The sequence below is a fragment of the Pseudomonas sp. A125 genome (assembly GCF_055409485.1).
This window is the reverse complement of sequence record NZ_JBUZVP010000004.1, coordinates 1-341,833: the sequence shown is the minus strand read 5'-3', so window position 1 is coordinate 341,833 and position 341,833 is coordinate 1. Positions and strand designations below refer to the sequence as shown.

General features: G+C 60.5%; 286 protein-coding genes, 2 tRNA genes, 13 pseudogenes and 1 riboswitch. Of the genes and pseudogenes, 138 read left to right on the top strand and 163 right to left on the bottom strand.

Going from position 1 to position 341,833, the window contains the following annotated elements:
• Positions 1-198 precede the first annotated feature (198 nt).
• The 12 genes from ACZRN6_RS08295 to ACZRN6_RS08240 form a co-directional block, all read right to left on the bottom strand.
• On the bottom strand, positions 199-825 hold the full coding sequence (locus ACZRN6_RS08295; protein WP_464007671.1) for a class I SAM-dependent methyltransferase: 627 nt from the start codon (positions 823-825) through the stop codon (positions 199-201).
• Positions 826-864: 39 nt separating this feature from the next.
• Complete coding sequence (locus tag ACZRN6_RS08290) at positions 865-1,509, bottom strand: methionine ABC transporter permease (protein WP_003211840.1); 645 nt, start codon at positions 1,507-1,509, stop codon at positions 865-867.
• Positions 1,499-2,617 carry a methionine ABC transporter ATP-binding protein gene (locus ACZRN6_RS08285; RefSeq protein ID WP_464007670.1) on the bottom strand — a complete coding sequence of 373 codons (1,119 nt, stop codon included), beginning with the start codon at positions 2,615-2,617 and terminating at the stop codon, positions 1,499-1,501. The genes ACZRN6_RS08290 and ACZRN6_RS08285 overlap by 11 nt, the downstream gene beginning before the upstream one ends.
• Before the next feature lie 2 nt (positions 2,618-2,619).
• Entirely contained in the window at positions 2,620-3,429 is an 810-nt protein-coding gene (locus tag ACZRN6_RS08280) for a MetQ/NlpA family ABC transporter substrate-binding protein (protein WP_322142755.1), read from the bottom strand.
• Positions 3,430-3,572: 143 nt separating this feature from the next.
• Positions 3,573-4,925: an LLM class flavin-dependent oxidoreductase gene (locus ACZRN6_RS08275; protein WP_464007669.1), complete on the bottom strand. Its 1,353-nt coding sequence runs from the start codon at positions 4,923-4,925 to the stop codon at positions 3,573-3,575.
• A complete protein-coding gene (locus tag ACZRN6_RS08270) occupies positions 4,925-6,118 on the bottom strand; it encodes an SfnB family sulfur acquisition oxidoreductase (RefSeq protein WP_322142757.1) in 1,194 nt (397 codons plus the stop codon). The genes ACZRN6_RS08275 and ACZRN6_RS08270 overlap by 1 nt, the downstream gene beginning before the upstream one ends.
• A 41-nt stretch (positions 6,119-6,159) precedes the next feature.
• Positions 6,160-7,401 (bottom strand): SfnB family sulfur acquisition oxidoreductase, encoded by a 1,242-nt coding sequence (locus tag ACZRN6_RS08265; protein ID WP_464007668.1) that lies wholly within the window; start codon positions 7,399-7,401, stop codon positions 6,160-6,162.
• Positions 7,402-7,585: 184 nt separating this feature from the next.
• Positions 7,586-8,371 (bottom strand): hypothetical protein, encoded by a 786-nt coding sequence (locus tag ACZRN6_RS08260; protein ID WP_464007667.1) that lies wholly within the window; start codon positions 8,369-8,371, stop codon positions 7,586-7,588.
• Positions 8,372-8,708: 337 nt separating this feature from the next.
• Complete coding sequence (gene tcyN / locus ACZRN6_RS08255; protein WP_322142760.1) at positions 8,709-9,455, bottom strand: L-cystine ABC transporter ATP-binding protein TcyN; 747 nt, start codon at positions 9,453-9,455, stop codon at positions 8,709-8,711.
• Positions 9,456-9,458: 3 nt separating this feature from the next.
• Positions 9,459-10,124, bottom strand: a complete 666-nt coding sequence (tcyL, locus tag ACZRN6_RS08250) for a cystine ABC transporter permease (protein WP_003211857.1) — start codon at positions 10,122-10,124, stop codon at positions 9,459-9,461.
• Positions 10,124-10,918, bottom strand: a complete 795-nt coding sequence (gene tcyJ / locus ACZRN6_RS08245; RefSeq protein WP_322142761.1) for a cystine ABC transporter substrate-binding protein — start codon at positions 10,916-10,918, stop codon at positions 10,124-10,126. Before tcyJ ends, tcyL begins: the two co-directional genes overlap by 1 nt.
• 344 nt (positions 10,919-11,262) lie before the next feature.
• Positions 11,263-12,255 carry a D-cysteine desulfhydrase gene (locus ACZRN6_RS08240; protein WP_322142762.1) on the bottom strand — a complete coding sequence of 331 codons (993 nt, stop codon included), beginning with the start codon at positions 12,253-12,255 and terminating at the stop codon, positions 11,263-11,265.
• A gap of 166 nt (positions 12,256-12,421) precedes the next feature.
• Between ACZRN6_RS08240 and epsC the strand changes: the two genes are divergently transcribed.
• Both epsC and betT read left to right on the top strand, forming a co-directional pair.
• Positions 12,422-13,348, top strand: a complete 927-nt coding sequence (gene epsC, locus ACZRN6_RS08235) for a serine O-acetyltransferase EpsC (RefSeq protein WP_322142763.1) — start codon at positions 12,422-12,424, stop codon at positions 13,346-13,348.
• A gap of 426 nt (positions 13,349-13,774) precedes the next feature.
• The gene (gene betT, locus ACZRN6_RS08230; protein ID WP_322148594.1) at positions 13,775-15,736 is read left to right on the top strand and encodes a choline transporter BetT; all 1,962 of its coding nucleotides are present in this window, start codon (positions 13,775-13,777) and stop codon (positions 15,734-15,736) included.
• Between the two features lie 3 nt (positions 15,737-15,739).
• Here betT and ACZRN6_RS08225 read toward each other — a convergent pair whose 3' ends face one another.
• Entirely contained in the window at positions 15,740-15,988 is a 249-nt protein-coding gene (locus ACZRN6_RS08225) for a hypothetical protein (protein WP_322142764.1), read from the bottom strand.
• 177 nt (positions 15,989-16,165) lie between these two features.
• On the bottom strand, positions 16,166-16,897 hold the full coding sequence (locus ACZRN6_RS08220; protein WP_322142765.1) for an SDR family oxidoreductase: 732 nt from the start codon (positions 16,895-16,897) through the stop codon (positions 16,166-16,168).
• 119 nt (positions 16,898-17,016) lie between these two features.
• On the opposite strand from ACZRN6_RS08220, the gene ACZRN6_RS08215 reads away from it, so the two are divergent.
• The 3 genes from ACZRN6_RS08215 (at position 17,017) to mgrA (ending at position 20,544) form a co-directional block, all read left to right on the top strand.
• Positions 17,017-17,907: a LysR family transcriptional regulator gene (locus ACZRN6_RS08215; RefSeq protein WP_464007666.1), complete on the top strand. Its 891-nt coding sequence runs from the start codon at positions 17,017-17,019 to the stop codon at positions 17,905-17,907.
• 161 nt (positions 17,908-18,068) lie between these two features.
• Positions 18,069-19,397 carry an OprD family outer membrane porin gene (locus tag ACZRN6_RS08210; protein ID WP_464007678.1) on the top strand — a complete coding sequence of 443 codons (1,329 nt, stop codon included), beginning with the start codon at positions 18,069-18,071 and terminating at the stop codon, positions 19,395-19,397.
• Positions 19,398-19,506: 109 nt separating this feature from the next.
• Entirely contained in the window at positions 19,507-20,544 is a 1,038-nt protein-coding gene (gene mgrA, locus ACZRN6_RS08205) for an L-glyceraldehyde 3-phosphate reductase (protein WP_322142767.1), read from the top strand.
• Between the two features lie 147 nt (positions 20,545-20,691).
• Here the strand turns inward: mgrA and tauD are convergent, their stop codons facing one another.
• The 7 genes from tauD to ACZRN6_RS08170 form a co-directional block, all read right to left on the bottom strand.
• On the bottom strand, positions 20,692-21,528 hold the full coding sequence (gene tauD / locus ACZRN6_RS08200; protein WP_464007677.1) for a taurine dioxygenase: 837 nt from the start codon (positions 21,526-21,528) through the stop codon (positions 20,692-20,694).
• Positions 21,529-21,550: 22 nt separating this feature from the next.
• Complete coding sequence (tauC, locus tag ACZRN6_RS08195) at positions 21,551-22,381, bottom strand: taurine ABC transporter permease TauC (protein WP_464007665.1); 831 nt, start codon at positions 22,379-22,381, stop codon at positions 21,551-21,553.
• The gene (tauB, locus tag ACZRN6_RS08190; RefSeq protein WP_088424395.1) at positions 22,378-23,157 is read right to left on the bottom strand and encodes a taurine ABC transporter ATP-binding subunit; all 780 of its coding nucleotides are present in this window, start codon (positions 23,155-23,157) and stop codon (positions 22,378-22,380) included. The genes tauC and tauB overlap by 4 nt, the downstream gene beginning before the upstream one ends.
• A gap of 18 nt (positions 23,158-23,175) precedes the next feature.
• Complete coding sequence (tauA, locus tag ACZRN6_RS08185) at positions 23,176-24,153, bottom strand: taurine ABC transporter substrate-binding protein (RefSeq protein ID WP_003213167.1); 978 nt, start codon at positions 24,151-24,153, stop codon at positions 23,176-23,178.
• Between the two features lie 261 nt (positions 24,154-24,414).
• On the bottom strand, positions 24,415-25,998 hold the full coding sequence (gshA, locus tag ACZRN6_RS08180; RefSeq protein ID WP_464007664.1) for a glutamate--cysteine ligase: 1,584 nt from the start codon (positions 25,996-25,998) through the stop codon (positions 24,415-24,417).
• Positions 25,999-26,213: 215 nt separating this feature from the next.
• Positions 26,214-26,597, bottom strand: coding sequence for a PaaI family thioesterase (locus ACZRN6_RS08175; protein WP_322142770.1), 384 nt, complete (start codon positions 26,595-26,597; stop codon positions 26,214-26,216).
• Positions 26,597-28,921, bottom strand: coding sequence for a Tex family protein (locus ACZRN6_RS08170; protein WP_322142771.1), 2,325 nt, complete (start codon positions 28,919-28,921; stop codon positions 26,597-26,599). Before ACZRN6_RS08170 ends, ACZRN6_RS08175 begins: the two co-directional genes overlap by 1 nt.
• Before the next feature lie 357 nt (positions 28,922-29,278).
• Between ACZRN6_RS08170 and ompR the strand changes: the two genes are divergently transcribed.
• Together ompR and ACZRN6_RS08160 are read left to right on the top strand one after the other, a co-directional pair.
• Entirely contained in the window at positions 29,279-30,019 is a 741-nt protein-coding gene (gene ompR / locus ACZRN6_RS08165) for an osmolarity response regulator transcription factor OmpR (protein ID WP_003213175.1), read from the top strand.
• A 116-nt stretch (positions 30,020-30,135) separates the two neighbouring features.
• The gene (locus tag ACZRN6_RS08160; RefSeq protein ID WP_003213176.1) at positions 30,136-31,449 is read left to right on the top strand and encodes an ATP-binding protein; all 1,314 of its coding nucleotides are present in this window, start codon (positions 30,136-30,138) and stop codon (positions 31,447-31,449) included.
• Between the two features lie 129 nt (positions 31,450-31,578).
• Here the strand turns inward: ACZRN6_RS08160 and rimK are convergent, their stop codons facing one another.
• Both rimK and rimB read right to left on the bottom strand, forming a co-directional pair.
• Complete coding sequence (rimK, locus tag ACZRN6_RS08155) at positions 31,579-32,484, bottom strand: 30S ribosomal protein S6--L-glutamate ligase (RefSeq protein WP_003213178.1); 906 nt, start codon at positions 32,482-32,484, stop codon at positions 31,579-31,581.
• Positions 32,481-32,963 (bottom strand): retropepsin-like aspartic endopeptidase RimB, encoded by a 483-nt coding sequence (rimB, locus tag ACZRN6_RS08150; protein ID WP_177089737.1) that lies wholly within the window; start codon positions 32,961-32,963, stop codon positions 32,481-32,483. The genes rimK and rimB overlap by 4 nt, the downstream gene beginning before the upstream one ends.
• Positions 32,964-33,259: 296 nt before the next feature.
• Between rimB and ACZRN6_RS08145 the strand changes: the two genes are divergently transcribed.
• Positions 33,260-33,667 (top strand): RNA-binding S4 domain-containing protein, encoded by a 408-nt coding sequence (locus ACZRN6_RS08145; RefSeq protein ID WP_017478112.1) that lies wholly within the window; start codon positions 33,260-33,262, stop codon positions 33,665-33,667.
• A 41-nt stretch (positions 33,668-33,708) separates the two neighbouring features.
• Here ACZRN6_RS08145 and ACZRN6_RS08140 read toward each other — a convergent pair whose 3' ends face one another.
• Positions 33,709-34,509 carry a phosphatase PAP2 family protein gene (locus ACZRN6_RS08140; RefSeq protein WP_464007663.1) on the bottom strand — a complete coding sequence of 267 codons (801 nt, stop codon included), beginning with the start codon at positions 34,507-34,509 and terminating at the stop codon, positions 33,709-33,711.
• Between the two features lie 126 nt (positions 34,510-34,635).
• Here ACZRN6_RS08140 and hslO point away from each other — a divergent pair, with 126 nt between their 5' ends.
• Together hslO and ACZRN6_RS08130 are read left to right on the top strand one after the other, a co-directional pair.
• Positions 34,636-35,538 carry an Hsp33 family molecular chaperone HslO gene (gene hslO / locus ACZRN6_RS08135; RefSeq protein ID WP_464007662.1) on the top strand — a complete coding sequence of 301 codons (903 nt, stop codon included), beginning with the start codon at positions 34,636-34,638 and terminating at the stop codon, positions 35,536-35,538.
• A gap of 179 nt (positions 35,539-35,717) precedes the next feature.
• The gene (locus ACZRN6_RS08130) at positions 35,718-37,259 is read left to right on the top strand and encodes a phosphoenolpyruvate carboxykinase (protein ID WP_322142775.1); all 1,542 of its coding nucleotides are present in this window, start codon (positions 35,718-35,720) and stop codon (positions 37,257-37,259) included.
• Between the two features lie 57 nt (positions 37,260-37,316).
• On the opposite strand, the gene ACZRN6_RS08125 is transcribed toward ACZRN6_RS08130, so the two are convergent.
• The 4 genes from ACZRN6_RS08125 to ACZRN6_RS08110 all read right to left on the bottom strand — a co-directional run bounded on the left by ACZRN6_RS08125 (position 37,317) and on the right by ACZRN6_RS08110 (position 39,753).
• Complete coding sequence (locus tag ACZRN6_RS08125) at positions 37,317-38,168, bottom strand: EamA family transporter (protein ID WP_322148598.1); 852 nt, start codon at positions 38,166-38,168, stop codon at positions 37,317-37,319.
• 114 nt (positions 38,169-38,282) lie between these two features.
• Positions 38,283-38,660 carry a DUF1493 family protein gene (locus ACZRN6_RS08120; RefSeq protein ID WP_464007661.1) on the bottom strand — a complete coding sequence of 126 codons (378 nt, stop codon included), beginning with the start codon at positions 38,658-38,660 and terminating at the stop codon, positions 38,283-38,285.
• Positions 38,661-38,983: 323 nt separating this feature from the next.
• The gene (locus ACZRN6_RS08115; RefSeq protein WP_322142777.1) at positions 38,984-39,583 is read right to left on the bottom strand and encodes a putative adenosine monophosphate-protein transferase Fic; all 600 of its coding nucleotides are present in this window, start codon (positions 39,581-39,583) and stop codon (positions 38,984-38,986) included.
• Positions 39,583-39,753, bottom strand: a complete 171-nt coding sequence (locus ACZRN6_RS08110; RefSeq protein ID WP_322142778.1) for a YhfG family protein — start codon at positions 39,751-39,753, stop codon at positions 39,583-39,585. The genes ACZRN6_RS08115 and ACZRN6_RS08110 overlap by 1 nt, the downstream gene beginning before the upstream one ends.
• 209 nt (positions 39,754-39,962) lie before the next feature.
• Here ACZRN6_RS08110 and ACZRN6_RS08105 point away from each other — a divergent pair, with 209 nt between their 5' ends.
• From ACZRN6_RS08105 to ACZRN6_RS08095, 3 genes are all read left to right on the top strand, one after another.
• Positions 39,963-41,900, top strand: a complete 1,938-nt coding sequence (locus ACZRN6_RS08105) for a RecQ family ATP-dependent DNA helicase (RefSeq protein WP_464007660.1) — start codon at positions 39,963-39,965, stop codon at positions 41,898-41,900.
• A gap of 114 nt (positions 41,901-42,014) precedes the next feature.
• Positions 42,015-42,872, top strand: a complete 858-nt coding sequence (locus ACZRN6_RS08100) for a M15 family metallopeptidase (protein WP_464007659.1) — start codon at positions 42,015-42,017, stop codon at positions 42,870-42,872.
• Between the two features lie 59 nt (positions 42,873-42,931).
• Positions 42,932-43,363 (top strand): acyl-CoA thioesterase, encoded by a 432-nt coding sequence (locus ACZRN6_RS08095; protein WP_464007658.1) that lies wholly within the window; start codon positions 42,932-42,934, stop codon positions 43,361-43,363.
• 137 nt (positions 43,364-43,500) lie between these two features.
• Here the strand turns inward: ACZRN6_RS08095 and ACZRN6_RS08090 are convergent, their stop codons facing one another.
• From ACZRN6_RS08090 to ACZRN6_RS08075, 4 genes are all read right to left on the bottom strand, one after another.
• Positions 43,501-43,980 carry a glycine zipper domain-containing protein gene (locus tag ACZRN6_RS08090; RefSeq protein WP_464007657.1) on the bottom strand — a complete coding sequence of 160 codons (480 nt, stop codon included), beginning with the start codon at positions 43,978-43,980 and terminating at the stop codon, positions 43,501-43,503.
• A gap of 234 nt (positions 43,981-44,214) precedes the next feature.
• Positions 44,215-46,563, bottom strand: coding sequence for an FdhF/YdeP family oxidoreductase (locus ACZRN6_RS08085; protein WP_464007656.1), 2,349 nt, complete (start codon positions 46,561-46,563; stop codon positions 44,215-44,217).
• Positions 46,560-47,399 carry a formate dehydrogenase accessory sulfurtransferase FdhD gene (fdhD, locus tag ACZRN6_RS08080; RefSeq protein ID WP_464007655.1) on the bottom strand — a complete coding sequence of 280 codons (840 nt, stop codon included), beginning with the start codon at positions 47,397-47,399 and terminating at the stop codon, positions 46,560-46,562. Before fdhD ends, ACZRN6_RS08085 begins: the two co-directional genes overlap by 4 nt.
• A gap of 95 nt (positions 47,400-47,494) precedes the next feature.
• Positions 47,495-48,382 carry a LysR family transcriptional regulator gene (locus ACZRN6_RS08075; RefSeq protein ID WP_017478126.1) on the bottom strand — a complete coding sequence of 296 codons (888 nt, stop codon included), beginning with the start codon at positions 48,380-48,382 and terminating at the stop codon, positions 47,495-47,497.
• A 130-nt stretch (positions 48,383-48,512) separates the two neighbouring features.
• Between ACZRN6_RS08075 and lysM the strand changes: the two genes are divergently transcribed.
• The gene (gene lysM / locus ACZRN6_RS08070; protein WP_464007654.1) at positions 48,513-48,959 is read left to right on the top strand and encodes a peptidoglycan-binding protein LysM; all 447 of its coding nucleotides are present in this window, start codon (positions 48,513-48,515) and stop codon (positions 48,957-48,959) included.
• Positions 48,960-49,051: 92 nt separating this feature from the next.
• Here the strand turns inward: lysM and yrfG are convergent, their stop codons facing one another.
• Positions 49,052-49,714 (bottom strand): GMP/IMP nucleotidase, encoded by a 663-nt coding sequence (gene yrfG / locus ACZRN6_RS08065; protein ID WP_010168969.1) that lies wholly within the window; start codon positions 49,712-49,714, stop codon positions 49,052-49,054.
• Positions 49,715-49,801: 87 nt separating this feature from the next.
• Between yrfG and nudE the strand changes: the two genes are divergently transcribed.
• Together nudE and cysQ are read left to right on the top strand one after the other, a co-directional pair.
• Entirely contained in the window at positions 49,802-50,368 is a 567-nt protein-coding gene (gene nudE / locus ACZRN6_RS08060; protein WP_177088789.1) for an ADP compounds hydrolase NudE, read from the top strand.
• On the top strand, positions 50,365-51,201 hold the full coding sequence (gene cysQ, locus ACZRN6_RS08055) for a 3'(2'),5'-bisphosphate nucleotidase CysQ (protein WP_464007653.1): 837 nt from the start codon (positions 50,365-50,367) through the stop codon (positions 51,199-51,201). Before nudE ends, cysQ begins: the two co-directional genes overlap by 4 nt.
• 159 nt (positions 51,202-51,360) lie before the next feature.
• On the opposite strand, the gene ACZRN6_RS08050 is transcribed toward cysQ, so the two are convergent.
• Genes ACZRN6_RS08050 through rfbB form a run of 7 tightly spaced genes read right to left on the bottom strand, consistent with a single transcriptional unit; the run spans position 51,361 to position 58,445 of the window.
• Complete coding sequence (locus ACZRN6_RS08050) at positions 51,361-51,816, bottom strand: thioesterase domain-containing protein (RefSeq protein ID WP_464007652.1); 456 nt, start codon at positions 51,814-51,816, stop codon at positions 51,361-51,363.
• A gap of 27 nt (positions 51,817-51,843) precedes the next feature.
• Positions 51,844-53,229: a sigma-54-dependent transcriptional regulator gene (locus ACZRN6_RS08045; RefSeq protein ID WP_322142788.1), complete on the bottom strand. Its 1,386-nt coding sequence runs from the start codon at positions 53,227-53,229 to the stop codon at positions 51,844-51,846.
• Positions 53,226-55,034 (bottom strand): sensor histidine kinase, encoded by a 1,809-nt coding sequence (locus ACZRN6_RS08040; protein WP_322142789.1) that lies wholly within the window; start codon positions 55,032-55,034, stop codon positions 53,226-53,228. Before ACZRN6_RS08040 ends, ACZRN6_RS08045 begins: the two co-directional genes overlap by 4 nt.
• A 36-nt stretch (positions 55,035-55,070) precedes the next feature.
• Positions 55,071-55,952 (bottom strand): dTDP-4-dehydrorhamnose reductase, encoded by an 882-nt coding sequence (rfbD, locus tag ACZRN6_RS08035; protein WP_464007651.1) that lies wholly within the window; start codon positions 55,950-55,952, stop codon positions 55,071-55,073.
• On the bottom strand, positions 55,949-56,494 hold the full coding sequence (gene rfbC, locus ACZRN6_RS08030) for a dTDP-4-dehydrorhamnose 3,5-epimerase (RefSeq protein ID WP_322142791.1): 546 nt from the start codon (positions 56,492-56,494) through the stop codon (positions 55,949-55,951). Before rfbC ends, rfbD begins: the two co-directional genes overlap by 4 nt.
• A complete protein-coding gene (rfbA, locus tag ACZRN6_RS08025; protein ID WP_322142792.1) occupies positions 56,491-57,366 on the bottom strand; it encodes a glucose-1-phosphate thymidylyltransferase RfbA in 876 nt (291 codons plus the stop codon). Before rfbA ends, rfbC begins: the two co-directional genes overlap by 4 nt.
• Entirely contained in the window at positions 57,363-58,445 is a 1,083-nt protein-coding gene (rfbB, locus tag ACZRN6_RS08020) for a dTDP-glucose 4,6-dehydratase (protein ID WP_464007650.1), read from the bottom strand. The genes rfbA and rfbB overlap by 4 nt, the downstream gene beginning before the upstream one ends.
• 177 nt (positions 58,446-58,622) lie before the next feature.
• Here rfbB and ACZRN6_RS08015 point away from each other — a divergent pair, with 177 nt between their 5' ends.
• The 4 genes from ACZRN6_RS08015 to ACZRN6_RS08000 all read left to right on the top strand — a co-directional run bounded on the left by ACZRN6_RS08015 (position 58,623) and on the right by ACZRN6_RS08000 (position 64,105).
• Positions 58,623-61,532, top strand: coding sequence for an aminotransferase (locus ACZRN6_RS08015; RefSeq protein ID WP_464007649.1), 2,910 nt, complete (start codon positions 58,623-58,625; stop codon positions 61,530-61,532).
• Between the two features lie 125 nt (positions 61,533-61,657).
• On the top strand, positions 61,658-62,536 hold the full coding sequence (aguB, locus tag ACZRN6_RS08010; protein ID WP_464007648.1) for an N-carbamoylputrescine amidase: 879 nt from the start codon (positions 61,658-61,660) through the stop codon (positions 62,534-62,536).
• A gap of 6 nt (positions 62,537-62,542) precedes the next feature.
• Positions 62,543-63,649, top strand: coding sequence for an agmatine deiminase (gene aguA, locus ACZRN6_RS08005; protein ID WP_464007647.1), 1,107 nt, complete (start codon positions 62,543-62,545; stop codon positions 63,647-63,649).
• 243 nt (positions 63,650-63,892) lie between these two features.
• Complete coding sequence (locus ACZRN6_RS08000) at positions 63,893-64,105, top strand: hypothetical protein (RefSeq protein ID WP_464007646.1); 213 nt, start codon at positions 63,893-63,895, stop codon at positions 64,103-64,105.
• 66 nt (positions 64,106-64,171) lie between these two features.
• On the opposite strand, the gene ACZRN6_RS07995 is transcribed toward ACZRN6_RS08000, so the two are convergent.
• Positions 64,172-64,585 (bottom strand): TonB-dependent receptor domain-containing protein, encoded by a 414-nt coding sequence (locus ACZRN6_RS07995; RefSeq protein ID WP_464007645.1) that lies wholly within the window; start codon positions 64,583-64,585, stop codon positions 64,172-64,174.
• Positions 64,586-64,770: 185 nt separating this feature from the next.
• Here ACZRN6_RS07995 and ACZRN6_RS07990 point away from each other — a divergent pair, with 185 nt between their 5' ends.
• The 5 genes from ACZRN6_RS07990 (at position 64,771) to ACZRN6_RS07970 (ending at position 68,854) form a co-directional block, all read left to right on the top strand.
• A complete protein-coding gene (locus ACZRN6_RS07990) occupies positions 64,771-65,481 on the top strand; it encodes a DsbA family protein (RefSeq protein WP_322142798.1) in 711 nt (236 codons plus the stop codon).
• 270 nt (positions 65,482-65,751) lie between these two features.
• On the top strand, positions 65,752-67,047 hold the full coding sequence (locus ACZRN6_RS07985) for an OprD family porin (protein ID WP_322142799.1): 1,296 nt from the start codon (positions 65,752-65,754) through the stop codon (positions 67,045-67,047).
• A 202-nt stretch (positions 67,048-67,249) separates the two neighbouring features.
• Entirely contained in the window at positions 67,250-67,465 is a 216-nt protein-coding gene (locus ACZRN6_RS07980) for a tautomerase family protein (RefSeq protein WP_088424356.1), read from the top strand.
• The gene (locus ACZRN6_RS07975; RefSeq protein ID WP_464007644.1) at positions 67,462-68,112 is read left to right on the top strand and encodes a DsbA family oxidoreductase; all 651 of its coding nucleotides are present in this window, start codon (positions 67,462-67,464) and stop codon (positions 68,110-68,112) included. The genes ACZRN6_RS07980 and ACZRN6_RS07975 overlap by 4 nt, the downstream gene beginning before the upstream one ends.
• A gap of 31 nt (positions 68,113-68,143) precedes the next feature.
• Positions 68,144-68,854 (top strand): SDR family NAD(P)-dependent oxidoreductase, encoded by a 711-nt coding sequence (locus tag ACZRN6_RS07970; protein ID WP_464007643.1) that lies wholly within the window; start codon positions 68,144-68,146, stop codon positions 68,852-68,854.
• Positions 68,855-69,020: 166 nt separating this feature from the next.
• Here the strand turns inward: ACZRN6_RS07970 and ACZRN6_RS07965 are convergent, their stop codons facing one another.
• Entirely contained in the window at positions 69,021-69,302 is a 282-nt protein-coding gene (locus ACZRN6_RS07965) for a DUF3077 domain-containing protein (RefSeq protein WP_464007642.1), read from the bottom strand.
• A gap of 466 nt (positions 69,303-69,768) precedes the next feature.
• Here ACZRN6_RS07965 and ACZRN6_RS07960 point away from each other — a divergent pair, with 466 nt between their 5' ends.
• Positions 69,769-70,011 carry a CopG family ribbon-helix-helix protein gene (locus tag ACZRN6_RS07960; RefSeq protein ID WP_464007641.1) on the top strand — a complete coding sequence of 81 codons (243 nt, stop codon included), beginning with the start codon at positions 69,769-69,771 and terminating at the stop codon, positions 70,009-70,011.
• The gene (locus ACZRN6_RS07955; RefSeq protein ID WP_464007640.1) at positions 70,008-70,394 is read left to right on the top strand and encodes a hypothetical protein; all 387 of its coding nucleotides are present in this window, start codon (positions 70,008-70,010) and stop codon (positions 70,392-70,394) included. Before ACZRN6_RS07960 ends, ACZRN6_RS07955 begins: the two co-directional genes overlap by 4 nt.
• Before the next feature lie 226 nt (positions 70,395-70,620).
• Here ACZRN6_RS07955 and ACZRN6_RS07950 read toward each other — a convergent pair whose 3' ends face one another.
• The 4 genes and pseudogenes from ACZRN6_RS07950 to ACZRN6_RS07935 form a co-directional block, all read right to left on the bottom strand.
• Positions 70,621-70,962: a DUF6124 family protein gene (locus tag ACZRN6_RS07950; protein ID WP_464007639.1), complete on the bottom strand. Its 342-nt coding sequence runs from the start codon at positions 70,960-70,962 to the stop codon at positions 70,621-70,623.
• Positions 70,963-71,709: 747 nt separating this feature from the next.
• Positions 71,710-74,082 (bottom strand): annotated as a pseudogene (locus tag ACZRN6_RS07945) (TOTE conflict system archaeo-eukaryotic primase domain-containing protein).
• Between the two features lie 196 nt (positions 74,083-74,278).
• Entirely contained in the window at positions 74,279-74,554 is a 276-nt protein-coding gene (locus ACZRN6_RS07940; RefSeq protein ID WP_080932528.1) for a hypothetical protein, read from the bottom strand.
• On the bottom strand, positions 74,551-75,531 hold the full coding sequence (locus ACZRN6_RS07935) for an integrase domain-containing protein (RefSeq protein WP_320401901.1): 981 nt from the start codon (positions 75,529-75,531) through the stop codon (positions 74,551-74,553). Before ACZRN6_RS07935 ends, ACZRN6_RS07940 begins: the two co-directional genes overlap by 4 nt.
• Positions 75,532-76,676: 1,145 nt before the next feature.
• Between ACZRN6_RS07935 and ACZRN6_RS07930 the strand changes: the two genes are divergently transcribed.
• The gene (locus ACZRN6_RS07930) at positions 76,677-78,665 is read left to right on the top strand and encodes an RNA-binding domain-containing protein (protein ID WP_122252000.1); all 1,989 of its coding nucleotides are present in this window, start codon (positions 76,677-76,679) and stop codon (positions 78,663-78,665) included.
• Between the two features lie 9 nt (positions 78,666-78,674).
• Here ACZRN6_RS07930 and ACZRN6_RS07925 read toward each other — a convergent pair whose 3' ends face one another.
• Entirely contained in the window at positions 78,675-79,997 is a 1,323-nt protein-coding gene (locus ACZRN6_RS07925) for a tyrosine-type recombinase/integrase (protein ID WP_122251999.1), read from the bottom strand.
• A gap of 171 nt (positions 79,998-80,168) precedes the next feature.
• Positions 80,169-80,244, bottom strand: a tRNA-Thr gene (locus ACZRN6_RS07920).
• A gap of 226 nt (positions 80,245-80,470) precedes the next feature.
• On the opposite strand from ACZRN6_RS07920, the gene ACZRN6_RS07915 reads away from it, so the two are divergent.
• On the top strand, positions 80,471-80,881 hold the full coding sequence (locus ACZRN6_RS07915; protein ID WP_464007638.1) for a hypothetical protein: 411 nt from the start codon (positions 80,471-80,473) through the stop codon (positions 80,879-80,881).
• A gap of 137 nt (positions 80,882-81,018) precedes the next feature.
• Here ACZRN6_RS07915 and ACZRN6_RS07910 read toward each other — a convergent pair whose 3' ends face one another.
• Positions 81,019-81,255, bottom strand: a complete 237-nt coding sequence (locus ACZRN6_RS07910) for a DUF2790 domain-containing protein (protein WP_464007637.1) — start codon at positions 81,253-81,255, stop codon at positions 81,019-81,021.
• A gap of 690 nt (positions 81,256-81,945) precedes the next feature.
• Between ACZRN6_RS07910 and bcsQ (ACZRN6_RS07905) the strand changes: the two genes are divergently transcribed.
• The 10 genes from bcsQ (ACZRN6_RS07905) (at position 81,946) to bcsQ (ACZRN6_RS07860) (ending at position 97,467) form a co-directional block, all read left to right on the top strand.
• Positions 81,946-82,929 carry a cellulose biosynthesis protein BcsQ gene (gene bcsQ, locus ACZRN6_RS07905; protein ID WP_464007676.1) on the top strand — a complete coding sequence of 328 codons (984 nt, stop codon included), beginning with the start codon at positions 81,946-81,948 and terminating at the stop codon, positions 82,927-82,929.
• Positions 82,926-85,145 carry a UDP-forming cellulose synthase catalytic subunit gene (gene bcsA / locus ACZRN6_RS07900; RefSeq protein ID WP_464007636.1) on the top strand — a complete coding sequence of 740 codons (2,220 nt, stop codon included), beginning with the start codon at positions 82,926-82,928 and terminating at the stop codon, positions 85,143-85,145. Before bcsQ (ACZRN6_RS07905) ends, bcsA begins: the two co-directional genes overlap by 4 nt.
• On the top strand, positions 85,142-87,400 hold the full coding sequence (bcsB, locus tag ACZRN6_RS07895; RefSeq protein ID WP_464007635.1) for a cellulose biosynthesis cyclic di-GMP-binding regulatory protein BcsB: 2,259 nt from the start codon (positions 85,142-85,144) through the stop codon (positions 87,398-87,400). The genes bcsA and bcsB overlap by 4 nt, the downstream gene beginning before the upstream one ends.
• A complete protein-coding gene (bcsZ, locus tag ACZRN6_RS07890; protein WP_464007634.1) occupies positions 87,397-88,593 on the top strand; it encodes a cellulose synthase complex periplasmic endoglucanase BcsZ in 1,197 nt (398 codons plus the stop codon). Before bcsB ends, bcsZ begins: the two co-directional genes overlap by 4 nt.
• Complete coding sequence (locus ACZRN6_RS07885; RefSeq protein WP_464007633.1) at positions 88,575-92,426, top strand: cellulose biosynthesis protein BcsC; 3,852 nt, start codon at positions 88,575-88,577, stop codon at positions 92,424-92,426. Before bcsZ ends, ACZRN6_RS07885 begins: the two co-directional genes overlap by 19 nt.
• A gap of 16 nt (positions 92,427-92,442) precedes the next feature.
• Positions 92,443-93,114 carry an SGNH/GDSL hydrolase family protein gene (locus ACZRN6_RS07880; protein ID WP_464007632.1) on the top strand — a complete coding sequence of 224 codons (672 nt, stop codon included), beginning with the start codon at positions 92,443-92,445 and terminating at the stop codon, positions 93,112-93,114.
• Entirely contained in the window at positions 93,114-93,779 is a 666-nt protein-coding gene (locus ACZRN6_RS07875) for an alginate O-acetyltransferase AlgF (RefSeq protein WP_464007631.1), read from the top strand. The genes ACZRN6_RS07880 and ACZRN6_RS07875 overlap by 1 nt, the downstream gene beginning before the upstream one ends.
• Before the next feature lie 17 nt (positions 93,780-93,796).
• A complete protein-coding gene (locus ACZRN6_RS07870; protein ID WP_322142823.1) occupies positions 93,797-95,212 on the top strand; it encodes an MBOAT family O-acyltransferase in 1,416 nt (471 codons plus the stop codon).
• Positions 95,213-95,224: 12 nt separating this feature from the next.
• Positions 95,225-96,352, top strand: a complete 1,128-nt coding sequence (locus tag ACZRN6_RS07865; protein ID WP_464007630.1) for an alginate O-acetyltransferase AlgX-related protein — start codon at positions 95,225-95,227, stop codon at positions 96,350-96,352.
• Positions 96,353-96,525: 173 nt separating this feature from the next.
• Positions 96,526-97,467: a cellulose biosynthesis protein BcsQ gene (bcsQ, locus tag ACZRN6_RS07860; RefSeq protein ID WP_464007629.1), complete on the top strand. Its 942-nt coding sequence runs from the start codon at positions 96,526-96,528 to the stop codon at positions 97,465-97,467.
• A gap of 242 nt (positions 97,468-97,709) precedes the next feature.
• On the opposite strand, the gene ACZRN6_RS07855 is transcribed toward bcsQ (ACZRN6_RS07860), so the two are convergent.
• From ACZRN6_RS07855 to ACZRN6_RS07835, 5 genes are all read right to left on the bottom strand, one after another.
• Positions 97,710-98,924, bottom strand: a complete 1,215-nt coding sequence (locus ACZRN6_RS07855) for a methyltransferase (RefSeq protein ID WP_464007628.1) — start codon at positions 98,922-98,924, stop codon at positions 97,710-97,712.
• Positions 98,905-99,594 (bottom strand): ABC transporter permease, encoded by a 690-nt coding sequence (locus ACZRN6_RS07850; RefSeq protein ID WP_026078053.1) that lies wholly within the window; start codon positions 99,592-99,594, stop codon positions 98,905-98,907. Before ACZRN6_RS07850 ends, ACZRN6_RS07855 begins: the two co-directional genes overlap by 20 nt.
• Before the next feature lie 38 nt (positions 99,595-99,632).
• Positions 99,633-100,328: an ABC transporter permease gene (locus ACZRN6_RS07845; RefSeq protein ID WP_322142827.1), complete on the bottom strand. Its 696-nt coding sequence runs from the start codon at positions 100,326-100,328 to the stop codon at positions 99,633-99,635.
• A gap of 73 nt (positions 100,329-100,401) precedes the next feature.
• A complete protein-coding gene (locus ACZRN6_RS07840; RefSeq protein WP_063033521.1) occupies positions 100,402-101,154 on the bottom strand; it encodes an ABC transporter substrate-binding protein in 753 nt (250 codons plus the stop codon).
• A 13-nt stretch (positions 101,155-101,167) separates the two neighbouring features.
• The gene (locus ACZRN6_RS07835) at positions 101,168-101,941 is read right to left on the bottom strand and encodes an ABC transporter ATP-binding protein (protein WP_177088750.1); all 774 of its coding nucleotides are present in this window, start codon (positions 101,939-101,941) and stop codon (positions 101,168-101,170) included.
• A gap of 553 nt (positions 101,942-102,494) precedes the next feature.
• Here ACZRN6_RS07835 and gabP point away from each other — a divergent pair.
• Positions 102,495-103,886, top strand: a complete 1,392-nt coding sequence (gabP, locus tag ACZRN6_RS07830; RefSeq protein ID WP_322142828.1) for a GABA permease — start codon at positions 102,495-102,497, stop codon at positions 103,884-103,886.
• A 79-nt stretch (positions 103,887-103,965) separates the two neighbouring features.
• On the opposite strand, the gene ACZRN6_RS07825 is transcribed toward gabP, so the two are convergent.
• Positions 103,966-104,379 (bottom strand): hypothetical protein, encoded by a 414-nt coding sequence (locus ACZRN6_RS07825; protein ID WP_322142829.1) that lies wholly within the window; start codon positions 104,377-104,379, stop codon positions 103,966-103,968.
• A gap of 79 nt (positions 104,380-104,458) precedes the next feature.
• A pseudogene (locus ACZRN6_RS07820) lies at positions 104,459-105,373 on the bottom strand (alpha/beta hydrolase family protein); the annotation flags it as partial.
• 173 nt (positions 105,374-105,546) lie between these two features.
• Here ACZRN6_RS07820 and ACZRN6_RS07815 point away from each other — a divergent pair.
• The 3 genes from ACZRN6_RS07815 to ACZRN6_RS07805 all read left to right on the top strand — a co-directional run bounded on the left by ACZRN6_RS07815 (position 105,547) and on the right by ACZRN6_RS07805 (position 108,805).
• On the top strand, positions 105,547-106,512 hold the full coding sequence (locus ACZRN6_RS07815) for an arsenic resistance protein (protein WP_464007627.1): 966 nt from the start codon (positions 105,547-105,549) through the stop codon (positions 106,510-106,512).
• 87 nt (positions 106,513-106,599) lie between these two features.
• Positions 106,600-108,240, top strand: coding sequence for an ArnT family glycosyltransferase (locus ACZRN6_RS07810; protein ID WP_464007626.1), 1,641 nt, complete (start codon positions 106,600-106,602; stop codon positions 108,238-108,240).
• Positions 108,241-108,529: 289 nt separating this feature from the next.
• Positions 108,530-108,805 carry a hypothetical protein gene (locus ACZRN6_RS07805; RefSeq protein WP_322142833.1) on the top strand — a complete coding sequence of 92 codons (276 nt, stop codon included), beginning with the start codon at positions 108,530-108,532 and terminating at the stop codon, positions 108,803-108,805.
• A 316-nt stretch (positions 108,806-109,121) separates the two neighbouring features.
• Here ACZRN6_RS07805 and ACZRN6_RS07800 read toward each other — a convergent pair whose 3' ends face one another.
• The 5 genes from ACZRN6_RS07800 to ACZRN6_RS07780 all read right to left on the bottom strand — a co-directional run bounded on the left by ACZRN6_RS07800 (position 109,122) and on the right by ACZRN6_RS07780 (position 112,645).
• Entirely contained in the window at positions 109,122-109,385 is a 264-nt protein-coding gene (locus ACZRN6_RS07800; RefSeq protein WP_464007625.1) for a helix-turn-helix transcriptional regulator, read from the bottom strand.
• A 50-nt stretch (positions 109,386-109,435) separates the two neighbouring features.
• Positions 109,436-109,660, bottom strand: coding sequence for a hypothetical protein (locus ACZRN6_RS07795; protein ID WP_464007624.1), 225 nt, complete (start codon positions 109,658-109,660; stop codon positions 109,436-109,438).
• 240 nt (positions 109,661-109,900) lie between these two features.
• Positions 109,901-110,590, bottom strand: coding sequence for a hypothetical protein (locus tag ACZRN6_RS07790; protein ID WP_464007623.1), 690 nt, complete (start codon positions 110,588-110,590; stop codon positions 109,901-109,903).
• Between the two features lie 296 nt (positions 110,591-110,886).
• Positions 110,887-112,056, bottom strand: a complete 1,170-nt coding sequence (locus tag ACZRN6_RS07785; RefSeq protein WP_464007622.1) for a PIN domain-containing protein — start codon at positions 112,054-112,056, stop codon at positions 110,887-110,889.
• Between the two features lie 73 nt (positions 112,057-112,129).
• The gene (locus ACZRN6_RS07780) at positions 112,130-112,645 is read right to left on the bottom strand and encodes a hypothetical protein (RefSeq protein ID WP_464007621.1); all 516 of its coding nucleotides are present in this window, start codon (positions 112,643-112,645) and stop codon (positions 112,130-112,132) included.
• Positions 112,646-113,386: 741 nt separating this feature from the next.
• Between ACZRN6_RS07780 and ACZRN6_RS07775 the strand changes: the two genes are divergently transcribed.
• On the top strand, positions 113,387-113,599 hold the full coding sequence (locus tag ACZRN6_RS07775) for a helix-turn-helix transcriptional regulator (RefSeq protein WP_464007620.1): 213 nt from the start codon (positions 113,387-113,389) through the stop codon (positions 113,597-113,599).
• A 714-nt stretch (positions 113,600-114,313) separates the two neighbouring features.
• Entirely contained in the window at positions 114,314-116,323 is a 2,010-nt protein-coding gene (locus tag ACZRN6_RS07770) for an ATP-binding protein (RefSeq protein ID WP_464007619.1), read from the top strand.
• On the opposite strand, the gene mobV is transcribed toward ACZRN6_RS07770, so the two are convergent.
• From mobV to ACZRN6_RS07665, 21 genes are all read right to left on the bottom strand, one after another.
• Positions 116,313-117,308, bottom strand: coding sequence for a MobV family relaxase (gene mobV / locus ACZRN6_RS07765; RefSeq protein WP_464007675.1), 996 nt, complete (start codon positions 117,306-117,308; stop codon positions 116,313-116,315). The two genes, ACZRN6_RS07770 and mobV, sit on opposite strands and share 11 nt — an antisense overlap.
• A 513-nt stretch (positions 117,309-117,821) precedes the next feature.
• Positions 117,822-118,073, bottom strand: a complete 252-nt coding sequence (locus ACZRN6_RS07760; protein WP_025859453.1) for a hypothetical protein — start codon at positions 118,071-118,073, stop codon at positions 117,822-117,824.
• 2 nt (positions 118,074-118,075) lie between these two features.
• Positions 118,076-124,189 (bottom strand): hypothetical protein, encoded by a 6,114-nt coding sequence (locus ACZRN6_RS07755; RefSeq protein ID WP_464007618.1) that lies wholly within the window; start codon positions 124,187-124,189, stop codon positions 118,076-118,078.
• A complete protein-coding gene (locus ACZRN6_RS07750; RefSeq protein WP_464007617.1) occupies positions 124,186-126,318 on the bottom strand; it encodes a transglycosylase SLT domain-containing protein in 2,133 nt (710 codons plus the stop codon). The genes ACZRN6_RS07755 and ACZRN6_RS07750 overlap by 4 nt, the downstream gene beginning before the upstream one ends.
• On the bottom strand, positions 126,318-126,857 hold the full coding sequence (locus tag ACZRN6_RS07745) for a hypothetical protein (RefSeq protein ID WP_464007616.1): 540 nt from the start codon (positions 126,855-126,857) through the stop codon (positions 126,318-126,320). Before ACZRN6_RS07745 ends, ACZRN6_RS07750 begins: the two co-directional genes overlap by 1 nt.
• 2 nt (positions 126,858-126,859) lie before the next feature.
• On the bottom strand, positions 126,860-127,318 hold the full coding sequence (locus ACZRN6_RS07740; protein ID WP_464007615.1) for a hypothetical protein: 459 nt from the start codon (positions 127,316-127,318) through the stop codon (positions 126,860-126,862).
• A complete protein-coding gene (locus ACZRN6_RS07735) occupies positions 127,315-127,776 on the bottom strand; it encodes a GNAT family N-acetyltransferase (RefSeq protein WP_464007614.1) in 462 nt (153 codons plus the stop codon). The genes ACZRN6_RS07740 and ACZRN6_RS07735 overlap by 4 nt, the downstream gene beginning before the upstream one ends.
• A 662-nt stretch (positions 127,777-128,438) precedes the next feature.
• A complete protein-coding gene (locus tag ACZRN6_RS07730) occupies positions 128,439-130,235 on the bottom strand; it encodes a DUF927 domain-containing protein (RefSeq protein ID WP_177074525.1) in 1,797 nt (598 codons plus the stop codon).
• On the bottom strand, positions 130,222-131,103 hold the full coding sequence (locus ACZRN6_RS07725) for a toprim domain-containing protein (protein WP_464007613.1): 882 nt from the start codon (positions 131,101-131,103) through the stop codon (positions 130,222-130,224). The genes ACZRN6_RS07730 and ACZRN6_RS07725 overlap by 14 nt, the downstream gene beginning before the upstream one ends.
• Complete coding sequence (locus ACZRN6_RS07720; RefSeq protein WP_464007612.1) at positions 131,100-131,318, bottom strand: hypothetical protein; 219 nt, start codon at positions 131,316-131,318, stop codon at positions 131,100-131,102. The genes ACZRN6_RS07725 and ACZRN6_RS07720 overlap by 4 nt, the downstream gene beginning before the upstream one ends.
• A gap of 299 nt (positions 131,319-131,617) precedes the next feature.
• Positions 131,618-131,920 (bottom strand): hypothetical protein, encoded by a 303-nt coding sequence (locus ACZRN6_RS07715; RefSeq protein ID WP_010563116.1) that lies wholly within the window; start codon positions 131,918-131,920, stop codon positions 131,618-131,620.
• A complete protein-coding gene (locus ACZRN6_RS07710; RefSeq protein WP_464007611.1) occupies positions 131,917-132,222 on the bottom strand; it encodes a hypothetical protein in 306 nt (101 codons plus the stop codon). Before ACZRN6_RS07710 ends, ACZRN6_RS07715 begins: the two co-directional genes overlap by 4 nt.
• The gene (locus ACZRN6_RS07705) at positions 132,200-132,532 is read right to left on the bottom strand and encodes a hypothetical protein (protein WP_464007610.1); all 333 of its coding nucleotides are present in this window, start codon (positions 132,530-132,532) and stop codon (positions 132,200-132,202) included. Before ACZRN6_RS07705 ends, ACZRN6_RS07710 begins: the two co-directional genes overlap by 23 nt.
• 451 nt (positions 132,533-132,983) lie before the next feature.
• Entirely contained in the window at positions 132,984-133,205 is a 222-nt protein-coding gene (locus ACZRN6_RS07700; protein WP_177074532.1) for a helix-turn-helix transcriptional regulator, read from the bottom strand.
• Positions 133,206-133,320: 115 nt separating this feature from the next.
• The gene (locus ACZRN6_RS07695) at positions 133,321-134,196 is read right to left on the bottom strand and encodes a hypothetical protein (RefSeq protein WP_464007609.1); all 876 of its coding nucleotides are present in this window, start codon (positions 134,194-134,196) and stop codon (positions 133,321-133,323) included.
• Positions 134,193-134,759 (bottom strand): hypothetical protein, encoded by a 567-nt coding sequence (locus ACZRN6_RS07690; RefSeq protein WP_464007608.1) that lies wholly within the window; start codon positions 134,757-134,759, stop codon positions 134,193-134,195. Before ACZRN6_RS07690 ends, ACZRN6_RS07695 begins: the two co-directional genes overlap by 4 nt.
• Positions 134,756-135,967, bottom strand: coding sequence for a tyrosine-type recombinase/integrase (locus ACZRN6_RS07685; RefSeq protein ID WP_464007607.1), 1,212 nt, complete (start codon positions 135,965-135,967; stop codon positions 134,756-134,758). The genes ACZRN6_RS07690 and ACZRN6_RS07685 overlap by 4 nt, the downstream gene beginning before the upstream one ends.
• A 209-nt stretch (positions 135,968-136,176) precedes the next feature.
• A tRNA-Phe gene (locus ACZRN6_RS07680) sits at positions 136,177-136,252 on the bottom strand.
• A 103-nt stretch (positions 136,253-136,355) separates the two neighbouring features.
• Complete coding sequence (locus ACZRN6_RS07675; protein ID WP_088425910.1) at positions 136,356-136,628, bottom strand: oxidative damage protection protein; 273 nt, start codon at positions 136,626-136,628, stop codon at positions 136,356-136,358.
• Positions 136,625-137,692: an A/G-specific adenine glycosylase gene (gene mutY / locus ACZRN6_RS07670; protein WP_464007606.1), complete on the bottom strand. Its 1,068-nt coding sequence runs from the start codon at positions 137,690-137,692 to the stop codon at positions 136,625-136,627. Before mutY ends, ACZRN6_RS07675 begins: the two co-directional genes overlap by 4 nt.
• Entirely contained in the window at positions 137,689-139,905 is a 2,217-nt protein-coding gene (locus tag ACZRN6_RS07665) for an AsmA family protein (protein ID WP_464007605.1), read from the bottom strand. Before ACZRN6_RS07665 ends, mutY begins: the two co-directional genes overlap by 4 nt.
• Positions 139,906-140,230: 325 nt before the next feature.
• Here ACZRN6_RS07665 and ACZRN6_RS07660 point away from each other — a divergent pair, with 325 nt between their 5' ends.
• From ACZRN6_RS07660 to ACZRN6_RS07630, 7 genes are all read left to right on the top strand, one after another.
• Complete coding sequence (locus tag ACZRN6_RS07660) at positions 140,231-141,892, top strand: OFA family MFS transporter (RefSeq protein ID WP_464007604.1); 1,662 nt, start codon at positions 140,231-140,233, stop codon at positions 141,890-141,892.
• 221 nt (positions 141,893-142,113) lie between these two features.
• Positions 142,114-142,707: an imidazoleglycerol-phosphate dehydratase HisB gene (gene hisB / locus ACZRN6_RS07655; RefSeq protein WP_003218037.1), complete on the top strand. Its 594-nt coding sequence runs from the start codon at positions 142,114-142,116 to the stop codon at positions 142,705-142,707.
• Positions 142,707-143,345 (top strand): imidazole glycerol phosphate synthase subunit HisH, encoded by a 639-nt coding sequence (gene hisH, locus ACZRN6_RS07650; RefSeq protein WP_322142837.1) that lies wholly within the window; start codon positions 142,707-142,709, stop codon positions 143,343-143,345. Before hisB ends, hisH begins: the two co-directional genes overlap by 1 nt.
• Positions 143,345-143,602: a DUF2164 domain-containing protein gene (locus tag ACZRN6_RS07645; RefSeq protein WP_003218033.1), complete on the top strand. Its 258-nt coding sequence runs from the start codon at positions 143,345-143,347 to the stop codon at positions 143,600-143,602. Before hisH ends, ACZRN6_RS07645 begins: the two co-directional genes overlap by 1 nt.
• Positions 143,603-143,641: 39 nt before the next feature.
• On the top strand, positions 143,642-144,379 hold the full coding sequence (gene hisA, locus ACZRN6_RS07640; protein WP_003187784.1) for a 1-(5-phosphoribosyl)-5-[(5-phosphoribosylamino)methylideneamino]imidazole-4-carboxamide isomerase: 738 nt from the start codon (positions 143,642-143,644) through the stop codon (positions 144,377-144,379).
• A 9-nt stretch (positions 144,380-144,388) separates the two neighbouring features.
• Positions 144,389-145,159, top strand: a complete 771-nt coding sequence (gene hisF / locus ACZRN6_RS07635) for an imidazole glycerol phosphate synthase subunit HisF (protein WP_034117283.1) — start codon at positions 144,389-144,391, stop codon at positions 145,157-145,159.
• A gap of 66 nt (positions 145,160-145,225) precedes the next feature.
• Positions 145,226-145,984, top strand: coding sequence for a substrate-binding periplasmic protein (locus ACZRN6_RS07630; protein WP_464007603.1), 759 nt, complete (start codon positions 145,226-145,228; stop codon positions 145,982-145,984).
• On the opposite strand, the gene ACZRN6_RS07625 is transcribed toward ACZRN6_RS07630, so the two are convergent.
• From ACZRN6_RS07625 to gpmI, 5 genes are all read right to left on the bottom strand, one after another.
• On the bottom strand, positions 145,937-147,223 hold the full coding sequence (locus ACZRN6_RS07625; protein WP_464007602.1) for a Vps62-related protein: 1,287 nt from the start codon (positions 147,221-147,223) through the stop codon (positions 145,937-145,939). The genes ACZRN6_RS07630 and ACZRN6_RS07625 overlap by 48 nt on opposite strands.
• Before the next feature lie 74 nt (positions 147,224-147,297).
• A complete protein-coding gene (locus ACZRN6_RS07620) occupies positions 147,298-148,080 on the bottom strand; it encodes a divergent polysaccharide deacetylase family protein (RefSeq protein ID WP_464007601.1) in 783 nt (260 codons plus the stop codon).
• 1 nt (position 148,081) lies between these two features.
• Entirely contained in the window at positions 148,082-149,389 is a 1,308-nt protein-coding gene (locus tag ACZRN6_RS07615) for a S41 family peptidase (RefSeq protein ID WP_322142842.1), read from the bottom strand.
• A 31-nt stretch (positions 149,390-149,420) separates the two neighbouring features.
• Entirely contained in the window at positions 149,421-150,722 is a 1,302-nt protein-coding gene (locus tag ACZRN6_RS07610; RefSeq protein WP_322142843.1) for a murein hydrolase activator EnvC family protein, read from the bottom strand.
• Between the two features lie 254 nt (positions 150,723-150,976).
• The gene (gene gpmI / locus ACZRN6_RS07605; protein ID WP_322142844.1) at positions 150,977-152,503 is read right to left on the bottom strand and encodes a 2,3-bisphosphoglycerate-independent phosphoglycerate mutase; all 1,527 of its coding nucleotides are present in this window, start codon (positions 152,501-152,503) and stop codon (positions 150,977-150,979) included.
• A gap of 151 nt (positions 152,504-152,654) precedes the next feature.
• Between gpmI and ACZRN6_RS07600 the strand changes: the two genes are divergently transcribed.
• The 3 genes from ACZRN6_RS07600 to secB are packed head-to-tail and all read left to right on the top strand — an operon-like array spanning position 152,655 to position 153,852.
• The gene (locus ACZRN6_RS07600) at positions 152,655-153,068 is read left to right on the top strand and encodes a rhodanese-like domain-containing protein (protein WP_322142845.1); all 414 of its coding nucleotides are present in this window, start codon (positions 152,655-152,657) and stop codon (positions 153,066-153,068) included.
• A 1-nt stretch (position 153,069) separates the two neighbouring features.
• Positions 153,070-153,324: a glutaredoxin 3 gene (gene grxC / locus ACZRN6_RS07595; protein ID WP_464007600.1), complete on the top strand. Its 255-nt coding sequence runs from the start codon at positions 153,070-153,072 to the stop codon at positions 153,322-153,324.
• Positions 153,325-153,366: 42 nt separating this feature from the next.
• Positions 153,367-153,852, top strand: coding sequence for a protein-export chaperone SecB (gene secB / locus ACZRN6_RS07590; RefSeq protein WP_322142846.1), 486 nt, complete (start codon positions 153,367-153,369; stop codon positions 153,850-153,852).
• Between the two features lie 155 nt (positions 153,853-154,007).
• On the opposite strand, the gene ACZRN6_RS07585 is transcribed toward secB, so the two are convergent.
• Positions 154,008-154,463: a tRNA (cytidine(34)-2'-O)-methyltransferase gene (locus ACZRN6_RS07585; protein WP_169386586.1), complete on the bottom strand. Its 456-nt coding sequence runs from the start codon at positions 154,461-154,463 to the stop codon at positions 154,008-154,010.
• On the opposite strand from ACZRN6_RS07585, the gene ACZRN6_RS07580 reads away from it, so the two are divergent.
• The gene (locus ACZRN6_RS07580) at positions 154,462-154,902 is read left to right on the top strand and encodes a hypothetical protein (RefSeq protein WP_322142847.1); all 441 of its coding nucleotides are present in this window, start codon (positions 154,462-154,464) and stop codon (positions 154,900-154,902) included. The two genes, ACZRN6_RS07585 and ACZRN6_RS07580, sit on opposite strands and share 2 nt — an antisense overlap.
• Positions 154,903-155,458: 556 nt before the next feature.
• Here the strand turns inward: ACZRN6_RS07580 and ntrC are convergent.
• From ntrC to glnA, 4 genes are all read right to left on the bottom strand, one after another.
• On the bottom strand, positions 155,459-156,895 hold the full coding sequence (gene ntrC, locus ACZRN6_RS07575) for a nitrogen regulation protein NR(I) (RefSeq protein WP_008435682.1): 1,437 nt from the start codon (positions 156,893-156,895) through the stop codon (positions 155,459-155,461).
• Complete coding sequence (gene glnL / locus ACZRN6_RS07570; protein ID WP_464007599.1) at positions 156,892-157,977, bottom strand: nitrogen regulation protein NR(II); 1,086 nt, start codon at positions 157,975-157,977, stop codon at positions 156,892-156,894. Before glnL ends, ntrC begins: the two co-directional genes overlap by 4 nt.
• A gap of 366 nt (positions 157,978-158,343) precedes the next feature.
• A complete protein-coding gene (locus ACZRN6_RS07565; protein WP_322142849.1) occupies positions 158,344-158,880 on the bottom strand; it encodes a chorismate mutase in 537 nt (178 codons plus the stop codon).
• A 190-nt stretch (positions 158,881-159,070) separates the two neighbouring features.
• The gene (gene glnA / locus ACZRN6_RS07560; RefSeq protein WP_322142850.1) at positions 159,071-160,477 is read right to left on the bottom strand and encodes a glutamate--ammonia ligase; all 1,407 of its coding nucleotides are present in this window, start codon (positions 160,475-160,477) and stop codon (positions 159,071-159,073) included.
• 333 nt (positions 160,478-160,810) lie between these two features.
• Here glnA and thiI point away from each other — a divergent pair, with 333 nt between their 5' ends.
• On the top strand, positions 160,811-162,265 hold the full coding sequence (gene thiI / locus ACZRN6_RS07555; RefSeq protein ID WP_322142851.1) for a tRNA uracil 4-sulfurtransferase ThiI: 1,455 nt from the start codon (positions 160,811-160,813) through the stop codon (positions 162,263-162,265).
• Positions 162,266-162,404: 139 nt separating this feature from the next.
• Positions 162,405-164,225 (top strand): translational GTPase TypA, encoded by a 1,821-nt coding sequence (gene typA, locus ACZRN6_RS07550; protein WP_464007598.1) that lies wholly within the window; start codon positions 162,405-162,407, stop codon positions 164,223-164,225.
• A 183-nt stretch (positions 164,226-164,408) separates the two neighbouring features.
• On the opposite strand, the gene ACZRN6_RS07545 is transcribed toward typA, so the two are convergent.
• Positions 164,409-164,843 (bottom strand): YkgJ family cysteine cluster protein, encoded by a 435-nt coding sequence (locus ACZRN6_RS07545; RefSeq protein WP_063033501.1) that lies wholly within the window; start codon positions 164,841-164,843, stop codon positions 164,409-164,411.
• 235 nt (positions 164,844-165,078) lie between these two features.
• Between ACZRN6_RS07545 and ACZRN6_RS07540 the strand changes: the two genes are divergently transcribed.
• The 6 genes from ACZRN6_RS07540 (at position 165,079) to ACZRN6_RS07515 (ending at position 174,813) form a co-directional block, all read left to right on the top strand.
• Positions 165,079-167,529 carry a glycogen/starch/alpha-glucan phosphorylase gene (locus tag ACZRN6_RS07540; RefSeq protein ID WP_322142852.1) on the top strand — a complete coding sequence of 817 codons (2,451 nt, stop codon included), beginning with the start codon at positions 165,079-165,081 and terminating at the stop codon, positions 167,527-167,529.
• 169 nt (positions 167,530-167,698) lie between these two features.
• Positions 167,699-171,223, top strand: a complete 3,525-nt coding sequence (locus tag ACZRN6_RS07535) for a DUF2339 domain-containing protein (RefSeq protein ID WP_464007597.1) — start codon at positions 167,699-167,701, stop codon at positions 171,221-171,223.
• Positions 171,223-172,578 carry a DUF3999 domain-containing protein gene (locus ACZRN6_RS07530; protein ID WP_464007596.1) on the top strand — a complete coding sequence of 452 codons (1,356 nt, stop codon included), beginning with the start codon at positions 171,223-171,225 and terminating at the stop codon, positions 172,576-172,578. The genes ACZRN6_RS07535 and ACZRN6_RS07530 overlap by 1 nt, the downstream gene beginning before the upstream one ends.
• A gap of 107 nt (positions 172,579-172,685) precedes the next feature.
• The gene (locus ACZRN6_RS07525) at positions 172,686-173,696 is read left to right on the top strand and encodes a class 1 fructose-bisphosphatase (RefSeq protein ID WP_322142855.1); all 1,011 of its coding nucleotides are present in this window, start codon (positions 172,686-172,688) and stop codon (positions 173,694-173,696) included.
• Between the two features lie 260 nt (positions 173,697-173,956).
• Positions 173,957-174,211 (top strand): hypothetical protein, encoded by a 255-nt coding sequence (locus ACZRN6_RS07520; protein ID WP_010169120.1) that lies wholly within the window; start codon positions 173,957-173,959, stop codon positions 174,209-174,211.
• A 32-nt stretch (positions 174,212-174,243) separates the two neighbouring features.
• Entirely contained in the window at positions 174,244-174,813 is a 570-nt protein-coding gene (locus tag ACZRN6_RS07515; RefSeq protein WP_322142856.1) for a lipocalin family protein, read from the top strand.
• A 112-nt stretch (positions 174,814-174,925) separates the two neighbouring features.
• Here the strand turns inward: ACZRN6_RS07515 and ACZRN6_RS07510 are convergent, their stop codons facing one another.
• Positions 174,926-176,290 (bottom strand): formimidoylglutamate deiminase, encoded by a 1,365-nt coding sequence (locus ACZRN6_RS07510; protein WP_464007595.1) that lies wholly within the window; start codon positions 176,288-176,290, stop codon positions 174,926-174,928.
• 147 nt (positions 176,291-176,437) lie between these two features.
• On the opposite strand from ACZRN6_RS07510, the gene hutC reads away from it, so the two are divergent.
• The 22 genes and pseudogenes from hutC (at position 176,438) to ACZRN6_RS07400 (ending at position 203,015) form a co-directional block, all read left to right on the top strand.
• Positions 176,438-177,148: a histidine utilization repressor gene (gene hutC / locus ACZRN6_RS07505; protein WP_003217980.1), complete on the top strand. Its 711-nt coding sequence runs from the start codon at positions 176,438-176,440 to the stop codon at positions 177,146-177,148.
• A complete protein-coding gene (locus tag ACZRN6_RS07500; protein ID WP_464007594.1) occupies positions 177,145-177,705 on the top strand; it encodes a HutD/Ves family protein in 561 nt (186 codons plus the stop codon). The genes hutC and ACZRN6_RS07500 overlap by 4 nt, the downstream gene beginning before the upstream one ends.
• Positions 177,706-178,119: 414 nt before the next feature.
• A complete protein-coding gene (gene hutU, locus ACZRN6_RS07495) occupies positions 178,120-179,790 on the top strand; it encodes a urocanate hydratase (protein WP_464007593.1) in 1,671 nt (556 codons plus the stop codon).
• 148 nt (positions 179,791-179,938) lie between these two features.
• Positions 179,939-181,396, top strand: coding sequence for a purine-cytosine permease family protein (locus ACZRN6_RS07490; protein ID WP_322142860.1), 1,458 nt, complete (start codon positions 179,939-179,941; stop codon positions 181,394-181,396).
• 69 nt (positions 181,397-181,465) lie between these two features.
• On the top strand, positions 181,466-182,431 hold the full coding sequence (locus ACZRN6_RS07485) for an ABC transporter substrate-binding protein (protein ID WP_322142861.1): 966 nt from the start codon (positions 181,466-181,468) through the stop codon (positions 182,429-182,431).
• A 72-nt stretch (positions 182,432-182,503) separates the two neighbouring features.
• A complete protein-coding gene (locus tag ACZRN6_RS07480; protein WP_017478193.1) occupies positions 182,504-183,355 on the top strand; it encodes an ABC transporter permease in 852 nt (283 codons plus the stop codon).
• Complete coding sequence (locus tag ACZRN6_RS07475; RefSeq protein WP_322142862.1) at positions 183,352-184,176, top strand: quaternary amine ABC transporter ATP-binding protein; 825 nt, start codon at positions 183,352-183,354, stop codon at positions 184,174-184,176. The genes ACZRN6_RS07480 and ACZRN6_RS07475 overlap by 4 nt, the downstream gene beginning before the upstream one ends.
• Positions 184,177-184,330: 154 nt before the next feature.
• Positions 184,331-185,854, top strand: coding sequence for an HAL/PAL/TAL family ammonia-lyase (locus ACZRN6_RS07470; protein ID WP_322142863.1), 1,524 nt, complete (start codon positions 184,331-184,333; stop codon positions 185,852-185,854).
• A gap of 19 nt (positions 185,855-185,873) precedes the next feature.
• Positions 185,874-187,412: a histidine ammonia-lyase gene (gene hutH / locus ACZRN6_RS07465; protein WP_322142864.1), complete on the top strand. Its 1,539-nt coding sequence runs from the start codon at positions 185,874-185,876 to the stop codon at positions 187,410-187,412.
• 81 nt (positions 187,413-187,493) lie between these two features.
• A complete protein-coding gene (gene hutI, locus ACZRN6_RS07460; RefSeq protein ID WP_464007592.1) occupies positions 187,494-188,699 on the top strand; it encodes an imidazolonepropionase in 1,206 nt (401 codons plus the stop codon).
• A gap of 11 nt (positions 188,700-188,710) precedes the next feature.
• On the top strand, positions 188,711-189,511 hold the full coding sequence (gene hutG / locus ACZRN6_RS07455; protein WP_464007591.1) for an N-formylglutamate deformylase: 801 nt from the start codon (positions 188,711-188,713) through the stop codon (positions 189,509-189,511).
• Positions 189,512-189,763: 252 nt separating this feature from the next.
• The gene (locus ACZRN6_RS07450) at positions 189,764-190,930 is read left to right on the top strand and encodes an IS110 family transposase (RefSeq protein WP_464007590.1); all 1,167 of its coding nucleotides are present in this window, start codon (positions 189,764-189,766) and stop codon (positions 190,928-190,930) included.
• Between the two features lie 64 nt (positions 190,931-190,994).
• On the top strand, positions 190,995-191,942 hold the full coding sequence (locus tag ACZRN6_RS07445) for a choline ABC transporter substrate-binding protein (protein WP_177088705.1): 948 nt from the start codon (positions 190,995-190,997) through the stop codon (positions 191,940-191,942).
• A gap of 173 nt (positions 191,943-192,115) precedes the next feature.
• Entirely contained in the window at positions 192,116-193,051 is a 936-nt protein-coding gene (locus ACZRN6_RS07440; protein ID WP_464007589.1) for an alpha/beta hydrolase, read from the top strand.
• 103 nt (positions 193,052-193,154) lie between these two features.
• Positions 193,155-194,126, top strand: coding sequence for a prolyl aminopeptidase (pip, locus tag ACZRN6_RS07435; RefSeq protein WP_464007588.1), 972 nt, complete (start codon positions 193,155-193,157; stop codon positions 194,124-194,126).
• Positions 194,123-194,560: a D-aminoacyl-tRNA deacylase gene (gene dtd, locus ACZRN6_RS07430; protein ID WP_464007587.1), complete on the top strand. Its 438-nt coding sequence runs from the start codon at positions 194,123-194,125 to the stop codon at positions 194,558-194,560. Before pip ends, dtd begins: the two co-directional genes overlap by 4 nt.
• A 267-nt stretch (positions 194,561-194,827) precedes the next feature.
• Positions 194,828-196,567 (top strand): glucan biosynthesis protein G, encoded by a 1,740-nt coding sequence (locus ACZRN6_RS07425; protein ID WP_322142870.1) that lies wholly within the window; start codon positions 194,828-194,830, stop codon positions 196,565-196,567.
• A pseudogene (gene mdoH, locus ACZRN6_RS07420) lies at positions 196,560-199,135 on the top strand (glucans biosynthesis glucosyltransferase MdoH); the annotation flags it as partial. The gene ACZRN6_RS07425 and the pseudogene mdoH, both read left to right, overlap by 8 nt.
• Before the next feature lie 234 nt (positions 199,136-199,369).
• A complete protein-coding gene (locus ACZRN6_RS07415) occupies positions 199,370-200,173 on the top strand; it encodes a transporter substrate-binding domain-containing protein (protein ID WP_464007586.1) in 804 nt (267 codons plus the stop codon).
• Positions 200,174-200,391: 218 nt separating this feature from the next.
• A complete protein-coding gene (locus ACZRN6_RS07410) occupies positions 200,392-201,189 on the top strand; it encodes a transporter substrate-binding domain-containing protein (RefSeq protein WP_167662980.1) in 798 nt (265 codons plus the stop codon).
• Between the two features lie 139 nt (positions 201,190-201,328).
• Positions 201,329-202,288 (top strand): amino acid ABC transporter permease, encoded by a 960-nt coding sequence (locus tag ACZRN6_RS07405; RefSeq protein WP_464007585.1) that lies wholly within the window; start codon positions 201,329-201,331, stop codon positions 202,286-202,288.
• On the top strand, positions 202,281-203,015 hold the full coding sequence (locus tag ACZRN6_RS07400) for an amino acid ABC transporter ATP-binding protein (RefSeq protein ID WP_088423043.1): 735 nt from the start codon (positions 202,281-202,283) through the stop codon (positions 203,013-203,015). Before ACZRN6_RS07405 ends, ACZRN6_RS07400 begins: the two co-directional genes overlap by 8 nt.
• Positions 203,016-203,018: 3 nt before the next feature.
• On the opposite strand, the gene ACZRN6_RS07395 is transcribed toward ACZRN6_RS07400, so the two are convergent.
• The 12 genes and pseudogenes from ACZRN6_RS07395 to ubiE form a co-directional block, all read right to left on the bottom strand.
• Complete coding sequence (locus ACZRN6_RS07395; protein ID WP_464007584.1) at positions 203,019-204,926, bottom strand: methyl-accepting chemotaxis protein; 1,908 nt, start codon at positions 204,924-204,926, stop codon at positions 203,019-203,021.
• Between the two features lie 172 nt (positions 204,927-205,098).
• Positions 205,099-205,812 carry a methyl-accepting chemotaxis protein gene (locus tag ACZRN6_RS07390; protein ID WP_464007674.1) on the bottom strand — a complete coding sequence of 238 codons (714 nt, stop codon included), beginning with the start codon at positions 205,810-205,812 and terminating at the stop codon, positions 205,099-205,101.
• 144 nt (positions 205,813-205,956) lie between these two features.
• Positions 205,957-207,015 (bottom strand): annotated as a pseudogene (locus ACZRN6_RS07385) (methyl-accepting chemotaxis protein); the annotation flags it as partial.
• 108 nt (positions 207,016-207,123) lie between these two features.
• Positions 207,124-207,831 (bottom strand): 16S rRNA (uracil(1498)-N(3))-methyltransferase, encoded by a 708-nt coding sequence (locus tag ACZRN6_RS07380; protein ID WP_464007583.1) that lies wholly within the window; start codon positions 207,829-207,831, stop codon positions 207,124-207,126.
• Positions 207,828-208,619, bottom strand: coding sequence for a twin-arginine translocase subunit TatC (gene tatC, locus ACZRN6_RS07375; RefSeq protein WP_322142876.1), 792 nt, complete (start codon positions 208,617-208,619; stop codon positions 207,828-207,830). Before tatC ends, ACZRN6_RS07380 begins: the two co-directional genes overlap by 4 nt.
• Positions 208,616-209,056 carry a Sec-independent protein translocase protein TatB gene (tatB, locus tag ACZRN6_RS07370; protein WP_464007582.1) on the bottom strand — a complete coding sequence of 147 codons (441 nt, stop codon included), beginning with the start codon at positions 209,054-209,056 and terminating at the stop codon, positions 208,616-208,618. The genes tatC and tatB overlap by 4 nt, the downstream gene beginning before the upstream one ends.
• 10 nt (positions 209,057-209,066) lie before the next feature.
• The gene (locus tag ACZRN6_RS07365; protein WP_017478213.1) at positions 209,067-209,345 is read right to left on the bottom strand and encodes a twin-arginine translocase TatA/TatE family subunit; all 279 of its coding nucleotides are present in this window, start codon (positions 209,343-209,345) and stop codon (positions 209,067-209,069) included.
• 25 nt (positions 209,346-209,370) lie between these two features.
• On the bottom strand, positions 209,371-209,703 hold the full coding sequence (locus ACZRN6_RS07360; protein WP_322142878.1) for a phosphoribosyl-ATP diphosphatase: 333 nt from the start codon (positions 209,701-209,703) through the stop codon (positions 209,371-209,373).
• 2 nt (positions 209,704-209,705) lie between these two features.
• On the bottom strand, positions 209,706-210,098 hold the full coding sequence (gene hisI, locus ACZRN6_RS07355) for a phosphoribosyl-AMP cyclohydrolase (protein WP_010169173.1): 393 nt from the start codon (positions 210,096-210,098) through the stop codon (positions 209,706-209,708).
• A 41-nt stretch (positions 210,099-210,139) separates the two neighbouring features.
• Positions 210,140-211,744 (bottom strand): ubiquinone biosynthesis regulatory protein kinase UbiB, encoded by a 1,605-nt coding sequence (gene ubiB, locus ACZRN6_RS07350; RefSeq protein ID WP_322142879.1) that lies wholly within the window; start codon positions 211,742-211,744, stop codon positions 210,140-210,142.
• Positions 211,741-212,364: a ubiquinone biosynthesis accessory factor UbiJ gene (locus ACZRN6_RS07345; protein WP_322142880.1), complete on the bottom strand. Its 624-nt coding sequence runs from the start codon at positions 212,362-212,364 to the stop codon at positions 211,741-211,743. Before ACZRN6_RS07345 ends, ubiB begins: the two co-directional genes overlap by 4 nt.
• A complete protein-coding gene (ubiE, locus tag ACZRN6_RS07340) occupies positions 212,364-213,134 on the bottom strand; it encodes a bifunctional demethylmenaquinone methyltransferase/2-methoxy-6-polyprenyl-1,4-benzoquinol methylase UbiE (protein ID WP_003209306.1) in 771 nt (256 codons plus the stop codon). Before ubiE ends, ACZRN6_RS07345 begins: the two co-directional genes overlap by 1 nt.
• A gap of 143 nt (positions 213,135-213,277) precedes the next feature.
• Between ubiE and ACZRN6_RS07335 the strand changes: the two genes are divergently transcribed.
• The 3 genes from ACZRN6_RS07335 to ACZRN6_RS07325 all read left to right on the top strand — a co-directional run bounded on the left by ACZRN6_RS07335 (position 213,278) and on the right by ACZRN6_RS07325 (position 215,073).
• The gene (locus tag ACZRN6_RS07335; RefSeq protein ID WP_017478217.1) at positions 213,278-213,553 is read left to right on the top strand and encodes a polyhydroxyalkanoic acid system family protein; all 276 of its coding nucleotides are present in this window, start codon (positions 213,278-213,280) and stop codon (positions 213,551-213,553) included.
• Positions 213,554-213,657: 104 nt separating this feature from the next.
• On the top strand, positions 213,658-214,080 hold the full coding sequence (locus ACZRN6_RS07330) for a phasin family protein (protein WP_322142881.1): 423 nt from the start codon (positions 213,658-213,660) through the stop codon (positions 214,078-214,080).
• A gap of 12 nt (positions 214,081-214,092) precedes the next feature.
• Entirely contained in the window at positions 214,093-215,073 is a 981-nt protein-coding gene (locus ACZRN6_RS07325; RefSeq protein ID WP_322142882.1) for a phasin family protein, read from the top strand.
• A gap of 145 nt (positions 215,074-215,218) precedes the next feature.
• Here ACZRN6_RS07325 and ACZRN6_RS07320 read toward each other — a convergent pair whose 3' ends face one another.
• From ACZRN6_RS07320 to ACZRN6_RS07275, 10 genes are all read right to left on the bottom strand, one after another.
• Positions 215,219-215,842 carry a TetR/AcrR family transcriptional regulator gene (locus ACZRN6_RS07320; protein ID WP_322142883.1) on the bottom strand — a complete coding sequence of 208 codons (624 nt, stop codon included), beginning with the start codon at positions 215,840-215,842 and terminating at the stop codon, positions 215,219-215,221.
• A gap of 27 nt (positions 215,843-215,869) precedes the next feature.
• Positions 215,870-217,552: a class II poly(R)-hydroxyalkanoic acid synthase gene (gene phaC, locus ACZRN6_RS07315; RefSeq protein WP_464007581.1), complete on the bottom strand. Its 1,683-nt coding sequence runs from the start codon at positions 217,550-217,552 to the stop codon at positions 215,870-215,872.
• A 247-nt stretch (positions 217,553-217,799) separates the two neighbouring features.
• The gene (gene phaZ / locus ACZRN6_RS07310) at positions 217,800-218,645 is read right to left on the bottom strand and encodes a poly(3-hydroxyalkanoate) depolymerase (RefSeq protein ID WP_003209316.1); all 846 of its coding nucleotides are present in this window, start codon (positions 218,643-218,645) and stop codon (positions 217,800-217,802) included.
• A gap of 153 nt (positions 218,646-218,798) precedes the next feature.
• Positions 218,799-220,478 carry a class II poly(R)-hydroxyalkanoic acid synthase gene (gene phaC, locus ACZRN6_RS07305; protein WP_322142885.1) on the bottom strand — a complete coding sequence of 560 codons (1,680 nt, stop codon included), beginning with the start codon at positions 220,476-220,478 and terminating at the stop codon, positions 218,799-218,801.
• 249 nt (positions 220,479-220,727) lie between these two features.
• A complete protein-coding gene (locus tag ACZRN6_RS07300; RefSeq protein ID WP_322142886.1) occupies positions 220,728-221,105 on the bottom strand; it encodes a gamma-butyrobetaine hydroxylase family protein in 378 nt (125 codons plus the stop codon).
• A gap of 103 nt (positions 221,106-221,208) precedes the next feature.
• The gene (gene hslU, locus ACZRN6_RS07295; RefSeq protein WP_322142887.1) at positions 221,209-222,546 is read right to left on the bottom strand and encodes an ATP-dependent protease ATPase subunit HslU; all 1,338 of its coding nucleotides are present in this window, start codon (positions 222,544-222,546) and stop codon (positions 221,209-221,211) included.
• Between the two features lie 38 nt (positions 222,547-222,584).
• Positions 222,585-223,115 carry an ATP-dependent protease subunit HslV gene (gene hslV, locus ACZRN6_RS07290; protein ID WP_088423058.1) on the bottom strand — a complete coding sequence of 177 codons (531 nt, stop codon included), beginning with the start codon at positions 223,113-223,115 and terminating at the stop codon, positions 222,585-222,587.
• 273 nt (positions 223,116-223,388) lie between these two features.
• Positions 223,389-224,093 carry an SPOR domain-containing protein gene (locus ACZRN6_RS07285; RefSeq protein WP_177088684.1) on the bottom strand — a complete coding sequence of 235 codons (705 nt, stop codon included), beginning with the start codon at positions 224,091-224,093 and terminating at the stop codon, positions 223,389-223,391.
• A 1-nt stretch (position 224,094) separates the two neighbouring features.
• A complete protein-coding gene (gene argS / locus ACZRN6_RS07280; RefSeq protein ID WP_464007580.1) occupies positions 224,095-225,831 on the bottom strand; it encodes an arginine--tRNA ligase in 1,737 nt (578 codons plus the stop codon).
• A gap of 252 nt (positions 225,832-226,083) precedes the next feature.
• Complete coding sequence (locus ACZRN6_RS07275) at positions 226,084-228,303, bottom strand: primosomal protein N' (RefSeq protein WP_464007579.1); 2,220 nt, start codon at positions 228,301-228,303, stop codon at positions 226,084-226,086.
• 295 nt (positions 228,304-228,598) lie between these two features.
• Here ACZRN6_RS07275 and rpmE point away from each other — a divergent pair, with 295 nt between their 5' ends.
• The 3 genes from rpmE (at position 228,599) to ACZRN6_RS07260 (ending at position 231,121) form a co-directional block, all read left to right on the top strand.
• Complete coding sequence (rpmE, locus tag ACZRN6_RS07270) at positions 228,599-228,841, top strand: 50S ribosomal protein L31 (RefSeq protein ID WP_076018081.1); 243 nt, start codon at positions 228,599-228,601, stop codon at positions 228,839-228,841.
• Positions 228,842-228,851: 10 nt separating this feature from the next.
• Positions 228,852-229,670, top strand: a complete 819-nt coding sequence (locus tag ACZRN6_RS07265) for a thermonuclease family protein (RefSeq protein ID WP_464007578.1) — start codon at positions 228,852-228,854, stop codon at positions 229,668-229,670.
• A gap of 182 nt (positions 229,671-229,852) precedes the next feature.
• The gene (locus ACZRN6_RS07260) at positions 229,853-231,121 is read left to right on the top strand and encodes a malic enzyme-like NAD(P)-binding protein (RefSeq protein ID WP_322142891.1); all 1,269 of its coding nucleotides are present in this window, start codon (positions 229,853-229,855) and stop codon (positions 231,119-231,121) included.
• Positions 231,122-231,297: 176 nt separating this feature from the next.
• Here the strand turns inward: ACZRN6_RS07260 and ACZRN6_RS07255 are convergent, their stop codons facing one another.
• Positions 231,298-233,754 (bottom strand): penicillin-binding protein 1A, encoded by a 2,457-nt coding sequence (locus ACZRN6_RS07255; protein ID WP_464007673.1) that lies wholly within the window; start codon positions 233,752-233,754, stop codon positions 231,298-231,300.
• Between the two features lie 220 nt (positions 233,755-233,974).
• On the opposite strand from ACZRN6_RS07255, the pseudogene pilM reads away from it, so the two are divergent.
• From pilM to hemE, 10 genes and pseudogenes are all read left to right on the top strand, one after another.
• Positions 233,975-234,627, top strand: a pseudogene (gene pilM, locus ACZRN6_RS07250) (type IV pilus biogenesis protein PilM).
• On the top strand, positions 234,627-235,178 hold the full coding sequence (locus tag ACZRN6_RS07245) for a PilN domain-containing protein (RefSeq protein WP_322142894.1): 552 nt from the start codon (positions 234,627-234,629) through the stop codon (positions 235,176-235,178). Before pilM ends, ACZRN6_RS07245 begins: the two are co-directional and overlap by 1 nt.
• Positions 235,175-236,188 (top strand): pilus assembly protein PilP, encoded by a 1,014-nt coding sequence (locus ACZRN6_RS07240; protein WP_464007577.1) that lies wholly within the window; start codon positions 235,175-235,177, stop codon positions 236,186-236,188. The genes ACZRN6_RS07245 and ACZRN6_RS07240 overlap by 4 nt, the downstream gene beginning before the upstream one ends.
• A 141-nt stretch (positions 236,189-236,329) precedes the next feature.
• Positions 236,330-237,595 (top strand): annotated as a pseudogene (locus tag ACZRN6_RS07235) (type IV pilus secretin PilQ); the annotation flags it as partial.
• A 4-nt stretch (positions 237,596-237,599) separates the two neighbouring features.
• The gene (gene aroK, locus ACZRN6_RS07230) at positions 237,600-238,118 is read left to right on the top strand and encodes a shikimate kinase AroK (protein ID WP_322142896.1); all 519 of its coding nucleotides are present in this window, start codon (positions 237,600-237,602) and stop codon (positions 238,116-238,118) included.
• A gap of 147 nt (positions 238,119-238,265) precedes the next feature.
• The gene (gene aroB / locus ACZRN6_RS07225) at positions 238,266-239,366 is read left to right on the top strand and encodes a 3-dehydroquinate synthase (protein ID WP_464007576.1); all 1,101 of its coding nucleotides are present in this window, start codon (positions 238,266-238,268) and stop codon (positions 239,364-239,366) included.
• A 10-nt stretch (positions 239,367-239,376) separates the two neighbouring features.
• Positions 239,377-240,930, top strand: coding sequence for an AAA family ATPase (locus ACZRN6_RS07220; protein ID WP_464007575.1), 1,554 nt, complete (start codon positions 239,377-239,379; stop codon positions 240,928-240,930).
• Positions 240,931-241,281: 351 nt separating this feature from the next.
• A complete protein-coding gene (gene gltB / locus ACZRN6_RS07215; RefSeq protein WP_464007574.1) occupies positions 241,282-245,727 on the top strand; it encodes a glutamate synthase large subunit in 4,446 nt (1,481 codons plus the stop codon).
• Positions 245,728-245,759: 32 nt separating this feature from the next.
• Positions 245,760-247,178, top strand: a complete 1,419-nt coding sequence (locus ACZRN6_RS07210) for an FAD-dependent oxidoreductase (protein ID WP_322142900.1) — start codon at positions 245,760-245,762, stop codon at positions 247,176-247,178.
• Between the two features lie 237 nt (positions 247,179-247,415).
• Positions 247,416-248,483, top strand: coding sequence for a uroporphyrinogen decarboxylase (gene hemE, locus ACZRN6_RS07205; RefSeq protein WP_322142901.1), 1,068 nt, complete (start codon positions 247,416-247,418; stop codon positions 248,481-248,483).
• 53 nt (positions 248,484-248,536) lie between these two features.
• Here the strand turns inward: hemE and ACZRN6_RS07200 are convergent, their stop codons facing one another.
• Positions 248,537-249,754: an MFS transporter gene (locus ACZRN6_RS07200; RefSeq protein ID WP_464007672.1), complete on the bottom strand. Its 1,218-nt coding sequence runs from the start codon at positions 249,752-249,754 to the stop codon at positions 248,537-248,539.
• A gap of 180 nt (positions 249,755-249,934) precedes the next feature.
• On the opposite strand from ACZRN6_RS07200, the gene ACZRN6_RS07195 reads away from it, so the two are divergent.
• Together ACZRN6_RS07195 and ACZRN6_RS07190 are read left to right on the top strand one after the other, a co-directional pair.
• Positions 249,935-250,849, top strand: a complete 915-nt coding sequence (locus ACZRN6_RS07195) for a LysR family transcriptional regulator (protein ID WP_464007573.1) — start codon at positions 249,935-249,937, stop codon at positions 250,847-250,849.
• Positions 250,850-250,916: 67 nt separating this feature from the next.
• Positions 250,917-251,300 carry a type II toxin-antitoxin system PemK/MazF family toxin gene (locus ACZRN6_RS07190; protein WP_322142906.1) on the top strand — a complete coding sequence of 128 codons (384 nt, stop codon included), beginning with the start codon at positions 250,917-250,919 and terminating at the stop codon, positions 251,298-251,300.
• A 209-nt stretch (positions 251,301-251,509) separates the two neighbouring features.
• Here ACZRN6_RS07190 and ACZRN6_RS07185 read toward each other — a convergent pair whose 3' ends face one another.
• The 19 genes from ACZRN6_RS07185 to ACZRN6_RS07095 form a co-directional block, all read right to left on the bottom strand.
• Entirely contained in the window at positions 251,510-251,959 is a 450-nt protein-coding gene (locus ACZRN6_RS07185) for a hypothetical protein (RefSeq protein ID WP_322142907.1), read from the bottom strand.
• Between the two features lie 25 nt (positions 251,960-251,984).
• Positions 251,985-253,211 carry a beta-ketoacyl-ACP synthase gene (locus ACZRN6_RS07180; RefSeq protein ID WP_464007572.1) on the bottom strand — a complete coding sequence of 409 codons (1,227 nt, stop codon included), beginning with the start codon at positions 253,209-253,211 and terminating at the stop codon, positions 251,985-251,987.
• The gene (gene fabG / locus ACZRN6_RS07175) at positions 253,211-253,939 is read right to left on the bottom strand and encodes a 3-oxoacyl-ACP reductase FabG (RefSeq protein WP_464007571.1); all 729 of its coding nucleotides are present in this window, start codon (positions 253,937-253,939) and stop codon (positions 253,211-253,213) included. The genes ACZRN6_RS07180 and fabG overlap by 1 nt, the downstream gene beginning before the upstream one ends.
• On the bottom strand, positions 253,936-254,397 hold the full coding sequence (locus ACZRN6_RS07170; RefSeq protein WP_322142910.1) for a hotdog family protein: 462 nt from the start codon (positions 254,395-254,397) through the stop codon (positions 253,936-253,938). Before ACZRN6_RS07170 ends, fabG begins: the two co-directional genes overlap by 4 nt.
• Positions 254,394-255,560 carry a beta-ketoacyl-[acyl-carrier-protein] synthase family protein gene (locus tag ACZRN6_RS07165; RefSeq protein WP_464007570.1) on the bottom strand — a complete coding sequence of 389 codons (1,167 nt, stop codon included), beginning with the start codon at positions 255,558-255,560 and terminating at the stop codon, positions 254,394-254,396. Before ACZRN6_RS07165 ends, ACZRN6_RS07170 begins: the two co-directional genes overlap by 4 nt.
• The gene (locus ACZRN6_RS07160; RefSeq protein ID WP_464007569.1) at positions 255,557-256,039 is read right to left on the bottom strand and encodes a hypothetical protein; all 483 of its coding nucleotides are present in this window, start codon (positions 256,037-256,039) and stop codon (positions 255,557-255,559) included. The genes ACZRN6_RS07165 and ACZRN6_RS07160 overlap by 4 nt, the downstream gene beginning before the upstream one ends.
• Positions 256,036-256,770 (bottom strand): class I SAM-dependent methyltransferase, encoded by a 735-nt coding sequence (locus ACZRN6_RS07155; protein WP_464007568.1) that lies wholly within the window; start codon positions 256,768-256,770, stop codon positions 256,036-256,038. The genes ACZRN6_RS07160 and ACZRN6_RS07155 overlap by 4 nt, the downstream gene beginning before the upstream one ends.
• A complete protein-coding gene (locus ACZRN6_RS07150; RefSeq protein ID WP_464007567.1) occupies positions 256,767-259,085 on the bottom strand; it encodes an MMPL family transporter in 2,319 nt (772 codons plus the stop codon). Before ACZRN6_RS07150 ends, ACZRN6_RS07155 begins: the two co-directional genes overlap by 4 nt.
• The gene (locus ACZRN6_RS07145; protein WP_464007566.1) at positions 259,075-259,773 is read right to left on the bottom strand and encodes an outer membrane lipoprotein carrier protein LolA; all 699 of its coding nucleotides are present in this window, start codon (positions 259,771-259,773) and stop codon (positions 259,075-259,077) included. Before ACZRN6_RS07145 ends, ACZRN6_RS07150 begins: the two co-directional genes overlap by 11 nt.
• The gene (locus tag ACZRN6_RS07140; protein ID WP_322142916.1) at positions 259,770-260,195 is read right to left on the bottom strand and encodes an acyl-CoA thioesterase; all 426 of its coding nucleotides are present in this window, start codon (positions 260,193-260,195) and stop codon (positions 259,770-259,772) included. The genes ACZRN6_RS07145 and ACZRN6_RS07140 overlap by 4 nt, the downstream gene beginning before the upstream one ends.
• Positions 260,188-261,729, bottom strand: a complete 1,542-nt coding sequence (locus tag ACZRN6_RS07135) for an HAL/PAL/TAL family ammonia-lyase (RefSeq protein WP_322142917.1) — start codon at positions 261,727-261,729, stop codon at positions 260,188-260,190. Before ACZRN6_RS07135 ends, ACZRN6_RS07140 begins: the two co-directional genes overlap by 8 nt.
• Positions 261,713-262,648, bottom strand: coding sequence for an LpxL/LpxP family acyltransferase (locus ACZRN6_RS07130; protein WP_464007565.1), 936 nt, complete (start codon positions 262,646-262,648; stop codon positions 261,713-261,715). Before ACZRN6_RS07130 ends, ACZRN6_RS07135 begins: the two co-directional genes overlap by 17 nt.
• The gene (locus ACZRN6_RS07125) at positions 262,645-263,379 is read right to left on the bottom strand and encodes a glycosyltransferase family 2 protein (protein WP_464007564.1); all 735 of its coding nucleotides are present in this window, start codon (positions 263,377-263,379) and stop codon (positions 262,645-262,647) included. Before ACZRN6_RS07125 ends, ACZRN6_RS07130 begins: the two co-directional genes overlap by 4 nt.
• 167 nt (positions 263,380-263,546) lie before the next feature.
• On the bottom strand, positions 263,547-265,217 hold the full coding sequence (locus ACZRN6_RS07120; RefSeq protein WP_322142920.1) for an ApeI family dehydratase: 1,671 nt from the start codon (positions 265,215-265,217) through the stop codon (positions 263,547-263,549).
• Positions 265,214-265,759, bottom strand: coding sequence for a COG4648 family protein (locus tag ACZRN6_RS07115; RefSeq protein WP_322142921.1), 546 nt, complete (start codon positions 265,757-265,759; stop codon positions 265,214-265,216). Before ACZRN6_RS07115 ends, ACZRN6_RS07120 begins: the two co-directional genes overlap by 4 nt.
• Positions 265,756-266,010, bottom strand: coding sequence for an acyl carrier protein (locus ACZRN6_RS07110; RefSeq protein ID WP_322142922.1), 255 nt, complete (start codon positions 266,008-266,010; stop codon positions 265,756-265,758). The genes ACZRN6_RS07115 and ACZRN6_RS07110 overlap by 4 nt, the downstream gene beginning before the upstream one ends.
• Before the next feature lie 9 nt (positions 266,011-266,019).
• Positions 266,020-266,289: a phosphopantetheine-binding protein gene (locus tag ACZRN6_RS07105; protein ID WP_008439197.1), complete on the bottom strand. Its 270-nt coding sequence runs from the start codon at positions 266,287-266,289 to the stop codon at positions 266,020-266,022.
• The gene (locus ACZRN6_RS07100; RefSeq protein ID WP_322142923.1) at positions 266,267-267,079 is read right to left on the bottom strand and encodes a lysophospholipid acyltransferase family protein; all 813 of its coding nucleotides are present in this window, start codon (positions 267,077-267,079) and stop codon (positions 266,267-266,269) included. The genes ACZRN6_RS07105 and ACZRN6_RS07100 overlap by 23 nt, the downstream gene beginning before the upstream one ends.
• The gene (locus ACZRN6_RS07095; protein WP_322142924.1) at positions 267,055-267,777 is read right to left on the bottom strand and encodes a beta-ketoacyl synthase chain length factor; all 723 of its coding nucleotides are present in this window, start codon (positions 267,775-267,777) and stop codon (positions 267,055-267,057) included. Before ACZRN6_RS07095 ends, ACZRN6_RS07100 begins: the two co-directional genes overlap by 25 nt.
• A 347-nt stretch (positions 267,778-268,124) precedes the next feature.
• Between ACZRN6_RS07095 and ACZRN6_RS07090 the strand changes: the two genes are divergently transcribed.
• Positions 268,125-268,895 carry a ParA family protein gene (locus ACZRN6_RS07090; protein WP_003209397.1) on the top strand — a complete coding sequence of 257 codons (771 nt, stop codon included), beginning with the start codon at positions 268,125-268,127 and terminating at the stop codon, positions 268,893-268,895.
• A 160-nt stretch (positions 268,896-269,055) separates the two neighbouring features.
• On the opposite strand, the pseudogene ACZRN6_RS07085 reads toward ACZRN6_RS07090, so the two are convergent.
• Positions 269,056-269,145: pseudogene (locus tag ACZRN6_RS07085) on the bottom strand (thioredoxin TrxC); the annotation flags it as partial.
• On the opposite strand from ACZRN6_RS07085, the pseudogene ACZRN6_RS07080 reads away from it, so the two are divergent.
• Positions 269,139-269,291, top strand: a pseudogene (locus ACZRN6_RS07080) (ParA family protein); the annotation flags it as partial. The pseudogenes ACZRN6_RS07085 and ACZRN6_RS07080 sit on opposite strands and share 7 nt — an antisense overlap.
• A 160-nt stretch (positions 269,292-269,451) precedes the next feature.
• Here ACZRN6_RS07080 and ACZRN6_RS07075 read toward each other — a convergent pair.
• Positions 269,452-269,541, bottom strand: a pseudogene (locus tag ACZRN6_RS07075) (thioredoxin TrxC); the annotation flags it as partial.
• Here ACZRN6_RS07075 and ACZRN6_RS07070 point away from each other — a divergent pair.
• Positions 269,535-269,687 (top strand): annotated as a pseudogene (locus ACZRN6_RS07070) (ParA family protein); the annotation flags it as partial. The pseudogenes ACZRN6_RS07075 and ACZRN6_RS07070 sit on opposite strands and share 7 nt — an antisense overlap.
• Before the next feature lie 160 nt (positions 269,688-269,847).
• Here ACZRN6_RS07070 and trxC read toward each other — a convergent pair.
• From trxC to ACZRN6_RS07030, 8 genes and pseudogenes are all read right to left on the bottom strand, one after another.
• The gene (gene trxC, locus ACZRN6_RS07065) at positions 269,848-270,282 is read right to left on the bottom strand and encodes a thioredoxin TrxC (protein WP_177071102.1); all 435 of its coding nucleotides are present in this window, start codon (positions 270,280-270,282) and stop codon (positions 269,848-269,850) included.
• A 76-nt stretch (positions 270,283-270,358) separates the two neighbouring features.
• Complete coding sequence (locus ACZRN6_RS07060) at positions 270,359-271,510, bottom strand: MFS transporter (protein WP_464007563.1); 1,152 nt, start codon at positions 271,508-271,510, stop codon at positions 270,359-270,361.
• 32 nt (positions 271,511-271,542) lie between these two features.
• Positions 271,543-271,818 (bottom strand): hypothetical protein, encoded by a 276-nt coding sequence (locus ACZRN6_RS07055; protein WP_464007562.1) that lies wholly within the window; start codon positions 271,816-271,818, stop codon positions 271,543-271,545.
• A 131-nt stretch (positions 271,819-271,949) separates the two neighbouring features.
• Entirely contained in the window at positions 271,950-273,413 is a 1,464-nt protein-coding gene (selO, locus tag ACZRN6_RS07050) for a protein adenylyltransferase SelO (protein WP_464007561.1), read from the bottom strand.
• A gap of 49 nt (positions 273,414-273,462) precedes the next feature.
• Positions 273,463-276,813, bottom strand: coding sequence for a mechanosensitive channel MscK (gene mscK, locus ACZRN6_RS07045; RefSeq protein WP_322142928.1), 3,351 nt, complete (start codon positions 276,811-276,813; stop codon positions 273,463-273,465).
• A 47-nt stretch (positions 276,814-276,860) separates the two neighbouring features.
• Positions 276,861-278,603 (bottom strand): potassium/proton antiporter, encoded by a 1,743-nt coding sequence (locus ACZRN6_RS07040; RefSeq protein WP_464007560.1) that lies wholly within the window; start codon positions 278,601-278,603, stop codon positions 276,861-276,863.
• 219 nt (positions 278,604-278,822) lie between these two features.
• Positions 278,823-279,422 (bottom strand): annotated as a pseudogene (locus ACZRN6_RS07035) (methyl-accepting chemotaxis protein); the annotation flags it as partial.
• Positions 279,423-279,728: 306 nt separating this feature from the next.
• Positions 279,729-280,382: pseudogene (locus ACZRN6_RS07030) on the bottom strand (MCP four helix bundle domain-containing protein); the annotation flags it as partial.
• 343 nt (positions 280,383-280,725) lie between these two features.
• Here ACZRN6_RS07030 and ACZRN6_RS07025 point away from each other — a divergent pair.
• The gene (locus ACZRN6_RS07025; protein WP_322142931.1) at positions 280,726-280,956 is read left to right on the top strand and encodes a hypothetical protein; all 231 of its coding nucleotides are present in this window, start codon (positions 280,726-280,728) and stop codon (positions 280,954-280,956) included.
• The gene (locus ACZRN6_RS07020; protein WP_322142932.1) at positions 280,953-281,246 is read left to right on the top strand and encodes a cell division protein ZapA; all 294 of its coding nucleotides are present in this window, start codon (positions 280,953-280,955) and stop codon (positions 281,244-281,246) included. Before ACZRN6_RS07025 ends, ACZRN6_RS07020 begins: the two co-directional genes overlap by 4 nt.
• Here ACZRN6_RS07020 and ACZRN6_RS07015 read toward each other — a convergent pair.
• Positions 281,243-283,045: an acyl-CoA dehydrogenase gene (locus tag ACZRN6_RS07015; protein ID WP_464007559.1), complete on the bottom strand. Its 1,803-nt coding sequence runs from the start codon at positions 283,043-283,045 to the stop codon at positions 281,243-281,245. The genes ACZRN6_RS07020 and ACZRN6_RS07015 overlap by 4 nt on opposite strands.
• A gap of 252 nt (positions 283,046-283,297) precedes the next feature.
• A complete protein-coding gene (putA, locus tag ACZRN6_RS07010) occupies positions 283,298-287,251 on the bottom strand; it encodes a trifunctional transcriptional regulator/proline dehydrogenase/L-glutamate gamma-semialdehyde dehydrogenase (protein WP_464007558.1) in 3,954 nt (1,317 codons plus the stop codon).
• Positions 287,252-287,332: 81 nt separating this feature from the next.
• Here putA and ACZRN6_RS07005 point away from each other — a divergent pair, with 81 nt between their 5' ends.
• Together ACZRN6_RS07005 and putP are read left to right on the top strand one after the other, a co-directional pair.
• Entirely contained in the window at positions 287,333-287,536 is a 204-nt protein-coding gene (locus ACZRN6_RS07005) for a hypothetical protein (RefSeq protein ID WP_322142935.1), read from the top strand.
• 171 nt (positions 287,537-287,707) lie between these two features.
• Complete coding sequence (gene putP, locus ACZRN6_RS07000; RefSeq protein WP_088423108.1) at positions 287,708-289,192, top strand: sodium/proline symporter PutP; 1,485 nt, start codon at positions 287,708-287,710, stop codon at positions 289,190-289,192.
• 69 nt (positions 289,193-289,261) lie between these two features.
• Here the strand turns inward: putP and ACZRN6_RS06995 are convergent, their stop codons facing one another.
• Complete coding sequence (locus ACZRN6_RS06995; protein ID WP_464007557.1) at positions 289,262-289,756, bottom strand: DUF2165 family protein; 495 nt, start codon at positions 289,754-289,756, stop codon at positions 289,262-289,264.
• Between the two features lie 191 nt (positions 289,757-289,947).
• On the opposite strand from ACZRN6_RS06995, the gene ACZRN6_RS06990 reads away from it, so the two are divergent.
• Both ACZRN6_RS06990 and ACZRN6_RS06985 read left to right on the top strand, forming a co-directional pair.
• Positions 289,948-291,969, top strand: a complete 2,022-nt coding sequence (locus ACZRN6_RS06990; RefSeq protein WP_464007556.1) for a type VI secretion system Vgr family protein — start codon at positions 289,948-289,950, stop codon at positions 291,967-291,969.
• Complete coding sequence (locus ACZRN6_RS06985; RefSeq protein ID WP_464007555.1) at positions 291,966-292,748, top strand: DUF4123 domain-containing protein; 783 nt, start codon at positions 291,966-291,968, stop codon at positions 292,746-292,748. Before ACZRN6_RS06990 ends, ACZRN6_RS06985 begins: the two co-directional genes overlap by 4 nt.
• Here the strand turns inward: ACZRN6_RS06985 and ACZRN6_RS06980 are convergent.
• Positions 292,735-292,794, bottom strand: a pseudogene (locus ACZRN6_RS06980) (hypothetical protein); the annotation flags it as partial. The gene ACZRN6_RS06985 and the pseudogene ACZRN6_RS06980 sit on opposite strands and share 14 nt — an antisense overlap.
• 251 nt (positions 292,795-293,045) lie before the next feature.
• On the opposite strand from ACZRN6_RS06980, the gene ACZRN6_RS06975 reads away from it, so the two are divergent.
• A complete protein-coding gene (locus tag ACZRN6_RS06975) occupies positions 293,046-293,882 on the top strand; it encodes a 23S rRNA (adenine(2030)-N(6))-methyltransferase RlmJ (protein ID WP_322142939.1) in 837 nt (278 codons plus the stop codon).
• 81 nt (positions 293,883-293,963) lie between these two features.
• Here the strand turns inward: ACZRN6_RS06975 and msrA are convergent, their stop codons facing one another.
• From msrA to aceE, 4 genes are all read right to left on the bottom strand, one after another.
• The gene (gene msrA / locus ACZRN6_RS06970) at positions 293,964-294,611 is read right to left on the bottom strand and encodes a peptide-methionine (S)-S-oxide reductase MsrA (RefSeq protein WP_464007554.1); all 648 of its coding nucleotides are present in this window, start codon (positions 294,609-294,611) and stop codon (positions 293,964-293,966) included.
• 74 nt (positions 294,612-294,685) lie between these two features.
• Complete coding sequence (locus ACZRN6_RS06965) at positions 294,686-297,376, bottom strand: putative bifunctional diguanylate cyclase/phosphodiesterase (RefSeq protein WP_322142941.1); 2,691 nt, start codon at positions 297,374-297,376, stop codon at positions 294,686-294,688.
• A gap of 417 nt (positions 297,377-297,793) precedes the next feature.
• Positions 297,794-299,434 carry a dihydrolipoyllysine-residue acetyltransferase gene (gene aceF / locus ACZRN6_RS06960; protein ID WP_464007553.1) on the bottom strand — a complete coding sequence of 547 codons (1,641 nt, stop codon included), beginning with the start codon at positions 299,432-299,434 and terminating at the stop codon, positions 297,794-297,796.
• An 11-nt stretch (positions 299,435-299,445) separates the two neighbouring features.
• A complete protein-coding gene (gene aceE, locus ACZRN6_RS06955; RefSeq protein WP_322142943.1) occupies positions 299,446-302,091 on the bottom strand; it encodes a pyruvate dehydrogenase (acetyl-transferring), homodimeric type in 2,646 nt (881 codons plus the stop codon).
• A gap of 383 nt (positions 302,092-302,474) precedes the next feature.
• Between aceE and glnE the strand changes: the two genes are divergently transcribed.
• From glnE to ACZRN6_RS06915, 8 genes are read left to right on the top strand one after another with little or no spacing between them, the layout of a single operon-like run.
• Positions 302,475-305,414 (top strand): bifunctional [glutamate--ammonia ligase]-adenylyl-L-tyrosine phosphorylase/[glutamate--ammonia-ligase] adenylyltransferase, encoded by a 2,940-nt coding sequence (glnE, locus tag ACZRN6_RS06950; RefSeq protein ID WP_464007552.1) that lies wholly within the window; start codon positions 302,475-302,477, stop codon positions 305,412-305,414.
• A gap of 55 nt (positions 305,415-305,469) precedes the next feature.
• Complete coding sequence (gene waaF / locus ACZRN6_RS06945) at positions 305,470-306,504, top strand: lipopolysaccharide heptosyltransferase II (protein ID WP_464007551.1); 1,035 nt, start codon at positions 305,470-305,472, stop codon at positions 306,502-306,504.
• Position 306,505: 1 nt separating this feature from the next.
• Positions 306,506-307,564 (top strand): lipopolysaccharide heptosyltransferase I, encoded by a 1,059-nt coding sequence (gene waaC, locus ACZRN6_RS06940; protein WP_322142946.1) that lies wholly within the window; start codon positions 306,506-306,508, stop codon positions 307,562-307,564.
• A complete protein-coding gene (locus ACZRN6_RS06935; protein WP_464007550.1) occupies positions 307,564-308,688 on the top strand; it encodes a glycosyltransferase family 4 protein in 1,125 nt (374 codons plus the stop codon). Before waaC ends, ACZRN6_RS06935 begins: the two co-directional genes overlap by 1 nt.
• Positions 308,685-309,491 (top strand): lipopolysaccharide core heptose(I) kinase RfaP, encoded by an 807-nt coding sequence (rfaP, locus tag ACZRN6_RS06930; RefSeq protein WP_322142948.1) that lies wholly within the window; start codon positions 308,685-308,687, stop codon positions 309,489-309,491. The genes ACZRN6_RS06935 and rfaP overlap by 4 nt, the downstream gene beginning before the upstream one ends.
• A complete protein-coding gene (locus tag ACZRN6_RS06925) occupies positions 309,491-310,225 on the top strand; it encodes a lipopolysaccharide kinase InaA family protein (RefSeq protein ID WP_464007549.1) in 735 nt (244 codons plus the stop codon). The genes rfaP and ACZRN6_RS06925 overlap by 1 nt, the downstream gene beginning before the upstream one ends.
• Positions 310,222-310,974 carry a lipopolysaccharide kinase InaA family protein gene (locus tag ACZRN6_RS06920; protein ID WP_464007548.1) on the top strand — a complete coding sequence of 251 codons (753 nt, stop codon included), beginning with the start codon at positions 310,222-310,224 and terminating at the stop codon, positions 310,972-310,974. The genes ACZRN6_RS06925 and ACZRN6_RS06920 overlap by 4 nt, the downstream gene beginning before the upstream one ends.
• Complete coding sequence (locus ACZRN6_RS06915; protein ID WP_464007547.1) at positions 310,974-312,428, top strand: lipopolysaccharide kinase InaA family protein; 1,455 nt, start codon at positions 310,974-310,976, stop codon at positions 312,426-312,428. The genes ACZRN6_RS06920 and ACZRN6_RS06915 overlap by 1 nt, the downstream gene beginning before the upstream one ends.
• Positions 312,429-312,693: 265 nt before the next feature.
• On the opposite strand, the gene ACZRN6_RS06910 is transcribed toward ACZRN6_RS06915, so the two are convergent.
• Entirely contained in the window at positions 312,694-314,781 is a 2,088-nt protein-coding gene (locus tag ACZRN6_RS06910) for a TonB-dependent receptor family protein (RefSeq protein WP_464007546.1), read from the bottom strand.
• A 157-nt stretch (positions 314,782-314,938) separates the two neighbouring features.
• Between ACZRN6_RS06910 and ACZRN6_RS06905 the strand changes: the two genes are divergently transcribed.
• The 7 genes from ACZRN6_RS06905 to ACZRN6_RS06875 all read left to right on the top strand — a co-directional run bounded on the left by ACZRN6_RS06905 (position 314,939) and on the right by ACZRN6_RS06875 (position 321,983).
• The gene (locus ACZRN6_RS06905) at positions 314,939-315,271 is read left to right on the top strand and encodes a YceK/YidQ family lipoprotein (RefSeq protein WP_322142953.1); all 333 of its coding nucleotides are present in this window, start codon (positions 314,939-314,941) and stop codon (positions 315,269-315,271) included.
• A 42-nt stretch (positions 315,272-315,313) separates the two neighbouring features.
• Positions 315,314-315,655: a YceK/YidQ family lipoprotein gene (locus ACZRN6_RS06900; RefSeq protein ID WP_416152055.1), complete on the top strand. Its 342-nt coding sequence runs from the start codon at positions 315,314-315,316 to the stop codon at positions 315,653-315,655.
• Positions 315,656-315,809: 154 nt separating this feature from the next.
• A complete protein-coding gene (locus tag ACZRN6_RS06895) occupies positions 315,810-317,567 on the top strand; it encodes a carbamoyltransferase family protein (protein ID WP_322142955.1) in 1,758 nt (585 codons plus the stop codon).
• Positions 317,568-318,464 (top strand): GNAT family N-acetyltransferase, encoded by an 897-nt coding sequence (locus tag ACZRN6_RS06890; RefSeq protein WP_464007545.1) that lies wholly within the window; start codon positions 317,568-317,570, stop codon positions 318,462-318,464.
• Positions 318,461-319,867 (top strand): PIG-L deacetylase family protein, encoded by a 1,407-nt coding sequence (locus ACZRN6_RS06885; RefSeq protein WP_464007544.1) that lies wholly within the window; start codon positions 318,461-318,463, stop codon positions 319,865-319,867. Before ACZRN6_RS06890 ends, ACZRN6_RS06885 begins: the two co-directional genes overlap by 4 nt.
• Before the next feature lie 86 nt (positions 319,868-319,953).
• Complete coding sequence (locus ACZRN6_RS06880) at positions 319,954-321,102, top strand: glycosyltransferase family 4 protein (RefSeq protein WP_322142958.1); 1,149 nt, start codon at positions 319,954-319,956, stop codon at positions 321,100-321,102.
• On the top strand, positions 321,099-321,983 hold the full coding sequence (locus ACZRN6_RS06875; RefSeq protein WP_464007543.1) for a glycosyltransferase: 885 nt from the start codon (positions 321,099-321,101) through the stop codon (positions 321,981-321,983). Before ACZRN6_RS06880 ends, ACZRN6_RS06875 begins: the two co-directional genes overlap by 4 nt.
• 62 nt (positions 321,984-322,045) lie before the next feature.
• Here ACZRN6_RS06875 and ACZRN6_RS06870 read toward each other — a convergent pair whose 3' ends face one another.
• The gene (locus tag ACZRN6_RS06870) at positions 322,046-323,935 is read right to left on the bottom strand and encodes an O-antigen ligase family protein (protein ID WP_464007542.1); all 1,890 of its coding nucleotides are present in this window, start codon (positions 323,933-323,935) and stop codon (positions 322,046-322,048) included.
• Between the two features lie 158 nt (positions 323,936-324,093).
• Here ACZRN6_RS06870 and msbA point away from each other — a divergent pair, with 158 nt between their 5' ends.
• Positions 324,094-325,899 (top strand): lipid A export permease/ATP-binding protein MsbA, encoded by a 1,806-nt coding sequence (gene msbA / locus ACZRN6_RS06865; RefSeq protein ID WP_322142961.1) that lies wholly within the window; start codon positions 324,094-324,096, stop codon positions 325,897-325,899.
• 156 nt (positions 325,900-326,055) lie between these two features.
• Positions 326,056-327,477, top strand: coding sequence for a bifunctional D-glycero-beta-D-manno-heptose-7-phosphate kinase/D-glycero-beta-D-manno-heptose 1-phosphate adenylyltransferase HldE (gene hldE, locus ACZRN6_RS06860; protein ID WP_322142962.1), 1,422 nt, complete (start codon positions 326,056-326,058; stop codon positions 327,475-327,477).
• Positions 327,478-327,610: 133 nt separating this feature from the next.
• Here hldE and ACZRN6_RS06855 read toward each other — a convergent pair whose 3' ends face one another.
• The 4 genes from ACZRN6_RS06855 to ACZRN6_RS06840 all read right to left on the bottom strand — a co-directional run bounded on the left by ACZRN6_RS06855 (position 327,611) and on the right by ACZRN6_RS06840 (position 331,094).
• Positions 327,611-328,579 (bottom strand): metal ABC transporter ATPase, encoded by a 969-nt coding sequence (locus tag ACZRN6_RS06855; RefSeq protein ID WP_464007541.1) that lies wholly within the window; start codon positions 328,577-328,579, stop codon positions 327,611-327,613.
• A gap of 41 nt (positions 328,580-328,620) precedes the next feature.
• Positions 328,621-329,433: an aldo/keto reductase gene (locus ACZRN6_RS06850; protein WP_464007540.1), complete on the bottom strand. Its 813-nt coding sequence runs from the start codon at positions 329,431-329,433 to the stop codon at positions 328,621-328,623.
• Positions 329,430-330,605 carry an NAD(P)/FAD-dependent oxidoreductase gene (locus ACZRN6_RS06845; RefSeq protein ID WP_322142964.1) on the bottom strand — a complete coding sequence of 392 codons (1,176 nt, stop codon included), beginning with the start codon at positions 330,603-330,605 and terminating at the stop codon, positions 329,430-329,432. Before ACZRN6_RS06845 ends, ACZRN6_RS06850 begins: the two co-directional genes overlap by 4 nt.
• Before the next feature lie 153 nt (positions 330,606-330,758).
• Positions 330,759-331,094, bottom strand: a complete 336-nt coding sequence (locus ACZRN6_RS06840; protein WP_003209492.1) for a DMT family transporter — start codon at positions 331,092-331,094, stop codon at positions 330,759-330,761.
• 103 nt (positions 331,095-331,197) lie between these two features.
• Between ACZRN6_RS06840 and ACZRN6_RS06835 the strand changes: the two genes are divergently transcribed.
• Complete coding sequence (locus tag ACZRN6_RS06835; RefSeq protein WP_322142965.1) at positions 331,198-332,088, top strand: LysR family transcriptional regulator; 891 nt, start codon at positions 331,198-331,200, stop codon at positions 332,086-332,088.
• Positions 332,089-332,111: 23 nt separating this feature from the next.
• Complete coding sequence (gene waaA, locus ACZRN6_RS06830) at positions 332,112-333,389, top strand: lipid IV(A) 3-deoxy-D-manno-octulosonic acid transferase (protein WP_464007539.1); 1,278 nt, start codon at positions 332,112-332,114, stop codon at positions 333,387-333,389.
• Positions 333,390-333,507: 118 nt separating this feature from the next.
• Here waaA and ACZRN6_RS06825 read toward each other — a convergent pair whose 3' ends face one another.
• The gene (locus ACZRN6_RS06825) at positions 333,508-334,947 is read right to left on the bottom strand and encodes a TolC family outer membrane protein (protein ID WP_322142967.1); all 1,440 of its coding nucleotides are present in this window, start codon (positions 334,945-334,947) and stop codon (positions 333,508-333,510) included.
• 195 nt (positions 334,948-335,142) lie between these two features.
• Positions 335,143-335,248: riboswitch (TPP riboswitch) on the top strand.
• A 145-nt stretch (positions 335,249-335,393) separates the two neighbouring features.
• Here ACZRN6_RS06825 and thiC point away from each other — a divergent pair.
• Positions 335,394-337,298 (top strand): phosphomethylpyrimidine synthase ThiC, encoded by a 1,905-nt coding sequence (gene thiC / locus ACZRN6_RS06820; protein WP_464007538.1) that lies wholly within the window; start codon positions 335,394-335,396, stop codon positions 337,296-337,298.
• Positions 337,299-337,487: 189 nt separating this feature from the next.
• Positions 337,488-338,777: a putative hydroxymethylpyrimidine transporter CytX gene (gene cytX / locus ACZRN6_RS06815; protein ID WP_322142968.1), complete on the top strand. Its 1,290-nt coding sequence runs from the start codon at positions 337,488-337,490 to the stop codon at positions 338,775-338,777.
• Here cytX and ACZRN6_RS06810 read toward each other — a convergent pair.
• Positions 338,746-339,492 (bottom strand): RsiV family protein, encoded by a 747-nt coding sequence (locus ACZRN6_RS06810; RefSeq protein WP_464007537.1) that lies wholly within the window; start codon positions 339,490-339,492, stop codon positions 338,746-338,748. The genes cytX and ACZRN6_RS06810 overlap by 32 nt on opposite strands.
• A 212-nt stretch (positions 339,493-339,704) precedes the next feature.
• Between ACZRN6_RS06810 and ACZRN6_RS06805 the strand changes: the two genes are divergently transcribed.
• From ACZRN6_RS06805 to cpdA, 3 genes are all read left to right on the top strand, one after another.
• Complete coding sequence (locus ACZRN6_RS06805) at positions 339,705-340,322, top strand: NUDIX domain-containing protein (protein WP_464007536.1); 618 nt, start codon at positions 339,705-339,707, stop codon at positions 340,320-340,322.
• Positions 340,313-340,762 (top strand): DUF1249 domain-containing protein, encoded by a 450-nt coding sequence (locus ACZRN6_RS06800; protein WP_322142971.1) that lies wholly within the window; start codon positions 340,313-340,315, stop codon positions 340,760-340,762. Before ACZRN6_RS06805 ends, ACZRN6_RS06800 begins: the two co-directional genes overlap by 10 nt.
• Positions 340,763-340,861: 99 nt before the next feature.
• Entirely contained in the window at positions 340,862-341,677 is an 816-nt protein-coding gene (cpdA, locus tag ACZRN6_RS06795; RefSeq protein WP_322148602.1) for a 3',5'-cyclic-AMP phosphodiesterase, read from the top strand.
• Positions 341,678-341,833 lie beyond the last annotated feature (156 nt).

Sequence of the window (341,833 nt, the reverse complement as noted above, 5' to 3'; positions counted from 1 at the left end):
CCTGGTTTTTACCCCGAGGGACCGACCTTCAACCAGCTCGACGGTATTAGTTTCCGATGAATCACCGACGATTTATTCCGTAGCAGCTGTCGAGCCCTGGCGAGGCTGCGTTGGCCGCGCTGCCGAGTTTGAGCCAGGCACGGTGACCGAGGTGCGCTTGACGCAGCCTCGCCAGGGCTCGACAGCTGCTACGGGGGGTTAGGTTTTTCGCCACGCACTCGCCAGCCACGGCTGCTGTTCCCGAGGCAATCCCGCCGGCCGGTAGTAATGCTCCAACTCCACAAACCCCGCCGCCGTCAGCAGTTCCTGCCACGCCTGCAAGTCGTGATACGAGCCATACCGCGGCCCGTTCCAACCCTCCTGGTTTTCACCCCGAGGGTTTGAGCTGAACAACACCCCACCGACCTTCAACGCCCCATGCAATTGCCCAAGAATGCGTGGCAATTCCTGCTTGGGAATATGAAACAGTACTGCATTGGCGAAGATCCCGTCGAAACGTGCGGCGGGCAAATCGAGCTTCAGGAAGTCCTGTTGCAGCACTTCACAGCCGCTGTCTTCCCGGGCCATCTGCGCGAACCGCTGGGAACCATCGAGCCCCACCGCGATATGCCCCATGCGGGTAAACGTCTGCAAATCCCGGCCCGGCCCGCAGCCGAAATCCAGCACGGTAAACGGCGCATCACCCTGGATATGCCGTAACAGCGCATCAATGTTCTGGCTCACATCGTGGTCACGGGTACCTTCACGAAAGTCTTCGGCCACTTTGTTGTAATGGCCGAGGGTGGTGGAGGTGATCTGGTCGAGGTCGTCGGGGGCGAGTTTCATGGCGGGTAATACCGGGCGCTGAGATGGCTCGACTATACCTCACCTCTTGTTCAGGACCCTGGCCAACCGATCGCCGCCCAACTGAATCACCGCCACCAGGATCACCAGCAGCACAATCACCGTGAGCATGATCTGCGTATCAAAGCGCTGGTAGCCATAGCGATAGGCAATGTCTCCCAGCCCACCGGCGCCAATCGCCCCGGCCATGGCCGAGGAGTTGATCATGGTCACGAGGGTGATCGTGAAGCCCCCGACAATCCCCGGCAGCGCCTCCGGCAACAGCACATGCCAGACGATATGCCAGCGCCGGCAACCCATGGCCTGCGCCGCTTCGATCAAGCCGTGGTCGACCTCACGCAAGCTCACCTCGGCGATCCGCGCGAAGAACGGCGTAGCCGCAATGGTCAACGGCACCACCGCTGCCCACACGCCATAGGTGGTGCCGACGATCAGCCGGGTGAACGGAATCAGCGCGACCATCAAAATCAAAAACGGAATCGAGCGAAACAGGTTAACGAATGCCCCCAGCACCCGATTCAAGGCGGGCGCCTGATAGATGCCGCCCTTGTCGCTGGTCACCAGGAACACCGCCAGCGGAATCCCCACCAGCAACGCGATCAGCGACGACACCCCGACCATCAACAGCGTGTCGATGGCTCCCTGCAATAAACGATCAAACCACATAGCCCAGCACCTCTACCTGTTGTGCCCAGCGCCCGGCGCGGGTACGCAGTTCTTCGGCGGTCAGGGCCGAGCCGCTCACCGCCAGCAGCAATTGCCCCAGCGCGTGGCCCTGGATGCGTTCCACGCCGCCTTGCAACAAGCGCACGCGCCCGCCGAGGGCGCTGAACAAGGCGGCCAAATCCGGCTCGTCTTCGGCACTGCCGGTCAATTGCAAACGCAGCACCACGGCGGCGTCCCTGGATGCCGGGTTGGCGTGCAAGCGGCTTTGCAATTCTTCGGGCAGGCCATGTTGCAATGGGGCCAACAGGGTTTTGCTGACCTCGTGCTGCGGGTTGCCAAACACTTCCCACACCGGGCCTTGCTCGACCACGTGGCCGTGTTCCAGCACCACCACGCGGTCGCAGATTTCGCGAATCACCGCCATTTCATGGGTGATCAATACGATGGTCAGGCCCAGGCGCTTGTTGATCTCGCGCAGCAGGCCGAGGATCGATTGGGTGGTTTCGGGATCAAGCGCCGAGGTGGCTTCATCGCACAATAGAATTTGCGGGTCATGCACCAGGGACCGGGCAATGCCCACCCGCTGTTTCTGCCCGCCCGACAACTGCGCCGGGTAAGCCTTGTGCTTGTCCTGCAAACCCACCAACTCCAACAGCTCGCGCACCTTTTTCTCGCGCTTCTCCCTGGGCACACCCGCGACTCTCAGCGGCAGTTCGACGTTCTGCCACACGGTCTTGGCGGACATCAGGTTGAAGTGCTGAAAGATCATGCCGATGCGCCGGCGCAGCGCGACCAGGCGGTCTTCGTCGAAGTCGCCGATGTCGACCTGGTCGATCAAGACCCGGCCGCTGCTTGGTTGTTCCAGGCGGTTGATGGTGCGGATCAGCGACGACTTGCCGGCGCCGCTGCGGCCGATGATGCCGAATACTTCGCCGCGCTGGATCGTCAGGTCAATGCCTTGCAGCGCGGGCACGGCCTGGCCTTCATAGGTCTTGCCCAGGTTGATAAAACGCACATGGGCATGGTTCAGCGCCGGATGCAGCTCGGTCTGCTGCGCGTCCAGGTGCGGTGGTTGCGACTCGCGTCGTTGTGCTGTGGCGGCGCTCATGATCAGCCTTCCCAGCCGACTTGGTAGAGCTTGCCAAGGGATTTATCCAGAGCCGCGCGTACGACCGGCGAGTGCTGGTAGATGTCGATGAACTTGATCAGGCGCGGGTCGGTTTTGCTTTTCGGCTGGATCACGAACTGGATCACGTATTCCTTGTGGTCGATGCCGTCGAACAGCAACGCCGACTCGGGATCGAAGGTCTTGGACAGGCGGATATACGCCGGGTAGCCCTGCACCAGGTCGGCGTCGTCATAGGCGCGTACCAGTTGCACGGCTTCCACTTGCAGGATCTTGATCTTTTTCGGGTTGGTCACGATGTCTTCTTCGGTGGCCTTGTAGCCCACGCCTGGCTTGAGAGTGATCAAGCCCGCCTTGGCCAGCAGTTGCAGGCCGCGACCGCTATTGATCGGGTCGTTGGCAATGGCGACCGTGGCGCCTTGAGGCAGGTCGTTGAAGTTTTTGTACTTCTTCGAATACAGGCCGACGTTGTTGATGATGCCCGGGGCGAACGGCACCAGGTCAAACCCGGCGGCAGCCTTGGCATTTTCCAGGAACGGGATGTGCTGGAAGTAGTTCACGTCGATATCGCCAGCCGCCAGGCTGACATTGGGTGCGATCCAGTCGGTGAACTCGATCAGTTCGACTTTCAAGCCCTGTTTACCGGCTTCTTCGACGGCGGCTTCCAGGGGAATCGCGAACGCGGCGGTGGTGCCGACTTTCAAGGGGGCATCGGCGGCGAACACCGCCGAGCTGAACAGTCCGAGGGCGAGCGCCAGTGCTTTGACTGGGTGGCTGAGTAATGTTTTTTTCATAAAGGATTTCCAGTCATAAGAAATTTGTGTGAGCAACTCGGCCAACCGTAGGAGCCGGCTTGCCGGCGATTGCGGTGTGTCAGTTGAAGAAGATTTCGCTGACCCACCGCGATCGCCGGCAAGCCAGCTCCTACAGTTCGGGGTCAGTGGCGGTAGGTGGAACCGGTGTGTTGTTCAGGTAGGTGCGCTGTACCGTGGAACACTTTTTCCCGCAGCGTCCCGGCCTCATACGCGGTCTTGTACGAGCCACGGCGCTGCAGCTCGGGTATTACCAGCTCGATAAAGTCGACGTAGCTTTCCGGGGTGACGATGCGCGTCAGGTTGAAGCCGTCCAGGCCGGTTTCGCTGATCCAAGACTCAAGTTCATCCGCCACCTGTGCCGGCGAACCCACCAGGGTGATGTAGCGCCCGCCCAGGGCGTGTTGCTCAAGCAATTTGCGCCGGGTCCAGTCGTTGTTTTGCAGGTTCTTGGTCGCAGACTGGATGGCGTTGCTCTTGACGTACTGGATCGGTTCATCGATTTCGTACTGTGAAAAATCAATCGCCGTGGACGCCGAGAAATGCGCCACGCCGGCTTCCGCACTGGCGTAGCTCAGGTACTCGGCGTGCTTGGCCCACGCAGCCTCTTCAGTGGTGCCGACAATCACGTTCAGCCCCATGAACACCTTGATGTCATCCGGGTTGCGCCCGGCTTCCACGGCGCTGGCACGTACCTTGTCCACCTGGATTTTGGTCGAGGCCTTGCTCTGCCCGCTGATGAACACGCACTCGGCATGGCGCCCGGCAAACAGCAAGCCACGGTCCGAGCTGCCCGCCTGGAACAGCACCGGTGTGCGTTGTGGCGACGGCTCGCACAGGTGATAACCCTCCACCTGATAGAACTCGCCCTTGTGCTCGACCTTGTGCACTTTCTCCGGCTGGGCATACACCCGCGCCTGCGGATCGTTGACCACCGCGTCGTTTTCCCAGCTGCCTTCCCAGAGTTTGTAGAGCACTTGCAGGTATTCGTCGGCCTGGTCGTAGCGCCGGTCATGCTCGACTTGCTCAGTCAGGCCCATGGCCTTGGCGGCGCTGTCGAGGTAGCCGGTGACGATGTTCCAGCCCACCCGGCCACGGCTCAGGTGATCCAGCGTGGACATGCGCCGGGCGAACAGATACGGCGGCTCGTAGGTAAGGTTGGCGGTGAGCCCGAAGCCGAGGTTTCTGGTCACGGCGGCCATGGCCGAAACCAGCAGCAACGGGTCGTTGACCGGCAGCTGGATCGCCTCTTTTAGCGGCACGTCGACCGAGTTCTGGTAGACGTCGTACACCCCGACGATGTCGGCGATGAACAGCCCATCGAACAGCCCGCGTTCCAGCAACTGCGCAAGCTCGGTCCAGTATTCGATGGTTTTGTATTGGGTCGAATTGTCCCGTGGATGGGTCCACAGGCCGTGGTTGATATGCCCGATGCAGTTCATGTTGAAGGCGTTGAGCAGGATCTTTTTCTTAGCCATCAGATCGTCCCCCGCAGTGGCGGGTTTTCATCGTTGAGGTAGTAGTTGCCCACAGCAAAGTACTTCCAGCGCACCGGGTCGTGCAGGGTATGCACCCGGGCGTTGCGCCAGTGGCGGTCCAGGCCGTGTTCGGCGAGAGTCGCCTGGCTGCCGGCAAGCTCGAACAGGGTGCTGCCGGCGGCCAGGGAAATCTCGGTGCTCAAGGCGCGCACTTCGGCGACTGCGATGGACGCGGCCGCGACGGTGTCGGCGTTGCTGTCGGCCTGGGCGCGGTCGAGGAATTCACCGGAGCGTTCCAGCAACGCCTCAGTGGCGTGCAGGCGGATGCTCAGGTGGCCGAAGCTTTTCAGGGTCAGCGGGTCTTCGGTGGCCTTATCGCTGGTAGCGTCGATCCATGGCCGGGTTTTGGTACGCACAAAATGCAGGGCATCCTCGTAGGCCGCACGGGCGATGCCGGTGTCGATGGCGGCGTGAAGGATCTGCGCCAGCGGGCCAACTGTAGTCGGGCGTTCGAAGGCGCTCTGGAACGGGATCACATCCTGCGCCGCGACCCACACGTTATCGAATACCACTGAGCCGCTGCCGGTGGTGCGCTGGCCAAAGCCGCTCCAGTCGTCGATCACCGTCAGGCCCTGGCTGTCACGGGTGACAAAGGCCAGCTGTTGCACGCCGTGTTCATCGACCACGGAGGTGGGAATACGTTGGGCGTAGATCGCGCCGGTCGAATAGAACTTGCGGCCGGTGATACGGAAACCGTCGCCGTCGCGGGTAATTTTCGTGATGCGGTCGTGGGCCGTCTTGGTGCCCAGCTCTGCCAGCGCATTGCCGAAGCGCTGGCCGGCGAGCACTTCGGCGTACAGGCGTTTTTGCTGCGCCGGGCTGCCGTTCACCCGCAGCACTTCGAGGGCATAAAAATGGTTCTGCGGGATCTGCCCCAGGGACGCATCCGCCTGGGCAATCAGGGCCGTGACCTTGGCCAGGGTGACGTTGGAGACGCCGGCGCCGCCGAACTCCCTGGGTACGCTGATGCCCCACAGGCCGGAGCGGGAAAACACCTCCAGCTCGGGCAAAGGCAGGCGGCGTTCGCGGTCGCGCAGGGCGCTGTCGCGGCGCAAGTCTTCGGCCAGGTCGCTGGCGACAATAAGGGCTTGTTCATCGCTGGTGATAACCGCGACGTGGTGAGAATGGGTCATGTGTATTCTCCAGAAGCTTGTGGAAAAAGTGTTCTGGTCGGTTAAATCCAGGAATGCCGGGCAGGCAAAGTGCCGTTCAGGTGATAGGCGCCCACCGCGTGATACTTCCAGCGCACCGGGTCGTGCAGGGTGTGCACCCGGGCGTTGCGCCAGTGGCGGTCGAGGTTGAATTCGGCGAGGGTGGCGCGGCTGCCGGCCAGTTCGAACAGCTTTTCGCTGGCGAGCAGGGAAATTTCGGTGGTCAGCACCTTGGCTTCGGCCACGGCAATCGAGGCGCGTGCGGCGGACTGCGCGGTGATCGGCGCGGCGCTGACCTGGTCCAGCACCTGGCCGGCCTTGCGCAGCAGGGCTTCGGCAGCGTGCAGTTCGATTTTCAGCTTGCCGATATCGGCGATCACATACAGGTCATCACTGGCCCGCTCGACCTTGGCGTCGATCCATGGCCGCGAGCGTTCGCGCACAAAACTGATGGTGTCGTCGATTGCGCCACGGGCGATGCCGGCATCGATGGCGGCCTGGATCAGTTGCGAAACCGCGCCCTGAATGCCTGGCGATTCGCCCAGCCTCCAGGTCTCCACCACCAGTTCGGCGTCTACCGCCACCTGATCGAGGAGCACCGTGCCGCTGGCCGTGGTGCGTTGGCCAAAACCGGACCAGTCATCGACGATGCGCAGCCCTTCGGTGCCACGGCGCACGAACGCCATGACGACTTTGCCGTCATCGTTCAGCGCCTTGACCGCCACCCAGTGGGCGAACAGCGCGCCAGTGGAGTAGAACTTCTGGCCACTGATGACGTAGCCGTCACCTTCGGCGGTGATGCGTGCCTTGAGGTCCAGGGTGTTTTTGGTGCCGCGCTCCGGGCCACCGTTACCGATACGCCAGCCGTCCAGCACGCTCTGGAATAGCTGCTTTTTCTGGCGCTCGCTGGCCGCACCTTGCAGCACATGCAGGATGCCGAAATGGTTCTGCGGGATTTGCCCCAGCGCCGGGTCGGCGGCGCTGATGATCGCGAACACTTCGGCCAGGGTCACGAAAGACACTTGCGGGCCGCCGTACTCGCGGGGAATGGAAATACTGCCCAGGCCGCTGCGCGTGAAGTGCTCGATTTCAGCCCAGGGCAGCTTGCGTTGCTGATCGCGCCTGGCCGCTTGCAGGCGCGCAGCCTGGGCAAGCGTATGAGCCGCGCTCAGGGCCTCGGCGTCGTTGCGCAGCACCTTGGCGGGCAACAACAGCGGGGCGACGTCCAGATCACTCTGGGGGGGTGTTTGTGCCAAGTTAGACATCAGCGCCGCTCCTTGGCTGCACGCAATGCCCTGGCGTTACGCACCGGGGTAATTTTGACCATACCTACCTCACATCCGTTGAAAAGATAAAAAAATCAGGAATGTCCGGTGGTCCGGTGCATATACCCTAAGCGTGTTAAATTTTTAAATAAACTAACTTTTAGGAATATGCATAGAAGGTCTGTCACCCGGGCTCACACGGCGAACCGGCCCGACGGGGCTGGTAGGCCAGCCGGGCCTTGGTGGGGCTGCTCGGGGCCAGTGGCGCCAGCGCGGCGATGCGCAGGATGCGGGCTGGCGCCCAGCGTGAATTGTTGCCGACCCGGTCGAGAATGCAGTAGGTCACTTCGAGGCGATGGTCATCCCCGGCCTCGACAATGATTGCCGACGGCACCCACACCTGCACCGCCTTGCCGACATCGCCGGCCTGGATTTTCGGCAGGTCCAGGCGCACGTCGCCCCAGCGCAAGGTGATCTCGTCGTCAATCGTCATGTTCAGGTAGGGCTCGATGCTCAGGGGCACGCCACGGCGAATCTGGCTGCTGTTGACGCCGTGGCGGCGGATGGTCTCGGGCAGGCTTACGGGCGCCAGATTCTGGTTTTCATCAAGGCTCAGTGTCGGGGGCATGCCACCGGGGTGGTCGGTCTTGACTTGCACCCGGGTGATGGCCGAACGCGCCGGGCCGTGGCCGACCTGCATGACCCGGTAATGCAGCCGCGCGGGGCCGTTTTGCACAAAACTTTCCGGCACCCGCAGGCGGGTGAACGTGCCGATTTTGCCGGCGGTGATGCGTCGGGAGGCGGCAAAGCAGTTGTTCCAGAACAGCTCGATCAGGTCGCCCTCGTCCATGCCGCAGTAAGGTGCGATATCGACCTGCAGGTTAGTCGCGGCGAGGGCATTGATGCCTTCTCGGTGGCCCTGGGGCAGGGCCGGGGCAGTGAGCAGCGCCTGGGTGGAAATACGCTTCATAAATAATCTCCTTGGTGCAGCCAGCAGCAATCGTTCCGGACATCAGGCGCGGGCAGGCGGCGTAGTCCGAAAGCAACGATTTAATGAAAAACCAGAATGGATCCAATCCTCTTGGCGTTAGATAAGAGGCTGGATTAGTTGGCGTCAAGAGGCTGGGCGGCGCAAACCGGGAGTTATGGAATATTCAGAAGGGTCTTACTGGGGAGGCGCTGCAAGTGGGTGTTTAAAGATGACTTTTACCCAACGAATAAAGGGCTTTTCGCCAAAAGTGCCGAAGAGGTGAGTTGCCTTTCGGCAACTCTATAAAGCGAAGTTTCTTACAATCAATGAGCGCGCGTTAGTTGTTGATGAACTTGCTGAGAAACTGCCGGGTGCGCTCTTCTTTCGGGTGGGCAAACAGCGCCTTGGCTTCGCCCTGTTCAACAATCACGCCCTTATCGAAGAAGATCACCCGGTTGGCAACATCCCGGGCAAAACTCATTTCGTGGGTCACGATGACCATGGTGCGGTTTTCTTCAGCGAGGCTGCGGATGGTCGCCAGCACTTCGCCTACCAGCTCAGGGTCCAGGGCAGAGGTGGGTTCATCGAACAGGATCACCTCCGGCTCCATCGCCAAGGCCCGGGCAATCGCTACCCGTTGCTGCTGCCCACCGGACAGGCGCCGTGGGTAGGCGTCTTCCTTGCCCGCCAGGCCAACCCTGGCCAGTAGCTTGCGACCGAGGGCATCGGCGGCGGCCCGGGGCATCTTCTTGACCACGATCGGGCCTTCGATGACGTTCTCCAGGGCGGTGCGGTGCGGGAACAGGTTGAAGTTCTGGAACACAAAACCCACGTGCTGGCGCAGGCGCCGCACCAGGCCTTGCTGTTGGTTGAGCGGGCGGCTGCTGTCGATCTCGATGTCACCCACCTTGATCCGGCCACTGGTGGGTTCTTCGAGGAAATTCAGGCAGCGCAGGAAGGTGGTCTTGCCGGAACCGCTGGGGCCGATGATGGCGACGACTTCGCCTTCCTTGACCTCAAGGTCGATCCCGTTAAGCACCACCTGACCCTTGAATTGTTTGGTCAGTTTTTCAACCACGATCATGCTTCAAGACTCCAGGTCATGCCGGTTGACTCGTGCTTCCAGGCGGTTTTGCACGTGCGCCAGAACGCTGGCAAGAATCCAGTAGATCAAGGCGGCGGACAGGTACATGGTGAAAATTTCGAAGGTACGGGCCGAGACCAGTTGCGCCTGGCGGAACAGCTCCGGCACCTGGATGGTGGCGGCCAGGGCAGTGTCCTTGACCAGGGAAATAAAGCTGTTGCCCAACGGCGGCAAGGCCGTGCGCATGGCCTGCGGCAGGATGGCCCGGCGCAGGGTCTGCGCACGGGTCATGCCGATACTGGCCGCAGCTTCCCACTGGCCGCGCTCGATAGAACCGATGGCGGCACGCAGGATTTCACAGGCATAAGCGGCCATGTTCAGCGAGAAGCCGATCATGGCCGCCGGGATCGGATCCAGCTCGATGCCCACTTGCGGCAAGCCGTAGTAGATCAAGAACAGCTGTACCAGCAAGGGCGTGCCGCGAAAGAACGACACATAGACTCGGGCGGTCCAGCTCAACAGCTTGAAGCGCGACAGGCGCATCAGGGCCAGGCCGAAGCCCAGCAGCAAGCCGAAAAACATCCCGCCCAGGCTAAGGATTACTGTGAAATACGCGCCCTTGAGCAGAAAGGGCGCGGAGTCCAGCGCGAGTTGGAAACCTGCTTCCATTATTGAGTAACGTCAGCGTTGAAGTACTTCTCGGACAGCTTCTTCAAGGTGCCGTCGGCGCGCAGTTCGTCGAGGGCCTTGTTCACCGCGGCCAGCAGCTCAGGCTCGCCTTTGCGCAGGGCAATACCGGCTTCCTGGCGGGAGAAGGCAGCACCGGCAGCGGCGGTGTCCTTGGCTTTCTTGGCGTATTCCAGCGCGGCCAGGCGGTCGATCAGGATGGCGTCGACACGGCCGATGCGCAGGTCCTGGAACTTGGTTGGGTCATCGTTGTAGGTTTTGACGATGGCTTTCGGTTGGTTTTCCTTGAGCCATTGTTCGTAGTTGGTGCCCAGGCCCACACCGATTTTCTTGCCGGCCAGGTCGTCGGCGGTCTTGATGGTGTCGACGTTCTTCGCCAGGGTCAGCGCCTGGATACCGGAAACGGTGTACGGCGTGGAGAAGTCATACTTTTCCTTGCGCGCGTCGGAGATGGTCACTTGGTTGACGACCGCGTCCAGGCGCTTGGATTCCAGGGCGGCGAGGATGCCATCCCACGGAGTGGCCTGCAGCTTGACCTTGACGCCCAACTTGTTGGCCAGTGCTTCAGACAACTCGACCTCGAAACCACTGAGCTTGCCGCTTTCATCGACGAAGCTGAACGGCGGGTAGGTGCCTTCCAGGCCAATCTTGATTTCGCCGGCTTTCTTGATGTTGGCCAACTGCTCGCCGGCAACTGCCTGACCGAGCCACCCGGCGCCAAGCGCCAGCCCCAACGTACCAACCAGTAACGTGCGACGGAATACGGAAATAGTCATGAAGAGCCCCTGTGTTTTTTATGTTGAGCGATGCAGGTGACGCGGTAGTCGTATCCTGCCTTAAAAGCGCCGTGTGTGGGAGCCGGGCTTGCCCGCGATTGCATCAACTCGGTGTTTTGGATCTGCCCAGTCATGCGTATCGCCCTCAAGCTCGCCTACGGCGCGACTATAAAGCCGAGTTTTAAGACTTGAAAATAATATAAATTAACTTTGTTATTTCTATTTGGAATATCAGGCAATTCAATGAAGGAGCTGGCTTGCCGGCGAGGGGGCCTCTTGCCTTGCCGCAACCTCAAGGCCGAATCGCCAGCAAGCCGGCTCCTACAGGAATTGCATCCAGTCAGTCAGAACGCCGAGTTGTAAGCAAACAACGCCGGTGCGCCACCGGTATGCAGGAAAATGATCGGCCCCTCTTCGAAGCGCTGGCGACCGATGCCATCCAGCAAGCCGGCCATGGCCTTGCCGGTGTAGACCGGGTCCAGCAGCAGGCCTTCCTGGCTGGCCATCAGCTTGATCGCCGCCAGCGTGCCGGCGCTGGGCTCGCCATAACGGGGGGCGAAGTACTCGTCCCACAGGATCACCTTGAACGCGTCCGGCAGCGGTACGCCGAGCAATTGGGCAGTGCGTTCGGCCAGGCCCTGCACCTTGGGGCGCTGGGCTTCGTCGGTGCGAGAGACCGTTACGCCAATCACTTGCAGGTCGGGCAGCACTTCGCTCAATGCCAATGCCAGGCCGCTGTGGGTGCCGGCGCTGCCGGAAGCCAGCACCACGGTGGAAAACTTGATGCCGCTGTCTTCAATCTGCCCGGCCAACTCCAGCCCGGCGCGCACATAACCCAGTGCACCGAGGGCGTTGGAGCCGCCGATGGGCACCAGGTAGGGCTTTTTGCCGTTGCTGCGCAGGCGGTCGGCAAGGGCGTCGAGTTGGGCGTCGACGTTGTCCAGGTTCTCTACCAGCTCGACCTTGGCGTCGAACAACTCCAGCAACAGGCGGTTGCCGTTGGCCAGGTAGTTTGGGTCTTCGGTGCCCGTGGGGTTTTCCAGCAACGCGACGCAGCCCAGGCCCAACTTGGCTGCCAGCGCGGCGGTTTGGCGCACATGGTTGGACTGGATCGCGCCGGCGGTTACCAGCGTATCGGCGCCTTGGGCCAGGGCGTCGGCGGCGAGGTATTCGAGTTTGCGCAGCTTGTTGCCGCCCATCGCCAGTGGCGTGGTGTCATCGCGTTTGACGTAGACGTCACGCCCCAGCCAGGCCGACAGCCGCTCGAGTTTTTCCAGGGCGGTGGCGCCGCCCAGCAGTTCCAGACGGTTAAAGCGGTCGAGCTGTTGTTTGATCATGGCTACGCACGGGTGGTCAGAGATGCACCGACTATAGGCAGGCACTTTTCAGTGGGCAACCGGCAATCGCTTATGTCGGTGGGTTATTAGCATTGCACTATTGGTTCTTAAGGTCGCTCAGGTTCCTTGCCGTAAAGTGATGGGCATTTCGTCAGGAGTGAAGACCGTGAGTGAGCGTTCCAGTCATTGGCAATTACAGACCATCGTCAGCCAGCTGCGCAGCGCCCGGGACCAGTGGCGCACCCGCAACGGCCGGGTCAGCGGCGAGCAGGGCGGGCGCGAGCTGCCTTCGCGGGAAGCCGTGGCGCAGATTCTGGAAGCGTTGTGCGGTGCGCTGTTCCCCATGCGTTTGGGGCCGGTGGACCTGCGTGAAGAAAGTGAAGACTTCTACGTTGGCCACACCCTGGATGTGGCGCTCAATGCATTGCTCGCCCAGGCGCGGCTGGAGCTGCGATATGCCGCGCGGCAAGGCGGCCAGGATGACAGTGAGGTGCACGCCCATGCCATCCACCTGATCCAGGATTTCGCCCTGGCATTGCCGGCCTTGCGCAGCCTGTTGGACACCGACGTACTCGCCGCCTACCACGGCGACCCGGCGGCGCGCAGTGTGGATGAAGTGCTGTTGTGCTACCCGGGGATTCTGGCGGTGATTCACCATCGCCTGGCTCACCATTTGTATCGGGCGGGCTTGCCGTTGCTGGCGCGCATCAGCGCGGAAATCGCGCACTCGGCGACCGGGATTGATATTCACCCGGGGGCGCAGATCGGCCCGAGCTTCTTTATCGACCACGGGACGGGTGTGGTGATTGGCGAGACCGCGATCATCGGCGAGCGGGTGCGTATCTACCAGGCCGTGACCCTGGGCGCCAAGCGGTTCCCGGCGGATGAGGATGGGCAATTGCAAAAGGGCCATCCGCGGCATCCGATTGTTGAGGATGATGTTGTGATCTACGCCGGGGCGACGATTCTGGGGCGGATTACGATTGGCAAGGGCTCGACCATTGGCGGCAACGTGTGGCTGACGCGCAGTGTGCCGGCGGGGGCGAACCTGACCCAGGCGAATTTGCAGCATGACGACGGCACGCAGAAGTAAAACACTGCTCTCTCTAACGATCACACAGATCAAATGTGGGAGCTGGCTTGCCTGCGATAGCGGTGTATCAGCGACAGAGGTATGGCTGACCCACCGCCATCGCAGGCAAGCCAGCTCCCACAGGAGACCGTATTCCAGTTCTGGCCGCTTTTTCGTTAAGCAATCGCTGAACGTTTCGTCATCCCCATACGTCATACCTGTCCTTGAGCTAGTGTAGGAAACACCTACCACTCGGCCCTGCGATTAGTCCTCAAACCCCTATCCATGTTTAACTTGACTGTTCGTTCAAGTTAAATCGGTGGTTCGCTGCCCGCTCACAACAGGAGGCTTACCTTTGCTGAGTCCGTTTTTTACAGCCACATCCCTTACCCTTGAGGTGCGCCCTTCATGAGTGCATCGTCCACACCGTCAAGCGGCCAGGTTCGGATGAACCCGCCGGTGTTTTACTTCGCCGCGAGTGTCATCCTGCTGTTCGGCCTGACCGTCATCGCTATCCCGGAACAAGCCGGCGCCTGGTTGCTGGCGGCACAAAACTGGGCGGCCAACACGGTCGGCTGGTACTACATGCTGGCGATGACCCTGTATCTGGTCTTCGTGGTGGTCACCGCGTTATCGGGCTACGGCAAGATCAAACTCGGTGCCGACCACGACGAGCCCGAATTCAGTTACCTGTCCTGGGCCGGCATGCTGTTCGCCGCAGGGATCAGCATCACGCTGTTTTTCTTTTGCGTTTCCGAGCCTTTGACCCACCTGGTGCAACCGCCTCAGGGTGAGGCTTTGAACGGTGACGCGGCGCGCCAGGCCATGCAGATCCTGTTTCTGCACTGGGGTCTGCATGGCTGGGGCGTGTTCGCCTTCGTCGGCATGGCCCTGGCGTACTTCGCCTACCGGCATAACCTGCCGCTGGCGCTGCGCTCGGCGCTGTACCCGCTGATCGGTAAGCGCATCAACGGCCCCATCGGCTACGCGGTGGATGGTTTCGGCATCATCGCCACGGTGTTCGGCCTGGGTGCCGACATGGGCTTTGGCGTGTTGCACCTCAACTCCGGGCTGGACTATTTGTTCGGCGTGGCCCACACCCAGTGGATCCAGGTCGGCCTCATCACCTTGATGATGGGCGCGGCGATCCTGGTGGCCGTCTCCGGCGTCGACAAGGGCGTGCGGGTGATGTCCGACATCAACATGTTGTTGGCCTGTGCGCTGCTGCTGTTCGTGTTGTTCGCCGGGCCTACCCAGCACTTGCTCAACACCCTGATCCAGAACATCGGCGATTATCTCGGCGCCTTGCCGACCAAGAGTTTCGACCTCTACGCCTACGACAAACCCAGCGACTGGTTGGGCGGCTGGACCGTGTTTTACTGGGCCTGGTGGATCGCATGGTCGCCGTTCGTGGGGCTGTTTATCGCGCGTATTTCCCGTGGCCGCACCATCCGTGAGTTCGTCTTTGGCGTGCTGTTGATTCCGCTTGGTTTCACCCTGGCGTGGATGTCGATCTTCGGCAACAGCGCCATCGACCAGGTGCTCAACCACGGCCTCACCGCGCTCGGCCAGTCGGCCATTGATGATCCGTCGATGAGCCTCTACCTGCTGCTGGAAACCTACCCGTGGAGCAAGACGGTTATCGCGGTAACGGTGTTTATCAGCTTCGTGTTCTTCGTCACCTCGGCCGACTCCGGCACCGTGGTGCTTTCCACGTTGTCGGCCAAAGGCGGGAATCCCGATGAAGACGGGCCGAAGTGGCTGCGGGTGTTCTGGGGCGCAATGACGGCATTGGTGACCAGCGCGCTGCTGTTTGCCGGCAGTATCGACTCGCTCAAATCTGCCGTGGTGCTGACCTCGCTGCCGTTCTCGATGATTTTGCTGCTGATGATGTGGGGGCTGCACAAGGCGTTCTACCTTGAGTCGCAAAAGCAGATCGCGCAGATGCATTCCCTGGCGCCGGTATCGGGCTCACGCAAGGGCACGGGCGGTTGGCGCCAGCGCTTGAGCCAGGCGGTGCATTTCCCGTCACGGGATGAGGTGTACCGTTTCCTCGAGACCACGGTGCGCCCGGCGATCGAAGAAGTGACGGCGGTGTTTGTCGAAAAAGGCCTCAACGTGGTCACCCAGCCTGACCCGTCCAACGACAGCGTCAGCCTGGAAATCGGCCACGGTGAGCAGCATCCGTTTGTGTACCAGGTGCAGATGCGCGGCTATTTCACGCCGTCATTTGCGCGCGGCGGCATGGGTTCCAAGCAGCTCAACAACCGCCGCTATTACCGTGCGGAAGTGCACTTGAGTGAGGGCAGCCAGGACTACGACCTGGTGGGCTACACCAAAGAGCAGATCATCAACGACATCCTCGACCAGTACGAACGGCACATGCAGTTCCTGCACCTGGTTCGCTAAGGCTCAGGCCCTGATAAACAGGGCCAGTGCCACCAACGGCGCGCCGAACACCGCACTGCCGATCACCAGCTCCGAGACCAGGGGCTGGCCGGCAGTGACTACGCCCAGCGCGCCGTTCACCACCGCCACCACCAGCCAGATCCCGACAAAGCTGTAAGCCAGAATGTGCCGGCTGACGCCCAGCTTTTGGCCGATAAACAGCATCAGCGCGAGCAGGATCAGGCCGGCGGTGATGACGAGGGCGGTGTGCATATCTGAAGTCTCCTGATACCCGCTGGTTTTCCGTGAACACCAAACCTGTGGCGAGGGAGCTTGCTCCCGCTGGGCTGCACAGCGGCCCCAAAAAAGATGGGAGCGCTGCGCACTCCAGCGGGAGCAAGCTCCCTCGCCACAATATTAGTGCGTCGTAGAGTGAGTGCTGCGTGGTCTTCAGACCAAACCGCCATTGGCGCGCAGGATTTGCCCATTCACCCAGCCACCGGCCGGGCTCACCAGAAACGACACCACGCGGGCGATATCTTCCGGTTGGCCAAGGCGTTCCAGCGGCGCCATCTTGGCCAGGCCCTGGATCTGCTCTTCGCTTTTGCCATGCAGGAACAGTTCGGTCGCCACCGGGCCCGGGGCCACGGCGTTGACGGTGATGCGCCGGCCGCGCATTTCCTTGGCGAACACTTGGGTCAAGGATTCCACCGCTGCCTTGCTGGCGATGTACACCGCATAACCCGGGAAGTTGAGGCCTACGGTGCTGCTGGAAAAGTTGACGATGCGCCCGCCGTCATTCATGCGCGTGGCGGCTTCACGCAGGGCGTTGAAGGTGCCGCGGGTGTGGATGTCGAAGTTCTGGTTGTACAGCTCGTCGCTGTGTTGGGCCAGTGGCAGTGCCTTGAGAATACCGGCGTTGTTGATCAGCACGTCGACCTTGCCGAGTTGGGCTTCGGTCTGGTCGAACAGGCGCTTTACGTCGGCCGCGCTTGAAACGTCGCCCTGTATCGCTATGGCTTGGTGGCCGGCCTGGCGCAGTTCCACCACCAGTTTTGAAGCTTCGGTGGCACTGTTGGCGTAGTTGATGGCGACGGCGTAACCGTCGGCGGCCAGTTGTTTGGCAACCACGGCGCCGATGCCGCGGGAAGCGCCGGTAACGATAGCAACTTGAGGGGTCATGATCAGGTTTCCTGGGGGCGTTGGCTGGGTGTGGAAGCAGGTTCACATGTTTACCCAAGCGGATAAATGCGCCAAAGTTGCCTTGACTGTTCAATAATCGCCAACAATGGAGACGCGCTGTGGACCAAGTCAAAGCGATGAAGGTGTTCGTGCGAATTTACGAACGCTGCAGCTTCACTCTAGCGGCCGATGACCTGAACCTGCCACGCGCCACCCTGACCCACACCCTGAACCAGTTCGAAGCCTGGCTCGGCACGCGCCTGCTGGAGCGCAGCACTCGCCGCGTACGCCCGACCCTCGATGGCGAGGCGTACTACCTGCGTTGCGTGCAACTGCTGGCCGAGTTGGAAGAAGCGGAGCTGGCCTTCCGTTCGGTGGCACCCAAGGGCCGCCTGCGGGTGGATTTGCACGGCACCCTGGCCAAGTACTTCGTGATCCCGGCGCTGCCGCAGTTCATGGCGCGCTACCCGGAAATCGAACTGTCCATCAGCGAGGCAGACCGCTTTGTCGACCTGATCGCCGAAGGCGTGGATTGCGTGCTGCGGGCGGGCACCCTGGAGGACTCGGCGTTGATCGGCCGGCGTGTTGCAACGTTGCGCCAGGTGACCTGTGCGAGCCCGGCGTACCTGCGCAAATACGGCGAGCCGAAAAGCCTCGCCGACCTCAGTGAACACCGTGCAGTGAATTACGTTTCGCGCACCACCGCGAAGCTGTTCCCGTTCGAATTCCTGGTCGACGGCCAACTCCAGGAAGTGACGATTGAGGGTGCACTGTCAGTGTTCGGCGCAGAGATTTATTCCGCCAGCGCGGTTGCTGGACTCGGCATTATCCAGTGCCCGCACTACCGCATGGCCGAGCTGATCAACCAGGGCGCGATGCAGGAAATCCTCACCCATACACCGCCGCCGCCGATGCCGGTTTCGGTGCTTTACCCACAAAACCGACACATGTCGCCGAGGGTGCGGGTGTTCGTCGATTGGCTCGCCGAAATCTTCTCCACCGCCCGCTAACCCGCATAGTTGCTGGGTTTCTTAAATTTAATTTCATCCGGGTAAAGGGTGTTTTGACTCCGAACTGTCACATGGCCATCGCCTAATTGTGTGAAGCGTTTGACGCTTTCATTTCAGAACAGTGACGGAGACCGGTACCAATGAAGACGTTATTAAGCCCCATGGTGGGTGCCGCCATGGCGAGCTTTATGCTGTCCGCCCACGCCGATTTTATCGATGACAGCCACGCCGATGTGACCCTGCTCAACCGCTACCTCAATCAGCAGGGGCGCGATGTGGTGAACAGCAATAACAAGGCTCACAGCATCCGTGATTGGGGCCAGGGTTTTGAGTTCAACTTCAAGTCCGGCTACACCGATGGCCCGGTTGGCTTTGGTCTGGACTTGCAGGCGTTCTACGGTTTGAAACTGGATTCTGGTGGCGACCTGGGTGACAAGGATCACCAGGGCCGCTACCCCGGCAGCATGTTCCCGCTGGATAACGGCAAGTCCGCCGACCAGTTCGGCGTGCTCAGCCCGACTTTCAAGATGCGCTTCGCCCAGGATGAACTGCGCGTGGGCACGCTGTACGGCAACAACCCGGTACTGGCCAACACTGACGGGCGCCTGTACCAGCAGACCAACACCGGCGTGCAGCTGGTTTCCAAGGACTTGACCGATTTTACCTTTACCGCCGGTGACATCCTCAAGACCAAGATCCGCAACGAAACCGGCGACCAGGGCATGATCACCGCCGGCGGCACCAAACAGAGCGATCGCTTCCTCTACGGCGGCGCGGACTACAAAGGCTTGCCGAACACTACGGTTAGCCTGTGGTATTCCAACCTTGAGGATTACTACCAGCAGTTCTTCCTCGGCGCCAAGCGCCACGATGCCTTGCCTGTGGGCGCTATCGACACCGACGTGCGCCTGTACCGCAGCCTCGGTGTGGGTGAAAACGCTGCGGGTGATAAAGACTTCTCCGCCGCCGGGCTCTACGGCGACGGCACCTCCAAGGGTCGCATCAACCAGTCCACCGTCAGCCTGCTGGAAAGCTACAGCCTGGATGGCCATACCGTTGGCCTGGGCATCCAGAAAAACAGCGGCGACAGCGACTTCCCGTACCTGGATTCCGGCCTGAACAGCGGTGCCAGCAACCAGGGCCCGGGCTCGGGCGCCGACACCCCGGCACTCACCAACATGCAACTGAACAAGTTCCAGCACGCCGGCGAGCGCACCTGGCTGGCGCAGTACAAATATGACTTCGGCAAATTGGGCCTTGATGGCCTGACGTTCGCCACTTCCTACGCACACGGCGATGACATCCGCACGACCCAGGGCACTACCAGCGAATGGGAACGTAATATCACCCTGGCCTACCAGGTGCCAACCGGCACCCTCAAAGGCCTGGGTGTGACCTGGCGAAATGCCCACGCCAGCCCGGACATTACCGGTGCCACCGTGCAAGATGAAAACCGTCTCTATCTGAGCTACGTCGTTCCACTCTGGTAGGAAATTGCTGTACAAAGAGCAAGCACACTTAAGCGATTCAGCTGCTTAAAAGGCTTGGGAATAGCGTTATTCCCAGGCCTTATTTGCTCATAAGACCAGAGAGGATTCGATGACTTACATTGCTGCCGAAAACCGCTATGAATCTATTCCTTATCGCCGCGTTGGTCGCAGTGGACTAGTGCTGCCCGCCCTGTCCCTGGGGCTGTGGCACAACTTTGGCGACAGCACCCCGATCGACACCCAGCGCGCACTGCTGCGCACCGCGTTTGACCTTGGGATCAACCACTTCGACCTGGCCAACAACTACGGCCCACCGTACGGCAGCGCCGAGATCAATTTCGGCCGGTTGCTGCGCGAAGACTTCAAGCAATACCGCGACGAACTGATCATCTCCAGCAAGGCGGGTTGGGACATGTGGCCGGGCCCATATGGCCAGGGCGGTGGTTCGCGCAAGTACGTACTGGCGAGCCTCGACCAGAGCCTGCAACGCCTGGGCGTCGACTACGTGGATATCTTCTATTCCCACCGCTTTGATGCCGACACCCCACTGGAAGAAACCGCCAGCGCACTGGCCACCGCCGTGCAACAGGGCAAGGCGCTGTACATCGGGATTTCGTCCTACTCCGGTGTGAAAACCCGCGAGGTTGCCGCACTGCTTCAAGAGTGGAAAGTCCCACTGCTGATCCACCAACCGGCCTACAACCTGCTCAACCGTTGGGTGGAAAAAGACCTGCTGGACGTCACCGAAGAACTCGGTGCCGGGGTGATTGCGTTCACGCCGCTTGCCCAGGGTTTGCTGACCGACAAATACCTCAACGGCGTACCGGCGGATGCGCGAGTGAACCGTCCGGGCGGTGGTTCGTTGCAAGCCAAGCACTTGTCCGAGGCCAACATCGCCCACGTGCGTGCGCTGAATGAAATTGCCAAGCGCCGTGGCCAGAGCCTGGCGCAAATGGCGTTAGCGTGGACATTGCGCGATCCACGCGTCACCAGTGCCCTGATCGGTGCAAGCCGGCCGGAGCAGATCATCGAAAACGTCGGCGCGTTGCAGAACCTGAACTTCAGTGCGCAGGAGCTGGCAGAGATCGACCGGTTTGCCCAGGAAGGCGGGATTAACTTGTGGGAAAAGCCGTCGACGGCTGAATAAGCGGTAGCGTCCGATTCCCGAATCAACCCCGATTAACTGTGGGAGCCGGGCTTGCCCGCGATGGCGGAGTGTCAGTCGATGGATATGTCGCTGACCCACCGCTATCGCAGGCAAGCCAGCTCCCACATTTGATCTGTGGCGTTCTTTCTAGAACGGCACATCTCCAAGAATCGTTGCCCGGTGCATCACTCGCCGTTGCGGCCGGTAATCATCCACCGCGTAGTGCTGGGTCACGCGGTTATCCCAAAACGCCACGTCATTTTCCTGCCAGCGCCAGCGAATGGTGAACTCCGGCCGGGTGGCATGGGCAAACAACAGCTTCAGCACCGCTTCGCTTTCCGCCGGCTCCAGTTCGTTGATCTTGCTGGTGAACCCTTCATTGACGAACAGCGACTTGCGCCCGCTCACCGGATGCGTACGAATCACCGGATGCGACAGCGGCGGGTTTTTGCGCCGGGCTTCTTCCCAGCGCGCCAGGTCTTGCGGCGTATTGCCGTAACGCTCCAGAGGGAAGGAGCGGGTGAAGTCATGGGTTGCCGTCAAACCATCCAACAGCTTCTTGAACGGCTCCGACAGCGCCTCATACGCCGCGATCCCGCTGGCCCACAACGTATCGCCACCAAACTCCGGCAGCAGCTTGGCGCTGAGTACCGCACCGAGGGCCGGGGTGGGCAGGAAGGTCACGTCGGTGTGCCAGATGGCGTTGTCGCGCACGTCGGTCACGGCGGTGTCGAGGATCAGCACTTCAGGCTGTTCCGGCACGTTGGGGTAGATCGGGTGAATGTGCAGGTCGCCAAAATTTGCCGCGAACCGCGCCTGTTGCTGTGGGGTGATCGGCTGGTTGCGCAAGAACAGCACCGAGTGCTTGAGCAGCGCCTGTTCGATGGCGTCGCGGTGTTCGGTGTTCAGTGGTTGGGTGATGTCGACGCCACTGATCTGGGCGCCAAGGGCGGTGCTGAGAGGCGTTACGGTCAGGCTGCTCATGGGGTTCTCGTCGAAGATGTGCTTAGTGTGCCTGGCCATGCCAAGGCACCAATTTACGCTGCAGGGCACGCAAGCCCATTTCCATGGCGAAGGCGATCAGCGCGATCACCAGAATCCCCAGTACCACCACGTCGGTGACCAGGAATTGCGCGGCAGACTGCACCATGAAGCCCAGGCCGCTGGTGGCGGCGATCAATTCTGCCGCTACCAGGGTCGACCACCCCACACCCAGGCCAATCCGCACGCCGGTGAGGATGTCGGGCAGGGCGCTCGGCAGGATCACATGGCGAATCAGTTGTGCCCGGGTTGCACCCAACGACTGCGCCGCGCGCAATTTGGCCGGGTCGACGGTACGCACGCCGGTGGCAGTGGCGATGGCAATCGGCGCAAAAATCGCCAGGTAGATCAGCAGCACCTTGGACAGCTCGCCGATGCCGCACCAGATCACGATCAGCGGCAGGTAGGCCAACGGTGGAATCGGCCGGTAGAACTCGATCAGCGGGTCGAGAATGCCCCGGGCGATGCGATTGGAGCCGATGGCAATCCCCACTGGCACGGCGGTGAGCACGGCAAAACCGAGGCCCAGGCCGATGCGCTTGAGGCTCGCGCCCAAGTGCTGCCACAGGGTGGAGTCCATATAGCCGGTGGTCGCCAGCAGCCAGCCTTTTTGCAACACGGCCGAAGGCGGTGGCAGGAACAGCGGCTCGATCAGCCCGCTGGCGGTCACGGCCCACCAGATAGCGACCAGGGTGAGCAGGGTCAGCGCGCTGATCCAGCGGGTGCTCAGGCTGCGACGCGCCGGAACCGCCGGGGTTTGCGCGGTGCGGGTTGCCGGTAATTCGTAACTGCTCATGCAGACACCTGCCGTTGGGAGAACACCTTGCCCAGCACGTGTTCGCGTGTTTCGATAAAGCGCGGGTCGGATTTGATCGCCCGTGCCGATTCACCGGCGGCGTAGCGCTGGCCGAAGTCCAGGCTCAGGCGCTCGACGATCTGGCCGGGGTTGGGCGCCAACAGAATCAGGTCCGTGGCGAGGAACACCGCTTCTTCGATGTCGTGGGTAATCAGGAACACCGGCTTGGCCGTACGCCGCCAGACTTGCAGCAACAGCTCCTGCATCTGTTCGCGCGTAAAGGCATCGAGGGCGCCGAAGGGTTCGTCCATCAGCAATACGCGCGGGTCCGCGGCCAACGCACGGGCCAGGCCCACACGTTGCTTCTGGCCGCCGGAGAGTTGCCAGATGCGACGACTGTCGAAACCGGCGAGGTCCACCAAGGCGAGCATTTCCCGGGCACGGATCTCGCGCTTGGCCTTGGGCACGCCCGCCAACTCCAGGCCGAAGCCGACGTTGGCCAGCACGTCCTGCCAGGGCAGCAGGGCGTCGTCCTGGAACACCACGCCGCGTTCGGCGCTCGGGCCTTTCACCGGCACACCGTCAAGGGTGATGCGCCCGGCGCTGGGCTCGACAAAGCCGGCAATCAGGTTCAACAGCGAGGTCTTGCCACTGCCGGAAGGGCCGAGGGCCACCAGCAATTGCTGGGGCCCAAGGCTCAGGGAAATATCTGCCAGTACGGGCTCCGGGCTGCCTGGGTACTGTGCGCTGATGCGCTCCAGTTGTAGCAAGGCCATCGCGGTTAACTCCTGGTATCAGTTAGTGATGAACTTCGGGCTGACGTACGGGGCGTAGTCCGGCAGTACGGCGTCGACCTTGCCTTGCTCCTTGAGGAACGCGGCGGTATCGGTGACAGCCTTGGTGGTCGGTGCGCCCAGCAGGGTGACCTGGTCAGCCGCCAGCGGGTAGACGTTGCCTTGCAGCAGCAGCGGGATGTCGCTGGCCTTGGCCCCGGAGAGCTTCACCAGTTTGTCGACGTTACCTTTGTCCGCTAGCCAGGCTTGTGGGTCTTTGCGGTAAGCGGCGTAGGCATCCAGGGTGACTTTGGCAAAAGCCGTGACGATTTCCGGGTGCTTCTCGGCGAAATCCTTACGCACGATCCAGGCGTCGAACGTCGGCGCGCCGAACTTGGCCAGTTCGCCGGAGGTGATCAGTACCTTGCCGTTTTCCTTGGCTACGCCCAACGCTGGGTCCCACACGTAGGTGGCGTCGATATCACCACGCTTCCAGGCGGCGATGATGGCCGGCGGGGCGAGGTTGAGGATGGTCACTTTCGAAGGGTCGATGTTCCAGTGCTTCAACGCGGCCAACAGGCTGTAGTGGCCGGTAGAAACGAATGGCACGGCGACTTTCTTGCCGATCAAATCCTGCGGGCTGTTGATCCCGGAACCGTTGCGCGCCACCAAGGCTTCGGCGCCGCCGATCTGGGTCGCGATCAGGAAGGTTTCTACCGGGACCTTGCGGGTAACCGCAGCGGTCAGCGGGCTGGAACCGAGGTAGCCGATCTGCACGTCGCCGGAAGCGATGGCGGCGATGATGTCGGCACCGTTGTCGAATTTGCGCCAGTCGATCTTGGCATTGGTGGCTTTTTCGTAGGCGCCGTCGGCCTGGGCGACTTTCGCCGGGTCAACGGTGGTCTGGTAAGCGATGGTCACGTCGGCAGCCTGGGCAAACAGGCTGGCACCGGCCAAGGACAACGCCGCCAAGAGGCGAAGGGGGAAGTGCAGTTTCAAGGGGGAAGTCCTCATCAGGCGGCCGGAGGTCGGCTTGTGAGAAGACTAAATGATCTAAGAATCCTAAAATAAATAACATTTTCGAATTAGCTTATGAGAAGAAACGCGAGCACTAGGCTAGAAGGCGCATAGGTCAAATGTGGGAGCTGGCTTGCCTGCGATAGCATCGACTCGGTACTAATTAAATACTTCGGCGCCTGCATCGCGGGCAAGCCCGGCTCCCACAAAAGCCCGGCCCCCACAGGGTTTTGCGTAAGGCTTTTAGTTGCTGATCGCCAGAATACTTGCCTGGTACGAGCCGACAAACACGTCGAAGTCGCCCACTTCGTTCTGCTCAAGCTCCGCCTGCTGCGCCAGCGAGTTGCGCGCCAGCGTCTCAAAGCGTGCCTGTTCTTCAGCGCTCAACGGCTCGCTGCGGAAGTATTCGGCATGCACCTGGCTCTGATGCAGCGAAAACTGCGCAAAGCTCTCTTTACGCTCGCTCATCGCCGCCAGCACCTGGGCCGACGGGGTCAGGGACGAGTCCTTGACCTTCGCCAGCTGGGCGTCCAGTGCCTGGCTGTGTTCATTAATGCCCTGGCTCTGGTCCAGCAAGGCGGCCAGCGGCGCAATCTGCTCCAGCAACTCGGCGGCCCATTCCTTCATGTCTACCGGCTCGCCACGGCGCTGCAATTGCAGGCCCGGACGGCGGCCTTCCTTGACCACGCTGAGGAAGTTGGCGCTGGCATTGCCGCATTCGTTGTCGGCGAACAGTGGGCTGTCATTCAGCGCGCAGTACAGCAAAAACGCGTCGAGGAAGCGCGACTCTTGCAAGTCGATGCCCATCGGCAGGAACGGGTTGATATCCAGGCAGCGCACTTCGATGTACTGGATGCCACGGGCCACCAGCGCCTGGATCGGCCGTTCGCCGGTGTAGGTCACGCGCTTGGGGCGGATATTGGAGTAGTACTCGTTTTCGATCTGCAGGATGTTGGTGTTGAGCTGTACCCACTCACCGTCCTTGTGGGTGCCGACTTCGACATACGGCGCGTAGGGCGTTGCTACCGCTTCGCGCAGGCTGTCGGTGTAGCTCGCCAGGTCGTTGTAGCACGGCGTCAGGCCGGCCTGGGCGTTGCTCTGGTAACCCAGGTCGCTCATGCGCAGGCTGGTGGCGTACGGCAGGTACAGGGTGTCGGCATCCAGCACTTCAAGCTGGTGCGAGCGACCGCGCAGGAAACCCGCGTCCAGGGCCGGCGAGGCGCCGAACAGGTACATCAGCAGCCAGCTGTAGCGGCGGAAGTTACGGATAAGCGCGATATAGGCCGTGGACTGGTAATCCCGGTCGGTACCCACAAAGCCTTCGGCTTCCTTGAGCAACGGCCAGAGGTCTTCCGGCAGGGAAAAATTGTAGTGGATCCCGGCGATGCACTGCATGGTCTTGCCGTAACGCAAGGCCAGGCCCTTGCGGTACACGTACTTGAGCTGTCCGATGTTGGAGGTGCCGTAGTAGGCAATCGGAATATCTTCCTCGGCCGGCAACGGGCACGGCATCGACGGACTCCACAGGTACTCGTTGCCGAGCTTGCTGTAGGCAAAACGGTGGATCTTGTCGAGGCTGCTCAGGGTGTCGGCCGGGTTAGGCAGCGCCGGCGTGATGAACTCAAGCAGCGACTCGGAATAGTCGGTGGTGATTTGTTCGTGGGTCAGTGCCGCGCCCAGGGCCTCGGGATGCGGCGTTTGTGCCAGCCGACCCTCGCCGGTGACGCGCAGGCATTCGCGCTCGATGCCGTGCAGGCATTGCTCGAGCAAAGAGAGGTGTTCGTGCTTGCCGAGCAGGGCCAGGCGGCGGTTGAGAAGTTCGCTCAAGTTGGATTCCTTCACGCGTCAGTCGCCCCAATATGGGGGTGGTCAGGACGGTCTACAAGGGTGAAGTGGAAACTGGCGTTATCGCCTGGTTTTTGAGCCGGATTGACCCACTCTGAAAAGAGCCGCCCTCGTCCCTGAATCTGGCTATCGCGCACGAAGAAAAGTTCGGCGCAACTTTCGCAGCGCCGAAATTAACTCAAATCGATGACAGGGAGCTATAGGACAGCGAAGGTGCCTTGTGCTTTTGCGACCAGTTTTTCGTCCTGGTACACGTCAGCCTCGACCACCAGCGTACGCCGGCCGGGGTGGATCACCCGCGCGGTGCACAGCACATCGCCGTCGGAAACGGCGCGGATGTAGTTGATTTTGCATTCGATGGTCGCGCTCTGCTGGTCGAAACCATGGGAGCTGGAACAGGCCAGCCCCATGGCAATGTCCACCAGGCTGAAGATCGCCCCGCCATGGAGCTTGCCAGCGCGGTTGCGCAGTTGCGGTTCCAGGGTCATGGCCACCTCGGCAACCCCTGTTTCCAGGCGTTGCAGGCGGCAGCCAATGAGGTCGCTGAAAGCGCTGTGGGTCAAGCCGGCTGGCAGTTCCATTAACGTTTCTTCAGTTGTTTGGCGTTGGCGAACAGCGAAGCCATGGCGTTATTGGCCGGGGCTGGCGCAGCGGTTTCCTTGCGGGGTGCAGCACCTTGCGACTGGCGTGGCGCCGAGCCGGGGCGGGCGCCACGGGCACCGTCGATTTTCTCGCCCGGGGTGTCGCTCATGCGCATCGACAGGCCGACGCGTTTGCGCGGGATATCAATTTCCATGACTTTCACCTTGACCACGTCACCGGCTTTCACCGCTTCACGCGGGTCCTTGATGAACTTCTCCGAAAGCGCAGAGATGTGCACCAAACCGTCCTGATGCACGCCGATATCCACAAACGCGCCGAAGTTGGTCACGTTGGTGACCACGCCTTCGAGGATCATCCCCAGTTGCAGGTCCTTGAGGTCTTCGACGCCTTCCTGAAACTCGGCGGTCTTGAACTCGGGGCGCGGGTCGCGGCCGGGTTTTTCCAGCTCTTGCAGGATGTCGGTGATGGTCGGCACGCCGAAGGTTTCGTCGGTGTACTTCTTCGGGTCCAGGCGCTTGAGGAACGCGGCGTCGCCGATCAGCGAGCGGATGTCGCGGTCGGTTTCAGCGGCAATGCGTTGCACCAAAGGGTAGGCTTCCGGGTGGACGGCCGAGGAATCCAGCGGGTTGTCACCGTTCATGACGCGCAGGAAGCCGGCGGCTTGTTCGAAGGTTTTTTCGCCAAGACGTGCGACTTTTTTCAGCGCTGCACGGGTTTTGAACGCGCCGTTTTCGTCGCGGTGAGCCACGATGTTCTGCGCCAGGGTAGCGTTGAGGCCGGAGATTCGGGCCAGCAGCGCGACCGAGGCGGTGTTCACGTCGACACCGACCTTGTTCACACAGTCTTCCACCACCGCATCCAGGCCGCGCGCCAGTTTCAGCTGCGACACGTCGTGCTGGTACTGGCCGACACCGATGGATTTCGGATCGATCTTCACCAGTTCGGCCAGTGGGTCCTGCAAGCGGCGAGCGATCGAAACGGCGCCACGGATCGACACGTCGAGGTCCGGGAATTCCTTGGAAGCCAGTTCCGAGGCGGAGTACACCGAAGCGCCAGCCTCGGAGACCATCACCTTGGTCATCTGCATGCCTGGGTATTTTTTGATCAGCTCGGCGGCCAGCTTGTCGGTTTCACGGCTGGCGGTGCCGTTGCCGATGGCGATCAGGTCTACCGAGTGCTTGGCGCACAGGGCGGCCAGGATCGCGATGGTCTGGTCCCACTTGTTGTGCGGCACGTGCGGGTAAACCGTGGCGTGGTCGAGCATCTTGCCGGTGGCGTCGACCACGGCAACCTTGCAGCCGGTACGCAGGCCCGGGTCGAGGCCCAAAGTGGCACGCGGGCCGGCAGGTGCAGCCAGCAGCAGGTCGTGCAGGTTGTGGGCGAACACGCTGATGGCTTCGGTTTCGGCGCCGTCGCGCAACTCGCCCAGCAGGTCGGTTTCCAGGTGGGTGTAGAGCTTGACCTTCCAGGTCCAGCGCACGACTTCACCGAGCCACTTGTCCGCAGGACGATTCTGATTCTGGATGCCGAATTGTTGACCGATCATGCCTTCGCACGGGTGCATGGTGCCCGGCAGCTCGTCGCCGACTTTCAGCGCGGAGCTCAGGATTCCTTCGTTGCGACCGCGGAAAATCGCGAGGGCGCGGTGGGACGGCATGCTTTTCAGCGGCTCGTCGTGTTCGAAGTAATCGCGGAACTTGGCGCCTTCCTCTTCCTTGCCGGCGATCACGCGGGCACTCAGGGTGGCTTCCTGTTTCAGGTAGCTGCGCAGTTTTTCCAGCAGGTTGGCGTCTTCGGCGAAGCGCTCCATGAGGATGTACTTGGCGCCTTCCAGGGCAGCCTTGACGTCGGCGACGCCTTTTTCGGCATCGACAAAGCGTGCAGCTTCGCTTTCCGGGGCCAGGGCCGGGTCGTTGAACAGGCCGTCGGCCAGCTCGCCGAGGCCGGCTTCCAGGGCGATCTGGCCCTTGGTGCGGCGCTTCTGTTTGTACGGCAGGTACAAGTCTTCAAGGCGGGTCTTGGTGTCGGCGAGCTTGATGTCGCGTTCCAGTTGAGGGGTCAGCTTGCCTTGTTCTTGGATGCTGGCGAGGATGCTGATACGCCGTTCGTCGAGTTCTCGCAGGTAGCGCAGGCGCTCTTCCAGATGCCGCAACTGGATATCATCGAGGCTGCCGGTGACTTCTTTACGGTAACGGGCGATGAAGGGCACTGTGGAGCCTTCATCCAGTAGAGCGACGGCCGCTTCGACCTGTTGTGGGCGTACACCGAGTTCCTCGGCGATGCGGCTGTTGATGCTGTCCATAAAACCACCTGAAATTCTGAAAGCAGGCTTGCAGGCCCGTAAAACAAGGCTTGCAAGGCTGGTTGAGCGGCCCGACTGGCGCCGCTGCCTGGGTCAAGAGGCAGCCTATTGACCCTCGAAATCGAAAAAATCACTACAAGCGGGTGAAAAAAATCCCGTGGCCGTAGACGGTAACGAACTAACGTTGCCCTGCACAAAGGCGCCGCATTATAACCAGCGTTCCGGGCTTGGGGGGATTGCGCCAATGGTTGTAGGGCGCGGGTTCGCTGGCGGTAGAGGAAAAATCTGCTAACAATGCACACGGTGCGTATAACGGCAGCTACGCCATAATGCGCGCCGAGATAAGAGGAGCATCTAATGAGCAGCACTGCACAAACTGCTGAAGGCGAAAAAATTCTCATCGTTGATGATGATCCGGGGCTGAGTAGCCTGCTGGAGCGTTTCTTCAACTCCAAGGGCTACCGTGCCCGCGCGGTGCCAAACACCGAACAGATGGACCGCCTGTTGGGACGTGAAGTCTTCAACCTGGTGGTGCTGGACCTGATGCTGCCTGGCGAAGACGGCCTGACCGCCTGCAAACGCCTGCGCGGCGCCAACAATCAGATCCCGATCATCATGCTGACCGCCAAGGGCGACGAACTGAGCCGCATCAAGGGCCTGGAACTGGGCGCCGACGATTACCTGGCCAAGCCGTTCAACCCGGACGAGCTGATGGCGCGGGTCAAGGCCGTATTGCGTCGCCAGGCTGCCCCGGTACCGGGCGCACCAGGCAGCGAAGACGAAAGCGTGACCTTCGGTGACTACGAGCTGTCGCTGGCCACCCGTGAGCTCAAGCGTGGCGATGAAGTGCACATGCTCACCACCGGCGAATTCGCCGTGCTCAAGGCACTGGTGATGAACGCTCGCCAGCCGCTGACCCGCGACAAGCTGATGAACCTGGCCCGTGGTCGCGAGTGGGACGCCCTGGAGCGTTCCATCGACGTACAAATCTCCCGTCTGCGCCGGATGATCGAGCCTGATCCATCCAAGCCGCGTTATATCCAGACGGTGTGGGGTGTGGGTTACGTGTTTGTGCCGGATGGCACTGCTACCAAGTGACCAATGATTTGCAAAAGCGGGCCTGCCGGCGTTGACTCGATAAGCGTCAGCCGGTTGCCCGGCGTTTGCAATTCTGCGAGCCTCGCTCGCTCCTGCAAGGTGTCTAGCTGTCTTTTATGAAAACCCCGTTGTGGTTCCCGCAGAGTTTCTTCTCACGCACCCTTTGGCTGGTGCTCATCGTCGTACTGTTTTCCAAGGCGCTGACACTGGTTTATCTGTTGATGAACGAAGACGTGCTGGTGGACCGGCAGTACAGCCACGGTGTGGCCCTGACCTTGCGCGCCTATTGGGCCGCAGACCCCGAGAACCGCGAGAAGATCGCCAAGGCCGCCACTCTGGTGCGGGTGGCGGGTGCAGGTGTGCCCGAGGGCGAGCAACATTGGCCCTACAGCGAAATCTACCAGCGACAGATGCAGGCCGAACTGGGTGAAGACACCGAGGTGCGGCTGCGTATGCATGTGTCGCCAGCGCTCTGGGTGAGGGCGCCGAGCCTGGGCGAGGACTGGCTGAAAGTGCCACTGTATCCGCATCCATTGCGCGGGCAGAAGATCTGGAACGTGCTGGGCTGGTTCCTGGCGATCGGATTGCTGTCCACCGCGTCTGCCTGGATTTTTGTGCGCCAACTCAACCAGCCACTCAAACGCCTGGTGTTTGCAGCAAGGCAACTGGGCCAGGGCCGCAGTGTGCGCCTGCCCATCAGCGACACGCCGAGCGAAATGACCGAGGTGTACAGCGCGTTCAACCAGATGGCCGAGGATGTCGAACAGGCGGGGCGCGAGCGCGAGCTGATGCTGGCGGGGGTTTCCCATGACCTGCGCACGCCGCTGACGCGCTTGCGGCTTTCACTGGAGCTGATGGGTAACCACACCGACCTGACCGATGACATGGTCCGCGACATCGAAGACATGGACGCGATTCTCGACCAGTTCCTGGCGTTTATCCGCGATGGTCGGGATGAGGTGGTTGAAGAGGTCGACCTGACGGACCTGGTGCGTGAGGTGGTGGCGCCCTACAACCAGAACGGTGAGCAGGTGCGTATGCGCCTGGAGCCGATCCAGCCATTCGCGTTGCGTCGGGTATCGATGAAGCGCTTGCTGAACAACCTGATTGGCAACGCCCTGCATCACGCCGGTTCCGATGTGGAAGTGGCGGCGTATGTCTCCGGGGATACCAGCGCGCCTTACGTGGTGCTGAGTGTCATGGACCGGGGCGCCGGTATCGATCCGGCGGAGCTGGAAGGCATCTTCAACCCGTTCACCCGTGGTGATCGTGCCCGGGGTGGCAAAGGTACAGGCCTGGGGCTGGCGATTGTGCGGCGGATTGCTTCGATGCATGGCGGCAATGTTGAGTTGCGCAACCGGCCGGATGGCGGCCTGGAAGCACGGGTTCGCTTGCCGTTGGGGCTGATGTTGCCCAGGGACGCGGTCTAACACCCAACACAGATTAAATGTGGGAGAGGGCTTGTGTGGGAGCCGGGCTTGCCCGCGATGGCATCGCCGCGGTTCGCCAGAAAAGCCGAGGTGCCTGTATCGCAGGCAAGCCAGCTCCTACAGGGGTGTTTAGCCCTTGCCTTTGGTGCGCGTCATATTCGGCCCACCACTTTTTTCCAGATGCTGAATGATGATCCCCGCCACATCCTTGCCGGTGGTGGTTTCGATGCCTTCCAGGCCCGGTGAAGAGTTCACCTCCATCACCAGCGGCCCGTGGTTGGAACGCAAGATATCCACACCCGCCACGCTCAACCCCATCACCTTGGCAGCCCGCAGCGCAGTCATGCGCTCTTCCGGGGTGATCTTGATCAGGCTGGCGCTGCCACCACGGTGCAGGTTGGAGCGAAATTCCCCCGGCTTGGCCTGGCGCTTCATCGCGGCAATCACCTTGTCGCCCACCACGAAGCAGCGAATATCGGCACCGCCGGCTTCCTTGATGTACTCCTGCACCATGATGTTCTGCTTGAGGCCCATGAACGCCTCGATCACCGACTCGGCCGCCGTGGCCGTTTCACACAACACCACGCCGATGCCTTGGGTGCCTTCCAGCACCTTGATCACCAGCGGGGCGCCGTTGACCATTTCGATCAGGTCGGGGATGTCATCCGGGGAGTGCGCAAAACCGGTAACCGGCAAGCCAATGCCACGGCGCGACAGCAATTGCAGCGAACGCAGCTTGTCCCGGGAACGGGCGATGGCCACTGACTCGTTCAGGGGAGACACCCCCATCATTTCAAACTGGCGCAACACCGCGCAGCCATAAAATGTGACTGAGGCACCGATACGCGGGATCACCGCATCGAAACCTTCCAGCGGTTTGCCCCGGTAGTGGATCTGCGGCTTATGACTGGCAATGTTCATATAGGCACGCAACGTATCGATCACCACCATCTCATGGCCACGTTCGGTGCCGGCCTCGACCAGGCGACGGGTGGAATACAGACGCGGGTTACGCGACAGCACAGCGATCTTCATGCAACACCTGTGGCAGAGGTAGTAGAGACCGGGAACACCGGCTTGTCTTGAACGTATTTGACGCCGGGGCTGACCACCAGTTGGCCGTCAATCAGCGCCTTGGAACCCAGCAACAGGCGGTAACGCATGGCTTTGCGGCAGGCGAGGGTGAACTCCACCCGCCATACCCGATCACCCAGCGCCAGGGTAGTACTGATCACGTACCGCACCTGGGCCTGGCCGTTGGAGCTTTTAATGGTTTTCATCGCCACCAGCGGCGCTTCGCAGCGCCGGTGACGCAGTTGCACCACGCTGCCCAGGTGCGCGGTGAAGCGCACCCACTTTGCACCGTCGCGCTCAAACGGCTCGATCTCGGTGGCATGCAGGCTTGAGGTACTGGCGCCGGTGTCGATCTTTGCGCGCAGGCCAGCCACTCCCAAGTCGGGAAGTGCCACCCACTCACGCAGACCCACAACGGTCAAATGGTCAAATGTCTTCAATATGGGTAACCGGCAATCAGAAATGTTTCGTAGTCGGCAATGACAGTAGTGCCCCACTGCTCACGGATTGTGACAGTCCCCGAAAGGATGCCGGGGCTCGGTGCCGAATTCGCGGTATTCACGCAGAATATTCACCAAATGGCGACAGATATCTCTCGGACTTCAGAAATCAGTCGGTTAAAGGGAAACTCATAAAAACTGCCTGGCACCTGGCGTATCTTAGGTGAGCCTCAGGGTTTATGCGTCGACGAGGTTTGGCTGTTAGTTTGCGACATTTTTCAGAGCGAGGAATTCAAGTGGCTCAAAAGCAGGAAGAGGAAGAAAAAGTCCGTTTGGACAAGTGGTTGTGGGCGGCGCGCTTCTTTAAGACCCGCGCCTTGGCCAAGGCGGCCATCGAGAGCGGCAAGGTGCATTGGCGTGGCGAGCGCTGCAAGCCCGGCAAGGAACCGCGCATTGGCGATGAGTTCCAGATTCGTGCCGGTTTTGATGAGCGAACCGTCGTGGTCCAGGCGCTTTCAATTGTGCGAAAAGGCGCTCCCGAGGCGCAGGCGTTATACACCGAAACCGAAGCCAGCATCGCCAAGCGCGAAAACGCGGCGGCCATGCGCAAGGCTGGCTCCCTGGGCATGACCACCGACGGCAAGCCGAGCAAGAAACAACGGCGCGATCTGTTCAAGTTTCGCGGCAGCGGCAATGATGATTAATCGGAAAACCGCAGGAGCCAGGCCGGCTCCTGCACTTCAACTCAAGCGCTGCGGATAACGCTCAAGCGATTGACCAATGGTACCCGCTGAAACCCATCAAACACCGGCGCGGTAATCCGTACCAACCCTCGCGAAACCTTCGCCGCAAACGGCGTGTAGTAACCCCAGCCCAACGCCAACAGCGCCAGCAAAACCCCGCCGATATAGTCGTCCTGCCCCCAATGCGCGCCGGCCACCAGCCGCGGCATCATGAACAGCAGCGCCAAGCCCCAGATCACTGACACCTGCCCGATCCGCTTGGCAAACACCGTCATGAACATGCCCCAGATCAACAACACCGATGCGTGATCCCCCGGGAAACTCTGGCTGGAGCGGTCTTTCAACTCCCATGTCTTCTCAAGGCCCGGGAAATAGTCACTCATCTGAATCGCCCCGCTGATCACCATCGACGGGCTATGGTGTTGCCAGCCCATCTGCGCCGCCAGCTTGGAAAACAGCACGCGGATAAACAACAACAGCAGCAGAATGCCCAGGAACCCGAAAAACGCCTGGCGCACCTCCATCGCCTTGAACACCCAGTCGCCGCGGATCAACAGCGCCAGCAGAATTACCCCGACCACCGCATCAAACGGTCGCAAACTGGCCACCGCCCACACATGCAACCACGTCGAGCTGCTCGCCAAGGGGTCGTTGAGCAGATGAAACAGCCACTCGTCGAAAACCACGCAGAGCGCCTGGCCCGCCGGCCAGAGCCAAAAACACAGCAGTCCCACAGCGAGTAAATTACACAGGGCCAATCGCCCGAGGTTCCACTTGGCTTGGAACAAACCCGGATTGTTCATAAACTGTTTCCTCTTGGCTTTAAAGCGCTTCGTTTTTTCCGTAGAAGGCCGCACCAAATTGGTGCTAAAGCGTGTAATTCTATAAACCTTGTCATCTTTTTGTCATCAATTCAGATACCCAGACCTATGACTGATCTACCGGATACCGACTTCACCCAACGCTTCATCTTCGACGACAGCGACGCCCGCGGCGAACTGGTCGCCCTGGAGCGCAGCTATGCCGAAGTCCTCGCCAAGCACCCCTATCCGGAGCCGGTTGCGCAATTGCTCGGCGAGCTGATGGCGGCTGCCTCGCTGCTGGTGGGCACCCTGAAATTCGATGGCTTGCTGATCCTGCAGGCTCGTTCCGAAGGCCCGATCCCGCTGCTGATGATCGAATGCTCCAGCGCCCGCGAAATCCGTGGCCTGGCCCGCTACGACGCGGACCGCATCGCCCCCGACGCAACCCTGGCCGACCTGATGCCTGACGGCGTGTTGGCACTGACCGTCGACCCAACTGTCGGCCAGCGTTACCAGGGCATTGTCGACCTCGACGGCGAAACCCTGTCCGACTGCTTCACCAACTATTTCGTGATGTCCCAGCAAGTGGGCACCCGCTTCTGGCTCAATGCCGATGGCAAGCGCGCCCGTGGCCTGCTGCTGCAACAACTGCCGGCCGACCGCATCAAGGATGAAGATGACCGCGCCGAAAGCTGGGCACACATCACCGCTCTGGCTGGCACCTTGAAAGCCGAAGAACTGCTGGGCCTGGACAACGAAACCTTCCTGCACCGCCTTTACCACGAAGACGCTGTGCGCCTGTTCGACGTGCAATCCCTGCGCTTCCACTGCAGTTGCTCGCGCGAGCGCTCGGCCACGGCCCTGGTCAGCCTGGGCCTGGAAGATGCCCAGGACCTGGTGGTGGAACACGGTGGCAACATCGAGATCGACTGCCAGTTCTGCAACCAGCGCTACCTGTTCGACGCCGCCGATATTGCTCAGTTATTCGCTGGCGCAGGCGTAGACACCCCATCAGGCACCCGCCACTAAAACGTTTAAGCACAGGTAATTCACCTGACAAACGCCGGATTTCCGCCGTTCTGACCGGAGGGCTCTACTCTTTTTGGGCTTTTCTGGCATAATCCGGCCCACTTTTTTCGCGGTAGTAGTGCGCAACTTTCTACTACAAAACGTTTGGAGCACTCGGCCATAGGCCGACGGGGAACCTCATGACGCAAGCCAACAACGCCGTATACACTGACCTGAGTGTTGACGATCTGGTCAAAGAAGCCCTGCAGCGCGGTGAAGGCGTGCTTGCCGATACTGGCGCGCTGGTCGTAGAAACCGGTCACCGTACCGGCCGTTCGCCAGTCGACCGTTTCATCGTTGAAGAGCCTTCCACCCAGGCTGCCATTGCCTGGGGCCCGATCAACCGCAAGTTCCCGGCCGACAAGTTCGATGCCCTGTGGGCTCGCGTCGAGGCATTCAACAACGCGCAAGAGCATTTCGTTTCCCACGTTCACGTAGGGGCTGCAGAAGACCACTACCTGGCCGTGAAAATGACCACCCAGACTGCCTGGCAGAACCTGTTCGGTCGTTGCCTGTTCATCAACCCGGCCCAGTACAACCCGGCCGGTCGTGAAGAGTGGCAAGTGCTTAACGTGGCCAACTTCGAATGCGTGCCAGAGCGTGACGGCACCAACTCCGACGGTTGCGTGATCCTCAACTTCGCCCAGAAGAAAGTCCTGATTGCTGGCATGCGTTACGCCGGCGAAATGAAAAAAGCCATGTTCTCGGTACAGAACTTCCTGCTGCCGGCTGCCGACGTGCTGCCGATGCACTGCGCCGCCAACATCGGCGAAGCAGGCGACGTGACCCTGTTCTTCGGCCTGTCGGGCACGGGTAAAACCACCCTGTCTGCCGACGAAAGCCGCTACCTGATCGGCGACGACGAACACGGCTGGGGCGAAGGTGTTGTGTTCAACATCGAAGGTGGTTGCTATGCCAAGTGCATCGACCTGTCCGAGAAGAACGAGCCGGTTATCTGGAAAGCCATCAAGCACGGCACCGTGCTCGAAAACGTGGTGATCGACGACGCCAAGCACGCCGACTACACCAACGTCAGCCTGACCCAGAACAGCCGCGCCGCCTACCCGCTGGAGCACGTGGCCAAGCGCTCCGAGCAAAACCTCGGTGGCGAGCCCAACGCTGTGATCTTCCTGACCTGCGACCTGACTGGCGTACTGCCGCCCGTGTCGATCCTCAGCGAAGAACAAGCGGCCTACCACTTCCTGTCCGGCTACACCGCTCTGGTGGGCTCGACCGAAATGGGTTCGGGCGGCGGCATCAAGTCAACCTTCTCCACCTGCTTCGGCGCGCCATTCTTCCCACGCCCGGCTGGTGAATACGCAGAACTGCTGATCAAGCGCGTGCGCGGCTTCGGCTCCAAGGTTTACCTGGTCAACACCGGCTGGACCGGCGGCGGCTACGGCGTTGGCAAGCGCTTCAACATCCCGACCACCCGTGGCGTGATTGCAGCGATCCAGAGCGGTGCGTTGATTGGTGCCGAAACCGAGCACCTGGGCACCATCAACCTGGACGTGCCATTGGCTGTACCGGGCGTCGAGACTGGCCTGTTGAACCCACGTAACACCTGGGCTGACAAGGCTGCCTACGATGAAGCGGCGAAAGCGCTGGCAGGTCTGTTCATCGAAAACTTCAAGAAGTTTGAAGTGAGCGACGCGATCAAGGCTGCGGGCCCGAAGTTGTAAGATTCGGCCGTTGTGAAAAAGCCGCCCCTTGAGGGCGGCTTTTTTGTGGGCGAAGGATCAGTCGACGAGGTGCAGAACCACGGCGCCGACCAACACCAGCACGACGCCGATTACTTGCACTGCTGACAGTCGTTCCTTGAAAAACACAAACCCGAGGATCGCCGCAATCCCGCCGGATAAAGTACTGATCACGGTCACCACCGAAACCGAGCCCGCCATTGCTCCCCACGAGAAAGCCGAGAACCCGCCGAGGTTCATCAGGCTCGCCCCGGTCAGCGTTGCGCAGTTTTTCAGTGGCGGAATCTTCAGGCCCTCTTTGACTTTAAGCACCATCACCACCAGCACACACAGGCCGACTAGATAGCCGAGCCAAAGCATCGTGACCGGTCCAAGCGTCGGCAGCGTGTAACGGCCCTGCACCCAAAAGCTGGTGCCGTAGAGCAACGCGGCGAGCATCGCGTAGGCGATTGAGCGGCTGGAGCTGTTGTGAGGGACGCCATTGTCCTTGTGGATGCTGGAAAGGATCACACCCACCACGCACAAGGCGATACAGCCGAGCTGGATCAGGCTGATGTGTTCGCCGCTGGCCCATGACAGCAAAGTAGTCACGACGCCGTAGGACGTCACCAGAGGCGCGACGATGGCCGCCTTGCCCAAGGCGAAGGCCTTGGACAGTGCGAGGGCGCCGGAGACGGTCAGCAGGGCTGCGGCGGCGCCCAGGAGCCAGACACTCAAAGGTGCTGCGAGGGATTTGACGAGGAAGGCTGGGAAGATGATCAGCAGCAAGGTCATGATCAGGAAGCCCAGTGCCTGGCCGAAGTACACCGCGCGTTTCACGCCGACAGCTCGGGCGTTGAGGCCGACGAGGAAGTCCGTGCCGCCCCAGAGCAGGGCGGCCAGCAGGCCCATTAGTACGTCCATGTAAGGTCCTTGTTGTTTTTTGAGGGCAGCGGTGTATCGGCTTATAGGTGTGTCGGCTGTTCGGGCCTCATCGCGAGCAAGCTCGGCTCCCACATTCGATCTTTAGCGTGTTTGAGGGCTGTGTTCGCTCGGGGTTTCCTGGGCTTGCGTGTCCCAGCGTTGGGCCTTGATAGCCAGGTAAAGCATGCCGATGGTCAGCGGGATTTTGTCGCCGCGGCCTTTGGCTCGGTGTTTCAGGAAGACGTCGAAGACGGGAGGTTGGAAGTAACGATAAGCGTCGTAGTCGTTCAGGTCGACGGCGAAGTCTTGTTCCAGCGCTTCCATGAACTGATTGGCTTCGGCGCCGTCGCACCCCAGGTCCAGGTTGATGGCCGTTTCAAGGTGCAGCGTCTTATGTTCAGGCAAGCCAATTTCTTCATGCAGCAGTTGCAGGAGCTGTTGCATGGCAAGGTCTTCAGGAAAGTTGGGGGCCAGGTTCATGGTGGGCACGCGTGAGTGGGCGGGGCGACTGACTTTATCGATCGAACCGTGATCCTTCAAACGAAACAGGTCAAATGTGGGAGCCGGGCTTGCCCGCGATGGCGGCGTGTCAGTGGCAGCAGTGTTGTCTGACACACCGCTATCGCAGGCAAGCCAGCTCCCACATTTTGAGCTGTGTGGCTGCTCAGAGGGTCGGGGGTGTTCGCTCTACGGCGTCGGCGGTGGTGAGTTGCATCATTGCGTATTGGATGTCTTCGGCAGCGGCAGCGGCGTCGATGAGAAGCGGATATGTCTCGGTAAAGTTGGTTGTAAGAGGTTAATACTCAGATACTGGTAGGTGTACTGATACACCGCTCAAAAATTGCCTCCAGCCCCCGATAATCACACGCCACCGCATCAATATTCGCCGGTATCCACGCCGCATTCTTCACCAGCCACCAATTCACCGAAAACCCGGCGTTGACGATGATCTGCTCGAACAGAATCCGCTGCGCACGGCCGTTCCCTTCGCGAAACGGGTGGATCACGTTGAGGTCGCCGTAGGCCTCGGCAATGTGCGTCACCAACTCTGCCTGCGTCACCCCGACAAACCAGTTGGCCTGCGCCATGTGCTGGATGATCTTGGCCGCTTCAGGCGGAATACGTTCCGGGGTGCAAAACAGTGTGTCGCCTTTCTGGATGTTGACCGTACGCAGTTCCCCGGCCCATTCGTAGATGTCCCCGAACAGGGTGCGGTGGATGTGTTGCAGGCGTTCAAGGTCGTAGGGCGGGGGATACAGCGGAAGGCTGCCGACGGCAATTTCAGACAGTTCCCGCTCGGCCTGGTGCAGGCGTTCTTCGTCGAACAAATCGAGGCGGTTACGCAGGACGCTGCTACCGGGGTAGCAGTACGGGTCCTGGCCCACGCCGTATTTGTCGAGCATCAGCGTTCAGTGTTGCGGTACTTGGCAAGGACGGCTTCGCGGGTCGGCAGGGGTTTGTCGACGTCGGCGGGCCGGGTGTCAAACCCTTCCAGGCGCAGGCTGGCCAGGTAGTTGGAACGGCGGATCTTGTCGTAATGATCCTGCTTTTGCTCAAACGTCAGTTCGGCCATGACAGCGTCCTCTCGGTGCGAAGTTTGATTGTAGCGCAATGGGTTTGCAGATGCGTCCTGCGCGAGGTTGGAACGTTTCCTACTGGTGCCTACTCCATTGCCCAGGCTGTGTATCATCCTGTCTCTTTTTTCCTTGCGACCTTTCTCGATTCGCTGAATGCGCTGGTCTATGTTTTGGGCTCGTTCAGCGGTCAATGGAGTGACAGCTTATGCACAACACCCTCCAACAGGTCTTTGGTTATCCACAGTTTCGTTTGGGCCAGGAGGCGGCGGTCAGTGCCGTGCTGGCCGGTCGTTCGGCGGCGGCGATTTTCCCCACCGGCTCCGGCAAGTCCCTTTGTTATCAACTGTCCGCCGTGTTGCTGCCGCACCTGACGCTGGTCGTGTCGCCGTTGCTGGCATTGATGCAGGACCAGTTGGGCTTCTTGCAGCGCCACGGTATCTCGGCGGGCAGCATCGACTCGGCCCAGAGCCGTGACGACGCCAATGACGTAATGGCCCGCGCACGTTCGGGCGAGCTGAAGATCCTGATGGTCTCCGTGGAGCGCTTGAAGAATGAGCGCTTTCGCAATTTCCTGCAAAGCATGCCGATCTCGCTGCTGGTGGTGGACGAGGCTCACTGTATTTCCGAATGGGGCCATAACTTTCGCCCGGATTACCTGAAGCTGCCCGACTACCAGCGCCAGTTCCGTATCCCCCAGGCGCTGCTGCTGACTGCCACGGCGACGCCCAAGGTGATCGCCGACATGCAGGCCAAGTTCGCCATTGCGCCAAACGATGTGATCACCACGGGTTTCTACCGCGCCAACCTCAACCTGCTGGTGGAGCCTGTCGCCGGCCAGGACAAGCGTCGACGCCTGGTGGCGTGGATGAACGAACGGGCCAATCAGCCGAGCATCGTCTACGTCACTCTGCAGAAAACCGCCGAACACATTGCCGAGCATTTGAATCGCAACGGCATCCAGGCCGAGGCTTATCACGCGGGGTTGGCCCACGATAAGCGCGAGGGCATCCAGAAACGGTTTATGAGCGGCCAGTCCAATTGCATCGTTGCCACCATTGCCTTTGGCATGGGCATCGACAAGAGCGATATCCGCAATGTGGTGCATTTTGACCTGCCCAAATCCATCGAGAACTACAGCCAGGAAATCGGCCGTGCCGGGCGCGATGGGCAGCCGTCTGACTGCCTGGTTTTGGCTAACCGCGACAGCCTGAATGTGCTCGAAAACTTTGTGTACGGCGACACACCGGAGCAAGAAGGTATTCGCCGCGTCCTGGCGGAAATACAGGCGGTGCGTAGTGATGGGCAATGGGAGTTTTTGCTTCGCTCACTTTCGGACCACAGCAACATCCGTGAGCTGCCGCTGAAGACCCTGTTGGTGCAACTTGAGCTCAAGGGCGTGATTGCGCCGCGCTATGCGTATTACGCCGAGTACCGCTTCAAGTACCTGATTGAACCAGAGGCATTGCTGGCGCGGTTTTCCGGCGAGCGACAGCAGTTTGTCGCGGCGATTATCCAGGTCTGCAAACGCTCAAGAACCTGGGCGACGGTGGATTTCGACGGGCTGTATCAACAACATCAAGCCGAGCGCAGCCGGGTGGTGAAGGCCCTGGATTACTTCCAGGAGCAGGGCCTGATCGAGATGGAAAGCAAGCAGATGACCGAGGTTTACGGCCTGCTGGATACCGACTTTGACCCACAGGTGTTGAGCACCGAGTTATACACAGGCTTCAAGCAACACGAGGTGACGGAAGTGGCGCGGATTCACGCCATGCTGGATTTGTTCGCCACCGAGGAGTGCCTGGGTTACCGCCTGGCGCACTATTTCGGTGATGAAAACGCACCCCGGCAATGCGGGCATTGTTCGGTGTGCCACGGTAACGTGGCCCACTTGCCGGCGCCGCCAGGCTTGCCGCCGCTTGTGGATAAAAACTTCCAGGCGCTGTGCGGCGAATTTATCCACAGGCACCATGACTACAGCGGCAGTCTGCCCAGTGCTGAACAGTTGACGCGGTTTTTATGTGGCATCAGCGTACCGTTGTTTACGAAGCTCAAGGCACGAGGTATTCCAGGTTTTGCTGTGTTGGAGGAATATGCCTACGCCGAGGTGCGTGATTGGGCGGGGGCGGGTTTGGCGGCACTCTAGTTTCCGGGCTGGGAGGTCGTGCTTTCCCTTCCAATGGCAGACGCCGCCGACAGCTATACCCTGCCTGCAGGTGAGAAGGTTTGATGCACCACTTCTTCTGCAAAGGAATTGCCCATGGCTTTTAGTTTTTCTCGTGCCGTTGTCTGCGGAGTCTGGCTGTGCGTCGGTTTGCTGATGGCTCAAAGTGCGGTGGCGTCTGTCACGCTGTTGAGCGTCAATGACTGTCGGCGGATGCAGCTTCGCAACACCATCACCGCATCCAATCCGCTGCCCTGCGCACGCCTGGCGCGCGTCACGTTCAGCTACGTGGACTTTGACGGGGTGCTGCATAACAACGGGCAGCTCGTGGTGCTGGATGCGATCGCGCCCCACGTGGAAGAGATCTTCAAGCAGTTGCTGCAACGCCGGTTCCCTATGCAACAGGCGGTCCCGCTGGAAACCTACCGGGGCAATGACAAGGTCTCGATGGCGCGCAACAATACCAGTGGTTTTAACGGGCGGCAGGTCAGTGGTGCCTCGGGGTGGTCGCTACATGCCTACGGCGCCGCGATTGATCTCAACCCGCTGCAAAACCCGTTCGTGCTGTTCGGGCGTAACCTGCGGGGTGAGTTCACCGGCCAGGCCACCGTTGAGCCCAAGGCGAGTACGGGGGCTGCCGTTAACCGCATGGATGCTCGCCCCGGCAAGCCGATGCGTCCTGGCCGGGCAGAAGAGGTGATTGATCTGTTTGCCGAACACGGGTTTCTGACCTGGGGTGGTTATTGGGATTTCCCACTGGATTACCAACATTTCCAGATCGGCCGGCGTTCGTTCGTGGAGTATCTGGCGCGTTTGACTACGCAGCAGGCCAGCGCTGCAATCGAGGTGTATATCACTGCCTATCGCCAGTGCCTGGAGCAATCCGTCGAGACAGACCACGCCCTCAAGCGTATGGCCTGCGTCCAGGAAACGGTTGAGCAAAGTCCAACCTGAGCTTGCGGGTGAGGCCTGAACCCCGTATCAAGGAGCCTCCTCTTGCCCGGGCCATACCAATGACCAACGCTATGCCACAGCGCGCCGATTACCTTCACTTCCAGCCGATCATCACGCGCTGGCACGACAATGATGTGTATGGGCATGTGAACAACGTCACCTACTACAGCTTCTTCGACACAGCGGTGAACACCTACCTGATCGAGCAGGGCGGGCTGGATATTCATGACGGTGAGGTGGTTGGGTTTGTGGTGAGTTCGGCGTGCGACTACTTCGCCTCGATCGCCTTTCCGGACCGTATCGAGATCGGCCTGCGCGTGGGCAAGTTGGGCAACAGTTCGGTGCAGTACGAGTTGGCGGTGTTCAAGGCGGGCGAAGAGGAGGCCTGTGCTGCGGGGAGGTTCGTGCATGTGTTCGTGGATCGGGCATCGAACCAGCCGGTAGCGATACCGCAGGCGCTGCGCGAGGCGTTGCAGCGCTTGGTGATCTGATTTCTATCTGAGAAACAATGAACATCAAATGTGGGAGCTGGCTTGCCTGCGATAGCGGTGGTGACTGATACACCGCTATCGCAGGCAAGCCAGCTCCTACAGTATTTTGCTGCGTTTTCTCGACGGTATTTCAAGTCTTACCGATGGTGGCGGTAGTGATGCTTGTTGCGATGCCCATAAGCATGGCCGCGACCGCGATGGTCATCGCGGTCATACCGGCGGTTATCACGCCCACGGTAACGACGATCATCGTCATCGCTCTTGTTGCCCATGTAGTTGCCCAGCGCGCCACCGGCGCCACCGCCGGCTGCAGCGCCGATCAGGCTGCCGGTGCTGCCGCCAACGCTGCGGCCCACCACGTTGCCACCGGCTGCGTCCAATGCGCCACCAATGGCTGCTTCGCCACGGCTGCGCTTGTCTGCGCCGACCGCACTGCCGCCCGCGCCGCCAAGTGCTGCACCAATGGCCGAACCGGTGTTACCGCCCAACTGCTGACCTACGACTGAACCCAGAACCCCGCCCAATGCGCCGCCCACACCGGCTTCGGTGGTGCCACCGGCCATGGCTGCGCCACTGACCAGGCCAAGGGACAACAAGAGAATCGAGGAGAACTTCATAGAGGAACCTCAAGAGGATGACGGCGCGATCCTGAGGTTGTATCGATACGGAAACAATCGAAAACCGACCAGTGGTACAGGTTGTATACAATTCTCTAAGTTGCTGTTTTGTATGGGGAACTTAAGTGATTTTTGCGAGTCTTTAGTTACTTCGGAACGGCCGCTTTTATGCAAAAGCGGCCTTTTTTTGTGCCTGTAGAAAAGCTCGGGATGCTTCCTGTGGCGAGGTGTCGCTTAGGCCGACTTCGCCATGATCAACCCGGTCGCACTCGCCGCTTCCAAGCGAATCGCCACGAACTTCGAGGTTGGCGTATGGCTGCCATCGCCGGTGCTCTCCAGCGGCACCAACGGGTTCACTTCCGGGTAATACGCTGCAGCCTGCCCCGCCGGAATATCAAACGCCAGCAAGGTGAAGCCCTTCACTCGTCGCTCACGCCCGTCATCCCAGATCGACACGATGTCGGCCTTCTGCCCCGGCTTGAAGCCCAGGCGGATGATGTCGGCTTCGTTGACGAACAACACATCGCGCTGGCCCTTGACCCCGCGATAGCGGTCATCCAGGCCATAAATCGTGGTGTTGTACTGATCGTGGGAGCGCATTGACTGCATGATCAGGTCCGGCAATTGCCCGGTGTTGCGGGTGCGTTCGTGCACCAGGTCCTTGGGCAGGATGTTCGCGCGGAAGTTGGCGCGGCCCGATGGGGTGTTCCAGCGGCGTGCGCCGGCCGAGTTGCCCAGGTAGAAACCACCCGGGTTTTTCAGGCGTTCGTTGAAGTCCTTGAAGCCCGGAATGGTGTCGGCGATCAGGTCGCGAATGCGGTCGTAATCGGCCACCAGCCAGTTCCAGTCCACCGGCTTGCTGCCCAATGTCGCAGCAGCAATACCTGCCAGGATCGCCGGCTCCGATTTCATCTGTTTCGACAGCGGCTGCAACTGGCCATTGGAGGCGTGGACCATGCTGAAGGAGTCTTCCACGGTCACTGCTTGCGGGCCTTCGGCCTGGATGTCGATGTCGGTGCGGCCCAGGCATGGCAGGATCAGTGCGTCCTTGCCGTGCATCAGGTGGCTGCGGTTGAGCTTGGTGCTGATCTGCACGGTCAGGTCGCAATTGCGCAGCGCTTCAAAGGTGCGCGGGCTGTCCGGCGTGGCTTGGGCGAAGTTGCCGCCCAGGCCGATAAATACCTTGGAGCGGCCTTCGAGCATGGCGTGAATCGCTTCCACCACGTTGTGGCCGTTGTCACGCGGTACCTGAAACTGGAAACGACGCTCCAGGGAATCAAGGAACGCCACTGGTGGCCGTTCGTTGATGCCCATGGTGCGGTCGCCCTGCACGTTACTGTGGCCACGCACCGGGCACAGGCCCGCACCCGGGCGGCCAATGTTGCCGCGCAGCAGCATCAGGTTGGCGATTTCCTGGATGGTCGGCACCGAGTGGCGGTGTTGGGTGATACCCATCGCCCAGCACATGATCACGTTCTTGCCTTTGGCGTACATGCGCGCCGCTTGCTCGATCTCTACCAGGGTCAGGCCGGACTGCTCGACGATTTCATCCCATGAGGTGTCGTCGATCTTGCCCAGGTAATCCAGCACGTTGGCGGTGTGTTCGTTGAGGAAGTCGTGGTCGAACACGGCCTCTTTGCCTTCGGCCTGGGCCTGGCGTTCCCACAGCAGCAGGAACTTGGCCATGCCGCGCAGGATGGCCATGTCGCCACCCAGCGCCGGGCGGAAGTAGGCGGTGTTGGTCGGCTTGTCGCCGTTGGTGAGCATTTCCAGCGGGTGTTGCGGGTGCTGGAAGCGTTCCAGGCCGCGCTCTTTGAGCGGGTTGATGCACACCACCTGAGCGCCGCGTTTTACCGCTTCGCGCAGTGGCTCCAGCATCCGTGGGTGGTTAGTGCCGGGGTTCTGGCCCCAGACGAAAATGGCGTCTGCATGTTCGAAGTCATCGAAGGTCACGGTGCCTTTGCCCACGCCCACGCTTTGCGCCAGGGCCACGCCGCTGGCTTCGTGGCACATGTTCGAGCAGTCCGGGAAGTTGTTGGTGCCGTAGGAACGCACGAACAGTTGATACAGGTAAGCCGCTTCGTTGCTGGCCCGGCCCGAGGTATAGAACTCGGCCATGTCCGGGTTTGGCAGCGCATTGAGGTGCTTGCCGATCAGGTCGAAAGCCGACTCCCAGCTGATGGGCTTGTAGCGGTCGGTTTCTGCGTCGTAGCTCATTGGCTCGGTCAGGCGGCCTTGATATTCCAGCCAGTAGTCACTCTGCTCAATCAATGCGCTGACGCTGTGCTTGGCGAAGAACGCCGCGTCAACGCGGCGCTTGGTGGCTTCCCAGTTGACCGCCTTGGCGCCGTTCTCGCAGAACTTGACCATGCCGCTTTCCGGCGAGTCGCCCCAAGCGCAGCCCGGGCAGTCGAAGCCGCCGTTCTGGTTGGTCTTGAGCATCATGCGGATGTTTTTCAGCGCGTTGTCGCTGGTCAGCCAGGCCTGCGCCACGCTGATCAGTGCACCCCAACCACCGGCCGGGCCTTTGTAGGGCTTGTAGCGCGGGGTGGGTTTGTCGTCGGCTTGATGATGAGTGCTCACGCTTGATTCTCCATCGCAGGGCTATAGACCCGCGGCGCACTTTTCTGCGGCAGGTGGATGAGATTGAGGTTGTGCCGGCGGGCCCATTGCAGGGCCAGGCCGGTGGGCGACGACAGGCTGACCAGAGTCTGGATGCCTGCGCGCAATACTTTCTGGATCAGTTCGAGGCTGCAGCGGCTGGTGACAATTGCCAGGCCGCCGTCGGTCGGAATCTTTTGGCGGATCAGCGCGCCGATCAGCTTGTCGAGGGCGTTATGCCGGCCGATGTCTTCACGGCCCAGCAGCAATTCGCCCTGGTTGTTCATGAACACCGCCGCATGCACCGCGCCGCTGTATTGGCCCAGCGGTTGGAACGCGCTGATGCGCTGGCGCAGGCCGTCCAGCCATTGCGCGGGCGGCAAAGGCGCCCCGGGCAACACGTTGAGGTTTGGCAACGCTTGTTCCACGGCTTCTACACCGCACAGCCCACAGCCGCTGGTGCCGGCGAGTTGCCGGCGCTGCTGCTTCATATTCCAGAACGCGCGGCTGGAAATCTGTACCTGGGCGTATTGCGTCGAGCCCGAACCGCTGATTTTCAGGTCATAAATGTCGCTAACGTCTTCGATAATGCCACTACCGATACTGAAGCCGACAATAAAGTCTTCAAGGTCGGTGGGCGTCACCAGCATCACCGCCTGGCTGATGTCGTTATAGGCAATCGCCAACGCGACTTCCTCGGCGAGCGCGGTGCTGGCCGATTCCGTGTGTTCAAGATTACAAAACTGGTAGCTCTGGCTGGCGGCGGGCGCGGGCGTTTCGAGGGCGGGCGCCGCGCAGACTGGGCGCTGGGCGTTCATTGGGCATTACCACCGGGAGTATTCAGCTGTAAGACTAGGCGCGACAAAGGGTCGCGTCTAATCGTCAGTACTGATCTACCGATAGATGACGTCGATCAAGGCTCCAGCAGCGATTTCTGATACAGCGCAAAACAGGCTTCTGCCAGCGCTGAACGCGGTGCGCTGCGACGCATGATCAGCCCCAGGCGGGCCAGAGTGTGTGCGTCTTCAATGGGTTGCAGGCGCAGATGCTCGGTGAGGGCATCGAGACCGCCGTCCAGTGGCATTACCGCGCAACACAGGCCGCCGTGCACGGCTTGTAACAATTGATGGACGGCGTCGGTCTGCAACAGCGGCTGTGGGTTCAGGCCGCGGCTGTGGAAGTTGTGGTCGATGGACTGGCGAAAGTGCATGCCGCTGGTGAGCATGCCCAGAGGCAGTTCGATCAGCGCTTCCCAGCTCAGGGGTTTGTCGCCGAAGCTGAAGAACCGTTGGTCGTACAGCAGGCCCATGCGGGTTTCGCCCAGGGCCAGGGAGTCGAAGCGCTCGGCGTCCAGGCGCTCGAGGTACGACACGCCGAGGTCCAGGCGGTTGCTGGCGAGCTGCTCGAGGATTTGCTCGGAGCTTAACGCGGACAGCTCAAAGCGCAGGCTCGGGTGTTCTTTATGCAGCTTTTGCATCAACGCCAGCGGATCGAAACTCGACAACGGCACCACGCCCAGGCGCAACGTACCCACCAGGTTGCCGCGACAGGCAGCCGCCTCTGCCTGCAAACCGTCATACGCCGCCAGCACCGTGCGCGCCCAGGCCAATACGCGCTCGCCCGGAGCGGTAAAACCTTCGAAACGCTGGCCACGATTGACCAGCGGCAATTGCAGCTCTTCTTCCAGGCTGCGCAGGCGCATCGACAGGGTCGGCTGGGTGATGTGGCAGCGCGCGGCCGCCTGGCCGAAGTGACGGGTTTCGTCGAGGGCGATGAGGAATTTCAGCTGTTTGATGTCCATCTTCGCTCCGGGCTTATTCCAATGCGGGGTGATTCTAGCGCGTTTGGGTCTTTGGGCAGCCTGGAACCCAATTCTGTAGGACTGGTCTAGTCTTTGGCATCTGGAATTCATATCCCAAGGAGAGCGCACCATGAGTATTTTTAGCTTTGTTAAGGAAGCAGGCGAGAAGTTGATTGATCTGCTGACGCCGGGTAATGCCAACGCCAGTGATGAGCTGAAGAGGCACATACAGGACGTCGGGTTGGGCAATCCCAATATTACCGCGACGGTTGATGGCGATAAGGTCACCGTCAAAGGTGAAGTGGGCAGCCAGGAAGAGAAAGAAAAAATCATTCTGGCCGCTGGCAATATTGCCGGTGTTGGCAGCGTTGATGACCAAATCACTGTGGCTGCCGGCGCACCTGTTGTCGCTGCCGCCCGCTTTGTTGTAGTGAAAAAAGGCGACACCTTGAGCGCGATTTCACTGGCGGTGTATGGCAACGCCAACCAGTACAACAAGATCTTCGAGGCCAACAAGCCGCTGCTTAAAGATGTGAACAAAATCTACCCAGGGCAGACACTGCGTATTCCTGAGTAAGGCTTCATATTGAGTGATGGCAATCGCGGGCAAGCCCGCTCCCACATTTGGAATGCATTCTCGTGTGGGAGCGGGCTTGCCCGCGATGCGATCTAAAGCCCGACAATCAACTCCCGATAATCCCCAACCGCCGCAAACTCCGCCGTGTCCTTTGGCCCCTTGCGGCTGTCTGGTTCCTTCACCGCCAGCAAATGCCCCACGCCAAAATCCCGGGCACTGCGCAGGATCGGCAAGGTGTCATCGATAAACAGGCTGCGGGCCGGGTCGAAGGCAATGTCGGCGTGCAGGGCGTCCCAGAACTGCGGGTTTTCCTTGGCGAACCCATAGTCATGGGAACTGATCAGTCGCTCGAAATAAGGCGCCAGTTCGATGCGTTCCAGCTTCAACGACAGCGAATCCCGATGGGCGTTGGTGATCAGGATCACCCGCTTGCCCGCCTGTTTGATCGCCGCCAGGAAGGTGTCGGCATCCGGGCGCAAGGCGATCAGGTGCGCGGTTTCCAGCTTGAGTTCACGCACCGGGATCTTCAGTTCGGCACTCCAGAAATCCAGGCAATACCATTGCAACTGGCCAGCGTTGCGCTCGAACAGCGGCTGCAGTTCCATCTCGGCCATGGCCCGGCTCACGCCATGCAGCTCGGCATAGCGCTGGGGCAGGTGCTCCATCCAGAAGTGGTTGTCGAAGTGCAGGTCGAGCAAGGTGCCGTCCATGTCCAGCAGGACGGTGTCGATGGCGTGCCAGGGCAATGGAGGCATAAAGAACACTCATGTAAGAAAAGATATCCGACACAGACAATCGGAAAAGCCACGGTATAGTAACCCGATCACGCCAAGGAGCCGCTCATGCGCCAGAAACCCACCGTCCTCGCCCGCGAAATAGTCGCCAGTAGCCGTTTGTTCCGCGTGGAGGAAGTGCAATTGCGCTTTTCCAATGGCGTGGAGCGGACCTACGAGCGCCTGGTGGGCCGAGGCGCCGGTTATGGCGCGGTGATGATCGTGGCGATGATCGACGCGGACCATGCGCTGCTGATAGAAGAATATTGCGGCGGCACCGATGAGTACGAACTGTCATTGCCCAAGGGCTTGATCGAGCCGGGCGAAGACGTGTTGGCGGCGGCAGACCGGGAGCTCAAGGAAGAAGCCGGCTACGGCGCCCGACAGTTGGAACATATCACCGAGCTTTCACTGTCCCCCGGCTACATGAGCCAGAAAATCCAGGTCGTGCTGGCCACCGAATTGTATGAAGAACGCCTGGAAGGCGATGAGCCGGAGCCGATGCGCGTCGACCGGGTCAACCTGCGGGAGCTCTCGCAATTGGCGCAAAACGAGCAGTTCAGCGAGGGCCGCGCCTTGGCGGCGCTGTACCTGGTACGTGACTTATTGACTCAACGTGGAGCGTTCCAGCCATGAGTGAACTGTTCCTGGGTCACCCGTTTATTGCCCCTGTGATCGAATTGGCCCGCCAGGCCGGTGAGGTTATCCTGCCGTATTGGCGCGCCGATGTGGCCGTCACTACCAAGACCGATGATTCGCCGGTCACGGCTGCCGACCTCGCCGCACACCACCTGATCCTCGCCGGGCTTACCGCGCTGGACCCAAGTATCCCGGTGCTGTCTGAAGAAGACGCCGATATCGACCAAAGCGTGCGCGCCGGTTGGCAGCGCTGGTGGCTGGTGGACCCGCTGGATGGCACCAAGGAGTTCATCTCTGGCAGCGAGGAGTTCACCGTCAATATTGCCTTGATCGAAAAAGGCCGCGTGGTGTTCGGTGTGGTGTCGATGCCTACCAGCGGTCGGTGCTACTTCGGCGGTGCCGGGCTGGGTGCCTGGCGTTCCGATGTAGGTGCTGCGCCCAAGCAAATCCAAGTGCGCCAGACCCCGGCGAGCGGTGAAGCGTTTACCGTGGTTGCCAGTCGTCGCCATACCAGCCCTGGGCAAGACCGCTTGCTCGCGGGCTTGAGTGCCGGATTGGGCGAGTTGAAGCTGGCCAATATCGGCAGCTCGCTGAAGTTCTGCCTGTTGGCTGAGGGCAGCGCCGATTGCTACCCGCGCCTGGCGCCCACCTCGCAGTGGGACACCGCTGCGGCACAAGGTGTGCTGGAAGGGGCGGGTGGTGAAGTGCTGGAGCTGGATGGGCAGCCGTTCAGTTACCCGGCGCGGGAATCGTTGTTGAACCCGTTTTTCCTGGCATTGCCGGCTAAAGCGGAGTGGCGCGAGCGGTTGCTGACCCTGGCTCGTTCCTGATGCCAGGCGCCCCGTAGCAGCTGTCGAGCGCAGCGAGGCTGCGGTGGCAGCCCCGCTGTAATCACGGCTGGCGCAGGACCGAGTTGCGCCCGACGCAGCCTCGCTGGCGCTCGACAGCTGCTACGGGGCGGGGGTTATACGGGGCGGGGGTTATGATTGTTAGCGGTGCAGGACGTACTGGCCAGTAAAGGCTACCGCCCGCTCTTCACTGCCTTCATTGACAATCCACGTCTCCAGCGCCAACCGCGCCCGGCCATACCGTTTATAGGTCGCCAGGAATCGCTTCCACACCTTGTCATCCGGTGCCTGGCAAATCGCAGTCGCATCGGTGGTTACCGGTAGCGGATAACTGATCTGCCCTTCCTGAATCACGATGTGCCCGTCTTCAATCCCTTCTTCCCGTAACTGCAAATGCAGCCAGCCCCAACCCGCCAGCACCGCGCCGCAGTACAGGCTGCCGCCAAACATGGTGCTCTTGTGGTTGATGTTGGCGTCGAGCGGCAAACGCAGTTGCAGTTGCCGGCCCTGCCAGTCGAGCACCTTGAGGCCCATTTCCCGGGTCAGGGGAATGTCGTGGTGAAGGATCGATTCCAGGTAACGGCTATCGCGACTCATGGTGGCCTCGTGGCAGATGGGAGAGGGTCATTCGTCGTCAGCGTGGCTGTTGGCGCTGTCGGCGAAGTTCAGACCGTGCTTGCGCAGTTTGTCGTGCAGGGTTTTACGCGGCACGCCCAGAGCCTCGGCGAGGCTGCGCATGGAGTTGTGGGTGCGCGCCAGTTCGGCAGCAATCAGGCTTTTTTCAAATTGCTCGACCTGCTCGCTCAAACCGCCGGGCGTGCTGGTTAACACGCCGGCCGTCGGGCTGTCCGGGGTGCTGTCCAGCGCCAGTTCCAGGCCCAGGGCGAAACGTTCGGCGGCGTTTTGCAGTTCGCGCACATTGCCCGGCCAGCTATGACGCAACAGCAGCGCACGTTGGCCCGGTTGCAGCTCTTTCATCGGTAGCCCGTGGCGGGTGCTGGCTTCGTCGGCAAAGTGCTGGAACAGCATAAGCGCATCTTCGCCCCGTTCGCGCAGCGGCGGAATGCGCAGCGGCGCGACATTGAGGCGGTAATACAAGTCGGCCCGGAAGCGCCCCTGGTCGGCAGACTGGCGCAGGTCTTCCTTGGTGGCGGCGATGATGCGGATATCCAGCGGGATCAGTTGATTGCCCCCGAGGCGCTCCACCACGCGCTCCTGCAACAGCCGCAGCAGCTTGACCTGCACGTCCAGGCTCATGCTTTCGATTTCGTCGAGAAACAGCGTGCCGCCGTTGGCAAATTCGAACTTGCCGATGCGCCGCTTCTGGGCGCCGGTAAAGGCTCCCGGCTCATGCCCGAACAACTCGCTTTCTACCACCGACTCGGCCAGGGCGCCCGCGTTGATCGCCACAAACGGGCCGGTGCGGCGGTTTGACAGGTCGTGCAGCGCCCGTGCCACCACTTCCTTGCCGGCGCCGGTTTCGCCGAGGATCAGCACGTCTGCCTTGGTCGCCGCCAGTGCACCAATCTGCTCGCGCAGGCGCAACATCTGCGGTGAGTGCCCCACCAGCCGGGTGCTCAGTTGTTGGCGGTCGCTCAAGGCCAGGCGCAGGCTGCGGTTGTCCAGCACCAGGCGGCGCAGGGCCAGGGCGCGGCGTACGCTGTCGAGCAGGGCGTCGCTGGCGAAGGGTTTTTCGAGGAAGTCATAAGCACCGGCACGCATCGCCTGCACCGCCAGCGGCACATCGCCGTGGCCGGTGATCAGCAGCACCGGCAACTCCGGGTCCTGGGCATGGAGTTCCTTCAACAGTTCCAGGCCGTCCATGCCGGGCATGCGGATGTCGCTCACCACCACGCCCGGCCAATCCCGGGACAAGCGTGAGGTCAGGCCCTGGGCTTCGCCGAGGGTGAGGACTTTCAGCCCGGCCAGGTCCAGGGTCTGGCACAGGGCCTGACGCAGGTGTGGATCATCGTCGATCAACACCACCTGAATCTGGTTATCGATACTCATACACTGCGGTCCTCGGACGGTTGCAGACTGACGCCCGGTGCTCCGGCGCGCAGTTTCAAGGTTAACAGCGCGCCACCTTCCTTGTGGTTGGCAAACAACAGTTCACCGCCAAAGGCGCGCATCAGGGTGTCGCAGATCGCCAGGCCCAACCCCAGGCCCTGGGTGCGGGTCTTGGTGGTGTAGAAAGGCTCGCTGGCGCGGCCCAAGGCTTCCATGCAGAAACCCGGGCCGTTGTCGCGAATGTACAGGTTGACGCCCTGTTCGGTGGTTTGGGCACTCAACCACAGTTTGCGTGGCGGGCCTTTTTCGGTCAGGGCGTCCAGGGCGTTGGCCAGCAGGTTGCCCAGCACCTGGCGCAGGCGCGTTTCGCCGGCGGCGACCCACAAGGTGGCCTCGGGCAAATCGCGGATCAGCTCCACTTCCATCGCCCGCCTGCGCTTGGCCAGCAGCGCCAGCGCATCGTCCAGCGCCGGTTGCAGCGCCACGCTTTCCGGCGCGTGGCGGTCGCGCCGCGCGAAGGCGCGCAAGTGGGCGATGATCGAGGCCATGCGCCCGGTCAATTCACTGATCAGCTTGAGGTTGCCACGGGCGTCGTCGGTGCGCTCATGGTCGAGCAAAATCTCGGCGTTTTCCGCATAGCTGCGAATCGCCGCCAGTGGCTGGTTGAGTTCATGGCTGATACTCGCCGACATGGTGCCCAGCGCCGACAATTTGCCCGCCTGCACCAGGTCATCCTGTGCGCGCACCAATTCCTGTTGGGCCTGTTCACGCTCCAGCACTTCCTGTTTCAGGCGCCGGTTGAGGCCTTCCAGGTCGCTGGTCCGTTCGATCACACGCATTTCCAGCTCGCGGCGGGCCTTGGCTTCGAAGGCGATGCGCTCCAGGTAGTGGCGGCGGCGCTGCATCATCAGGCCGAGCAACAGCATCAGCACCAGTAAGGTGGCGCCCCCCACGGCAACCACGGTGCGTACCGGGCGATTGATTAACGTGCGCGGGGCGAGGATCTCGACCTTCCAGCCGGTCTCTGCGATGTCGCTGGCCTGACGCACCCAGGCCGTGGAGCTGAGGTTCAGCGGCTGCGGGTCGCGGGTCGGATAAGGCTGGATGGCGATGATGGCCTGGCGTTCTTCGTCCGTCAGCGGCCGGGTGGCACGAAAGCGCCATTGTGGCCGCGAGGTGAGGATTACCACGCCGTTGTGGTCGGTCACCAGCAGTTGTTCGGGCGTGTTGCCCCACAGGCTTTCGGTGTGGTCCAGGTCGACCTTCACCACCAGCACGCCGATGATCTTGTCGCCATCGCGCACCGCGGCGGCGAAGAAGTAGCCGCGCTTGGCCGAGGTGGTGCCCAGGCCGAAGAAGCGCCCGAGGCGCCCGGCCATGGCTTCGCTGAAATACGGGCGAAAGGAAAAATTACGCCCGACAAAGCTGTCCTGCTTGTCCCAGTTGGACGCGGCCAGCGTTTTGCCGGTGGTGTCCATCAGGTACATCACTTCTACCCCGGCCTGGGCGGCGACGTCCTTGAGCAGGTGGTTGGCGTTGACCAGGTTGGTGCTGATGTGGGGCGCGTCGATGGCAGTGCGCAGTGCTGGCAGGTCGCCGAGTATTTGCGGCAGGATTTCGTAGCGGTGCAGGGTGCCCAGCAGGTTGGCGACGTATAGGTCCAGCGTCTGGCGGTTCTGCCCGGCCAGTTCGCTGCGGTAATAGCGTTCGGCCAAGTGCTCCAGCGGCCACAACAGCGGTGCCAGGCACAGTGCCAGCAACGCCAGGCTGCGCCAGCGGGGTCTTCGCGGAAGGGGTGGAGTCATGGGAGTCGTGCGCCTGTGGGTACAGGCGCATTATGCCTAGTGCTGCTCGGCAAGACACTCGCGTAATGCGTCGTGCCACTGCGGCTGCGAGACGTGCCATTGTTGTTGCAGGCGGCTGCAATCGAGGCGCGAGTTCAGCGGGCGCCTGGCCGGCGTTGGATAGGCGCTGGAGGGGATCGCTTCCAGCTCGGCGCAGGCACGGCCGCTGGCGCGCAGTTGCTCGCCGATGGCCTGGGCAAAGCCGAACCAAGAGGTCTCGCCCTGAGCGGTCAGGTGATAGACACCCCAATCTCCGGCCTGGCCAGCCTGCCAGCGCTCGATGAGGGCGCGGGTGCTGTTGGCGATGGTTCCGGCCCACGTGGGTGCACCGATCTGGTCGGCGACGATGCGCATCTGCGGCTTTTCCTGCAGCAGGCGTTGCATGGTCAGCAGGAAGTTCTTGCCGTGGGCCGAGTAGACCCAACTGGTGCGCAGAATCAGGTGCTCACCGCCGACGGCGGCGATCGCCTGTTCACCGGCCAGCTTGCTTGCGCCATAGACGCCCAACGGGTTGGTTGCGTCGCCTTCGTTGTAGGGCGCGGCCTTGCTGCCGTCGAACACATAGTCGGTGGAGTAGTGGATCAACGGAATGCCCAGTGCCTTGGCTTCTTCGGCGAAGATCCCGGGTGCGCTCGCGTTGATGGCAAAGGCCACGTCCGGTTCGCTCTCGGCTTGATCGACGGCCGTATGGGCGGCTGCGTTGATGATCAGTCCCGGGCGATGGGCGCGCACTTGCTCGCGAATCTGCTCGGGACTGCCCAGGTCAAGCTGGTCGCGGCCCAGCACAATCAACTCGCCCAGGCCCTGGAGGCGCTGTTGCAGCTCCCGCGAGACCTGGCCGTGTTGGCCGCTGATGAGGATCTTCAGGGGGGCACTCATGGGAACAGGTCGGCCTCTTGCAGGCTACTCCCGGCCTGGTCCTTGGCGGACAAGGTCGGCATGCCAGTCAGTTGCCAGTCAATCTTGAGCTCTGAATCGTCCCACCGAATGCACCGTTCGGCTGAGGGCGTGTAGTAGTCCGTGGTTTTGTAGAGGAATTCGGCGTGGTCGCTAAGTACTACAAAACCATGGGCAAATCCCGGTGGGATCCACAATTGGCGATTATTCTGCGCGGACAAGCGCACGCTCGCCCACTTGCCGAAGTGCGTTGAGCTGCGACGGATATCCACCGCAACGTCCAGCACTTCTCCCGCGATTACACGCACCAGTTTGCCCTGGGCGTGCTCTACCTGATAGTGCAGGCCACGCAGCACACCCTGTTGCGAGCGCGAGTGGTTGTCCTGCACAAACTCCTGTTGCAAACCGGTCGCCTGGGCAAAAGCCCGGGCGTTGAAACTTTCATAAAAAAAACCGCGCTCGTCGCCAAAAACCTTCGGCTCGATGATCAATACACCGGGCAGTTCAGTGGCGGTCACATTCATTTAGTTTCCCCAGCAAGAGTGAACAAGTATTGACCATAGCCGGTTTTGCCAAAATATTTGGCCCGCTCCAATAAATGATCTCGGTCGATCCAGCCGTTCTCGTAAGCGATTTCCTCCAGGCACGCCACTTTTAACCCTTGGCGGTGCTCGATGGTTTGTACATACGTCGAGGCTTCCAGCAGGCTGTCGTGGGTGCCGGTGTCGAGCCAGGCGAAGCCACGGCCGAAGCGTTCCACGTGCAAGTCGCCACGCTGCAGGTAGGCGTTGTTGACGTCGGTGATCTCCAGTTCGCCGCGTGGCGAGGGTTTGACTGCCTTGGCAATCTTGATCACGTCGTTGTCGTAAAAATACAGGCCGGTCACCGCGTAGCTCGACTTTGGCTTGGCGGGTTTTTCCTCGATGGAAAGTGCGCGGCCCTGGCTGTCGAAATCGATCACGCCGAAACGCTCCGGGTCCTTGACCCAGTAACCGAACACCGTGGCCCCGGACGGGCGTTCGGCAGCAGTGCGCAATTGGTCGCCGAAGTGCTGGCCGTGGAAGATGTTGTCGCCCAGGATCAGGCACACCGGGTCATCACCGATAAACTCTTCGCCAATCAAAAATGCCTGGGCCAGGCCATCCGGAGACGGTTGTTCGGCGTAGGTGAAACGCACGCCAAACTGGCTGCCATCGCCCAGCAGGTTACGGTATTGCGGCAGGTCCAGCGGAGTGGAGATCAGCAGGATGTCCTTGATCCCGGCCAGCATCAGCACGGAGATCGGGTAGTAGATCATCGGCTTGTCATACACCGGCAACAGCTGTTTGGAGACGCCCAGGGTAATAGGGTGCAAACGGGTGCCGGAGCCGCCGGCCAATACGATGCCCTTCATCATGCGATCAGATCCTTAAAGTCGGTGTTGCCTAGTCGTTCGCCCTGATAACTGCCGTCCTGGACCCTGCGGCACCATTCGAGGTTATCGAGGTACCACTGCACGGTTTTGCGCAGGCCGGTCTCGAAGGTTTCTTCGGGAACCCAGCCCAGTTCACGTTCAATCTTGCCGGCGTCGATCGCGTAGCGCTGATCGTGGCCCGGGCGATCCTTGACGAAGGTGATCAGGTCAGTGAATTTCTCGACGCCCGCCGGGCGCTGCGGCGCCAGCTCTTCCAGCAGGGTGCAGATGCTGCGCACCACGTCGATGTTCTTCTGTTCGTTGTGACCGCCGATGTTGTAGGTCTCGCCCACTACGCCTTCAGTCACCACTTTGAACAGCGCGCGGGCGTGGTCTTCGACGAACAGCCAGTCACGCACTTGCAGGCCATCGCCATACACCGGCAACGGTTTGCCGGCCAGGGCGTTGAGGATCACCAGCGGGATCAGCTTCTCGGGGAAGTGGAACGGCCCGTAGTTATTCGAGCAGTTGGTCAGCAGCACCGGCAGGCCATAGGTACGCTGCCAGGCGCGGACCAGGTGGTCGGAAGCAGCCTTGCTGGCGGAATACGGCGAGCTTGGCGCGTAAGGCGTGGTCTCGGTGAACAGGTCATCGACGCCATGCAGGTCGCCATACACTTCATCGGTGGAGATGTGGTGGAACCGGAAGGCGCTTTTGGCCGGTTCTTCCAGCTTCTGCCAATAGGCGCGTGCGGCCTCCAGCAGGCTGTAGGTGCCGACGATGTTGGTCTGGATAAAATCCGACGGGCCGTCGATGGAACGGTCCACGTGGGATTCGGCCGCCAGGTGCATGATCGCGTGCGGCTCAAAGCGCGCCAGCACGGCGCTGACGGTGGCCTGGTCGATGATGTCTGCCTGGACGAACTCATAGCGGCTGTCGGTCGCGATGCTGGTCAGCGACTCGAGGTTGCCTGCGTAGGTCAGTTTGTCCAGGTTGAGCACTTGGTGCTCGGTGTGTTGAATCAGGTGCCGGATCAGAGCGGAACCGATAAATCCGGCGCCGCCGGTGATGAGAATGCGCATGTCTGAAGCCCTTTTCCTTAGACGGACAATAAGCGAATGGAGCATAGCTTGAGTTGTGACGCCGGGCGGTGCAAGGGGGGAGAGCATTTTGCGTGCCAAAACACCTGATTCGAAGGGGTTGCGTAACGTCCGGCACAATGGCGATATAAGCGCCTGATAAAAAGCCGAGGTCGTCACATGTTGCTCGCCACGTTGATTCATCGCGCCAGTCTGCCATGTCCGCAGGTGGGGCCTGTGCCTGCGGCGCAGCTACTTGAGCAGCATTACGGCCTCGGTGGGGCGTTGCATTCCCTGGGCAGCCAGCAAGACCTCAATTACCGCGTCGACAGTGACCGTGGACGGTGTGTGCTGAAGATCTGCCGGGGCGACTACGCCGCCGTCGAGCTGCAGGCCCAGCACGCCGCCCTCAAGCACTTGCAGGCACATTCGGATGTGCGGGTGCCCAGGGTGATCGCGGCGCTTAACGGCCAAGCGATACTGACCGAAAGGGTTGCTGGGCAAACGGTGCATCTGCGGCTACTGGAGTATATCGACGGCCAGCCGCTGACCCATCTGCCGCATCTGGGACGCGAAGTCATTGCAGGGTTCGGCGAGCTTTGCGGGCGCATGAGCCTGGCGTTGGCCGGCTTCGAGCATCCGGGCCTGGAACGTACCCTGCAATGGGACCCGCGTCATGCCCTTGAGCTGATCACGCATTTGCTGTCGACCCTCGAAAACCTTCCGCAGCGGGCCGCGCTTGAGCGCGTGGTGGAACAGGTCGGAAGTCGTGTGCGGCCCTTGGCGGACCAATTGCCGTGGCAAGCCGTGCACATGGACATCACCGATGACAATGTCGTCTGGCAGCGTGACGCCCGGCGGCATTGGCAGGTCCAGGGTGTGATCGACTTTGGCGACCTGGTACGCACTTGGCGCATTGCCGACCTGTCGGTGACTTGCGCGGCGCTGTTGCACCATGCCCAGGGCGATCCGTTCGCCATTTTGCCGGCGATCCAGGCTTGCCACGCGGTCACCCCGATGCAGCCGGCAGAGTTGCAGGTGTTGTGGCCTTTGATCGTGGCACGGGCTGCGGTGTTGGTCCTGAGCAGCGAACAGCAACAGGGCCTGGATCCGGATAACGCCTACCTGTTGAAGAACGCCGCGCATGAGTGGGAAATTTTCCAGGTGGCCACCTCGGTGCCTTTTGAACTGATGGAGGCGGCGATTCTGAGGTGTGTGGGTGCCGAGTTACCGCCGATTGCCGGGGCGGGCTTTGCACCGTTGTTGCCGGGGTTGGTGGGACGGGAGTTCGCGCTGATCGACCTGGGCGTACTCAGCCCGCATTTCGAAGCGGGAAATTGGCAGCAGGAAGGGATTGATCGGCAGATATTAGAGGAGGCAGCTCTGGTACATGGGCTGGCGGCCAGCCGTTATGGCCAATATCGACTGTCCCGCACCCAGCCCGACAGCTCAAGCGAGCCGGACACCTTCGCGCTTCACTTAGAACTGCACATGCCACTGGGCGCTGCGGTGGAAGCACCGTTTGGCGGCACCGTGCACTACGCCGCCGATGGCCTGCTATGCCTGCACAGCGCGCAGTTGAGCGTTCGGTTGTGGGGCGTGAAAGCCTTGTTGGCGCACGGTGCCGCGGTGGTAAAAGGCCAAGTGCTTGGCGAGGTTGCTGCGCCGCTGACGCTACAACTGTGCCGCGCCGAGCTTGAGCCGCCCCTGTTCTGCACACCTTCCCGGGCAGCGGCATGGCAAGCTGTGTGCCCATCCCCGGCTACTTTGCTGGGACTGGCCTGCGACGCCGAGCCGGAGTTGGACCCCAAAGCCCTGCTGGCCCGCCGCGACGCCAGCTTCGCCCGTTCGCAGAAGCACTATTACCTCGACCCGCCACGCATCGAGCGCGGCTGGCGCAACCACCTGATCGACATGCAGGGCCGCTCCTACCTCGACATGCTCAACAACGTCGCGGTGCTCGGCCACGGCCACCCGCGCATGGCGCAGGTGGCGGCGCGGCAATGGTCGCTGCTCAACACCAACTCGCGCTTTCACTATGCGGCGATTGCCGAATTCTCCGAGCGCTTGCTGGCCTTGGCGCCGGGCTCCATGGACCGGGTGTTCCTGGTCAACAGCGGCACCGAAGCCAACGACCTGGCGATTCGCCTGGCGTGGGCCTACAGCGGCGGGCGCGACATGCTCAGCGTGCTGGAGGCGTACCACGGCTGGTCGGTGGCGGCAGATGCGGTGTCCACCTCGATCGCCGATAACCCCCAGGCCTTGAGCAGCCGCCCGGACTGGGTGCACCCGGTCACCGCACCCAATACCTATCGCGGTGAGTTTCGCGGGCCAGACAGTGCGCCCGACTACGTGCGCAGCGTGGAACACAACCTGGCGAAAATCGCCGCGCAGCAACGTCAGTTGGCAGGCTTTATTTGTGAGCCGGTGTACGGCAATGCCGGCGGGATTTCCCTGCCACCCGGCTATTTGCAGCAGGTGTACGCCTTGGTGCGGGAACAGGGCGGCGTGTGCATCGTCGATGAAGTGCAGGTGGGCTACGGCCGCATGGGCGATTTTTTCTGGGGGTTTGAAGAGCAGGGCGTGGTGCCGGACATCATCACCATGGCCAAAGGCATGGGCAACGGGCAGCCGTTGGGCGCGGTAATTACCCGCCGGGAAATCGCCGAGGCGCTGGAGGCCGAGGGTTACTTCTTCTCGTCGTCGGGAGGCAGCCCGGTGAGTTGCCAAATCGGCATGGCGGTGCTGGACGTGATGGAGGAAGAAAAACTCTGGGAAAACGCCCAAGTGGTGGGCGGTTATTTCAAGGCGCGGCTGGAGGCGCTGGTCGAGCACCATCCATTAGTGGGGGCGGTGCACGGTTCCGGGTTTTACCTGGGGCTGGAACTTGTCCGCGATCGGCAAACCCTGGAACCGGCCACCAAAGAGACCGCGCTGTTGTGTGATCGGCTGCGGGAACTGGGGATCTTCATGCAGCCCACCGGCGATTATCTGAACATCCTCAAGATCAAGCCGCCGATGGTCACTTCGCGGCGCAGTGTGGATTTCTTCGTGGACATGCTGGAGAAGGTGTTGAAAGAAGATCTATAGCAGTAAGTTCGATTGTTATCGGTAAAATATGATGATTTTTCGATGGCTGGATAATTATTTGCTTTAAAGGCCGATTTTTATCCGCTATAAAGACGTGCACTTGCCCGCCGCCGAGGAGATGATTCATGAGCCGTATCGTTACCGTTGCCGCGACCCAGATGGCCTGTTCCTGGGACCTTGAAGCAAATCTTGCAACCGCTGAAAAGCGCGTGCGCGAGGCCGCGGCCAAGGGCGCGCAGATCATCCTGATCCAGGAGCTGTTCGAGGCCCCGTACTTCTGCCAGAAGCCGAACCCCGACTACCTGCAACTGGCGACTACGGTGGAAGATAACGTCGCGATCAAACACTTCCAGAAAGTCGCCCGGGAACTGCAAGTGGTGCTGCCCATCAGCTTTTACGAACTGGCCGGCCGTGCACGTTTCAACAGCATCGCGATCATCGACGCCGACGGCGCCAACCTCGGGATTTATCGGAAAAGCCATATTCCGGACGGCCCGGGCTACCATGAAAAGTATTACTTCAACCCGGGCGACACCGGCTTCAAGGTGTGGAACACCCGCTACGCGAAGATTGGCGTAGGCATCTGCTGGGACCAGTGGTTTCCGGAAGCCGCCCGCAGCATGGCGCTGCAAGGCGCAGAGATCCTGTTCTACCCGACCGCCATCGGCAGCGAGCCCCATGACAAGCGCATCTTGTCCCGTGACCATTGGCAACGCGTGCAACAAGGCCACGCCGGTGCCAACCTGATGCCGCTGGTCGCCAGCAACCGCATCGGCAACGAACAGCAGGACGGCTACGACATTACCTTCTACGGCTCCTCGTTCATCGCCAACCAGTTCGGCGAGAAAGTAGAAGAACTTAACGAAACCGAAGCAGGCATCCTGGTGCACAGCTTCGACCTCGACGAACTTGAACACATTCGCAGCGCCTGGGGTTCGTTCCGCGACCGCCGTCCGAACCTGTATGGTGCGCTTAAAACCCTCGACGGTTCCCTGGAGTCCTGAATCGCCATGACCACTTTGCACAGCACCCCCCGCGCCGACGGCTTCCATATGCCTGCCGAATGGGCGCCACAAACCCAAACCTGGATGATCTGGCCCGAGCGCCCGGACAACTGGCGCCTGGGCGGCAAGCCGGCGCAGGCCGCCCACGTGGCGGTGGCCAAGGCCATCGCACGTTTTGAGCCGGTAACCGTGGCGGTCTCGGCCGGCCAGTACGAAAACGCCCGTGCGCGCCTGGACGTGCCGAATATTCGCCTGGTGGAAATGTCCAGCGATGATGCCTGGGTGCGCGACACCGGGCCGACCTTCGTGATCAACAACAGCGGTGAAGTGCGTGGCGTGAACTGGGACTTCAACGCCTGGGGCGGCTTCGACGGCGGGCTGTACTCGCCATGGAACCGCGATGCCCAGGTGGGCGGCAAGATCCTCGAGATCGAGCGCAGCCCGCGTTATCGCACCGAAGGTTTTGTGCTGGAAGGCGGCTCGATTCACGTCGACGGTGAAGGCACCCTGATCACCACCGAAGAATGCCTGCTCAACCGCAATCGCAACCCGCACCTCGGCCGCGAGGAAATCGAAGCGGTGCTCAGTGCCAACCTGGCTGTGGATAAGATCATCTGGCTGCCAGATGGCCTGTTCAACGATGAAACCGACGGGCATGTGGATAACTTCTGCTGCTACGTGCGCCCGGGCGAAGTGCTGCTGGCCTGGACCGACGACCCGCAAGACCCGAACTACTCACGCTGCCACGCTGCCATGGACGTACTGCAAAGCAGCACCGACGCCCAGGGCCGCTCGTTCACAGTGCATAAAATGCCGATCCCGGGGCCGCTGTATGCCACCGAGGAAGAGTGCGCAGGCGTGGACCCGGTCGACGGCACCCAGGAGCGCAATCCCACCGTGCGGTTGGCGGGCTCCTACGTCAACTTCCTGATCGTAAACGGCGGCATCATCGCGCCGAGCTTCGACGACCCGCTGGACAGCCGTGCCAAGGAGATTCTGCAGAGTCTGTTCCCGCAGCACGAAGTGGTGATGGTGCCTGGCCGCGAACTGTTACTGGGGGGCGGCAACATTCACTGCTTGACCCAGCAGCAACCGGCCCCGCACAAAAACTGAGTGCACTTGTAACAGCCTGATGCCGATTCGCACGGTAATTGGGTAGGTTGCGATTAGCGTGCGCACAGCAAGCCCACGTCCCCTCTGGGGCGTGGGCTTTTTTTGTGTCCGACTGCTGACAAACCGGGCACTTGGCATAGCTCTTGTATCGTTGTTGCCACATAGAGCACGGTATATGACTAAGTGGTTCTGTCATAAACCTTGAGTAAGTTAGCCGCTCATGCAGTCGGAGAGAGCGCTGAAATGAATGCCGATATCAACCTGATGTACACGCGCACGTTCCACCCCTTGCGGGTGAACAGTGACGCAATCCAAGCGTTGGCGCTCTGGTTGAAGGCAAACGGTTCCCGGCAGATCAGGACGGCCGACCCGCGCCGGGTCATGAGCGAACGGTACCCGGTGGGGCTGTTCAGCGAGGATGAGGTGCAGGCGTTGTGTGAATTGATGCAAGGCTGACGGTTGTTTTCAATGTTGCACTGGACCATGTGGTGAGGGAGCAAGCTCCCTCACCACACAAGCCTTTTAGAAACTGTAGGTTCCGGTCACCACCAGACTACGCGGGTCGCCGAACTGAATCTGCGCCGCACTCGTCGCTGACGCGTAGTACGTCTTGTCGCTGATATTGTTCAGCGCCGCCCGCATATCCCATTCCTTCTGCCGGAACCCGCCCAGTGCGTTCCAACGCCCATAACCCGGCAACGCCACCGTGTTGGCGTTATCGGCATAACGCTCACCCACCAGCGTCAAGCCGGTCTCCGCGTACCACCCCATCTGCTGCTGCCAGCGCTGGCGCCCGACCTTGTTGGTTTTTGGGTCGTAGCTGACGGCGCATGTGTTATCGAAGTCGCTGTCGAGGGTGAACACGCCCAACGTATGGCGCACCTGCCAACTGTCGTTCAACTCGTAGGCAAGCCGGGAACGCAGGGACTGGGGCACATAACGCACGGGGGGCCGTGCGGGTGGCGGTGCTGGTTTCCTTGACGCGCGGGTAAAATCTGTAACGGCGTATGTTTTTCAGGGGTATTCGTCCGATTTTCGAAACAGTCTGAACGCCAATCCGGGGTTTTTCCCAGCTGTTCGTAAGACTAATCTGCAAATATCAACGCCTATTGGAGCCCGTCATGTCGGCAGCCACGCTTCACTATATTTACGACCCGCTGTGCGGCTGGTGTTATGGCGCGGAGCCGCTGCTGCATGCCGCCCGGAGCGTGTTACCGATCCAGTTGCACGGTGGCGGCATGATGACCGGTGCCAATCGTCAATCTGTCTCACCGCAGTTGCGCGACTACGTGATGCCCCATGACCGGCGCATTGCCGAATACACCGGGCAACCGTTCGGGCAGGCCTATTTCGACGGCCTGCTGCGCGACCACACAGCGGTGTTCGACTCCGCTGCGCCCATCACCGCCGTGCTGGCCGCCGAAAAAATCGCCGGTCGAGGCCAGGAACTGCTGGCGCGTTTGCAAACGGCTCACTACGTCGAAGGTCGCCGAATCGCCGATAACGATGTGCTGCTGAATCTGGCCGAATCCATCGGTCTGGACCCTCAGGTCTTTAACGCCGCCTTCGATAAAATCCTGGGTGATGAGACTCAAGCGCACATCAAGGACAGCCGCCAATGGCTGGCAAAAATCGGCGGCCAGGGCTTTCCCACGCTAGCGCTGGAGCAGGATGGCCAACTTCAATTGCTCGACATCAGCCCTTGGCTGGGCAAGCCCGAAGCCTTCGCCGAGTGGCTGAGACAATCAGTCGCAATTTCGATTCAATCCACGCCATCGAGTGCACCAATGTGTGGCCAGCAGGGTTGCGAGGATCCGAGAAGTGCAGGATAGAGCCTTGTGTACTGATGGCTATTTAATGCTGCTTAGACTTTTTTTGCCTAAATACAGAAGATTCACGAAATTGACACACAGTAAAGGGCGCGGATAGGATTCGCCCCAACGCCTGTGGCTAACCGCCATGACTTCCCCAATAAAAAAAGGCCCGCGGCATATTCAGTCGTCTGCGGGCCTTTTTTTATCCGGGTAAGCCGACACCAGAAAAAGCAACACGGAGCCTGGTGTCACAGCGCGTACTCAACCAGTAATAAGGAATATAAGAAAATGTTGAAGCAACGGATGGGGCTGATCGCTCTGGGGATTTTGAGCGCTACGCAAGCAATGGCTGACGACCAGGCCCAATCAAAGGGTTTTGTTGAAGACAGCCACCTGAACATCGCGGCACGCAACGCGTACATCAGCCGCGACTACAAAAACGGCAGGCAAGACAAAGCCGAATGGGGCCAGGGCTTCATCGGCAAGTTCGAATCCGGCTTCACCCAAGGCACCGTCGGTGTGGGTGTGGACGTGATCGGCCAATACGCCATTCGCCTGGACGGTGGTAAAGGTCGCAGCGGCGCCGGCGGCATCAACTTCTTCAAGCAAGGCGACAGCGGCGAAGCGGCAAGCGACCTGGCCAAGGGCGGCGCAGCCGTCAAGGCGCGCATCTCCAACACCGTGCTGAAGTACGGTGACCAGATGCCAGCCGTGCCGGTACTGGAATACGACAACTCCCGCCTGTTGTCCGAAACCTACACCGGTACCTCGATCGTTTCCAAAGAGATCGAAGGCCTGCAACTCGACGCGGGTCACTTCACCAAGGAAGCCCAAAAAGGCGCCGAAGGCACCGACAGCGGCAACCTGAAAAGCATCAGCTACCTGGGCGGTAGCTACAAATTCACCGAAAGCCTGTCGGCCGCGCTGTACGCCTCCGACATGCAAGACGTGCTGAAGAAGCAATACGTCAACGTCAACTACGTGCTGGCCCTGCCAGAGAAACAATCGTTGACCTTCGACTTCAACGGCTACAAAACCAAGCTGGACAAGAGCTTCGCCCAGCTGACCCAAGGTGATGCCGACGCCCGCGACAACAAAATCTGGAGCCTGGGCGCCACGTGGGCTGTTGGCCCGCACAGCTTCACCCTGGCCCACCAGCGCAGCACCGGTGACACTGGTTACCTGTACGGCGGCTACCGCAACAACACCAAGGATAGTGGCATCGGCGACGGTGGCAACACCATCCTGCTGGCCAACTCCTACTGGTCTGACTTCAACGGCAAGGACGAGCGCTCCTGGCAAGCAGGCTACGGCCTGGACTTCAGCGCGTTCGGCGTGCCTGGCCTGACCTACAACATCGCCTACGTGCGCGGCACCAACATTGACGACGGTTCCAACCGCGGCAGTGGCACCGAGCGTGAGATCTTCAACCAGTTCAAATACGTGGTACAGAGCGGCCCGGCCAAAGACCTTAGCCTGCGTGCTCGTGCGTCGTGGTTGCGCGTTTCCAACAACGCCAGCAACTACAACGTTGGCGGTAACGAGATCCGTCTGTTCGCCGACTACCCGATCAACGTTTTCTGATTGGTCGCTCGTCGCGCCTGAATCAAGGCGATAAAAAACCCCGACTGGTTCGGGGTTTTTTTATGCCTGCCATCAGGCCTGATTGATTACATCGCATCACTAATGAAGTACGCCGCCCCACCTTTATCCACCTCAAGCAACCTCTTAAATTGGCCCCACTGCCTGCCCACCCTACCGATGGGCAAGTCACTGGAGCCTTGCCATGCCATTTGTCAGTGTACGCATCACCCGCGACGGCGTTACCTCGGAGCAGAAAGCCCAGGTCATTGCCGAGATCACCGAAACCCTCGAGCGCGTCCTCAACAAACGCCCCGAGCTGACCCACATCGTCATCGAAGAAGTCGACACCGATAACTGGGGCTACGCGGGTATCACCACCACCCAATACCGCAAACAGCTCGCGGAAAACCCCTCATGAGCACGCCCGTCACCATCGACTTCATCTCTGACGTGGTGTGCCCGTGGTGCGCCCTTGGCGCCACCGCGCTGGAACAAGCCATCGCCAACCTGGCGGGCGAAGTGAAGGTTGAACTCACCTTCAAACCCTTCGAACTCAACCCCGACATGCCCGCCGAAGGCGAAAACGCCGTGGCCCACATGATGCGCAAATACGGACGCAGCGCTGAAGAAGTCGCCAGCGGCAAAAGGATGCTGATGGAGCGAGGTGAGGCCATCGGCTTCACCTTCGACCTGGAAAAGCGCAGCCACTTCTACAACACCTTCGACGCACATCGGTTGTTGCTGTGGGCGTTGCAACAAGGGCGGCAAGTGGAGCTGAAAAGGGCGCTGTTGCACGGGTTTTTCACCGCTGGCCAGAACGTCAGCGACCACGAAACCCTGGCGCGTTTAGCCGCCGAAGCCGGGCTGCAAATTGAAGGCGCACGACAGGTGCTGGGCTCTACCGCCTACGCCAACGAAGTGCGCGAACTACAAGCGTTCTACCGCGAGCACGGCATCAACTCCGTACCGGCCATGGTCCTGAATGGCCGCCAGTTGGTCTCCGGGTCGCAATCCGTCAGTTACTACGAACAGATGCTGCGGGAAATGTCCGCCGCGGCTGCTTGAACCATCCCATTTTCCCTATAGAGGTTTCATCATGAGCAATTCGAAAAAAGTGGTTGTGATTACCGGCGCATCCCAAGGCCTCGGCGCTGCTGCGGTACAGGCTTACCGCGAGCTGGATTACCGCGTGGTTGCCACCTCCCGGTCGATCAAACCATCGACCGACCCAGACATCCTTACCGTGGCGGGCGACATCGCCGACCCGGCCACCGCCGAGCGCGTCATCCGCGAAGGCGTGGCGCGTTTTGGCCGCATCGACAGCCTGATCAACAACGCCGGGGTGTTCGTCGCCAAACCCTTCACCAGCTACACCCACGAAGACTACGTAAACGTGTTGGCGGTGAACCTCAACGGGTTCTTCTACATTACCCAACTGGCGATCACCGAGATGCTGAAACAGGGCGCCGGGCACATCGTCAACATCACCACCAGCCTGGTGGACCACGCGATTGATGGCGTGCCATCGGTGCTGGCCTCGCTGACCAAAGGCGGGCTGAACTCGGCCACCAAATCGCTGGCGATTGAATACGCCAAGCGCGGCATTCGGGTGAATGCGGTGAGCCCTGGGATTATCAAGACCCCGATGCATGGTGAAGAGACGCATGCGGCGTTGGGCAGCCTGCATCCGGTTGGGCATATGGGGGAGGCGCGGGATATTGCGCAGGCGATTGTGTACCTGGAATCGGCTGGGTTTGTGACGGGTGAAATTCTGCATGTGGACGGTGGGCAGAGTGCTGGGCACTAAGCCGCGCGGTTGAACAAAAACGCCCCGGGCCCTTATGGTTCGGGGCGTTTTTGTGGGTGACGGCTTCAAGCCAGGCACTCTAAAACAAACAACAACGATCAAATGTGGGAGCCGGGCTTGCCCGCGATGGCGACGGCCCAGCCAACACATCCACAACCTGCCACACCTACAGATTATTGCCCGGCGACTCCAACACCTTCACCACATCATCAATCACCGCCTTGCTCATCTCTTGCAGATAGTGAGAAGCCCAGGCGTACCGGTCTGTTTCCCGAATCATGGCCGCGTCCTCTGCCAACAGCTTGGCCACATGCAGCAAATCGGAAACGTGAGACAGCGCTTCACGCAGGGAAACCCCGCTGTTAACGCGAAACAAAGGCTGATCGGAATGAAACGAGAAAGGGGTAACGCCGAGGGTAGTGAAGCCAGACGGATTTGGAGCGCTCATCGGTAAAACTCCCATATCAAGTGAGAGCTACCACGTTCGTTATCAGGCGAATGGGTGGCAGCTGTGCGCAGGCTGATAAACCGGAGATACAGGAACCCGGCAGACCCGAAGGTCTCCCACGCACAGCCGCCATTGCACGAAATGGTGGGCGTAAAAAAACGCCTGCACATCGTGGTTGTGGGGCGCTGTTGCGCCTGCATCTTGCCGGGTTATCAGGCCCGGTCGCTGAATTGGCAGCGACGGGGGGGAGGGTAGCGTGGTGGTGGATTGGGTGCAACTGGGCAGAGTGATGGGAGTTAAGGGGAGCAACTGACTTGTAATCAGTAGGTCGTCCGCTTGAGCACAAAACGCGCGTTGAGATCACCAATCTTCCTGCCCCCGCGAAATATCGTCGCGACGACCTGCTAATTCAAGTGAGTACTTGCCGGTGTAACATGCTCAACGATCACTCACCATCGAGGCTGCCATGACCGGGATATCTCTGAACCTGCCGGAAGACCTTTCGAACTCTCTCTCCGACCTGGCCAAGACAAATGGCCAAACCGTGAGCTACCTCGCGGTGGATGTTCTTCGTGACTACATCGAACACGAGAAAACATTGACCGCGCAGATTGAGCTGGCGGTAGAAGAGGCTGATCAAGGTAAATTTGCCGCCGACGATCAGGTGGCGGCTATGCGCGCTCGACGTTGGAGCAGGAATGCGAGTTGAGTGGCTTGAAAAAGCCCTCAAGAACCTGGAAGACCAAGCGGGTTGCGGAAACCCCTCAAGACCAACTGGATTCTCAAGACAAAAATGAGAGCAAATTTGCCCTTCCCAATGGCGAGAATTACAACCGAGTTTATCGGGCCAATTTGTCTCGGCTTGGATCACTGTCTGCGTCTGAAGCCGCACAGATCGTCCGCTTTTATCAGTTGTCGGATAGCGTTCGTGCGGATGTTTCACATGGCGGGGTTCTGGCCGTCGGGTCGACCAATCATCAGGCCTGGGGGGAGACCGCAGGTATTCTGGAGTCTGCAATTGAGATTGGCGTCCAACTCACAACTCCGCCCCTGTCTCGGTGGCAGCGCCTGAAGAAACGAATGAAAAAATGATGGGAGAAAACGGGGTCAGACCACGATTTTCGTTATTGAATTGAAAGCGTGGTCTGACCCCTATTTCCTTGATGAAGCGCGATTGTTTACCTGGAATCGGCTGGGTTTGTGACTGAGGAAATTCTGCATGTGGATGGTGGGTAGAGTGCTGGGCACTAAGGGACGCGGTTGAACGAAAAACGCCCCGCACTGTGATGGTTCGGGGCGTTTTTTTGGTCTATCGAAATTAACTGGCTGCAGGGGCTATTTGTTCCAAAGCTCGATCTACCAGCATTGAACTCAACTCGATCAGTTGCTGAATCCCCAATGCCACAGCCCTTTGTGACCCTTCCAACTCAAATGCCAGGGTCGAGACCATTTCGTTGGCCGAGGAAAGTGTTTCTGCGGCATTCACCAGCAGCGTTTCGGTATCCACTTGGGGCGAAACGGAGAACAGATTACTGCTCGGACGCGCCGCAGGTGCTGCGTTGTCTGATAGGTGCAAGTAATGATCAATCGCCCGTTGCGCGGCTGCATGAAGCTTTGCGTCGATTGGGGCTTGAGGTGGGTTAGGTGTGACCTTGAACATGGCGAAGCTCCTTTAGCGATTCAGGAACTGCCAATCTCACTTCCACATGAGGGTGGCAGCTGTGCGCAGGTGTGGAAGACCGGGGCTAAAGGAACCCGGCGCACCGAAGTGCCCCGCACACAGCCGCCATGACACAAGAATACAGGCGTAAAAAAACGCCGGTAGGTGTTCATGGGCGTTTGAGCGCCTTTAGCCATAGTACGGACTTCCACATCCGGCCGCTGATTTTGCAGCGACCGAGGGAGGTTAGCGGGGAGGAGGGTGGGGCGGCAACCTGATATGGGTGTACGAAAATTCGGGGCCGCGGAGGCATGTGCTCATGAATTAGCTCTTTTTACGGATACGCCATAATTATTGGCTGCCCATAATTCTGCATAAAACTCTGAAGGCGGGACTTCGTTACAGGAATTGGTCTTTCTGGTGGTTCAGCGGCTTATTACTTCACAGCGCTTGGCGCGGATTGAATGTAGGCACCACAGAAACAACAAAGCCCCCGCATTTCTGCGAGGGCTTCGTTTTGTATGGTGCGGCACCAGGAGTCGAACGATTTCATAAGTTATTGAATTAGCTAATTAATACTTAAAGGCCTGTGCGATTCTACCTCTAAAACTACCTCAAGGTCCTCGTACGCCTGAGGATCTTGCTTGAAGTGACTAACCGCGAAGGGCCGGAGTTGCCCCCACAGCGGTCGGTTATTCGTCTATGAGAGTTGGGCCGTTGATGTGTCAACTGTCAACCACGTTAGAATTAGAGTAGGTCCATGGTGGTCATGGAATCAGCCATGCGGTAGCCCATCGCCTTGTAACCCGCCTGGCGCTTATCCCACATCCTCATCAGCGCGACATTACCCTCGTCAACAAAGTCGATCACTCGCACGTCGGCCTTATCGGCATGTGATCGATGCAACCGCCCCGCATATTGCTGAAGGATTCCCTTCCATGAGATGGGCATTGCCAGCACCAGCGTGTCCAACGGTGGATGATCGAAGCCTTCACCTACTAGTTTTCCTGTTGCCAACAGCACTCGTGGAGCATCGGGGGGAAGGGACTCAAGCTCATGCATACGGGAAATCCGCTGCTTCTTAGGCACTCGCCCATGAAGCGTGAAAAGGTTATGCACGCGCTGCTTCAATTCTAATTCGAGGGCATCCACATGTTCCGTCCGCTCTGTTAGCACTAGGATTTTCCTACCCTCGTTGTACGCCAGCTCAATCTCCGAGACGATTTTGGCTGTCCGCTCAGAGTCGTCGACTAGACGCCGAAAAACGTCCTGAATCCCAAAGCCGTCGGGGACCACTATTGGTTTGGGCAGCAATCGAGGCACGACAGATAGGTCATGGGGCGCACTCGCTGGTCGAGCAGCAGAATGTCGGATCGGTCCGCACTGCATGAAAATAATAGGCTGCTGCCCATCTCGGCGTACTGGGGTTGCTGTGAGTCCCAATACGTACCGCGCGGTCGCGCTCCTCAGTAGTGCCTCGAATGACACTGCTGATAGGTGATGACACTCATCAACGATGATCTGGCCGTAGTTTTTCACCTGATCGCTGATCTCGCCTTTTCGCGATAACGACTGCATTACGGCAATGTCGATGATGCCTGTAAGCTTCGCTTTTCCGCCCCCAAGAGTTCCAACGACACCATTCCCGACTCCCAAGAACACCTGCAAGCGCTCTTGCCACTGCCTTAACAGTTCCGTCCGATGCACAAGCACCAACGTGTTAATGCCACGTGCGGCAATCAACGCAGCAGCACTCACCGTTTTACCGAAAGCTGTCGGTGCGCAGAGGATACCGGTGTCATGACTTAGCATTGCGCTGACAGCAGCCTCTTGGTCAGAACGCAGGGTCCCGAGAAAGCTCACGTCGATGGGGTCGCCCGCGAAGCGTTCGTCTTTAAGAATAGGGGTAACCCCGTTTTCCTCTAAAAGCTCCAGCGCAGCATCCAAACAGCCACGTGGTAACGCAATATGTTTGGGGAAGTTCTGGGCACAGCCGATAATCCTTGGCTTGTTCCACACTGACATGCGCATGGCCTGAGCTTTGTAGAACTCAGGATTTTGAAAGGCAGCGAGCCGGACAAGCTGGTTTGCCAATGGCTGTGGCAATTCCGACTTTTCAAAGTAAATTAAGTTAGCCAGCGTGATGTTGACAGCAGCAGGCAACGGGCATGTCAATTTACGTGATCTCGATTCACGATCTTTCCAAGGTTCTGCATCACCTTCGTCATCGACATAGGCGACCCCTAGAGGGTCCCGATTACCCATCGCCTGCATAATAACGGGCTGGATATCTTATGGACTCATGCGCTGAATCGATGCCAGGAAGGCCCATTGATCAGGATGAGGCTCAAGCGAGTCGTCTACAAAAACGCTATTGTTTTGGGCCCTGGCCCGCTTTTGTAAAGGGAGCGCGATGAGATTTCCAAAGCCGCCTTTGGGCATATAGTCCTGGTTTGGAAACAGTCGATCATAGGAGCTGAGCGCCAACTGGCGGGTGCGCTCACAGGCATGACTGATGATTGCAGCACCGAGGCGGCGCGCATCGCAGGCAGGAACATTACGCTTAAAGAAAATCCAGCCATGAGCCCCTTGGCCTGAGCGCGATATTTCCAGCGCCACCGGGACGTTCAGCTCATGGCATGACTGCACAAAAGCTTTGGAATCATCACGCCATTCGGCCTCATCGAAGTCGACTGCCAAAAAATAACAAGTGTCATCAGAGAGTAGGGGGTAGATACCAACGACCACTTCGCCCGCCAGATGGCGATAGACCACCTCATCGGTCAGCGGAAGCAGCTGGCGGTTACCGCAGTCGCCACATTTAATTCGTGGCTTCTCACAAACGCCAGGCCTCCATTCGTTTGCGCAAGCGGGTGCGTATCCTGATTTGCCTGCCTTGCTTTCCCAGCGGATGGGATAAACGTCCGTCCTACCACGAAACAAGCTTCGGAATAGGGCAAGCTTTCCATCAGTATCGAGTTGCTGTGATTGTTCTGCTTGGACAATCACTATCTTGACTGGCTCAGCAGGCGGGCGCCATTCGATGCCATGAGCATCCAGCAAGGCAACCAATCTTGCATTCTCAGCCCTTAGCTTCGCCACCAGACTAGTGTCTATCACCGCCTTCAGCCTCTACGTCTCAGGTGAAGCCTGTAGCCTCGAGCTACAACCCTCAGTCCATCAGTAAAACATAGAGGTTATCAAACAACAGAGGTTAGGTTCAGGGGCTCAAGAGGCCCGCCCTAATCCCAATCAAATCGTTGGCTGGCTCAATCTGCCAGTTAGGGATACAGAGCGCGCGGTTGCTGGCATTTGGCTAACGTTGAAAATTCCAGGATTTTCCTAGGCGCAGAGTGATCAGGCTTGTGGTCAGCAGGTAGTAGTAGCGCGTCGATTTCGAGTTTGAGTTCATGTGGTGGTTCAAAAACCAAACGAGATGCTTTCTTTGCCATGTCCATGGATTATCTCGGTTCCAGCGTTCAGAAATGGCTGCTTGAATAGTCTTGGCCTGGCGGATGTGACGTTCGCGTGTGGCATGTGCTCCAGTCAGTGCCCCAGCCAAGAAGATCTCCATATCGAATGGTTTATTCATACCCGACCACCGATGTACGCCGATACCACGTCGATTCGACCGTGTCCCAGCTCATAGCTGATTTGTAAGCGTGCCTCTCGATCAAGGCGTGGATCGAGGCGCCTGCACCTGCCACCGTTGATGGGCGCTAGGTGATGGGTGATCTGCTCATAGCGTTCGCATGCATAAGCCGCGCGCAATTCGTGGAAGCCTTTGAGGTTGTGCTGATGGAGGATGCTCCGTGCGGGGCGGACGATTCCCTGTTGGAAATCAAGGTAGCTTTCGTTCGGAGCAAGCAGGTTGCGGCTACCGTCGGGCGAGGCCTGTTCGGCAAACCTCAGTGCGTCACGAACATGATCATCTACCGTAATCCAACGAGGTCCCGATGCACCTGAGCGGCCACCTTTGGTGCCATCCTGGATGTTAACTCTGCCAAGTTGCTCTGTTTCACGTTGCAATCGAGGCAGGTCGGCCAAAATGGCCTCGCGCATACGCATGCCGGTGGCTCGCGCCAACTGCGCGATGGCCGCGGCGCGCGGCATTTGGTGTTCGCAGAGCACGTCGACGATCCGCTTCACGTGTTCGGGGTCTTGGCCTTGTGGCTGCGAGCGACGAACACTGGTGCGCCGCATTCCCAGCGCCTTGCTCGGGCTAGGCACTTTCACATACTGATCACCGCGAAGCGCCGCCATTGTTCGGTTCACGCTGGACAATCGGTTTTGCGCGGTGGCGATGCAAATAGCGCCTTGTTCAACCTGGTGACGCAGATGTCCGGCATAGTTCAGCAACGTCTGCCGATCAATCTGCCGCGCATCGTTAAGCCCTGGCCCATCTTCCGACCGACACCACCGTACAAACGCCTGCCATCGATCACTGTGCGCTTTGACCGTACCGTAATGTCCGCCGCCAAACAGGTCCCGCAATGCCTGCGGCCCGGCATAGCTCAGTTGCCGACCATAGCCAAAATTGCGTCCATCTCGCCTGCCCACCAGTGCCATGATCAAACTCCTCCCGAAGCCAAACCTTTGAAACTTCCCCACGTCATCCCGCCACGAATGTTGAGTGCTATCAGGGATCAAGGCCCCTGCGACTTGTGAGGTTTGTCCACTAACGCGGGATTGGCGGCTCCTTACGACCGGGAGCTTGGGCATCTCATGATCTGGCCTCCTGAGCACTTCCGAAGAAGTGGGCGGGTGGAGGCTGCACTGGCTGACGAGACCAATGCCGCGAGATCCTGAGTCGGGTGAAGGCAGCGATGCGATGACCGGGGCGTGCCTGACTGTCAGTCAGGTGCAGTCCATTCCCTGGGTTGCGGCACCATCATCTGCATCGCTGTTGCTGGTGATCATTCGGTGTTTGTCACGCCGATTGTCACGAGGGGAAATGCCGCAATGCCTTGTACGAGTTGGGCTGCAGCAGCGATAGGAGCGCCCGTCTCTTTCCGGGAGAAAGAGACGGGCGCAGGTTGGCGCAATGAAATGGCCAAGCGGATAGGTTGCTGCAGGACAGCTACGAAGGGGTGTGAGTTGCCGCATTGGGCACACTGGTAAAAGTAGGCATCCATCACATCGCTGTGACCGTGCGAGCCGCCGGACGCTAATCGCACTTTGGGGGAACCACCATGGTGTGGCGTAGCCTTAAAGGTTCTGGCTACCTGGGTTGCTGTCAACGACAGCGCTTGCCCGATCTTTTCTACGCCTGTGGATAATTTGGGTCAAGGCTCGAATTATCGGGAGTTCTGCGGCTGTGGATGAAATTATCCACCAGAGGAAATCAGTAGTTTTCCACAGACAGTTTGCGTGGGCTTTAGATTTTTTAAATGAGGTCCATCCAAACAGGGCGGCTTTGCCGCCCTGTTTGGATGGACCCGCGTGGACAAGCGGATCATCGAGATTTCGAGAACGTACGCTTACTTTGCTGCGCCGCGATTGGCTTTTGTCGGTGTGACGTTCTGTGCAAAGTCGTGAGGAGTGACATCCTCCTGCTGATTGGTGACTGGAAATCGGCTCCACCAGTTCATGATCAGTCTCCGCTCGTCGAGTTGCGTGCGACTATGGAAGACTGAGTACAATCCTCGCACGTATGTCTTTTCTTCGACCTTTTGCAGCTACTTGAAGCAGGCTGATCATTTAGGAAGTCTTTGATGTCACTCAATCCCCACACCCTTGAAGACCTGCCCTCGCTGGTTGAATCTGTCGAGCTCGAATGCAAGCTTGCTCAGGGGCAGGATGGGAAGGGAGAGTTGCCTAAGGATTTCTGGTTAACCTACTCCGCTTTTGCTAACACTCAGGGTGGGGTAGTACTGCTTGGCGTGCGCGAGAAGGATGGGCAGTTCAGCGTTGCAGGCCTATCAAATATCGAGAAAGTACGTACTGACCTGTTCAATACCCTCAACAATCCGGCCAAGGTCAGTGTCAATCTGCTGACTGACCGGGAGGTGGTCGTCAGAGAGCTGGAGGGCAAGCAGGTACTTGAAGTGAAAATCCCGGCGGCTTCGCGTAAGCAGAAGCCGGTATTTCTCAATGGTCAGCCGCTAGGTAACACTTATCGTCGATTACATGAGGGTGATCGGCGTTGCTCTGAGGAAGATGTTCGCCGCATGTTCGCAGAGCAAGTGGAGGACTGTCGGGACGAGCGGATTTTGCCGAATTACGACTTCGCGGACATTGATCCGGACAGTCTGCGTATCTACCGCCAGATGCTTAGCGACATAAAGCCAGGCCATCCAGCGCTGGAGCACCAAGGGATTGAGTTTCTCCGACAGATAGGAGGTTGGCGTAAGGACCGCGCGAACGGAGTCGAAGGGCTGACTCTGGCAGGTTTACTAATGTTCGGACGCTGGCTTTCGATCCAAGAGAGTGTGCCGCATTACTTTGTGGACTATCAGGAGCGGCCGCACGCCAAAACAGAACTACGTTGGGTGGATAGACTCGTCCCTGATGGAACCTGGTCAGGAAATCTGTTTGATTTCTACCGGCGGGTTTATCGCAAGTTGGTTGAGGACCTAAAGGTACCGTTCGCTCTCAAAGGTGATCAGCGCCAGGATGACACACCGGTACATGAAGCTCTGCGCGAGGCTTTGGTTAATACCTTGGTCCATGCCGACTATACCGGGCGGGTTTCTGTGTTAGTCGTGAAGCGTCCTGACTTGTTTGGCTTTCGCAATCCTGGCGGCTTACGTTTACCCCTTGAGCAAGTGTTGCAAGGTGGTACCAGCGATTGCCGGAACAGGCTAATGCACCAAATGTTTCTTCTTATCGGTCTTGGCGAGCGTGGTGGTTCTGGGGTTCCAAAAATCTACAGCGGGTGGCGCAGCCAGCATTGGCGACCTCCAGCCCTTTATGAAAAGCCCGAGCCCGAGCAAACCCTTCTTGAGCTTCGCATGTTGGACTTGCTTCCTGAAGGGGTGGTGGAGCAGTTACGAGAGCGATTTGGGGTTCGTTTCGAGAGCTTGGAACATACTGCCAGGTTGATTTTGGCCACGGCCGCGATTGAGCGGGTGGTCAGCCATAATCGTCTCCTTGAGATTTGTGATACTCATGCTCATGACTTGAGCCAACTGCTTGCGCGGTTGGTACGCGAGGGATTCCTTGTGCCCGACGGGCGCTCACGGGGCATGATTTATCACCTGCCAGGTGAGCAACTGCCTACGCCGGAGCAAGTGTTCGCAGGTCCGCTACAGAGCTCCGAACATTACGCCGGCAGCTCCGAACATAACAGGGCTAGCTCCGAACATAACGCAGGTAGCTCCGAACATAAGGTCGAGCTGGATATGCAGCGAAACGATGATGGCTGCTTGTTGAGCGATCATATTGACGCGCCGCTGATCGATGCTTTGGACAGGCTTGATGCAGGGTTTCGAGAAAAGCTCGAAATACTGGCTGAGGAGCCGCGCAATCGAGAGCGCATGCAAAAGGATCGTATGCAACAGGTGATTATCACCCTATGCAAGGAGCACTATCTGACGCTCAACGTGTTGGCTAATTTGGTAAAGCGCAGTCCAGATGCCCTCCGTCAGCAGTACCTGAATGGAATGGTGAAAAGTAGGCAGATTCAGTTGGCATTTCCGTCCAAGCCGACTCATGAAAGGCAGGCGTACAAAGCGTACGTTGGTGGGCAGGACGAGGAGTAGGCTAACGGCCTACTCCCTCAAGCGGCTTTTCGCCTTGAGCCGCGTGACGTTCGTCCCGGTCTGGTTTGCAAACTCGTGTGGAGTGACATGCTCCTGCCGGTTGGCCTCTAGGTACCGGCTCCACCAGTTCATGATCAGCCTACGCTCCTCGATGAACTCAGCCTTGTGAATGTAGGCGGCGCGGACGTTGTTGCGTTCCTTGTGGCTCATCTGCCTTTCAATGGCGGTCTCGGACCACAGTCCTGACTCGATCAGTGCGCTGCAGGCCATCGAACGAAACCCATGCCCGCAGATTTCGGTTTTGGTGTCATAGCCCATTTTTCTGAGTGCGCTGTTCACCGTGTTTTCGGACATGGGCTTCCAGGGCTTGGCATCGCCTGCAAACACCAGGTCGAATTCGCCGGTGAGGGCGTGGATCTGTTCAAGCAGGGCCACGGCTTGCGGCGATAAGGGTACAAGGTGGATGTCCCCGGCCATCTTCGTACCCCTTGTTGAAAAAGGTACTCCGTCCAACGCGGGTCGAGTGTCCGGTATCTCCCAGGTGCCGCGCTTGAGGTCGAACTCGCTCCAGCGGGCGAAGCGCAGTTCGCTGGAGCGGACGAACACATGCAGCGAGAGCATGACCGTCAGCCGAGTAAGTGCGCGGCCTTTGTAGGTGTCGATATGTTCCTGCAATTCAGGCAGACGCGATAACGGTAGAGCGGGGCGGTGAACCACTCTCGGGGCTTTGATCAAGCCTTCAAGGTCGTAGGCAGGGTTTGCGGTGATCTGCCGAGAACGCTTTGCCTCGCGCATGATGCTTTGCAGGTAGTTTTGTACCCTTAAAGCGACGTCAATCGTGCCGCGCTTCTGGATCGCTTCTAGAGGCTGCATCAGGTCATGGGTGTCCAGATCGACAATAGAGCGAGCGCCGATCAGCGGGAAGACATGGGTTTTGAGGCGGCTCAGAACCGTCTTTGCATGACCCGGTGCCCATTTGGCAGACATCGCTTTATGCCAGTCCAGTGCGGCGCTTTCAAATGTTCGGCCTTTGATTGCGGCCTGCGTCTTGGTTTGGTGTTTGTTCTCTATGGGGTCGATGCCTTCCGCCAACATCTGCTTGACCGCCAGACGCTTGTTGCGCGCATCGGCGAGGCCGACCACGGGATAGCTGCCGAACGAGGTCAGTCCTTCGCGTCCATCAGGTTTGACATACCTGAGACGCCAGCCTTTACGGCCATTGGGTTGGACTAGAAGGTAGAGGCCGTCGCCGTCGAAAAGCTTGTAGGCGCGGTCGGTGGGCTTGGCTGAGCGGCAAGCCGAATCGGAGAGTGGAGCAGTGGTGCGCGACATAAGGGTACTCCCCCTTTATCGAATTACCTTACCCCTAACATTACCCCTAAAACAGTTGGAATCCACCAGTTTCTGACGGAAACCGATGGAACCCCAAAACGAAAAAACCCGCCAGAAGGCGGGTTTTTCGGGGGTTCCAGAGATTTTGAAAGCCTTCTCTGGAACCTTGTATGGTGCCGGCACCAGGAGTCGAACCCGGGACCTACTGATTACAAGTCAGTTGCTCTACCAACTGAGCTATACCGGCGTGTTAGGGCGACGATTATAGCGATTGGAAAGCATCTGTAAACCCCTGAATTCTGACTATTTTTGCAATCGCCCGGGTTTTCTTTGCTTGGCCTCGTTTCAACCACCCCAACCCCGCAAATCCCGTGCGCTGGATCACTGGAAATACCCTTCGCCTAGTGGCAACATGCCATCCATTGCGGGCCCTTGTTAGGGCGTCCCAAGGATGAAATAGAAGGAAGCACCACGTGAAACGGATTATCTCCCTGGCCCTTTTGGTCCTGGCCGCCACCCTCAGTGGCTGCGCCGCCAACAAGCCAGTCAATGACCCCGCCTTGGTCGGCCAATGGAAAGGCCTGCGTGCAGAAAGCGCCAAATGTCAGTTCCTGTCCTGGAACAATAACCTCAAGCCCGATGGCCGCTTCACCATCACGTTTTTCCGTGATGCGCAGCAAACCCAGCCGATTCAAACCGAAAACGGCACCTGGTCCGCGACCAATGGCAAGAATGAGTTGAGAACCGATGGCGTGCGTACGCCGGATATCTACACCTACAAGATGGTCGACACTGACACCGTTCATTACGTGAGTGTGGCGGCGGACCCGGCTGGCGATTGCCAGGCAGAGTATGAGTTCACCGAGCACCGTATTCGCGGTTAAAGCCATTTAGCTGCAGATGAGATTTTGTGGTCAGGGAGCTTGCTCCCGCTGGAGTGCGCAGCGCTCCCTCTGTTTTGGGGCTGCTTCGCAGCCCAGCGGGAGCAAGCTCCCTCGCCACAGGTTTGTCGTTCGCCTTATTAGCTGCCTTCGTTGCATGAATCTGCAAACTTCATGTAGTCAAACACTCGCTTATTCCCTTGGGAATCGAGGTAGGTCAGCCGCGCATTTACCACGCCGCAGGCCGCGCCACCATCGTCCACGGTCGACAGCACTCGCTGCACATCCGGCTTTTGGCGGGCCTCGGCCTGAGCCGAAAAAGCGGCAACGTTGAGCAAGGCAAGCAGGCAACTGGCGATGAAGGGTTTGCGGTTCATGGTGGTGTCCTCGGGGGTCAATAGGCGGTGTGTTTCGTTGGAGCCTATTGAGCGACCAGAAGGTATCCGGCCTGTGTCATGCACCCCGGCTTTTTGCCTCGGAATGTGTTGAAAGGGGAATTGCATACAACTTGATACGCAAATAGGACCATTAGAGGTTTTAGTGAGCGAGATCGACTTACTTAGATTTTATCGACATAACGGTCATCGTTTTTACCTTGAATAAGGCGATTCTTGCCGTATTCTGTTTCGAAATATTAAGCGTCATATTAATAGCGGAATCGTTTAAGCCCTTTGTCAGGGAGCAATAAGGATTAATTAGTTAGTTGATATTGGGTTCGTCAGTCGAGCCCATTTTCTGTCTGGTAGGCCAGGAAAATAGCGACAGAAATAGCTTAACCTTTTGATCTGTAAGTGAATGTCAAAAACGCCAAAAAACAGTCAAAAAAACGACGCCATGCCACTCGTCGGAAAGAATTAGTCTAAAAGCATCAAAATACTGACACCATCACTTTGATATCACAGAATGCCGCCTGCCAACACATAACTAGAAAAACCAAGGTCAGCCAACGCGCTGACCTTTTTATCGCCTTTAAAGCGTATTAAGTGGGAGGGCCGTGGGTGAGTCGCGCAGACGATATTTCAAAACTATTCAATAAGCTGGGCGCCAATCCAAATGGCTACCGGGAGATGCAGGCCGTCCACGATTATCTTGAAGATGACGTGGTCGTTGAGCGTTTCGACGCCTTGCCCACCCCAACCCAGGCCGCATCTGCGGTCGTACTCGATGAGCCGCCGTCGGCGCCTTTGCTGCGCTTGCTCGAAGAGCTGACCCATGCCGAAGCCGATCATGTGCAACCGCCCGAAGTGGTGGAGGGGCCGACCGGTGAGGTGTACTCGGATCAATCGTCGCCCAAGGTGATCGTGGTGGTCTCGCTCAAGGGTGGTGTCGGTCGCAGTACGCTGACTGCCGCCATCGCCAGCGGCTTGCAGCGTCAAGGTCGCCCTGCACTGGCGCTGGACCTGGACCCGCAAAACGCCCTGCGTCATCACTTGTGTCTGGGCCTGAATTTACCCGGCCTCGGCGCGACGAGCTTGAGCAATGAGCCCTGGGATGGCCTGGTAGAACGCGGCTTCGCGGGTTGCCGCTTGGTAGCGTTCGGTGACACCGACAACGACCAGCAGCAGAACCTCAACCGCTGGCTGGGGCAGGACGTCGAGTGGCTGCCCAAGCACCTGGCCGGCCTGCGCCTGAACGGGCAGGACACCGTGGTGATCGACGTGCCGGCTGGCAATACGGTGTACCTGCGTCAGGCCATAGCCCTGGCCGATGTGGTGTTGGTGGCCGTGCAGGCGGATGTCGCCTCGTTCAGCACCCTGGCCCAGATGGACAGTGTGCTGGCGCCGTACCTTGAGCGCGAAAAACCGCCACAGCGTTACTACGTGATCAACCAACTCGACGGCGCCCACCGCTTCAGCCTGGACATGGCCGAAGTGTTCAAGGCCCGCCTCGGCAATGCTCTGCTCGGCACGGTGCACCGTGACCCGGCGTTCAGCGAAGCCCAGGCCTGTGGCCGCGATCCTCTCGACCCTACCGTCAACAGTCTCGGCTGCCAGGACATTCATGCCCTGTGCCGCACGCTGCTCGAACGCATCGATTCGGACCTTCCATGACCGACACTACGTCCTCCACGCCTCACACTCCGGGGCGCGCTGAACAGCGCCTAGACGCCGCCATTTCGCGCTTCAACCGCTGGCCCGACGCGCTGCGCAAAGTGCTGGTGGTGGTCAGTTGCGTGATCGGGACCATGCTGTTGGTGAGCATTGTCAGCGCCCCGCTGGACCTCTACAGCCAATGCCTGTTTGCCGCCGTGTGCTTCCTTGCGGTGCTGGTGCTGCGCAAGATTCCCGGGCGCATGGCGATCCTCGCGCTGGTGGTGTTGTCGCTGGTGGCGTCGCTGCGCTACATGTACTGGCGGTTGACCTCTACCCTGGGCTTTGAAACCTGGCTGGACATGCTCTTCGGCTACGGCCTGGTGCTCGCCGAGCTGTACGCGCTGGTGGTGCTGATCTTCGGCTACGTGCAAACCGCCTGGCCGCTGCGCCGCGAGCCGGTGTGGCTCAAGACAGAACCGTCCGAGTGGCCCACCGTCGACGTGTTCATCCCGACCTATAACGAGGCATTGAGCATCGTTAAATTGACCATCTTCGCCGCCCAGGCGATGGATTGGCCCAAGGGCAAGCTGCGCGTGCACGTCCTCGACGATGGCCGTCGCGATGATTTTCGCGATTTCTGCCGCAAGATCGGCGTGAACTACATCCGTCGCGACAACAACTTCCACGCCAAGGCCGGCAACCTCAATGAGGCGTTGAAGGTCACCGATGGCGAATACATCGCGCTGTTCGACGCCGACCACGTGCCTACCCGTTCCTTTTTGCAGGTCAGCCTCGGCTGGTTCCTCAAGGACCCCAAGCTTGCGATGTTGCAAACGCCGCACTTCTTCTTTTCGCCCGACCCGTTTGAAAAGAACCTCGACACCTTCCGCGCCGTGCCCAACGAGGGCGAGTTGTTCTACGGCCTGGTGCAGGACGGCAACGACCTGTGGAACGCGACTTTCTTCTGTGGCTCGTGTGCGGTGATCCGCCGTAAGCCGTTGCTGGAAATCGGCGGCGTGGCCGTCGAGACCGTGACCGAAGACGCCCACACCGCCCTCAAGCTTAACCGCCTGGGCTACAACACCGCCTACCTGGCGATCCCGCAGGCGGCGGGCCTGGCCACCGAGAGCCTGTCGCGCCACATCAACCAGCGCATCCGCTGGGCGCGGGGCATGGCGCAGATTTTCCGCACCGACAACCCGCTGCTGGGCAAAGGCCTGAAGTGGGGCCAGCGCATCTGCTACGCCAACGCCATGCTGCACTTCTTCTATGGTTTGCCGCGCCTTGTGTTTCTGACCGCACCGCTGGCCTACCTGATTTTTGGCGCGCAGATCTTCCACGCCTCGGCGCTGATGATCGTCGCCTATGTGTTGCCGCACTTGGTGCATTCAAGCCTCACCAACTCACGAATCCAGGGGCGTTTTCGCCACTCGTTCTGGAACGAGGTCTACGAGACCGTGCTGGCCTGGTACATCCTGCCGCCGGTATTGGTCGCGCTGGTCAACCCGAAGGCCGGTGGCTTCAACGTCACCGACAAGGGCGGGATCATCGACAAGCAGTTCTTCGACTGGAAACTTGCAAGGCCGTACCTGGTACTGCTCGCGGTGAATCTGGTCGGCCTGGGCTTCGGTCTCTATCAGTTGATCTGGGGCGATGAGTCCACCGCGGTTACCGTGGCGATCAACCTGACCTGGACCCTCTACAACCTGATCATCACCAGTGCTGCGGTGGCGGTGGCTTCCGAGGCGCGGCAAGTGCGTTCCGAGCCGCGGGTCAGCGCTAAATTGCCGGTCAGCGTGATCTGCGCCGATGGCCGTGTGCTCCAGGGCATGACCCAGGATTTCTCACAAAACGGCTTCGGCCTGATCCTCGCCGACGGGCACGAAATTGCCCAGGGCGAAGCGGTGCAGCTGGTGCTGTCGCGCAACGGGCAAGACAGCCTGTTCCAGGCGCGGGTGGTGTTCAGCAAGGGCGCGCAGATTGGCGCGCAATTCGATGCACTGTCCCTGCGCCAACAAAGCGAACTGGTACGCCTGACGTTTTCCCGCGCCGACACCTGGGCCGCCAGTTGGGGCGCCGGCCAACCCGATACACCGTTGTCTGCCCTGCGTGAAGTCGGTGCCATCGGCATCGGCGGCCTGTTTACCCTGGGCCGCGCCACGCTGCATGAATTGCGTCTGGCCCTGCGCCGCACTCCCTCACAACCGCTCGATACGCTGATGGACAAGCCATGACTTCCACACTATTTGCCCGCCCGCAGTCGCGCGGTGTGCTCGCGCTGATGATCGCTTCGCTGCTGGGCCTGGGCTCGCAGGCGCAGGCCGCTGCACCCGCCGTTGCGGTGCAGAGCACTGATGACGGTTACAGCCTGACCCTCAAGCAATTGGGCCGTCGCGACACCATGAACCTGCAAGGCGTGGAAGCGTCCGACAGCGTCAACTTCGACATCCGTGCCGATGAGGTGGTGAAGGGCGCGCAACTGTTGCTCAAGTACAGCTACTCGCCGGCGCTGCTGGCGGACCTGTCGCAGATCAACGTGCTGGTCAACGACGAAGTCGCCGCCAGCCTGCCGCTGCCCAAAGACGGCGCGGGCATCCAGCAGGAAAAGCTGGTGCAAATTCCGGCGCACCTGATCACCGAATTCAACCGCTTGAGCCTGCAGTTCATCGGCCACTACACCATGTCCTGTGAAGACCCGCTGCACAGCAGCCTGTGGGCCAAAATCAGCAACAACAGTGAGCTGAAAGTGCAGGTGCAACCGATCGTCTTGAAAGACGACCTGTCGGTGCTGCCGCTGCCGTTCTTCGACAAGCGTGACGCGCGCCAGGTCAGCCTGCCGTTCGTGTTTGCCACCGCGCCCGACAACGCCGCGCTGGAAGCCGCCGGTGCACTGTCGTCCTGGGTAGGCGGCATGGCCAGCTACCGCGGCGCGACATTCCCCACTACCCTCGGCGAGATCCCGGCCAAGGGCAATGCCATTGTGCTGGTGCAAAGCACCCAGGCCGTGGACGTGCACGGTGTGGCCGTGCCTGAGCCTAAAGGGCCGACCCTGACCCTGATCGCCAACCCCAACGACCCGAATGGCAAGCTGCTGATCGTCTCCGGCCGTGACGGCGCTGAACTCAAGCGTGCCGCCACCGCCGTGGTGTTGGGAAACCCGGTGCTGACTGGCAACAGTGTGGTCATCACCAAGCTCGACACCCTGGCCCCACGCACGCCGTACGACGCGCCGAACTGGTTGCCCAGCAACCGCCCGGTGCGCCTTGGCGAGCTGGTGGAGCTGAAAAAACTCAACGTCTCGGGCTACAACCCGGGCCCGATCAGCGTCGACCTGCGCCTGCCGCCCGACCTGTTCAACTGGCGTGAAGAGGGCGTGCCGCTCACCGTCAAATACCGCTACACGCCGCAGCAGGTGTCCACCAACTCCTCCTTGCTGATTGGCCTGAACGACCAGTTCATGAAGTCCGTCGCGCTGCCTTCGGTGACCAACCTGGGCGGCGGGCAAAGCCTGCTCGACCAGCTCAAGAAAGACGAAACCCTGCCCCGTGAAGTGATGACCCTGTTGCCGATCAGCTCGGCTTCGCCCAAGTCCAAGCTGCAACTGCGCTTCATGTATGACTACATCAAGGAAGGCGAATGCCGGGACATCATCGTCGACAACATGCGCGGCGCGATTGACCCGGATTCGAGCCTGGACCTGAGCAGCTACCAGCACTTTATTGCCATGCCGAACCTGGGCGTGTTCAACGACTCCGGCTTCCCGTTCACCCGCCTGGCTGACCTTTCGGAATCTGCCGTGGTGATGCCGGATAACGTTGGCACCGATGAACTGAGCGCTTACCTGACCGTGATGGGTCGCTTCGGCGAGTCCACCGGCTACCCGGCCACCGCCGTCAAAGTGGTGCAGGCCAAGGACGTGCAAAGCGTTGCCGATAAAGACTTGCTGGTGCTCGCCACCGGCGGCAACCAGCCGCTGTTGCAGCAATGGCAGCAGTACCTGCCGGCCACCAGTGACGGCCCGCAGCACCACTTCCTGCTGTCTGACCTGCCACGTTATGTACGCAGCTGGATCAGCCCCGACGCCGCAGCCAACCAGCACCCGGCCAACGCCGGCATCACCTTCAGCGGCTTGAGCAGCAGCACCTGGTTCGCCGGTTTCCAATCGCCGCTCAAGGCCGGGCGCAGTGTGGTGCTGATCGCCAGCAACCAGCCTCAGGGCCTGCTTGAAGCGACCTCGGCGCTGATTGGCGGTGACGACTACAAAGATTCGATCCAGGGCAGCCTGGCGGTGGTGCAGGGCACGCAGATCAGCTCGCTGGTTGCAGACCAGCAGTACTACGTCGGCAACCTGAACTACTTCAAATTCATGCAATGGCAGCTGTCCCAGAACCTGGGCTGGATGCTGGCGATTACCTTCCTCGGCTTGTTGGTGCTGACCTGCCTGATCTACCTGGCACTGCGTGCCCGTGCAAAACGGCGGTTGGCATGAGCCCTTTGCGTAGCGCGATTCTGGCTGTGATGGGTACGGCAATGTTTGCCGGTGCAGCCCAGGCGCAGACCTGTGATTGGCCGCTGTGGCAGAACTACGCCAAGCGCTTTATCCAGGACGATGGCCGGGTGCTGAACTCGTCCATGAAACCGACGGAAAGCAGCTCGGAAGGGCAGTCGTACGCGATGTTCTTTGCCTTGGTCGGCAACGACCGGGCGACCTTCGACAAGCTCTGGACCTGGACCAAGGCCAACATGGCGGGCGCCGATATCGGCCAGAACCTGCCGGCCTGGTTGTGGGGCAAGCGCGACGACGGCAAGTGGGGCGCAATCGACCCCAACTCCGCCAGCGACGCCGATTTGTGGATGGCTTACGCCTTGCTCGAAGCGGCGCGTGTGTGGAATGCACCGCAGTACCGCAGCGACGCGCAACTGGTGTTGGCCAATGTTGAACGCAACCTGATCGTGCGTGTGCCGGGCCTGGGCAAGATGCTGTTGCCGGGGCCGGTGGGCTATGTGCATTCAGGTGGCCTGTGGCGCTTTAACCCAAGCTATCAAGTGTTGCCACAACTGCGCCGCTTTGCCAAAGAGCGCCCGAACGCCGGGTGGAACGAAGTGGCCGAGAGCAACGCAAAGATGCTCGCCGACCTGCCGAGCAATCCCCACGGCCTGGCGGCTAACTGGGTGGCTTATCGCGCGACCAGCGCGACCACCGGGCTGTTTATCGTTGACCCGTTTTCCGATGACCTGGGCAGCTACGATGCGATCCGCACTTACCTCTGGGCCGGCATGACCGCCAAGAGCGACCCGCTGGCCGCGCCGATGCTCAAGGCGTTGGGCGGTATTTCCCGCGCCACCGCTTCGTCGGTCAGCGGTTTGCCGCCAGAGAAAGTCCACGTGCTGACCGGCGAAGTGGAGAAAAACAACGGCTACACGCCGATGGGTTTCTCGGCTTCCACCGTGGCGTTCTTCCAGGCCCGGGGTGAAACCGCCCTGGCGCAACTGCAAAAGCAGAAGGTCGACGACGCCCTCGCCAAAGCCCTCGCGCCTTCGGCACCGGACAGCGCCCAACCGATTTACTACGACTACATGCTCAGCCTGTTCGGCCAGGGCTTTGCTGATCAAAAGTACCGTTTCGAACAAGACGGCACGGTGAAATTATCCTGGGAGTCAGCATGCGCCGTCACACGCTAGCCATTGCGATTCTGGCCGCCCTGGCTTCCAGCGCCAGTTTTGCCGAAACCACTGACCCGCAAAGCCTGCTGATCGAGCAGGGCTATTACTGGCAGTCGAAAAAGAACCCGGAACGCGCCCTCGAGACCTGGCAGAAACTGCTGCGCCTGAGCCCCGACCAACCGGATGCGCTGTACGGCATCGGGCTGATTTCGGTGCAGCAACAGCGCCCGGCCGAAGCGCAAAAGTACCTGGCCCGCCTGCAGGCGTTGAGCCCGGTGCCGCGCCAGGCCTTGCTGCTGGAGCAGGACATCACCGTTAACATTCCGGCCAACGCCAAGCTGCTGGAACAGGCCCGCGAGTTGGGCGAGCCCGAAGAAGAGCGCGAACAAGCGGTGGCGTTGTATCGCCAGATCTTCCAGGGGCGCGAGCCTCAGGGCCTGATTGCCCGCGAGTATTACAACGCCCTCGGCTTTACATCCAAGGGCACGAACGAGGCCATCGCCGGTTTGCAGCGCTTGTCCCGCGAGCGGCCGAATGACCCGATTGTGGCGCTGTTTCTGGCCAAGCATTTGGCGCGTAACCCGGCCACCCGTGCCGACGGCATTCGTGCCCTGGCCAAGCTGGCACCGAACAACGACGTGGGCGGCAACGCCGATGAAACCTGGCGCTTTGCGCTGATCTGGCTCGGCCCGCCGAAGAGTGACCAGGTGCCGCTGTTCCAGCAGTTTCTTGCGGCGCACCCGGACGACACCGAGATCCGCGCGCTGATGAACAAGGGCATTGCCCAAGGCAAGGGCGGCGCCGCTTGGCAGCGTGATCCGCAGATGACCAAGGCATTCAAGGCGCTGGATGACGGCGACCTGAAAACCGCCGAACCGCTCTTGGCAGCGCGCCTCAACCAAAAATCCAACGACGTCGATGCCCTTGGCGGCATGGGCGTTCTGCGTCAACAGCAGCAGCGCTTCACCGAGGCCGAAAGCTACCTGGTGCAGGCCACCCGTTTGCCGGGTGGCGCGGCGTGGCAGTCGGCGCTCAATGATGTGCGCTACTGGAACCTGCTCAACCAGGCCCGTGACGCCCAGCGTGGCGGCCGCACCAGCCAGGCTCGCGAGCTGGTGGCCCAGGCCGAACGCCTGAACCCTGGCCAGCCCGGCGCTGCTGTGGCGCTGTCGGGTTTCCAGGCTCAGGACAATCAGTTCGACGCGGCCGAAGCCGGCTACCGCAAAGTGCTGGCGCGCCATCCTGGCGACCCGGATACCCTGAGTGGTTTGATCAACGTGCTGTCCCAATCGGGGCAGCCGGAAGAAGCCTTGAAGCTGATCGATTCGGTATCGCCCGCCGAGCGCGCCAAGTTCGCGCCGAGTGTGAAAATTACCGCATTGCGTGCTACCCAAGTCGGCAAACTGGCCGAGCAACGGGGCGATTTGAAAGCCGCGCAAGCCGCCTACAAACAAGCCCTTGATGCCGACCCGGAAAACCCGTGGACGCGCTTCGCCCTGGCGCGCATTTACCTGCGCGACGGCCAGATTCGCAACGCCCGGGCCTTGATCGACGGCTTGCTGGCCAAGCAACCCAACCAGCCGGACGCGCTGTACACCAGCACGCTGTTGTCGGCCGAGTTGGGCGAGTGGAAGAAAGCCGAAGAGACCCTGGCGCGTATCCCGGCCGGGCAACGTACCGCGGACATGAACGAGCTGGGCATCGATATCGCGCTGCACAAGCAGACCGACATCGCCATCGAAACCGCCCGCCGTGGCCAGCGCCCGGAAGCCCTCGCGCTGCTGGGCCGCAGTGAAGCCATGACCCGGCAGAAGCCTGAGCGCCTGGCGATTCTGGCGGCCGCTTATGTGGAAGTCGGGGCGACGCAGCAAGGCCTGGATATCATGCAAAAGGTTCTGGATAACAATCCGAACCCGACCATCGACCAGAAACTGCTGTACGCCAACGTGCTGCTCAAGGCCAACCACTACACCGAGGCGGGCGACATCCTGCGCGAAGTGCAGGGCCAGCCGTTGAGTGAAACCGGTCGCCAGCGCTACGACGATTTGATCTACCTGTACCGGGTCAAACAGGCTGACGCCTTGCGTGAGAAAAACGACCTGGTGGCGGCCTACGACATGCTGTCGCCGGCCCTTGCCCAGCGCCCCAACGATGCAATGGCGGTAGGTGCCCTGGCGCGGATGTACGCGGCCAGCGGCAACAGCAAAAAAGCCATGGAGCTTTACGCACCGCTGATCCAGCAGAACCCGAACAACGCCCGTCTGCAACTGGGCCTGGCGGATATCGCACTGCAAGGCCGTGACCGTGGCCTGGCAGAAAGCGCCAGTGACAAGGCGCTGGCGCTGGAGCCGGGTAACCCCGAGATCCTCACGTCGGCGGCACGTATCTATCAAGGGCTGGGCAAAAACAACGAAGCGTCTGCGTTGCTGCGCAAGGCGCTGGCGATTGAGAACAGCCAGAAGAGCCAAACCCAATTGGCCCAGGCCGGTTCCCAAGGCGTGGCTTACAACCCCTTCGTAGGCTTGCCGGGCCAGCGTCGCCAGGTCACCGACCTGACCGTCGCCGGTGCGGTTCCGCCGCCGATTGATGCACCGGCCAATGTCGTGCCGGAAAATGCCTTGGCGACCTCCGGACGTTCGGTGCCGAACAACTTGAATGAGCCGTTTAAGGCGCCGTCGAGCATTGCTTCGCTCGACACTGCCAACCTGAGCCCGGCACGTCGTGCGCTGGATACGATCCTGCGGGATCGTACCGGTTACGTGGTGCAGGGCTTGAGCGTTCGTAGCAACAACGGTGAAAGCGGCCTGAGCAAAATCACGGATGTTGAGGCGCCGTTCGAGGTTCGGATTCCGGTGGGTGATCTCAACGTTGCCGCGCGCGTGACGCCGGTGCACTTGAGTTCAGGCAGCGTGAAAACCAACTCCGCCACACGGTTTGGTGGTGGCACCAATGACCCGGCTGGCTCGCAAAGCGACACCGGCGTCGGCTTGGCCATTGCCGTGGAGAACCCGGATGAAGGCCTCAAGGCCGATATCGGCGTCAGCCCGCTGGGCTTTCTGTACGACACCATCGTCGGTGGCGCCAGCGTCTCGCGGCCGTTCTCTCAAGGTTCGAACTTCCGCTACGGCGTCAACGTTTCCCGGCGCCCGGTCACCGACAGCGTGACCTCCTTTGCCGGTTCTGAAGACAAGCGTACCGGCGAGAAATGGGGCGGCGTGACCGCCAACGGCGGGCGTGGCGACCTGAGCTACGACAACCAGAAGCTGGGTGTGTATGGCTACGCCTCGTTGCACGAGATGCTGGGCAACAACGTCGAAGACAACACCCGCCTGGAACTGGGCAGCGGCATCTACTGGTACCTGCGCAATACCCCGACCGACACCCTGACCCTCGGTATCAGCGGTTCGGTCATGGGCTTCAAGGAGAACCAGGGTTACTACACCTACGGCCAGGGCGGTTACTTCAGCCCGCAGCGCTTCTTCTCCCTGGGTGTGCCGGTGCGCTGGGCGCAGAGTTTTGATCGGTTCAGCTACCAGATAAAAAGTTCGGTGGGCATCCAGCATATCGAGCAAGATGCGGTCGATTATTTCCCGGGGCATGACCAGCTCCAGAGTGACCGGGGCGATCCGAAATACGCCAAGGACAGCAAGACCGGCATCGGCTACAGCTTCAACGCCGCCGCCGAATACCGCCTCAGCTCGCGCTTTTACCTGGGTGGCGAAGTCGGTCTCGACAACGCCCAGGACTATCGCCAGTACGTCGGCAACGCCTACCTGCGCTACCTGTTTGAAGACCTGAGCGGGCCTATGCCCTTGCCGGTCAGTCCGTACCGTTCCCCTTATTCGAATTGATTGATAGGAGTCATCCATGCCTGTTTCCGCTTCTGCTATTGCCGGCCTGACCCTGCTGGTATTGGGCGAAAGTCACATGAGCTTTCCTGATTCACTGCTCAACCCGCTGCAGGACAACCTCACCGCCCAGGGCGCCAAGGTTCACTCCATCGGCGCGTGCGGCGCCGGTGCGGCCGACTGGATCGTGCCGAAAAAAGTCGAGTGCGGTGCCGAGCGCCTGCCCGGCGGCAAGGCCGAGATTTTCGGCAAGAACGGCATGAGCACCACCCCGATCAAAGACCTGATCGCCAAGGACAAGCCCGACCTGGTGGTGATCATCATCGCCGACACCATGGCCTCGTACCCCGAGCCACAGTTCCCGAAAGTCTGGGCCTGGAAAAGCGTGACCTCCCTGACCAAAGCCATCACCGAAACCGGCACCAAGTGCGTGTGGGTCGGGCCGGCGTGGGGCAAGGTCGGTTCGCAGTACAAGAAGGATGACGCGCGCACCAAGGTGATGTCGCAGTTCCTCGCCACCAACGTGGCGCCGTGCACCTACGTCGACTCGCTGACCTTCTCCAAGCCGGGCCAGTGGGTCACCACGGACGGCCAGCACTTCACCATCGACGGCTACCAGAAGTGGGCCAAGGCAATCGGCGAGTCGCTGGCCACGTTGCCACCAGCCGCTGTGGCCAAAGGAGCGCAATAATGAAACGCATCACTCTGGGCCTGGCGACCTTGCTCGCCAGCATCAGCGCCTACAGCGCCGACATTCCGCTTTACCCCACCGGCCCGGAGAAAGATTCGGCGTTCCTGCGCCTGGCCAACGGCACCGACGGCGAGCTGAAATTGCTGCCGCAAGGTTCCAAGGCCAGCCTGGTACTGGGTGGCCAAAAGCAGGTTTCCGACTACCTGCCGGTATCGGGCGGCACGACGCCGATCAAGGGTGTGTTGAGCCAGGGCGGCAAGGATTCCGAGCTGGCCGTGACCGTGGCACCCGGCGAGTTCGCCACGGTGGTGGCCGTGCCTGACGCCAAGGGCGGCACTCGCCAGTTGGTGATCCACGAGCAGCCGGACGACTTCAACGCGCTGAAGGCCTCGCTGGCCTTTATCAACGCCGACGCCGCCTGTGCCGACGCGAGCCTGGAAGCCGTGGCGCAAAAAGCCGAGCTGTTCAAGAAGGTTGCCGAAGGTACGATTTCGCGCCGCATGATCAACCCGGTGGAACTGTCGGTGCAGCTCAAGTGCGCCAATGCGCCGGTCGGCCAACCGCTGACCTTCACCCTCAAGGCCGGCGAACGCTACAGCGTGCTCGCACTGCCATCGGCCGCCGGTTCGAGGTTGCTGTTTACCTCCGACACGCTCGCTAACTGATCGGGCCCGACACCACCATGGTCTTTGCCTCACTGGAATTCCTCACGCTGTTCCTGCCGGCCTTCCTGTTGATTTATGCGCTGGCCCGCCCGGGCTGGCGCAACGTCATCCTGTTGATCGGCAGCTGGCTGTTCTACGGCTGGTTGAGCCCGCTGTTTTTGTTCCTGCACATGGTGTTGACCGTGGTGGCGTGGGTCGGCGGCTTGCTGGTGGACCGTTCCCGTGAAGACGGCAAGGGCCGGGTGCGTTTGTTGATCGCGTTGATCGTGTTCAACACCGCCGTGCTGTGTTGGTACAAGTACGCCAACATCGTCGCGGGCACCGTGAGTGAGGTGATCACCTGGTATGGCGCCATGCCGCTGGACTGGCAGCGCGTGGCGTTGCCGGCGGGGCTGTCGTTTATCGTGTTGCAGGCGATCTCGTACCTGGTGGATGTGCATCGGCACACGGTGCCGGTGGAGCGCAGCTTCATCAACTACGCAACTTACATTTCGATGTTCGGCCACTCGATTGCGGGCCCGATCATCCGGTACGACTGGGTGCGGCGCGAGCTGAACCAGCGCTATTTCAACTGGCCGAATTTCACCCTCGGCGCCCGGCGCTTCATGATCGGCATGGGCATGAAAGTGCTGGTGGCCGACACCTTGTCGCCGCTGGTAGACATTGCCTTCCACCTGGAAAACCCAAGCCTGGTGGATGCCTGGATCGGTTGCCTGGCGTACTCGCTGCAACTGTTTTTCGACTTCGCCGGCTACAGTGCCATGGCCATCGGCCTGGGCTTGATGCTGGGCTTTCACTTTCCGGAAAACTTCAACCGGCCGTACCTGGCCAGCAGCATCCAGGACTTCTGGCGGCGTTGGCATTTGTCGTTGTCCAGCTGGCTGCGGGACTACCTGTACATCGCCCTCGGCGGTAACCGCGACGGCGTGTGGCGCACCTACCGCAACCTGTTCCTGACCATGGCGATTGCCGGGTTGTGGCACGGCGGCGACAGCTGGAACTACCTGTTGTGGGGCTCGGCCCACGGTATTGCGTTGTGCATCGACCGGGCGTGGTCGCGCTCGACATTGCCGCGCATTCCTTTGGCGCTGTCGCACATTTTGACCCTGCTGTTTGTGTGCCTGGCCTGGACGCTGTTCCGCGCACCGGACTTCCATTCGGCACTGACCATGTACGCCGGCCAGTTCGGTATGCATGGCATGGCGCTGGGTGATGCGTTGGCCGTGGCGATGCGCCCGGCCCATGGCATGGCTGCGTTGCTTGGGTTGGTGTGCATCATCGCGCCGATCTGGCAGGCCCGCTGCGAGCAGCGCTTTGGTGCGCAGCCCTGGTTTGTGGTGGCGGCATCGCTGTGGCCGGTGGCCGGGTTTGTGTTGTCGTTCGCGCTGATTGCCAGCCGCGATGCCGTACCGTTTCTGTACTTTCAGTTTTAAGGAAGCCTGACGATGCCCGCCCCTACCGCGCCGACCCCACCGAGTGAATTGGCGATACGCACCAGCCCCCTGGCGGGCTGGGTGCTGGTGCCTTTCCTGGCGGCAGGGCTGTTGTCTTGCGCCTGGCTGATGGTCAAGGGGCCGGTGAGTTTCCTGCCGCCCAAGGTCGACAGCGACATGCTGCTGCATGGCGAGGTGACCCACCGGTTTGCCAAGGAACTGTCCAAGGCGCCGATGGCCATCGAAGCGGCCAACCTGGAGCGCGGCGCCAGTTGGCTGGTGTTCAGCGACACCGGGCCGCGGGTGCGCCAGGGTTGCCCGGGCTGGCTGTTTATCAGCGATGAACTGAAGCTCAACCGGCACGCCGAAGACAATGCGCGCACCAAGGCCGACGCGGTGATCGACCTGCAAAAACAGCTCGGCCAACGCGGGATTGATCTGCAAGTGGTGGTGGTGCCGGACAAGACCCGCATCGCCGCCGCCCAACGTTGCGGCCTGTATCGCCCGGCCGTGCTGGATGGCCGGGTTCAGCAATGGACCACGCTGTTACAAGCGGCGGGCGTGCAAGTAGTGGATTTGACCGACACCCTCAAACCTCTTGGCCCGGATGCTTACCTGCGCACCGATACCCACTGGAGTGAAATTGGCGCGAATGCCGGCGCCCGTGCGGTGGCCCAGCGTATTCAGCAACGGGGTATCAAGGCTACACCGGAACAAGCCTTCGATATTACCCAGGCGCCGCTTGCACCGCGCCCGGGTGACCTGGTGCGCCTGGCCGGTCTCGACTGGTTGCCGCCGAAATTGCAGCCGGTGGGCGAGCAGGTCGCTGCCAGCACGGCACACGAGAATGGCCCGGCGGCGTCCAGCGACCCCGACGATTTGTTCGGCGACGCGGGCCTGCCGAACGTGGCACTGATTGGCACCTCGTTCTCGCGCAATTCGAACTTCGTGGGTTTCCTGCAAAAAGCGTTGAATGCGCCCGTGGGCAACTTCAGTAAGGACGGGGGCGAATTTTCTGGCGCGGCGAAGGCTTATTTCGATAGCCCGGCGTTCAAGCAGACGCCGCCCAAGCTGCTGATCTGGGAAATTCCGGAGCGGGATCTGCAAACGCCTTATGACTTGATAAAAATAAGTCAGTAAATTGACCATTTACCACTCGTCTTAAAGATTTCTTCAGAAACACCAAAATAATGACACTTTCATTCCTTTGTCACAGAATGCGTACACAAAGGCGCCCACAAAAAGACCTGCGGTAAGCATCAGTACAGCTGACCTTTCACGTCTTTACGATGCGTCGTGACGGAGTGTTGGTGATGAGCCGTACTGATGATCTTTTTGAGTTGTTTACTAAGACAACTGCCAGTGATGTACAAGGAATGGATTCGATGCTGCAGTTTTTCGAAGACATTCCCGTCGACGACAGCGCCAGCCTCAACATGGGCAGCGGCGCGTCGTTCTCCCTGCATTCCCCTTGTGCCAATGAGCCGCCACGCGAAGCCGCGACCATTCGTGCGAACGTGGTGGCGCTGGTGTCGGTCAACGGCGGCGTAGGCCGCAGCACCCTCGCAACGGCGTTGAGCAGCGGTTTGCAGCGCCTGGCGCAGCCGGTGGTGGCGCTGGACCTGGACCCGCAAAACGCCCTTTATCACCACTTTGGCCTGAGCCACACCTTGCCCGGCATCGGGCGCACCAGCCTGCATAACGAGCGCTGGAGCCAGATCCTTCACGCGGGTTTTGCCGGTTGCCAGGTGATCACCTTTGGCGAAACCGATATCCGCCAGCAAGAAGACCTGCAGCGCTGGCTGAAGCAGGAACCGGATTGGCTGGCGCAGCACCTGTCGGCCCTGGGCTTGAGCGAGCAGGACACGGTGATCATCGACACCCCGGCGGGCAATAACGTCTACCTGCATCAGGCGCTGAACGTGGCCGATGTGGTGCTGGTGATCGCCCAGGCGGATGCCGCCTCCCTTGGTACCCTGGAACAGATGGAGCAGTTGCTGGCACCCCATCTCGATCGCCTGCCTGCGCCTTGCTGCCATTTTGTAATCAACCAGCTCGACGAAACTTCTGGCTTCAGCCTCGACATGCTCGAGGTGTTTCGCAAGCGGCTGGGGGATGGTTTGCTGGAGGTGGTACACCGGGACGCGGCGATCAGCGAAGCACTGGCCTTTGGTAGTGACCCGCTGGATAACGAAGCGGCGAGCATGGCCTGTGACGATATCAGCGAGCTTTGTCGCCTGTTGATTGCCCGCTGAAACGCCCGGGTTATGCCGCTGACGCCAGATGCTTATGCACAATCGGTTGGTTGGCACTGTCATGAAACGGCAATTTTGCGGAGCGGTTCTCATCACGCCGCAACTGCCTGTTTTACGTGCGTTTTATTTTGTGAACAAAAAATGATCAGTCAGCATTTTTCCCTGTAAAGCTTGCCGCCAGCGCCTGCGCCAGGATTCCATCAACAGAGTTATCCACAGGGCAGGCTGCGACAAAATGCCCTTTAATTGCGCTCGGCAAGCAACATCAGGTTGCGCGGGGTCAACGACGTTTCACAGAAGCTGCCTATTTGAACGGTGTAGCCGTTCTCCATGAGAAAAAGTGCCCGATCCAGCACCAGCCACAGTTCCAGCGGGCGCCGAAACAGGCTACGCAGTAATTCCAGGTTTCGTACTTCGGCCAAGCGCCGCCAGCCCTGGGCTTCCAGGGCCGGCCAGTCCTGTTCACCTGTGGATAATTGCTTGAGCGCAGCCAGTTCGCGGCAGTAGTCGGCGAACGGCTTGGCCAGCCAGCTTGTGGGCAGCGATGGGGTGGGCAGGTACTCATCGCTGCCGCGCAGTTGCCGCTGCAGCCCATCAAAACCCAAGCGCCTGGCCATCGACGTATCCCGCTGCTGGCGTACCCGCGCGCCTGCGGTGACGGTTTCGCTCAACGGCAGGCCCAGATCCTCCACCGACAACTGCAGTGATGAAGCCTGGGCGGCAATCGACAGCGGCTGGTACTGCTCGGCGCGGATGCGGTTGTAGCAGCAGGGCGCTACGGCCAGTTGTTGGCAGCCGGCAGCGCTGGCCATCTGGATCAGCCGCACATGCAAGTCGCCACAGGCGTGCAGGGCGACCGGGGTTTGATCACGGCTGATCTGCACGTCGCCCATCACGTCTTGCAGGCGATGGGTGACGGGCAATCGATGGTGTTCACTGAGCGTTTGCCCCGAGGCGATCAGGGCGGGGTCGTATTCCAGGCACGTCAGTTGCTGCCCGGGTTGCATCAGACGCCGGCCGAGGTGGCCTTTACCGGCGCACCAGTCGAGCCAGTGCTGGGGAGTTTTAGAGAAGTTCAGGGCGGCGCCAAAGGCTTCGATCTGCTGCCATTTGCGGCCGGGTACATCGACGTTTAAACGGTGACGGGCAGCCGGCAGCGCGCTGGACGGCAAGTTATCCACAGCACCGAGACGCAACGACTCGGCGGCCAGCTCGGGAAACGGCGCGGGCGCCGGCAGAGTGTAAGGCAGGTTATGGCTGCTTTCCGCCTCGGCCAGCGAGCGTTGGCGCAGCCAATGGGCCAGCTCGGGAAGCCGGGCTTCCCACGCCAATTGCAGATGGGTAAAGGGCCGTGGTCGCCACAGCCCTTGATGCTCGGTAAGGAACGCATCCAGCGCCCGGAAGCGGGCGAGCAACGGCTCACCCGTCAACACGGCGTCAGCGCCCCTGGCAGGCATCAACCCGCAACCAGCGTTCCAGCAGCTTGAAGAAGCGCACCAGCACGTAGGACATCAGCAGGTAGAACAAGCCGGCGGCAAAGAAGATTTCCACCGGCAGGTAGGTGCGGGCAATGATCGTGCGGGCCATGCCGGTCAGTTCCAGCAAGGTCACGGTACTGGCCAGGGCGCTGGCCTTGAGCATCAGGATCACTTCGTTGCTGTAGGCCGGCAGGCCGATGCGCGCCGCGCGCGGCAGGATGATGTAGAACAGCGCCTTGGGCTTGGACATGCCGAGCGCTCGCGCCGCTTCGATTTCACCCGGCGGAATGGCCTGGATCGCGCCGCGCAAAATCTCGGCGATGTAGGCGGCGGTGTGCAGGGTCATGGTGGCGGTGGCGCACCAGAAAGGGTCTCGCAGGTACGGCCACATGAAGCTTTCACGCACCGCGTCGAACTGCGCCAGCCCGTAATACACCAGGAACAGCTGCACCAGCAGCGGCGTGCCCCGGAAGAAGAAAATGTAGCAGTAGGGCAGGGTGCGCACGTACCACAGGCGCGAAGAGCGGGCGATGCCCAGCGGGATCGCCAGCAGCAGGCCGGCGATCACGGCGATGGCCACCAGTTCCAGGGTCAGGGTCGCGCCCTGGGCCAACCGAGGCAGCCATTTGATGATCACGGCCCAGTTCAGGCCCAGGTCGAAATGCGACAGCCAACTGTAGTCGCCACTCATTGCGTGCTCCTCGCAAAGCCGCGCGCGGCACGTTTTTCCAGGAAGTACATGCCGGTCATCGCCAGGACCGTGAGGCCCAGGTACATGAAGGCCGCGACCATAAAGAAGGTGAAGGGCTGCTTGGTGACGGTCACGCCGATTTGCGCGTGGCGCATGATTTCTTCCAGGCCGATCACCGAGACCAGCGCGGTGTCCTTCATCAGGATCATGAACAGGTTGCCCAGGCCGGGCAGGGCGATGCGCCACATCTGCGGCATGATCAACCGGGTGAAGATCCGCACCTTCGACAAGCCCAGTGCTACACCGGCTTCACGGTGGCCCTTGGGGATTGCCAGGATCGCGCCGCGAAACACTTCCGTGGCGTAGGCGCCAAAGCACAGGCCCAAGGCGATAACCCCGGCGGCGAAGGCGCTGAGGGACAGGTCGGGGTCGCCGAAAAACTCCCCAAGGGAGCGCATCAGGTTGACCGTGCCGAAGTAGATCAGCAGCACCCACAGCAGTTCCGGAATGCCGCGCACCAGGGTGGAGTAGGCGCCGCCAAGCCATTGCAGCGGCTTGTACGGGGATGTCTTGGCCAGGGCGCCGGCCAGGCCGAGCACCAGCCCGAGGCACAGGGCGGTGAGCGCCAGCTTGACGGTCATCAGCGCGCCAGCGGCGAGCGCCGGGCCGAATCCGTAGAGGTCGAAATTCATGGTTTAGTCGTTTCGCAAGGCAAAGCTCAGGACCGGCGCACTCAAGCGAGCGCGCCGGGCAGGCCGTTCAGGATCACTCGATACTGAAAGGGAAGTACTTGTCGTTGATCTTCTTGTAGGTGCCGTCGGCCTTGATTTCAGCCAGGGCTTTGTTCAGGCGCTCGCGCAGTGGGTCGCCTTTGCGTACGGCGATACCGATCTTGTCGCTCTCAACCACCGGGTCGCCTTTGAATTCGTAGGCAGAACCGTCTTTGCTTTTCAGCCACTCGTACTGCACGTACTTATCGGCGAGCATCCCGTCCAGGCGGCCGGATGTCAGGTCGAGGTAGGCGTTTTCCTGGGTGTCGTAGAGCTTGGCGGTGGTGTCCGGCAGCTTGTCTTCCAGGTAGGTACCGGCCAGCGTTGCGCGCTGTGCACCGATGATCTTGCCCTTCAGGTAGTCCGCGTCGGTCTTGAAATCCTTGGTGGCTTTAGGCGCGATGAACTGCAGCTTGTTGGAGTAGTACGGGTCAGTGAAGTCGACGGCCTGCTTGCGTTCATCGGTGATGGACAGCGAGGAGACCAGGAAGTCGAACTTCTTGGCGTTCAGGGCCGGAATGATGCCGTCCCAGTCCGAGACATACACTTCACACTTCTCGACTTTCATCTTGGCGCACAGGGCGTCGCCGATGTCTTTGTCGAAGCCCACGACGTTGCCGCTGGCATCTTTATTGTTGAACGGCGGGTAAGCCGCCTCGATCCCCATTTTCAAGGTCTCGGCCATCGCCGTGGCGCTGAACGCCATCGAAACGGCGGCAGCCAGGAGGAATTTTTTGTAGTTCTGCATGCATGTTGCTCCGTTAGCGGTTGCTCGACATGAATTGTTTGCAGCGCGCCGAAAGCGGGTTTTCAAACACCTGCTGTGGCGATCCTTGCTCTTCGACCAGGCCCTGGTGCAGGAACACCACTTCACTGGACACCTGGCGGGCGAAGCCCATTTCATGGGTGACCAGCAGCATGGTGCGGCCCTCTTCGGCCAGTGCGCGGATCACATTAAGTACTTCTTGAACCATTTCCGGGTCAAGGGCCGATGTGGGCTCGTCGAACAGGATGACTTTGGGTTGCATGGCCAGGGTGCGGGCGATCGCGGCACGTTGTTGCTGGCCGCCGGACAATTGCGCGGGGTAGGCGTGGCGCTTGTCACTGATGCCGACCTTGGCCAGCAAGGCTTCGGCGACTTCGATGGCTTCGGCTTTGCTCTGGCCGAGCACGCGGCGCGGGGCCTCGATGATGTTGTCGAGGACGCTCATGTGCGGCCACAGGTTAAAGTTTTGAAACACAAAACCGATCTCGCTGCGCAGGCGGTTGATCTGTTTGCCGTCGGCGGCCACCAGTTCACCGTTTTTCGCAGCCTTGAGCTTGAGCTCTTCGCCGGCCACCAGAATTTGCCCCTGATGCGGGTTTTCCAGCAGGTTGATGCAGCGCAGGAACGTGGACTTGCCGGAACCGGAGGAACCCAGGATCGAGATCACATCGCCGTCGCGGGCGGTCAGCGAGATGCCTTTAAGCACCTCCAGCTCACCATAGCGTTTATGCAAGTTGCGGATTTCAAGCGCGGGCGTGGCCTCAGCCATGTGCGGTCCTCATTGTGTTCATTGCGCTCCTGCTGTTGGCCCGCCTTCCTGGCGAGGCGCCAAGCTAGCATAGGGTCCGGAGACAGCCAACAGCCCTGCGCAGGGTTAACAGACGGTGTGCGGCAGGGTGTCGCATCGGCACAGCAGTGTGTCGCGCCATCAACAACCGAACAGCCGTTTGATCCCTGATTCCTACAGGCTTCGCGTAAAAAAGGGCGCGATGGTGCCAGCTTTGGCCGGGTGTTGGAAGGGTTAAACCGGCGAACGGTCCTTATCAGCCCTTTAATGGAGCGTCACGCACAATTTGTGTGTGTTTTTGGTGCGCTCATCCGTCTGTTAAGTGAGTCGCACGGTAACGCTATAGCGGAATGCCATTAATCTCAATGACTTGCGATTGCTTTTCAGCAGCGCTGCAGCCCGCGACAATCGCGGCCCTGTAACATTTTGGCGCAAATCTTGCGTAAAAAATAAAGAACGCCCTGTTGGTTTCTTTTCACGAGAGAGACCTCAGACCGGGTGGACCGTATTCGCAATTCCTCGCAAAGGTGTGTCAATGAGTAGTACGCAAAGCTCCAATGACCTCGAACAGGGGCTCAAACCGCGTCACGTCACCATGCTGTCGATTGCCGGCGTTATCGGTGCCGGATTGTTTGTCGGCTCCGGCCACGCGATTGCTGCCGCAGGCCCGGCCGTGCTGCTGGCGTATGCCGCCGCCGGTACCCTGGTGGTGTTGGTGATGCGCATGCTGGCCGAAATGGCCGTGGCATCGCCGGATACCGGTTCGTTCTCGACCTATGCCGACCGGGCGATTGGTCACTGGGCCGGGTTCACGATTGGCTGGCTGTACTGGTGGTTCTGGGTGTTGGTGATTCCGTTGGAAGCCAACGCTGCCGCGACCATTCTCCACGCCTGGTTCCCCGGCGTGGCGATCTGGGCCTTTACCCTGATCATCACCTTGCTGCTGACCGCGACCAACCTGTTCAGCGTGAAGAACTACGGCGAGTTCGAGTTCTGGTTTGCGTTGGTCAAGGTGGTGGCGATCATTGGTTTTGTGATCCTCGGCATCCTGGCGATTTTCGGCTTCCTGCCGGGCAGCCAGGTCAGTGGTGTTTCGCACCTGTTCGACACCCAAGGCTTCCTGCCCAACGGCATGGGCGCGGTGTTGGCGGCGATCCTGACCACCATGTTCTCGTTCATGGGTACCGAGATCGTGACCATCGCGGCCGCTGAATCGAAGAACCCTGGCCAGCAGATCTCCAAGGCCACCAACTCGGTGATCTGGCGGATCGGCTTGTTCTACCTCGTGTCGATCTTCATCGTCGTGGCCCTGGTGCCTTGGAATGACCCTGCGCTGGCCGCGGTGGGTTCCTACCAGACCGTGCTGGAGCGCATGGGCATCCCGAATGCCAAGCTGATCGTTGACCTGGTGGTGTTGGTGGCCGTGACCAGTTGCCTTAACTCGGCGCTCTACACCGCTTCACGCATGATGTTCTCGCTGGGTCGTCGCGGTGATGCGCCGGCAGTATCGAAGATCACCAATAAAAGCGGCACGCCTTACTGGGCAGTGTTGCTGTCTACCGGCGCGGCGTTCCTGGCGGTGTTTGCCAACTACGTGGCCCCGGCGGCGGTGTTTGAATTCCTGCTGGCCAGCTCCGGCGCCATCGCGTTGCTGGTGTACCTGGTGATCGCGGTATCGCAACTGCGCATGCGCCAGAAGCGCACCGAAGCGGGCGAGAAGATCGCCTTCAAAATGTGGCTGTTCCCGGGTCTGACGTATGCGGTGATCGTGTTCATCGTGGGCGTGCTGACGATCATGCTGTTCCAGGAAGCGCACCGGGTGGAGATCATTGCTACCGGGATTCTGAGCTTGCTGGTGGTGGTGGCGGGGCTGATGGTGTCGCGCCGGCGCAAGGGCCGCAAGGTTGGGGCTGCGGTGTTGAATTGATGGATTGAAATACGATTCATCAAACACTGCAAAAAACTGTGGGAGCCGGGCAAGCCCGGCTCCCACATTTTGTTTTGTATCAGTCTTCGGAATTGACCAGCGCCTGTGAGGCTGCGACGTAATCGGCCTGGAATTCCGGCGACTCAATCCACGCCAGGGCGGCGGCCTCGTCCTCGGTATCCGTGGCCCACTGGCGATACTCGATCAGCGCCGCGAGGATAAAGTCGGTCGCGTCTTCTTCGCCTTCCTGCTCGAGCACCACGGCCAGCAGCGGATGCGCCAGGAACACCGTGCACAGCGCCAGTTGGCTGGTTTCGCCAGCGGTGCGCATCTCCAGGAACAACTCGGTCAAATCCACCGACTCAAGATCAATGCGGCTGTCATCGCCGGCAAAGGCGTCCGGCTTGACGGCGACGGCGCGTTGGGTGCGGTTCTGCTTGGCCTTGGCTTTTGCCCGGTGGGCGCGTTTTTGCTGCTTGTTCGGCGAAGCCATGGGCTCACGTCCTTGGTGTCAGGATCTGGGAATCGGGTATTGAAGCGCAGGTTTGGGAAAATCCCAAGGGTTTCTAGGCGCGATCCGTCACTTGCCGGCCCGGGGTGCCTTCGGCCAACTGGCCTCGCTGTAGCCAGGCCAAAGCGATCGGCCACAACCGGTCCTGATACTGGCTGCGAAAGAATGCGAAATGTCCGACTTCTTCTTCGCCGATATCTTTAGGGGCGATCCGCAGGTGCGTGCGCTCGCTGCCGTCGAAGTAACGTAGCAGGCGCTCAATGGCCGCGACGGTGCCAAACGGATCATCGGTAATGCTGATCGCCAATACCTGGGCCTTCACCCGAGAAAACGGCAGCTCACCCAGCGCCTTCCCGCTGGGGCGTTTTCCGTAACCCGGCGTCGGCGTACTCCAATCGCGCACCACACCTGCTGGCGTATCCTCCAGCCAGCCCATGCGCTTGCCCGGGAAGTAGCCAAAAACCGCCGTCACCAACGGCATTACCACATGCCACTTGGCAAACATCCGCCATCGCCCGCTGGCCTCGTAGTCGCGCCAATAGGCGAACTGCGCGCCCACCGTGACCAGTCGCCGAATCACCGCGCCGGAGGCCCCAAGCCCTGCTGCGCAGCCACCAAAGCTGTGCCCGACCACATCAATCGGCTGCCCCGCAAACTCCCGCTGCGCCCGCTGCAGGATCGCCTCGAAGTCCAGCACGCCCCAATCCGACCACGACGCCTTGAACCCCTTCAGCGAGCCGCTGCGGGACTCGCCGATGCCCCGGTAGTCGTAGGTGATGACATCGAAGCCATTGGCAAACAGATAATCGGCAAAGCGTGAGTAATGACGGCAACGCACGGAGGTGGCGGCGTTGATGATGACGACCGGGCGTTCGATGTCGGTCCTGACGTGGCGCCAGGTGAAGCCGCAGATGGAATACCCGTCGGCTGCGGGCTCGCGGAATGCTTCGGCTTGAGGTCGGGCTGGCAGGTTCATGGGCGGGCTCAATCATCGCGCTTTCGATGGGGCATCAAAGGCCCGTGCGCAGTTTTATAGGAGGTCGAAGCTAACAAATTTCCGCTATTGAAATCCCGATGATTTTTCTGATGCTCGACCTGAGCGGCTCGGATGCCTAGGCTTGGGCCCTTGCGCACCCTTAGAGCCAGCCCATGACCCGCGACACCCTCGAACAAAACCAGATCCCCATCTATTTTGCCGCCGTGCTGCTGGCTGCCGTTGTCGGCCTGCTGGCGCCAGCCATGGCCCATGGCCTGGCCGTGCTGGTCACGCCCGCCATTGCCGTGCTGATGTACGCGATGTTCCTGCAGATCCCATTCCTGGACTTGCGCCGGGGTTTGGGCAGCAAACGCTTTATGTCTGCGTTGCTGTTGGCCAACTTCGTTTTGGTCCCCCTGTTGGTGTGGGCGCTGACCCGTGGCCTGGTGGGTCACCCGGCGATTCTGATCGGCGCGTTACTGGTGCTGCTGACGCCGTGCATCGACTATGTGGTGGTGTTCACCCATATCGGCAAGGGCGACTCGCGGTTGATGCTGGCGGCGACGCCAATCCTGTTGCTGCTGCAACTGTTGCTGTTGCCGCTGTACCTGGGGTTGATGCTCGGGGCGCAGTCGCAGGGGGTGGTGTCGGTGGGGCCGTTTGTCGAGGCCTTCCTGCTGCTGATCGTTGCACCCATGGTTCTGGCGGTGTTGACGACGTCTTTGTCGCGGCGATCAAGCGTTATCAGTGTCTGGAACGATGCCTGGGCCTGGCTGCCTGTACCGGCCATGGCGCTGGTGCTGGTGGTGGTGATCGGCTCACAAATTACTGCCGTGGTCCGCGATATCGGCCTGCTGGTGCCGGTGATCCCGGTGTATATCGGCTTCCTGTTGCTGGCGCCGGTGATAGGCGCGCTGGCTTCGCGGCTGTTCGCGTTGCCGTCGACCACGGCGCGGGCGGTCACCTTCAGTGCGTCCACGCGTAATTCCCTGGTGGTGTTGCCGCTGGCACTGGCATTGCCCGAAGACCTCCGTGGGCTTGCCGCCGCCGCTGTTATCACGCAAACCCTGGTGGAGCTGGTGGGGGAGCTACTCTATATCCGGCTGATACCGCTGTTGGTCTGGCCCGCTCGTCGCTAGGCGGATGAATGTTTGATTCCGTTCAGGGGTTATTCAGGGTGGCGGTCGGCAACATGGTCCGGTTTACCCCAACTGACAGGCTGAATAATGGATCAACACAACCGCTTTCGAATGGAATCGCTGGGTATCTTCTTTGTCGCCTTGCTGCTGTTTACCCTGGGCATCTGGGACCAGCAGCCACAAGGCTTCGATGGCCGCTGGGCGGTGTTCATGCAAGAGATGTTTCGCCACGGCGCGAGCCTCTTTCCTACCACCTATGGTGAGCCTTACCCGGACTACCCGGGCACTGCGACTTATCTAAGCTACCTCTTTGCCCGCTTGTTCGGCGCGCCCAACGACTTGGCTAACGTAATGCCTACCGTCCTGGCTTCGGCTGGGGTCATGGCGCTGATCTACCGCTTGCTGGTGCCGTCTGGCCGGGCGTGGGCGCTGCTGACAGTGCTGCTCACCGCCTTGACCGCCCAGTTGCTGGAGAAGTCACGTTCGGTGTGCCTGGACCAGATGATCTCGTTGCTGTGCCTGGGGTGTTTCTACCTGCTGCATACCGGCGAACGCACGGGCTCACGATTGCGCCAATACGCGATCTTCCCGTTGTTCGTGGTGGCATTTGCCATTCGCGGGCCGCTGGGGCTGATCGAGGTGTGCGGAGTGGCCTGTGTTTACTGGGCGCTTGGCCCGGCTCGCACGCGTGAAGAGCGGATTGCACTGCTGAAAAAAGTGATTGCCCACGGTGTAGTCGGTTTGGTCCTGCTGGCCGGCTGTTGGTGGGTGCTGTTGAAGCTGGCGCGGATCAGCGGCGGCGATGCCTTCGTTGATGACGTGCTCCGGATGCAGTTTGCCGGGCGCCTCGACGAAACCGGCGAGCCGTTCTACTTCTACTTCAAGTTGAGCCTGTACCGCTATTTCCCGGTTGTGCCGCTGGCGCTGGCGACGATGATTGCGCTGCGCCACAAATGGTCGGCGCGCAACGAGGATGCCGACGTGCAGTTGATGCTGCGCCTGGCCGCGTGCGGGCTGATGATTTTGCTGGGCTTGTCGGTCCCGCATTTCAAGCGCGCGTACTACATCGTACCGATGGTGCCGATGTTTGCCGCGGTGGCCGCCTATGGACTGCTCCAGGCGCAGGGCTGGCTGCTGGGTGTGCGACGTGGCTATGAGTGGCTGGTGGCTGCCCTGCCGGTGCTGGGCATCGTAGTGGTGTTTGTGTGCCGGCACCTGTGGCACAAGCACGGCTACTGGCCGGACGTTTCAGTGCCGGCGCTGGTCGGTGTGCTGATTGTGCTGCAAGTGGCGGCGGTGATTGCCTGGCGGCGGTTGCAGGGCGATCTCGGGCGGCGCCTGGTGGTGCTCAGTCTCATTGCGCTGGCCACGCAGTGGCTGGTGTTGGTGAAGGTGGTGGAGCCGGCCAAGGACCTGCAATTTGACACCAGAAACTTCGTTGGCGCGGTGCAGAAGTTGCGTAGCGAGAACCCGGGCACGCTGGTGTTCGTCGGCCTTGGCAAAGATACCTGGGCCATTCGCTACATCATGAACCTGGATCATGACGAGAAACCATTGTTCATCGGGCGCAACGAGCCTTTGCAGTTAGACACGCTGCCGCGTCCGGCCTGGGTCCTGGTGGAGCGCAAGCAAACCGAGTTGCTGCGTGGCACGCCGCTGGAGCATCTGGCGCCGGTGTTCAACGGGCGGCTGAATGACAACCCGCTACTGGTGTTCCTGGTGAAGTAACTCAGTCGCCCTATTCATCATGGCGAGGCAACCGCTGGAGGGTCGGTCTGTGGCCAGCCCTGCGGTGAGTCGTCCCAGATTTCCTGGCGTGCACGGGGCATTCACGATAGATCAAGGAGTCGGAATGCGGTGTTGATAACCGGCGCTTTGGGCCGTCTTGCTGTATGGTCGCCGCCTGAGTGACCGGTGGGTCTGATAAAGCGCTTTGCAGCCTGCCTGAAGGCAGGCGTCTGCTAGGCTTGGGTAGTTTCGTGGTGATGATTTTGGCTGCGACGTGGAGGCAGTAAAAATGGATTTTGAGCATGCGGGTGCGCAGAGCGGCGGTAGCGTTCACGTGATTGGCCGTTCCTGGTTTGGCGGCCTCAACATTTGTTTTGACGGCGGTTGCAGCTACCCGTCGATGATCAGCGTGCTGGAGGCCGTGTTTAAGCGCTATGGGCGCCTGGTGCGTTTTGGCGAGTCGCTTTCGGCCCAAGGCTGGATTGCTCGGGTAGAGGAGAGTGGTTTTCACATCTCCGAGCAGGAACGGGTAGCGGTGTTGACGTTGATGCGGGGTGGAGGTTGAAGGCCCATAAATTCCAGGCAACAAAAAACCCGCACAAGGCGGGTTTTTTGTGTGTTTCAGATGACGTTTGCACCACCTGAAACTAATTAGTGGTGCCAGAGACGGAATCGAATAGTTGTCTATTGGCCACGTTTTTAAGGGTTTTTGTGGGGGCGATATATAAATCTACTCACAAATCTACTCCCTTTTTTAAATACGGCTCCATTTTGAACATGCCGGCGACGCCCGAAACGGTGTTGATTTCTTCTGCCGATGCCCGACGAGTGGTAAGCCCTTTTTTTGAAACCGCTAAAGGTACTGAGGCATATCCAATTCGTTAGCCTCGAAGCAGATCCTTCAATGTCGGTGGCGTCTGCCGCTTCCTTCCAACGATCTTGGGCTTTTCCTCAGTCTTCCCGTCCCTATGATCCTGCAGGAACTCAACCACATCTGATTTAAGCCAGCAGATCCTACTTCCCATTTTGAAGCTCTTAGGGATCCACGCAGCTCTCACCTGCAGTCCAGACCTGATCGAAGACTCACTTCTGCCAAGAATTCTCGCCAGATCCGGTATGTAGACGACTTCGCATTCATCTTCCATGAACTCTCCAATTTTGACACGGCGTGCGCTGGCTTTGCGTCTCCCCGCGTTTACGAAGAGCCGATACTGCCGGCGACGATTAGCTCAGCAGTGCCCTGGCGAATGAACACAAGGTTTTCATCGAGCGTTTCCAGTGCGCCTCGCACGTTGTTGGCAATGTCCGCCGCCCCGCGTTGTTCGACCCAGTTAGAAAGCTCCTCCACCGCAGCGCCCAGGGCGAGCTGGTTTTGATTCAGTCGGTCGAACAGATTGGCGATCAGTTTAGTGTCCGTCATGGTAGCTCTCCGTGTTTCGAGAAAGCGTAGCACTGACGACTGAATAGCTATCTGTCAGGCCTATGAAGCAGCAAAGCCGGGTGTTTTGACGGCCGGCGCATGGAACAAGTCTCAGGCGCCCGCCCGGCTTGAGTTCCGTATCATGCCTGTCTCACACTCGGTCAAAGTAGCGCTGAGCAGACGGTAAAGCATGGCGCATGCTTTGCACCTGAGAGTCAGCGATAGCACCATTGCAGAACATTATTTCCAACATCTGGGATCTATTAGTGGCCACCCAATAGCGGGTTCTGCACCGGATAGAAGCGACCCTATTAAGCCTGCTCGCGAAGTTCGCTGGAGGCTCAATCGCCCACCTGCTCCGTATTTAGTAATCGCCCATATTTGCTCCGTGCCAAAGTCGAGTACCACAGTACGGTGGGCGCTTAACCAGACCTCCCGCGCTTTCTTCCAAGCCCAGCAGTGATGCCCTTCGTAGTTCCCAGTCATGAGATCACCGAGTTCGCGAGCTGGATAGCAGCGATGCAAAGCTCCAGGATTGGCCGCGAGATCACTACGCCGAAAGTACATGAGACCGCTACCATCGAAGTTCGGTGGCGAACGCCATTTGATCCATTGGGAGTAGATCGGCAAAGCCAGTTCAAACTCTTGTATAGCTGGATGATCTGGCGGTGGCAAAGCATCTCCTATCTGTATGTGCTCCTTGAACTTTTCTCCGTTCACAATCCAAACCATTTTTTTGCCATAGAACTGCTCACGGCTGGACATTTCTTCGATGCTCATCGGTGAGTTCTGAAGCTCAATAACCGTGCCATCAGGCCGTTTCACGTCCGCGACATGCTTCTCGCCTACGTCGTCGAAGGCAATGACCTCCTGCCACGCGAACGGAAATAGTGCTTTCCAAGCGCGATGCCATGGGCCTTCATTTTCCATCCAAGGGTCGCAATGCCGACGGCCAGCATGAGCCCAGTGCCAACGAACAATAGGGCCGCATTTAGCCTGCGCAGGCGCTCCGCACAAGGGACACAAGCCTTTCAGGCGTGGTGCCGGCGCGGCTCGATTCCCGTCTACAAGAGCTACTTCCATGGATGGCATGGGCATCTTCCTCAATAACATTGACCGAATGTAGCGGCATCAATTCTGGTTCTTCTGATATCGCCTGAGGTATCCGTGTTGGATCAGCCCACTTCGGGCCTGGATCGACTTATTGTGTTGGTGTTCTCAAGGTATTAGTTTTGAGCGTGTTTAAGAATTGCTCCGGACTCAATATCTAAAGTGGTTTTTATTTTGGATTTATCTGTATTTAAGTATGCGGAGTGTGTGTCCAGTTCTTGAGCAGACCATCCCCCATCAATATAAATTTCTATAGTGCCTTGCAGGCTTACAAAGAAATTTTCGGCCAGATCACATATCCCGTCACCGTTCATGCTGGAGTTATCGATGTGTTTCATTCGCTGGTTGGAAAGTTGTATATAGTCCATGTAGGAAGCGCAATAATGAATTGATGCAATCGTTATTATCTCTATATCCAGCGAGTAGTGGCCTTCTTCAATATAGGTTGGGTTGCTATATTTGATATCTTTGACGTTATTCGATTGGGCATAATTTATAGATGCGCCGAATGAATCAATGTCTAGATTGTTTATGCCGTCAATCTGCTGCTCTTCGACATAGACATCCTTAAGAGGCTCCTCTTCAGAGGTTAGATATTCTGTAAGTCTGTCGGTAAATATTTCGCCTGCCAAATAACCTTTAAGTTCTTCTACGTTTTTAAGTAGTCCATCAATTTTTGTATTTATTGCCTGAAGTTCGTCTCGTTGAAAGAAGTCCTTCAAGGAATCTGATAGTGTGATGTTTGGTATCGTTTCAAGATGCTTTTTGAATGCTGTGTCTTTAATGGCTATGTAAATCGTATCGTGCTGTTTTGCGAGAGTTTCGATGCATTGGTTTACAAAAGCATCTGGAAAGTCCTCTCGGTTTTTCGCTTTTCTGAATGCACCTGTGCCGCTGAAATAACTATCGATGATGCTATCCAGTGCTGCGGGATCTGATTTCAGCTCAACTGTCTTAGCTTCCTTTGCCCAGTTATCGAATTGAGCCCGAAGTGCGGCCGATACACTGTCGGTCATAGAAGTAAGGTTTTTATCTAGCTCGGAGAGATTCTCGCGCAGCGGGTCGTTCTTTAGTAGTTTTTTTGAGATTTCTAAAATAGCATTTTTTGCCTCCGTGAACTTGTCTTGACTTTCCATTGTTCTTTTCGAAATGAATTCGCGTTTAACGATTTCCGGGACGTAAATTGTTAGTTCGTCAGAGTTTGAAAGTTTTGAGAGAAGCTGCATGTTTCTAGATTCTAATCCCTCTTGGTGCAAGATGTTTGTGTCTAATACTATATGGATCATTAGTCTTACCTGGAGGTTTGTGCTGTTGGTTCTTAGTGTTTGGGTGTTGGCCTTTAAGTTTGGCTGCGCGTTTTCAACTGGTTTGATGTGGGCAATGGGACAACTCTTTCCCATCATCGGCTATTGAATAGCCGCATTCATATTCGGTGATCACAATCTCTGCTTCTTGTTCGCCGTGTACACCACCATAAATAGTGTGTGCGTGGCGACCTGCCAGCGGGTCTCCGCATTTTGGACATACTAAGTCGCTTTCATGAAGAAGTTCGGACAGGGTGCTAAGTTTGTCCTGAATCCCTCGAAGCTCTTCTTCCTTCAGATCAATCTCTTTACGGTGTATGTCCCCGTCGGTTTTGAGTCGGACAATTTCATCCTGGGTGACTTTGATCCGTTCATTAAGGGCCGATGCTAATGCATCGGGTGTCTGGGTTTTTAGCGCTGCAATCTGTTCGTCTTTATCAATCAAGCGCTCTTTGAGTAATTGAATTACCGCATCTTTCTGTTGCACCAAAACCCGGTACAGCACAAACAGCGTGATGATGAAGCCGATAATTGAAACGATCTGCGTGTAGAAAATCACTTCTGTGGTCATGATCATATTCCTTGGCGTCAGTGCCTGCGGACGCAGCTTACCTCCGTCAAACTGCTTTGGCATGGCCTTGCCGGATCAGGGCCGCTTTTTCCTTCTCACGAGGTCGAGGGCTCTCTGGAATTCCGCTTTCGATTTCGCATGAGGGTCTCGTGCTCCTTCGGGGTTTGATTTACGGGAGGTGACCTGTGGATTCTTCACTGCCGCCCACGAATCAGACGACAGAGCATTCTCAGATGGTGCGCACTTATCAATCGAGTGAGCCGCAATGTAAGCGTCTGCCCATGCGTCCAACTCTAGTCGGTCAAACCCGACTCCCTGTTTGCCGATGGGGAATTCGCTGACGTGTGGGCGAACCGTCTTGTCGAACTCCGCCCGGCACATTCCCAGATAGGACGGTGCGTGCTTGGCTCTAAGGATTCGAGGTTGCCCATATGGGTCAGTCATTGGGGCGCGCCAGATGAAAGGCATGGTGTGTTGGCTCTGATCGCGATGCTAGAGACTTGGTAGGATGGCGTGGCCTCGATCTTACTCTGCAGTGAGCGCCGGTTAGGGGCGTGGGGTCGAGGCCGCACCAAGATCTCAGTGTAGCGCTGGCTCCTAGAGTCGCTTCGCGGAGTGCCGAACGGCTCTTGCAGTGGATGATTGCTAAGGGCCGGAAAAATATCCGACCAGGGTCGGAAAGCATGCGGTGGGACAAATGTGGCGTTTAATGTCGAGGCCAATTAAAGCGAGGAAATACCCGTGGAGCGAAAACGCACCGCCCTGGTGGGCAACGCCGAAGTAATCAAGATGCTCGGCATGCAAAGCGTATCCGGACTGAACAAGCTGCGCGTGCGCGACAAGACGTTCCCTGAACCGATCAAGACCAGTGACGCACGCAGCGCTCGATGCCGCTTCGATCCGGTCGAGATTGAGCAGTGGATTGCCGACAAGAAGACTGCTCGCAACCAGTGAGGAAATGTGAGCAGCCATTGCTCTGTGACTATGTGTGACGCTGCGTGACATTGGCGTTATCCGCCTTTGTCGCCGGGGGTGAGTGTCTATTTTGCGTGATACGCCCACCAGTCGCTTATCGACACCATGGGGACTGCAGCTCTGTCGTGGCCAGTCACGTTAGTCCAGAACGTTAGGAGGCGGTCACCTTCGGAGTGCCTAGGTTCAGCCCCCTGTTTCCAGCCGATCAGTGTGGTTCGGGCCACCCCGATTGACTCTGCAATCGCCTGCATCGGAAGGCCTGCGCGTGATATTTCGTTGATCACTTGAAACCAATCAATTGAGCGCGCCGGCGGCGCCCGACGGCTCATGAAACACCCACAAACGCGCGCGCGCGCGAGACATCACACTTGAATGGTGTCAATAGCGGCATTTCCTTGATTGTCGCGCATGCGCCCTTCGCAATGGCAACGACTTGAGCATGGAGGTGCTGGCTAGGTGAAATCCACGGAATTGTCTTGCAATCAGATTGCCCCCCTTTGTTATATTTCAACGCCACTGCGCGCATCGACCTGGTTCGATCCCGATTGGAGGAGGTGTCTACGCCTTTGTAAACGTGAAAGGACATGCTGGTTTGGATTGCTCGGAAGCTTGATGATGATGCCGTCGAGGTCAAGACAGCTTTGAAAATGAATTCAACTACCTTGCCATAATGCATCACAAGAGGAACTACCTTTGGAAAAGGAATTCGCCGCTTTTGACTTCTCGGGTTCGAACGCAATTACCCATAGCGGAATACAAAAACACTTCAAATCTGTTGATCCCTGGCAAGCTATTTCTGAGCTTGTCTGGAACGGCTTCGATGCTGCGGCTACTGCCGTAAAAATTGATATTACGGAAAATGAAGCTCATGGCACCGAGTCGATAACGGTCTTGGACGACGGTGCGGGAATTAACTTCAGAAAGCCGCATGAAAACTTTAGACGCTTTAACGATTCGTTGAAGAAAGACTCCTATGATACTCATGGCTCGCAAGGTCGAGGGCGATTGGCTTTCAGTAAAATAGGAAATACTGCAACCTGGTATACCAGGCACGAAGGCGAAGACGCGAAAATTAGCGTAGAAAGTTCAAATCTCAGCGACATTTTTGGTGTGACTATTCCGCCAGAAGCTACGCATGCGTTGTTGAGTTCACATCCTCACGGTACTTGTGTAGAGATTCGAGGGTTTCAAAAAGCACTCCCGATAGAGGCGGAGCTGATTCATGACTTTAGTAGAGAGTTTGGTGGTCATTTAATACTGCTTCCTCATAAGTCGTTGACCCTTAATGGCAAGAGTATTACGCCTCCGCCGCACAGTATATACAAACACACTGTCCCGGTGGATGGCGAGAATTTCAGCATAGAGTTAATCCGATGGCATGAACGGCCGGGCAGTGAAAAATCTTTCATTAATTTTGTGTCATCGACATTGAAAGTTTTAAATAAACAGCTTAGCAGCCTTAATAAAAAGCCCGGGTATTTCACCAGTATCTATGTAAAGTCTGACTTGTTCGAACGTTACTCCTTAAACGACCAAGGGCTATCTGAGCCGTTTTCTAATTTTTTCCAGACTAAATCTTATCGTGGATTGACTAAGGCACTGAATGAGTTTCTCCGCGAAAACTATAGCGAGTTCTTAGTCCAGCAAGCAGAGGAAGAGGTTAATCGATACGAACAGGATGGAGATTTTCCAACCTATGAGGACTTAGACTCTGCTGAAAGTGCTTGGAGGCTGAGTCATGTTAAGGGCATCGTTAAAAGTGTAATAATTCGCGACCCTACTGTCTTGATGCGAAGCAGTAAGCGGCAGCGGAGGCTAATAATCAGGCTGCTAGACAAGCTGTCTGTGTCCAATGAAAACGATGGAATGTTAGAGGTTTTGGAGAGTGTTCTAAGCTTGGACGCAGGCTCAATGAGACAATTCGCCACCCAGCTCAATAAGACTAAACTCAACAATATAATCGAGACCATAGAGGTGCTCCAAAATCGAGAGCACGCTATTGCGCAGTTAAAGCAAATTATAAACGTGCACTTCCGTGAGGTTTTGGAGACTCCCGACCTTCAAAAAGTGATCGAGAACAATACTTGGCTTTTCGGGCCGTCTTACGACATTCTCGGTGCAGAAGAAGATACTTTCACTAAAATTTCGGAGAGATTACGCGCCGAGGTCACTGGGGCTGGCATCGTTGAAGAGATGGATTTGGAAATAGGTGTCGACCTTATAGGGGCTAATCGACAGGTCGATCTTTTTCTCGCTAGGAAGAAACCGGATTTCGACTCACGAGGACGAAAATATTTTCGTTGCGTCATCATCGAAATAAAACGACCTGGTATTTCTCTCAACAATAAACACTTACAGCAGCTTGACGAGTATGCATCTGTGTTGAGTAATGACCCTGTGTTTAATAGCGAACATGTTAAGTTTGAGCTTATTTTGGTGGGTAGAAACATCTCCAGCAAGGGGAGCCAGATCCATAGTCGATGCCGCGGTATGCAAATCCATGGCGAGCCAGGGCTAGTCACCAGTGACGACAAGGTGAAAGCTTACGTAAAAACGTGGGCAACTATTTTTGATGAGTTTGAGCTAACAAATGATTACCTGCTAGAAAAGTTGAAGACACAGCGGGCAGATCTCGATGGCGTTAGCAAAAAAGAGTTGATCGCAGACTTGCAGGGTCAGGAAAAGCCTGTGCCTACTGCTTAAATCTGTACCAGACGTACCCACTGGTGCGGTCTTGAGTAAGTCTTACGGGGTCTATATTGAGGCTGGGTGATTTCTTGGTTGCCTTATTGAGTTTCAGCTCCAGTTCGTCAGCGCGCGCCCGCTCGAAATCTGCTTTTAGCAGAGCAAGTTCAAGCGCCCGGTCAACCTCATTCAACCGATCCGCTTGTCTTTCCAGTGCAATCTCTCGATCCTCAAGCGTCCGCTGAGATTGCTTGAGTAACACCCACTGCTGCTCCAGGGCAGTCTGCCGATGGCATAAAGCCGACACGGCCTTGGCCTGGAGTGCGACCTGTGTAGCTGAAGCTTTGGCACTGTCCCTTAACGCCATGTAGCTCCGCGTGTATATGCCTATGGCTGCAGCTGCTAAGTCTGTTCGGGTAATGACGGGCTCGGCAGCAGCGAGCGCCTGGTAATGCCGTGCAACTTTCTGATGCGGGGCCTTGGTGCCCTCGATCCCACGAGACAGTCCGAAAGGCTTCCCACACCAATGGTGGAAGTCGGTTTGCATCTTGCGCAGCTTGACGGGGCTTCCTAGGAAGTCACGGGCCGATAGGCGCCCGTCACGTGTTAGGGGTGTCACGTAAGCAACGAGGTGCGGGGTTCTCTCGTCCAGATGCACCTCGGCGCACACTATGTTTGCTGACCCATGACGCGCCTTGAGCCAAGCTAGGGCTCGATCAAAGTAACTGCCGGTGTCAGGCATCGCCCCGCCATGCCTGGCGAACGCCTCCGGGCTTGCTGTGATCAGGTATTCGATGCAGATCACTGCGTCCTTCCGTCGCTTTTGCGGAAGCCTGGCCAAGACTGCGCGACCCAGTTCGACGGAGCTTGTTGCACCAGCCATATGCATGCTGGGGGTGCCATCGGAGTTCGGCGTTGGCATCTCTCGGAATGTGTGCCGCCCCGATCCCAGTACCCCTGTGATCGTTTTGAGCTTTTTTGTTCTTAGTATTGCGTATGGCATACCGGCCCCCGTGCTGACGGTGTTCATCTTCAGCCTGCGGGTGGAGCAAAGATCAGCGCAAGTCACCCCAAGCCTTCAGCTTGTGTACTCACTACACAAAGCAAGCTTTGTTGTTCGCCACGTGCCGTGGAAGATCATTGGAGCAGGCGCACGCATCTGTGGCCGGCTATCAGGCTTCACGCTCTTATGATGCCAATGCGGAGCATCCTAGTCGGCGGCTCGGTGTTGGTAGCGACGGCCGTCATTCAGACGTTTGATATTTGGAGAGAACGATGATCAGCAACCGATGAGCAACCAAGGCTAGTTAGCGGTGGAGTGCGCGACCTTTGGGCTTCTGCGGTTGGAATTGCTGCGGAAATTGTGGGATTAGCAACCAACGGTCGTTGAACGCTCGTTGACACTGTGTTGCAACGAGCTTGCATCGCCGTTACATGAAACGTTACGGCTTCGTTACAACTGGCTGCAGGAAGCAAAAGACCCGCATCAGCGGGTCTTCTTTTCTGCGTCATCAGGTTACTTTTTCAACTCGGCGATCTTCTGGCGCTCTTCCAAAGCCTTTCGCTCGAGGTAAAGGGACAACAGCCCCTGACCGTTTGATTGACCAGCGTGGCTTCGCAAAAGCACCAGGTTGAACAATGGGGCGAGCACTAGCAGCACAACCAAAGCAATCTGCCACCCTCCACTCGGCATCCCTTCTTCGCTGATTAGGAATACCACCACTCCGATCAGGGCCAGATTCAAAACGATACCGAGCAGTCGCATCATGGCTATTTTTTCCCTGTGAGAAGTCCTTTCATGAACGCAGCAGCGTCCTCCGGCTCTTCATCCCCAACCGTTATATCCCACAGGTAAGTGCCTTGCCTGGTGAGCGGTTTGACCGGGATGCCTAGCAGGTAGCCAGTTGCCGTTACAGCAGATTTGACCACTTGCCCTGGGTCTTTGTCACCACTTGCTACGCCGGCGACGGCAGAGGTTAGCTGGCGGCCTGCATTGATCGCCTGCCATGCAGGTGACAACGACCCTGCGTGACCGCTCAGTGCGGAGCCGATAGTGTCCCGAATGACCGGAAAGCCAGAGACACCGAAACCAAGTGTGCTTTTCGCCATCCAGGCTGCGGTGTTCTCGTCCTCTTCTGGGCCCTTACCCGTCAGCAGATCGCCGATGACTCCCTGGAAGAACGCCAACGCTAGCATTGAAGCTGCGGCACTGGCGACAGTTCTTGTCCCTTGGCGAGCCTCAAAGGCCAGGTCTCGGTTCTGGTTGTAGTAGGCGCTGAACGGTGTGTAGAACATCGTCAGCAAGCGCATTGCGGCGCCCTGGTCTTTGCGTTGGATTGCCGCGATGTCCATGGCTCCGGTGCCGCCCTGAGATTGGCGTACAGCCTTGTCACCATCCAACACTGCGGCGGTGCTTTCCTTGCCTGCTGCAACACCTTCACGGTAAGCCGCTAGCCAAATCGCACCCGAAATACCTCGGTCGAGGTATCCCAGCAGATTGAACGAGAACCGCACCAAGTCGGCTTTCTTGCGGAAGAACGCATTGCGGCCGATGAGGGCGCTCATGTTGGATTGCAGTCGGCCGTCTTCCATGTCCCAGCGTAGGCGCATCGCAGGAGAAGCCTCGGTGATCATCCGGTAGGTATCAACCGGCGACCGCACGCCTTCAAGCAGGGCCGTAGCGAGTTCACGAGGCTTCACGTACAGCAGGCCAGGTATAAGTCCAGCTGCCTGGGCCAGTAGGGTGGTTGTCGAAAGCCCTAGTCCTACGATGGACGTGTTTGTCCGTGCCGTGTCGAGGAACTGGTTGAAGTTGCCAGTCTCCGGAGGGTTTCGGTCATTAGCGATGGCCCTCAACCAGGGCAGGAATGCATCAGCTCCGCGTGGGCCAAGCTTATTGATGAGCACAGCCCGAACGTAGGGATCCTGCGTAAGGCGGTGGGCGTCCTGCAACGCTTCCCGGTGGGTCAGGTCGTGGACATGCTGGGCCAGGCGCTGGGGGATGGCGCTGAGGTCGAGCAGTAGTGGCCCTGACACGCTCTCGTTACGCTGGTTGGTGAATCCGTTACCCGGTAGCGCTCCTTCGAACCCTTCACCGAACAGCTCGCCGCCGACTGCCGCTGGCGGTGCGCCTGCACGCTTGCGGTCATAGATGATTGGGAAGTAGCCACCGCGGTATTCACCGAAGGCGGTTGTGATTGGTTTCGGCTCAATGCGGGGTGGCTCCACACCGGAGAGGCGTTTGTACATTGCCGCGATATCGGGCCATAGGCTGTCGAACGAGTCCCATACAGACTGCACCAGATCCCAATCCTGTTTGTCGAGGCGTCCCAGCATGTCAGCCAGCGATGCTTCGTCGACCTTGTTCCCTTTCAACAACTTGTTGCGGTTTGACTCGTTGCCGGTGTTGAGCGCGTGCATGATGAGCTCGCGGCGGTTGAATGATTTACCAAGGCTTGGGATGTGGAATCGATCCGTCAGACGTTCCGCGTTCATGTCCGCAAAGCGCTCAACTATCGAGCGGATGCCGGCGTTGAACAACTGACGCTCATTGGCCTGGGCCTCTGCCAGTGGGCTCCAGATCAACTGATGCCAGGGGCCGCTGGTATCCCTGCCGTCTAGGCGGTTGATCACGTTCTCCATCCGCGTCAGTGAGGCATCCAGCCCCTGCAGAAGCCCTACTGCTTTGTCACCGATGGATTCGCTGCTTTCGGATACAGCCACTTGTCGCGCGCGTGCGGGCACATTCGTGTCTAGAGCAGCTATGAGATCAGTCCTTGCCTGTTCGTAATCGCGCTTGTCCTTGCGGTTCAGCAGCTTGTTTTTCAGCCTGGCCATATGCTCGATGTTTGCCACTGCGTCACGCAGGCCGCCAAGCTCCTCGAATGTCAGTTCCCGATAGTTGACGCGGGCGCTCTGTTCAATCAGGTGTTGTGGTACCGCGACGATGTTGCCGGCGGCCTCTTGCTCCCTGACGAACTGGGCGAGACTGCGGCGACGTTCAACCTGTGGGCCGCTGACCTTGCGGAATTCGTACTGATCCAGCAGCCCCTCGATTTGCTCCAGGTAATTGGCCCCGGCTTTGCCTATGCGCTCCCGGGTTACGGGCTTCTCAAAACGGCGCATGAATGTATAAATCCGGTCTTCTTCCTTGCGCGCAGCTGTCGCCTCCCGGAACAAGTAATGGTTCAGCAACTCCCGTTGCTTGGACTCGGCGGCCTCTTGCCAGCGGTTTTTCGTGGCGAAGTTGAAGGCGTCCCTGTTGGCCTTGCGCTCGGCATTGAGGTACAGGTGAGGCTGGATATCTCGTACAACCTTGTCTGCGATCACCTGTTTGGCAACTGAGCGGATAGCTTCCAGAGGCGGTATAGCGTCGTAAGCATCGTTGCGCAGAGCCCGAGAGTCGGCATCCTGAGCCCTCTGCACCTTGTCGACCTGGCGGCGAAGACGATCAATAGCGCGCAGCTCTTCGCGGAGAACCCTGGCACGATCATCGTTGTGCACTGCCTCAATGGCACGGTCTGCCAAAGAGCCGTCGTTAAGCATGTCACCGTACTCGGCGCGCATCCTGGCGTCTGTTTCCGCTTGGATTAGCTCCCTACGTGCGCGGGCACCTACTAGAGCCTGCACCAGTTCATCACCTGATGTGTACCCGAACTGTTCGGCAACCAGGTCGGGATGAATCCCCTCATCGCCAGTCATGCCACGAAGGCGTGTTACGACCGTCTTGCCGTAGCGTTCCAGCAGCGGCTCGCGCAGCAGTTTTACCGGCTCTCCAATCGTCCCATCGGTCTGCAACCCTTTGCGCAAGTAGTCTTGGACGCGGTACACCGGTTGTGAGTCGACTTCTTTGGTGACGTCACCCAGCATCTTCTCGCGTGCATCCTTCCACCACTTTTCCTGTTCACGGGTCAGCTCGCGTAGCGACTCGGCTGTCAGCCGCTCCTCTGCAGCCTGGCCAGCTTTGTTGGCAGCAGCGTGATAAGCCTCGAACTCGGCCGGTGACATGCCGGCGGCCTGGGCATCGCTGAACAGAGTGCGGAAGGGGGCTTGAGCAACAGCAATTTCATCATCGGTGGCCAACAGTCGATCAAACACCCGACGTACGTCGTCATTGAGTTGGACGTTGAGCCGACTGGCATCGCGATAGATTTGGGTCAGCCACGCCTTGAAGCGTGAAAAAGCCGACTGCAATGCTGCGCTGGGGGCCTTCCCTTCGCGCAAGTACGCTTCAAAGCCGCGCGCAAACTGTTCATGCTGATCGACTTTGATGTCTGTGCGCTCATTGACGCCGAACCAATCCAGAATTGTCTGGTAGTCCTGTTTCACCTGATCCGGGACATCCGTGCGCGATGCGAGATCACCCATCACTTCAAGGTAAAAATGCCCGGTTTCATGTAGGAAGGTAGAAAGGTTAGCCTTGTCGGTCAGTTTGATTGCGAACTTGCGGTCGGCGCCGAACTGGATAAAGCCGCGTGTACCGTCCTCTGATTGATCGAAGCGGACGGCGTCGCTCCCGAGCAATGCTTTTCGTACTGCGGCGTTGTCCAAGACGTTCAGATCAAGGCCAGATTGATCAAGTGCTCGTTGCAGGTCATCTAGCGAGCCGCGTGCATCGAGAAGCTCTTGGTTGAGATTGGCGGGCGCTGATTGGCGTTGGCCGCGCAGTTCTTTGTCCAGTGAGGCCAAGAGCATTTCCGGCGTTGCGGTTGGCACATTTCCCAAGTATCCGGCTTCTGCAGCTTGAGTGGCCATATCGTCCAGACTGCGCCCACCCTTCCTGGCAATTCGGTTGTTACCTCGACGGCCCACATCAGCATCACGGGCCGCCAGCTCGCCACCATCGTCGCGTATGCCGTCGCGCTCACGAATGAAGTCGATTAGCGAGGCGCCGTAGATCTTTGCGTCGTCGGGAACATCGGCGGCGCGCAGGCGATCAATCAGCAGGTCAAGCTGATCAGATCCGCCAGGCTTGCGCAGCACCTCAGGAATGTCCTGGCCGATGCGGAGCCGATACTGGTTGAACAGATCGTAAGGGGCGATACCTGAGCGCTCTCCCAGAGAGCGAAAGGCGGACTGATAAAGCGATGCCTCTCTGTCTGCTGTCTGTGCTTCGCGACCAATACCAAGCAGCTGACCGCGAACATCCTCAAACACTCGGCGATCCGATGCGGCGACATGGTCTTGCTCAACACGATCACGAAGGCGCTCAAGCTCCTCAGGGGCGCGTTGCTGGAACTCAGCAAGTTCTCGTAGCGTCATCGCGTCGGGAGTTGCGCGCATATCCTGCTCAAGGCCTCGGTGGTGCCCATCCTTGGCAATGACCGACGCCCACTTCTCCAGCGGGATTGAGATATCTGCACCGAGGGCGAGGGCTTCTCCAAGGGCATCGGGGTTGCCTGTCGCCGCTTTGGCGAACTGCTCAGGATCGAGGTTGTTCTCTTGGAAGTAGCGTTGGAACTGCTCGGCGGGTACCAGGATGTTTTCTACGGCACCACCTGCCTGCTCTTTCAGCCTGGCCACGAGTGCTTCGGCGCGTTGTGGCGAGCGTTTGAACATCTTGGAGCTCTGAGCCATGTCACCTAGTTGTTGCACGGCAGCCAGATCCTTCTCGATCTGCCAATACCGTCTGCCAGAGCTGGCACTTGCGATAGCGACATCAACCGGTGACGTTGCCAGGCCCAGGAAGGCGTTCAAGAACATTTCTCCCCCAGTTGCCTGTTCGCCGACGGCAGCAGCACCTGCGACCGTGCCACCAACAGCGCCTGCAGCTTGGGCTACACCTTCAACTGCGACGTTGCCCAGCTTTCCTGCTATGCCGCGGCCGGCAAACGGAATCGGCACCATGCCGCCTAATGCGTTGATCGCGGCTTCGGCCGCAGTGCGCTTGAAGCTGTAGGCGTATGCCTGGTCTAAGTCGCCGGTTTTCTTGAGCCCTTCGGCCAGGTTCTCTCCTGCACCGCCGGCGATGCTGGTACCGAGGTTTACCCCTCCCACTACGATTGCCTTCTCAGCAGCACGTTGCGCAAAGGTGCTGGCAAGACGACTGACAGCGAAGTTCTTCACCGGTTGCGCCGCAATCCCGCCTATAACTCCGCCTGCCAAAAGGCTAGGTAGCGATTCAGTCAGTGCGCTGCCGATCAATCCAGGGTTGCGTAATGCGTACAGGGCGGTATCACTCGCCGCGCCACCCACACCAGCACCGCCATCGCGGGCTTTGTCGAATATCTGTCCTGCGAAAGCAATACGTTGGTCGCGTGGTAGAGCCAGGTATCCCTGGGCGGTGTTGGTGATGTTGCTTTCCGTGCGGCCCGTATAGTTCGGCTCTTCTCCCTTGTTGCGATCCAAAGCGCTCTGCGGTGCCAGTGCGTTCACGAAAAAACCACCAACCGAAGACAGCGCCCTGTCCAGCATGTTGGCGCCGGCCTCACCGATTATTCCCAGTTGACCAAAACCCTTGGTCAGTGCATCGCTCTTACTCGTTGAGTGCTGCTGACCGGACTCTTTGACGAAGTTATCAAAGGCACCTTCGACGTTGGACAGCCCGTCGATATCGTCGTGGGCCACGCTGGCGTTGTCCGGGTCAGTCAGGAACTGGTTGGTGGCCGGCGCTCGCTCAATCAGGGCGTCGTAGTCCACGGATGCCAGCTTGGCTTGTCGCTCAACCTGCTTGCGGTTGCGAACAACCATGTCAGGAGCGAGCCCTGTCAGTTCGGCCAGGCGTTGAATGCTGGCTTGCTCATCCGGGTTGTTGTCAGCAACGTAGCTCAGAGCCGTGCGGGGGTTGGGCTTGCTCTGCTGGCGCTGGATGGCAACGTCGTACTTGTTTGCCTCTACGCCCTGAGGTTCTTCTTTGCCGGCGAGGATGTTGTCGTACTGGCTCATTGGTTGGCCTCATTGAACAGGTTGAGGATCTCGGCATCACTCGCAGTGCGGCCATGGCGCTTAAGCGCCGCGGTAATCTGCTCGTGCTCATCGGCGGGAATCTGCTTGATGTCCGTGACCCGAACGTTGTCCCCAGGCTTCCGCTCAAACGCGCGTTGCTTGTTGGTGAAGAAACCGAACAGTCCTGACCCTTCAACCGTTCCTTCGATGAAGGCGTGATCCACGATCTGTTGCACCTGCTCGTGTGTGGCCTTCTTGTTCTGTTGCGCCTCTAGCCCCCGGATCTGGTCATCCACATAGCGACGTGCCGTTGCCACTTGCTTGGCTACCGCTGATCCCGGTTTAGGGCTGGAAGGCATGCCTGCGTTGCGCAAAGCGTCGTTGAACAGAGCTGTGCTCGTCGAGATCGATGCTGTTGCTGCTGGCCCGCTGGTCAGCCGCTTAATCTGCAGGTCGGTCAGGCGGGTGAAGTCCTCATTGCTCAGCTTGTCACGCATGTCGAGCAGGTTGACTTCGTTCCCTTGGGCGATGAGATCCCTGGCATTGGTATACACCTCAGGATCGGTTTGCTGATTCTGCTTGTACGCCATCAATTGCTTGCGGTCTTTTGCAGGTAGCTTGGCCCAAAGGTCGGGATCCAAGTCTTGCCATTTGTTGCCCTTGAGCATGAAGTCCCAAGCCTGCCCTTGGTTCTGAATGTGCTCCTGCTTTTGCTGATCTTGCTGCCAACTGAATCGGTCGCGTGCATCGGCGATGGCGATGCGTTTCTGATCAGGGGTTAGATCGCTACGGGCATCAATGCCCTTGGCAATTTGACCGAATGTCGGTTCGGCCTCCGGCTGGACGCTGCTGAGAACTTTCTGGGTATAGTCCTTCGTTTCTTTGAAGGGGATACCCTTGATGAAGTCGGCTTCGCTGATTTCGCCCGTCCTAGGGTCACCCAGTTTCAGCTTGCTTTCATTCTTGCCTGTGATGTTGGTGCCGTTGATCCAATCGTTAACCATTCCTGGGCCCGCGTTATAGGCGGCCACGGCCAGCGCGTCCGAACCATCGAACGTGTGGCGCAGCTTCCCGTAGTACGCCTCTCCAAGTGAACGGTTGTAGTCTGCGTCGGTCTTGAATCGCTTTTCGTCCCATGGCAAGCCAGCAGCCTGAGCAGCCTCAGGGCCAGTGCTTGGCATCACCTGGGCGATGCCTACCGCTCCACGATTGGAGGTAAGTGGCGCTCCGGAGGCGTCGACTTGGCGACCGTCGCTCTCGGCTTGAAGCATTGCCGCGAACACCGACCCACTCCCGCTTTTGGCTTGCTCGACCGCCTGTGCTCCAACGCTGACGCCTATGCTTCGATCCAGTAGCGGGTTCAGGGTTTTGATCAGGCTTTCTCGGTTCTTCAGGGTAAGCGATGAATATGGGCCATCGTCCCAGTTAGACAGATCTCGCTGGATTTGCTGCAGTTGCTCCGGGTTGTTCCCTGCACTGTGGATACGCGCCAGTGCGTTAGCCGAATAGGCCGACTGCTCAAACGTGCGCACCTCTTTATCCCAACCATCGATGCCATAAGCGCTACGGCCAACGGTCTGAACACCATCCGCCCTCGCTCGGCTGAGGATCTGGCCCAGGTCAGCATCTGGCCTGGCAGCTGCATTCTCCAACAGATCAAAGCGAGACCTGAGCTCACTTTTAGCCACGCCTGTGCGGGCCTCCAGCACCGATCCTTGGATCTGTTGAAGCTTGTTTGCCTGCATCTTGCGTACAGCGAGATTCAAATGCTCTTGGTCAGATGCATCCAGGCCTGCGACCTTCACCGGCTCCAGCTTGCTGATGAATTGCTGATAGCTTGATTCGCCTTGATCAGGTTGGACTTCCAGGGTTTTCAGCTTGCCGCTGAGCTCGTTTACCCCGGTGTCTAGTTGGCTCTCATAGTCCAACAGCGCGTTGCTTACCTTGACCTTAGAAAGCTCTTGGTCTTCTTTGTTTTTCTGGTCAAGGAAGGAAAGCGCTGCGTTCTGAACTGTGCCGGCTAACTGTTGCGCGCCACGATTCAGATTATTTGGGTCTGGTGTAATAACGCGATTTTGGGGCGCCTCTGGCAATACACGTACGCCCGGGCCAAGTGGTATCTGTGCCATCAGGAATTCCTCACCCAGGCTGGATTGGTATTCAGTTCTTGCGTTTGGCCCTGCATGTCTCGACCTGCAGCGGATGCTTTCCACCCGCTAGCGATCCGAGCCCCACTGGAAAGCACGGTGCCAATGGATTGGGCGTTCGCGTTGGATCGAGCCTGGCTTCCTGCCAGCTTGTAGTTGCTGGCATCGACGGAGCCGCGGGCCTTTTGGTTCTGGCCATTGAAGATGGTCAACACCGCGTCTTCCTCGGCATTGCCGATGATTTCTTCGTTGATGTTGACGGCGGTGCCTTCACCCACCTCAACACCAGACCCTGCAAGGGCCGTGTTGGCCTCACTGGCCTGGTTACGGGCAATCCGTCGGATACGGTCGGCCTGCACCATTGAGGCACTGGCGGCAGCATTGGCGTCGTTCTGTGCCTGATCGGATTGAGCATCAGCATTCAAGCTGGCCTGCTTGCCGGCCTGCTGGGTTGAGTAGACCGAATAGGCCGTACCAGCAACGGCGGTGGCTAAGGCAACAGCTGTGGTGTATCCAGACATGGTTATTCTCCAGTGGTGATGATCAGGTCTTCGCTTTGCTGGCGCGACATGAGTGCGGTGGGTTGATCGGTGAATTCAGATTCGGCGTCTTCAACCGTTTTGGCCTGGGTGGCAAAGGTCATGGTCAGATCGGTGTCGGCATGCGCTAGAAACACCTGTTTACGGCCAGGCTGCCCCGGGACGACGTGGTATCCCTTCAGCTCAACTGTTTCGCCACCGATGAAAACCGTGACGTGGCCCGACACGATCAGCAGCGTGGGGATATTGATCAGGGCGCCGGTGATCATTACGCCGGCGGGAACGCGGATGGTTCGGGAGTAGAGCCCAGCGTGAAAGTGGTGCTGGGTATGGATGGCCACTTGTTCCATACCAAGCAGATGCGATTCCAAGCCCCGGACTTTCTCAACGTCGGCACTTGTCATAGCGGGGAGTGATGGGGCCGCGGAGGTGATGCTGTTCATGCGAGCACCTTCAGGAATACCTGGTTGGTTTCGCGGTATCTGGAGCGGGGCAAAACCATCGCCAGCCTGCTGCCAATGGGCGCGCTGATCATCAGGGCAGAAGCGCCCAGTGCTAGGGCGCGGGCCTCGGCTGCACGCAACAGCTTGATACCTGCCCCGCCCTTGCGTGCATGCGGCTCAACGAAGAATGACTCCATCGCGCAGATGCGACGGCCCGCGTAGTGCGGCAACCCATACACCAGCAGTGAGGCAAGCCCGACCAAGTCAGGGCCGAACGCACCGAGAATGTGGAGTGCGCCGCTCGCCTCCATTGCCCGATACGTTGCAAAGCAGGCATCAACCTCGCCGAACTCAGGGATGCTCGATTCATCGCCATAGGCAGTCAGTAACTTAGGCAATGCGCCGGCTTGCTCCAGCTCAGCCACCGTGCAGGTTCGAATAATCGTTTCAATGCCCATGACGTGGTTCCTGTGCTTGGACTTGTGGTTGAGGACGAGAGCTGGGCGTGAGTGGTGAAACGGGGCCTGGCTCCGGTCGGATAACCTCGGCGTCTGGCCAGCGGTACCGGACTTCTTCCAAGGCCTGGGCTTCTGTCATGGGCTCTCCGATCATGCTGCAGAGCACTTTTCCGTCTCGAACCACGCACCAATGGGAATGGCTTGGCTCCATTGGCTCTGCGTATGCATCGGGCTGTATTTCGAAATTTGGCTGTGGTTGTTCTGGCGGCGCTACCGCACTCAACCGCTCAAACATGCCGCGTAGGACTGTCATGGCCGGTTCTCCAGAACAGATGTGTGTTCCCACCTGTTCACACTTCTTTGTTTTAGTGGGAACGCTCGCAGCCCACGGCCGCTCTGGCTGTTCCCACCGTTCCCACTGTTCCCACCACTTTTTCCCTTTGCCCGATGCAGTAGCTCGAAAGCGTGGGGCGCGAATCGAGTCTTCTCAGCACGATCACCACAATGTGTTTCTGTGATTCTGAAAACGGTGGGAACAGTGGGAACCGGGGGAACGAGCCCGGCCAGTAAGGGCTCCAGGCGTTCACACTTGTTCCCACTATGAGAATTGGTGGGAACAGAGCTACTGCACGAATTTGGCTGGATGGGGGTGCGAAGACTGGTCATTGGCCGAGTGCCTCGCGATCCATGGCCTCTGAGTCGACTACGTACAGGCCGCTAGTGCCCCCTCCTGGAAGTCGGTATTTCTTGGTATGGCGCTTCTTGTCGGAGTCCCGTTTGGCAAGGGCTCCCGCGCCTTCAAGAGCTTTGACGACGCGGCTCAGTCCATAACCGTGCGCGGCTTCGATCAACGCGGACTTGTTGAATAGGTAAAGCCGCTTGGTGCCGGACATTTCCCAATAGCCGGCACGGTTGGAAACCTTCACCTCAGACTGACCTTCGGCTACGTCGGAGAATCGGCTGCTACCGTGGCGGTCAATGAAGTCCAGGATGCCGGACAAGATCTGGCGGTCTTCAGCGTTGCCACTACCAACTCTGTTAAGCCATTCGCGGTACAGCAGTTGGCAGTCCGCCAGGGCGCTACCCTCAGGCCATGGGAGCAGTTCGTAGGCGACTGCCATTTCGCAAGCCAACGCGATGACCGCAAAGCGGTCAGCGACTCGTCCGGCTTGTGCATTGTCTTCCGCGAATGTGGCGCGCACCTTGGCGAAGTCTTCCAGTAACCCTGGACGATCATCGTTAGCCAGTAGCCGTTCAACGAACGCCGGCCCGACGTGGCCATGACTGCGAGTGACAGCGACAGTCAGTTGGCGGTGGAAGTCCGCACCCTCAAGTCCGTGCAGTTCGTCAAAGGCACGGTGGGTGCGAGTGCCCGCGTTCACGTCGACCATGCGCAACTCGGCACCGGCGTGGGCGGCATTGCCCGAGATCGCAGCGTGCTCGGACAGAGACCGCTCGCCGCTTGAGAGTGCAAGCAGGCGCCAATTCAGCCTGGCTCTGCCTTCACGCTCCCGGGTCATCGTGCCTTTGCCTTGCCCGTTCGCCAGTGCATAGGCCATTTCTTGAACGCGCTTGGGATCGGCGCGCTTGATTTCATCCAATGGAAGGAGGGTGTCGTTTCGTGATGACGCCTCAATTTCCAAACCACCCTTGGTCATGTCCCACGATGCCGCGAAGACACCGGGGTCACCCCATACTGATGATCCAACCAACTGAACCAATGACTTACCGCTTGAGCTGTCACCTACGAGGTGAACGCCACCGCCGAGTACGCCGACCAGGCTCAGTAGTGGCCCAGCAAGCGCGCAGCCGATGGAAAGTGTCAGTACCGGGTTGCCGGCACACTTGGCCGCGACTTCCAGTTGCCAGGTGGCCAGGTCGCCCTTCGTCTTGAACAGATTTTGCGCTTGGCTGCTGGCTTGGTAGCGAACCTTGTCACTCCCGATAGTTCGTCCAGGCAAAACAAACGCCCCTGACTCATGCCAGCCTGGCCGGCTCGTGGTGACGAAAACTTCGGTCGGGTGCTGCTCAAGCAGGTATTCCATGAAGTGGCTGCGCTTCTTGAGGGAAATGATCACCCCCATAGAAAACAGAGCTCGCCTGGCTTCCTCACCGCTACCGCCGAACACCTCCATGGCAATAATCCAGTCCTTCACCCCGTTGTCGGTGACCATACGGAGCAAGCGGCCCTCACTACCGTCATCGCTGTTGGTAGTGCGAGCTACGACTTTGACGGGGCTAGAGATCCACTCATCGGTGATTGCTCGGTCATCGCTGGCGCCATCAACGTCGTCCTGATCTGAGTCGCGCTTGAAGCCGTGCCAGTAAACGCCAGGCTTGAGCTTGCGACCTTTCTCGTTGGTGACCCATTGGTCGTACACCGCCCAGCAGGGACGATTAGGCGCAATTACTGCGGCATCAGGCCGAAGGTTGATCACGTTGGTATCAGGCTTGGCCATTTGTGAGCTTCCAGTTGGCGAGGTCGTTGAAGTCTGTGAGGTCATCGGGTGCACCTTCCGGCCACTCTGGGAATGCCACTTGGCCGCCTACGGCCGCCGCCGCCGCATTTGCTGCTGAGCGACCTGGGTTGCCGTCTGTGAGTCGGTCGTCATCTCCGGCTATAACGATTGGCTGGCCTGGGTAACGGGCGCGCAGCCCCATGGCTGCCGGGATCAAGTTCCCCGCGTTCATGGCTGCGGCGACGACGTAGCCACCGTGCTGGTGGAGACTGGCCGCCGTCGCCCACCCCTCGCAGATGCAGAGAACTGAGCCTGGCTCGATGATGCCCAGCGGCGAATAGGTGCCCTTCACGCGGCCGCCAGGTAGGAAGCGCTTGGCTCCGTCCGGGGCGATCCTTTGCAGGTTGATCAGGCGACCATCCAAGTACAGAGGGATGAGCAGGTCAGCACCTCGCTGGCGCAGGCCATGAGGGCGCACTGACTTGGCGACCAGGTATGGATGATCTGGGTTAGCGCGCCGCGCATTTCGCCACCAACGGTCGGCGAGTTCTGTTGCCTTCTGCTGGCGTTGGAGTTGCTCCGCTTTGCGTTGGCTTCGTGCCTGGTCAACTCGCTCGCGGATCTGTGCGGCTTCGCGAGCGTCCACCGGCTCACGACTGCACCAGGTGCTGGCGCTGCCGGACTTCCAGCTGCCGAATGCACCGGAAGCGATTCCGTCCAGGTACAGGACATACCAGCCATTGAGAGTGCCGGGCTTGTCTTCTGGAACGCGGAACCGGTGAATGGCACCGTCTGGCAGGGGAAGCCAGTCAAGCTGGCCATAGGCAGCTTGGAGTGCGTCATGGAAAAGGATGATTGCGTCAGTCATGCGGCACCCAATGGTGGGTTGTGCCGCTCAACCACTGCTGTCAGCAATTCCACCATGCCGTCCAAGCAATGCTTGCCCAAAGGATCCTGTTCACGATCACGCAGCTTGATCAGATGATCTAGGCCCACGTTGATCATGCTCAGGCTACGAGCGTCGATATGTGGGCGCTCTTTGGCTGACACGCTCTTTGTTGGATCGAACAGGATCACGGACATGGCAGTGCCTCCACTTTGATTGGCTGTGAAGGTTCTGTACCAGCGAACGTTCGGGCGATTGCCCCATTGTTCATGCAGCGCCAATAGGTCGGCTCGTCCAAGGATTCAACCTGGCTCGATGTCACCAAGGCTCCAGGGCTACGCAAAACTACGCGTCCACATTCTGCGTCAGACGCAGTCAGAAAGGGCCCCATGAGCGGTTTCGGTGCTTTGGGGTGCGTGACGAAAAACAGCTCAGTGACTTTTTTCAGGCAAGCCGATCCCGCCGACGCTGTGGCGCCGTTTTGAATTTTCATGGGTTAAGCCTCTTTCTGGGTGCTACGCAGTTCGATGTGCGAGCTGGCCGCCGCTTCGATGCTCGACATGTTTGAAGTTAGCTTTCCTAAGGTTTGAAGCAGCCAGCCGAGATCGGCCACGCTATCGGTGTTCAAGCCTGCATCCTCGTTCATCGCGGCGCTTGCCAGCATCACGCCTATAGCGGCAATGCCATGGCTAATGGCTCCACTCATGTCATGTGCGGCAGAACCTATGGTTTTCAGCTTTTCGGTGGAGGCATCCCCGAAGTGTTCAGGGTCGATCAGTAAGTGCTTCAACGCGTTCATTGGACGGCCCTCTTGGAGAGGTCAGTCAAAACTTCGGCGAGGTCGCCTCTAGCTTGGCAATAGAGCCAGTCCAGATCCTCAGCATCGTGATCGGCCGTGTATTGGGATGAGCCGATGCTTGATTTACTGCCTGGATAGCGACGGTTCAGCAGTTCTACTGCCTCTGTTGCATCAACCTCTGTCGCGAACGGGGCAATGATTCTGGCAATGAGGATGCCATTGCCTTGCTTAGCCGGCGTCATGACCATGAAGTAGCTGTCACCTCGTGCTACGCCAGGATTAGTGATTGCGATGATCGACATTTGCCACCTCCTTGGCTTCCATGAAGCGATCAGCCTCACGCCAGTGCTGAGCAAGGAAACCGGCCGAGTGAAGATGAATCTCGCCCAGCAGTGTTGTCAGTCGGACGCTCACCGGGTGGCGCGCACCGCCAATAGCAGGGAGAACAGCATCGGCAAGGAGCAGCCTTAATTCGTCAAACATCGCTCGGGCATTACGCAGACCGATCAGCTCGGACGTAGAGAGCGAAACTGGGCCAATGACGGAGCCGTTAGCGTTTGTTGGGGCTTGGAGTTCACCATGCGTGATGGCGGTGGAGGCGACAGTGTTCATTGCGCACCTCCGAGATTATCTAGGGTGCGAGCGGCTGACATGTGGGCGTTGTAGCGGTTCAAGCGAACAGCAAGGGAAGAGTTTGCGCAGAGAGCGCTCAAGGCTAGACGGCGATGAACAAGGGCGCGAATTTTGGACGGAGTGAGGGCGTGCATAGGTGGAGCTCCTTCTGCTGAGGAGCTGCCACGATCCTTCCTACGGGATTGGGTGGCAGCTGTGTGCAGGGTAGGAATACCGGGGCAAAAGGAACCCGGCAGGGCCGAAGCCCTCCCACACACAGCCGCCATGAAACGATATTTCAGGCATAAAAAAACGCCTGAGATAGAGTTCTGGGCGCTGGGCGCCTTTTGCTTACTCGGGTTCCTACACCCGGCCACTGAATTTGCAGTGACAGGCGAACTGTAGTCGTCCTGAGAAGGCTTGGCAAGCGTTGGGAACCGCTGATAACGATTCATGCCGCTTCACCGCGACTCTCGGCAATGCGGGCATCCAGCCAGGCCAAAACCTCTGCCTCGATCCAGACAACGCACTTAGGGCCCAGGGTGACTTGCTTGGGGAATGTGCCGGCGGCAATTCGCCGATAGACCTCAGACGTCGAAAGACTGGACAGCTCTTTGACGTGGATGATTTTGATGAACTTGCGGGACGGGGCTTGATTGGTTGCGCTTGCCATCGTCTGCGCCTCCTAGGGCGGTTTGGGTAATCGACGATGGCAATGTTGGGGTATGGGATATGGGTGTCAGCTAGGGGTGACATACTGACATGTCAGTATTCTTTTTTGATTTTGGTCAGTTTTTGGGCAGGTTGTCCGGTTTGATCGCGCTGGCTAACTCGAAGACTTTCCTCGAGTGATTTCCGGTTATGGTCGAGATGTAGTTCTGCACATCTTTCTGAATTCCATAGGGCGCTGGCTTACTTGGATCATGGTTCTTCCAGTGCTTCAGCGCGGCATCGCGCATAGCGAGCAGAGTCTTAGTCGAATATGGGAATACGACTTGCCCGGCAGACCCAGATACTTCTGTCACTCTGGCTGAAGCCTCATCCAGGAGCCGGGACTGGGTTGCTACCAGTTCACGCAGTCTCGCAATCTCAGTTTCATCAGCTTGGCTGGCGCCATCTGTCCAATCAATGGGGTTGGCGGACGCAGCTGCGGCCAAGGGAAGCAAGTTGGATCCTAGTTCGGCCAGAAGCTGGCCATCCTCGAACCTAACGCAGTAGCGAATTTGATCATGCAAATTATCGATTGTTATCTGCAGCTTTCCGAGGCGTTGAGCCAGTTCTGAACCACTGTGTTCCGGGGCTTGCTCGCCAAACTGATCGCACTCAATTTCCATGATCGGAGTTGTGCCCGACCAGCCGCCGCGCTCATTAACGATCTGGCCCATGTTCTCAATGTCAGATGGTCGGAAAAGCACATCGTAGTTTTCAAGGTTGTTTATCCACCAAGAGCGTTTTGGCACGACCTCCTGCAGGCCATACATGTCGACGTGAATTGCAGGCCCACGGAGGTGAAGAGGGTCGCCCTCAGCTCTCACTGCGTTCATGATTTGGCAGATGCCCAGGCCGAACACCTTCCGGTGTTCATGTTCTCCTTCTGCTGCATATGTCAGCCCCGAGACGGCTCGGCAGTCCATGAAGGCTCTACACATATTGAAGCCGATCATCCCCCAGAGCGTGTCAATATACGGCTCATCCAATCCAACGCTTGATCTGCGGTCAGGTAATCAAGGTGGCGGTAAACCTCTTCGGGCTCGCCAAGTTGCAGGGTTGTAGGTGAGGGGATGGTGTCTGCCGGAACAAGGAAGCTCATTACAGGATCTGCAAGATGCTGGGCTTTGAGTCGAAGCTTCCGCTCATCCTCGAGCTGTTGCTCGAGTATCTTGAGCCGGTCAGAGGCGCTTTCAGGGATTGGCCAGCGTGTGCCGGTGTCGCCGCACCAAGCTCTTAGTTTTTGGTGTGATAGTCGGTGGTGAAGTGGCTCCTTTTCGTTGTATCCAGACGGAGCGAGCAATTCATGAATGTTGGCTTTCAATGTATCGACCCACTGGCTGATCGCAGCATTAGAGGCTGTATCTAAAGATCCAGGGTATTCCGGTTGCACATCCGCCAAAATGTAAGCCGCATCACAAAGCTCAAAAATGGATCGGTTAGCGTAAGACTCGTACCAGTCTGCGTCGGTATCGCCGCGTAGTGCCCAAGTGTTGAATTTTTTGGCTTGGTGAGTCATTGAACACCTCGTCGCTGAATACTTGCCACGTTCGCGCCTGCACACAGTGCGTCGATAGAGTCGGCCCAGGCCTGCATCATTTCCCTGCGTTGTGGAACGTAAGCCGCATGGTTGTAAGTCCCGCGGATCTCATCGGTGTCACCGTGAGCGAGTTGCCGTTCGATCCAGTCCTTGTTGTAGCCGCGCCCGTTCAATTCGGTGCTGAGTAAGTGGCGGAATCCGTGGCCGGTCTGTCGCCCTTCGTAGCCCATCTGGCGCAAAGCCTTGTTGACTGTGTTTTCGCTCATGGGTCTTTCGGGATTGGCGCCAGCGAATACCAGTGAATAACGTCCTGTGATCTCTTGGAGTTGGCGCAGGATGGATACCGCTTGGCCGGGCAGAGGGACGATGTGAGGGCGCCGGGCCTTCATCCGCTCTTTCGGGATTATCCAGGTGGCGTTGTCCAGATCGAACTCAGCCCATGGCGCTTGACGCAGTTCGCCCGGACGAACAGCTGTTAGTACCAGAAGTTTGATCGCGTGGCGGGTAAGGGTGTGAATGTTCGCGGCTTCGCACTTGCTCAAAAGCTCGGGCAGCTCAGCGAAAGGGACGTGTGGATGGTGCCGAGCTGCCTTGGCTGGCGCTGCAACCACACTCAGATCGGTGGCAGGGTTCGCATCAACAACGCCCTTGGCCAGGCCATAGCGGAAGATCTGGTGAAGCCACTGGCGAATCTTGCCGGCGGCATTCAACGTGCCTCTAGCTTCGACCTTGCGAACAAGCTCTACCAGTTCTGGTCGGGTAATGGATTTCAGAGCCCGTGATCCAATGCCGGGGATCAGATCGTTCTCCAGATAAAGCTTGGCTTTGTAGGTGGTGCTTTCTGCCCAGCGCGGCGCGTTATAGGCGAACCACTCACGTGCGAGTGTCTCGAACGTGATCCCTTCGACCTTCAGCGCTTGCTTGGTGGCTTTCTTCTGCTCGCCGGGGTCAACGCCTTCAATCAGCATCTGACGGCTCTCATCGCGCATCTGGCGAGCTTTGAGCAGCGTTACAGCTGGGTACGTGCCGAGAGCCAGCATCTTCGCGCTACCGTTGAAGCGGTAGCGGTAGCGCCAGAGTTTTGAGCCCGTAGGGGTGACTTCAAGGCATAGACCGTTGGCATCGGTCAGGCGATAAAGCTTGTACTTGGGCTTGGCGGTACGGATGGTGGTATCTGACAGTGGCAAAGCAGCCCCCTTGCAGGCCGCACCAGGCGGGCGTTCTGCCGACGTGGTGTGAGTAGATTTTTAGACCGAACTGGATCTACTCACGAATCTACTCACATCTGTTTGGGCTTACAAGGGAACGGTGGGGAACCATGGAAAGCAAAAAGCCCGCACGAGGCGGGCTTCTTGTGTGTTTCCGGGTGTGCTTGGCATCACCTGAAAACGAAAGGTGGTGCCCAGAGACGGAATCGAACCGCCGACACGGGGATTTTCAATCCCCTGCTCTACCGACTGAGCTATCTGGGCAACGGGGCGCATTAAACTGGTTTTTCAGGGGGTCGTCAAGCAAGTTTTCAAAAAATATTTATTTATTACCGTCGCTTACGGGCCAACCCCCACATTTGATCAATTATTCAGCAGGTGGCACGTAGCCGTCGGCCTTGGCGTATTCCTCGCCGGAAAAGAACTTATCCATCTCGCCCTGCAGGTATTTGCGGTCTTCGGCGTTCATCATGTTCAGGCGTTTTTCGTTGATCAGCAGGGTCTGGTGCTTTTGCCAGTCGGCCCAGGCCTTGGCAGAGACGTTATCGAAGATGTCCTGGCCCTTGGCGCCAGGGAACGGAGCGCGCTCCAGGGCGGGCAGTTCTTCGTGGTACTTGCGGCAGATGATGGTGCGGGTCATGACGGAACTCCTGCGTTCAATACTTCAGCCGCGCGTTTCAGCAGTTTCTTTACCGGGGCGGCAAGGCCCAGGCGCGGCGGGGTGGCGAGGTTATACCAGAGCCAGTCAGCCTCGGCCACGTGATGGGCAGACTCCTGGACCTGGACCAGCCAGGGTTCGATAGCCAGTTGGAAGTGGCTGAAGGTGTGGATCAGGCTCGGCAGCGCGTGGTGCTCGCCCAGCGCCAGCGAGTGCTGGTTGGCCAGGTGTTCCAGGTCTGCCAGGTCATCCAGCTCCGGCAAGCTCCACAAACCGCCCCACAGGCCCGTGGAAGGGCGGCGGTAAAGCAGAATCGCGCCCTCGGCATTGGCCAGCAGCGGCATCAGCGTGCGCTTCTGGGGCACGGCCTTGCGCGGCTTGGGGACCGGGTAGCGGGTTTCCAGGCCGAGCATGTGGGCTTCGCAGCCCTGCTCCAGCGGGCACAGCAGGCAGCTGGGTTTGCTGCGGGTGCAAAGGGTGGCGCCCATGTCCATCATGGCCTGGGTGTAGGCGTTGACCCGGTTGTGGGGCGTAAAGCGCTCTGCGGTGGCCCACAGCTGTTTTGCGACCTTTGGTTCGCCCGGGTAGCCCTCTTGTGCGGTAAAGCGCGCCAGCACGCGTTTGACGTTGCCGTCGAGGATCGGCGCGCGCAGGCCCATGCTCAGGCTGGCAATCGCGCCAGCGGTGGACAAGCCGATGCCGGGCAATTGCGTGAGCTTTTCGACATCACAGGGAAACTCACCGCCATATTCGGCAACGACGATCTTCGCGGTCTTTTGCAGGTTACGCGCCCGGGTGTAGTACCCCAGCCCGGTCCACAGGTGCAGCACTTCGTCTTCCGGTGCGGCTGCCAGGGCTTCGACCGTTGGCAGGGATGCCATAAAGCGGTCGAAGTAGTTCAGCACGGTGCTGACCTGGGTCTGCTGCAACATGATCTCCGAGACCCACACCCGGTACGGCGTGATGCCCTGTTGCCAGGGCAGGTCATGGCGACCGTGGCGGTCGTACCAGTCGAGCACCGCCGTTGAAAATTGCTCGTTTCTCATCGCTTGAACAGGCCTTTCAAAGCGTCTTTCAACTGTGGATTAACCTTGTCGAGTTTCTGTTCAAGCTTCTCGCTGAGCTTGTTGCCCGCCGCCTTGATAGCGACCTGGCTCAAGCCGTCCTTGTCCAGGCGGCATGCTTTGGCGCCCAGTTCCAGCGGGCCACGGCAGCGCAGCGGGACTTCGATATTCTGGAAGTTGGAACCCACTTCACAGGCCGGGTCCGGCACGTCGCGCTGGTCGCCTTCGACGATGATGCCGACGCGGTAGTCCATGCCCAGTACGCGCAGGTCGATGTCACCGTTGCCGTTGACGGCCAGCCCCGGGATGCGCGCTTTCAGGTCCGGGTTGCTGGCCACGCCGTTACGGAAGGTCAGGTTGCCCTTGAGCTCCTGGAACGGAGTGTCCTTGCTGCGTTGTTCGCCGCTGAGAGTCTTGCGGTTGAGCAGGGCGATGCCGGTGCACAGTTGCTGCTCAAGGTTGGCGTTGATCAGCACGCCGTTGTTGATCGCGAAGCTGGCGGTGCCGTTGAGGCTGTCGATCAAGGCCTTTTGGCTATTGCCGCGACCGTTGAGGTTGCTATCGAGGGTTAGCTGGCCCTTCACCGGCGGGTTCTGCCCCTGGGCTTGCAGGATGCGTTCGACCGGCACTTGCTTGATATGGGTTTGCAGCGCCAGCAACGGGATGTCCTGGCGCACGTCAAGGTTGCCGTTGGCCTGGAAGGTGCCGTTGTAGAGACCACCGCTCAACGTGTCGAGCTTGAGCTGGCCATCGAGGCCGGAGGCTTTCAGGGCGGCATTCTGGATTGGCAGCTTGCTCAGGGTCAGTTGGCCGAAGGACAGGTCGGCGTTCACGTCCAGGGTGCGCAGGCGGGTCAGTGGCAGCAGCTTGTCGGTACTCCACGCGCCTTTGGTCGGGGCGTCCGGCAGCGGTGTGGTGCTACCGGCCGCCATGGCGCCGGCTTCGCTGTTTTGCACTTCAGCCTGGCGTGCGGCCGCAGCGCCCTTGGCGGCTTCGGACTTGGCCGGCAGGTAGTTGTCGGCATTGAACGTGTCGGCCTTGAGCTGCACCCGCAGGGACTGCTTGGCGAAATCGTCCACGGCCAGGCGCCCGCTAAAGGTGCTTTCGTCGAGCTTCAGGGTGAGGTCTTCGAGCGCCAGGCTGGTCGGCGTGCCCTTGAGGCGGCTGACCAGCTCGACCTTGCTCAGGCTGCCTGCGGCCATCGGCGGCAGCGGGTTGCCAACGCTGTCGAGGAACTTGGCCAGGTCAAACTGGGCAATCGACAGGGCGCCGCTGAGTTGCGGGGTCTTGTCCAGGTCGTTGACCTTCAGCTCGCCCAGGGCGCGCAGTTGGTTCAGCGACAGTTTCATGCCGGTCCATTCGGCAATATTGGCAGACTGGTCCAGCAGCAACTGGCCCTGGGTCGAAAAGGTCAGGGTCTTGCCTTGCAGCGGCTCGCCGGTGGCTTCACCGGTGACTTTCATGTCTTCGAACTGGTAGCGCTTGAGGGCACGCTGGATGCGCAGGTTGCCGTTGACCTCGGTCTTGACGCGCATCAGCGGCTGGTTGGTGCCGAAGAAGGCGGTGAGTTTCACCGGAATGCTCGCACCTTCGTGCACAGCGCCGGCGCTCAACTGAATGCTTTCGGCGCTGAATTGCTTGCCGGTCTGCTCGTCGTTGTATTCGACGCGGGCGTTGTTGATGGTCAGGCTGTCGATGTCCAGGCGGATCGGCTGCGGTGGCTTTTCAGGCTTGGGCGGCGTGGCCGCTTCAGCGACGGCGGGCGCGGTGGCAGGTGTACCTGGGTCCGGCACATTCTTGCCGATGTCTTCCCAATTGCCATGGCCATGCACATCTTTGTTCAGGCGCAGGTTCAGGCCTTCGACACGCACATCGCTCATCTGCACTTCACGGCGCAGCAGCGGCAGCACGCGCACCGACAGGCCGAGCATCTGCAAGTCGGCAAACGGTTGGGTAGGGTTGGTCAGGGTCGCAACGCTGGCCTCGTGCAATTCCAGACCGAGCCAGGGGAACAGGCTCCACCCGATGTCGCCATTGAGCGTCAGCTCGATGTGGGCCTTGTCGCGGGCAATCTGGCGAATCTCGTCTTTGTAGTCGTTGGGATCGAAGAGATGGGTCAGGGCAAAGCCTAGAGCCACAATGATCAGCAACAGCCCGAGGAGTACCAGACCCAGGATTTTGCCGAACGCTTTCATGGGCGAGTCCTTGTATGTCGATTTTAAAATTTAGCCGCAGAGTATAACGCCCGAAGGCTTACGTCAGTTCGCGGATAGTTACATTGTATCCAGACGCGGAAAAACGGAATTTTGGCGCCAAACAAATCAGATATCCCGAAAAAGGTGATGTCAGTTTGGTTTTTCTGTCATCCACAGATGCTAATCTCTGCGTGTTCGTCTGCCTTCTGCGACTAAACGTCGCGCAAAAATGGAGCTTTACTCAACAAATATGGCCACGCCTTGCGTGTAAGGCCAAAGGAGAGAGCGCCTGACGAACACATACTAATAACTGGGGGAAACACCAATGAGCACTCGCACTGCGGCAGGTTCAACTGCCGCACAGCCTGCGTTCCTGTCCAAGGAACGTATTATCGCCAAGCCCGGGTTCAACCGTTGGCTGGTACCGCCGGCCGCCCTGGCCATCCACTTGTGCATCGGCATGGCCTACGGCTTCTCGGTGTTCTGGTTGCCGTTGTCCAAGGCGCTGGGTATCACCGCACCGGTCGCTTGCGCGCCGGACATGAGCTTTATCAGCCAGGTCTTCTCGTCTCAATGTGACTGGCCCATCTCCATGCTGGGCTGGATCTACACCCTGTTTTTCATCTTCCTGGGCTGCTCGGCAGCCATCTGGGGCGGCTGGCTGGAACATGCCGGGCCACGTAAAGCGGGCGTCGTGTCGGCCTTGTGCTGGTGTGGCGGCCTGCTGATCTCCGCATTGGGGATCTATACCCACCAGATCTGGCTGATGTGGATCGGTTCCGGGGTGATTGGCGGTATCGGCCTGGGCTTGGGCTATATCTCGCCGGTGTCGACCCTGATCAAGTGGTTCCCGGACAAGCGCGGCATGGCCACGGGTATGGCGATCATGGGCTTTGGTGGCGGCGCGATGGTTGGCGCCCCGCTGGCAGCAGCCTTGATGGGCCACTTTTCCTCGCCGACCAGCGTCGGCGTGTGGCAGAGCTTCGTGGTCATGGCCGTGATCTACTTCGTGTTCATGATCGGCGGCGCCTTGTCGTACCGTGTTCCGCCGACCGGCTGGAAGCCTGAGGGCTGGACCGCCCCGGCGAGAAAAGCCAGCAACGCGATGATCACCCATCGCCACGTGCACGTGAGCGTCGCCTGGAAAACCCCGCAATTTCGCCTGGTGTGGCTGGTACTGTGCCTGAACGTGTCTGCCGGCATCGGCATCCTCGGCATGGCTTCGCCGCTGCTGCAGGAAGTGTTCGGCGGCAAACTGCTCGGTAACGGCCTGACGTTTGGTCAGCTTGATGCCGGCCAACTGGCTTCCATCGCGGCCATTGCCGCCGGCTTCACCGGCCTGTTGAGCTTGTTCAACATCGGTGGCCGGTTCTTCTGGGCGTCGTTCTCCGACTACCTGGGCCGTAAAAACACCTATTTCGTGTTCTTCGCCCTGGGCTTTGCCCTGTACGCGTTGATCCCGAACCTGGGTCACCTGGGCAACGTGGCGCTGTTCGTGGCCGCGTTCTGCATCATCCTGTCGATGTACGGCGGTGGTTTTGCGACGGTCCCGGCGTACCTGGCGGACCTGTTCGGTACACAAATGGTGGGTGCGATCCACGGTCGCCTGCTGACGGCCTGGGCCGCGGCGGGCGTATTGGGCCCGGTGCTGGTGAACTACCTGCGTGAGTACCAGTTGAGCATCGGCGTTGAGCGCGCTGCCGCTTACGACATCACCTTGTACATCCTCGCCGGCCTGCTGGTACTGGGCTTCCTGTGCAACCTGCTGGTACGGCCGGTGGCAGACAAGTACTTCATGACCGACGCCGAACTGGCTGCCGAACAGGCGCTGGGCCATGACAAAGGCGCCGATTCCAGCACCGTGCTGGAGTGGAAAGCCTCCTCCGCCAGCGTGCCATTGGCGGTTGCCGCCTGGCTGGCGGTGGGCATTCCGTTGGCGTGGGGCGTGTGGGTCACCCTGCAAAAGACGGCGGTACTGTTCCACTAACACCGCGTAACCCTTGTGGGAGCGGGCTTGCCCGCGATAGCAGCGCCTCGGTATACCCGATACACCGAGGTGCCTATATCGCAGGCAAGCCAGCTCCCACAGTTGTACTGACATGTCTATCCTCGACACTCCATCAGTCTTATCCCCTCCGATGTTTCTGTTTGGCGCCCGCGCCCCTATAATGGCTGCCTTTTTCGCCCAATGATTTTGCGGAGCTGGTGATGGCCGAACGTAAGGCGTCCGTCGAGCGCGACACTCTGGAAACCCAGATCAAAGCCTCGATTAACCTGGATGGCACCGGAAAGGCCCGATTTGATATCGGTGTACCTTTTCTTGAGCACATGCTGGACCAGATCGCCCGTCACGGGCTGATCGACCTGGATATCGTCAGCAAGGGCGACCTGCATATCGACGACCACCACACGGTGGAAGACGTCGGTATCACGTTGGGCCAGGCATTTGCCAAAGCCATCGGCGACAAGAAAGGCATCCGTCGCTACGGCCATGCCTACGTCCCGCTGGATGAAGCGCTGTCGCGTGTGGTCATCGACTTCTCCGGCCGCCCAGGCCTGCAGATGCACGTGCCCTACACTCGCGCCACCGTGGGCGGCTTCGACGTTGACCTGTTCCAGGAGTTCTTCCAGGGCTTCGTCAACCACGCGCTGGTCAGCCTGCACATCGACAACCTGCGTGGCACCAACACCCACCACCAGATCGAGACCGTGTTCAAGGCCTTCGGTCGCGCCCTGCGCATGGCCGTGGAGCTGGATGACCGCATGGCCGGGCAAATGCCGTCGACCAAGGGCGTCCTGTAATGCAGACGGTCGCGGTTATCGATTACGGCATGGGTAACCTGCATTCGGTGGCCAAGGCCCTCGAACACGTAGGTGCCGGCAAGGTACTGATCACCAGCGATGCTGCGGTGATTCGCGAAGCCGACCGGGTGGTTTTCCCGGGTGTTGGCGCAATTCGCGACTGCATGGCCGAGATTCGCCGCCTGGGTTTTGACAGCCTGGTACGCGAAGTCAGCCAGGACCGGCCGTTCCTCGGCATCTGCGTGGGCATGCAAGCCTTGCTCGACAGCAGTGAAGAGAACGCCGGCGTCGACTGCATCGGCCTGTTCCCGGGCCAGGTGAAGTTTTTCGGCAAGGACCTGCACGAAGACGGCGAACACCTGAAGGTGCCGCACATGGGCTGGAACGAAGTACGCCAGACCGTGGACCACCCGCTGTGGCACAACGTGCCGGACCTGGCGCGTTTCTACTTCGTACACAGCTACTACATCGCCGCCGGTAACCCGCGCCAGGTGGTGGGTGGCGGGCACTATGGCGTCGACTTCGCCGCGGCCCTGGCCGACGGTTCGCGCTTTGCCGTGCAGTTCCACCCGGAGAAGAGCCATACCCATGGCCTGCAATTGCTGCAGAACTTCGCCGCGTGGGACGGGCGCTGGTAATGGCCAAGAAGGTCAAGCCGCCGATCTTGAACCTCACTCCCCAGCAGGAGAGTGAGGCCACCGACAAGATCAAACGTTTCATGGAAGACCGCTTCGAGCTCAAGCTCGGCTCGTTCGAGGTTGCGGAAATCCTCGAACTGTTCACCACTGAAATTGCTCCGCACTATTACAACAGGGCGATTTTCGATGTGCAGACCCACCTTAAAGAAAGGTTCGAAAGCATCGAAAGCGACTTGTGGGCGCTCGAGAAACCCTGATTTCCCGAGCAACGCTGAATATCGAATAAGGTTTGCCAGATGCTGATTATTCCCGCTATCGATCTCAAGGACGGCGCTTGCGTACGTCTGCGCCAGGGCCGCATGGAAGATTCCACGGTGTTCTCCGATGACCCGGTGAGCATGGCTGCCAAGTGGGTGGAAGGCGGTTGCCGTCGTCTGCACCTGGTGGACTTGAACGGTGCGTTCGAAGGCCAGCCGGTCAACGGCGAAGTCGTCACGGCGATCGCCAAGCGCTACCCGAACCTGCCGATCCAGATCGGCGGCGGTATCCGCTCCCTGGAAACCATCGAGCACTACGTGAAAGCGGGCGTGAGCTACGTGATCATCGGCACCAAGGCCGTGAAAGACCCGGCCTTTGTCGCCGAAGCCTGTCGTGCATTCCCCGGCAAAGTGATCGTGGGCCTGGACGCCAAAGACGGCTTCGTCGCCACCGACGGCTGGGCCGAGATCAGCACCGTCCAGGTGATCGACCTCGCCAAGCAGTTTGAAGCCGACGGCGTCTCCGCCATCGTTTATACCGACATCGCCAAAGACGGCATGATGCAGGGCTGCAACGTACCGTTCACCGCTGCGCTGGCCGCCGCCACCAAGATCCCGGTGATCGCTTCCGGCGGTATCCACAACCTGGGCGACATCAAGTCGCTGCTGGACGCGAAGGCCCCAGGGATCATCGGCGCGATCACCGGCCGGGCGATCTATGAAGGCACCCTGGACGTCGCTGAAGCCCAGGCTTACTGCGACGCCTACAACGGCTGAGGACTGACCATGGCGCTGGCCAAACGCATCATCCCTTGCCTGGACGTCGACAACGGTCGCGTGGTCAAGGGCGTCAAGTTCGAGAACATCCGTGACGCCGGCGACCCGGTGGAAATCGCCCGTCGCTACGACGAACAGGGTGCCGACGAGATTACCTTTCTCGACATCACCGCCAGCGTCGATGGTCGCGACACCACGCTGCATACCGTGGAGCGCATGGCCAGCCAGGTGTTTATCCCGCTGACCGTGGGCGGTGGCGTACGTACCGTGCAGGACATTCGCAACTTGCTGAATGCCGGCGCGGACAAGGTTTCGATCAACACTGCAGCCGTGTTCAACCCGGAATTCGTGGGCGAAGCCGCGCAGCACTTCGGTTCGCAGTGCATCGTGGTGGCCATCGACGCCAAGAAAGTCTCCGGGCCGGGCGAAACCCCACGCTGGGAGATCTTCACCCACGGCGGTCGCAAGCCAACCGGGCTGGACGCGGTGGAGTGGGCGATGAAAATGGAAGCCCTGGGCGCCGGTGAAATCCTGCTGACCAGCATGGACCAGGACGGCATGAAAAACGGCTTCGACTTGGGCGTGACCCGGGCCATCAGCGATGCGCTGGGCATCCCGGTAATCGCTTCGGGCGGCGTCGGCAACCTGCAGCACCTGGCCGACGGTGTGCTTGAAGGCCACGCCAGCGCCGTGCTGGCGGCGAGTATTTTCCACTTTGGCGAATACACCGTTCCCGAGGCCAAGGCCTACATGGCGGCGCGCGGTATCGTCGTTCGCTAAACGCTACTGGACACCATGGCAGGCTCGCGGCACTCTCTGGGCTTGCCATGGATCCCGGTAACTTTCATGTTCAAAGACCTGCTGCTCGCCCTCGCCAGTACCTCCATCCTTTTGGCGGGTTCGGCACACGCCGACGAACCGTCTGACAACGCTTCTTTGGTGTTGCTCACGGAGAACTTCCCGCCTTACAACATGGCGAAAAACGGCAAGAACTTCGCCAAGGAAGAGAACATCGAAGGCATCGCCGTGGACATCGTCCATGAGACCTTCAAGCGCGCCGGTATCTCCTACAACCTGACTCTGCGTTTTCCTTGGGAGCGGATCTACAAGCTCGCCCTGGAAAAACCCGGCTACGGCGTATTTGTGATGGCCCGCCTGCCGGACCGTGAGGCGCTGTTCAAATGGGTCGGCCCCATCGGCCCGGACGACTGGGTGCTGCTGGCCAAGGCAGACAGCAAGATCCAACTCACCGACCTTGAGCACGCCCGGCGCTACAGAATCGGCGCCTACAAGGGCGACGCCATTGCCGAAAGCCTGGAAAAACAGGGCCTCAAGCCCGTCATCGTGCTGCGCGATCAAGACAATGCGCAAAAGCTGGTGGATGGCCAGATCGACCTGTGGGCCACCGGCGACCCGGCGGGGCGTTACCTGGCGCGCCAGGTCGGGGTGACCGGGCTCAAGACCGTGCTGCGTTTCAACAGTGCCGAGCTGTACCTGGCGTTGAACAAAAACGTGCCGGATGAGGTGGTGGCCAAGCTTCAGGCGGCCCTGGATCAGTTACGAGACGAAGGTGTCGTCGATGCCATCATGGGGCGTTATCTCTAGGGTGGCCTCAGCGGTATCAGGCGCTGTCAGCAGTTGCTCGGGTGTGGCGGGTTGAGGTGGCAGCAACTCGCTGAAGTGCACGTTTTCTCCATTGGCGTATTTAAGTGTTGCGCCCAGTTGGCTGCCGTCCGTGCGAAGCAATTTGTACTCGCTCCTGATCAGGTAGGCGCCGATGGATTTGTTTGCAGGCACGTAGGCAATCACTTCGAACAGGCTGGTCTGGCCCCAGCCTTTGGCCGATGTGGCGGTGTGGGTAAAATCGAGGTCAAGCCGAGCGCAGATTTTTAACGGGTGCCCGGATGACCATCCACTCGCCCATCCGATTCCAGTCAAGGCGCGGAGGCCTGCGGACAGGTTGTCGACTTCTCCCCTGTAGACCGTCCAATTGAAGGTCTTGCTGATCGGGGATGGGTTGTGACCCGTGCTCACCAGAATGTATTGGTCGTTCCTTTCCAATCGATAGGTGGGGCAGTTGCTCAATTGCTCGATGGGTGTCAGTTCTGGATCTTTCACTGCAAACCAAGGTAGCTCACACACATGAGGGGCATGTGCCGCGTCCCATAGCGCGCGCTGTTGCGGGTCCAGCACTGGGGGTAACGGCGGTAGATGGCGGGTATGCAGGGGCAAGTCCAGGCGCAGCGCATGCGTTGTGGTTTGCTGCGTTGGCCTGGCATAACCGGTGGCCCCGACAAAGGTACCCGCTGCCAGGTAGGTTTCGCCGGGTGCCGCCTCTGGAGGGCTAATGTTCCAGGCGCTGAAATCATTGTGCGCACCACTGCCTTTGTCGTTCCAGATCGGTTGGTCCGGATGGGCGCCAACCACCAGGTCGGCCCTGACGCACCGAACCGTGTTACGTGGCGGCTTCTCATTGCCGACGCCACACACCATGCCCAGCGCCACATATCCTCGTGGCGGAATCGGGCGCCAGATAGATACTTCTGCGCGGACCCTTTTGCCGGAATGCCGCCAGACCAACTCGAAATCATCGGGTGTGCGTAACGCGGTGCCATTTACGTTATCGGCCTCGCTGACCACGGCGACGATCTTGCGATGATTGATGTTGTGATAGTCCCCGATCGCGACATCGCCCAAGGAAATAAAATTGCTCAATGCGTCCGAGGATGTGCTCGGGCGCCAGAAGGTAACAGCCTGTTGGGACCGGGTACCTTTATCGTTCCAGATAGGAGCAAATTCAGTGGTGAAGTTGATGAGCAGGTCTTTGTATTGCAGTGCGTTCATGAGCAGACTCTCCAGTTGATCCAAGGATCCACTATCGGAAAGTCGGCCAGGTGGTGGGCGGTAGCTATTTAGCGCTAGCGGTACGTACCGTTTTTACCGTGGCCGGCCATGGCCTGGTTACTGCGCAGGCTGATCATCAACTTGATATCGATCCACTCCACACCCTGAGACTTGAGCTTGGGCAATTCGCGTTCCAGCACTGCCAGGGTTTGCGGGTAAGGGTGGCCGATCATCACCGCCGAGCCTTGTTTGTGGGCCAGCTTGATGGCGGTTCGCAGTTGGGTGGTGATGGCCGCTTCGGTGCGTTCGTCATCGAGGAACACATCCCGCGAGACGCTGGCCAGGCCGATCTTTTGCGCCTCGGCAGCGGCAACGGTCTTGGCACTGGTACGGCTGTCGACGAAGAACTTGTGGCGCCGTTGCAACTCACTCATCAACCAGGCCATGGCCTCTGGCTGCGCCGTCATGCGGCTGCCCATGTGGTTGTTGATGCCGGCCGTATAGGGCACGGCCTTGAAGGCGGCGTCCAGGCGCTTGCCCAGCTCTTCGATGGGCAGGTCAGGGTGCCAGGCAAACGGGCCGGTGGCCGGGTCCATGGGCATGTGCAGGATCACGATCTTGCCGGCCTTGTGGGCTTCGCGGGCGAATTCGGCGGCGTGGGGTGTGTCGGGCATGATCGCCGTGGTCACTGGGCCAGGCAGGGCGAGCACGCGACGATCCCGGGGCAGGTTTTGCCCCAGGTCGTCGATGATCAGGGTCAGGTAGGCTTTGTGTTCGGTGGGCGCGGCACTGGCGGGGTTGCCCTGGGCAACTCCCGCCAGACAGCACAGCAAAGCGATGATCAGTGCACAACGCATATCAACGGCTACGCGTAATGCTCAGGCCCTTGAGCAGGCTCAGTGCCTGGGCCAACTGATAGTCGTCGTCCTGTGGCATCGGCTTGGCTTTCGAGCCGCTGCCGGTTGGCTGGTCGGCACCGCCGTTGCCATTGCCCAGGTGACCTTGCAAGTCAGCTTCCTTGTAGAACTCGCTGTCAGCTTCGTTGGTGATCTTGGCCTTGCGCACTTCGATGTCTGGCACGATGCCCTGGGCCTGGATCGAGCGACCGTTCGGCGTGTAGTACAGCGCCGTGGTGATCTTCAGTGCGCGGTCGTTATTCAGCGGCAACACGGTTTGCACCGAGCCTTTGCCGAAGCTGGTGGTGCCCATCAGCACGCCGCGTTTCTGGTCCTGCAGGGCGCCGGCGACGATTTCCGAGGCCGAGGCGCTGCCGCCGTTGATCAGCACGACCATCGGCACGCCTTCACTGAGGTCGTTGCCGGTGGCCGAGAAGCGCAACTCGGAGTTGGCGATACGGCCCTTGGTGTAGACGATCAGGCCTTTGGTGATGAAATGGTCGACCACTTCCACCGCCGCCTGCAGCACGCCGCCTGGGTTGTTGCGCAGGTCGAGCACGATGCCGCTGAGTTTCTTGCCATTGTCTTTACGCAGCTTGGCCAGGGCCTTGGCCACTTCGTCGCCGGTCTTGACCTGGAACTGGGTGATGCGGATGTAACCGTAACCCGACTCCAGCAGTTGGCTCTTCACGCTCTTGACCGTGATGGTCGCGCGCGCCAGGGTCACGTCAAACGGGTTGCCGCCGTCGCGCACCAGGGTCAGGGTGATTTTCTGGCCGAGCTTGCCGCGCATCTTGTCGACGGCTTCGGTCATGGTCTGGCCACGGGTCGGCTGGCCATTGATCTTGACGATCAGGTCGCCGGCCTGGATCCCGGCCTTGGAGGCCGGCGTGTCGTCGATCGGCGAGACCACTTTGATCTGGCCGTCTTCGGCGCCGACTTCAATGCCCAGGCCACCGAATTCACCGCTGGTGCTTTCCTGCAGTTCGGCGAAATCTTCCGGGCCCAGGTAAGCGGAGTGCGGGTCAAGGTTGCTGAGCATGCCCTTGATGGCATTTTCCAGCAGTGTCTTGTCGTCTACAGGTTCGACATAAGCGGCCTTGATCCGGTCCATGACCTCGGCAAAGGTGCGCAACTCGTCCAGCGGCAACGGGGCCTTGGTGGTCGCGGCCGTGGCTGACTGGGCGGTCTGGTCGGCGAATGCCAAAGGCGCGCCTATTACCAGGGCGATCGTCAGGGCCAGCGATGTGAGGCGGGACAAATGCAGCATGTCGAACGAACTCCTAATGTAGATGCGACCCTTATCCTTGGGTGCGGCACCATTGTGCGGGGTCGCTCGGGCGGCCCTGCTGACGAATAGCGAAGTACAGCGCCGGAGTGTCCTGGCCACCACTGTTACCGACAGTGGAGATGGACTCACCGGCTTTTACAACATCACCTGCCGCTTTAAGCAAAGTTTGATTGTGGCCGTAAAGGCTCAAATAGCCATTACCGTGGTCAAGAATCACCAACAAACCTGCGCCCCGCAGCCAATCGGCGAACACCACACGGCCGCCGTGAATGGCGTGGACCTGTGTGCCGGCGCCGGCACTGATCATCACACCGTCCCATTTGGCGCGGGTGTCATCGCCACGGGTTTCACCAAAGCGTGCCAGTAGTCGACCATCAACAGGCCATGGAAGTTTGCCCCGGGCTGAAGCAAAAGGTCCGCCGAAGGATTCGCCGGCGCTGGAAACCAGCGGGCCAGGCGCTGCACGCGCCGGTTTACGCGGGGCCGGGGCGTCGGTGGCGCTGGCAACTGCCTCGGCAGCCTCACGCTCGCGCTTTTTTTCGGCTTCCTGCTGGGCCAGCAGCGCTTTTTGCCGCGCTTGCTCTGCCTCACGGGCCTGGCGAGCCAGGGTTTCCTCGATGGTTTTCAGGACTTTACCGAGGTCAGCCTGGTCTTGCTCGCGGGCCTGGAGCTTGGCGTCACGGGCCTTCACGTCATCATTGAGCTTGGCCAGCGCCTGCTGGCGCTCCTTGCGCACCTTGTCCAGTTCGTCGCGCTGGCTGTCGAGGGCGCTTTTCTGGTCGAGCAACTGCGACTGCTGGTTGGCGATTTCTGTTTCAACGTTGGCCAACTGGCGCAGGGTCTCGTTGAAGCTTTTCAGTTGCTCCAGGCGGGCCTTGCTCAGGTAGTCGTAATAGGTGAGGGTGCGGGCGAATTTTTCCGGGTTCTGCTGGTTGAGCAGCAGCTTGAGGTATTCCTGGCGGCCGTTCTGATAGGCGGCGCGGGCCTGGATCGCGATCAGGCGTTGCTGTTCAACGCGGGCGCTCTGGAGTTTTTTTTTCTCACCGTCGAGTCGCTCCAGTTCCGACTCGCTCTTCTTTAGTTCTTTTTGCAGCTCCTGGACTTGCTTCTCCAGCTTGCCCATCTCGGTTTCCGTGCCGCGCAGGTCTTTCTGCACGCCGGATTTCTCTTCCTGGAGCTTGCCGAGCAGTTTCTTCAGCTCGGTAATGTCCTGACGCGTAGCGTCCAACTGTTGTTGGGTTTGTGCACGCTCATCGGCAAACGCCGGTTGGAGCAGGCAGACAAGAGCGAGGGTAATCAAGGCGCGAAGCATAGAGGCGGGCGACACCAGGGAAAGGGACGGCCTAGTATGCCCGGCCCACGCTGCAAAAAAAACGTCCAATTCGGGCTGGCAGGCAAGTTAGGTGCCCAGTGGCGGCAGTATGGCAAAAGGACATCCCCGAAGCCGCCTCCGAACCTTGTGGGAGCTGGCTTGCCGGCGATGCAGGCACCTCGGTGTTTCAGAGACACCAGGTTGATGCTATCGCTGGCAAGCCAGCTCCTACAGGATTACGCGGTGCTTCGGGGTCAGACCAGGATTGAGGTCCCGGTCATCTCTTTCGGCTTCTCCAGCCCCATCAGCATCAACATGGTCGGTGCCACATCGGCCAGCACGCCGCCGTCACGCACTTTCAGGTCGCGCTTGCCCACGTAGATGAACGGCACCGGTTCGGTGGTGTGGGCGGTGTGGGCCTGGCCGGTGGACTCGTCGGACATTTGCTCGCAGTTGCCGTGGTCAGCGGTGATCAGCGCCTCGCCGCCCACCTTGTCCAGGGCGTCGACGATGCGGCCGACGCACAGGTCCAGGCATTCCACGGCTTTTACGGCGGCTTCGAGGTTGCCGCTGTGGCCCACCATGTCACCGTTGGCGTAGTTGACCACGATCACGTCGTAACGCTGGTGCTCGATGGCGTCGACGATCTTGTCCGTGACTTGCGGGGCACTCATTTCCGGCTGCAGGTCGTAGGTGGCGACTTTCGGCGACGGGATCAGGATGCGTTCTTCGCCCGGGAACGGTTCTTCACGGCCGCCGGAGAAGAAGAAGGTCACGTGGGCGTATTTTTCGGTCTCGGCAATGCGCAGCTGAGTCTTGCCGTTTTTTGCCAGGTAATCGCCCAGTACGTTTTCCAGGCTGCCCGGGGCGAACGCCGATGGAGCCGGGATGTTGGCGGCGTATTGGGTCAGCATCACGAATTCGACTTTCGGCTGGCGTGCGCGCTCAAAGTCCTTGAAGCCGTCATCGACAAACACATGGCTCAGTTCGCGGGCACGGTCGGCGCGAAAGTTCATGAACACCAGGGCGTCGCCGTCTTCGATCCTGACCGGCTCACCGATGGTGGTGGCTTTGACGAATTCGTCGCTCTCGCCACGGGCGTAGGCGGCTTCCAGGCCTTCCTGGGCGGTGGCGGCGTTGAATTCGGCCTGGCCATCGGCGATCAGGTTGTAGGCCTGGGCTACGCGGTCCCAGCGGTTGTCACGGTCCATCGCGAAGTAACGGCCGACCAGGCTGGCGATACGGCCCTTGCCGAGGGTCTTGAAGGTTTCGTCCAGCAGCTCGATGGAGGACTGGGCGCTTTTTGGCGGGGTGTCGCGCCCGTCGAGGAAGGCGTGCAGGTAGATCTTCTCGGCGCCACGCTTGAAGGCCAGTTCGGCCATGGCGATCAGGTGGTCCTGGTGGCTGTGGACGCCGCCGTCCGACAGCAGGCCCATGAAGTGCACGGCCTTGCCGGCCTTGACCGCTTTATCCACGGCCGCGCAAATGGTCGGGTTTTCGAAAAACTCGCCGTCGCGGATCGATTTGGTCACGCGGGTGAAGTCTTGATAGACCACTCGTCCGGCGCCGAGATTCATGTGGCCGACTTCCGAGTTGCCCATTTGGCCGTCCGGCAGGCCAACATCCATGCCCGACCCGGAGATAAGGCCGTTCGGTACGGTAGCGCTCAGACGGTCCAGTACTGGCTTGTTGGCCGAGTACACAGCGTTGTCGTGGTGGCTTTCACTGTGTCCGAAGCCATCGAGAATTATCAGGACCAAAGGTTTAGGCGTGGTAGTCATAGATCCTCTCGCGGCGGTAATGAATGAAGGGAATAGAAAAGGGAGTGGCAGTTTAAAGCGAAGTTCCGACCACGTCACCGCTTTACGGGGGTTGGCCGACCATGGCGGCTGTGTATACTTACCGCCATTTTAACGCCCTGGAACCTCCTTGATGGTTGATCACCTGATTGCATTTGCCACTACCCACTATTTGCTCGCTGGTGCGTTCGTCGTACTGCTGGCGCTGCTGATCGCTCACGAAATGAGCCGCGGTGGCCGCAGCCTCAGCACGTCCGAGCTGACCGCCCTGGTCAACAAGGATGAGGCCGTGGTGGTGGACATTCGTCCCGCCAAGGATTTCGCCGCCGGTCACATTGTTGGCGCGCTGAACATTCCTCAGGACAAGCTGATTTCGCGCCTGCCCGAGCTGGAGAAGTACAAGGCCAAGACCATCATTCTGGTCGACGCCCAAGGCCAGCACTCCGGCACTCACGCCCGCGAGATGCTGAAAACCGGTTTCAACGCCGCCAAACTGTCCGGTGGCATCTCCAGCTGGCGTGGCGATAACCTGCCGCTGGTGAAGTGATATGAGCCAGGTTGTCGTTTATTCCAGCGATTATTGCCCTTACTGCTCGCACGCCAAGGCCCTGCTCAAGAAGAAGGGCGTTGCCTTCGAAGAGATCAAGGTTGATGGCAAGCCCCAGGTGCGCGCCGAGATGACCAAGAAGGCAGGACGTTCATCGGTTCCACAGATCTGGATCGGTGATGAGCATATCGGTGGATGCGATGACCTGGTCGCCTTGGACAGCGCCGGTAAACTGGATGCGCTGCTTCACGTCTGACTCCCAACCCCTAAAAGACCCCAAGATCACGAAGGATCTGCGATGACTGACCAACAGAACACCGAAGCGGCAGCAGAAGAGGCTCAAGGCCCACAATTTTCCCTGCAGCGTATCTACGTACGTGACTTGTCGTTCGAAGCGCCAAAAAGCCCGGCGATCTTCCGTCAGGAATGGACCCCAAGCGTTGCGCTGGACCTGAACACCCGTCAAAAGGCTTTGGAAGGCGACTTCCACGAAGTCGTGCTGACCTTGTCGGTTACTGTCAAGAACGGCGAAGAAGTGGCCTTCATCGCTGAAGTGCAACAGGCCGGTATCTTCCTGATCCAGGGCCTGGACGAAGCGTCCATGAGCCACACCCTGGGCGCGTTCTGCCCGAACATCCTGTTCCCGTATGCCCGTGAGACCCTGGACAGCCTGGTCACCCGTGGCTCGTTCCCGGCGCTGATGCTGGCTCCGGTGAACTTCGATGCCCTGTATGCGCAAGAGCTGCAGCGCATGCAACAGGACGGTTCGCCAACGGTTCAGTAAGAACCCGACGCTGAACTAAATGTGGGAGCTGGTTCGTGTAGGAGCTGGCTTGCCAGCGATAGCATCACTGCGGTGTGACTGACACACCTCGGTACTTGCATCGCGGGCAAGCCCGGCTCCCACACAAACCAGCTCCCACATTTGTTTGTGCTGTGTTACTTGAAACCGAGCTGGCGCCAACCTTCGTAGACCGCGACGGCCACGGTATTGGACAGGTTCAGGCTGCGACAGCCTTCGCGCATCGGCAAGCGCAGGCGGTGGCCGTCGGGCAGCGCGTCCAGCACCTCCGCCGGCAGGCCCCGGCTTTCCGGGCCGAACAGGAAGGCGTCGCCCTCGGCAAAGCTGGCATCATGGAACGGCCGCGAGCCTTTGGTGGTAAACGCGAACAACCGTGGGTGGTTCAGGCTTTCCAGGCAACTGGCGAGGTCGGCATGGCGTTGCAGGGTGGCGTACTCGTGGTAGTCCAGCCCGGCGCGGCGCAGCCGCTTGTCGTCCATGTCGAAGCCCAGCGGCTCGATCAAATGCAGGTGGCAGCCACTGTTGGCGCACAGCCTGATAACGTTGCCGGTATTCGGCGGAATTTCTGGTTGAAAAAGGATGACGTGAAACATGCACGGCTCCGAAGGCAAAGATGCGCTGCATTCTACCCCTGAAGAAGACCCCAGGCCGAAGCTATTGCCACGGGTTTTAGGCTCGTTGGCGATTGTCGGCTTGATGGTGGGCCTGATGATCGGCCGGCTGACCACGCCAGACCCGGTTGAGCTGCAGCAGGTCGAACCTGCCGTCGATGGCGTTGTGGTGTGGTTCAACAGCGAACCCAAGCTGCATGGGGAGCATATCGACGGCACCGTGGCGCTGTTGTTCGATGCGCTCGGCAAGGCCCAGGGCGGGCAACTGAAAGTTAACGACAAGGATGTGAACTGGCGCATTCGCAAGACCGATGGCGGCTTGCTGCTGAACCTGGTGGCGGCTCGGCCGTTGCGCGGGGAATGGTCGGGGGGGAAGGTCGAGGGACGCTGGCGGTTGGAGATCCATCTCCTGGAAGAATAAAAGAGGGAATCCCCGGCCTGCCTGTACCAAGGTTCCCAAAACGGGCTGGGGCTATGGGCGAGTCGCCTCATAAGCCCCGGGTGTAAAGAAGGGAGTTCCCGGCCTGCCTGTACCAGGGCTCCCAAAACGGGGTGAAGCCAAAGGCTTCGGTGTTAAAGAGGGAATCCCCGGCCTGCCTGTACCGAGGTTCCCGAAACGGGTGTGGGGCGCGACGCGATCCGCATCAAGCACCCCGGGTGTAAAGAGGGGATTCTCGGCCTGCCTGTACCAAGGTCCCCGAAACTGGGTAGTAACAGGGTTATTGCAGGGCGCGTGCCAGAACTGCGAAGTGGTGCCAAAAAAAATCTTCATAAAGCGCAAAGCCCCGGAATACGGGGCTTTGGCTTTTTTGGATTTTAATATTTTCTTAACAAGGTTGGTGTTTCAAGCGTTGGATCTGTGCGCGATGCCGGTTCGTGGTGCATTGAAGCGGTGCACGGTCGTTAGTCTGGTACAAAACAAATGTGGGAGCTGGCTTGCTCCCACATTAGATCTTCAGTGGATCAGGGATTAGTGATCAGGCCTCATCACCCTCATCATCATCCCCGCCGTCGACCTTCATCCCCAGCTCCTTGATCTTGCGAGTCAGGGTGTTACGGCCCCAGCCCAGCAGCACGGCGGCGTCGCGACGACGGCCGGCGGTATGCTTGAGGGCGGTTTCGATCATGATCCGCTCGAAGGCCGGCACAGCGCTGTCCAGCAGGTTCGACTGGCCACGTGCCAGAGCCTGGTCGGCCCACTGGCGCAGCGCCTGCTCCCAGTTGGTCACCGGTGCCGAATCCTGAGGCAGGCTCAACAGCTCGGGCGGCAAATCGCTGATATGCACTTCGCGCCCCGACGCCATCACCGTGATCCAGCGGCAGGTGTTCTCCAGCTGACGCACGTTGCCCGGCCATGGCAGGTTCTTCAGGTACTCCTCGGTCTCGCTTTTCAGCAGCTTGGGCTCGACGGCCAGCTCCTGGGCAGCGCGGCTGAGGAAGTGCCGGGCCAGGGTCGGGATGTCTTCGCGGCGGTCCGACATCCGTGGGATGTGGATGCGGATTACGTTCAGGCGGTGGAACAAGTCTTCACGGAATTTGCCGGCGTGCACCAGGGTTTCGAGGTTCTGGTGAGTCGCGGCGATGATGCGTACGTCGACCTTGACCGGCGTGTGCCCGCCTACGCGGTAAAACTCGCCGTCGGCCAGTACCCGCAGCAAGCGCGTCTGGGTGTCGGCCGGCATGTCGCCGATTTCATCGAGGAACAGCGTGCCGCCATCGGCTTGTTCAAAGCGGCCACGGCGCAGGTTGGCCGCGCCGGTGAACGCGCCTTTTTCATGGCCGAACAGCTCCGACTCCATCAAGTCTTTGGGAATCGCCGCCATGTTCAACGCAATGAACGGCGACGCGGCCCGTGGGCTGTGACGATGCAGGGCGTGGGCCACCAGCTCTTTACCGGTGCCCGACTCGCCGTTGATCAGCACAGTGATGTTGGAGTGGCTCAAGCGCCCGATGGCGCGAAACACTTCCTGCATCGCCGGTGCTTCGCCGATGATTTCCGGAGTACGGGTCAGGGCCGGCGGGGCTTCCTGGTTCTGCTGTTCCTGTGCGTGCTGGTTGGCGCGTTTTACCAGCGCCACTGCTTCGTCCACGTCGAACGGTTTCGGCAGGTATTCAAAGGCGCCGCCCTGATAGGACGCGACAGCGCTGTCCAGGTCCGAGTGCGCAGTCATGATGATCACCGGCAAGCGCGGGTGCTGCTCGCGAATCCGTGCAAGCAGGTCCAGGCCACTGGCGCCAGGCATGCGGATGTCGGAGATGATCACGTCAGGCTGCTGGCGAGCCAGGCGGCTCATCACCCCGTCGGCGCTGTCGAAGCTCTGGGTGGTCATGCCTTCCTGTTGCAAGGCTTTCTCCAGGACCCAGCGGATAGAACGGTCGTCATCGACGATCCAGACAGTTTCACTACGGCTCATGTCGATGGGGCTCCTTGTTCCAGTGGCAGAAAGACCGAGAACGTGGTGTGGCCGGGATGGCTCTCACACTCGATCAAACCCTGGTGCTGGCTGATGATGTTCTGGGTAATGGCCAGGCCGAGCCCGGTACCGTCCGGGCGGCCGCTGACCATTGGGAAAAAGATGGTTTCCTGCAGCTCTGCAGGGATGCCGGGGCCGTTGTCGATGATCTCGACCTTGGTCACCAGGCGATGGCGCACGTGGCCGATGGTGAACTGGCGCAGGGCACGGGTACGCAGGCTGATGCGGCCCAGGCGCAGTTCGTTCTGGCTGCTGATGGCCTGCATCGCGTTGCGCACGATATTGAGCACCGCCTGAATCATCTGTTCGCGGTCGATCAATACGTCGGGAATGCTCGGGTCATAGTCGCGCACCAAGGTGATGCAACCCTGGCTTTCGGCATCCACCAGTTGGCAAACGCGCTCCAGCACTTCGTGCACGTTGGTCATCGCCAGCGATGGCAGCTTGTTGGAGCCGAGCATGCGGTCTACCAGGTTACGCAGGCGGTCGGCTTCCTCGATGATGACGTTGGTGTAGTCCTTCAGGTTCTCGTCCGGCAGTTCACGGGCCAGCAACTGTGCGGCGCCGCGAATCCCGCCCAGCGGGTTCTTGATCTCATGGGCGAGGCCGCGCACCAGCATCTTGCTGGTTTCCTGCTTGGACAGTTGCGCCTCTTCCTTGGTGATGCGCAGCAGGCGATCACGGGGATGCACCTCCAGCAGCAGCAAGGTGGCGCCGTGGCTCAGGATCGGTGTTACCGCGTAGTCGACGGTCAGGGTCTGGCCGGTGAGGGCGGTGAGCATCGCTTCGCGCTTGGTAAACGGGTGCGCCTGCTCCACGGCCTGGCGCAACGAGCTCAAGGCCTCGGCCGATTCGGTGAACAGTTCACTGATAAATTGCCCATGGCTGCGCTGTCCGCTGATGGCCAGCAGCATCTCCGCCGCCGGGTTCATGTACTCAAGACGAAGTTCGTCATTGAGCAGAATGGTCGCGGTGGTCAGGTTGTCGAGTAGCAGGCGGTGCAGTGCGTCGCTGATGGTCATTAGGACCTCTTTTGGAGCAAGGCGCGGGCTTGAGGCACACGCTGATACAAGGAAAATGCAAAAACCAAACCAAGGCTCCGAAAAGAAGCGTTAATGCCTTGAAATGGGGGTTTAAGGCGCGAAACTGTGGCGTTCTGCCAGCTCCGGCGGGAAGTTTCGAACCAAAATGGGCTGGGTAAGTGGGAAGGGTGCAACCTATTGCACCAATATAGTGCGGTTTTGGAAATTCTGTTCAGGAACTCGTTTCACTGAAACCTGTGGGAGCTGGCTTGCCAGCGATAGCTGACTACCAGTTGGTATTTTGGGTGCTGACACACCGCTATCGCAGGCAAGCCAGCTCCTACATTTTTGATTGGGTTCGCAGGTTTAGTTCTTGTAGACGCATAGTTCGGCGGTGGCGCGGATCATTGCTAACTGGTGCAACGTATCTCGGGATGGCTGGTGATTAGCCTGGGCCAGCCATTGTGGACATTGTGGGTTGCTGCGCTCGGGGGTGAAGTCTGCAAGCTGTTGCAGCAGGCGCTTTTGCAGCAGGTCCAGTTCAGGGCGAATTTGGCCGACCAGATCCGGGCGCGGGTCATTGGGTGCCTTGCCTTGCAGCCGCCAGTCGGACAGGTGGGCGTATTGCACCAGTTTGTTCGCTTCGATCTGGGCCGAGAAAAACTGCTCGGCCTGCGCCGGTGCCAGTTTGTAGCTCGGCGCCTGGGCAACGACGCTGGCAATCACGTCCTGCTCCCGTGCACGGTCTTCAACGGGCTTGTGGCTGTCCCATTTGCTCAGGGCCACCTGGTCGGCAATCGCCAGGCGTTCGGCGATGCTGTCGAGCAGTGGGGCGAGGGTGGGTGGTGCTGCGAATACATTGGCGCTGATGGCCAGCAAGATGAACCCAAGTTTAAATTTCAAGGCAGATTCCTCTTCTGTAGGAGCGAGCTTGCTCGCGAAGGTCGTTAACGATAACGCGTAAATATTGAAGAAATGCGGTGCCTTTGGATTTTTCGCGGGCAAGCCCGCTCCCACAGGGTTTTGCGGGGCAAAAAAAAGACCTCCCGAAGGAGGTCTTTTTCATCACGCCACGTTAAGCGGCGCTACCGGATCAGCAGCTGTAGTACAGCTCGTATTCCAGTGGGTGTACGAAGGTGCGGACCTTGATTTCTTCTTCGCTTTTCAGGGCGATGTAGGCATCGATAAAGTCGTCGCTGAACACGCCGCCTTTGGTCAGGAACGCACGGCCCTTGTCCAGCTCTTCCAGGGCTTCTTTCAGGCTGCCGCACACTTGTGGGATCTCTTTGGCCTCTTCAGGCGGCAGGTCGTACAAGTTTTTGTCGGCGGCGTCGCCTGGGTGAATCTTGTTCTGGATACCGTCCAGGCCGGCCATTACCAGGGCTGCGAAGGCCAGGTACGGGTTGGCTGCCGGATCCGGGAAGCGGGCTTCGATACGGCGAGCACGAGGGCTGGACACGTAAGGAATACGGATCGAAGCGGAACGGTTGCGAGCCGAGTAGGCCAGCATTACCGGCGCTTCGAAACCTGGGACCAGACGCTTGTAGGAGTTGGTCGACGGGTTGGTGAAGCCGTTCAGTGCCTTACCGTGCTTGATGATACCGCCGATGAAGTACAGGGCAGTGTCGGACAGGCCGGCATAACCTTCGCCAGCGAAGGTGTTCTTGCCATCTTTGGCGATGGACAGGTGAACGTGCATACCCGAACCGTTATCGCCGTACAGTGGCTTAGGCATGAAGGTAGCGGTACGGCCGTAGGCATCAGCCACGTTGTGTACGCAGTACTTCAGGGTCTGAACTTCGTCAGCCTTGGCTACCAGGGTGTTGAACTTCACACCGATTTCGTTCTGGCCGGCAGTTGCCACTTCGTGGTGGTGAACTTCGATGACCAGGCCCATCTCTTCCATGGCGTTGCACATGGAGGTACGGATTTCGTGGTCGTGGTCGAATGGCGGAACCGGGAAGTAACCACCTTTGACGCCTGGACGGTGGCCTTTGTTGCCGCCTTCGATGTCCTGGTCGGACATCCACGAACCTTGTTCAGAGAAGATCTTGAACATGGAGCCAGAGATGTCGGACTTGAACTTGACCGAATCAAAGATGAAGAACTCTGGTTCCGGACCTACGAATACGGTGTCGCCGATACCGGTCGACTTCAGGTATTCCTCGGCACGCTTGGCGATCGCACGTGGGTCACGGTCGTAGCCTTGCATGGTCGAAGGCTCGATCACGTCGCAGACGATGATCAGCGTTGGGTCTTCGGTGAACGGGTCGAGTACGGCGGTGCTGTCGTCCGGCATCAGGATCATGTCGGAAGCTTCGATGCCTTTCCAGCCAGCAATGGAGGAGCCGTCGAACATTTTGCCTTCTTCGAAGAAGGCGTCATCCAGCGCGTCGCGAGCCGGCATGGTCACGTGGTGCTGAGTGCCTTTTGTGTCCGTGAAGCGCAGATCAATCCATTTGACGTCATGATCTTTGATGAGTTGAACCGACTTCGACATAGTGTCCTCCGGGTGGCTTCGGGCTGGGGTAGTGGAGTAGCCCTTAGAATGTGGGTGATGCCGGCGCGAATACTCGACCAAGGCAACCTGCCTCACAAGAGAGCAAATTGCATGCCAGTGCCCCGACATGGGTTTTTTGCCACAAAATCGCCCCTATAAAGGTGCAATCCGCTGAAACGGAATAAATTGCGCACCGCAATGTAGCGCTTATTTTCATTTATGACCCGTTTTGGTGCGCTAAAGGTCCGTTGCATATTAACTGGTTAAACCTTGAGCGATTTCCGCTATAATCCGCGCCCCCCTTTTTCGGCTGGGCCTGCGCGCGCTGTTTTCATGAAATTAATCGTTAAAGTCTTCCCCGAGATCACCATCAAGAGCCGACCGGTACGGATGCGTTTCATCCGTCAATTGGCCAAAAACATCCGTGCCGTGCTCCGCGATCTGGACCCGGCTGTGGTGGTGAATGGTGTGTGGGACAATCTCGAGCTGGAAACCCGCCTCACAGACCCCAAGGCCTTGAAGGACATGACCGAGCGCCTGAGCTGCGTGCCGGGCATCGCGCATTTCCTGCAGGTTGACGAGTACCCGCTGGGCGACTTCGATGACATCACCGAAAAGTGCAAACAGCACTACGGCGATGTGCTGGCCGGCAAGGTTTTTTCGGTGCGTTGCAAGCGCGCCGGCAAGCATCCGTTCACCTCCATGGATGTAGAGAAATACGTTGGCAGCAAGCTGCGTCGCGAGTGCGGCGCCGCCGGAATTTCCCTGAAAGAGCCGCAAATTGAAGTGCGCATGGAAATTCGCGACCAACGGTTGTTTGTGATTCACAGCCAGCACAACAGCATCGGCGGCTACCCGCTGGGTGCACTGGAACAGACCCTGGTATTGATGTCCGGCGGTTTCGATTCCACCGTGGCGGCCTACCAGATCATGCGCCGCGGGCTGATGAGCCACTTCTGCTTCTTCAACCTGGGCGGGCGTGCACACGAATTGGGCGTGATGGAAGTCGCGCATTACATCTGGAAGAAGTACGGCAGCTCGCAACGGGTGCTGTTTGTCAGCGTACCGTTTGAGGAAGTCCTGGGAGAAATTCTCGGGAAAGTCGATAACAGTCATATGGGCGTAGTATTGAAGCGTATGATGTTGCGCGCTGCGTCCCGAATCGCGGATCGGCTGGAAATCGACGCACTGGTCACCGGTGAGGCGATTTCCCAGGTGTCCAGCCAGACCCTGCCGAACCTGTCGTTGATCGACTCTGTGACCGAGAAGCTGGTATTGCGCCCGCTGATCGCCAGTCACAAGCAAGACATCATCGACCTGGCGACCCAGATCGGCACGGCGGATTTCGCCAAGCACATGCCGGAATATTGCGGGGTCATCTCGGTGAACCCCAAGACGCACGCCAAGCGCAACCGCGTGGAGTACGAAGAACAACAGTTCGACATGGCGGTGCTCGAGCGTGCGCTTGAGAACGCCAAACTGGTGCCGATCGATCGGGTTATCGACGAGTTGGGCCAGGATTTGCAGATCGAAGAAGTCAGCGAGGCTCTGGCCGGTCAGATCATCATCGACATCCGTCACCCGGATGCCGCTGAAGACGAGCCGCTGGAAATCGCTGGCATCGACGTACAAACGTTGCCGTTCTATGCATTGAATGCGCGTTTCAAGGAACTGGATGACAGCCGTCAGTACCTGTTGTATTGCGACAAAGGCGTGATGAGTCGCCTGCATGCCCACCATTTGCTCAGTGAGGGGCATGCCAATGTGCGCGTTTATCGACCGAGCTAAGAGCCCGGGGCTGTTTGCCTGTGGCCTGCGTCACCGGCCCCCCGACTCTGCCGTCAAGCTGTAACGGCAAGGCCTGACTCTACTGTTAATCGCTGCCACGACCTGTCAGCACACCGAATCCTCTGATCGAGATACACAAGTGATCGAAAATCTACGCAACATCGCCATCATTGCTCACGTTGACCATGGTAAGACCACCCTGGTAGACAAACTCTTGCGTCAATCCGGCACCCTGGAGCGCAACGAGCTCAACGACGAGCGCGTGATGGACTCCAACGACCAGGAGAAAGAGCGCGGTATTACCATTCTGGCGAAAAACACCGCCATCAACTGGAACGGCTACCACATCAACATCGTGGACACCCCGGGCCACGCCGACTTCGGCGGCGAAGTTGAACGCGTAATGTCGATGGTTGACTCCGTTCTGCTGCTGGTCGATGCCCAAGACGGCCCTATGCCGCAAACCCGTTTCGTGACCAAGAAGGCTTTCGAAGCCGGCCTGCGTCCAATCGTGGTAATCAACAAGGTTGACCGTCCAGGCGCGCGTCCGGACTGGGTTCTGGACCAGATCTTCGACCTGTTCGACAACCTCGGTGCCACCGAAGAACAGCTGGACTTCAAAGTCGTCTACGCCTCGGCCCTGAACGGCATTGCCGGTCTGGAACACACCGACATGGCTGAAGACATGACCCCGCTGTACCAGTCGATCGTCGACAACGTACCTGCGCCGAAAGTCGACCGCGATGGTCCGTTCCAGATGCAAATCTCCGCACTGGACTACAACAGCTTCCTGGGCATCATCGGCGTTGGCCGTATTGCTCGTGGTCGCGTCAAGCCGAACACTCCGGTTGTGGCGATCGATGCTGATGGCAAGCGCCGTAACGGCCGTATCCTGAAGCTGATGGGTCACCACGGTCTGCACCGTGTAGACGTTGAAGAAGCAGCTGCCGGCGACATCGTCTGCATCAGCGGCTTCGACCAGCTGTTCATCTCCGACACCCTGTGCGACCCACAGAGCGTTGAAGCGATGAAGCCGCTGACCGTTGACGAACCAACCGTTTCGATGACCTTCCAGGTTAACGACTCGCCGTTCTGCGGCCGTGAAGGCAAGTTCGTCACCAGCCGTAACATCAAAGAGCGTCTGGACAAAGAACTGCTCTACAACGTTGCCCTGCGCGTTGAAGAAGGCGACACCGCCGACAAGTTCAAAGTCTCCGGCCGTGGTGAGCTGCACCTCTCGGTACTGATCGAAACCATGCGTCGCGAAGGCTTCGAAATGGGTGTTGGTCGTCCGGAAGTGATCATCCGCATGGTTGACGGCGTCAAGCACGAACCTTACGAAAACGTGACCATCGACCTGCCGGAAGAATCCCAGGGTTCGATCATGGAACAGATCGGTATCCGTAAAGGCGACCTGACCAACATGGTTCCGGATGGCAAGGGCCGTGTGCGCCTTGAGTACAACATCCCGGCGCGTGGCTTGATCGGTTTCCGTAACGAGTTCCTGACCCTGACCTCCGGTGCAGGCATCCTGACCTCGATCTTCGACCGTTACGACGTGATGAAGTCCGGCGACATGTCCGGCCGTCAGAACGGCGTGCTGGTTTCGGTGGCTACCGGTAAGGCGCTGACTTACTCGCTGGAAACCCTGCAGGCTCGCGGCAAACTGTTCCTGGGTCACGGTGAAGACGTGTACGAAGGTCAAATCGTCGGCATCAACAGCCGCGACAACGACCTGGGCGTTAACCCAACCAAGGGCAAGAAGCTCGACAACATGCGTGCCTCGGGTAAAGACGAAACCATCGCTTTGGTTCCGCCTATCCGCTTCACCCTGGAACAGGCTCTGGAATTCGTTCAAGAAGACGAATTGTGCGAAGTCACTCCTAAGTCCATCCGTCTTCGCAAGAAGATCCTGGGCGAAAGCGAGCGTACCCGCGCTGCGAAAAAATCCGGTAACTAAGTCATTTAGTTAGCTGGCAAAAAAACGCCCCCGACCGCAAGGTCGGGGGCGTTTTTGTTTGTCTGGGGTTTGTGTGGTGATTGTCCCGGCCCCATCGCAGGCAAGCCAGCTCCCACATTTGGAACGCATTTCAAATGTGGGAGCTGGCTTGCCTGCGATAGCTATCTGCAAGGCAACAGAAAATTAGAATTTGTCGAGCGTCCGATGATTAGTCTCGCGCACCACTTCCTTCGGCTTATAGGCGCAATACCCCGGCCGCGGTCCGATTTTTGGGTGATTGCGGCAAGTATCCGGGCGCTTGTCATAAATAGTGCAGAAACGGCTCTTACGATCCAGGTACAGGCAGTCGTTGTTGCTCATGCGCTGCAGGGTAAAGATCTCGGATTTGGCGTTGAAGCGCTCCACGATGCCTTCTTTCTGCAAGCGCTTGGCGATGTTCTTCGGCGGGTCGCCACGCTCGAACTCATCGACGATGCCGATGCGGATCAGGTCCTTGATCTTCACCTCAACCGGCAGGGTGCAGCAGCTCGACACGCAGCCGCCACACATATGGCTTGAGTATTTCTGCCAAGTCTCGAGACGGTCGAGTTCCGCGGCGGCGATCAGTTGAGGCTTCATCAGGTTTCCAAGAGGGGTGTTATCCGGCGCGGGATCATACCGGAGTTGGTGTTTTTTTGAACAATATCTTGCGGGTTTCAGCTCGAAGGCTACCCCGGGCCACAAACGGGCACGGCCCCTGCATCTATTTCACGTAAAGGTGAATGAGTTAAAAAACTGCCGAACCAGAGCGTCTACCGTCTGTCAGACCGTCTAGGCTCTAGCAACTCCTTCTATCTCGCCCGAGGTCGCATCGATGTCTCAGGAACCGCTTGTACGAGAAGCAGAGGTAGCCGCATTTCGCGATGCCGTCTTGACCAAACTTACCTACGCGGTGGGCAAGGACCCCGACCACGCCTTCGACCACGACTGGTTCGAGGCCATCGCACTGGCCGCCCGCGACCATATGGTCGACCACTGGATGGACCACACCCGGCACATCTACCGCAAGGGACAGAAGCGGGTCTATTACCTCTCGCTGGAATTCCTGATCGGCCGGCTGCTCTACGACAGCCTGAGCAACCTCGGCCTGTTGGACGTGGCCCGTGAGGCCATGAGCGAGCTGGGTGTGGACATGGAGCGCATTCGCCTGCTGGAGCCCGACGCGGCCCTGGGCAACGGTGGCCTTGGGCGCCTGGCAGCGTGCTTCATGGAAAGCATGTCGACCCTGGGCATTGCCGGCCACGGCTATGGCATTCGTTATGAACACGGTCTGTTCCGCCAGGCGATTGTCGATGGCTGGCAGCAGGAGCAAACCGAACGCTGGCTGGATTTCGGCAACCCGTGGGAGTTCGAGCGGGCTGAAGTGATCTACCCGATCGGTTTTGGCGGCAGCGTGGAAACCCTGCCGGACGCTTCCGGCAAATTGATTCAAGTCTGGACACCTATCGAAACCGTGCGTGCCGTGGCCTACGACACCCCGGTAGTCGGCTGGCGTGGCGCCAGCGTCAACACCTTGCGCCTGTGGCGTGCCCGGGCCGTGGAAGACCTGCACCTGGAACGCTTCAATGCCGGTGACCACCTGGGCGCCGTTGCCGAAGTGGCCCGCGCCGAAAGCATTTCGCGAGTGCTTTACCCGGCCGACAGCACCGAAGCAGGGCAGGAACTGCGCCTGCGCCAGGAATACTTCTTCGTTTCCGCCTCGCTGCAGGACTTGCTGCGTCGCCACAAGAACATGCACGGCTCGGTACTGAGCCTGGGCGAACATGCGGCCATCCAGCTCAACGACACGCACCCCTCGATCGCGGTGGCCGAGTTGATGCGCCAGTTGGTCGACCTGCATGACATCCCGTGGGAAGCCGCCTGGGACGTGACTGTCGAAACCCTGTCGTACACCAACCACACCTTGCTCCCGGAAGCGTTGGAAACATGGCCGGTCGGCTTGATGGAACGCATGCTGCCGCGCCACATGCAGATCATCTACCTGATCAACGCCCAGCATATCGACTCGCTGCGGGCCAAGGGCATCCACGACTTCGACGTGCTACGCGCCGTGTCGCTGATCGAGGAAGACAACGGCCGCCGCGTACGCATGGGTAACCTGGCGTTCCTGGGGTCCCACAGCGTCAACGGCGTGTCGGGCCTGCACACTCAGTTGATGCGCAGCACGGTGTTTTCCGAACTGCACAAGCTCTACCCGGACCGCATCAATAACAAAACCAACGGCATCACCTTCCGCCGCTGGCTGTACCAGGCCAACCCCAAGCTCACCGCGATGCTGGTGGAAGCGCTGGGCCCGGACATTCTCGACAACACCGAAACCCGCCTGGTGGAGCTGGAACCCTTTGCCGAGAAGCAAGCGTTCCGCAAAGCCTTCGCCGAACAGCGTTTGCACAGCAAGCGGGCGCTGGCCGATATCATTCACGAGCGCTTGGGGATTTCGGTCAACCCGGCGGCGATGTTCGATGTGCAGGTCAAGCGGATCCACGAGTACAAGCGCCAACTGTTGAACCTGCTGCACACCGTCGCGCTGTACCAGGCGATCCGTGCCGAGCCGGGAACCGACTGGGTACCTCGGGTGAAGATCTTCGCCGGCAAGGCGGCTGCCAGCTATCACCAGGCCAAGCTGATCATCAAACTGACCAACGACATCGCCCGTACCGTCAACAACGACCCCACTGTGCGTGGTTTACTCAAGGTAGTGTTCCTGCCCAACTACAACGTCAGCCTGGCGGAAAGCATCATTCCGGCGGCCGATCTGTCGGAGCAGATTTCCACTGCCGGCTTTGAGGCTTCGGGCACCAGCAACATGAAGTTCGGCCTCAATGGTGCGCTGACCATCGGCACCATGGACGGCGCCAACGTCGAGATGCACGAGCGGGTGGGCGCTGATCACATGTTCATCTTCGGTCTCAGCGCCCAGCAGGTCGAAGCGCGCAAACACGCGGGTGAGTTCAATGCCGGGCCGGACATCGCGGCGTCCCATCGCTTGAACGATGTGCTGCAAGCGATTCGCGGCGGGGTGTTCTCGCCGGATGATCCGGGCCGCTATGCCGGCCTGGTGGACTCGTTGATCGACTACGACCGCTTTCTGGTCTGTGCCGACTTCGATTCCTATTGGGATGCCCAGGCGCGGGTCGAGGCTCACTGGCACGACTCCAAGGAGTGGTGGCGCTCGGCGGTGCTCAATACCGCGCGCATGGGTTGGTTCTCGTCGGACCGGACCATCCGGGAGTACGCGACAGAGATCTGGAAAGCGTTGGATTAGACACCGCAGATCCCGCTGCTTTGTGTGGGAGCTGGGCTTGCCTGCGATAGCATCACCCCGGTGTTACCGAGAAACCGCGGAGATTGCATCGCGGGCAAGCCCACATTTGGGTTGTGTCGATATACTAAGCCTCGGTTTGCCCGCGTCGGGTTGCTTAGGGATATCGACCATGCAATGGATTTTCATGCTGATTGGCCTGGTGCTCGGCTGGACACTCGATGAGTCGTTCAGTGATGCGGGCATAGGTGCGCTGCTGGGTTTGGGCATTGGCCAGGCGATTCGCCTGTCGATGCTAGCCTCGCGTACGGATGAGCAGGCCCGTCAACTGGAGTCCGCCAGGGGCGCCCTGAAGCTGGTCGAGCAACGCCTGGCCTTGCTGGAAAGGCCTGCCGCTGTTGAAACCGCCGAACCCATCGTCGTCGAAGAACCGGTACCGGCGCCGCCCGAACTCGTCTGGGAATTGCCCGCCGAACTGCAAACGGCCTACGTCATGGTCGCCACCGAAACCAGCCAGCCGTTGCCGGCTGACGCCTGGAGAGTTGAGCCAAGCCTCCCCGGGCAACCTGCCGCGCCTGCGGTACCTCGCGGCCCCAACGTCATAGAACGCGCCATCAGCGGTGCTCGCAATTGGCTGTTCGGCGGCAACACTGTGCTGCGGGTCGGCGTGGTGCTGTTGTTCCTCGGCCTGGCGTTTCTGCTGCGCTATGCCACTGAAGGCATGGTGGTGCCGATCGAGCTGCGTTACGCCGGTGTTGCCGGCTGTGCACTGGCCTTGCTGGGACTGGGTTGGTGGCTGCGGCTGCGCAACAGCAATTACGGGTTGATGCTGCAAGGCACCGGCATAGCCGTGCTGTACCTGACGGTGTTCGCTGCGATGCGCCTGCACCCGCTGCTCGATCCTGGCGCGGCCCTCGGCTTGCTGGTGGCGGTCACGGTGTTCTCGGCGATCCTGGCAATTACCCAGGACGCCCTCGGCCTGGCTTGCGCCGCCGCACTCGGAGGTTTTGCCGCACCGATCCTCACATCTACCGGCGCCGGCAACCATGTGGCGCTGTTCAGTTACTTTGCGCTGCTTAACGCCGGCATCCTCGCCATCGCCTGGTTCAAGGCCTGGCGCCTGCTCAATTTGATCGGCTTTGTCGGCACCTTCGGCATCGGCTTCGCGTGGGGCATGCGCTCCTATACGCCGGAGCTGTTGTGGAGCACCGAGCCGTTCCTGATTGTGTTTTTCCTGATGTACCTGGGCATCGGCCTGCTGTTCGCCCGGCGCAAGTTGCTGGAGATGCGCGACGCGCCGGACGATGACAGCCGTGGCGCGTTGCTGCGCTGGTCGGCGGCCAAGGGCGACTATGTGGACGGCAGCATGCTGTTTGGTCCGCCGCTGGTGGGCTTCGGGCTGCAGTTTGCGCTGGTGCAGCACCTGGCGTTTGCCGCTGCATTCAGTGCACTGGCCCTGGGCATTATCTACATGGGCCTGGCCCGTTTGTTGAGTGGCGGGCGCGCTTTGCTGCTGGCGGAAACCTGCCTGGCACTGAGCGTGATCTTTGCCAGCCTGGCGATTCCCTTGGGCCTCGACGCGCGCTGGACTGCGGCGGCCTGGGCGGTGGAGGGCGCCGGGATCTTCTGGCTCGGCTTGCGCCAACAGCGGCCATTGGCACGGGCGTTTGGCTTGCTGTTGCAAGTGGGCTCGGCGCTGGCGTTCCTCAGCGAATTAGCGGTTGGTGACACCAGCCTGTTGGACGGCGCGCCGTTGGGTGCATTGTTGCTGGGCGCCGCATTGCTGTTCAGTTTCTACCAGTTACGCAACGCCCCGGATGAGCACGCTGCGCAGTGGGAGCGTCGTGGCTTGCCGGTGTTGGCCAGTGTCGGCCTGGTTTTTTTGTACCTGCTGGCGCCGTTGCTGTTGTTGACCCAAGGCACCGCGATCAGTTGGGCGATTGCGGGCCTGGCCACTTTGCTGGTCGGCCTGCGCATCGGCTCGCGCACGTTCCTCTTCACCGCGTTTGCCGTACAACTGCTGGGCGGGGCGCTGTTCCTGCTGCGCTTGCAGACGGGCGCCGACTCGGGCGCCGTGTTCAGTGCCGGTTGGAGCGGCTTGCTCACCGCCTCGCTGATTGGCCTGGCGTTGATCGGCGGCATGCTGCTGGCAGCGCGCGACACGATGGTGCGCAGCGACGTGCGGTTGTTGCGTGGCCTGTCAGTGGTGCTGTTGGCCGGGCTGGTGCTGATCAACCTCGCGGTGCTGTTCGTACTGCCGTGGCAAACTGCCAGCGGCGTGTGGGCGGCCAGTGGTTTGTTGATCATCTGGCTGAGTCTTTACCTGCAACAGCGCGTGAGTTTCGTGTTCGGGTTGCTGCTGCAAGTGATCGGTGGTGCTTCGTTCCTGATCGCGGTGCCTGACTTGCTCGGGCCGCTGACCAGCGAGGGTTTGCGTCCCCTTGGCCATAGCGGTTTCTGGACGCCGATGGTGCTTGGGCTGGCGGCGTTGGTCGGTGCGTGGCGTTTGCAACGTCGCGCCCATGCGCCGGCGTTCGAGACGCTGAGTTTGCAGCGCTTGTCCGACGTGCTGCTGGTGTGGGGCGCGGGCTGGTGGACGTTGGCGTTGGTCAGTGAAGTACTGCGCTTTGCGCCACCGTTGCTGCAAGGCACGTGGTTGTTGGCGGTGGCGGCGGTGAGTGTGGCGATCTGGGCGCTGCTGGCCCTGCGGCTGCAGTGGGCGTCGCTGGGCTTGTTGTGCACGCTTTTGATGCCGGCGGCGGGCGTGGTGCTGCTGGGCGCGTGGAGCTCGCGTTATCACCCGGCGGCGAATTTCGCCTGGTTGGCGTGGGCGGCGGTGTTTGCGGTGCACTTCGTGTCGCTGCGGCGCCTGGCTCTGGTCATCCCGGAAAAAGCTCTGGGCGCTGCGCACGTGCTCGGCTGCTGGCTGCTGATCGGCGTGCTGGCGCTGGAACTGCGCTACGGCCTGTTGCTGCTGTCTGAGGAATACAACGCATGGCGCTGGCTGGGCTGGGCAATTCTGCCGAGCCTGTACCTGGTGCTGGCCGCTGCGCCGCGCAGTTGGCCATGGCCGGTGTCGGCCTACCCGCGCGAGTACCGGTTGTATGCCGCGTTGCCTTTGGCAGTGCTGATGCTCGGCTGGTTCTGGCTGGCGAATACCTTCAGTGACGGCACCGCCGAGCCGCTGCCGTATGTGCCGCTGCTTAATCCGCTGGATCTAGGATTGTTGTTTGCGCTGCTGGGCGTGTACCTGTGGTCCCGTAGCGCTGCACCGCAACGCGGGCCGCGTGCCGAGATGATCGCCCAGGCTGTCGCGGGTGTTTCGCTGTTCGCCTTCTTCACCGCGTTGGTGATGCGCGCGGCTCACCATTGGGGCGGCGTGCCGTTTCATCTGGATGCGCTGTTGGAGTCGATGCTGGTGCAGGCCGGACTGTCGATCGTCTGGACCCTGATTGCCCTGAGCCTGATGATCGGCGGCCATCTGCGTCATCGGCGCGAGGTGTGGCTGATCGGTGCGGCGCTGATTGCGGTGGTGGTCGCCAAATTGTTCTTCGTCGAATTGAGCAACCGTGGCGGGCTGGCGCGGATCGTATCGTTTATCGGTGTGGGCGGGCTATTGCTGGTGGTGGGCTATTTCGCCCCGCTGCCGCCCAAGCGCGCCGAGCCAGTGGTTGAAACTGAAGGAGTGGCCTCTTGATGGGCAAGCTGAGTGTGGCGCTGTTGGGGTTGTGCACAACGTTATCGGCCTGGGCCCAGGAAACGCCCGCCGATTTCAGCACGCGAGTGCCGCTGACGGTCAGCGGCGAAGGCCCGTGGTACCGCCTGGAGCTGCCGCTGGCGGTGCAATTGAGCGCCCGTCAGGCCGACCTGAGTGATGTGCGGGTGTTCAACGCAGCCGGCGAGCCGCAGGCCTACGCGCTGGCACGGCAGTCGGCGCAAAGCACTGAAAGCCGCAGCCTGGCCAACGTGAAATGGTTCCCGCTGTACGCTGCCGCCGACTCCACTGAAGCCGTGCCCAGCGTGCGTGTGCAATCCACCTCAACCGGCACGCTGGTGCAGGTGCAGCCACCAAGCCAACTGGAGGCGGGCGAAGAAGTACTGCGCGGTTGGCTGCTCGATGCGAGTGCGATCAAGGCGCCATTGCAGCAACTGATCCTCGACTGGACCAGCGAGCGCGACGGCTTCCAGCGTTTCAGTATCGAAGCCAGCGACGACTTGCAGCACTGGCGTTCGTGGGGCGAGGGGCAGGTGGCACGGTTGTCGTTTGCCGACGAGCGCGTCGAGCAGCATGAAGTGAGTTTGCCGGGGCAATCGGCGCGTTATCTGCGCCTGCTCTGGAAAGGCCAGGCAGCACCGGCGTTGACGTCGGCGCAGTTGGAAAGTGTCAGCGCCCATAGCTTGCCAGCGCCGTTGGTGTGGTCGCAGCCACTCTCGGGTAGCCGTCTCAAGGCGGGCGAATACAGCTGGCAGTTGCCCAACGCGCTGAACGTCGAACGTCTGCGCATCGACCTGAGCCAACCCAACAGCCTGGCGCCGGTCACCTTGTCGGGCCGCCGGGAGAGCAATCAGGCCTGGCAGCCCTTGAGCAGTGGTTTGCTCTACCGGCTGACGCAAAACGGCCAGGACGTTTTACAGAACGAATTGCAGTTGCCGGGCCAGGCGGTTGCCCAGCTCAAGCTCGACGTGGACGAACGCGGCGGCGGCATGGGTGTGGAGGCGCCGACCTTGAGCTTCGCAGTGCGCGCCACACAATTGGTGTTCCTGGCGCGGGGTGAGCCACCGTTCACGTTGGCGCTGGGCAATCCGTCGGTGAAAGGCGCGAACTTGCCGCTGTCGACGCTGATCCCGGATTACAGCGCCGAACACCTTGCCGGGCTTGGGCAGGCCAAGGTGGCGGGCGAGGCGGTGGTGACTTCGCCCGCGGTTGCGGCCCCGGTTGAGGCCGGGCCGAACTGGAAAAAACTCGGTCTTTGGGCCGTGCTGCTGCTCGGTGTGGCGGCGCTCGGAGCCATGGCCTACAGTTTGCTGCGCAAGCCGCCGGTGGCACGTTAAATAATGTCCATGAACTCTATTGGGTTTAAATCCTCTGATAGGAGGAAATACGCCCCGACTCGCGTTAAACTGCGCGGGTTTTTAGCCCCCCATTTCCGGAGCCTTCCATGTCCCGCGTTACCCTGAGTCGCTATTTGATCGAGCAGACCCGCAGCAACAACACGCCTGCCGATCTGCGCTTCCTTATCGAGGTGGTGGCGCGTGCTTGCAAGGAAATCAGCCACGCCGTCTCCAAAGGCGCGCTGGGCGGTGTCCTGGGCAGCATGGGCACTGAAAACGTACAAGGCGAAGTGCAGAAGAAGCTCGACGTGATTTCCAACGAAATCCTGCTCGAGGCCAACGAGTGGGGCGGTCACCTGGCCGGCATGGCGTCCGAAGAAATGGACAACGCCTACCAGATCCCGGGCAAATACCCTAAAGGCGCGTACCTCTTGGTATTCGACCCGTTGGACGGCTCGTCCAACATCGACATCAACGCGCCGGTCGGCACCATCTTCTCGGTACTGCGTTGCCCGAACGAATACCTGAGCCAGAACGAAGCGCTGAACGAGAAAGCCTTCCTGCAGCCAGGCACCGAGCAGGTGGCTGCCGGTTACGCAATCTACGGCCCGCAGACCATGCTGGTACTGACCTTGGGCGACGGCGTCAAAGGCTTCACCCTGGACCGTGAAATGGGCAGCTTCGTGCTCACCCACGAAGACATCACCATTCCGGCGTCGACCCAGGAATTTGCGATCAACATGTCCAACCAGCGTCACTGGGAAGCTCCGGTAAAGCGTTACGTGAACGAGTTGATGGAAGGCGAAGAAGGCCCGTTGAAGAAGAACTTCAACATGCGCTGGGTGGCTGCGATGGTTGCCGACGTGCACCGCATCCTGACCCGTGGTGGCCTGTTCATGTACCCACGTGACAGCCGCGAGCCGTCCAAGCCGGGCAAACTGCGCCTGATGTACGAGGCCAACCCGATGTCGTTCCTGGTCGAGCAGGCGGGCGGTGCGTCCACCGACGGCCACCAGCGCATCCTCGACATCCAGCCTGAAGGCCTGCACCAGCGTGTGGCGGTGTTCCTGGGTTCGAAGGAAGAAGTTGAGCGTGTGACCGGCTACCACAAGGCGTAAGTCCTTGCGGCAAGCATAGGCTTTGTGGGGTGGGCGGGCTTGCCCCGCGCTGGGTGCGTAGCAGCCCTGAACCTGACACTTCGTTTTTCCTGACACGAAGCAGTGCCCTTTATCGGGGGCTGCTTCGCAGCCCAGCGCGGGGCAAGCCCGCTCACCACAAGGGGCTTTTTTGTTTTCGCTCGTCGGGAACCAGACACCTCTTTTCCCTTCTAAGCTTCTGGCAGACCCCCAAGCTGCTTCGTCTCTCCAGGAGTTTTTCCATGTCGTTACGCCGTCTCGCCCTGTTGTCGTTTTGCGTGCTTCTGGCCGCTTGCAGCAAGGTCACTCAAGAAAATTACGCAAAATTGTCGGCCGGCATGGCCAAGGCCGAGGTGGAGTCGTTGTTGGGCAAGCCGACTGATTGTTCTGGCGCGCTGGGTATGTCCAGTTGCACCTGGGGCGATAAAAACAGCTTTATCAGCGTGCAATATGCCGGTGACAAAGTACTGATTTTTTCCGGGCAAGGCCTGAAGTAAACCGGGGCGCAAGCCTGCGGGAGAAAAACAACATGATGCGTTTCGTTCTATACCTCTGCGCCAGCCTGTTTTTGGCGGGCTGCGCCAGCCATTCTGGCGATGATCTGCAACCCAAGACTGTTGGCAGCGTCAACCTCAAGCGTTACCAGGGCACCTGGTATGAGTTGGCCCGGTTGCCGATGTACTTCCAGCGAAATTGCGCGCAGTCCGAGGCCCGTTACACGCTGTTGCCCGAAGGCAATATGTCGGTGTTCAACCGCTGCCTGACGCCGCAGTGGAAGTGGGAAGAAGCCAAGGGCACGGCAACGCCGCAAGTCGCTGGTAAGACCGACAAGCTCTGGGTGGAATTCAATAACTGGTTCACCGCGCTGTTGCCGGGCGTGGCCAAGGGCGATTACTGGGTGTTGTACGTCAGCGATGACTACAAGACCGCCGTTGTCGGTAGCCCCAGCCGACGCTACATGTGGTTGTTGTCCCGCACGCCGACAGTCAGCGCCGACACGCGCGAAGACCTGTTGAGCAGGGCGCGGCAACAAGGGTATGACACCACTCGGTTGATCTGGCGGACATCGGACAAGCAGATGGCAAAGACTTCGCAGTAACTGAAGAGCGCTACCATTCCAATGTGGGAGTTGGTTTGCCTGCGATAGCGGTGTTGGATTCACCATCGCTATCGCAGGCAAGCCAGCTCCCACTTTGGTTATGGGTTGTCTGTCAGCCCAGCAAATCCCGCAAGACCTGGGTAAACGCCCGGCTGCTGTCTTCCTCGGCGGCGTGATGCCCGTCGCGAATCACCCACTGGCCGTTGACCAACACGTCGCGTACCTGGCGATCACCACCGGCAAACAGCCAGCGATTGAGAATTCCGTCTTCGCTCGCCGTTGCCAGGTACGGATCGTTGCCGTCCAGCACCAGCCAGTCTGCACGCTTGCCGACCTCCAGGCGGCCAATCGGCTGCCCCAGCGCTTCGGCGCCGCCGTCCAGCGCGGCATCGAACAGCGTACGGCCGACCATCGGCTGATCGCTGCGATACAGCCGGTTGCGCCGCTGGTCCCGCAGCCGCTGGCCATATTCCAGCCAGCGCAACTCTTCCACCACGCTCAACGATACGTGGCTGTCAGAACCAATCCCCATGCGCCCGCCCTGCGCCAGGAAGTCCACCGCCGGGAAGATCCCGTCGCCCAGGTTGGCTTCGGTGGTCAGGCACAGCCCGGCGATCGCCCGGCTCCTGGCCATCAACGTCACTTCATCCGGATTGGCGTGAGTCGCATGCACCAGGCACCAGCGTTGATCCACTTCAACATTGTCATACAGCCATTGCAGCGGACGCTTGCCGCTCCAGGCCAAACAGTCGTCGACTTCCTTCTGTTGCTCGGCGATGTGGATATGCACCGGGCACGCCTTGTCGCTGGCGGCCAGTACCTCGCTGATCTGCTGCGGTGTGACGGCGCGCAGCGAGTGAAAGCACACGCCCAACCGCTGCGCCGGTTGCGCGGCCAGAATCGGTTGCAGGCGTGATTGCAGGTTCAGGTAGTTCTCGGTGCTGTTGATAAAGCGGCGCTGGCCTTCGTTGGGTGCCTGGCCGCCGAACCCGGAATGGCTGTACAGCACTGGCAGCAAGGTCAGGCCGATACCGCTGCTGGCGGCCGCCTGGCTGATTTGCCGCGACAGCTCCGCCGGGTCGGAATAGGGCTGGCCGCTGACGTCGTGGTGCACGTAATGAAATTCGGCCACCGAGGTGTAGCCGGCCTTGAGCATTTCGATGTACAGCTGGCGCGCGATGATCTGCAACTGGTCGGGGCTGATCTTGCCGACCATCCGATACATCAAGTCACGCCAGGTCCAGAAGCTGTCATTCGGGTTGCCGGCCACTTCCGCCAGCCCGGCCATCGCCCGCTGGAACGCATGGGAATGCAGGTTCGGCATACCGGCCAGCACCGGGCCCCTGAGCCGTTCGGCGCCGTCTGCACTGGCATTGGGCTCAACCTTGGTCAGCAGGCCATCGGCGCTGACTTCAAGACGTACATCATTGGCCCATCCATTAGGCAGCAGCGCGCGTTCGGCAAAGAAAGCGGACATGATTCAGGCACCCCGGTCGTGTGTTTATTTGTATATACATATACAGACGTTTGCCTGCTCGGTAAACTCCGGCAAGCTATGCTTCTTTTTCACCTGCAAGGATTTCCTGTGCCGACTCCGCCCGCCAAGTCTTCACTGGCTGCCCACATGGACGAAAGTCCGGCGCCCTTGTATGCCCGTGTCAAACAAATGATCAGCCAGCAGATTCTCAACGGCAACTGGCCGCCTCATTACCGCGTGCCGTCAGAAAGCGAACTGGTCAACCAACTCGGCTTCAGCCGCATGACCATCAACCGCGCCCTGCGTGAGTTGACCGCCGAAGGCCTGCTGGTACGCATGCAAGGCGTGGGCACGTTCGTCGCCGAGCCCAAGAGCCAGTCGGCCCTGTTTGAAGTGCACAACATTGCCGATGAGATCGCCTCCCGCGGTCATCGCCATACGTGCAAAGTCATTACCCTCGGCGAAGAAGCCGCCGGTTCCGAGCGCGCCGTTGCCCTCGAAATGCGCGAGGGCGGGCGGGTGTTCCACTCGCTGATCGTGCACTACGAAAACGACATCCCGGTGCAAATCGAAGACCGCTTCGTCAACGCCCTGGTAGCCCCGGAATACCTGCAGCAGGACTTCACCCAGCAAACGCCCTATGCCTACCTCAACCAAGTGGCACCGCTGACCGAAGGCGAGCACGTGGTGGAGGCGATCCTGGCCGACGCCGATGAATGCAAGTTGCTGCAAATCGAAACCAGCGAGCCGTGCCTGCTGATTCGCCGCCGCACCTGGTCTGGCCGCCAGCCGGTCACGGCGGCGCGATTGATCCACCCCGGTTCCCGTCATAGCCTGGAAGGACGTTTCAGTAAATGAGTTCGATGACAGTCTGGCGCGCCGCCGATTACGTGAGCATGCCGTGGAAAAACGGCGGCGGCAGCACCGAAGAAATTACCCGTGACGCAGGCACTGGCATGGACGGTTTCGGCTGGCGCCTGTCGATAGCAGACATCGCCGAGTCGGGCGGGTTTTCGACCTTCGCCGGTTATCAGCGTGTGATCACCGTGATCAAGGGCGCGGGCATGGTCCTGACCGTGGATGGTGAGGAACAGCGCGGGTTGTTGCCGTTGCAGCCATTCGCGTTCTGCGGTGAAAGCGAGGTTTCATGCCGTTTGATCACCGGGCCGATTCGCGATTTCAACCTGATCTATTCGCCCGAGCGCTACCAGGTGCGTTTTCAATGGATAGACGGTGAGCAGCGGTTTTTCACCACGGCGCCGACGGTGCTGGTGTTCAGCGTGGCGGACGAAGTGAAGGTGCTGGACCAGAAGCTGGGGCACCATGATTGCCTGCAAGTGGACGGTAACACTGGCTTGCTGGACATCGCTGTCAGCGGCCGCAGTTGCATTATCGAACTGACCGCACGCGGTTAAAAACTGTGGGAGCTGGCTTGCCTGCGATAGCGGTGTATCAGTATCACAGGTGCTGACTGACACATTGCGATCGCAGGCAAGCCAGCTCCCACAGTTGTTTCTGTGGTGCCCATGGATACTGTTTCCAGCCCCCGCACCAATTTGTTACCGAACGCCCCAGCTTGGCGCAACGCCTCGCTGTCGTGAACAATCTTGCGTTCCAAAAAACTCCCCTGCAAAAAATTTCACCCAGCCCCCAAGCCTTAATTTTCAAGGCTTTCACGCACCTCCTCAAAAAATCTCAACGGCTCACCCAGCAAGTTGGCCGCTTGATTGCATATGCTTGTATGTACAAGTAAAGATGTGTGCGTAAGAGTCCATGGACATCCTCTTCGCACCAATCATGTTCGCGCATTGATCGTTGAGGAATTTTTTGTGACCAAGCCTACCAAGTACCGTGACGTTGAAATCCGTGCCGCACGCGGCAATACGCTGACCGCCAAAAGCTGGCTGACTGAAGCGCCGCTGCGCATGCTGATGAACAACCTCGACCCACAGGTTGCCGAAAACCCGAAAGAGCTGGTGGTGTACGGCGGCATCGGCCGTGCCGCGCGCAACTGGGAATGCTACGACCAGATCGTCGAAAGCCTGACCCACCTCAATGACGACGAAACCCTGCTGGTGCAATCCGGCAAACCCGTCGGTGTGTTCAAGACCCATAGCAACGCCCCGCGCGTGCTGATCGCCAACTCCAACCTGGTGCCGCACTGGGCCAGTTGGGAACACTTCAACGAACTCGACGCCAAAGGCCTGGCCATGTACGGCCAGATGACCGCCGGCAGCTGGATCTACATCGGCAGCCAGGGCATCGTGCAGGGCACCTACGAAACCTTCGTCGAAGCCGGTCGCCAGCACTACAACGATGACCTCAAGGGCCGTTGGGTGCTGACCGCCGGCCTGGGCGGCATGGGCGGCGCACAGCCACTGGCCGCGACCCTGGCCGGTGCCTGCTCGCTGAACATCGAATGCCAGCAGGTCAGCATCGACTTCCGCCTGAGCAGCCGCTACGTCGATGAGCAAGCCACCGACCTTGACGACGCCCTGGCGCGCATCGACAAATACACCAAGGCTGGCCAGGCGATCTCCATCGCGCTGCTGGGCAACGCGGCTGAAATCCTCCCGGAACTGGTCAAGCGTGGCGTGCGCCCCGACATGGTCACCGACCAGACCAGCGCCCACGACCCGCTTAACGGCTACCTGCCCGCCGGCTGGACCTGGGACGAATACCGCGCCCGCGCCAAGACCGAACCGGCGCAAGTGATCAAGGCCGCCAAGCAATCCATGGCCGTGCACGTCCAAGCGATGTTGGACTTCCAGAAAATGGGCGTGCCGACCTTCGACTACGGCAACAACATCCGCCAGATGGCGCAAGAAGAGGGCGTAGAAAACGCCTTCGACTTCCCGGGTTTCGTACCCGCGTACATCCGCCCGCTGTTCTGCCGTGGCATCGGCCCGTTCCGGTGGGCGGCGCTGTCGGGCGACCCGCAAGACATCTACAAGACCGACGCCAAAGTCAAAGAGCTGATCCCGGATGACGCCCACCTGCACAACTGGCTGGACATGGCCCGCGAGCGCATCAGCTTCCAGGGGCTGCCGGCGCGTATCTGCTGGGTTGGCCTGGGCCAGCGCGCCAAGTTGGGCCTGGCGTTCAACGAAATGGTGCGCAGCGGCGAGCTGTCGGCACCTGTCGTGATCGGTCGCGACCACCTGGACTCCGGTTCGGTCGCCAGCCCCAACCGTGAAACCGAATCGATGCAGGACGGTTCCGACGCCGTGTCCGACTGGCCACTGCTCAACGCCTTGCTCAACACCGCCAGCGGCGCGACCTGGGTCTCCCTGCACCACGGTGGCGGCGTGGGCATGGGCTTCTCCCAGCACTCCGGCATGGTGATTGTCTGCGACGGTACCGACGAAGCAGCCGAGCGTATCGCCCGGGTATTGCACAACGACCCGGCCACTGGCGTGATGCGTCATGCCGATGCGGGCTACCAGATCGCCATCGACTGCGCCAGGGAACAGGGGCTCAATCTTCCGATGATCAAGTAAAGACTGGCTCGGTCCTGTGGGAGCCGGGCTTGCCCGCGATGCAGACGACTCGGTTTTCCAGTAAGACCGAGGTGATGCCATCGCAGGCAAGCCAGCTCCCACAGTAGAGCAATCCGCATACAAACAATCCATTAGAGGTTGAACATAAATGGCTGTAAAAGACGCTCGTGCAAGCACCACCCCGTTGATCGAAAAGCGTTCGATCGACTACATCCCGGAAGCGGAAAGACACGGCCGTCTGTTAAGTCAGTTCACCCTGTGGTTGGGTGCCAATTTGCAGATCACCGCGATTGTCACCGGGGCCCTGGCCGTGGTGCTGGGCGGTGATGTGTTCTGGTCGTTGATCGGTTTGTTGATCGGTCAACTGCTGGGCGGCGGCGTCATGGCGCTGCATGCTGCGCAGGGGCCGCAACTGGGCTTGCCGCAGATGATTTCCAGCCGCGTGCAGTTTGGCGTGTATGGCGCGGTGATCCCGCTGGTGCTGGTGTGCCTGATGTATATCGGTTTCTCCGCCAGTGGTTCGCTGCTCGCAGGGCAAGCGGTGGCGCAGTTGCTCCACGTTGAAGACTGGGTCGGCATCGTGCTGTTTGCCGGGCTGATCATGCTGTTTACGATCTTCGGCTACCGCGTCATCCACGGCATTGGCCGGGTTGCCAGCGTGCTTGGGGTGGTTGCGTTCATCTACCTGTTCTACAAGCTGCTGGCCGGTAACGACGTCGGAGCGTTGCTGGGCAACAAGCACTTTTCCCTGAGCAGTTTCCTGCTGGCAATTTCCCTGTCGGCGTCCTGGCAGATTGCGTTTGGTCCCTATGTAGCGGACTACTCGCGTTATCTGCCGCGCAGCACCTCGGCGTCGAAAACTTTCTGGGCCGTGGGCCTGGGCTCGGTGATCGGCGCGCAGGCGTCGATGGTGTTTGGTGTGTTTGCGGCGGCCCTGGCCGGTTCGCAATTCGCTCACCACGAAGTGTCGTTTATCGTCGGCCTGGGTGGCACCGGGATCGTCGCGGCGCTGCTGTATTTCAGCATCGCCTTCGGCAAGGTCACCGTGACCACCCTCAATGCCTACGGCAGTTTCATGTCGATCGCGACGATCATCAGTGGCTTTCGTGGCAGCCGGCACATCGGCAGTGGTACGCGGCTGCTGTACATCTTCGTGATGGTGTCGATTGCCGCCGCGCTGGCCTTGCTGGGCAAGGACTCGTTCCTCAAGGATTTCTCCGCGTTCATCCTGTTCCTGCTGGCGTTTTTCACGCCCTGGAGCGCGATCAACCTGGTGGATTTCTACTGCATCACCAAAGAGCGCTACGACATCCCGGCGTTGTCCAACCCCGACGGCCGCTACGGTCGCTGGAATCTGATGGGCATCAGCATCTACGTGTTTGGCGTGCTGATTCAGATGCCGTTCATCTCCACGCATTTCTACACCGGGCCACTGGTTGCGAGCCTGGGCGACACCGATATCTCCTGGATTATCGGGCTGGTGGTGCCGGCTGCGCTTTACTACTGGGCCGCCAAAAAGTGGCACAGCGCGATACCTGAACGACTGATCCTGCCGGTAGAGCAGGGCGCTGCACCAACGACAAACGGGCTGGTTGCACAGGCCTGATGGGACGTGGACAGGGCAGGATGCCTACTGACTGCCGTAATCCATTTCAAGATTGGGAGCGTCACAACAATGAAAATGAATAAAACCCTGCTGGCCACGTTGTTCTCTACAGGTTTGCTGGCTTCTGCTGGCGCCCAGGCGGCCGGTTGGTGCGAATCCGGCAAACCGGTGAAATTTGCCGGGCTGAACTGGGAAAGCGGCATGTTGCTCACCGACATCCTGCAAACCGTGCTGGAAAAAGGCTACGACTGCAAAACCGACAGCCTGCCGGGCAACTCCATCACCATGGAGAACGCCCTGAGCAGCAACGACATCCAGGTGTTTGCCGAAGAATGGGTGGGCCGCAGCGAAGTCTGGAACAAGGCCGAGAAGGCCGGCAAAGTCGTCGGTGTCGGTGCGCCGGTCGTGGGCGCTGTCGAGGGTTGGTACGTGCCGCGCTACGTGATCGAAGGCGATGCCAAGCGCAAGCTGGAGCCCAAGGCGCCAGGCCTTAAAACCATTGCCGACCTGGCCAAGTATTCCGCGGTGTTCAAGGACCAGGAAGAGCCATCCAAGGGCCGTTTCTACAACTGCCCGGCCGGCTGGACCTGTGAGTTGGACAACAGCGAGATGCTCAAAAGCTACGGCCTGGAAAGCACCTACACCAACTTCCGCCCAGGCACTGGCCCGGCGCTGGATGCGGCGGTGCTGTCGAGCTACAAGCGTGGCGAGCCGATCCTGTTCTACTACTGGTCGCCAACCCCGCTGATGGGCCAGGTCGATCTGGTCAAGCTCGAAGAAAAGCCCGGCGTGGATAAAAGCGTGAGCATCAAGGTCGGTCTGTCCAAGACCTTCCACGAGCAAGCACCGGAGCTGGTGGCTGTGCTGGAAAAGGTCAACCTGCCCATCGACCTGCTGAACCAGAACCTGGGCCGCATGGCCAAGGAGCGAATTGAGTCGTCAAAACTGGCGAAAATTTTCCTCAAGGAACATCCTGAAGTCTGGCACGCATGGGTGAGCGACGACGCAGCCAAGAAAATCGACGCGGCCTTGTAGGTCAAGCGTGTCCGGCTACCCTGAGGGGCTAGCCGGCCACTCGGCCACAACCCACTGGATCGAGAGCACGATATGTTTCCTGAGAGTTTTACGTTTTCCATTGCCGATTGGGTCAACAGTTGGGTTGATTCGCTGGTAACCAACTACGGGGACGTGTTCCGGCACATCTCCGACACCCTGTTGTGGGCCATCGTCAACCTGGAAGGTGTGCTGCGCGCAGCGCCCTGGTGGTTGATGCTGGCGATTGTCGGCGGCATCGCCTGGCACGCCACGCGCAAGGTGGTCACCACGGCGGTGATCGTTGGCTTGCTGTTCCTGGTGGGCGCAGTTGGCCTGTGGGACAAGCTGATGCAAACCCTGGCGCTGATGATGGTGGCCACGGTGATCTCGGTGCTGATCGGCATTCCCCTGGGAATTCTGTCGGCCCGCAGCAATCGCCTGCGGTCGGTGCTGATGCCGCTGCTGGACATCATGCAAACCATGCCCAGCTTCGTGTACCTGATCCCGGTGTTGATGCTGTTCGGGCTGGGCAAGGTGCCGGCGATTTTCGCCACGGTGATCTACGCCGCACCGCCGCTGATTCGCCTGACCGACCTGGGTATCCGCCAGGTAGACGGCGAAGTCATGGAAGCGATCAACGCCTTCGGTGCCAACCGCTGGCAGCAACTGTTCGGCGTGCAACTGCCGCTGGCCCTGCCGAGCATCATGGCCGGGATCAACCAGACCACCATGATGGCGCTGTCGATGGTGGTCATCGCCTCGATGATCGGCGCCCGTGGCCTGGGCGAAGACGTACTCGTTGGCATTCAGACGCTTAACGTCGGGCGTGGCCTTGAAGCCGGCCTGGCGATCGTGATTCTCGCAGTGGTCATCGACCGCATTACCCAGGCCTATGGTCGTCCACGGCATGAGGCGAGCAAATGACTACCGTCAGCAAGATTGAAGTCAAAAACGTATTCAAGATCTTCGGCAACCGTTCCAAGGAAGCACTGGCGCTGATTGGCCAGGGCAAGACCAAGGACCAGGTACTGGCCGACACCGGTTGCGTGGTGGGCGTGAATGACTTGTCCCTGAGCATCGCCACCGGGGAGATCTTCGTGATCATGGGCCTGTCGGGTTCCGGCAAATCGACCTTGGTGCGCCACTTCAACCGCCTGATCGACCCCACCAGCGGCGCGATCCTGGTGGACGGCGAAGACATCCTGCAACTGGACATGGAAGCCCTGCGTCAATTCCGTCGGCACAAGATCAGCATGGTGTTCCAGAGCTTCGGCCTGCTGCCCCACAAGAGCGTGGTGGACAACGTCGCCTACGGCCTGAAAGTGCGCGGCGAAACCAAGCAAGTGTGCGCCGAGCGCGCATTGCACTGGATCGAAACCGTGGGCCTTAAGGGCTACGAAAACAAATACCCGCACCAGCTCTCCGGCGGCATGCGCCAACGGGTGGGCCTGGCCCGCGCCCTGGCGGCCGACACCGACATCATCCTGATGGACGAAGCGTTCAGCGCCCTCGACCCGCTGATCCGCGCCGAGATGCAGGACCAGTTGCTGGAGCTGCAAAAGACCCTGCACAAGACCATCGTCTTCATCACCCACGACCTCGACGAGGCCGTGCGCATCGGCAACCGCATTGCGATCCTCAAGGACGGCAAGCTGATTCAGGTCGGCACGCCACGCGAGATCCTGCATTCGCCGGCGGATGAGTATGTGGACCGGTTCGTTCAGCGCCGGGCGGCGGTGGTCTGATCCAGAAGGTGTGGAGAGTCGCCTGGCCTTATCGCGGGCAAGCCCGGCTCCCACATTCGTACTGTGTGAACCCGATCAAATGTGGGCGCTGGCTTGCCTGCGATGAGGCCGGCAAAGCGGTAAGGCATTCAAAGTGTGTATGAAGAGGTCAATGATGTCCCAGGCTGAAAAAATCATCATCGCCGACGCCCCGATGCGCTGGCAGGACGTGGTCGCCGTGGCCCGCCACGGCGCCGTCCTCGAACTCTCGGGCCAGGCCTGGGCGCGTATCGACAATGCCCAGGCGATCGTGCAGCGTATCGTCACCAGCGGCGAGCGCGCCTATGGGGTCAACACCGGCCTCGGCGCGCTGTGCAACGTGTCGCTCAAGGGCGAGCAACTCAGCCGGCTGTCGCGCAACACCCTGCTCAGTCACGCCTGCGGCGTCGGCCCGGCGTTGAGCGATGAGCAGACTCGCGCGATCATCTGCTCGGCGATCATCAACTACAGCCACGGTAAATCCGGCCTGCATCCGCAGGTGGTGCACTCGCTGCTGGCGCTGCTCAACCACGGTATCACGCCGCAAGTACCGTCCCAGGGTTCGGTGGGTTACTTGACCCACATGGCCCACATCAGCATCGCCTTGCTCGGTGTTGGCAATGTGAGCTACCGGGGGCGCATCGTCGCGGCGCACCAGGCATTGGCCGAAGAAGGTTTGCAGGCGGTGGTGCTGGGGGCAAAAGATGGCCTGTGCCTGGTCAACGGCACGCCGTGCATGACCGGCCTCAGCTGCCTGGCCCTGGCCGATGCGCACCGCTTGCTGCAATGGGCCGATGTGATCGGCGCCATGAGCTTCGAAGGCCAGCGCGGGCAGATCGATGCCTTCGACGAAGAAATCATTGCCCTCAAGCCGCACCCGGGCATGCAGCAAGTGGGCATCAACCTGCGGGCGTTGCTGGACGGCAGTCAAGTGATCGCCAGCAGCAAAGGCATTCGCACCCAGGACGCCTTGAGCATCCGCTCGATTCCCCAGGTGCACGGCGCCGCCCGTGATCAACTGGAGCATGCCACCCGCCAGATTGAAACCGAACTCAATGGCACCAGCGACAACCCGCTGGTGCTGGGTACGCCAGACAGCTACCGCGTGGTGTCCCAGGCCAACCCGCACGGGCAGTCCGTGGCCCTGGCGGCTGACATGCTGGCCATCGCCATGGCCGAGATCGGCTCCATCGCCGAGCGCCGCCTGGACCGCCTGATCAACCCGCACGTGAGTGGCCTGCCGGCGTTCCTGGTGAGCAACCCCGGGGTCAACTCCGGGATGATGATCGTGCAGTACGTCGCCGCTTCGCTGTGTGGGCAAAACCGCCAGTTGGCGCAACCGGCGGTGCTCGACAACTTTGTCACCTCGGGCCTTCAGGAAGATCACCTGAGCATGGGTACCAACGCTGCGCTGAAACTGCATTCGGTGCTGGAGAACGTCACTCAAATTCTTGCCATTGAGTACCTGCTGGCGGCCCAGGCGTTCGAGTTCCTGCAGGAGCAGCGCTTCGGTGCCGGTACCGACTCCGCCTGGCGCCTGCTGCGTGAGCATGTGCCGGCCTACGACCAGGACCGCTGGCTGGCGCCGGACATCGCGGCCACTGCCGCACTGCTTAAAGCTCCCGATCTGTTGAACCGTGTCTTACCGAATTTGCACTGAAACCCAATTCACAAGGAGCATGAATGTGACTGCGCTAAACCTGATTCCAGGCCAACTGAGCCTTGCCCAACTGCGGGCCATTTACCAGCAGCCGGTAACCCTCAGCCTGGATGCCAGCGCATCTGACCAGATCGAAGCCAGTGTCGCCTGCGTGGAGCAGATTCTCGCCGAGAACCGCACCGCTTACGGTATCAACACCGGTTTTGGCCTGTTGGCCTCGACCCGCATCGCCAGTGAAGACCTGGAAAACCTCCAGCGTTCCCTGGTGCTGTCCCACGCCGCCGGCGTCGGTGAGCCCATCAGCGATGCGCTGGTGCGGCTGGTCATGGTGCTTAAGGTCAACAGCCTGAGCCGTGGTTTTTCCGGGATTCGCCGGCAGGTGATCGACGCACTGATCGCCCTGATCAACGCCGAGGTGTACCCGCACATTCCGCTGAAAGGTTCGGTGGGTGCCTCCGGCGACCTGGCGCCATTGGCGCATATGTCGCTGGTGCTGCTGGGTGAAGGCAAGGCGCGCTATAAAGGCGAATGGCTGGAAGCCACCGAAGCACTGAAAGTCGCCGGCCTGACGCCGCTGACCCTGGCGGCCAAAGAAGGCCTGGCGCTTCTCAACGGCACCCAGGTCTCCACCGCTTATGCGCTGCGCGGGCTGTTCGAAGGCGAGGATTTGTTCGCCGGTGCCCTGGCCTGTGGTGCCCTGACGGTGGAAGCCGTGCTGGGTTCGCGCTCGCCGTTCGACGCACGCATTCACGCTGCCCGTGGCCAGCGTGGCCAGATCGATTCTGCGGCGGCGTATCGCGCCCTGTTGGGTGACAGCAGCGAAGTGTCGCTGTCCCATCAGAACTGCGACAAGGTCCAGGACCCCTACTCCTTGCGCTGCCAGCCGCAAGTCATGGGCGCCTGCCTGACACAGTTGCGCCAGGCAGCCGAAGTGCTGGTAGTGGAAGCCAATGCCGTGTCGGATAACCCGTTGGTGTTTGCGGATGAAGGTGACGTGATTTCCGGCGGCAACTTCCACGCAGAACCGGTGGCCATGGCCGCCGACAACATGGCGTTGGCCATCGCGGAAATCGGCTCCCTGAGCGAGCGTCGCATCTCGTTGATGATGGACAAGCACATGTCGCAACTGCCGCCCTTCCTGGTAGCTAACGGCGGCGTGAACTCCGGCTTCATGATCGCCCAGGTCACCGCGGCGGCGTTGGCCAGCGAGAACAAGGCGCTGGCCCATCCCCATAGCGTCGACAGCCTGCCGACATCGGCCAACCAGGAAGACCACGTATCGATGGCGCCGGCGGCGGGCAAACGCCTGTGGGAAATGGCCGAGAACACCCGTGGTGTACTGGCGGTGGAATGGTTGGCCGCGTGTCAGGGCCTGGACCTGCGCAATGGTTTGAAAACCTCGCCTGCGCTGGAAAAGGCTCGCGGGATCCTGCGCAGCAAAGTGGCGTTTTATGAGAAGGACCGTTTCTTCGCACCCGACATCAATGCGGCCAGTGAGTTGTTGGCAACGCGCTGCCTGAATGAGCTGGTGCCGGCGAAGTTGCTCCCGAGCCTGTAATAGCGACACCGATCCAGTGCGGGAGCAGGCAAGCCAGCTCCCGCAAGGTTTTGTCTCATCGATAACCTAACGGAGGCGTTGATGAAAACGCTTTGGCAACACTGCCACGTTGCAACCATGGCCCAAGGCAAATACTCGATCATCGAGGATGCCGCCATCGTTACCTCGGGCACGCTCATCGAGTGGATCGGCCCCCATGCCGAACTGCCGAGCGCAACCTACGCAACCACCCGTGATCTGCAAGGTGCGTGGGTCACGCCGGGGCTGATCGACTGCCACACCCACACCGTATTCGGTGGCAATCGCAGTGGTGAGTTCGAGCAGCGGCTGCAAGGCGTGAGCTACGCCGAGATCGCAGCGGCCGGTGGCGGTATTGCCAGCACCGTGCGCGCCACACGCGCGGCGACCGAAGATGAACTGTTTGAAAGTAGCCGAAAGCGCCTGCGCAGTTTGCTGCGCGACGGTGTGACCACGGTCGAGATCAAATCCGGGTACGGCCTGGACCTGGCCAGCGAGCGTAAGATCCTGCGGGTGATCCGTCGCCTCGGCGCCGAACTGCCGGTGAGCGTGCGCAGCACTTGCCTGGCGGCGCACGCGTTGCCGCCGGAGTACGTGGACCGAGCCGACGCGTATATCGACCATATCTGCACCGAGATGCTGCCGGCACTGGCGGCGGAAGGCCTGGTAGATGCGGTCGACGCGTTCTGTGAATACCTGGCGTTCTCGCCGGAGCAGGTGGAGCGGGTGTTCATCGCCGCCCAAAAACTTGGCTTGCCGGTAAAACTGCACGCCGAACAGTTGTCGTCCCTGCACGGCTCCAGCCTGGCGGCACGGTACCAGGCGCTGTCGGCCGACCACCTGGAGTTTATGACCGAAGAAGACGCTATCGCCATGGCTGCTTCCGGCACCGTCGCGGTGCTGTTGCCGGGTGCGTTCTACTTCCTGCGGGAAACCCAGCTGCCGCCGATGGACGCCCTGCGCAAGCACGGCGTGAAGATCGCCATCGCCAGCGACCTCAACCCCGGCACCTCGCCGGCGTTGTCGGTGCGCTTGATGCTGAACATGGCCTGCACCCTGTTCCGCATGACCCCGGAAGAAGCCCTGGCCGGCGCCACCCAGCACGCGGCTACCGCCTTGGGCCTGGGCGACAGCCATGGTTCGCTGGAAGTGGGCAAGGTTGCAGACTTTGTCGCCTGGCAGATTGATCGCCCTGCCGACCTGGCCTACTGGCTGGGCGGCGAGCTGGATAAACGCGTCGTGCGCCACGGCGTGGACGTCACTGTTTAAGGAGTCGCGCTGTGGATAAGGTTTTGAACTTCAAACAAGGCCGCGTACCGCTGCTGATCAGCATGCCTCACGCGGGCCTGCGCCTGACGCCGGCGGTGCAAGCCGGGTTGATCCCCGAGGCGCAAAGCCTGCCGGACACTGACTGGCACATCCCCACGTTGTATGACTTTGCCGAAGAACTGGGCGCCAGCACCCTGGCGGCTGAGTATTCGCGGTTTGTCATCGACCTGAACCGGCCTTCAGACGACAAGCCGCTGTACGTCGGCGCCACCACCGGCCTGTACCCGGCAACGCTGTTCGACGGTGTGCCGCTGTTCCCTGAAGGCCTGGAACCGTCCAAGGCCGAGCGTGCCACGTACCTGGAGCAGGTGTGGACGCCGTATCACCGCACCCTGCAAAACGAGCTGGCCCGGCTCAAGGCCGAGTTCGGCTATGCGTTGCTGTTTGACGCGCACTCGATCCGTTCGGTGATCCCGCACCTGTTCGAAGGCAAGCTGCCGGACTTCAACCTCGGCACCTTCAATGGCGCCGCCTGCGACCCGCAACTGGCCAGCCAACTGGAAGCCATCTGTGCCGGGCACCCGCAGTACAGCCATGTGCTCAACGGGCGCTTCAAGGGCGGGCATATCACCCGCCACTACGGCAACCCGGCCGAGAACATCCACGCGGTGCAGCTGGAGTTGGGGCAGTGCACGTACATGGAAGAGTTTGAGCCGTTCCGCTATCGCGCCGACCTCGCCGAGCCGACTCGGGTGGTGTTGAAAGAGTTGCTGGAAGGGTTCCTGGCCTGGGGGCAAAAGCACTACCGGTGATTGGTTGCGCAGCTGAGATAGCCATCGCGGGCAAGCCCGGCTTGTGTCTTGAACTGGGATTAAGCTGAGGGTGAGAGCGGTGAGTGGCAAGCTGAATGCCGGGAGTGCTTAAAGCACGTGTGGGAGCCCATGCTGCCACTCACCTCTCCGCTCTGGACATGAGCCCGAACAGTTGAACGAGCCCACCTCGAACAGTTACAAGCGTGGGCCAAGCCAGAGCGCTCTCACCTATGAGTGTAAGAGGGTTTGGCCATGTTTTCCTTTCCAGCAGGCATTGATGTTTCCAAAGGCAGCTTAGAGGTTCGGGTGAACCAGCTCGAGCGTGGCGTGAGTTGCCGTAACGCTGACAGTGATTTCCCAGGACTGATTGGGTGGTTAAAGCTGCATCAGGTCGGGAGCGTCTTGCTCGAAGCGACCGGCGGTTATGAGCGAAACGTCATGAAAGCGCTCCAGGCGGCTGACTTTGAAGTCATACGCATCAATCCCTGCCGGGCCAAGGCCTTTGCCAAGGCGATGGGGCAACAAGCCAAAACCGATCCGATAGACGCGCAATGTCTTGCTCAATTTGCAGCGGTCATCGATTCACCCGGCAGCCGCGTCACAAGTCCGGAGCACGATGAGTTGCGAGCACTGGTCCAGCAGCGGGAAAACTTTATTCATCAAAGAGATGATGACAGGCGGCGCCTGAAAACAGCCTCTTCTGAGGTAGTCAAACCGGCTTTGCAGAGCCATATCGATTACTTGAACCAGGCTGTGAAGTTGATAGAGCAACTGATCCGTCAAAGCGCTGAAAAGCTGGACAGTGAAAAAGCGGCTCGTTTGTGTTCGGTCAAAGGAATCGGGATCGTTACGGCAGCCAGTCTTATGGCTTATCTCCCGGAACTGGGCGAAGTCGGAAAGCGGCCGATCGCTGCGCTGGCGGGTCTTGCTCCGTATAACAACGACAGTGGGAACCATAAGGGCGTGCGCCACATTAGCGGCGGAAGATTTGCTGCGCGTCGCTCGCTGTATATGTCCTGCTGGGTGGTTATTCGGGAGCAGCCTGAGTTCCAGGCCCGCTATAAGGCGCTGCGTGACAAAGGCAAATGCGCAAAGGTCGCGCTCATCGCCTGCATGCGAGTCCTGCTAATACGGCTGAACGCGATGGGACTGAATGGAAAGTGCACGCTGCCTGATTCGGCAGCGGTATGTCGTAAAAGTCACACGGCACGAAGCTGTGGGAGCTTTGGCTGTCTTCAGAAACGATGCTCAAGATATGGCTATCAAGACAGTTGCTCCCACCTTTTGAATTGCAAACACATTCAAATGTGGGAGCTGGCTTGCCTGCGAAGAGGCCCTCAACAGCAACACACCTCCCAAGTCGTCTGTGTGCAAATCCCTGTCGCCACAGGTCGCTTTTATCGAGGTCTCGCTGGGTAAGGTGTGGGGCACGGCGCGTCAGACGCCATCCCCACAATAAAAACTGCCGAGTGAGACCGCATCGATGAAAAGACTGTTCAACCGTTGTCTGTTGATTCTCACCGGCGCCGCACTCCTGAGCGCCAACGCGATGGCCGCCGACCCGGCCTCGTGCAAGGCGGTGCGCATGGGCGTGGTCAGTTGGACCGACGTGATCGCCACCAGCGGCATGGCCGATGTGCTGCTCAATGGCCTGGGCTACGACAGCAAGCAAACCAGCGCCGTGCAGCAAATCATCTTTGCCGGCATTCGCGACAAGCGCCTGGATATTTTCCTCGGCTACTGGAAGCCGGCGATGGACAACAACATCGCGCCGTTTCTTGCGGCCAATCAAGTCAAGGTGTTCGACAAACCCAGCCTGTCAGACGCTCAGGCTACCCTGGCGGTGCCGCAGTACGTCGCTGATGCCGGCCTGAAAACCTTTGCCGACATCGCCCGCTTCAAGGACAAGCTGGGCGGCAAGATCTATGGCATCGAACCGGGCAGCGGCGCCAACACCGACATCCAGAAAATGATCGACAGTAACCGCTTTGGCCTCGGCGGCTTCAAGCTGGTGGCGTCCGGCGAAGCGGGCATGTTGGCGGCGGTGCAGCGCGCGGTGAACCGCAAGGAGTTCGTGGTGTTTGTCGGTTGGACCCCGCACCCGATGAACATCAACATGAAAATGGCTTACCTGACCGGCAGCGAAGATGTGTTCGGTGCCAACGAGGGCATGGCCACGGTCTCCACGGTAACGGCTCCGGATTATGCCGAGCGCTGCCCCAACGTGACGCGCCTGCTGGAAAACCTGACCTACACCGCGGCCCAGGAAAGCCAGTTGATGGTGCCGATCATGGACCGCAAGACGCCCCAGGATGTGGCCAAACAGTGGCTGCGCGATAATCCCGAGGACTTGCAGCGCTGGCTGGCCGGTGTGACGACGCTGGATGGCAAGGACGGCGTGGCGGCGGTGCAGGCCAGCCTCAAACCCTGATGCGAACACGCTAGATCAAACAACAAAGAACCAATGTGGGAGTCGGGCTTGCCCGCGATGGCGGTTTATCAGTCGACGATGGCGTTGGTTGACACACTGCTATCGCAGGCAAGCCAGCTCCCACATTTGCCTTGTGGTGTGCTTTGAATCTTCCTATCAGGACGATCACCCTCATGTCCCATTACCCGATTTGCGCGCAGATGTGCGCCTTTGTCGAAAAAACCGAATCCTTCACCAGCGACGACACCTCGCTGGCCGGATTGCGCCTTGGCTATGACCGCATGTGCCAGGCGTTCACCCCGGCGCGCCCTGAAGGGTTGCAGGTGTCAGATATTTCCCTGGGTAGCGTGGGCGTACGTCTGTATCAGCCGACGGCACACATCCCTGATGGCGGCTGGCCATGTATCCTTTATATGCACGGTGGCGGCTGGGTGGTCGGCGGCCTGGATTCCCACGACTTTATCTGCTGTGAGCTGGCCGACTCGCTGCAGGTGCTGGTCATCGCCATCGATTACCGCCTGGCGCCCGAACATCCGTTCCCGGCCGCCTTCGACGATTGCCGCGCGGTCTGGCGGGCGATTCAGGCGGGTGAAGCGCCGTCCCGCATCAACCTTCAGCGTCTGGTGGTGGCCGGTGACAGCGCCGGCGGTAACCTGGCGGCTGCCTTGTGCCTGGGCCTGCGCGATGACCACCTGCCACAGCCCTTGGCGCAAATCCTGATCTACCCCGGCCTGGGCGGCCCCGCCGACTTGCCCTCGCGCCGCGACTGCGTCGACGCGCCGCTGCTCAGTACTGCCGACACCGAATGCTACCTGGCGCTCTACCTGCGTGGCCCGAGCCAGCCATCGCCTTACGCCATGCCATTGCGGGCCCTGGATTTCAGCGGATTGCCCCCGGCACTGATCGCCGTTGCCCAGTTCGACCCGCTGCGCGACGACGGCGTGCTGTACGCCGAACGCCTGCAAGCGGGCGGGGTAGCGGCCACGCTGTATCCCGGAAAAGGCCTGGTCCACGGCTGTTTACGGGCCCGAGGCCAGGTGGCAGAGGTCGACCGGCTCTACGCGTATCTGCTGGATTACCTGCGTGGTGTTCTGCTGACACAGGTCTAGGTTCACCAAGGCATGCTCATTGCACAATTCGGGTTTATGATGCCAGACGGCAAAATAATAGACGTCCCCCCAGGGATGAACTCGACCCCTTACGGAGCGCGCAATGCAGACTTTGTACCCGCAGATCAAACCCTACGCCCGGCACGATCTGGCCGTCGACGAAACCCACGTACTGTATGTCGACGAAAGCGGTTCCCCGGAAGGCTTGCCCGTCGTATTCATCCACGGCGGCCCTGGCGCCGGGTGTGACGCCAATAGCCGCTGCTATTTCAATCCGAATCTGTACCGAATTGTTACTTTTGATCAGCGCGGCTGCGGGCGCTCCACCCCACGGGCCAGCCTGGAAAACAACACCACCTGGGACCTGGTGGCCGACCTGGAGCGGATTCGCGAGCACCTGGGCATCGAAAAATGGGTGTTGTTCGGCGGTTCCTGGGGCTCGACCCTGGCGCTGGCCTACGCGCAAACCCATCCGGAGCGCGTGCATGGCCTGATCGTGCGCGGCATTTTCCTGGCTCGCCCCCAGGACATTCAGTGGTTCTACCAGGCTGGCGCCAGCCGTCTGTTCCCGGATTACTGGCAGGACTACCTCGCGCCGATCCCTGCGGAGGAGCGCCAAGACCTGCTCGGCGCCTACCACAAGCGCCTGACCGGCAACGACCAGATCGCCCAGATGCACGCGGCCAAGGCCTGGTCCACGTGGGAAGGCCGCATGTTGGGCCTGTGCCCGAACCCGCAGTTGATCGAGCGGTTCTCCGAGCCCCAGCGCGCCCTGTCGATTGCCCGTATCGAATGCCACTACTTCACCAACAATTCATTCCTTGAGCCCAACCAGCTGATCCGCGATATGCACAAGATCGCCCATCTGCCTGGCGTAATCGTGCATGGCCGCTACGATATGATCTGCCCGCTGGATAACGCTTGGGAGCTGCATCAGGCGTGGCCCAACAGCGAATTGCAGATCATCCGCGAAGCCGGCCACGCGGCTTCCGAGCCGGGCATTACCGATGCGCTGGTGCGTGCGGCGAGTGAAATGGCACGGCGCCTGCTCGATCTGCCGCCCGAAGAAGCATGAAGGGGCTTTTGCAGCGGGTGCGCGGCGCCCGGGTCGAGGTGGAGGGGCAAGTCGTCGGTGCGATCGACCAGGGTTTGCTGGTGCTGGTGGCCGTCGAGCCGTCAGATACCCAGGCCTGCGCCGACAAGCTGCTGAATAAGCTGCTTAACTATCGGGTGTTCAGCGACGGCGAGGGCAAGATGAACCTGTCCTTGAAAGACATTGGCGGCGGTTTGCTGCTGGTGTCGCAGTTCACCCTGGCGGCAGACACCAAGAGTGGCCTGCGACCGAGCTTCTCCACGGCGGCACCGCCGGCGTTGGCCGAGGCACTTTTCGACTACCTGCTGTTACAAGCGCAACAATTGCATGGCACGGTAGCGGCAGGGCGTTTTGGCGCGGATATGCAGGTACATTTGGTCAATGACGGGCCGGTCACCTTCCTGTTACAGACGTGAATGTACTGAAAACGACTTGTGATGCCCAAAAAACCGGGATTTCGCTACAAATACTTCGCTGTCCCTGATGCGTTGTCTCGCGGGCTACTAGATAATCGCGCGCTACGGGGATCAGCGTTAATTGGTCCATTTTTGACTTAGGTAGAGACTTGTCCGATCGCTATTGGGGAATCATTTAGCCCCAGAGGAGTCGGAACAATGCTCGCCAACCTGGCATATAGATAGCTGGCCGTTGGTTTTTTGATCTGTTTTCGGCGAGGGTTGCTCGTGATTGTTAGTCCCTGTAATGCACCAAAATTGTCTGCCAAACGGTTACGAAACGCACTGGTAACGGGCTCTGCCCTGTTTTGCCTGTTCGGCGCGGGTCAACTGTGGGCATTCAGTCTGGACGATGTGTCGGCCAAGGCAAAAGAGCTGGCCGGGCAGAAATACGAAGCTCCGCGCAGCAATTTGCCGAACGAATTCCGCGAAATGAAATTCGCTGACTACCAGAAAATTCGTTTCCGCAACGAAAAAGCCGAGTGGGCCGATCAAAACACCCCGTTCAAGCTGTCCTTCTATCACCAGGGCATGCACTTCGACACGCCGGTGAAAATCAACGAAGTCACCGCCGACAGCGTCCAGGAAATCAAGTACGACCCGGCTCGTTTCGATTTCGGCGACGTCAAGTTTGATCCCAAGGCCACCGAACAGCTGGGTTATGCCGGCTTCCGTGTGCTGTACCCGATCAACAAGGGCGACAAGCAAGACGAAATCATGACCATGCTCGGCGCGAGCTATTTCCGCGTCGTGGGTAAAGACCAGGTCTACGGCCTGTCGGCCCGTGGCATGGCGATCGACACTGCCTTGCCGTCTGGCGAAGAGTTCCCGCGTTTCACCGAGTTCTGGATTGAGCGTCCAAAGCCGGGTGAAAAGCAGTTGGTGATCTACGCCCTGCTGGATTCTCCACGGGCCACCGGCGCTTATCGCCTGATCCTGCGCCCTGGCACCGACACCGTCGTCGACGTCAAATCCCAGATGTACCTGCGTGACAAGGTGACCAAGCTGGGCATCGCCCCGCTGACCAGCATGTTCCTGTTCGGCGCCAACCAGCCGTCCAAGGTCCTCAACTACCGTCGCGAGCTGCACGATTCCAGCGGCCTGTCGATCCATGCCGGTAATGGTGAGTGGATCTGGCGCCCACTGAACAACCCCAAACACCTGTCGGTCAGCAACTTCACCGTGGAAAACCCGCGTGGTTTCGGCCTGCTGCAACGCGGTCGTAATTTCAGCCACTACGAAGACCTCGACGACAACTACGACAAGCGCCCAAGCGCCTGGATCGAGCCCGATGGCGACTGGGGCAAGGGCTCCGTCGACCTGGTAGAGATTCCGACCGCCGACGAAACCAACGACAACATCGTTGCCTTCTGGAGCCCGGAAACTTTGCCGGAGCCGGGCAAGCCGCTGGACGTCGCCTACCGCCTGCACTGGACGTTGAAAGACGCCGAGTTCCATTCGCCAGAAAGCGCCTGGGTCAAGCAGACCCTGCGTTCCACCGGCGACGTCAAGCAATCCAACCTGATCCGCCAGCCAGACGGCAGCGTGGCTTACCTGGTGGACTTCGAGGGCCCGTCCCTGAAGAAACTGCCGGCCGATGCTCCGGTGCGCAGCCAGGTCAGCGTGGGCGACAACGCCGAAATCGTTGAAAACAGCGTGCGCTACAACCCGCACACCCAAGGCTGGCGCCTGACTCTGCGCATGAAGATCAAGGACGCGGGCAAGCCGACTGAAATGCGTGCCGCCCTGGTCCAGGACATTGTGGCGCCGGAGCCCGAGAAGGCTTCGACCCAAGTGCTCAAGGCCGACAAGCTCCTGGCCAAGCAACACGAGAAGGCGGCCAAGAAAGACCCGAAAGACAAGGATGCCAAGCAGCCAGAAGCTGCGGCCCCAGCCACACCGGAGCCGGCCAAGACAGAGCAAGTCCTGACCGAAACCTGGAGCTATCAGTTGCCTGCCGATGAGTAATTCTCAAGTCCAGCCAGAGACTCTTGCCGAGTACCTGGCGCATCTACCGATGACCGACGAGCAGCGCGCCGAGCTGGCGGGCTGCGACTCCTTCAGTGAATTGCACAAGCGCCTGTCATCGTCCACGTTCGACGCACCTGCCGACGCTGCCCAAGCGTCGGTAGGCGCCCGGCTGACCCTCAACACCGCCGAAGAGCTGCAAGACGCCGAAATGCTGGCGCTCGACGCCAGTGGCCGGGTTTGCCTCAAGGCCACGCCGCCGATCCGTCGGACCAAGGTCGTGCCTGAGCCGTGGCGCACCAATATCCTGGTGCGTGGCTGGCGCCGCCTGACCGGGCGCACCAACCCACCGGCCCCGCCCAAAGATGAACGTGTGCTGCCGGCTGCCCGCTGGCGCACCGTCGGTTCGATCCGTCGCTATATCCTGCTGGTGCTGATGCTCGGCCAGACGATCGTCGCCGGCTGGTACATGAAAGGCATCATGCCGTACCAGGGCTGGTCGTTCGTCGACTTTGACGAGATCCGCAACCAGACCCTGCTGCAAACCGCAACCCAAGTACTGCCTTACGCCTTGCAAACCAGCATCCTGGTACTGTTCGGGATTCTGTTCTGCTGGGTTTCGGCCGGTTTCTGGACCGCGCTGATGGGCTTCCTCGAATTGCTCACTGGTCACGATAAATACCGTATCTCCGGTAAAAGTGCCGGTAACGAGCCGATTGCGAAAGATGCCCGCACCGCGCTGGTCATGCCGATCTGCAACGAAGACGTGCCTCGGGTATTTGCCGGCCTGCGCGCGACGTTCGAATCGGTCGCCGCCACCGGTGACCTGGATCGTTTCGACTTTTTCGTCCTCAGCGACAGTAACGAGGCCGATATCTGCATCGCCGAGCAGCAGGCCTGGCTCGACGTGTGCCGCGATGCTGGCGGGTTTGGCAAGATCTTCTATCGCCGCCGTCGCCGTCGCGTCAAACGCAAGAGCGGCAACCTCGACGACTTCTGCCGTCGCTGGGGCGGTGACTACAAGTACATGGTGGTGCTCGACGCCGACAGCGTAATGAGCGGCGAATGCCTGACCAGCCTGGTGCGCTTGATGGAAGCCACGCCGGATGCCGGGATTATCCAGACCGCGCCGCGTGCGTCGGGCATGGACACCCTGTATGCGCGCATGCAGCAGTTCGCCACCCGGGTGTACGGCCCGCTGTTTACCGCTGGCCTGCACTTCTGGCAGTTGGGTGAATCCCACTACTGGGGCCACAACGCGATCATCCGCATGAAGCCGTTTATCGAGCACTGCGCCCTGGCGCCGTTGCCGGGTAAAGGTGCGTTTGCCGGTGCAATCCTTTCCCACGACTTTGTTGAAGCTGCGCTGATGCGCCGTGCCGGCTGGGGCGTGTGGATTGCCTACGACTTGCCGGGCAGCTACGAAGAACTGCCGCCCAACCTGCTGGACGAACTCAAGCGTGACCGTCGCTGGTGCCATGGCAACCTGATGAACTTCCGCCTGTTCCTGGTCAAAGGCATGCACCCGGTGCACCGTGCGGTGTTCCTGACCGGCGTGATGTCGTACCTGTCGGCGCCGTTGTGGTTCTTCTTCCTGGTGCTGTCGACGGCCTTGCTGGCGGTCAACACACTGATGGAACCGCAGTACTTCATGGCGCCACGCCAGCTATACCCGCTGTGGCCACAATGGCACCCGGACAAGGCGGTAGCGCTGTTCTCCACCACCGTCGTGCTGCTGTTCCTGCCTAAACTGTTGAGCATCATCCTGATCTGGGCCAAGGGCGCGAAAGAGTTCGGCGGCAAGTTCAAGGTCACGCTGTCGATGCTGCTGGAGATGCTGTTCTCCATGTTGCTGGCGCCGGTGCGGATGATCTTCCACACCCGTTTCGTACTCGCCGCGTTCCTTGGCTGGGCCGCGACCTGGAACTCGCCACAGCGCGACGATGACTCCACGCCATGGAGCGAGGCGGTCAAGCGCCACGGTCCGCAGACCTTGCTCGGTTTCTTCTGGGCACTGCTGGTGGTGTGGTTGAACCCAAGCTTCCTGTGGTGGCTGGTGCCGATCGTGGGTTCGTTGATGCTGTCGATCCCGGTGTCGGTGATTTCCAGCCGGGTCAAGCTGGGCCTCAAGTCTCGCGACGAAAGCCTGTTTTTGATCCCCGAGGAATACAACCCACCCCAAGCGCTGCTTTCGACCGACAAGTACACCCACGAAAACCGTTGGCATGCGTTGAACGACGGCTTTGTGCGGGCAGTGGTCGATCCCCAGCAGAACGCCCTGGCGTGCGCCTTGGCGACTTCCCGTCACGGGCAGGCGGAGCCGATTGAATGGTTGCGTGTGGAGCGGGTTCGCCATGCAGTGAAAGTCGGCCCGGCCGGCCTCACCAACGGCGAGCGCCTGGCGTTGCTCAGTGATCCGGTCGCCCTCGCACGCTTGCATGAGCAGGTGTGGAGCGAAGGTCACGAGCAGTGGCTCAGTGCCTGGCGCGAATCGGTCAAGGCCGATCCGCATGCGCCGTTGCTGCCATTGAAACCGCTGTCGTCCCAGGCTCAACCGGCCTGATTCCGACGCCCCCGAGGTCTCGCCTCGGGGGCGTTTTGGTCACCGTCCTACGCTGTTTTTCGTTTCTGTTTCATCCCGCTAACTTCTTGTTATTTCGAAACAAAAGACCCTTCGCCAAAGCGTATTGCCGTGCCTGCGAGTGGGTTAGCATCGCCCCCAAAATCTGACTCGATGCCCCTGGTTTACGCGTACGTATGCGTGGCTCGGTGCGCGGGTGCTTAACGGAACAGGGGCTTTTCATGATCAAAAGGTATTTGTCGATGCTGCTGCTCGGCATCGTCACGTTTTCCCACGGTTACCTGGCGCACGCCGGGGCCATAGACGAAGCCGTCCGGCGGGGCGTGCTGAAAGTCGGTACCAATCCCTCCTACGTCCCCTTCGAAATGACCGACAAGGAAGGCCGTATCGTCGGGTTTGAAATCGATCTGTTGCGGCAGATGAGCAAGGCGCTGGGGGTCCGGCTGGAGCTGGTTTCGGTGCCGTATACCGACCTGATCCCAGGCCTGCTGGCCAACCGGTTCGACCTGATCGGCAGCGGCATGACCGTGACGCAGGAGCGCAACCTGACCCTCAATTTCAGCGATTCGTTCATCATCGTCGGCCAGACTGTACTGCTGAACCCTCGGTTGGCTGACAAGGTCCAGAGCATCGAGGACTTGAACGAAGCCGGTTACCGCATCGTGGCCGCCGAAGGTACGACAGGTGAGGCGGCGGCGAAAAGGTTCCTCGGCGCTGCACGGCTGCGCAGTTTTCCGACGCCTGAAGAAGGCGTTCGCCAGGTGGTGGAGGGCAAGGCCGACGCGTTTATCCATGATGCGCCCTATAACCTGATCGCCATCGGCAAGCCCCAAAACAGTGCCCTGCTGGCGCTGGAGCAACCCTTCACCTACGAGCCCTTGGCGTTCGGTGTAAAAAAAGGTGATTACGACAGCCTCAACTGGATCAATCATTTCCTTAACCAAGTGGCCCAGGATGGCACCTACGATCGGCTGCACGACAAGTGGTTCAAGGACACGGACTGGATGCAGGCAATCGATCGGTAGTCATAACTGCTTACACATCAATCGATTGGCTGGCCAATGCGGTGACGTGTCTAGCTGTACCGTTTTCTGCACAGTTGTGGGGCTTTTCTGTCATCCCCTGGCAACAAATCGGGGCGAAACCTTTGTGCCAGGCGGTGAGTGGGTTAGGATCGCACCCCGAAATGGTGCAGCCCTTTTGCGCGCCGACCTCACAAGAAATGAGTTCAGGGGACTTGATGATGAAAAAGTATCTTTCGATGCTGTTGCTGGGCGTCACCGCACTGGTGGCGGTCAATGCAGCCCATGCCGGCGCCATCGATGATGCGGTCAAGCGCGGTACGCTGAAAGTCGGCATGGACCCGACCTACATGCCGTTCCAGATGACCAACAAGCGCGGTGAAATCATCGGTTTTGAAGTCGACATCCTCAAGGCCATGGCCAAGTCCATGGGCGTCAAGTTCGAGCCAATCTCCACCGGCTATGACGGCATCATTCCGGCCCTGCTGACCAACAAGTTCGACATGATCGGCAGCGGCATGACCCTGACCCAGGAACGCAACCTGCGCCTGAACTTCAGCGAACCGTTCATTGTGGTTGGCCAGACGCTGCTGATCCGCAAGGAACTGGAGGGCACCATCAAGTCCTACAAAGACCTGAACGACGAGAAGTACCGCCTGACCTCCAAGCTTGGCACCACTGGCGAGATGGTCGCCAGGAAGCTGATCTCCAAGGCCAAGTACCACGGCTATGACAACGAGCAGGAAGCTGTGCTGGACGTGGTCAACGGCAAAGCTGACGCCTTCGTCTATGACGCGCCGTACAACGTGGTGGCGGTGAACAAGGTGGGCGCCGGCAAGCTGGTGTTCCTCGACCAGCCGTTCACCTTTGAGCCCTTGGCGTTCGGCCTGAAGAAGGGCGACTACGACAGCATCAACTTCATCAACAACTTCCTGCACCAGATCCGCAACGACGGCACCTACGATCGTATCCATGACAAGTGGTTCAAGAGTTCCGAGTGGCTCAAGGACATGGAATAACGCGATACCGCGTCGACTTCATCGCAGGCAAGCCAGCTCCCACATTGATCGATGTCAGTCCTGACAATGCGTTCAAATGTGGGAGCAGGGCTTGCCCGCGATGAGGGCCTGCCAGGCGATACACATCCCGGAACCTGAAATGAAACAGAAAAAAGCCCAATGGCCCTGGCACCTGCTGACGATGCTGGTACTGGTCGGCCTGGCCGGTGCGCTCTACTACGCCACCTCCCTGATGTCTTACGAATGGCGCTGGAACCGCGTGCCGCAGTACTTCGTCTACCAGGCCGAAGAGTCCCAGCGTGCGTCGGAAATTTCCACCGTCAGCGAGCTAGTGCGCAAGGGCGATGTGGCTGAAGTCACCCTGCGCAATGACGAGGGCAACGAACAGCACCTGAGCGTGGCCGAGAACAGCCTGCAAGTGGCCAAGGGCGATGATGTGGCCGAGGGCGATGTGGTCGGCGTCACCCGGCATTGGGCCGCGGGGCCGTTGCTGTGGGGCTTGTGGACCACATTGTGGCTGTCAGTGGTGTCTGGTGTGCTCGGGCTGCTGATCGGCCTGGCGACCGGGTTGTGTCGCTTGTCGAATAACCCGACTTTGCGCGATCTGTCGACGATCTACGTCGAACTGGTGCGCGGCACGCCGCTATTGGTACAGATATTCATTTTCTATTTCTTCATCGGCACGGTGCTCAACCTGTCGCGGGAGTTTGCCGGGATTGCCGCGCTGTCGCTGTTTACCGGTGCCTACGTGGCGGAAATCATCCGCGCCGGTGTGCAATCGATTACCCGTGGTCAAAACGAGGCGGCGCGGTCCCTGGGCCTGAGTGCTGGCCAGTCGATGCGCCATGTGGTGTTGCCGCAGGCCTTCAAGCGCGTGCTGCCGCCGTTGGCCGGGCAATTTATCAGCCTGGTGAAGGATACGTCGCTGGTGTCGGTGATCGCGATTACCGAACTGCTCAAAAGCGGCCGCGAGGTCATCACCACCTCATTCTCGCCGTTTGAAATCCTGTTCTGCGTCGCAGGCCTGTACCTGCTGATCAACCTGCCGCTGTCGAAAATCGCCAGCCGGCTTGAGCGGAGGCTCGCGCAAAGTGATTGAAGTCCGCGATCTGGTAAAAGTCTTCGACACCCGTGGCCACGTAGTGCGCGCGGTAGACAACGTGACCACCCAGGTGGCCAAGGGTGAAGTACTGGTGGTAATCGGCCCGTCCGGTTCCGGCAAGTCGACGTTCCTGCGCTGCCTTAACGGCCTGGAAGAGTTCGATTCGGGCTCGGTGAGCATCGACGGCCTGCAACTGGCAGACCCGAAAACCGACGTGAACGCCTACCGCCGTGAAGTCGGCATGGTGTTCCAGCACTTCAACCTGTTCCCCCACATGACCGTGCTCGAAAACCTGTGCCTGGCGCAAAAAGTCGTGCGCAAGCGCGGCAAGAAAGAGCGCGAGGCCAAGGCCCTGGCACTCCTGGAAAAAGTCGGCATCGCCCAAAAAGCCAACGAGTTCCCGTCGCGGCTTTCCGGCGGCCAGCAGCAGCGGGTGGCAATTGCCCGCGCGCTGGCGATGGAGCCCAAGGTGATGCTGTTTGACGAGCCTACCTCGGCGCTGGACCCGGAAATGGTCGGCGAAGTGCTGGACGTGATGAAAACCCTGGCCCTGGAAGGCATGACCATGGTCTGCGTCACCCATGAAATGGGTTTTGCCCGGGAGGTGGCCGACCGTGTGCTGTTCTTCGATCACGGCAAACTGCTGGAGGACGCCGCTCCGGCGCAATTCTTCGATGCGCCGAAGGACCCCCGGGCCCAAGCCTTCCTGCGTCAGGTGTTGTAACGGCTAGACCTTGAACTTGCCCACCCACACCTGCAAGTCCGAACCCAGGCGCGCCAGTTCGATACTGGCCGCCGCCGTCTCCTGACTCGCGGCTGCGGTTTGTTCTGACACATCCTTGACCTTCAGCACACTGCGGTTGATCTCCTCGGCCACCGCTGTTTGTTCCTCTGCGGCAGCGGCAATCTGCGGGTTCATCTCCTGGATTACTGACACAGTGCGGGTGATGCCAGCCAGCGCATCGCCTGCGCGGCGGGTCAGTTGCACGCTGTTGTCGGTGAGGCTGCGACTGTTGTCCATGATATCGGCGACGTGTTGCGTGCCCCGGTGCAGGCCGCTGATCAACTCCTCGATTTCCTCGGCCGATTGCTGGGTGCGTTGCGCCAGGCTGCGCACTTCATCGGCGACTACGGCAAAACCTCTGCCTGCCTCGCCGGCGCGGGCCGCTTCGATCGCGGCGTTGAGGGCCAGCAAATTAGTCTGTTCCGACACCGACTTGATCACCTCCAGCACGCTGCCGATCTTCCGGCTCTCCTGTTGCAACCCTTGCATGGCCTGGCTTGAACGGGCCATCTCCTGGGCCAGGTGCTCAATGTGGGCAATGGCCTCAGCCACCACCCGATCACCCTGGCCCGCCTGCCGATCGGCCTCGGTGGCGGCCAATGAGGCTTGCTCGGCATGGCGCGCGACTTCCTGGGAAGTGGCAAGCATCTCGTTCATGGCGGTGGCCACTTGTTCGGTTTCCTGCTTCTGGCCGTCAACCCCGGCGCGGGTCTGCTCGGTGACGGCCGACAATTGCTCGGCGGCGCTGGCGATCTGTCGGGCGCTGTCGCCGATGCCACCGATCAAGCCCCGCAGGTTGAGGGTCATTTGCCCGATGCTGCGTTGCAGCTGCCCCAGTTCATCCTGGCGCGAGGTCTGGATGTGGTGGCTCAGGTCACCTTCGGCAATCCGGTTGGCCACGTGCAGGGCCTGGCGCAGCGGCGCGACGATCTGGCCGGCAATCAGCCAGGCGGCGGCGATACCGAGCAATAGCGCGGCGCCAGTGACGTTGAGCAGCACGGTGCGGGCGAGGCTGGCTTCCTTGTCACGCTTGGCGGTTTGGTCCTGGCCCAGCAGGTCGCTTTCCTTGAGCAACTGATCCAGCCACTGCTCAAGCTGGTTCTGGATGGTTTCGGTGGAGAGCTGGGCATCCTTGAGGCGTGTCAGTTGAGTCCTATAGTCGAGCAGGACGTTTTTCAGGGCGCTGGCATCAACCGGCAGTGTGTCTACAACGGCTTGAGCGCCACCGAGTGCCACCAGCGCGTCATTCACGGCGTTGGCATAAGCGTCCAGTGAGGCGGCGGCCCAGACGGGGCTGAGGGCCCGGTCTTCGGCTTGCTCCATGGCCTGGCGCAATTGCTCCACGGCGTCGAGAGCTTTCTCATCGTCTTGGTTGGGCAGGTTGCTGGACAGTTCAGAAAGGCTGTCACTGCTCTGGACAGAACTGCGCTTGAGCTGTTCGCGGGCGTTCTCGCGTTGTTTGATCAGGCCATCCAGGCCGCTCAAGGCGGTTTTGAAACTGGTGACAAAGCGGCGGCTTTCCTGCAATTGTTGTTGGTTGACCGGGTCGGTAAACCTCGGGGAAAGATCCACCAGATGTTGGTCGATCCTGTCCATGTGCAAGCCTATCTTTGCCAGGCTGGCCGGGTCGTTCAGGGTGCGATAGACAATACGATCAGCGCGCAACTCTTCGCCGACGACGGCCAATTGCGAGAGGATCGTGAGTTTTTGTGATCGATCAAGAGAGGCGTTCAAGGCTTGCCAGCCTGTGGCCGCGATCATGAGGCTTAGACTGAGCACGAGGCCGAAGCCCAGGGCAAGTTTGAAGCTGATGCTGATGTTTCCCAGCAGGCGGGTCAGTGGACGAAACATGGTGAACCTCCAACGAATCAAAAGGCGCGTCTCAAGCGTCCGGCTGACAACGGTCAGGGGAGTTGAAACGCTACTTTTATTCGGCGCCAGGTGTGTAATCCACGACCTGAAAAACGCGTAGGAAATTTCACAAGTTGTCAGGATGGCGGCCCTGATGGCCGCCGCAAGCGGGTCAAACCTTGAAGCGACCTACCAGGCTTTGCAGGTAAACCCCCAGGCGCGCCAGCTCGGCACTGGAAGCGGCGGTCTCTTCGCTGGCCGCCGACGTCTGTTCGGAAACGTCCCGCACGTTGAGCACACTGCGGTTGATCTCTTCGGCCACGGCGCTTTGTTGCTCGGCGGCGGTGGCTATCTGCTGGTTCATCGCCTGAATGGCCGACACTGTGCGCGTGATGTTGCCCAGTGCATTACCTGCCCGGCGAGTCAGCTCGACGCTGCTGTCGGTGAGGCCGCGGCTGTTGTCCATGATGGTTGCCACTTGCTGTGTGCCGTTTTGCAGGCCGACGATCAACTCTTCGATTTCCTCCGTGGACTTCTGGGTACGCTGGGCCAGGCTGCGCACTTCATCGGCCACTACCGCAAAACCACGCCCGGCTTCGCCGGCACGCGCCGCTTCAATCGCCGCGTTGAGGGCGAGCAGGTTGGTTTGCTGGGCCACGGCCTTGATCACGTCGAGCACGCTGCCAATCTTGTCGCTCTCGCGCTTGAGATGGCCCATGGCCGCGGTAGAGTTGCCTACCTCGCCGGCCAGGCGCTCTATCTGGGCGATGGCCTCACCGACCACCCGGTCGCCTTCACGGGCCTGCTGGTCAGCGGCTACAGCCGCTTCGCAAGCTTCCTCGGCGTTACGCGCAACTTCCTGCACGGTGGCGGCCATTTCGTTCATGGCGGTGGCCACTTGGTCGGTCTCGACCTTTTGGCTGTTGACCCCGGCGCTGGTCTGTTCGGTGACCGCCGACAGTTGCTCGGCGGCGCTGGCAATTTGGGTGACACCGTCGCTGATGCCGCCGATCAGTTCCCGCAGGCCCACGGTCATGCTCTGCATGGACCGTTGCAACTGGCCCAGCTCATCGCGGCGTTCGGAGATCAAATTGTGGCTGAGGTCGCCCGCCGCTACACGCTCGGCCACCTTGAGAGTCTGGCTCAACGGGATGACGATCTGCCGGGTAATGGCCCAGGCGGCAAGTATGCCGAAGGCCAGCGCCAGGGCAGTGGCCAGCAGCAACAGGTTCTTGGCGTGGGCGGCATCGGTATCACGCACCACGGTTTGCGAAGTGGTGAGCTTGTTACTGCGGTCGAGCAGGATATCGCCTTGCTCACCCATGATTTTCATCGCGGCGGCACTGGCCACCTGGGAGTTGCGGTACTGGCTCACGGCAGCGCGGTAGGCCTGCAGCGAGACGCTGGCCTCTTGCAGGTTCGCCCGGTATTGCTCGGGCAACTGGTCGCCAAGGGTGGTTATTTTTTTCAGGGCGTTGTCGATGGCATCCAGCGCCGGCTGTTCGGCCTCGACCTTGGCGCTGTAGGTGTAGCCGCGCACCTGGAAGCGCGCCTGCTGGATCAGTTTGCTCAGGTCGACCACGCTGTTGAACAGGATGACGCTGTCGCCTTGCAGCAGGGATTTTTCCACTTCGTTGATTTTTGCGACGGCGTTGTCGGCGGTATCGCCCAGTTTGCTGCGGGCGCCTTCACGCTTGAGGCCGGCCTGCACCATGGCGCCGAAGGCCTTTTTATATTGGCCCAAGGCATCCTGTTGCTGCTCTACCACGAGTTTGTCGTCGGGTTGCTCGATCAGGTCTGCGGCGGTTTTCAGGCCACTGTCCAGCTGGGTGATCAGGTCGTTTACCGCGCTGGTGCCTTGTTCGCCACGGCGCATTTCGAAGTCCAGGCGCGCCAGGCGCAGGTCCTTGGTCAGCGCGTTGAGGCTGGAGATGTAGCCCAGCTTGTCGCCACGGCTGATCACGCCGCTCAGGCCCGTCCAGCCGGTGAAGGTGATCAATAGCGTCAGGAGCAGCACCAGGCCGAAGCCTATGCCCAGCTTACGGTTGACGCTGACATTCCCCAGTTTCTCGGCTAACCAACGATACATGCTGCGAACTCCCCTGGAACAAGGCTTGGACTTATTCAGAGCGTATCGGCTGGCTGGGATCTTTCTGTAGGACGAATGTATTTGTGGCGAGGGAGCTTGCTGTGGGGTTTAGAAGAGTCTTGAGAGCAACGCGGTGACGGCAGTTTCGACTCTCAGGATGCGAGCGCCCAGTTGCACCGGCTGCAACCCGGCCTTGGCCAACAAATCCACTTCGTAGGGAATCCAGCCACCTTCCGGCCCGATGGCCAGGGTGACCGGCTCATCCAGCCCGCGTGGGCAGGGCGGATAGTCGCCCGGGTGGCCAACCAGGCCGAGGGTGCCTTGCGCCAGGGCGGGCAGGCGGTCTTCGACGAACGGCTTGAAGCGTTTTTCGATCACGATCTCGGGCAGCACCGTGTCCCGGGACTGTTCCAGGCCGAGGATCAGTTGCTCGCGAATCGCTTCCGGCTCAAGGAACGGCGTCTGCCAGAAGCTCTTCTCCACGCGATAGCTGTTCACCAGTACCACCCGTGGCACGCCCATGGACGCCACGGTTTGCAGCACCCGGCGCAGCATTTTCGGGCGGGGCAGGGCCAACAGCAAGGTCAGGGGCAGCTTGGCCGGCGGCGGCTGGTCGAAGGTGACTTGCAGCTCGGCTTCACGGTCTTCCAGGCGCTGCAACTGCGCATTACCCATCAACCCGCCAATGCGTCCGACACGCAGGCTGTCGCCAACGGCGGCGCGGTGGACTTCCTGCATATGCACCAGGCGCCGATCACGCAGCACCACCCGGTCGGCCGCGATAAAGTCGGCCTCCTCAAGCAGCAGCAGGTTCACGGCTGGGTCGCTGGCGGCTGGTCGTCGTCGGCGGGTTGGTCATCCGGGTGGTCGCCACGCTTGCTCACCAGGCTGCCAAACAGGATGCCGATCTCGAACAGCATCCACATCGGCACGGCCAGCAGGGTCTGGGAGAAGATGTCCGGCGGGGTCAGGATCATGCCGACCACGAAGCAGCCGATGACCACGTACGGGCGGATCTTCTTCAGGTACTTGACGTCGACCACGCCGATCCACACCAGCAGCACCACGGCCACCGGGATTTCAAACGCCACGCCAAAGGCAAAGAACAGCGTCATCACGAAATCGAGGTAGCTGGTGATGTCGGTCATCATTTCCACACCGGCCGGCGTCGCGGCGGCGAAGAATTTGAAGATCAACGGGAACACCAGGAAGTATGCGAAGGCCATGCCGGTGTAGAACAGCAGGATGCTCGACACCAGCAGCGGCACGGCGATGCGTTTCTCATGCTTGTACAGGCCCGGCGCAATAAAGCCCCAGATCTGATGCAGGATCACCGGGATCGCCAGGAACAGCGAGACCATCATCGTCAGCTTCAACGGCGTGAGGAATGGCGAGGACACGTCGGTGGCGATCATCGTCGCGCCAGCCGGCAAGTAATTGCGCAGCGGCGTGGAGACGAACGTGTAGATCTGCTGGGTGAAGGCAAACAGCCCGGCAAAGATGATGAAGATCGCCGCGACACAACGCAGCAGGCGGGTGCGCAACTCGGTGAGGTGCGAGACCAGTGGCATGTGCTGGTCGGTTTCCGGTTTATCAGCGCTCATGGGGCTCGCGGCGGCAATGTAGGGTCGTGGGGAGCGGGCGACACGGCAGGCGTCGGCGCGGGTTCGGTCGGGGTCACTGGCGCGGCGGGCGCAGGCTCGGCGGCATGCACGGGCTCAACGACCGGCGCCGGTGCGGCGGGCGGCGCAATCGAGTGCTCGGCCACCGGTTCAACCGGCTTGGGCGTTTCCTGCACCGGAGAGAGAATCTTTCGTGCCTCCTGCTCCAACGACAGAATGTGTTCGTTGTGCAGTTGCCGGCGAATCTCGTCGGCGCCTATTTCCCGTTCAACTTCCTGTTTGATGGCGTTGAAACTGCGTTTCAGGCGCCCGATCCACAGGCCGGCCGTGCGCGCGGCACCGGGCAGGCGTTCCGGCCCCAGTACCAGCAGGGCCACGAGGCCGACGAGGAGCAGTTCAGAGAAGCTGATACCAAACATTATTCAGTACTCACGAGTCTTTTTGGTTCTGCTCTTTGACGTGCTCGGCCTGTACGTCGAAGGTGCGACGTTCAGTGATCGGCTGAGTAGCCTGCGGGTGTACAGGCTGCGCCGGTGGCACCGGGTTGACGACCGGGTCGGCAGGCTTTTCGTCGTCGTTCATGGCCTTGCGAAAGCCCTTGATCGACTCACCAACGTCGGTGCCGAGGTTTTTCAGTTTCTTGGTGCCGAACACCAGCACAACGACCACAAGAATGACGATCCAGTGTTTCCAGTCAAAAATGCCCATGCTGCAATTCCTCTGTAAAAGTTGGTCAGGCGGACGGGCGCGAGGCCTTTTCGGCATGCCCGGACAAGCCGAAGCGACGGTCCAGTTCATCAAGCACTGCCTGTGGATGCTGCCCCAGTTGGGCGAGCATGACCAGACTGTGGAACCACAAGTCGGCAGTTTCGTAGATCACGTCGCTGCAGTCGCCGCTGATTTGCGCGTCCTTGGCAGCAATAATCGTCTCGACGGACTCTTCGCCGAGTTTTTCCAGAATCTTGTTCAGGCCCTTGTGGTACAGGCTGGCGACGTAGGAGCTGTCGGCTGCCGCGCCCTTGCGGTCTTCCAGCACCTGGGCCACACGGTTCAGGGTATCGCTCATGTTCAGTGTCCTGCCGAATAGATAGCGTGCGGGTCTTTGAGTACGGGCTCGACGGTCTTCCACTCGCCGTTCTCGAACACGCGGTAGAAGCAGCTGTGACGGCCGGTGTGACAGGCGATGTCGCCAATCTGCTCGACCTTGAGGATCACCACATCGGCGTCGCAGTCGATACGCATCTCGTGCAGGGTTTGCACGTGCCCGGACTCTTCGCCCTTGCGCCACAGTTTGCCACGCGAACGTGACCAGTAGATGGCGCGGTTCTCGGCGGCCGTGAGGCTCAGGGCCTCGCGGTTCATCCAGGCCATCATCAATACACGCCCGGTCTTGTAGTCCTGGGCAATGGCCGGCACCAGGCCGTCACTGTCCCACTTGATCTCGTCCAGCCAGTCTTTCATTTTCGGCTCCGGCAATTTGCGACAGTGTATAACCGGATTGGCTATCGACGCACGATCAGATACACGCCCACGGCGACCATAATGCCAGCCGGCCAATGGCCCAGTTCATTCAGCGGACCACCGGCGGCGAGTATCGTACCGCCCACCAGGTGCGCGGCGCCCAGCAGGCGCAGGAACCAGTCGTCCTTGCGCTTGTGCCATGGCGGCGGCGGGTCCTTGGCGTGGGGCTGGGACATGCGCTCCAGCAGGTCGCGGGTCATGTTGGCCAGGTGCGGCAGTTGCTCGACCTGGCTTTGCAGGTTGCCCAACAGGGTTTTCGGGCTGATACGGTCACGCATCCAGCGTTCAAGGAACGGCTGGGCGGTGTTCCACAGGTCGAGGTCCGGGTACAACTGGCGGCCCAGGCCTTCGATATTCAGCAGAGTCTTTTGCAGCAGAACCAGCTGTGGCTGCACTTCCATGTTGAAGCGCCGCGCCGTCTGGAACAGACGCATCAGCACCTGGCCGAAGGAAATATCTTTTAACGGTTTTTCGAAGATCGGCTCGCACACGGTGCGGATCGCCGCTTCGAATTCGTTGAGTTTGGTTTCAGCCGGTACCCAGCCCGAATCGATGTGCAACTGCGCCACGCGGCGGTAGTCCCGCTTGAAGAAGGCGAACAGGTTGCGCGCCAGGTAATCCTGGTCTTCCGGGGTCAGGCTGCCGACGATGCCGCAGTCGATCGCGATGTACTGCGGGCTCCACGGGTTCACGGTGCTGACAAAGATGTTGCCGGGGTGCATGTCGGCGTGGAAGAAGCTGTCGCGGAACACTTGGGTGAAGAAGATCTCCACACCGCGCTCGGCGAGCATCTTCATGTCGGTGCGCTGGTCAGCCAGGGTCGCGAGGTCGGTGACCTGCACGCCGTAGATGCGCTCCATCACCAGCACTTTCGGGCGGCACCAGTCCCAATAGACTTGCGGCACGTACAGCAGTTGCGAGCCTTCGAAGTTGCGCTTGAGCTGGCTGGCGTTGGCCGCTTCGCGCAGCAGGTCGAGTTCGTCGTAGATGGTTTTTTCGTAGTCCAGCACCACGTCCACCGGGTGCAGCAGGCGCGCATCGGCCGAGAAACGCTCGGCGGCGCGGGCGAGGATGAACAGCCACGCCAGGTCCTGGCCGATGATCGGCTTGAGGCCCGGGCGGATCACCTTCACCACCACTTCTTCGCCGCTTTTGAGCTGCGCGGCGTGCACTTGGGCCACCGAGGCCGAAGCCAGCGGCGCGATGTCGAAGCGGCTGAACACTTCGCTGATCTTCTTGCCCAGCTGTTCTTCAATCAGCGTAACTGCCAGTTGCGAGTCGAACGGCGGCACGCGGTCCTGCAACAGCATCAGTTCGTCGGCGATGTCTTCGGGCAACAGGTCGCGGCGGGTGGAGAGGATCTGCCCGAACTTGATGAAGATCGGCCCCAGGTCCTGCAACGCCAGGCGCAGGCGTGCGCCACGGCTCAGGTCGAGGGTTTTGCGCGGGAACCAGCGCCACGGCAGCACATAGCGCACCGCCAGCAGAAACCACGGCAGCGGCAGGGCGAACAGCAGGTCATCGAGGCGGTAGCGGATTACGACGCGCTGGATACGAAACAAACGGCGGACGGCGAGCAGCTTCATGCGTTATCGCTTGAATCAAGGGAGCGGCTAAGGCGTTCGAAGCGCGCCTCAAGTCGTTCCAGGTCGAGTTTGGCCTGGTCGAGCTCGCGAAAACGCGCTTGCGCTTCCCGTTGTCCGACCAGGGTGCGCGATTCTTCGCTCAGGTATTCGGCGAGGTTCTGGTTCAGGCTGGCAAAACCCTGCTGGTACCAGCGCGTGCGGCTGCGCAGGTGACCGCTGATCAGTTGCGTGGCCACCGGGCCGAGCCAGCGGGACAGCTCGTATTCCCAGTCCAGTTCCAGGTCCTGCAGCACGGCGGCCAGGTCCATCAGCACCGCGCTGTCGCCTTCAAGTTCCACGTCCGGGCCGTGGAGGATCGCCGTCTTGTTCCCGCTCAGAGCCAGGCGCAGCAGGCTTGAACCGGAAGCACGCAGGGTGCAGTCGGCGTCGGCGGCCCAGTGGGTCGCCAGCAACAGGCCTTCATCGCTGGGCAGGATAAACAGCTGCAAGGCGGGGCTCGTGCAATCGACGGCGATGATCTTGCCGTTCAGGTGCGCCAGCCGCGCCAGGGCGGTGCTGTCCAGGCGCAGCACACGGTTGAGGCCGTGTTCAACGCTGGCGAGAAGGCCTGCGAACAGCATCAGGGCTTGATGCCGCGGTGCAGGGCGACGATGCCCGAGGTCATGTTGTGGTAGGTCACCCGGTCGAAACCGGCCTCTACCATCATCGACTTCAGGGTTTCCTGGTTCGGGTGCATGCGGATCGATTCGGCCAGGTAGCGGTAGCTTTCGGCGTCATTGGTGATCAGCTTGCCCATCAACGGCATGAAGGCGAACGAGTAGGTGTCGTAGACCTTGGACATCAGCGCGTTGGTCGGCTTGGAGAACTCCAGCACCAGCAGGCGACCGCCGGGCTTGAGTACGCGCAGCATGGAGCGCAGCGCGTCTTCCTTGTGGGTCACGTTACGCAGGCCGAAGGCGATGGTCACGCAGTCGAAATGGTTGTCCGGGAACGGCAGCTTTTCAGCGTCGGCCTGGACGAACTCGATATTGCCCGCCACGCCTTTGTCCAACAGGCGGTCCCGCCCGACCTTGAGCATCGAGCCGTTGATGTCGGCCAATACCACTTGGCCGGTGGGGCCCACCAGCTTGGAGAACTTGGCGGCCAGGTCGCCCGTGCCGCCGGCGATATCCAGTACGCGGTTGCCGGTGCGTACGCCCGACAACTCGATGGTGAAGCGCTTCCACAGGCGGTGCATGCCGCCGGACAGCACGTCGTTCATCAAGTCGTACTTGGCGGCTACCGAATGGAACACCTCGGCGACTTTTTCCGCTTTCTGGCTTTCCGGGACGTTCTTGAAGCCGAAGTGAGTGGTGGGTTCGGCATCGCTGCCTTTGCGCTGATCAGTCATATCGCTGTCACCAAAAGAGAATGGGGGCATTCTAATCCCCAAGGCATGCTTTGTCTTGGCAAGGCTGAAGGTAAGATAGGTGGCCACCGAGACCTTTTGCCGCATGGCAGGTCCGCAAGTCTCTATAACGAGGAGTCATTCAAATGGCCCGTATACAGGTTGAACGTGCTCATACACTGGGCAAAGACGCTGCCCGCGAAAAAGCCGACAAGTTGGCGAGCAAACTCAAGGATCAATATGGCCTGGAGTCTTCGTGGGCCGGCGACACACTGAATCTCAAACGCTCGGGCGTTAAAGGCACGGTGAAAGTGGCTGAAGATTCCCTGCGGATTGAAGTCGAACTCGGCCTGTTGATGTCGGCCATGAGTGGCACCATCAAGTCCGAAATCGAGAAGGCGCTGGATAAAGCCCTGGCCTGATTACGACCTTCTTAGGGTGCCGATTCTAATTTTTCTGCCTACTTTGTGCCCACGCCCTCAACTTCTGTGGGCAGTTCCTCCCCCCTTTATGCGTGAGGTGCACCATGGCCAAAGTTATTTTGAAGAAAAAAATTGCTACCGGAACTAACGCCCTGACCGACGTTAAATCCTATGCCCGCAAGATCTGGCTGGCCGGTTTGGGGGCTTATGCCAAGGTCGGCAGCGAGGGCGCCGAGTACTTCAAGGAACTCGTAAAGACTGGTCAACATGTTGAAAGCAAAGGCAAAAAAGTTGTGAGTGAACAACTTGATGCCGCCAACAGTCAGATTGATCAAGTCAAGAGCGAAGTCTTCGGCGTCAAAGGCCGAGTCGAAGTACAACTGGATAAAGTTGAAAGCGCTTTTGATAGTCGTGTTGGAAGTGCCTTGAATCGGATCGGCATTCCGTCTAAACATGACGTGGAGACACTCTCTGCTAAGCTCGATGAGCTGACGGCATTGCTCGAACGTGTCGCGCGTAAACACTAAGGAGACAACGGGATGGCTGGTAAAAAGACTACTGATAAAGAAGGCAGCTCGTGGATTGGGGAAGTTGAAAAATACTCCCGCAAGATCTGGCTGGCCGGTTTAGGCGTGTACTCGAAGGTGAGCAGTGACGGCGGCAAATACTTCGAGACTTTGGTTAAAGACGGCGAGAAGGCCGAGAAGTTGACCAAGAGCACAGTGGGTAAACAAGTCGATGCGGCAAAGGCTTCCGCCGGTTCTGCCAAATCGCGTATCAGCGACAAGTGGGGCGAACTGGAAGGGGCTTTTGACAAGCGCCTGAACAGTGCCATTTCGCGACTGGGCGTGCCTAGCCGTACTGAAGTGAAAGCGCTGCACAGCAAGGTTGATACATTGACCCGGCAAATCGAAAAACTCACCGGCGCGAAAGTTGCGCCAGTTGCGGCTAAAACTGCAGCGGTTAAACCGGCTGCCAAGCCTGTCGCGAAAACGGCTGCGGCCAAGCCCGCGGTAAAAACAGCCGCCAAACCTCTGGTCAAGGCCGCCGCCAAACCGGCTGCCAAGCCAGCCGCCAAGGCGCCTGCCAAAGCTGCGGCTAAACCGGCTGCCAAGCCTGCGGCTAAAACCGCAGCGGCTAAACCGGCCGCCAAGCCTGCCGCTAAACCAGTGGCCGCTAAAGCAGCTGCAAAACCTGCGGCGAAACCTGCAGCCAAGCCGGTAGCAAAAGCAGCAGCCAAGCCTGCGGCTAAAACCGCCGCCGCCAAACCTGCAGCCAAGCCGGTTGCTGCCAAACCCGCCGCCAAGCCTGCTGCTGCAAAACCTGCAGCGGCCAAGCCAGCTGCAAAACCGGCCGCGGCGAAGAAGCCTGCCGTAGCCAAAAAGCCAGCAGCGCCGAAGCCAGCGGTAGCGGCCAAGCCTGCAACTACAGCGCCGGCGACCAACTCGGTCACGCCACCGACGCCTGCTGTTACCCCGACTGCAACGCCGGCAACCCCGACGCCTACCAGTCAGTCCTGATTTTTACGGGACACATAAAAACGCCCGGCCTGCGAAGGTTTGTGGGAGCCGGGCTTGCCCGCGATAGCATCACCTCGGTGTAACTGACATACCGAGGCGATGCTATCGCGGGCAAGCCCGGCTCCCACATTTGGCCGGGGTCGTTTCAGATATTCGAGTCGTCCAGGTACCTGAGCGCCAACCGCTCTGTCGCCAACCTTGCCGGCATCAGCAGATGCGGCGCCACCAACATCATGATCTGGTACACCACCACGCGTACCTCACCTTCACGGTCGAGAATCCGTTGGTAGTCCAGGGAAAACAGCAGGGTCATGGTGATCTGTTCCACCAATTGGCCCAGCGCCTGGGTGTCACTGACCAACTGCCCATTCGTCTTGAGCCGTGCCAGTAAAGAGGCCAGTGTGCGCTTGAGCGCCGTCAGCAGGTTGCGAATGCCCTTGGCCAGTTTCGGCAAGCGCCCCGCCAGGTTCGACAGGTCTTGGAACAGAAACCGGTAGTGCGCCATGCGCTCCACGATCAGGTGCAAAAACAGCCAGTAATCCTCGGCCGCCAGTTGGGCGTCCTCGGGCGGGTCGAGCAACGGCGCCAACTCGGCCTGGAATCGTTCGAACAGCCCAAGCACCAGCGGCTCCTTGCCATGGAAGTGGTAATAGAGATTGCCTGGGCTGATCCCCATTTCATTGGCCACCTCCATGGTCGACACGTTCGGCTCGCCCTTGTGGTTGAACAACTGCAAGGCACATTCAAGGATACGGTCGCGGGTCTTCATCCAGTCTTCTTAAAATCGTCGTTGGGTTTAGCGGACTCGCACATACGTGCCCGGCGCCGCTTCCATCGGTGGGTAATTCTGGTTGCCCAGGGCGGTCAGGGTTTCGCGCTGCACGCCGGAGCGCTGTTGGATCCACGCCAGCCAATTGGGCCACCAGCTGCCTTCGACGTGACTGGCGTCGTAGTACCAGGCGCGCGGGTCGCTGCTCAACTTGAGGTTCTCGACATAGTTGGCCTTGGGGTTGCCCGGCGGGTTGAGGATGCTCTGGATATGCCCGCTGTTGGACAGCACGAAGCGCTTGTCGCCGCCCAGCAGTTGGGTGGAGCGGTACACCGCGTCCCACGGCGTGATGTGGTCGTTGATCCCGGCCACACTGAAGCTGTCCACCGTGACCTTCTGCAAGTCAACGGGCGTGCCGCAGACTTCCAGGCCGCCGGGATGGCTCAGTGGGTTGTGCTTGAAGAAGTCCAGCAAGTCGCCATGCAGCGCGGCGGGCAGGCGGGTGTTGTCGTTGTTCCAGTACAGGATGTCGAACGCCGGCGGTTCCTTGCCCAGCAGGTAGTTGTTGATCCAGTAATTCCAGATCAGGTCATTGGGGCGCATCCAGGCGAACACCTTGGCCATGTCGCGGCCATCGAGCACGCCTTGTTGATAGGAACGGCGCTTGGCGGCTTCCAGGGTTTGCTCGTCGGCGAACAGCATGGCGGGGCCGTCAATCTGGCTGTCCAGCAGGCTCACCAGGTAGCTGGCGCTGGAGATGCGGCGCAACTGGCGCTTGGCCTGCAGGTGGCCTTGCAACGCGGCGATGGTCAGGCCACCGGCGCAGGCGCCCATCAGGTTGACCTCGCGCGCACCGGTGATTGCGCGGCACACGTTCAGTGCTTCTTCCAGGGCGGCGACGTAGGTGGACAGGCCCCATTCGCGATGGCGTACATCCGGGTTGCGCCAGCTGACCATGAATACTTGCAGGCCGTTTTTCAGGGCGAACTGGACGAAACTGTTGTTCGGGCTCAGGTCGAATATGTAGTACTTGTTGATTTGCGGCGGCACGATCAGCAGCGGCTTGGCGTACTGTTTTTCGCTCATGGGCTTGTACTGGATCAGCTCCAGCAGCTCATTGCGAAACACCACCGAGCCGGGCGTGGTGGCGACGGTCTTGCCGACTTCGAAGGCCTGCTTGGTCACCTGGCGTGGCAAGCCGTTGTTGTGCAGCAGGTCGTCAAGCAGGTTGCTGGCGCCGCGCACCACGCTGTTGCCGCCGGAGTTGAGCAGCTCTTTGATCGCCAGCGGGTTGAGCAGCGTGTTGGACGGTGACACCGCATCGTTGAGCAGGGAAAAGGCAAAATGTGCCCGAGCCCGGTCGTCGGCGCCGAGGTTGCTGTCGTCGATCCAGTGACGGGTTTGTTTTTGCCAGCTCAAGTAGGCCTGCAGGCTACGTCGATAAAACGGGTTGAGTTGCCAGGTCGGGTCGGCGAAGCGGTTGTCGGCCGGGTTTGGCTCGTGCACCGTTTCCCCGAGCAATACCCGGCGTAATTGCCCGCCTAACTTCAACGCGTGCCGGGCGGTGTGCATCGGGTTGCGCAAGCCGTGTGCGGCAACGCTGCGCAGGGTCGAGAGCAGATCCCGACCGCGCAGGCCGGTGATCGCGCTTTGTGCATTGATGAACGCGGCAGGTGTGGGCACCGGGTTCGATACGGGTCTTTCTCGCATGCGCCAACACTCCTTCGTCAAGCCATCAACAAGCACGCCAATTCAGAACCATAGTCGGTCCTGGCCAAGTGACCCTATGCGCGACCAAAATTTCTTCCCTGTAACCCCCGTGATTCGTAATTCCGTAGTAGCTGTCGAGCGCCAGCGAGGCTGCGTTGAGCGCGCCGCCGATGATGAGCCTGGCGCAGGACCGAGTCGCGGCTGACGCAGCCTCGCTGGCGCTCGACAGCTGCTACGGAGGGCTTGCTCATAGGGCGGGTTGCGGATGGATCACCGCGCGCAGGCGTTCCTCCTGGAGAAACTTCATGATGATCGGCGCCACGGCCTCGGCCCGGGTAATCAGGAACAAATGGCCGTCGTCGATGATGTGCAGTTGGGCGTTGGGAATGCGCCAGGCGAGCATGCGCATGTTGATCAGCGGGATCAGCGGGTCGTCATCGCCGGCCAGCACCAAGGTCGGCTGCTTGATCTTGTGCAGCCAGTGGATGCTGGTCCAGCCGAGCCCGGCGAACAGTTGCCAGTAGTAACCCAGCTTGCCCGCCGAACGGACTTTGCTGGCGTGTTCGGCAGCCAGTTTTGAATCCCGACGGAAGGAGCCGCCGTAGATCATCGGGGCAATGCGCACCACGTGGGACGGCTGGATATAGCGCCGGGGGCTGGCCATCAGCCACAAGACTTTCGGTTTGCCCGGCACCATGAAAGCCCCGGCGGCGGTGGCGGCAAGAATCAGCTTCTTGCAGCGCTCCGGGTAGTCATACGCAAACTGCTGCGCCAGCGCGCCGCCCCAGGAAACGCCCACCGCGTTGACCTGGCCATAATCCAGGTAATCGAGCATGCGCGCAGTGAGCTTGGCCAGGCCGGGAAAGCGATAAGGTCGGCTGGGCGTCGACGAACCGCCGACGCCTGGCACATCAAAGGCAATCACTTCCAGGTCCGGGTCCAGGGCCTGGACGAACGGAAACACCAACTCAAGGTTGGCGCCGATGCCGTTGAAAATCAGCAACGGCGTCAAGTGAGGCTTGCCCGGGCGCACCGCCGTGCGGATGGCTTGGCCATCCAGGTCGATGGTACGGAAGATGAACGGTTGCGGCATGGGCTTACCCTGCAAAATGGCGCTATTTCCCTGCGGGAACACGGTCAATGTGGGAGTCTGGTTTGCCTGCGATGCAGACGCTGCGGTGTATCAGGCACACCGAGTTGATGCCATCGCAGGCAAGCCAGCTCCCACATTTGATCCTATTCCAGCCTACCTTTCGTGAACGTATGTGCCCGGCGCCGCTTCAGCCGCTGCGTACGCTTTATTACCCAGTGCTGTCGGCGCTTTTTTCAGCTTGCCCGAGCGTTCGGCCTGCCACGCCTGCCAGTGCAGCCACCACGAATCGGTGTGCTTGGTGGCATTCTCCTGCCAGTCCAGGGCCTTGCCCGGCAGGGTATCGCTGGTCTGGTAGCGCGATTTGGGGTTGCCCGGCGGGTTCAGGATGCTCTGGATATGCCCGCTGCTGGACAGCACAAACTCGACCTTGCCCCCAAACAACTGCGCCGACTTGTAGCAGGACTGCCACGGGGTGATGTGGTCGTTGGTGCCGGCCAAAGAATAGATATCGGCGGTGACCTGCTTGAGGTCGATCGGTGTACCGCACACTTCCAGGGCATTGGCGCGTATCAGCGGGTTGTTCTTGAACAGTTCGATCAGGTCGCCGTGGAACGCAGCCGGCAAGCGCGTGGTGTCGTTGTTCCAGAACAGAATGTCGAACACCGGCGGCTCGTTGCCCAGCAGGTAATTGTTGACCCAGTAGTTCCAGATCAGATCATTGGGGCGCATCCAGGCAAACACCTTGGCCATGTCGCGGCCTTCGAGCACGCCGGCCTGGTAGGAATGGCGCTTGGCCGCTTCCAGGGTTTGTTCGTCGACGAACAGCGCCACTTGGGTGTCCAGGGTGGTGTCCAGCACGCTTACCAGCAGGGTCAGGGCGTTGACCTTCTTCTCGCCCAGTGCGGCGTAGTGGCCCAGCAGGGCGGTGCAGGTGATGCCGCCGGAGCAGGCGCCGAGCATGTTGATGTCTTTGCTGCCGGTAATCGCGCTCACCACATCGACCGCTTCTTTGAGCGCCTCGATATAGGTCGACAGGCCCCACTCGCGCTGGGCCTTGGTCGGGTTGCGCCAGCTGACGATAAACGTCTGCTGGTTATTGCGCAGGCAGAAGCGCGCCAGGCTCTTGTCCGGGCTCAGGTCGAATACATAGAACTTGTTGATCTGCGGCGGCACGACCAGCAGTGGGCGTTCGTGCACCTGCTCGGTGATCGGCCGGTACTGGATCAGCTCCAGCACATCGTTGCGAAACACCACGGCGCCTTCGGTGGTGCCCAGGCTCTTGCCCACTTCAAAGGCACCCATGTTGACCTGGCTCGGCATGCCGCCGTTGTGCACCATGTCCTTGGCCAAGTGCGACAGGCCATCCAGCAGGCTCTTGCCGCCGGTCTCGAAGAAGCGTTTGACCGCCGCCGGGTTGGCCGCGCTGTTGGTGGGCGCCATGGCTTCGGTCATCAGGTTGATGACGAAGTGGCCGCGGCTGATGTCGTGTTCCGACAGGTTGCTGTCACCGATCCAGTCGTGCAGCTCCTTGCGCCACGCCAGGTAGGTTTGCAGGTAACGTTTGTAGAGCGGGTTCTGGGTCCACGCCGGGTCGTTGAAGCGACGGTCGTCGGCCTCGGGTGTCAGCTGTGATTTGCCGAACACCACGTTCTTCAACTCCACGCCGAAATGCGCGACGTGCTTGACGCTGTGCAACGGCTGTTTGATGGCCTGGGTCAGCACCATCCGAGCGGATGCCAGCAAATCCTTTTTCCGTAACGCGATGATCGGGTTCAGCCCCAGGGTGTTTTCCGAGGCCTGGCGTTTCAAGTCATCGTTGTTCTTGTTACTCATCTACGACGCTCCATTGTCCGACAGACGAGTACCGGGTACCGCTGTGTACCACTACTTGCCACACAGCACAGCCTGGTACTACTGCTCGGGTGACCGTTAATACCGCATCGTCAAATGCAGGGAACTTGCCAGTTCCATTGGTTACCCGAGTTTAATTTTTTTCGCAAGCGGGCCAATCGTTGGCCACGACAGAGGGGCATTCAAGCAGATGGAATTAGAAAATGCCCACTAATGAGCAAAAGGCCTGGGCTAGAGCATCAGCCGCACGACCGATTGGCTCGGGTCGCGGGTTTTTCCGGCTGCTTTGAGCTCGGCAAGATAATCGGCCCACAGTGCGTCCTGACGCACGGCAAGTTGGTAGAGGTAGTCCCAGGTGAACAGCCCGCTGTCATGGCCATCGTCGAAGGTCAATTTCAGTGCGTATTGGCCGGCGGGTTCGATCTTGCTCAAGCCGACATTGAGCTTGCCAAATTGCAGGATCGGTTTGCCGTGGCCCTGGACCTCGGCGGAAGGGGAGTGCACCCGCAGGAATTCGGCGGGCAGTTGATACACCTCGTCGGGACCGTAGGTAAGGCCCAGTGTCCTGGAGGCTTTGTGCAGGTTGATGGCAGTAGGCAGTTTGGTCATGACGGGATCCGAGCAGGTCATGTAGGAGCCCGGCTTGCCGGCAATGGCGACCTTGAAATCGCCATCGCCGGCAAGCCGGGCTCCTACAGGGGGTTCACATGGCCTACAGGATATAACGAGACAGGTCCTCGTTCTGCGCCAATTCGCCCAGGTGGCTGTTGACGTACTCGGCGTCGATCTTGATCGCCTCGCCATTCTGCGCGCCCGCCATGTCGCCGGCACTGAAGGACACTTCCTCCAGCAGGCGCTCAAGCAGGGTGTGCAGGCGACGGGCACCGATGTTCTCGGTCTTCTCGTTGACCTGCCAGGCGATCTCGGCCAGGCGCTTGATTCCGTCCGGCAAGAACTCGATGGCCAGGCCTTCGGTTTTCAGCAGTTCGCGGTATTGCTCGGTCAGCGACGCATGCGGCTCGCTGAGGATGCGTTCGAAGTCGCCCGGCGTCAGCGCTTTGAGTTCAACCCGAATCGGCAGGCGGCCTTGCAGTTCCGGCACCAGGTCGCTTGGCTTGCTCAGGTGGAACGCACCGGAGGCGATAAACAGGATGTGGTCGGTCTTGACCATGCCCAGCTTGGTGTTGACGGTGCAGCCTTCGATCAGCGGCAGCAGGTCGCGCTGCACGCCTTCGCGGGACACGTCGACGCCGCCGGAGTTGCCGCGCTTGGCCACCTTGTCGATCTCGTCGATAAACACGATGCCGTGCTGCTCGACCGCTTCCAGGGCCTTGGCCTTGAGCTCTTCCTCATTGACCAGGCGCCCGGCCTCTTCGTCACGCACCAGTTTCAGCGCGTCCTTGACCTTGAGCTTGCGGGATTTTTTCTTGCCCTTGCCCATGTTGGCGAACAGGTTCTGCAACTGGCTGGTCATTTCTTCCATGCCAGGCGGCGCGGAGATGTCGACGCCGGACACTTCGGCGACTTCGATCTCGATTTCCTTGTCGTCCAGCTGGCCTTCACGCAGGCGTTTGCGGAACAGCTGGCGGGTGTTGGAATCGGAGCTTGGCGCGGCGTCTTCGTTGAACCCCATGCGTGCCGGCGGCAGCAGGGCGTCGAGGATGCGTTCTTCGGCGGCGTCTTCGGCGCGATGGCTGACCTTGGTCATTTCCTGCTCGCGCAGCAGTTTCAGGGCAGCGTCAGCCAAGTCACGAATGATCGACTCGACGTCACGGCCCACGTAGCCGACTTCGGTGAACTTGGTGGCTTCGACCTTGATGAACGGAGCGTTGGCCAGCTTGGCCAGGCGCCGCGCGATCTCGGTTTTACCGACACCGGTCGGGCCGATCATCAGGATGTTTTTGGGGGTTACTTCAACGCGCAATTCTTCGGGCAGTTGCATCCGGCGCCAGCGGTTACGCAGGGCGATGGCAACGGCGCGCTTGGCATCGTCCTGGCCGATGATATGGCGATTGAGTTCGTGGACGATTTCGCGGGGAGTCATGGACATAATTAGTGGCGGCCCTCAAGCGGGAATAAGCCGGCGGCTTATTCGGCGAGGTCCTGCTCCTCAATGGTGAAGTTGTGGTTGGTGAAGACACAGATGTCGCCAGCGATACCCAGGGCAGTCTCGACGATTTCCCGGGCCGACAGGTCAGTTTTCTTCAGCAGCGCGCTGGCCGCGGCCTGGGCATAGCCACCGCCGGAACCCATGGCGATCAGGCCTTCTTCGGGTTCAACCACGTCGCCGTTGCCGGTGATGATCAAGGAAGCGTCTTTGTTGGCGACAGCCAGCATGGCTTCCAGGCGGCTGAGGGAGCGGTCGGTGCGCCATTCTTTGGCGAGCTCGACGGCGGCACGAACCAGGTGGCCCTGGTGCTTTTCAAGTTGGCCTTCGAAACGTTCGAACAGGGTGAAGGCGTCAGCGGTGGCGCCAGCGAAACCGGCGAGGACCTGGCCGTGGTACAGGCGACGGACTTTTTTCGCGTTGCCTTTCATCACGGTATTGCCAAGTGAAACCTGGCCGTCGCCGCCCATGACGACTTTGCCGTGGCGGCGAACTGAAACGATGGTGGTCAAGGGGAGAGTCTCCACGCTGCGGGGCGAAAATGCCCTGATGGAACTCATATGGGGGTGGTGAAGGGGATTTCAACTGTAGGACGTGTGGTGAGCGGGCTTGCCCCGCGCTGGGCTGGGCAGCGGCTTCAACCAGAACATGGTGTTTTTTCAGACGGGTGGTGGGTCAGTTTTGGGGCTGCTGCGCAGCCCAGCGCGGGGCAAGCCCGCTCACCACAGCAAGCCCGCTCACTACAGCAGGCCCGGCCCCACATTGGTTTTGCGTTGGTCGTGGAATCAGCGGCTTTGACGTTGTTGTAACAACAGGTTGCTAAACCCGGCGCCGGCCAGTTGCTTCTGAGCCACGGTCAGCTGTTCACGGTTGCTGAACGGCCCCACCAATACGCGATACCAAGTCGCATCTTTTACCGTGCCGGATTCAACCGTTACCGCTTGCCCCAGCAGAATAATCTGCGCACGCACACGGTCTGCATCCGCCTGTTTGGGGAACGAACCCGCCTGCAGGAAGAACTTGGTCACCGGCGCTGCCTTGGTGGTGGCGACCGGCGGCGGTGGCGGCGGGGTAATCCCGGCCAACGCAGCCTGGGCTCGCGCTGTGTCGATTTTCGCCGCTTCTGCAGGCGTTACCGGCGTGGTCGGCACAGGCTGCGGCGTTGGCAGGGTTTTTTCTGGCACGGCGTCCGGCGGCACGATCACTTCCGATTCCGGCAACAGCGTGTAGAAGTCGTATTTCGGCTTTACCGGCGCGGTCGGGCTAGGTGGCGTCTTGTTCGCTTCGGCCATTTTCGTGGCCCTCTGCTGCTCTTGTTTGACGCGTTTAACGTCATCGCCCTTACCCGGGTCGAGCTTCATCAGGAACACGACAAACGCGCCGACCGTCAGGCCGATGGCCATCCACAACCAGCCCGGGATAGGTTTCTTCGCCGGTGCCTGGTAGCGGCTGGCGCCGCGCTTGGGTGCAGGTTTTTTCTTGGCAGCCAACTTACATACGCTCCAGAGTTTCCAGGCCCAACAGCTCCAGGCCTTGCTTGAGGGTCCGTCCTGCCAGTGCGGCGAGGCGCAGGCGGCTCTGCTTTTGGGCTTCGTCGTCTGCGGTCAGGATCGGGCAGTTCTCGTAGAAGCTGGAGAACAAACCGGCGACTTCGTACAAATAGGTGCAGAGGATGTGCGGGGTGCCTTTTTCGCCGACGCTGTTCAGCACTTCGCCGAATTGCGCCAGCTTGGCGGCCAGTTCCTGCTCGTGTGGCGCCTCAAGGTTGATCTGGCCCTGGACTTCACTGAAGTCTTTGCCCAGCTTGCGGAACACGCCGGCCACGCGGGTGTAGGCATACAGCAGGTATGGCGCGGTGTTGCCTTCGAAGTTGAGCATCAGTTCGAAGTTGAAGCTGTAGTCGCTGGTGCGGTGCTTGGACAGGTCGGCGTATTTCACCGCGCCAATCCCTACCACGCGGGCGATGTTGCGCAGGTCGGCTTCGGCCAGTTCCGGATTCTTTTCCTTCACCAGGTTGTAGGCGCGTTCCTGGGCTTCGTTCAGCAGGTCGATCAGCTTCACGGTGCCACCGTCACGGGTCTTGAACGGGCGGCCGTCGGCGCCGTTCATGGTGCCGAAGCCCATGTGTTCCATCTGCATCGGGTGGGTCACGAAACCGGCGCGGCGTGCCACTTCGAACACTTGCTGGAAGTGCAGCGCCTGGCGTTGGTCAACAAAGTACAGGGCGCGGTCGGCTTTCAGCACGCCACTGCGGTAGCGCACGGCGGCCAGGTCGGTGGTGGCGTAAAGGTAGCCGCCATCGGCCTTGACGATGATCACCGGCAGCGGTTCGCCATCGGCGGTCTTGAATTCTTCGAGGAACACGCACTGCGCGCCGTTGCTCTCAACCAGCAGGCCCTTGGCCTTGAGGTCGTTGACCACATTGATCAGGTCGTCGTTGTAGGCGCTTTCGCCCATCACGTCGGCCATGGTCAATTTGACGTTGAGCAGCTCGTAGATTTCCTGGCAGTGAGACAAGGAGATCTCGCGGAAGCGGCTCCACAGCTCCAGGCATTCGGCATCGCCGGCTTGCAGCTTGACCACCAGGCCACGGGCGCGGTCGGCGAATTCTTCGGATTCGTCGAAACGCTTCTTGGCGGCGCGGTAGAAGTTCTCCAGGTCCGACAGCTCGTTGCTGGTGATCGGGTTTTCCTGCAGATAGGCCATCAGCATGCCGAACTGGGTACCCCAGTCGCCCACGTGGTTCTGGCGGATCACGTCATCGCCGAGGAACTCCAGGACCCGCGCCACGCCGTCACCGATGATGGTGGAGCGCAGGTGGCCCACGTGCATTTCCTTGGCCAGGTTCGGTGCCGACAGGTCGATGGCCACGCGTTGGGCCGGGCCAGCCTTGCGCACGCCGATTTTGGCGTCGGCCAGGGCTGCGTCCAGGCGAGACGCCAGGGCCTGGGTATTCTGGAAAAAGTTGATAAAGCCCGGGCCGGCGATTTCAGCCTTGGTGACCTGCGGGTCGTCCGGCAATGCGGCGATGATTTTTTCTGCCAGGTCGCGCGGCTTCAGGCCGGCAGGCTTGGCCAGCATCATCGCAATGTTGCTGGCGAAGTCACCGTGGGTCTTGTCGCGGGTATTTTCCACCTGGATCGCCGGCGTCAGGCCTTCAGGCAACACACCTTCGTTGACGAGTTGGGTGATGGCTTGTTGGATCAGCTGGCGAATGGTGTCTTTCATCGTGTTCTCTTTCGACCGCAAGCGGTGGCGCGCGATGCGCAGGTGGAAAAACTGGGCATTATCCGTGGCGAGGGCGGGCTTGCCAACCTTCGCTGGACCTTGACGGACGATTAACCTGTGGTGAGGGAGCTTGCTGTGGCGAGGGAGCTTGCTGTGGCGAGGGAGCTTGCTCCCGCTGGAGTGCGTAGCGCTCCCGGCTTTTTTGGGGCTTCTACGCAGCCCAGCGGGAGCAAGCTCCCTCGCCACAGGGGTCTAGTACAAATCTACCGGGTCTACGTCCAACGACCATCTCACTTGGCGACCGCTGGGCATTTGCTCCAGGGCAAGTAACCAGCTGCTTAATAAACGATGCAGCGGGGCACGCGCAATGGCTTGCAAGAGTAGCTGGGCGCGGTAACGACCGGCGCGGCGCTCCATGGGCGCGGGCACCGGGCCGAGCAATTCGATGCCGGTCAGACCCAGCTCACCCAGCAAACGTTCAGCCGCGCTGCACGCTTCATCCAGGAAACCTTCGGCCTGCCCCGGCTTGTGCGCCTCGGCCCGCAGCAGCGCTAGATGCGCAAACGGCGGCAAGCCGGCGGAGCGACGTTCGCTCAAGGCCTGTTCGGCGAAGGCAAAATAGCCTTGTTCTGTCAGTTGAATCAGCAGCGGGTGGTCGGCCAGGTGCGTCTGGATGATCACCTTGCCTGGCTCTTCAGCCCGCCCGGCACGGCCTGCGACCTGCACGATAAGCTGGGCCATGCGCTCGCTGGCGCGAAAATCCCCGGAAAACAGCCCGCCGTCGGCATCCAGGATCGACACCAGGGTCACCCGTGGGAAGTGATGCCCTTTGGCAAGCATCTGTGTGCCCACCAGAATGCACGGCTGGCCCTTCTGAATGGTGGCGAACAGCTGATTCATCGCGTCCTTGCGCGAGGTGCTGTCACGGTCGACCCGCAGCACCGGGTAGTCCGGGAACAAAATCCCCAGCCGTTCCTCGGCGCGTTCGGTGCCTGCGCCAACCGGGCGCAAATCGACTTTGCCGCACTGCGGGCAGTGACGCGGTACGCGTTCCACGTGGCCGCAGTGATGGCAGCGCAGTTCGCCGGAGCGCTGGTGCACGGTCATTCGCGCATCGCAGCGCTTGCACTCGGACATCCAGCCGCAGTCATGGCACAGCAGCGTCGGCGCAAACCCTCGGCGGTTGAGGAATACCAGCACTTGCTGGCCCGCCGCGAGGGTTTGCCCGATGGCTTGCTGCATCGGCCCGGAAATGCCGCTGTCCAGTGGGCGACTTTTCACATCCAGGCGCAGGAAACGTGGCTGCTTGGCGCCGCCGGCACGCTCGTTGAGGCGCAGCAGGCCGTAGCGCCCGGTGTAGGCATTGTGCAGGCTTTCCAGGGACGGCGTGGCCGAACCCAGCACGATCGGGATGTTTTCCTGGCGGGCGCGCACCAGCGCCAGGTCGCGGGCGTGGTAGCGCAGGCCTTCCTGCTGTTTATAGGAGCCGTCATGTTCTTCGTCGATGATGATCAGCCCGGGATTTTTCATCGGGGTGAACAGCGCCGAACGGGTACCAATAATAATGTCGGCCTCACCGTCCCGGGCGGCGAGCCAGGATTCCAGGCGCTCGCGGTCGTTGACCGCCGAGTGCACGAGGGCGATGCGTGCATTGAAGCGCTGTTCGAAACGCGCCAGGGTTTGCGGGCCGAGGTTGATCTCGGGGATCAGCACCAGCGCCTGTTTACCTGCCTGGAGGGTTTCGCGGATCAGTTGCAAATAGACTTCGGTCTTGCCGCTGCCCGTGACGCCGGCCAGCAAAAACGCATGGAAACTGTCGAAACCGGCGCGAATCGCCTCGTAGGCAGCGCGTTGTTCCGGGTTGAGCGGCAACTCTGGCTGGGCCAGCCAGTGTTCGTGGCGCTCGCCGGGGGCGTGCTTGCGAATCTCTACCTGTACCAAGCCCTTGGCCAGCAGCAAGTCCAGGCTGTCCTTGCTCAACATCAGCTTGCTTAATAGCTGATGGGCGACGCCATGGGGATGCTGGGCCAGCGTCGCCAGGGCTTCACGCTGGCGCGGGGCGCGGGCGATGCGTGGGTCGTCCATGCGCGCCCCCGGCACCATCGACCAGAAACGCTCCTGGCGCGCCTCGGCCAGTTCGCCCTGGCGCAACAGCACCGGCAGCGCCCAGCTCAAGGTGTCGCCGAGGCTGTGCTGGTAGTACTGCGAAGTCCACAGGCACAGCTTGAACAGCGCGGGGGGTAATGGCGGCGTGCTGTCGAGGATCGCCACCGCGGGCTTGAGTTTCTCGGCGGGCACTTCGCTGTGATCGGCGACTTCCACCAGAATGCCGATCATCTCCCGCCGGCCAAACGGCACCCGCACGCGCATGCCGGGCTGCAACTGCGACCGCAATACGCCGGCAGGTGCCCGATAATCGAACAGGCGGCGCAGGGGCGAGGGCAGGGCGAGGCGCAAAATGGCGTCGGGCACGCGGGGGTTCTCATATGGCGGGCGGTGAAGAAGGGCGCGAGCCTAGCAGACCAGCGGTGGATGTGGGAGCCGTGCTTGCTCGCGATAGTCGATACGGTGCGCCTGAGAGACCGCAGCGCCTGCATCGCGGGCAAGCCCGGCTCCCACAGGGCCTTGTGTATGCCACGCTTTTCTGATGAAAGGGGGCGTAGTGCTTCTTGCGCGTTTAAAAAGGTCTGGTAGAATCCGCGGCCTAATTACGTGCGGTATTCAACAATAGTGTTGATTGGCGGCACGCTAGCCTGAGGAATACACCATGAAAGCCGATATCCATCCAAACTATGTTGCCATCGACGTTACCTGCAGCTGCGGTAACAAGTTCGAAACCCGTTCGACTTTCGGCAAAGCTCTGCCAATCGACGTGTGCAACGAGTGCCACCCGTTCTACACCGGTAAGCAGAAGACTCTGGATATTGGCGGCCGTGTTGATCGCTTCAAGACCCGTTTCGGTGCTTTCGGCGCAGCTAAAACTGCTGCTCCAGCTCCAGAAGCTGAGTAAGGCGATCGGCTTGAAAAGCCAGTTTGGCTTTTCTGTGTTGATAAAAAAGGCGCCCCTTGCGGGCGCCTTTTTTGTGTCTGCGATTTGGCTGGCGCCCGCCCAGGCGCAGGTGTTCTGCCCTGCGCCATCGTCCGTGGTCACCTTCGACGTGCAGCGGGTGGTGGACGGCGACACCGTGCGCCTCAAGGACGGCCGTAGCGTGCGTATGATCGGCATCAATGCCCCGGAAACCGGCAAGAAGGGACGCTCTGACGAGCCCTTCGCCGTGGCCGCTCGCGAGCGCTTGAAACGCCTGGTGGATGCGAGCAACGGGCGAGTTGGCGTGGTGCCCGGCCGGGAGGGCAAGGACCGTTACGGGCGCACCCTGGCCCACCTCTACGGTGCCAACGGGGCGAACCTGGAGGCGCAGTTGCTCGCCGAAGGCCTCGGCTTCCAAGTGGCGGTCGCGCCGAACGTGGAGCTGGTCGCCTGCCAGCAAGCCGCCGAACGCAGCGCCCGCCTTGCCCGTTTAGGGGTGTGGCGCCAGTCACCGGTGATAGATGCAGCGAAGGTCCGGCGCTCGGGTTTTGCGGTGGTCAGCGGCCAGGTGAGCAAAGTCGAGCGCAATCGCGGCGGAGTCTGGATTGAGCTGCAGGGCTCACTGGTATTACGCATTGCGCCCAATCTGGCGGGCCGATTCGACGGTGCGTTGCTGAAGGGTTTGCAGGGCCAGTCCATCGAGGCCCGCGGCTGGGTGCTGGACCGCTCCCGACGCGAGGGCCTGAAAAAGGGCCAGGCGCGCTGGCTACTGCCATTGACTGATCCCGGTATGTTTCAGCAAGCACCCTAAGAAAAAAATTGTAGACATTTTTTCGTATGATTGTGAACAGTTGAGCCCTTGTATCCCGTGGCTCTTGGCCAAAAGTCGTAGGGCAGGGCCCTTGACACCTGTGACTGCCCAGTCTTGTGGGGACTTTGCGACACGCGTATCCTCGGCGGTCCGTCGACCAACAGTAAAAGCGGAATGCCGATATGTCTGATTTGAAAACTGCCGCTCTCGAATATCATGCCCATCCTCGTCCAGGAAAGCTGAGTGTAGAGCTCACCAAAGCCACTGCCACCGCCCGCGACCTGTCGCTGGCCTACAGCCCTGGCGTTGCCGAGCCCGTACGTGAAATCGCCCGCGACCCTGAACTGGCTTACAAGTACACCGGTAAAGGCAACCTGGTTGCAGTGATCTCTGATGGCACCGCGATCCTCGGCCTGGGTAACCTTGGCCCATTGGCTTCCAAGCCAGTCATGGAAGGTAAGGGCGTGCTGTTCAAGCGCTTCGCCGGCATTGACGTATTCGACATCGAAGTCGATTCCGAAAGCCCACAGGCTTTCATCGACACCGTAAAGCGCATCTCCATCACCTTCGGTGGTATCAACCTGGAAGACATCAAGGCACCTGAGTGCTTCGAGATCGAAAAGGCCCTGATCGAGCAGTGCGACATCCCGGTATTCCACGATGACCAGCACGGCACCGCGATCGTTACCGCGGCCGGCATGATCAACGCCCTGGAAATCGCAGGCAAAACCCTCGGCGAAGCCAAGATCGTTTGCCTGGGCGCCGGCGCTGCAGCCATCTCCTGCATGAAGTTGCTGGTGAGCATGGGCGCCAAGCTGGAAAACATCTACATGGTCGACAGCAAGGGCGTTGTGCAGTCCGAGCGTACCGACCTGAACCAGTACAAGGCGATGTTCGCGCATCCGTCCTCCAAACGTACCCTGGCTGACGCCCTTGACGGTGCAGACGTGTTCGTTGGCCTGTCCGGCCCGAACCTGTTGAGCGCCGAAGGCCTCAAGTCCATGGCGGCCAACCCGATCGTGTTCGCGTGCTCCAACCCGGACCCGGAGATCTCCCCGGAACTGGCCCACGCCACCCGTGACGACGTGATCATGGCCACCGGCCGTTCGGACTACCCGAACCAGGTCAACAACGTGCTGGGCTTCCCGTTCATCTTCCGTGGTGCCCTGGACGTTCGCGCCAAGCGCATCAACGAAGAGATGAAAGTAGCGGCCGCCAACGCCCTGCGTGAACTGGCCAAGCTGCCGGTGCCTCAGGATGTATGCGACGCCTACGGTGGCGCCAAACTGGAATTCGGTCGTGAGTACATCATTCCCAAGCCAATGGACAAGCGCCTGATCACCCTGATCTCCGATGCCGTGGCTAAAGCTGCGATCGAGACCGGTGTGGCCACCCTGCCGTATCCGAAGAACTACCCGCTGAAAAGCGTGGATGATGTGTTCAACGGCTAATCCGTTGTAGCGCACCAACAAAAAGCCCCGGCTCTTGCGAGTCGGGGCTTTTTGTTGCCTGTTGATCAGTTCAAGGCTTGCGACGATCCAAATGTGGGGGCCGGGCTTGCTGTGGTGAACCCGACGGGGGACAAGCCCCCTCACCACAGCAAGCCCGCTCCCACAGGGGATTTGCGTTAGAACAAGTCGATCGGCGCCGCTTCATCCGCCGGCAGCGGGCTGCCCGGTGCAACGCCATTGCCCAACTCATTGACCGATGGCGGCGTGTCTTCGCTCTTGAACAGCTCGAAGTACGCGTTCGGCGTGCTCGGCGCTGCCGCACGCCCGCTGACCGGGTCGATCCGCAGGCTAAGAATGCCTTCCGGCTCCGGCTGGGTATGCAGCGGCATATCCTTCAACGCGGCGCCCATGTAGCTCATCCAGATCGGCAGCGCGACAGTACCGCCGAACTCCCGGCGACCGAGGCTTTCCGGTTGGTCGTAACCGGTCCATACGGTGGTCACGTAGTCGGCGTTGTAGCCCGAGAACCACGCATCCTTGGAATCGTTGGTGGTACCGGTCTTGCCGGCGATGTCGGCGCGGCCCAAGGCCAGTGCGCGACGGCCGGTGCCTTTCTTGATCACGTCTTCCAGGATGCTGTTGAGGATGTAGGTAGTACGGCCATCCACAACACGTTCGGCCACCGCGGGCGCTTGCGGTGCGGCAGGTGCGCCGGCTGCCGGAGCTTCGCCAGGTGTCGGATTGATGGTGATGCCGCCATTGCTCGGGGCTGCCTGGCCGTCAGTGGCTGCAACGCCGTTGACCACATCGCCCGGTACGCGCGGCGGGTTGGCGGTGAACAGGGTTTCGCCGTTACGGCTTTCGATCTTGTCGATCAGGTACGGCGTGATCTTGTAGCCGCCGTTGGCAAAGGTGCTCCAGCCGGTGGCGATTTCCATCGGCGTCAGCGTGGCGGTACCGAGTGCCAGGGACAGGTTCGGTGGCAGGTCCTGCTTGTTGAAGCCGAACCGGGTGATGTAGTCGATGGTCTTGCCTACACCCATCGCTTGCAGCAGGCGGATCGACACCAGGTTACGCGACTTGTACAGCGCCTCGCGGACGCGGATCGGGCCGAGGAAGGTGTTGGTGTCGTTCTTTGGACGCCAGACCTTGTCCAGGTACTCGTCGACAAACACGATCGGTGCATCGTTGACCAGGCTGGCGGCGGTATAGCCGTTGTCCAGGGCAGCGCTGTAGATAAACGGCTTGAAGCTCGAACCCGGCTGGCGCTTGGCCTGGGTGGCGCGGTTGTAGTTGCTCTGTTCGAAGGCAAAACCGCCGACCAGGGCGCGGATCGCACCGTTCTGCGGGTCAAGCGACACGAGTGCGCCCTGTGCCACCGGCACCTGGCTGAATTTCAGGCTGTCGTCTTTCTGGCGCTGCACGCGGATCAGGTCACCGACCTGCGCCACGTCCGACGGCTGCTTGGGCATCGCACCCATGCTGTTGGTGTTCAGGAAGGGGCGAGCCCATTTCATGCTGTCCCACGACACATGCTCTTCGCCGGTGCGGGTCAGTACCTGCACCCCATCTTTCTTCACCTGGGTGACGATGGCGGGCTCAAGGCCGCTGATTGGGCGCTGCTTGCCCAACTCGACGGTCCAGGCGCTCAGGGTCTTGCCCGGCAGGCGCGATTCGGGGCCACGGTAGCCGTGGCGCTGATCGTAGGCGACCAGGCCGTCGTGCACCGATTTGTTGGCGATATCCTGCAGGTTGCTCGGAATCGTGGTGGTCACGCGAAAGCCTTCGGTGTACGCCTCGCTGCCATAACGGCCGACCATCTCGGCACGGGCCATTTCCGCGATGTACGGGGCATTCACTTCCGGCGTCGGCACGTGGTAGCTGGCGTTCAACGGCTCGGCCACCGCACTTTCGTACGCGGCCTGGTCGATCTTGCCCAGCTTGTACATGCGGCCCAGGATCCAGTCGCGACGTTCTTTGCTGCGCGCCGGGTTGGCCAGCGGGTTGAAGCGCGAAGGAGCCTTGGGCAGGCCGGCAATCATCGCCATCTGCGCCAGGCTGGCGTCACGGATCGACTTGCCGTAGTAGACCTGGGACGCCGCCTCGATGCCGTAGGCACGGTTGCCGAGGTAGATCTTGTTCACGTACAGCTCGAGGATTTCGTCCTTGGTCAGCTGTCGTTCGATCTGCAGCGCCAGGAGAATCTCCGTGGCCTTGCGCGAAAAACTGCGCTCGCTGGTGAGGAAGAAATTCTTCGCCACCTGCATGGTGATGGTGCTGCCACCGGATTGAATGTGTCCGCTTTTTACCAACTGCGTGGCGGCCCGCACCAAGCTGCTGGGGTCGACGCCATAGTGATTGGCGAAATTATCGTCTTCAGCCGACAGCAGGGCGTTGATGAAATTGGGTGGAATGTCGGCGAAACGGATCGGGGTGCGGCGCATTTCGCCGAACTCCGCGATCAATTTTTCATCGCTGCTGTAGACCCGCAAAGGAATCTGCAACTGGATACTTCTCAGGGCCTCTACGGAGGGCAAACCCGGACTAAGGTAGAGATAGGCCCCGCTGAACACGAGCATCAGCCCGCAGACGATCGCGACAATGGAGTACCCGAAAAACTTCAGCAGACGAATCAAGGCTTTTGGATTTCCAAGGAAAAGAAAGGGTTAGGCGTCGGGGCATGCACGGCAAGCGGTGGCTCGACCCGGCCAGCAGATAAACGCGGGAAAAAACGCTGGGCATTAAAGCATTTTTCGGCTTGGGGCGTCATTCGCGCCGCTCATACAAGCCGACCGAATGCATGAAACCTGGCAGCAATCAGTCCGTAAGACAGGGAAAGTTTTGGGGAGTTTTATGCGAAAGGGATTTTTCAGGCGAAAAGCCGATGCGGTCCTGGGTGTCGACATCAACGACACCTGCGTCCGGCTGGTGGAACTCGAGGTTTCGGGCAGCGGCTACCGCGTCAGGGGGTATGCCATGCAACCGTTGCCGGCCCATGCGGTGGTCGATAGCAGCGTGGTTGATTTTGAGGGTGTGGCGCAGGCGCTTTCCAGGGCGCTGGTACAGGCGCAGACCTCACTGCGCCATGCTGCCGTGGCTGTGGCCGGGCCCTCGGTAATCACCCGCGTACTGGAAATGGAGGCGGGGCTTACTGATGCTGAAATGGTGCGCCGGATCCACACCGAGGCCGACCAGTACATTCCTTATCCGTTAGAGGATGTGGCCATCGACTTTCACATCCAGGGGCCATCGGCCCATGATCCGCAGCGCGTCGACGTATTGCTTGCCACCTGCCTCAAGGAACAGGTCGAAGCCCGTGAGGCGGTTCTGGCCCTGGCGGGCCTGGCGACGCGATCGTCGATGTCGAAGCATTTGCATTGGCCCGCGCGGGCAGGCAGGCTTCGGACAGCATCACGCCGGGCCGTCGCGTCGATGGCGCTCAATGGGCGGTGGATGCCCAGGGAATGGAAGTGGCCTGCGGGTTGGCCCTGAGGAGTTTCGACTGATGACACGAATCAACCTGCTGCCGTGGCGGGCAGAGCGCAACGAGCGGCGACGCAAATACTTTCTGGTGTTCTTGCTCGGGGCTGCGGCTGTGGCGCTGGCAACGGTGTGGCTGGCAGACCAGGTGATCGGTCGTGCGATCGATCGGCAATTGGCCCGCAACAGCCAGTTGAGCCAGGGTGTCACCGGGCTCGACTCCAGGATCAAGGCCATCGACGAGTTGCATGAACAGCGCCAGCAGTTGATGGAGCGGATGAAGGTTGTGCAGGGTTTGCAGGATGATCGTTCGGCGGGTGCTCAACTGCTGGGCCAGTTGGCGCGTGCCGTACCGGACGGCGTGCAGTTGCGCGAGGTAAGCGTTGAGGGTGGTGCCGTTTCGATCAGCGGCACTGCCGAGTCAAACCATGACATTGCCCAGCTGGTGCGTGGTCTTGAGGCTGCCGATGACTTGCGGGCGCCAAGGCTTCAGCGGGTTCGCGCCGCGCAGGACGGCAACGACAATGGCTTTCAGTTGACGGTTCGCCATGGTCACTTGGATGAGGCGCGCCAATGAGCGGGTTGTCAGGCCTGGCAAGGCTGATGGAACCCGAAATCGCCCAACTCTACCGAAACGCCGCCAACTGGCCCCTACCCGGCAAGGCGTTGCTGGGCGGCGCGCTGGTTGGCCTGCTGTGGGTCGTGGGCAACACCTTCTACTTGAGCGGGTCGCGGGAGCAACTGCACGCGCTTGAGGCGCAGCAAGTGGCGCTTGAGCAGCAGGTAGCGTTAACAACCAGCCAGGCGTTCGGCCTTGAATCCCAGGCCCACGCACTGGAAACCATGCAAGGCAGTTTCGACAACCTGTTGCGCCAGTTGCCTGCCAATACCGAAGTGCCAGGCCTGCTTGAAGACATCGCCCGGCTGGGCGCCGCCAATGGCCTGGTGCTGGAGGCCATCGAGCTTCTGGATGAGCAGCCCCGGCCCCTGTACATCGAATCACCCCTGCAGATAAGCGTCACCGGGACTTTTCACGACCTGGCGTCGTTCATCAATGGCATGGCTGGTTTACCGAGGGTTGTCACGGTGCATGACCTGGCGTTCAGCCATGTCGAACCTTCTTTGTTACGGTTGAGCCTGGTGGCGAAAATTTATCGCTACAACCCTCAGGCGGGCAGGCGCGAGCTGTCGCAGCCTGTCGCCGAATCCGGGCCGCAGCAGCCCGTGGCCTACGACTTTGCCTCCTTGCGCGATCCCTTCCAGCCAACCACTCGCCAGTCTGTACGTCCAGTCGGGCGCCCGGCTGCCGGGCCTGATCTCGCCAGGCCGCGCGCGATGCTTGAGGGATTCGCCGTCGATCAGTTCGAAATGGTCGGCACCTTGTCCATGGGGGCCCAAACCTTTGCCCTGCTGCGCGGAGCATCGTCGATCCATCGCCTGGCAATCGGCGACTACCTGGGCCCGCACCACGGGCGCATCACGGCGATTCATGACGCCCATGTCGAACTGGCCGAGCTTTTTCCGGACGGCCAGGGCGCCTGGCTGGAACGCTCACAAATCCTTGCCCTGAACAACGTCAACTCATAACGGAAACAAACAATGAAAAGGACTTTTTCGTCCTTCGGTGTGGCGCTATGGATAGCGTTCACGGCACCGATGGTCATGGCTGTGCCCAATCGAATCGACCTGATTCACCTGCCGCCACCCGGCAATGTCCCGCTGAACACCGAGCGCGTGGCTTATACCGGCAGCAAACTGTCCCTCAACTTCCAGAACATCGAGTTGCGCGCGGTGCTGCAGCAGATCGCCGACGTCGCCGGCCTCAACCTGGTGGCCAGCGATGATGTGCAGGGTTCGATCACCCTGCGCCTCAAGGATGTGCCCTGGGATCAGGCACTGGATCTGGTGTTGCAAACCAAGGGGCTGGACAAGCGCATTACGGCCAACGTGCTGCTGGTCGCGCCGGCCGAGGAGTTGGCTGCCCGCGAACTGCTGGTGCTGGAGTCGCGCAAACAAATGACCGAGCTGGCGCCACTGCGCCGCGAGCTGCTGCAGGTCAATTACGCCAAGGCCTCGGACCTCGCCAAGCTGTTCCAGTCGGCAGTGGGCCTGGAAGGTGCAACCGATGAACGCGGGTCGGTGGCGGTGGACGATCGCACCAACAACATCATCGCCTACCAGACCCAGGCGCGCCTGGAGGAGCTGCGCCGGATCGTCGCGCAACTGGACATCCCCGTGCGCCAGGTAATGATTGAGGCGCGCATTGTCGAGGCCAATGTCGACTACGACAAAAGCCTCGGGGTGCGCTGGGGTGGGCAGGTCAACCGAGGTAACTGGAGTGCTGGCGGAATCAGGAAAGCGCTGGCCGAAGGTACCGAGCCGGCCGAGCACCCAACCAGCGCTCCGTTTGTGGACCTGGGCACGGTCAATGGCAGCGCCGGCCTGGGCATCGCGTTTATCACCGACAACCTGCTGCTGGACCTGGAGCTGACCGCCATGGAAAAAACCGGCAACGGGGAAATTGTCTCGCAGCCCAAGGTCGTCACCTCCGACAAGGAAACCGCGCGAATCCTCAAGGGCACCGAGATTCCCTACCAGGAATCCAGCTCCACCGGCGCCACCTCGGTGTCATTCAAGGAGGCCTCGTTGTCATTGGAGGTGACGCCGCAAATCACCCCGGATGGCTGGGTGGTCATGGAGGTCAAGGTCACCAAGGACGAACCCGACTACCTGAACAAGCTCAACGATGTGCCGCCGATCAAGAAAAACGAGGTGAACGCCAAGGTGCTGGTCAAGGATGGCGAGACCATCGTCATAGGCGGGGTTTTCTCCACTGCCCAAAGCAAAGTGGTAGATAAAGTGCCATTTTTGGGCGATGTGCCGTATCTTGGCCGCCTTTTCCGGCGGGATGTGGTTTCGGAGAAAAAATCCGAGCTGCTGGTATTCCTGACTCCGCGTATTATGAATAACCAGGCGATTGCTGTGAGTCGTTGATTCTGTGCGAAATTTGATTCTTGTTGGACCGATGGGCGCTGGAAAAAGCACCATCGGCCGTTTGCTGGCCAAAGAGCTGCGCCTGCCATTCAAAGACTCCGATAAGGAAATTGAATTGCGCACGGGCGCCAATATCCCGTGGATCTTCGATAAGGAAGGCGAACTGGGCTTTCGTGACCGCGAGCAGGCGATGATCGCCGAGCTGTGCGGCTGCGATGGCGTGGTATTGGCCACCGGCGGCGGCGCGGTGATGCGCGAAGAGAATCGCCGGGCGCTGCATGCCGGCGGTCGCGTGGTTTACCTGCATGCATCTGTCGAGCAGCAGGTGGGCCGTACCGCGCGTGATCGCAATCGCCCGTTGCTGCGCACCGCCGATCCGGCCAAAACCCTGCGGGACCTGCTGACGCTGCGTGACCCGCTGTATCGAGAAATCGCCGATCTGGTGGTGGAAACCGATGAGCGGCCGCCACGAATGGTCGTTCTCGACATTCTTGAGCGCCTGGCGCAGTTGCCTCCCCGTTAAAGCCAGGGCCGAAATGCGCTATTCTCGGCGGCGCGTCATGACCGTCCGAGTTATGGCGTAGAGCCATTAGGCAGCATCGGGGCCCGACGTTGCCGACAACGTTAATGTAGGGCGATACGCCTGCTTTCATCTTCAACGCGGGGACACATGCAGACACTTAAGGTCGATCTTGGCGAGCGCAGCTACCCGATCCATATTGGCGAAGGTTTGTTGGACCTGCCCGAGTTGCTCGCACCGCATATTGCCGGGCGACAAGTGGCGATCATCTCCAATGAAACGGTCGCGCCGCTGTACCTTGAGCGTCTGAGCCGCAGCCTTTCGGCGTACTCGGTGATCTCGGTGGTATTGCCCGACGGCGAAGCCTTCAAGACCTGGGAAACCCTGCAACTGATCTTTGATGGCCTGCTGACTGCCCGTCATGACCGTCGCACCACCGTGGTGGCGCTGGGTGGCGGTGTGATCGGCGACATGGCCGGCTTTGCGGCTGCCTGCTACCAGCGCGGCGTGGACTTCATCCAGGTGCCAACCACGTTGCTGTCCCAGGTTGATTCGTCGGTAGGCGGCAAGACCGGTATCAACCACCCGATGGGCAAGAACATGGTCGGCGCGTTCTATCAGCCGAATGTAGTGCTGATCGACACCGCAACCCTCAATACCTTGCCGCCCCGCGAGCTGTCGGCGGGCCTGGCAGAAGTCATCAAGTACGGGCTGATCTGCGACGAACCCTTCCTGACCTGGCTCGAAGAGCATGTTGACGCCTTGCGCGCCCTGGACCAGGTGGCGCTGACTGAAGCGATTTCCCGTTCCTGCGCCGCCAAGGCGTTGGTGGTGAATGCCGACGAGCGTGAGTCCGGCGTGCGCGCCACCTTGAACCTCGGCCATACCTTCGGCCATGCGATCGAGACCCACATGGGCTATGGTGTGTGGTTGCATGGAGAGGCCGTAGCGGCTGGCACGGTGATGGCACTTGAGATGTCGCAACGCTTGGGCTGGATCAGCGCCCAGGAGCGTGATCGCGGGATCCGCCTGTTGCAGCGCGCCGGGTTGCCAGTCATTCCTCCCGAGGAGATGACCGAGGCAGATTTTCTCGAACACATGGCAATAGACAAGAAAGTGATCGACGGTCGACTGCGACTGGTGCTGTTGCGCCGAATGGGCGAAGCGGTAGTGACCGACGATTATCCGAAAGAGATTTTACAGGCCACGCTGGGAGCGGATTACCGCGCCCTGGCCCAGCTTAAAGGTTAATAAGATCCCGATGACTAGTTTGCATGCCGACGAGGCGTTCCTCGGCCATTACCAGTTAAACCACGACCCTTTTGCTCCACGGGTGCCTGGTTTCAAATTTTTCCCTGCGCAACGCAAGCCGGTGCTGGGGCAATTGCACCACCTGGCGCGCTACAGCCAGTTGCTGCTGGTGGTCACCGGCCCTCTGGGCAGCGGCAAGACCTTGCTGCGCCAGGCGCTGGTAGCCAGCACCAACAAGCAATCGGTGCAGAGCGTGGTGGTTTCCGCCCGGGGTGCCGGTGATGCAGCAGGTGTGTTGCGCCAAGTGGCCCAGGCCCTGGACGTGTCCACCGCCGAGCCGAACGCAATCCTCAAGCAAGTGGTGCAACTGGGCCTGACCGGCCAGGAAGTCTACCTGCTGGTGGACGACGCCGAGCAGCTCGACGAATCCGCCCTGGAAGCGTTGCTGGCCCTGGCGGCCGGTACCCCGGAAGGCCGCCCGCATGTGTTCCTGTTTGGCGAATCGTCACTGATCGCCGAGCTTGAGCAGATCAGCGGCGAGCAGGAGCTGTTCCACGTCATCGAGTTGCAGCCGTACGAAGAAGAAGAAACCCGCGAATACCTGGCCCAGCGGCTTGAAGGCGCAGGGCAGGGCATCGAACTTTTCTCTGCTTCGCAGATCTCTGATATTCACGAAAGCTCCGACGGCTGGCCTGGCACCATCAACCAGGTTGCCCGGGATGCGATGATCGAAGCCATGATTGCCAGCCGTTCAGCGGTTAAGCGTCCAAAGATGGGGTTTACTATGCCGAAGAAGCACGTATTGGCAATTTCTGCCGTTGTCGTGGTTGCCGTCGCCGCCGCCTGGTTGATTCCAGGTCGCAGCAAGGCCCCGACCACCGCTGGCGCGCCAACCGAACAGGCGCAGTTGCCACTGGGCAAACCAACACCGAACGTAGAGTTTGCCAACTCCGGCCAGCCGACCAACCTGCCGATGGTTGGCCAGCCTGTGATGCGCGGCCCTCTGGCTGAAGCAGCAGGCGGCATCAACGAAGGCGACGACGGCGTACCGGTCGAAGGTTCCAGCGCCACACCGCCGACCGTCACCACCACTGCACCACCGGCTGGCGTGCCAGCGGGCCAACCGGCTGCCAAGCCGACGCCTGCACCGGCCCAGGTGGCCACCGCCAAGCCGGCGCCTGTTGCCAAGCCTGCAGCTCCAACACCTGCGGCCAAACCGGCGCCTGCCGCCAAGCCTGCTGAAAAGCCTGTGACCGTGGCCAAGGCCGGCGCTACCGGCAGCAGCTGGTACACCAGCCAGCCTACCGGCAACTTCGTGGTGCAGATCCTTGGCACCAGCTCCGAAGCCAACGCCCAGGCGTTCGTGAAAGAGCAGGGCGGCGAGTACCGTTATTTCAAGAAAGTGCTCAACGGCAAGCCTCTCTTCGTGATCACTTACGGCAACTTCTCCAGCCGTGCAGCAGCTGAATCCGCTATCAAGGCCTTGCCAGCGAAGGTCCAGGCTGGTAAACCTTGGCCTCGCACTGTGGCCAGCGTTCAACAAGAACTGGCAACAACTCGCTGAAGAACCGGCGGCCTTACCCAGGCCGCCCTCTAGGCACCTCAAAAAAAAACAGCACAGCGTGCAGCCCTGAAGGCCGCGCGCTTTGTGGTGTCTGCGTCACACCAGCTTTTGAGTCGTAGCGGTCAGAATTAAAAAAGTTTTGACTAGCACAGCATATCGCTTTAAACCTTTCATAAATGCGACATAGATTTGCGACATTTCGTCGCTAAATTTGTGAGCGTCTGTGTCGGTGTGTACAATGACCTCCCTTTTGCCCCCGCTAAGCCGGCGTACGTTCGGCGTGGAAGGTAACCGGTTGAATTGAAAAGAAATTTGCCTCGAAAAAAGAGGCAGCCTGGTGAGAAAGTGTCTATGAAAGCAGGTCTGTACCAACCCGATGAATTCAAGGATAACTGCGGTTTCGGCCTGATAGCCCATATGCAGGGCGAGCCCAGTCATACCCTTTTGCAAACGGCCATCGAGGCCCTGACCTGCATGACCCACCGCGGTGGGATCAACGCCGACGGCAAGACCGGTGACGGTTGCGGCTTGCTGATTCAAAAGCCCGACCAGTTCCTGCGCGCAGTCGCCAAGGAGCATTTCGACGCCGATTTGCCCAAGCAGTACGCCGTGGGCATGGTGTTCTTCAACCAGGACCCGGTAAAAGCCGAAGCCGCTCGCGAGCACATGAACCGCGAGATCCTGGCCGCCGGCCTGCAACTCGTCGGCTGGCGCAAAGTGCCGATCGACACCAGCGTACTCGGCCGCCTGGCCCTGGAGCGTCTGCCACAGATCGAACAAGTGTTCATCGCAGGCGACGGCCTGAGCGACCAGGACATGGCGATCAAGCTGTTCACCTCGCGTCGTCGCTCGTCGGTGTCCAACGCCGCTGACACCGACCACTACATCTGCAGCTTTTCGCACAAGACCATCATTTATAAAGGCCTGATGATGCCGGCGGATTTGACCGCCTTCTATCCAGACCTTAAAGACGAGCGCCTGCAAACCGCGATCTGCGTGTTCCACCAGCGCTTCTCTACCAACACCTTGCCGAAATGGCCGCTGGCCCAGCCATTCCGTTTTCTCGCCCACAACGGCGAGATCAACACCATCACCGGCAACCGCAACTGGGCTGTGGCCCGTCGCACCAAGTTCGCCAACGACCTGATGGACCTGGAAGAGCTCGGCCCGCTGGTCAACCGCGTGGGTTCCGACTCCTCCAGCATGGACAACATGCTCGAACTGATGGTCACCGGCGGCATCGACCTGTTCCGTGGCGTGCGTATGATCATTCCGCCAGCGTGGCAGAACGTTGAGACCATGGACCCCGACCTGCGGGCGTTCTATGAGTACAACTCGATGCACATGGAACCGTGGGACGGCCCGGCCGGCGTGGTAATGACCGACGGTCGCTACGCCGTGTGCCTGCTCGACCGTAACGGCCTGCGCCCGGCGCGTTGGGTGACCACCACCAACGGCTTCATCACCCTGGCGTCGGAAATCGGCGTGTGGAACTACCAGCCGCAAGATGTGATTGCCAAGGGCCGCGTAGGTCCTGGCCAGATCCTGGCCGTGGACACCGAAACCGGTCAGATCCTCGACACCGACGCCATCGACAACCGCTTGAAGTCGCGTCATCCGTACAAGCAATGGCTGCGCAAGAACGCCCTGCGCATCCAGGCAACCATGGAAGACAACGACCACGGTTCGGCTTTCTATGACGTGGACCAACTCAAGCAGTACATGAAGATGTACCAGGTCACTTTCGAAGAGCGTGACCAAGTGCTGCGCCCATTGGGCGAGCAAGGCTACGAGGCCGTTGGCTCGATGGGCGATGACACGCCAATGGCCGTGCTGTCCCAGCGCGTGCGTACGCCGTACGACTATTTCCGCCAGCAGTTCGCGCAGGTGACCAACCCGCCGATCGACCCGCTGCGTGAAGCCATCGTGATGTCGTTGGAAGTGTGCCTCGGTGCCGAGCGCAACATCTTCCAGGAGTCGCCTGAGCATGCTTCGCGCGTGATCCTCAGCTCGCCCGTGGTTTCCCCGGCCAAGTGGCGCTCGTTGATGACCCTGGATCGCCCAGGCTTCGACCGCCAGATCATCGACCTGAACTACGACGAGAGCCTCGGCCTTGAAGCCGCTGTGCGCAACGTCGCCGATCAGGCTGAAGAAGCCGTGCGTGCCGGTCGCACCCAGATCGTGCTGACCGACCGTCATATTGCCCCGGGCAAGCTGCCGATCCACGCTTCGCTGGCCACCGGCGCGGTGCACCACCGCCTGACCGAAAAGGGCCTGCGTTGCGACTCCAACATCCTGGTTGAAACCGCCACTGCCCGCGACCCGCATCACTTTGCGGTGTTGATCGGCTTCGGCGCTTCGGCGGTGTACCCGTTCCTGGCGTACGAAGTCCTCGGCGACCTGATCCGTACCGGTGAAGTCCTGGGCGACCTCTACGAGGTGTTCAAGAACTACCGTAAAGGCATCACCAAGGGCCTGCTGAAGATCCTGTCGAAGATGGGCATCTCCACCGTCACGTCCTACCGTGGCGCTCAATTGTTCGAAGCCATCGGCCTGTCGGAAGAAGTCTGCGAGATGAGCTTTCGTGGCGTGCCGAGCCGCATCAAGGGCGCACGTTTCGTCGACATCGAAGCCGAGCAGAAAGCCCTGGCCGCCGAAGCCTGGAGCGCGCGCAAGCCGATCCAGCAAGGTGGCCTGCTGAAGTTCGTTCACGGTGGCGAATACCACGCCTACAACCCGGACGTGGTCAGCACCCTGCAAGCCGCCGTGCAGCAGGGCGACTACGCCAAGTTCAAGGAATACACCGCGCTGGTGGATAACCGCCCGGTGTCGATGATCCGCGACCTGTTCAAGGTGAAAACCCTGGACACGCCGCTGGCCATCAGCGAGATCGAACCACTGGAATCGATCCTCAAGCGTTTCGACTCCGCCGGTATTTCCCTGGGTGCCTTGTCGCCCGAGGCCCACGAAGCCCTGGCCGAAGCCATGAACCGCCTGGGTGCGCGTTCCAACTCCGGCGAAGGCGGTGAAGACCCGGCGCGCTACGGCACCATCAAGAGCTCGAAAATCAAGCAGGTCGCCACTGGCCGCTTTGGTGTGACCCCGGAATACCTGGTGAACGCCGAAGTGCTGCAGATCAAGGTCGCCCAAGGCGCCAAGCCGGGTGAAGGTGGGCAACTGCCAGGCGGCAAGGTCAATGGCCTGATCGCCAAGCTGCGTTATGCGGTGCCGGGCGTGACGTTGATTTCGCCGCCGCCGCACCACGACATCTACTCGATCGAGGATTTGTCGCAGCTGATTTTCGACCTCAAACAAGTCAACCCGAAGGCCCTGGTCTCGGTGAAACTGGTAGCAGAAGCCGGCGTGGGCACCATCGCCGCCGGTGTGGCCAAGGCCTATGCCGACCTGATCACCATCTCCGGCTACGACGGCGGCACCGGCGCTTCGCCGCTGACCTCCATCAAGTACGCCGGTGCACCGTGGGAACTGGGCCTGGCGGAAACGCACCAGACCCTGCGCGGCAACGACCTGCGCGGTAAGGTCCGGGTGCAAACCGACGGTGGCCTGAAAACCGGCCTCGACGTGATCAAGGCCGCGATCCTCGGCGCCGAAAGCTTCGGCTTCGGCACCGCGCCAATGATCGCCCTGGGCTGCAAATACCTGCGCATCTGCCACCTGAACAACTGCGCCACCGGCGTGGCCACCCAGAACGAGAAGCTGCGCAAGGACCACTACATCGGTACCGTCGACATGGTGGTGAACTTCTTCACCTACGTCGCCGAAGAAACCCGTGAGTGGCTGGCCAAGCTGGGCGTGCGTTCGCTGGAAGAGCTGATCGGCCGTACCGACCTGCTGGACATCCTCCAAGGCCAGACCGCCAAGCAACAGCACCTGGACCTGACTCCGCTGTTGGGCAGCGATCACATCCCGGCCGACAAACCCCAGTTCTGCCAGGTTGAGCGCAACCCGCCGTTCGACAAAGGCTTGCTGGCCGAGAAGATGGTCGAGATGGCTGTATCGTCTATCAATGATGCGAGCGGTGGCGAATTCGCCCTGGATATCTGCAACTGCGACCGCTCCATCGGCGCACGCATCTCCGGCGAAATTGCACGCAAGCACGGCAACCAGGGCATGGCCAAGGCGCCGATCACCTTCCGCTTCAAGGGCACCGCTGGCCAGAGCTTCGGCGTATGGAACGCCGGTGGCCTGAACATGTACCTCGAAGGCGACGCCAACGACTACGTGGGCAAGGGCATGACCGGCGGCAAGCTGGTGATCGTCCCGCCGGTGGGCAGCGTCTACAAGACTCAAGACAGTGCCATCATCGGTAACACCTGCCTGTACGGCGCAACCGGCGGCAAGCTGTTTGCAGCCGGTACGGCCGGTGAGCGTTTCGCAGTGCGTAACTCCGGTGCCCACACCGTGGTTGAAGGCACCGGCGATCACTGCTGCGAGTACATGACCGGTGGTTTTGTCGCGGTGCTGGGCAAGACCGGCTACAACTTCGGTTCGGGCATGACCGGCGGTTTCGCCTACGTGCTCGACCAGGACAACACCTTCGTCGACAAGGTGAACCACGAGTTGGTGGAGATCCAGCGGATCAGCGGCGAAGCGATGGAATCCTATCGCAACCACTTGCAGCATGTGCTGGACGAATATGTCGAGGAAACCAACAGCGAATGGGGTCGTAACCTCGCTGAAAACCTTGATGACTACCTGCGCCGTTTCTGGCTGGTCAAGCCCAAGGCTGCCAACCTGAAATCGTTGCTTTCCAGCATCCGTGCCAACCCGCAGTGATATGCGCCTGAAGAGTTTGATGAGGTTTTAACATGGCTGAACGTCTGAATAACGACTTCCAGTTCATCGATGTCGGGCGCAAAGATCCGAAGAAGAAACTGTTGCGTCAACGCAAGAAAGAGTTCGTGGAGATCTACGAACCCTTCAAACCCCAGCACTCGGCCGACCAGGCCCACCGCTGCCTGGGTTGCGGTAACCCGTATTGCGAATGGAAGTGCCCGGTGCACAACTTCATTCCGAACTGGCTCAAGTTGGTGGCCGAGGGCAACATCCTCGCCGCCGCCGAGCTGTCGCACCAGACCAACACCCTGCCGGAAGTGTGTGGGCGGGTGTGCCCGCAGGATCGTCTGTGCGAGGGTGCGTGCACCCTTAACGACGGCTTCGGCGCAGTGACCATCGGTTCGGTCGAGAAGTACATCACCGACACCGCGTTCGCCATGGGCTGGCGCCCGGACATGTCCAAGGTCAAGCCGACCGGCAAGCGTGTCGCGATCATCGGTGCCGGGCCTGCTGGCCTGGGCTGTGCCGATGTGCTGGTACGTGGCGGCGTGACCCCGGTGGTGTTCGACAAGAACCCGGAAATCGGTGGCCTGCTGACCTTCGGCATCCCTGAGTTCAAGCTGGAAAAAACCGTATTGAGCCATCGTCGCGAAGTCTTCACCGGCATGGGTATCGAGTTCCGTCTCAATACCGAAATCGGCAAAGACGTGACCATGGAGCAACTGCTTGAAGAATACGATGCCGTGTTCATGGGCATGGGCACCTACACCTACATGAAGGGCGGCTTTGCCGGTGAGGACCTGCCGGGCGTGCATGACGCGCTCGACTTCCTGATCGCCAACGTCAACCGCAACCTGGGCTTTGAAAAGTCGCCGGAAGATTTCGTCGACATGAAAGGCAAGAAGGTCGTGGTGCTGGGCGGTGGTGACACCGCGATGGACTGCAACCGCACGTCGATTCGCCAGGGCGCCAAGTCGGTGACCTGTGCGTACCGTCGTGACGAGGCCAACATGCCGGGCTCGCGCAAAGAGGTGAAGAACGCCAAGGAAGAAGGCGTGAAATTCCTCTACAACCGCCAGCCGATCGCCATTGTGGGCGAGGACCGTGTCGAAGGCGTGAAAGTGGTCGAGACCCGTCTCGGCGAACCGGACGCCCGTGGCCGTCGCAGCCCTGAGCCGATCCCGGGTTCCGAAGAGATCATCCCGGCGGACGCCGTGGTCATCGCCTTCGGTTTCCGCCCAAGCCCGGCGCCGTGGTTCGAGCAGTTCGAGATCCAGACCGACAGCCAGGGCCGCGTAGTAGCCCCGGAACAAGGCCAGTACAAGCATCAGACCAGCAACCCGAAAATCTTCGCCGGTGGCGACATGGTTCGCGGTTCTGACCTGGTGGTAACCGCGATCTTCGAAGGGCGCAATGCCGCAGAAGGGATCCTGGATTACCTGCAGGTCTGATCATGCGCTCAAATGTGGGAGCTGGCTTGCCTGCGATGCAGGCAACTCGGTCTGTCAACCAGACCCAGTTGATGCTATCGCAGGCAAGCCAGCTCCCACACAAACCTCATTTCACATTGGGGTTTGTGCTGCCACTCATTGCGACAAATTGACCCGATAGACAAAAGGCACGGCTCTTGTCGTGCCTTTTGCGTCGCGCTCTGAGAAAATGCCCGCACTTTTTTTGCGGATGCCGACATGACTGCCCTCAAGAACGACCGTTTCCTTCGTGCCCTGCTCAAGCAACCCGTGGACGTCACCCCTGTGTGGATGATGCGCCAGGCCGGTCGCTACCTGCCGGAATACCGCGCCAGTCGCGCCCACGCCGGCGACTTCATGAGCCTGTGCATGAACCCTGCGTTCGCCTGCGAAGTCACCATGCAACCGCTGGACCGCTATCCACAGCTGGATGCGGCCATCCTGTTCTCCGATATCCTGACCATCCCTGACGCCATGGGCCAGGGCCTGTACTTCGAAACCGGCGAAGGCCCGCGTTTCAGGAAAGTCGTCAGCACCCTGGCCGACATCGAAGCCTTGCCGATCCCTGATCCGCACAAAGACCTGGGCTACGTGATGGACGCCGTCAGCACCATCCGCCGCGAGCTCAATGGCCGCGTGCCGCTGATCGGCTTCTCCGGCAGCCCATGGACCCTGGCCACCTACATGGTCGAAGGCGGCTCGTCGAAAGACTTCCGCAAGACCAAGGCCATGCTCTACGACAACCCGCAAGCCATGCACCTGTTGCTGGACAAGCTGGCGCAGTCGGTCACCTCCTACCTCAACGGCCAGATCATGGCCGGCGCCCAGGCGGTACAGATCTTCGACACCTGGGGCGGCAACCTGTCGGCGGCGGCGTACCAGGAATTTTCCCTGGCCTACATGCGCAAAATCGTCAGCGGCCTGATCCGCGAACATGAAGGCCGCAAAGTGCCAGTCATCATGTTCACCAAGGGCGGCGGCCTGTGGCTCGAAAGCATCGCCGACGCCGGTGCCGACGCGTTGGGGCTCGACTGGACCTGCGACATCGGCGAAGCCCGTCGCCGCGTAGGCAACAAGGTGGCGCTGCAAGGCAACATGGACCCGACCGTGTTGTACGCCAAGCCGGAGGCCATTCGCACTGAAGTCGGTCGCATCCTCGCCAGCTACGGCAAAGGCAGCGGTCACGTGTTCAACCTTGGCCACGGCATCACCCCGGAGGTTGATCCGGAGCACGCCGGCGCGTTCCTGCGGGCGGTGCATGAGTTGTCGGCGCAGTATCACGAGTGATAATGCGCCAATGAAAAAGCCCGGCAGATGCCGGGCTTTTTTGTGGGCGATGGTTAAGCCTTGGCTTCCTGCAACGGCGCCAATTTCGCCAGCTTCAATGCCACCAGCAACGCAACGATCAACAGCACGACGATAAACCCGCCTATCCCGTTCCATCCCGCGTAGTGCCAGAAGAAACCACCCGCCGTCCCCGCAATGCTCGACCCCAGGTAGTAGCTGAACAGGTACAGCGACGACGCCTGCCCCTTGGCTTTCAGCGCCCTGCGGCCAATCCAGCTGCTGGCCACCGAGTGGGCGCCGAAGAAGCCGAAAGTGAAGATCAGCATGCCGGGCACCACCAGCCACAGGGGCGTGAACAGCGTCAGGGCGATGCCGCCGAGCATCAGCACGATGGTGCCCCACAGCACGCGACGACGGCCCAGGCGGTCGGCCAGGGAGCCGATTTTCGCCGAGCTGTAGATGCCCGAGAGGTACACCAGCGACAGCAGGCCGACCACGGCCTGGCTCAAGTCGTACGGCTCGGCCAGCAAGCGGTAGCCAATGTAGTTGAACATCGTGACGAAGCTGCCCATCAGCACGAAGGCTTCGAGGAACAACCACGGCAGGCCGGCATCCTTGAAGTGCAGGGTGAAGCCATCAATAAGGCTGCGCGGGCGCAGGGTGCTGGCGCGGAAGTTGCGCGATTCGGGGAGGATTTTCCAGAACACCGTGGCCGCAATCAGCGCCAGGGCGCCGATGATCAGCATCGCCGTGTGCCAACTCACGAAGTCGATCAAGACGCCGATGATCAAACGCCCGCTCATGCCGCCAATGGCGTTACCACCGATGTACAAACCCATGGCCAGGCCGATGTGTTGCGGGTGGATCTCTTCGCTCAGGTAGGTCATGGCCACTGCCGCCAGGCCGCTGAGGGACAGGCCCACCAGGGCGCGCATCAGCAGGATACCTTCCCAGCTCGGCATCAGGCCGCTGGCGATGGTGGCCAGCGCGGCGCAGAACAGCGCAGCGACCATCACCGGCTTGCGTCCCAGGGTGTCGGAAATCGGCCCGGTAATCAGCAGGCCAATGGCGAGCATGCCGGTGGCCACCGAGAGGATCAGGCTGCTTTGCGCGGCATTGATGGAAAATTCGTGGGATAGCGCCGGCATCATCGGCTGTACGCAGTAGAGCAGGGCAAAGGTGGCGAAACCACCGGAAAACAGCGCCAGCACCGTGCGCATGAACATCGGGGTGCCTTTTTCGATGTACTGCTCGTTGAGCTGCGCCACCACGTCATCGAGGGCGGTGGGCGGTACTTCTTGAGCGAGCGGAGCGACAGCAGATTTCACGCGGGACCTCGGGGAGGAAAGGCTGCCAGGGCTGGCAATGGAAAAAGAATATAGCTCGCTAATGATTCTTTCCAATATATTGTTCGACCTGTTTAAGAGGTTTTACGACCTAATGAGGTTTTCATGGAATTGCGCCACCTGCGTTACTTCATTGCCGTGGCTGAAGAGCTGCATTTTGGCCGCGCTGCGCAGGTGCTGGGCATTTCCCAGCCACCACTGAGCCAGCAGATCCAGGCGCTGGAGCAGGAGATTGGAGCGCGGTTATTTGAGCGTACCAATCGTCGGGTCGAGTTAAGCGAGGCGGGCAGGCTGTTCCTGCAAGAGGCGCGTTTGGTGCTGGCGCAAGTGGATAAAGCAGCGGACGTGGCGCGCCGGGCGCAGTTGGGGGAGCTGGGTGAGTTGAAAATTGGCTTCACCTCTTCTGCGCCGTTCAACTCCAGCATCCCACAGGCGATCTTCGCGTTTCGCCAGGCATTCCCGGCGGTGCATCTGAATTTGCAGGAGATGAGCAGCACGCAAGTGGCCGAGTCGCTGGTGGATGAGTCGATACAGGTGGGGCTCATGCGGCCGTTGCCATTGCCTGATTCGCTGAGTGTCGTGGAGTTGATGCGCGAGCCTTTGGTGGCCGTGCTGAACGCCGGTCATCCGTTGGTGGAGGGCAGTGAGCGCGGCTTGCACCTGGCGCAATTGGCCGAAGAACCTTTTGTGTTTTTCCCGCGGACTTACGGCAGCGGCTTATATGCCCAATTGCTGAACCTGGCGCGGGATGCCGGCTTCAGCCCGCACTTTGCACAGGAGGCAGGCGAGGCGATGACCATCATCGGCCTGGTGGCAGCGGGGTTGGGTGTTTCGGTGCTGCCGGCGTCGTATCAGCGGATCCGCATTGATGGCGTGGTTTACCGCACCTTGCTGGATCAGGAGGCGGTGACGGCGGTGTGGCTGGTGCAGCGCAAGGGCCAGCAAACGCCGATGGCCAAGGCGTTTGTGGAGCTGTTGACGCGCAAGGCGGCGGTGCAGCCGCGATCACATATCAGGTAACGGAACCTTCTTAGTGGTTTGCAGTGGATTTGCGCAGAATCGCTTCTTTCTTAAGCGAGTGACATGGATGACACTTCTCTACCAGCCGAAAGAAGGCAGTGTGCTGATTTGTGATTTTCGGGGATACGAGGTGCCGGAGATTATCAAGATCAGGCCCGTTATCGTGATACGCAAACACCGAACGAATAAGCTGTTGGTAACGGTAGTCCCGTTAAGCACTACAGCACCGCAGACGTTGCTTGAGCACCACTTGCAGCTCGAAAGCCACCTGCAGGGAGCTAATCCGGTCTGCTGGGCGAAGTGCGACATTGTTGCCACTGTCAGTCTTGGCAGGCTTGATCGAATCAAGAGTAAAGACCGGCATGGAAAACGAACTTACAAAATCGCGGAGCTTTCCAGTGAGCAGTTTTCAGCGATAAAAGCGGCGGTGCGCAGTGCGCTGGGATTGTAGCGAGGGGCCAACTGTCAAAGACAGGCGCTTTGCCACCGATTGCCGGGTGCAGGTTTTCAGGCATACTGGCCGAGTTCCCGAAAGGGGCTTGTGAGACTCTGAGGATCCTGGGCAACCAGCCATCGCAGAGCCAGGCAGGAACCGGCGATGACAAGCCAACCTGTTTGTGAAGAGGGCGCCGAAAGGCGCCCTTTGTCGTTTCTGGTATTTCAGTTTTGCTTCGAAGTCCCGGTCTGCTGGAACAACTGCGCCGCCGACCCGGTGTCACTCACCCCATTGGTGCGCAATGCCGCCAGAATGTCCCGGTCCAGCATGCTCACCCAGCGGTTGTAGTTGCGGTGAATCTTGCCGTCCTTGTAGCCCAGGTCGCGGCTGTCGCGGTAGGTGATGGCGTAGTGGGTGGCGGTGTAGCGGATGTCGATTTCAGCGTGGTACTGGTTGCGCACGTTGATCTCGGCCTGGACCAGTTGCGGGCTCAGGCGCTGAACCACCCATTCGCGTTTGTTCAAGGCCGCCACGATGGTTTGCTTCATTTTTTCTTCGTTGACCTGCGGGTTCGTCGGCAAGTCGTGCTGGGGGTTGAGCACCGGTTTGTTGGTGCAGCCAGCGGTGGTGAGCAGGGCCAAAGCGACCAGTGTTGCGCGTAGCAGGGAAGACATTCCATTTCTCCAGTCAGTAAAAAACTCACGCCCAGCGGCGGAAAATCAGCGAAGTGTTGACGCCGCCAAAAGCAAAATTGTTGTTCATCACGTAGTCGCTGTGCAGCTCGCGGAACTCACCTTGCAGGTAGTCCAACTCGCCGCAACGCGGGTCTATCTCATCGAGGTTGAAGGTGTGCACGTATTGGTCACGGTTCATCATCTCGATGCTGAACCACGACTCCAGCGCGCCACATGCGCCCAGGGTGTGCCCGAGGAAACTTTTCTGTGAACTGATGGGCATGCGGCTGCCGAACAGGCTGCTGGTGGCCAGGGTTTCGGCAATGTCACCCTGGTCGGTGGCGGTGCCATGCCCGTTCACATAGCCGATGGCATCGGGTTGCAGTCCCGCGTCCTCCAGGGCCAGCTCCATGGCGCGGCGCATGGTTTTCTGTTCGGGACGTGTGGTGTGCTGGCCGTCGGCGTTGCTGCCAAAGCCGACGATTTCGGCGTGGATATGCGCGCCACGGGCCAGTGCGTGTTCCAGTTCTTCAAGCACCAGCATGCCGCCGCCTTCGCCGATCACCAGGCCGTCGCGGCCGCTGTCATACGGGCGCGGGCTGGTCTGCGGCGCATCGTTTTTCAGGCTGGTGGCGTACAGCGCATCGAACACCATGGCTTCGGTGGGGCACAGCTCTTCAGCACCACCTGCCAACATCAGCGGCAGGCGGCCGAACTTGATGGCCTCGTAGGCGTAGCCGATGCCCTGGCTACCGCTGGTGCATGCGCTTGACGTGGGGATCAGCCGGCCGGTGAGGCCAAAGAAGATGCTGATATTTGCCGCCGTGGTGTGGGGCATCATCCGCACGTAGGAGTTGGCGTTGAGCCCCTCGGCCACCGAGTTCAGCAGCATATTGCCGAAGGCCTTGATCTCATCGGTGCTGCCGGTGGACGAGCCACAGGCCACGCCCATGCGCCCGTCCTTGATCGACTCGTCGCCGAGTAAACCTGCGTCTTTCAGCGCCTGTTCCGCCGCCCACACCGCAAGACGCGAAACCCGGCCCATGCTGCGCAGTTGCTTGCGGGTCCAGTGAGCGGGCACCACGAAATCATCAATTGGCCCGGCCAGTCGCGTGTTCAATTCGGTGAAGCGATCCCACTCGTCCATGCGCCGGATACCGCTACGGTTGGCGCGAAAGTTGGCAGCAATGGTTGCCCAGTCGCTGCCCAAAGACGTAACGCCGGCCATGCCGGTGACTACCACGCGTTTCATCAGCACAGGCCTCCATTCACGGCCAGCACCTGGCGGGTGATGTAGCCGGCCTCTGCCGACATCAGGAAGTTCACCGCCCCGGCGACTTCTTCCGGGGTGCCCATGCGCTGGGCCGGGATCATCTTCATCAACTCTTCCACGGGTACGTTTTCATCGAGCATTGCGGTGTCGATCAGCCCGGGGGCCACGCAGTTGACGGTGATCTTGCGCTTGCCCAGCTCGATGGCCAGGGCCTTGGCGGCGCCGATCAAGCCGGCCTTGGACGCGCTGTAGTTGACCTGGCCACGGTTGCCGATGAGCCCGGAGACCGAGGTAATGCACACGATGCGGCCTGCTGCGCGACGACGAATCATCGGCATCATCACCGGGTGCAATACGTTGTAGAAACCGTCGAGGTTGGTACGCATCACCACGTCCCAATCGTCTTCCGACAGTGCTGGAAACGCACCATCGCGAGTCAGCCCGGCGTTCAGCACCACGCCGTAATACGCGCCATATGCTTCCACGTCCGCTTCCAGAATTTCCTTGCAGTTGGCGCGCTCCGCCACATCAAACTGCAACACCCGCGCCTTGCGGCCAAGTGCTTCAATTTCAACCTGCACTGCATCCGCCTCGGCACGCCCGCTGCGGCAGTGCAGCACGAGGTCGTGCCCGGCCTGGGCCAGGCGCAGAGCGATGGCGCGGCCGATGCCACGGCTGGAGCCGGTAACCAATACGGATTCAGTCATGGCGTAGTGTCCTTCGATTCAGCTAAATAGTTGGCCGCCTGGGGCGGTCGAAATACGTTCAGGCGTGCACTCGCCTGGATACCGTCGCCGGTCAGGTGGCATTCGAACACACCCATGCCGTTGTCGTCTTCCAGGGAACGCAAGCCGTGAATGGTCAGCTCGGTGCCGGCGGGGAAGTGCTCTACATTGCACTCGAACTTGCGCGTGCCCAGCAGGAAGCCCAACTCCACCGCTTCGCCTTTTTGGCGGGCGCGGCAACCGGCGTAGGCGGCGACACTTTGGGCCATCAACTCAATCCCGACCCAGGCCGGCAGGCTGCCGTCGGCGCGGTTGAAAAGACCACCGGGCTTGACCGTCAGGCGGGTCTGAATCTGTTCTTCATCAAAGCTCAGGACCTGATCGATCAGGATCATGTCACCGGCGTGGGGCAGCAGTTCGGCGAGCGGCCAATTCATCATGGGGCGTCTCCGATAATCAGGCTGGCATTGTTGCCGCCGAAGGCAAACGAGTTGCTCATCAGGCAGCGTTTTTGCAGGGTGTCGCCGGGCAGCGCCCACTTCAACACAGGCAGCGCCGGGTCGGCCTGGCCATCCCAGACATGCGGGGGCACCACGCCTGCTGCAAGGCTCAACCAGCAGAACGCCGCTTCCAGTGCACCAGCCGCGCCCAGGGTGTGGCCGCTCATGGGCTTGGTCGACGAACAGGCCACGCCGTCCGGGAACAGGGCCGCGACCGCCAGGGCTTCCATGGCGTCGTTGTGTTGCGTGGCGGTGCCGTGCAGGTTCAGGTAGCCGATCTGCCCGGGCGCCAGCTTTGCACTGGCCAGGGCCTTGCGCATTGCCTGCAACGCACCCTTGCCGGTGGGCTCGGGGGCGGAAATATGGTGGGCATCACAACTGGCGCCGCTGCCCAACAGTGCGACTGGCGCGGGGGTTTTGCTCATCAGGAACAAAACCGCAGCTTCGCCGATATTGATGCCGCTACGGTTCGCCGAGAACGGGTTGCAACGCTGTGCCGACACCGCTTCCAGCGCCGAAAAACCATTGAGGGTCAGCTTGCACAGCGTGTCGACGCCACCGCAAATCACCGCATCGCATAGGCCCAGGTCCAACAGGCGCTGAGCACTCATCAGCGCCCGCGCGCTGGAGGTGCAGGCGGTGGAAATCACATAGGTCGGGCCGCTCAGTTGCAGCCAATCGGCAAGGAAGTTGGCGGGGGCGCCGAGTTCCTGTTGCTGGTAATCGTACGTGGCGGGAAATTGCTGGTTCTGCAAGTAATCGGCGATGCCGCGACTGGCTTCGTCGATGCCCGACGTACTGGTGCCGAGCACGATGCCAATGCGGGAGGCGCCGAAGGCCTGGATCGCCTGGCGGATCTCGTCGTCAATTTGCAACGCCGCTTCCAGCAACAGCTGGTTATTGCGGCTGCGATGGGGCTCCAGCCCAGGCGGGATGGCCGCCAGTTCACCGTGCACACCGGCCACCGGCAACACCCGCTCCGGCACCCAGCCGCTTTCGGCGCGCATGCCGCAGCAGTCGCCGGCAAACAGGCTGCGGCTGACGGCTTGCTTGTCGCGGCCCAGGGCGCAGATCACGCCAAGGGCATTGAGGTAAGCGGTCATCGGGCGGCCTCAAGCGGCGAGATGCGGTAGCTCAGGTGCTGCCCCATCACGTCCACGCGAAACACCAGCGAGGAGTGATAGGTGATCTTCCAGTGGGCCGGCAGGGTGCGGGTCAGGTCCAGTTCCTGAGTGCCGGGATACAGTGCAGAGACTTCATCCGCCGAAGTCAGGGCAAACAACAGCGCGGCAAACAGCTCCCGTGCCTGGGGATTGGGCGGCAGCAGACCGTCGGCCTGCCAGGCGCCGTTGGTCAGCATCTGCCGGGCCTGGGGAATGCCCAGCGGGTCCATCATCGACCAGCGGATCCCGCCGGCTTCGCGCTGGATCACCAGCAACCAGTCCTGACGCTGGCCGTCTTGCTCGCGCTGCACATGCAATTGCAACGGCAGGCTCAACACCGGGTTTTTTGACGGCAACGGTGGCTGGCTGGCGCACGCGCCCAGCAGCAACAGGCAGCCGATCAACAGCATTCGGATCATGTTCCAGTGCTCGCCAGGGGTTTGCGCGCAACCACGTTGACCAGGGTTTCTTCGCGCTGGCCCGCAGGTTTCGGCTGGCGCAGGCCCCAGCGCTCAAGCAGGCCGAAATCGGTGGCGCGGCTCCACCACAGGTACGGGTACGAAACGTTCTGCGGGCCGAACTCAAAGCCCTGCTCGCGAATCATCTCAAGGTACTCTTCTGCGCTTTTTTGCACATGCATCGGGTGACGGAACAACCAACGAATGACCCAGGTGTCGATGTAGGCTTCGGTGGACTCGGCAAACAGCAAATAGCCGCCTGGCTTGAGCACCCGATAGAACTCTTTCAGGGCACGATGCTGTTCCACCAGGTGATGGAAGGTCTGGTGACAGAACAGTACGTCAACGCTGGCGTCGGCCACATCGAGGGTGGCGCAATCACTGCCGATCAACTCGATGGCGATGCCCTGGCGTGCGGCTTCGGCGCGGCTCAGGTCGAGGCTGTGCGGGTCGGCGTCGAGGCCGACCAGGCGCTCGGGGGCGAACGTTTGCTGCAAGTACTGGAACGATTTGCCCTGGCCACAGCCAGCGTCCAGCAGCACCGGCGCAACCGGCAGCGGATCGCTGAACAGGCTGCGCAAGTCGTTGATCGCCACGCGCAGTACATGGTGCTGCCAGGTGTGGCTGCGCAGGAACCAGAAGCCGAATTTGGTTTCCTCGACGTAGTTTTTACTCAGGTATTGGCTGCTCATTTCATCTTCCTTGTCCCGGACGGGCTGGCCCACGGCGCCAGCATGAAGCTGAACGCCAGCCCCAGGCTCACCGACAGCCCAAAATTACTCACCGCCGGTGTGCTGGAAACCGCCAGCAGGCCGAACGATAGCCAAGTGGTCACGGCCGCCAACAGTGTGCCCAACAGGCTCACGGCGGCGCCGCCAATTTGTTCACGCATCAGGATCGCGTAGTCGACGCTGATGGCGGTCACCAGCAGCAGGCCGAACAGGCTGAACAGCGTCAAAGGCTGCCCCAGCCAACCAAGGCTGGCCAGGCTGCACAGCGCCGCCAGCAACGGCAGCGCAACGATGCGCAGGGCGCCGCCGAAGCCGAACGGCAGGATCAGCAACAGTACGATCAACACGCACGACATTAACTTCAATTCGGCGGCGCTGATTTGCGTCGCGGCAAACACCTGGTTCAAGTCGCCCAAACGGTCTACTAACTGCACCCCGGGCAAATCCAGGGCTTGCACTTGCAGCAACGCCGGGTTGTTCAAGCCTTGCAGGCTGACCATCGCCGCCACGCCGCCGTCGACATTCCCCAGCCACAGCGCGCGCCACGGTTCAGCCAGCGGGCCGACCAGTGCGGCATCGATGTCTTCGGTGGGCAGGGCTTGCAACTGGGTCAGTTCGGCTTGCAGCGCTGTGGCAGGCACGCCGAGGTCCAGCAGCGGCTGCCAGTACCGCGGCAACTGGTTCAGGGCTTCACGCAGTTGCTGTTGCTCGGCCGGTGTACTGACCAGTTGGTTGAGCGCCAGGTAACCCTGGAGTTTGTCCATGTTCACCAGCTGATCCAGGCGCTGGCTCAGGGCCGCCTGGCGCTCGAGCAACTGCTGCTGATTGTCCGCCCGCACCAGGAAGAACTGGCTGGTGGGCTGAAACCCGGTAATCCGTGCAACGGCCTGGGCTTGCTGCAGTAACTGTGGTGGTGCACCGATCCATTGGCGGATATCGTTTTTGCTGGTCAATTGCCACAGTCCACCGCCGCAAAACACCAGCACCAATACCAGCAACACCGGGCTCGGCAGGCGCTTGAGCAGCGACTCGCGCACGCTCAACAAAAACTCGGCAATGCGCAGCGGCCATTGGGCCGGGCGCAACTCGACACCCTTGAGCAAGGCCGGCAACAGGCACACCGCCGACAGGTAGGCGCCCACCAAACCTGCCGCCGAGAACACCGCGATTTGCGTCAATGCCGGGAACGGCGTCCACGCCAGCGCCAGGTAGCCGATGCAACTGGTGGCCAGGCTCAGACTCATGCCCGGCAAGGTCAGGCGCAAGGCCGGCCAACTGCGCCAAGGGCTCATGCTCCAGCTCTTGGACAGGTAGTGCAGAGGGTAATCCACCGCCACGCCGATCAGGCTCGAGCCCAACACCAGCGTGATCACATGCATATGCCCAAACAGCGCCACACAGGCCACCGCGCCAAACAGCATGCCCACCAGCACTGGCACAAACGCCAGCAATACCCGCCAGCGCCGGAAGGCCAGCAACAGCAACAACAAGATGCCGATCGTGGCGCCGCCGCCAACCCAGGTGATTTCCCGCGTCGCCTGTTGCTGGCCATTGGCTGCGTACAACAGGCCGCTGGCGGCGAGCAATTGCGCGCCTTGCTGATCGGCCTGTTCGCGGCTGGCCTTGAGCAGTTCGGCCACTTGCAGCGGCAGTTTCATGTCGAAGGCATTGCCGGTGGTGCGCGCCCGCAGCAGCACCCAGCTTTTGCCGTCGGCATCGGCGATCAACGCGCCGCTGCCAATATCCAGTTGCACCGAACCGTGCTGCGGCTGGCTGTTCTGGATGCGCCCGGTGAGGCCCAGCCAATCGTCCTGGCTGGGCACCAGGCTGAAGCCGCTGAAGGGATCGAACAGCGCTTGCACGCGTTGCTGGATAAACGCCTGCGGCTCGTCGATCAACTGCTCGCGGTCCTTGGTCGAGAGCATCGCCAGCCGGCCTTGCAGCAACTGCTGACGCAGGGCCGGCAGGTCGGCTTGCAGGTTCCACTGAACCTTCTCAAACAGGCCGCTGGCTTGCCAGCGCTCGCCCAATTGCTGGGCCATGGCCACGGCTGTTTGCCGGTCGGCATGGCCCACCAGCACCAATATTTCGCGGTTCAGCGGTTCCTGCATGCGTTGTTCGGCGCGCAGCTCCAAGGCGTCTGGCGCGGTGCCCGGCACCAGCTCCATCAGGTTCGCCGACAGCGGCGCGCCATCGCGCCATTGCCAACCCGCCAGGGCCAACACGGCCACCAGCAGGATCAGGAACAGGCGCGGCAACCAGCGTTCACTCGGCAAAATCGTGTTGCTCCGCGTCGCTCAAGGGCTGGCTGCTGGTGCTGTCCTGCATGCGCAGTACGGTGCTGTCGCCCTGGGTTTCCAGCAGCTCGATTTTTTGCACCCGCTCGCCGCCGTCGATATTGATCTGGGTGAACACTTGCTTGAGCAGCAGCGAGCGCGGGATCAACGTGAGTTTCCACTGCTCGGCTTCGCCCTGCAGTTGCAGCTCAAAGTCACGCTGCAAGCCGCTGCTGTCACCCTGCAGCACGGCAAGGAACAACCGATTCTGCTCGGCGCCGGCGCTCTTGTTCGGCAGCAATTGCCAGCCGTTGGCGTCACGCCGGGCAATGCCGTTGGCGCTGATGCGGTAGTCCTGTTGCAGCGGGGTTTTCAGCAGCCACAGCAGGCCGTGGTCCTTGGCCAGGACGAAGGTGCCCTTGCTGACCAGCGGTTGCGGCAGGGCGCGCAGGTGTTTTTCCTGGATGAAGTTGCCGTGGATTACCGACGGTTTTGCAAGCTGATCGCTGAGTTGTTGCAGGTCGAAGGCGTGGGCCAGGCCTGGAATGCATAACAACAGGATTAGCGCGGTCCTTGTGGGAGCGAGCTTGCTCGCGAAGAACCTGAGGGCGCCGAGAAGTGTCAGGCGTCTCGCGTTATCGTTGACGACCATCGCGGGCAAGCCCGCTCCCACAGGGTTGTGTGTCATGACAGCGCCCTCTCGACTGCGTCGACAAATACCTTTGGCGACGCCAGCTGCATTTCACGGCTGGCAATCTCCACCGCCACTTGCACGGTGCTGGCGCGGGTCAGGCGCTCGCCGGTGGCCTTGTCGCTGATCAGGTAATTGACCTTCAAGCGGTTCTCCCACTCCACCAGGCTGGCGCGCACCGTGATGGTCTGGCCGAAGGTCGCGCCGCGCACATAACGCAGTTGCATGTCGATCACCGGCCAGGCATAGCCCGCTTCCAGCATCGCCGTGTAGTTGTGGCCGAGCGTGTCCAGCAAGGCGCAGCGGGCAACTTCCAGGTACTTCACGTAGTGCCCGTGCCACACCACGTTCATGGTGTCGATATCAAAAAACGGCACGAGGATTTCAGTGTCGCAGTGCAACACGCCGGGGCTACGCATGCAGCCTCCAGTGTTGCTCGGCGATGCGTTTGAGGCACAGGCGCAGTTCGCCTTCCAGAGCGCGGTCTTCGATGACTGGCGGGAAGTCCTTGGCCAGCTCTGCGTGCATGGCGGCCAGCGCCGGTGGCAGTGGGCGCGCGTCTTCAGCCTGGGCCCGCAGCCATACACCCTGGTTGGCGGCCAGCAAGGTGGCAGCGGCGACTTGCTCGGTCAGCTCCAGCACGCGAATTGCATCGCGGGCGGCGATGGTGCCCATGCTGACCTTGTCCTGGTTATGGCACTCGGTGGAGCGCGAGAACACGCTGGCCGGCATGGTGTTCTTCAGCGCTTCGGCGGTCCAGGCGCTGGTGCCGATCTGCACCGCCTTGAAACCGTGGTTGATCATCGCCCGCTCGGCTGGCGCGCCCGACAAATTGCTCGGCAGGCCGTGGTTGTAGCGCACGTCCACCAGCAGCGCGAGCTGACGGTCCAGCAGGTCGGCGACGTTAGCCACCAGGGTCTTGAGGCTGTCCATGGCGAAGGCAATGTGGCCGCCGTAGAAGTGACCGCCGTGCAGCACGCGTTCTTCTTCGGCGTCGATGATCGGGTTGTCGTTGGCGCTGTTGAGTTCGATCTCGATAAATGAACGCAGCCAGTTCAGGCTGTCGGCCAGCACGCCCAAAACGTGGGGCGCACAGCGCAGCGAGTAACGGTCTTGCAGGCGGTGCAGCGGCGCGGTCGGTGCGTCGATCGCCAAGTCCTTGCGCAACCAGGCGGCGACTTGCATCTGCCCCGGGTGCGGCTTGGCGGCGAACAGGCGCTCGTCGAAATGCTCCGGGTTGCCTTGCAGCGCCACCACGTTAAGCGCGGTGATGCGCGTGGCCAGTTGCAGCAGGTAGTCGGCACGGGCGAAAGCCAGGCAGGCGAGGCCGGTCATCACGGCGGTGCCGTTCATGAGTGCCAGGGCTTCTTTCGGGCGCAGCACCAATGGGTCCCAACCCAGTTCTCGGTGCACGTCGGCAGCCTGGCGACGTTCGCCACGGAACATCACTTCGCGCTCGCCAGACAGGGTCGCGGCTACGTAGGACAGCGGCGTCAAATCACCGCTGGCGCCCACCGAGCCTTCTTCCGGAATCAGCGGCAGCACGTCGAATTCGAGAAACGCATGCAGGCGCTCCAGCAACTCCACGCGCACCCCCGACACGCCGTGGCACAGCGACTGCAAGCGCGCCGCCAGCACCGCGCGGGTGGCTTGGGCATCCAGCAACTTGCCCAGGCCGCAGCCGTGGAACGTGTAGAGGTGACGCGGCAGTGCTTCGACGTGCTGCAACGGCACCGCCACCACGCACGAGTCGCCGTAGCCGGTGGTCACGCCGTAGATCACGCCTTCCTTGTCCAGCAACGAATCCAGGAACTGCGCGCCCTTGGCGATGCGCTGGCGGTACTGGGCATCAGCTTGCAGTTGAGTCGGCGCTTGACGGTTGGCCAGTGCCAATACGTCTTCGATGCGCAGGGGGAGTTCGCCGAAGGTTACCGGCTCAAGATGCGTCGTCATCGGTCTTCCAGAAAGGGTAAAAGTTGAACCATTGTTGGGGCGCTTCCAGGCAGAACTGGCCCAGGCGCTCGGCGTAGCGGGCGGTCCATTGTGCGATCACCTGCTGGCGGTCGCTGCGTTTCCATTCGATCAGTTGGGCGAACGGCTCGATGATCAGGCGATAGCGGCCTTGATGCTTCAGGCACATCAGCAAGTTGACCGGGCATTTCAGCAAGCCGGCCAGCAGCCACGGGCCTTGGGGGAAGGCGGCGTCATGGCCGAGGAAAGCCACCCGCACTGTGCGCCCGCCGTGCAGCGGTACACGGTCGCCGGCAATCGCCAGCCACTCGCCGGCGTCGAGGCGCTGACTGAGCAGCATCATCACCGCAGCGTCCAGTTCGCTGACCTGGATCAGGCGCAAATTGGTCGCGCCGGCCTCGCCCAGAATCCGGTTGAAGCGTTCGGCGTGCTTGGTGTGCACCAGCACGTTCATCGTGACCTTTTCGCCCAGCTCGGCGAGGGCGCGGCACACCTCAAGGTTGCCCAGGTGCGCGCCTACCAGCATCTGCCCGCGTTCGCTGCGTAGCTGGCTGCGCAGGTGTGCCGGGTCGATGATTTCAATCTGTTCCAGGCGCAGTTTGCCGTTCCATACGTCGAGCTTGTCCAGCAGGGCGTCGGCGAATGCCATGAACTGCCCGAAGACTCTTCGGTGGGTAGGGCGCAGGTCATCGCGCTGGCTCCAGTCGGCCAGGCGTTGCTGGTACTGCCAGGCGCTTTGGCGGGCCGTGCGGCCGAACAGGAAGAAGTACAACACGATGCTGTACAGCAGCGGGCTCAACAGCCTGCGCCCGAGGACCTTGGCGGCGAGTGCGGTGAATTTCATCAGCCAGAAGCTGCCGCGCTCTTTGCGGTCGGCCCAGTGCTTGGTGTCCTGGGTCATGCCTGCCACCGGCGCCAGAGGATCATCGGCGCGCGCACCAACATGCCGAAGAACAGCCGGGTGTGCATCGAGGAAATCAGCGCGTTGTCGTGCACCAGGCGAAAGTGCGACAGGCCGTCGGTGGGGTAATGCACCTTGGTCGGCAGCCAACGCATCGGCTGGTTGCGCCAAGCCAGGCGCACCAAAATGTCGGAGTCGAAATCCATGCGTTTGCCGATGTTGGCCGAGTCCATCAGGGCCAGGGTCGGTGGCAGTGGGTACACGCGAAAGCCGCACATTGAGTCGCGGATCTGCAGCGACAAGGTGTTGATCCACACCCACACGTGGGTCAGGTAGCGCGCATAAAGGCGGCCCTTGGGCACACTGTCGTCGTACTCCGGGTAGCCGCAGATTACGGCGTTCGGGTGGGTGCGCGAGGCGTCGAGGAAGGTGCCGACTTCCCGCAGGTCGTGCTGGCCGTCGGCGTCCACTTGCAGGGCGTGGGTGAAGCCCAGGCGCGCCGCTTCGCGAAAACCGGCCATGACGGCGGCGCCCTTGCCCTGGTTGGTGGGCAGGGTCAGCAGGGACACGTTGTCCAGGGTGGCCAGTTGCGCGAGCACGGCGGCGCAGGCGGGGCTGCTGCCGTCGTCTACCAGCAGGCAGGGCAAGCCGCTGTCGAGCACGGTACGCACCACGGCGGGCACGGCGGCCTCGTGGTTGTAGACCGGGATCAGGGCGCAGGGGTTATGCATAACAGGTACCCCATTGGCAGAAGCGCTGTGCGTGGCGAGGGAGCTTGCTCCCGCTGGGCTGCGAAGCGGCCCCAACACAGGCGACACCGATTTGCCTGATAAACCACAGTGCCTGGGTTGGGAGTGCTGCGCACTCCAGCGGGAGCAAGCTCCCTCGCCACAAAAGCTTAATCACTGATCCTCTCCAGCACGATCCGCCCACTGGAGCAGGCTGCCGCCTCATTGCGGTAGGCGAAGTACAGCTTGCTGCGTTCCCGGTCGAACCGCAGGTGCAGTTCGATCCGGTCATCCGGGCGCACCAGTTGCTGGAACTTGAGCACTTCCATCCCGGCAAATTGCCCCGGCAGGTTGAGCAGTTGCTGGCCCAGGGTCAGCGCCCAATCCACCTGCACCACGCCCGGCAGCACCGGTGTTTGCGGGAAGTGCCCACTGAAGTAGGCGAGGTCCGGCGGGACCGCCAGTTGCAGGGTCCATTCGCCGTTGGCTTCGACGCGCTCCAGCACTTGCGGCGCTGTCGGGCGGGGTGCCAGCAGCAGGGCTTCGACGTCGGCCTGGGGCAGCTTGCCTTGGCTGTTCAACGGCAATTGGCGCAACAGGCGCCAGCGGCGCGGCAGGGCCAGGGCTTCGCAGTGTTGGCCCAAATGTTCGCGCAGGGTTTGGGTGACGCTGCGCCGGCCCTGGTTGCGCAGGGCGTGCAGGCCGTCGCTGTTGAGCACCACGAGGGCGCCGAGGGAGGCACGGTTTTCCTGCACCACGCCCAGGCGCGTTTCGGCGACCCAGGCATGGTTCATCAGCGCTTGTTCGAGCATCGGCAGGGAGATGCGTTTTTCTTCCAGCTTGACGATGCGGTCCAGTCGGCCCAGTAATTCGAAGCGGCCGTCGGCGTGTATTTTTGCGGCGTCGGCGGTCTGTTCAATATGGCCGGCGGGCAGGTACGGCGAGGCAATGCGCAGCGCGCCGTCGGCGTCCTGGCTCAGGTGCACGTCGGCAAACGGCTGCCACGGTTGTGCGCCCTGGCGCCAGGCAATGCCGCCGGTTTCCGAGCTGCCGAGGATTTCTGTCGGCCATTGCTGCAAGCGTTGATGCAGGTTGCTGGCGGCTTCAAGGGGCAAGGCGCCGCCGGAGGAGAAAACCCGCTTGACCGGCATGAGCGCCGGCCAGTCGAGGTTGTCGCCCATGCGCTTGAGCAGCGCCGGGCTGGCCACCCAGGCGAACTGCGAATGCTCGCGGCTGGCGCGCTGCAAATCCTCGGGGAATGCCAACTGCCGGCGCACAAAGGTGCGCCCGGCGCACAGCGGCCACAGCACCCGGAACAGCAAGCCATAGATATGCTGGGTGGCCACGCTGCCGATGATGCAGGCCTGGCCCAGGTCGGCGCCCCACAGGGTTTCCAGCGCCTGGACTTCATTGGCCATCTGGCGCAGGGTTTTGTCGATGCGCTTGGGCTCGCCGCTGGAGCCGGAGGTGCACAGGCTCAGGCAGCAGGCGTCCAGGTCCAGGGCGGCGCCACTTAATGGCGCTTGATAGAGTGCGTCCAGGTCGCCGGCCTCGGTCAGCCAGGCGTCGACGGCGTCATTCCAGCGTTGGCGGGTCTGTGGTTGCAGGTCGGCGGGCAGCAACACGCTGACGCCGGCGCGCCACGCACCCAGCAGGGCGATTGCCAGCACACCGGCATCTTCCAGGTGCACCGCCAGGCGCTGGATGCCGAGGGCTTGCAACCCGGCGGCCAGGCTCAGGGATTTTTCCCGCAATTGCAGGTGATCCAGGGCAGGTTCGGTGGTGACCCAACGCTGACCTACAGGCTCAAGCAGCAAGTGCTCAAGATTCAACCAATTCATACGCGGCCTCGAACCCTTTGTCGTACCAGCCATTCCACGGCAAACAACAGCCCCATCAGCCCGTAGGCGATCATGCCGTTGTACAACGTCCACCAACTCAGCGGCGCCCACAGCGTGAGCGCGGCGGCGAGCAGGCCGTTACACAGGAAAAACACACTCCACACCACGGTGACCTGGCGGGTATACACAATCGCTTTTTGAGGCAGTTGCGGCTCGGTCATGCGCGCCAGGCGCTCGACCATCGGCGGCCCGTACTTCAGGCTCAGGCCGAACAGTGCCAGCATGAACGCACTGACCAGGCTGGGGTACCAGCGCAGCATTTGCGGGTTGTCGAACCAGGCGAGCAGCAGGCAAAAGACGATGATCGCCGCGGCCATCCAGCGTGCACCCGGGCGCCTGGCGCCGGTCAGCGCGCGCAATAGCCACAGGCTGCCCAGCAGCAGGCCGAACTGCCACGGGGCAAAATGCTCCGTGCCGTAATACACCGCAAACGGGTACAGCAACCCTGCCAGCAACAGGCCAAGGCCGATCAGCCGACTCATGCGGCCGGTTGAACCAGACGGTACACCGCCTCGACCACGTCGCTCACCGTACGCACGGCCTTGAACTCTTCGGCGGCGATTTTCTTGCCGGTCTGGCGCTTGATGTGGTCGATCAGGTCTACCGCATCAATGCTGTCGATTTCCAGGTCCTGGTACAGGTTGGCGTCGAGTGTGACGCGTTCAGGTTCCAGTTCAAACAGTTCCACCAGGGCGTTGCGCAAGGTGTTGAAAATATCGTCACGAGTTTGCATGGTACGGTCTCAAGCTGCCTGTCGGGCCGTGACGAACGCCGCAAGGCTGGCCACGTTGGTGAAGTGATTGCGGGTGTCCTTGGCGTCGGCATCGATCTTGATGCCGTACTTTTTCTGGATCGCCAGGCCCAATTCCAGGGCGTCGACTGAATCCAGGCCAAGGCCTTCGCCGAACAGGGTTTGCTCGTTGCCGATATCGCTCTCGCTGATGTCCTCCAGGCCCAGGGCCTCGATGATCAGGGTTTTTATGTCGTGCTCAAGGCGGTGTTGGTCGCTCATCTTCGGCGAGCTCCTTAATAAAATACTGGTGCAGGTAATCGTTGAGCTTGCGTGAAGCCTGGGGCGCGGGCCCTTGTGCGGCAAACGCCTGTGGTTCTATATCGGCACCCACGCGCAAACTGAAGTGAAACCTGCGATGGGGGATGCGATACCAGGGTTCGGCCTTGGTCAGGGTGGTGGGGCTGACCTTGATCACCACCGGCGTGATGATGCTCGCACCTCGCAGGGCAATGGCGGCGGCGCCGCGATGAAAGGTCGGTGCCTGCCCCGGCGAGGTGCGGGTGCCTTCCGGGAAAATGATCAGGGTCTGGCCGTCGCGCAGGGCGTCGGCGGCCGCGTCGAGCATGTCGGCGCTGCCGTCATTGCTGATGTAGCCGGCATCACGCACCGGCCCACGGGTGAACGGGTTTTGCCACAGGCTCTGCTTGACCACGCAGTTGGTCTGGCGCATCTGGGCGATCAGGAACACCACGTCTACCAGCGACGGGTGGTTGGCGATGATCATCTGGCCTGGGCGGCCGAGCCTTTCGGCGCCTTCGACGCTGTAGGTCAGGATGCCCAGGCGCATCATCATGCGGCTAAACAGCCAGAACAGGCAGCTGATGGTGTGGCGGGCCCGTCGCTGGTGCTGCCTGACGTCACCCGGCAGGCAACTGAGCAGCGGGAACACCAGCACGCGCAGGCACAGGCCGCCGAGGCCAAACAGGGCGAAGGCGGTGGCGGTGGCGAACAGGCGCCAGTAGTAGGCCTGCCGTGGCTTTTCGGTCAGGGCTTGCGTTGCCAGTTCCATACTCGGTTCTTCCAGGCATGTTGGCAGGCGCCCTGTTCGTTCAGCAGGGTGCGCAGCAGGTTCAGGGCGTGGGGCCACTGGGCTTTGGTGGTGGGTTGGACAGCGGTCGTATTCAGTTCCAGCTGCCACTCGTCGCCCGGGGTCAGCAGCAGGCCGAGGGCGTAGGGGAAGGGCACGTCATCGATCCAGCGCGCATAGGCTTCAGGCGGCTGCTCCTCGGTAATGATCAGCAACACAGCCGGCGCGCCTTCATTGAGCAGGGCGGCGGCTTCGAGCATGCCGTGCTCCAGGCCGTCGCCGGCGGCGGCGAGGGCGGTCATTTCGCTGGTTTCATTGCGCAGGATCGACCACAGGCCGATCACCGCGTTGTGCACCGACAGGCTGAACTGGGTTGGCGACAGGGGCTCATCGTTGGCCAGGTCGCTGAGAATGTCGAGGGTGCGCGGGGTTTCGCCGTGACGGGAAACAAACACCAGTGGCAGTTGCTGCAGGCCTTCAGCCAGCGGCCAGCCCACGCTGAAGGCCATGCGCGCCAGGCGGCTCAGGCGGCGGCGCTGCATGGCGGGCAGGAATGACACATCAGGGGCGGCGTCGCTGCTGGCGAGCAGCGTTGGCTGCCGGCACCAGGCGCGCCAGTCGTCCGCGCTTTCGAGCCCGGGGGCCCAGGCTCGCCATTGGGCGATGTTGAAATTGATCACTGAGAAGTTATCCCGCCCCTGCGGGCTTCCTTGTGCGGCCATTGGCCCCGGATACCGGGACAGGGTGCAAATGCCGAATGGCGCGCATTATCCCGGTGCTGCGGGGTTCTAGCAAACTTTGGTAAAGAATTATTCACGGCTGATTACAAAATCGAAGGAAAGAATTACAGATTGTCCGTCGCGGAGGTGGGGCACCGGGTGTCAGGTATTTCCTGATTTATCGGACCGACAGGAAATTCTTGTGCGAGATAGAGCCTCTGATGCTGTAGTACAGAAGCGAACGAGGTAGCGAACCGGCGCTTTTGCCCTCTACACTCGGTCATTCATTGATACACGGAGGTTTTTCCATGCGGCGCGTGGTGTTCAACCAAAAAGGCGGTGTTGGCAAGTCCAGCATTGCCTGCAACCTGGCGGCGGTCAGCGCCAGTGAAGGCTATCGAACCCTGTTGGTGGACCTTGATGCCCAAGCCAACTCAACCCAGTACCTCACCGGGCTGACCGGCGACGATATCCCGATGGGGATCGCCGATTTTTTCAAGCAAACCCTGTCTTCCGGGCCGTTTTCGAAGAAAAACCAGGTGGATATCTACGAAACCCCGTTCGACAACCTGCATGTCATCACCGCGACGGCGGAACTGGCCGACTTGCAGCCCAAGCTTGAGGCCAAGCACAAGATCAACAAGCTGCGAAAGCTGCTGGATGAATTGAGCGAGGACTACGACCGGATTTACCTGGATACGCCGCCGGCGTTGAATTTTTATGCGGTTTCAGCGCTGATTGCCGCTGATCGCGTGTTGATCCCCTTCGATTGCGACAGTTTCTCCCGCCAAGCGCTTTACGGCCTGCTGGCAGAGATTGAAGAATTGAAGGAAGACCACAACGAAGGGCTGGAAGTGGAAGGCATCGTGGTCAACCAGTTCCAGGCCCGGGCGAGCCTGCCGCAGCAGATGCTGGATGAACTGATTGCCGAAGGCTTGCCGGTGCTGCCGGTGTACCTGACCAGTTCGGTGCGCATGCGTGAATCACACCAGGCGAACATGCCGCTGATCCACCTGGACCCACGGCACAAGCTGACGCAACAGTTTGTGGAGTTGCATAACCTGCTGGAAAACGCGTGATAACAACCTGAGCGCAGGATGGGCGTAGCAGTTGTCGAGCTTTGGCGAGGCTACGTTGGCCACGCCGCCGACTTCGGCTTGGCTCCAAATCGAGGTGCCCCCGACGCAGCCTCGCCAAGGCTCGACAGCTGCTACGAAGGGGGCGGTAAGTCCCGTTACCTCAAACGCCCTGACTGCGCAGCCAGCTCATCAACTGCGGCAACGGAAACGCTCCGCTCTGACGCGCCACTTCCCGGCCATTCTGCCGAAGGCTTGCCGGTGCTGCCGGTGTACCTGACCAGTTCGGTGCGCATGCGTGAATCGCACCAGGCGAACATGCCGCTGATCCACCTGGACCCACGGCACAAGCTGACGCAACAGTTTGTGGAGTTGCATAACCTGCTGGAAAACGCGTGATAACAACCTGAGCGCAGGATGGGCGTAGCAGTTGTCGAGCTTTGGCGAGGCTACGTTGGCCACGCCGCCGACTTCGGCTTGGCTCCAAATCGAGGTGCCCCCGACGCAGCCTCGCCAAGGCTCGACAGCTGCTACGAAGGGGGCGGTAAGTCCCGTTACCTCAAACGCCCTGACTGCGCAGCCAGCTCATCAACTGCGGCAACGGAAACGCTCCGCTCTGACGCGCCACTTCCCGGCCATTCTGCCGAAGGCTTGCCGGTGCTGGCGGTGTACCTGGCCAGTTCGGTGCGCATGCGTGAATCACACCAGGCGAACATGCCGCTGATCCACCTGGACCCACGGCACAAGCTGACACAGCAGTTTGTGGAGTTGCATAACCTGTTGGAAAACGCGTGATAACAACCTGAGCGCAGGATGGGCGTAGCAGTTGTCGAGCTTTGGCGAGGCTACGTTGGCCACGCCGCCGACTTCGGCTTGGCTCCAAATCGAGGTGCCCCCGACGCAGCCTCGCCAAGGCTCGACAGCTGCTACGAAGGGGGCGGTAAGTCCCGTTACCTCAAACGCCCTGACTGCGCAGCCAGCTCATCAACTGCGGCAACGGAAACGCTCCGCTCTGACGCGCCACTTCCCGGCCATTCTTGAACAGGATCAGGCTGGGAATCGAGCGAATCCCCAACTGAGCGGATAACTGCTGATTGGCCTCGCTATCGAGCTTGGCCAATCGGCATTTCCCGGCTAACTGCCCGGCGGCTTGCTCAAACACCGGCGCAAACGACTTGCACGGCCCGCACCATTCGGCCCACACATCCACCAGCAACGGCAGGTCGCCCTTGATCTGGCTGGCGTAGTCGCCCTGTTTCAGCTCAAAGGATTTGCTTAACAGCACCGGTTGTTTGCAGCGCCCGCATTTCGGCGCATCACCCAGGCGTTCGTTGGGGATACGGTTAAGACCGTTGCAGTGGGGGCAGGGGATTACGAGAGAGTCGGACATGGTGGGCTCCGTGAAAGTGGCCAATGGGTTCTATTTGGAGACCCCGTTGGGGTTTATCAAGGAACAACACAAGCCATCAGCGTGCAATCTTCTTTCGTGCCAGCTGGCAGGCAAACACGTTGCCCACAGCACAACCCGCAATCATCAGCATCAGAGTGAAAAGCAGTGGCGCATCCCACTGAGACCCAAGCCAAGTTAAAAACCCCGCCCCGGCCACGGTGATGCATCCGAAAACTGCAGAAGCCTTGGCTTGGTGACGAGCGTCGATATCCAATGCCCAGCCGGTCGCAAGGGGCAACAAAATGCAGAAGGCAATACTGGTTGCTGCTGCAGCTGCCAAGTAAAGGTAGATATTGACATGCAGCCATGCCGCTACCATCAAGAGCGCGGCAAGGCACTGAGAGACCGATCCAGCATTCAGGCGTTGGGCGTCACTGAATCGCGTGACGGCTTTCCCTGAAAAGAAAAAACCTGCCGCTACGAGCGCCGCCCAGCCTGAAAGGATCATGCCTGCTGCTTGTGGTGAGAGATGAAAAACTCCCTGCAGGGCAAACGCCTTGCTGAGGTTCAACTGTGTAAAGGCGCTCTGTATCAGGAGTGCAAGGAGTAAGCCACAGATGAACTTCGGCTGTTTCCACAGTAAAGATTGGGTTTCAGTTGCAGCCTGTTGGCCTTGGTCGGTTGCCTTACCGTGATGAGTGGCCAGAAGTCCCAGGCAGATTATAAAAAGCAGGCAACCGAGTACGCCAAAAACCCATCTCCATCCCCAAAACGAGGCTGCCGCCAGCACAGTCGGCGGGCTTAGTACCGTAAGGACGCTAATCGCACTCAAGAGATAAGCTGTTGCGCTTTGGAAGGTTGTTTGCCCAAGTCGTTGACGTAGCCAAAGGCGTGAAGAGGCTGCTGCCACCGCGTTGGCGATGAACATGAAAGTAAAGATGATCGATAATGTGAGAACGGTCGTTGATAACGCCACTGCGACACATAGCAGCGCGATCAGCACCGATGCACCGGCTAGGCTGACGCTGGTTCCCAGTCGGTTGACCAGCGGCGTTGAAAACAACTGGCTGAATGCGAAAGCCATCAGGCACAAGCCGAGCATGCCTTGAAAGAATGCCGGAGAAACACTCAAGTCCTGAGCGATTAACGGAGAAAGAGGAACAAGAGCATCGAAAACAACCGCACTGACCAGCGTCCTGGCCACCACGACCCTAAAACCTGGGGTCACGGCCTGATGGTCCAGCTCCTCTGTACCACTGCTTACGTATTCACTGCGCGCAGAGTGGCGACAGGTTCATTCGCCTCGGCCCTGGCTTGGCTCCCTTTGAGCCACAGCGCTATTACTTCCTTGTGCTGTGGATATCGCTCAATCAAAAACAGCTCAAGTGGCTTCCATGCCCGCTTTTCCAGCCAGGCATTGACTTGGGAAAGGTCTTTGTGAGGAAAGGACAAGTCCATGTGTAGACGGACAGCGGAATATTTCTCGGGTGTAGCGTGATCGCACACCGACTCCAGGTTTGGAACATCGACGCCCATGACGCACCTCCATTCATATCTGCTTAGGTTTGTTGCGTGATTGCAACAGGCCAACACTAGGCCGAAGAGATGTTTAATGATGTCAGGCGCGTCCGGTATTTATTTCTTGATATGTCGCTCGGGTTTAGCTCCTACGACGAACAACTAATCTCCAAATGCTTCCCCCAATCCGGCGGCCGCTGGGCGTATTGCTCCATCCCCGGCTGCTCTTCAAACGGCTTGGTCAGCACTTCATGCAGCCTGCGCACTTCGCTGTAATCCCCAAGCTCCGCCGCCTGGATGGCGTTCTGCGCCAGGTAGTTGCGCAGGATATAAAGCGGGTTCACCGCATGCATCCGCTCACGTCGCTGTTCTTCTGTGCCGCCGGCGTCGCGCTCCACGCGCGCCTTGTACAGCTCGGCCCACTCATCAAACCCCTTGAGGTCGACAAAGTCGTCGCGCAACCGCGCAACGGTCAATGCGGCGGATTCATCTCCCAGCCGGCGGAAGAACAGGGTGTAGTCGACGCCGCTGTTCTGCATCAGTTGCAGCAGGCGTTCTACCAGTTTCTGGTCGTCATCTTCGGCGGTGGTGAGTCCCAATCGGCGGCGCATCAGGTCCAGGTAATGGGCCTGGAACAACGGCAGATACAGCCCCAGGGTTTCCCGTAGCGCTTCAACACTGATAAACGGCGTCAACGCCTGGGCCAGCGCGCTCAGGTTCCACTGCCCGATCGGCACCTGGTTGCTGAAGGAATAACGCCCTTCATGATCCGAATGGTTGCAGATGAACTGCGCGTCAAAATCGTCCAGGAACGCAAACGGCCCAAAGTCGAAGGTAATGCCGAGGATCGACATGTTGTCGGTGTTCATCACCCCATGACAGAACCCATAGGCCTGCCACTTGGCGATCAGCTCGGCATTGCGCTCGACGATTTCACGGAACATCGCCAGGTACGGCTCGGGCTGTTCCATGCACTGCGGAAAGTGCAGCGATAACACGTGCTTCGCCAGCTCCTTCTGCAATTCAGGCTTCTTGGTGTAGTAGAAATATTCGAAATGCCCAAAGCGCACGTGGCTGTGGGCCAGGCGCAGCACCATGGCGGCGCGCTCCTGTTTCTCGCGCCACACCGGTGTGGTGGAGCCGATGACACACAGTGCGCGGCTGCTCGGAATGCCCAGTGCATGCAACGCTTCGGAGGCCAGAAACTCCCGGATCGAGGAGCGCAGCACCGCCCGCCCATCGCCCATGCGCGAATACGGCGTTTGCCCGGCGCCCTTGAGGTGCAGGTCCCAGTGTTCGCCCGCTTCGTTATAAACCTCGCCCAGCAACAAACCGCGCCCATCACCCAGTTGCGGGTTGTAGGAGCCAAATTGATGCCCGGAATAGATCATCGCCCGCGGCTCGGCCTCGGCCCACAGCTTGTGCCCGCCGAACAACTCGGCAAATACCGGCGTTTCGGCCACGGCAGGGTCGAGGTCCAGCAGCGCCATGGCCGCCTCGCTCGCCACCACCAAGCGCGGTTCGTCGATGGGTTCGGGCAGCACATGGGTTGAGAAGCCGTCGCCCAGGCGGGCGAAGCGGTTGTCGAAGGTCAGTTCGTCGAGGGCTTTCAACGGGCCATCTCCAGCAGAATGTCCGACCATTCTGCTGGGGATAGCGCGTTTAGTCGAGTTTGGCGGGCGGCGGTTCGGGCAGGTCCTGGTCCTGGGCGGGCGGCAGGAGGGTTCTGTTTTCTTCTTCCACCGGCACCAGCTTGTATTCCTGGCCATGCAGGTTTTTCAGGTAAACCTCCATCTGCCGGAACGAGATGTTGATGTGGTGGTTCTTGAACTCGCGGTTGATGAAGCGGTTGACCTCATCGATTACTGGGTTGCGGTCGCCAAGATCCCGCACATGCATGCGCAGTTCGTGGTCGAGGGTGCTTTCCCCAAAGTTGAGGAAGTACACGTGGGGCGCCGGGTCCTTCAGCACGCGCGGGTTTTCGGCGGCGGCCTTGAGCAACAACTCCTTCACCAGGTCCAGGTCCGAGCCGTAGTCCACGCCCAGTTTCAGGGTGACCCGGGTGATGGTGTCGGTCAGCGACCAGTTGATCAGTTGCCCGGTGATGAACGTCTTGTTCGGGACAATGATGTCTTTGCGGTCGAAGTCGGTGATGGTGGTGGCGCGGATGCGGATCTTGCTCACCGTGCCCGACAGATTGCCGATGGTGATGGTGTCGCCGATCCGTACCGGGCGTTCGAACAGGATCATGATGCCCGAGATGAAGTTGGCGAAGATCTCCTGCATCCCGAAGCCCAAGCCCACCGACAGCGCGGCCACCAGCCATTGCAACTTGTCCCAGCTCACGCCGAGGGTCGATAAGGTGGAGACAAATCCGACGCCGGCAATCACGTAGGACAGCAGCGTGGTGGTGGCGTAGGCACTGCCCTGGGCCAGGTCGAGCTTGGACAGTACCAACACTTCCAGCAGGCCGGGCAGGTTGCGCGCCAGGGCGAAGGTGATGCCGATGATGATCAGGGCGCCGAGCAAGTCGCCGATGCTGATGGGCACCATGCTGATATTGGCGCCGGTGCCGCTGGTGTATTCGTAGAGGGTCACGTTGTCCAGGTAGGAAAATACCGAGATCAGGTCGGACCACACCCAGTACAGCGCAGCGATAAAGCCGCCGAGCAAAGCCAGGCGAATCAGGCGCATCGACTGTTCGTTGACCTGTTCGATGTCCAGGGTCGGCTCTTCTATCACCGCTTCACCATCACCCGCTTCCTTGGCGGCCTGGCGTTTGGCCAGGGCTCGCGCATAGGCCAGGCGCCGCGCGGCAACGCCCAGGCCACGCACGAAGGTGGCCTCGATCACCAGCCAGAACATCAGCAGGTACAGGGTGTTGATCAACCGGTCGCTGAGTTTGAGGGCGGTGTAGTAGTAGCCAAAGCACACGGCAATAAACAGCGCTACCGGCAGCGCGGTAAATACCAGGCCAACCGCTTTGCGAAACAGCGAGGCTTTTTCGTGGGTCGGGCTGTTGAGCAGCAGGCGACTGAGCAACCAAGCCATCAAGGCGTAGCAGGTCAGTACCACGCCGATGCCCAGTACATCGTCTGCCAGCGCCGCCGGTTGATGCTCGGCGATGGCCACCACGGCCACCAACGCCAGCACCACCAGCCCGAGCTTGCGCACCCAGCCCTGGAGGAATTCGACCTGGGGTTTTTCCCAGCGAAAGTGCAGCTCTGCCACGCCGCCGGGCGCGAGGATCCGATAGGCGGTGTAGAACACCAGCCATGCCTGGGCGATCTGCAACAAAGCTGCGCCGAGGTTGGCGTTTTGCCCGCGCGCATCGATTTGCAAGGCATAGCCACACAGCGCCAGGCCCAGCGCCACCGGCATCGCCAGCGCGATGTTTACCAGGATCGCCACCGGCGTGTGCCACTGGCTGTCGCGCTTGAAGTGGCCGATGTCCATGTGGATTTTTTTCAGCCGCGCATACAGGTAGCTGCGACGCCACAGCAGTGCGCCGATCAACAACAGCAGGGGCAGGAACAGCAGCGGGCGCTGGGTCAGGCCGTCATACAGCTCGCTGACGCTGGAGGCCCACGGCAGGGTAGTCACCTGTTTGCTCAGGTGCGCCGGGACGGTTTCCAGCCATTCGGTGTCCAGCGGCTTGTTGCTGGGAATCCAGAACATCTGCTCGTCCAGGGTCGCCCGCAAGGTGGTGGCAGTGCTCAACAGTTGTTTCTGGTTCAGTTGCAGGGTGATGGATTCGTTGAGCAGTGCGCTCAGTTCCCGGCTCAGGCGCTCCAGCAGGTCGCTGCGGGTGATTGCCAGTTCCAGCAGGGTACGCCGCAGTTGTGGCGTGACCTGGTCGGCCGGCTGGGTGGCCAGCAGGCTGTCGACATAAGTACTCGGGGTGCTGATCAGTTCGCGCTGTTGATTGACCTCGAACTGGTACAGGCGAATGTTGGCGATGTCGTCTGCCAGGTCGCGGTCTACAGTCAGGCGCGGCAAGGCCTGCTTCTGTTTGTAGAGGATTTTGGACAGTAACAGGCTGCCCTTGAGCACGTTGATTTGTTCATCCAGCGCCGAGTCACTTTGGGTAACGCTGTCGAGTTGCTGCTTGGTCTGCAGGTTTTTCTGGGTCAGTTCGTTGAGTCGGTCGGTGCTTTTGAGCAGGTAGTCGGACAGTTTCAGGTTGGCCGCGCTTTCCGTGGCGAGCAGGCTGCTGCCACCGGCTTTTTGGGCTTCGATGGATTGCTGGGTCACGGTTTCCTGGGACTGGGCCAGGCGCTTCTGGTTGATCAGGGTTTGCAGGTCCTGGATTTCCTGCTCCAGGCGGGCGGTTTTTTCCAGCACCAGGTCGTGCTGGCTGTTGCCCAGGTCTTGCAACTGGCTGTTGCCGGCCAGTTCCTGGCGGCGCAGCGGAATCAAGGCGTTGAGGGCGGCCAACTCGGCGTTCAGCTGGTTGCGTTGGTCGCCGCTGAGGGTCTTGCCATTGTCTTTGCCGGCTTTGAGGATCGAGTTGATTTGCTGGATGCGCGTCTGGCTGCTGCTGATTTCGGTCTGGGCGCGCTCGGGGCGGGTCTGGGCGGCGATGGTCAGGCTGTTGGCGTCGGCCAGGTCCTTTTGCAGGTCGCCTTGCTGGGTAGTGCGCTGCACCAGCAGTTGTTCAAGTTGCGGCACCGGCAAGGTGGCGTAGCGTTGGGCCACCGGAATCACCTTGGTGGCCTTGAGCCGGGTCAGTTCGCGCTGGTTGTCGACGGTCTGGCGCGGCGCGTCTTCCAATTGGCGCTTGAGGTCGACCAGGCGCTGTTGATAGTCCTGCTGGTTGCCCAGGTAGGTGAGGGTCTGCTGCAGGATGGTTTGCAGCGCCTTCATGTCGGCGTCGGGCAGCTTGCGGTCTGGCAGCTTGTCCAGGGTTTGCTGGACGGAGTCGATGCTGGGCGGGTCGGCCGCGTGTACGGTGCCGACGCAGAGGGTCAGGCCCAGCAGGGCAGTGGCTAAAAAGGTGCGCAGGATTGTCATAGAGACCGGTCAAGCAAGATGGAGAAGGGGGGCAATGCCCCCGCAGTTTAGAGGAAGAGTCCGGGGCCCGGGCGACTTCCTTCGGGGAATCTGACGCCGACTTTGCCGATCTTGTTCCCGTCCATGACCGCGACGGTCCAGATGGTGTTGTTCCACTCCACCTGGTCGCCGACCACTGGCGCACCGCCAACTTTCTGGGTGATGAAGCGGCTCAGTGGCATGTCCGGGTCGATGCCTTCGAGCTTGAGCCCGTACAGCGCCGACACCGCACCCAGCTGGGCGTCGCCTTCCAGTACGAAGTCGCCGAAGAAGCGCAGGTCGAGGCCGCGTTGTGGTGCCTGGCTGAACAGTTTGCCGAGGGCCGGCAGGTTGTGTTCATGGCCGATCACGCAGAGCAGATCGTCGACCTCCAGCACCGTACTACCCGACGGATGGAGCAGTTGCTGGCCACGAAACAGCGCGGCGATCCGCGTGCCTTCGGGCATTTTCAGCTCGCGCAGGGCGGCGCCGATGCACCATTTTTCGGCACCCAGGCGGTACACGAACAGCTCCCACTCGCTGGTGACGTGCACTTCCAGGGCCGCCCGGGAAATCGGCGCAGGCTCTGGCGGTACCGTCACTTTCAACAGTTTGGCGACCCACGGCAGGCTCGTGCCCTGCACCAGCAACGACACCAGCACGATAAAAAACGCCAGGTTGAAGTAAAGCTGCGCGTGGGGCAGGCCAGCCATCAGCGGGAACACCGCCAGAATGATCGGCACCGCGCCGCGCAGGCCGACCCAGGCGATAAAGGCTTTCTCTCGGCCGTGGAAGGCCTTGAACGGCAGCAGGCCGACCATTACCGACAGCGGCCGTGCGAACAAAATCATCCACAGCGCCAGGCCCAGGGCCGGCAGTGCGATGGGCAGCAGGTCATGGGGCGTGACCAGCAGGCCCAGCACCAGGAACATGCCGATCTGCGCGAGCCAGGCCATGCCGTCGAGCATATGCAAGATGCCATGCCGGCTGCGCACCGGGCGGTTGCCGATCACCAGGCCGCACAGGTACACCGCGAGGAAGCCGCTGCCGTGCAGGGCGTTGGTCAGGGCAAACACGAACAGGCCGCCGGAAATCACCAGGATCGGGTACAGGCCGTTGGCCAGGTTGATGCGGTTGACCATCTGCAGCATCAACCAGCCGCCGCCCAGGCCGATGATGCCGCCGATGCCGAACTCGCGGACCAAGTGGCCCAGCAGGTTCCAGTGCAGGCCGGTCTGGCCGCTGGCGAGCATGTCGATCAGGGTGACGGTGAGGAACACCGCCATCGGGTCATTGCTGCCGGATTCTATTTCCAGGCTGGCGGTGACCCGTTCGTTCAGGCCCTTGCCGCCCAGCAGCGAGAACACCGCCGCAGCGTCCGTGGAGCCGACGATGGCGCCGATCAGCAGGCCTTGAATGATGTTGAGGTTGAACAGCCAGGCGGCTGCCATGCCGGTGAGGCCGGTGGTGATCAGTACCCCGACCGTCGCCAGAGACAACGCGGGCCAGAGCGCCACGCGGAAACTGGCCACCCGCGTTCGCAAGCCGCCATCAAGCAGGATCACGGCCAGGGCGAGGTTGCCCACGAGGTAGGCGGTAGGGTAGTTATCAAAGATGATGCCGCCGCCGTCGACGCCGGCGATCATGCCCACGGCCAGGATGATCACCAGGATCGGAATCCCCAGGCGGGACGAAAGAGAACTTACCAGAATGCTCGCACCTACCAGCAACGCGCCGATCAAGAACAGGCTGTTGATGGTCGTCGCATTCAAAGGCAGTACTCCATGAGTAGGTAAGGCGAGGCGCAAACTGACCATGCAGTCTGCGTGCCAGCGATTCTAACCTGTTGAATTGCTGTGCTGTCAAAAAAGGTGTTGGGGATGTACACAGGTCAAATGTGGGCGCTGGCTTGCCTGCGATTGCGGTGTGTCAGTCACTGGAGATCGTGGCTGTCAGATTGCTATAGCAGGCAAGCCAGCTCCCACAAGGGATTAGAGCCGGAAGCGCCCCACCATCCCGTTCAAATCCACCGCCAGGCGCGACAGTTCATTGCTCGCCGCACTCGTCTGGCTGGCGCCAGTGGCCGATTGCACCGACAAATCACGAATATTCACCAGGTTGCGATCCACTTCCCGCGCCACTTGCGCCTGCTCTTCAGCGGCACTGGCGATCACCAGGTTGCGCTCGTTGATTTCAACGATGGCGCTATTGATGGTGTCCAGCGACATCCCCGCACCCTTGGCGATATTCAGCGTCGACTCCGCACGCTCGGTGCTGTTACGCATCGAGTCCACCGCATGCTCGGTACCGGCCTGGATGCTGCCGATCATTCGCTCGATCTCGCTGGTGGACTGCTGGGTGCGATGGGCCAGGGCCCGCACTTCATCCGCCACCACCGCAAAACCACGCCCGGCTTCACCGGCGCGAGCGGCTTCAATCGCCGCGTTCAGGGCCAGCAGGTTGGTCTGGTCGGCCAGGCCGCGAATCACGTCCAGTACTTTGCCGATGTCGCGGGACTCTTCCGCCAGGTTGCCGATCAGGGTTGCGGTGGCTTGCACGTCGCTGCTCATGCGCTCGATGGCGCCCACGGTTTCCTGCACCAGGTCACGGCCATCGCCGGCCGAGGAGGTGGCGTTTTTCGAGGCTTCGGAGGTGCTGACCGCATTGCGGGCCACTTCTTCGACCGCGCTGGTCATCTCATTGACCGCCGTGGCGGCCTGTTCGATTTCGTTGTTTTGCTGGGTCAGGCCACGGGCGCTTTCGTCGGTCACCGCGTTCAACTCTTCTGCCGCGCAAGCCACTTGGGTGGCCGAGCCTGCGATGCGCTGCAACGTGTCTTTCAACTTGTCCTGCATCTTGGCCATTGCCAACAGCAGCCGGCCGGCTTCGTCGTTGCCTTCGACCTTGATCGGGCGCGTCAGGTTGCCTTCGGCGATCTCTTCGGCGGCCTCCAATGCCTGGGCGATCGGTTGGGTGATGCTGCGCGACAGCAACCAGGCAAACAGCATCGTCAGGGCGGTGGCCAGAATCAGCAGGATCACCACCAGCTCAAAGGCCATGTCGTACTGGTCGGCGGCTTGCTGGTTGGTGGCAAGGGCCATCTTGTTATTGGTGTCGGCCAGGCGGCTCAGTACGGCGTTGATCTGGTCCGAGTTGTTCAGCAGCTCGGTGTTCAGCAGCGTGCGCAGCTCCTCTACCTGATTGGCCCGGGACAGGCTCTTCATGCGCTCTTCGATCTGATGGTACTGGGCCAGCAGGCGCACGTACTCGTCGTACGTGCTGCGTTCTTCAGGGCTGTCGATCAGCTTCTCGTAGACCGCCTGGGCGGTGCGAATCTGCTGATTGCGCACGTCAAACGATTCGAGGGTTTTTTGCTGAATGTCGGGCTCGCGGTTGGTCAGCAGGCGATAGGACAGTACCCGCAGGCGCAGGGTCAGCTGGGTGAACTCGTCCAGGGCGCGAATGCTTGGCACGCTGCTCAGGGTGATGTCTTCGGTCGCTGCGCGAATTTTGCTCATCTGGTTCAAGGCGAAAACACCGAGAAACAACATCAGTGCACCAATCAACGCAAAGCCGAGGGATGCCCGCGGCGCGATATTCATATTACGAAGAGACATGTTGTGATCCTGGGGAGAAGCGCGATCCGTGCGGGGTTTGGGCGGGGTGCACATGACCTATCGGTCATACGACTAAAGTCTTGAGGGGGTGCGCGCTTTTGTCGCAGATCGAGACGGTCTGACGGGATTCAGGAACCAGATGCCATAAATGCAGTCACTAAGGCTCGAAAGCGTGGCCTGCCCTGTAAAATCAAGGCCCCGCGCCGGGGATAACCCTGGCATCCGAGGTGAATTTTCTTTATCGTCACCGCCCTTTGAAAAAGCCCGAGAAATCAAAATGTTAGAAACATCCCTCAGCCAATTGGAACAACTGGTCAGCGACCTGGTACAGCAGAACCAGGATCTGCTGGGCACCCACGAATCCCTCAAGGCCGAACTGGCCCGCGCCAAGGATGAAAACGACAGCTTGCAGTTGAACCTGATGGAACAGGAAGAAAAGCAGGGCGCCACCGCGGCCCGTATCCAGGCGTTGGTTGAGCGTGTGAGCGCAGGTCCTGTCGGCGCATGAATGAAGGGATAAAGGTCGTTTCGATTCTCGGTGAGGATTACTCGATCAAGGCGCCGGAGGGGGAAGACAACACCCTGATGAGTGCCGTGACGATGCTCAAGGCATCTTTGGCCACCACCAAGAAAAAGTACCCGACGCTGCTCGGTGACAAGCTATTGGTGCTGGCGGCGCTGAACCTGTGCGCCGAGCAGATCGAAATGCAAAAGCGTCACCAGCAGGAACTCGACCGTTACCAAGAGCAAGTCAGCGCCACGGTCGAGGTGATTTCCAAGGCGATCGGACAGCCTTAGAACCACTCATCCTGCATCCCCAGGCACGTGTCATCACGTGCCTCGAGAATCGCCAGTTCATGATGGCAGCCCGGTATTTCCCACGTCAGGAAGTACCGGGAGGCCTGGAGCTTGCCTTTATAGAAGGCGACATCGCCAGCATTGCCCTTGGCCAGCCCTTCCTCGGCGCGAATCGCCTGCTCCAGCCAGCGCCAGCCAATCACCGTATGCCCGAACACTTTCAGGTACAGCGCCGAATTCGCCAGGCTGCTGTTGACCTTGCCTTGGGCGAGATCCGTCAACAGGCCGAGGGTGACGCTTTGCAGGCGTGCCACCAACTGTTCCAGTGGGTCCCGTAGTGGGGTAAGCGAGGGGTATTGCTGTGCCCGCGCGCCGGTCTCGGCGATCAGGCGAATCAGTTGTTTCAAGCCCGCGCCGCCGTTTTGCGCGAGTTTGCGCCCCAGCAAGTCCAGTGACTGAATGCCGTGAGTGCCTTCATGGATCGGGTTCAGGCGGTTGTCGCGGTAGTACTGCTCCACCGGGTATTCGCGGGTGTAGCCGTGGCCGCCGAGAATCTGGATCGCCAGTTCGTTGGCCTTCAGGCAAAACTCCGAAGGCCAGGATTTGACGATCGGCGTCAGCAGGTCCAGCAGTTCGTGGGCCTGTTTGCGGGCCGCTTCGGTTTCCAGGGTGGTGGTGTCGTCGAACAGGCGCGCTGCGTATAAGCCAAGGTCGAAGGCGCCTTCCACATAGGCTTTTTGCGTCAACAGCATGCGCTTGATATCGGCGTGCTGGATGATCGACACGGGTGCGGTGTTGGGGTCTTTGCTGTCAGGCAGGCGACCTTGCGGGCGTTCGCGGGCGTACTCCAGCGAATACAGGTAGCCGGCATAGCCGAGCATCACCGCGCCCATGCCGACGCCGATCCGCGCCTCGTTCATCATCTGGAACATGCAGTTCAAGCCCTTATGCGGCTCACCTACCAGATAGCCGACACACTCCCCGTTATCGCCGAAATTCAGCGCCGTCGAGGTGGTGCCGCGCCAGCCCATCTTGTGAAACAGCCCGGCCAGCAGCACGTCGTTGCGTTTGCCCAGGCTACCGTCGTCGTTGACCAGGAACTTGGGCACGATAAACAGCGAAATGCCCTTCACCCCTGCGGGCGCGTCCGGCAGCTTGGCCAGCACCATGTGCACGATGTTCTCCGACAGTGGGTGGTCACCACCAGAGATGAAGATCTTGTTGCCCTTGAGGCGATAGCTGCCGTCAGCCGCCGGCTCTGCGCGGGTACGAATATCCGACAGCGATGAGCCTGCGTGGGGCTCGGTCAGCGCCATGGTGCCGAAAAAGCGGCCTTCGATCATCGGTTGCAGGAAGCGTTGTTTCTGCTCCTCGGTGCCGAAACTCTCGATCAGGTTGGCGGCGCCCATGGTCAGGAACGGATAGGACGTGGAGGCGGCGTTGGCCGACTGGAAGTGTGCAAAACACGCTTGGGACAGCAGGGTTGGCAACTGCATGCCACCGGCTTCGAAGCTGCGGGCGGCGTTGAGAAAGCCGGCGTCAAGGAAGGCGTCCACCGCCGGTTTCACTTCAGGAATCAGAATCGCCTGACCATTCTCATAGCGTGGTTCGTTTTCGTCGCCCTTGCGGTTGTGCGGGGCGAAGAACTTCTCGGCAATGCTGCGGGCGGTATCGATGGCGGCGTCGAAGGTTTCACGGTTGTGTTCGGCAAACCGCTCGCGCTGGGTCAGGCCCTCGGCATCGAGGACTTCGTACAGCTCGAAAGCCAGATTGCGGGAACTGAGCAGCGTCTCGGACATGGCGGCTTACCTTTGTGGGAATTGGCCTGAGTCTAAGTGCGCAAATAGAGGCTGGATAGCAAGATTGATCTGGGTGATGGAGGGGCAAAACAGGGAGGAAGCTGGGACGCGGTCAATGTGGGAGCTTTTGTGGGAGCCGGGCTTGCCCGCGATGCAGGCACCTCGATGTGTCAGATACACCGAGGTGATGCCATCGCAGGCAAGCCAGCTTCCACATAAGCCAGCTCCCACATTTCGACCGCGTTTTGTCAGTTAGCCGATGGTCATCAGGCTGGCGTTACCGCCCGCCGCAGCGGTGTTGACGCTCAACGCCCGCTCGATCACCAGGCGCTCTAGGGCAATCCCGGTTTCGCCGGACGACAGGCCGTGAACCCCGACAATCGCTCCGCCACGCTTGGCCACTTGCTGGCAAACGCCGCGCAGTTGGTCAGAGTCGCCGTGATGCAGCACTGCATCAAAGACCACTTCGTCTTTGGTCCAGTCGGCCACTCGTGTGATCTTCGCCTGAATATCCTTCGGCAAGCGTGGGAACACGGCCTTGGTCAATTCGGTTTCCGGCCACACAGCCGAGCTGCCTACCGCCAGTACGGCGGCTAACTGGGTCAACAGGTCCACTTCTGCTTCCGCCAGGCACAGTACGTGCTCGCGGGGCAGGATCGCGTAGCTGTTGCGCTCGCCGGTCGGGCCGGCCAGTTGGCGGGTGATACCGCTTTGGGATTGCGCGGCGAACTGCACGCACAGGGCGCTCAAGTCGCTGAGTTTGTTGCTGTCGGCCCAGGCTTGCAGGGCGGTCAGCGGCTTGCTCATGGCATCCCGCAGGCGTACATCCGGTGCGGCCAATGCGTCACCGCGTACAAAGGATTGCTCGATAGCATCCGTAGGACGAGTCGACAGCAGGCGGTACAGGTACAGCGGGCCGCCGGCTTTCGGGCCCGTACCCGACAGGCCTTCGCCGCCGAACGGCTGCACGCCGACCACGGCACCGACAATGTTGCGGTTTACGTAGACGTTACCGGCATGGACGTTGTCGATCACCTTGGCGATGGTCTCGTCGATGCGGGTGTGCACGCCCAGGGTCAGGCCATAGCCGGAGGCATTGATCTGGCCGATAAGCTGGTCGATCTCTTTGCGCTTGTAGCGCACCACGTGCAGCACCGGGCCGAAGATCTCCCGTTGCAGTTCGTCGAAGCTTTCCAGTTCGATCAGGGTTGGCATCACGAAGGTGCCGCGCTTGATCTCTTCGCTATCGGCAATCGCGACCTGGTAAACGTTGCGGCCTTTGTCGCGCATGGCCTGGATATGTTTCTCGATACCCGCCTTGGCTTCGGCGTCGATCACCGGGCCGATATCCACCGACAGGCGCTCCGGGTTGCCGAGGCGGCATTCAGCCATGGCACCTTTCAGCATTTCGATGACGCGGTCAGCGGAATCTTCCTGCAAGCACAGTACGCGCAGGGCCGAGCAACGTTGACCGGCACTGTCGAAGGCCGACGACACTACGTCGATCACCACTTGTTCGGTGAGTGCCGAGGAGTCGACGATCATTGCGTTCTGGCCACCGGTTTCGGCGATCAGCGGAATCGGACGACCCTGTGCATCCAGACGGCCGGCGACACTGCGTTGCAGCAAGCGCGCAACCTCGGTGGAACCGGTGAACATCACGCCCTTGACGCGATCATCACCCACCAGGCGCGCACCGACGGTTTCGCCCTGGCCCGGCAGCAGTTGCAGCACGCCTTCCGGAATCCCGGCTTCCAGCAGCAGGCGCACGGCTTGTGCGGCCACCAGCGGTGTTTGCTCGGCAGGCTTGGCCAGTACCGGGTTGCCGGCGGCCAGTGCAGCGGCGACCTGGCCACTGAAGATCGCCAGCGGGAAGTTCCACGGGCTGATGCACACCACCGGACCCAGCGGGCGGTGAGCGTCGTTGGTGAAATCGTTGCGAGCCTGCACCGCGTAGTAACGCAGGAAGTCCACGGCTTCACGCACTTCGGCGATGGCGTTGGCGAAGGTCTTGCCGGCTTCGCGGGCCAGCAGGCCCATCAGCGGCTGGATCTCGCCTTCCATCAGGTCGGCGGCACGTTCCAGGATCGCGGCGCGTTCGGCGGGCGGGGTGGCCTGCCAGATTGGCGCAGCGTTCAGGGCGCACTGGATGGCGTTGTCGACGTCTTCGACAGTTGCTTCCTGTACGTGGCCAACCACGTCACGCAGATCCGACGGGTTCAACACTGGTGCAGCCGCTTCATTGCTGGAAGCGCAACCGAGCATCGGCGCGGCTTTCCAGTTGTTATGCGCGGTAGCCAGCAAGGCGCAGGACAGCGACGCCAGGCGGTGTTCGTTGGCCAGGTCGATACCGGCGGAGTTGGCGCGCTCGGCACCATACAGGTCACGCGGCAGCGGGATACGCGGGTGCGGCAGGCCGAAGCCGCCTTCCAGCGTCGCCATCTGCTCGATGCTGGCCACTGGATCGGCCACCAGCTCCTGGATCGAGATGGATTGGTCGGCGATGCGGTTGACGAACGAGGTGTTGGCGCCGTTTTCCAGCAGGCGACGCACCAGGTAAGCCAGCAACGTTTCGTGAGTGCCGACCGGTGCGTACACCCGGCACGGACGGTTCAGCTTGCCTTCGGATACCTTGCCTACAACCTGCTCGTACAGCGGTTCGCCCATGCCGTGCAGGCATTGGAACTCGTACTGGCCGGGGTAATAGTTCTGGCCGGCGATATGGTAAATCGCCGACAGCGTGTGGGCGTTGTGGGTGGCGAACTGCGGGTAGATAACTTCCGGTACCGAGAGCAGTTTGCGTGCGCAGGCAATGTAGGACACGTCGGTGTACACCTTGCGGGTGTACACCGGGTAGCCTTCGAGGCCTTCGACCTGGGCGCGCTTGATTTCGCTGTCCCAGTACGCGCCTTTCACCAGGCGGATCATCAGGCGATGGCGGCTGCGGCGTGCCAGGTCGATCACGTAGTCGATCACATACGGGCAACGCTTCTGGTAGGCCTGGATCACAAAGCCGATGCCGTTCCAGCCGGTCAGTTGCGGCTCGAAGCACAGGCGTTCCAGCAGGTCGAGCGACAGCTCCAGGCGGTCGGCTTCTTCGGCGTCGATGTTCAAGCCGATGTCGTATTGCTTGGCCAGCAGCGTGAGCGACAACAGGCGCGGGTACAGCTCGTCCATCACACGCTCGTACTGCGCACGGCTGTAACGCGGGTGCAGGGCCGAGAGTTTGATGGAAATGCCCGGGCCTTCATAAATCCCACGACCGTGGGACGCTTTGCCGATCGAGTGGATGGCTTGTTCGTACGAGGCCAGGTATTTCTGGGCGTCGTGTTCGGTGAGTGCGGCTTCACCGAGCATGTCGTAGGAATAGCGGAAGCCCTTGGCTTCGAACTTACTCGCATTGGCCAGGGCTTCGGCGATGGTTTCGCCGGTGACGAATTGCTCGCCCATCAGGCGCATGGCCATGTCGACGCCCTTGCGGATCATCGGCTCGCCGCTTTTGCCAATGATGCGGCTCAGGGACGATGTCAGGCCGGCTTCGTTGTGGGTGGCGACCAGTTTGCCGGTCAGCAGCAGGCCCCAGGTGGCGGCGTTGACGAACAGCGACGGGCTGTTGCCCAGGTGCGGATGCCAGTTGCCGGTGCTGATCTTGTCGCGGATCAGCGCGTCGCGAGTGCCCTTGTCCGGAATGCGCAGCAGCGCTTCGGCGAGGCACATCAGCGCAACGCCTTCCTGGGACGACAGGGAGAATTCCTGCAGCAAGCCCTGGACGATGCCTGCACGGCCGCCGGCGCTTTTCTGATTGCGCAGTTTCTCGGCGATCGAAGAAGCGAGCTTGTTGGTCGCGTCGGCCATTGCCACGGGCAGGCGGGCCTGCTCGATCAGCATCGGTACCACTTCTGGCTCCGGGCGGCGGTAAGCGGCGGTGATCGAGGCGCGCAGTACGGATTGCGGCAGGATGCTCTCGGCGAACTCCAGGAAGCACTGGTGGGCGTGGTCGGTCTGGACCTCACCGGCTTCTTCCGCGTCCTTGCTGACCAGGCCGTTGAGCTCGGCCAGGGTTGCACCACCCTCGAGTTTCTCCAGGTAATTGAAAATCGCCTGCTTGATCAGCCAGTGCGGCGTGCGATCAATGGAGGTCGCGGCCGCCTTCAGGCGCTCGCGGGTCGGGTCGTCAAGTTTGACCCCAAGGGTGGTCGTAGCCATCTTTTTATCCTCATGGGTGCCACTACTGCGTGGCATCAGCTGGCGGCAAGATTAGCTTTGCGATGACAGAGGTGCAACCGGGTGCAACCCTTTTTATCCATGATTTTTTTGACGCTGATCGGGAAAAATTATCGCCACAGCCGAATCGGCTGTGTGTTGGTGCGTTTGGTTCTGACTTTGGCTGCGCTTGCTCCGAAAAGGAGCAAAAACACGGTGTTTTCCGAAAAACACATCAAGGTGCAACTTAATCTCAAGAAACTGGTTGCACCTTATTTACTTTGTTGAATAGCATTCGCGTCCAAGGTGCAACCTCCCACGGATGGTTCATCGGCTGATGGCTTTCCTGGGGAAACGTCAGTCATAAATGCGCGGCGCCAAGCTTCGTCTATCCACTGCACGTGGGTGGCCGTCCGGACAGACCGCTGCTACATAAAAACAAAGCCAGGGCGTAACTCAATGAGCGTAAGTAATCCTACCCTGATCACATTTGTGATCTATATCGCTGCCATGGTGCTGATCGGCTTTATGGCCTATCGCTCCACCAATAACCTTTCCGACTACATCCTGGGCGGTCGCAGCCTCGGCAGCGTGGTCACTGCGCTCTCGGCGGGCGCCTCGGACATGAGCGGCTGGTTGCTGATGGGCTTGCCCGGAGCGATCTACATGTCTGGCCTGTCGGAAAGCTGGATCGCCATCGGCCTGATCGTTGGCGCTTATCTGAACTGGCTGTTTGTAGCCGGCCGCCTGCGGGTGCAGACCGAGCACAACGGCGACGCCCTGACCCTGCCGGATTACTTCTCCAGCCGTTTCGAAGATAAAAGCGGCCTGCTGCGGATCATCTCTGCGGTGGTGATTTTGGTGTTCTTCACCATTTACTGCGCTTCCGGCATCGTGGCCGGCGCCCGCCTGTTTGAAAGTACCTTCGGCATGTCCTACGAGACTGCGCTGTGGGCCGGTGCTGCAGCGACCATTGCCTACACCTTCGTCGGTGGTTTCCTGGCGGTGAGCTGGACTGACACCGTACAAGCCACGCTGATGATCTTCGCCCTGATCCTGACGCCAATTATTGTGTTGCTGGCCACCGGTGGCGTCGACACCACCTTCCTGGCGATCGAAGCGCAGAACCCTGACAACTTCAACATGCTGAAAAACACCACCTTCATCGGCATCATTTCGCTGATGGGCTGGGGCCTGGGTTACTTCGGCCAGCCGCACATCCTCGCGCGTTTCATGGCGGCGGATTCGGTGAAGTCGATTGCCAAGGCGCGCCGCATCTCCATGACCTGGATGATCCTGTGCCTGGGTGGCACGGTCGCGGTGGGCTTCTTCGGTATCGCCTACTTCTCGGCGCACCCGGAAGTGGCCGGCCCGGTAACCGAGAACCACGAACGTGTGTTCATCGAACTGGCCAAGCTGCTGTTCAACCCATGGATCGCCGGTGTGTTGCTGTCCGCCATCCTGGCGGCGGTAATGAGCACCCTGAGCTGCCAGCTGCTGGTGTGTTCCAGCGCCCTGACCGAAGACTTCTACAAAACCTTCCTGCGTAAAAACGCCTCCCAGGTTGAGCTGGTGTGGGTCGGTCGCGCCATGGTGCTGCTGGTGGCGTTGATCGCCATCGCCATGGCCGCCAATCCGGAAAACCGTGTGCTGGGCCTGGTGAGCTACGCCTGGGCAGGCTTCGGTGCTGCGTTTGGCCCTGTGGTGCTGATCTCGGTGCTGTGGAAAGGCATGACGCGTAATGGCGCACTGGCCGGTATCCTGGTGGGCGCGATCACTGTGATTGTGTGGAAGCACTTCAGCCTGTTGGGCCTGTACGAAATCATCCCGGGCTTCATCTTTGCGAGCCTGGCGATCTACTTCGTCAGCAAGCTGGGTGCTCCGACTGCCGGCATGGTTCAGCGGTTTGACGCGGCCGAGGCAGACTACAACCTCAATAAGTAATCAGCGGGGGCTTGAATGCCCGTTGAATTGAAAACGGCCCGCATGCGGGCCGTTTTTAATGGGCGCGATTCAGTTGAGCTCCGCGTCCGGCTGACTAAGAAAAATCAGCACCCCCAAAATCGCCATGTAAAATTTGAAGGCTGCTTCCTGCCCATTCCACTGATGGGATTGCCACATCAGGAACCATTCGCCGCCGATCACCATGAACCCGAAGAGCCACACCACAAAACCCAGGGTGAGGCCAACGGTTGCGCTTTTTTTGGCGCGATTGAAGTCGGCACTGCGGGCCTGGCGAGCCCGCCACAAGGCCAGTGCTCCGCGTGCCAGCAGCACCGCCGTCAGTGCCTCACCGGCAATGATCAGCCAATACGCGCCATGCCACAGCCATGGGGTGGTGATTGAGCGATACATGGCGGCGTTGCCGGGGAAGGTGGTGTCCATGCTCAACACATGTTTGACGAAGGCGAAGTTGGAGCCGTAGTCGGTGATGTTGCTGAAGGCGACAAGGGTGGCGAAGGCTGCCAGGGCAAGGGTCAGGACGATTTTTGCGTAGCGTGTGGCCATGTTTTTTCCATTGTTATTCGGCGTTGGGGAAGGGCGATTACGCTAGCACGCTGACGGTAGGGCTTCGACGTCAGATACATGAAGATTAAAGTGCCTGCCGTGTAGGGATTTACTGATTTGCCTGCGGCGTACCCAGCTCGGCAAAAAGCTGGTGCAGAATCGGCCGCCCACTACTCGCAGAGAAACACCGGATGTTCGCTCCTGCCAATCAAAGTGCCTTTACCCTGACCCTCGACGGTATGCCCAGTGATCTCAAGGTCTTTGAGTTCAAGGGCAGCGAAGCCATCAGCGAACCTTATTGCTTTGACCTTGAACTGGTCAGCGAGCAGCCAGACCTCGACCTTGAAAGCCTGCTGCACCGCCAGGCCTTCCTGGGTTTTGACGCCACGGGGCATGGCATTCACGGCCAGGTCTACCGCGTTGCCCAAGGCGACTCAGGCAGGCGGTTAACCCGCTACCAGATCAGCCTGGTGCCACGCCTGGCTTACCTGCAACACAGCAGCCACCAGCGAATTTTCCAGCACCACAGTGTGCCGCAGATCATCAAGCAGGTGCTGGAGGGGCAGGGCATCCACGGCGATGCTTTCGAATTCAGGCTGGGCGGTGTGTATCCGGCGCGCGAGTACTGCGTGCAGTTCGGTGAAAGCGATTTGGGGTTTATCCAGCGTCTGTGCGCCGAGTTGGGGATTCACTACCATTTCCAGCACAGCCCTGACGGGCACCTGTTGGTGTTTGGCGATGACCAGGCGGTGTTCGCCCAGGGCGAGCAGCCGACGGACTATGCGCCTGGCACCGGGATGGTCGCCGATACGCCGGTGATCAAGCGCTTTTCAGTGCGCCTGGAAACCCGAACCACGGGTGTGAACCTGCGCGATTATGACTTTCGCAAACCGCGCTTGCAGCTGGAAAGCGAGGTGCTGGGCGAGCAGCTTCCAGCCCTCGAAGGCCAAGGCTATCCAGGCCACTTTACCGATCGGGCCCACGGCAAGCATTTGGCACAACGCGCCCTTGAGCGATACCGCCGTGACTATCTCCAGGCCCATGGCAGTGGCGATCAACCGGCGTTGGTCAGTGGTCAGTTTTTCAAGCTGGCAGCGCATCCGCGTGATGAATGGAATGACCTGTGGCTGGTGACGCAGGTCGAACACTTCGGCAGGCAGCCGCAAGTGCTCGAAGAGTCTGTGGGCGATGGGTTGCTCCAGGGCTATAGCAACACCTTCGTCGCCACACCTTGGGACACTGTGTTTCGACCCGCGCCAGCGCCGCCACGTACACCGATATCCGGCTACCAGAACGCCGTGGTCACCGGGCCGCAAGGCAGTGAAATCCATTGCGACGAATACGGCCGGGTCAAGGTGCAACTCGCCTGGGATCGCGCAGGGGAACACAACGAACATTCCAGCTGCTGGTTGCGGGTAGCCAGCGGCTGGGCCCATGAGCATTACGGCGCGGTGATGATCCCGCGAGTGGGCATGGAAGTGCTGGTGGGCTTCGTCGATGGCGACGCCGACACGCCGTTGGTGGTCGGCTGCCTGGCCAATGCGGCGACGCCGGTGCCGCTGGACCTGCCGGCCGACAAGACCCGCAGCATCTTCCGTAGCCAGACCAGCCCCGGCGGCGGTGGCTACAACGAGCTGCGGATCGAGGACCGCAAGGGCGCCGAGGAAATCTACCTGCGCGCCCAGCGCAACTGGACTCAGCATGTACTCCATGATCAGCACGTGCAGGTCGACAACCAGCGCAACGTGATCGTCAAAGGCCTCGATCGTCACGAGCTTCAGGGCGAAGAGCAGCGCACGACCCACGGTAACCGCCTGACCGAACTCAAGCAGGACGATCACCTGACGATCGCCGGCTCGCAGCAGTTGCGTGCCGGTCTGACGATTAACATTGGCGCGGGGCAAAGCGTCGTTATCGACGCGGGCGCCAGCGTGACCCTGCAGGCCGGCGGGCAGTGGATCAACGTGTCGGCGGGCGGGATTTTCAGTAGCGTTCCGGTCCAGCTGGGCGGGGCGCCAGCACCGGCCGGAGCGCCGCTGATGCCAGGGCTACAGGAAAAACTGCTGGCGGTAATTCCGGCGCCATTGAGTGCCGTGCAAGTGTTCAGCCTGAAACGCAGTGCGCCCTTTTGTGAGGAGTGCGAGCGCTGCCGCAATGGCGTGTGTGATACGCCTCTGCACCGCAAAGCCTCTCTGCCCGCAGGTGCGCCATGATGTCTCCCGGGCAGTGGCTTGAGTCTGCACCGTTGCAGGCGGGCGAGCAGTTGTTTGCGGTGTGGGGCAATGCCAGTGACTGCAAGCCACTTGAGGCCTGGCGTCGTACCTATGGTGGTCCGTTCACTCCAATCTGGGCGGATAGCGAGTATGGGGAATGGGATGAGGTGATGCCCTACGTTGCGGTGGTCGCCGTTGACAGCGCCTTTTTGAAATGGGCCGCCGAATGCGAAGGTACCGACTGGGGTTGGCTGGCGGTGTCGTCCTGTTCCTTGCAAACCGTTGTCGAGCATCTGCGCAGCCTGACCAAGGTACTGTTGCCGGAGGGGCCGGCGGTGTTCTTTCGCTTCTGGGACGGTGCTTATGTCCTGCCGGTCTTGCAGGCGCTGGGGCCGCAGGCAAAGGAGTTGCTCCCGGTGTTCAGTCGCTACTGGATCAATGGTCGCGAACATGAGGTAGCGGTTGCGGCGGTGGGAGCAGCAAAGCCCGGCCCATGGTGGCAAGTGCCGCCGCATGTTCTGCAGCGCCTGCGTGAGCAGTCGAGCGTTACGCTGGTGGATAACCTGCTGCAATGGCTGGAGGAACAGCGCCCGGACTTGTACAGCGCCTTTGTGCCGGCGGCCCTGAAGCACAAGGTCGCCTACTTCGTGCGCCGGGCGGATGTCAGCCATCAGGCCCTGGTCGCCTGGCTGGCCTCAGAGTTGGGTGGTGGACACCGGATGGCAGGCCAGGGATTTGGCTTCGCCGATGTTCACCAGGCGCTTGAAGATTTGCAGTGAGTTTGAAGTGGTCAATCTTCAAGGCGTTTGCGGTGTGGCGCTCCATGCGCAGGGCCAGGGTTTGCAGGCTTTGCAGCAACAGGAACGCGTTCATCGGTGCCATGGCCCTGTGGTGAGCGGGCTTGCCCCGCGCTGGGCTGCGTAGCGGCCCAAGTCGCCCACTGCATTCTGTCTGAAATAACGCCGTTTGCCATTATTGGGCTGCTTTGCAGCCCCGCGCGGGGCAAGCCCGCTCACCACAGCCCTGCACCTTTGCCTGCGTAAAAGGTAAACTTCGCCCCCTGCGCAGGAGCAACCATGAATTATCGTCACGCCTTTCACGCCGGCAACCATGCCGATGTCTTCAAACACCTGACCTTGACCCGCCTCATCGCCCTGATGTCGCGCAAGGAGCAGCCGTTTGCCTATCTCGACACCCACGCCGGCATTGGTCTGTACGACCTTCAGGGTGACCAGGCAAACCGCACCGGGGAATACCTGGAAGGCATCGCCCGCCTGTGGGGCCAGGCCGACCTGCCGCCGCTGGTCGGCGACTACATGCGCGTGCTGCACGAGATGAACCCGGATGGTCAATTGCGCTACTACCCCGGCTCACCGGAGCTGGCGCGGCGCCTCACGCGCCCTCAGGACCGCGTGTTGCTCAACGAGAAGCACCCGGAAGACGGCCTGCTGCTCAAGGACAACATGAAGGGCGACCGTCGGGTGAAAGTGCACCTCGGCGAAGGCTGGCACGTACCACGGGCGCTGCTGCCGGTGCCGGAGAAGCGCGCGCTGATGCTGATTGACCCGCCGTTCGAAAAGCTCGACGAGATGCAGCGCTGCGCCGCGTCCCTCAAGGAAGCCGTGAGCCGGATGCGCCAGACAGTGGCTGCGATCTGGTACCCGGTGAAAGACCAGCGCATGCTGCGCCGCTTCTACCAGGACCTGGCCGGCACCGGTGCGCCGAAGTTGCTGCGGGTGGAATTGCTGGTGCATCCACTGGACACGCCTAACACCCTGACCGGCTCGGGCCTGGCGATTGCCAACCCGCCGTGGGGTTTGGAAGAAGAATTGCGTGAGCTGCTGCCGTGGTTGTCCAAACAGCTTGGGCAAACCCAGGGTGGCTGGCAGATGGATTGGCTGATTGCTGAGTAACCTGTAGGAGCCGGCTTGCCGGCGATGGCGGCCTTGAGATAGCTATCGCCGGCAAGCCGGCTCCTACAGCTGGTGTATCAATCAGATCGGGCAGGTCACGCCCGTGCCGCCGATCCCGCAGTAACCCTGCGGGTTCTTCGCCAGGTACTGCTGGTGATAGGCCTCGGCGAAGTAAACCGTCGGGGCTTCTTCGATTTCCGTGGTGATGGTGCCCAGGCCAGCCTTGGTCAGTTCATTCTGATACGCCTGGGCGCTGGCTTTTGCCGCCTCCAGGTGCTGCGGCTTGACCGCATAGATCACCGAGCGGTACTGGCTGCCGATGTCATTGCCCTGGCGCATGCCCTGGGTTGGGTTGTGCAGTTCCCAGAACATTTTCAGCAGCTCTTCGTAGCTGATCTTGTCCTGGTCAAACACCACCAGAACCACTTCGCTGTGGCCGGTCAGGCCCGAGCATACTTCTTCATAGGTCGGGTTCGGCGTGTAGCCGCCGGCATAACCGACCACCGTGCTGACGATGCCCTCGCGCTGCCAGAAACGACGCTCGGCACCCCAGAAGCAACCGAGGCCAAAGATCGCAAACTCTACGTTGTCGACAAACGGGCCCAGCAGCGGGTTGCCGTTGACGAAGTGAGTTTCGGGCAGGGACATTGGGGTTTCACGCCCAGGCAACGCTTGTTCTTGAGTGGGGAGCACGTTTTTGTTCACCAGAATTTCCGAGCGCAAGACCATGATCAGTCCTCTCAGTCAGATTGAGTTACAAGTAAGAATTCAGAACGCCAGTGTGCCCGAGTGTCACAGCGCTGTCAGGCGATTGGACCGCGAGGGTAGCGTTTAAGCTTTTCGATCAGCTCGGACCCCGGAATTGGCCGGTCAAACAGGTAGCCCTGGCCGACGTCGCAACGGTGGCGGCGCAGGAACGCCAGTTGCTCGGCGGTCTCAATGCCTTCGGCCACCACCTTGAGCTTGAGGTTGTGGGCCATGGCGATCACTGCCGAGGTGATTTCCATGTCGTCCTGGTTGTCGGGGATTTCATGAATAAAGCTGCGATCGATCTTGATGATGTCGATCGGGAATTTTTTCAGGTAGCTGAGTGACGAGTAGCCGGTGCCGAAGTCATCCATGGCCAGGGTCAGGCCAAAACTTTTCAGTTGGTCCAGCTGCAAGCGCGTGTCTTCGGTGGCTTCCAGCAGCAGGCCTTCGGTCAGCTCCAGTTCCAGCAGGTTGGCTGGCAACTGCTCTTCCTTGAGGATCGCGGCAATCGAGGCCACCAGGTCCGGGTCGGAAAACTGCTTGGGCGACAGGTTGATCGCCACTTGCAGGTTACCCATGCCGGCGGCGGTCAGTTGTCGGCTCATGCGGCAGGCCTGGCGGGCGATCCATTTGCCGATGGGGATAATCAGCCCGGTCTCTTCGGCCACGCTGATGAATTGATCGGGGCGGATCATGCCCTTCTCTGGATGGTTCCAGCGCAACAGCGCTTCCATGCCCAGCAGGCGACCGCTGCGCAGGCACAGCTTGGGTTGGTAGAACACGTCCAACTCGTTTTGGGTCAGGGCACGACGCAGGTTGTTTTCCACGAACAGCTTGTAGCTGGCCTCGGCGTTCAGTGCTTCGGTAAACACCTGTACCTGGTGTTTGCCATTGGCCTTGGCCTTGTGCAGCGCAAGGCCTGCGTTGCGCATCAGGGTTTGCGGGTCGCGGCCATGCAACGGCGCGCAGGCCAGGCCCACGGAACCGGTGACGCTGATCAACTGGTTGTCGACAAACATCGGCTTGTCTAGGGTCGCCAGTAACTGGCTGGCGACCTGCTGGCCGGTCTCAAGGTCGGTGTCGTCCAGCAGCACGGCAAATTCATTACTGGCAAACCGCGCCAGGCTGCCGCTGGCGGTCAGGCTGTTGCGCAGGCGGCGGGCCAGGCTGATCAGCAATTTGTCGCCGGTCTGGTGGCCGAGGCTGTCGTTGATCCGCTTGAAATTGTCGATGTCCACCAGCAGCAGGCTGATGGAGCTGTCGCTGTCGCGGGCAAAACGTTCGTCAAGGTTACGGATGAATGCCGGACGGTTGCCCAGGTTGGTCAGGTTGTCGGTGTAGGCCAGGCGCTCGATGCGCTGCTGGGCCAGCTTGGTCTGGGTGATGTCTTCGTAGATGCCGATGTAGTGCGTCAGCTCGCGGTTGTCGCCATAGACCTTGGAGATCGACAACTGGCCCCAGTAGGGTTCGAGGTTTTTGCGCCGGCTCTTGAATTCGCCTTGCCAGCTATTGCTTTTGGCCAGGCTTGAAGGGGCGTCGAACAGCAGTTCGCTGAGGTTCTCCAGCGCCGGCAGTTCCGACAGCAGGTGGCCGTGGACTTCTTCGGTGCTGTACTGGGTGATGGCGGTAAAGCTGGGGTTGACGTATTCCACCACGCCGTCGCAGTTGACCAGCAGGAACGCGTTGGCGCTTTGCTCCACGGCCCGCTGGAACAAGTGCAGGGCGCTGGTGGCGGTGCGGCGGTTGTGGTTGTTGATCACTTGGGCGAACTGGTCGGCCAGCTCTCCGGCAAACGCGATTTCATCGGATTGCCAGACACGAGTGCTGCCGCTTTGCTCCAGGCACAACACCCCGACCACGTTGCCATCGACGCGGATACTGGCATCGAGCATGGCGTGGATGTCCCGCGGGCGAAGGCTCTCGGCCATTTCCCGGGTGCGGGGATCGCGCATCGCGTTGGTGGCATCAATGGCGCGGCTGGTTTGCAGGGCTTCCAGGTAGTCCGGGAAGCCGCTGGCATCGATAGGCTCTGGCAGGTGGTGTTGCTGATCGTCGCGGTGGTAGGCGGAAATCGGCACCAGGTGCTGATTTTCGAGGTTCCAGATGCTGGCACAATCAATCTGGTAAATGTCGCAGGCGCTGCGGGTGATCAACTCGGCGGCTTCTTGCAGCGAATTGTTGGTGCTGTAGCGCTGGCGGGCCAGCAGCAGGATCAGCTCCTGCTGGGCACGCACCCGCTCAAGGTGTTGCAGTTGTTCCTGCTGGGCGCGCTGGTTGAGCTCCAGGGCGATTTGCAGGCGGCTGTTCTGGCTTTCGAGATCCGCTGCAGGGGACGGCGAGATATCACTGAACAGGCCGTCGACCACCATCAGGTAGCCGCGCAGCAGGTGACGATTGTGTTGTTTGTAGGCCTCACCCAGCTCCAGCAGGCTCAACGGGCCGTCATTGGTGTGCAGGGTGTAGCGCACCAGGTAATGCGGGCTGATGGTCAGTTGTTCCTGGATCGCATCATGCAACTGATAGCGCGCCTGGGGTTCCATCAAGCTGGCGTAGGGCGAGCCGATCAGGGCGCACAGCTCCACCGCGGGCAGGCCGAACTGGCGTTCGCAATTGGGGTCGAGGTACAGCAGGGCCCAGCTTGCCTCATTAAGCCGCTCGAAACGCAGCATACCGAGGCGCGAAGGCACCGGTAATTGCGTCACTACCTCGGCCGCCATACGGGCGACATCGGGTTGGCTTTTCATGGAGGAACTCGCTTGGAAAAATGCGCATCGCGCCGGGCTCACGCCCTCTTTACTGTTGCCTGCGGCAAGGTTGCATCATGCAGCACGGGCTGACAAGAGAGGATGAAGGCTAAGTGCTATAAGTGTGTTATCGGCCGGGCGGGGGATTTCTGCAACCGGGGTGACCGATGGCTTTCCCAAGGCCAGATGCGCCCCCAACTGTAGGAGCGAGCTTGCTCGCGAAAAACGCCCAGGCACCGCGTTCATTCAGGGTGCCAGCGTCATCGTTGCCGGCCTTCGCGAGCAAGCTTGCTCCTACAGAGGAACAGGAAAAACAGGCAAAAAAAGCCCCGCCAATTGGCGGGGTTGAGGTACGAGCGTGGCGCTCGGAAATCGTTGAAGCCAGGTCTTCTGCGTGGGCAGAAGACCTGTTGAGGCTTAAAGCAGGATGGTGCGGATGTCGTTCAGCAACTGGCTCAGACGCTGAGTGAAGCGAGCCGCCGCCGCGCCGTTGATCACACGGTGATCGTAGGACAGCGACAATGGCAGCATCAGCTTCGGCTGGAACGCTTTACCGTCCCACACAGGCTGGATGGTGGCCTTGGAAACACCCAGGATCGCCACTTCCGGCGCGTTGACGATTGGCGTGAAGCCAGTGCCGCCAATGTGCCCAAGGCTTGAGATGGTGAAGCAGGCGCCTTGCATGTCGTCTGCGGTCAGCTTCTTGTCACGGGCCTTGGCAGCCAGTGCAGCCGCTTCGGCAGCCAATTGCAGCAGGCTCTTCTGATCAACGTTCTTGATCACAGGCACCAGCAGGCCGTCCGGGGTATCGACTGCAAAGCCGACGTTCACGTACTTCTTGCGAATGATCGCCTTGCCGCTAGGGGCCAGCGAGCTGTTGAAGTCCGGCAGTTCCTTGAGCAGGTGCGCGCAGGCCTTGAGCAGCAGTGGCAGCACGGTCAGCTTAACGCCGGCCTTCTCGGCGACGGCTTTCTGCGCAACGCGGAAAGCTTCCAGGTCGGTAATGTCGGCCTGGTCGAACTGGGTCACGTGCGGGATGTTCAGCCAGCTGCGGTGCAGGCTCGACGCGCCGATTTGCATCAGGCGGGTCATCGGCACTTCTTCGGTTTCGCCGAAGCGGCTGAAGTCCACGACCGGGATCGGCGGAATGCCCGAACCACCGGTGGCGCCGCCGGCTGCCGGAGCTTCCTTGGCTTTTTGCATCATGGATTTGACGTAAACCTGCACGTCTTCCTTCAGCACGCGACCGTGCGGGCCGGTGGCCGACACGGCATTCAACTCGACGCCGAACTCACGTGCCAGCTGACGCACGGCTGGGCCGGCGTGAACCTTGGCACCGCTCGGCGCAGGCGCAGCAGCAGGGGCCGGTGCGGCCTCGGCTTTTGCAGCAGGTGCAGGTGCGGCGGCCGGTGCGGCTTCAGCCTTGGCGGCCGGAGCAGCGGCGGCTGGAGCGGCAGCAGGGGCAGCAGCGCCCGCCACTTTCAGCTTGAGGATGAAGTCGCCAGTGCCGACTTCGTCTTCCAGCTTCACGGCAATGCTTTCCACCACGCCAGCAGCCGGCGACGGGATTTCCATGGAGGCCTTGTCGGACTCCAGGGTGATCAGCGACTGGTCGGCTTCGACGGTGTCGCCGACTTTAACCAGCAACTCGATGATCTTGGCCTTGCCCGACGAGCCGATGTCCGGAACATGAATGTCCTGGACTGTTTCGGCGGCAGGTGCAGCAGCCGGTGCCGCAGGGGCCTCGGCAGCAGTGGCAGGCTTCTCGGCGGCAGGAGCCGGGGCAGCAGCAGGAGCCGCCGCCGCAGGGGCCGCATCGGCGGCGCCTTCGATTTCCAGCTCAAGCAGTTCGTCGCCTTCTTTCAGGCGGTCGCCCAGCTTCACTTTCAGGCTTTTGACCACGCCGGCCTTGGGAGCAGGGATTTCCATGCTCGCCTTGTCCGACTCCAGGGTCAGGATGCTCTGGTCGGCTTCGACGGTGTCGCCGACCTTCACAAACAGTTCAATTACTTCACCTTCACCGCTGCCGATGTCAGGTACGCGAATGAGTTCGCTCACAGAAAGTCTCCTCAGCAGTCCAGTGGGTTGCGTTTTTCCGGGTTGATCCCGAACTTGACGATAGCGTCTGCCACTACCTTAGGTTCGATTTCACCACGGTCAGCCAAGGCTTCCAGGGCTGCCAACACCACGAAGTGACGGTCGACTTCGAAGAAGTGACGCAGCTTCTTGCGGCTGTCACTACGGCCGAAACCGTCGGTGCCCAGGACTTTGAATTCCTTGGACGGTACCCACTGACGAATTTGTTCAGCAAACAGTTTCATGTAGTCGGTAGAGGCAATAACCGGACCTTTACGGCCAGCCAGGCACTCTTCAACGTAGGTCAGCGCAGGCTTCTGGCCTGGGTGCAGGCGGTTGCTGCGCTCTACGGCCAGGCCGTCGCGACGCAGTTCGTTGAAGCTGGTAACGCTCCATACGTCAGCACCGACGTTGAACTCTTCACGCAGGATCTTCGCCGCTTCACGCACTTCGCGCAGGATGGTGCCGGAGCCCATCAGTTGCACGTGGTGAGCCGCTTCCTTGGTGTCTTCTTCGAGCAGGTACATGCCCTTGATGATGCCTTCCTCGACACCGGCCGGCATGGCTGGCTGCTGGTAGGACTCGTTCATCACGGTGATGTAGTAGAAAACGTCCTGCTGCTGTTCGGTCATCTTCTTCATGCCGTCCTGGATGATCACCGCCAGCTCATAGCCGTAGGTTGGATCAAAGGTGCGGCAGTTCGGGATGGTGCCCGCCAGGATGTGGCTGTGACCGTCTTCGTGTTGCAGGCCTTCGCCGTTCAGCGTGGTCCGCCCGGCAGTACCGCCAATCAGGAAGCCACGGGTACGGCTGTCACCTGCTGCCCAAGCCAGGTCGCCGATCCGCTGGAAACCGAACATCGAGTAGAAGATGTAGAACGGCAGCATCGGCTGGTTGTGGCTGGAGTACGAAGTACCGGCAGCGATGAAGGAGCTCATGGCGCCCGCTTCGTTGATGCCTTCTTCGAGGATCTGGCCCTTCTTGTCTTCCTTGTAGAACATCACCTGGTCTTTATCGACTGGCTCGTAGAGCTGGCCGACGGAGGAGTAGATGCCCAACTGACGGAACATGCCTTCCATACCGAAGGTACGGGCCTCGTCCGGGATGATCGGCACGATACGCGAACCGATTTCCTTGTCCTTGACCAGCTGCGCGAGGATCCGCACGAAAGCCATGGTGGTGGAGATTTCACGGTCGCCCGAGCCGTCCAGGATAGCCTTGAGGGTATCGAGTGGCGGTGTAGGAATGTCGAATGACTTGGCGCGGCGCTGTGGCACGAAACCGCCCAGTGCAGTACGACGCTCGCTGAGGTAGCGGGCTTCGGCGCTGTTTGGCTCCGGCTTGAAGAACGGCAGGTTCTCCAGCTCTTCGTCCTTGACCGGGATGTCGAAGCGGTCGCGGAACAGCTTCAGGCTTTCAACATCAACCTTCTTGGTGTTGTGCGCAGTGTTTTTCGCTTCGCCGGCACCGGTGCCATAACCCTTGATGGTCTTGGCCAGGATAACGGTAGGTTGTTCTTTGTGGTTGACCGCTTCGTGGTACGCCGCGTAGACCTTGTACGGGTCGTGGCCGCCACGGTTGAGTTTCCAGATCTCGTCGTCGGACAGATCAGCAACCATCGCCTTGAGTTCTGGCGAGTTGAAGAAGTGTTCACGCACGAACGCGCCGTCTTTGGCCTTGTAGTTCTGGTACTCGCCGTCGATGACTTCGTCCATCCGGCGTTGCAGGATGCCGTCAACGTCTTTGGCCAGCAGTGGGTCCCAGAAACGGCCCCAGATGACTTTGGTCACGTTCCACTGGGCACCGCGGAACACGCCTTCGAGTTCCTGGATGATCTTGCCGTTGCCGCGAACCGGGCCGTCGAGGCGCTGCAGGTTGCAGTTGATGACGAAGATCAGGTTGTCCAGCTTCTCGCGGCCGGCCAGGGAGATGGCGCCCAGGGATTCCGGCTCGTCACACTCGCCGTCGCCCAGGAAGCACCAGACCTTCTGCTTGCCTTCAGGGATGAAGCCACGGGCTTCCAGGTACTTCATGAAGCGTGCCTGGTAGATCGCCTGGATCGGGCCGAGGCCCATGGATACCGTCGGGAACTGCCAGAAATCAGGCATCAGCCAAGGGTGCGGATAGGACGAGAGGCCCTGGCCGTCGACTTCCTGGCGGAAGTTGTTCATTTGTTCTTCGGTGATGCGGCCTTCCATGAACGCACGGGCGTAGACGCCTGGCGAGGTGTGGCCCTGGAAGTAGATCAGGTCGCCGCCGTGTTCGTCGGTCGGGGCCTGGAAGAAGTAGTTGAAGCCGATGTCATACAGGGTTGCGCTGGAAGCGAAGCTGGAGATGTGACCGCCCAGGTCAGAATCTTTCAAGTTCGTGCGCATAACCATCGCCATGGCGTTCCAGCGTACCAGCGAGCGAATGCGGCGTTCCATGAACAGGTCGCCAGGCATGCGTGCTTCGTGGGTTACCGGGATGGTGTTGCGGTACGGCGTGGTGATGGCGTAAGGCAGTTGCGAGCCGCTGCGGGTCGCGAGTTCGCCCATACGGGTCATCAGGTAATGCGCACGGTCTTCGCCTTCTTTGTCGAGAACCGATTCCAGGGCGTCCAGCCATTCCTGGGTTTCGACGGGATCGAGGTCTTGCATGGCTTGCTCCAGGGCGGAAAGGCTACCAGAATCGGTTGCCTGAAGTTTGCGACTGGCCTTGTGGGCAGACGACATAAATTCTTGGATGGCCGAAGGTTGCTTCGGCGTCCTGTAGTTTTACTACAAATCGTCGGCCATTTCAGCCTTTCGAATGTATATACGAGTAGTAAAACTACACAAGACTGAGCGGATTGCTCGGTCTAGCTGGCGAGCATAATCGTTATTGTTGGTCATTTGCGAACAAGAAAAGGTGAAATCTTGATGTTGCCTGCCAAAATGAATTTAATTTCAGCTATTTATAACCTTTGTTCGACAGTCCTCCACCGAGCGTGGTTCTTGCGTTCACAGCTACAAGCCATTTGCGCGCCGATCAAGGATAGACCATGAGCCTTCCAGTGCAGGCCGAATTGCCGGCCATCCTGCTTCCATTTGCCAAGCGGGCCGAGCAGTCATTTCGTGACGCCGTGGCCGGATTGGACGGCGATAATGGCCTTTCTGCGTGGACGCCGCAACGTTGGGCTGACTTCGCCCGTGTGTGCGCTGCCAGTGATTTTGTGATTGAACAGAGTGTTCGTGACCCTTTGATGTTGCTGGAACTGGTGGCCTGGGGCGAGTTGGACCGCGGCTTTGCCCCCGGTGAACTGTGCGGGCAGATTGCGGCTGCCGTGCAACAAGCCGAAACAGAGGACGAACTGGGCCGCGTCCTGCGCCGCCAGCGCACCCGCCAGCAAGTGCGGATCATCTGGCGCGACCTGACCCGACAGGCGGACCTGGTGCAAACCTGCCGCGATCTATCCGATATGGCCGACGCCAGTATCGACCAGGCCTATCAGTGGTTGTACCAGCGCCACTGCGTAATGTTCGGCACGCCCACCGGCCGTCGCAGCGGCGAGCCGCAGCACATGGTTATCCTCGGCATGGGCAAGCTCGGGGCCGTGGAGTTGAATCTGTCGTCGGATATCGACCTGATCTTCGCCTACCCCGAAGGCGGCGACACGGTGGGCGTAAAACGCTCGCTGGATAACCAGGAATTTTTCATTCGTCTTGGTCAAAAACTGATCAAGGCGCTGGACCCGATGACCGTCGACGGCTTCGTATTCCGCGTCGACATGCGCCTGCGGCCTTATGGTTCAGCCGGCGCACTGGTGCTTAGTTTCAATGCACTGGAGCAGTACTACCAGGACCAGGGCCGCGACTGGGAACGCTACGCGATGATCAAGGCGCGGGTGGTAGCCGGTGACCAGGTAGCCGGTGCGCAATTGCTCGACATGCTGCGCCCGTTTGTCTACCGGCGTTACCTGGACTTTTCCGCCATCGAAGCGCTGCGCACCATGAAGCAGCTGATCCAGCAGGAAGTGCGGCGCAAGGGCATGGCCGAGAATATCAAGCTGGGTTCGGGCGGCATCCGTGAAGTGGAATTTATCGCCCAGGCGTTCCAGCTGATCCACGGCGGCCGCGACCTGAGCCTGCAACAGCGCCCGCTGTTAAAAGTGCTGGGCACGCTGGAAGGCCAGGGCTATTTGCCGCCTGCGGTGATTGCCGAGCTGCGCGATGGCTATGAATTTTTGCGCTACACCGAACACGCGATCCAGGCGATTGCCGACCGCCAGACGCAGATGCTCCCGGACGGTACCGAAGACCAGGCGCGGATTGCCTTCATGATGGGTTTCCCGGACTGGACCGCGTTCCATGAGCGCCTGATGTACTGGCGTGGCCGGGTGGACTGGCATTTTCGCCAGGTGATTGCCGACCCGGATGAAGAAGAGGGTGAAGAGAGCGAGTTGGTGGTGGGCGGTGAGTGGTTGCCGTTGTGGGAAGAGTCCCAGGACGAGGAAGCCGCCTGCCGTCAATTGCAGGAAGGCGGGTTTACCGACGCACCCAAAGCCTTGAAAACCCTGGCTGGCCTGCGCAGCAGCCCACAATTGCGCGCCATGCAGCGTTTGGGTCGAGAGCGTCTGGATGCGTTTATCCCGCGCCTGCTGGCCCAGGCGGTCGAACACGCCAACCCGGACCTGGTGCTTGAGCGCGTATTGCCGCTGGTGGAAGCCGTCGCCCGTCGCTCCGCTTATCTGGTGCTGCTGACAGAAAACCCTGACGCCCTGCGTCGCCTTCTGACGCTATGTGCCGCGAGCCCGTGGATTGCCGAACAAATCACCCGCTTCCCACTGCTGCTGGACGAATTGCTCAACGAAGGCCGCCTGTTCAAGCCGCCGCTTGCGCCAGAACTGGCCGCCGAATTGCGCGAACGCCTGACACGCATACCTGAAGATGACCTTGAGCAGCAGATGGAAGCCTTGCGTCACTTCAAGTTGGCCCACCGCCTGCGAGTCGCCGCCTCGGAAATCGCCGGCAGCCTGGCGCTGATGAAAGTCAGTGACTACCTGACCTGGCTCGCCGAAGCGATCCTCGAACAAGTGCTGGCCCTCGCCTGGCGCCAGACCGTCGCCCGTCACGGCTCGCCGCAGCGGGTCGACGGCACCTTGTGCGATCCCGGCTTCGTCATTGTCGGTTATGGGAAAGTCGGCGGCATCGAATTGGGGCATGGTTCGGACCTGGACCTGGTGTTTATCCATGACGGTGACCCGCAAGCCGAAACCGACGGCGCCAAGCCGATCGACGGTGCGCAGTTCTTTACCCGGCTGGGCCAGCGGATCATTCACCTGCTGACCACCCAGACCAACTCCGGGCAGTTGTATGAAGTGGACATGCGCCTGCGGCCTTCGGGCGCCTCCGGTCTGCTGGTGAGTTCCCTGGGCGCCTTTGCGCGCTATCAGGAAAACGAAGCCTGGACCTGGGAACACCAGGCGTTGGTACGCGCACGGGTGCTGGTAGGCAGCCAGGATGTCGGTCGTGCCTTTGAGCAAGTGCGGGCGCAAGTGCTGGGCCGCGCGCAGGACCTGGACAAGCTGCGCCTGGAGGTCAGTGAGATGCGCGCCAAGATGCGTGACAACCTCGGCACCAAGTCCACGGCGGCGGGAACGGCGGCGAATGCCTTTGAACCCACGGTGGCGTTTGACCTCAAGCAGGACGCCGGAGGTATCGTCGATATTGAATTTATGGTGCAATACGCGGCTTTGGCGTGGTCTGCGCAACATCCATCGTTGCTGCGCTACACCGACAATATCCGCATCCTGGAAGGGCTGGAGCAGGTCGGGCTGATGCCTGCCGCCGATGCCCATTTGCTGCGCGAGGTGTATAAAGCCTACCGTTCCGCCGCTCACCGCCAGGCCTTGCAGAACGAGGCCGGGACAGTTGCCGGGGACCAGTTCGCTGACGAACGGCGCCAGGTGCAGCGAATCTGGCGTGAACTGGGGTTAAGCTGAAACACTATATAAGGCGGGGAGGCATGAGCCTCCCCGTATCGTTTGTGGAAACTACATGAATATTCTGATCGTTGGGCCCAGTTGGGTCGGTGACATGGTGATGGCGCAGACACTGTTCCAGTGCCTTAAACAGCGCCATCCCGATTGCCAAATCGACGTGCTCGCCCCCGAGTGGAGCCGGCCGATTCTTGAGCGCATGCCCCAAGTGCGCCAGGCCTTGAGCTTTCCGCTCGGCCACGGCGCGCTGGAACTGGCGACCCGCCGACGCATCGGCAAGTCGCTGGCCGGCCAGTACGATCAGGCGATCCTGTTGCCCAACTCGATGAAGTCGGCACTGGTGCCGTTCTTTGCCGGCATCCCCAAGCGCTCCGGCTGGCGTGGCGAGTTTCGCTATGGCCTGCTCAACGATGTGCGCAAGCTCGACAAGGCCCGCTACCCGCTGATGATCGAGCGCTTCATGGCCCTGGCCTACGCGCCGGGTGCCGAGTTGCCCACGCCTTATCCGCGCCCGAGCCTGCAAATCGACGCGGTTACCCGCGACACCGCCCTGGCCAAGTTCGGCCTGGAGCTGGACCGGCCGGTGCTGGCGCTGTGCCCAGGCGCGGAGTTTGGCGAGTCCAAGCGCTGGCCGTCGGAGCATTACGCCAAGGTCGCGGAGATGAAGATCCGCGAAGGCTGGCAAGTCTGGCTGTTCGGCTCGAAAAACGATCATTCGGTGGGCGAGGATATTCGCCAGCGCCTGATCCCGGGCCTGCGCGAAGAAGCGGTCAACCTCAGCGGCGACACGTCCCTGGCCGAGGCCATCGACCTGCTGTCCTGCGCCGACTCGGTGGTGTCCAACGACTCGGGCCTGATGCACGTGGCTGCGGCGCTGAATCGCCCGCTGGTAGCGGTGTACGGCTCGACGTCTCCCGGGTTCACCCCGCCGTTGGCCGACAAGGTCGAAGTGGTGCGCCTGGGCCTGGATTGCAGCCCGTGTTTCGACCGCACTTGCCGCTTTGGCCACTACAACTGCCTGCGCCAGTTGCTGCCGCAACCCGTCAGCGACGCGTTGCAGCGGTTGCAGGGCACTGTGGTCGAGGTTCGTTAAGTTGCGGGTTCTGGTAATCAAGACCTCATCCCTGGGCGATGTGATTCATGCCTTGCCGGCGTTGACCGACGCGGCGCGGGCGATCCCGGGCATCCGTTTCGACTGGGTGGTGGAAGAAGGCTTCGCCGAAATTCCCACCTGGCACCCGGCGGTGGACAAGGTGATCCCGGTGGCGATTCGCCGCTGGCGCAAGAACCTCTGGCAGACCTTCAAGAGCGGCGAATGGCGGCGCTTCAAAAAGAGCGTGCAGTCGACCAAATATGACTTGGTAATCGACGCCCAGGGCTTGCTGAAAAGTGCCTGGCTGACCCGCTACGTGCGTGCTCCGGTGGCCGGCTTCGACAAGCAGTCGGCTCGTGAGCCGTTGGCCGCGCATTTCTATTCCCGGCGCCTGGCCGTGGCCCGTGGGCAGCATGCGGTGGAGCGGTTGCGCCAGTTGTTTGCCGTCGCCCTCGGTTATGACCTGCCAAAAGGCCTGGGCGATTACGGCCTCAGCGTCGACAAGCTGCTGGGCCTGCCGCCGAAAAAACCGTTTGTGCTGTTGCTGCACGGCACCACCTGGGACACCAAGCACTGGCCGGAAGCCTACTGGCGTGACCTGGCCGAACGCATGGACCGCTTTGGCGTGGACGTGAAATTGCCATGGGGCAATGCCACCGAAAAGGCCCGGGCGGAACGCCTGGCCAAAGGCCTGAAAAATGCCGAAGTGCTGCCCAAGCTGAACCTGGCAGGCGTGGCTCGGGTGCTGGCCAGTGCCAAGGCGTGTGTCGCGGTAGACACCGGCCTCGGCCACCTGGCAGCAGCGCTGGATGTGCCGACGATTTCGTTGTTCGGCCCGACCAATCCCGGCCTGACGGGCGCCTACGGCAAGGCGCAGATCCACCTGGCCAGCGACTTCCCGTGTGCACCGTGCCTGCAAAAGAAATGCACCTATCAACCGACCGCCGAAGACCAGCGCCGGTTTGATCTCAAACGCGAGTGGCCACTGTGTTTCACTCGCCTGAACCCTGAGCGTGTCGCAACGCGATTAAGCACGTTGTTATTGGCTGGGGAACACTGATGCAACTGGCTTTTGTCCTCTACAAATACTTCCCATTTGGTGGCCTGCAGCGCGACTTCATGCGCATTGCCCTGGAGTGCCAACAGCGCGGCCATCAAATTCGCGTCTACACCCTGATTTGGGAAGGGGATGTGCCGCCGGGCTTTGAAGTGCTGGTGGCGCCTGTCAAGGCGCTTTTCAATCACCGGCGCAATGAAAAACTCTATGCCTGGATCCAGGCCGACCTGGCCAAACGTCCGGTTGATCGGGTGGTGGGCTTCAACAAAATGCCGGGGCTGGACGTGTACTTTGCCGCCGACGGCGTGTTCGAAGACAAGGCGCAAAACCTGCGCAACCCGATGTACCGCTGGTTCGGCCGTTATCGGCATTTTGCCGAGTACGAGCGGGCGGTGTTCGACAAGGGCGCCAAGACCAAAATCCTGACGATCTCCCGGCAGCAGCAGCCGTTGTTTACCCAGTATTACGGCACCGAGCCTGCGCGCTTTCACCTGCTGCCGCCGGGCATTGCCCGCGACCGTCGCGCGCCGCCCAATGCTGCCGAGATTCGCGCCGAGTTTCGTCGCGAATTCGGCCTGGCCGACGACGATCTGCTATTGGTGCAGATCGGCTCGGGCTTCAAGACCAAGGGCGTCGACCGCAGCCTGAAGGCCGTGGCCGCACTGCCATCGAACTTGAAGAAACGTACCCGGCTATTTGTAATTGGCCAGGACGACCCCAAAGTATTCCAGTTGCAGAGTGCCGCATTGGGGCTGGGCGACCAGGTGCAGTTCTTCCAGGGGCGCAGCGATATCCCGCGTTTTCTGCTGGGGGCCGACCTGTTGATTCACCCTGCCTACAACGAGGCGGCCGGCAATGTGCTGATCGAAGCGGTGGTCGCCGGCCTCCCGGTGCTGGTGAGCAAGGTCTGCGGTTACGCGTTTTACATCAATGAGGCCCAAAGTGGCCGGGTGTTGGACGAACCGTTCGAGCAGGCCCAACTCAACCAGTACCTGGTGGACATGCTCGACGATCCACAAGCGCGCGCGGCCTGGAGCCGCAATGGTCTGGCCTTCGCTGAGACGGCCGACCTCTATAGCATGCCGCAGTACGCTGCGGACCTGATTCTGGCGGAGCCAAACCGATGAAGTTGATTCTTGCCGAACCGTTCAAGACCCTGTGGGCCGGGCGCGATGCGTTCGCCGAAGTCGAGAAGCTGGATGGCCAGGTGTACCGTGAACTGGATGCCCGCCGTACCTTGCGTACGGAAGTCGACGGCCACGGCTTTTTCGTGAAAATCCACCGGGGGATCGGCTGGGCCGAGATCCTCAAGAACCTGATCACTGCCAAGTTGCCGGTGCTGGGCGCAGGCCAGGAATGGCTGGCGATCCAGCGCCTGCAGGAAGTGGGCGTGCCGACCATGACCGCTGTCGCTTACGGCGAGAAGGGCAGCAACCCGGCGGACCAGCACTCGTTCATCGTCACCGAGGAACTGGCGCCGACTGTCAGCCTTGAAGACCTGAGCATGGACTGGGTCAAGCAGCCACCCGTGCCGGTTATCAAGCACGCATTGATCGCCGAAGTGGCGCGCATGACCGGCATGATGCACCGCGCCGGGGTTAACCACCGCGACTGCTACATCTGCCATTTCCTGCTGCACACTGACAAGCCGCTGGTGGCCGATGACTTCAAGCTGTCGGTAATCGACCTGCACCGTGCCCACGTGCGCTCGAAGATCCCGTTGCGCTGGCGCAACAAGGACCTGGCCGCGCTGTACTTCTCGGCGCTGGACATCGGTTTGACCCGGCGCGACAAATTGCGCTTTCTCAAGGGCTACTTCCAGCAGCCATTGCGCCAGATTCTTGCTGAAGAAGCCGCCTTGCTGGGCTGGCTGGAGCACAAGGCGGCCAAGCTTTACGACCGCAAGCAACGTTATGGGGATGCGCTCTGATGGCGGGTTGGAACCTGGAACCCGCTTACGCCGCCCTGGCGGATGACTTCGGTAGCCTGGACGCGGTATTCGCCCTGCAAGGCGAGCGGCTGACCCGTGACCCGCTGTCTGAAGTGATCCGTGTGGAGCGCGGCGGGGTCAATTATTACGTCAAGCGCTACGTCGGTGCCGGCAAGGGTTTGCGCCGCTACCTGGGCAAGCCCCGGGTCAAGTCCGAATGGCAGAACCTCAAGCGTTTCGCCAAGTGGGGCATCCCCACGGCCGACGTGATCGCCTGGGGCCTTGAACGCAAGGGCCTGGCTTATGATCGTGGGGCGATGATCACCCGTGAGCTGCCCAAGACCGAAGACCTGTCGGTGCTGGCTGAACGCAACGACCCGCGACTGTCTGACCCGGTGTGGGTCAACAACATCAGCCGCCAGCTCGCTGAATACACGCGCACCATGCACGAGCATCGGTTTACCCACAACGATTTGAAATGGCGCAACTTGCTGGTCGACGACCAGCAAACCCTGTACCTGATCGATTGCCCCAACGGCGATTTCTGGCGCGGGTTCTGGCTTAAATACCGCATCACCAAGGATCTGGCCTGCCTCGACAAGGTGGCCAAGTATCACCTGTCGGCCACCCAGCGCCTGCGCTTCTACATGCAGTACCGTCAGCGCAAGCATCTGAGCGCGTCGGACAAACAGCGAATTCGCCACGTGGTGAAGTTTTTCGAGGGGCGAGAATGAGTGATTTCCTGGCGGCCGAAGATCGAGCATTGCTTGAGCGCAACGGCCTGGGCACCTTCGACGCGCTGTGGGCCAAGCAACTGGATGCAGTGGACGAGCCCAACACCAGTCGCGGCGGCTGGAGCAGCGTGTTTCGCCTCGAGCTGGAAGGCCAGGGCTACTACCTCAAGCGCCAGAGCAACTACCTGACGCGCACCTTGCACCGCCCGTTTGGCGAGCCGAGTTTTGCCCGCGAGTTTCGTAATATCAGCCGCTATCGGCAGCTGGGTATTCCGGCGTTGCAGGCGGCGTTTTTTGGTGAGCGCAAAGTGGCCGGCGAGCATCGTGCGATGCTGCTGACCCGGGCGCTGGACGGCTGGAATGACCTGGATTCGTTGCTGGAGCAATGGCCTGAATTGAGCGATGCGCAGCAGCGGGCGATCCTGCTGGCCTGCGGTCAGCTTGCTCGTCAGTTGCACAGCGTGGGCCAGGTGCATGGCTGTTTTTACCCCAAGCATATTTTCCTGCAGGCCCGCGGCGACGGTTATGCGGCGCAGTTGATCGACCTGGAGAAAACCCGCCCGCTGTTGTTCGGCTGGCGTGACCGGGTCAAGGACCTGGAACCGCTGTTGCGCCGTGCGCCGCAGTGGTCGGACGATCAGGTTCGCCAACTGTTGGCGGCGTACCTGGAGCAGCCTGAAGACAGCGCATTGGTTGCCACTTGGCACCAGCGCCTGGTCGCCCGGCGCAGTCACAAGGAGAAGCGCTGATGCGTTTGTCCGAACTGAAAAATGCCGGCCGTACGCCAAGCCTGCCCTTGAGCATCGAGTTGGTGGACGCTGCCGGTCCGGGGCAGTTGCAGTTGTTCAGCCTGCTGCGGGTATTGCCCGGCCAGCGCTATGTTGGCGCAGCTGTATGGCGCGGTCGTCCGGTGCTGGCCAAGCTGCTGGTAGGCAGCAAGGCGGCGCGGCATTTTCAGCGTGAACTCAAGGGCGTGCGGTTGTTGGCCGAACAAGGCCTGACCACCCCGCTGTTGCTGGCCGATGGTCTGCAAGAGGGTGAGGGCGGCTGGTTGCTGTTCGAGTTCCTCGACGGCGCCGACAGCCTGGCAGATGCCTGGCACGCCGTTGAAGGCTTGCCACCGCTGGCCGCCGAACAAGAAGCGGTGCTCGCCGAAGCGCTGGGCGCGATTGCACTGATGCATGCCAAGGGCCTGTGGCAGGAAGACCTGCACCTGGACAACCTGCTGCGTCAGGGCGGCAAATTGTATTTGATCGATGGTGCCGGGATCTGTGTTGAGGAGGCGGGCAAGCCGCTGTCGCGCAACCGGGTGCTGGGAAACCTCGGGGTGTTTTTCGCGCAACTGCCGAAGAACCTCGAGCCGTTTACCGAAGAGTTACTGGTGCATTACCTGCTGGCCAACGGTGAGCACGCGCTGCCGCTGGAAGCATTGCAAAAGCAGGTGCGCAAAGTCAGCGTCTGGCGTTTGAAAGACTTCCTGGGCAAGGTGGGCCGTGAGTGCACGCTGTTCAGCGTGATACGTGGGCCGTTTGCCCTGCGCGCGATTCGTCGCGAGGAAGAGGCCGCGATGCTGCCAGTGCTGGAACAGGCTGACGCGTTGCTCGACCAGGGCCACCTGTACAAAACCGGCGGGGCGGCCAGCGTCGCCAAGGTCGAGGTGGCCGGTCGGCCGCTGGTGATCAAGCGCTACAACATCAAGGGTTTCGCCCATTGGCTCAAGCGCTTCTGGCGGCCGAGCCGGGCCTGGCATTCGTGGCGTGAAGGCAATCGCCTGGCGTTCCTGGGCATCGCCACGCCCAAGCCGCTGGCCTTGCTGGAAAAACGCTTCCTGTGGCTGCGCAGCCGGGCTTACCTGGTGACCGAGTACTTGCCTGGGCCGGATATCATCGAGCGGTTTGCGCCGTATGTTGAAAGCGGCGAGGCGCCCGAGGCTGAGTTGCTGGCCCTTGATTACCTGTTTGCAGAGCTGATTCGCGAGCGCATCAGTCATGGGGATTTCAAGGGGCATAACCTGTTCTGGCATGAGGACCGCTGGGCGCTGATCGACCTGGATTCGATGTGCCAGCACGGCTCCTTGAGCAGCTTCGCCCCGGCCTATGTCAAGGACCGGGCGCGGTTCATGCGCAACTGGCCCGAGAGCAGTGCGTTGTATCAAGTGATTGACCAGCGGCTGCCAAGGGCGGTAAGTGGGGTAAATAGTTAGTCGGGTTGGGCTGATGACGCGCGGTAGGCTTCCAACGACTCATAGGTTCATTTGGAGATCTACCCATGCGCTTGAATACCCCTGTTGGCGTCAGCCATCACGTTGTTGCCCCGACCCACAGTCGCCCGAAACGCGAGGCCGCCCTTGAGCCGCAGCCTGTCGTGGCACCGGCCCCCGATACCGATGCCAGCCGCACCGACCTGAACAGGCAGCAACCCACGAGTCGCAAAGGTACGCGACAGACTGGAAACCTGCGTTTCTGAGCTTAAAAGCTGTACTCGGCGCCGGCCCCTGCATACCACGAGCGGCCCGGCGCCGCCTCGTAATACCGAGCGTTCCCGTCCCCGACAATCACTGACCCTACGTACTGGCGATCGAGCAGGTTATCCAGGCGCAAGGTCTGGTGAAACGTCCAGTGCTCCACCTTCTGTTCAAACCGTGCGCGCCAATTGAATACGCTGTAGCCCGGTGCCGCGTGTTGCTGGTTGGTGTCTTCGACGTAGACCTTGCTGCGGTACATGCCTTCCAGGGCGGTGCTGACCCAGTCCCGGGGTTTCCAGTTGAGCTCGGCGAACAGCGTGGTTTGCGGGACGCCGGGCAGGTAGTTGCCCTTGTCCACGGGTTTGCCGCCGCCGATGAAGTCGCTGTCGTAGGTGGCTTGCAGGCGGGTGTAGGCGACGTTGGTACTCCATTGCTCGTTGAGCTGGCTTTCGATGCCCAGTTCGAAGCCGCGGCGCAGGGTGCGGCCGGCGTTTTGGTAAGTGGTGCGTCCGTCTTTGGATGACAGGACCACCAATTCATCCTCGGTGGTAATTTGGAACAGAGCCGCATTGACGCGCGTATCCTGACCCAGTCGCGCCTTCAGTCCAACTTCAAATTGCTTGCTGACCGACGGTTTGAGGGCAAAGTTGAAGCCATTGGATGTCGTCGAGTAGGCCGACTCTGCCTGGGTTGGTGTTTCAAAGCCCTTGCCGGCGCTTACGTAGCCATGGAGGTCGGGTGTGAAGGCGTACATCACGCTGACCGATGGCGTGTTCTTCTGGTAAGTCTTGTTGCCGCTGTCGTTGCCGTCGCTCAGGAAGTGGTCGTCCACGTCCATTTTCATGGTGCTGTGGCGCAGCCCTGCTTGCAGTGTCCAGTCGCCCAGCAGCCAGTTGGCCTGGACGAATGGGTCGAGGCTGGTAGCGGTGTCGATTTCGTCACGGCCCAGGGCACCTTTCACACCGTGTTCGCCGTTGAGCGTGTTGGAATAGCCTTGGCGGTCGTCCTGGCTGCGGTCGTAATCAAGGCCGGTAATAACGGTTAGGTCGCCCGGTGCACTCGTCACAGGCTGTAGCCAATGGACTGAGCCTCCATAGAACTTCCGGTCAAAGTCCACAACGCCGCCGCGCTTGTCTGGCGCTGTGCCGCCGGGAATCGACAAATACTGAATCACACTCCGCCGCCCGGTATAGCCATTCACCTGCAGCGTGGCATCGCCAAAGTACCGCTCGTAATTCATCCCCAATTGTTGGTGGTCGATGCTTTTGCGGGTGTTGTAAATCTCGGCGGCGCTGCTGACCGAGCGCGGGTCGGCCTTGTACGCATCCCACGCCTGGCCCAGTGGGTCCTGGGTGCCGTTTTGCTCCAGGCTGCTGTAGATCAGCGCGAGTTTGCTGTCCTCGTCCGGCTCGAAGTTGAGCTTGGCAAAGGTCTGGTCGCGGCGGGCGCTGCTATGGTCACGATAGCCATCGGTGTCCATGCGCGAGGCGTCCAGCACGAAGCCTGCGCCGTTTGCCGCGCCCTCCGCGGTCAGGTGGTTTTTGCTCAAGCCGTCACTGCCCACCAGCGTCTCGGCGCCGATGCGCGGCGGGCCTTCGCCATTGCGGGAAAACATCTGGATCACGCCGCCCGCATTGCTGCCATACAGCGTCGCAGCCGGGCCGCGCAGGACTTCGATGCGCTCGGCGGTGTCGAGGTTGAACGTCGCTGCCTGGCCCTGGCCGTCCGGGGTGCTGGCGGGGATGCCGTCGGCTATCAGCTTGATGCCGCGTACACCAAACGCTGAACGTGCGCCGAAGCCGCGGGATGAAATCTGCAAGTCCTGGGCATAGTTCTGGCGATTCTGAACCACCAGCCCCGGGACCCGAGACAGCGCTTCGGAGGCGTTGATGCCCAGTTGGCCGTCGCTGATTTGCTCGCGGCTGATGCTGTCCACCGAGTAAGGCAGGTCAAATGACGGGCTGGCGCTGCGCGAACCAGTGACCACGCTGGGGTCGAGCACCAGCGGTGCTTCGTCGGCCTGGGTGGCGGTACACAGGCCGAACAGGCCGGGGAGCAACAGGGCGAAGCGGGTGGGAGCAACAACTTTCATGAGTAAACCAACATCCATGACGCACAAAAGTGCGCGAGTTTAACGATTCGGTCAGCTTTTACCATTTCGGAATCCTCCTACATGGCCCAGCGGTGCATGGGGGCTGGGTCGCCAACGGGGCCGATGTTAGCGTTGCTGACCATTCAGAGGGCTCGCCATGACACTAAGACTGACGGCTGCACTTGGCATCGCTTTAGTGACAGTGAGCGGCTGCGGGTCGCTCAATACTGTCGTGCGCGAAGACGCGGCAGCAGCACGTGAGCTCAGGAAGCAAAAAACCTACTGCCAGTCCATTCCTCGTGTCTACAGTGGTGTCGCCTTTGATTTTTGCCTGTTGCATGCCGCGCCGGATCCCACCGGCATACTGGTGCCGTTCGTTCTGTTGGATATAACGGTTTCGGGCATTGTTGATACAGTGGTGCTGCCTTATACGGTCTATAGGCAAAGTACTGACGGCAACATCAGTATTTACTGGCGACCCGGTGCATGAGCATTGGGTGAATGCCCACACTTATGCCAAATGGAGTTGTCCATGAGTCTCGCAACCAACGTCCTTCTCGCCGTGCTTCTGGTATCCGTTGCGGGTTGCGGCACGATCAACACCGTCTTTCGCCCGGACGCGGTTGCCAGCCAGAACCTCAAGGAATCGCGCAGTTATTGTGAAAACGTGCCGCGTATCTACAGTGGGGTGATCTACGGTTTTTGCACATTGAACGGCGCCCCCGACACCACCAAGGAGCACACGCGCGATGCCTCCGGCTCCTTGCCGATCTTCGCCGCCGAACTTGTGGGCTCCGGCTTGCTCGACACCCTCGTGCTGCCCTACACCGTCTACCGCCAGAACAAGGACGGCAGTATCGAGATCTTCCGCTAGCCTCGCAGTGACAACCGGTCGCCACAATCCCTAGATCATCCGGCCGCGTGTTTACGCTATAATCTCGCCCTTTAGCTGTTTCTCGCCCCGGCGAGGAGCACACTTTTTTCAGGCGTGACGCGCCTGCATGCAGACTAAAAGAGGCTAGACCCCTGTGGCATTGACGATTCTTGGCCTGTCCGGCGCCCTTAGCCATGATCCTTCCGCAGCCTTGTATATCGACGGCAAGCTGATCGCGGCCGCCGAAGAAGAGCGCTTCGTACGCGACAAACATGCAAAGAACCGCATGCCCTACGAGTCGGCGAAGTTCTGCCTGGAACAAGCCGGTATCAAGCCTTCCGACGTTGACGTGGTGGCGATTCCGTTCGCCCCCATCAGCCTGTTCGGCGAGGCCCGCTGGCACTATGCCAAGCGTTACTGGTATGCCCCGGACCGCGCCCTCGACGCGATCCTGATGGGCAACCGTCGCTACAAGCGCTATCGCAACAAGATCGTCTGGTGCCTGGAGCAGCTGGGTTTCGATCCGAAGAAAATCAAGATCGAACCGGTTGAACACCACCTGGCCCACGCTTCCAGTGCCTATCACTGCTCCGGCTTCCAGGAGAAGACCGCGATCCTGGGGATCGACGGCAAGGGTGAGTACGCCACCACGTTCTTCGGCTACGGTGAAAACGGCAAGATCCACAAGATCAAGGAATTCTACGACCCGGACTCCCTGGGCGGCCTGTACGGTGCGATCACCGAGTTCCTCGGTTTCGAGATGCTCGACGGTGAGTTCAAGGTCATGGGCATGGCGCCGTATGGCGATGCCAGCAAGTACGATTTCTCGCGTTTGGCCTCCTTCGAAAACGGCGAGTTGGTGATCAACACCGACTATGCCAACGTCATCGGCCTGCGCCGCTACAAAGAGAAGGGCAAGGGTTTCTACTTCTCGCCGAAACTGATCGAGTGGCTGGGGCCCAAGCGCGAAGGCGACATCGCCGACGAGCCTTACATCCACTACGCGGCCAGCATGCAGGCGCTGTTCGAGAAGCTGGCGTTGCAGATGATCGACCATTACCTGGGCGATATTCTCAAAGATACCGGCAAGCTGGCCTTCGCCGGCGGCTGTGCGCTGAACGTCAAGCTGAACCAGAAGATCATTGCCCGTGACGACGTCAAGGAGCTGTTCGTGCAGCCGGCGTCCGGCGATGCCGGTACGGCGGTCGGTGCGGCAGCCTACGTGTCCCACGCCCGTGGGGTGCCGGTAGAGAAGATGGAACACGTCTATCTCGGCCCGTCCTACAGCAACGAAGACGTGATTGCCGCATGTGCCAAGCATGCGAGCAAGCCGGTATGGCGCCAGATCGAAAATACCCCGAAGCGCATCGCCAAGATCATGGTCGATGGCAACCCGGTGGCCTGGTTCCAGGGCCGCATGGAGTTTGGTCCGCGCGCCCTGGGCGGTCGTTCGATCATCGGTTGCCCGAGCGCCACTGGCGTGGCTGACCGCATCAACCACCAGATCAAGTTCCGCGAGCGCTGGAGGCCTTTCTGCCCGTCGATGCTCGACACCGTGGCCCCGCAGATGATCAAGGTCGATCACCCGGCGCCGTTCATGACCTTCACTTTTGAAGTGTCGGAGGAGTGGAAAACCCGCGTGCCGGAAGTAGTCCATGAAGATGGCACCTCCCGCGCCCAGGTGCTCAAGCGCGAATACAACCCGCGTTACTACGACATGATGAAAGAGCTGGAAGTGCTGACCGGCAACGGCGTGTCGCTGAACACCTCGCTCAACCGTCGTGGAGAAGCGATGATCTGCTCGCCGACCGACGCGCTGAACATGTTCTTCGGTTCCGACCTGCAGTACTTGATCATGGAAGACATCCTGGTGGTCAAGGACGGCGTAGACCCTTATGACGCTGTGGTTTAAATGCTGAACCGCTTCCAGGGCTGGCGTGAACGTGGCTGGACGCCTGTCGAGGCCGAGGTTTACGCCCAGGCCTGGCAGCGTTTTGGCGGTAGCGTGGCGACTCATCCGCAGATCGTCGAGCGGCTGGCGCACCTGGCGCAGATTCCGGTGCGTTACCTGGGCTGGGAGCAGGACGGCGAGCTGAAAGGGGCGATTGCCACCTGGGGGCGCGACCTGGCCCTGTCCAAGGACGTGCTCAAGCGCAAAGGCAAAAAAGGCCTGTTCGATCTGGGTAACGCCGAGATCATCCTGCCGATTGCCGCCGATGCGCAGCTTCCTGTGCGCCATCGGGCGCGTTATCTGTCGGCGCTGAATGAAGGGCGCGTGAACACCCTCAAGCCCCAGGCCGAGCAGTTGGCCATGGCGCGTACACCGGAAGAGCTGTCGAAAAAGTTTCGCTATAACCAGCGCCGCGAACTGCGCTTGCTGGAAGAGGCGGGCGGCGTGGCGCGGGCGGTCAGTGAGTTTTCCAGCAGCGAACTGGCAGCGATTTATTGCGACCTGTTCCAGCGGCGCTGGGGTTTCCCGGCAGCGGGTGCTGAACGTCTGGCTGAGGTGCTTGAGCTGCTCAAGGAATTCCTGTTCGGCTCGGTGCTGTTTCTCAATGACGCCGCGATTGCCGTGCAACTGGTGTATCAGGTGCAGGCGCCGGCGTGGGTCAGTGCCGAGTACGTCAACGGCGGTGTCGACCCTGAAACCAAGGCATTCAGTCCCGGCAGCGTGCTGAGTTTCCTCAATACCCAAAGTGCCTGGGAGCAGGCGCGGGCGAGCGACAAGCCCCTGCGTTTCTCATTTGGGCGTTCCGATCGCGAATACAAGGAGCGCTGGTGCAACCCGGTGCCGGTGTTCAGCGTATGAGCCGCAAGCAGCAATTGCTCAAGCAGCATCGACGCAACAAGCGTATTGCGTTGTTGGTTGGCCTGTTGTTGCTGGTGGCTGTCGGTGTGCTGGTGGCCTGGTGGCTGCCGCTGATCCTTGCGGTAGTGCTGTGGGCCGCGCATGAAGCCTGGTTTGCCGACCACCTGTTCTACTCGTCTAAAGACGACTATGAATACGCGTTTCCCGAGGGCAGCGAGTGCGCGGGCCTGCGCCTTGACGCCGGGCGGCTGGTGTTGGACACGCCCTTGGCGGGAGATGAAACCCTGATCGTCGGCATTGAGCTCAAGAGTTCCTGGCTCGGACGCTTTCTGGACCCTGCGGTAGAGTTGCTGGGCCTGGATACGCCGGACCTGCAAGTCTTCGAGCGTGGTGTCGCAGGCCGGCGCTATCTCAACCTGACCGGCGCGGGCGCAGCATTGGCCAGCGGAAAGCTGCGCTTGCGCGGGCGCTTTTGCCGGATCAAGGGGCAGCCGACGCTATGGGTATTCCGCCAGCCGGATTACCGTCGCCAGCGTGTGATGGTGATCGCGCCCCATGCCGATGATGCCGAGTTGGCCGCATTCAGCCTTTACAGCCAGGCCGATGAGAGCTGGATCGTCACCCTTACGGCGGGTGAAATCGAAGCCGATCATTATCAACAAATGGGCATGCCCAAGGCCGATGCTGCACGGATCAAAGGCCGCCTGCGTGCCTGGGACAGCGTCACCGTGCCGCGTTGGGCGGGTGTGCCCGAGGCGCAGTGCGTGCAATTGGGCTACTTCTGCATGCAACTTCCGGCGATGCAGGCCGCGCCGGACCAGCCCCAGGTGTCCCGGGAAGCACAGCTGGACGATACGCGGCTGTTTCGCCAGTTCAATACCCTGGCCTTGCCCGGGGATGTGGACGGCGCGCCGACCTGGAACAACCTGATTGCTGACCTGCGTGCACTGCTGCTCAAGGCGCGCCCGCAGGTGATTGTGTTGCCAACGCCGCTGCTGGATCCGCACCCGGATCACATCTGCGCGCACGCCGCGATTCTCCAGGCCCTGCAAGGCCTGGAATGGCAGCCGGGTACGTTGCTCGGTTATGCCAATCACTTGCATGATAACGACCGCTGGCCCATGGGTGACTCGGGTGCGGGTGTGGCCCTGCCGCCGCGGTTCGACGCCACGCTTGAGCTGGTCCCGTGCAGCTTGCCACTGACGTTGAGCCAGCAGCAGGACAAGGCCATGGCGCTGGGCATGATGCACGACTTGCAGCCGCGCGCGCCGTTCAAGCGCCGCGTGCGCAGGTGGTTGCAGCAATTACTGGCGGGCCGTAGTCCATCGCCTTACGGAGAGAATGAGTTCTTCCGCAAGGCGGTGCGTCGTCATGAGTTGCTCTGGGTTTTAAAGCAGGACTGAGACCTTATTGAAGGCAGGCTTGCAGCGCCTGCCGACCCTTTTTCGCCGGGCTGCGTGCCCGCAGCCAGATTGCAGCATGGAGAGTTATGAAGCCTCGTTTCAAGGTTTTGCAGTTACAGCCGGACTACAACGTCAAGACCCACGACTTCGCCGACCTCGGCGAGCAGATCGTCAAGGCTTTGCCGGCTGAACGTTTCGAGGTCACATCCGGGTTCCTCAGCGGCCGTCCGCTGCCCGGCCAGCCCTTGAGCGTGGCTGAACACTCCCATTACTTCGAGTTGCCGGAAAAGTCCCTCAAGGGCATTCGTTTCGGCGCCATGTGGCAGATCTACAAGTACTGCCGCGAGCAGAAATTCGACGTGGTCATCTGTAACCGCTTCAAGTCGGTGAACATGATGCTGTCCCTCAACCGCTGGTTGAAGATCCCTCTGTGCATCGGCATCTCCCACGGCTTTGGCGAGTACGCCCGTGGGTATCGCCGACGCCAGACGCAAAAGTGGGTCAGCCCGGCGTGGCGGTTTGTCGGAGTGTCGGCAGCGGTGAAGGATTACCTGGTAGACCTCAATTGCGGGTTCACCCGGGAAAACACCACCTTTGTCACCAACGCGATCGACATTCCCCAGGCCGAAGCCTTGCAGTTGCCGCGTGATGAAGCGCGCAAGGCCCTGGGCTTGCCGCTGGATGCGCGGATGATTGGCGCCCTGGGCCGCCTGGTGCCGATCAAGGGCCACACCCATTTGCTGCAAGCCTTCGCTACCCTCAAGGACAAATACCCTGAGGCTCAGGTGGGAATCATCGGCTCCGGCCGCGCCGAAGCCGACCTGCGTGCCGACATCGAGCGCCTGGGCCTGACGGGCCGCGCGCACCTGCTGGGCTTTCGTGAAGATGGTATGAAGTACGTACGAGGCTTTGATATTTGGACCATGCCTTCTCTGTTCGAAGGCCTGGGCCTGGCGCTGCTGGAAGGCATGAGCGGGCATCTGCCGGTCATTGCTTCTAACGGCCCGGCAATGTTGCCGCTGGTAGAGGGGGCAGGCGGCCTGTCCCATGACCCGGGCAATGTCGAGCAGTTGGCGGCGGCGCTGGACACCTACCTGGCACTGAGTGACGAAGACTTGCGCGCCAAGGGCGAGCAAGTGTTCCGCTACCTGGAAGCAAACCACACCCTGGACGAGTTCCGGCACAAGTATTTGAACCTGATCGAAACCGGTCTGCGGGAAGTAGGTAAAGCATGAGTCAGCAACAACCCCTGGTCAGTGTGATCATTGCGTCGTACAACCACGGCCCGTACATCGAACAGAGCATCCTCAGTGTGCTCGGCCAGACCTACCCGAACATCGAACTGCTGGTGGTGGACGACGGTTCCAAGGATGACAGCGTGGAGCGCATCCAGCGTCTGCAGGCCGAACACGGTTTTGATTTCCAGGTGCAGCAGAACCAGGGCCTGACCAGGACCCTAAATGGCGCCGTGGCCCGGGCCAAGGGCAGCCTGATCGCGCCACTGGGTTCTGATGACATCATGTTGGCGGACCGTATCGCCACTCAGGTTGCTTATCTGGAAGACAAGCCCAAGGTCGGCATCTGCGCCGGTAACATCGAGCTGATCGATGGTGACGGCAAGCCGTATCCGGAAAAGAAGCAACGTCGCGACCTGCCGTTTCGCAGCCTGGATTTCGACGACCTGTTCCTGGACCGCAAACCCTTCCCGCCGGCACCGACGCTGATGATTCGCCGGCATGCGCTGGAGGAGGTAGGTGGGTTCGACCCGCAGATCCCCCTGGAAGACTTGCTGATCGAACTGAAGATCACCCACGCCGGCTACACCATCGACGTGTTGAACAAGGTGATGGCGCAATATCGTCAGCACTCGACCAACACGTACAAGAATCATCGCTACATGATTCAGAACATCCTCAAGTCCTACGCGTTGTTCAGCGATCACCCGGCCTATGATCAGGTTCGCTTCAACTTCCTGAACTCGATGTTCCTCAAGACCGCCGACCGCGACCGCCCACTGGCGCGGGAGATCCTCAAGCAGGTTCCCTTGAAGTTCTGGGGTCGCAAGACCTTGCGGGGGTTGGTGCGGTTGTACCTGACGCCTCAGCGCACTGCCTAGCGCTGCTACCGGGCCATTGCTTACACCGCAATGGCCCGGGAGCGTCTCAAGGGGTCAAGTCATCACTTTGCCGTGGCCGGGCCCGCTTCCTGCGGGGCCGGGCGCTTGAGCTTGAGTACCTGCGCGCGGATCTTCGCCGTGGCGGCCGGGGATGCAACCGAGGCATAGCCCTTGGCCAACTGCTCAAAATGCGTTTCGAACAGCCAGTTGCGGTCTTGCGGATAACGTTGCATGTGCCGCAGGTTGCGCTGGCGCAGGGCGTTACGCAGCGCCGAGGGGTAAAGGCGCATGTCTGCCACGTCGATCAGGCCGAACTCGCCGTCATCCATCAACAGCACGTTGCCCAGGTGCAGCGAGCGAAAATAGATGCCGCGCTCGTGCAACTGCGCCATGAACTGGCCGAAGCGTTCAATCAGCGATTCGCGCAGGCTGCTGTCCAGGCTTTGCAAGGCCTGGCGCAGGGTCAGCCCTGGCAGCGGCTGGTACTGCACGGCGCTGCTGTGGTCCTGAAGCTCGTAGAGGCCAAGGATCGCCGGTGAAGGAACGCCTCGCTCACGCAATTGCTCGCTGTTGCTGGCAAACCGCTCGGAGTAAGGGTTGAAGCTACCTGAGGTGTACCAGTTCCGGGCGCGGAACAGTTTCAGGAAGCTGCCGTCTTCCAGGCGCAGGACCTTGGGCCCCAGGCCGTCGGCCTCGATCACGTGGGCGTTGCTGCACAGTTGTTCGAACGCCTGGGGTTTCAGACTTTGCACCGGCATGCGCAGCAGGCTGCGGCGGCGCTGGGCGATGCTCAGGCCGGCGAGCAACGCCAGCGGGATCCACAGCAGGAACCAGTGCTCTTTGGGCCGCGAAAGAATGCCACCGCCTTCGGTCAGGCCGGCACCGATGCCGTACGCCAGCAATGACGATGCCAGGATGAACAGCGGTTGTGCGCGTGCCTTGAGGCCTTTGTACAAACCCCAGGCGAGCATGAAGGCCCACGGGATGAAACCGATGATGCCGACGTAATAAAGCACGCCCAAGGCGAAGCTGTGGGGTTCGCGAAGCGGCTCGGAGGGATAGTTGGCAGGCAGTACGTAAAGGTCGGAGTCGTAGCTGTGGCCGATCCATGGGTGATCGGCGATCCGCCCCAGGATAATCTGCCAGATTTCAAAACGGAATGAGCTGCCGCGCTCGGTGATCAGGTGCGGGTAAAACAGCAACAGTGCGGCGGCTGCCAGTACCAGGCCGGCAACCATCAGCACTGAACGGCGATTTCGGCTGAGTAAGCCCATCCAGAGCACCGCGAGCACCAGAGCAACCAACGGTGTCCTGGAGCCTGTGGCCAGCACGGCGACAGTCATGATTGCCAGCGCCGGCACGCTCAGCCACAGCGCGTGCAAGCGTTTGGTGGTGACGCAGACATACAGCCAATACACACAGAAAAAGCCGAATACGTGGGAACTGAGCAGCGGATTGTCGAGGGCGCCACGGCCTCCGATCATGCGCATTCCAGGCTCGAATCCTGAGGCAAAGGCCACCAGGTTGATCGCGCAGACGACGGTTGCGATCACTGCGGCGCTGAAGAAGATGGGCTTGAACAGGTCATTGCGGTAGTGCAGCAGCAAGCCGCACCCGGCAAACAGCATGAAGGTATGCAGCGGGCGCCGGTACAGGTCGGTATCCGGATGGGCTTCCGGGCTCCAGAGCAGGCTGATCAGAGCCCAGGCTGAAAACACCAGGAAAGCGATCGCCAGCGGTTCACGCAGGACCTCCTTCCATTCCCTGGGGCGCAGGCACAGCAGCAGCAACGTCGGGGCGCTGAACAGGCCGTAATAAAACTTGTGCATCACATTGCGGTTGGAAACAAAGAACAGCGCACTCAAGAGGAGCAAGAGGCCGATCGGCAAAATCCATAGGCACAGGAAGTCGAATACGCGATTTGAGCTATAGATGAGGCGTTTTGAGTGCATACGGGAAAGCCGTTCCTGAACTGAGAAAGTCGAGCATACTAAGGTAGTGGCTATATAATGTCGCTTGTTGGATCCAACCTGGCTGCAGGCTTGCCGGTGCAAGTACAACAGAGAAGCTGTGCTAAAGTCAGCCTCCTTTTTCAAAACCGCCGCGTGATATGACCGACTCCAGTCCGAGCGCAAGCCCTTCGAGCTTGAAAATATACTTCCGCCTGCTCACCTACGTTAAGCCTTATGCCGGCTTGTTTGCGCTGAGTATTGTCGGCTTTCTGATATTCGCTTCGACCCAGCCAATGCTGGGCTACATCCTCAAGTATTTTGTCGATGGCCTGTCCAACCCAGAGGCGGTGCTGTTTCCCAGCGTGCCTTTGCTGCGTGACCTGCAACTGTTGCAGGCGGTACCGCTGCTGATCATCGTGATCGCCGCGTGGCAAGGCCTCGGCTCGTTCCTGGGCAACTACTTGCTGGCCAAGGTTTCCCTGGGCCTGGTCCATGACTTGCGGGTGCAACTGTTCAACAACTTGCTGACCCTGCCGAATCGCTATTTCGATAACCACAACTCGGGGCACCTGATTTCCCGCATCACCTTTAACGTGACCATGGTCACGGGTGCGGCGACGGATGCGATCAAGGTGGTGATTCGCGAAGGCATGACAGTGATCTTCCTGTTCGCCTCGCTGCTGTATATGAACTGGCGCCTGACGCTGGTGATGATCGCGATCCTGCCGCTGATCGCGGTAATGGTCAGCACGGCCAGCAAGAAATTCCGCAAGCAGAGCAAGAAGATCCAGGTCGCCATGGGCGATGTCACCCACGTTGCCTCGGAAACCATCCAGGGCTACCGCGTGGTGCGCAGCTTTGGTGGCGAGGTCTACGAGCAGAAGCGTTTCCTCAAGGCCAGCCTGAGCAACACCAACAAGCAACTGCGCATGACCCGTACCGGGGCGATCTACACGCCGGCACTGCAACTGGTGATCTACACCGCGATGGCGGTGTTGATGTTCCTGGTTCTGTACCTTCGCGGTGACGCGTCGGCCGGCGACATGGTGGCCTACATCACCCTGGCCGGCCTGCTGCCCAAGCCGATCCGTCAATTGTCGGAGGTCAGCTCGACCATCCAGCGTGGCGTGGCCGGTGCCGAAAGCATTTTCGAGCAGTTGGACGAAGAGGTTGAGGTCGATGGCGGCACCGTCGAGCGCGACAAGGTCAGCGGTCGCCTGGAAGTGCGCAACCTGAACTTCACCTATCCCGGCACCGAGCGCCATGTGCTCAAGGACATCACCTTTACCGCAGAGCCCGGCCAGATGGTTGCCCTGGTGGGGCGCTCGGGCAGCGGCAAGTCGACACTGGCCAGCCTGATCCCGCGTTTCTACCATCATGAAAGCGGCGAAATCCTGCTTGATGGTGTGGAGATCGAAGATTACCGCTTGCTCAACCTGCGCCGGCACATCGCCCAGGTTACCCAGCACGTGACCTTGTTCAGCGATACCGTGACCAACAACATCGCCTACGGTGACCTCGCAGGCGCCCCTCGGGCGGAGGTTGAAGCGGCTGCTGCCGACGCCTACGCCAAGGACTTCATCGACCAGCTCCCAAAAGGCTTTGATACCCAGGTCGGCGAAAACGGCGTGCTGTTGTCCGGTGGCCAGCGCCAGCGCCTGGCGATTGCTCGTGCGTTGCTGAAGAACGCGCCACTGCTGATCCTCGACGAGGCTACCTCGGCGCTGGACACCGAGTCGGAGCGCCATATCCAGGCGGCCCTGGACAAGGTCATGCAGGGCCGCACCACGTTGGTAATTGCCCACCGCCTGTCGACTATCGAGAAAGCCGACCTGATCCTGGTGATGGACGATGGCCGGATCGTCGAGCGTGGTACCCATGGCGAGTTGCTGGCGCAAAACGGTTACTACGCCCGCCTGCACGCCATGGGCCTGGACGCACCGGTTTCGGCCGACATCACCTGAACTGCAGGCGCCGGCTTGCTGGCGATAGCATCATCGCGGTTGCACTGAAAAACCGCAGTGATTGCATCGCCGGCAAGCCGGGCCCTACATTGCACAAGCCTTTGACAACCCTGTGGTAATATCGCGCCCCTGTTCATTTTGTATGTGGGTTGCTCCATGAAGTTGTCCATGCCGCGATTCGATCAAGCCCCTGTCTTGGTGGTCGGCGATGTCATGCTCGACCGTTACTGGCATGGCGGTACCTCACGGATTTCCCCTGAGGCACCGGTACCGGTAGTCAAGGTCGAGCAAATCGAAGACCGTCCAGGTGGCGCTGCCAACGTTGCCCTCAATATTGCCGCCCTCGGCGCCCCGGCTTCCCTGGTGGGTGTGACCGGCGATGACGAGGCTGCCGACAGCCTGGCCAACAGCCTGCGCGGTGCTGGTGTGCGTGCGCTGTTCCAGCGTATTCCCCACCAGCCGACCATCGTCAAGCTGCGGGTCATGAGTCGTCACCAGCAATTGCTGCGTATCGATTTTGAAGAACCCTTCGCCACCGACGCCCAGGCACTCAGCGCCCAGGTTGACGAAATGCTCGAAGGTATCAAGGTGCTGGTGCTGTCTGACTACGGCAAAGGCGCCTTGAAAAATCACCAGGTGCTGATCCAGGCCGCCAAGGCCCGGGGCATTCCGGTGTTGGCAGATCCCAAGGGCAAGGACTTCTCGATTTATCGGGGCGCCAGCCTGATCACGCCGAACCTCAGTGAATTTGAAGCCATCGTCGGCGGCTGCGCCGACGAGCACGAGCTGGTGACCAAGGGTGCCACGCTCATGGCCGACCTCGACCTGGGCGCCTTGCTGGTGACCCGTGGCGAGCACGGCATGACCTTGCTGCGTCCCGATCAGCCGGCCATGCACTTGCCGGCGCGGGCCCGTGAAGTGTTCGACGTAACCGGCGCCGGTGACACGGTAATTTCCACCCTGGCCGCGGCGATTGCAGCGGGTGAGGAACTGCCCCACGCGGTGGCCCTGGCCAACCTGGCGGCAGGCATTGTGGTCGGTAAACTCGGTACGGCAGCCATCAGTGCCCCGGAACTGCGTCGCGCTATCCAGCGTGAGGAAGGTTCGGAGCGTGGTGTGTTGAGCCTTGAGCAATTGCTGCTGGCGATTGACGATGCCCGGGCCCATAACGAAAGCATTGTCTTCACCAATGGTTGTTTCGATATCCTGCACGCCGGTCACGTGACCTACCTGGAGCAGGCGCGTGCCCAAGGCGATCGCTTGATCGTGGCGGTCAACGACGATGCGTCGGTCAGCCGCCTGAAAGGGCCGGGCCGGCCGATCAACAGTGTCGACCGCCGTATGGCGGTGCTGGCGGGTTTGGGCGCGGTGGACTGGGTGATCAGCTTTGCCGAGGCGACCCCGGAAAACCTGCTGGCCCAGGTCAAGCCCGATGTGCTGGTCAAGGGCGGTGATTACTCGGTCGACCAAGTGGTGGGTGCCGATATCGTCAGCGCTTATGGCGGCAAGGTCAAAGTGTTGGGGCTGGTGGAAAACAGCTCGACCACGGCGATTGTCGAGAAGATCCGTAATAACTGATTGTGGGAGCGGGCTTGTGTGGGGGCGGGCTTGCTCGCGAAGGCGCTGGGTCAGCTAGCAGATGCAGTGACTGACACACCGCATTCGCGAGCAAGCTCGCTCCCACATTTGACCGCCGCGACCTGACGTCCCGTTACCGGTTGGCTTTTTTCTTCGGCACGATCTTGCGCAAGATCTGCCGCGCCTTACCCGTCAAGCGTTTCAACTTTGACTCTTTCTCCGGCGCACTCAGCCCTTGTTGGCGTAGCCAGTCTTTCCAGCGGATCCGCTCGTCACGCACGATCCAGCCTTCCTGCTGGGCAAAACTCTCTGCCAGATACAACCCTCGCGTACTCGCCGGATACAGCTGATCCTTCTTCAAGGTGTACAGCTCTGCACACGGCTGTCCGTCCTTCAGCGGCATCAGGTACAAGTCCGGGCGCTGGCGGTCCAGGCGGGCCAACAGTTGGTCGCCTTCCAGGCGTTCGTCCACGTGAAACAGGCTCAGGGACTTAGCCTCCTTGGGCACTTCCAGGCGCAAGTCATAAATAAGTTGCAGCGAAGCCGTCGGCAGGTGCACGTAGGCGCGTGGCCGTTCGATCAATTGCATGGTGGCGCAGCGCACCGGCCGCGCGGCTCCGGACAGCGGCGAGAGACGAAACGGCAAGGCTTCGCGGTAATGCAGGGCGGACGAGTAGGGCGCTGGCAGCCAGGTGTCATTGAAGCGCCCGCCCAGCCAGCCTTCCGGGGTTTCCAGCAGGCATTCCTCGGCGATTTCCTGGATGGCGGTGTGCAGCGGCAAGTTCAGTTCGTGGGCCGGCACATAACCGGAGATCAGCTTGAGCACCACGTCGCCGCGGTCTTGCCGACGCTGGCGCACCAGCACCCAGTAATCGCGATTTTGCCAGTGCAGGGTCAGGCGTACCGAGACGCCAAGGTTGGCCAGTTCCAGCACAAAACGTTCAGTGTCCTTGACCTCCACCGGCTTACGCCGCTGCAGGGTCTGGGCAAAGTTGAGCGGCATGCCGACACTCTGGTAACTCAAGCCTTCAGGGGTGGCTTCGACGTGCAGCGGCAGTGTCTTGAAGTTACTCGGGTTTTTTCTAATGAGCGTTCGCGGCATGTCGGCTCCTTCTTGCGTCGGGGTCGGCCGCGTCGGCGGCATCAGAGTTGGCAAATGACCTTGGCAGCGGTCGCCACGTTGTGGGCGAGGTGCAGCGGATTAATGGTCCCGACAATAGCACTGGCAACGCCAGTTTGCGCAAACAACAGCATGAAACTGGCGTGAATTGGATCCACTCCTGGATCCAGGCAAACATGTCCACTGGCCAGGGCTTTTTTTACCAGGATGCCTTTGCCGTGGGCGGCAGCGTAATCAATGACGGCTTTCTCGGCCTGCTCGTTCAGGTTGTAGGTGACCATGGCACAGTCGCCCTGTTCCAGAGCCTTTATACCGCCCTCGACGGTTTTGCCGGAAAAGCCGAAACCGCGAATCTTGCCCTCGCGCTTAAGGTCTTCGAGGGTCTGATAAACCTCGCATTCGTTGAGGATATGCAGGTCGTTGCCGTCGGAGTGCACCAGCACCAGGTCGATAAAATCCGTTTCCAGCCGCTTCAGGCTGCGCTCAACCGAAAGCCGGGTATGGGCAGCGCTGAAATCGTGATGGGACACGCCCTCGGCAAACTCCTCGCCCACCTTGCTGACAATCACCCACTCCTGGCGCTGGCCGCGCAACAGCGGGCCCAGGCGTTCTTCGCTGCGGCCGTAGGCGGGCGCAGTGTCGATCAGGTTGATGCCCAGTTGGCGAGCCTGACGCAGCAGCATACGCGCAGCATCATCATCGGGAATCTGGAAGCCGCTGGGGTATTTCACCCCTTGGTCGCGGCCCAGCTTGACGGTGCCAAGTCCCAGCGGCGAGACCAGCAGGCCGGTGCTGCCCAGCGGGCGGTAAAGGTCATGCAGGGTCGGCAGGCTCATGGCAGCAGTTGCTCCCAGGCGGGTTGGGCCACAGCGGGTTTGGGCAGCTCAGGCAGTTTTTCGCAGGTGCCAGGCTTGATGCCGTCACGTTCCAGCGCGTCGATAACCCGGTCGGCGAAGTCCGGTGCCAATGCCAGCTTGGTCGGCCAGCCGACCAGCAGGCGGCCCTGCTCGGCGAGGAAGGCGTTGTCCGGGCGGGTCAGGCCCGACTGCAGCGGCTCGGCGCGATCCACGCGCAGGGTGGCCCACTGGGTCTGGCTCATGTCGATCCAGGGCAACAGTTGGGCCAGCTCTTTTTGTGCGGTGGCGATCTGTTGCTCCGGGGTACGCGCTACACCTTCGGCCTCGGCGATATCACCGCCCATGTACCACACCCAATTGCCATCGTCGGCGGGGTGCGTGGTGATGGTAATGCGCGGCTTGGTGCCGCCGCCCAGGCAGTGGGCGTACAGCGGCTTGAGGCCCGGGCCCTTGGCGATGATCATGTGCAGCGGACGGCGTTGCATGGCGGGCTGGCTCAGGCCCAGGGCGTTCAGCAAGTCCGCGGTGCCGCCACCGGCGCTGAGGACGATACGCTGGGCGCGGATCTCGCGGCCGTCGACCTTCAAGCCTGCCAGTGCGCCATCTTCCATTAACGGTTCGACCTTCTCCCCGGCGAGCAGGCCGTCACCCGCCAGTTGCGCCAGGCGTTCGATCAGGCTCGGGACGTCGACCACCAACTCGGCCAGGCGGTAGACCTTGCCTTTGAAGCGGCGGTCTTGCAGGGCGGGTGGCAGGTCGTCGCCTTTCACCTGATCGACGCGGCCACGTACGGCCTTGCTGGCGAAGAAGCTGGTGAGGTTGCCGGCGATCGTCCCCGGCGACCACAGGTAGTGGGCTTCGGACAACAGGCGTACCCCGGACAAGTCCAGCTCTCCGTTGCCCGCCAGCGCCTCGCGCCAGCGGCGGGGCATGTCGGCGATAGCTTCGGAGGCACCGGTGAGCGCACCGTGCAGTGCGTATTTTGCACCGCCGTGGATGATCCCCTGGGACTTCACGCTTTGCCCGCCACCGAGGGTGGCGCTTTCCACCAGCACCGTGGAAAAGCCCTGGCGGCGCAGGCGCGCATTGAGCCAGAGGCCAGCAACCCCGGCGCCGACGATCAGAACGTCGGTGGAAATAACGGATGGCATGCAGCGACCTCAGTGTTCAAGACAGGCTGCGCAGTATACAGGCTCATGAAGTGAATCTTCGCCCCAACGCACCCTTATGACATACGCACCGTAGGAGCTGTCGAGTGGAACGAGGCTGCGAGTTTCAGCCTCAATTGAGTCTCACGTGAACGCTCAGTGCCCGGCCGTTTTCGAGAACAGCTGAATCACCACCACCCCGAGCACAATCAGGCCCATCCCCAACATCGCCGGGATATCCAGTTTCTGCCCGTAGATAAACAACGCGGCGATGCTGACCATCACGATGCCCATCCCGGCCCACACTGCATACGCGACACCCACCGGCACGGTACGCACCACCAGCGTCAGCATCCAGAAGGCCACGCCGTAGCCGACGATCACCAGCAACAGTGGGATCGGCGTGCTGAAACCCTTGATCGCTTTCATGGAAACGGTGGCGATTACTTCCGAGCAAATGGCAATGGCCAGGTAATAGTAGGCGGCGTTCATGGGGTAAATCCTCGGTGCGGGGTCGCTTGATAAGGTCGGCATTCTAAAGGCATATCAGGTGCGGTAAAGTCATTACCTATCCGAATTTAAGATGGGCCAGGTCATGAGCGTACAGTGGAGTCTTGAGCAAATGCGCCTGTTTGTCAGCGTCGCCGAGCAACGTTCGTTCTCGGCGGTGGCACGGGACCAGCGCAGGGCGCAATCGGCGGTGAGCAATGGGATTGCGTTGCTGGAGGCAGACCTGGGGGTATGCCTGTTTGACCGCAGCAGCGGCCGTCAGCCTCGCTTGACCGAAGCCGGCACGGCATTGCTCGAAGAGGCGCGGGAGGTCTTGCGCCAGTGTGAGCGCCTGAATGGCCGCGCCCTGTCGTTGATGCGTGGCGAAGAGGCACGTCTGCGCCTGGCCCAGGACGAGGCCATGCTCTACCAGCCGGTCCTCGATAGCCTTGAAGCGCTGGCGGGGAAATTTCCCAGCCTGGAAGTGCAGTTATCCAGCGCCGCCCAAGGCGATGTCGCGCGCAAACTGGTGGAGCGCAAAGCCGACCTGGGCCTGTTGTTCTATCACGATCAAATCCCCGAAGCGTTGGAGCGCCGGGTGCTGGGCAGCGTGGAGATGGTTACGGTCTGCGGCAGGAACCATCCTCTTGCGACGCAAAAGACCGTGGACTGCCAACGTCTTGCACAGTTTCGCCAGTTGCTGATGGCGACCCAGACCAGTGTGTATCCCGGCAGCGAGGCTGCCAGCCCGCAAGTGTGGCGCGCCGACAGCTTCTACGTGCTGGCTGAATGGCTGGCGCGTGGGCTGGGCTGGGCCTGGCTGCCACGGCATGTGGTGCAGTACCCGGCCTACCAGAACCAGATGGTCGAGTTGAACAGCGAATGGACCCCGCCGGCGCTGGTGGTGGAACTGGTCTGGCGCCGCGATGAGCCTCTGGGCCCGGCCGCGCGTTTTCTCGCCGAGCGTTTTGCCGAGTGCTTGCAGGCGATCGACTGAAAAAGCCGATAAACTCCGCCGCCATGAATAGAACTCTCTACAGCTGTCTGTTTTACCTGGCGCTGCCGTTGGTGGCTTTACGTCTGTGGCTGCGGGCCCGCAAGGCGCCGGCCTACGCCAAGCGCGTGGGCGAGCGCTTTTCCTGGGGCCTGCCGGCGATGCAGCCGGGCGGGATCTGGGTGCACGCGGTGTCGGTAGGCGAAAGCATCGCTGCCGCGCCGATGATTCGCGGGTTGCTGCAGCGTTATCCACAGCTGCCGATCACGGTCACCTGCATGACGCCCACCGGTTCCGAGCGCATCCAGGCGTTATTTGCCAACGAGCCGCGCATCCAGCACTGCTACCTGCCGTACGACTTGCCGTGTGCGGCCAAGCGTTTTCTCGATCGTGTGCAGCCGAAACTGGCGGTGATCATGGAAACCGAACTGTGGCCCAACCACATTCACCAGTGCGCCAAACGCGGAGTTCCCGTGGCATTGGCCAACGCACGGTTGTCGGCCCGTTCAGCCAAGGGCTACGGGCGTTTCGCCAAACTGACCGCGCCGATGCTGGCGCAAATGAGCCTGTTCGCTGTCCAGACCGAGACCGAGGCCGAGCGTTTTCGTAGCCTGGGTGCACGGCCCGAGACTGTCGAGGTCACCGGCTCGATCAAGTTCGACCTGACCATCGACCCGCAACTGCTGGCGCGTGCCGCCGCCTTGCGCGAGCAATGGCACGCCAGCGAGCGCCCGGTGTGGATCGCCGCCAGCACTCACGAAGGTGAGGATGAAGTGGTGCTGGCTGCTCATCGCCAGTTGCTCGCCAGCTATCCCAATGCACTGCTGATTCTGGTGCCGCGCCACCAGGAGCGCTTCAACCCGATGTTCGAGCTGTGCCAGCAGCAGGGTTTCGCCACGGTGCGTCGCTCCAGCGGCGACGCGGTGACGGCGCAAACCTCGGTGTTGTTGGGCGACACCATGGGCGAGCTACTGTTTTTGTATGCCCTGGCCGACAGCGCCTTTGTCGGCGGCAGCCTGGTCGCCACGGGCGGGCATAACCCGTTGGAGCCGGCGGCCTTGGCCAAGCCGGTGATCTGCGGGCCCCACGTGTTCAACTTCCTGGAGATCAGCGCGATGATGCGCGACGCCGGCGCGTTGCAGGAAGTGGACGATGCCGAAGGTTTGGCGGTGGCCGTGCAGCGCTTGTTCGAGCTGCCGCAGGACGCGCAGAAGATGGGCCAGGCGGGGCTGGCAGTGATGCGGGCGAATCAGGGCGCGTTGAAGCGTTTGCTGGACGGGTTGGGCCGGCTGCTTAACGTATAACAACACACATCAAATGTGGGAGCTGGCTTGCCTGCGATACAGGCGCCTCGGTACATCAGTTAAACCGAGGTGATGCAATCGCAGGCAAGCCAGCTCCCACATGGGTTATGTGTTGTCTTTAATACCCAGGGTTAGCCTTCAACTGCGCCGCAGCGGCCTTGGCCAGGTCCGGCGGCAGGAAGTCCTTGTCCGGGTTGTAGTCGGCCTTCAGGTACCGCGCCAGGTCCTGCAAATCCCCCGGGTTCAACGTCCCTGCGGCCTGCTTCAAGCGCAGGTTGTCGAGGATGTAGTCGTAGCGGCTGTTGTTGTAGTTGCGCACCGAGGTGTACAGCTGGCGCTGGGCGTCCAGCACATCGACAATATTGCGCGTGCCCACCTGGTACCCGATTTCCGTGGCTTCCACTGCGCTCTGGTTGGAGATGATCGACTGGCGGCGCGCCTGTACCTGTTCCACATCGGTGTTAACCGCGCGGTGCAGGTTGCGGGTGTTTTCCACCACCTGGCGGCGCAGGCCTTCGCGCTGCTGCTCGGTCTGGCCCAGGCGGGAATAGGATTCACGCACTTGCGAGCTGGTCAGGCCGCCGCTGTACAGCGGGATGTTCAACTGCAAGCCCACGGTGCGTTGCGACACGTCACCGTGGTACGGCTGGCCGAAGGCGCTCGGGTTGCTGAAGCCCAGGGCGTCGTTGTCACCTTTTTCGTACTGCGCCACGGCATCCAGGGTCGGTGCATGGCCGGCCTTGCGTTGCTTGAGGGTTTCTTCGGCGGCGGTGACCGCATAGTTGCTCGCCAGCAGGTTCAGGTTCTGGCGGCCGGCGGTTTCGACCCAGGCCTTGGCGTCGTTTGGCGACGGTGGCAGCACCGGCAGCGTGTGCACGATGCCCTGGATCGAGTTGTACTGGCGGTTGGTCAGGGTGATCAGCGCTTCGAAGGCGTCGTCTACCTGGCGCTGGGCCAGGATCCGGTTGGCGCGTGCGGTGTCATAGCTGGCCTGGGATTGCAGCACGTCGGTCTTGTCCGACAGGCCCACGTCAAAGCGTTCGTTGGACTGGTCCAACTGGCGCTTGAACGCGGCTTCTTCGGCCTTGGTCGAGGCCAGGTTGTCCTGGGCCCGCAGTACGGAGAAGTAATTTTCGGCGCTTTGCAGGATCAGGTTCTGTTCGGTGGCCGAGAGTTGCAGCGCAGCCTGCTCGTTGACGGCTTCAGCGGCTTGCAACTGGAACCAGCGATCGGCGCGGAACAGTGGCTGGCTCAACGTTGCGCGCCAGGAATGCGCATCGCGGTTGACCGTGGCGGCCGGCTGATCCAGCTGGGTGCGTACGTTATTGATGTCGGCACCGGCAGACAGGTTCGGCAGCAAGCCGGCGCGGGCCTGGGGCACCACTTCTTTCTGCGCGCCATACTGGGCGCGGGCGGCGGCCAGGTCGGCATTGTTGTCCACCGCTTCCTGGTAGACGCTGACCAGGTCGGTTTTGGTCGTCAGGGGCGCTTCAGCTGCCCAGACCAGTCCGTTGGTCGCACAAGACACGGCGAGAGCCAGTGAAAGTTTGCGCAGCATGAGGCGATCCCTAGAATAATATTACGGCGATAATTTGGTGCCCAAGGCTAAGGCGGCCCATTCCTGGCGTCAAGGCCTCAAGCAGTCACCGAGTGTAGTGGCGCTATCACGGCACAACAATCCTGTAATTGCGCCATTCATCACGCTGAATGCACCGCCGTTGGCAATTTGCCTGCTCCATGGTCTAGACTGGCGGCGTTCTTGTCGGGGTGCCTTGCTATGAGGCTGAGATCGGTAAATACCGGATCCCGTTGAACCTGATCAGGTTAACGCCTGCGTAGGGAACAAGATTTCTCGTCACCCGGCGAGTCCTCTTGTGCTTCGTCCGGGATGTTGTTCGACAATCGAACAGCCCGTGCGCCAAGCACAGCACTTTCACAGTGCGTCCATCCGTCACAGGTTCGCTCCGACAAAAATCCACCGCCTGGATAGTTGGAGAGCCCGTGATGAGCATCGAATTAAAAAGCCAAAAATCAAAAAACACTGTGCACTTGAGTGAATCGGCCAAGGTCGACTCCGGTTCCGTACAGCCGTTTACCCGCTCGCAAAAAATCTACGTCCAGGGCACCCGTCCGGATATCCGCGTGCCAATGCGCGAAGTCAGCCTCGACGTGACGCCTACCGACTTCGGCGGCGAAATCAACGCGCCGGTGGTGGTCTACGACACCTCCGGCCCGTACACCGACCCGAACGTGATCATCGACGTGCGCAAAGGCCTGGGCGATGTGCGCTCGCCGTGGATCGAATCCCGTGGCGACACCGAGCGCCTGTCGGGCTTGAGCTCGCACTTCGGCCAACAGCGCCTGAGCGATGCCGAGCTGACCGCCCTGCGTTTCGCCCACGTGAAAAACCCGCGCCGTGCCAAGGCCGGGGCCAACGTCACGCAGATGCACTACGCCCGCCAGGGCATCATCACGGCCGAGATGGAATACGTCGCCATCCGCGAAAACATGAAGCTGGAAGAAGCACGCGCAGCCGGCCTGCTGGACCAGCAACACGCCGGCCACAGCTTTGGCGCCAGCGTGCCGAAAATCATCACCCCGGAATTTGTGCGCGAAGAAATCGCCCGTGGCCGCGCGATCATTCCCGCCAACATCAACCACACCGAACTGGAACCGATGATCATCGGCCGTAACTTCCTGGTGAAGATCAACGGCAACATCGGCAACAGCGCCCTGGGTTCGTCCATCGAAGAAGAAGTGGCGAAACTGACCTGGGGCATTCGCTGGGGTTCGGATACCGTGATGGACCTGTCAACCGGCAAGCACATCCATGAAACCCGCGAATGGATCATCCGCAACTCGCCGGTACCGATCGGTACCGTGCCGATCTACCAGGCTTTGGAAAAAGTCGGCGGCGCCGCCGAAGACCTGACCTGGGAGCTGTTCCGCGACACCCTGATCGAACAGGCCGAGCAGGGCGTCGACTACTTCACCATCCACGCCGGCGTATTGCTGCGCTACGTACCGCTGACTGCCAAGCGCGTGACCGGCATCGTTTCCCGGGGCGGTTCGATCATGGCCAAGTGGTGCCTGGCGCACCACAAAGAGAACTTCACCTACACCCATTTCGACGAAATCTGCGAAATCATGAAGGCCTACGACGTCAGCTTCTCCCTGGGGGATGGCCTGCGTCCGGGTTCGATTGCCGACGCCAACGACGCCGCGCAATTCGGCGAGCTGGAAACCCTCGGCGAGCTCACGAAGATCGCCTGGAAGCACGACGTGCAAACCATGATCGAAGGCCCGGGCCACGTGCCGATGCAGTTGATCAAGGAGAACATGGACAAGCAGTTGGAGTGCTGCGACGAGGCGCCGTTCTACACCCTCGGGCCGCTGACTACCGACATTGCGCCGGGCTACGACCACATCACCTCGGGTATCGGTGCGGCGATGATCGGCTGGTTCGGTTGCGCGATGCTCTGCTACGTGACGCCGAAAGAGCATTTGGGCCTGCCGAACAAGGATGACGTGAAGACCGGGATCATCACCTACAAGATCGCGGCGCATGCGGCGGATTTGGCCAAGGGGCACCCGGGGGCGCAGATTCGCGACAACGCTTTGAGCAAGGCGCGCTTCGAATTCCGCTGGGAAGACCAGTTCAACCTGGGCCTGGACCCGGACACGGCGCGTTCCTACCACGATGAAACCTTGCCGAAGGATTCGGCCAAGGTCGCGCATTTCTGCTCGATGTGCGGGCCGAAATTCTGTTCGATGAAGATCACCCAGGAAGTGCGTGAGTACGCCGCCAACCAGCGCATTGACGCGGTGGATGTGGACGTGGCCAAGGGACTGGCGGAGCAGGCGGAGCGGTTCAAGCAGGAAGGCAGTCAGCTGTACAAAAAGGTCTGAATCAGAACCTGTGGCGAGGGAGCTTGCTCCCGCTGGAGTGCGCAGCGCTCCCAGAATCTGGATCGGTGTTTTAACCGACACTCATCAGTTGCAGATTTTGGGGCGGCTTCGCCGCCCAGCGGGAGCAAGCTCCCTCGCCACAGGGGGCTTTGCTGATTCAAATAATAGTGTCCCTCCGAGATAACCCCCTTGAGCATTCAACCCAGCACCTATTCCCCAGACATCGCGGTGCCCACCGACAAGCGCGTCTTCGGCGCCCGCGATCTCTTTTCCCTGTGGTTCTCCCTGGGCATCGGCCTGATGGTCCTGCAAACCGGCGCGCTGTTGGCGCCGGGCCTGGGCCTTTCCGGCTCGTTGCTGGCGATCTTCCTCGGCACCCTGGTCGGCGTACTGCTGCTGGCGGCCGTCGGCGTGATCGGCAGCGACACCGGCTTGTCCTCCATGGCCGCCCTCAAGCTCAGTCTCGGCATCAAGGGCGCAAGCGTGCCTGCGCTGTTGAACCTGCTGCAGTTGATCGGCTGGGGTTCATTCGAAATCATCGTGATGCGCGATGCCGCCAGCCTGCTGGGGACACGCGCGTTCAGCGAAGGCAGCCTGCTGGCCAGCCCGCTGTTCTGGACCCTGGTATTCGGCGCACTCGCAACCTTGCTCGCCGTCAGTGGCCCGCTGACCTTTGTGCGCCAGGTCTTGCGCAAGTGGGGCATCTGGCTGTTGCTCGCCGCCTGCCTGTGGCTGACCTGGAACCTGTTCGCCAAGGCTGACCTGGCCGCACTCTGGGCCCAGGCCGGTGACGGTTCGATGCCATTTGCGGTGGGTTTTGATATCGCCATCGCCATGCCGTTGTCCTGGCTGCCACTGATTGCCGACTATTCGCGCTTCGGCAAGCGCGCCAAAAGTGTGTTCGGCGGCACGGCGCTGGGCTTCTTTATCGGTAACTTCTGGCTGATGAGCCTGGGCGTGGCCTACACCCTGGCGTTTGCGCCGAGCGGTGAAGTGAATGCGTTGCTGCTGGCATTGGCCGGGGCCGGCCTGGGGATTCCGCTGCTGCTGATCCTGCTGGATGAATCAGAAAACGCCTTCGCCGATATTCACTCGGCGGCGGTGTCCAGCGGGATTCTGTTGCGCTTGAAAGTCGAGCACCTGGCGCTGGCCATCGGCGTTGTCTGCACGCTGATCGCCTGCTTCGCACCGTTGGCGCAGTACCAGAACTTCCTGTTGCTGATCGGCTCGGTGTTCGCGCCGCTGTTCGGTGTGGTGCTGGTGGATCACTTCATCCTGCGTCGCCGTGGCCATGGGGTCGCCGCCAACCTGCGCTGGCCGGCACTGTTGGCCTGGCTCGGTGGCATCAGCACCTATCATTTGCTGGCCAATCTGTACCCGGATGTCGGCGCGACCCTGCCGGCGCTGGTGCTGGCAGGGCTGTTGCACTTCATCCTGGGCCGGGCCTTCAGTGGCGTGCGGGCACCAGCTCAGGTTTGATCACACCGGTCAGGCGCGCATAGGGGATGGTCATTTCGATCAGCCCCAATGCGTAAGGGGCGATGGTGGTCACGTTGTACTTGAGCACCACGCCATTGCTGGTCAGCGCCACATTCGGGGTTTTCTGGAACGGCCAGTTCTTCACGAACTCCGGGTCACGGTCCATCTGCGAGTTGATCAGCCAGTTGTTGTGGGCGACTTTTGCGGTCTTCCAGAACGCATCTTCCTGGCCCGGCAACAGCATGTCGGCCAGGCTCAACTCTTTGTGCAGCAGGCGTGAATAGTTAATGAAGCCACGGCCCGGCTCGCCGTGGGCGGTGCCGGTGTCCAGGTAACTGGAGACTTCAACGATCACCAGTCCGTCATGCTGCTCACGTACCTTGGCCTGCAAGTACATGCTGTTGCGGTCAGGCGACTCACGCAGGAATTTGTCCCGGTAGGCGTTCAGGGTGGCAGGCATGCTCTGGCCGGGCGAGGTGCGGGCCATCTGCAGCAGGCGCTGTTCGACGATCTGGTCCAATTGTGGCTCGGACGGGAAATGCACGGTGTCGATGTTCACCAGCGGGCAATCCGGGCTGCCGCAGCCGGGTTTGATCTGCTCGGAGGCGTCGGCGGTGGTGTCCAGCGACTTGACGTAGCTGGGTTGGAACAGGCTCTGGCAAGCGCCGAGGGTCAGGGCGATACAGGCCACGGAGGCGATTTTTAAAAGCGACATGTGTGTCCTTCGTAAATCGATTGAAAGCGAAAATTGTGGAGCTTCGACTACCGACAAGGCAGTCAGTTCGCCACTAAGCTGATTAGAGTGAGTTTGACGCCCGCCGTCTATCCCGGCAACCGGAAAGGGGCTGCATCAAGGGGCACGAGCGCGTTAGGATGGCGCGATGTCGAGGCCGCCTCGATACCGCAAGGCAAAAAACGAGGGTTGATATGACGGACACAGCGAAATCGACGCCGAGCAAAGTCGAGATTGTTCAGCGCGACAATGCCTACAAGGGCTTCTACAAACTGGACCGGCTGAAGCTGCGGCACGAGAAGTTTGATGGCGGCATGAGCCGTGAGCTCAGTCGTGAAGTCTTTGTTCGTCATGACGCTGTGTGTGTGCTGCCTTACGACCCGCAGCGCGATGAAGTGGTGTTGATCGAGCAGTTTCGCGTGGGCGCCATGGGCCGTACCGACAACCCATGGCTGATCGAAATGGTCGCCGGCCTGATCGACAAGGATGAGCAACCGGAGGAGGTTGCACACCGCGAAGCCGAAGAGGAAGCTGGCCTTACATTCTCCGCCCTCTGGCCGATCACTCAGTACTTTCCATCGCCGGGCGGCAGCACCGAATTTGTCCACTTGTTCCTGGGGCGTTGCGAAAGCGCCGGGGCCGGTGGCGTCCATGGACTGGAAGAGGAAGCCGAAGATATCCGCGTCACCGTGTGGGCTTTTGAAGATGCCCTGCAAGCGGTACGTGACGGTAAAATTTCCAACGCAGCGAGCATTATTGCCCTGCAATGGCTTGCGCTTAATCGCGCAGAAGTGAGGGGGTTATGGCAGTAAAGACACGGGAGCGATATCGGGTTGACCTGATCGGGCTGCAAGCAGCCTGCGAGGCCAACTATGCACGGCTGATGCGGCTGTTGCCGGACATGCGCCACACCCCCGAGGCGCGGCGCATCGCAGTGACCCACGGTGACCAGATGCTCGGTGTGCTGACCCTGGAAGTGATCGTGAACTGCCCGTACACCACCACCCTGCGGGTGCGCCAGGAGCACAGCCTGCCATGGTTGCCGGTGCCGCAGCTGGAAGTGCAGGTGTACCACGACGCCCGCATGGCCGAAGTAATCAGTGCCGAGCATGCACGACGCTTTCGCAGCATCTATCCTTATCCCAATGTGTTCATGCACCAGCCCGATGAGAAAGCACAGCTCAATGTGTTCCTCGGCGAATGGTTGAGCCACTGCCTGGCCCTGGGCCACGAGTTCGAAGTCGTTCGATAGATGTGAACTGTGTCCGCTTCACGGGTTTCCTCTTTGTGTCCTGCCCCAGCATAATCGCCTCACATGACCATTCCTGTGATCACGCCCTGGGAGAACGCCTTGCCGAGCGTATCCGCCTTGAACCCTGACGCTTCGGCGTTGCTGGTACAGTTGTCCGACAGCCATTTGTTCGCCGAGGCGGACGGCGCGCTGCTGGGCATGAATACCCGCGACAGTTTGCAACGGGTCATCGACGCGGTGCTGGCGCAGCAGCCGCAGATTGACCTGGTGCTGGCCACTGGGGATTTGTCCCAGGACGGTACGCTTGCGTCCTATCAGGCGTTTCGCGACATGACCCGGCAGGTGCAGGCGCCGGCGCGCTGGATTCCGGGTAACCACGATGAGCCGCAGGTGATGCAGCAGGCGGCGATCAACAGCGCGCTGCTGGAGCCGGTGGTGGATGTGGGCAACTGGCGCGTGACCCTGCTGGACTCGGCTGTGCCGGGCTCGGTGCCGGGGTATTTGCAGGACCAGCAGCTGCAATTGCTGGCGCAGTCGTTGAGTGAGGCGCCGACGCGGCATCATCTGGTGTGTTTTCACCATCATCCGGTGTCGATTGGGTGCGCGTGGATGGAGCCCATCGGGTTGCGTAATCCTGAGGCGCTGTTTGCGGTGTTGGATCGGTTTCCGCAGGTGCGGGCGGTGCTTTGGGGGCATGTGCATCAGGAGGTTGATCGGGAGCGCAATGGGGTGCGTTTGTTGGCTTCGCCGTCTACGTGCATTCAGTTCGCTCCCGGGAGTGAGGATTTCAAGGTGAGTGAGCAGGCGCCGGGGTATCGCTGGCTGCGGTTGCATGCCGACGGGCGGTTGGACACTGGCGTGGAGCGGGTTGAGGGGTTTGTGTTTCAGGTGGATTACGGTAGTGACGGGTATTGACGGTTTTGGGGGTATATCCGTTGTTTAGGTAACGGCTACTTAGGGTTCCGCTCTTACAGCCATGCCTTTCAAGGTCTACGTTTAAAACCCCGTTTAAAGTCATCTTCAAGTCCGTTTATCCGCCTTGGCAGATTTAAGCACCCGAGCTGTTGAGAC

Bases quoted from the DNA above. Each gene is read 5' to 3' on its own strand.
- grxC (WP_464007600.1), top strand. From the start codon at position 153,070: ATGAGCCAGGTTGTCGTTTATTCCAGCGATTATTGCCCTTACTGCTCG.
- ubiB (WP_322142879.1), bottom strand. From the start codon at position 211,744: ATGAAGCTGCTCGCCGTCCGCCGTTTGTTTCGTATCCAGCGCGTCGTA.
- ACZRN6_RS06845 (WP_322142964.1), bottom strand. From the start codon at position 330,605: ATGCCATCCGTTATTTCCACCGACGTTCTGATCGTCGGCGCCGGGGTT.
- ACZRN6_RS08285 (WP_464007670.1), bottom strand. From the start codon at position 2,617: ATGAGCGCCGCCACAGCACAACGACGCGAGTCGCAACCACCGCACCTG.
- hisA (WP_003187784.1), top strand. From the start codon at position 143,642: ATGCTGATTATTCCCGCTATCGATCTCAAGGACGGCGCTTGCGTACGT.
- ACZRN6_RS06990 (WP_464007556.1), top strand. From the start codon at position 289,948: ATGTTCGCTCCTGCCAATCAAAGTGCCTTTACCCTGACCCTCGACGGT.
- ACZRN6_RS07925 (WP_122251999.1), bottom strand. From the start codon at position 79,997: ATGTCGCGCACCACTGCTCCACTCTCCGATTCGGCTTGCCGCTCAGCC.
- ACZRN6_RS07125 (WP_464007564.1), bottom strand. From the start codon at position 263,379: ATGCATAACCCCTGCGCCCTGATCCCGGTCTACAACCACGAGGCCGCC.
- rfbA (WP_322142792.1), bottom strand. From the start codon at position 57,366: ATGATGAAGGGCATCGTATTGGCCGGCGGCTCCGGCACCCGTTTGCAC.
- ACZRN6_RS07395 (WP_464007584.1), bottom strand. From the start codon at position 204,926: ATGTTTCGTCCACTGACCCGCCTGCTGGGAAACATCAGCATCAGCTTC.
- ACZRN6_RS07825 (WP_322142829.1), bottom strand. From the start codon at position 104,379: ATGGCTTCGCCGAACAAGCAGCAAAAACGCGCCCACCGGGCAAAAGCC.
- ACZRN6_RS07835 (WP_177088750.1), bottom strand. From the start codon at position 101,941: ATGGCTGAGGCCACGCCCGCGCTTGAAATCCGCAACTTGCATAAACGC.
- ACZRN6_RS06850 (WP_464007540.1), bottom strand. From the start codon at position 329,433: ATGAGCCTGCCGACCCTGCATGACCTTTACCGCCCGCTGGGCAGCACC.
- ACZRN6_RS08265 (WP_464007668.1), bottom strand. From the start codon at position 7,401: ATGTCTAACTTGGCACAAACACCCCCCCAGAGTGATCTGGACGTCGCC.
- ACZRN6_RS07115 (WP_322142921.1), bottom strand. From the start codon at position 265,759: ATGAGTCGGCTGATCGGCCTTGGCCTGTTGCTGGCAGGGTTGCTGTAC.
- secB (WP_322142846.1), top strand. From the start codon at position 153,367: ATGACTGACCAACAGAACACCGAAGCGGCAGCAGAAGAGGCTCAAGGC.
- ACZRN6_RS07365 (WP_017478213.1), bottom strand. From the start codon at position 209,345: ATGGGCATTTTTGACTGGAAACACTGGATCGTCATTCTTGTGGTCGTT.
- ACZRN6_RS07515 (WP_322142856.1), top strand. From the start codon at position 174,244: ATGATGCGTTTCGTTCTATACCTCTGCGCCAGCCTGTTTTTGGCGGGC.
- ACZRN6_RS06885 (WP_464007544.1), top strand. From the start codon at position 318,461: ATGAGCCGCAAGCAGCAATTGCTCAAGCAGCATCGACGCAACAAGCGT.
- ACZRN6_RS07845 (WP_322142827.1), bottom strand. From the start codon at position 100,328: ATGAATTTCGACCTCTACGGATTCGGCCCGGCGCTCGCCGCTGGCGCG.
- ubiE (WP_003209306.1), bottom strand. From the start codon at position 213,134: ATGACTGATCAGCGCAAAGGCAGCGATGCCGAACCCACCACTCACTTC.
- ACZRN6_RS08275 (WP_464007669.1), bottom strand. From the start codon at position 4,925: ATGGCTAAGAAAAAGATCCTGCTCAACGCCTTCAACATGAACTGCATC.
- msrA (WP_464007554.1), bottom strand. From the start codon at position 294,611: ATGGTCTTGCGCTCGGAAATTCTGGTGAACAAAAACGTGCTCCCCACT.
- ACZRN6_RS07675 (WP_088425910.1), bottom strand. From the start codon at position 136,628: ATGACCCGCACCATCATCTGCCGCAAGTACCACGAAGAACTGCCCGCC.
- rfbD (WP_464007651.1), bottom strand. From the start codon at position 55,952: ATGAGTGCCCCCCTGAAGATCCTCATCAGCGGCCAACACGGCCAGGTC.
- ACZRN6_RS07965 (WP_464007642.1), bottom strand. From the start codon at position 69,302: ATGAGCGCTCCAAATCCGTCTGGCTTCACTACCCTCGGCGTTACCCCT.
- ACZRN6_RS07160 (WP_464007569.1), bottom strand. From the start codon at position 256,039: ATGATCCGAATGCTGTTGATCGGCTGCCTGTTGCTGCTGGGCGCGTGC.
- ACZRN6_RS07990 (WP_322142798.1), top strand. From the start codon at position 64,771: ATGTCGGCAGCCACGCTTCACTATATTTACGACCCGCTGTGCGGCTGG.
- ACZRN6_RS08240 (WP_322142762.1), bottom strand. From the start codon at position 12,255: ATGATCAAACAACAGCTCGACCGCTTTAACCGTCTGGAACTGCTGGGC.
- cysQ (WP_464007653.1), top strand. From the start codon at position 50,365: ATGAGTGAACTGTTCCTGGGTCACCCGTTTATTGCCCCTGTGATCGAA.
- nudE (WP_177088789.1), top strand. From the start codon at position 49,802: ATGCGCCAGAAACCCACCGTCCTCGCCCGCGAAATAGTCGCCAGTAGC.
- hslU (WP_322142887.1), bottom strand. From the start codon at position 222,546: ATGTCCATGACTCCCCGCGAAATCGTCCACGAACTCAATCGCCATATC.
- tauB (WP_088424395.1), bottom strand. From the start codon at position 23,157: ATGGCCTTGCTACAACTGGAGCGCATCAGCGCACAGTACCCAGGCAGC.
- ACZRN6_RS07405 (WP_464007585.1), top strand. From the start codon at position 201,329: ATGAAACAGAAAAAAGCCCAATGGCCCTGGCACCTGCTGACGATGCTG.
- ACZRN6_RS07730 (WP_177074525.1), bottom strand. From the start codon at position 130,235: ATGGCCAAGCCTGATACCAACGTGATCAACCTTCGGCCTGATGCCGCA.
- ACZRN6_RS08170 (WP_322142771.1), bottom strand. From the start codon at position 28,921: ATGGACAGCATCAACAGCCGCATCGCCGAGGAACTCGGTGTACGCCCA.
- ACZRN6_RS07410 (WP_167662980.1), top strand. From the start codon at position 200,392: ATGAAAAAGTATCTTTCGATGCTGTTGCTGGGCGTCACCGCACTGGTG.
- tauC (WP_464007665.1), bottom strand. From the start codon at position 22,381: ATGAGCAGTTACGAATTACCGGCAACCCGCACCGCGCAAACCCCGGCG.
- ACZRN6_RS07100 (WP_322142923.1), bottom strand. From the start codon at position 267,079: ATGGAACTGGCAACGCAAGCCCTGACCGAAAAGCCACGGCAGGCCTAC.
- ACZRN6_RS07970 (WP_464007643.1), top strand. From the start codon at position 68,144: ATGAGCAATTCGAAAAAAGTGGTTGTGATTACCGGCGCATCCCAAGGC.
- hisI (WP_010169173.1), bottom strand. From the start codon at position 210,098: ATGAAAGACTGGCTGGACGAGATCAAGTGGGACAGTGACGGCCTGGTG.
- hisB (WP_003218037.1), top strand. From the start codon at position 142,114: ATGGCCGAACGTAAGGCGTCCGTCGAGCGCGACACTCTGGAAACCCAG.
- tcyL (WP_003211857.1), bottom strand. From the start codon at position 10,124: ATGGAAGCAGGTTTCCAACTCGCGCTGGACTCCGCGCCCTTTCTGCTC.
- ACZRN6_RS07485 (WP_322142861.1), top strand. From the start codon at position 181,466: ATGAAAATGAATAAAACCCTGCTGGCCACGTTGTTCTCTACAGGTTTG.
- ACZRN6_RS08140 (WP_464007663.1), bottom strand. From the start codon at position 34,509: ATGAACAATCCGGGTTTGTTCCAAGCCAAGTGGAACCTCGGGCGATTG.
- ACZRN6_RS07210 (WP_322142900.1), top strand. From the start codon at position 245,760: ATGGCTGAACGTCTGAATAACGACTTCCAGTTCATCGATGTCGGGCGC.
- pip (WP_464007588.1), top strand. From the start codon at position 193,155: ATGCAGACTTTGTACCCGCAGATCAAACCCTACGCCCGGCACGATCTG.
- ACZRN6_RS06890 (WP_464007545.1), top strand. From the start codon at position 317,568: ATGCTGAACCGCTTCCAGGGCTGGCGTGAACGTGGCTGGACGCCTGTC.
- ACZRN6_RS07805 (WP_322142833.1), top strand. From the start codon at position 108,530: ATGGATTTTGAGCATGCGGGTGCGCAGAGCGGCGGTAGCGTTCACGTG.
- ACZRN6_RS07880 (WP_464007632.1), top strand. From the start codon at position 92,443: ATGCCTGTTTCCGCTTCTGCTATTGCCGGCCTGACCCTGCTGGTATTG.
- hslO (WP_464007662.1), top strand. From the start codon at position 34,636: ATGACTGATCTACCGGATACCGACTTCACCCAACGCTTCATCTTCGAC.
- ACZRN6_RS07940 (WP_080932528.1), bottom strand. From the start codon at position 74,554: ATGAATAAACCATTCGATATGGAGATCTTCTTGGCTGGGGCACTGACT.
- hutI (WP_464007592.1), top strand. From the start codon at position 187,494: ATGAAAACGCTTTGGCAACACTGCCACGTTGCAACCATGGCCCAAGGC.
- msbA (WP_322142961.1), top strand. From the start codon at position 324,094: ATGACCGACTCCAGTCCGAGCGCAAGCCCTTCGAGCTTGAAAATATAC.
- glnL (WP_464007599.1), bottom strand. From the start codon at position 157,977: ATGACCATCAGCGACGCACTGCACCGCCTGCTACTCGACAACCTGACC.
- ACZRN6_RS07490 (WP_322142860.1), top strand. From the start codon at position 179,939: ATGGCTGTAAAAGACGCTCGTGCAAGCACCACCCCGTTGATCGAAAAG.
- ACZRN6_RS07190 (WP_322142906.1), top strand. From the start codon at position 250,917: ATGACACTTCTCTACCAGCCGAAAGAAGGCAGTGTGCTGATTTGTGAT.
- ACZRN6_RS07445 (WP_177088705.1), top strand. From the start codon at position 190,995: ATGAAAAGACTGTTCAACCGTTGTCTGTTGATTCTCACCGGCGCCGCA.
- ACZRN6_RS08110 (WP_322142778.1), bottom strand. From the start codon at position 39,753: ATGGCCGAACTGACGTTTGAGCAAAAGCAGGATCATTACGACAAGATC.
- ACZRN6_RS07625 (WP_464007602.1), bottom strand. From the start codon at position 147,223: ATGAACGCACTGCAATACAAAGACCTGCTCATCAACTTCACCACTGAA.
- ACZRN6_RS07740 (WP_464007615.1), bottom strand. From the start codon at position 127,318: ATGAACAGCATCACCTCCGCGGCCCCATCACTCCCCGCTATGACAAGT.
- ACZRN6_RS06910 (WP_464007546.1), bottom strand. From the start codon at position 314,781: ATGAAAGTTGTTGCTCCCACCCGCTTCGCCCTGTTGCTCCCCGGCCTG.
- mscK (WP_322142928.1), bottom strand. From the start codon at position 276,813: ATGACAATCCTGCGCACCTTTTTAGCCACTGCCCTGCTGGGCCTGACC.
- ACZRN6_RS08000 (WP_464007646.1), top strand. From the start codon at position 63,893: ATGAATGCCGATATCAACCTGATGTACACGCGCACGTTCCACCCCTTG.
- ACZRN6_RS06825 (WP_322142967.1), bottom strand. From the start codon at position 334,947: ATGCTGCGCAAACTTTCACTGGCTCTCGCCGTGTCTTGTGCGACCAAC.
- ACZRN6_RS08175 (WP_322142770.1), bottom strand. From the start codon at position 26,597: ATGGAACTGCCAGCCGGCTTGACCCACAGCGCTTTCAGCGACCTCATT.
- ACZRN6_RS07480 (WP_017478193.1), top strand. From the start codon at position 182,504: ATGTTTCCTGAGAGTTTTACGTTTTCCATTGCCGATTGGGTCAACAGT.
- ACZRN6_RS07610 (WP_322142843.1), bottom strand. From the start codon at position 150,722: ATGCTTCGCGCCTTGATTACCCTCGCTCTTGTCTGCCTGCTCCAACCG.
- ACZRN6_RS07735 (WP_464007614.1), bottom strand. From the start codon at position 127,776: ATGGGCATTGAAACGATTATTCGAACCTGCACGGTGGCTGAGCTGGAG.
- thiI (WP_322142851.1), top strand. From the start codon at position 160,811: ATGAAATTAATCGTTAAAGTCTTCCCCGAGATCACCATCAAGAGCCGA.
- phaZ (WP_003209316.1), bottom strand. From the start codon at position 218,645: ATGCCGCAACCGTTCATCTTCCGTACCATCGACCTGGATGGCCAAGCC.
- tcyN (WP_322142760.1), bottom strand. From the start codon at position 9,455: ATGATCGTGGTTGAAAAACTGACCAAACAATTCAAGGGTCAGGTGGTG.
- ACZRN6_RS06880 (WP_322142958.1), top strand. From the start codon at position 319,954: ATGAAGCCTCGTTTCAAGGTTTTGCAGTTACAGCCGGACTACAACGTC.
- ACZRN6_RS08270 (WP_322142757.1), bottom strand. From the start codon at position 6,118: ATGACCCATTCTCACCACGTCGCGGTTATCACCAGCGATGAACAAGCC.
- hisH (WP_322142837.1), top strand. From the start codon at position 142,707: ATGCAGACGGTCGCGGTTATCGATTACGGCATGGGTAACCTGCATTCG.
- ACZRN6_RS07910 (WP_464007637.1), bottom strand. From the start codon at position 81,255: ATGAACCGCAAACCCTTCATCGCCAGTTGCCTGCTTGCCTTGCTCAAC.
- ACZRN6_RS07785 (WP_464007622.1), bottom strand. From the start codon at position 112,056: ATGATCCATATAGTATTAGACACAAACATCTTGCACCAAGAGGGATTA.
- ACZRN6_RS06810 (WP_464007537.1), bottom strand. From the start codon at position 339,492: ATGTCGCTTTTAAAAATCGCCTCCGTGGCCTGTATCGCCCTGACCCTC.
- hemE (WP_322142901.1), top strand. From the start codon at position 247,416: ATGACTGCCCTCAAGAACGACCGTTTCCTTCGTGCCCTGCTCAAGCAA.
- ACZRN6_RS07875 (WP_464007631.1), top strand. From the start codon at position 93,114: ATGAAACGCATCACTCTGGGCCTGGCGACCTTGCTCGCCAGCATCAGC.
- dtd (WP_464007587.1), top strand. From the start codon at position 194,123: ATGAAGGGGCTTTTGCAGCGGGTGCGCGGCGCCCGGGTCGAGGTGGAG.
- ACZRN6_RS08225 (WP_322142764.1), bottom strand. From the start codon at position 15,988: ATGCACACCGCCCTCGTCATCACCGCCGGCCTGATCCTGCTCGCGCTG.
- hutH (WP_322142864.1), top strand. From the start codon at position 185,874: ATGAATGTGACTGCGCTAAACCTGATTCCAGGCCAACTGAGCCTTGCC.
- ACZRN6_RS08015 (WP_464007649.1), top strand. From the start codon at position 58,623: ATGTTGCTCGCCACGTTGATTCATCGCGCCAGTCTGCCATGTCCGCAG.
- glnE (WP_464007552.1), top strand. From the start codon at position 302,475: ATGAGCCTTCCAGTGCAGGCCGAATTGCCGGCCATCCTGCTTCCATTT.
- ACZRN6_RS07330 (WP_322142881.1), top strand. From the start codon at position 213,658: ATGGCCAAAGTTATTTTGAAGAAAAAAATTGCTACCGGAACTAACGCC.
- ACZRN6_RS07660 (WP_464007604.1), top strand. From the start codon at position 140,231: ATGAGCACTCGCACTGCGGCAGGTTCAACTGCCGCACAGCCTGCGTTC.
- ACZRN6_RS07780 (WP_464007621.1), bottom strand. From the start codon at position 112,645: ATGACCACAGAAGTGATTTTCTACACGCAGATCGTTTCAATTATCGGC.
- ACZRN6_RS08045 (WP_322142788.1), bottom strand. From the start codon at position 53,229: ATGAGTATCGATAACCAGATTCAGGTGGTGTTGATCGACGATGATCCA.
- ACZRN6_RS07840 (WP_063033521.1), bottom strand. From the start codon at position 101,154: ATGCAGAACTACAAAAAATTCCTCCTGGCTGCCGCCGTTTCGATGGCG.
- ACZRN6_RS08260 (WP_464007667.1), bottom strand. From the start codon at position 8,371: ATGAAGCGTATTTCCACCCAGGCGCTGCTCACTGCCCCGGCCCTGCCC.
- ACZRN6_RS06905 (WP_322142953.1), top strand. From the start codon at position 314,939: ATGACACTAAGACTGACGGCTGCACTTGGCATCGCTTTAGTGACAGTG.
- ACZRN6_RS08160 (WP_003213176.1), top strand. From the start codon at position 30,136: ATGAAAACCCCGTTGTGGTTCCCGCAGAGTTTCTTCTCACGCACCCTT.
- ACZRN6_RS07090 (WP_003209397.1), top strand. From the start codon at position 268,125: ATGCGGCGCGTGGTGTTCAACCAAAAAGGCGGTGTTGGCAAGTCCAGC.
- ACZRN6_RS07245 (WP_322142894.1), top strand. From the start codon at position 234,627: ATGACACGAATCAACCTGCTGCCGTGGCGGGCAGAGCGCAACGAGCGG.
- ACZRN6_RS07760 (WP_025859453.1), bottom strand. From the start codon at position 118,073: ATGATGCGACTGCTCGGTATCGTTTTGAATCTGGCCCTGATCGGAGTG.
- ACZRN6_RS06870 (WP_464007542.1), bottom strand. From the start codon at position 323,935: ATGCACTCAAAACGCCTCATCTATAGCTCAAATCGCGTATTCGACTTC.
- ACZRN6_RS07155 (WP_464007568.1), bottom strand. From the start codon at position 256,770: ATGAGCAGCCAATACCTGAGTAAAAACTACGTCGAGGAAACCAAATTC.
- ACZRN6_RS07600 (WP_322142845.1), top strand. From the start codon at position 152,655: ATGGTTGATCACCTGATTGCATTTGCCACTACCCACTATTTGCTCGCT.
- ACZRN6_RS07700 (WP_177074532.1), bottom strand. From the start codon at position 133,205: ATGGCAAGCGCAACCAATCAAGCCCCGTCCCGCAAGTTCATCAAAATC.
- ACZRN6_RS06800 (WP_322142971.1), top strand. From the start codon at position 340,313: ATGGCAGTAAAGACACGGGAGCGATATCGGGTTGACCTGATCGGGCTG.
- ACZRN6_RS07755 (WP_464007618.1), bottom strand. From the start codon at position 124,189: ATGAGCCAGTACGACAACATCCTCGCCGGCAAAGAAGAACCTCAGGGC.
- ACZRN6_RS07585 (WP_169386586.1), bottom strand. From the start codon at position 154,463: ATGTTTCACGTCATCCTTTTTCAACCAGAAATTCCGCCGAATACCGGC.
- ACZRN6_RS07185 (WP_322142907.1), bottom strand. From the start codon at position 251,959: ATGTCTTCCCTGCTACGCGCAACACTGGTCGCTTTGGCCCTGCTCACC.
- betT (WP_322148594.1), top strand. From the start codon at position 13,775: ATGAACCCGCCGGTGTTTTACTTCGCCGCGAGTGTCATCCTGCTGTTC.
- ACZRN6_RS08115 (WP_322142777.1), bottom strand. From the start codon at position 39,583: ATGCTCGACAAATACGGCGTGGGCCAGGACCCGTACTGCTACCCCGGT.
- ACZRN6_RS07980 (WP_088424356.1), top strand. From the start codon at position 67,250: ATGCCATTTGTCAGTGTACGCATCACCCGCGACGGCGTTACCTCGGAG.
- tatB (WP_464007582.1), bottom strand. From the start codon at position 209,056: ATGTTTGGTATCAGCTTCTCTGAACTGCTCCTCGTCGGCCTCGTGGCC.
- ACZRN6_RS07025 (WP_322142931.1), top strand. From the start codon at position 280,726: ATGTTAGAAACATCCCTCAGCCAATTGGAACAACTGGTCAGCGACCTG.
- ACZRN6_RS07120 (WP_322142920.1), bottom strand. From the start codon at position 265,217: ATGAATTGGTTGAATCTTGAGCACTTGCTGCTTGAGCCTGTAGGTCAG.
- ACZRN6_RS07240 (WP_464007577.1), top strand. From the start codon at position 235,175: ATGAGCGGGTTGTCAGGCCTGGCAAGGCTGATGGAACCCGAAATCGCC.
- ACZRN6_RS07540 (WP_322142852.1), top strand. From the start codon at position 165,079: ATGTCTCAGGAACCGCTTGTACGAGAAGCAGAGGTAGCCGCATTTCGC.
- ACZRN6_RS06985 (WP_464007555.1), top strand. From the start codon at position 291,966: ATGATGTCTCCCGGGCAGTGGCTTGAGTCTGCACCGTTGCAGGCGGGC.
- ACZRN6_RS06915 (WP_464007547.1), top strand. From the start codon at position 310,974: ATGCGTTTGTCCGAACTGAAAAATGCCGGCCGTACGCCAAGCCTGCCC.
- ACZRN6_RS08050 (WP_464007652.1), bottom strand. From the start codon at position 51,816: ATGAGTCGCGATAGCCGTTACCTGGAATCGATCCTTCACCACGACATT.
- ACZRN6_RS07790 (WP_464007623.1), bottom strand. From the start codon at position 110,590: ATGGAAAATGAAGGCCCATGGCATCGCGCTTGGAAAGCACTATTTCCG.
- ACZRN6_RS07535 (WP_464007597.1), top strand. From the start codon at position 167,699: ATGCAATGGATTTTCATGCTGATTGGCCTGGTGCTCGGCTGGACACTC.
- ACZRN6_RS07450 (WP_464007590.1), top strand. From the start codon at position 189,764: ATGTTTTCCTTTCCAGCAGGCATTGATGTTTCCAAAGGCAGCTTAGAG.
- ACZRN6_RS07800 (WP_464007625.1), bottom strand. From the start codon at position 109,385: ATGGAAGATGAATGCGAAGTCGTCTACATACCGGATCTGGCGAGAATT.
- ACZRN6_RS07855 (WP_464007628.1), bottom strand. From the start codon at position 98,924: ATGCCTGCCAGGGGCGCTGACGCCGTGTTGACGGGTGAGCCGTTGCTC.
- ACZRN6_RS07985 (WP_322142799.1), top strand. From the start codon at position 65,752: ATGTTGAAGCAACGGATGGGGCTGATCGCTCTGGGGATTTTGAGCGCT.
- ACZRN6_RS08130 (WP_322142775.1), top strand. From the start codon at position 35,718: ATGACGCAAGCCAACAACGCCGTATACACTGACCTGAGTGTTGACGAT.
- ACZRN6_RS07360 (WP_322142878.1), bottom strand. From the start codon at position 209,703: ATGAGCGATACCCTGAACCGTGTGGCCCAGGTGCTGGAAGACCGCAAG.
- ACZRN6_RS06935 (WP_464007550.1), top strand. From the start codon at position 307,564: ATGCAACTGGCTTTTGTCCTCTACAAATACTTCCCATTTGGTGGCCTG.
- ACZRN6_RS07135 (WP_322142917.1), bottom strand. From the start codon at position 261,729: ATGACGACGCATCTTGAGCCGGTAACCTTCGGCGAACTCCCCCTGCGC.
- ACZRN6_RS07615 (WP_322142842.1), bottom strand. From the start codon at position 149,389: ATGCTGCATTTGTCCCGCCTCACATCGCTGGCCCTGACGATCGCCCTG.
- ACZRN6_RS07885 (WP_464007633.1), top strand. From the start codon at position 88,575: ATGCGCCGTCACACGCTAGCCATTGCGATTCTGGCCGCCCTGGCTTCC.
- bcsQ (WP_464007676.1), top strand. From the start codon at position 81,946: ATGCAGGCCGTCCACGATTATCTTGAAGATGACGTGGTCGTTGAGCGT.
- ACZRN6_RS06855 (WP_464007541.1), bottom strand. From the start codon at position 328,579: ATGCCGCGAACGCTCATTAGAAAAAACCCGAGTAACTTCAAGACACTG.
- ACZRN6_RS08290 (WP_003211840.1), bottom strand. From the start codon at position 1,509: ATGTGGTTTGATCGTTTATTGCAGGGAGCCATCGACACGCTGTTGATG.
- ACZRN6_RS07470 (WP_322142863.1), top strand. From the start codon at position 184,331: ATGTCCCAGGCTGAAAAAATCATCATCGCCGACGCCCCGATGCGCTGG.
- ACZRN6_RS06840 (WP_003209492.1), bottom strand. From the start codon at position 331,094: ATGAACGCCGCCTACTATTACCTGGCCATTGCCATTTGCTCGGAAGTA.
- ACZRN6_RS07705 (WP_464007610.1), bottom strand. From the start codon at position 132,532: ATGAACACTGTCGCCTCCACCGCCATCACGCATGGTGAACTCCAAGCC.
- ACZRN6_RS07580 (WP_322142847.1), top strand. From the start codon at position 154,462: ATGCACGGCTCCGAAGGCAAAGATGCGCTGCATTCTACCCCTGAAGAA.
- ACZRN6_RS07870 (WP_322142823.1), top strand. From the start codon at position 93,797: ATGGTCTTTGCCTCACTGGAATTCCTCACGCTGTTCCTGCCGGCCTTC.
- ACZRN6_RS08295 (WP_464007671.1), bottom strand. From the start codon at position 825: ATGAAACTCGCCCCCGACGACCTCGACCAGATCACCTCCACCACCCTC.
- ACZRN6_RS08040 (WP_322142789.1), bottom strand. From the start codon at position 55,034: ATGACTCCACCCCTTCCGCGAAGACCCCGCTGGCGCAGCCTGGCGTTG.
- ACZRN6_RS07390 (WP_464007674.1), bottom strand. From the start codon at position 205,812: ATGAACGAAATGGCCGCCACCGTGCAGGAAGTTGCGCGTAACGCCGAG.
- ACZRN6_RS08075 (WP_017478126.1), bottom strand. From the start codon at position 48,382: ATGGACATCAAACAGCTGAAATTCCTCATCGCCCTCGACGAAACCCGT.
- ACZRN6_RS07695 (WP_464007609.1), bottom strand. From the start codon at position 134,196: ATGATCGGCTTCAATATGTGTAGAGCCTTCATGGACTGCCGAGCCGTC.
- ACZRN6_RS08220 (WP_322142765.1), bottom strand. From the start codon at position 16,897: ATGACCCCTCAAGTTGCTATCGTTACCGGCGCTTCCCGCGGCATCGGC.
- ACZRN6_RS07105 (WP_008439197.1), bottom strand. From the start codon at position 266,289: ATGAGCGACCAACACCGCCTTGAGCACGACATAAAAACCCTGATCATC.
- hisF (WP_034117283.1), top strand. From the start codon at position 144,389: ATGGCGCTGGCCAAACGCATCATCCCTTGCCTGGACGTCGACAACGGT.
- ACZRN6_RS07345 (WP_322142880.1), bottom strand. From the start codon at position 212,364: ATGCTGTTCGCAGGCCTTCTCGCCAGCGTTGAACACGGCCTCAACCGT.
- ACZRN6_RS07745 (WP_464007616.1), bottom strand. From the start codon at position 126,857: ATGTCTGGATACACCACAGCTGTTGCCTTAGCCACCGCCGTTGCTGGT.
- lysM (WP_464007654.1), top strand. From the start codon at position 48,513: ATGAGTATTTTTAGCTTTGTTAAGGAAGCAGGCGAGAAGTTGATTGAT.
- ACZRN6_RS07620 (WP_464007601.1), bottom strand. From the start codon at position 148,080: ATGCGTTGTGCACTGATCATCGCTTTGCTGTGCTGTCTGGCGGGAGTT.
- phaC (WP_464007581.1), bottom strand. From the start codon at position 217,552: ATGCGAGAAAGACCCGTATCGAACCCGGTGCCCACACCTGCCGCGTTC.
- thiC (WP_464007538.1), top strand. From the start codon at position 335,394: ATGAGCATCGAATTAAAAAGCCAAAAATCAAAAAACACTGTGCACTTG.
- waaF (WP_464007551.1), top strand. From the start codon at position 305,470: ATGAATATTCTGATCGTTGGGCCCAGTTGGGTCGGTGACATGGTGATG.
- ACZRN6_RS07320 (WP_322142883.1), bottom strand. From the start codon at position 215,842: ATGAAGACCCGCGACCGTATCCTTGAATGTGCCTTGCAGTTGTTCAAC.
- rfbC (WP_322142791.1), bottom strand. From the start codon at position 56,494: ATGAATGTGACCGCCACTGAACTGCCCGGTGTATTGATCATCGAGCCG.
- bcsQ (WP_464007629.1), top strand. From the start codon at position 96,526: ATGAGCCGTACTGATGATCTTTTTGAGTTGTTTACTAAGACAACTGCC.
- aguA (WP_464007647.1), top strand. From the start codon at position 62,543: ATGACCACTTTGCACAGCACCCCCCGCGCCGACGGCTTCCATATGCCT.
- ACZRN6_RS07865 (WP_464007630.1), top strand. From the start codon at position 95,225: ATGCCCGCCCCTACCGCGCCGACCCCACCGAGTGAATTGGCGATACGC.
- ACZRN6_RS06965 (WP_322142941.1), bottom strand. From the start codon at position 297,376: ATGAAAAGCCAACCCGATGTCGCCCGTATGGCGGCCGAGGTAGTGACG.
- ACZRN6_RS08100 (WP_464007659.1), top strand. From the start codon at position 42,015: ATGGCTTTTAGTTTTTCTCGTGCCGTTGTCTGCGGAGTCTGGCTGTGC.
- putP (WP_088423108.1), top strand. From the start codon at position 287,708: ATGAGCGTAAGTAATCCTACCCTGATCACATTTGTGATCTATATCGCT.
- ACZRN6_RS08125 (WP_322148598.1), bottom strand. From the start codon at position 38,168: ATGGGCCTGCTGGCCGCCCTGCTCTGGGGCGGCACGGACTTCCTCGTC.
- glnA (WP_322142850.1), bottom strand. From the start codon at position 160,477: ATGTCGAAGTCGGTTCAACTCATCAAAGATCATGACGTCAAATGGATT.
- ACZRN6_RS06975 (WP_322142939.1), top strand. From the start codon at position 293,046: ATGAATTATCGTCACGCCTTTCACGCCGGCAACCATGCCGATGTCTTC.
- ACZRN6_RS07325 (WP_322142882.1), top strand. From the start codon at position 214,093: ATGGCTGGTAAAAAGACTACTGATAAAGAAGGCAGCTCGTGGATTGGG.
- ACZRN6_RS07665 (WP_464007605.1), bottom strand. From the start codon at position 139,905: ATGAAAGCGTTCGGCAAAATCCTGGGTCTGGTACTCCTCGGGCTGTTG.
- ACZRN6_RS07140 (WP_322142916.1), bottom strand. From the start codon at position 260,195: ATGCGTAGCCCCGGCGTGTTGCACTGCGACACTGAAATCCTCGTGCCG.
- ACZRN6_RS07810 (WP_464007626.1), top strand. From the start codon at position 106,600: ATGGATCAACACAACCGCTTTCGAATGGAATCGCTGGGTATCTTCTTT.
- rimK (WP_003213178.1), bottom strand. From the start codon at position 32,484: ATGAAGATCGCTGTGCTGTCGCGTAACCCGCGTCTGTATTCCACCCGT.
- tauD (WP_464007677.1), bottom strand. From the start codon at position 21,528: ATGAGCAGCCTGACCGTAACGCCTCTCAGCACCGCCCTTGGCGCCCAG.
- ACZRN6_RS08120 (WP_464007661.1), bottom strand. From the start codon at position 38,660: ATGAACCTGGCCCCCAACTTTCCTGAAGACCTTGCCATGCAACAGCTC.
- phaC (WP_322142885.1), bottom strand. From the start codon at position 220,478: ATGAGTAACAAGAACAACGATGACTTGAAACGCCAGGCCTCGGAAAAC.
- ACZRN6_RS07950 (WP_464007639.1), bottom strand. From the start codon at position 70,962: ATGTTCAAGGTCACACCTAACCCACCTCAAGCCCCAATCGACGCAAAG.
- aroB (WP_464007576.1), top strand. From the start codon at position 238,266: ATGCAGACACTTAAGGTCGATCTTGGCGAGCGCAGCTACCCGATCCAT.
- ACZRN6_RS07520 (WP_010169120.1), top strand. From the start codon at position 173,957: ATGTCGTTACGCCGTCTCGCCCTGTTGTCGTTTTGCGTGCTTCTGGCC.
- hutC (WP_003217980.1), top strand. From the start codon at position 176,438: ATGGACGAAAGTCCGGCGCCCTTGTATGCCCGTGTCAAACAAATGATC.
- rpmE (WP_076018081.1), top strand. From the start codon at position 228,599: ATGAAAGCCGATATCCATCCAAACTATGTTGCCATCGACGTTACCTGC.
- ACZRN6_RS07015 (WP_464007559.1), bottom strand. From the start codon at position 283,045: ATGTCCGAGACGCTGCTCAGTTCCCGCAATCTGGCTTTCGAGCTGTAC.
- ACZRN6_RS07715 (WP_010563116.1), bottom strand. From the start codon at position 131,920: ATGAACGCGTTGAAGCACTTACTGATCGACCCTGAACACTTCGGGGAT.
- tcyJ (WP_322142761.1), bottom strand. From the start codon at position 10,918: ATGACTATTTCCGTATTCCGTCGCACGTTACTGGTTGGTACGTTGGGG.
- ACZRN6_RS07545 (WP_063033501.1), bottom strand. From the start codon at position 164,843: ATGAAGCCTCAACTGATCGCCGCCGCGGAACTCGACCGTCTCGAGACT.
- putA (WP_464007558.1), bottom strand. From the start codon at position 287,251: ATGGCTACGACCACCCTTGGGGTCAAACTTGACGACCCGACCCGCGAG.
- gpmI (WP_322142844.1), bottom strand. From the start codon at position 152,503: ATGACTACCACGCCTAAACCTTTGGTCCTGATAATTCTCGATGGCTTC.
- fabG (WP_464007571.1), bottom strand. From the start codon at position 253,939: ATGACTGAATCCGTATTGGTTACCGGCTCCAGCCGTGGCATCGGCCGC.
- ompR (WP_003213175.1), top strand. From the start codon at position 29,279: ATGAGCAGCACTGCACAAACTGCTGAAGGCGAAAAAATTCTCATCGTT.
- ACZRN6_RS07710 (WP_464007611.1), bottom strand. From the start codon at position 132,222: ATGTCGATCATCGCAATCACTAATCCTGGCGTAGCACGAGGTGACAGC.
- ACZRN6_RS07930 (WP_122252000.1), top strand. From the start codon at position 76,677: ATGTCACTCAATCCCCACACCCTTGAAGACCTGCCCTCGCTGGTTGAA.
- bcsA (WP_464007636.1), top strand. From the start codon at position 82,926: ATGACCGACACTACGTCCTCCACGCCTCACACTCCGGGGCGCGCTGAA.
- ACZRN6_RS08280 (WP_322142755.1), bottom strand. From the start codon at position 3,429: ATGAAAAAAACATTACTCAGCCACCCAGTCAAAGCACTGGCGCTCGCC.
- ACZRN6_RS07170 (WP_322142910.1), bottom strand. From the start codon at position 254,397: ATGATGAATTGGCCGCTCGCCGAACTGCTGCCCCACGCCGGTGACATG.
- ACZRN6_RS07440 (WP_464007589.1), top strand. From the start codon at position 192,116: ATGTCCCATTACCCGATTTGCGCGCAGATGTGCGCCTTTGTCGAAAAA.
- ACZRN6_RS07300 (WP_322142886.1), bottom strand. From the start codon at position 221,105: ATGACCAAACTGCCTACTGCCATCAACCTGCACAAAGCCTCCAGGACA.
- rfaP (WP_322142948.1), top strand. From the start codon at position 308,685: ATGAAGTTGATTCTTGCCGAACCGTTCAAGACCCTGTGGGCCGGGCGC.
- ACZRN6_RS07630 (WP_464007603.1), top strand. From the start codon at position 145,226: ATGTTCAAAGACCTGCTGCTCGCCCTCGCCAGTACCTCCATCCTTTTG.
- ACZRN6_RS07110 (WP_322142922.1), bottom strand. From the start codon at position 266,010: ATGCAAACTCGTGACGATATTTTCAACACCTTGCGCAACGCCCTGGTG.
- ACZRN6_RS06995 (WP_464007557.1), bottom strand. From the start codon at position 289,756: ATGGCCACACGCTACGCAAAAATCGTCCTGACCCTTGCCCTGGCAGCC.
- ACZRN6_RS07195 (WP_464007573.1), top strand. From the start codon at position 249,935: ATGGAATTGCGCCACCTGCGTTACTTCATTGCCGTGGCTGAAGAGCTG.
- ACZRN6_RS07750 (WP_464007617.1), bottom strand. From the start codon at position 126,318: ATGGCACAGATACCACTTGGCCCGGGCGTACGTGTATTGCCAGAGGCG.
- argS (WP_464007580.1), bottom strand. From the start codon at position 225,831: ATGAAAGACACCATTCGCCAGCTGATCCAACAAGCCATCACCCAACTC.
- ACZRN6_RS07795 (WP_464007624.1), bottom strand. From the start codon at position 109,660: ATGACGGACACTAAACTGATCGCCAATCTGTTCGACCGACTGAATCAA.
- ACZRN6_RS08095 (WP_464007658.1), top strand. From the start codon at position 42,932: ATGACCAACGCTATGCCACAGCGCGCCGATTACCTTCACTTCCAGCCG.
- ACZRN6_RS06805 (WP_464007536.1), top strand. From the start codon at position 339,705: ATGACGGACACAGCGAAATCGACGCCGAGCAAAGTCGAGATTGTTCAG.
- ACZRN6_RS08090 (WP_464007657.1), bottom strand. From the start codon at position 43,980: ATGAAGTTCTCCTCGATTCTCTTGTTGTCCCTTGGCCTGGTCAGTGGC.
- ACZRN6_RS07180 (WP_464007572.1), bottom strand. From the start codon at position 253,211: ATGAAACGCGTGGTAGTCACCGGCATGGCCGGCGTTACGTCTTTGGGC.
- ACZRN6_RS07020 (WP_322142932.1), top strand. From the start codon at position 280,953: ATGAATGAAGGGATAAAGGTCGTTTCGATTCTCGGTGAGGATTACTCG.
- ACZRN6_RS08105 (WP_464007660.1), top strand. From the start codon at position 39,963: ATGCACAACACCCTCCAACAGGTCTTTGGTTATCCACAGTTTCGTTTG.
- ACZRN6_RS07145 (WP_464007566.1), bottom strand. From the start codon at position 259,773: ATGACACACAACCCTGTGGGAGCGGGCTTGCCCGCGATGGTCGTCAAC.
- ACZRN6_RS07975 (WP_464007644.1), top strand. From the start codon at position 67,462: ATGAGCACGCCCGTCACCATCGACTTCATCTCTGACGTGGTGTGCCCG.
- ACZRN6_RS07645 (WP_003218033.1), top strand. From the start codon at position 143,345: ATGGCCAAGAAGGTCAAGCCGCCGATCTTGAACCTCACTCCCCAGCAG.
- aguB (WP_464007648.1), top strand. From the start codon at position 61,658: ATGAGCCGTATCGTTACCGTTGCCGCGACCCAGATGGCCTGTTCCTGG.
- ACZRN6_RS07055 (WP_464007562.1), bottom strand. From the start codon at position 271,818: ATGGGCGTCGATGTTCCAAACCTGGAGTCGGTGTGCGATCACGCTACA.
- ACZRN6_RS07415 (WP_464007586.1), top strand. From the start codon at position 199,370: ATGATCAAAAGGTATTTGTCGATGCTGCTGCTCGGCATCGTCACGTTT.
- mutY (WP_464007606.1), bottom strand. From the start codon at position 137,692: ATGAGAAACGAGCAATTTTCAACGGCGGTGCTCGACTGGTACGACCGC.
- ACZRN6_RS07335 (WP_017478217.1), top strand. From the start codon at position 213,278: ATGGCCCGTATACAGGTTGAACGTGCTCATACACTGGGCAAAGACGCT.
- ACZRN6_RS06925 (WP_464007549.1), top strand. From the start codon at position 309,491: ATGGCGGGTTGGAACCTGGAACCCGCTTACGCCGCCCTGGCGGATGAC.
- rfbB (WP_464007650.1), bottom strand. From the start codon at position 58,445: ATGCGCATTCTCATCACCGGCGGCGCCGGATTTATCGGTTCCGCTCTG.
- ACZRN6_RS08210 (WP_464007678.1), top strand. From the start codon at position 18,069: ATGGTGGGTGCCGCCATGGCGAGCTTTATGCTGTCCGCCCACGCCGAT.
- gabP (WP_322142828.1), top strand. From the start codon at position 102,495: ATGAGTAGTACGCAAAGCTCCAATGACCTCGAACAGGGGCTCAAACCG.
- fdhD (WP_464007655.1), bottom strand. From the start codon at position 47,399: ATGAACGCCCAGCGCCCAGTCTGCGCGGCGCCCGCCCTCGAAACGCCC.
- ACZRN6_RS07815 (WP_464007627.1), top strand. From the start codon at position 105,547: ATGACCCGCGACACCCTCGAACAAAACCAGATCCCCATCTATTTTGCC.
- ACZRN6_RS07500 (WP_464007594.1), top strand. From the start codon at position 177,145: ATGAGTTCGATGACAGTCTGGCGCGCCGCCGATTACGTGAGCATGCCG.
- mgrA (WP_322142767.1), top strand. From the start codon at position 19,507: ATGACTTACATTGCTGCCGAAAACCGCTATGAATCTATTCCTTATCGC.
- waaA (WP_464007539.1), top strand. From the start codon at position 332,112: ATGAATAGAACTCTCTACAGCTGTCTGTTTTACCTGGCGCTGCCGTTG.
- ACZRN6_RS07960 (WP_464007641.1), top strand. From the start codon at position 69,769: ATGACCGGGATATCTCTGAACCTGCCGGAAGACCTTTCGAACTCTCTC.
- yrfG (WP_010168969.1), bottom strand. From the start codon at position 49,714: ATGCCTCCATTGCCCTGGCACGCCATCGACACCGTCCTGCTGGACATG.
- aceE (WP_322142943.1), bottom strand. From the start codon at position 302,091: ATGCAAGACCTCGATCCCGTCGAAACCCAGGAATGGCTGGACGCCCTG.
- ACZRN6_RS07525 (WP_322142855.1), top strand. From the start codon at position 172,686: ATGTCCCGCGTTACCCTGAGTCGCTATTTGATCGAGCAGACCCGCAGC.
- ACZRN6_RS07725 (WP_464007613.1), bottom strand. From the start codon at position 131,103: ATGACTGACGCAATCATCCTTTTCCATGACGCACTCCAAGCTGCCTAT.
- ACZRN6_RS07165 (WP_464007570.1), bottom strand. From the start codon at position 255,560: ATGACCGCTTACCTCAATGCCCTTGGCGTGATCTGCGCCCTGGGCCGC.
- ACZRN6_RS07220 (WP_464007575.1), top strand. From the start codon at position 239,377: ATGACTAGTTTGCATGCCGACGAGGCGTTCCTCGGCCATTACCAGTTA.
- mobV (WP_464007675.1), bottom strand. From the start codon at position 117,308: ATGCCATACGCAATACTAAGAACAAAAAAGCTCAAAACGATCACAGGG.
- tatC (WP_322142876.1), bottom strand. From the start codon at position 208,619: ATGAGCGCTGATAAACCGGAAACCGACCAGCACATGCCACTGGTCTCG.
- ntrC (WP_008435682.1), bottom strand. From the start codon at position 156,895: ATGAGCCGTAGTGAAACTGTCTGGATCGTCGATGACGACCGTTCTATC.
- ACZRN6_RS06835 (WP_322142965.1), top strand. From the start codon at position 331,198: ATGAGCGTACAGTGGAGTCTTGAGCAAATGCGCCTGTTTGTCAGCGTC.
- ACZRN6_RS06920 (WP_464007548.1), top strand. From the start codon at position 310,222: ATGAGTGATTTCCTGGCGGCCGAAGATCGAGCATTGCTTGAGCGCAAC.
- ACZRN6_RS07130 (WP_464007565.1), bottom strand. From the start codon at position 262,648: ATGACCCAGGACACCAAGCACTGGGCCGACCGCAAAGAGCGCGGCAGC.
- ACZRN6_RS07690 (WP_464007608.1), bottom strand. From the start codon at position 134,759: ATGACTCACCAAGCCAAAAAATTCAACACTTGGGCACTACGCGGCGAT.
- ACZRN6_RS06900 (WP_416152055.1), top strand. From the start codon at position 315,314: ATGAGTCTCGCAACCAACGTCCTTCTCGCCGTGCTTCTGGTATCCGTT.
- ACZRN6_RS07260 (WP_322142891.1), top strand. From the start codon at position 229,853: ATGTCTGATTTGAAAACTGCCGCTCTCGAATATCATGCCCATCCTCGT.
- ACZRN6_RS07720 (WP_464007612.1), bottom strand. From the start codon at position 131,318: ATGTCCGTGATCCTGTTCGATCCAACAAAGAGCGTGTCAGCCAAAGAG.
- ACZRN6_RS07475 (WP_322142862.1), top strand. From the start codon at position 183,352: ATGACTACCGTCAGCAAGATTGAAGTCAAAAACGTATTCAAGATCTTC.
- gltB (WP_464007574.1), top strand. From the start codon at position 241,282: ATGAAAGCAGGTCTGTACCAACCCGATGAATTCAAGGATAACTGCGGT.
- ACZRN6_RS07530 (WP_464007596.1), top strand. From the start codon at position 171,223: ATGGGCAAGCTGAGTGTGGCGCTGTTGGGGTTGTGCACAACGTTATCG.
- ACZRN6_RS07935 (WP_320401901.1), bottom strand. From the start codon at position 75,531: ATGGCACTGGTGGGCAGGCGAGATGGACGCAATTTTGGCTATGGTCGG.
- bcsB (WP_464007635.1), top strand. From the start codon at position 85,142: ATGACTTCCACACTATTTGCCCGCCCGCAGTCGCGCGGTGTGCTCGCG.
- bcsZ (WP_464007634.1), top strand. From the start codon at position 87,397: ATGAGCCCTTTGCGTAGCGCGATTCTGGCTGTGATGGGTACGGCAATG.
- ACZRN6_RS06875 (WP_464007543.1), top strand. From the start codon at position 321,099: ATGAGTCAGCAACAACCCCTGGTCAGTGTGATCATTGCGTCGTACAAC.
- trxC (WP_177071102.1), bottom strand. From the start codon at position 270,282: ATGTCCGACTCTCTCGTAATCCCCTGCCCCCACTGCAACGGTCTTAAC.
- ACZRN6_RS07510 (WP_464007595.1), bottom strand. From the start codon at position 176,290: ATGTCCGCTTTCTTTGCCGAACGCGCGCTGCTGCCTAATGGATGGGCC.
- hldE (WP_322142962.1), top strand. From the start codon at position 326,056: ATGAAGTTGTCCATGCCGCGATTCGATCAAGCCCCTGTCTTGGTGGTC.